This is a genomic window from Pseudonocardia kunmingensis, assembly GCF_006716445.1.
Lineage (GTDB): Bacteria > Actinomycetota > Actinomycetes > Mycobacteriales > Pseudonocardiaceae > Pseudonocardia > Pseudonocardia kunmingensis.
In genome coordinates this window covers 456,491-917,863 of sequence record NZ_VFPA01000002.1, presented here as the reverse complement: position 1 = coordinate 917,863, position 461,373 = coordinate 456,491, and the positions used below count along the sequence as shown (strand labels likewise).

Genomic DNA, 461,373 nt, shown 5'->3' with positions numbered 1-461,373 from the left:
CAGCAGCACCACCCCCGAGGCGACGCGCCGCGCGATGTAGCTGGTCATCGATATCCCGTCGTCGTCGTCGAGAGGGATGCGCCCGGATCAGACGGCGGGCGCGTAGTTGTAGAGGGCGGGAGTGGCCTGACGGGCCTGCGCCTGCACCGCCAGGGCGCGGTTGTGGAGGTAGAGCGAGCTGGGCCGGTAGAACGGCGCGAACCAGACCTGGTCGACGAGGAACCGGTTCAGCTCGGTGGCCGCGGCCGTGTCGCCTCGCTGGTAGCGGGCGATGCAGTCGGTCACCGTGAGATGGGCGACCTTGAACGTGTTCCAGGAGGCCTTCTCGGCGATGAAGTTCGTCATCTGCCGCCAGGTGCCCTGCATGGCCAACGGGAAGTAGGCGAGGGAGACCTGTGCCTTCTGCAGGTTGGGGATGGTCTCGTCACCTGCCCATTCCAGTCGCCGGACCCGAACCCCCACGTCCGACCAGTTCGCGATGACCGCGTCGGCGACTGCGGGCTCCATCGAGGGGTACACCGGGAAGTCGATCTCCAGACCGCCGGCGAGACCCGCCTCCGCGAGCAGCCGCCTCGCCTCGTCCGGGTCGTACGGGAACGCGTCGTCGAGCTCGGACAGGTAGCCGTCGTCGCCGGGCCGGAAGATCTGGCCCGTCGGCTCCCCGAGCCCCAGGAGGATGCCGCGCAGGATCCCCTCGCGGTTGATCGCGACCGACAGCGCCCGGCGGACCCGGACGTCCCCGAGCTCGGGGGTCAGCCGCCCCTCGCGGTCGAACATGATGAGGCCCTCGAAGTTCACCGGGCCGGTGGTGTTCTCGAGGCCCACGCTGGTGGCCTCGGCCGCGTCGGACGCGCTCGAGGTGAACGCACCGTCCAGCTGGCCCGCCTTGAGGGCGTTGAGCCGGGCGCGACCATCGATGATCACGGTCAGGACCACGCGCTCGAACGGGAGCGGTTCGCCCCAGTGGTCGGGGTTGCGCACGAAGGTGTACTTCACGCCGATCGTGGTGCCCGCTTGATCGAGCAGGTACGGACCGGAGCCCACCGGCTGGTGCGCGAGGCTCTCCTGTCCCAGCGCAGCAGGCGAGGCGATGAACCCGCCCGCGCTGCCGAGCGTGTCCAGCAGCCCGGGGTCGGGCGCGGACAGGACCACGACCGCGACGTCGGGGGACGGGGTCTCCACGCCCTGCACCAGGCGGAGCATCGAGGCCAGGGGGCCGTTCTCGGTCTGGAAGGCCTCGACGTTCGCGCGCACCGCCGCGGAGTCGAACCGGGTGCCGTCGGTGAAGACGACGTCGTCGCGCAGCCGGAGGGTCAGCCGCGTCCGGCTCTCGTCGTACTCCCACGCGGTAGCCAGGCCGGGAGCAACCGAGCCGTCGGGACGGAGGCGCACGACCGGGTCGTAGACCGCCTGGAAGTAGGGCAGGTAGTGACCGAGCTGCGCCTGTGACGGTGCGAAGCTGCGCGTCGCGGTGATGACTCCCAGCTGCAGCTCGTCCCGGCCGCTGCCGGCCGAGCCGACCACGTCGGCGCACCCCGCGGTCGCGAACAGCCCACCGAGGGCCGCGCCCACGGCCAGGAACTGTCGTCGGGTTGGCATGGTTCTCCCTCACGCCGTCGTGTGGAGGGCTTCTCCGGAAGCCGGGTCGATGCGTGGAGCTCGACGGACCGGGGATCACCCCGCCCGATCTGTTCCGATCGTCAACGACCATTCCACTTGTGTCAACCCTCGAGGAGCGGGCAGGGGCGCGCCCATCGCCCGCCAGGGGTCGGACCAGCGCCCTCTTCTACGGCTGATGCCGCCGCGGCGACGGCCCGCAGCAGCGCCGGATCGAGGGAGCGGGACATCTGCGGCACGGCGCCCTGCTCGCCGACGGCTCGAGCCCGGGGCTCAGCCGGTGAACTCGGTGACGCCGAGGGCGAAGTCCCCGTGGCCGACCCCGTTGCCGGCGAGGCCCACCGTGACCACGCCCACCGCTTCCAACCAGTGCGCCATCTTCAGGCCGCCGACGTCCAGCGGGCGCAGCCCGAGGCTCTCGATGAATGCCGCCACGCCCGCCTTGGCCTGCGCATCGTCGCCGGCGATGAAGACGTCGGGCCGGCCCTTCTCCAGGACGTTGCGGAAGACGGTGTTGAACGCCTTCACCACGCTGGCGCCGGCCGGGGCCACCTTGGCGACCTCCTGCGCGATCGAGGTCTCCTCGCTGTGGGCCAGTCCGTCGAACGTGGCGTTGAAGGGGTTGCTGATGTCGACGATGACCTTGCCCGCGAGGGCGTCTCCGTACTCGGCGACGACCGGGACGACACCGTCGTACAACAGGGCCGTGATGACGATGTCCCCGGCCGGGACACCGCCCCACGTGCCCGGCGTCGCGCCGCCGCCCAGAGCCTTGGCCAGGTCATCGGCCTTGGACCGATCGCGTCCCATGACCTCGACGGTGTTGCCGCCCGCCACCGCGAGCGTGCCGATGGCACGGGCCATGTTCCCCGTACCGATGAGGGTGATGCTGCTCATGAGATGTGCTCTCTTCTGTTCTCGAGGTGTCGATCTGCTCTGATGTGCGGGTCAGATGGCGGTGGTGCCGCCGTCGGTGACCAGTTCCAGGCCGTTGACGTAGCTGGAGTCGTCGGAGGCGAGGAACAGGGCGACGGTGGCGATCTCTTCGGGGCGGCCCATCTTTCCGCGGGGAATGAGGGACTCGAATGCGGCCCTGGTTGCCTCGTCGAACAGTTCTTCCTGTTTGGCGGTGGCGACCTGGCCCGGGGTCAGGACGTTGACCCGGATCTTGCGGTCGCGCAGTTCGTTGAGCCAGACGCGTGCCCAGGCCTGCTGGACGGCCTTGCTTCCCGCGTACAGGCTCCAGCCGGGGAAGGCGCCGAGGGAGGCGTTGGACCCGGTCATGAAGATCGAGCCGTGGTCGTTGATCAGCGGCAGTGCCTTCTGCACGGTGAACAGGGTGCCGCGCGCATTGAGCCAGAAGGCGCGGTGGAACTGTTCCTCGGTGATCTCGCCGAGGACGGCGGGTTCGCCCATCCCGGCGCTGGCCCACAGCACGTCGATCGAACCCTTCTCCCGCTTGACGGTGTCGTACAAGCGGTCCAGGTCGTCCAGTTCGGTCGCGTCACCCTGGACGGCGGTGACGTTGCGGCCGATCAGCGTGACGGCGTCGTCCAGTGCATCCTGGCGCCGGGCCTGGATGAAGACGTGCGCTCCTTCCTCGACGAACAGCTTGGCGCCGGCCAGTGCCATACCGGTGGATCCGCCGGTGATCACCGCTACCTTGCCATCGAGCTTTCCCACGGTCACTCCTTGACTGGATGGATGTCCGTAACATGTCGTTCCGGACTCGTTGCGATTCGAGCCTCTGCCGTCAGTTGGCGGAGAAGTAGTGGCCGTTGTCCAGATCGGCGAGCAGGGCGGGCTGAGCGGGTTCCCAGCCGAGGGCCCGGCGGGTGATGAGGTTGGACGCCGGGTAGCTCTGCGTGACGATGTTCGCAAGGAACCCGAAGTATCCCGGCACCATCAGTACGTCCGCGGGAACACTCACGACAGGGAGGCCCAGACGGCTGCCGATGGCCTCGGCGATCTCGCGGAGCGGGATGGCTCCGTCTCCCACCGCATGCCAATATCTGCCCGCCGGCCCCTTCTCCAGCGCCAAGCGGAACAAGGAGGCGACATCGCGGACGTGCACGGCGTTCCACAGGTTCGCGCCGTCTCCGGGGTAGCCGACGTAGCCCTTCTCCTTCGCGAGCGCGATCAGCTGCACGAGGAAGCCGGCACGATCGGTCGTGCTGTGCGCGATGTTGGCGATCCGCACGACCGAGGACCGCACTCCCCGCTCGGCGAGGCCGACCACGGCGGTTTCCACGACGTTGCGGACCCGCAAGGTGCCCTTGTACTCATCCCCGCCGGGAAGGGCCGGGTCCTCCTCGGTGGCCGGCCGGCCCAGGCTCCCGGGCGACCCGATGCTCCCCGCCGCGACCAGCGGCTTTCCGGTGCCCGCGAGTGCTTCGCCGTACGCGAGCATGACCGGGAGCTCCGCGGCGGCCACGGCGTCGATCCCGCCGGACGGAAGCAGGTCCTGCATGTGCGCGACGTGGATGACGCCGTCGGAATCCGCGGCCGCCTCCTTGAGCCCGTCGAGATCGTCGAGGTCGCCGCGCCGCACATTCGCGCCGAGCGCGGACACGGCCGCCGCTGCAGTGTCCGATCGGGCCAGCCCGGTGACCTCGTGCCCGGCGGCGACGAGCTCGGGGATGATGTACGAACCGGAATGGCCGGTCCCGCCAGTCACGAAAACGCGCACTACTGCTCCTTGTGAGGGTGACGCGAGAGGGGTGGTGCGAGTGCCCTCAGCCAGGGAGGTCGATGCGGAGGGAGAAGTCGAAGCTCCCCACGCCGTTGCGGGCCAGGCTGATCGTCGGCCGGGGTGGTGCCGAACGTCCCGGCTGTGGCGCCGCCGCCGAGCGTGGCGGCCAACTCCTTGGCCCTGGCCTGGTCGCGGCCGATGATCTCGACCGCGTGCCCGCCGGCGAGTGCCCGGCCGCCAGCACGCCGGCCATGTTCCCCAGGCCGATGATGCTGATACTGCTCATGGTGCGCCTGCTTTCTGGAGCTGAATAGAACGGCATGCGTACCCCGTCGTTGTTCACGGTTGTGTCGTCAACGCCGTCGAATGACGCGATGGCCGGGGCTCGACTCCTGATTCACGATGCCCTTGGCTCGAGTGGATGTCCAAGACTTCTTTCAGCCGTGGTGATACCCTGGGGGCATCACCGGGCCGGGAGGTTCCATGGATCTGGACCTGCGCAAACTGCGCTACTTCCTCGCGGTCGCCGACAGGCTGCACTTCGGCCGCGCCGCTGAAGAGCTGCATATCGCGCAGCCGGTGCTCAGCCGGCAGATCCGCGCGTTGGAACATGATCTCGGTGCCTCGCTGTTCACCAGGGACCGGCACGGCGTGGCGCTGACCGACGGCGGCCGACAACTGCTGGCCGACGCCGGTCCGCTGCTCGCCTCCGCGGACGCGGTCCGCCGCCGGGTGACCGTGGCCGCCCGCGGCAGCCGGCGGGTGGCGGTCGGCTTCCGGACCGGCATCCCGGTCATCCCGGCGGCCCGGGCGTTCCAGGCCCGACATCCGGACGTGGTCGTGGACGTGCAGCGGATCGAATGGGACGACCAGGCTCAGATGCTGCTCGACGGCCGCATCGACGTCGGGTATGTGCGGCTGCCCATCGACGAGACCGGCCTGCGCGTGATCCCGCTGTACACCGAGCCGCTCATGGTGGTGCTGCCCGCAGGACACCGGTTGGCCGGCAAGGAGGAGGTCGCCGAAGCCGACCTGGCCGGTGAGCCGCTGGTCTGGCATGCCGACCCGAGCACGCATCCCACCAGGCGTCCGCACCCCGACTCCGGGCTCCGGGTGCGCGGCGTGGAGGAGAAGCTCGAGCACGTCGCGGCCGGCCGGGGCATCTCGTTCGTGGGGCGTTCGGAGACAACCTTCTACTCACGTCCCGACATCAGCTACGTACCCGTCCCGGAGCTCGCGCCCGACCAGGTGTGCCTCGCGATGGCGGCATCGCGCACGTCGCCGCTGGCCGACGACTTCTTCACCGCGGCGCAAGCGACGGCCGGCATCACGGCGGAATGTGGGAACTATGACGCTTACTCAGGCGGTGGCGTCGAGGTGTAGGGCGATGACGGTCGAGAGGGTCTCCTGGAAGTTTCGAGCCCTCGCTGCAGTCGGTCTGCATGATGCGCCAGGTCTTGAAGTTGGCGGTTCTCACGGTTTCCCCGGCTCCAGACCTTCGGGCCGGTTCCTCTCGCGCCGCGTCCGGGTCTACCCCTGCATGGAACTCGCCTTGCCCGACATGGCCAGAGAACTGATCGACGGACCGCACACCGCGATCCTCGCCACCCCGAACCGTGACGGTCACCCGCAGACGTCCGTGATCTTCGTGAAGCGGTCGGGGGACACGGTCGTCTTCAGCACGATCCGCGGGCGGCTGAAGACACGGAACATGGAACGCGACCCCCGTGTGAGCCTGCTCGTGCTCGCGCATCCGGGGAGGTACGTCGAGATCCGCGGCCGCGTCGACATCACGGACGACCCGGAGAAGACCCTGCTCCACCAGATGTACGAGCGCCACATGAACGGCGCGACGCCACCGCCCGAGCCCGGCGCCGAACGCGTGATCGTGCGCGTCCACCCCGAGAAGATCTACTTCTGGCCCCCCGTGGCTGCGGAAAGGAACTCACATGCGTGAGATCGTCGAGTCGACGCTGGTCTCCATCGACGGGGTGGTCAACGACCTGACCGGCGGGAGACCGAAGGCCGTCACGAGGGCGGGGTCGGCGAACACGACGATGCGGCCGATCCCGTCCTCCGCGACGGTCAGCACCGCGATCCCGAAGGCCTCGTGCGCGCCGGACGGACCGCGGCGGTACACCGCCGCGGCCGGCTGCCCGTTGGCGCGGGTCGGCACCATCCGCCAGTCCCCCGGCAACCCCAGCACCGGCGGACTCGTGAGGTAGGGCAGGCAGGTGCGCAGCCCGGAGAACCAGGTGCGGGATCCGACCATCTCCAGCGCGGCGTCGGCGCGCAGCACCTCCTCGAACGCGGCCGCGTCGGCGTTCTCGAAGGCGGCGATGTAGCGGTCGAGCAGCGCGCGGGCCCGCGGCTCGTCCGGCTCGACGAGAGCCCCCGCGCTCGGCGCCACCTCCTCCAGCCGGGCCCGGGCGCGCTGCAGGGCGCTCTTGACCGCCGCGACGCTGATGTCGAGCACGGCCGCGACGTCGGCGGCGGGGAGCGCCAGCACGTCGCGCAGCAGCAGCACCGCACGCTGCCGGGCGGGCAGGTACTGCAGGCTGGCGACCAGCGCGAGCCGAAGGTCCTCCCGCGCCACCACGGCCGCCGCAGGATCCCCCGCCACCAGCGCATCCGGGAGCGGCTGCACCCAGCTGACATCCGGCCCGGCCGCGACCGGCGGCGCGAACGGGTCGTCGGACGGGCCGGTGAGCCCGGATGGCAACACGCGGCGACCGCGACGCTCGAGCGCGGTCAGGCAGGCGTTGGTCGCGATCCGGTGGAGCCAGGTGCGCACCGACGAGCGCTCCTCGAACGCGCCGTAGGCCCGCCAGGCGCGCAGGTAGGTCTCCTGCACGACGTCCTCGGCGTCGTGCAGCGACCCGAGCATGCGGTAGCAGTGCGCGAGCAGCTCGCGGCGGAACGGCTCGGTGCGCGCGGCGAAATCCCGCGAGTCGGGCATCACATCATGCAAGACCATGACAGGTAGACCTCGCACGGCGAGTGGAGGAATCGCTCCCTGGCGGGTGTCGCCTCCGCTCGGCGAACGCGCCGCCTCCCCGCCGGTACCCCAGTGGCAGGAGATCCGGCGCCTGCCTACGATGCGGCCACATGATCGTGGAGCCGCCGTGCCGTCGTCGTGGCTGATCTGGGTGGTCGCGGGCGTCGTCATCCTCGCCGCCGGCTTCACCGTCGCGCTGATGCCGAGGCTGCGGGTCCGCGCATCCGACCGGGAGGTCGCGTGGTCGACCGCACGGGCGGCGATCGAGAGTGCGGCGGTGAGCCGCGACGCGTGCGCCGATCGGCAGGCTGCGGCCGAGGAGGCGCTGGCCAGGGCGGAGGCGATCGTCGCCAATGGTGGCGGCGCCCGTGCGGCGCGGACCGCGACCGAACACGCCGAGCGGGCCGACCGGCTGTGGCGGGTGACCGCCGGTGAATGACCGTGCATCCCGCAGGTCGCTGATCACCCAGTTCGTACGCATCGTGCTCGCCGTCGTCGCGATCACCTGCGTCGTCTTCTTCGTCGACGCCCAGGGCCGGGGCGCCGAGGTCACCTACGGATCCCCGGCCTCGTCCGAGGAACCCGAGAACACGCCGCCCGAGCTGCCGACGGCCGGCCTGCCGTCGGCAGCGGAGATGGCCGCGATGCTGAACGCGGAGCCGGTCGTCCGGCTGCCCGGCGCCATCGCCCAGTGGGACGCGGAGCGGGTACGGCAGGCGAGTGGGGACCACGACGTCCGGATCATCGCCACACCGCCCGGGCTCACCGAGGAGCAGCGGTCGGCCCTCGCGGAGGTCGACTCCGAGGTCCGTCGCGACCTCGGGGACGACGAGAACACGATCGTCTTCACGATCGACGGAACGCGGGTGTCCGGCGGCATCTACGAGGCCGCCCCGAGCACCCTCGACGAGTGGCGGGCGCAGTTCGGCCGCAACGACGTGACCGTCCCCCTGGTCACGCTGATCAACGAGCTGACCGGGTCGGGCGACGAGCCGGTCGAAGGCCCCGCGGACGAGCGGCGAGAACCGACCGCTGCCGAACTCGAGGTCGTCGCGACGCAGCTGCGTGCCACCGGCCGGTTCGTCGCGCCGGGCGCGTCGCTGACCGAAGTGCCGGCCGAAGCGGCGGCCGAGGCGTTCGGCGGGGTGCCTGCGATGTTCGCCGCGTTCCCGGTCCAGCCGTTCGGGGAGCAGGCGCCCGACTACGGCCCCGCGCTCACGCGGCTGTTCCCGGAGACGCCGATCGTCGTCCTGTACGGCTCGTGGATCGAGTACCACGGCCCGCACGCCGCCGACTTCGCCGACGTCGCCGCGGCCGGGTACTACTCGCAGTTCGGGGGCGTACTCGGCAGGGGCCAGTACCCTCAGGACAACTCGCTGCGCCTGTACCTGGGCCAGATCGCCGACGTCCGCTACGCGGGGCTGTTCGACCGGCCGCTGCCCTACACGCCGTTCGACCCGCTCTCCGTCACGCTGCCCGCCCTCCCCGGGATCTTCGCGGGCTGCGCGGCACTCCTGCTCGCGCTGTCTGCTCGGTCCCTGCTGCGCCGCAACGCGAGCAGACCGCTGGGAACGGCCGCCCGGCTGGGCGGGCTGAGCGCGCTGGCCGTCGAGGTCTCCGGGCTCAGCGGTCGGGCCGAGGACCCGGCTCTCGCCCGTGCGATCGTCCACCTGCGCGCCGCACGCGACGCCGTCGCGGAGGCGTTGCCCGACAAGCACGTCCACAAGCTGCTCGACGACGCCGAAGCGGAACTCGACCGGATCGGCCGGGCCGTCCCGTTCGACGGCTACCGGCCCGTCGACCACCTCCGGAGGCAGCGGGCATGAATTGGATCATGCGGCAACTGGGGACGTGGTTCGGACTCGGCACGGTGGCGTGCCTGCTGCTGGCGATCTGGGCGCTGTGGACCGCGGGCCTGTTCGAGGGGCCGGCCGCGCGGACGGTGCGCACGACGTCGGTCTACGCCGCGCCCGGGATCGCACTCGACACCGTTGCCGCCGAGCGGATCATCGGCAACCGACGGCTCGTCGTCGTCATGCTGGAGCCCGGTTCCGACCTGAGCGCCGCGTGCGACGGGCTGGGCAACGCGGCGGCGGGCACCCTGGTGCTGGCGATGGCCCGCGAGGGCGACGAGTTCGACACCTACGGCTGCGGCTTCCTCGCGGGCGGAGAGGTCGACGAGGGGGGCTTCGGCAGGCGGGCGGTCGCCGAGACCAGGATCGGCGCCGGGCTCGACGGGTTCGTCGACCGGCCACTGGACGCGCTGAAGGTCGTCGTCATCAACTACGACCAGCTGGTCGACCTCGATGTCCTGCCGGGCGACGCCCGCACGTTCAGCCCGTCCCTGCCGCGATACCTGGTCGCGGCCGCCGCGATCACCGCGGTCGTCGGCGGCGCACTCGCGTTGTACCTCGTGGCGCAACGGGCAGGCAGCCAGGCGGCGGCCAGCAGCGGTCGCCGAGAGGAGTCCGACGACAGCCGCAACGTGCTGAGCGCCGAGATGGCGCTGGTGGCGCGACAGATCATCGACCTCGACGGACGGCCTGGAAGAAGCCGCGCCGCACAACACGCCCGCCTCGCCGTCGCCTACTCCACGCTGCTCGACGAGATCACGACCGCCGACCGCGACGGCCGGTCCGACTTCGAGCACTTCACCGCCCGTGCCAAGACGCTGTCCGGGAAACTGCGCGGCTTGACGTAGAGCCGGGCGCTGATGGAGTTCGGTGGGCGTTCGAGATGCTCGAGGAGCCCGATGTCTCTCCACCACCCAGGCCGAATCCTGCTGCTGCTCAGCGCGGCAGCACCGTTTGATGCGCTGCAGGCCGCTTCCGGTGGCCGCGCAGGAGCGCGCGCACGTCGGCGACCGGTCCGAGGTGACGGAGCTTGTCCGGGTTGATGATCGATCGGACGGTCTGGACGACGCCGTCGGTGACGTCGAGGACGAAGACGTTCGTGATCCGCCCGTCCGGGTCGAGGACCAGAGCTCCCGGCTGCCCGTTGATCTCGCGCAGCTGGGTGCGGATGCCCATCTCGCGCATCTGGCGGCCCACCGCGGCGAACAGGCGCGACACCTTGTCGACGCCGGAGATCGGCACCATCCACTGTGGCGCCTTTCCGCCACCGTCACCGTAGACGACGACGTCGGCGGCCAGCATGTCGACCAACTGGTCCACGTCGCCGTCGCCGACGGCCGCGAAGAACCGCTCGGCGAGCTCCACCTGCTCCTGTCGGGACGCGTCGAACCGGCGCTTGCGCTCGTCGAGGCGCTTCCGGGCCCGCGTGGCGAGCTGGCGGCTGTTCGCCTCGCTCTTGCCGACGATCCCGGCCACCTCGTCGTAGCCGTAGCCGAACACGTCGTGGAGCAGGAAGACGGCCCGCTCGACCGGGTTCAACCGCTCGAGCACGAGGAGGAAGGCCATCGACAGCGAGTCGGCCTGCTCCGCGTACGCCGCCGGGTCCTCCTCCCCGTTGTCGGTGAGCAGCGGTTCGGGGAGCCATTGCCCGACGTAGGTCTCGCGGCGCACGCGGGCCGACCGCAGGTGGTCGATCGCCAGCCGGGTCGTCACCGCGGAGAGATAGGCCCGCGTGGACTCGATACAGGTGCCCTCCGCGAGCGCCCGCTGGTGGCGGACGAAGCTGTCCTGGACGATGTCCTCGGCGTCGCTGACGGAGCCGAGCATCCGGTAGGCGATCGAGAACAGCAGCGGGCGCAGCGCCTCGGCCGGCTCACCGGGATCGGTCATCCGCGCGCGTCCCGGGCTGCGCCGTCGTCGACCAGCCCGTGGCGGAAGCCGTCGCGCCAGCTGGTCCAGGCCGGTCGCCAGTCCAGCTCGCGCTTCGCCTTCTCGTTGGAGGAGCCCCGGCCCTCGGTCATCCACCGCACCACGACCTCCCCCGCCGCGAGCCGGGCGAGCCACACCGGCAGCCGCATCGGCGGCTTCGCGCCCACCGAGTCGGCGAGATGGGGCAGCCACTGCGACACCGGCGCCGGGTCGTCGTCGACGATGTTGTAGACGCCCGCCTCGCCCCGTTCCACAGCCGCGACCGTAGCGGTCGCTGCGTCGTCGAGGTGGATGAACGACCACACCCCGGCGCCGCTGCCGACGATCGGCATCCTGCGGGCCCGGATCATCTCGACCATCGACTCGGATGCCCCCGGACCGTAGAAGTTGCCGTAGCGCAGCACGATCCCGGTGAGCGGCGCCGCCGGCACGGCCCGCTCCACGAACCGGATGGCCGCCATGGACTGCCGCTGCGGCTTCGCGGGCTCGGGGTCCGGGGGATGCTCCTCCGTCTTCACCGGCCCGCCCGTGCGGGCGTTGGTCCAGCCGGTGTAGCTCTGGGCGACGACCTTCTCGGCGCCGCTCGCCTGCGCCGCGGCGAGCAGGTGCCTGGTGCCGTCCGTCCGCAGCTCGTTGGTGCCGGCGAACCAGCGGTCGAAGTGGCGTAGGTCCTGCGAGCCGCCCAGCGCGGTCATCTGGTGGACGATCACCTCCGGCCCGGCCTCGGCGACCGCGCGCCCGACGGCGATCCCGTCCAACCCGTCCACCACCACGGCACGGGCGCCGAGCTCCTGCAGCTCTCCGGTCTTGCCCGCGCTCCGGGTGGTCGCGGTCACCTCGTGCCCGCGCGCCACCAGCTGCGGCACGAGCCGCCGGCCCAGCGCGCCCGCCCCACCTGCCACGAAGACCCGCATCGCGGTCTCCTCTCTGCTCGATGTCCTGCACCTGAGACGAGGCACCAGGTGTGCCAGTGACAGCGGCGGCCGAGGAGCGGGCACCCTTCGCACGCCCGGACGCGCGATCCTCTCAGCCGAGGACGTCAGGGAGCTCGAACGCGGCGAAGGCCGCGGGATCCTGGAAGACGACCGTGTGCGCGATCTTCCCACCGGTGACGGTGAAGACCTGCAGCGTGTGCAGCCGGTGCCCGCCGTCGGGATCCGGGGCGTACGCGGCGACGGCAGGCCGGCCGTTGGCCGGGCACCTCACGCAGCACCCAGACGGCGCGCTGGCGTGCCGGCAGCAGTTGCATGGCCGCCACCAGGGCGAGCCGCATGCGGCCGCGCCGCACCGCCTGGTCCGCCGGGTCGTCGGGGAACGGCTGGGCCTTTGCACCTCAGATCCGCCGGATCGAGACGTGTGCCGCAAGGGTGCAGCTCAGGTCCCGTTTTCGCTGATCACACCCGGGGCAAGGGTCGGACCGGCACCACAGCCAGACGCGTGGCACCCGGCAGGGGTGTTCTCGTCGGAACCGGCCCGGGCGGGCGTCGGGGAGTGATCGCAGGGAAGGCCGGGACGAGGGTGAGCCACCTCGCCCCGAGCCGGGAACGGCGCGCCCACGCAGCCACTCCCACGAGAACCAGCGCCGAGCCGCCCCCTCTCGCGGGTGAACGGAACACCAGAGCTGTCCATGCAAGATCGAACAACCCTGGTGTTCCGCTCACCCGCAAACCGGGCCCCACCCGGCAACCATGATGCGAACATTCGGTCGCCCATGGTCGTGATCGCAACCATGCGCACCCGATACTGCCGATCACGGGCGGGAAGACCGCGAGTACCGGTTGTCCATCGCTGCCGCCACGACCATGGACAACCGATACCGGGACCATGCGCGGAACCACCATCGAACGGCCCCGGCCAGATGCTCGCGGGTGATCGCGTACGCTCGGATGTCGTCGAAGGCGAGCAGCGACGGCGCCGTGAACCCGGCCGGCAGGTCGAACCGCCTGATGAAGCCGCGCAGATCCACTTCTGCCCCTGTCAAGCGACGGAACGATATCTCAGGATGACGATTCCGTTCTCGAGCGTCAGCGTCTCGTTGAGCGCGAATCGACCGGTTGACCCTGCGCGATTCAGGAGATCGTCCGACGATCGAGCGCCGATGAAGAACGGGTGCACCCACAGATGCAGCTCGTCGAGCAGGCCGGCGTCCATCAGCGCGTGCGCGAGGGGCCCGAAGCCGTACTGCACGATATCGGCACCCGGCTGCGCCTTCAGCTCGGTGATCGCTGCAACAGGGTCGCTGTCGATGACGACCGTGTTCTGCCACTCCGGGTCCTGCAAGGTCGACGAAACGACATACTTGGGCATCGCATTCATCCGATCGGCAAGCGGATCGCCGGCGAGCGACATCCACACCGGTGCGAACACGTGGTACGTGCGTCGGCCCATCAGTACCGCATCGCAGGCCTTGAGCAATTCGGCCTGCACCGCGTTGCCGTCCTCGCTGAACCCGCCCGTCGACGGCCAGTCCTGCGGGCTCTCGATGACGCCATCGAGGGTGACGTAGGTGGAGTTCACGATCCGGCGCATGAGACTTTTCCCTTGTTCGATCACCTTGATGCGCGGGAGAACGTACCCGTCACCAGGGGGCGGAGTCTTGTACCGAACCGCAGGTCACAACGCGAGGAACGCCTCGCCCCGCGCCAACTCGCCCGGGGTGTGACCGATCATGCGGCGCAACGAACGGGTCAAGTGCGGCTGGTCGTGGTAGCCCGCGGCGATGACGACCTCGCCGATCGCCACACCGGCGCGCAGCAGCCCGGCGGCCGCGCGGGCTCGCTCGATCGTCAACAGCGTGCGGCGGGGAAGCCCGGCAGCGCGCGCGAAGCGGCTCTGCGCTGTGCGTGCGGGAACCTTGCGGGAGGCGCCGCCGTGCCACATCTCCTCGACGAGTGGATCCACGACCAGCAGGCCGGCCCGCCGAAGGCGGTCGAGGAACACGTCGAGGTTCTGTGGCGTCGGCATCTCCCACGCCTGCCCATCGAGCAGGATCCGGCCGCCTTCCAGGACCGGGAGCACCGCATCGCGCAGGTCCGACAACCGGCCGGGCGGGAACGCCGGCAGGTAGGCGCCGACCCGGAAGTCCACACCGAAGTACTCGGAGTCGCGGGGACACGACAGCTCGGTCGCCTTCTTCGCCGGACCCCGCAGATGCACCACGGTGGTGCCACCGATGCGGGCGAACCCGATGCCCGACCGGATGGAGGCCAGCGAGCTGAATGCGGTCGCCCGGTCGCACTCCGCCGCCCACACCCGCTCGATCGGGCCGCCGGAACCGCTGACGACCCTGCTGCTCAGACCCGTTCCGCGGGGCGTGGCTGCGGCCGATCGTCGCCCTGCGCTCGAACCGCCGCTGGTCATGTCGCCGGCTCGACCGCCGGTGCGGTCACCGCGGCAGCGAAGGCCGAGGCTGGCACGGTCCTGCTCGCCGTCATCGGATCTCCTCGGATCGACGTGTGCCGCGGTCGGGTTCGTCCAGGACGGACCTCCGGCGATGCGCGATCCACTTCTACCCGCTACGGGCTGGTTTCCGTCAGACCCCGCAGGAAGGCGAGCCCGTCGGTGGCGATGGCGTCCTGGGTGCGGGCGAGCGGCCGCCAGATCGAGGCCGCGGTCGCGATGGTGGCGTTCTCCGCCGTGAAGGACTCGATGCACAGCGGGCCGTCGTAGCCCGCGTCGTCCAGGGCGGACAGGAAGCCCGGCCAGTCGATGTGGTCGGCGCCGGGTGCGCCGCGGTCGTTGGCGCACACCTGGACGTGCACGATGCGCCCCGCCGCCCGGCGGGCCGCAGCGGCGGGGTCCCGCTCCTCGATGTTGAGGTGGTAGGCGTCGAGTGCGAGGCCGATGTGCTCGACCGGCAGCCCCTCGAGCGCCTCCAGGGTCTGGTCCACCGTGTTGAGGAGGCTGGTCTCGTAGCGGTTGAGCGGCTCCACGCCGATCCGCACGCCCACGTCCGCAGCGTGCTCGACGACCGGGGCCAGGTTCTCCCGCAGCTGCGCGTACGCGGTGGCGCGCTCGGCGTCCGACAGCCGCCAGGTCCGGCCCACCGAGGTGTAGGCCGGACCGGCGACCGCGGGGGCGCCGACCGCGGCGGCGGCGTCGAGGACGCCCCGCAGGTAGTCCTGGGTGGAGCCGACGGTGGCCGCGTCGGCGGCCACCAACTCCCGCCCGGGCGGCATCACCAGGCAGACGCTCGCGCCCAGCCCCACGTCGCCGAGCACCTTCGCGGTCCGCGCGGGGTCCCAGTCACCGAGCTGCTCGACCGGCAGCTCGAGCACGTCGAAGCCCCACTCCCCCACCCGCGGGGCGAGGGCGCTGATCGTGGCGTCGTCGCAGGGGGACGCCCACACCCAGGTGTTGACGCCGACCCTCACGCCTGCCCGCCCCAACGCGCCGGGAACTCCGGCATCTCCTGGCAACCGCAGAGCGCGTAGTGCAGCGGCGGCAGGCCGGGCTGCAGGTACTGACCGAGGTTCTCGGTCGTGATCGTGGGCTGCGGCAGGATCCACTCGCTCGGCACCTGCTCGCCCCGCAGGATCTGCAAGGCCGCGAGGATCGGGGTCCGCCACTGGTAGGTCGGGTAGGTCGGCGCGATCGCTGTCAGGTTCTCGGCCTGCCACTTCTCCAGGAACTGCTGCTGGTCCTCCCCGCTGATCGCCGGGAGCGGCTGGCCGGCGTCCTCGAACGCCTCCAGCGCGGCGACGGCCGCGGTGCCGTCGTCCATCCAGATCCCGTTGATCTCACCCTCACGCTGGAGGTAGTCCGACACGATGTTCTTGGCTGCTGCGGTGTCGTTCTCGGTGAACTCGACGCCGACGACGTCGACGCCGCGCTCGGCGAAGATCCGTTCGGCCGCTGCCCACCGGTTCTCCAGCACGTCCACCCCGGGGAGCACCCGCAGCGCGAGCACCTTCCCGCCCTGGCCGACCTCGTCGGCGAGGAACTCGGCGGCGGTGGCCCCGAACGCGTAGCCGCCGACGGGGTGGATGAACGTGACCGGGCAGTCGGTGTCGACGCCGCGGTCGAACACGATCACCGGGAGCTGCCCGCACGCGGCCTCGACGGCCGGGGTCAGGGTGGCGGTGGTGTTCGGCGAGACGATCAGGGCGTCGCAGCCGCCGCCGACGAGCTGCTGGATGTCGGAGATCTGCTTGTCGTCGCTCGCGCCCGCGTCGAGCGCGGTGAAGCTCGCGATCTCGTCCGGGTGCAGGTCGACCTCGGCCTGCATCGTGGTCCACCCCACCTGCCGCCACGGGTTGTCGACCGAGGCGTTGGAGAAGCAGATGTCGTGCGGCCCCTCCGCGGCGTACTGCGCGGTGTCGACGTAGGAGGGCTCCAGCGCCTGCAGCCACGGCTGGTCGGCCGACCCCTCCGCGGTCGCGCCGCGCAGCGCCAGCTGCCGGTCGTGCTCGGCCTGGTCGAAGAACTCGTTGGCCGACGTCTCGGGAGCCGCCTGCGTCCCGGGCGGCGCGGCCCCGCCTGCCGGCACGTCACTGCTGCAGGCCGCGGTGAGCAGGAGCACCGCTCCCGCCGCCGCCGTGGCGAGCGTCCTCGATCGCTTCATGGTCGTCCCTCCGATGTGGGTCACGCGGGTTGTGGGCTGGGATCGGGAACTGACGGGGGACGGCGCGTGCGTCCCACCCGCCGCGCCGCGAACGCGACCGCGGCGATGATGATCACGCCCTGCACCGTGGATTCCAGCGCGCCCGCCACGCCGAGCAGGTTGAGCAGGGTGAACAGGGCCTCGAGCACGAGCGCACCGGCCAGCGCCGCGAGCACGGTGCCGCGGCCGCCGCCGAGCACGACCCCGCCGAGCACGACCGCCGTGATCGCCGAGAACTCCAGGCCCTCGCCGACCTGCGCGGACACCCCGGCGAAGCCGCCGAGCAGGATCGCCGCGACCGTCGCTGCAAGCGCGGACAGCACGAAGGCCACCGTGCGGACCTGTGCGACCGGGACGCCGGCGAGCGCGGCGGCGCGGTCGTTGTCCCCGGTGGCGACCAGTGTGTGGCCCCACGCGGAGCGCATGAGGTGGGCCGCGCCGGCGGCCACCGCGGCGAGGATCAGCACCGACCACGGCAGCTGGCCGAACCCGGGGATCTCGATGCCCTGCCGGCCGGCCTCGCGGAAGGCCTCCGACAGCGAGCCCCGCGGCGCGCCGCCCGTCCACAGGAACACGGCGCCGGAGAGCACCAGCAGCATGCCCAGCGTGGTGACGAACGACGGCACGTGCAGCCGGGTCGTGATCAGGCCGTTGACCAGACCGACGAGCAGCCCCAGCCCCAGCAGCAGCACGACGACGGGCAGCGTCGCGGCCTCGTCGCCGTCGATCAGCCGGGCGGCGACGACGACCTGCACGGTGACCAGCGACCCGACCGAGAGGTCGAACTCACCGGCGACGATCACGAAGTACTGCCCGACGGCGAGGATCGCCAGCGGGGCGGCCCGCTTGAGGAAGGCGAGGAACGACGCGGGCTCCAGGAAGTTCGGGTTGACGACCGCGATCGCGACGAGCAGCGCGAGGAGCACGGCGAACACCGGTGCCGCGCCGCCCATCCTGGCGAGCAGTGCCGGCGGCCTCATGCCGCACCTCCGGTCCCCAGGCGGCGCGCGGTCCCGGCGCGGTCCCGCAGCTGCCGTCGCGCGTACACCGCCACAGCCAGGATGATCACCGCTCCGCGGACCACGTCCTTGAAGAACGCATCCAGCACGAGCTGGTCGAACAGGTTGTCGAGTACCGCGAGCAGCAGGACCCCGGCGACGGTGCCGCCGACACCGCCGCGCCCGCCCGCCAGCACCGTGCCGCCGAGCACGACCGCGGCGATCGACTCCAGGTCGTAGCCGCCGTCGGTGCCGACGTAGGGGGCACCCGCCCCGAGCCTGCTCGCCAGGTAGAGCCCGGCCAGCCCGGCGCACAGCGAGCAGAGCACGTGGGCGACCACCGTGGTGCGCGTGGTCGACACCCCGGACAGCCGTGCGACGTCGACGCTCCCGCCCACCGCGTACACGTGGTGACCGGTGCGCGTGCGGTGCAGGATCAGCGCCATGGCCACCGCGATGCCGAGCATGAGCAGCACGGAGATCGGGATCGGCCCGATGCGGTCGTAACCGAGCCGCTGGAACAGCACGGGCACCGCGCCCGCCGGGCCCTCGTACCGGCTCTCGATGATCCCCTTGAGCACGAGTCCGACGCCGAGCGTGGCGATGAAGGCGTTGACGTGCAGCCGGGTGATCACGAGCCCGTTCACGAGCCCGACGAGTGCCGACACGGCGAGCACGGCGAGCACAGCGGGAACGATCATGGCCGGGTCCCCGCCCATCACCTCGGCCGCGATCAGTGAGGTCAGCCCGATCAGGTAGGCCACCGACAGGTCCAGCGACCCGGCGAGGATCGCGACGGTCTGCCCGATCGCGACGATGCCCAGCGCGCTGGTGCGCGAGAGCATGTTCAGCATGTTGGCCTGGGTGAAGTAGTCACCGCCGCGCGCGGTCACGACGACGGCGGCCAGCAGCACGACCAGGACGAGGGCGACCCAGGTACCGGTGGCCGGGCCGGTGGGCACCCGGAGCACCCGCCGGGACCGCGGCGTCGCCTCCATGACCGCGCTCACCGCGGCACCTCCGTCCGATCTTCCGGCGCCCGATCACCCGGCGCCCGGTCGTCGCCCTGCGGGGCGCGGTGTCCGCCGGTGGCCAGTGCCATCACGTCCTCCTCCGCGGCCCCTGCCGGGAGCTCCCCGGCGACCTCGCCCTCGTGCAGCACCACGATCCGGTCGCTCATCCCGATCAACTCCGGCAGCTCCGAGCACACGAGCAGCACCGCCATCCCGGCGGCGGCCTGCGCACGCACGAGCTCGTGCACCGCGGCCTTCGCGCCCACGTCGATGCCGCGGGTCGGCTCGTCGAGCAGCAGCACGCGCGGGTCGGCGGCGAGCCACTTCGCCAGCACGACCTTCTGCTGGTTGCCCCCGGACAGGAACCGCACCTCCTGGTCCTCGCCGGCCGAACGCAGCCCGACGCTCGCCAGGAGGTCACGCGTGCGCACCTCACCGGCGCGGGCGCGCCGCCGGAACACCGCCCGCAGCACGAGCAACGCGTTCTCCCGGACCGACCGCGACAGCGCCAGCCCCTCGGCCTTGCGGTCCTCGGTGACGAACGCGACGCCGGCCGCGATCGCGCGCCGCGGCGAGCCCAGGCGCACCGGCACACCGTCGAGGCGCACCTCGCCGGAGGTCAACGGATCGGCACCGAAGATCGCGCGCAGCAGCTCGGTGCGACCCGCCCCTTGCAACCCGGCGAGACCGACCACCTCGCCCGCGCGCACCTCCAGGTCGACGCCCCGGATCGCCGGCGCCGTGCCCCCGCGCACCTCGAGCCGGACCTCGCCCACCTCGGTCGCCCGGGGCGGGTAGTAGGCGTCGAGCGGCCGGCCGACCATCAGCCGCACCAGCGCGGACGGGTCGAGCTCGGCGACCGGCCGGGTCGTGACGCGAGCGCCGTCCTTGAGCACGGTGATGCGATCGGCGAGCGCGAAGATCTCGGGCAGCCGGTGAGACACGTAGAGAACGGCGATCCCGCGGCGGGTGAGCCTGCGGATCAGGTCGGTGAGCAACGCGACCTCGTGGTCGGCGAGCGCGGCCGTCGGCTCGTCCATCGCGACGATCCGGGCGTCGACGGCCAGCGCCTTGACGATCTCGACGACCTGCTGCTGGGCGACCGACAGCCTGCGGACCACCTCCGTGGGCCCGAACCCGGTCTCGCCGATCTCGGCGAGCAGCGCCGCGGTGTCGCGCTCCATGGCGGAGGTGTCGACGAGGCCGCGGCGCACCGGTTCCCGCCCGAGGAAGACGTTCTGCGCCACCGTGCGTTCCGGGAGCAGGGCGAACTCCTGGTGGATGATGGCGACCCCGGCGTCCTGGGCCTGGCGCGGGTTGGCGAAGACGCGCGGCTCACCGTCGATCGCCACGGTGCCTGCGTCCGGTGGGTGCACGCCGGACAGCACCTTCAGCAGGGTCGACTTGCCCGCGCCGTTCTCACCGACCAGCGCGTGCACCTCGCCGGCACGCACGTCGAGATCGACCCCGTGCAGCACGGGGACGCCGAGGAACGACTTCGTGATTCCCGCCATCTGCAGCGCCATCTTCGGCGTCATGCCGGCTCCTGCTGCCCGCTGTCGGACGCGGCCGACGCGAGCACCGCCTCGCAGGTCCGCACCGCGCGCGGCCCGTCGGCGAACAGCGGTATGCCGCCGGGGGCCGGGCCGTCGAGCGTGCCCCGCGTGTGCAGGTGGTCGGGGGTGCCCACGTGGACCACGTCCGGCATCGCATCGAGCAGGACGGCGGCAGTGGCGTAGCTCACGCGGCGGAAGCTAGTGCAGACTTCTGTCAGCACACAAGCAAAAGTTGTCGGTTCGTTGTCGTACTTGTCTCTCGATCGAGGTGGAAGGCGTGTGCTTCACTGACGAGGTGGTTGAGGCGAGCGGAGTAGTCACTCCGGCGCCCACCGGCACGACAACCGGTGCGGGCGAGCTCTTCCAGCTGCTGCGCGACGGGCGCGCCCGCACCCGGGCCGAGCTGGCCGCGAGCACCGGGCTCGCTCGCTCGACCGTGACCGCCAGGGTCGATGCCCTGCTGGCCAGCGGGCTCGTCGGAAACGCAGGGGAGGCCACGTCCACCGGCGGCAGGCCACCCACCCGCTTCCGGTTCGATTCCGCAGCGCGGGTGGTGCTCGGCGCCGACCTCGGTGCAACGCACGCCCGCCTCGCCGTCACCGATCTCGCCGGGGCCGTGCTCGCCGAGGCGAGCGAGGACCTCGACATCGGCCTCGGCCCGGAGCCGGTGCTCGACCGGGTCGTCACGCTCGCCCGCGAACTGCTCACGCCATGGAGGTCCAGGCTGCTCGCCGGCATCGGCGTCGGGCTGCCCGGCCCGGTGGAGCACTCGAGCGGCCGCCCGATCAATCCGCCGATCATGCCCGGCTGGGACGGCTTCGACGTCGCCGGAGCGCTCAGCCGCGAGTTCGGAACACCGACACTGGTCGACAACGACGTCAACGTGATGGCACTCGGCGAGCATTTCTCGCACTGGCGCGACACCGAGCACCTCATGCTGGTGAAGGTCGCCACCGGGATCGGGAGCGGGATCATCAGCGACGGCGCGATCCGCCGGGGCGCCCAGGGCGCTGCCGGCGACCTCGGTCACGTCGCCGTGCCGGGCGGGGGCGACGTGCCGTGCCGATGCGGGAACACCGGCTGCCTGGAGGCGATCGCCTCCGGTGCGGCGCTCGCGGCGGCCCTTCGCTCCCGCGGGTACGACTGCGTCTCGAGCCGCGATGTCGTCGCACTCGCCCGAGGCGGATCCGTGGAGGCCGTGCAGTTGCTCCGCGGAGCGGGCCGCGACATCGGCGAGGTGCTTTCCACGGCGGTCAGCCTGCTCAACCCGTCGGTGATAGTGATCGGCGGCGCGCTCGCCGCCGCGGGGGAGCACTTGCTGGCCGGGGTGCGCGAGGTGGTCTACCGACGGTCACTGCCGCTGGCGACCCAGCACCTGCGGATCGTGCCGAGCCGCTCCGGCGAGCGGGCAGGCGTGATCGGAGCCGCGGTGATGGTGGTGGAACGGGTGCTCTCCCCGGCGGAGGTGGACGCGCTCGTGGCCGCTGCACGCTGACCCTGCTGCGCAACGAGTTCCACAGGGCATCGCCGCTGCTGGAGGTCGGCCGTGAGGCCGTCCGAGCGCCGCCGGGGACGGCGGCCCGGGCGGCGGCCGTCTCAGCGGACGATGCGGTTGTCGTGCTCGAGGGACAGCCGGGCCTTCACGCTCAGCAGGATTTCGATGATGAACTCCTCGCGGCCACCGTCGAGGCGGCTCTTGGGCACCGTGACGCTCAGCCCGTCGATCGCGGGGCGGGCGAAGGGCAGCGCCACGCCGATGCAGCGGACCCCCACGCAGGACTCGTCGTTCTCCGCCGCGTAGCCGAGCCGGGCCGCGTCGTCGATGATCGCCAGCACCGCGTCCCGGTCGGTCACCGTGTAGGTGGTGATCGGCTCGATGGTGTCGGGGACGAAGGCCGCGCGGACGGCCTCCGGTTGCTCGGCCAGGATCGCGCGACCGAGCGCGGTCGTGTGCGCCGGCAGCTGCCGGCCGACCGGGGAGTGCATGCGCAGGGGCTGCACGGATTCGCGCTTCGCCGTGTAGATGACGTGAGCCCCGTTGAGCCGGCCCAGGTTCACGGTCTCCCCCGTGGCGGCGGCGATCTCGTCCATCACCGCGGCGGCGCGGGGCAGGAAGGGATCCCCGGTCAGGTACGCCGAGCTGGCCACCAGCGAACGGATCCCCACCTGGTAGACGGTGCCGGTCGGGTCGGTCTGCAGCCATCCGCGGTCGGTCATCGTCCGCAGGAGGGCGTGGAGGCTGCTCTTGGGGATGTTCAGCCGGGTCGACAGCTGCAGCTGGGTTCCCGGACCGTTCGCCGCGATCTCGTCGAGCAGGTCCAGGGCGCGGGCGGCCGACTTGACCGACCCCGCAGAGGTGCCGTTCGTCGTCACCGGCAGCTGCATCGCAGACACCTCCTGTCATGCATGCGCCGTGTACGCACGGGGCGACCTTAACCCAACGTGGTTCACGTACATGGATCGAGTTCGAGTGCTTGACCACAGGTGTGACCGCCAATACAGTCCCGAGTTCACATAGGCGATCGCAGTTCACACATGAGGAGCCCGCGTGATCCAGGTCCGATACTCGGCATCACCGGCGGGCGTGGAGACGGCACGCACCGCGGAGCTCCGCGAGAACTTCCTCGTCGAGAACCTGTTCCACGCCGGTGCGGTGCACGGGGTCTACACGCACGACGACCGGATGGTCGTCGGCGGCGCGGTCCCGGGGACCGAGCAACTCCCCCTGCCGGCCTGGACCGAGGTCCTGGGCGGGACCTCGCACCTGGAGCGTCGTGAGCTCGGCGTCATCAACGTCGGGGAGCCCGGGCACGTCCTGGTCGACGGCGAGAAGTTCGAGCTCGGGCACCTCGACGGGCTGTACGTCGGCCGTGGCCGCGAGGTCGCCTTCGCCGGTTCCGGCGCCGCCTTCTACTTCGTCTCCGCCGCCGCCGGCGCCACCCACCCCACGATCAAGCTGGACCACGGCGAGGTCGACCCGGTGCCGGTGGGTTCCGCGCGGGGCGCCAGCGCGCGGCACTTGTTCCGTTACGCCTGGGGCTCGGACCTGCAGACGTCGGTGCTCCAGTTCGGCGTCACCGTCGTGGCCGACGGCTCGGTGTGGAACACCATGCCGCCGCACCTGCACGACCGGCGCACCGAGGTGTACCTGTACGTCGACCTGGCCGCCGACGACCGCGTCTTCCACGTCCTCGGTCGCCCCGGCGCCACCCGGCACCTGGTCGTGGCGGACCGGCAGGCGGTCATCTCACCGCCGTGGTCGGTCCACTCCGGTGCCGGCACGGGCTCGTACGCGTTCGTGTGGGCGATGGCCGGTGAGAACAACGACTACACCGACCTCTTCCCGGTCACGCTGGAAGACCTGTGAACAGCGAGCGGCGCTCGCCGTTCGACCTGCACGGCAGGTGCGCCCTCGTGACCGGGGCCGGTCGCGGTCTCGGCCGGGCCGTGGCGTTCGGGCTGGCGCGGGCGGGCGCCGACCTCGTGCTGGCAGGCCGGCCGGGCAGCCAGACCTCCACCGAGAAGGAGATCCGCGATCTCGGGCGCGACGTCGAGGTGATCGACCTCGACGTCGCCGACCTCCAGGGCGGGCTGCGGGTGGCGGCCTACGCCGCGAGCAAGCACGGCGTCGCCGGCATCACGAAGGCGCTGGCCAACGAGTGGGGCCCGCACGGCGTGCAGGTCAACGCCATCGCACCCGGCTACATGGCCACCGACAACACCGCGCCACTGCGCGCGGACCCCGACCGCTCGCGCGCCATCCTCGAACGCATCCCCGCCGGTCGCTGGGGCACCGCCGACGACATCGCCGGCGCGGCCGTGTTCCTCGGCTCGCCCGCCGCCGACTACGTCAACGGCCACGTCCTCGTCGTGGACGGAGGGTGGATGGCTCGTTGACCGCCCGTCCGGATCCAACCTGACTGAACGCCCGGCGCCCAGAGATCGAGGATCGACGATGACCTTCACCTTCCGCCCCGCCGCCACCCTGATCAGCCTCTGCCTGGCCGCTCTGACGGTCACCGCCTGCGGCAGCGGATCCGACCCCGGCGCCGCCGCCTCCGGCGACACCGGCGCCTGCGACCCGGCCGAGGTCAAGCTGGTCGGTCAGGTCCGCAACGAGTCCAACCCCTACGAGGCGTCGTGGCTGGACGGCGGGGACGCCTTCGCGGCCTCGGTCGGCCTGGAACAGCAGCGGCTGACCTACGACGGGGAGTCCACCAAGCAGCAGGAGCAGATCCGCCAGCTCCTGGCGAGCGGCGACACGCAGTGCATGGTCCTCAACGTCCTGCCCAACGGCGACTCCGACACCACGCCGATCGTCCGGGCCGCGGACGCGGCGGGCGCCTACCTGGTGACCCAGTGGAACAAGCCGGCCGCGCTGCAGCCGACCGACTACGACCGCTGGATCAGCCACATCACCTACAACGGTGTCGAGTCCGGGCGGCAGATCGCCGAGTCGCTGTTCGGGGCCATGGGCGGGTCGGGCGGCATCATCGCCCTCCAGGGCGTCCTGGACACCGCGGCCGCGAAGGACCGCTTCGCCGGGCTGGAGGAGGCGCTCGCCGCCGCACCGGGGGTCACGCTGCTCGACCAGCAGTCCGCCAACTTCTCCCGCGCGGAGGCGCTCACCGTCACCGAGACCCTGCTCACCAAGCACGGGGACGCGATCACGGGCATCTGGGCGGCCAACGACGACATGGCGCTCGGCGCGCTGCAGGCACTGGAGCAGGCGGGCCGCGCCGGCCAGGTCGCCGTGGTCGGCATCGACGCCGTCCCGGACGCCCTCACCGCCATCGGCGAGTCGACGATGACCGCGACGGTCTCGAGCGACGGCCCCTGGCAGGGCGGCATCGGGCTGGCCATCGGCTACTGCGTCGCCACCGGCGAGCTCGCCATGGCCGACATCTCCCCCGAGCAGCGCGCGTTCTACGCCGAGCAGTTCCTCATCACCTCCGACAACGTCGCGGACTTCCAGAACCCGCAGACCGACCCCGCGGACTTCGAGTGCGGGAACGTCTTCAACCGCATGGCGGGGCCGCTGACGTGACCCTTGCGCCTCCCGTCGACCCCCGACCGGCACGCACACGGCGACGCCGTGGCGTGTCGGTCGGGGCCGCAGGCCCACTGATCGCCCTGGTCGTCATCGTCGTGGTCTTCGCCGCGCTGAACCCGCAGTTCCGCACCCTGGGCAACGTCCAGAACATCCTCGACGCCGCGGCCGTGCTGGCCGTCGTCACCTGCGGGACCACGTTCGTGCTGCTGCTCGGCTCGATCGACCTGTCCGCGGCCGGCGTGATGGCCGCGTCGTCGCTCACCGTCGCGCTCCTGGTCGAGAACACCCGCAACGCCGCGGACTACGGCGTCATCGGGGTCCTCGTCGCCGTGCTCCTGGGTGCGGCGCTGGGCGGCCTGAGCGGGCTGCTGCTGGTCACCTTGAAGGTGCCGTCGTTCATGACCACGCTCGGGGTCTCGGCGGTCGGGCTCGGGATCGCGACGCTGCTGTTCGCGGGCGTCCAGCCCGGCGTGGTCGACGCCGGCCTTCGGAGCTGGGCGACGGGCCGCTTCCTCGGGTTCACCTACCTCACCTGGATCGCCGCGACCTGCGTCCTCCTCGGCTGGGTCGTGCAGCGCTACACCCGGCTGGGGCGCTACGCCATGGCGATCGGCGGCGCCGAGGAGGTGCTGGCGCTGTCCGGTGTCCGGGTGGCGCCGTACAAGGTCGCGGTGTTCACCATGGCCGGCGCGTTCTACGGGCTGGGCGCGGTGATGGTGACCAGCCAGCTCGGGTCGGGCGTCGTGCAGGCCGGCGCCGACTACAGCTTCTCCGCCATCACCGCCGCCGTGGTCGGCGGCACCCTGCTGGTCGGCGGACGGGGCGGGGTCCTGCACTCCACCGTCGGGGTCCTCCTCCTCACGGTCCTGACCAACGGGCTGGTGCTGGTCGGGGTCAGCCCCTACGTGCAGGGCGGGGTGCAGGGCCTCATCGTCGTCGTCGCCGTGGCGGTCGCAGCGGCGCCGCTGCGCCATCGGAACCAGGTGGTCAAATGAGTGTGAGCTCCCTTGTGCTGGAGGTCCGGGGGCTGGTCAAGACCTACCCCGGCGTCACGGCACTGGACGGGGTGAGCCTGGAGGTCCGCCAGGGCGAGGTGCTCGGTCTGGCCGGGGAGAACGGCGCGGGTAAGTCGACGCTGCTCAAGGCGCTCGTCGGCCTGGTCCGCCCGGATGCCGGGGAGATCTCCGTGCGCGGGGAGCGCGTCCGGCTGCGCAGCGTCGAGGACGCGGCGAACCACGGCATCGGGATGGTGTTCCAGGAGCAGTCGCTCGTGCCCAACCTCACCGCCGCGGAGAACATCGTCCTCGGCAGCGAGGGCCCCGGGGTGCGTCGCGGGTTCTACCGCTGGAACACCATGCGCCGGCTGGCCCAGGAGCAGCTCGACAAGATCGGGTCCACCATCGACCCGCTGGCCCGCACCGACTCGCTCACCTTCGCCGAGCGGCAGATGGTCGAGATCGCCAAGGTGCTGCGCATCGAGCAGCGCACCCACAACTCCCCCGTCATCATCCTCGACGAGCCCACGTCCGTGCTCGAGTCCAGCGAGATCGAGACCCTGTTCGAGCAGGTGCGCAGGCTGCGGGAGTTCGCCTCCGTCATCTTCGTCTCCCACCGCCTCGACGAGGTGCTCGACGTCTGCGACCGCGTCTACGTGCTGCGCGGCGGGCGAGCGGTCGGCGAGATCCGCCCGGCCGACGCCGCCCCGGGACAGCTGCACCAGATGATGATCGGGTCGGCGGCGTCCGAGGACCACTACCACGGCGGCGCCGCGACTCCCGCCGTCACCGGCACGGAGGAGGAACCGCTGCTGAGCGTCCGCGGCCTGACGGGCACGACGTTCCGCGACGTGGACCTCGATGTCCGCGCCGGGGAGATCGTGGCCGTGGTCGGCGTCCACGGCTCGGGCCGTGAGGAGCTCTGCAAGGCACTCTTCGGCGCGGTGGCGACCGCCGCCGGAGAAGTGCGGCTCGACGGCGAGGAACTGGCCCTCACCAGCCCGCGTGCGGCGTGCGCCGCCGGCGTGGGATACGTGCCGGCCGAGCGGAAGACCGAGGGCATGGTCGGGCCGATGTCCGTGGCCGACAACATGACCCTGGCCAAGCAGCAGGTGCGCTGCGCCGGGCCCGTGGTCGTGCCGCAGAAGCAGGCCGACCTCGTCGACAAGTGGATCAACCGGCTCTCCATCCGCACGCCCGGTCGCCGGACCGCCATCCAGCGCCTGTCCGGCGGCAACCAGCAGAAGGTCGTCCTGGCCCGCTGGCTGGTGGGTGGCGACGTCCGCCTGCTCCTGCTGGACCACCCCACCCGTGGCCTCGATGTCGGGGCGCGCTCCGAGGTGTACCGGCTCATGCGCGAGCTGGCGGGCAGCGGGGTGGCCACGCTGCTGCTGGCCGACAGCCTCGAGGAGGCCATCGGCATGGCCGACCGGGTGGTCGTGATGAGCGACGGCCGGGTCGCGACCGAGGTTCCCTGCCCCGCGGACCGCAAACCGAGTCCCCTGGACCTGGTCAAGGAGATGGTATGAGTACCCCCGCCGACGTCGGGAAGCCTGCGGAGGCGGGCGTGGTCACCGCCGGTCCCACCACGTCCGAGCGGCTCACGTCCCTCATGCCCGTCCTTGCCCTGCTGGGCCTGGTCGTCGCCCTGTCCGTGGCCGATCCCGACTTCATGAGCCGGTCGAGCCTCACCGCGGTGGTCGACGCGGCCGCACCGCTGGCCGTCCTCGCCGCCGGCGCCACCCTCGTCGTCCTCTGCGGCGGCATCGACCTGTCGATCGCGGCGCTGGCGTCGCTGTCCTCGGTGCTGCTCGCGCTGTGGATGCCCGGCCTCGACGGGCTGGCCTGGCCCACCGTGGTCGCGGTGGCGGCGGCAGCGGGCGCGCTGCAGGGCGCCGCGCACGTGTTCCTCCGCATCCCGTCGTTCATCGTCACGCTGGGCGGATTGAGCATCTTCTCCTCGATCGCGCTGGTGGTCTCCGGCGCGGCGACGGTGCCCGTCGTCGACGACTCGTCGATCGTCTGGGGCTTCACCCGGATCTTCCGCCTGGTGCCCTCGGCCGCCCTCGTCGCCGTCGTGGTCGTGGCCGTGCTGGCACTGATCATCAAGTTCACGCCGCTGGACAGCGCGATCAGGGCCACCGGGTACTCCGAGGCGGCGGCGCGGCTGGCCGGCATCCCGGTCGACCTGGTCAAGATCGGCGCGTTCTGCGTGTCCGGTGCCTGCGCCGGGCTGGCGGCCGTGCTGCTGGTGGCGCGCACGTTCAGCGGGGGTCCCACGCTGGCCGACTCCCTGCTGCTGCCCGCCGTCGCGGCGATCGTCGTCGGCGGCACCGCGATCACCGGCGGTCACGGCAGCGTGTGGCGGACGCTGGTGGGAGCCCTCGTCGTCACGCTGCTGCGGGTGGGGCTGTCCCTCGTCGGCGTCTCCGCCGCGTACGAGTCGATCCTCTACGGCGCGATCATCGTCGTCGCGGTCGCGCTCACCCTCGACCGGTCGAAGGTCCTGGTCGTCAAATAACCCGCTCCCCCACGAAAGGCATCGATGACCACCACCGCCACCGGCCGCGCCACACTGCTGCCCTCGGTCCGCGCGTTCCTGTCCTCCCCCGAACGGCTGCTCATCGGCGCCGACCGGGTCGACGCGGCGGACGGCCGGACCTTCACCACCGTCGACCCGTCGACCGAGGAGGTGCTCGCCGAGGTCGCCCAGGCGTCCGCGGCGGACGTCGACCGCGCGGTCACGGCGGCGCGCACCGCGTACGAGGCGCCGTCGCCCTGGTCGCGGATGAGCCCGCGCGAGCGGTCCCACCTGCTGTGGCGCATCGGCGACCTGATCGAGGCCCACGCCGACGAGCTCGCCCAGCTCGAGGCCCTCGACAACGGCAAGCGGGTCGAGGCGGCCAAGACCGGCGACGTGGCCACGGCCGCCGAGCTGTTCCGCTACTTCGCCGGGTGGGCCACCAAGATCGAGGGCACGACGATCCCGATGTCGGTGCCCGGCCGGTCGTTCCACGCCTACACGCGCCGGGAGCCCATCGGTGTCGTCGCGGCCATCGTGCCGTGGAACTTCCCGCTGCTCATGGCCTGCTTCAAGATCGTCCCGGCGCTCACGGCGGGCAACACGGTGATCCTCAAGCCAGCCGAGCAGACCCCGCTGACCGCGCTTCGCCTGGGCGAGCTGCTGCTGGAGGCCGGGGTCCCCGCCGGGGTCGTGAACGTGCTGCCCGGCTACGGCGACACCGGCGCCGCGCTGGTCGAGCACCCCGGGGTCGACAAGGTCGCCTTCACCGGCAGCACCGAGGTCGGCAAGAAGATCGCCGCCGTGGCGTCGGGCAACCTCAAGAAGGTGTCGCTCGAGCTCGGCGGCAAGGCGCCCAACATCGTCTTCGCGGACGCCGACCTCGACGCCGCCGTGGCCGGAGCCGTCCTCGGCGGCTACTTCAACGAAGGGCAGTGCTGCGTCAACGGGTCACGGCTGTACGTGCAGCGAGCAGTGTTCGACGAGGTCGTGGAGGGCGTGGCCGCCGCCGCGGCGGCCATCAGGGTCGGCGACGGCTTCGACCCGAGCTCGGACATGGGGCCGCTCGTCTCGCCGGAGCAGCACCACAAAGTACTGTCCTACCTGCGCGGCGCGGTCGCGGAGGGCGCCGTCCTCTGCGCGGGCAGCGCGGAACCGGCCCGCGACCGCGGGTACTTCGTGACGCCGACCCTCCTCACGTCGGTGACCGAGCAGATGGCGGTGCAGACCGACGAGATCTTCGGGCCCGTGGTGACCGCGGTGGCGTTCGACACCGAGGACGAGGTCGTCACCGCCGCCAACAACACGGTCTACGGCCTGGCCGCGGGCGTCTGGTCGCGCGACATCGGCACGGCCCACCGGGTCGGCTCGCGGCTGCGGGCCGGCACGGTCTGGCTCAACACCTGGCATGCCGACGACGTCACGCTGCCCCGAGGAGGGTTCAAGCAGTCCGGGTGGGGTCGTGAGCTCGGGTCGTTCGGACTCGAGGACTACACCGAGCTCAAGACCGTCATCGCCGAGCTGCGCTGACGCCCGCCGACGTACCTTCCACGCTGACTGCCCCGAGAAGGAGACCCCATGCCCAACATCACCGTCGAACTGCTCCGCGGCCGGTCCGTGGACCAGCGCCGCGCCTTCGCGAAGGCCGTGGCCGACAGCGCCGTCGAGCTGCTCGGCGCACGGCGCGAGGACGTCCGCATGGTCTTCCACGAGATCACGCCCGACATCGTCGCCAACGGCGGCGTGCTCGCCAGCGAGGACGACAGCCGCTCCGGGGTGGTGTCGGCCTTCGCCGACGATGCCTGACCCCGGCGCCCTTCGGGCAGGCGGTACGCGGTCGCCGAACCGTGCGTCATCCGTTGGACGCCGTCAGGCCCGAGGGGCGGGCCCACGGGCCGTGTCATGCCGGCCCTGGCAGCTCGACCTTCTCCGTCATGAGCGGCGCCTGGACGCCCAGCACGCGGTGGAAACCGTCGGGGACGATGAGGTGGCCGGGGGCGAGCTCGCGGATGTCGGAGACCCCCAGGCCGAGCAGGGCGGAGTCGATGCCGCTACGCAGCACGTCAAGGACGTTCTCCACCCCGGCCTGCCCGTTCGCGGCGAGCCCCCACAGGTAAGCACGCCCGATGAGCACCGCCCTCGCTCCCAGCGCGAGCGCCTTGACCACGTCCGAGCCCCGCCGGATACCGCCGTCCATGACGACCTCGACCTGCCCACCCACTGCGTCGGCGATGGGCTTCACCATCCGGATCGCCGCAGGCGTGCCGTCGAGGTTGTTGCCGCCGTGGTTGGACACCGAGATCGCGGTGACGCCCGCATCGACCGCCCGCTTCGCGTCGTCGACCCGGCAGACGCCCTTCAGCATGAACGGGCCGCCCCACTGCCGGCGCATCCACTCCACGTCCTCCCAGCTGGGCGGCGGGGTGGTCATCCACTCGTAGTAGGCGCCGAAGAACGTCGGGGCCGGGCCGCCGGGTGGGGCGAGGTTCGGCGCGGTGAGGTCGGGGATGCCGCCGCTGCGCAGGAACGACGCGAGCCACATCGGCTTCCCGATGACCTGCGGGGCCATCCGCACCATCGTGGCGAGGTCGACCTTCTCGGGGATCTCCGGGCTGCCCCAGTCCCGCCCCATCGAGAACGACCAGTCCAGGGTGGCGATCAGGCCCTTCGCCCCCGCCGCGCGGGCCCGCTCCATGCGCTGGACCATGACGTCGCGGTCGCCGGTCCAGTACATCTGGAAGAACGTGCTCGGACAGGCCGCGACCACCTCCTCCACGGGCTTGCTCGCGAAGTTCGACAGGCCCATCACGGTGCCGCGGGCGGCTGCGGCGCGCGCCACCGCCACCTCGCCGTCGGGATGGACCGCCTGCACACCGGTCGGTGAGATGAGCACCGGGAGGGAGACCTCCTGCCCCATCACCGTCGTTGCCATGCAGCGCTGCGCCCGGTGGCCCGCCACGTGCGGGGCGAACCCGAGCTCGGCGAACGCCGCCTGGTTGTCGGCCACGGTCTGGCCGCGCTCGGAGCCGGCGACCAGCGCGCCGTACACGGGGGCCGGCAGCCGCTTGCGCGCACGGCGCTGCGCGACGGCGACGGACTCGAACCAGGGGTTCTGCTTCCAGGGGTTCTGCAGCCAGGCAGGAGTGGGCACGGGGACCTCGGATCGGAGAGGGAGCAGGCGGCCGTCGGGTAGATCAGGGTGTGCCGGCCGGCGGGCTCTCCGCGCAGGCCATGACCGCGGCGCCGCGGGGCGGCGGCCGATCTGCAGCATCACCGGCATTCACGGCAACTTATGGCACTCGTGGTCAAAAAGGCAACGTCTCTCCCTGTACTAGCGTTGCCCCATGCCGATCGGCGACCCCCCACGCACGCCCGTGAGGGGACGGCCGGTCGCAACGTCGCACGGCGAGATCGAGCAAGCGGCGTTCCGACTCTTCCAACAGCACGGGTTCGCCCGCACCACCCTCGACGACATCGCCCGCGAGGTGGGCGTCGGGCGGCGCACGCTGTTCCGCTACTACGCCTCCAAGAACGACATCCCCTGGGGCCGGTTCGACCGCACCCTCGACGGCTTCCGCACCATTCTCGACCGGATGTCCGACGACATCCCCGTGCACGAGGCCGTGCACCGCGGCGTGCTGCTGTTCAACGACTTCCCCGACGACGCGCGCCCGAGCCACCGGGAACGGATGCGCCTGATCCTCAGCACACCCGAACTGCAGGCCCACTCCGTGCTGCGGTACGCGGAGTGGCGCCATGTCATCGCCGCCTACGTCGCCCAGCGCACCGGCACCCACGCGGACGACCTGCTCCCCCGGACCGTCGGTCGGGTGTCACTCGCCATCGCGCTCGCCGCCTACGACGTGTGGCTCGACGACGAGTCCGCGGTGCTGTCCGACCTGCTCGACGGGAGCATGCGCGCACTGCGCCTCCACCTGGGGGTGTGAACTCGACCGCGCGGGCGTGCCGCCGATCAGGCTTCATGACCTACGCCACACCTGTGCGACCATGGCACTACGCGCGGGCGCCAACTCCTGCCGAGAGAATGCGCGCCCCAGCGCAGACCCGTGGGCGATTCTCGCGGTGTGGTCACGGGGTGGTGGGGGCTGGCTGCGGCTGGCGCTGGGCCGGGGAGAAGCGGTCGCCGCGGCGGATCAGGACGACGCCGTAGCCGGCGATCCAGACCACCCACAGCAGCCAGCCGGTCAGGCCGAGGAATCCGAGCGGGCCGGGGTCGTCGATGACGGGCGGCACCACGACGGCGCCGCCGAACTGCAGCGCGGCGGCCAGCAGCCCCAGCATGGCGTGCCAAGGGCGGATGAGGCGGGTGCGCAGGCCGGCGACCGACAGGCCGACCATGGCGGTGGCCAGGTAGGTGCCGTTGAGCGTGAGCAGCGCTTCCTGCAGTGCCCACAGCGTGGCGGCCGCCGTACCGTCCTGCGCGGTGGTGGTCAGCGCGAGCCGGGTGGCGATGAGCCCGGTGAAAGTGGCGTTTTGCAGCAGCAAACCGGCGAACCCCACGAGGGACCACGCCGCGCCCTGGGCGCGTTCGGCTGGCCACAGGACCCGGAGCGCAGCGGCGCCAAACAGGACGGCCGCGATCCAGACCAGGGGGGTCAGCGCGCTGGTGACGCCGACCAGGGTGGTGTTGGTGGTGAAGAAGTCACTGACTTCGCCGGTCTCGGCGCCGAAGGTCGGGAGGCCGGCGGGCACCAGGACCAGGTTGGTGCCAAGCAGCAGGACGGCAAAGCCTATGGCGGCCAGGCCGCCGAGGCGAGAGAATGCCATGCGAATTCCTTCCATGATAGCTTCACGACAATTATTCAATATAGATGACCGAAACCCAAGACTTGGAGAAACGGGGGATGAGTCAGGTTGCGTCCCGAGGTCGCCCCGGCGCCGTCGCGTACTCCCCGGGGGCCGCGCCAACCCATGGCGAACGACCTTGCGGGCACCCCCGCACCGACCTGCCTCTGTGAGGACGTGCGGAGGGATCGGGGTAGCCCGACCTACGAGTCCTGGCCTACGGGGAGTTGCATCAAGTCGGCGCCGACGATCAACCGGCCGGAAAAGCCCTTCTGGGCCTCCAGCCATCGCTCGGGCGGGTTGTGCGCGGGCGCCAGATGCGACAGTACGAGGGTTCCCACTCTCGCCGCCTCGGCGACGGGGCCGACCTGGTCGATGGTCGTGTGGGACTCGAGCAGGTGGGTGCGGAGGGGATCGGCCTGTTCCGCGGGAAGTTGTTTCACGAGTTCTTCGACGAACAGTGGATCGATCACTTCATGAACGAGGTAGTCCGCGCCTCGGGCAAGATCGATGAGATTCTCGCTCGGGCACGTGTCCCCGGATACCACGATCGAGCCGTCGGGCGTGTCGAAGCGAAATCCGAAGGCCGGTGCCGTCGGGTGATGATCGACGAGTGTTGCGGTGATGCGCACAGCTCCGTCGGTCCACACCGGTATCGGTTCGGTGAGCCGGGGTGGGATACCTTCCGGGTCGATGCCGGCCCAGACGGTCGAGACATCGATGTCGTGCACGGAGAACACCGCCGTGGGATCCCGGAAGGAAGAGTTTCGCAGCCGATCGTTGAAGTCGCCCGCCCACGCCCGCCGCAAGTACCCGGTCATGGCGACGATGCCGGGCGTGGGGTCCTCGGGATTGATGGGCTCGCCGACCGTGCGTCCCGCCGGGAACACCCGAGGCAGGGATCCGCGATCGCCGGGGCCGAACACCTCGATGGGTCTGTCATGGAGCCGGCCGGCGATGTTCGTGGACGCAACGGAGTAGATCGCGGGCCATTCCGTCACGTGGTCGGAGTGCATGTGGGTGAACAGGATCGATCTGAGGTTCCCGAACCCGTTCCCCCACCCGCCGCCCCCGAGTCCGGCTGCCACGAGTCGCTGGTGCGCCGAGAACCCGAGATCGACGAGGTGGACCCCGCCGTCATGGACGACCGCGGTCGACGTACCGGCCCGTGCCGGGTCGAGAATGGTCGGCCCACCGGTCGTCCCGAGCAGGACCAGGCGGGTGCGCGCCGCGGGAGCCGACGCCGTCGCCGTGGTGGACGCGGTGGAGGGCGTGGCGCTGCATGAGGCCACGGCGGTGCCGAGTGCGGAGGCTGCGACCGCGGTACCTGTGGCACGCAGAAGATCTCGTCGGGAGATGCCGGCGTCGCCGCTCATCGCACGCAGCGCCGATCCGATGAGGTCACACATGGCGCTTCATCACAGCGTCGTGACGTCGGTCCGGCGGCGGTCCGGCTCGAAGAGCATGTCGGGTAGCGCGAGGGCGGCGATCACCGTGCCCTCGGCGTCGGAGGCGTACTGGCCTGCGATGAACATGAGGTCGGAGCCTTCGGTCGGCGACCTGGCTGTGGCCGAGCCCGATCGGGTCGTGCAAGGCGATCGGGTTCGTAGTGGTGGGCGACATGGTCAGTTCCCTTCGGTGTTGTGCGGTGTGGTTCGTCCGCCGGTGGCCGCCGCCCGCCTGCGGCGAGGACGAGTCCGGCGCCGGCCCAGAGGGCGGTGGCCGTGGTGATGGTGTCGACGGCGAAGGCTCCGGCCACCGCGCCGAGTGCGATCGACAGGTTGAACAGCGCGACGAACAGGGACGTGGCGGTGTCGGCGGCGCGCGCGAGCAGCCGGGCGGCGATCTCTTCGACGGGCAGCCGGTAGCTGCGTTCGATGTCGGCGGTCACCGGAACGTCCACGGCCGCAGCAATCCGGGCGACGGCAGCGAACACCTCGTCCGGCGGCGTGCTCTCGTGGTCGTCGTAGCCGAGGGTCGGGGCGATCGCGGCGCTTGCGGTGGCGACGGCGGGGAAGCCGGCCGCCACGACCGCGCGAGCTCCGGCGGCGTCCCACACGTTCGGCAGGACCAGCGGCGTGCCCGGCACGTGCAGCGCGCGCAGCCGGTCGGCCAGTTCCGTCCCGGTGGCGGTCACGAGAACTGTCCCGGGGCGTACTGGCCGGGCGTCACCCGTGCCGGGATCGCCGCCCGGTTCCAGGTGTTGATCACGGCGATCGCCCGGACGAGCTGGACCAGCTCGGCCTCGGTGAAGTGCGCCCGGTGGTGTGCATGTCGAGGCTGTACGCACAGCCGTCGGCGGCGTGCCGGCCCAGGTCGAGCCGCGGTGGGATCTCGACTCGTTCGGTCGTTTCGGTCGTCATGCTTCGACCTTAGGGACGATTAGCCCACTCGGTATGGTCCAAATTCATGCCATCTGAGTGGGCCAATGTGCGGGGCGGTCTCGACCTCTACCGACTTCGAGCCGGCCGTCCGCCGGCACAGCGGTCGCCGCGAGCCTGGCTGCCGTGACCAGAGGTATCAACCTCCCGATCGACGAAGGGCTCGCGGTCGAGGCGTCGTGGTTCGCCGCTACCGTTCCGACCGAGGGCACCCGCGAGGGTTGCGGCGGTTCCTGGACCGAGCGTGATCGAGTAGGAGGACGGCGTTCATGCCCACGTCGGGCGCCCCGGCGCCTGATCGGCTCCAGCCTGCTCTCGGGGCCGTGCCGGTGGTCGTCAGCTGCCTCAGCGTCCAGTCCTCGGCCGCGCTGTCGTCCCTCCTCTTCGACGCATGGGGAGCGCCGGCCGTGGCCGGGCTCCCGAGCACCGCGGCGACCCGCGCCCCGGATGATCGCGCAGATCGGGACTGTTCACGAGGCCGGGCGGGGTCGACAATAGTCGAGATTGCGCGGAACGATCTCTATGGGCGCAGCAGTCCTCGGCACACACGGAAAGGGAGTCATGGGCACCTCAGTACTCACCGGCAACGGATTGTCCTTCTCTGTCGAAGACACCGGGGGGAATGGGCCGACCGTTCTGCTGCTGCACGGCTTCCCCGACTCTGCAGCATTGTGGCGGAACCAAATCCCAAAGCTGGTCGCTGCCCGATATCGAGTAATCGCTCCGGATCTGCGCGGATTCGGCAGCAGTGACCGCCCAGGTGAAGTAGAGAACTACCGAATGGAGCTGCTGGTCGGCGATGTGCTAAGCATTCTGGACGCCCTGGAGGTCCGCTCCACAGCGGTGGTCGGGCACGACTGGGGCTCGGGGATAGGATGGGCGCTGGCCGGATTGTCGCCCGAGAGAGTCACTCGCTTCATGGCATTGTCGGTGGGGCATCCGAGTAGTTATTTCACCGATCTGCGCCAGCGCGAACTGTCATGGTACATGCTTTTCTTCCAGTTCATCGGCGTCGCCGAGGAGGCGTTGCGTCGCAATGACTGGGCACTGCTGCGCGAGTGGACGAACAACCCGGTGGACATTGAGCGATACGTCACCGATCTAGATCGCCCCGGTGCGCTGACCGCCGCCTTGAACTACTACCGGGCGAATGTCCCCCCGGAGGCCTTCGGTGGTGGCGCGGGAATCGAACTGCCGCCAGTGACGTGTCCGGTTCTGGGAGTATGGTCGGACGGCGATATGGCCTGTGGCGAGGCGCAGATGCTCGCCTCGGGCAAGCGGGTGAGCGGGCCGTGGCGATACAAGCGCATCCGTGGAGCCGGGCATTGGATCCCACTTGACGCACCCGAGGAGTTGAGCAACCTCTTGCTCGACTTCCTCGTCGAGTCTCCCTGAAAAGCCGCGACCAGTTCCTGCGACACAACTGAACGCAGGCTGGAGCGATCCGGACGCCGAGGCGGTGGTGTCGGCGCGGACTGCACGGGCAGCGCGGGCCGCTCGGGCCCACCGGCGTAGGGCTGCGTCGCGGTGCCGCTGGACGTCGGGGCGAGGTCGTGCTGCACCGGCAATCCGGATGGTGAACCGTTGGTTCAGGACGCGCTGGGCGTGGCGTCCTCGAACATGTCGCCGAGGACCTCGCGCGCGGCTCGGACGAACGCGGTGACCGCCGCGGTCTCACGCCCCGTCGGCCATATCAGCGCGCTCTCCAGCGCAGGAAGACCGTGCAGGGGGACGAGGATGACGTCGGGGTGTCGGTAGAATTGGTCGGCTGACGCGACAGTGGGGTGCACGATGACTCCGCGAGCAATGAGCAGCATCGCTTCCGGCATGGAGCCGACCGGGTACTTCCACGGCACCGGGCGGCCACTGGGCGTGTTGCGCGGCACCAGCGGCTCGTGGACCGCCCCGCCCCGCGCCACGGCGTGATCACCGAGGTCCTCACTGGTCGCCCATCCACGCTGAGCAAGCGGATGACCCACTTGAACCGCGAGCACCCGCTCCTCACGCGCAAGGAGCGGGCCCACCCGGACATCGGCATGACGATGCGGCAGCCACGTCGCCAGAATGTCGTGCACACCGGTTCGCAGGCCGTCATACCCATCGGCCACACCTCCCTCGCTTACCAGCAGCCGGCATGCGGGATGCAGCTCGGTGAACGTCGTGCAGATCCGGGTGAACGAGTGACCTGCCGCGGCCAAGCTTTGAACGCACACCCGCAGCTCGCCGTCGATCCCGGACGTAGCGGCGCGGGCCTGCTCGAAAGCACGGTCGAACTGGTCGTAGGCCACACGCAGGTCATCCCGGAGCTGTTCGCCGAGTCGAGTGAGCGCGACCCGCCTGCTCGTCCGCTCGAAGAGCAGACCGCCCACCCGCCGTTCGAGGCTGCGGAGCGTCTGGCTCACCAGGGCCTGCGAAACCCGCAGCCGCCCGGCGGTCCGGCCGAAGTGCAGTTCCTCGGCGAGGACGAGGAAAGCCTCGATTTGCCGCAGTTCCACGCGTACGTCCTTGGATTTGCCGCCCCGGCATCGGCGAGACGGGCGCAACATATATCTAAGCAAAAGCCCGCACGTTTTCGGGATCCGGGGGCGCAAGGGGATCCACACATCCCACCCGCCTGAACTCTGCCGGCCGCTTCTTCACTGATCTCCCAATGCACTCCTGAGGGCGACGCTCCGGCCCGCTCAGAAGCGCGGGGCCGCCGTTGCGCACCGCTCTTTCGGCCCTTCGCATGACCTCAGGCCCGGTCAGATGTGCACAGTTGACATGTCGGGGTAGCGGTCTCCCGCGGTGCCGCCGACGGGTGCGGCGGCAGCGATCCGCACCAGGTCGTCTGCGTCCAGCACGATGTCGGCGGCCGCGACGTTCTCCTCGAGTCGGCCGACGCGCTTCGTACCCGGGATCGCTGCAACGCCCTGGTGCAGTACCCACGCCAGTGACAGCTGCGCCGCCGTCACACCCTTCGCCTCGGCGATCGCTCCGATCCGCTCGACCATGGCGAGGTTGCGCCCCACGTTCTCGCGCTGGAACCGGGGGTTGTGGCGCCGGAAGTCGGATACCGCAAGCTCCTGAGGATCGCGGATCGCCCCGGTGAGGAACCCTCGCCCCATCGGCGAGTAGGCGACGAACCCGATGCCCGAGTCACGACAGGTGTCGAGCACCCCGTCAACCTCCGGGTCGCGCGTCCACAGCGAGTACTCGGTCTGCACGGCGGCCACCGGATGTACGGCGTGGGCGCGGCGGATCGTGGCGGGCGCGGCCTCGCAGACGCCGAGGTGGCGCACCTTGCCTGCGGCCACCAGCTCCGCCAGCGCACCCCACGTCTCCTCGACCGGGACCCGGCGGTCCACCCGGTGCTGGTAGTACAGGTCGATCACGTCGATCCCGAGTCGGCGCAACGACGCGTCGCAGGCGGCGCGCACGTACTCCGGGCTGCCGTCGATCCCGAGGAACGCGCCGTCAGGCCCGCGCTCGTTGCCGAACTTGGTCGCGACCACGACCTCCTCGCGACGTCCCGCGACCGCCCGGCCCACCAGCTCCTCGTTGGCCCCGACCCCGTACATGTCGGCGGTGTCCAGGTGGCCGGCGCCGAGGTCGATCGCTCGATGAATGGTCGCGACCGCCGCGGCATCGTCGGACCGCTCCTCCGCGGAGCCGTAGAACTCACTCATCCCCATGCAGCCCAGCCCGAGCACGGGCACGTTCAGACCGCCGAGTGCGAGTCGTCTCATCGATGTTCCTCCTCCAGGTCGAAGATCCGCCGAGCGGTGCCGCCGGCGACGGCGGCGCGGACCGCGGGGGCGACCTCCAGCCCGCGTAGCTGGGCGGTGAGGCTGCCACCGCCCATGTCGAACGGCGTGTCCGTGCCGTACACGACGGCGTCGCCGGCGAGATCGAGCAGGTAGCGCAGAGCCGCGGGAGAGTGGGTGAGCGTGTCGAAGGCGAAGCGCCCCAGGTACGCCGAGGGCGGGTCGACGCAGCCGTGCGCCTCGGGTCGCACGCGCCACCCATGGTCCAGCCGCCCGATCTGGTACGGCAGGAACCCGCCGCCGTGGACGAGCACGAAGCGCAGGTCGGGAAACTCGTCCAGCACCCCGCCGAGGATCAGCCGGGCGGCGACTGTCGTGGTCTGCAACGGATTGCCCACGAGGTTGACCAGGTAGTAGTCGGCGAAATCAGGCCGTGGACCGAGGTAGTACGGGTGCAGAACGAGTGGCACCCGCAAGTCGGCCGCCGCGCGGAGCACCGGGCGGAACCGAGGGTGGTCCAGCCAGTCCCCGGCGATCACCGGCCCGATCTGAGCGCCTCGCAGACCGAGATCCTTCACCGACCTGACCAGCTCGATCACAGCCGAATCCGGTTCCTGCAGCGGCAACGTGGCGAGCCCGGCGAGCCGATCGGGATGTGCGGCGACCAGGTCGGCAAGCGCGTCGTTGAAGAGGGCAGCGTGCACGCTCGCGTCGCGCGCTCCGACCTCGTAGGCGTAGAGGTCGGGCGAAATGCTCATCACGCCGGTGCCGATTCCAGCAGCATCCATGCCGGCCAGGCGCGCCTCGATGTCGTGGAACGTGGGCGCGAGCGGGTAGGCGAAGCCGCCGGGATGGGTCACCCACTCCTCGTTCCCGCGCCGGACGACTCCGACCCCGCCCGGCGCCGTGCCGTCCCGAATCCGGTCGAGCAGCGATGCCGGGATGCAGTGGGTGTGGACGTCGACCGTGGGGTTCACGAGTACCGGATCACCTCGTCGGTGGCGAACCAGTCGAACGGCTCGTCGGCGTGGTTGACGATGATGCTGCGGGTTTGGGTCCAGCCGCGATAGGCCTCGGTGCCGTTCTCGCGGCCCAGCCCGCTGGCCCCGCGCCCACCCCACGGCGACGCCGGGTCGAGGCGGTGGTGGTCGTTGACCCAGACGGTGCCGACATCGAGCCGCTGCACCACCCGCAGTGCCCTGGCGACATCTCGCGTCCAGACGGCTGCGGCCAGTCCGTAACGGCTGTCGTTGGCGAGCTCGACCGCGTGCTGCTCGTCGCGGAACGGAGTGACGATCGTGACGGGCCCGAAGATCTCCTCCTGCCATGCCTCCGCGGCGGTGTCGACGTCCGCGAGCACGGTCGGCGCGTAGAAGTAGCCCTCCCCGAGCGCCGGGTCATCGGGCGCGGTCCCGCCGCACAGCAAGGTCGCACCGTGCGCCGCGGCCCGCTCGACCATCTCGTTGATCCGCGCGAGCTGCCGCGCCGAGGCCACTGGTCCGATCTGCGTCTTCTCGTCCAGCGGGTCGCCCAGGCGAAGTGCGCTGGTGCGGGCCACCAGCTCGTCGACGAACGGCTCGTACACCGAATCGTGGACGATCAGTCGCGCGCCCTGCACGCAGGTCTGCCCGGACGCGATGAACGCGGCGAACATCGCGCCTGCCACCGCTCGGGGCACATCGACGTCGTCGAACACCAGCACGGGTGCTTTGCCGCCCAACTCGGCCGACAGTGGCACCAGCCGGTCGGCCACCGCCCGGGCGATCGCCTGCCCGGTCGGAGTACCGCCCGTGACGTCGACCTTCGCGACGAGCGGGTGCGTCACCAGCGCCTGCCCCGCCACCGGCCCGAGCCCCGGCACCACGTTCAGCACTCCGGGCGGCAGGCCGGCGTCGTGCAGGATCCGCGCGAGTATGTGCGGGGTGATCGGCGCAACCTCGGATGTCTTCAGCACCACCGAGTTGCCGGCCGACAGCGCCGCGGCGAGCTTCTTCAGCGCGACGTGCAGAGGGTGGTTCCACGGGGTGATCAGCGCGGCGACCCCGAGGGGCACCCGCTGCACGATGTTGAGGTGTCCGGTGTCGACATCGGGCAGTGAACCCTCCTCGGTCTGAGCGAGCGCCCCGAAGTACTCCAGCCACTCCGGCTGGCGGCGCAGCTGCGCCGCCATCTCACGGATCGGCCTACCGGTCTGCCGGCTCTCGATCTCGACCAGCTCGGGGATGGCGTCGGCGAGCAGCTGCGCAGCGCGCTGCAACACCCGTGCACGGTCGCGGCCGCGCAGCCCCGACCAGCGCCCGTCGCGGAAGGCGGTGTGCGCGACCGTGACGGCGGTGTCGACGTCGGCGGGCTGGGAGTCGGCCACCCGGCAGATCGTGGACCGGTCGTAGGGGTTCTCGACCGAGAACGTCGCGCCACCTTCGGCGTCCCGTTCACGGCCGTCGATCAGGACGCCGAAGGTCCCGTCGAGGACGGCGGGGCGGGTCATTTCTCCTCCTGGAGGTGGGTGGTGATCGGCGCTGGGACGGGTGCCGGACTCGGCGGCACCGGCTGTTCCTGCTCGAAGAGGAAGCGGCCGCGACTTTCCGGGCTCAGTGCCACGCCGACCACGCCGAGGACGATCACGCTGGAGACCACGACGACCGCGAGACCGGTGTTGCCGTCGAAGTGGACGGCGGCGATCGTGCCGGCGATCAGTGGTCCGGGCACGGTGAGGAACCGGCCCGCCGAGTTCGTGACGGCGATGGCCGTGGCGCGCACGGCGGGCGGGAACAGCTCGGGGAAGTACACGCTGGGTCCGGCGAGCGCGCCGAAGACGCCGAACCCGACCAGAGGCAGCAGCCAGAGGTAAGCGGCATACGGGCGGTCGAACGGGTACAGCACCACGAGCCCGATCGCGGCGGTGCCGAAGCTGATCAGGAACGCGCCACGCCGACCGATGGCATCGGCGATGAAGCCCCAGCTCGCATAGCCGAGAACGCCACCGAGGTTCAGCATCGCGGTCGCCGTGGCCACGTACCCCACGGCGTCGGCCCCGGTGATGCCGTCGCGGGCGACGACGTCCCGGATGATGTCGGGGGTCCAGGTCGTGGTGGACCAGAACGCGAACAGCGCCCCCGTGAAGATCAGGATGCACAACGCGGTGTGGCGCACCAACGGTCGGGTGAGCACTTGGACCAGCACGAACCGGTCCTCGACTGTCCGCGGGGCGCCGTCGGCCAGCGCGGCCTTCCGCGCCGACCTCCGCTCGATCACCTCGACCATCGCCTTCGGCTCGTGCAGGTACCGGCGCACGAAGACGGCGACGAACGCCGGCAGGATCGCGGTGGCGATCGTGACCCGCCAGCCGTAGGAGCCGAGCAGGCCGTAGACGACCGAGGCGAGGAAGAACCCGCCGGCGAAGCCGGACATCATCACACCGGTGGCCTTGCCGCGGTACTTCCCGGACCAGGTCTCGGCGATCAGAGCCGCCCCGACCGGAACTTCCACTCCGGAGCCGAGCCCAGCGATGAACCGCAGCGCGGCGAGCTGCCAGTACTCCTGCGCGAACGCGGATGCCGCGGTGCCCACTGCGTAGATCAGGATGCAGATGCTGAGCATCCGTACCCGCCCGAAGTAGTCGGCAAGCGTACCGAAGATGATCGCACCGATCGCCCAACCGGCCAGGAAGAGGCTGATGGCGAATCCGGCGTGGGTGGCCACACTCGCGCTGGAGGCGTCCGGACCGAGCAGCTCCCGCACGGCGGGACCGACGATCAGTGAATAGAGGGACGCGTCGAAGCCCTCCAGGCCCCACCCCATGGTCGTGCCGGCCAGCACGAGCCACTGGTAGCGGGTGATGCTTCGGAACCCGCCCACGGCCCTCACCGTTCGGCCCTGAAGACGGTTCGACGCACCGCTGCCGTCCGAGCGCGTGCGACCATCCCCTGGGCGAGTGACTCGATCTTGTAGCGCACAGCGAGAGCGCGGGACTCGGCCGGCGTGGCGGACTGCGGCGCGGCGACACGGGTCGCGATGTCGGACAGGTTATCGACCCGGCCCGGGGCCGGCTTTTTCAACTGCTTCATCGCAGTCGTCCTTTTCTGTTCAGAGGATCGCGACGGCGCGCGTCGGGCCGCCATGGCCACCGCGCAGCTTGAGAGGGAAGCCTGCGAAGACGAACCGCTGCCCGATCAGCAGGTGCAGGTTCGTGAGGTTCTCGTAGTGGGTGATCCCATGGATGCGGCACATCATGTGGCACGGGTAGGTGGTACTGGCCGGGTTGTCCGGGGTGGGGCTGTCGACGCCGAACGTCTTGACGCCTCGCTCGACGATCCAGTTGCTCCCCGACTCACCCAGCCCGGGGAAGTCGGTCAGGTAGTGCCGATCTCCCGCATGACGGGCATGGGTGCCCGTGTGCAACAGCAGGATGTCCCCTCGCTCCACCGAGACCGCCGCAGCCGCTTCGGAGGCGTCCAGATGCTCGGCGGTGATGTCTGTCCGCGCCGGCACGTCCGCGACGTCCAAGCACACAGCAGACCCGTAGAACAACTCCAGCGGCATCCGGTCGATCGAGAGCGCCGCGGGGTCCGGATCGAGGTGGGAGAACGAGTCGACGTGCGTCGGCCCGTTGTCGTTGATCAGGAAACCGGTGGTCTGGAAGGAGAAGCCGCCTTCGAACCGAGGTGCGGTCTCCTCGTGCGACGCGTGGTCGAACACCACCGTCTTGAGATGGCCGGGGTAGACCTGCATTCCCTGGTAGATGTCCTGCGACAGGTCGACGAGCCGCGTCACGGCGAACCTCCGTGGGTCGGGGACGGTGCTGTGTGGACGGTGTGGACGGTGCGGTGGTCAGTACATGACGATCCCGGCAGAGACGTTCACGTCCTCACCGGTGATCGCTGCCGCGCCGTCGCCCGCGAGGAAGGCGACCACCGCGGCGACGTCGGCCGGCCGGACCAGCCGGCCGAGTGGGGAGTCGTCGAGCATCTCGGACCGGGCCTCGATCGCGGTGATTCCGCGGGTCGCGGCCTGCGCGCGCAGCACCCGATCGATGCGCTCGCCCTCGATCGGCCCCGGCGATACCAGGTTCACGCGAATCCCGAACGGCCCGGTCTCTGCCGCGAGCGTGCGGACCAGACCGATGAGGCCGGTCTTGCTCGCGGCGTAGGACGTGCGGCCCCAGAGCGGCCGCTTGCCCGTCATCGAACCGATGAACACCACGGAGCCCGAGCGGCGATCGATCATGTCCGGTAGCACCGCGCGGGTGCAGTGCGCGGCTCCGACGAGGTTGGTCTCCACGGCAGCACGCCACTCCTGGGGCTCGGACTCCCACAGCGGCGCTGTCGGCCCGGCGATGCCGGAGTTGTTGACCAGGACGTCGACGCGGCCGAGTTCGCTACGCACCCGGTCCACGGCCCGCACGACGCCGTCGGCGTCGCGCACGTCGGCGGTCACCGGGAGCATCCGCTCCCCCGTGGGATCCAGCGCCGCGCAGGTCGCGGCGAGCGCGCCGGTGTCCCGCCCGAGCACCGCGACTGCGGCACCCGCGTCCAAGAGCGCCGAGGCGATCTCCGTGCCGAGCCCTCGACCACCACCGGTGATGAGGCCGACGCGGCCCGCAAGCGCACCGTCCGACCGCACCACGCGTGCTCCGTTGGGCGTGACCGATGCCGGCATCTCGTCCTCCTGTCGCTGTGTGACGCAGAACATAACGACGGAACGCCGGCCCATTCGTCCTCGGAATCGAGGAATTGGATTGCTGTCTTGCATGATTTCGAGGACGCTCGTCCGGTGACCGCCCGGCGTCGTCGCCTCGCCCGGACCGCACCTGGAGGCCTGCTCAACGGGCTTCCCGGGGTCTCGGTCGCCGTCGCCCCAGCCGACCCGCACGCGACGATCACGGGCGTCGTAGTGGCGGAGCCGGATGTCACGCCCCGGCTCGGGCCCGGGACGCTCGTCCTCGGCATCGGCCTGGGTGTGACGACCATTCCCGACTTGCTCGCGGCCGCCGCCCGGGCCCGCAGCCTCGCGGTCGTGGTTCGCGGCCCCGCCCACGATGACGCCGGAACCGACCTGGCTGCGGCTGCCCGCGCCGCCGGGGTCGGCCTGTTCGTGCTCGACCCCGCGACGCCGTGGACCGACCTGCTCACGCTCGCGACGGACGCTGCGCAGGAGCGTGGGCTCGATGCTGAAGAAGCCGACGACGGGGTGCCTCTCGGCGATCTTCCCGCGCTGGCGGACGCGATCGCCGACATGGTCGGAGGGCCGGTCACCCTGGAGGATGCCGAGTTCCGCGTACTCGCCTACTCCCGGTTCGTCGGGATCATGGACCCCGGCCGGGCGACGGCGATCCTGGGCAGGCGCATGCCTCCGGAGTGGTCCGAGCACCTCGACCGCACCGGCGCGTTGGAGCAACTGCGCAGCACCAACGAGGTCATCGACGTGATCGATGGACCGGGCAACGCCAACCGGCGACTCATCGTCGCCGTGCGTGAGGGCGCCGCTCGCCCGCTCGGCTTCATCTGGGTGGCCGAAGCCGCGGGCCCACTGCCTGCTCATGCGGTCGAGACACTGCGCCGCATCGTCCCGATCGCGGTGCCGCACTACCGGCGTCACCACGAGCTGCTGAGCGCACAGCACCGACACCGCCAGCAACTGGTGCGGGCACTCCTCCAGGGACACGGGCCCTTGCAGCGCTACGCCGACGAGCTCGAACTGCCCCGCGACGAGCCGCTCGTCGTCCTCGCCGTCACTGCCGCAACCGAGCGCGACCTGCCTCCCCGCACGTGGGAGCGCATCGTCGACCACGTCGCTCTCTCGTGCGGAGCGAGACGGTGGGACGCTGCGGTCACCCGAATCGGACGCACCGTGTTCGCGATCGCGCACCTGTCCCGCGGCGGGCACACGGACGCGGTCTCCCGGCTCGCCCATGACATCGTCCTGCGTTCCGCACCGGCCACCGGCGAGCAACTCTGCGCTGCATCGAGCCCACCCGCCATCGGGGCACGTGCCCTCCCGGGCCGCCGGGCCGAGGCTGAACGGGCCCTCGCCATCTGCCGTTCCCGCGGCACCCAGGGCTTCGTGCATTACGACGACGTCCGGGCAGAGGTCATCGTCGACCAGGCGACAGCCGCGCTGCGGAGCCGTCCTGACCTACGGCTGCCCGGGCTCGATCGGCTCCGCGTGGAGGACGCCCGTGGACGGGGCGGCGGGCAACTGCTCATCACGCTCGGCGCCTATCTCGAATCCGGCGGCGCCATCCCGGCCACGGCATCATGCCTCGGTCTGCACCCGACGACGGTGCGCTACCGCCTCGATCGGATCTCTTCCCTCACGGGCTTCGATCTGGACGACTCCACGACCCGACTGGCCTGCGCTCTCGAATTGCGCGCCACGGAGAGCGGTGGCGATGCGCTGACCCCGTGATCCCGGCCGTCGGCCGCCGCGAGGGTCAGCGGCGGCCGAGCAGGTTGTCGGACACGGACTGCAGATGAATCCGCATCGCAATCTCGGCCGAGTCCGGGTCGCGGTCGCGAAGCGCCTCGACGATCGCCGTGTGCTGGCGGTGGTAGCCGCGCCGGCGTTCGGCGGTGTTCACACGACGTTTCGAGCTCCCCCACACGGGCAGCTCACGTGCGATGAACATGACCTCGCAGACGCTCACCAGCAGCCCGTTGTGGGTGGCGTGGGCGATCGCGCGGTGCAACCGCAGGTCCCAGGTCTCCTGCCGTTCGAAGTCGTCGTCGAGCAGTCCCGCGCGCAGACCCTCGAGGCACTCACCGATGCGATCGAGGTCGGCCTGGGTGGCGGCACGAGCGGCGAGGGCAGCGACCGGAGGCTCGATCGCGAGCCGGACCTGAACGATCTCAGCCGGACTGGTGTCGGCCGGCGTCCCCGCCGGCGGCCTCCGCGCCTCGTCGGTGAGGAAAGTGCCCCGGCCGACGTGCCGCACGACCAGGCCCTCGCGCTCCAGAACATCGAGCGCGCGGCGGATGGCCCCCCGAGGAGCCGCCAGCCGCTCGACGAGCGCCCGCTCGGTGGGCAGCTTCACGCCCGGTCCCATCGTTCCGTCCTGGATTCCCTCTGCGACCAGGACGCGCAGGGCCTGCTCGACGCTCGTCACCACCATGACCGCTCAGTTCCCCCCACCAATCGCGAACCAATGACCACCGCTCGCGCTCAGGATATCGGGGCTTCCTGGATCCGGACATCGCAGGTACTGTTCGCCTCCAGCCAGATTGGTCAGTATTGGTCCAGATTGGAGAACCCTCGATGATGCTGGTCGGCTTCGATGACCCGGTACTGCGGGTCGGACTGCTCCACACCGAGCGCGCCTGGCTCGGGACGCTCCGCGGCAGGGTCGGCACGGATCGGCTGGCGGCGTGATCATCGAGCACGAGTTCGTCGTCGCCGCCCCACGCGAGGCGGTGGCCGCGTTCTTCACCGACATCGACCGCGTCGGATCCTGCGTCCCCGGCCTGGAGGACGTCGTCCGGCTCGAACCCGACCACTACGGCGCACTACTCGCGGTACGGATGGGCCCGATACGAGCCGCGTTCAGCGGAACCTTGCACCTCGACGCCGGAGCAGCGCCCGCACGGCTGACCGCGATGGGTGAGGGACGGGACCGCGCCACCGGGAGTGTGGCGACGGTTCGGTTCACCGCCGACCTCGTCGAGCACGAACCGGGCCGGACGCGGGTCACCGCGAGCGCGGATGTCGCGCTGCGAGGCCGGATGGCGCAGTACGGAACAGGAGTCGTGCGTGCCGCCGCCGGAGAGCTCGTACGGGAGTTCGCTGCGTGCACGAACGCGTCACTCACCGGATCCACGGACGTCGGGACCCCGCAGGAGGCCGGGTCGCCCCAGCGGGGCAGCGCCTCGACGAGGGTCCCGGCAGCCGCGCCGGCCGCGGCCCGTCGCCCAACGGGTCTGCTCACGCTGCTGTTGCGCGGCATGGTGCGCTCGGCGCGGCGACGGCTCACCGCCGCGGTCACCGCTGTACGCAGTGTCGGATCGCGAGGGGGACGGCGATGAGCCCGGCCGTCGCCCAGCCCGCGAGCACCGTCGAGGCCTGCGCGCTGCTCGCCGCGGACCCGTGGGGCGCCAAGGCCATCGCAGGGGGTACCGCCGTCGTGCTGATGATGCGCCAGGGCCTGATCTCCCCCGACGCGCTGGTGGCACTGTGGCAGATCCCGGGGTTGGACACGATCACGAGGAACGACGGCGTCCTGCGGATCGGCGCGAGCACCACCCTCGCCGCCGTGGCGGCGTCCCCGCTGGTGCGGGAGAACGCGCCCAGCCTCGCGCACGCCTGCTCGGTGGTCGGGAACCCGCGGATCCGCAACGTGGCGACTCTGGGCGGGAACCTCGCCGAGGCCGATTACGCCTCCGATCCGCCGGCGACCCTGGCCTCGCTCGGCGCGCGCTGCTGCGTCGTCGGGCCTGCGGGCGAGCGGCTGATACCCGTGCGTGAGCTCATCACCGGGTTCTACGAAACCGCGCTCGACCACGCCGAGCTCATCACGCACGTCGAGGTACCGCTGCCGGCCCGGGGACGCCGGGCCGCATACGTCAAATACCGCTCGCGCTCGTCGGAGGACCGGCCGTGCGTCGGAGTGGCGGCCCGGGTGGACGTGGCTGCCGGCCGGATCACCGAGCTCGACGTCGTCGTGGCTGCGGTCGCGCCGACCCTGCAGCGCGTTCCCGCGGTGCTGGAGTCCGCAGCGGGCGAGGCGCTGGACCGTGGTCTCGCCGACCGGGTCGCCCGCGCCTACGCCGCGGCCGTCGAGCCGCTCGACGACGCCCGCGGATCGGCCTGGTACCGGCGACGGATGGTCGGGGTCTTCGTCCGACGCGCGCTCGAGCGGCTCGCGTCCGAGCAGCAGGGAGCCGAGCGTGGCTGAGCACGGGGGCAGGGACGCGCGGATGCGCGACGCCGAAGCGCGTGTGGTGGGGACGGTGGAGTTCGTACTCGACGTCCGCGTCGAGGGCATGGTGCACGCGCAGGCCGTGCGCAGCCCGTACCCGCACGCCGTGATCCGGGCCGTCCGCACTGACGACGCGCTCAAGGTGCCCGGCGTCCTGCACGTGCTCACCGGGGCGGAGCTCGAGGCCGACCCGTCGGTCGACCCGTACTTCGGCAGCCCTCGTCCCGACCAGCCCGTGGTCGCGATCGGGAAGGCGCGATACGCGGGCGACCCGGTGGCGATCGTGATCGCCGAGACGACGGCGGCGGCTGCTGAGGCCGTCCCGCTCGTGGACGTCGAGTACAGCGAGCTTCCCTACGTCGTCGATGCGCTGGACGCGGCCCGTCCGGGCGCGCCGGTTCTGCACGAGGCCTGGCCGGACAACAACTGTGGATCATGGCGGCTGCGCCACGGCGACTGCGACCGCGCCATGGCCGAGGCCGATCGGGTCTACTCCGGCACCTATCACTCCCCCTCGGCCAGCCACGTCCCGATGGAGCCGATGGTCTGCCTCGCGCAGTGGCACGGCGACCGACTCGACGTGCAGACCTCGGCACAGGCGCCGCACGCCGTGCGCGAGGCACTGGAACGGATGTTCGGGCTGGCCGAGGGTGCCGTCCGGGTCCGGACGCTGAACCTCGGCGGCGCGTACGGCGCGAAGACGCAGGTGAAGATCGAGCCGATGGTGGCGTGCGCCGCCCGTGCCGTGGGCCGTCCGGTGCGGATGGAGCTGGCCCGCGACGAGATGTTCCAGACGACGGCGAAGCATGCAGCCACCGTGCAGCTCAGCACCGGCGTGCGGCACGACGGCACCATCGTCGCCCGCAGGGTGTCGGTCGCCTACAACGCCGGCGCGTATGCGCTGAGCAGTCCGGGCGCCTCCGGACAGGGGCTCACCCGCGCGAACGGGCCGTACACCATCCCGAACGTCTCCATCGACTGCGTCGCCACCTACACCAACACCGTGCCGACCTGCCCCTTTCGGGGGGCGATGACCTCGCAACTCGCATTCGCATACGAGTCGCAACTCGACGAGATCGCCGCCGACCTCGGCATGGACCCGCTCGCGCTGCGTCGCAAGAACCTGCTGCGCGACGGCGACGTCTACCCGACCGGCGAGCAGATGCACGACCTGCACTACGACGCCGTTCTCGACGACCTCGAGCACGCGATCGGCTGGGACAGACCGCCGGAGGCGGCACCGCCCGGCAAGGCACGCGGCAAGGGCCTCGCGATCATGTTGAAGAACACGCTCACGCCGAGCCGGTCGCAAGCGCGGTTGCGCCTGCGCGCGGACGGGAGGGTGGACGTCCATTCCAGCAGCGTCGAGATGGGCCAGGGCGCCTCCGCCACCGTCCTGCAGCTCGCCGCCGACCACCTGGGCATCAGCGCCGACCGGCTCGTGCGCGGTTTCCCGGACACCGACGTCACCCCCTACGACACCACCACCAGCTCGAGCCGAACCACTTACGCGATGGGCCTCGCGCTCCAGCGGGCGGCCACCGATCTGAAGGCGCACCTGCGCACGCTCGCGGCCCGCCACTGGCACGTCGACCCACAGGACGTCACGGTCGGCGGCGGAAGCGTCGCGCGGCGGCAGGAACCTGGCGCCGACATGGCCTGGGAGGAGCTGCTGAGCGCCGCCGACCTGGCCGAGCTGGTCGGCGAAGGCACCTTCGCCGCTGACTTCGGCCTGCTGCTCATGGACGACCCGCACGACGTCCACGGCCCGGTGACCGTGCACTGGCACCAGGGCGGGGCGGCCGCCGAGGTCGAGGTCGACCTGGAGACCGGGCGCATCGAGGTGCTGCGTATGCACGCCAACTGCTATGCCGGGCGGGTCGTGAGCCCGCATCGGGTCCGCCAACAGAACCAGGGCTGTGCCGTCTTCGGGCTCGGCCCGACGTTGTTCGAGGAGCTGCTCTACCAGGACGGGACCGTCAGCAACCCGAACCTGTCGGACTACATGATCCCGTCGATCCTCGACGTCCCAGAGGTGATCACCAGCTCCGCACTGGAGTCCGACGATCCACGAGCCGAGCTCCACGGAGTAGGGGAGATGGCACTGCCCGCGGTGTCGCCTGCGGTGGCGAACGCCGTGTTCGCCGCCACCGGGATCCGCCTCACCGAGCTGCCACTCGGCCCCGAGAGCGTGCTGCGCGCCCTCGACGAGCGGCGCCGCAACGACGACCAGGAAGGAACGACGCGATGACCCCGGACTTCACCGGCGGCAGCGTCCCCGACAGCGACGGCACCGACAGTCGCGTCACTGTCTCGGCCCGTGTCGACGGCGTCATGCGCAGCGTGAGCGTCGAACCCCGCGCCACGGTCCTGCAGGTCCTGCGCGACGACCTGGGGATCACCAGCGTCCGCGGCACCTGCGGCATCGGCGTCTGCGGCAGCTGCACCGTGCTCGTCGACGGCAAGGTGGCCAGCTCCTGCCTCCTGCTCGCGGCCCAGGTCGACGGCCGGGACGTGACGACATGCGAGGGGTTGCGCCTGCCCTCCGGCGAGTTGTCCACGGTGCAACAGGCGTTTCTGGACCGCGGCGCCTACCAGTGCTCGTTCTGCATCCCGGCGATGGTGCTCACGGTCCACGCAGCGTTGCAAGACCCGGAGGCGGGATGCGACCGCGCCGCCGTCCGCGAGTATCTCGCCGGCAACCTGTGCCGCTGCGGCACGTACCCCACCGTCCTCGATGCCGTCGCCGACCTGATGGGCGACGGCATCGGCAACCGGGCCGAGGACCGATCACGCGGAGGGACCGCATGAGCAGCCGCACGAACACGGGTAGCGAGAGCGCCGGCGTTGCCAGCGCCGACTCCGAGCCCAAGATCCGCCTCGACAACATCCGGAAGACCTTCCGGTGGACCAGGCGCGGTACGCAGGAGGTGGTCCCCGCACTGGGCGGCGTCGACTTCGCCATCAGGCCGAATGAGTTCCTCTCCGTGATCGGGCCGAGCGGCTGTGGGAAGACGACACTTCTGAGGATCATCGCCGGGCTGTCCGCGCCCGATGCCGGGACGGTGTCGATCGACGGCCGCACGGTGAGCGCTCCCGGACCGGAGCGAGCCGTGGTGTTCCAGGCCTTCGGCCTCTTCCCGTGGAAGACCGTGCTCGACAACGTGACGTTCCCGCTGACGGTGCGGAAAGTGCCGCGGGCAGAGGCCACCGCCCGCGCCCGTGAGCAGCTGCGCCGCGTCGGTCTCGAGCGCTTCGAGACCAGCCACCCCCACCAGCTTTCCGGCGGGATGCAGCAGCGCGTCGGCCTCGCCCGCGCCCTCGTCACCGATCCGGAGATCCTCTTGATGGACGAGCCCTTCGGGGCCATCGACGCCCAGACCCGCGAGTACATGCAGGAAGAGCTCATGCGGATCTGGGCCGAGACGCGCAAGACGGTCGTGTTCATCACCCACGACCTCGACGAGGCGGTGCTGCTGGCCGACCGGATCCTCGTGCTCTCCCGCGGCCCGGGCACCGTGCGCCGGGTCGTCGACGTCGATCTGCCGCGCCCGCGATGGGAGTACGACGTTCGCGCCCATCCGACGTTCGCGGCCGTCCGAGCCGAGATCTGGCAGCTGTTGCGCGATGACCTTCGGGTGCAGACCGAGGAGGAGGTCCCCCGGTGACCGGTAGGTGGGCGCAGGCCAGGACGTGGGGAGGCGCGCGCGGAACGGCCGCCCGGTGGCACCTGCTCGCCGCGGTCATCGTCTTCGGCAGCTGGGAGGCCTACAGGCGGCTCGGCGACCCGTTGCTCCTTCCGCCCGTGTCCGCCGTGCTCGCCGGGCTCGTCGAGATCACCGCCGCCGGCGCGCTGCCCGCGGCGCTGCTGGAGAGCGTGCAACTGCTCGCCCTCGGTTTCGGGATCTCGCTCGCCGCGGGCACCGTGCTGGGCATCCTGATCGGCCGGTACGAGCTCGCCCACCGCGTATTCGGACCGTTCCTCAACGCGCTCTACGCCACTCCTGACATCGCACTGCTCCCCTTGGTTCTGCTGTGGTTCGGCTTCGGGATGCCGGGTCGCGTCGTGGTCGTGTTCCTCGCAGCGTTCTTCCCGATCATGATCAACACCTACGCCGGGGTCCGGGACGCCCCGCGCGACCTGCTCGAGGTGGCGGCGTCATTCGGCGTGCGCTCCGAACTCGGCAAGCTTCGCAAGGTGATCCTGCCCGCCGCGCTCCCGCTGATCATGGCCGGCTACCGCCTCGGCATCGGCCGGGCAGTCGTCGGGATGGCGGTCGCCGAAGTCTACCTGCGGTTGAGCGGAATCGGTGCGCTGATCGTCCAGTACGGCGCCGCATTGCGGACCGACCTGCTACTCGCGGCGATCCTGCCGCTCCCACTGCTCGGCATCGCGCTGACGAAGGTCTTCGAGCGCATCGAGAACCGCTTCCAGTACTGGCGCCATTCCTGATCCCGCACACCTGCTCGACGAGGAGCTGACATGTCCCTGTCCCCATCGGTGCGCCGGCTCGCCCTGCTGTGCACAGCAACCCTGCTCGCGACCGCCTGTGCCGGAGGCGGAGGCCAGCGGCCGGCGGTGCCCGCCGGCGGCGCCGCCGGCGGAGCGCTGCAGGCGTTCGACCAGAACGCCATCCCCGCCACCGGCGTCCAGGGAGGCCCGACGTTCGACCTGTCCGGCGTGCGGATCGTCGTGACCACGCCGGCGCCCGGTGCCATCAACATGGGCACCTTCTTCGCCTACAAGCGGCTCGAAGAGTGGGGAGCCGACGTCGAGATCGTGGTCATCACCACCACCAGCGGGGTGCAGACCCTCGTAGCAGGTGGCGCGGACATCGCCTCCCAGGGCACCGACGAGGTGATCCTCGGCGCCGCGGAGGGCGCGCGAATGGTCGCGATCGGAGCGCCCTACGCCGCGGTGGACTACGTCATGGTGGGCAGGCGAGACATCGCGGACGTCGCCGCGCTGCGCGGGCGAGTGGTGGGCATGTCCGGGCCGTCGGGGTTCGACGCTCTGCTCACCCGGCTCGCTCTCGAGCAGCACGGCATGGACTCGAACGGTGACGTCAACTTCGTGCAGATCGGCGGCAGCCCGGACCGTGCCGCGGCGCTGCTGTCCGGGCAGGTCGACGCTGCCACGATCTTCCTGGAGGACTGGGAGGAGCTCAGCCGCCGGACCGACCAGCTCGGGCTGATCCACTACATGGCCGAGACGGTGCCCGGCATCCCGTCGTCGGCGTTCTTCGCCCAGGAGAGCTACTGGGCGGAGAACCGGCAGGTCGGCGTCGCTCTGGCGTGCGCCAACCTGCAGGCAAACGCATGGATCAACGCCAGCGAGCACGGCTTCGTCGACTACGTGCTGCGCGTGGTCCCGGGCTCGACCGAGGAGGCCGCTCGTGCCATCTACCGCTCGGGCCGGGAAGTGGACATGTGGCCGACCGACCCCGAGCGCGTCTTCTCGGTAGCCGGGCTGGGCGGCCTCGTCGACGCGATGCTCCAGACCGGCGAGATCAGCTCACGGGTCGAGCCCGGGACGATCGCCGACACCAGCTTCTTGCGCGAAGCGGCCGACATGGGCTGTGGGCAGGCGGGATCGGCATGACGACGCCGCACCTGGCCCGCCAGGGATCTCTCACCTCGGCCGCGGGCCCACTCCTGCGCACCAGCCTCCCGCTGTTCGCGTTCGTCACGTTCCTCGGAATGTGGGAGGTCACGGGACGGCTCGTGGATCCTGTCCTCTTCGCCCCGCCCAGCCGCGTCGCAGAGGCCTTCGGCGAGCTCATCGCGGACGGGCGCCTGCAGGAGGCACTGCTGGTGACCCTGAACTCCCTGGTGCTCGGCTTCTTCCTCGCGCTGGCCAGCGGGCTCGCCATCGGCGTGCCGCTGGGGCTCTACCCCACGCTCGCCCGGGTCGTCGAGCCCTACATCGATGCCGTCTACGCAACACCACGGGTGGTGCTGGTCCCCCTGGTGATCCTCTGGTTCGGCGTCGGGTTCGAGGGCCGGCTGTTCATCATCTGGATCGGCGGCGTCGTGCCGATCATCATCAACACCGCCATCGGGGTCCGCAACGCCCGCCAAGACCTCGTCGAGGTGGCACGGTCCTTCGGCGCAAAGGACCCGCAGGTGGTGTGGCACGTGATCCTTCCAGGCGCCGTGCCCTACGTGATCGCCGGACTACGGATCGCCGCAGGTCGCCTGCTGCTGGGTGTGGTCATCGCCGAGATCTTCCTCGACCTCACCGGCATCGGTGGCCTGATCCAGACCGAGTCGCAGTACTTCCGCGCCGACAACATGCTGGCCGGGGTGATCGTCCTCGCGGTCATCGGGATCCTCATGATCGGGGCGTTCGACCTCGTGGAGCGCCGCGTGTCCGGATGGAAGCGTGCAGGTCAGGGATGAGCGACGATCCGCGGGAGCAGGTCCGGTTGGGCTGCCAGGTCCTCGACCTGCTCGGCCAGTCGGACCTGGTGTGGGGGCACGTCAGCGTGCGCGACCCAGGGGGGCGAGGCACCTGGATCAAAGCGCGAGGGCTCGGCTTCGATGAGGTCACTGCCTCCGACGTCGTGCTGGTCGACCGGGACGGGACGATCCTCGAAGGCGACGGCGGACTCCATCTGGAGTACCCGATCCACACCGAAGTCCTCGCCGCCCGCCCGGACGTCAGCGCGGTCGTCCACACGCACCCTCAGGCCGCGGTGGCATTCGGCGCGACCGATCTCGAGCTGCGCCCGATCGGCCACGAGGGCGCACTCTTCTCGCCGCCCGGCCCCCCGAGGTTCACCGGCACCTCAGATCTGATCAACACTTCCGAGCTGGGGGCCGCGGTGGCCGCGAGCCTCGGGAACCACAACGCGGTACTCCTGGTCAACCACGGCATCGTCACCGCCGGCCGCGACCTACCCGCCGCGGTCCTCGGCGCGGTCTTCCTGGAGAAGGCATGCCGACTTCAGCTCGACGCCGCAGCGACGGGTCGACCCCTTCGCTGGTCCACCGACGAGGAGGCCGTCGCCAAGCGGGAATCGTTCGGCGGGCCTGGGCAGATGGCGAGCGTGTGGCAGTACCTGTTGCGCAGGGTGCAGACGAGGGTCGAGGCCAGGACCCCAACGGTCTGAATCACGAAGGCCACCACGGGCTCCGCCGACGCGTTGCAGCCTGCGCACGGGAGATCAGTCCGTCGAACGTCTTTCCGGGATACCAAGGCATGCTTTCAAGCTGGTCGAAACCCGGGATCGATTCCATGTGACGCAGCATCTGATCTCGCATTCTCGCGTCGGGAAGTGGCCCGCGCATGGCGGCGACATTCTCCAGGAGATGGTCCGGGTTCGTCGTCGCAGGTAGCGCACAGGTGACCCCTGGATGCGAGACCACCCATTTCAGAAAGAACTCCGACCATGTCTGCATACCGAACTCCAAGGCAAAGTCCGGAAGCGGCCGATCCCCAACGAGACCGTGCAGGCGGGCCTTCTCGAGGGGCATGCACACGAGTACCCCGACTCCGTTGTCGGCCGCCGCAGGGAGGATGCGCTCCTCCGCCTGCCTGGTCGACATCGAATAGCGCACCTGGACGAAGTCCAGATCGCCGTTCTCGACCCAACGAGCCAGGGCGGGGTAGTACAGCAAATCATGATGAGTGGCACCGAGATATCTGATTCGCCCTTCCTGCTTCCACGCATGGAAGAGCGGGATGTGACAGTCGACGTTCACGAGGTTGTGACATTGTATTGCCTCGATCACCCCGTCGTCGGACAACAGTGTCGCGGAGTTCGCCAAGCTCTGGTCCGCGACGCTGTCATCCCATAGGTACCCGCCGGTCGCCCAGACCTTGTTGGTCACGAACATCTCGTTCCTGATATTCAGCTCGGACGCAATGGTCGCGACATTGCTCTCGGCCGCGCCGTACAGCGGCGAAGTGTCGACCACTCGCCCGCCGGCCTCCCAGTAGCGCCGCATGACTTCGCGGAGGTGGTCGAGGGGAGCCTCCGGAACGGTGTCGAACGTCATGAACGTGCCCAGACCGATGACGTTCACGCTCTCGCCGGTTCCGGGAATCTCCCGCCTGATCAGATCGCTCTGGGTTGACACTCCCGCTCCCGCCGCCACCGACGGCGCGGTGGTACAGGCCGGGAGAACGGCGGCTGCGGCGCCGAGACCAGCCGCGCCGAGAAACTGCCTCCGGGTAGCAGTCCACGACACGGCTCGATTCTTCTGTGACACAGATCGATTCCCTTTCATTCCTACAGAGTGCGCCTCAGGCACACGCGGACGAGCCGGCATCCGGCCGGCAACAACGACCGCGCTGCTCGCCAAGCCAGCATGCCGAACTGGCACGTCGAATGACCACACCCGTTCAGACCGGCGAGATACCCCCGGGGTATGTCGTTCGACCTACGTGTCGTGCGCTACGTCGTCCGTGGTCGCCGACGCCCGAGCTGTTCACCATGATGCGCGCGACGAGGACCCCTGACAGGCCACATCGAGGCAGGAGGGGATGGGACGCAAACTTCGCCGCCGCGCCGATGTCCCCCCGGCGCCGCCGCCTCGGGTGCGCCGCCGGGGTGGGAGAGCGGCTAGCTACGTGAGGCATGTTCCATCGATCATCGATCTCACCCGTGCGGAGAACAGATCCGGACGAACGAGCGACCGCCGCCGCCGCGAGGCTCTGCACACACAGCCGCAGCTCGCCATCGATTCCCGTCCTCGCCTCGCGGCCGTGCTCGATCGCGCGGTCGATCTGCATAGCCGGAGCTGACCGAGATGCCGCAACGGCCTGTCAGGCGAAGTTGGCCTGGAGGAAGGCTGCTGCTTCGTCGACGACCTGTTGAACATATCGGGGGTTGTCGTAGAGGTCGTTGTGCGTGGCACCCTCCACGAGGAGGAGCCGGCGCGGCCCGGTGAGACGGTCGTGCACAGCTTGGTGATCTTCAGGGAAGGTCGACACGTCCGCCGTGCCGACCGCCAGCATCCCGGCACGAGGGCCTACAAGATCCGCGGCATGGCGGGTGTCGCGAACGAGAATTGTCCGGAGCGACAGCGCAGTCGCCCGGTTCTCCCACTGCGGAACTGCACCGCGCGCAGAGCCATAATATTCGATCGCGATCGGGCTATCGAACAACACCGGCTGCTCCGCGGGAACACCTTCGACACGCACGATGGGAAGATAATCGAGCTCACCAGTGCGGTGGTAGCGCTCGAGGGCGGACGTCTGCGCGGCAAGCGCCGACGCATACGCATCCGGCGTGAACAGCTGCCGGATGCGCTGCGGATCGGTGAGGCCCGCAGCAATCGCCACGAACGCCTGCACCCGCGGATCGATCGCACACAGCCGCATCGCAAGGCCGCCCCCGATCGACACACCGAACGCGGCGATACGCTCGGGCAGGACCTGGTCGGTCAGCCCAGTCAGGTAGCTGACAGCGACCTGCAGATCGCTCAAACGATCTTCGTTGTCCTCATGCTGACGCGGCTCGCCACCGCTCTCACCGAACCTCCGCTGGTCGAAGGTGAGAGTCACGAAGCCCGCTCGAGCGAGGCCGTGGGCGTAACCGGTCTGAACCGACTGCTCCTTCACAGACGTCATCGCATTCGACAACAGCACCGCCGGCAGTGGACCGCCGGCCTCGGCAGGCACCCGCAAGTGCCCGACGAGCTCGACCCCGTCCGGCGCCCGGAAGACGACCCGACGCAGGGCCACACCATCCTCGGTGCCGAGGACGGAATCGCCACCCTCCGCTGGTTCCGTGCTCAGTTCCGGATTCGGTTGACTACTGCCGGCTGCACAGGCACCGCTGACGAGCGCCCCCGCCCCGACGACCGTGGTCACCTCCAGCAACCGACGCCTGCTGAACCCAAGCCCATCGCTCATCATCTACTTCTCCTCGCGTGAATACATGTGGGCCCGGATTGCTGCGGTGGTAGGCGAAGCTACGGGCATGGATCAGGTCAGCTTGAGCTTTTCGTGGCGCGGCGCATCTTGTGGCGGTCGGGAGCGGCGACATGTGGCGCATCCGCCTGACCCTTCCATCGTCGTTCCAGCGGATCTCACTGTCCCGTCGGCTTCCGGAGAGAAACAATGACAGCCTCGAAGCCGAACCGATAAGTCTGGGGGATGGATTCAAACTGCACCGGCGGCGACTCGACGTCCCGCCCAGGACGGCCCGGTGCAGCCCGGCTGACCGCCCCCCCGGCTCGACCAGCCTGCCGGAGCAACCACGGCGCCAACCACACCCGTTGGGATCTGCGAGATACCCTTCAGGTATGTCCATCGACCTACGGGTCATGCGTTACGTCATCGCGGTCGCCGACACCGGCAGCTTTGAGGCCGCCGCGGAGCGGTTGCACATGACGCAGCCACCGCTGAGCCGTCAGATCCGTGATCTTGAGCGACAGCTCGGCGTGAAGCTCTTCGAGCGTCGCCCCACCCGGCCTACTGAGGCGGGCCGGATGTTCGTCGCGTCCGCACGAGAAGTCGTGGCCGCGGCGGACCGGACAGTGGAGAGCACTCGCAGAGCCGGACGTGGCGAGGCCGCTGTCGTGCGCGTCGGCTACACAGCGACAGCCGCTTTCGAGGAAATGCCGAAACTGTTTGCAGCCATGAGGGACGAGCATCCTGAAATTCAGATCCATGCCAGGGAGGAGTGGGATGCGGACATTACCTCGGCCCTGGATGCCGGCGAACTCGATGTCGTCGTCGGCCGATACGTTCCCACACCGCCGAACTGGCTCCGTCTAACACTTCGGCATGACCGATTTACCGTTGCAGTAGAAGCCAATCACCGCCTTGCCCGTAACCGCATTGTCTCCTTCCGCGACCTGCGCGGAGAAAAGATGCGCTTTTTTCCTCGCAAGTTTGCACCGCACTACTATGATGCCGTCCTCGCCGCAGTCGGCAGCGCTAGCGAGACATTCGAGCTGTGGGAGAACCCGCTACCTGGCTTACGAAATCTGAGCTTCCACTTGCAGAACGATGGATTTATGCTCCTTCCGCGCTCGTTGTCGAGCCACCTACCGAGCACAATCGCATGCGTTCAGCTCGACCGAGATCTGCCAGTCAACCTGGAGATCGCCTGGCAGCAACCGGCAGATCCGGCGGTTCGCGCACTGGTCAGGACGGCATGTCAATTGGCTGCCGCGGAGGGCTGGACGGGCCGCCCCCCACCCCGCCACGGTGGCACATCGAGTGGCTCCATACAGAACCCGCGAACGAATGAGTGAATATTCCGCGCTTCGGCCGCATCTACGTGAGCGAGTTGAAGTGATCACCCACGGGAGATTCTGGGCTAATAGACTCCATTCGGCAGCGATACGACGATGCCCTGACTCGTGGGTTCGTGTCCGCCGCAGGATCTGCGGCTGCGAGATCGTTCAGCTCACCAGTTGGCCTCCAGGACCGCAGTCCAAAACGGCACCTCGCCTTTCTGCCGGAGCACCACCATCGCCTGGCCCAGACGCGCTCGCCCAGCTCGAAGCAAAGATGATCTTCACTGGTGTCGAACCCGGCGACTCGTCGTCCAGGATCGCGCGCAGCTCCTGGCGGTCGCCGGTGTGCTGCGGGTAGCCCGCGCCACCCGGCAGGTGGAAGACCCGCTCGTGCTCTTGCAGGCGGTACCACCAGTCGGCATCCACCGGCCCGCCGCCAGGTGACCGGCGAGCTCGTCCGGCATCCGGTGCGACAGCACATCGAGCGGCGCGGACAACGCGGCGAGCGCAACCGGCCCACCACCCCCGCTTCCGCTCCTCGGCTCGCGCCATCCGGCACCCGGGCCGAGGGCGTGACCGGGCACGCTCATCACCGCAACCGTGACGTCGTCACGGCCGCCTGCCGCCCGGGCGGTCTGCGCGAGCCGACTGGCGGCCTCGGCCGGGTCGGAGCAGGCGCCGGCGGACAAGCTTCCCCGCCAGGGCATCCGGGGTCGGCGGGTAGCCCCGCAGGCCGTCGGTGACCAGCACCAGCAGGCCCGGCGGGCCAGGGCGGAGCGTGGTGATCGTGGGGTCGGGCCGGAAGTCGCTCGCCGCCCAGCGGGTCATGACCCACCGTCGGTGATTTCGCCGCCCCGCGAGTGGTCGGTGGCCGGCTGCGCACCGTCCTGCCTCCGGTCGGGTGGGAGGAAGTAGGCCCGCGGCACCGACGTGGCTGATCGTGACCGTGCCGTCGGCGGTCTGGTGGGCGGCGAGGTAGGCCACCGCCGCATGCGCGCAGCGACCGGACCAACATCGCGGCTCACTGCTCCCGCCCGGCAGTGCGGGCGCTGACCTGAACTTCCGCGGATCCGAGCGGGTTGACGGTCGGCGGGCGCGGATCCCGGGCACGGGCGGGCGCCGCGCGTAGCGGTAGCCAGAGCACGAACGTGGAGCCCTCCTCGGGCGCGCTGTGCACCGCGATCGAGCCGCCGTGGCTCTCCACTACCTGCCGGACGATGGCGAGGCCGAGGCCTGTGCCGCGGTCGCGGCGGCGGGTACCTTCCGGGCCGCGCCAGAAGCGGTCGAAGACCCGCTCCTGGTGCTCTGCTGCGATCCCGGGCCCGTAGTCGCGCACTGCGAGCCACGCCCACCCCGCGCGACGCCCGGTGGCGAGCGTGATCGCGGCTCCCGGCGGAGAGACGCGCAGCGCGTTGGACAGGAGGTTGTCTGCGGCGCGGCGCAGTGACTCGGCGTCGCCGATCAGGACGAGGCAGGGCTCGAGGCGCCGCTCGAGCCGGTGTCCGTCGGTGTCGGCGAGCAGGGCGAACACCTCGGCGGCCTCGCCGGCGACCTCGGTGAGGTCCACATCGGTGTCGGTGAAGGCGGGTGCAGCCCGCCGCGCGGCGGCGAGCAGGTCCTCGATCAAACTGCCCATCCGCCGGGTGGCCCGCGCCGTCACCGCGCTCGCTTGCCTGCGCTCGTCGGCGTCGATGTCGTCGCGAGAGAGCACGGCGTCGAGGTTGATCTGGATGATGGCCAGGGGGTTGCGCAGCTCGTGTGAGGCGTCGTCGATCATCTGCCGCTGCGCAACGAATGCCCGGTCCAACCGGGCCAGCATGTCGTCCACGGTGTCGGCAAGGTCCCGAAGCTCATCGCGCGGTCCGTCCAGGCCGATCCGCCGGGACAGGTCGGTGGCGGTGATCTCCCGGGCCGCCGCCGTGACCCGTTGCACCGGCCGCAATGCCCGCCCGGAGAGCCACCAACCAACTGCGAAGCTCGCTACGAGCAGCCCGCCGAGCACGACCACGGAGGCGGTATGCAGCACCTGGAGGGTCTGGTAGTTCACCGCCTGCTGCACGCTCGCGAGGTCTGCAGCCTGGAACTCCTCTCCCTCCTTCAGCTCCAGCCGCCCGTTCACTTCCTTCACCTTCTGCACCGTGACCGGGCTCAGCGGCGCGGCATCGACGATCTGCGACACCGTGAGGTAGACCGCGACCAGCACCAGCGTCGCCAGTGTGAACAGCACCAGCGATGACGTGGCGGCCAGCCGGAAACGGATCGTCTGGGACCAGCTCGGCATGCGCATCACGACACCTCACGGAGCCGGTAGCCGCGTCCGATCACTGTCTCGATCAAGGGAGGCTCCTCACCGGCACGGGTGATCTTGCGGCGCAACGTCCCGACCGTGACCCGTACAGTCTGGGTGAACGGGTCAGTGTTCTCGTCCCAGACGTGCTCGAGCAGCTCCTCGGCCGACACCACGTGCCCGGGGCGGTGCATCAGGTATCGCAGCACTGCGAATTCCTTGCGGGTGAGCGACAGGTCCTGGTCGCCGCGGCTGGCAGTGCTGCGGCCGTCGTCGAGGGACAGCGCGCCCACGGTGAGCACCGCCGTGCCCCCTCCGTTGTCGCGGCGCAGCAGCGCCCTCGTCCTGGCCAGCAGTTCGGCCAACGCGAACGGCTTCACCAGGTAGTCGTCGGCGCCCTCGTCGAGCCCGCGTACGCGGTCGGTGAGCTCGCCGCGCGCGGTGAGCATGAGGATCCGTAGATCACGACCGCTTGGCCCGCCGATGCTGCCGTCACGCACACCGCGGCAGATGTCGAAGCCATCCACGTCGGGCAGGTTGATGTCGAGCACGAGCAGGTCGTAGGCGGTCAGTTCCAGCTTGGCCGACGCGTCGGCGCCGGTGAGAGCGACGTCGACGGCGTAACCCGCGCGGCCGAGCCCCACCTTCAGCGCGTTCGCCAGGTCGTGCGCGTCCTCGACCACCAGAAACCGCATGAACTTGAACGTAGCGACAGCGCCGTCAGCCCGGTGCAAGGTCTTTCGGTCGGCTTTCGATCCGCCTTCTCGGGGTTTTCGCCCCGCCCTGGTCTGCTGGTGCCACGCCGGCGGTAGCCCCAGCCGCCGGTTCCACCGGCCGGCCCGCACCGCTGTCCCCTCGAGCAGGTCGGGCCGGCCGGCCACATCCAAATCGACGGAGGTAGCAATGTCGCGCACGATGCGGATCGTCCTGACCGGGGTCCTCACGACCGGTGTCCTCGTGACGGGCGGAATCGCTCTGGCCGCCGGGCCGAGCGGCCCCCTGCCCGAGGGCGCGGTCGTTGAGCAGGCCGGCCCTGGGACGCTGCGCCCGATCCAGAACCCCGCCCCCGGGGACTGCCCGTGGGAACAGGGCTCCGACGGCACCGCCGTGGGCCCCGCCGACCAGCTGTGAAGGGGCCGGTGAACTACACGAGCCCCGACGTCGGGCCCGATTCCGAGCTCGGGGCCACAGCGCTGCTCGAGCGGGCGTTGTTCGAGGTCAAGCGGGTGGTGGTGGGCCAGGACCACGCCGTCGAGCGGATGCTCGTGGCGCTGCTGGCCCGCGGCCACTGCCTGCTCGAAGGCGTGCCCGGGATCGCCAAGACACTCGCCGTGCGCACACTCGCCACCGTGACCGGCGGCAGCTTCTCCCGGCTGCAGTTCACACCCGACCTGGTACCGGGCGACATCATCGGCACCCGGATCTGGCGCCCGTCGGCCGAGACGTTCGACGTCGAGCTCGGGCCGGTGTTCGCCACCGTCGTACTCGCTGACGAGATCAACCGCGCTCCGGCGAAGGTGCAGTCCGCCCTGCTGGAGGCGATGGCCGAGCGACAGGTGACGCTCGCCGGGCGCAGCTACCCGCTGCCCTCCCCGTTCCTGGTGCTCGCCACCCAGAACCCGATCGAGTCCGACGGGGTGTACGAGCTACCCGAGGCTCAACGCGACCGATTCCTGCTCAAGATCGACTTGGGCTACCCGTCCGGCGTCGAGGAACTCACCATCCTCTCCCGAATGAGTGTGGACCCACCGATCGCGGGTGCGGTGCTCGACCCCGACCGGGTGCTCGCGCTGCAGCGCGCCGCCGACCACGTCTTCGTCCACCACGCCAACGCCGAGTACGCCGTGCGCCTGGTGCTGGCCACTCGGGATCCAGCCGCGTACGGGCTGCCGGACGTGGCGGCGGCGCTGGAGTTCGGGGTGAGCCCACGGGCAACGCTCGGCCTGGTGGCCGCAGCGCGAGCGCTCGCGCTGCTGCGCGGACGCAGCTACGTGCTGCCCGGCGATATCGCCGATGCCGCGCCCGACGTGCTCTCCCATCGCCTCGTGCTGGGATACGACGCCTTGGCCGATCAGGTGGACCCGCGGTCCCTGGTGGCGCACATCCTCGCCGCCGTGCGGCCCCCGCGGGTGGCGCCGGCCCAGGAGGGCGAGGGCGAGACCGGGGCAGACGCAGCATGACCCGGCGTAGCACCAATCAGCGGGGCGAGCCCGACATCGCGGCCGGAGAGCGTGCCCTGCGGGTGTTCGACCTGGCGATCTACCGGCGCCTCGACGGGCTCCTGCTCGCCGAGCATGCGGGACGGCGGCCCGGGCTCGGCGGGGAGCTCGCCGATGTACGCATCTACAGCCCTGGTCAGGACGACGCCCGGCGCATCGACTGGCACGTCACGGCGCGCAGCGCGGAGGCGCACGTGCGTACCAGCGTGGCGGAGCCGGAGCTGGAGACCTGGGTGCTGGTGGACGGCTCGGCGAGCATGGACTTCGGCACCGCCGGGATGGAGAAGCGCGACCTCGCCGTCGCGGTGGTGTCGGCGGTGCACGCGCTCACCGACCGCCCCGGCAACCGCCTCGGCGCGCACCTGCTGGGCGGGGTGGAACCGCGAACGTTCCCGCCACACCCGGGCCGGCGCGCCGCCCGTGTGCTGCTGCGGGCGCTGCTGGCCGCGCCCCGTACCCCGCCCGGCCACGGCGGGCTCGACCTCGCCGCCGGCCTGGAACGGCTGCTGCGCGAGCACCGCCGGACCGGGTTGCGGGTCGTGGTGTCCGACTTCCTGCCCCGCACCCCCGACGAGAACCTCAGTTGGGTGCCACCGCTGCGCCGGCTCGCCGTCCGGCACGAGGTCATCGCAGTGCAGGTCACCGATCCGCGGGAGGCTGCGCTGCCCGACGTCGGGCTGCTGCGGCTCGTGGATCCCGAGTCGGGCCGTACCGCAGAGGTGGCGACGAGCGACCGGCGGCTGCAGGAGCGTTACGCCCGCGCCGTTGCCGATCATCGGGCTGTTACCGCAATGGCCCTGCGCGCAGCCGGCGCGGACCACGTGGTGCTGCGCACCGACGGAGACTGGGTGGGCGACATCGCCCGCTTCCTCGCCGCACGGCGACGCACGGCACGTCGACGCGTGCAGGCGTTCCGATGAGGTTCCTGGCGCCGGGCTGGTTGGCGCTGCTGGCTGCCGTCGCCGCCCTGGTCGTGGCCTACGTGGTCGTGCAGCGGCGCCGTGGGCGGTACGCGGTGCGGTTCGCCGCGCTCCCGCTCCTGGAGCGGGTCCTGCCACGCGGTCCGGGGTGGCGGCGACACGTTCCGGCCGTCGCGTTCCTGGTGACGGTGGCCGGGATGGTGCTCGCGCTGTCCCGCCCGGTCGTGGAAGTGCAGGTACCACGCGAACGGGCGACAGTGATCGTGGCCGTCGACGTCTCCGCCTCCATGGGCGCAGAGGATGTGGCGCCCACTCGGTCGAACGCAGCGGTGGCCGCGGCACGCACGTTCGTCGACGAGCTGCCCGACACGTTCAACGTAGGGCTCGTGCTGTTCTCCGGCAGCACCGCCCTCACCGTCCCACCGACCGTCGATCACGCCGCGGTGCACGCGGCCTTCGACGGGGTCACGATGGGCTCTGGCACCGCGATCGGCGATGCCGTGCTGACCGCCCTCGATGGCATTCGCGCGCTGGACGATCAGGCCGCGACGGACCCACCCCCGGCGCGAATCGTGCTGCTCTCCGACGGGGCCAACACCACCGGCAGCCCGATCTCGGCCGCGGCGGCCGCGGCCGCCGCGGCCGCCACCCCGGTATCGACCATCGCGTTCGGCACACCGGAGGGCACGGCGACCGTCGGCGGGTCGACGATGCCGGTCCCGGCGGACATACCGGCCCTCGCCGCGCTCGCCGCTGACAGCGGCGGCCAGGCCTACCAGGCCGAAACCGGCGAGGAACTGCAGGAGGTCTACACCGACATCGGCTCCTCGATCGGCTACCGCGCTGAGGAGCGTGAGGTGACCAGCGCAGTGCTCGCTGGAGCGCTGCTCGCGGCGCTCGCCGCTGCCGCGGGATCGCTCGCATGGTTCGCCCGGCTGCCCTGAGGAGTGATGCACATGACGCACACCGGTCCCGATTTCCTCCTCCCTCCCGCCACGGGCCCCGGGCCCCTCGATCCGCCTCCTTCCCGGCCGCGGCAGGGCCCGCCGCCCCGCCGCGGTCCAGGCGTCCTCGTCGCGGCGCTACTCGCCGGCGCCCTTGGCGGCGCGGTGACCACGGGCCTTGCCAACCCTGCGATCACCGGGAGCCCGGGGTACGGAGCACGACCGGCCGCAGCACTTCCTCGCGCCGCGGACCCGGCGCCCGCCCTGCCGCTCGCCGGCGGCATCGCGGACGTCGCGGCAGCAGTACTTCCCAGCGTCGTCTCAGTGGAGGTGCGCAGGGCCGGCGACACCGGAACAGGTTCCGGGTTCGTGCTCGATGATCTCGGTCACGTCGTCACGAACGCGCACGTGGTCAGCGGTGCTCGCGACGTCCGGCTGACGCTGTCGGACGGACGGCAGATGTCCGCGCGCACCGTCGGCGCCGACGCGGACAACGACATCGCAGTGCTACGGATCAGCGGCCCGACTCCGCCTCCGCTGCCACTCGCGCATTCGGCAGACCTGCGCGTCGGCGACACAGTAATGGCCGTGGGGTCACCGCTCGGCCTCGCCGGCTCCGTGACGGCCGGCATCGTGAGTGCAGTGGACCGGGCGGCCGAGTTCGGCTCCCGCGGGCGACCACAGCGCGCAGTGCAGACCGACGCCTCCATCAACCCGGGCAACTCGGGTGGTCCACTGGTGGATATGACAGGCAGCGTCGTCGGGATGAACACCGCTATCGCGACGATCGGAGGACCCCCGGGCAACATCGGCATCGGCTTCGCGATCCCAGTCGACCAGGTCGTGGAGGTGACACACGGTCTGATCGGTTCACGGTGATGGCAGCGAACAGTCGGGCAGGCCGGGCAGCAGGCCATGCTCGCAGGTGCCGGGCTGCTCGTCGCTGCGGTCGGGTTCGCACCGGTGAGCACGTCCGACGTGGACAGCCCACCGGGCGTCGTCATGGCCTGCTACGCCGTCGTGACGCTCGGCACCGGCATCATCGCGCCGCTGGCCGTCGCCAGGATCGTCTCCACCGCGCCGGCACACCGCACGGGATCGGCCGCCACGGCAACGACATCATGAGTCGCATCGGCGGCAAAACCGAAGGAGCGTTCCCGATGAACCACCAGATCACGGTCCGCCGTCCGGCTCCGACCGAACTTCCGGCGGTGGCCGAGGCGTATGCCCGAGCCAACCTGAACGATCCCGTCCTGAGCTGGGTGATCCGTGACGAGGACGCCCGGCGGCGGTTCACCACCGGCAGCGGGTCGCCGATGATGGAGGCCTACCTGCACGGCATCTCCGAGTCGGGCGGCCTGGTGATCGCCGCGGACCCGTCCGGCACAGTGGTCGGGATCTCGCTCTGGGAGAGGAACGACCCTTCCCGGCACACCGGCGAAGGGCTGATCTCGAACAGCGCGGACGGCACGGAGTTCATCGACCAGGCCTACGGTGAACATGCGCACAGGATGAAGCTGCTCATGGAGCTCACCAGCCGTTGGCGACCACGGGCGGATGCGTACTGGTACCTCCTGAACATCGTGGTCGACCCGGACCGGCGTAGTCAGGGCATCGGCGGCCTGATGCTTCGCGACCACCTGCAGCGCGTGGACGACGGCGGCATGCCGGCCTGCCTCGAGGCCAGCTCACCCCTCAACCGGAAGCTCTACGAACGGTTCGGCTTCACCGATCTCGGCGACCCGATCCGACTGCCCGACGGTCCAGCACTGCAACCGATGTGGCGCCACCCCGCCGACCACGGCCCAACGGTGTGAAGGAAGGGGAGCAGCTGGTCGGCGAGGTGCGATCGGGCGAGCACCCGCACGGCGGTGGCACGTTTCCCATCACGCGGCGGGCCCACCACCGCTTCGACTGCGGCCAGCAGCTCCCCGCTGCAGGTAGGCAGGCTCGGCCGCGCTGTCCCCGTTGGAGTTGCAGATCAGCAACGAGCACCCAGCCGACTCAACCCGCTCCTGCGGCGAAGTAGATGATGGCGAAGCTCGTTCGGGTTACGGGCGGTTGCGGGAGACGAAACCGATGGTCATCGTCAACTGCACGCATGCTGCCTGCAAACGTAATTCGAGTTGTAGGCCGGCGGCTCCACGGCGTCCTGGACTTGCGCACGTTCTCGCGGACGTGCCGATATCGCACCCCTGTCCGGGGCTGGACCCCGACGGTCCCACACGAACTGGCGGCGATCTCATGCTCGCACCCTCGATCGGGACGACCCCCGAGGCCTGATGAGCTCGGGGGACGCTTCCCGAATCGGCGAGGCCCAGTAACCTTCACGATGTCAGTACGGGTGCGCGCCTAGTCTGTCGGTGTGGACAGGCGATCCGCGGATTCCCGAACGGCCGCGGCGCCGTGCACCGATGATTGGTAACGGCCTGCCGGGACACGCGCGGACCGCCGCGCGCATCGCGGCATACCTCCTGGTGACGACCGCTACGACTATAGGTATCCAGCTGCTGGTCATCCCTGTGGCCGGGCTGCCGGTGCAGGTCACCGGCTGGCTCTACCTCGCGGTGGCCGGACCGGTCGTCGTGGCCCTCACGTGGTGGTTCCGGGTGCGGTGCGAGCGGGCGCCATGGCGCGACATCGGCCTTACGGGAGCCGGAGCCCGCCGTGCCGTCGTGCACGTGCTCACCGGCACAGGCGCAGGGACGTTCACAGTAGGCCTCGCCCTCGCCGCTCACGTGTGGGCCGGATACGTCGTCGTCACCGGCACCCACGTGGTCAACCCCCGCCCGCTCACTGTCACCGACGGCTGGCCGGTGGTGACCGGCGGCCCAGTCTGGCTGCTGCCGATCCTCGCTGTCGGCGCTCTGGGCCTGGCGCTCGCGACAGGGGTCGTCGAGGAGGTGCAGTACCGCGGCTACGTGCTGGCGGCCGCAGGGGCGCGGCTTCCGCTGTGGGCCGCTGCCGCGATCTCTGGTCTGCTGTTCACGCTGCCCCACCTGATGATCAACCCGCTCGCCGCGGTGCAGCGATGGCTCATCGTCCCGCTACTCCTCGGTGTCGCGTTCGTGGCGCTGCGGGTGGCGAGCGGCGCGCTGTGGCTACCGATCGGCTTCCACGCGGGCTTCAACTGGGCGCACTGGCAGCTCTTCCCCGGCGGCCCGTTCCCAGGCTGGCTCGGCAGCGAGCCCGGGCCGGAACGGCTGTCCGCAGGGTCTGATCCGGTCCTGGTCGGGGTGCTGGCAGGCCTGCTCGGACTCGTACTCTTCACGACCCGCAGACGGATCCGCTGGCGGGATCCTCAGCCGTTCTGATCGGCCGAACAGGCCCGGCCGGGATGGGGAGCTCAGCGCCCGATGTTCGGTCGCCGGGAGCTCGGTGCAGACTTTCCCAGAACCCAGGATCACAGCAAATGAACACGCCACCCAGCCCGGCGGTCGTCCTCCACGGCGAGCTCCCGGAACCCGCTCTGAACAGCTACCAGCGCGAGCGTCGGCCACACAGCCGTGATCCGCGAGGCGGTGAACCTCGGGCGCGTCATGACCGGCGGCGGACGGGCTGGAGACCTACTCCGCCCGCTGTCTCATCCCGGATCACCCGGCTCCCGGGCGCCGACGGGCCCTCGACAGCGCCGCCCGACCCCTGCGCCGCTCGACGCTGGTCCGCCCCGCACGGGGCCGCGTCGGCACAGTTCTCGCGGTCGACGAGGCCGGCTGCCCACCGGACCGGGAGCGCGACGCCGTCGACGGCGTTTGCGGCCCGCCTCAGCGAGGGAGCACCGCCGGGCGCGTCCGCAGTGCGGTGAGCGCGACCGGCAGCGCCACCACGGCGAGCAGCGTGACGTACCACGCGGGAGCGAGGTCGCTACCGGTCCGCGCCACCAGCAGGGTCGCGACGAAGGGCGCTGTCCCGCCGAACACGGCCTGGGCGAAGCCGTACGCTATGGAGCCCGCGCTGAACCTCAGACGTACCGGGAACGCCTCGACGAGGACGACGAAGTAGACCCCACCCGTGATCGCCACCGGTACCGCGAGCAGCAACTGCCCGGCGACCGCGGCGCCCACACCGCCCGCGCCCATCACGAGGAACGCCAGCGGCGGGAGCACGAGGAAGCACGCGGTCCCGGCGACCATGACCGGCCACTTCCCGTGCCGGTCGCTGACGATCCCCGCGGCGACCATCCCGACCGCTACCGGCACGAGGACGGCCGCGTTGCTCAGCAGGGCCGTGCCGACCGGCACGCCCAGCCTGCCGAGGTAGGTCGGCGTGTAGGTGAGCAGCAGGTAGATGCCCACGACGAACGGCAGCGACAGTCCGACGAGCCGCACCATCGCGCCCCGCTCCGTGCGGAACGCTTCCCGGATCGGCGTCCGCACGACCGCCGTCGCCGCCTGCAGGGCCCGGAACTCCGGGGTCTCAGAGACCCTGCTGCGCAGGTACAACCCGATCAGCCCGAGCGGGAGCGCGATGAGGAACGGGATCCGCCAACCCCACGCGGCCATCCCTGCGTTGCCGACCAGGGCGGTGAGCGCGGTGATGAACAGGGCGGCGACCACGAAGCCGACGATCACGCTCGCGCCCAGGACGCCCGCGTACCGGCCGTGGCGCCCTGCAGGGGCGTGCTCGATGGCGAACGAGGCGGCGCCCATGTACTCCCCGCCCGCCGAGAACCCCTGCAGCAGCCTGCACAGCAGGAGAAGCAGCGGTGCGACGACTCCTGCGGCCGCGAACGTGGGCAGAAGACCGATGGCGGCGGTGGCTCCCGCCATGGTGATCACCGAGAACGCGAGGACCGCGCGGCGGCCGATCCGGTCTCCGTAGTGCCCGAGGACGATGCCGCCCAGTGGCCTACTCAGGAAGGCGACCGCGAAGAGGGCGAACGCACCGAGCAGGCCCGCGGTCGGTTCGGCGGCGGGGAAGAAGTTCGCCGCGATGATCGGTGCGAGGTAGGCGTAGATGCCGAAGTCGAACCACTCGACGAAGCTGCCGACGCACGCGCCTCTCAGCGCGCGACCGGACGGAGAACGGAAAGCAACACCCATAGCGGAGTCCTCTCTCACGGCCACGTGCCGACGGAATCAGGTTCGTCGCACGTGGGCCGGTCCAGTGCTGCGCGCACGTGCAGTGCTGTGCTGTCGAAGACGGGAACATCGAGCGGGAGCCGCATCCCGGAGAACTCCGTGCAGCCCAGAACGACGGCCTCCGCGCCCGCGGCGACCAGATCGGCCGCGACGGTCGCGAGCAGGGCCGCGTCCTCGGGGCACGGGCCGCGTGCGGCGAGGTCAACGGTGATGAGGCGGTGCAGCGCCTCCTGCGCGTCGACCTGCGGATGGACGATCTCCGTGCGCGAGCCGATCCCGTGCCGGTAGACCTGCGCCCGCGCCGTCGCCGTGGTCCCGAGGATCCCGAGCCGGGTGACACCGGCTTCGGCGGCCGCCCGATGGACACCCTCGGCGACGTGCACCACCGGGCAGCGCACCTCGGCGCGCACCTGGTCGAACCACAGGTGGGCGGTGTTCGCCGCGAGCACGACCACTGCGGGGTCGGTCACCGCGAGCCGCCGGGCGGCGTCGACGAGCACCGCGGCGACGTCGTCGGGCCTGCCGGCGGCGAGGGCACGCACCAGCGGGGCGAAGTCCGGCGACACCATCGTCACGTACGCGCTGTGCGGAGCACCCGACTGCACGGCGACCAGTTCATTCGCGATGCGGTAGTACTCAGCGCTCGCTCGCCACGTCATGCCACCGATGACTCCGAGCCAACGCGGTGCGACCATGGCGGGACGATAAGAACCGCTGTCGCGCGGTGTCCAAGAGTCCTTGACGCGCACGCCATAATCGTTCGGCTATAGGCGCTGGCAGAAGACGGGAAAGCCATGGTGGACAGCCGCATCTCGCTGCACAAGCTGGACGTCTTCCGGCTGACGGTCGAGCTGGGCGGCGTGGGACGCGCTGCTGCCCACCTGTACGTCAGCCAGCCGGTGGTCAGCGCGCACATCAGGTCGCTCGAGGACCGGGTGGGCGCAAAACTCTTCCAGCGCACCGGTCGAGGGCTGGAGCTGACAGAAGTCGGGCACGTCGTCCACGCGTGGGCGTGCGACCTGCACCGTCGTGGCGAGGTCCTGCAGCGGGACATCGCGATGCTCACCGGCGGGGTCGCGGGTGCGGTCGAGGTGTGGGCCGGCCCCGCCGTGGGGAGCTACCTGCTGCCCGACGTGATCTGCCAGTTCGCGGCGACCCACCCGGCCGTCAAGGTCCGCCTCCAGATCGATCAGCCCGACCACGTCCTGCAGGCCGTGGAGCAGGGCCGGTGCGACTTCGGAGTCCTGCTGACCGACGAGGTCGGTAGCGAGCGCGGCGTGGTGAGCCTCCGGGTGGCGTGGGAGGAGATGGTGGTCGTGGCGGCGCCGGGCGCGCCGTTCGCGCGCGACCGCATTGCGATCGCCGATCTGGCGGACGTCCCGTTCGTCTCGTCGCCCGACGGGCTGATCATGCGGCGGATGGAGAACGCGCAGCTCGCCGCCTGGGGGGTGCTGCACCGCCGAGTCGTCATCGAGATGGGGCACCCAGAAGCGATGATCTCCGCCGTGCGCGCGGGGCTCGGCGTGGCGCTGATGTTCCGCTGCGCGGTCCGCGAAGCGCTGCGGACCGGCCAACTGCGGGAAGTCCCGCTCATCGATGCACGGCTGCGCCTGCCCGTCTTCGTCGTCCACCGTGGCCAGGAGAGCCTGACGCTGCCCCAACGGGCGCTGCTCACGACCATCCGCGCAGGTCTGGCGAGAGACGAGTCCACGCCCTGATAGCTGTCTGGCTATGCGATCGCGAGAATCTTCTATTCGCGCGTCCGGATTCCTGCCAGGTACGTTCGGTCCACCTTCTCAGGAATCGAGGATCGCGTGCCGGAATCGGCGGATTTCGTGATCGTGGGCGGCGGCACGGCAGGGTGCGTGCTCGCTTCCCGACTGACCGAGCGGCCAGATGTCACCGTGGCTCTCCTGGAGGCCGGGCCGTGGGACGCACGACCCGAGATCGCGCAGCCGCCTGCTTTCCCGGCGCTGTTCGGATCCGAGGTCGACTGGAACCTCTCGACCACGGCAGAGCGAGCACTGGGCGGGCGAACCGTGTTCCATCCCCGCGGACGTGTGGTCGGTGGCTCCAGCTCCATCAATGCGATGATCGCGATGCGCGGCGCGCCCGGCGACTACGATCGGTGGGTCGCGGAGGGCGCCGTGGGCTGGGGATTCGCCGACGTGCTTCCTGCGTTTCGACGCCTGGAGCGGCACCGGCTGGGTGACACGTCGTTGCACGGAGGATCGGGGCCCGTCCCCGTGACGGCTCCCGACTCCCCGCATCCATGGGCGGAGGCGTTCGTCGAATCCGCCCTGACCCTCGGTCACGAGCACAACACGGATTTCAACGGGCAGCGGCAACTCGGCATCGGGTTCAACGACGCGACGAAGGCCGACGGACGCCGCGCCTCCGCCGCCACGAGCTATCTGCATCCTGCCCTCGAACGGCCAGGACTGGCCGTGTACACCTCGTCGACCGCCACCCGTGTCGTCGTCGGCGGGGGCAGGGCAGTGGCGGTCGAGTACGTCGATGCGGACGGACACCCCGCACGGATCCGGGCTGATCGAGAGGTGATCCTCTGCGGCGGCGCGTTCCACTCCCCTCAGCTGCTGATGCTCAGCGGGATCGGCCCGGCGGACCACCTCCGCGATGTGGAGATCGCCGTTGTCGTTGATCTTCCGGGCGTGGGCCGGAACCTGCAGGACCATCCGCGCATCGACCTCGGCTACCGGGTCCCCGAGGCCATCCCCGTCGGCGCCACCTCGAACTACTTCGAGGCAGGCGGATACCTGCACACCGGGGTCGACGAGTGGTGCACGGACCCCGACGTACAACTCAACCTGGCTCCGCTGACCCAGCTCAACCCGGCGTTCGCCGCGGATCCAATCGGGTTCATGGTGCTCGTGGACATGAACCGGCCGACGAGCCGCGGCGATCTGCGCCTCGCATCGGCCGACCCTACCCGTTCACCCGCATTCACATTCGAATACCTCACCCGATCGCACGACGTACGAACCCTCGTCGAAGGGCTGCGAGCGGCGGCCGTGATCGGGGACGCCATGGCGCGCGAAATTGGGGCCGAGCGCTTCGCCCCGATACCGTCGATGTCGACTGATGCCGAGCTCACCGAGTACGTGCTGGCAATGGCCGACTGCGAGTACCACCCGGTGGGCACCTGCCGGATGGGCCACGGTGCCGACGCAGTGGTCAACCCAGATCTGGAGGTCAAGGGCGTCGAAGGGCTTCGCGTCGTCGACGCCTCGGTCATGCCCTCGTTGCCCAGCGGGAACACCTACCTGCCCGTTCTCATGATCGCTGAACGGGCGGCCGACATCATCATGAGCGAGGAGTGACATGACCTGGCAGACCTACAGCACCGGTTCGTCGTTCGAGCAGGCGGCCCCCTACTCCAGGGCCGTGTACGACAACGAGTGGATCTTCGTTTCGGGGACGACCGGCTTCGACTACAGGACCATGAGCGTCTCCGACGACATCGCCAGCCAGGTGCGCCAGACCTGGACGAACATTGCGACCGCGCTGCGGGACGTCGGTAGTGATCTGCACGAGGTCGTCCAGTACGTCATGATCATGACTGACCCCGCCGACCTGCCGGTGATCGGGAAGGTCATGAAGGATGTGCTGCCCAGCCGTCCTGCCGGCACAGCATTCTGCGCGTCGCTCGTCGACCCCCGGCTGAGGTACGAGGTCCAGGTGACGGCTCGCCGCGGTGCACGTTTGCCCGCTCCCGTAGAGCAATCTCTCTAGAAGCCCACTCCAGCGACACCGGAGTGTGCGAGAACCACATGCCGGGCGCCGTGCCCACGCTTACTGCGCTGTCGGGAAGTGCAGGGTGGCGAACTTCGGGAAGTCCTGGATCGGTCGGCGCCAGCGCGTTCGAGACGTTCGAGACCCACCTGACATCGCTGGTCGGAGCACCGCCCGTGCGCTTCGACACGCCCGGCTGGATGGCCCGCGACCTGGGGTCCCGACTCGAATCGTGATGGGTGCAGCACTCCAGATGGCCGTGCCGAGGCGTTGTGGCCAGGACACCGGATCCGCTACCGCCCGCCGAACACCGCCTTCCGCTTCCCCACGAAGGCGCGCACCCCTCCACCCCATCGGCTGTCGGGTGGAGACCGAGCAGCAGCTCCCGCTCCCGCACGAAACCCTGTTCCCCCGCACCTGCCGCGGCAGCGCGCACGGCGGTCTTCGCCGCTGCCAGAGCATGCGGTGCCCGCGAGGCGAGCTCCTCGGCCCAGGCCAACGCATCGGGCACGACGTCGTCGACCGGCCTGACCCGGTTGACCACGCCGATCCGGTGCGCCTCGGCCGCGTCGAGCCGGCCCGCGGTGAGGATCAGCTCGAGCGCCCGGTGGACGCCGAGCAGCCGGGTGAGGCGCTGCGTCCCGCCCCAGCCGGGGATCAGGCCCAGCTCGGTCTCGGGCAGGCCGAGCTGGGCGTCTTCCGCGGCGACGACCAGATCGCAGGCCAGGACGACCTCGAACCCACCACCGAGGGCGAGCCCGTGCACTGCGGCCACCGTCGGCACCGGCAGCTCCGCGAGTCGGCGACAGACCGCCCCCGCGGCCTCGGCGATCCTGCGCAGTTGCACGGCGGAGGCGTCGACGTAGCCGCGGATGTCGGCGCCTGCGGAAAATGCGCGCAGCCCTCCGGTGAGAACTACGGCCTTGACCTCCCGGTCGGCAACCACGTGTGCGAGGTGCGCGTCGAGCTCGGTGAGCATCGGCAGGTCGAACGCGTTGAGCTTGCGGGGCCGGTCCAGCACCAGCAGCTCGACGGCATTGTGGCGCTCGGCGCGGACCGCCGCGTCCTCAGCCACGCACGACACCCCGCTCCACCAGCGTGTCGATCTGCTCGGGTGTGAGGTCGAGTCCGGCGAGGATGTCGCGGGTGTGCTGGCCGAACGCACCGCCCGTCGGCTCGACCTTGACCACGTCGGCGCCGAGGTCGGCGAGGATCTGCGTGGCCGAGGGGCCCTGCAGGAAATGGGTGAAGCTGACGACGGAAACGCCCGAGAGCACGACCGGTCTCCTATCCGGGGGTCAGCGGGCCGGGACGCCGGCCGGTTCGCGGGCGGCGTCGGCGAGGTCGATGCTCTCCAGGGAGATTCCTTTCGTCTCCCGGGCGAAGGACACCGCGACCGTCGAGATGACGGCGGCGACCAGCAGGTAGACCGCGATCGGGACGGAGCTTCTTGCGCCCGTACCGGTCGCCGAAGTAGCCGAACACCATGCCGCCGAGCGGGCGGGCGACGAACCCGACCGCGTAGATGAGCAGCGCGTTGATGACCCCGTCGAGGGGGTTGTCGGTGTCGGGGAAGAACAGCGCGCCGAAGACGAGCGCGGACGCGGCCGAGTAGAGGAGGAACTCGTACCACTCGGCGACGGTGCCCGCCATGGAGGCGGCGATGACCTTGCGCAGCTTGGTGGGGCTGGTCGCGCCGGACGGGGGACGACTCACGGAAGGCGCCTTCGCCTGTGGTCGGCGGGACGGAGGGTTGGGAGCGCTGCGGTTCAGGGAGCGCTGCGGTTCAGGGAGCGCTGTGGTTCACCGCACGGGTCAGCGCACCCCGGTCCTCCCGCTGGGCCGCACCGTCGAGGTCCCGCCGAACGGTTTCCGGGCCGAGTGCGAGCGCGACCAGGGTCAGGACGGCGAGGACCGCCATGAACACCAGGATGGGCCACCAGTGGCCCGACCAGGCGTAGAGCGCGGTGGCCACGAAGGGCGCGAGCCCACCGGCGAGCAGGGAGCCGAGCTCCCGGGAGAAGGCGAATCCGGAGAGCCGGAACTCGGTGTCGAACAGCTCCGCGTACCAGGCCGCCTGCGGGGCGAGCATCGCCGGATAGCAGATCCCCAGCCCGACGACGAACGCGAGCACCACCCATGCGGTGACGCCGGTGTCGGTGAGCAGGAAGAACGGCACCAGCCACAGCAGCGAGGCCAGCGTGCCGGCGGCGTAGACCGGCTTGCGGCCGACGTGGTCGGACAGCAGCCCGCACAGCGGGATCGCGAGGACCTGCACGGCGGAGGCGGCCATCACCGCCCAGAGCGCGACCGCGCGGCCGAGCCCGAGGGTCGTCGAGACGTAGGCGACGCCGAACACCGGCAGCAGGTACGCGAACCCGTTCTCCCCCATCCGGGAGCCGATCACGATGAGGAAGCTGCGCGGGTGCCTGCGGATCGCCGCGAACACGCCGCCGGGCGCCGGAGCGCCGGCCACGCCCTCGGCCTTCGCCTGCGTGAAGGCGGGCGGCTCCTCGACCCGCCGCCGGATCACGTACCCGACGAGCACGCACACCGCGCCGAGCAGGAACGGCACCCGCCAGCCCCACGAGGCGAACTGCTCCGGCGGGAGCAGCAGGAACAGGAAGAACACGCCGTTGCCGAGCAGGGTGGCGACCGCGAAGCCCAGTGGCGCCGCCGACCCGGCGAGCCCTCGGCGCCGGGGGTCGGCGTGCTCGACGGAGAGGACGACGGCGCCCGCGTACTCACCGCCGGCGCCGAAGCCCTGCACCAGGCGCAGCAGCACCAGCAGGATCGGCGCCAGCACCCCGACCTGCTCGTAGGTGGGCAGCAGCCCGATCGCGGTGGTCGCCGCGCCCATCAGGAACAGGGTCAGGACCAGGACGCTCCTGCGCCCGACCCGGTCCCCCAGCCGACCGAGCACGAGCCCGCCGAGCGGGCGGGCCAGGAACCCCACGGCGTAGGTCGCGAACGCCGCCAACGTCCCGACCAGCGGATCGTCGGAGGGGAAGAACAACGTGTTCAAGATGATCGCGGCGGCCGTGCCGTAGACGATGAAGTCGTACCACTCGAGAACGGTGCCGATGAGCGCCGCGAGCGACGCCCGCTTCGACTGGCGGTGCGGTGGGACGGGGGGTGCGGACACGGGCCATCTCCTTCGATCGGCGGGTCGCGCTGGAGCAGTGGATCGAGCGGTCACGTGGTGGGCGCGGGCCTGCGCAGCACGGCGCCCTGCTGGACGGGCCCGACGAGGGCCGCGTACTGGCCGAGCCAGCCCCGCTCCTGGCCCGGCAACCCCGAGGTGACCGGGGCGCCGTCGCGGACGGGGTCGGCGTCGAGGGTGCGGGCGTCGAGATCGATCGTGACGACGTCGCCGGTCTCGACCCCGGCGAGCGGGCCGCCGTCGGCGGCCTCGGGCATGACCTGTCCGACGACGAGGCCGTGGTTGAGCCCGGACAGCTCTCCGTCGGTCACCACGGCCACCTGGCCGCCGAGACCGGCGCCGTTGAGCGCCGCGACGAAGCTCGCCGCGAAGACCGTGCCGGGGCCGCCCCTCGGCCCCATGCCGCGCAGCACGATCACCGCGCCGGGGCGGATGCGCCCCTCGCCGAGGGCGTCGATGGCGGCGTCCTCACCCGCGAAGACCTCGGCCCGCCCGGTGAAGCGGCGCCGGGCGTTCCCGGCCCCGGCGACCTTGACCACCGCACCGTCGGGTGCCAGCGAGCCGCGCAGGATGAGCAGACCGGGCTCGGGCCGGACCGGATCGGTGAGCAGGTGCAGGACCTCGCCGTCGGGCTCGGGGGCCTGCCCGGCGAGCTCGGCGACCGTGCGGCCGGTGACGGTGAGGGCGTCGCCGTGGATCCGCGGCAGCAGCGCGCGCATGACGGCCTGCGCGCCGCCGACGCGCTCGAGATCCCAGACCTGGTCGGTGCCGTTGGGGCGGATCGCCGCGAGCTGCACCGCGTCGGCACCGAGGCGCTCGAACAGCCCGACGACGTCGAGGTCGAGGTCGGCCTCGGCAGCGACCGCGGCCAGGTGCCGCACGCAGTTCACGGAGCCGCCCAGTGCCAGCGCGACCTGCACCGCGTTCTCGATCGCGGCCGCGGTGAGGACCTTCCGCGCGGTGAGGCCTTCGGACACCATGCCGAGGATCCGGCGGCCGGACTCGGCGGCCAGCGCGCGCATCCGCTCCGAGTTCGCCCGGATCGGCGCCGATCCGGGCAGCGTCATGCCGAGCGACTCCGCGAGCACGTGCATGGTGTTCGCGGTGGCCAGGCCGGCGCAGACACCGGGGCCGACGATGGCGGAGTCCGCGACCTCGCCCAGCTCCTCGACCGTCATCGCGCCGGAGCGCACGGCGCCGACGGACTCGTAGACCGTGTCGATGTCCACGGAGCAGCCGCCCCGCGTACCGGCCTGCTGGTACCCGCCGATGACGAGGATCGACGGGATGTCAAGCCGCGCCGACGCCATCAGGTGCGCAGGGGTGGTCTTGTCGCAGGAGGAGAGGCAGACCATGCCGTCGAGCACCGCACCCTCGACCGCGGCCTCGATGTCGTTGACGATCAGGTCGCGGGTCGGCATGAGGTAACGCGCCTTGCGCCCGGCACTGGTCACGAAGTCGCTGGGCGCCACCGTGCGGATCTCCAGCGGCAGCCCGCCCGCCTCCCAGATCGCCTCGGACACGACGTCGGCGACGCCGTCGAGGTGGGAGAAGCACACCGCGAGCTTCGACGAGGTGTTGACGACAGCGATCTTGGGCCGGCCCTGGTCCTCCGGGGAGTACCCCATCGCGGTCCACTGCGCGCGGCGCACCGCCCAGCGGGTGGTGCCGGGGGTGAACTCGCTGCGCAGGCCGTCCGGGCGGGGACGGTCGGCGTCGGGCAGGTGGGGCAGGTCGGGCATGGGTGCCTCCGGTGAGGTACGGCTGGTCGGTCAGAGTTCGCTGCCGGCGGCGCGCATCGCGGCACGCACCTCGGCGCCGTCGACGGCGCGATAGGGGGTGCCCTTGCGGATCGAGAGCAGCGTCGCCGCGGCGGCGGCGTGCCCGTACTCGAAGCATTGCGCGGTCACGCGCGCGGAGGCGAGCGCCTCGTGCTCGGCGCCGAGGCACCGGCCGGCGACGATCACGTTCTCCCCGACCCTCGGCACCAGCGCGAGGTACGGGACCTCGTAGAAGTCCTCGAGCAGCCAGTGCAGCTTCGGCCGGTCGCCTGCGTGCAGCTCGATCGGCCACGGTGAGCGGACGACGCCGTCGGGGCGCTTGCGGCAGGAGACGACGTCGTCGTTGGTCAGGGTCGCGGCGGCGAGGATGCTGCGGGTCTGCCGGATGCCCGCCTCGACGCCGGTGTCCACCACGAACGCGGCCGCGCACCCGGGCACCTCGCTGCGCAGGAACCGGGCGTACTCGCGGACCTGGCGACGGCCGAGGACCTCCGCCTCGGTGAAGTCCTCCGGATCGATGACGTTGAGCATCCGGCCGTCCCGCCCGACCAACCGCGTGGCATTGACCAGCAGCTCCCCGGCCCGTGTGGTGCGGAAGACCCAGATCTTCGACCGCGGCAGGTCGGCGCCGTCGGCCCGGACCCGCTCGATCGCCTCGGTCACCCACGGCGCGCAGATCGTGTCCTCGCCCCACGCGGCGTCGAAGGCGGCCAGGTCGACGTTGCCGAGCCGGAAGAACATCGTCGGGTTCTGGATCACCCCGTCGTCGCCGAAGACCGTGCCGTGCCCGGCCCGCGCGACGACGGCGGCGTCGCCGGAGGCGTCGATCGTGCGTGCCGCGCGGACCACCGCCCGGCCGGCGCCCGACTCGACGACGACCCCGCGGTGCTCGCCCTGCTCGACCAGCACGCCCGTGACGGCGGTGTGGAGCAGCACCCGCACCCCGGCCGACTCGAGCAGGTCGTCGGCCACCTCGCGCCAGACGAGCGGGTCGTGCGCCACCGTCCACGTGCGCCCGTACCGCTGCGGGCCGGTGACGCCCGCCCGATCCGCCAGCGCGGCGCGGAAGCGCTCGGTGAAACCGCGCACGACCTGTTCGGGACCGCCGCGATCCGCGGTGGACAGGTACAGACCGCAAATGGTCCCGGACATCCCGGCCACGGCCGCACCGCCGCAGAAGCCGTACTTCTCGATCAGCACGACCGACAGGCCGCCCTCCGCGGCGACGGTCGCGGCTGCCACGCCGGCCGCTCCCCCACCGACCACGACGACATCGACGTCGGCCAGCACCGGGAGCTCGGCGGCGTCTCCCGCCGCCTCCCCCAGGCGCCATCCGGCGAACTCGGGCGTCCGTCGATCGCTCATATATCGGTTATACATGGGAGATGTGGCAGCGGTCCAGAGGCGGTCTGCCAGGATGGGCGGGCGCGAGCGGGGAGGGGACTACGTGGCGGAGCAGCTGAGCAACAAGACCGACCAGGTGTACGCCCTGCTCGAGGAGATGATCACGTTCCAGGACCTCGCTCCGGGCGAGGCCGTGTCGGAGTCGCAGCTCATGGCGCGGACGGGCTTCGGCCGCACACCGGTGCGCGAGGCGCTGCAGCGGCTCGCGCGGGAACGCATGGTCGAGATCCACCCGCACCGCGGGGTCTTCGTCGCACCGGTGTCGGTGGAAGCGCACTTCCGGCTGCTCGAGCTGCGCCGGGGGTTGGAGGAGATGGCGGTCCGGTTCGCCACCTTCCGGGCGCAGACCCGCCAGAAGGAGCAGATGCTGGCGCTGGCCGCGGAGCTCGACGCGTTCAGCGGGACCGACGTCCGAGCATTCGGTGCGCTCCTCAAAGCGTCCCACGCCGCGATCGTCGAGGCGGCCCACAACGAGTACCTGCAGCTCGCCATGGCGCCGCTGCAGGCGCTGTCCCGCCGGTTCTGGTTCGCCCACCTGCCCGACGTCGCCGAGCACCTGCGGATCGCCGCCGAGCGGCACGCCCGGATCCTGCGCGCCGTCGCCCACGGCGACGCGGCGGCGGCGGTCGACGCCGCGCTGGCGCTGAACGACTACCTGACCGACCTCACCTACGCCGCGCTGGGGCGGCCGCGACCCGGGCCGGGCTGATCCGGGCCGGGCCGCCTCACCAGGACGCGGGCACCGGCGCCGGCCGCGTGCGGCCCGCCTGCCGCAGCAGCACGAGCGCCTGCTCGGACGGGGACCCGGCGGGTGTCGTGCACACGATCAGCGACTGCCCCGGCGAGCGGGCGATCGCCAGCGTCTGCTGGGTCACCGCCACCACCCCCACGACGGGGTGGTGCAGCTCGTACGAGGCGGCGTCGCACGGTGCCACCCGGTGGTCACGCCACAGCGCGACGAACTCGGGACTCTTCATCGTCAGCTCGCCGATCAGCTCCGCGATCAGCGGGTCGTCCGGGTGGCGGCCCACGGCGATCCGCAGGTTGCCGACGACCGCGCGCACCTTCCGCCTCCAGTCATCCCCGTAGAGCTCCCGGCAGTGCGGGTCCAGGAACAGCAGCCGGCTCATGTTCGGCCGGCCTGCCGGGTCGTCCGGGGACCGCGGGTCCAGGTGCCCGGCCAGCAGGGCGTGCCCCAGCGGGTTCCACGCCAGGACGTCGGTGCGCTGCCCCAGGACGAGCGCGGGGACGCCGTCGACGGCGCGCAGCAGGTCCCGCGTCTCGCCGGAGAGCCGCTCCGGCCGCGGACGGCGCACCCGGGGTGAGCGCCGGGACGCGTCGGCGAGCCGCTCGAGATGCGCGCGCTCGTGCTCGTCCAGCAGCAGGGCACGGGCGATCGCCTCGAGCACCTCGGCCGACGCACCGCGCGACAGGCCCTGCTCGAGCCGTGTGTAGTAGGAGACGCTCACGCCCGCCAGCTGGGCGAGCTCCTCGCGACGCAGCCCGGCCACGCGACGGCGGGACCCGATGTCGCGCAGGCCGACGTCGTCGGGCCGCAGCCGCGCCCGCCGGGCCTGCAGGAAGTCGCCGAGGGGGCCAGGTCCGTCCATCCCACGAGTATCCGGCGGCCGGACGGGGCCCATCCACACCCTGCGAGGGGTACGACAACGCGGGAGTGGTTGCGCCGCGCCGTCGTATCCAGGCTCGGACGCATGACGGCGAACGAGATCATCCTGGGAGACGTCACGGTCACCCGGATCAAGGAGTGGGCGGGCTTCTCCCACATCGCCTCCCACAGCGCCTGACCCCCCGGCACGTCCGCGGAAAGGAACACCTCCCGTGCCCCAGCAGACAGGCCCGGTCGTCGACACCCCGGCGGGCGCCGTGCGCGGCGTCCGCGACGGATCCGGCGAGCTCTACCGCGCCATCCCCTACGCCGCCGCGCCGACCGGCGCCGGCCGCTTCGCCCCGGCCGTGCCGCATCCGGGCTGGTCCGGTGTCCGCGACGGCACCCGGCCCTCGCCGACGGCCCCGCAGCCGGCCCGCGACTTCGGCCGGCTCGACATGAGCCCCTACTTCGGGCCCGGCTGGGTGCGCGGCGAGGAGTACCTCACCGTCGACGTCCGCACACCGGCCGCGGACGACGGCAGGCGGCCGGTCATGGTCTTCGTGCACGGCGGCGGCTTCGTCACCGGCTCCGCCCGGGCCGCGCTCCACGACGGCAGCGCCTTCGCCCGCGACGGCGTCGTCCTCGTGACCCTCAACTACCGCCTCGGCATCCCGGGCTTCCTCGACCTGGAGGGCGCGCCCGCCAACCGCGGCCTGCTCGACGTGCTCGCCGCCCTCCGCTGGGTGCGCGACAGCATCGCCTCGTTCGGCGGCGACCCGGATACCGTCACGGTCTTCGGCCAGTCCGCGGGCGCCACCCTCACCGGCGCGCTCCTCGCCACGCCCGACGCCAAGGGCCTGTTCCGTCGAGCGATCATGCAGAGCGGCAGCGGCACCGGCGTCTTCACCCCCGAACAGGCGCGGCGCGTCACCACCGCAGCGGCCGCCGCACTCGGCGTCGAGCCGACCACCGACGCGTTCGCCGCGATCCCGGACGACCGCTTCGTGGACGCCCTTCCCGCGCTCGCCGGCCTCGACCTGCGCACCACCACCGCAGCCGACCCCCTGATCGGCCTCAGCCCGTTCAGCCTGGTGCTCCCGGTCCAGCCCGCCGACGCGCTCGCCGACGGGCCGGCAGCCGACGTCGACCTGCTGATCGGCACCAACACCGAGGAAGGGCACCTGTACCTGGTGCCGCAGGACCGCCTCGAGCCCTCGACGGACACGGACGTCCTCTCCCTCGCCGCGCAGGTGCACGACGACCCCGAGGCCGTGGTCGCCGCGCACCGGGCGGCGCGGTCGAACGCAACGCCGGGCGAGCTGCGCTCCGCCGTGCTCGGCGAAGCCCTGTTCGGGGCCGGAACGGCGCGCATGGCCGACGCCCACGCGCGGATCTCCGGCGGGCGCACCCACGTCTACTCGTTCGCCCACCGCTCCACGGCACTGGACGGACGGCTCGGCGCCGCCCACACCGTCGAGCTTCCTTTCGTCTTCGACCTCGCCGACGAGCCCTGGCTGCACGGCGACACCGGCCTGCTCGGCCCCGATCCCGCGCCGGCCGGGCTCGCCGCCCGGATGCACGGCGCCTGGGTTGCGTTCGCTGCCACCGGCTACCCCGGCTGGGCCGCGTACCACTCGCACCGACCCGCGGTGGAGGTCCTCGGAGGCTGAGCCCCGGAGCGCAAGCCAGGTATCGCGACTCGCAGTGAGCTGGTGAAACGCGCTCGCGCGCGCTCAGGTGTGTGGTGCGGTGGCCCGGATGCCGGTGAGCACCACGTCGACGATGCGCTCCGCGTCCGCGCGGGTGAACGCGCGGATGCCGCGGTTCACGATGAGGTGCACCGGACCGGCGATCATCTCGCCGAGCAGGGAGCAGTCGACCGGCGGCAGCTCGCCCCGGTCGATGGCCATTTCCACCCGCCGCCGCGTGCCGGCGGTGCGCTCCTCGAGGATCCTGGTCGCCACCCGGTGGACGGCCGGGCTCTCGTGTGCGGCCTGGGTGGCCAGTGCGAGCGCCCGGGCGGTGGGCCTGCCCAAGCTCTCGGCGATGACCATCAGGAAGTCCACCAGGTCCCTGCGGAGCTCGCCGGTGTCACCGACCGACCCGAGGTCGTCGGCGTACCGCAGCAGGGCCTCGACGACCAGCTCCTCGCGCTCGGGCCAGTTGCGGTAGACGCTGGTCTTGTGCACGCCGGCGAGCTTGGCGACCTCCTCGTAGCGAAAGCCCGCGATGCCGTCACGCGCGACGAGCTCTGCGGTCGCGGCGAGGATCTGCGCGCGCACCCGCGCGGTGCGGCCACCCGGACGACGCACCGCCGGGCGATCCACGGTTCCGGCCACCTGTGGCTCACCTCCTGCTCCTCTGCCCGGGCGCCGATGGTCGGCGCTGACTGTCGGCGCTGATTGTCGGCGGCCCCGCGTTGCCGGCGCGCGCGGGCGGGGCGTACGTTCGGTTAAAGCAACAGATCGTTGCCTTAGCTACCTCCGGAGGAACCCTTCGTGAAGATCCTCGTTTCCGGAGCCGGTGTCGCCGGGCTCGCCTGCGCACTCGACCTCGGCACTCGCGGTCACGACATCACCGTCGTCGAGCACGCCCAGCACCTCCGGCTCAAAGGCACACCCATCGACGTCCGGGGCGACGCCATCGATGTCGTGGACCGGATGGGGCTGCTGGCGGAGATCCGGAAGCATCGGGTCCGGATGAGCGAGGCAAACCGGTTCGTCGACGCCGACGGCGAGCCGGTGGCCCGCATCCCCATGGCGGCGGTGAGCGACTCCGACGACGACATCGAGATCGTCCGCGCGGATCTCATGCGCATCCTCGCCGACGCGCTCCCGGACACCGCGACGATCCGGTTCGGCGACTCGGTCGAGTCGCTGACCGACGACGGCGACGGCGTCGACGTGGAGTTCAGGTCCGGCCGCACCGAACGGTACGACCTGGTGCTCGGCGCCGACGGGCAGCACTCCGCGGTACGCAGGCTGGTGTTCGGACCCGAGGAGGACTACCGCCGGTTCCTCGGTGTCTACGTCGCCCTCGCCACCCTCCCCGGCGAGGCGGCTCCCGACGGGGTCACCCTGCACAACGTCCCCGGCCGGATGGTGGGCATCGCCCGGTTCAAGGGCGCGGCACTGGCGAGCTTCACCTTCCGCTCGGAATGGCTCGACCACGACCACCGCGACCTGGACGCCCAGAAGAGGATCCTCGTCGACGCCTTCGCGGGCCACACGTCGTGGAAGATCCCCCAGCTGCTCGACGCGGCCCGCGCCGATCCGGAGCTCTTCTTCGACTCCGCGAGCCAGATCCACATGCCCTCCTGGCACCGCGGCCGCGTCGCCCTCGTCGGGGACGCCGGCTACTGCGCGGCCTTCCTCTCCGGCCGGGGCACCTCGCTCGCGCTCACCGGCGCCTGGTTCCTCGCCGAAGAGCTCGAACGCTGCGGAACCGACCACACCGCTGCGCTCGCCCGCTACGAAGCCCGGCAGCGTCCCCATGTCACCGCCGCCCAGGCGCGGGTCGACCAGGGCCGCGAGCGCCAGCTGCCGCTCACCTGGGAGGCCATCGAGGCGCGCAATGCGCGCTTGCGAACGGAGTGCACGAGCACCGCCGCAGGCTGAACAGCACCAGTGTCACCAACCTGCGTCACCAACCTGCCAGACCTCCTGCAGTGCAGCAGGCCCGGTGCACGCGTCGTCGCCCTTGCACGGGGCGTCCACCGGCACCACTTTCACCCGCCAGACCTGCAGGAGAGAACTCACCGTGAATGACGCAACCGTCGAGCTCGATCCCGTCGTCGAGGAGCGCCGGTGGAGTGCGCGGCTCATCGGCTGGGTGGTCGTCCTCGTCCTCGCCAACCGCGTCGCCGACACGGTCCTCACGACTCCCCAGATGGTCACGTCGGAGATCCTCGAGCACTTCGGCACCAACCAGGTCGCCTGGCTGAACTCGAGCGCGCTGCTGGCGGGCGCCATCTGGTCACCGTTGCTCGCGAAGAGCGCCGACATCTTCGGCAAGCGCCACGTGCTCCTCATCACGCTGTTCGTCGCCGGCGCGGGCTCGGTGCTCTGCCTCGTCGCACCCAACATCGGGATCTTCCTGCTGGGGCGACTCCTCCAGGGCTCCGCCATGGCCGTCGTGTTCCTCACGGTGGCGCTCACGCGCCAGATCAGCGCCCCCCGGGTGGCGATGACCGCGATCGGGATCGTGACCTCCGCCTCCGCGATCATCGGAATCGTCGAACCGTTCCTGATGGAGCCGCTCATCGACCGGTTCGGCTTCCAGAGCGTGTTCGTCGTGTCGGTCGCCCTGGCTGCGGCCGCCGCGCTGTGCATTCGCCTGTTCATCCCGGAGTCCCCCATCCGCAGCAACGGCAGGGTCGACGTGAGCGGGGCGCTCCTGCTCGGCGGCGGCCTCGCCGGCGTGCTCGGCTACGCCAGCCTCGGGCAGGACCTCGGGTGGCTGTCCGGAGGCATGATCGCCCTCCTCGTGGCCGGCGTCGCCGCCCTGGCCGGTTGGGGGATCCTGGCCCTACGGGTCGACGAGCCCATCGTCGACATCCGGGCCCTGAGCAGACCGCTCCTCCTGACGCTGCTGGCCATCGTGCTGGCCGCGGGCTCCTTCCAGGCCGTGATCCAGCTGACGGACCTCATCGCCTCGGTGCCGCCGGAACTCGGGCTCGGATACGGGCTGAAAGACGCCGGACCGAACGCCCTGCTGTTCGCAGCACCCGCGCCCGGCATCGTCCTCGGTGGCATCTTCGCCGGATGGCTCGCCACCCGGATCGGCCCCGCGCGGACCCTGCTGGGCGGTATCGCGATCGGGACGGTGGGCACCCTCACGATGCTGGCGGGGGTGTCGTCGTTCCCACTTGCGGTCGCCGGCTTCGGGCTGCTCGGGACGGCCGCGGGCGCGATCAACACCTCCGGGTTCAACCTGGCGACCGGGCTCGCACCGCCCGAGCGGCACGGCGTGGTCTCCGGTCTCGTCTCGGTCATGCTCGCCGTCGGAGGCGCTGTCGTCACCGTCGCCGGAACCGCGGTGCTGAACGCCACCCCCACCGTGATCGACGGCACCCCGCAGAACTCGGCGACCGGCATGTACCTCTACATCCTGATCGCCGGGATCCTGTTCGTCCTCTCCACGGTGACCGCGATCGTGCTCGTGCGGAAGCGGTTCGCCCCGCGCCAGGCGCCGAGGAGCGCGGAGGCGGCGGAGCGGGCACCGGGGTCCACGGCCCACCGGATCACGCCCTCGCCCCGCCACCGTGCGCCCCGTTCGTCCGCCGCCGGCGGCAGCGCCAGGACCCGGGCGCTGCGTCTCACCGCCGGGATCGGCGGGATGCTGCTCGCCGGTGTGGCGGTGTTCTTCGGGGTCCAGATCAGCACTGCCGGCGACGGCACCGCACTGCTGGGCTACCGGCAGGTCGCCGTCGGGCCCGACCAGGAACGGGTGGAGGTGGGCGCGCTTCTCGGCAGCGTCGACGTCGTGGTCCCCGACGGCGTGCGCGCCCGGGTCGCCGGCCGGGTGGTGTTCGGCGGCACCGAGTGCGAGCGGGCCTGCAGCGAGCCGGGGCGCGAGATCGTGGTGGACGCCGTCGGTGCGTTCGCGATGGTCGATGTGATGCGCCCCGGCGAGATCTTGGCCGATGAGCGCGAGCAGGCGCGGGAGGACGCCGAGGATGCACGGGAACGGGCGCAGGAAGCACGGGACGACGAGTGAGCTCGGCGCGACCCAGCATCATCGGCAGGGCCGAACCCCCCACGAGCAGGGGCGCGAGCCCCCCGGCCACCACGATGCCCGCAGCGCACCAGGCTCCGGCGTCACGCATCGTCGGATTCGACGCGGACACCGTCGTCACCGCGACGTGCCGGACAGCGCCGGGACCTGCGGCCCGCCCGCCTCCGTCGCCAGCCGGCGGCCGCGGATCCTGCGGGCCAGACCGACGAGGACCGAGCGCAGCGCCTCGGCCCGACGGCTGGACGGGACGAACATCTGCTGCTTGAGCCGCGCGGAGCGCTGGTGCTTGGTGATGAACGGACGCAGCCCGGTCTCATAGGCGTCCAGAGCGGCGGCGAGGTCGTCGGGGTGCTCCGCCACGGCCGCGCCCAGTGCGGCGCCGCCGCGCAGCGAGGACGTGGCGCCCATGCCCGAGTAGAGGTTCATGCACCACGCCGCATCCCCCACCAGCACGACCCGCCCCGTGCTCCACCGCGGCATCCGCACCTGGTGCACCGAGTCGAACAGGTGGTCGGGGGCCTCCTCCAGGGAGTCCAGGACGTGCCGCACCACGGGGTCGTCCATCCCGGAGAAGACCGCGCGCAGCCGCTCGACCCGCGACCCGCTGAACTGCTCCTGGATGTCCCTGGTCCGGTAGGTCAGCAGCGCGGTGGGCGCGTGGTCGGCGAGCCCGAACACCCACACCGCCCGCTTGGCGCGCGCGATGATGATGCTGTCGCTCGTCTCGTACGTGGGCACCTGCTCCTTCAGCTGGAACGCGCAGATCATCGCGTTCCACGTGGTCAGGTGCTCCTCGTGCGGACCGAACACGATCCGGCGCACGCTCGAGCGCATCCCGTCCGCGCCGACCACCAGGTCGAAGGTCTCGCGGTACTGCGTGTCGGCGTTCTCGAGCAGGACCTGCACCTCGGCGGACCCCTCGGTGATCTCGACCGGAGAGGTCGCGAACCGCACCTCGACGCCGGTGATGCTCTGCCACAGCGCGGCCTCGATGTCCCCGCGCAGCACCGCTGCCGGCCCCCCGGGCTGGTCCAGGAACCCCAAAGCCGGCCTGCGCCTGCCCCGACGATCCACCGACCACGAGTTCGCGCTCCCCTCCCTGCCCGGGTTGCGGGTGTGCAGGTGGTCGGCGATCCCGAGGTCGGCCGCGGCCTGCCGACCCTCCGGGAACAACGCGACGAAGTAGCCCCCGGTACGCCGCTCCGGCGCCCGTTCGACGATCACCGGCGTCCAACCGGCCCGGCGCAGCCCGATCGCCGCGGACATCCCCGCGATCCCGAGCCCCACCACCAGGGCTCGCTTCCGCATGGTCGTCACTTCGCCGTGCCGGACAGGGCCGGAGCCGACGATGCGTTGTACTCCGCTGTCATCCGGCGGTGGACGACCTTGCGGATCAGTTCGAGCACGACCGAACTCAGCACCTCGACCGGCCGGCTGGACGGGACGAACCGCTGTTGCTTGGCCCGTGCGGAGCGCTGCTGCTTGGTGATGTAGGGACGCAGGCCGGTCTCATAGGCCGCCAGAGCGGCGGCGATGTCGTCGGGGTGCTCCTCGAAGGCCACGCCCAGTGCGGCGCCGCCGCGCAGCGAAGACGAGGAGCCCATCGCCGAGTAGGTGTTCATGCACCAGGCCGCGTCCCCCACCAGCACGACCCGCCCCGCGCTCCACCGCGGCATCTTCACCTGGTGTATCGAGTCGAACACGTGGTCAGGGGCCTCCTCGAGGGAGTCCAGGACGTGGCGCACCACGGGGTCGTCGTCCATCCCGGAGAAGACCGCGCGCAGCTGCTCGACCGCCGACCCGCCGGCGAACCGGTCCGGGACGTCCTCGGTGCGGTAGGTCAACCACGCGCAGGGCGCGTGGTCGGCGAGTCCGAACACCCACACCGCACGCTTGGGGCGCGCGACGAGGATGCTGTCGCTCGCCTCGTAGGAGGGCACCTGTTCCTTCAGCTGGAAGGCGCAGATCATCGCCTTCCAGTTGACCATGTAGTCCTCGTCCGGACCGAACACCATCCGGCGCACGCTCGAGCGCATCCCGTCCGCGCCGACCACGAGGTCGAAGTCCTCGCGGTACCGCTTCCCGGCGCCTGCGTCCTCGAGCAGGACCTGCACCCCGCCGGGGCCCTGGGTGATCTCGACCGGAGTGGTCGCGAACCGCACCTCGACCGCGTCCCCGGTCCCGTCACCGACGATGCCCTGCCACAGCGCGGCCTCGATGTCGCTGCGCAGCACCGATGCCAGCCCGCTGGGAGCGTCGAGCAGACCCAGAGCCGGCTTGCGCCCGCCCCGACGATCCACCGTCCACGAGTTCCCGCCCGGTCTCCATTCCGGGTTGCGGGTGTGCAGGTGCTCGGCGATCCCCAGGTCGGCCGCGGCCTGCAAACCCTCCTGGAACATGAAGATGTAGTAGCCCCAGGTCCGACGCTCGGGCGCCCGTTCGACGATCACCGGCGTCCACCCCGCCCGGCGCAGCCCGATCGCCGCGGACATCCCCGCGATCCCGAGCCCCACCACCAGTGCCCTCTTCTGCATGGCTCTTCCCCTCTCAGTCCGGCACGACGACGGCGCGGCTGCGGCCGGTGTGCGCCCACGCCGCACCGACCCGGCTCAGCGGGAACGCGGTGTAGGGCAGGTGCAGGGATCCGTCGGCGAACCGGGCCATGACCTCGGGCGCCTCGGCGAGCATCTCCTCGGCGGTCACCGATCCGGCGCCGCTCCCGGTGATCCGGATCCGCCGGCTGCGCAGCAGGTCCGCGGGCAGCGATGCCTCCAGGCCCGCGAGCGAGCCGATCTGCACGTAGGCCGTGTTCGCCTCGGTGTCCTCGCCGCTGCGGCCCAGCGCGGCGAAAGCGGCCTCGGCGACGGGCCCCCACAGGTAGTCCAGGACGAGACCGGGCGACGTCTCGGACACCGCGTCGGCCAAGGCCGCCTCTAGGCCGTCGGGCCCGTCGTGGGACAGCGACACGGTCGTCGCTCCCGCACCGCGCAGCCGCTCCAGCGCCTCCGGATCGCGCCCGGCGGCGATGACCCGCTCCGCTCCGAGCGCCAGCGCGCCCTGCACGGCCAGGCTGCCCGACATCCCGGTGGCGCCCAGCACCAGCACGGTGCCCAGCGCCCCCAGTTCCTTGCGCCGCGCGGTGAGAACCATCCAGCCCGACAGGCCGGGGTTCATGCCCGCGGCGATCGCGAGCGGATCCGCCCCCGCCGGAACCTCCGCCTGGAAGGGAGCGAACAGCCGCTCGGCCATCGTGCCGTAGGGCGGACGCGCGTAGCCGGTGTAGACGAGGCGCCCGTCGCCGGTGCGGGCGACCGCGTCGATCCCCGGCACCAGCGGGTACGTCATCTGCCCGCGGCCGTAGTGCCGCCCGGTGGCCAGCCCGCGAACGATGTTGTGCAAGCCGGCTCCGACGAGGTGCAGCGGCTCGTGGCCGGGCGGGACGGTCGGCTCGGGGAAGTCGGCGCAGGCGGGTGGCGCATCGGGGGCGGTGACGACTGCAGCACGCATCAGGACTCTCCTTAACTAAGTTCAACGCTGTAGCCAGCATGCCTGAACGGCGTTAAGGTGTCAACCATGACCAAGGGCATCACCCGGGAGCGGATCGTCACGGCGGCGCTCGAACTCCTCGACGACCAGGGCATGGACGCCCTCACCGTCCGCGCGCTCGCCTCCCGGCTGGACGTCCGCGCACCCGCGCTCTACTGGCACGTGCGCAACAAGCAGGAGCTGCTCGACGAGATGGCCACCGAGGTCATGCGCCGCGTCGCAGGCGCCTTCGCCGCGGTCCCGCCCGGCGACGGCTGGCGCGACGACCTCACCGCCTACGCCCGCGTGCTGCGCGCGGAGTACCTGCTCCACCGCGACGGGGCCCGCATCTTCAGCGGCACCCGGATCACCGACCCGGACGTGGTCCGCATGAAGGAGCCGTTGTTCGAACGCTGGGCCGCGTCCGGCTGGAAGCCCGCCGACGCCGACGACGCCGTCGACCTGGTCACCGCGTTCGTCGTCGGCTTCGTCATCGAGGAGCAGGAGCGGCGCCAGGCCGCCGGGACCGATCCGGCGCGCTACTCGATCGACCAGCGCGACGCCTGGCTCGGCGAAGGCGCGTCACTGGTCAAGGAGGCCGGGCACCTCCAGGACGACGGCGACCAGCGGTTCGAACGGCACCTCGGCATGGTCCTCGACGGGATCGCCGCCCGGCTGGACGCGTGACTCACCCGCGCCTGCGCACCAGCACGGTCGCGAGCACCGCGGCCGCGACGAGCGCCCCGCCGCCCATCAGGATGTAGAGCTGCACCCCGGCCAGCGAGTTCGCGGCGACCCCCGCGACGAGCGAGTCGGTGGCGGTCGCGTTGAGCAGCATCACGCCGACGAAGTTGAGCACGACCGACCCGACGCAGAGCACGACCGCCACCAGGCTGCCGATCGCACCGTGGTTCTCGGGCGGTGTCATGACGGTCGCGAGGTTGAAGCTGGAGGCGATGCCCGCGCCGGCGGCCACCCCGAGCAGGGTGGCGCAGACCAGCCCGACCGGGAGCACCGAGATGCCCACGAGCATCCCGAACGTGGCCAACAGGCCCACCGCGATCCCGGCGAGCAGCGTGCGTGCCGGACCGATCCGGGACGCGAGGACACCCGACACCGGACCACCGATCATGATCCCGACCGCGGACAGCAGGAACAACGCGAGCACCACGTCGCCACCGCCGAGGCCGTAGCCGAGGCCGAGCTCGGGCGGCACTTCCGCGACGAGGCTCTTCAGCTGCAGCATGCTCTGCACCGCGCCGGCCGTGAGCGCCACCGCTCCCAGCGTCAACGCCAGCGACCCGCTGTGCCCACGCAGGTCGACGATCGGCTCGGGGACCCGCAGCACGTGCCGCACCCCGGCGGCCAGCGCGATGACGCCGCCGACCAGCGCGGCCAGCAGACCCGGGTTCGCCCAGCCCACGTCCGGGGCCATGCTGACGCTGCCGAGCACCGCGACCAGACCGGAACCGAGCAGCAGCGCCCCGACGAGGTCGACCGACCCGCCGGAACGGATCGGCGGCTCCGGGATGAACAGCCGCACGGTGACCGCGCAGACCATCGCGAGAGCGGTGGCGACGACGAAGACGCTCCGGTAGCCGAACGCGTCGATCGCCGGGTTCAGCAGGAACATCGCGGGGATCCCCAGTACCGACGCCCCTGTGGTCACGACGCCGACGGCGGTCATCCCGACCCGTGGGGTGCAGACCTGCCGGGTGATCGCCACCGTGAGCAGCACCGCCCCCATGGCCGCACCCTGCAGGAACCGCCCGAGCACGAAGACGACGACGTTCGGCGCGACCAGGCAGACCAGCGATCCCGCGAGCGTGACGAGCATGGTGACGACGAGGATCCGGCGCTTGCCGTGGATGTCGGCGGTGCGCCCGAGCAGCGGCGCCCACATCGCGCCCGCCAGCATCGCGCTCGAGTTGAGCCACGCGGCCTGGTCGGTCTGGAAGTGCCGCATCATGTCCGGCAACGCCAGCAGCGGGGCGACGATGACCAGGTCGGCCAGCAGGTTCGCCCCGACGAGGATCACCAGCCAGCCGACCAGCCGACCGCTCCACCTGTCTTCCGCGACGTCCGGCGGGCGCGGTTCCGACGCGACATGCACCATGGGTTCTCTCCAGGTAGCGGCAGCCGGGAACGCCCGACCGCCTCGAGGGTTCTTTCTCCGGTTCCGGGGAGCGGTGCGCAGCGCCGCTACCCCACGCCCGCGACGGGGCGGCGGACGCGCCCGCGGGCGGCGCCTCGGCGCACGTCGGAGTACACGCCCTCGAACGCGTCCAGGGTCGCGTCGAGATCGTGTGCCGCGGCTGCCTCGCGGCCGGCCGCGCCCATCCGCGCTCGGGTCGCCGGATCGTCGAGCAGGGCGGTGAGTGCTGCGGCGAGCCCGGCGACGTCGCCGGGCCGGTACAGCAGGCCGTTGCGGCCGGGGTGGACGAGGTGCGGGAGTGCGACCGCGTCGGCGGCCACCACGGGCCGCCCGGACGCCATCGCCTCCAACGTCACCAGGCTCTGCAGCTCGGCGATGCCCGGCATGCAGAACACCGCGCACCGCCGGTAGGCCACGACGAGCGCATCGTCGTCCACGGCGCCGCGGAACCGCACCCGGCCCGCTAGGCCGAGGTCCCGGGCCAACGCGCTCCAGGCGGCGCGGCGCGTGCCGTCACCGATGATCTCCAGCCGGGCGGGGCCGGGCACCAGCGCGAACGCCCGGATCAGCTCGTCGACCCGCTTCTCCCGCTCCAGCCTGCCCACGAACAAGACGGTGGGTTCGGGTTCGACGTCTCCGGCGCCGAACCGGCTCAGGTCGATGCCGCAGGACACCGCGCGACCCGAGAGCCCTGCGCGGGCGACGAGGAGCTCGACGGCCCGGGGCGTGGGCGCGGTGACCACATCGGCGGCCCCGTAGACGCGGGCGAGGTCCCGCCAGGCCCACCGCGAGACCCGATCGGCGAGCACGTCCGGCACCCGGGCGTGCTGCAGCATGTTCTCCGGCATGAAGTGGTTCGTGGCGACGGTCGGGCACCCGGCCGCGGACGCGCCCGCGAGCAGACCGCGCCCGACCTGGAAGTGCGACTGCACGTGCACGACGTCCGGACGTACAGCCCGCAGCACCCGCTGCGCCCCCGCGGCGGCCGGGCCGGGCAGGCAGGCGCGGAACCGGTCCTGTCCGGGCACGCGGTAGGAGCGCAGCCGGTGCACCGCCGGCACCCCGTCCCGCTGGACCGGGGACGAGGCCGCACCGGTGTCGGACGGCGCCACGACGTGCACCTCGTGCCCCCGCCGGGCGAGCCCGGCGGCCAGGCGTGCGGTGAACCGGGCGGCACCGTTGACGTCGGGCGGGTAGGTGTCGGCGCCGATCAGGACGCGCAGCGGACGGGTCACGGTCGTTACCGTGGGCACGGACACTCCTGGGATGGTCGGGAAGGGGTTCCCCACCACGATCTCGATCCTGGGTGAATCGCGATCACGATGCGGTTCGGAATCCGGTAAGAGGCGCTGCGGTCAGTGCGCCGTGGGTGTTCCGCCGGGCGCCGGGCCCCGGACGAGGAGCGCCCCGACGATCGTGGACAACGACAGCGTGGCCGCCACCAGGAACGCGGCGTGCACGCCGCCCGCCGTCTGCTCCACCAGCGGGACGCCCTCGGCGGCCAGCACCGCGGAGCGCACCGACAGCACGCTGACCAGCAGCGCCACGCCGGCAGCCCCGGCCAGCTGCTGCGCGGTGCTGAAGATCGCGCTGCCGTAGGAGTACAACTTCGGCGGCACCGCCCCCAGGCCCACGGCGAACAGCGGCGTGAACACGAACGCCAGCCCCACCGACAGCAGCAGGTGGAAGCCGACCACCTGCAGCAGCGAGCTTCCGGTCGTGAACAGCGTGGCCGACCACAGCGCCGCGCTGGTGGCGACCGTGCCGGGCACCAGCAGCGCCCGCGCGCCGAACCGGTCGTACAGCCGCCCGACCACCGGCCCCAGCAGCCCCATCAGCAGCCCCCCCGGCAGGAGCAGCAAGCCCGTGGTGAGCGGCTCCAGCACCAGCACGGTCTGCAGGTAGATCGGCAGCAGCACGGCCGTGCCCAGCAGCGTGGCCATCGTCAGCATCATCATCACGCTGGCGACCGTGAACGTCCGCGATCCGAACGTGCGCAGGTCCAGCAGGGCGCGGTCAGTGCGCTGCAGCACCAGCTGCCGGGCGACGAACGCCACCAGACCCGCGACGCCGACGGCGAAGGCGCCCCACACCACGACCGACGACGTGCCACCGGAGTGGCCGACGCTGCTCAGCCCGTAGACGAGGCCACCGAAGCCCAGCGCGGACAGCACCACGGACACCACGTCGATCGGCGCCGACGTGGACTCCCCGACGTTCGTGATCAGCCGCAGCCCCGGCACCAGCGCGGTGAGCGCGATCGGCAGCACCAGCCAGAACACGTACCGCCAGCCGAACAGGTCCAGCACGATGCCCGACACCGTGGGCCCGATCGCGGGTGCGACGGAGATGACGATCGCGATGTTGCCCATCAGGGCGCCCCGGCGACCCGGGGGCACGAGCGTCAACACCGTGGTCATCAGCAGCGGCATCATGATCGCCGTGCCGCCGGCCTGGACGACGCGGCCGGCCAGCAGCACGCCGAACCCCGGCGCGACCGCCGCGAGCAGCGTGCCCGCGCTGAACAGCAGCATGGCCGTGGCGAACAGGGTGCGCGTGGGCACCCTCCGGATCAGGAACCCGGTGACCGGGATGACCACGGACATCGTGAGCAGGAAGCCCGCGGTGAGCCACTGCCCGACGCTCGCCTCGACCTGCAGGTCGGTCATGAGCACCGGCAGCGCGACGCCCATGATCGTCTCGTTGAGGAAGACGACGAACGTGGAGACCAGCAGCACCCCGATCACGATGCGGTCGCGGGAACTCAGCTGCCCCGAGGCGCCGGGACCGTCCTCGACGACAACGGTCATGCCCACTCCTTAACTTAGTTCGTTCGCCACTCACCATGGCTGAACATCGTTAAGGAGTCAAGTCCGGGTCAACTGGAAGTGCCCTTCGCGTTGATCTGCTGCCGGACACGACGACGACCCAGACGGCGGGGGCGGCCGCGAACCGGTCCAGCGCCGCAGGTCCAGCGTTCCGGCCAGGTTCAGTGCCGACGCGTTGTTGATGACGATGTCGACCCCACCGAACGTCGCGACGGCGGCCGCCACGGCCCGTGCAGCGTGCTCACATCAGCTCCAAGATGGTCGCGGTGGACCTGCCCACCGCGCTCACTGCCGGCCTGCGGCGGAGGTGAGGTCCGGTGGCTCGACCTCTCGCCGGAGGATCTTCCCCGTCGGCCCCTTCGGCAAGGAGTCGACGATCCACACTTCACGCGGGTACTTGTACGCGGCAAGTCGACCACGAACGAATTCCTGCAGTTCTCCGGTTTCCGCACGTGCTCCGTGTTTGAGCGCCACGGCCGCGCCGATCTCCTCGCCGAGGTCCTCGTGCTTGATGCCGATCACCGCTGCCTCGGCGACGGCGGGGTGCTCGTAGAGGACCTCCTCGACCTCGCGGGGGTAGACGTTGTACCCACCGCGGATGATCAGGTCCTTCTTCCGGTCCACGATGGTGTAGTACCCGTCGCGATCACGAGTGGCGATGTCCCCGGTGCGGAACCATCCGTCGGGAATGGCTTCGGCAGTGGCCTCAGGTCGCTTCCAGTACCCCTTCATGAGATTCTCGCCGCGGATAGCGATCTCGCCGGGCTCGCCGTCGGGGGTGTCCGCGCCGTCGTCGTCGACGAGCCGCAGCCGGCAGCCGCGTACCGGTATCCCGATGGTGCCGGGCCGACGTTCGTGCCCGGGCTGGTTGAAGCAGGCGATCGGAGCCGTCTCCGAGAGCCCGTAGCCTTCATAGATCTCGCAGTCGAACTCCTCCTCGAACGCCCTGAGGATTTCGACGGGCATGGGGGCGCCACCCACGATGCAGGTGCGGAGCGAGGACGTGTCGGTGTCGCCGGCGTCAGGAGAGTGCAGCATCGCGGCGTACATGGTGGGCACACCCTCGAGAACCGTCACTCGATCGCGGGCCAGGACCTGCAACGCCCTGGACGCCTCGAAGCGCGGCACAAGGGTGAGCAGCGCAGCCGCCTTCACCGCTGCATTGAGCGCGCACGTGAGGCCGAAGACGTGGAACAACGGCAAGCAACCGAGGATCACATCGTCCGGACCCACTTCGATCAGCGTGTCCACTGTCGTCGCAACGTTGGTCGACATGTTCCGGTGGGTCAGTTCTGCCCCTTTGGGCCGCCCTGTGGTCCCGGAGGTGTACAGGATCACAGCAGTGTCGTCGTCGGCACGATCGGCGGCTTCGAGGACCGGGTTGCCGAGCAGGTTGGCCGGACCAGTAGGAGGTACCAGGACTGACTGGATCTTGGCCTTCGCCGCCGCCGCAGGAATGACAGCATCGCTCCCGTCCAAGCCGTACACCACCGTCATGCCCGAGTCGTTCAGGTAGTACTCGACCTCACGCAACTTCAGCAACGGGTTCATCGGCACTGCGACCGCGCCTGCCAGCAGGATGCCGTAGAACAGGACTGCGTATGCAGGGACGTTCGGCAGCATGAGGCCCACGCGGTCACCCGGCTGCACGCCACGGGCCCGCAGTTCGCCGGCCACGGCCGAGGCCTGTTGATGGAGCTGGGTGTAGGACAGGACGTACTCGTCCAGTTTCACGGCCGGGCGGCCGCCGTACCCGCCAGCGGCAGCGACCAGGTTCTCAGCGAGGTTCGACACGACCACTCCTGTTCCGGATGGATTTCTCGAGCCTCATTTCGCTCCCGACGTGCGAATCTTGGCGGATCGCGATCACGGCTTCGGCGAGCGCCACCCCGCAGCGCGTTCTCGCGACCTGATCTATCATGTCGCTTGTGGCGACCAACTCCTCCTCGTTCGGCCTGAGCGCAGCGGAAGCGCGGGTGGGCCGACGAAACCTCAAGGGCGACAGGCGCGAGCAAGCCCTCCTCGAAGGTGCCTACGACCTGTTGCGCACGATGCCTCTGCGCAATATTTCGATCCACGACATCACCGAGCGTGCAGGGCTGTCCCGGTCGTCGTTCTACTTCTACTTCGAATCCAAGTGGCAGGTCCTGTCCGCGCTGCTCCAGCGGGTCACGGCCGACGTGTTCCGAGCGTCGCACCTCATATTCGAGCGTCCGCCCGGCATGCCGCCGGAGGCGGCCATCGAGCAGGCCGTCAACGAAGTCATCCAGGTGTGGGAGCAGCACGGCCATGTCCTGCGTGAAGTAGCCGACGCCGCCGCGGCCGAGCCGGCCCTGCAGGCGCAATGGGACTCGATCCTCGGTCGGTTCATCGACGCTGCGGCCGCCGGCATCGAGCGGGACAGGGCGACCGGCGTGGCGATCGGTGGACCGCCCGCCAGGTCGCTGGCTGCCGCGCTGATGTGGATGGGAGAGCGCAACCTCTCGTTGATGAGCCTGCGCAGCGAGAACGCCATTCCGCTGGACGAGATGGTCGAAACCATCACCACCATCTGGCTGCGGACGGTCTACGGTCGCGAGTGGACGCCCCGTTGAACAGTTGCTCGGGGCTACTGGCTGTCCAACGCCATCTTCGCCATGTTCAACCCGGGCATGAGCATGTGGCCGCCGTCGACCAGCATCTCGAGGCCGGTGGTCCATCGTGATTCGTCGGATGCGAGCCACAGGACCGCCTCGCTCATGGCTCGCGTCGGCAGGAGGCCCACATCCCGGAGAAGCGACCAGTACTTCGCGCCCTGCAGGTCCTCCTTGACGCCCTGGCCCGGCCCCTTCCCGGAGCAGAGGTCGTAGCCACCCTGCCAGTCGAGGGCGGGGGTGTCGGTAGGTCCGGGAAGCAACGAGTTGACACGAATACCGAACTGGCCGAACTCGAGCGCCGCACTCTTCGCCAGGCCGAGTACACCGTGCTTCGATGCGACGTAGTGGACGTAGTGCGGCGATCCCTCGACGCCGTTGCCGGACGAGGTGACGATCACCGACCCGCCTCCGCGCGACTTCATGGCAGGAGTCACCGCCTTGAGCGTGCGCCAGACCCCCATGATGTTGACGTTGAGGACGTCCAGGAACTCGTCCTCGGGAACATCTGCGAAGGGGTGCACGGTCCAGATGCCGGCATTGGCCACCGCGACATCGAGCCCGCCGAAAGCCTGCACGCCCGTAGCCACCAACTCGTCCAGCGCGGCCTGCTCGCGGACGTCCCCCTCGTGCGCGATGATCCGCCGGCCCAGAGCTTCCACCTCCTTGACGGTGATCGCGAGATCACTCGCCGTGCCGACGGGGTACGGCACCCTCCCATCGGCCGGGCAGTCGAACGCGAGGATGTCTGCGCCTTCTTGGGCGAGCCGGATCGCGTGCGCCCGTCCCTGACCCCGGGCCGCACCGGTGACCAGCGCGACCTTTCCTTCCATGCGCCCCATTGCGCTCCTCCTTGTGCGTGATTTCGTTGGCGTCTCAGTCTCGGGTTATCCGCTGGGCCTGATCAGCTGGAGCAGAACGTCGATCCCGGGAGGCTCGGTCCACACGTGTGTCGCGTCTCCCAGCAGAATGGGTGCGACGATGGGATCCGGCCGACCAGGCCCCCGGATGGCGCACCCGGCGAGTTCAGGCCCATCGGCGTGGTGCAGCCGTAGTGCGACGTGGTCGAGCTTCGCCGGTGCGCCGTCGAGAGCCGCATCGAGCGCATCCGTGTCGTGGACGGTGTACAGCTCGACCGCTGCGCCCGACACGTCGAGGAAGGCCGCGCTGATGCTCATGGCCGGCGCCTCGACCGTTCGAGCGACCTCGACCCCGAACCGACTGGACCAGTGCGTGACAGCAGAATCCAGATCGCGCACGAGGATTCCGACGTGATCAAGTTGAGGAGGCGAGGTGGAACTGTTCTCGGGCATGGCAGCTCCCTTGGTGGCCGCGCTACTGGCCTGCCGCCGCGACGAAGTGCGGAGCAAGACCCGGAGTGGGCTCCGTCCAGCGCTGCGTGACGACTTTGGACCTCGTGTAGAAGCGGTAGGCGTCGTAGTTGAGGCCGTCGTCACCGAACCGCGAGTCCCCCCAACCGCCGAAGCCGAACCAGGAGATCGGCACGGGGATGGGGATGTTGACCCCTACGCTTCCGGCCAGTACGCCCCGGGTGAACCGACGTACTGCCGCACCGCTGCTGGTGAAGATGGCGGCACCGTTCCCGTAGGGGTTGTCGTTCACGATCTGCAGGGCGTGCTCGAGATCCCTGGCGCGCAGCACGCTCAGTACGGGTCCGAACACCTCTTCGCGGTAGAGGTCGCTCTCGACGCTGACGTGGTCGACGAGACTGGGACCGATGAAGTAGCCGGCTCCGGGTGCAGGTCGCTCGCGGCCGTCGACGACCAGTCGGCCCCCTTGCGCGACGGAGAGCTCCAGCGCGCCACGGACCCGATCGAGGGCGGCCTCCGAGATCAGCGGCCCCATGTCGATACCCGACGCGGCCCCCGGGCCCACCTTCAACGTGTTCGCGCGCTCGGCGGTCTTGGCGACCAGAGCCTCACCCGCCGCGCCGACGGCGACGGCGACGGTCACGGCCATGCACCGCTGACCCGCGGCGCCGTACGCCGCTGACACCAGTGCGTCGGCAGCGGCGTCGAGGTCCGCGTCGGGCATCACCACCATGTGGTTCTTCGCGCCCCCGAGCGCCTGGACCTTCTTGCCGGCCTCGGCCGAGCGCCGGTAGATGATGCGGGCGACGCGGGTGGACCCGACGAACGACACCGCCGCGATATCGCGGTGATCGAGAAGTGCCTCGACCGCTTCCGAGCCACCGTGGACGACGTTGAGCACACCGCCGGGCAGGCCGGCATCGCTCATCAGCTGCGCCAGCCGAACCGACGCCGACGGCACCCGCTCACTCGGCTTGAGCACGAACGCGTTCCCACAGGCGATCGCGGCCGTGAACATCGACACCGGCACCATGACCGGGAAGTTGAACGGCGTGATACCCGCACACACACCGAGAGGCTGCCGGAAGGAGTACGTGTCGACGCCCTTGGCCACCTGGTCGGCGTACTCGCCCTTGAGCTGCTGCACCACCGAGAGCGACACGTCGACGGCTTCGATGGAACGGGCGATCTCTCCGCGGGCATCCGCGATCGTCTTGCCCTGTTCGGATGTGATGAGTGTAGCCAACTCGTCCGTGTGCTCGATCAGCAGAGCGCGGAACCGGTGGAGCACCGATGCGCGTGCCGGGGCGGGGGTGGCGGCCCAGGCCTCCGCTGCGGTCCGCGCGTCGGCCACGGCTTCCGCGACGGCATCGGCACCGCCCAGCACGACGGTTCCGACCACGCGCCCGGTAGCGGGATCACGGATGTCGGCTCGCGGCCCGTTCGTCGGGGGGACGGCAGCGCCGGCGATCCAGTGCGGCACGGCGGTGTCGAGGGATACGTCGATGGTCACCGCTACTCGCCCTTCTGCTCACGCGGGTGCGGCAGGTCCGGGAACATCTCCAGCCCGTAGTTGACCTTCAGGTTCTCGACCTCCGCCTCCACCTGCTCGGGCGTCCGGAGCTCCCGGTCGCGGGCCTCGTAGAAGTACTTGTCGATCCCGCCGTTGGGCTCGAAACCCTTGCTGTCGGGTCCGGGGACGAACACCACGAGGATCCTGGCTTCGTCACCGACCACCTCGTACGTGTGGCGCTGGTCCTTGCGCCCCCACACGAACTGGCCCCGCTTGGCGTTGTACGAACCGGCCTCGGTGTGGATCTTGATTTCACCGTCCATCACGAAGAAGCCCTCCTCCTCGCGGTGGTGGATGTGCCAGACCGGCTCGGTACCGCGGACCCAGTTCGTCTCGATGACGATCAGCTGGCCGTTGGTGGTCTCGCCGGTCGCGTGGATCCAGAAGTCCACGCCCGTCATGAAATCGCCGGTCATCTTGAAGTGGATCTCGTCGCGGTGCGAGACGTAGCTCTCGCCATCGCGAGAGGCAGAAGGCTGGATCTGGTCGACTTCGGATGCAGTGGCCATGTCAGTCCTCGTTCGTCTTCGTGTTGTGGCGCCTCGAGCGGGTTCGAGATCACGCCCTGAGGATCTATCGGAGCAAGTCGGAAAGCTCGCGCGCGAATACGGTGATGGCGTGACCGCCATCGTCCAGTACCCCCGCCAGCAGCGGGAAGCTGTGCGGCATCCCCTCGTACTCATGACTTCTGACGTGAACTCCCGCCGCCGCGAGCTCTGCCCCGTACCGGCGGGCATCGTCGGCAACGGGATCGACCTGAGCACTGACGATGACGGCAGGTGGAGCACCTGCGAAGTCCTGCGTCAGCAGCGGTGAGGCGAGACCCGAACGACGGTCGGCGGCGTCCGGGATGTACAGGTCGTATGACCATTCGAGCGCGGCCCGGGTGAGGAACGGGCCGTCCATGTGCCGCTTCACGGAATCGCTGCTCATGGTGGCGTCGAGAGCGGGACACAGCAGACCCTGCGCCTTGACCGGCGAGCCTTGCACTCGCGAGGAGAGGGCGATGCCCGCCGCCAGCGCGCCCCCGGAGGAGTCGCCGGCGACGGCGAGGGACTCGACGTCGATGCCCAATCCATCGGCATGCTCGCTCACCCACGAGAATGCATCGACGGCGTCGTCCTGAGCAGCAGGATACGGGTTTTCCGGTGCCAGCCGGTACGCGACGGAGACCACGATGAGGCCGCCCTGCACGCAGAGTTCTCGACAGAGTCGATCGTGGGTGTCCAGACTTCCGCGTACGAAGCCCCCGCCGTGCAGGTAGACGACGCCGGGACGCAGGGTGGGTCCAGCCGCGGGCGGGTGGTAGCACCGTGCCGCGACCGCCCCCTCACGAGTCGGGATCGTGAGGTCCTCTATCGTGCTGCGCTCGTCGACCGGGCCCGACAACGCCCTCATGTTCTCGCCGGCCTGCCGGTAGTCGGCGATCGACATCTCCCACGGCTGCGGAGTCGGGCGCGCGGATGCAGCGTGCACCAACTGCTGGACCTGCGCGTGCAGCACGCTCATGCGACCGGTCACCCCCGGAGCGGGAGGGATCCACCGAAGCGGCCGGCGGGTCTCATGCGTCGACCCGGAAGACCTGGAACTCGACGATCGGCCCGGGCTGGATGCGCCCCTGCCCCACGAAGATGGTCTGGTTGACCCAGGAGTACCGGGGGTCTCCGCATTCCAGGCGTGGTGTCGTGACGAAGTAGTGGTCTCCGAAGTCGGTGCCCGTCGCGCCGCCACCGAGTGCGCCCGCGGCCGCTTCGGTCACCTGGACCAGGCCCTGGTAACTCATGTAGATGACCGCGCCGTCGTCGGTGTAGAACTGTGCGCGCACGTCGAGGCGGCCGAAGCCGTCGTCCCCGGCCAGCAGCCAGTCGCCGCCACCGGGGGCGGCCGTCCCGCTGAATCGCTTGCCGGTGACCTTGCCTCCCGTGACGGCGAGGACCTGACGCAGCCCGTAGGGGCCCGGGCCGACGACCTGGGGTTCGGCGAGCTCTGCGGTGTAGCTGAACTCCGGTTCCAACTTCACTGACCGACCTCCACTCCAGCAGCAGCGAGTACCGACGACATGCCCTCGGCGATCTCGTCGTGTCCGAACGCCTCGAGGACGACGTCGGGATTGAAGTACTCGCGGAACAGGACGATCCGGCCGTCTCGGATCCGCATGTGGGTGCAGTAGGTGTTCGCGTAGATCTTCCCGGTCTGCGAGACCGTCGCCGTGCCGCGCAGCTCGAGGACGAAGAGCTCCGGGTCGGTGGTGTCGTGCACCGTCAGCGAGTCGACACGCAGGTCCGGCACCGAGTCGAAGAACCAGTCGATGAAATGCCCGATGAGGTGTCGGCCCGGCACGCTCTTGGCGAGCGGCTCGGGTGCGAACGGCATCTCCCAGACGGCGTCCTCGGCGAAGGTGTCCTTCCAGGCCTCCAGAGCTGCGCCGCGAGGTGGGCCGTCATCGAGAGCACCCCAGAAGCGCTCGACCACCGCGCGGTTGTCCGCTTGCGCGCTCATACACCGCCTCCATCCTTCTTCGTTGACTGATGTCCCAGCCGGTGTCCGACCACACAGTGCACGAGGTGTCGGCGCTAGTCAACACACTGTCGACTACGCTGCGTCGATCCACCCCGTCCGGGGCCTGGAAGCGAGGTCAGCGCCGGTCTCGACACTGCGTTGACGACGGTCGACGTCCGGTCTAATCTGCCGACAGAGTCTTGCGGACACCCCTTGCTACGGCGCTCGCGCCGCGTGTCCGACCACCCATGCCACTGCTCTCGACCAACGGGGGTCGATCATGAACTCGCCCATCAACCGGCTCTTCCGCTTGCGCAACAGACCTCGGGGCCGAGTCGGCGAGGGGGATCTCGAGTGGAGCGAGGAACCCGTCGCGGAGATCGGCGACGGGCAGGCGCTGGTCCGCACGCTCTATCTCTCGCTCGATCCCACGAACCGCGTCTGGATGAGCCGGATACGGTCCTACATCCCGCCGGTCGAGCTCGGCGCGGTCATGCGGGGGCTCGGCGTGGGACAGGTCGTCGAAAGCCGGCGAGCGGATCTGCCGGTCGGTGCGTTCGTGCTCGGTTTCACCGGCTGGCAAGAGTACTGCGTTGCCGACGACTCCGTTCTCGAGGTTCCTTTCACGGTCCTCCCCGACCCGCTGCCGGCGCCGCTGCCCGCGTTCCTCGGAGTGCTCGGACACACCGGCATCTCAGCGTTCATCGGTGTGGAACTGGGCGACCCTCGACCGGGCGAGACGTTCGTGGTCTCGGCCGCTGCAGGGGCTGTCGGTTCTATCGCCGGCCAGCTGGCGAAGCAGCGTGGCGTTCGGGTGGTCGGCATAGCCGGCGGCGCCGAGAAGTGCCACCGCCTCGTTTCGGAGCTCGGCTTCGACGCCTGCGTGGATCGACACTCGCAGGACTGGCGCGAGACCCTCGACGACGCGACTCCCCACGGCGTCGACGTCGACTTCGAGAACGTGGGCGGCCCGATCATGGATCACGTCCTGGGCCGGCTGAACGTCGGTGCGCGAGTAGCGCTGTGCGGTCTGATCTCCGAGTACGACAACTACAACGACCACAGCGACCAACTGGGTCTGCGGAACGTGCACCAGTTGCTGATGCAGCGGGCCACCCTGCGGGGGTTCATCGTCACCGACCACGTCGAGCGTTACGGTGAGATCATCGGAAAGCTCGCTGCGGCGCTGCAAGAGGGCTCGTTGTCCTACGACGAGACCGTTGTCGACGGCTTGGAGAACGCGCGCACCACCCTCAACCAGGCGTTGTCCGGAGAGACCCGGGGGAAGACGGTGGTCAAGGTCGCGTCGCCCTAGATCATGGTTCCTGCCGATCTGATCGCCCGGAGCTGTTCCCGTGTCGGCGTCAGCCCACGACCAGCAAGGCACGCCGATGGGCGCTCGAGAACCTGCACCGGCCCGTCACACTTCGGGAACTGGCGGCCCAGGAGGCGACGAGCGCGGGAACATTCACCCGACGCTTCCGCGACGAGATCGGCACCTCGCCCGGTCGGTGGCTCACCCGGCAACGCATCGAACGAGCCTGCGCCCTCCTGGAGCGCACCGTGGGCGTCTCACCCAGCGCCTACCGCGCCACGTTCCGCGGCCGTGAGCCCCGGCTCCCGGCACTGGTCACGACGTCGCTGGGCGCCGCCGTGTCGAGGACGTCCCGCAGTTGAGAGCGCGCCGTGATCCCGAGCTTGGGAAACGCCCGGTAGAGGTGCGAACTGACGGTCCGGGGGGAGAGGAACAGGTTCTCGCCGATCTCCCGGTTGGTCCGGCCGAGCGCGGCCAGGCGAACGACCTGTTGTTGCTGCGGGGTGAGTTCACCGAAGGCCGCGGGCTCCGCGGCGGCGATCTGCGCTCCGCTCGCCCGCAGTTCGGCCTCGGCCCGTGTCGCCCACGGTCGGGCTCCCAGTCGACGGAAGACGTCGTGGCATTCGTGCAGCAGGGGGCGGGCCTCCGCGATGCGGCGGCGGCGACGTAGCCATTCGGCGAGATCGAGCAGGATCCGCGCATGCTCGAACGGCCGATCGGCGGGCCCGGAGAGCGTCAAGGCGGCGCGGAAGTGCGTCTCCGCGTAGTCCGGGTCAGCGAGCAACGCCTGGCTGTGGTGGATGAGCACCTGGGTGCGTACGGAGTGGGTCTCCCCGGAGCGGACCGTGCGCTCGACGACATCGGCTGCCTGCTGGTGGTATCCGCTCCGCACCGCCGCCGCAGCGAGCTCCGGCAGGGCGGCCACGGAGGCGTGGTAGTGCACCGGCCCGCCGTCGACCTCGAAGGCGGCACGGAAGCGCGCGTAGGCGTCCTCGTGGTTCCCCGTGACGGCCGCGGAGATCCCCAGTGCACGGTAGGCGTAGACAGCGACGGACCGGCTCTCGGCAGGGTCGATCAGCGACAACGCGCGCTCGGCCAGTTCGCGCGCGTTCACAGCGTCCCCGCGCATCGCTGCCGCCAGCGCGTCGACGGCGGCTGCGCACGCCGCCGCGTGGTCGAGTCCGTAGGTGTCGGCGACCGCCGCGAGCTCCGCGCAGAAGGCCTGCGCCCGCGCTATCCGACCGTGCTCCAGATGGGCCAGTGCCGCCACGCCCCCGAGTCCGTCGGGAAGGGGGCCCGCGGACGACCAGAGGGCCAGCGACGCCTCGAAGGCTCGGACGGCGAGGCCGGTCTCGTCCAGGATCCAGGCTGCGATCGCCAGCAGGTGCAGTTCTTCCGGTCGTTGCCGAGCGGCGGTGATCAGCTGGGCCAGCTCCGCCCTCAGTCCGGCGCCCCCGGGCGGATCGGCCACCGCCATGAGCCAGCGTCCCAGGAGCGGGACCGACGTGGCGGACAGCGCGCGCAGGACGTCGGACAGCGCGGCTCCGATCTCGTCGCGTTGCGACTCCGCACCCGAGTAGAAGCGGACCACGGCCGCAGCGGCGAGTGCCTGCAACGCACCTTCCGGGTGCGCGGTCGTCAACTGCCGCGCTGCGGCCATCAACTGCTGGAAAGCGGCTGCCTGGGAGCTGGTCAGGGCCATGAGTCGCCCGGTCTGGAGCGCGGCCACGGCCAGCGGCGTCGGCTCGTCGGTCCACGCACGGGTGCGCGCGGCGAGCCGTTCCACCCGGACGAGCTGCCCGGTCATCACCGCCATTTCCGTCGCCGCGGCGATCAGCCGGACGCGATCCGCCCGGTCCGCGCTCAACTCCGCGGCGCGCTCGAGCGCGCGCGCCGCCGCGGCGTACCCGCCGCGGCGCCGTGCCCTCCCGGCGCTGTCTTCCAGCGCGGCGGCCACCTCGGGGTCCGCTCCGGTGGTGGCGGCGGCCAGGTGCCAGGCGCGCCGGTCGGGGTCCTCCGTCAGCGCGGACGCCAGAGCGTGGTGGGCGGCACGCCGCTCGTCGAACGATGCCGACTGGTAGACCGCCGAACGGACCAGCGGGTGCCGGAAGGTGACTCGGCTGCCGGTGCGGTCGACGAGGCCCGCCCACTCCACCGCCGCCCACATCCGGTCGGCCGGCCCGGGCAACAGGGTCAGGACGGTCTCGGCGGGGTCGTCGGCGGCGAGCGCCAGTACCAGCAGCCACTGCCGAGCGGCCGGCTCCAGCCCGTTCAGCCGCTCGACCCACCGACGCTCCAGTCGGGCCGCGATGGGCAGCGGGTTGCCGCTCGCCCACGGTTCCGCGTCGGCGCCGGCGGTTCTGGCGAGTTCGACGAGAGCCAGCGGGTTGCCTTCGCCCTGGTCGAGCACGCGCGTTCGGGTCTCGCCGGCCGGCGGCCGAGGTAGTCGGTCCAGGAGCCGTTCCGCGGCCGGGCGCTCGAGTGGCGCGAGCTCGAGCGACGTCCAGTGCCCGTCGAGGTCGGGGAGAGCGGCCGGCTCCCCGGTGGCGATCACCATCGACACGGGATCGTCGCCGGTCCGCCGGGCGACGAAGGCGAGCACGTCCAGCGAGGCGTGGTCGGCCCACTGGGCGTCGTCGAGCAGCACCAGGACCGGCGCCCCGGTGGCCAGGTCGGACAGGAGTGTGAGGACGGCGACCCCGATGAGCATCGGGTCGGGCGGGTCGCCGGGCGTTCCGGAGCCGAAGGCCGCCTGAAGGGCCGTGCGCTGGCGCGCGGGAAGCTCGGTGATCACGCCGGCGACCGGGCGCAGCAGCTGGTGCAGGGCGGCGAAGGGCAGGTCGGCCTCCGACGGACTGCCACCCGCGCGCAGCACGCGTCCACCCGATGCCCCCACACGCCGGGCGACCTGGTCCAGGAGCGTGGACTTGCCGATCCCCGGCGCCCCCGCCACGACGACGGCACCTCGCGAGTGGGGGTCGGTGCTCGCCTCGAGGAGCCGACGCAGCTCGGCGGGGTGAGCGGTATCCGCATCGGAGGGATCGCACGACGGGCTGTCGGTGCCCACGCCCCACGCGCGATCGGACATCACTTCTCCAGCATCACGGACCACCTGCACGGTACCGGCTGACTGCAGTCATGCGTCCGATACCGCTTCCACCCCGGCGAGCCGAAGCTGGGAGGAGTTCGGAACCGATCGAAGGAGAGCCATGCCCACCGGATCCGGGTCGTCTCGACACGACCCCGCCGCGCCGCGCGTCACGACCATCGAGCTCGGTGACGTCCAGATCACCCGCGTCATGGAGTTCTCCGACACCACGCCCATGACCACCGACGTGTTCTTCCCCAACAGCAAGCCGGAGGAGTGGGAGCGCCACGCGGCCGTGCTGGACCCGCACCACTGGGACGCGACGACCGACCTGACCCGCGCCGCGACCCAGACCTGGGTGCTGCGCAGCGAAGGCAGGACCATCCTGATCGACACCGGCGCCGGCAACGGCAAGTACCGACCGCTCCAGCCGATCTGGTCCTACATGGACACCGACTACCTGGCCAACCTCGCGGCAGCCGGCGTCAGCCCCGAGGACGTCGACATCGTCGTCAACACCCACCTGCACGACGACCACGTCGGCTGGAACACCCGTCTCGAGGGCCGTGACTGGGTGCCCACCTTCCCCAACGCCACCTACCTCATGCCGCACCGCGACTTCGAGTACTGGAAGCCGGAGAACCTGCACAACACCAAGTTCGGCCGTGGCAACCAGAACGTCTACGAGGACAGCATCGACCCGGTGATCGAGGCCGGACTCGTCACGACGTGGGACGAGTCCCACGCCATCGACGCCAACCTCCGCCTGGAGCTCGCGCCGGGCCACACCCCGGGCGCCTCGATCATCCACCTGGAGTCGGCGGGCGAGCGTGCGATCTTCGCGGGCGACCTGCTGCACGGCGCCATCCAGGTCCACGAGCCGCACATCAACAGCTGCTTCGAGGAGGACGAGGACGGCGCCCGCGCGAGCCGGGCACGGATGTTCGCCCATGCCGCCGATCACCGCGCGCTCGTGCTCCCGGCTCACCTGCCCGGACACGGCGCGTTCGAACTGCGGCGCAGGCCGGGCGGCTACGAGGTCGCCGCCTGGGCGCCGTTCTCCCGCACCTGACCGGGCGCGCACCGGCCCGCCCGCACATCGAAAGGATCCACGTGACCACCGAGACCACGCCACCGACCCTCGACGTCTCCGGCTACGGCTTCACCCGACGGGCCTGGGTGGCGGCCCGACCGGGCGAGGTGTACGACCTGATCAGCACGGTGTCCCACATCAGCCGCTGGAGCCCGAACGCGATCCGGGCCCGGTACGACGAGGGGGCAGGCCCCCGGCCGGGCGCCTGGTTCAGCGGCCGCAACCGCAGGTCGGGCAACGAGTGGGACAGCCGGTCGCAGGTCGAGGTCGCCGAACCCGGCTCCGAGTTCACCTACACCGTGCTCGGCTCCGTTCCCGTCCCGATCGTCCGGTGGCGCTGGACGTTCACCGCCTACGGCTCCGGGACGCACGTGACGCAGACCTGGCAGCTCCTCGCCGCGGACCCCGTCCTCGGCAGCACGTACCGGGACCTGGACGACCTGCGCGATGCCACGATCGACAGCGTCGAGGCGACCCTCGTGTCCCTGGCGAGCTGGGTCGCCGACCGGGCAGCGGCCTGACCGCGCGCGACCGCCGTCCGCACCGGACGGCTCGCTACCGCACCGGACGGGCGGGGCCGGGCGGCAGAACCGCGGCGGTCCCCGTGGCCCACGGGTCGACGGGGATCACCCGCACGCTGCGACCCCGCTCGTCGACGATCCGGCCGTGCACCTTCACCTGCTGGAGCACCACCCGGCGGTCCACCACTGCGACGGTCGGGTGCTCCCGCACGATCCGGCCGAGGGTCTCGTCGAGGTGCTCGAGCGAGCGCAGGCTGACGACGAGCGCGAGGTTGGCCGGCCCCGGTACGGCCGAGCAGTGCCGCGTCTCCGGCAGTGCTCCGAGCGCCCGTCCGACCGTCGTCACGTCGTTCTCCGGCACGGACAACCACAGGAAGGCCATCGAGACCCAGCCCGTCAGCGGGCGTGCGACGTCGCACCGGAAGGTGATGTCGCCGTGCCGGCGGAGCCGGTCCAGCCGCCGCCGGACGGCCTGCGGGGACGTCCCGAGCTCCAGGTCACGGGTACGCAGACGCCCGCCAGCGCGGGCTGTCGGAGCTGTTCACCACGGCTTTGGTCCAGCGGTCTTCGAGTGCTTGCAGGAGTCGAGTTTCGACTTCGGTGGCGACGTGGGAGTAGGTCTCTTGGATCTTGTCCTCGAGCAGGTGCCCCGAGGCGGCGGGACTGGGCCACCTCCGAGATCTGGCCGGCGATCATCCAGGTCTTGTGGCCGTGTCGCAGTCCGTGGAAGGTCAGCCCTCGCTTGGCGGGGCTCAGTGTGACGGCGGGCCGGCGCAGGTGTGTGGTGCCGTCGGCGGCGGGGCGTAGGACGCGGCGGGAGAAGTTGCTGCGCCGATGCCGCTCCCCTCGTCGCGAGAGGAACACGTACGGGTGGTCGTGGCTGGCCAGGTGCGCGCGCAGCAGCGTCGCTCAGGCCACGGCCTTCAGCCCGGTGATGTCGTCGAGCGGGATGGCACCCCAGCGGGACTGGATGTGGTTGGCGAGCAGGCTGCGGTAGTAGTCCTCGGTCCGCACGGCGATGTCCTGGGCGCCAGGCCTCCGCGGTCCACTCCCCCAGCACGGTCTTCCCACCGCGGGGGTCGAGCCAGGTGCCGTGGCGCTGTTCGGACTCCGTGGTGTCCGCGTGGTCCTGCGCGGCCTTCTTGGTGGGGAACCCGGGGACCGAGCCGATGGTGTCGTCGTCGCGGCGGTACCGGACCCGCCACGAGTTCTCTCCGCTCTTCTCCACCCAGGCCGCTACGCGGCCCTCCCCCAGTCGTCGCGGGGCGCCGCGGCCGGGTGCTGGCGGGTCGCACGGATCGGGCCGCGCCGCCGCGGCGGGCGCTGCGCTGTCCAGGGCTCGGACCGCCCGCGCACGGCGTCTGGTGCCGACGAGGTGTCACCGACCGCGGTCTCGGGTGCCGGGTTCGCCGGCTCGCCCCTCCCGGTGGTGGTCGTTCCTGGATCGGCAACTGCCCGGTACGGCCCTGGCAACGCTCATTGCCAGTCTGGCAAGCTGATCGGTATGGATGGCCTGGAAAGGGCGCTCGAGGCGGTCGGGCCCAAGCTGCGCGCGCTGCGCCGGCAGCGGAAGATCACGCTGGCCGACCTGTCCGCTGCCACCCACATCTCCGAGAGCACGCTGTCCCGGCTGGAGTCCGGCAACCGCCGCCCGACCCTCGAGCAGTTGCTTCCGCTGGCCAGAGCCCACGGTGTGACGCTCGACGAGCTGGTCGACGCCCCTCCCACCGGAGATCCTCGGCTGCACCTGCGGCCCATCAGATGCCACGGCGGGATGACCGTCCTGCCGTTGACCCGGCGTCCCGGCGGCGTCCAGGCGTACAAATTCGTGATCTCAGCTGATGCCCGGCGGAAGGAAGCGGACCCGCAGTCCCACGAGGGCTACGAGTGGATCTACGTCCTCAACGGACGGCTACGGCTCGTGCTCGGCCAACACGATCTCGTGCTCGCCCCTGGCGAGGTAGCCGAGTTCGATACCCACGTTCCCCACTGGTTCGGCGCAGCCGACCCGGGATCAGTCGAATTCCTCAGCTTGTTCGGCAAGCAGGGCGAGCGCGCACATGTCCGGGCACGCCCCAGGGCACCGGGACGCCCGTAGGCGGGACCGCGGACAGGACGGGACTGCGTACCACCCGAGTGGCGTGGGGGGATTCGGACCGGGACGGTCAGCGCCGGGCACGAAGCGGGGCCGGATCGGCCCGGCCGCCGTAGCGGGCGCGGGGACCCGAGCCGCATCTGCGCCAGCCGGCCACACCAGGAGCCCGTGACCTCGCGCCGACCATCGAGCGTCGCCGACGTCCTGCCCACGGGTCCAGCACCTGGCGGATCTTGCCAGAATGGCATGCAAGCTTGACGTTCTGTCTGGATCCGCCGGACTGTTGAACCATGCCGACTGAGAGCACAGCAGCGGAGTACGAAGCTTGGAGGGAGAGCCGCTGGGAGGAGATTGCTGGCCCGCAGGGGAAGGCTGGGGTAGTCCAGTTGGCGACGATCTCCGGTTCGAACCAGACGGTCGAGGGCGTGCCTGGTCATTGGAATACGAACGGATCAGGGGGCCTGGCATTCACCGCGGCCGGCGCGGACGGGGTATCGCTGGACGGCCGTCCGGTCGACGGCACCGTGGCCCTCGAAGTGGGTAGCGAGTTGAAGTTCCCGGGCGAGCGCAGCGGAATCATCTCCGGCGGTGGGGGAACCCATGGTCTCGTTGTTCGGGCGCCCGCCGCTGCGCCGCTGGCGGGGCTGCGAGAGATCGCGGTGTACCCGGTCGACCCGGACTACATCGTCGAAGCGGAGTACCGCAGGACGCCAGGACGGGTCGTAGAGGTCGGACGGTTGACCGACCCGCCCAGCAGGCAGATCCTGCCGGCGCCTGCCGACCTGGTGTTCGACCTGAAGGGGGAGCGGTACTCGCTGACGGTGATCGAATCGCTCCCTGGGCAACTGCTGGTGGTATTCACCGATGCGACGAGTGGCTCCGAGACCCCGGAGATCGGCCGGTGGGTGGTCCTGCCGTCGGCGGAAGAAGGCACCGTCCGGGTCGACTTCAACCGGGTCGTCCTTCCGCTGCATGCCTTTTCGCCCGCGTTTCCCTGCCCCCTGGCCCCGGAGGGCAACCACCTGCCTGTGCCAGTGCGAGCGGGTGAACGGACACCGGTCTACAACGCCTCGAACGGAGCGAATGATTCATGAGTGCGGAGATCCAGGACACCGCAATCCGATACCTGCGCCTGCTGGAGGCGGGCGACCACGCCGGCATGCGCGCATTGTGCACGGACACGGCGACCGTGTGGCACAACGATGGCAAGGACGAGCAGACGATCGACGAAAACCTGTCGCTGCTCAAGGGCATGCTCAGCAAGGAGACTTCGCTGCGCTACGACATCATTCGCCAGTTCTCCAAGCCGAATGAGGTCCTTCAGCAGCACGTCCTGCACATCACCAATATCGAAGGGCCGGCCGGTGAGGTGCAGGCGGCGATGTACTTCCGTTTCGAGGGCGGGCTCATCGATCGGATCGAGGAGTACGCGAACTTCATCCCGGCCGCCGGATGACACCAGGACGAATGTCGTGACCGCGGGTGGCGGGGCCGGGGACGAAGGTCTCACCTGCCTCGTCGGGCGATGGTCTGGGCATTCACGACTTGCCGCTCGATCGGCGTCGTGTCTGCAGCCCAGGTCGCGTCCGGCCGGTTCGGCGCCGCCCAGCCTCGCTCGACGGGCCCAGGTGCCGCGGTGCCCGCTCGTCCCGACTCGTGGTCGTGGTCCGGTGCACGCCGCGGCGATCATGGGCGTGACACCTCGCGCCGCCCCCGAGCGAGCAGCCGAGCCACGGGTCTCCGCTGCGGCGGCCGACCGCTCTTCCAGCCAGGTGACGATGGCCGTCCGGGGATCATCATCGGCCAACTCCTCCGCTCGTCGGCGAAGGTGGTTGGGCGAGTCCTGACGACGCGCACCGCACCGCGTGCGCACCACCGAGACGATCGCCGAGAACCGGTCAAGGCCCTCATCCGGCGCAGGAGGGCTCCCAGGAACATCGGACCTGGCTGCGACCGGTCACGCGGAGCCATGCGGGGAGGCGCCGAGCGCCGCCCTCGGGTGACTCGACCGCAGCGAGGTGGTGCAGGCGCGCCGGGCAGCTCACGCACCATGAGCTGCCCGGTGGCCATGCCGTCGCCGATCGGGGTCAGAAGCCGCAGAGGGGGTCCCACGGGTCGTCCTCGGTGCTGCGGACCCAGCGGTGGGCAGCGTCCGACACCGGTTGGAACGCCCAGGACGTGGACGCGCCGTGCGCCATCGCCTCGCCCAGGAACTGGCGGATCCGCTGGCTGGCGACGATCTCGGCCTCCGCGCGTTGCGGGTCCCAGTCGGCGAGCACGCGTTCGCGCAGACGTGCCAGTACCGGAGCGTGTTCGGGGTCGTCGGCGAGGTTGTGCAGCTCCCTCGGGTCCTTGTCCAGATCGTAGAGCTGATCCGGCAGGCCGCGGACGTGCACGAGCTTGTACTGGCCGGAGACCACCGCGCGGACCGGCCGGATCGTGCCCTCCGCCGAGTTCTCGACGATCACATCCGGATGCTGCCCGGGAGCGTCACGGCCGAACAGCTCGAGCAGGTTTCCGCCGGCAAGGCGGTCGCTCACGCAGCCCGGCAGCCGTGCGCCGGCGAGTGCGGCGAACGTGGGGTGCAGGTCGACGAGGGAGACCGGTGTCTCGACGCGGCGCCCGGGCGGGACACCGGCGCCGGCGAGGATCAGCGGCACCCGCACCGACCATTCCCGCAGGGTCCGCTTGAAGTACATGCCGTGCTCGCCCAGCTGGTCGCCATGATCGCTGGTGAAGACGATGACGGTGTCGTCGAGCAGTCCGAAGCGCTCGAGCTCGCCGACGAAGGAGCCGACGACGTCGTCGATGTAGCTGGTCATCGCGTAGTAGCCGCGGCGGGCGAGGTAGGTCTGCTCGTCCGCGATGTCGCCGCGATCCACCCCGTGGAACGAGTTCGCCCAGTGATCCAGGGGGTGGAGCGGGACATCGTCGGGGACGGGTTCGGGCATTGCGATGTGCCGCCCTTCGTACCGGTCCCAGTACTCCGGTGGGGCCACATAGGGGTCGTGCGGCTGCGTGAACGACGCGACCATCATCCACGGCTCGCCGGCTCGCTCGTCGCGGTCGAGCGCGAGCTCCCGCAGGCGCTGCAACGCCGCGAACCGGACCTCCTCGTCGTAATGCATCTGGTAGGTCCAGGGCAGCGGTCCGGACGAGCGCAGGATGTCGACGTACTCGCGGCCGCCGTTCTGCTGGGCCCCGGACAGCCGCGGCGGGTCGCCTTGCTCCTCCCACGGCCGCGTCCAGGTCAGGTCCGGCGGGAAGATGTCGGTGGTGAGCCGTTCCTCGAAGCCGTGCATCTGGTCCGGGCCGACGAAGTGCATCTTCCCGGACAGGATCGTGCGGTACCCGGCCCGGCGCAGCGAGTGGGCGAACGTCGGCACCGAGGCCGGAAACTCCTCGGCGTTGTCGTTGGACGGCACGTCACTGGGCAGCCGCCCGGTCATCATCGCGGCCCGGGAGGGCACGCACAGCGGTGCGTTGCAATAGGCGTTCTCCAGGACCGCGCCCCGCGCGGCGAGTGCGTCGAGGTTCGGCGTCAGGACGTCCTCGTTGCCGTACGGTCCGACGGCGAACGCGCTGAGCTGGTCGGCCATGAGCAGGAGGATGTTGGGTCGGCGGGTCGCCGTGGTCACGCTGCCTCCGGGTGCGGGATCGTCGATCGGCACGGAACGACCATCAGGGCTGCTGCCGGGCGTCGGTGAAGATGGACGGATCGAAGAACTGCGCCGGCTCGACGAACTGCGGGAGCGCGCCGATCTCGACGAACACCCGCTCCATCCGCCCGATCCAGTCGACGGCCGTCCCGTCCTCGTAGTAGCCGGCCCACTCCTCGGTCGAGAAGCTCTTCGCCTGCTGGTAGATCTGGGCGCACACCTCGGCCGTCATGAACTCGGACAGCCTCGGGCATCCGGTGGACAGCGCCGCGGCCTGGTCGGTCGTGATGTCGTCGTTGGCCTTCGTCCAGGCTTCGGTGATCTTGACGAGGGCGTCCCGGTGCTCGGCGTGGAACTCGTTGTTCGCCACCCAGCCGCCCGCGATCGCGGACGCCGGGTAGAACTGCTCGGAGGTCCCGATCTTCGTGGCGCCCGGCAGGCGCTGTGCGATCTGCGCGTCGAAGGGCGCCCACAGCGCCGCCGCGGGGACGCCCCCGGTGACGAACGTGTTGGACACCGCAGGCATGTCGAGGTTGACGATCTCTACGTCATCGGTGGAGAGCCCGTTCTCGGCCAGTGCCACGTGCAGCAGGAGGTGCGCGGCGGTCCCGGTGGTGGTGGCGACGCGCTTGCCGCGCAGGTCGGCGACCGACCGGATACCGGAGTCGGGCGCGGCCCAGATCTGCTGGATGTTGGCCTCGAGGTTGTTCAGCAGGAAGACCTTGCCCTGTCCGCGTGCTGGGAAGTTGGCGATCACGGCCCCCATCACGCCGACGTCGATGCTCCCCCCGGTGAGGGCGTTGGACAGCGAGATCCCGGTCTGGAAGGGCACGATCTCGACATCCAGTCCGGCGTCGGCGAAGTAGCCCTTCTCGTCCGCGAGCAGCAGGTGCATGCCGGGTGCGGGCCCGGCGATGTAGCCGATGGTCACCTGCTGGCGGGAGTCCGAACCACCACCGGACGCGGCGTCGGTCGAGCCGCACGCCGTGGCGGCGATGGCGAGCGCGAGCCCGGTGAGAGCCGCGAGAACACGACGCCGCATGGACGCCTCCTTCGATCCTGTCGACGACGGGTCAGGCGACCCGTGGGGTGGAATCCGTGCTGCGCAACATCGATTCGATCTCACGGCGCAGGGCGATGAACTCGGTGCTGGTCTTCAACGCATGGGTCCGTTCCCCCGACCACGGGACGGTCACGACGTCCTGGACGCGGGACGGGCGCGCCGACATCACCACGATCCGGTCGGCGAGGAAGATCGCTTCCTCGACCTGGTGGGTCACGAACACGACGGTGCGGCGCTCCTTCTGGTTGATCTCCAGGAGGGCCTCCTGCATGGTCTCGCGCGTCTGGGCGTCGAGTGCCGCGAACGGCTCGTCCATGAGCAGGATCTCGGGATCGACCGCGTAGGCGCGGGCCAGCGCGACGCGCTGCCGCATCCCGCCGGACAACGTCTTCGGAAGCGCGTCGGCGAAGGCGGTCAGCCCCATCAGCTCGAGGTAGCGGTCGGCCACCTCGCGCCGCTCGTCGGCGGGGCGGCGTCGGGCACGCAGGCGCATGCCGAACTCGATGTTCCGGCGGACGGTGAGCCACGGGAAGATCGCGTACTCCTGGAACACGACACACCGCGAGGGTCCTGGCCCGGCGACGGGTGCCCCGTTCACCAGGATCCTGCCCTCATCCGGATCGACGAACCCGGCGACCGTGTTGAGCAGCGTGGTCTTGCCGGATCCGCTCGGCCCCACGACGGCCACGAACTCGCCCTCGGCGACCTGGAAGGCGATGTCGTCGAGCACGGTGACGACGCTCTCGCCGCGCCCGAAGCGCTTGCTGATCCCGTCGACGACGAGACCACCGCCGCTGATCGTGCCCATCATCGGTCACCCCTGTCCTGCCACCGCACCAATCGCGCCGAGGCCAACCGGATGAGCAGATCCATCACCAGTGCCGACAGACCGATGAGGATGATTCCGGCGTACACCCGGGGAATGTCGAGGAAGTTGCCCGCGTTCTGGATCACCGCGCCGAGCCCGTCCTGCGCCGCGACGAGCTCGGCCGCGACCAGCGACGCCCAGCCGATCCCCAGCGACACCCGGGCCGCGGTCAGGATGTGCGGCACGGAGAACGGCAGCACGATCCTCAGCAGCACCTCGAAGCGGTCTGCTCCCAGCGTGCGCGCGGCGCGGACGTACTTCTCCTCGATGCCGGCGATTCCTTCGAAGACGATGACCACGGTCGCGAAGAACGCGGCGTACATGAGGATGATCCCGCGGGCCAGCTCGCCGATCCCGAAGTAGACGATCACGAGCGGGACGAGCGCGATGGGCGGCAGCGCGCGGAAGAAGTTGACCAGTGGGTTCAGGACGGCCCGTGCGAGGGGGAACCACCCGAGCACGAAGCCCACCGGCACGGCCGCGGCGATGCCGATCGCCACCCAGATGACGACGCGGCTGGTGCTGACGTACAGGTCGTAGGCGAGGCCGTCCCCCAGCCCCGTCCAGATCACTGCCAGGACCTCGCCGGGCCTCGGCAGCAGGCCGTTGCCGATGACCTCGGCAACCGCGACCACCTGCCACACCACGATCAGGCCGACGAAGCCGGCCGCACCGAGCAGGCCGATCCGCATCCTGGCCAGGGCGCGCTGCCGCAGGGTCGGTGACGACCGCGGGCCGGCGGCCCTGGGTGGGGCGTCGGCTGGATCGGGGCTCGTTCGTCGGCGGCCCGGGGTGAACACGACTTCGGGCACGGGCACTCCTCTCAAGGGCGGGTGTCAGCTGAAGGTCTCGACCGGGGCGAGGTGGTCATCCCCGCGCTGGATCGTGGCCAGGGCGTGCATCAGCTCCCGCGTCGCCGGATAGGCGTCGCGGTAGATCCGGTACAGCGCGTCGTACCCGGGCGCTGCCGTCGTCCGCGGCTGCACCACCTCGGCGCGGCGGGTCCAGTCGGCGTCGGAGCGGGCGAGGCCCACCGCGCGCGCCGCGAGCAGCGCGTCGCCGTAGGAGGCCCCGATGGTCTGCTCCGGCAGCTCCTGCGGGCATCCGGTGATGTCGGAGACGATCTGCGTCCACAGGCCGCCCCGGGTCCCTCCACCGACCGCGACCAGTCGCTGCGGCGGGGCGCCCGCCTGCGCGAAGACCTCCAGGTGGTGACGCACCGCGTATCCCGTCGCCTCCAACGCTGCCCGGTAGAGGTGAGCGCGGGTGTGGCGCAGGGTCAGGCCGAGGACGGCACCGCGGGCGTCCGGATCGAAGAGCGGCGTCCGTTCGCCGGCGAAGTACGGCAGCATCACGAGCCCGTGTGCGCCGGGAGCCGTGCGGCCCGCCTCCGCCACGAGGTCGTCGAATCCGTCCTCTCCGGAGAGCCGCCGCAGCCAGTCGGTGATGGCGCCGGAGGACGCCATGCCTCCCGCGAGGCACGCACTGCCTTCGGCAAGGCCCCTGGTCGCCCACACCCTCGGGTCGGTGACCAGCGCGGGCAGCATCTGGACCAGGAACATCGTCGTGCCGTACATCACCATGGTGTCGCCGGGTCGCTGCACGCCCACGCTCAAGGCCTCGGCCCAGGCATCGACCGTTCCCGCCGCCACGGGCGTGCCTTCCGGAATCCCGGTCTCCGCGGCCGCGGCCCGGGTGGTGTGCCCGACCACGTCGCCCGGCCATGCCAGGCGGGGCAGCGCGAGACCGGGGGCGACGACGGCGCTCCACTCCTCGTTCCAACGCTGCCCGTGCAGGTCGTACATGGGCTGGTACTGGCTCGCCGAGTGGTGGTCGAGCACGTACTCCCCGGTCAGCCGGGCGACGGCGAAGGAGCTGGCTGTCGACACCCGGGCCGTCCGCTCCCAGACGTCGGGCTCGTACCGGTGCAGCCACAGCAGCTTGGGCCCGGCGGACTGGCTGGTCAGGACCGAGCCCGCGGCCGCGACGATCTCCCGCTCGCCCAGGTGCTCGGTCAGCTCCCGCACCTCGGCGGACGCCCGGGTGTCGACGCCGTAGAGAATGGCGGGCCGCAGCGGCCGGAAATCGGCATCGGTCGCCAGTACGCACGGGCCGATCCCACTGATGCAGACGGCCGCCGGCGGTCCGTCGGCGCGTGCCAGTAGCTGCCGCGACAAGGCGGTCACGGCCTGCCACCAGTCCCGCTCGGCGTCGTGCTCGACCCAGCCGGGCCGCGGCATCGACGGACGATGAGCACGGGTGGCGCTCGCAACGACGGCGCCGTCCGGCCGAGTCAGCACGCCCTTGGCGCTCGACGTACCGATGTCGATCCCCAGCAGGAGCTCACCCATCCCGCCTCCTCCGCGTCGACGCCGGCGATCGACCTTCTCACCCAATTAGTATGACTAGCGCGGCGTAAGTTAGGACCATTCAGGCTGGAGTGTCAAGTGGCCACCTGGCTGCGCCAGACCGAGCGCGTGTAAGATATGACCAATGACGGGGGTGATGGTGGCATGCCGGTTGAGCAGAAGACGGCGGACGCTGCGGGTGGACGCCGGCGTCGGAGCCGTGTGGATCAGGCAGAGGACGCGCTGCGCTCGTTGATCAAGGAGTATCAGGCGGCGGGCGCGAGCCGGTTGCCCCCGGAAAGCCGGTTGTGCGAGTTGGTCGGCGCCTCTCGGAGCACCCTTCGTGACGCGCTCAGCCGTCTCGAGGTGGGGGGCGAGATCACGCGCCGGCGCCGCGTGGGCACCATGATCACCGCTCCGTCGCGTGCTGCGCACAACGGCTCGTTGGCCTATCCGGTCGACCTGATCCTGTCGCTGTCGGACTTCCTCAGCCAGGCGGGCGTCTCCTACGCCGTCCGTGCGGTGAGCATCGCACGTGAGCACGCCGATGACGGCGATGTGGCGATGCTCGGCGTCGAAGCCTGCGACCCCGTGTACCGGGCGATCCGGCTGTACGAGGTCGAAGGGCGCGCGGCAGCGCGGCTGGAGCACCGCCTGCCGGCGTCGTTCGACAGCAAGCCGGTGCGGATCAACGCCCTCACCGACGGGATCACGACCTTCCTCGAGCAGACCGAGAACGTCAGGCTCACCCGCAGCGACCACACCATCAACGCCGAAGCCGCCGACGACACCCTCGCCGGTGACCTCGAGGTCCCGGTCGGCACGCCGCTGCTGGTCATCGACTGCCAGCTCTACGCGGCGGGCTCCCACGCCGTCGCGACCGGCCGCCTGGTGTTCCGCCCCGACGTACTGCGCCTCGCCGCCTCGGCGAACCCGTCGACGTCATCCACCGGCCGGATCGGGACCTTCGGCCTGACCGCGGTCGAGACGCCCGCTCCCCCGAGCAGCACCGAGCACGAGCCGGGATAGCAGGACCGCGTATCGGTGGTCGGCCGATTCCTGAGCCGGCGTCGGCCGCGCAGCGGAATCCCGTGTTGCCGGTGGTCGAATCCGGCGTGTTGGACGTGCGGGCGCCGACGCGGGTAGCGCGTGCAGTACGAGGCGTGGCAGAGGTAGAGCCGCCGCGGATCACTCGGGCGTCCCCGTCCGGCGGGCCTGTGGGGTTCATCCTGGTCTCGGCGCCTCGACGTGCCAGGTGACGCTCCACCGGTCGGCACACCACTCCCAGACGTTCCCGGCCACGCCGTACAGGCCGAAGCCGTTGGGGGTCGAACGCGTCGACCGGCGCCGTCCCGACGTACCCGTCCTCCATGGTGTTCTTCGTGGGAACCCGGCCCTGCCAGATGTTGCACCGGTGCGCGCCGCCGGGCGTGAGCTCGTCACCCCAGGCATAGCGGCGCTGCTCCAACCCGCCGCGCGCGGCGTACTCCCACTCCGCCTCCGTGGGCAGGCGCGTGCCCGCCCAGCGGCAGTAGGCGACCGCGTCGTCCAGGAGACGTGCACGACGGGGTGGTCGCCGCGGTCCTCCACACTGCTACCGGGTCCCTCGGGGCTCCGCCAGTACGCGCCCTCCACCGCGCACCACCACGGCGCCGCGTCCAGGCGCCGAGCCCTCCGGCGAAGACTGCTGGGCAGGAAGCCCGCGAACACGAACCGCTCGGCCTCCGTGCGGTCGCCGGAATCGCGGATGAACCGGCTCCGGGCCCGACAAGGGCGTCGGTCCACGCGCGTCCATAGGCGTCCATAGGCGTCCGCGGACGGCCGTGCACGTAGTCAAGCAGCCCACCCCGACACGAGGAAACGGCCTGGTCCGAAGCTCCTCGCGGAGCCTCTGACCAGGCCGTTTGCCTGTGGGCGATACTGGGATCGAACCAGTGACCTCTTCGGTGTGAACAAGACATCACGTGTCCAGCTTGTTGCACCTGGACTCGCACGCCTCCTCCTGACCAGCAAGAACGGTTCGCCGGCACAGTCGCGATGTCTCATGAACGTCAGGCAATCTCAGGTGTGGGCAGGCCTCATGGCTACCAAGCTGGCTACCATGATCAGGAGATCCCATGGTGTGCCGCCGGACCCAGCGCTAATTGCTACTCCTCCTAGATATCGACCAGCTCGTCTCCTTACCGACGCGGGTCGAGCTTGCCACCAAGCCGCCCCGAGCGCTGTACGTAGGAATCGTGCGCTCATGTTCGCTTCCGATCGCGCACGTGGTCTAGCAGGAATCCGCAATCGTGAGCGCACGCGGCGCGTGGTTGATCGAGCTCACCCTTGATCAGCTAGCAGTTGTCGTCGGTCTCCAGCACGGCTCTTGACCACGCAACGACCACACCTCGGCCATAGGGGCCACGCGGGCGACGGCGACCACCACACTTGACCCCCAGTTCGGCGGCCAAACGGATTCCGCACGTCATGCACGTGAAACCCACTTCCGAGAAGGGGTTGCCGTGCGGCCACAAGCAGGGCGTTCTGGGGGCGCTGGTCCCCCACCTCTCGTCGAGGGCAGAGTCGGCGGCAAGGATCACGAGCTGCGCCGTGACCTCCTCGGTGTGAACTACTCCCGAGACCACTCAGCTACCGATCTCTGAGCTCGTTGTTATCGATCGTCGACGTCGGCCACGGATGTCCTGCGCGGCCCACGTTGTTGTCCGTACTGTGGCTGCCGGCGCCGACCACGGAACGACCACATAACAGCTATTTCGCCGACGCGAGCTCGACCGTTATCAGCCTCATAAGCAGCGCCGCGAGCCCTACCTCGACGGTGGTTCCGACGTCGCCGCCCGACCCCGACGGTTCACTCCGCGTCCCCGCCGCCAGGCTCGCCCGTCACGTCATCCGCCCGGCAGCCCCCTGCGCGCATCGTGGTCGACCAGATCACGTTTGTCTCCCGCCGCGCTGCCCGAGGCTCGCCCGAGATCAACGCACTGCACGGAGGGCCACCGTGCGTGAAGTGGGTCCAGCCGCTCGCCGGAAGGCCCCGCCGAGGCGCAATGCCGTGGAAAGTAGTTTCTGCGTCTGTCTCGAAGTTCTTCATCGAGTCGACGAATTGCGCCACGATCAGGCCCGAGAGTTTGACTGCGGGGTCAAGCGAGTGCTTCCGGAAGGCTGTCGCAACGGTCCTTTCTCCGACCTCTGTGAGCGAACCAATCCGAGGTGTCCGGGCGTTCACTGGCCTCCGGGAGGCGCGTGCGAACCGAGGACCGTGTCGACGATTCGTTCCGATGCCGTGTGCGTATGGCTGGTTACGGCGAGGAGGTAACGGTGCCCGGCTGGCATCGTCGCGAGTGCGTATGCCAGCGCACTGGTCTCAACGTCCGATGAGATCTCGCCCGCGCGCTGAAGATCTTCCAGCGCGTCCTCCAGATCGCGGCTGATCATGAACGGCTGGACGGCCTCAGAGATTCTCGGACTGACCGAGGCGGCGGATGCCAACTCCAAGTCCAGCCGGGCCATGAAGTGCCCCCCTCGGTGGTGGCCAACCTGTCCAGCATGGTGATGAGGCTTTTGCGGAACGTCGCGAGGGACGAAGAATCGAGCTGCCGCACCTTCGTCGCCTACCGCTCGGTCAGCCCGATGAGCACTTCCTCGCGCAAGTTGAAGTGCAGATACAGCGCGCCGGTGCTGATTCGCGCCTCCTTACGCAATGACGGCATCAAAAGCCGGCGAGGCCATCCCGGACGATGATGGGGCTACTGAATCAAGGAATCAAGGAATCAAGGAACGCCCTTAACCGGCGCGCCATGTAAACCTCGTCTCGGTTGACAACATCCCTTCGATTCTTCTTCGTCTTCGCTTACCCGATCTCGTCGTCGGCGCAGAGTCGTGCCTTGGCACGCACTCGGCCTGCACTGCGGCTGAGCGGTTCCGCGAGGACGGGTCGGACGGGATGCACGACCGATCCTCCCGCCCACATCACAGCCCGCGCCCGACGCCGCCCCGCAGCGAGCGGCGACGCCCCGCTCGCTGCCGAACCGAGCCGGCCGTCCCTGGCCGTACCCAGGCCGATATCCCCTCCCATTTGGCCTCAGTGCAGGCGAGTCGCGCCGTGAATGCGCGCACATCGCGCTCCTACCGACCCGGAGTGACGATCGTCGCGGTGCAGGCCACGCTCGCGGCGTTAGGCTCCGGGCCATGAGCGCTGCAACGGAGCCGTTCGCGTCCGGTGCCGACGAGCCTGACATCCACACCACCGCGGGCAAGCTGGCCGACCTCCACCGGCGCATCGAGGGCGCCGTGCACGCGGGCAGCGACGCCGCCGTCGAGCGCCAGCACGCGAAGGGCCGCCAGACCGCTCGCGAGCGGGTCGACCAGCTGCTGGACCCCGGCTCGTTCGTCGAGCTCGACGCGCTGACCCGGCACCGCTCCACGAACTTCGGGATGCAGGAGAAGCGCCCGTTCGGGGACGGCGTGGTGACCGGCACGGGAACCGTCGACGGTCGGCCGGTCGCGGTCTTCAGCCAGGACGCCACGGTGTTCGGCGGGGCGCTCGGCGAGGTGTACGGCGAGAAGATCGTCAAGGTGATGGACCTCGCCACGAAGATCGGCTGCCCCGTCATCGGCATCAACGACGGCGGCGGCGCGCGCATCCAGGAGGGTGTGGTCGCGCTCGGGCTCTACGGCGAGATCTTCGTGCGCAACGTGCGCAGCTCGGGCGTCGTCCCGCAGATCTCGCTGGTCATGGGTCCCTGCGCGGGCGGGGCCGTGTACTCGCCTGCGATCACCGACTTCACCGTGATGGTCGACGGCACCAGCCACATGTTCATCACCGGCCCGGACATCATCAAGACGGTCACCGGCGAGGACGTCGACTTCGAGGACCTGGGCGGCGGGCGCGCCCACAACACGAAGTCCGGGGTGGCGCACTACCTGGCCGACGACGAGGAGGACGCGTTCTCCTACGTCAAGGAGCTGCTGTCGTTCCTGCCGTCCAACAACCTGTCCGAGGCTCCGTCGTACCCCTCGCCCGAGCCCACGGCCGGCGCGATCGCCGACGGCCTGACCGACACCGACCTCGAGCTCGACGCGATCATCCCGGACTCCCCGAACACGCCCTACGACATCCGCGAGGTCGTGAACCGGGTGCTCGACGAGGGCGAGTTCCTCGAGGTGCACGAGCTGTTCGCCCCCAACATCGTGGTCGGGTTCGGCCGGATCGAGGGCCGTTCGGTCGGCGTGGTGGCCAACCAGCCCACGCAGTTCGCCGGGTGCCTCGACATCGACGCCTCCGAGAAGGCCGCGCGCTTCGTCCGCACCTGCGACGCGTTCAACGTGCCGGTGGTGACGTTCGTCGACGTCCCGGGCTTCCTGCCGGGCACGGAGCAGGAGTGGAACGGCATCATCCGCCGGGGCGCGAAGCTGATCTACGCCTACGCCGAGGCGACGGTCCCGAAGATCACGGTGATCACCCGCAAGGCCTACGGCGGCGCGTACGACGTCATGGGGTCCAAGCACCTGGGCGCCGACGTCAACGTGGCGTGGCCGACCGCCCAGATCGCCGTCACCGGTGCCGCGGGCGCGGTGAGCATCCTGTACCGCAAGGAGCTGCGCGGCCTGGAGGGCGACGACCTGGCCGCCCGCCGCGCGGAGCTGCAGCAGGAGTACGAGGACACCCTCGCCAACCCCTACATCGCGGCCGACCGCGGCTACATCGACGGCGTCATCCCGCCCTCCCACACCCGCGGCTATGTGGGTCGCGCGCTGCGGATGCTGGCCACCAAGCGCGAGGCCGTACCGGCGCGCAAGCACGGGAACATCCCGCTGTGACGGAGCGGAGCGGAGGCACCCTCGGCGCTGTGACGGAGCGGAGCGGAGACACCCTCGGCGCTGTGACGGAGCGGAGCGGAGACACCCTCGGCGCCGTGACCGGGACGGGCACCCCCGAAGAGCGGCGGGCGGCGTTCCGGGTCGTCCGCGGTGCACCGACCGACGAGGAGCTCGCCGCGCTGACCGCGGTGCTCGCCGCAGCCACCCCGCGCCCCGCGCCCGCACCGCCCGTCACGCACGATCGCTGGTCCGACCCGACCGCCCGGTTCCGGACCCCGCTGCACCCGGGCCCCGGGGCCTGGCGCGCGTCGACCTGGCCCCGCTGAGCCGCGCTCCGACACACCTCGAGTCATCGTCTGGCTCGGAGTCGCCGCCCTACCGCGGACCAGCACCGTGTACGGGAGGCGCCAATGGCGGCTTCAGCCGTGGTTCCTGGGGCGGCGGAGGCTGCGGAGGTTCCACCTCGAACAGGCGACACCACGGCTCAGCGATTCTCGTACGACGGAGCTCTGCGATCCCGGTACGCACTCATCGCCTCACCCTGGTCGCCGGTGAGCGCGGTCATCACCTGTTGCCGGTTCTCCAACTCCACAGCGGCGTCGAATGACGGGATCTCCAGGGACAGCCACATGCCCTGCTTGGTCAGCGCGAGCGACAAGGGCGGTGCCGCCAACAGATCGTCGACCGCAGACCCCACGCGTGCGTTCAGATCCTGGGGCGCGACGACGTCGGCGAGCAAGCCGATCCGCAGGGCCTCATCGGCGTCGAAGCGACGCGCCGTCAGCATGAGCTCGTGCGCCCTCCCCGCCCCCACCAGTCGTGGCAGCATCCACGACACGCCGATGTCACAGCCGGAGAACCCGACGCGGATGAACGACACCGCGAAGACGGCATCCGTGGAGGCGATCCGCAGGTCGGCGGCGCACACCAGTGCCAGTCCGCCTCCGGCGGCCGCGCCGTTCACCTGTGCCACCACCGGCTGCGGCATGCGTCGGATGCGCTGCACCAGGGAGGCGATGTGTCGCTGCGTGCCGAGGTGGGCGTGCACGTCGCCGGAACCCCGAACGCCCGGGGGCTCCCCGTAGCCGTTCAGGTCGAGCCCGGCGCAGAAACCCCGCCCGGCGCCGGTCAGCACCACCACCCGGCACCGTGGGTCGCGCTCGGCCGCTCCGAGGGCGTCGTGGAGCTGCTCCACCATCCCGGCGGTCATCGCGTTCAGTCGCTCCGGCCGCACCAGCTCGATCCGCCGCACCTCGGCCCGCGGAAGCGACACCCGCACCTCGTCGCCGGCTCCAGCGGTCATGCCGGCACTGCAACGGCCCGGCGTACGGCGGCCGCCACGTTGCCAACCACCGCCGGGTCGACCGGGTACGGGGTGTAGAGCGTGAACCGGGTGAACAGGTCGCCGAAGCGCTGCACCAGCTCGGCGGCGACCTCGCCGGGTGTCCCGACGGCGGCGAAGGTACGCAGCACGTCGTCGTCGATCAGCGCACCCATCTCGGTCCAGCGGCGGTCCCGCGACAGCGCGTGCAGCTCCTCGCCCAGCCCGCCCCACCCGTGCCGCTCCAGCACACCACGGTAGGCCGGGGTGGACCCGTAGAAGGCGATCTGCGAGCGCACCGCTGCCGCTGCCGCAGCGAGCTCCTCCTCGGTCCGCCCGGTCACCGCCAGCGCGCTCCCGCTGATCTGGAAGCCCTCAAGGCTGCCGCCCGCGCGCTCCCGCCCGCGCCGCAATGCGGGGAGGGTGACCTCGCGCAGGTACCGCTCGGTGGTGAAGCCGTGCGCGACGAACCCGTCGCACACCTCCCCTGCCACCTCGGTCATCGCCTCGCCGACTCCGGCGAGCAGCACCGGAGGGGCGCCGTGCGGGTGCGACCCCGGCACGAACATCGGCGTCATCAGGGTGTGGTCGTAGAAGTCGCCGCGGAAGTCCAGTCGCGCGCCCTCGTGCCAGCACTGCCAGATCGCCCGCATCGCGAGCACGTACTCGCGCATCCGCGCGGCCGGATGCGACCACGGCATGCCGAACCGGCGGGTGATGTGCGCCTTCACCTGCGCGCCGAGGCCCAGCAACAGCCGCCCGCCCGAGAGGCCCTGCAGGTCGTTCGCGAGGGCAGCCATCGACATCGGGTTGCGCGCGAACGCCAGTGCGATCGACGTGCCCAGCTCGGCCCGCTCGGTGACCGTCGCGGCGAGTGCGAGCCCGAGGAACGGGTCGTGCTTCACCTCGCTCAGCCAGATGCCGGCGTAGCCCTCGCGCTCGGCGCGGGCGGCGTGCTCGCGGGGATCGAGCGGCCCGTCGACGGGGGCGGATTGGTCGACCTTCACAGCGTCTCCTTCGGTCTCATCGGCGGTGCAGCGTCCTCGCCGGCCCGCCGGCGTGCACCCGGATCCGCTCGCCGGTCAGGTAGCCGGCATCGGCGGAGGCGAGGAACGCGACGACGCCCGCAACGTCCTCGGGCCGCGCGACCCGGCCGAACGGATATACCTCGTCGAGGTCCTCGATGGTCGTCCCGGCGGTGGCGGCGACCAGCCGGCTGCCCATCTCGGTGGCGACCAGTCCCGGCGCGACGATGTTGACGCGCACGCCGTGGTCGCGCTCCTCCGCCGCCAGCGTGCGGGCCCCGGCCTCGAGCGCTGCCTTGGCCATCGCGTAGGCGGCGCCACCCGCCGGCATGTCGTCGGTGATCACGCTGGAGACGACGACCACGTCGGAGCGCTGCGCCGCGCGCAGGTCCGGCAGCAGCTCCCGCACCAGCGCGAGGGGGCCGAGCGCGTGCACCCGCAGCAACCTCAGGTACTCCGACTCGTCGGTGTCTGCGATCGCGGTGCCCCGACTGGCCGTGCCCGCGTTGCTGACCAGCAGGTCAACCGGGCCGACCTCCGCCCTCACGGCCGTCACCATCGCGGTGACCGCGTCCGGGTCGCCGATCGCGGCTCGGTACGCCCTGGCCGTGCCGCCCGCGGCCGTGATGCGGTTGACGGTCTCCACCGCCGCGTCGTCGTCGCGGCGGTAGTTGACCGCGACGACGGCGCCGTCGGCGGCGAGGCGCAGGGCGACGGCACGCCCGATTCCGCGGGATCCCCCGGTGACGAGTGCGGTGCGGCCCACGAGCGGACCGGAGGTGTCGGACAAGCGCGTCTCCTCATCGAGCGAAGCCATTAGGTGCAAAAAGTACCCTCTTCTACACCTGAACGCACGGATCACGTGGCGGACGCCGCGGCGTATCGTCGAGCCGTGCAGCCCGAGCGCCCGCCGCCGAACGTGGTGGGCGACTGGGCGGCGAGCGGCGTCGCGGCACTGACCGGTCGCCCCGCCGGCCCACCACTGGTACCGCCGGGCCGGGCCGCCACCGTGGCGCGCGGTCTGGCCGACCACATCGCCCGCGTCACCGCGGGCCGGGTCCGTGTGGACGGCCCACGGTTGCTGTCCGAGCGCGCAGCGTTCACCGGCCATCGCCGCCGTGGGGCGGTCTCCGCGGGTGGGAGCTGCCGGCTGCTGGCGACCGCCGACGGCTGGGCAGCCGTGTCATGCGCTCGCCCCGACGACCCGCTGCTGCTCGGCGCGCTCATCGGGGCCGAGCTGCCGGGAGAACCGTGGCCCGTGGTCGCGGCCTGGGTCCGCGCGCACCCCGGCGCGGAACTGGCCGACCGCGCGGAGCTGCTCAGCCTCGCCGCCGCGCCGGTGCGGCCTGCGGTGCCGCAGACGTTCCCGGACCTGCCGCCGCGCCCGGTCGACGGGCTGCTCGTCGTGGACTTCAGCGCGCTGTGGGCCGGACCGCTGTGCGCCCACCTGCTCGGACTGGCCGGCGCGCACGTGGTGAAGGTCGAGACCCCCACGCGGCCTGACGGCGCCCGGGGTGGCGACCCCGACTTCTACCGACTGCTGCACGCAGGCCACCACTCTGTCGTGCTCGACCCGGCCGTCCCCGCCGACCGCGGCGCGCTCGCCGCGCTGGTGGCGGCGGCCGACATCGTCATCGAGGCCTCCCGGCCCCGCGCACTGGCCGGGTTCGGGCTCGACGCCCACGCCGCGGTCGCCGCCGGCACCACCTGGATCTCGATCACCGCAGCCGGCCGCTCGTCGTCGCGCGTGGGGTTCGGGGACGACGTCGCCGCGAGCGCCGGCCTGGTCGCCCACGACGCCGACGGCCCCGTCTTCTGCGGCGACGCGATCGCCGACCCCCTCGCCGGCCTCACTGCGGCCGCGCTGGCCCTCACCGCACCCGCGGACGGCGCCGGCGTGCTCTGGGACATCGCGATGGCCGGAGTCGTCGCCGCCACCCTCGACGCCGAGCCCGGTCCGATTCCGGCGGCCCGCCGGGACGGCGCGGGCTGGGTGCTGGACACCACCGCCGGTCCGGTGCCGGTGGCCCACCCCCGGCGACGTGCCGTCGCGGGCGCTGCCCCGGTGAGCGGCGCGGACACGGCCGCCGTGCTCGCCGCGATCGGTGTGCCCGCGCCGTGATCCTCATCCGTGACGCCGAGGTCGAGTGCCGCCGCGTCGACGTCCGGATCGCAGACGGGTGCGTGGCCGAGATCGGCGTCCACCTCGACGGTCGCCCCGGTGAGGAGGTGCTCGTCGCCGACGGCGGCGCGCTGCTCCCCGGGCTCGTCGACCACCACCTGCACCTGCACGCACTGGCCGCCGCCGCGCGATCCACCCCGTGTGGCCCGCCCGAGGTGCGCGACCCCGCAGGCCTCGCCGCCGCTCTTGCCGCCGCCAGAACGGACGAGCACCGCTGGATCCGCGGCGTCGGCTACCACGAGTCCGTCGCCGGCCACCTCGACGCAGCCGCGCTCGACCGGCTGCACGCGGCCCGACCGGTGCGACTGCAGCACCGCAGCGGGGCGCTGTGGGTGGTGAACGGCGCAGGGGCGCAACGCCTCGGTCTGGCCGATGCCACCTACCCCGGCATCGAGCGCACGCCGGACGGCGCCCCGACCGGGCGGCTCTGGCGCGCCGACGACTGGATGCGCTCACGCCTTCCCAGCACCGGTCCGCCGAACCTCGCCGCGGTCGGCGACCGCCTCGCCCGGCTCGGTATCACCGCCGTCACCGACGCGACACCCGATCTCGAGCCCGCGGCGCTCGACGCCCTCGCCGCGGCGGTCACCACCGGCGTGCTCCCGCAGCGGGTACACCTGCTCGGAGTACCACTCGGCGTCGCACCGCGCGCGCCGCTCACCGCAGGCCCGTACAAGATCGTGCTCGCGGACTCGGGCCTGCCCGACCTCGACACCCTCACCGCGACGATCGGCGCCGCCCACGCGCTCAGCCGCCCGGTGGCCGTGCATTGTGTGACCCGGGAGGCGTTCGTACTGCTCCTCACCGCGCTGCACGACGCGGGGTGCGTCGCAGGCGATCGGATCGAGCACGCCGCCCTCGTCCCCGCCGAGCTGGTCGGGGACCTGGCACGCCGGGGTCTGCGCGTCGTCACCCAGCCCGGGTTCCTCGCCCACCGCGGCGACGACTACCTGCGCGACCTCCCCGCCACCGATCACCCCGACCTCTACCGCTGCCGGAGCCTGCTCGACGCGGGCGTGCCGGTGGCGCTGTCGAGCGACGCCCCGTACGGCCCTCTGGACCCCTGGACCGTCCTCGCCGCCGCGGCCCACCGCCGTACCCCGTCCGGCGCGGTCGCCGGCCGGGCCGAGCGGTTGGCCCCGGCCGACGCGCTGGACGCCTACCTCGCCCCACCTGAGGACCCCGGTGGTCCACCCCGACGGATTCGCCCAGGGACACCGGCCGACCTGGCGCTGCTCGACCGCCCGCTGGAGGCCGTCCTGACCGACCCTTCCCTCACACCGGTCCGCGCCACGTTCATCGCCGGATACGCCCACGTGCCGGCGAGCGGGACGTCCGTCGGATAGGTCGGTCCCGGCGGTTCAGGCGAGCAGTTCGACGATCGTCGCGTTCGCCGTGCCACCGCCCTCGCACATCGTCTGCAGGCCGAAGCGCACGGTGTCCCGACGCATCCGGGCGAGCATCCGCGTCATCAGGATCGCGCCCGAGGCGCCGAGCGGGTGGCCCACGGCGATCGCACCGCCGAGCGGGTTGACCCGGGCCGGGTCCGCGCCGGTCTCGGCCAGCCACGCCAGCGGCACCGGCGCGAAGGCCTCGTTGACCTCGAACACCCCGATCTCCTCGATGGTCAGCCCGGACCGCCGCAGCACCTTCTCGGTGGCGGGGATCGGCCCGGTCAGCATGAGGATCGGGTCGGCGCCGCTCACCGCGCCGCTGTGGTACCTCGCGATGGGGGTCAGCCCCAGGTCACGGGCCCGTTCCGAGGTGGTGATCAGCAGCGCGGCCGCGCCGTCGGAGATCTGCGACGCGTTGCCTGCGTGGATCACCCCGTCGGCCCGGAACGACGGCTTCAGCTTCGCCAGCGTCTCCACCGACGTGCCTCGCCGCAGCCCCTCGTCCACGCCGAACTTCGTGCCCTCGACGTCGACGGGGACGATGTGGTCGTCGAACACCCCGTCGTCGATGGCCGCGGCCGCCCGCTCGTGCGACGCCGCGGCGAACTCGTCGAGCTGCGCCCGGGAGAACCCCCAGCGCTGGGCGATCAGCTCCGCCCCCACCCCTTGGTTGAACTCGAACCCGTCGTAGCGCTCCAGCACCTTCGGGCCGTAGGGCTGGCCGGTGGCCCGCGCCGCGCCGAGTGGCACCCGGCTCATCGTCTCCACCCCGCCGGCGACCACCAGGTCGTACTGACCGGCCATCACCGCGTGCGCGGCCGAGTCGATCGCCTGCTGGCTGGAGCCGCACGCCCGGTTGATCGTCACCCCCGCCACGTGCTCCGGCCATCCGGCCGCCAGCACCGCGAATCGGCCGATGTTGCTCGACTGGTCCCCGACCTGGCTGACACAGCCCCACATGACGTCGTCGACCGTTTCGGGATCGACTCCCGTGCGGTCGACGAGCGCGGTGAGCACCTCGGCGGACAGGTCCGCAGCATGCACTCCGGACAACGAGCCGTTGCGCCGGCCGATCGGCGTCCGGACCGCGTCGACGATGACGGCATCACGCATCACATTCCCCGTTCCTGTTGGTGTCAGCGGGCCGTGGCCGGCAACCGCGTCGCGATGATCGCTGCGCGTGCTCAGCGCGGCGCCATCCGGATCGCGCCGTCGAGGCGGATGACCTCGCCGTTGAGCATCGGGTTGGCCACGATGTGGCCGACGAGTGCCGCGAACTCCGACGGGGCGCCCAGCCGCGACGGGTGGGGCACCTGCTGTCCCAGCGAGTCCCGCGCCTCCTGCGACAACGTGGCGAGCAGCGGCGTCTCGAACAGACCCGGTGCGATCGTCACCACGCGCACCAGGTACTGCGCGAGGTCGCGGGCGATCGGCAGCGTCATGCCCACCACGCCGCCCTTGGACGCCGAGTAGGCCGCCTGCCCGATCTGCCCGTCGAACGCCGCCACCGAGGCGGTGTTGACGATGATCCCGCGCTCCTCGCCGACCGGATCCGTGGCCGCGATCCGCTCCGCGGCCAGGCGGATCACGTTGAACGTGCCGATCAGGTTGACCTGCACCACCGTGGTGAACAGCTCGAGCGGGAACACACCCTTCTTGCTCACCACGCGCGCTGCCGGGCCGATGCCCGCGCAGTTCACCGCCACCCGCAGCGGCCCTATCTCCGCGGCGACGTCGAGGGCCGCGGTCACGCTCGCCTCGTCGGTGACGTCGCCGGGGGCGAACCGCACTCGCTTGCCCAGCTTGTCCGCGACCTGCTCACCCGGCGAGCTCGGCAGGTCGAGGATCACGACGTCCGCACCCGCGTCGAGCAGCGTCTCGGTGGTCGCCAGGCCCAGACCGGACGCGCCGCCGGTGACGAGAGCGACGGAGCCGTGGATGTCCATTCGTGCGTTCCTCTCGGGTGGTGCGTTTTCCGCGTCAGAGCAGTTCGAGGATGGTGGCGTTGGCCTGGCCGCCGCCCTCGCACATGGTCTGCAGGCCGTAACGGATGCCGTTGTCGCGCATGTGGTGCACCAGCGTGGTCATCAGCCGTGCCCCGGACCCGCCCAGCGGGTGGCCGAGCGCGATCGCACCGCCGTTGGGGTTGAGCGCCTTCGCATCCGCCCCGAGGTCGGCCAGCCAGGCCAGCGGCACGGGCGCGAACGCCTCGTTGACCTCGAACGCACCGATCTCGTCGATCCGCAGGCCGGAGCGCTGCAGCGCCTTCTGCGTGGCCGGGATCGGCGCCGTCAGCATGATCACCGGGTCTGATCCGGCCAGCACCGCCGTGTGCACCCGGGCGATCGGTCGCAGCCCCAGCTCCTTCGCCTTCTCCGACGTGGTCATCAGCAGCGCCGCGGATCCGTCGGAGATCTGCGAGGAGTTCCCCGCCGTGATCGTGCCGCCCTCGGGCTTGAACACCGTCTTCAGCCCGGCCAGCTTCTCCACGGTGCTGCCGCGACGGACCCCCTCGTCCGCGCTGACGACCGTGCCGTCCTCGAGCGTGACCGGCGCGATCTGGGCGGCGACGCGGCCCTCGTCCTGTGCCGCGGCGGCCTTCTCGTGCGAGCCGAGGGAGAACTCGTCGAGCTGGGTGCGCGAGAGTCCCCACCGCTCGGCGATCATCTCGGCGCCCACACCCTGGTTCGGGGACACGCCGCCGTAGCGGGCGAGGAAGGTGTCGGGGTACGGCCTGCCGTCGCCGATCGAGGACCCCATGGGCACCCGGCTCATCGACTCGACCCCACCGGCCACAACCACGTCGTACTGCCCCGCGATCAGCCCGGCGGCCGCGAAGTGCACCGACTGCTGCGACGAGCCGCACTGCCGGTCCACGGTCACGCCGGTGACGGTCTCCGGCCAGCCGGCGGTCAGCACCGCAGTGCGGGCGATGTCGAAGGCCTGCTCCCCGACCTGGGTGACGCAGCCCCACACGACGTCGTCCACCACGCCAGGCTCCACCCCGGCCCGCTCGGCCAGCGCGTTCAGGACGTGCGCCGACAGGTTCGCCGGATGCACCCCCGACAGCCCGCCGTTCCGCTTGCCGACCGGCGTTCGCACGGCCTCCACGATCACTGCGTCACGCATGTCCGGTCCCTTCGACAGATGCCTGTCGGACCACCATAAGGTCCGATTCCGTGCCCTGAATAGGAGAAGTGGACCGCATCACGGTCGCCGTGTATCCGGAACGCGCCAGGATCGATCAGCGACCGGTCCACGCGGGAGCGCGCTTCTCCAGGAAGGCCCGCACACCCTCGCGGCCGTCCTCGGATTCACGGACGCGGCTGGTCGCTGCGACCGTGGCCGTCCAGCCCGCCGCGTCCTCGGACGTCGCGAGCCCGTTCATCGCCTCCATGCAGGCCTGGAGCGCCACAGGAGCGTTCCGGGTGACCCGGGTTGCGAGCGCGAGTCCTTCGTCTCCCGCATAGCCCGGCGGGCACAGCACGTTCACGAACCCGGCCTCGTACGCCCGCTGGGCCGGGATCGGGTCGCCGGTGAGCACGAGCTGGCGCGCGAGGTTCGCCGGGAAACCCCGTGGCGCCCGGAAGAGGGCACCGCATGTCGGCACCACGCCGATGCCGACCTCCGGCAGGCCGAACCACGCGGCCGTCGAGGCCACGACGAGATCGCAGGCGAGCACGAGCTCCAGTCCGCCGCCGAACGCCGGCCCCTCCACCGCCGCGACGAGCGGCTTGCGGCGGACCCGCCGCACCAGCCCGTACTCCCCGCCGCGCTCGGTCACGTAGTCGCCGTTCGCGGTGAGGTCGCTGCCCGCCGAGAAGACGGTTTCCGTGCCCGTGAGCACGCCGGCCCAGATGTCGTCGTCGTCTTCCATCACGTTGAAGGCGTCATCGAGGGCGTCGGCCATAGCCCGGTTGATCGCGTTGCGCTTGGCCTCCCGGCGCATGGCCACTACCAGCACCCTCCCGTGCCGCTGCACGTCCACCAGGTCGTTCACGTGGTCTCCTCCCCGCCCCACCCGACGAAGTCGACGATCTCGTCGAGCGGCGCCCTCTCGATGCGGACAGCGTTCGCCGGGTTGCCCACGTCCTCCCACCCGACGGCCATGCCGCAGAACAGCATCAGCTCGGCAGGGGCACCGACCACCTCGGCCACGGTCCGGTGGTGGACCGACCACGCCTCCTGAGGACAGCTGGCCAGACCTTCGGCCCGCAGGAGCAGCATGATCGTTTGCAGGTACATGCCGAGGTCGGCCCACTGCGCCGCGCCCATCCGCCGGTCGATGTAGCAGAACATGCCGACCGGCGCCCCGAAGAACGCGTAGTTGCGGGCGAACCACCGCCTGCGCGCCGCCTTGTCCTCGCGGGAGATCCCCAGCGCGGTGTAGAGCTGCTCGCCGGAACGGAACCGCCGCTCCCGGTACGGCGAGGTCAGCGCCGGCGGGTAGATCGCGTACTCGCGCTCGTCCCCGCCGTCACCGCTCTCGACCCGCTCGACCATCAGCTTCTTCAGCACTGCCAACGGGCCGCCGGTCAGCGCGTAGAGCCGCCATGGCTGCAGGTTACCGCCCGAAGGTGCCCGTCCGGCGGCATCGAGGACCCTCGACAGCACGGCGCGGTCCACCGGCCGGTCCAGGAACCCGCGCACGGAACGCCGGCTCGCGACGGCATCGCGGACGTCCATCAGCCCTGACCGACCCCACCCACCGTCACCGGATCGTCACCCCCGCGTCCACCTTCATCTGGGTCCCGGTGACGTAGCGGGACTCGTCCGACACGAGATACAGCACGGCGTTGCTGACATCGACCGGCTCGACCATCTCGACGGGCATGGCGTTCTGGTAGATCGCCCCCAGACCGGCGTGCGGACCGGCGAGCAGCTCGTGCAGGCCGGGCGCCCGGATCCCGGTGGGCACGCCCGTCGGGTGCACGGTGTTGACCCGGATCGACTTCTCGGCGAGCTCGTTGGCGAGCGCGAGGCTCAATCCGACGACGCCGTGCTTCGCGGCCGTGTACGGGGTGGTCAACGGATTGCCCTTGATCCCGGCCGCCGAGCTGATGTTCACCAGACTCCCGCCGCCGCGGGCGATCAGGTGCGGGATCGCGGCGACGCACGTGTTCCAGGTGCCGATCAGATTGACGTCCACGACCGTTCGCCAGTCCGCGACGCTGGTGGTGTCCCATGTACCGACGGTGAGGACGCCGGCGTTGGCCACCGCAGCATCCAACCCGCCGAGCTCCCCTGCGGCCTCCCCGACCACCGCGCACAACTCCTCGGCGTCGCGTACGTCGACCGTCCGCGCGAGCACCCGGCGACCGAGAGCCTCGACGGCTTTCGCCGTCTCGGCCAGGTCGTCCTCGCCGCTCATCGGATACGCGATCCCCTCGACCGGTGCGCAGACGTCGACGATCAGCAGGTCCGCGCCCTCCGAGGCGAGCCGCAGCGCGTGACTGCGCCCCATGCCCCGGCCTGCACCCGTGATCAGCACGATCTTGCCCTCGAGCCGCCCCATCTCCACCCCTCTCAGTTCGCCGCGACCGGGGCCGCGGCACGCGCCGTGACCCTCGGCACCCACGCCGCGATGTGGTCCCAGAGCACGACCCGGTTTCCCGCGAAGTTGTGGCAGTGCGCGGAGCCTGCGACGAGGTGCAGCGTCACGTCCTGCGAGGCGCGATAGCCGGCGAGCTCGGCGTACGGATCGGGCGAGACGTCCAGCACCGCGCCGAGCGCCACGAACACGGGGACATCCACCACCGCGGCGTATCGCTGCACGTAACCGGGTGTCGTGACCTCCGACGCCGCCAGCACCGGCACGCGTGACTCCGCGGCATCGTCGGCGGCGATGACGTCGTCCGGCACGTCAGGGGCGTGGAACAGCTGCCGCAGGCGCTGCCGCGGCACGATCGTTGAGACGGCGTCGGGCGCCGTGCCGGTGCGCTCGCGGAACGCGGCGAGGCTCTGAGTGATCCGGGCGTGGAGGTCCTCGGCATCGATGGCGGCCTCGTGCACGTTGGAGATTTGGACCCCGTAGCCCAGTAACACCACGGCGTCGTACGGCCGTTCCTGGGCCTGCATCATCGTCGTCAGGCATGCGCCCATGGAGTGGCCGACCCCGACCAGCGGGAGGTCGAGCGAGGGAAGCCCGGGCACCAGCGCGCCCGCCCGCATCCTCGCCCGCAGTTGCACGGCGACCGCGGCATCACCCGCGGCGAGGAGCGGCAACCCCACATCGCCGGATCGCTCCGGGTCACTGCTTCCGCCGACGCCCAGATGATCGAGCGCGACCACGATGTATCCCTGCCCGGCAAGGTGCTCGGCGAAGCTGTAGCCACGACGCCCCGGAACCTCCAGGTGCCAGTACCGCTTGTCGTAGGTGCCGCCTGCGAGGCACAGCAGCACGGCGGTCGCCGCACTCGGGTCCTCGGGCAGGAACAGCCACGCCGCCTGCGTCAGCGCCTCCCCCGTACCGACTTCGGCGGAGACATCGAACGTCAAGGTGTGCTGCGCCATGCTTCTCCTCAAACCTGCCACTCTTCAGTACACCCGAGCCGACGAGTGGCTCTCGTCGGAACCTACCCACGAACAGGCCAGAAGGCAGATCGCATATGTCCGTGACCTCACCCACCTTCAGTATCCTCAATATTGGTTCCGCACGCTAGGCTGTGCAGGCTTATGTGCGAGTTGGAGGCGGGCGACGGTGATACGCAGCACGGCGGAGTCCCGCGCTGGACAGCCGGTGCTCTCCCGCGGTGCGCGGGCACCTACTTGGCTGAGGAGCCTGATCTCATCCCGGCCATTGGCGTCGGCGCCGCGCGCACCTCACGACGACCCGAGCGCTCGCGCATACGTCCGTCTCCTCGCCGAGCTCACTGACCGACCACCGGAGGGACTCCATGACGCATCGACTCCAAGGCCGCACGATCGTCATGTCGGGAGGGAGCCGGGGTATCGGGCTGGCCATCCTCGTCGCCGCCGCACGCCAGGGCGCGAACGCCGTGCTCCTGGCGAAGACCGACCAGCCCGACCCGCGGCTGCCGGGAACCGTCCACACCGCCGTCGAGGAGATCGAGGCCGCCGGCGGCAAAGCGGTCGCGGTCGTCGGCGACGTGCGGAAGGAGGAGGACGTCGAGCGGGCCGTCGCCACAGCCGTCGAGACGTTCGGTGGCGTGGATGTCTGCGTGAACAACGCCAGCGCGATCAACGTCTCCGGCACCGAGGAACTGCCGGTCAAGCGATTCGACCTGATGCAGCAGATCAACGCTCGAGGCACCTACGTACTGACCCGTGCATGCCTCCCGCATCTGCGCAAGTCGGACCAGGCTCATGTCCTGACGCTCTCGCCGCCGCTGAACCTCGCGCCGCACTGGCTGGGACGCCACCCCGGCTACACGCTGTCGAAGTACGGCATGACGCTGCTGACCCTGGGCTGGGCCGCGGAGTACTCGGAAGCGAGTGTCGCGGCGAACTGCCTGTGGCCGCGGACGACGATCGCGACCGCCGCGGTGATCAACCTGTTCGGAGACAAGGCCGGAAGTTCGCGCAGCCCGGAGATCATGGCCGACGCTGCCGTGGAAATCCTCGCGAAACCGTCGGCGGAGCAGACCGGTCGGACCCTGATCGACGAGGACGTGCTCCGGGCATCGGGGGTCACCGACTTCTCCCGGTACGGCGGCGGCGAGGCACCCGACCTCGACATCTATGTGGACCCGTCATGACCGGCGGCGACGTGGCGCGGCTGCTCCTGCGGGCTGTCATCGGCGGCACGATGATCGCCCACGGCGTGCGGCACGGCCGGACGCTGGACGGGACGGCCGGGTGGTTCGGGTCGATCGGGTTTCGACAGCCGCGCATGCAGGCAGCGGCGAGTGCTGCGATCGAGGTCGGAGCCGGGGCGGCGCTGCTCGCCGGGGTGGCGACGCCCCTGGCGGCGTCCGCGGTGGTGGGGACGATGGGGGTCGCGGCGCGATCGGTGCACCTGCCCAACGGGTTCTTCGTGATGAACGAGGGGTACGAGTTCGTGCTCAACCTCGGCGCCGCGTCGGTGGCACTGGCTGCGCTCGGGCCCGGCAGGTTCAGTGTGGACCGGGTGCTGGGACTGGACGAGCGTCTCACCGGTACGCAGCGCGCCGCCCTCGCCGTCGGCGTGGGGTTGGGTGCGGCGACGGTGCAGCTCGCGGCATTCTGGCGACGCCCGCAGCCGAAGCCGGTCGAGACGGCGGTCGGATCCGGGACAGCGGCGTAGGACGCGGCGTAGAACGAGGAAGAGGGACAGTATGAATGTAGGACAGAGCCGGGTCGCGATCGTGACCGGAGCCGCACGGGGGATCGGCGCAGCGACCGCCCGCCGGCTCGCGTCCGACGGATTGGCCGTCGGCGTGCTGGACCTGGACGAGGCCGGGGCGAAAGGCACAGCGGAGGCGATCGCGGCCGACGGAGGTCGCGCGGCGGGGATGGCGGTGGACGTGGCCGACCCCGATGCCGTGCAGTCCGCCGTCGACGGGGTGGCCGCGGAGCTCGGTGCGCCTACCGTGCTGGTGAACAACGCGGGCGTCACCCGGGACAACATGCTGTTCAAGATGACTGAGGTCGATTGGGACACGGTCATGGGTGTGCACCTGCGTGGTGCGTTCCTGATGTCGCGGGCCACGCAGAAGCACATGGTCGAGGCGAAGTTCGGACGGATCGTGAACCTGTCGTCGACCTCCGCGCTGGGCAACCGCGGGCAGCTGAACTACTCCACCGCCAAGGCGGGCCTGCAGGGCTTCACCAAGACCCTCGCCATCGAACTGGGCAAGTTCGGCGTCACGGCGAACGCGATCGCACCGGGGTTCATCGAGACGGAGATGACCAAGGCGACGGCGGAGCGGATGGGCGTGCCGTTCGCCGACTTTGTCGCGGGTGCGGCCGCGACGATCCCGGTGGGACGGGTCGGCCAGCCCGACGACGTCGCGCACCTGGTGTCTTTCCTGGTCAGCGAGGGCGCCGGGTTCGTCTCCGGCCAGGTCGTATACCTCGCGGGCGGGCCGAAGGCATGAGCGGAGAGATGATCGACGACACGACCGGCGGCTACGAGCAGATCCGCTACGAGGTCGCCGAGCAGGTCCTGACCATCACGCTGAACCGGCCGGAGCGGCTCAACGCGTTCACCCGGCAGATGGCCGAGGAACTGATCGATGCGTTCGACCGCGCCGACTCCGACGACGAGGTGCGGGCCGTCGTGCTGACCGGTGCCGGCCGTGGTTACTGCGCCGGTGCCGACCTGCGGTCCGGAGGCGCCACGTTCGACTACGCCGAGGGCGCCGCGCACCGCGACCACGGCGGCCAGGTGTCGCTGCGGATCTTCGAGTCGACGAAGCCGGTGATCGTCGCGTTCAACGGGCCCGCTGTCGGCATCGGCGTCACGATGACCCTGCCCGCCGACGTGCGGCTGGCATCCACCGAGGCGCGCTTCGGGCTGGTGTTCGCGCGGCGCGGGATCGTGATGGAGGCGGCGTCGAGCTGGTTCCTGCCCCGCCTGGTCGGGATCAGCCGGGCCCTGGAGTGGGCGAACACCGGGCGGATCTTCGACGCCGACGAGGCACTGGCCGGCGGGTTGGTCCGGTCGGTGCATCCGCCGGAGGAGCTGCTGCCCGCCGCGTACGCGATCGCGCGCGAGATCGCCGAGAACACCGCGCCGGTGTCCGTCGCCCTGAACCGGCAGATGCTGTGGCGGATGCTCGGCGCCGACCACCCGATGACGGCCCACGTTCTCGACTCCCGCGCCGTGCAGTCGCGCGGCACGTCGGAGGACGCGAAGGAGGGCGTCACGAGTTTCCTGGAGAAGCGCCCGGCGCGCTTCCCCGACAGGGTGTCCGCGGACATGCCCGACTTCTACCCGTGGTGGCCGGCCATGCCTTTCCGACCGCTCAACCCGGGATAAGCGGGGCGAAGATCCGAAGCCTCGGGTGGCCATGGCTGTCGCAACAACCATGGCCACCCGAACCGGTCAGTCCTGTGTGTTCTTGTGATGCAGGTAGGTGAGGTAACCGACGGGGATCGGGCTGCCTCCGTTGACAGGGATCACGGTGCCCGTCACCCATCTCGACTCGTCGGACGCGAGGTAGACGCACATCGGGCCCACGTCGTCGGGCGTGCCCAGGCGCTGCAATGGCACGGTCGCCACCTGGCGCGCGCGCCGTGACGGGGTCATCCGTTCCTCGCTGCCCTCCGTCACCACCACCCCGGGAGCGACCCCGTTCACGCGGATGTCGAGGTGGCCCCACTCGGCGGCCATCGTCCGGGTCAGGTTGTCCAGCCCTGCCTTCGCCGCCCCGTACTGGCCCGTCATCGGGTTCGGGTACGACCCGCTGCGCGACGAGATGTTGATGATCGAGCCACCTTCTGGCATCGCCCGCGCGGCGGACTGGGCGGCGAAGAACGTCCACTTGAGGTTCAGGTCGACGACCGCGTCCCACTGCGCCTCGGTGAGGTCCAGCAGCGGGCCGACGTCGCCGGGCCGGGCGCTGCCTGCGTTGTTCACGAAGGTGTGCAGGCCACCGAACTCCGCGACGGCCCGGTCGATCAGCGCGTCGACCTGGTAGGGGCGGGTGATGTCGGTCGGGACCGCGATCGCGCGCGCCCCGAGTGCCCGCACCTGCTCGACGGTCTCCTGCAACGGCTCCGGGGTGCGTCCTGCGACCACGACGCACGCGCCTGCGCGGGCCATCGCACGCGCGATGCCGCGGCCGATGCCGCTACCGCCACCGGTGACGACGACGGCTCGGCCGGTCAGGTCGAACATGTCTCAGCTCCTCGCCAGCATCCGGTCCGCGAAGGCGCGGAACCGCTCCGAGCCGATCAGCCCGCCCTGGATGCTCGCGGCGAATTCGAACTGCTCGGGGACAGGCCAGCTCGCCGACCGGTCCAGCGCCGCGTAGTGGCCGAGCACGTCTCGCGGCACGCGGGCGAGCGCCTCGGCACGGGCCAGCGCCGCGTCGAGCGCGGGGCCGTCGGCCGGATCGGCCAGTCCGAGCCGCACGCACTCGCCGGGCCCCAGCCGGTCCTGCGATGCCAGCAGGCTCCACAGCAGGCCCGGCCGGATCCGGTGCAGCAAGGCCACCCCGCCGGTGCCGGCGACCAGGCCGGCGCGCGCCCACCCCTGCTGCACCCAGCCACCCGGGCCGACGAACCGCGTGTCGCAGGCGAGCGCGAGGTCGAGGCCGAGACCGACCGCGGGACCGTCCACCGCGGCGATGGTCGGAACCGGGCAGTCGCGCAGAGCGCGGACCACGGCCTGGAACCTGCCGTAGACCGTCTCCCGGATCTCGTCGGCCGACATCGTGCGCGTGACCTCGACGATCGTCGGCAGGTCCCCGCCCGCGCAGAAGGCACCCTCCCCGGTGAGCACGACCACGCTCCCAGGGCGCTCCCCTGCCTCGCGCACCGCCTGCGCCAGCGCCTCGGCCTCGTCGGGCCCGAGCGCGTTGCGCTTCGCGGTCCACCCCATGGTCACCACGGTCGCGGCGCCGCGGTCGTCCACCCGAACACCCACCGGCATCATCTCCTGATTCGTCACTTTCTCGTCGTCCGCGCCGCGAACCGCCGCGCTACCTCGGCCACATCCGTTCGCCAGCGCAGCTTCGCCCCGGCCTCCAGCGCGAGGGCGTGGGCGAGCGTGGCGCCCTCGCCGTCCGCGAGCAGGTCGAGCGTGGTGTCGACTGCAGCCGGCGACGCCGCGAGGATCCCGTCGACGATCTCCTGCGCCCGTCCCATCAGCCGCTCGTGTGCCACCACCTCGTTGACCAGGCCGGCCCGCAGCGCCTGCTCGGCGTCGATGGGCTCGCCGGTCAGCATCATCTGGCGGGCCAGCCGCACGCCGACGGCGCGCGGCAGCAGCGCGCTCATCCCCCAGCCGGCCAGCAGGCCGACCGCGGCGTGGGTGTCGGCGAAGCGCGCGTTCTGCGAGGCGATGAGGAAGTCGCAGGACAGTGCCAGCTCGAGTGCGCCGGTGTAGCACAGGCCGTTGATCACGCCGACGACCGGCGTGCGCATCGCCCGCAGCACCTCCGAGGGGTCCGTGCGGGCGCCGCGCGGCGAGCCGCTGCCGTTCCCGAGCGACTCCTTGAGATCGATGCCCGCGGAGAACGCCGGGTCGGTGCCGGTGAGCACGACCAGCCGGGTCTCCGGGTCGGCGTCCGCCGCCCGCAACGCGGCGATCAGTCCCCGCCGCATCGCGATCGTCAGGGCGTTGCGCGCCTGCGGGCGGTCCAGGGTCAGCCATGCCACCCCGTCGACCCAGCTCGAACCGAGCCCGTCGACGCCGCGATCGTCGATCATGCGATGCCGATCGCGGTTCGGCACGCGGACAGCAGCACGGCGTCGCTCATGCAATTCGTTGTACTCTACTCGCGCGCTGGCGGGAAGAGTCCGGCGTCGAGCCGACCACACCGGAGTGAGCGATGGACCTGCAGACCGTCCTGTACGAGGTCGACGACCACGTCGCGACGATCACCCTGAACCGGCCGGAAGCCATGAACAGCTTCAACCAACTGATGTGCGATGAGTTCGCTGAGATCTGGCGGACCGTTCGCAACGACGACGACGTGCACGTGATGGTGCTGCGCGCCGCGGGCGACCGGGCGTTCAGCACCGGGGCCGACGTCAAGCAAGGCGTCTTCCGGCACGAGAACCCGTTCTCCGACCGCGACCCGGGCGAGTTGCTGTGCCCGAAGGTCAACCACGTGTGGAAGCCGCTGGTCTGCGCTGTGCAGGGTATGGCTGCCGCCGGGGCCTTCTACTGGATCAACGAGTCGGACATCCTGATCTGCTCGGAAGAGGCCACGTTCTTCGATCCACACGTCAGCTACGGGCTGACCGCCGCGCTCGAGCCGATCGGCCTGTCGCATCGGATCCCCCTCGGCGAGGCACTGCGCATCGCGTTGCTCGGTCTGGACGAGCGGATGTCTGCGGAGCGGGCACTCCAGATCGGCCTGGTCACTGAGGTCGTGGCGCGTGACGAGCTGTGGAAGCGCGCCGACGAGCTCGCGCGCATCATCGCGGCCAAGCCGCCGCTGGCAGTCCAGGGAACCGTCCGCGCCATCTGGGAGTCGCTCGACAAGACCCGCACGCAGGCGATGCAGACGGGGATGAACTACATCCTGCTCGGGAGTCCGCTGGGCTCCAAGGCGGTCGACCGTGCCGCCGTCACGCGCCCGAAGTGGACACTGCGGTAGCGCGCCGTTCGAACACCCGAGCCAGAGAAGATAGTACTTTTTAGAAGGGGGTACACCGATGCGGTTCGGGATGCCGTGGCCCGGTGCTGACGTCGCCCGCGAGGCCGAGCAGGTCGGCGTCGGGGCGTTCTGCACGGGGGATTTCGTCGACCACGACGCGTACACGACGCTGGCCGAGATCGTGGCGAGCACCGAGCGCGCCCTGGTCGGGCCGGCGATCGCGTACGCGTTCGCCCGCACGCCCTACGCCCACGCCACGGCCATGCGCCAGCTGCACGCCACGGCGCCCGGCCGACTGTTCCTCGGCCTCGGCTCCGCCGCGTACCGCATCAACCGCGACTGGTTCGGCGTGCCCGCCGACCGCCCGGTAGACCGGATCGCGGAGACCGTGGACGTCGTGCGGGCCTGGCTGCACGCCGAGAACGGCGAGAAGATCCGCTACTCGGGGGAGTTCTACGCGATCGACGCCGACGTCCGCGCCCCCGTCCTCGGCAGGCTCGAGATCCCGGTGCTCCTCGCGGCGTTCAACAAGCGCATGGCGGCCACCGCCGGCCGCGTCGCGGACGGCATGATCGGGCACGGCCTGTTCACCCGGTCCTGGTGGAACGACGTCGTGCGGCCGGCCGTCGAGAAGGGGATGGCGTCGGGCGAGCGCACCGACCGGCCTCTCGAACAGGGCTGGATCATCACCGCCGTCAACGACACCGAGCCCGAGCGCGCGATCGCCGACGCCCGGCGCATGATCGCCTTCTACCTCACGGTGAAGACCTACGACCCGTTCGTCACCCACCACGGCTGGGAGGGCCCGGTCGAACAGCTCCGCGGCGCCTTCAGACAGGGCGACACCGACGCCATGGCCGCCGCGGTCACCGACGAGATACTCACCGAGATCGCCGTCTGCGGCACGACGTCCGAGGCGAAGGAGCAGCTCGCCCGCCGCACCGACGCCCTCCCCCACGACGTCGGCTACTTCGCCCCACCGAGCTTCCTCGTGGGCCGCAAGCGCCGCGCGGCCTATGCCCGCGCCAGCCTGGGCCTGCTCGACGGCCCGGTACCGGGGACGCCTGCGCGCTGAGCGTGGTCCTCGCAGAGTCCGTGGACTCTGCGAGGACCAGACCGAGCGCGCAGACCGCTCGGGGCCGTCCTCGTCAGCCGGTGCGGCCCACCCCGCGCAGGTCGAGGATCCCGGCGAAGTGGGAGATACCCATGGTGTCCGCCCCCACGACGTCGTCCTGTGCGGCGACGTGCGTGCGGCGCCCGCAGATCCAGACGTTCATCGCCTCCTCGACCGCCACGCTGGACGCCCGCTCCAACGACGCGGTGACGGTGGTGTCATCCGAGGCCGGCGAGGCCGCCGCCGCCAGCGCCTCGTCGAACGCGGGCGGCCGGGGGCCGGGGTAGCGGCTCGCCGCCTGGAACGTGTTCCGCAGGGTGATCACCGGGGACGCCGAGGTCGGCGAGACGATCGTGTAGGCGTCGAACCCGCCCTTCCCCCAGGTCTCGAAGATCGTCGGCGCGGTCTGGGTCACGATCTCCACCGTGATGCCGACCTCAACGAGCTGCGCCTGCATCGCCGTCGCCAGCTGGTCGAAGGGCCGGTTGCCGGAGCCCACGAGCATCGTCATCGTGAAGCCGCCCGGAACGCCGGCCTGCGCCAGCAGCTGCCTGGCCCGCTCCGGGTCGTGGGTGTAGGCGACCGGCGGGTCGGTGAGGTGGCCCGGATAGATCTCCGGGAGCGGCTGCCCGATCGCGTCGCACCGGCCCTGCAGCAGGCTCTGGACGAGCGCCTCGCGGTCGATCGCGTAGTTCAGCGCCTGCCGGACCTCGGCCTTGTCGATGTTCGGCCGGTTCGTGTTCAGCCGGACGTTGATCGTCGCGGCTGCCGGGTAGGCGTGCACGACGACGCCGTCCATCCGCGTGACCTGCTCGTACATCCCCTCGGCTGCGTTGGCGATGTCGATCTGCCCGGACGACAGGGAGCTGAGGCGGGCGTTGGGGTCAGGCATGAAGCTCATCTCGATCCGGGCGGCCTTCTGCGCCTCCGGATCCCAGTAGCCCTCACGGCGCACGAACGTCGCCGTCTGGCCCAGCTGGAGCTCCTCCAGCTGGTATGGGCCCGACCCCACCGGACGCACGTCGAGATCGGGATTGCGCAGCGCCGCAGGACTGACGATGCTCGCCTCGGTTCCGGCCAGCACCGCAGGCAGTGCCGCCGCCGACTCCGTCGCGGTGATCCGCACCGTCCTCGGGTCGACGACCTCGACGGACCCGATAACGGCGAGAGCCGACGTGACCGTCGACTCCGGCGACGTGAGCGCCCGGTCCAGGCTCGCCTTGACTGCGTCCGCGTCGAGCGCCGTGCCGTCGCTGAAGGACACCCCGTCGCGTAGCGAGAAGGTCATCGACCGGCGGTCGGCCGCGAGCTCCCACGACATCGCCAGCATCGGCCGGACCTCGAGGTCGGGACCCATCTGGGTGAGCCGGTCGTACACCAGCGAGGAGTACGGGTGCTGGGCGATGGCGGACGCCGTCGTGTGCGGGTCCATCGACGGCGGCGGGGTGTCGAGGGCGGCGCGCAGCGTGGCGGAACGGTCGACCTGCCCCACAGCTCCAGTACCCCCGTCGGACGAGCCGCAGGCCGTCAGCACGCCCGCCACCACCAGGCCGACGACGACCGCGACTCCTTGCCTGCACCGTGACGCCATGCACCACTCCTCCATCGGTAGGTCCGCGGCGATCCGTCCCGCCGGGCTCAGCGCGGTTCGCGGGGCAGGCCCAGCCCGCGTTCGGCCACCTGGTTGCGCAGCACCTCGTTCGCCCCGCCCGCGATCGTGTAGGCGCGGGAGTAGAGATGCGCGTCCTGCCACCAGCCGTTCGCCGCGACCGACGGGTCGCCCTCCGTCAGGGCTCCGTCGGTGCCCTGCAGGGCGACGCCGTACGCGGCGAGGTCGTGGTTGACCTCGCTGAAGAAGATCTTCCCGAGCGGCGCGTCGGCAGGCTGCTCGGTGTGGTGGAGCATGCGCGACTGCGCGAGGTTGACCATCGCGGCGTTGACGTGCGCCCGCGTGGCGAGCTCCCCGATCGACTGCCGCGTGGCGGAGTCCTCGAGCGCAGGCCTGCCCCGCACAGTCGAGTTCTCAGCGAGTCCCAGCAGGTCGTCGAGCACGGCGAACATCTCGACACCCTGTGCGGCCACCCCGGAACGCTCGTGCCCGAGGCTGCTCATGGCCACGCGCCAGCCGTTGTCCACCTCCCCGATCACGTTGGCGGCCGGGATCCGGACGGCGTCGAAGAACACCTCGTTGAAGTCGGTGGTCCCGGTGATCTCGCGCAACGGCCGGACTTCGACGCCCGGGGTGCGCATGTCGAGGGCGAACGCGGTGATGCCCTTGTGCTTGGGCGCGTCGGGGTTCGTGCGCGCGAGCAGGTAGCCCATGTCGGCGTGCTGGCCGTTGGTGGTCCACACCTTCTGACCGGCGACGACGAACACCGCGTCGTCTCCCTCACCCTCGCGGCGCGCCCTGGTCTGCAACGCCGCGAGGTCGCTGCCCGCACCCGGCTCGCTGAACAGCTGGCACCACACGTCCTCGCAGGCGCGGATGCGGGGCAGGAACCGGACCCGCTGCTCCTCGGTGCCGAACTCGATCAACGCCGCCGACGCCAGCGCGGCCGCTCCGATGGGTTGCCACGTGCGGGCCCGGGTGATCTCCTCGACGACGATGAACGGCTCGAGCGGGTGTGCGTCGGGCCGGCCGCCGTACTCCGCGGGCCAGTTGATGCCGAGGAGGCCCGCCTCGTACAGCTTGGCGGTCCAGGCCCGGATCGCCGGCATGAGCTCGGGCTCCGGTGCCCGGACCCCGGCGTGCGTCTTCCTCTCGGGCGCATGCTCGGCGACGAACGCCCGCACCTTCTTGCGGAACGCCTCGAGCTCCGGCGTGGACTCCAGCCGCATCGCTATCCGCTCCTCGTCGTCGGGCGTCACCGTCATGGACGATGGGGCTACTCTAACCACCACGCCAGCAGTACTGCGAGACTCGATATCGGCCGAGACTCGACCATTGACCTAAAAGAGGATACTTTCTTTGCGTTGGGCGCCACTGCGGCGTCGTCGTGCGATCACTCGGGTGGTGACTGGTGGACTTCGAGCTCAGCGACGAGCAGGCGATGCTGCGGGCGGCGTCTCGCGACCTGCTCTCCGACCACTCCCCGGTCGACGTCGTGCGGGCGCAGATGGAGCGAGCCGCGAACGACGCCGAGGACGTCGACCCGGTGCTCTGGCGGCTGGCGGGCGAGCTCGGATGGCCCGGACTCGCCGTGGTCGAGGAGCACGGCGGCACGGGCCAGGGCCTGATCGAGCTCGCACTCGTCGCCGAGGAGGTCGGCCGCGCAGCCGCACGGGTGCCGCTGCTCCCGACCGCGCTCGTGGGACGCGCCGTGGCCCGCGGTGGACCGGCGCAGCTGCAGGCCGAGGTGCTGCCCGCGCTCGCCGCGGGTTCGGCGTGGGCGAGCTGGGCAGTCGCCGAGCCACGTTCGCCATGGGCCCTCGACGGCGTGCACGCCACTGCCCGCGTCGACGGCGACGCCACCGTCCTGCACGGCGTCAAGACCCTCGTTCAGGACGCGGGCGGAGCCCGCTGGCTACTGGTCACCGCGCTGCGCGACGGTGCGCCCGAGTCGTTCCTCGTCGATCGTGAGGCCCCCGGCGTCAGCGTCCGGCGCCAACAGGTTCTCGACCTGACCCGCGCATTCTACGAGGTCCGTCTCGACGGCGTCCGCGTACCCCGGGAGCGACACCTCAGCGGCGGCGCAACCGACGTGCAACGGCTCCTCGACGATGCGTCGGTGCTGCGCTCGGCCGAGGCGCTCGGCGTGATGGACCGGATGCTCGAGCTCACCGTCGAGTACATGAAGGTCCGCGTCCAGTTCGGCCGGCCGCTCGGCACCTTCCAGGCCGTGAAACAGAAGTGCGCCACGATGGCGATGCTCGTCCACGGCACCCGGGCCGCCACCTACTACGCGGCGATGGCCACCGACGCCGGCACCACCGACGCCGCCCGCGCCGCCTGCGTCGCCGCCTCCTACTCCGGCGCCGCGACGGGAGACGTGGCAGGGGACTCGCTGCAGCTGCACGGCGGCATCGGGTTCACCTGGGAGCACGACCTGCACCTGTACCTGCGCCGGGCGAAGGTCGATGGCGTGCTGTACGGCGACGCCGCCGTGCACCGCGACCGGCTCTGCGGGCTCGTCAGCGCCGGCGCTCGGCATGCACGCCAGACACCCGCATCGGTCTGATTTCACGAAGGGAACCGGAATGGAGATCAAGGGCAAGAAGGTGGCCGTGTTCGGCGGCGCGTCGGGCATGGGCCGCGCCAGCGCCCAGCTGCTCGCCGCCCGCGGCGCGGACGTCGCGGTGCTCGACCGTCCCGGTTCCGCGGGCGAGGAGGTCGCCACCGCGTTCGGCGGGAGCTTCCACCCGGTGGACGTCACCGACTTCGCCGCCGCGGAGGAGGCGCTCGCCGCGGCCGTCGAGGCCCTCGGCGGGTTGCACGTCACCGTCACGACGGCAGGCGGCGGCGTCGCCAAGCGCACCCTCTCCAAGGAGGGGCCGCACGACCTGGAGACCTTCCGCCGGGTGCTCGACCTCAACGCGGTCGCCACGTTCAACATCAGCCGGCTCGCCGCCTCGCACATGAGCAAGAACGAGCCGGAGGACGACGAGCGCGGCGTCATCGTCAACACCGCCTCGATCGCCGCCTTCGAGGGCCAGATCGGCCAGGTCGCCTACACCGCCGCCAAGGCCGCCATCGCGGGCATGAGCCTGACGATGGCCCGCGACCTCGGCTCACTCGGCATCCGGGTGCTCGCGATCGCGCCCAGCCTCTTCGAGACCGGCGCCGTGCAGAAGGTCCCGGACGAGATGAAGGCCACGCTGGTGAAGGACGCCGCGTTCCCCAGGCGCATGGGCCGTCCCGAGGAGTACGCCAAGCTCGTGCTCGCCATCGTCGACAACCCGATGCTCAACGGGCAGTGCCTGCGCCTCGACGCCGGTCAGCGCTTCGCCCCCAAGTAGCCCCGGGATGAGCACGGCGGAGGTGTCCGGAGTGGAGCCGCACACGGGCGGCGCCACCACCCCGGACTCCGCACCCACCCTGCGGATGACGCGGATGCTCGATCTCGAGCAACTCGAGGTCGAGCTGTTCCGCGGGTTCGGCGTCGAGCGGTCGCCGATGCGGGTGTTCGGCGGTGTGGTGGCGGCCCAGTCGCTCGTCGCCGCCGGGCGCACCGTGCCTGCCGGCCGACTCGTCCACTCGCTGCACGCCTACTTCCTGCGCCCCGGCGATCCGTCCGTGCCGATCGTGTACCGGGTCGATCCGATCCGGGACGGCGGCAGCTTCACCACGCGCCGGGTGACCGCCCAGCAGCACGGCGAGGCGATCTTCACCCTGTCCGCGTCGTTCCACACCCCCGAGGACGGGTTCACCCACCAGCTGCCCCGCCTCGACGCACCGTCGCCGGAGGACCTTCCGGTCACCCCCGGATCGATGGACGACGCCGACGAGCTGAGCCGGCGCTGGTACAGCACCCTCCCCGAGCGTCATCCCTTCGAGTTCCGCTTCGACGGCGAGCTCCCCCGGCTGGCCACCGGGAGGGGCGAGCGGGTGGCGCCCCGCCAGCGGTTCTGGCTGCGCTCCCGCGAGCCGTTGCCGGACGACCCGCTCCTGCACCGCTGCGCGGCGACCTACGCCTCGGACATGCTGCTGCTGTCCTCCTCGCTCGGCCTGCACGGCACGACCCTCGATTCCCGCGATCTGCAGTTCGCGAGCCTCGACCACGCCGTGTGGTTCCACGGCCCGTTCCGTGCGGACGAGTGGCTCTACTACGACCAGGAGGGAACCTGGGCCGGCGGCGGTCGCGCACTGTGCAGAGGCCGGATGTTCAATCGTGCAGGCGCCCTCGTCGTCAGCGTGGTCCAGGAAGGGCTGATCCGGCAAAGACCGCGAGTAGAGTGACCCCAACCGGGTTCCGTGCTGCTCTCTTCGCACGTCGCGCACGCCGGCGATCGACCTGCGGGCTAGACTGAGGACCCGCTACGCCCCATCCTGAGGAGCTTCCCGCCCATGGCGACCGCCGTCGACCTCGAGCCTGCCGAGAGCGAGCCGGAGTCGGATGCTCCGACGGGCAAGCTGGCCTCGCAAGTCGCCCACCGCATCGAGGCGGAAGTGATGCGTCGCGGCTGGCCGGTGGGCCAGTCTCTGGGCTCCGAGCTCGACCTGCGTGAGCGCTTCGGCGTCAGCCGATCCGTGCTCCGCGAGGCCGTGCGCCTCGTCGAGCACCACCAGGTCGCCCGCATGCGCCGCGGGCCGAACGGGGGGCTCTTCGTCTGCGCCCCGGACGCGGGACCGGCCACCCGGGCGATGGTCATCTACCTCGAGTACGTCGGCACGAGCGTCGCCGACCTGCTGCACGCCCGGCTGCTGCTCGAACCCATCGCCGCAGGTCTCGCCGCCGAACTCATCACCGAGGACGGCATCGCCACGCTGCGCGCCACGCTCGAGGCCGAGGTCACCCGCCAGGACGAGGCGGGCGTCTGGTCGCAGGACCCGCTGCATCCCGCGCTCGGCAAGCTGTCGGGCAATCCGGTGCTGCACCTGTTCATCGACGTGCTCACCCGCCTCACCGCCCGATACGCCCACACCTCGCGCCGCATCTCGAAGGCCGAGATACTGGCCGCCAAGGAGACCTCGCACCGGGCGCACCGGGCGATCGTCGACGCCGTCACCGCCGGCGACGGTGCCCGCGCCCAGACCAGCCTCGCCGAGCACCTCGAGTCCACCGGAAAGTGGATCGAGGCGCACCGGGTGCGCCGAGCCTCCCGCGTCACCGGACGCGTCATCGAGCCCGAGCTGGCCGAGGCGCCGCGCGCGAAGCTCGCCGAGGTCGTCGCCGCCCGCATCCACGACGAGATCACCGCACGGGGCTGGCAGGTCGGGTCGGTGCTGGGATCGGAAGGCGATCTGCTGGCCCGCTACGGAATCAGCCGGGCAGTGCTGCGCGAGGCCGTCCGACTGCTGGAGTACCACTCCGTCGCGCGGATGCGGCGGGGTCCCGGCGGCGGCCTGGTCGTCGCGGAGCCGGAGGCGCAGGCCAGCATCGACACGATGGCCCTGTTCCTCGAGCACCAACACGTCACCGCGGAGGACCTGCGCATCGTCCGCGACGCCATCGAGCTCGGCACCGTCGCCCGGGTGATCACCCGGCACACCGAGGGCGACGCGGAGGTGGCCGAGCGCCTCGACACCGCTGTGCGCTGGGCCACCGAGGGCCCGGCCGAGGATCCGCGCAAGGCCGACCTGTTCCACACCGAGCTCGCGCAGCTCGCGGGCAACCCGGTGCTGTCGCTGTTCCTCCGCATCATCACCGAGCTGTTCCGGCGGCACGCCGCCGGGCAGGACCGCCAGCTCCCGGGCAACGAGGCGGCCGCGGAGGTCCAGCACGTCCACCAGCGCATCCTCACCGCGATCCTCGACGGGGATGCCGGTGTGGCGCGCCACCGGATGCGGCGGCACCTGGACGCCCTGACGCCCTGGTGGCACTAGGGTCCCGCACCCCTCGCCGCATTCGGCTTTAGAGGGTACTTTTTTAGCCATGGCCGAGCACGACCGGGTAAGGGTCTACGAGGCGTTCGCCGCCGCGCTGCTCGAGCACGGGGTCGACACCGTGTTCGGGCTCATGGGCGACGCGAACATGCTCTACGCCGGCGACTACCAGGACCGTGGTGGGCGCTTCGTGCGCGTCGTGCACGAGGGCAGCGCCGTGGGGATGGCGGACAGCTGGTCCCGGATGACCGGCCGGGTCGGGGTGGCGTCGGTGACGCACGGGCCCGCGGTCTCCAACACCCTCACCTCGCTCGTGGAGGCCGTGCGGAGCCGCAGCCACGTGCTGCTCGTCACCGGGGACACCCCGCGGGAGCCGACCCACTTCCAGCGGCTCGACCTGGCGGCCGTCGCCACCACGGCGGGCGCCGGGTACGAGAAGGTGCACAAGCCGGAGAGCCTGGTGCGGGACCTGAACCGGGCGATGCAGCGCGTGCTCGCCGAGGACCGGCCGGTCCTGCTCGACCTCGCGATCGGCATGCTGCGCCAGGACGCGGGACAGCAGCCACCGGTGGCCCGTGCCGTACCGCGCGCACGAGGCGTGCCCTCAGAGGAGCAGCTCGGCGGCGCCATCGGCCTGATCGCCGCAGCCAAGCGACCCGTGGTGCTGGCCGGACGCGGTGCGGTCGCGTCCGGGGCGCGGGACGAGCTGGTCGCGCTGTCCGGACGGATCGCCGCGCCGCTGGCCACCTCGCTGCTGGCCAAGGACCTCTTCCGCGGCCACCCGAGCGACATCGGGATCTGCGGCAACCTCTCGCACAGCGTCGCGAGCAGGGCGATCACCGAGGCCGACTGCATCATCGCCTTCGGGGCGAGCCTCAACGCCCACACCTCGTTCCACGGCGAGATCATGGCGGGCACGAAGGTCGTCCAGGTCGACGCCGACCCGGGAGCCTTCGACTGGTACACGCGCGTCGACGAGGCCGTCGCCGGCGACGCGAAGGCGGTGGCCGCGGCGATCAACGAGGCACTCGACGCCGTCGAGCACCGGCCCGCAACGGGCTGGCTGCGCGGAATCCAGCAGGAAGCCGCGTCGCACCGGCCGTCCGACGACTTCCAGGACCGCTCCGCCGCCGACACCGTCGACGTCCGCACCGCGATGATCCGTCTCGACGAGGTTCTTCCCGACACGCGCGTGGTGGTCAGCGACATCGGGCGCTTCGTCGTCGGGGTGTGGCCCTACCTGCGGGTGGCCGACGCCCGCGACTTCACGTCGATGGGCGCGTTCGGCTCCATCGGGCTGGGCCTGGCCGGCGCCATCGGCGCGGCCGTCGCCCGGCCCGGCGACCTCACCGTCGCGGTCGTCGGCGACGGCGGATTCATGATGAGCATGGCCGAGTTCACCACCGCCGTCCGGGAGCGGCTGCCGCTGCTCGTCGTCGTCCTCGACGACGGGGCCTACGGCGCGGAGCACTACAAGCTGGTCCACTTCGGAATGGACGCCGGCTACTCGCTGAACGACTGGCCGGAGCTGGTCCCGATGGCCGAGGCGATGGGCGCGCGCGGGATGACGGTGCGCAAGCCTGCCGAGCTCGATGCCCTGACCGAGATCGTCGCCGACCTGGACGGGCCGTTCCTCGTCGACGTCAAGCTCGACCCGAACGTGAACGTGCTCGCCTGAGCCTGGAGGGGTGTCATGGACCTGGAGCTGACGGGTCGCGTCGTCTTCGTCACCGGCGGGTCGACCGGGCTGGGCGCAGCCACGGCCGCCAAGCTGGTGCGCGAGGGGGCAAGGGTCGCGATCTGCGGTCGCGACCAGGGCAAGCTCGACGCCGCCGCCGCCACGATGACGGCCGACGGAGGTGAGGTCGCGGCCCTGCGCGCCGACGTCACGGACGAGGCCGACGTGCGGGCGGCCGTCGCGTCGATCATCGACCGGTGGGGCCGGCTCGACGGTCTGGTCAACAACGCCGGTGTGCACGCCGGAAAGCCGTTCGAGGACATCACGATGCCGGAGTGGTACGCCGACATGGACCTGAAGGTCCACGCCGCCACCCGGCTGATCCAGCTCGCGCTGCCGCACCTGAAGCGGGACGGGGGCGCCATCGTCAACGTGCTCAGCACGGCGGCGAAGGCCCCCGGCGCCGGCTCGATGCCGAGCGCGGTGGCCAGGGCCGCGGGCCTCGGGCTCACGAAGGGCCTTTCCCGGGACCTCGCCGCCGCCGGGGTGCGCGTCAACGCCCTGCTGGTCGGCTTCATCGACAGCGACCAGTGGGTGCGCCTCGCCCGCCGCAAGGACACCCCGTACGAGGAGCTCACCACGGCGATGGCAACGAGAATGGGGATCCCGCTCGGCCGGGTGGGCCGCGCCGAGGAGTTCGCCGACGTCGCAGCCTTCCTGCTGTCCCCGCGCGCGAGCTACGTCACGGGGTCGTCGCTGAACGTCGACGGCGGCCTCTCGCACGTGGTCTGACCCGGACATCGGTACCGACGGAACGGATGAACATGAAGCGCACCCTCTACGGCTCCGAGCACGATGCCTTTCGGCAGAGCGCCCGTGACTTCCTCGCCAAGGAGGTCGTGCCGCACTTCCCCCGGTGGGAGGAGGCGGGGCTGGTACCGCGGGAGATCTTCCACAAGCTCGGCGACCTCGGGGTGCTCGGGATCCAGATCCCCGAGGAGCACGGGGGCGGCGGCGCCGACACATTCCTCTACTCGGCCGTGTGGGCGGAGGAGACGGCGCGGGCCTACGTCAACCTCGGGGGCCTCTCCGTGCACACCAACGTGGTGCTGCCCTACTTCCTGTCCCTCGCGGACGTGCAGCAGCGGCAGCGCTGGTTCCCCGGGCTGGCCTGCGGGGACCTGATGTCGGCCATCGCGATGACCGAGCCCGGCACCGGGTCCGACCTCGCCGGGATGGCCACCACCGCCGTGCGGGACGGGGAGGACTGGATCCTCAACGGGGCCAAGACGTTCATCACCGGCGGCATCCACGCCGACCTCGTCATCGTGGTGGCCAGGACCTCCACGCCGGAGAACCGCCGCGACGGGCTGACGCTGCTCGTCGTGGAGCGCGCGATGGACGGCTTCACCCGCGGCCGCAACCTGGACAAGATCGGCCTGAAGACCCAGGACACCGCGGAGCTGTTCTTCCAGGACGTCCGGGTGCCGCAGGCCAACGTCCTGGGCGAGGAGGGCAGGGCATTTCGCTACCTCACCGGCAACCTGCCCCAGGAGCGGCTCGGCATCGCCGTCGCCGCGCAGGCCGCGGCCGAGGCGGCGCTCACCACCACCACGGCGTACGTCAAGGACCGGCAGGTGTTCGGCAAGCCCGTCGCCGCCTTCCAGAACACCAAGTTCGAGCTCGCCGCCTGTGCCACCGACGTCGCCGCCGGTCGCGCACTGGTCGACAAGGCCCTCGTGGAGCACGAGGACAAGGAGCTCTCGGCAGCCGACGCCGCGATGGTCAAGCTGTTCTGCACCGAGATGCAGTCCCGGGTGATCGACCGCTGCCTGCAGCTGCACGGCGGGTACGGCTACATGCGCGAGTACCCCATCGCCCGGCTCTACGCCGACGCCCGCGTCACCCGGATCTACGGCGGCACCAGCGAGGTCCTCAAGACGATCATCGCCAAGAGCATCGACCTGTAGAACGGCCGCCGCCCGTCGAGAACGTCTGTTCTCGACGGGCGGCGGTGTTCGACGGCGCCTCAGTCGACGGCGCCTCAGTCGACGGCGAAGCGCTGCAGCTCGTGAGCGACCATGCCGTCCAGCGTCGGTGCGGGCGGCTCGGGGAGGTCCACCGCGCGGTCGCGGGTGGGCAGCAGGACGACCGCCGTCGCCGGGCTCGTCACCTCGCCGCGCTGGTTCTCGCAGCGCAGCTCGACGTGCACCTCGTTGCGGCCATCGACCTGGGCCTTGTCCACGACGCTGCCGCGCAGCCAGGTCGTGTCGCCGATGTAGTTGAACTTGCGGTGCTCGCAGCGCAGCTTCCACAGCCACCCGTCGTCGCCGACCCAGTCGGTGAGCAGGTGGCACAGCCAGGTCTCACGCATGCCGCCGTAGTCGTAGGAGTTGGGCAGGCCGAGCTCCCGGGCCCGCGCCGGCTCCCAGTGCAGCCGCTGCACGGTGTCGGGGATGTTCAGCCCGTTCGGCGGGTAGAGCCCCGGCGCCTTGCGCCGGATGTTCGCGGCGATCTTGAAGGCGCCGGGCGGGGTGAGCTGCATCCCCCAGCCCAGGTGCCAGACCACCACGTCCGTGGTGGTCAGCGGCCCCTTGACCTTCGGCGCCAGCTCCGCACCGATCTCGACGTCCTCGAAGTACCTGGGCTCGCCGCCACGGCGCGTCTCGGCGGCGTAGGCGGCGTCGATCTCGGCGATCTGTTCAGGCGTGTAGGGCTGCTGCTCCAGCTTCTCCTTCGCCCGCTTCTTGGAGGTGTGGCGCTCCGCGTTGATCCACGTCCCACGGCGCACGGCGTGCATCTCGCCGCGGCCGTTGGAGTAGAGGTAGTCGTTGGTGACGTGCGCGGTGCGCCCGCCGAAGCTGCTGCGCTTGGGCGCCACCCCGACCTGCGCCGCCAGCACCCGGCACCGGTCGCCCAGCTGCATCGGCCGCCACCACTCGAACTCCATCACCGCCTGGTACGAGCCGAGCCCGGCGAACGGGTCGCCCTTGAGCAGCGCCTTCGTCTCCGGATCCGGTTTCGGCGCGGCGTCCTCGCCCATGGTGTAGAGGAACGTCGGCGGGGCCACCAGCGATCCCCAGCGCGTGCCGGCCGCGTACTCGGGGTCGCAGTAGAGCGGGTTGTCGTCGCCGTACCCGTAGGCGAAGTGCCGCGTGCCGTCCCAGGTCACCTCGTAGTTGTGCGGCGGGTTGTGCTGGGGGTTCGGGATGCCGAGGCGGCGGCGGGACCGTTCGATCGCCTCGTCGGTCAGCACGCCGAACGTCTCGGCGGGCTTCTCCTCGGTGCTCGTCATCGCTGATCCTCCTCGATCGCTGACCGGCCTATGCCGGAGTCTTCTCGGCGAGCTGGGCCCGCACGAGGTCGAGCAGCTCCACCCGGCTCACCTTGCTGGACGGTGTGCGCGGCAGCTCGTCGAGCACGAGGACGTGCGCCGGCACCTCGTAAGGCGTGAGGTGCGCCCGGCACAGCGCCACGAGGTCGGCGACGCGCGGGGCCTGCTGCCCCGGCTCGATCTCCACTGCGGCCACCGGGACGGCACCGAGCCGGGTGTCGGGCAGCCCGGCGACGGCGGCCTCGCGCACGCCCGGATGGGTCTCGAGGACCCGCTTGACGGTGTCGGGTGCCACCTTGAAGCCACCGCGGATGATCGCGTCGTCCGCGCGCCCCTCGATCCAGACGAAGCCGTCCGCGTCGATGCGCGCGAGGTCGCTGGTACGCACCCAGGTGTCGGCGCCCTGCGCCGTCTGGCGGGTGCGCACCTCCAGTTGGCCGCTCTCCCCCTGCGGCACCTCGGCGCCGTCCGCACCGGTGACCCGCAGCGTGACCCCGGGGAACGCGCGGCCGGCGCTGCCCGCCTTGGCGTGCCACCACTGCTCGTGCAGGGACAGCGTCCAACCCGCCACGGCGCCGGCGAACTCGGTGGCGCCGTAGGTCATCAGCACCCGGATCCCGTACTTGCGGAAGAACGCGTCGGCAAGCTCCGCCGGGCAGGGTGCCGTTCCGGACGTGACGACCTGAAGGCTCGCCAGCCGGTTCGGGGGGACGTCCGCGTCGAGGACCGTGCGCAGTGCCGCCGGCACCAGACCCGCGGCGCGCAGCCGGTGCCGTTCGACCGCACCGACCCACGGCTCCAGCACGAACTTGGCCATCAGGATCATGCGGCGGCCGGTGTGGAGGCACGCCAGCGCGCCCCACAGCCCGCCGATGTGCACGAGCGGGGTCGCGACGAGCGAGGCCGACCGCGCCAGCAGCCGATCCGGCTTGGGCACCTGGCCGCCCGAGGCGAGCCCCTGGTCCAGCTGGGCGACGCTGAGGTGCACGCGCTTCGGCGGGCCGGTCGTCCCGGAGGTCAGCATCTCGATCGCCACGGGAGACGCTTCGGTCTCGGCCGGGCCGGTCGCCGCGACCGGCGCGGCACCACCCACCTCGCGCACCGTGCCGTCGGTACCCAGCTCCAGGGCGAGCCCGTGGGCGGTCACGGCCCCGAGGACGCCGTCGCGGGCCAGCGCATCGGCCCCGGCGACCACGACCGGCACGTCGCTCCGCTCGATGTCCGCCGCGAGCCTCGCCGCGGGCTGCAGCGGGCTGAGCGTCACCAGGCAGCGCCCGGAGGCGATCACCGCGGCCGTGATCGCGACGTGCTCGGGCCGGTTCTCCAGCACCACGCCCACCCGGGAGCCCGCACCGAGACCGGCGGCGTCGAGCTGATCGGTCACCGCCTGCGCGGTGGCCCGGACATCACCCCACGTCCACCAGGCGCCCTCGTGCTCGATCGCCTCGGCCGCGGCCGGTGCCTCGCGCAGCAGCCGGGTCAGGCGGTCGCGAATACCCACGTCATCAGCCCTTCGGCAGGCCGAGCACCTGCTCGGCGAGGAGGTTCTTCATGATCTCGGTCGTACCCGCCGCGAGATCGCCCACTTTCCCCTACAGAGTACACTCAACTACTTCGTATGGGCAGGCCGCCCTCGCGTTCGGTGCCGCCTTCTGCGCCACACGGCCTCTGCATCGTCAGTTTCAGGGTACCGATCTCGCTGTCCGCGTGAGATCGTCGTTTCGGTCCTCCGGGAGGGAGATCCGCATGGACGTCTGGGAACTGATCGCGCGGGAACGCATCCGCGACACCGTCGCCGCGTACAACCACGCAGGCGACCGTGGCCGCATCGACGATCTCGCGGCCACGTTCACCGAGGACGGTGTGCTCGAGGTCGTCGGCAGGGACCCCGCCGCGGGCCGGGCCGCGATCGTCGCGATGCTGTCCCGGTCCGTCGAACGCGGCTCCGACCTGACGACGGCCGGGCGCCCGCACTTCGTCCGCCACTTCGTCACGAACCTGCGCTTCGAAGAGGTGACCCCCGAGCGGGCGCGGACCTCGGCCTACTTCCTGGTCGTCACCCCCGCGGGACCGGATCACTGGGGCCGCTACCGCGACGTCCACGTGCCGGTCGGCGACGAGTGGCAGATCGCGCACCGGATGGTCCGGGTCGACGCCAAGGCCGAGGGCTCGCACCTCGAGCTGTGACCACGACACACCTGACGGGAATCAGCCGCCGGTGATCTGCCGGCGGTTGCGTTCGGTCACCGCCACGCGTCGGCGCTCCAGCGCCGCGATGTCCGGGCGGTGGCGCCGCGCGATCGCCTTCTCGACGGCGAGCGCCGCACCCACGGTGCCCGCGCCCCCCTCGGTGTACATCTGCTTCAGCGGGAGCAGGGTCTCCACCGGTACCTCGGCGACCGCCGCCGCGAGCTCCATGGCGCGCGCCCGCAGCCGCTCGTGCGCCACGACCTCCGTCACCAGACCCATCCGCAGGGCTCGCTCGGCATCGACGACCTCGCCGGTCAGCGACATCCGGCGCGCGTTGCCCGAGCCGACCAACTGCGGCAGCCGTGCCGTCATCCCGCCGCCGGGCAGCACGCCGACGCGCGCGTGGGTGTCGGCGAACACCGCCCGCTCGGAGGCCACGAGGAAGTCGCAGCCGAGTGCGATCTCCAGGCCACCGGTGAACGTCGCGCCGTTGACCGCGCCGATGACCGGCTTGTGCATGAGCGTGACCTGCCCGATGCAGTCCTCGGTCTCGTAGCGACGGAAGTAGGCCTCGCCGTCGCGGGCTGCCTCCTTGAGATCCACCCCGGCGCAGAAGGCCGGGTCGGAACCGGTGATCACCGCGACCCGCACGCCGTCGTCGGCGTCAGCGGCACACAGCGCCCGGTACAGCGCCGTGATGAGGACCCCGCCGAGCGCGTTGCGGGCGGACGGCCGGTTGAGCGTCAACAGCCGGACCGCTCCGGTGTCCTCGACGATCAGAGGGCCCGTCACGCCTGTCGCTCCTGCCGGAACAGGCACTCCTGGGTGAGGCTCGCGCCGAGGACGCCGTCGCGGGAGTGGACCGTTCCCGTGTACCAGCCCCGGCCCGCGGCGACGGTGTGCGGCACCAGGTCGAGCAGCACCCAGTCGTCCATGCGGATCCGCCGGTGGAACCAGACCGCGTGGTCGAGGCTGGCCCCGGACCTGGACCCCCACGCCTCGGCGCGGAGTGGGGAGAGCCCGCTCGAGATGTCCGAGAGATAGGTCAGCACGCCGGCATGCAGGAGCGGGGTCTGCGCAAGTTCCCCCCGGTGGCGAGCCCAGAACCGGGTCGGCCACGGGGCAGGAGCGGCTTGCGGCGGCAGCCGTCCCTCCATCGAGAAGAGCCGGGGCAGCACGAACGGGGGCAGCTCGCCCGGGTCGGTCGCCTCGGGCGCCGGGTCCACCTGGCGGTCCGCCCCGGGCTCCGAGACGTGGAACGAGGCCGACATGGTGAAGATGGCCTCGCCACCTTGCACGGCGACCACCCGGCGGGCGGAGTACGAGCGCCCGTCGCGGTCCCGCTCGACCCGGAAGATCGTCGGCTGGGACGCGTCGCCGCCGCGCAGGTAATAGCAGTGCAGGGAGTGCGGCGCCCGGTCCTCGGACACCGTGTCCCCTGCCGCCTGGAGCGCCTGCGCCGCGACCTGGCCGCCGTAGAGCGGGAAGGGGTCGTCGAAGACCGTCGTCGCGCGGTAGAGATCACGCTCGAGCGGCTCCAGGGTGAGCAGGTCGAGCAGCGAGGGTCCCGCGTCGACGCGGACGGCTCGTACCGAGGTCACGCGGCCTCCTCCATCTCGCCCTTCTCCATGTCGATGACGATCTTCCCGGTCGCGCGGCGCTCGGCGACGCCGGCCAGCGCCGTTGCGACGTCGGCCAGGGGATGGACGCGCGACACGAGCGGGCGCATGCCGTCGGCCACCAGGCGCGCGAGCGCGGCGTCACCCGCCGCGGCGGCATCCGGCGAGTACTTGCGCAGCGACCGCGCCTCGAACCCGCGCAGGACGACGTTCTTCAGCAGCACCAGGTTCAGGGGGATGCGCGGAATGCGCCCGTCGGCGAACCCGACCGTGACGAACCGCCCACCCCAGCGCAGCGCGCGCAGTGCCGCCTCCGCGTGGTCGCCGCCGACCGGGTCGATCACGACGTCCGCGCCCGTTCCCCCGGTGAGCTCCCTGATCCGCAGCTTGAGGTTCTCGCGGACGTAGTCGATGCCCGCCTCGGCGCCGAGCGTGCGCGCCACGGCGAGCCGTTCCTCGCTCGACGCGGCGGCGACGACGCGCATGCTCAGCCGGGTCGCGACGTCGACGGTGGCCGAACCGACCCCGCCTGCGGCCCCGAGGACCACCACCCACTCCCCCGCCGCTCCCGCCCCCACCGTGACCAGGGAGTGGTAGGCGGTGCCGTAGGTGACGTGGAACGCGGCCGCATGCACCATGTCGAGCCCCGCGGGCACCGGACGCAGCGCGCCGGCAGGCACGACGACCTGCTCGGCGAACGCACCGGTGAACACCCCGCCCGACACCGGCGTGCCGACGGCGGGCCCCGACACCCCGGGACCCAGCGCCGCGACCACACCGGCGAACTCGCTCCCGCAGGTGAACGGCAGGGGCGCCGAGACCTGGTACCGGTTCGCCGCGATGAGCACGTCCGGATAGTTGACGGCCGCGGCGTGCACCCGGACCAGGACCTCCCCCGGTCCCGGCTCGGGGTCCTCGACCTCCGCGACGACGATCCCACCCGGCGGCCCGTACGTGGTGCAGCGAGCAGCCTTCATCGGGGCGGCCTCATCGGGGCGGCATGGCCGGGTCGCGCGGCAACCCGAGGACCTGCTCGGCGATCGTGTTGCGCTGGATCTCCGCGGTGCCCGCCCCTATCGTCGAGGCGCGGGTGCGCAGGAAGCCCCACACCCAGCGGCCGCGCTGCACCGCATGCGGGTCGCGGCGACCGAGCACGCCGTGCGCACCGAGCATCTCGACGGCGAACTCGTGCAGGTCCTGCTCGAAGGTGACGATGAACAGCCGCGACGTCGACGACGCCGGCCCCGGCTCGCCCTTGGCCATGATGTCGGCGATCGTGCGCATCCCGGTGTAGCGCATGATGCGCACCCGCATCTCGAAGTCGGCGAGGCGGTCACGCACCAGCGGATCGGCCGTCGCCCCGCGCTCGTGCGCCAGCTCCACCAGCTCGTCGAGTACCCGCCGGTACATCGCCGCCTGGTTCATCGCCCCGGCCGCGCGCTCGTGGCCGAGGCTGGTGCGCACCAGCGGCCAGCCGCCGTTCTCCTCGCCGATGCGGCGCGACACCGGCACCCGCACGTCGTTGAAGAAGATCTCGCAGAAGTGCGCGTCGCCGGTCATGTCACGCAGCGGCCGCACCGTGACGCCGGGGGCGTGCGCGTCGATCAGCAGGTAGCTGATCCCCTTCTGGCGCGAGTCCGGCGCCCCGGTGCGCACCAGCGTGAAGATGACGTCCGCGATGTCGGCGGAGCTGTTCCACACCTTCTGCCCGTTGACCACGTACTCGTCACCGTCACGCCGGGCAGTGGTGCGCAGCGCCTGCAGGTCGGAGCCGGCCTCCGGCTCGGAGTACCCCTGGGCCCACACCGCGTCGCCGCGCAGCATCGGCCGCAGGAAGCGCTCCTTCTGCTCCGAGGTGCCGTACTTGATGATCGTCGGGGCCGCGATGCCGAGGCCGGTGCCGAGCGGCCCCGGCACCCGAGCCTTCGCGTACTCCTCCTGGTAGATCACCTGCCGGGTGAAGTCGAGCTCCATGCCGCCGTACTCGCGCGGCCAGCTCGGGCCGGCGAACCCGGCGTCGAACAGCGTGGCCAGCCACGCCTTCTGCCAGGCCAGCCGCTCCGCCGGGTCCTTCGGCCGCTTGCCCGGGTGGTGCTCGGACAGGAACGCCCGCAGCCGCGTCCGGAACTCCTCGTCGGTCTCCACCGGTGCGTCGTCGCCCCGGTACCGCACCGTCGACGTCATGTCTCCCCCTTGTGTCCCCCGCCGGAAGTCCGTTGGGTAAGTCGGTGGATCCAGGTTCGCGCTGCGTGTGCCGGTCGGCGACCCTCGTACCGGGCGTACTCGGGTCGTCGGCCGGTGCGCGGAGCGTGGGGCTGGGCCGTCGAATTATTCGGCGGGCTTCCGGCGGGGGACACTAGATCCCGACCAGGTCGGCCAGCCGCGCCCGGTGTGACGCCGGCGCCCCGAACAGCTGCTCGGACGACTTGGCCCGCTTCAGGTACAGGTGCGCGTCGTGCTCCCAGGTGTAGCCGATGCCGCCGTGGATCTGGACGTTCTCCTTGGCGGCGTGGGTGTAGGCCGCCGAGCAGTAGGCCGCCGCAAGCGCTGCGGGCACCGCCAGCTCGTCGGACGCGTCGGCTGCCACCGCCGCCGCGTGGTAGGTCGCCGAGCGCGACGCCTCGAGGGCGAGCAGCATGTCGGCGCACTTGTGCTTGATCGCCTGGAACGACCCGATCGGCCGGTCGAACTGCACCCGGATCTTCGCGTACTCCACCGCGGTGTCCAGGCACGCCTGTGCCCCGCCGACCTGCTCGGCGGCCAACGCCACGACCGCGAGGTCCAGCACCCTGCGCAGGTACGTGGTGGCGTCCCCGTCCGGTCCGACGCGCTGGGCCGCGACGTCGGCGAGGTCGATCCGCCCGAGCCGGCGCGTCGGGTCGAGCGCATCGAGCCGGGAACGTGTCACGCCGGCCGCGCCGCCCTCCACGGCGAACAGGCCCGGCCCTGCGTCCGTGCGCGCCACGACCAGCAGCAGGTCCGCCGAGTGGCCGTCGACGACGAACATCTTCGTTCCGGAGACCGACCATCCCTCGCCTCTGCGCGTCGCGGTGGTCGCGACGTCCTCGAGCCGCCACGACCCGCTCTCCTCCGCCAGCGCCACGGTGGCGGAGACCGAGCCGTCGGCGATGCCGGGCAGCCAGCGCGCCTTCGCCGCGTCGTCGTCGGCGGCGACCAGTGCCTGACCGGCGAGGGCGACCGTGGCGAAGAACGGCGACGGCAACAGCGCCCGGCCCATCTCCTCCAGCACGATCCCCAGCTCGACGGGCCCACCGCCGGAACCGCCGTGCTCCTCGGGCAGCGCGAGGCCCTGCAGCCCCAGCTGCTGCGCCATCTGCTCCCACACCGCCGGATCGTGGCCCTCGTCGGACTCCATCCAGCGGCGCACCGCCTCACTCGGCGACTTGTCGGCCAGGAAGCGGCGCACCGACGCGCGCAGCTCTTCCTGCTCGGCGGTGAACGTGAGGGTCACTGGGCTCCTCCACAGGTGCGGAACGACTCCGCACCCACCCTACGCCACACCGCTAAAAGAGGATACTCCATGGCCTGCGTTCGCTCGTCAGATCACGACGCCGGCGCCCCGATGTAGGGCACGGCATCGAGCAGCGTGCGCGTGTAGTCGTGCTCCGGCTCCCGGAAGAGCCGATCCACCGGCGCCTGCTCCACGATCGCCCCGGCCCGCATCACCGCGACCGTGTCGGCGAACGCTTCGACCAGCGCGAGGTCGTGGGTGATGAACAGGTAGGCGATGCCGCGCTCGGCCTGCAGGTCGGTCAGCAGGTTGATCACCTGCGCCTGGATCGAGACGTCCAGGGCCGAGACCGGCTCGTCGCACACGATGAGCTCGGGGTCGGTCGCCAGCGCACGAGCGATGGCGACCCGCTGCAGCTGACCGCCCGACAGCTGAGCCGGGTAGCGGCCCAGCAGGTGCGACCCGATGCCGACCCCATCGAGCAGGTCGGCCACGCGCTCCCGGCGCTCACCGCGGGTGCCGATGCCGTGCACGACGAGCGGTTCGGCCACCGAGACGGCGATCGGCACGCGCGGATCGAGCGAGGAATGAGGATCCTGGAAAACCATCTGAGCCCGCTTCCGGAACGCCCGGAGCCCGCGGCCGTCGAGGGCGCGCACGTCCGTGCCCCCCATGCTGACGCCGCCCGAGTCGGGCTCGATCAGGCGCAGCACGAGACGACCCGTCGTCGACTTGCCGGCCCCGGACTCGCCGACGAGCGCCAGGGTCCCACCGCGCTCGATCCGGAACGAGACCTCGTCGACCGCACGGTGCCCCGGCTCACCCCGCCGACGCCGGAACTCCTTCGTGAGGCGGTCGACCTCGAGCAATGCCATGGCCCTCACCCCTCGCCAATCTTTCAGTGCGCTCTTGTCTCCCGGTTGGCGGCAGCTTAGCGTCTGCGTCGCCGGAGAAGCTCAATGAAGAGGGGCCTGAATGTCGTCTGGATGGGCGAGGCGCGCACCAGCACCGGTGGCGGCTCTCCTGGCCGTCATCATGGTCGCGGCCTGCGGCGCGCCCGGAGGCGGCCCGGCCGGCATCGCGCCGCCCGACGACGTTCCCACCGACCCGCAGGCCAGCCTCACGGTCGGCACCGTCGCCGTCCCGACGGGCTTCGACCCGCACCGTGAGCGCTCGGGTGGCGAGCGGCCCTACACGTTCCTGGTCTTCGACCGGCTCACCACCGTGGACTCCTCGATGCGGGCCCGGCCCATGCTGGCCACTGGCTGGGAGCTCGCCCCGGACGGCCTGTCGCTGACGATGGACCTCCGCCCCGGGGTCACGTTCCACGACGGCACGCCGTTCGACGCCGCCGCCGCCGCGGCGAACATCGAACGGGCGAAGACGATCGAGGGGTCGACGTCGGCCGACGACCTCGCCACCGTGCAGGCGGTGGAGGTCGTCGGGCCGACCGAGGTCCGGTTCGTCCTGTCGGCTCCCACTCCCGAGCTCCCCGAGCTCCTCGCCGGGCCCTCCGGTGCCATGATCAGCCCGACGTCGTTCGCCGACCCGGCCGTCGACCTGCTCAAGGATCCCGGACTCTCCGGAACGGGGCCCTACGTCGTCGGCGAGTTCGTGCCCAACGAGCACGTGGTGTTCCGCAGGGCGCCCGGGCCCAACTGGGATCCGGACGCGGGGCGGCTGGCCGAGCTCGAACTGCGGTTCATGAGCGACGACCGGACCCGCGCCTCCGCACTGCGTGCGGGCGAGCTGGACGTCATGTACGTCAACTCGGCCGACGCGGGCGCGGTCAAGGAAGCCGAGGTGCTCGCCAGGAGCGGACGGTTCGTGCACCACCGCAGCCCCACCGGGGTCCTCCAGGCCCTGTTGATGCGCTCGTCCGTGCTCACCGACCGGCGCATCCGCCAGGCGATCATCCAGGCCATCGACCGGGACGCCATCGTGCACGGCCTGCTCCAGGACACCTGCAGTGCCAGCGACCAGCTGATCCGCGAGGGCTACCCCGGCCATTCCGCGGACTTCACCGACCCCCTCCCCCACGACCCCGACGCGGCGCGCCGGCTGCTCGCCGAGGCGGGTGTGACGGACGGGCTCGACCTCGACATCTTCTTCATCACCGGGCGCCCGCAGGTCCCCGAGGTCGCGCAGCACATGCTCTCCGAGGTCGGGATCCGCGCCGATGTGACCCCGCTGACCTCGATCGAGGTGCTCAGCGCGTACCGGGGCGACCGGGCGGCGACATGGGGATACCAGATCACCCCTGACCTCGGCATCGGAGCGACCGTCGACTACATCATGGCGCCCAGCGGCATCGGCGGGCAGAGCCCCGCCGTCGACGCCGCGGCCACCACGGCGCGCACGGCGCTGGCGCCGGACGAGCGCGAGCGCGCGACCGCGGAGCTTGCCCAGGTGCTGGCGGCCGAGGCCTTCTTCGTGCCGTTCTGCCATCTCGACGCGAACTACGTGATGACCGAGCAGGTCGTCGGGTTCGACTCCGCCCCGGTTCCCTATGCGCAGTTCATGCTCGACCTGCGCTACGTGGCGAAGATGCGGGAGGCGACGCAGCCGTGAGGACCTTCCGACGGTTCCTGGTGGCGGTACCGCTGCTGTTCGTGGTGGTGTCGTTCGGCGTGTTCGCGCTGGTCGACCTCGCTCCCGGCGACGCCGCCGTGGCGCTGGCCGGGGAGACGGCCACCGCGGAGGACGTGGCACGGGTGCGCACGGCGCTCGGGTTGGACCAGCCGGTGCTGCAGCGCTACGGCAGCTGGCTGGGCGGCGTGGTCACCGGCGATCTGGGCACCTCGCTGACCCGCCGCCAGGACGTCGGCGAGCTGGTAGCCTCCCGGATCCCGCCGACGCTGTCGCTGGCGCTGGTGGCGCTCGGGCTCGCCGTGGTGATCAGCCTGACGCTCGGCACGCTCGCCGCGGTGCGCGCCGGGAGTGTGCTCGACCGGGCGGTCGCCGTGTTCACCGCGGCCGGGATCGCGCTACCGCAGTTCTGGGTCGGACTGCTATTGGTGCTGGCGTTCTCGCTCTACCTCGGCTGGCTCCCGGCCACCGGATACACCCCGCTCACCGAGAACGCGGGCGGCTGGCTCTCGCACCTGCTGCTGCCCGCACTCGCCCTGGCCTGGCTACCCGCAGCGGAACTGACCCGCCACGTCCGCAGCGCCACCGCCGAGGTCCTCGTCCGCGACCACATCCTCACCGCCCGCGCCAAGGGCCTGCTCACCGGCCGGATCGTCACCCGCCACGTGCTGCGCAACGCCGGCATCCCCGTCATCACCGTGCTCGGCACCCGCATCGCCCAACTCCTCGGCGGCACCGTCGTCATCGAGACCGTCTTCGGCATCCAAGGACTCGGCTCGCTGACCGTGGACGCCGTGCTCTCGCGCGACATGCCCGTCATCCTCGGCGTCGTCGCCCTCGCCACCGGAGTCGTCCTCGTGATCAACTACCTCGTCGACCTGTCCTACGGCGTCATCGACCCCCGCACGGCCCGGGCATGAGCACCCCGGAGATCACCACCGAGATCGCCGCGAGCGCTGCGGCGGGTCCGCGCATCCGGCGCGAGCGCTCACCCCTGCTGGAACGCGTCCTCGACGAGCGCGCGGCGATCGTGGCCGCCGGGTTCCTCATCCTGATCGCCGTGGTGGCACTGCTCGCTCCGGTGCTCGCGCCGACGCACTACGCCGCCATCGACCTCGACGCCGTGTCGAGACCACCAGGAGCGACGCACTGGCTGGGCACCGACGAGCTGGGCCGCGACGTGTTCAGCCGTTTCCTCTACGGCGCCCGCACCTCGCTGCTCGCCGCGCTGCAGGCCGTCGCTGTGGCGCTGCTGATCGGGCTGCCCCTCGGCCTGGCCGCCGGCTACCTCGGCGGGCTGGTCGACACGATCCTCTCCCGGCTCAACGACGCCGTGATGAGCGCCCCGGCGCTGATCCTCGCCGTCGCGGTCGTCGCCGTCCTCGGCCCGGGCCTGACCAACGCCATGCTCGCGATCGGCATCGTCTTCGCCCCGTCCCTTTTCCGCATCGTCCGCGGCGCCACCCTCGCCGTACGCGCCGAGACCTACATCGAGGCCAGCCGGGCGATCGGGTGCACGCCACTGCGGATCATGGTCCGGCACGTGCTGCTCAACATCGTCGCCCCCGTCGTGGCGCAGATCAGCATCCTGCTCGGCGTCACCATGCTCGCCGAAGCCAGCCTCAGCTTCCTCGGTCTCGGCGTCAGCCCTCCACTGCCGAGCTGGGGCAGCCTGCTGCGCGAGGCATTCGACAACCTCTACACCGCCCCCTACCTCGTCTACGCCCCCGGCATCGCCATCGGCCTCACCGTCCTGGCCCTCTCCCAGCTCGGCGACGGGGTCCGCACCGCCCTTTCCGCAGGCCGCAGAAGGAGCTGAGCGTGAACGAACCCTTGCTCGAGGTCCGCGACCTCACCGTCGAGTTCCCCACCCGCCGCGGCCCCCTCCGTGCCGTCAACGACGTCAGCTTCACCATCGACCGCGGCGAGATCCTCGGCCTCGTCGGCGAATCCGGCTCCGGCAAGAGCGTCACCTCGCTGGCACTCATGGGACTCACCGAACACACCGGCGGCCGCGTCGTCCGCGGCTCGGTGCGGTTCGACGGGCGCGACCTGCTGGCGCTGTCCCCGCGGGCCCGGGCCGAGATCCTCGGCCGCGACCTCGGGATGATCTTCCAGCAGCCGGTCCGCAGCCTCAACCCGACCATGCGGGTGGGTGACCAGATCGCCGAGGTCGTACGCCGCCACCGCGACGTCTCCAGGGCCGAGGCCCGCGACCGCGCCATCCACATGCTCGACCGGGTCCGCATCCCCGACCCCGCCCGCCGCGCCCGCGACTACCCCCACACCTTCTCCGGCGGCATGTGTCAACGCGTCATGATCGCCATGGCGCTGGCCTGCGAACCGAAGCTCCTGATCGCGGATGAGCCGACCACCGCCCTCGACGTCACTGTCCAGGCCCACGTCCTCGACCTGCTCACCGAGCTGCGGGCCGACACCGGCATCGCCGTCCTCCTCATCACCCACGACCTCGGCGTGATCGCCCACACCAGCGATCGCATCGCCGTCATGTACTGCGGGCAGATCGTGGAGACCGGCCCCGTCCGCGACGTCCTGCACACCCCCTCGCACCCCTACACCGAGGGACTGCTCGCGGCGATCCCCGTCCGCGGCGCCCGCACCCGCCTCGTCGCCATCCCCGGCACGGTCCCCCCACCCGACGAGCCCCCACCCGGCTGCCGCTTCCACCCCCGCTGCCCCCACAGCCGACCCGGACTCTGCGACACCCGCACACCCGAACTCCGGATCAGCCCCGCCGGCCGTCCCGACCGCTGCCATCACCCCCACGACGCCGCAACACCCCGCACCGCGAGCGACACGACGAGTGGTACGCCCGTCGGGTAGGCCCGACGGACGTCCGGTCGTGCGGACCGGGTCAGCCTCCGCGGAGCACCAAGGTCGGTCGAAGATCTGTCCGAGCAGCACATGGCCGTGCTCACATGAGCGCTGGTGTACTGCTGGCTGCGATCACGACGCGATGATCGGCGTGAGAAGGACCTGAGCGTCCTGAACGGCGCGCTGGTGCGCTTGTCGGATTGATCATCGGCGGCGTGGTGCGGCTTCGGTGTGCCGGATCCGCCCTCGCGCCGGGGAGACCTCAGCGGCCCCGCTGCTCGGCGAGCTCCCAGCGCGCACCGTTGACCTCGAAGGAGAGCGCGCCCGCGCGGGCGCCGGGAACGACCTCGTAGCCGGCCGACACCAGGTGCCGCGCGGCCCTGTCCGGATCGAGCACCCCGAGCTCGACCGCCCGCAGGCGCTGCCCGTACCGCGCCACGAACTCGGCGATCGGGCCGCGCTCGGAGCGGGCCTGGACGAACTCCACGACGTGATCGGCCACGCGCACGCCGACCGCGTCGGCGTCCGCCTCCTCGCGGAACTCGCGGTAGACGACCTCCGCTCCCGAGACGAGGTCGAGGATCCACGCCGACGCTGCAGCGAGATCGCGCACCGCCACCGACAGCGCGTTCAGGCCGGTGACGCCGAGTGGATGCTCGTCGCGCCACGGTGCGGCGGACCAGTCGGGCTCGATCCGGGGGTCACCGGACATCTCCAGCGGGCACAGCTCAAGGAGCATCCCGTGGCAGTCGGCCGGGTGGGCCATGAGGAACGCGCCCGGCCGGTAGGTGGTGACCCGGACGCCACGCGCGTCGAGGGCGTCCTTCGCCTCCTCGAGATCGGGCACCTGCCACTCGAAGGAGTGCCAGCCGGGCCCGTACCGCGAGAGCGATGCGCCGAGCAGCGATGATCTGTCGACGGGCGCGAACAACTCCACGCACAGCTCGCCGATCACCATGAGGTTCGCGTCGCGGCGCTGCTCCTCGTCGTACCCGCGCCAGTACTCCCGCGCGCCGCAGACCTCCGTGTAGAACGCCGTCGTCCCCGCGAAGTCGTCGACCAGGTGATTGACGTGGACGAGCTTCGCGGGCTGCAGCCGGTGCACGACCGGACCCGCCCTCAGCGCCCCTTCCACACCGGCGCCCGCTTCTCCGCGAACGCCGTGGCGCCCTCCCGCGCATCCTCCGACCCGAACACCGGCTTCATGACCTCGGACTGGCGCGCCCAGCCCTCGTCCAGCGTCCAGTCGGCGCTCGCCCGGGCGATCTGCTTGGTCGCCGCCACCGCGAGTGGCCCGTTCGCCGCCACTGTGGCGGCCAGCTCGAGCGCACCGTCGAGGGCACCGCCGTCGTCCGTGAGCCGGTTGACGAGGCCGACCTCGGCCGCGCGCTCGGCGCCGAACGGCTCGCCGGTCAGCAGCATCTCGAGCGCGATCGCGAACGGCACCCGCCGCGGCAGCAGCATGGCCGCACCCGCCCCGGCCACGAGCGACCGCTTCACCTCCGGGACCCCGAACCTCGCGGTGCGCGCGGCGACGACCAGGTCGCAGGCGAGCAGCAGCTCGAACCCGCCGGCCAGGGCCCAGCCCTCCACGGCGCCGATGAGCGGCTTGCGCGGTGGGGTCTGGGTGATCCCACAGAGCCCCCTGCCCTCGATCGACGGGCTCTCCCCGCGCAGGAACCCCTTCAGGTCCATCCCGGCCGAGAACGTACCGCCCGCGCCGGTCAGCACCCCCACCCACAGCTCGTCCGACTCGTCGAGCTCGTCGACGGCGGCGGCCACGGCCTTCCCCACCGACTCGTTCAGGGCGTTCTTGGCCTGCGGGCGGTTGATCGTGATGACCTGGACGGCGCCGCGGCGCTCGACGAGGACCTCGTCCGACACATCTCCTCCTGAATTCGTCATGCGCTCGGTGCGCTCGATGACGCTGCACTCGATGACGCCGGCCCGTACCGCTCCACCAGCACGCGCCGCAACACCTTGCCGCTGGGCAGCCGGGGGAACTCGCGGTCGAACGTGAACGTGCGCGGCACCTTGAACCCCGCGATCCGCTCCCGGCAGAACGCGATGAGCTCGTCGGCGAGGGTGTCGGGCAGCTCCTGGGCCGCCGGCTGCACGACCGCGTGCACCCGCTGGCCCATCTCCTCGTCGGGCAGCCCGATGACCGCCACGTCGGCGACGGCCGGGTGCAGCACCAGGACGTCCTCGATCTCGCGCGGGTAGACGTTCACCCCGCCGGAGATGATCAGATCGGAGCGCCGGTCGGACAGGTAGACGAACCCGGCGGGGTCCACGTGGCCGAGGTCGCCGAGGGTGCTCCAGCCACGGTCGTTGTACGCAGAGGCCGTCTTCCCGGGATCGTTGTGGTAGGCGAAGCGCTTCGTCCCGCCGAACCAGATCGTCCCGATCTGTCCGGGCTCCAGCTCGACGCCGTCGCCGTCGCACACGTGGACCTCGCCGATCAGCGCCCGTCCCACCGACCCCCGACGCTCCAGCCACGTCGGGCTGTCGATCATGCAGAAGCCGTTGCCCTCGCTGCCCGCGTAATACTCCAACAGGATCGGCCCGACCCAGTCGATCATCTTCTGCTTGACCTCGACCGGGCACGGTGCGGCCGCGTGCACCACCACCTGCAGGCTGGACAGGTCGTGGGCGGCGCGCACGGTGGAATCGAGCTTCAGCATGCGGACGAACATGGTCGGGACGAACTGCCCGTGCGTCACCCGCTGCTCCTGAACCAGCTCGAGCACCTGGCGCGCATCGAACCGCTCCATGACGACGACCGTTCCGCCGTTCCGGATCGTCCCGATCGACCACCCCAGCGGCGCGGCGTGGTAGAGCGGGCCGGGACAGAGGTAGACCGAGTCGGCGGAGAACCCGAACGCCGTCGCCATCGTGGTGTCGATCGTGAGCCCGGTGCCGAACGGCGCCCCGGACAGTTCGGGCGTGATGCCCTTGGGGCGCCCCGTCGTGCCCGACGAGTAGAACATGTAGTTGCCCTCGACCTCGTCGTCGATGGGGGATGCCGGCAGGCCGGCCACCGCGTCGTCGAGCGACTGCTGCCCCGCCACGTCGCCCACGACGACCCGCGACTCGAGCGCCGGCGCCGCGGTGGCCGCGGCCGCCGCGACGGGTTCGAGGGATGCCGCCGAGATCAACATGCGGGCACCGCAGTCGGCGACGATGTACGCCGCTTCGGCCTCGCTCAGGTGCCAGTTCACCGGGGTGTAGAGCAGCCCGGACCGCTGCGCCGCCCAGACGATCGGGAACAGCTCGATCTGGTTCGCCAGCAGGATCGCGATGTGGTCGCCAGGGCGCAGGCCGCGCTGCCGGAACAGCTGCGCGATGCGGTTCGACCGCTCCTCGAGCTCCCGGTAGGTCATGACCTCCCTCGAGTTCGCCATGACGACGGCGGGCTTGGCGCCGTACGTCGCGGCGAGCCGGCTCAGGTGCATGCGACCTCCTCGTCACCGGCGGAGCGACGCGGGTGCTCTGCCGGATCCGACGTTAACAGCGCGGAAATCGCCCGTCCACAGATTGCGGATACTCATCCCGCCGGTGACGACACGACGACCGACGGCACGATCCAGGCGACCAGATGCTCGACGTCGTCGTCCGATGGCGCGCGTTCGGTCCACAGGAACTGCTCCATGACGGCGAACACGGCGCACGCGGCGACGAGGGCGTCCCGCGCGGGATCCGCGCTCCCGCACGCGGCGAGCGACTCCGCGAGGAGGTCGGAAAGCTGCTTGCGCAGCTCGACCCCGCCGGACGACGGCTTCGCGGCGCGGGTCGTGTGCCGCAGCACCGCGCGGGTCGTAGCCGCCACCTCGGGGTCGGCGGCCTGCTTGAACACGGCCAGGACGCATGCCCTGATCTGCTCCACCGGGTCGACGTGCTTGTCGCGCTGATGGCGCACGTGGCCGAGCAGGCGGCGCGCACCATCGTCGGCGATCGCCGCCATCAGGTCGTCCTTGCTGCGGAAGGCCCGGTAGAAGGCATCGTTGGAGACCCGCGCACGGCGCACGATCTCGGCAATCTTGGGATTGCCCGCCGGATCCTCGCGCATCAGTTCCAGGCCCACGTCGAGCAGGCGGCGCACCTCGTCCTCGGCCACGGCGTACCGGTCACCGGTGCGGCGACGGACGGCCTGCGCGGCGAGCGACTCCTCGGCAAGCCGGCCGTCCGCGGCCTGTGGACTCGTCATAACGCCCAGTGTACGGTCCGAGTACTGCCGGGACAGAATCCAGTTCTTGTGCACCGGTACTCAGTTCTCGCCGGCGACCGAGACGGAGACCTCATGCCCGAGCACATGCAGACCACCGCCACGACCCGGGAGTCCGTGACACGGGCGCGGGTCGGCGTGGCCGACCCGCAGGACGTGCTGCGTCGCGCGACGATCGCGGCGGGCACGCCGCTGCGCGACCTGACGCCGCTGCCCGGCGGGACGTCCAGCATCACCTACTCCGCCTGCACCGACGCCGGGGACCAGGTCGTCGTGAAGGTGGCGCCCCCGGGCCTTGAGCCGGTGCGCAACCGCGACGTCCTGCGCCAGGCGCGGGTGCTGGCCGCGCTCGCGGACGTCGCGGACGTCGCGGTGCCCGCAGTGCTCGGCACCGAGGCCGGTGCCCCGCCCGAGGTGCCGCCGCTGTTCGTGATGTCCTTCGCCGAGGGCGAGAGCTACGAACCGCGGCACGTGGCCGCCGGGACCCGACCGCCGGCCGACGAGATGCGGGCCCGTGCCGCCGGCGCGGCGCGCATGCTGGCCGCCCTGCACGCCACCGGCCCGGCCGCACTCGGGCTGGACGAGGCGCCCGTTGCCCTCGAGGCCGAGATCGGCCGCTGGACGAAGGCGTTCGGCACCTGCGAGCTCGAACCAGCCGCGACCCAGGCGGAGGCGCGGTGCCGGGATCTGCTCGCTGGGTCGGTCCCCGCCACGCTCGAGCCTGCGGTGCTGCACGGCGACTGGCGGCTGGGCAACATGCAGTGCCTCGGTGCGGAGATCCGCGCGGTGATCGACTGGGAGATCTGGTCGGTGGGCGACCCGCGGCTGGACCTCGCCTGGATGCGCCTGATGTCCGATCCCACGCACCCCACGGTGTCGGCACCCGAGGCACCGACGCTGGAGCCCGACGAGCTGCTCGCGGTGTACGAGCACGCCACTGGTCGCACCGTTCCCGACATGGGCTGGTTCGACGCGCTCGTCCGGTACAAGCAGGCCGCCGCGTCGGCACTGCTGGTCAAGAACGCCGAGCGTCGCGGCGAGGTCACCGAGCAGGTCGAGAAGATGCGGCGCGGGATCCCGCTGCTGCTCGCGGCCGCCACCACCCACCTCACCTAGGAGAACCGATGCTGGACTTCTCGATCGAACCGGAGTACCAGGCCAAGCTGGACTGGGCGGCACGCTTCGTGCGTGAGGAGGTGGAGCCGCTCGACCTGCTGTTCCCGCACGGCGGCGACCCGTACGACACCGGCAACGCCAAGGCCCGCGCGATCATCAAGCCGCTGCAGGAGCAGGTCAGGGCCCAGGGCCTGTGGGCCTGCCACCTCGGCCCCGAGCTCGGTGGCCCCGGCTACGGCCAGGTCAAGCTCGCCTATCTCAACGAGATCCTCGGCCGCTCGTACTGGGCACCGACGGTCTTCGGCACCGCGGCTCCCGACACCGGCAACGCCGAGATCCTCGCGATGTTCGGCACCGACGAGCAGAAGGCCCGCTACCTGCAGCCACTGCTCGACGGTGACATCGTCTCCACGTTCTCCATGACCGAGCCGCACGCCGGGGCCGACCCGAAGGAGTTCCGCTGCCGCGCCTGGCAGGACGGGGACGAGTGGGTGATCGACGGGGAGAAGTGGTTCTCCTCCAACGCCCGCTACGCCTCCTTCCTCATCGTCATGGCCGTCACCGAGCCCGACGCGCCCGCGCACTCGCGGATGTCGATGTTCGTCGTCCCCGCCGAGACGCCGGGCATCGAGATCAAGCGCAACGTCGGCACGATGGACGAGCGCGACTCCGAGGACGAGGGCATCCACGGCTACATCCGCTACCACCAGGTCCGGGTGCCGCTCGACGCGATGCTCGGTGGTCCCGGCGAGGGCTTCACAGTGGCGCAGGCCCGCCTGGGCGGCGGCCGCGTGCACCATGCCATGCGCACCGTCGGCAAGTGCACGCGCGCCTTCGACATGATGTGCGAGCGCGCTCTGTCACGACGCACCCAGGGCACCGTGCTCGCCGAGAAGCAGGCCGTGCAGCAGTTCATCGCCGACTCCTGGATCGAGTTGCAGCAGTACCGGCTGCTCGTGCTGAACACCGCCTGGGTGATCGACACCCAGCCGCACGGCGCCGCCCGCACCCAGATCGCGATGTGCAAGGTCGCGATGGCCAAGGTGTTGCACGACATCATCCAGCGCGCCCTGCACCTGCACGGCTCGCTCGGCACCACCAACGAACTCCCGCTGGCCCACTGGTGGATGGGCGTCCCCAGCCTCGCGCTCGCCGACGGCCCCACCGAGGTGCACCGGACCACGATCGCCAAGCAGGTGCTGCGCAACCACAGCGCGGCCGAGGGCCTGTTCCCGAGCGAGCACATCCCGCCGAAGCTGGAGGCCGCGCGCAAGCGCTACGCCCACATCCTGGGCGACGACGGCCTCGCCGGGCGGGTGAACGCATGACGACGGCGGCCCGCGGCGCAGCGGATCTCTTCGACCTCAGCGGGAAGGTCGCCCTGGTCACCGGCGGCAGCCGTGGGCTCGGCCTGGAGATGGTGCGCGCCTTCGCCGCCGCCGGGGCCGACGTCGTCATCACCAGCCGCAAGCTCGACTCGTGCGAGGCCGCCGCCGAAGAGGTCCGCAGCCTCGGCAGGCGCGCGCTGCCCGTCGCGGCCCACGTCGGGCACTGGGACGACCTCGGCCGGCTCACCGACGCCGCCTACGCCGAGTTCGGCAAGGTCGACATCCTGGTCAACAACGCCGGGATGTCCCCGCTCGCGCCGTCATCGGAGGACACCAGCGAGGAACTGTTCGACAAGGTCGTCGGCGTGAACTTCAAGGGCCCGTTCCGGCTGGCGTCGCTCGTCGGCAGGCGGATGGCCGACGGGGACGGCGGCTCGATCATCAACGTGTCCTCGTCCGGGGCGCTGATGCCGCAGCCGAAGTTCGGGCCCTACGCCGGCGCCAAGGCCGCGCTGAACGCGCTGACCACGGTCTTCGCGCTCGAGTACGGCCCCACCGTGCGGGTCAACACCATCTCCGCCGGCCCGTTCCTCACCGACATCTCCAAGGCGTGGCCCGAGGAGAACCGCCGGCGCACGCGCAGCGCCTCGGGCCGGCCCGGCACGCCGGAGGAGATCGTCGGCACCGCCCTCTACCTGGCAGGCGACGCCTCCAGCTACACGACCGGGGCACTGATCCGGGTGGATGGCGGGCTGTACTGATGACGACCGGCCGGACGGGTCCGCTTGCCGGTGTGCGGGTTCTGGAGCTGACGACGGGGCAGGCCGGCCGGACGGCCGGGATGCTGCTGGCCGACCTGGGCGCCGATGTGGTGCGCGTGGTCCCACCGGGGTGGCGGCCGGCGGACCCGGGTTCGCCGTCGGGCCCCGGTGACCTCTGCTGGGACCGCGGGAAGCGGTTCACGCCCGTCGCTCCCGGCCGGGACGCGGCAGGCCTGCGCCGTCTCGCCGGTGCGGCCGACGTGCTGCTGGACGACGCCCCGGCCGGTGCGCAGCGGCCCGCGGGTCTCGATGCGGAATCGCTGCTGGCGTCCGCACCGGCGCTCGTGCACGTCGCGATGCCGCCGTGCGGCGCGCAGGGCCGCTGGCGCCACCTGCCCGCCGACCCGCTGCTGGTCTCCGCGCTCGGCGGGTTCGCGACCTACCACCCCTCCTACGAGCCGGGCAGCCCGATCGCGTCGGCCGTGCCGATGCTGGCAGCGGTGCACGGTGCGCTCGGCGCGGTGCTGGCCACCGCGGGTCTTCTCGGTGTCCGGAGCACCGGACACGGTCGGGCCGTGGAGACGACGGGCCTGCACGCCTCGGCCGCCTGCCTCGCGACGTTGGTGGTGGAGGGGATCGACGCCGAGCACGTCGTGACGCCGGACGGCCGCCTGGGAACCCGGCCGAGCTTCCGTACCTACTGCTGCGGCGACGGGCAGTGGCTGCACCTCTCAGCGCTCACCGTCCAGTTCTTCCTCCCGGCCCTGACCGCACTGGACCGGATGGACGTCATGCTCCTGCCCGGAGTCGAGGGCGAGTTCACGAACACGTTGCGGCCCGAGATCGGGCGCGCCGTCGGCGCCGAGCTGGAGCGCACCTTCGCCGAACGACCGCGCGACGAGTGGCTCGCCATCCTCGGGGAGGCGGGTGTGCCGTGCGCGCCGGTCCTCCCGCGCGAGGAGTGGCTGAGCGGCGAGATCGTCGCCTCCGCGGCGCCGCCGGTCACCGTGGAGCACCCCGAGGCCGGCGCGGTCGTCCTGCCTGGTGTCCCACTCGCGTTCTCGGCGACCCCGGTGGGGATCCGGCACCTGCCCGGCGCCGCTCACCTCGTGAACGCGGACGATCTCTGGTCCGACACCCGGGCCCGGCCGGCACCGCAGGGTCCAGCACCGTCACTCCCGCTCACGGGCTTGCGCGTGGTGGACATCAGCACGTTCCTCGCCGCGCCGTTCGCCGGGACGCTGATGGCCGACCTCGGCGCGAGCGTGGTGAAGGTGGAGCCGCCGCGCGGTGACCCGTACGGGGTGTTCTCCTCGGCGTACGCGGCGGTCAACCACGCCAAGACCGTGGCGTCGGTCGACCTGCGCAGTCCCGAGGGTCATGCGGCGCTGCTGCGGCTCGCGGAGCAGGCCGACGTGCTGGTCGACAACCTGCGCCCGGCGAACGCGGCACGGCTCGAGCTCACCGACTCGGTGCTCACGACAGGCGAGTCGCGCCTGGTACGGGCATCGGTGTCGGCCTTCGGTCGGTCCGGACCGTTCGCCGACCTGCCGGGCTTCGACCCCGTCCTGCAGTCGCGCTCCGGGCTTGCCGCGGCGCAGGGTGGCGACGACGAGCCGGTCGCCACCGCGGCACCGACCGTCGACGTGGCCACCGGCGCGCTCACCGCGTTCGGCGCGCTCGCCGCCCTGATTGAGCGGGAACGAACCGGGCACGGCCAGCACGTCACCACCTCACTGGCCGCGACGTCGACCTTCGTGCAGATCGCCGAACTGGCCGGCTATCCGGGCCGCCCGCCCACCGAGCAGGGCGGCCGGGACCACCGCGGCCCGGAACCCGCGCGCCGCTACCACCGGGCCGCCGACGGATGGCTCGCGCTCGCGGCGTGCACCCCTGATCAGCAACAGGCCGTGGCCGCGCTGCTCGGGCTGGGCACCCTCACCCACGACGCGGTCGCGGAAGCGCTCGCTACGCGCCCGGTGGAGCACTGGCTCACCGAGCTCGACCGGCTCGGCGTGCCGGCCTGCACCAGCGCACCGCGAGCCGGGTTCCTCACCGACCCCTACCTGACCGAGAACGGCTTCACCCACGTCGTGCGCGACCCGCAGCTCGGCCGGTTCCGCCTGGTGAGCGGCTACTTCCGCCCGGTGCGGCCCGGCCCGGCCGCCACGCGGGCCGACTGGGCGGAGGCGACCGCACTGCTCCAGACCGTCGGGTCGCTGCGCGAGGGGTACGCGATCGTTGCCGACCCGGCGACGGGAAGTCCAGGTGGTGGTCAGTCGGCCGCGATGCCGGCGTAGCGCAGGTCGAAGACCCCCTGGAAGTCGGAATGCCCCATCGACTCCGCCCCGATCATGCGGTCGCTGTAGGCGATCTGGGTCGGGAGCGCGCAGAGGAACAGGTCCATCGCCTCGTTCACGGCGATCTCCGATGCCTGCCGGAGCGTCGCGACGCGTTCCTCGTCCGTCAGTGCCGTCTCGAACGATCTGCTCACGGCCTCCTGGAAGCCGGGAGGCGTGGGGCCGGGGTACCGGCTGGGCAGGAGGTAGTTGTCGCGCAGCGTGATCCCGGCGGTCGGGCCGGCCACCCGGGTGTTGAGGTAGGCGTCGTACTCGGAGCCGGGCTTCCACAGGTCGTTGACCTACACCGGGTCGAAGGACCCGATGGCCACCCGGACGCCGACCTCGCCCAGCTGCGCCTGCAGCACCGGCGCCATCTTGTCCTGCGGCGAGAGGCCCGAACCGACCAGCAGCGACATCTCGAAGCCGCCCGGCGGTCCCGCTTCGGTGAGTAACCGTCTGGCCTTTTCCGGGTCGTGCGTGTACTCGACGGGCGGGGTCTCGAGATGCCCCTCGTAGACGCTCGTGAGCGGCTGCGCCTGCGGGGTGCGCTGCCCGTCGAGGATCGCCTCGTCCAGGCCCTCGCGGTCGATCGCGTAGTTGAGGGCCTGGCGGACCTTGACCTGGTCGATGTTCCGTGCCCGGTCCAGGCTCACCTTCACCGCGTCCGCATCGAGCACGGTGCCGTCGTGGAAGGTCACGTCGTCGCGCAGCACGAAGGTCACCTGCTGCCCGTCCGGGCTGAAGGACCACTCGGTGGCCAGCATCGGCTCGAGTGTCGGGCCGCCGACCAGCTGGGTCAGGCGGTCATAGATCGGGAAGATGTAGGGCGACTGCGCGACGCTCGACACCGGCGTGTGCGGATCGAGCGGTTGCGCCGGGATCGTCCAGGCGAACCGCAGGGCGCCGTCCGTGTCGGGCGGACCTGCGACCCCAGCGGCCCCACCGGACCCCGCCTCGCCACCACCGCACCCCGCGAGAGCGAGACCGATCGCCACCAACCCGGCCAGACAGCGTCGTTGCCGCTTCATGTTCTCCTCGATCCGCCCGGGCCCGTCACAGCGTCATACCTCCCCGCTGACACAGATCAGGACTCGCAATCGTGGGCGTGAGATACTGAGATGATCTGCAGTCGGTCGCACGATTTAGCGAGAACATGCTGGCTCTTCGCGTATCGACCACCCGAAGCGCGGCCGCATGCATGTGCGGCGCACAGTAATGCAGATACTCTTTTCACGACAAGGCCTACCGCCGGAGTTACCGAACTTGATACGGTGAGCGCGCCGCGGTGCTCGCCCGCACCCAGCGGTTGAAGGTCACCGTCTCGGCGGCGCTCGCTCCGCTGCACGACCCGGGGCGGTCACGGCGGATCCACGGGCCGGAAGACCGGAACCCGGAACTCACCTCCCGGCAGGTCGACCAGCTCGGCCCGCACCCGCATCCCGCAGGCCACCTCGCCGTGGTCGATGCCGACGAGCCTGCCGGGCAAGCGGAGCCCGGACTGCTCGTCCAGCTCGACCAGGCCCACGGTGTAGGGCAGGTCGTCGAGGTAGCCGGGCACCGTCGCACGATGCTGCACGATGAACGAGTAGAGGGTGCCGTAGCCGGTCACGTCCTCGAAGGCCGTCGGCCCCGCGCAGACACGGCACCGGTCGAGAGGGGGCTGCATCCAGAGCTTGCAGTCCTGGCAGCGGCACAGGGCCAGGTGACCGGCTGCCGCCGCCGCCCAGAAGGGCGCGGTGTCGGGGTCGGGCACCGGCTGGGGCGGGATGGAGTGGGCGTCGGTCACAGCATGGCCTCCGTGCCGTAGACGAGGGCGCCCCCGTAGGGGCCCGCGCCGGAGGTGACGAGTGCGCTCTCGGCCCCGGCCACCTGGCGGTCACCCGCCTCGCCCCGCAGCTGGAGCACTGCCTCGTAGTGGTGGTTGAGGCCGTGGATGTAGCCCTCCGAGAGCAGCCCGCCGTGCGGGTTGACGACCACGTCACCGCCGAAGGTGGCTCGGCCCTCGCGGAAGAAGCCGCCCACCTCGCCCTTGCCGCAGAACCCGAAGTCCTCGAACGTGGCCATGACCGTGAAGGTGAAGCAGTCATACATGCAGGCCACGTCGATGTCGGAGGGCCGAAGGCCGGTGCGGGACCACAGCTTGGGAGCCGTGTCTCGGGAGTACATGCTGGTCAGGTCGTCCCACTGGTCGACGGAGCCGCCGAAGCGGTTGCTGTCGGCCGCGCCGAGCAGGTGGACCGGCTTGTGGGGCAGGTCCGCCGCCCGCTCGGCCGAGGTCACCACGATCGCGACCGCGCCGTCGACCTCGTAGGTGCAGTCGTACAGCCGGAACGGCTCGCTGATCCACCGGCTGTTCAGGTAGTCGTCGATCGTGATCGGCGTGCGCGCGACCGCATGGGGGTTGCGTGACGCGTGGGCCCGCTGCTGGACGGCGATCGCACCGAGGTCCTCCGACGTCGAGCCGTACTCGTACTGGTGGCGCCGGCAGAACATGGCGAACCACTGCGGCGGCACCAGGTAGCCCTGGGGGCCGGCGAACTGGCCCTCACCGCCGACGTCGACCCGGTCGAGGGCCCTTCCGTAACGGGTCTCCGAGCCGAGCACGCGGTAGACGACCACCACGTCGGCCTGGCCGGAGATGACGGCCATGGCCGCGCCGCTGACGGTCGAGGTGACGATGTTCCCGCCGCCGGAGACGCTGACACACCAGCCGAGATCCTCCACTCCTATGGCGTGGGCGACCGCACTCGGGCGCGCGGTGTCGGTGGTGCCGAAGCATGTGAAGCCGTCGACGTCGGCCGGCGTGAGCCCGCAGTCGGCCAAAGCATCCCGGGCGGCCTCGGCGGCCATCGACACCGGTGTGCGACCGGACGACCTCACGTACGGGGTCCGGCCGATCCCCACGACGGCGGCGTCCTGCAACGTGCGACTCACCGGACCTCCAGAAGGTTGTGGTGTGGACGAGGTGTGCTGCGCCCTGGTCACGGGGAGACGAGCGCCATCGCCTCCCGCCGCAGCTGCGCCAGTGCGGGCAGCATGCGCCGCATCGACTCGTTCAGCGGCCCACTCCGGCGGCCGCGCTTGATCAGCAGGGCGGTCGCCGCGGATTCCTTGTACTTGGTGAGGGCCTCGAACCAGCGCAGGTCCGTGAGCAGCTCGCCACGCGCCTCGTGGTAAGCGTCGACGATCTCGGCCTTGGTCGGCATCCCGGTCGGCTCGGCGGACGGGGCCGCGGGGTGCTGCGCCTCGTCGGTGAAGAAGGTGAACCACGTGATGTCGACACGGGGGTCGCCGAGCGACCAGATCTCCCAGTCGATGATCGCGGTGACCCGGTCGCCCTCGCACAGGGTGTTGCCGATCCGGTAGTCGCCGTGGGTGACGACCGGCGCCATCGCCGGCGGCATCGTGGCGTGCAACCGGTCCGCGACGGCCTCGTACCCCTCGCTCAGGTCGTCGGGGACCGTGGTGAACGCCCTGGTCCAGCGGTCGATCTCGGCACCGAGCGAGACCACCGGCTCCGTGGCGAGCGCGGTCGCCACAGGATCGACGCGGTGCAGGGCGGCGAGCATCCGGGCGGCGTCGAGGGCTCGGGCGCGCACCTGCGCGGGAGGCAGCGTTCCGCGAGGCGCGAGGACGGGTTCCACGCAGTCGCCGGGCACGAGCGCCATCGCCAGGAACGGCGGGGTGTGCGGCGGGTCGCCGACATCGGAGAACAGGACCCGGGGCACCCGCACCCCGGGCTTCCCCTCCACCGCCTCCATGAGCCGCGCCTGGCGCAGCACGTCACGGTTGCGGACCGGCGCGAGCCCGGGTGGGGCCACCTTGAGGACGATGCGCTCGTCGCCGCGCGGGGCGCCGGACAGCTCCGCCACGTAGGTCAGGCTCGACGCGCCGCCGGTGAGCGGCTCGATGCCCACCACGCCCGCATCCGGCGCCCACCCGCGGACGGCCACCGCGGTGCGGGCCGTCAGCTGCTCCACCAGCTCGTCGCTGCTCGTGACGATGCTCAACTCGGCTCCTCCACCACGATCACCCGCTCCTTCCTACGGTGCCCGCCGCCCGCAACGTGGCGATCTCCTCCTCGGACACGCCCCACTCGGCGAGCACCGCGTCGGTGTGCTCCCCGGGAGTCGGGGCCGGACCGGCGACGCGGGCGGGCGTCGCCGAGAGCCGCGGGGCAGGTGCCGGATGCGGCACGCCCTCGAGATCCGTGTAGGCCGCCCTGGCCAGGGCCTGCGGGTGAGCCGTCGCCTCGCGGGGAGTGAGCACCGGCGCGACGCACGCGTCCGAGCCCGCGAAGTGCCGCTCCCACCCGTCGCGCGTCCGCGTGGCGAACACCTCGATCAGCCGCTCGCGCATCCGGGGCCACCCGCTCCGGTCGTACCGGTCCCGGAACGCGGGGTCCCCGGCGATCCCGAGCCGGTCGAGTAGCTCGGCCCAGAACTTCGGCTCGATCGCCCCGACGGCCACGTACCGGCCATCCGCCGTCTCGTAGGTCCGGTACCAGGGGGCCGAGCCGTCGAGGCCGTTGCTCTCCCGTTCCTCGGTCCATCTCCCGGAGGCCAGCTGTCCCTGGACGACGCCCATCAGGAGCCCGGTGCCGTCGACCATCGCCGCGTCGACGACCTGGCCGTCCGCCTGCCCGCGCGCCCGGGCGGCGAGCGCGGCGACCACGCCCAGCGCGAGCACCGTGCCGCCGCCGCCGAAGTCGCCGACGAGGTTGAGCGGCGGCACGGGTGGGCGGTCCGCATGGCCGATGGGGTGCAGCGCTCCCGCCACGGCGATGTAGTTGATGTCGTGACCCGCGGTCGCGGACAGTGGCCCTCCGCGCCCCCACCCCGTCATCCGGCCGTAGACCAGGTCGGGGTTGCGCGCGTGGCACTCCTGCGGTCCGACGCCCAGCCGCTCCATGACGCCCGGGCGAAAGCCCTCCATCAGGACGTCGGCCCGCTCGCACAGCTGCAGCAGCAACTCCGCCCCCGACGGCTGCTTCAGGTCGATCCCGACCGATCGGCGCCCGCGACCGTGCACGTCGAAGCGGGCTCCGCCGAGGTCGGCGGCGGTGCCGTGGACCCGGTCGACGCGCACGACCTCCGCTCCGAGGTCGCTGAGCAGCATCCCGGCCAGCGGCAGCGGCCCGATCGCGGCGAGCTCGAGCACCCGGATCCCGGTGAGCGGGCCGGTCACGCCTCTGCCCCCCGGTGCACCCGCTCGCCCTGGCGCCGCAGCGCCCGTACGGTCTCCTCGCGGGCGGCGCCGGTGAAGAAGGCCTGGTGGCGCCGCGCCTCCTGTTCCACGTAGCCGGCGAGGTCGCTGCGCTCGGCGAGCAGGAAGTTCGCCTTCATCGCGCGCACCGCCGCCGGGCTGCGCGACCCGAGCTCGTCCACCAACGCGCCCACCTCGTCGGCGAAGCGCTCGTCGGGTAACACCCGGGACAGGAACCCCATGCGGAAAGCCTCCTCGGCGTCGAGCTTGCGGGGCAGGAAACACAGGTCACGGGCCATCGCGCCGCCGACCGACCGCGACAGGGTCCACGGCAGCCCGAGCTCGCTCGCCAGCCCGACCTGCAGGAACGCGGTGGAGAACCGCGCTCCGGCTGCCGCGACCCGCAGGTCGCAGGCGGCCGCCCACGCGAACCCCGCGCCAGCGCACCCACCGTTGACCGCCGCGACCGTCAGCTGCGGCATCGCGTGGAGCAGGGTCGCCGACTGGTACACCTCGAGGCCCGGGAGATCCACGGGCTCGGACGATCCGGCCCGGTTCAGGTCCGCGCCGGGGCAGAACGTCGAACCCGCCCCCGTCAGCACCACGACGGTCAGCGCGTCGTCGCGGCTGAGCCCGGTGAGGGCCGCGTGCATCTCGACGACCATCTCCGTCGTCACGGCGTTGCGCGCGTCCGGGCGGTCGAACCGGACCCAGGCGACCGGCCCGTCGACGCGGACGTCCAGGGTCGAGAAGCGGCGAGCAGTCATCACCCCTCCCCCGCGATCCCGACGTAGCGCAGGTCGCCGAACGCGGAGAAGTACGACAGTCCCATCATGTCGCCGCCCCGGACCCGGTCGGTGGAGGTCCACATCGCCGGCACCGAGCAGAGGAACACGTCCAGTGCGGACTCGGCGCCGATCGTCGACGCCTTCGTCACGGCGGCCTCGTAGGCGGCCTCGTCGAGCGTCGGGTCGTAGGCGCTCGAGACCGCCTCGGCGAAGCCGGGAGGCGTGGGGCCGGGGAAACGGCTCGGCGTCAGGTAGGACGCCTGCAAGGTCATCGCGGCCGTCGGCCTGGTCGTGCGGGCGTTCACCAACCCGTCGAAGCCGCCGTCGCCCCAGCTGCCGAAGATCTGCGTTCCTGTCTGGGCCGTGAGCTCCGCCGCGATGCCGACCTCGGCGAGCTGCGCCTGGACGGCTGCGGCGAGCTGCTCATACAGGGAGATCCCGGCCGGGACGAGGATCGTCATTCCGAAGCCGTCCGGGACGCCCGCCTCGGCGAGCAGCTGCCGGGCCCGCTCCGGGTCGTGCGCGTACTCGACCGGCGGCGGGTCCAGGTGACCCGGGTACACGGACGGCAGCGGCTGCGCCGACGGGGTGCACCGGCCATCGAGCAATGCCCTGCTGATCCCCTCCCGGTCGATCGCGTAGTTCAGCGCCTGCCGGACCTTCACCTTGTCGATGTTCGGGCGCGCGGTGTTCAGGTAGACGGCATACGTGGTCGCGGGCGGGTAGCTGTGCGTCACGTACGGGTCACCGAGCTCGGAGACCTGGTCGAACTGGCCCGCTGTCGTCATCATCATGTCGAACTGGCCGGAGCGCAGGCCGTTCATCCGGGCCGAGTCGTTGGGCACGCCCGTGAGCTCGATGCGGGCTGCCTGCTGCGCCTGCGGGTCCCAGTACCCCTCGCGCCGCTCCAGCACGACACTGTCGTCGACGGCGAGACGACCCAGCGTGTACGGCCCCGACCCCACCGCGGTGACATCGAGGTCCGGTTTGTCGAGGGCCGCCGGGCTGATGACGCTGCCCTCGACGCCGGACAGGACGTAGGGCAGGTCCGCCGCCGGCCGGTTCGTGGTGATCCGGACCGTCACCGGGTCCACGACCTCGACAGCGGAGATCATCGCGAGGTTGCCCTTCGCCGTCGACCCCGCCACGGTCATCGCCCGGTCAAGGCTCGCCGTGACGGCGGCGGCGTCCACCCGGGCGCCGTCGGAGAACGTGACGTCGTCACGGAGCGAGAAGGTGACGCTGCGGCCGCCGTCGCCGAACGTCCACTCGGTGGCGAGCATCGGACGCAGTTCGAGGTCGGGTCCCATCTGCGTCAAGCGGTCGTAGAGCAGCGACACGTAGGCGTGGCCCGCGGTCGGGGACGAGACCGTGTGCGGATCCACGCTGGTCGGCGCGTAGTTGATCGCGACGCGCAGGGCCGCGGACCGATCCACCTCCGCGGTCGCGGCGCCGTCCGCGCCACCGTCCCCGCTGCCGCACGCCGTCGCGACCAGGCACAACGCGGCGGCCACCGCCCATCGCTTCGTCAAGGGCTCCTCCTCGGGGTGCGCTGCAGGCCCGTCTTCCGAAGTTACAGAACGTCGTTCTGACTGTCCAGCAATCAGGACACTGAAAGGCGAAGCGCTGTACTGTCCGACCCAGCCGCATCACCCCGTGGAAGGGAACGAGAAGTGCAGATCGACGGAACATCGGCGCTGGTCACCGGCGGCGCCTCCGGACTCGGACTGGCCACCGCCCGGCGGATCGTCGAGCACGGCGGGCGCGTGGTGATCGCCGACATCTCCGAGGAGCAGGGTGCGAAGGCCGTCGCCGAGCTCGGCTCGGCGGCCACGTTCGTGGTCGCCGACATCACCGACGAGGCCGCGCTCGCCGAGGCACTCGACGCCGCGGAGCAGCTGGGGCCGCTGCGCGCGGTCGTGCACTGCGCCGGCCGCGGCGGCGACCGGACCCGCATCATCGGCAAGGACCGAACCCCCGGCGCGCTCGACACGTTCACCGAGGTCGTGCGGATCAACCTGATCGGCACGTACAACGTCCTACGCCTGTCCGCCTCCCGGATCGCCGCGAACGAGGAGCTCGACGACGGCGACCGCGGCGCCATCGTGCTCACCGCATCGGTGGCCGCCTTCGACGGCCAGATCGGGCAGACGTCCTACAGCGCGTCCAAGGCCGGTGTGCACGGCCTGACGCTGGTCGCCGCACGCGACCTCGCCAGCTGGCAGATCCGCGTCAACACCATCGCTCCCGGCGTCATGGACACCCCGATGCTCGGACGCCTGCGCGAGGACATCCGCGACGGCCTCGCCGCGTCGGTACCCCACCCGAAGCGCCTCGGGCAGCCTGCCGACTTCGCCCGCCTCGCCGTGGACATGCTGGAGAACCCGTACCTGAACGGCCAGACGGTGCGCCTGGACGGGGCCATCCGGATGGCCCCGAGGTGACCCAGAATCGGAACACTCTTTGACGAGTGGGCACCTTGACGTGCCCTGAGACCCCCGCCACACTGTCTTGATGAGGATACTGTTCTTCACCAATGGAGGTGTAGGGTGAGCGCGGATGCCCACAACGGGGAAGCCTGCGGCACCACTCCGCTCGACGGGCTGACGGTCGTCGATCTGTCGACGTCGCTCCCCGGCGCGTTCACCACCCAGTTCCTTGCCGATGCCGGCGCCGACGTGGTGCAGGTCGAACCGCCGGGTGGCAGCCCGCTGCGGGCGCAGCCCGGTTGGCCGGGGCTGGCGCGGGGCAAGCGCAGCATCGTCCTCGACCTGCACGACGACGACCTGCACGACGAGGCCGACCGCGCGACGCTGGATCGGCTCCTCGCCCGGGCCGACGTGCTCGTCACGACGTCCGCCCCGGCCACGCTGGCGCGGCTCGGCCTCACCGCCGAGCGGCTCGCCGATCTCAACCCCCGGCTGGTCAGCGCGGCGATCACCGGCTGGGGCATGACAGGGCCGTGGCGCGATCTCCCCGGCTACGAGGGCATGGTCCTGGCCAAGCTCGGCTACTTCCACGTCAAACGGCTCTCGACCAACCGCCCCGGCCCGGCGTTCGTCTCGGTCCCCTACGCCTCGTGGGGCGCGGCGCAGACGGCCTTGCACGGCATCCTCGCCGCGCTGATCGAGCGCGAGACGAGTGGACGCGGCCAGCGCGTCGAGGCGGACCTGGTCCGCGGCGTCGCGACGATCGACACCTGGAACTGGTTCAGCGAGCTCGTCGGTCAGCGGTGGCCGGACGCGTTCACGACCGTCAACGCCTTCGACGACCACGGGCAGCCCCAAGGCCACCTGATCTACCCGTTGCTCGTGGCCGCGACGAAGGACGGCTACTGGCTGCAGTTCGCGCAGACCCAGGCGCGGCTGTTCCAGGCCATGCTGCAGGAGCTCGACATGGCCGAGCTGCCGGGCGACCCGAAGTGGAAGGGCTTCCCGCAATTCGACGACCGCGCGCGGCGCGTCGAGCTCTGGGAGATCATGCTGAGGAAGGTCGGCGAGCGCACGCTCGCGGAGTGGGAGCAGGTCTTCGCGACCAACCCGAACGTCAGCGCCGAGGTGTTCCGTTCCGGACCCGACGCGCTGGCGCACGCCCAGCTCGTGCACGACGGGCGGGTGGTCACCGTCGACGACCCGGCGTTCGGCCCGGTGCGCCAGCCCTCCACGCTGGTGCACGTCGATGACGTGCCGCTGTCACCGCCGCGCCCGGCCCCTGGCCTCGACGAGCACGCCGAGCAGATCCGCGCCGAGGCCGCGGCCTCCACTCCGGCCGTCGACCCCGGAAACGGCGATGCACCCGCCGCGCTGCCGCTTGCCGGGGTCACCGTGCTGGAGCTGAGCTCGATGTACGCGGCGCCCTACGGGGCCACCCTGCTCACCGACCTCGGCGCCCGGGTGTTCAAGATCGAGCCGCTCGGTGGTGACCAGATCCGCACGCTCGTCCAGTTCCCCGAGGCGGGCGGGGCGAAGGTGATGCAGGGCAAGGAGAGCATCGCCGTCGACATGGCCACCGACGAGGGGCTCGCGATCGTCCACGAGCTGGCCCGGCGCAGTGACATCGTGCTGCAGAGCTACCGCGCGGGCGCCGCAGAGCGCGCCCGCGTCGACCCGGCGACGCTCAAGAAGCTCAACCCCGACCTCGTCTACCTCAGCGCCCCCGGATACGGCACCGGTGGGCCCTACGGCGGGCGCCCGGCCTATGCGCCCTCGATCGGCGCGGCGTCCGGCCTCGCCCTCACCGATGCCCCCGACGCCGCAGGCGCCACGGGCTCCCTCGAGGAGATCAAGAAGGCCGCCGTCCGCCTCAACGCGGCCTCGGCCGTGATCAGCCTGCAGGGTGACGGCATCGCCGCGCTCGGCGTCGGCTCGGCGATGCTGCTGGGGCTGCTCGCCCGCCGCCGCGGGCGGGCGCTGGGGAACATGACCACGACGATGCTGTCGTCCGCGACGCACGCCCTCATCGACCGCAACATCGACTACGCCGGCCGGCCCGCCGCGCCGCGCGTCGACCCCGACGGCCACGGCTTCGGCGCGCTCTACCGCATGTACCGGGCCGCGGACGGCTGGGTGTTCCTGGCCGCACCCGCGGCGGACGAGTGGGAGGGGTTGGCCACCGCGCTGCGCCCGTACACCGACCTCGCGGCCGATGCGCGGTTCGCGTCGCCTGCGCAACGTGCTGATGCCGACGCGGCGCTGGCCGACGTGCTCGGCGGCGTCTTCGCGACGAAGGCGAAGGCCGACTGGGAGGCGGAGCTCACCGCGGCAGGCGTCGGCTGCGTCGCAGTGGCCGAGCACGCCCCCGAGCTGACACTGATGAGCGACGAGGCTGCCGACGCGGGCTACCACGTGACCGCGATGAGTCCGGTGTTCGACGAGCACCGCCGCCCGGCCCCGGCGACCCGCTTCTCCCGCTCGGTGACGAAGGCCGACGGCGGCTGCCTCGCCGGCGACCACACCGATGCGCTCCTGCAGGAGCTCGGGTACGACGACGAACGGATCGCCGACCTGCATGCCCGCAATATCGTCACCTGAAGTACAGGCTCCCCCACGGCCGGCCTTCCTCCACTGCCGACGTGACGGGCACCCGCACCGGGTGCCCGTCCCGTTCGTCAGTGGGTGCCCGCTCGTCAGTCGGTGGCGGCCATGGTCAGGTACCGGAAGTCGTAGGGGCCGAACGTCGTGGCGTAGTCCATCTCGGCACCGAAGTTCTGCACCCGGTCGCTCAGCACCCACGGGTAGTTGATCCAGACGATCGGCGCGCCCCATGCCTGCTCGGTGACGAACCTGTTGAGCGCCTGGTTGGCCTGCTCGCGCTCGCCCTCCTCCAGCCGGTTGTCGTCCGCGGCCGCCAGCAGCTGCTGGAACTCCGGCGAGTCGGGGAAGCCACCGGGGTGCCGGGCGCCGAAACGGTTGACGGCGAAGGACGCCGGCGTCTCGATCGACGGGGTGTACTGCAGCATCCCGGCGTTGTCGCCCTCCGCGTAGCGGGGGAAGATCTGCAGGTTGTCGACGACCACCGGGGTCATCCGGATACCGGATTTGCCGAGCTGTTCCTGCAGCACCGCGGTGAGCTCCGGCCCGACCGACTGGCTGACGAGGATCTCTCCGAGGTCGATCCCGTCGGGGAAGCCGGCCTGCGCGAGCAGTTGCCTGGCACGCTCGGGGTCGTACGGGAACGCGTCCTGCAGGTCGGGCACGTAGCCGGGAAGCCCTTCGCGGGTGTGCTGCCACTTCGGCTCCGAGCCGGGGTAGAGGGCCTCCACGATGGCGGCGCGGTCATAGGCGTGGTTGATCGCCTGCCGGACCTCCACCCGGTCGAGCGGTGCCGACCTGAGGTTGAGGAACATCTCCAGGCCGATGCCCTGGGGCACCATCACCGTCACGAGCCCGTCCCGGCCCTCGACCCCGGCGACGTTCTGGGGCTGGAACTGCCCCACGTCGATCTGCTCGCCGATGATCGCGTTGGTGTAGGCCTGCTGGTCGGTGATGGCGGAGTACTCGAAGCGGGCGATCTTCGCCGCGTCCGGATCCCAGTAGTCCGTGCGGTCGCGGTGCAGCGTCAGCGTCTCACCGGGGGTCCAGCTCTCCACGCTGTAGGCGCCCGACCCGTTGGCCTCCGTGGCCGGGTCACCGTTCGCGATCAGCTCGGGATGCATGATGAAGCCCGCGACGTTGGCGAGCACGTACGGGATCGTCGGGGTGGGCTCGCTCAACGTGAGCCGCACCTCGAGCGCCCCCGTCGCCTCGACGCCGGTGACCTGCTCCAGCCGCTTGCTGACCACCGGGCTCTCCATCGCGGCTGCCCGCTCCAGGTTCACCCGCACCGCCTCGGCGTCCAGCGGCGTCCCGTCCCGGAACGTCACGCCGTCGCGCAGTGACATCGTCAGGGCGAGGCCGTCGTCGCTGTAGGAGTAGGACTCCACGAGCATGCCCTCGGCCAGACCGTCGGCGGTGATCGTGAAGAGCCGGTCGTAGACCAGCGCGAGGCCGAACCGGAAGGACACGACCTCGCTGGTCGCCGCGTGCGGATCCAGGCTGGTGGGGGCGACGCCGTAGCCCACCCGCATCGTCGCGTCCGGATCCGCCGGGCCTCCCTGCGCCACACCGTTGCTCCCGCCGGAGCCCTCGCCCCCGGAACCGCACGCGACCAGCAGGACGGCGGCGATCAGGGCGGCGATGCCGGCCTTCCAGTGGGGTCTCATGTCGTTGGCCTCCGTCGTGTCGTGCTGTCGGGGCGCCACGCGGACGCGAGGTCCAGCCGGTCCAGCAGCCCCGCCTTGCGGACCTTGTTCGTCGGGGTGCGGGGGAGGTCGGCGCACACGAGGACGTAGGACGGCCGCATGTGACGCGGCAGCCGCTCGTGCAGGCGGGCCCAGAGCTCGTCCGGCACCACGGCGCCGGGCTGGACCGGGACCACGGCGACCAGCACCTCCTGCCCGGCGACGGGGTCGGGCACGCCGATCACGGCGCAGGCCTCCACGGCCGGGTCGGCACCGACAACGGCCTCGAGGGCCGAGGACGAGATGTTCTCGCCGTGCCGCCGGATCGTGTCCCGCAACCGGTCGACGAACTCGAACTCGCCTCCCGGATGGCGGACCACCGCGTCGCCCGTGCGGTACCAGCCATCGGCGAACGCCGCCGCGGTGGCGTCGGGCAGGCCGAGGTACTCCCGCATCATCAGCGACCGTGCGGGCGGGTGCAGCCACAGTTCCCCGGCCTCGCCGTCGGGGACGTCCGCGCCGTCGGACCCGACCACCCGCGCGGCGTACCCGCGCCGGGGCCGGCCGCACCACCGGCGGGACCCGTCAGGAGGCGCGTCCCGCAGCAGCATCGGGAACCCGGCCTCGGTGCTGCCGTAGCACTCGACGACGCGCGCTCCGAACCGGTCGGTGAACCGGCGGGCGAGTGCCGCGCCGCAGGACGCCATCACGACGCGCAGGGGGTTGTCGGCGTCGCCGGGCTGCTCGGGGGCCGCCAGCATCAGCGGGACGTACGCCGTGGTGCTCGTGCAGCCGTGCTCGCGCACGTCGGCGAGCACCGCGCTCGCGGAGAAGCGCTCCCGCAGCACCACCCGCCCACCGACGTCCACCATAGACAGCAACGGGGTCCGGCCCGTCACGTGGAACATGGGGTGACAGCAGTAGACGGCGTCGCGCTCCGAGAGCCACGACCGCGGGATGCGGCCGATGGTGGCCGCGAACTGGGCCCACGACAGCACGACACCCTTGGCCGGGCCGGTCGTGCCGGAGGTGAAGATGATGCAGCTGGGATCGTCGGGGCCCGGCAGCTCACCCGAATCGTCCGGCGCGCAGCCGGCGGTGACGTCGCTGCCGCGGTCGATCACGGCGACGTCGAGCCCGGCGACGCCGCTGCCCGCCACGACGGGCGCCGACTCCGGGCGGACCACGCACAGCGACGCACCCGGAAGCGTCAACGCGTGGGTGAGGAACTCCCCGCGCAGCTCCGGGTTGACCGGGACCTCCAGCGCACCGATGCAGCCGGCGGCCAGCCACAGGCACACGGCGTCGGCCGAGGCCGGCAGCATCGTCACGACCCGGTCGCCGCGGCGCACGCCCCGGTCGCGCAGCCACGTGCGCCAGCGCCGCACCGCGTCCCAGGTCTCGCCGTAGGTCAGCGAGCGCCCGGAGACCTCGGTCAGGAACGGCCGATGCGGGTCGGACGCGGCCCACGCGGCGACCCGCCGCGGCAGCACGTGCGCCGGGTCGAGCGCGACGGTGCCCGGGTCGTCGTCCGCGGCCGGAACCATCGCGCTCACGATCCACCGCGCTTCCGGCGAGCCTTCACACCCCGGCCCTCCAGCGCGTCACGCAGGCCGTCGCCCAGGACGGCGAAGGCGAGGATCGTCAGCACGATCATCAACGCCGGGGCGACCATGAACGACGGCGAGTCGTAGATGGCGTCGAACGCGTCGCGCAGCATCGTGCCCCAGCTCGCCTCCGGCGGCTGCACGCCCAGCCCCAGGAAGCTCAGGCTGGCCTCCGCGATCACGATCACGCCCGCGGAGAAGGTCAGCTGCACCAGCAGCGGCGAGCTGGCGTTGGGCAGCACGTGCCGCCACAGCAGGCGCCATGGCGAACACCCGATGGCCCGGCACGCCTCGATGTAGGTCTCGCTGGTCACCGACTGGGCCGCGCCGCGCGCGAGCCGGAACAGCGGCGGCGCGAGCACGATCCCGATCGCCATCATGACGTTGCCGAGGCCGGGGCCGATGATGCCGACGATCGCCAGTGCCAGGATCAGCGGCGGGAGGCTGAGCAGGGCGTCGGAGATCCGGGAAAGCACCGCGTCGACGGGGCCGCCGGCGAACCCGGCCACCAGGCCCAGCGGAATGCCCAGGACCGTGGAGATCACCAGCGCCTGCACCACCGCGAGCAGCGTGACCTGTGCACCCGAGATGAGCCGCGACAGCACGTCCCGGCCGAAGGTGTCGGTGCCCAGCAGGTGTTGTGCGCTCGGCCCCTGCAGCTGGTTGATCAGGTCCTGCGCCGCCGGATCGGTCGGCATCAGCACCGGCGCCAGCACCGCCGCCGCCACGACCAGCACCAGGAACCCGAGCGCGGCCATCGCGGCGCGGTTGCGACGCAGCTGCCGCAGCGCCCGCCCGTTCCCCCTGCGCCGCCGGAGCGGGACGCCACCACCGGAGGCGGGCGGTGTCGGGGTCGCCGTCGCTGTTGCGTCCTGTGTCATGCCGACCCGCCCTTCACGAACGCAACCGGGGGTTGAAGTAGCCGTAGGAGACGTCGACGATCAGGTTGATCACCAGAACGGTGACCGCGCTGACCATGACGATGCCGAGGATCACCGGGATGTCGCGCTGGTTGACCGCGGTGACGGCCAGGCTGCCGAAGCCCGGCAGCGCGAAGACGAACTCGACGGTGACCGCCCCCGCGAGGATCCGCCCGGCCTGCAGGCCGAACACCGTGACGATCGGGATGCCGGCGTTCTTCATCCCGTGCTTTCCGATGATCATCCGACTGCGCAGGCCCTTCGCGCGCACGGTGCGCATGAAGTCCTGCCCGAGCGTGTCGACGAGCGCGGCACGGGTCTGGCGGGCGAACTCCGCCGCCGAGATCGCCGCGAGCGCGAGCGCGGGCAGCACAAGGTGCTGCAACCAGCCGCCCACCCCGTCTTCGCCGATCGACGAGTACCCGGTGGCCGGGAACAGGCTGCTGTTCACCGCGAACACCAACACCAGCACCAGCCCGATCACGAACGGCGGCATCGCCATCGTCAGCGAGGCAAGCGCCGTGACCACCCGGTCCAACAGGCGGTTCGCCCGCATCGCCGCGGCGACCCCGAGCGGGATCCCGACCGCCACCGCGATCACCAGCGTGACCACGGCAAGCGACAGCGTCACCGGCACCCGCTCGGCGATCAGGCTCGACACCGACTGGCTGGACAACAAGGACTCGCCCAGATCCCCCTGCACCGCGTTGACCAGCCACACCACATAGCGCACGAGCAGCGGCTGGTTCAACCCCAGCCGCTCCCTAGCGGCCTCGACGTCCTCGGGGGTGGCGTCCTCGCCCGCCGCCGCGCGCGCCGCATCTCCCTCCATCAGGTCGAGCAGCACGAACACGAACAGGCTCAGCAACAACAACAGCGGGATCGCTGACAGCAGCCGGCGCACCAGGACTTTCAGCACGACACCACCCCGTTCCGCGACGGGTCGGCCGGGACCAACCCGGTCGGCAGCGCCACGCCGCGCGCCCGCTCGCGACGCGGGCGCGCGGTCGGGATCGCCGCCACCAACGCCTTCGTGTACGGGTGCCGCGGCTCGGCGAACAGCTCCTCCGCATCGCCCATCTCCACGATCTCCCCGCGCTGCATCACCGCCACGCGGTGTGCCAGGAAGCGCACGAGGGACAGGTCGTGGGAGATGAACAGGTAGCTGATCCCGCGCTCGGCCTGCAGGTCGAGCAGCAGGTTCAGCACCTGCGCCTGGATCGACACGTCCAGCGCGGCCACCGGCTCGTCGCAGACGATGAAGTCCGGATCGGTGGCCAGCGCCCGCGCGATCGCGATGCGCTGCAGCTGCCCGCCGGAGAACTCCCGCGGGTACCGGTCGAGGTGGTCGGCGCGCATCCCCACCCGTTCCAGCAACTCCAGCACGCGGTGGTCGCGTTCCTCCCCGCGCAGCCCGTGATGGATCGTGAACGGCTCCCCCACCACGTCGCGGATCACCATGCGCGGGTCGAGCGAGCTGAACGGATCCTGGAAGATCATCTGTGCCCGCCTGCGCAGGGACCGCAACTGCGGCGCCGAGAGCGCCCGCACGTCCTCGCCGAACATCGACACCGTGCCCGAGTCCGCCTCGATCAACCGCAGCACCAGCCGCCCGACCGTGGACTTCCCGGCGCCTGTCTCGCCGACGATGCCCAGCGTCGTGCCCGGCTCGATGGTGAACCCGACGTCGCGGACGGCGTCGGTGGTCTCGACCACCCGGCCCAGCATGTTGCGCCGCGCCGGGTACGACTTGTACAGGCCCGACACCTCCACCACCGGGGTCACTGCGGCGTCCCCGCCAGCTCGATCTCGCCCAGCCGCACGCACCGCGCGGGCCTCCCGTCCGGGCCCGCCCGCAAGGACACCTCGCCCACGTCGCACCGCCCCGGCACCGCGTGGTCGCACCGCGGGTGGAACCGGCACCCCGTCGGGAAGTCCCAGGCCGCCGGCACCGCACCCTGGATCGCCTGCAAGCGGCCGCCGCGGGCGCTGTGGTCGGGGATCGCGGCCAGCAGGCCCTCGGTGTAGGGGTGCTGGGGACGGGCGAACAGGTCGTACAGCGGGTTCACCTCCACGACCTGGCCGGCGTACATCACCGTCACCAGGTCGCACATCTCGGCGACGACGGCGAGGTCGTGGGTGATGAACAGGATCGAAACGTCCAGCTCGGCCTGAAGCTCGTTCATCAGCCGCAGCATCTCCGCCTGCACCGTGACGTCCAGCGCGGTCGTCGGCTCGTCGGCGATCAGCAACTTCGGCTCGCACGCCAACGCCATCGCCAGCATCACCCGTTGGCACATGCCGCCGCTGAACTGGTGCGGGTAGTCCGCCACTCGCCGCTTCGCGTCCGAGATCCCGACCATGTCCAGCATCCGCGCGGCCTCCGCGAGCGCCGGCCGCCGGGCCAACCCCCGGTGCCGGCGGAATACCTCGGCGACCTGGTCCCCCACCGAGAACGCCGGATCGAGGCTCCGGCGCGGCTCCTGGAAGATCATCGCGACATCCGGGCCGCGCACCTCGGACAGCTCCCGCTCCGAGAGGCCCACGAGCTCACGCCCGGCCAGCCGGATCGAGCCCTGGGGGATCCGCGAATCGTCGCGCGGCAGCAACCCCATCACCGCGAGCGACGTCACAGTTTTCCCCGAACCCGACTCGCCGACGAGCCCGACCGTCTGGCCACGCGCGATCGCCAGCTGCACGCGGTCGACCACGCGCACCCAACCGTGTTCGGTGCGGAACTCGACCGACAGATCCTCGACGCGCAGCACCTCGTCGTCTGCGACGCCTGTGTGTGACGCCCCCTGCTCGGGTGCCGCGGAGTGCGGTGGCGAAACCATGGGACGTATACCTCCGTTCGCCGTTGAACGTGACCGCGCGGCGGCACAACTGCCGGCACGAAAGAACGGGGCGCCGAACCAGGCACCCGGTCGTCGGATTCAAAGTATCCTAAATCACGATTTTCACCCGAGCAAGGCTGGAGCTTGCCTGATTACAGGATCCTCATTCGCCGCGAACCTTGCGCAGCGCCCGGATCAGCGCGTGTCGGCCAGCAGCTCGCCGTGCGTACTCAGCATCTCGATCGCCTTGCGCTGCAGCTCGACGGGAACATCGGGGAGCAGGGCGGGACCGTGCTCCCGGCTCGGCAGGGCGAGGATCGCGGTACCGCGGATCGTCTCCTCACCGCGCTGGTTGGTCCCCCGGAACGCCACGTCGACGAACCACTGGCCGGCCCGCTCGTGCTTCGCGGTGACCTCACCGCCGAAGTACTGCACGTCGCCCTGGTAGTTGAACTTGCGGATCTCGTCGTGCTGCGAAACCACCCAGCCGTCGTCGCCCGCCCAGTCGGTGAGGAAGTGGTGCGCCCAGCACTCGCGCAGCACGCCGTAGTCGTACGCGCGCGGGTTGCCGATCGCCTGCGCCCACGCCGAGTCCCAGTGCACGCGCTGCGCGACGTCCGGCACCCCGTAGGAGTTTTTGACGAAGAACGGCGCGATCCGCTGCCGGTTCTGGTGCGCCATGCGCCCGGTCCTGAGCCCGTACGGCACGAACCCGTACCCACCCGCGTGGAACACGATCATGTCGGTGGTGGTGAGCGGACCCTTCACCATCGGCGCGAGCTCCTCGCCGACGGCGACGTCCTCGACATGGCGGGTGGCCGCGCCGCGGCGCTGCTCCGCGGCGTAGAGCTCCTCGAGCTTCGCGATGTCCTCGTCGGTGTAGGAGGGCGCCTCGAGGCCCGAGTACTTCCCGCGCTCGCGGGCCCTCTTCCGCTCGGTGTAGATCACCAGCGTGCGATACACGCCGATGACCTCGGCGTTTCCGTTCATCTTCACCTGGCGGCGGACCTTGACCACCGACCGGCCCGCGAACTCGGAGCGCTTGACGTCGACCGACTCCAGCCCGCCGAAGCTGTACACGGTGTCGCCGGGGCGGATCGGCCGGTACCAGTCCCACGTCCCGCCCGAGACGAAGGCGTGGATCCCGCGGTAGCTGCCGCCCCGCTCCTCGCGGCTCGGCTTCTCCCCGCGCAGCGGGGAGTTGAGGATCCCAGCCATGATCGGCGGGGCGATCTGCCCACCCCACCGGGTTCCCCGCCCGTAGTCGGGGTCGGTGAACAGCGGGTTGTCGTCGCCGTAGGAGTGCGCGAAGTTGCGGATCGCCTCCGGCGTCGCCGTGCTCAGGTACTCCTGCTCCCGGCTCGCCCAGTCGCGGCCGAGGATCGCGCGGTCCTTGTCGATGTCCGCGTCCTGCAGCTCCGCGGAGGTCTGCTTCGCGAACTCCTCCTGCTGCTGGGCGTCCGTGCGGGTCTCGCTCATGCCGGTCCTTCCTGCGTCGGTGTGGGCTCGGCGAACATCGCCTGCACATCCGGCCTACTGATCTTCAGCGACGGGGTACGTGGGAGGTCATCGACGATCTTGATCTCCGCGGGCAGCTGGTAGCGGGCCAGCCGCTGCGCCAGCCACTCGCGCAGCTGCTCCGGACCGGGGTGAGCGATGCCGTCGCGTACCGTCGCCGCCACGACGGGCAGCTCGCCGAGACGATCGTCCGGGATCCCCACGGCCGCCGCGTCGCGGACCGCGGGGTGTTCGCGCAGGGCGTCCTCGATCACGCTCGGCACGATCTTGAACCCGCCCCGGTTGATCGCGTCGTCGGCACGCCCGTGGATGTAGAGGAACCCCTCGGCGTCGAGGCTGGCGAGATCGGTGGTGCGCACCCACCCGTCGCCGGGCAGCTGGGCGCCACGGGCCTCGAGCACCCCGACGGTTCCGGTCGGGACCGACCGGCCCGTCGTGTCGTCGACGATCCGCAGCTCGATGCTGCGGAACGCACGGCCGACGCTCCCGCGCTTGGCCGCGCCCCACTCGTCGTAGAGCGCCGCGTTCCAGCCGGCGATCGCCCCCGCGAACTCGGTGGCGCCGTAGACGCTGAACACCGGCACCCCGAACCGCGCGGCGAAGCGGTCGGCGTCGTCGGGGTTCAGCGGGGCCGTGCCGGACGACACCTGCCGGACGCCCTCGAACGTGTCGGCAGGCAGATCGGACTGCAACACCATCCGCATCGCCGTCGGCGCCAGCCCGACCCGCCGGGGCTTCGTCCGGCGGACCAACTCGGCCCAGCGCTCCACCTCGAACCGCTCCAGCAGCGCGGTCTGCAGCCCCGCCGCCACGTTGGCGATCACGAAGTACAGCCCGCCGATGTGCACCAGCGAGGTCCACAGGATCGCGGGGTGCGAGCGCAGCCGCACCTCCTCCACCCGCACCGGAGTGCCCGACGCCTCGAACGCCGCGGTGAGCTCGGCGTAGCCCAGCTCCACCCGCTTGGGACGCCCGGTCGTTCCGCTGGTCTGCATCAGGACGGCGACATCGCCTGGCTCGGCGGGCGGAGGCGCGGGCGTCCAGTCCGCCGGGTGGGGGAGCAGCGGCCGATCGTCCTCGCCGGTCCGCAGCGGCAGCGCGCCGATTTCGGTCGCTGCCGCCGCCACCCCTGCCCGCGCCCAGTCCCGGGCATCGGCCACGACGACCTGCGGGGCGAGCGTCCGGATGTCCTCGGCGAGCGCGACGTCACCGTGGAACGGGCTCAACGTCACGACCTCACGCCCGGTGGCGATCACCGCGACGAGCGCGGCGAAATGCCCGGGCCGGTTGCGCAGCACGATGCCGATGCGGCGCACGTCCGGCGCAGCCACCGCACCGAGCAACCGGTCCAGATCGTCCACCGCACGCTGGACGAAGGCCCACGGGTACTCACGGTCCTCGAAGGTCAGCGCGATCGCGTTCGGCGCGGCGGCGAGCACCCTGCGCAGCCGGGCGGGAAGCGGTCGATTGTCACTGGTCGGCACGTTCATGTCCTTCGGTAGTGGAACTGCCCGGACCCGCTTCAGCAGGGCCTCGAGTGCGGAGTCGCGCGGGTTGGGTCCGATGTAGGCGGAGACGCCGATGACCTCGCCTACCTCCGGTACCTCGGCCGGGAGGTCGTCGACGAGCACGCTGGGCGGGTCCGCGGCCAGTTCGGCCGGCAGGATCCACCGGCCGGCCCGGTCGCGCGCCTGCTTGGCGTAGGCGGCGGCGACGAGGTCGTCGATCCCGGTCTCGCGGGCCCGCCGCCAGGCGTACTCGGCACCGCCCGAGCTCCACAGCAGCACCGGGATACCGCGTTCGCGAAGGGCGCCGAGCAGCTCCCGGGCGAACGGCCGCAGCGAACGTCCGGTGATGCCGTCGACCACCGTGCCGTCGACGTCGAACAGCCACGGCCGCGCGAGTGCCCTATTTAGTACCATCTATTATCCGCGCTGCCAAGTGACCTGCCATGTCGAGCCGGTGGTCACTGCTCGGCCCACAGGTGGAACGGGCGCGGGGCGATGTCCTCGGGCGCGAACACCGGCTGCTGCGAGGCGTGCACGGTACTGCGCAGGCCGGCGGAGCGCGGGATCTGGCTCAGCGGGAACAGCACGCCGCGCTCGACCGTGGCCCGCTGCAGCTCGTCAAACACGGCCTTGCGGGCGGGCGGGTCGGACAGCGCCGCGCCCTCGGCGTAGCGGGCATCGAGGTCGGCCAGGTCGGTCAGGTCGAACGGGTTGTAGATGCCCGCGTTCGACACGGTGCGGGTCCACCACTGGTCGATGTCGATCGACGTCGGCACGAAGTAGCCCGCAGGGAAATGTCCCTTGCGCACCTCTGCGGTGTACTGCCCCTGCCCGACGTCGACGATCTCCATGGTGATCCCGCCGTCGGCGAGCAGCTGCGCGACCGTCTCGTTCACCGTCTTGATCACCGGCTGGTTGCCGACCTGGAAGCTGAAGCCCTGCGGGTATCCGGCTTCGGCCAGCAGCTGCCTGGCCTTGTCGACATCGGCCTGGCGCAGCGACTCGAGCTCGGGGTCATACCACGTCGACCCCGGTGCGGCGAACCCGCCGCTCGCCGACTCGCCCTTGCCCGCCAGCACCGCCATGTTGTAGGCCTCGCGGTCGAGCAGGTACCCGACCGCCTCGCGCACCTTCGGTTCGGCGAACGCCGGGACCAGCGAACCCTCCCGATCCATGATCAGGAAGCTTGCGGTGATGGTGAAGTCCGACAGGGTCCGCAGACCGGCCGACTCCGCGGCCTCGATCTGGCCCGGCTGCAGCGTCGCCATGACGTCGGCCTGCCCGCTCTGCGTGGCGTTGAGCCGGGCGTTGTCCTCCTGGATGATCTTTACCTCGACGGTCTCGGCCTTCACCGCGTCGCGGTTCCAGTAGTCGGGGTTGGCCCGGAACACGTGCTGCGCGCCCTCGCGGTGCTCCCCCGCCTCCCAGATCCAGCCGCCGCTGCCGGCGGGGTTGCGGGTCAGGTCCGTGCCGTCCTGGACCGCTTTCGGGCTCACCATCGCGCCCGCGACGGTCGCCATGCTGTACGGGAAGTTGGGCGACGGCACCGAGAACGCGACGTCCACCGTGACCGGGTCGAGCACCGTCACCTCGGCGATCGGCGCGTAGATGTTGGTGTACGGCCCGCCGGTGACGGTCTTCGCGCGCTCGAGGTTGAGCTTCACCGTCTCGGCGTCGAACCGAGACCCGTCGTGGAAGACCACGTCGTCGCGCAGCGTGAACCGCCACGTGCTGGGGTCCGGCTGGCTCCACCCGGTGGCCAGCCACGGCACGACGTCGAAGTTCTCGTCCATGCTGGTGAGCGTGTCGTACACCGGGAAGATCACCGGACCGTTCTGGGTGGTGGTCCGGGGCGGGTCGAACGACGGGGTCTCCTGCCACGTCGCGTAGCGCAGCGTTCCGGTCGGGGCGGCCGGCACCCCCTGGGTGGTCACCAGCTCAGTGGCGGTGCTCGCGCCGCTGCCGGCGCCGCCGCCGCAGCCGGTGATCACCAGCATGGCGGCGCCGAGTACGGCGGCGAGCGCTCGGGTGGTCCTGTTCATCGGTTCCTCTGCAGGGTCGTGGCGTCGATGGCGAGATGGCAGGCGACGCGGCCGCCGCCCTCGACCGGCGACCAGTCTGGGAAGGACCGCTCGCAGACGGCCATGCGGTGCGGGCAGCGCGCGGCGAACGGGCAGCCGCGGGTCGCGTCGGGCGCCGGCCCCACGGGCACGATGTCGAGCTCGCGGCGGCGCCTGCGCTGCTCGCGCTGGCGCGCTGGGTCCGGGTCGGGCGCGGCGGCGAGCAGCGCTTGCGTGTACGGATGGGCCGGCTGCTCGCAGACCCGGTCGGCCGGGCCCTCCTCGACGATCCGGCTGCGGTACATCACCGCGATCCGCTCGCTGGTGTGGCGCACCACCGCCAGGTCGTGCGCGATGAACAGGTAGGCGACGCCCGTGCGTTCCTGGACGTCTTCGAGCAGGTTGACGACCTGGCTCTGCACCGAGACGTCGAGCGCGCTCACCGGCTCGTCCAGGATGATCAACCGCGGCTCGACGGCCAGCGCCTTGGCGATCGCCACACGCTGACGCTGGCCACCGGAGAGCTCGTAGGGGTAGCGGCGCAGGTGATGCGCGGCCAGGCCGACCTGGTCGAGCAGGTCGGCGACCCGGTCCACCGCAGCCCGTCCCCGGGCGATGGAGTGCACGGCCAGCGGCTCGGCGAGGATGTTCCCGATGGTCATCGTCTGATCGAGCGATCCGAGCGGGTCCTGGAACACGGCCTGCACGGCCCTGCGGTAGGCCGTCGGTGCGCGGCGGCCGAACTCGTCCACCCGGAACCCGGCCACCTCGATGCGGCCGGCGTCCGCGCGCAGCAGGCGCAGGATCGCCCTGGCCGTCGTCGACTTGCCCGACCCCGACTCGCCGACCAGGCCGAGCGTGCTGCCCGCGTCGAGCTGCAGGTCGGCGCCCGTCACCGCGGTGACGCGAGACGGGGGGCGCCACGGCACGCGGCGACGGCCCGCCATCGTGACGGTGAGTCCCTCCACCCGCAGCACGGGCGCGACGGCCTCCCGCGCCGCGGCGGGCACCTGTCCAGCCGCGATCATCGGCCCTCCTCCGTCGGTACCAGCGCGCGGTCGGGTGCCTCGGCGACCCCGGTCAGCTCCAGCTCGCCGGATCGGACGCAACGCGCGGCCCGGGCCGGGCCGGGCTGCGACGCCAGCAGCTCCACCGGGGCCGCGCGGCAGCGGTCCTGCGCATAGCGGCACCGCTGCGCGAAGTGGCAGCTCTGCGGCCACTGCGCAGGCGGCGGCACCACACCGGGGATCGAGGGCAGCCGCCCGACGCGGCGCACGTTGCGCGGCAGCGAGCCGAGCAACCCCTCGGTATAGGGGTGCGCGGGCCGCGCGAAGACCTCCGCGGTCGGTCCGGCCTCGACCAGCTGCCCGGCATACATCACCGCGACCCGGTCGGCCACGTCCGCGACGACGCCCAGGTCGTGGGTGATCAGCAGGATCGACATGCCGGTACTCCCCCGCAGCTCCAGCAACAGATCGAGCACCTGGCCCTGCACCGTGACGTCCAGCGCGGTCGTCGGCTCGTCGGCGATCAGCAGCTGCGGCCGGCACGCGAGCGCCATCGCGATCATCACCCGCTGCGCCATCCCGCCGGAGAACTGGTGCGGATAGTCGCGCATCCGCAGCTGCGGGTCCGGGACGTGCACCTGCTCGAACAGCTCGACCACCCGCCGGGCCACCTCTTCGCGGCCCATGTCGGTGTGTTCGCGCAGCACCTCCGCGACCTGGTCGCCCACCGTGTAGGCCGGGTTGAGACTCGCGATCGGCTCCTGGAACACCACACCGATCCGGCCCCCGCGCACCGCGCGCAGCTCGTCGAAGGTCCGCCCGGTCAGCTCCTGCCCGTCCAGCGCCACGGTGGCCGCCGCGACCCGGCCCGGGTCGGGCACCAGCCCGAGCAGTGCCATCGCCGTGACGCTCTTCCCGCTGCCCGACTCCCCCACGAGGCCGACGATCTCCCCGCGCCCCACGTCCAGCGACACGCCCTGCACGACCTCCATCGGGGAGCCGTCGGCGCCCGGGAACGAGACCGTCAGGTCCGACACCCGCAGCAGCGGGTCGGGCACCGACGCGCCCGGGAGCGCCGCGACGGGTGAGCCCACCACCGGCTGAACCGGGTTCACCCCGAGCGAGCCGCCCTTGGCCTCGCGGGCGAACAGGTCCCGCAGCCCGTCGCCGACCTGGTTGAACGCCAGAACCGTGATCAGGATGGCGACACCGGGCGGCAGCGCAAGGAAGAAGCTCTCCCGGATGCTCGCCTGGGCGTCCGACAGCATGGTGCCCCAGCTCGCCGCGGGCGCCTGCACCCCGAGGCCCAGGAACGACAGCGTCGCCTCGGCGACGATCGCGCCGGCCAGCATGAGCGTCACCTGCACGATCAGCGCGGGCAGGATGTTCGGCAGCACGTGCTGGAACAGGATGCGCCGGTCGCTCCCGCCCGTGACGCGCACGCCGTCGACATAGAGCTCTTCCCGCGCGGCGAGGGTGAGCCCACGCGTCAGTCGCAGCATGATCGTCGCGTAGACCACGCCGACGACGGCCATCGACTTGGCCAGGCCGGGCCCGAGGATCGAGATCAGCGCGATGGCCAGCACCAGGAACGGCACCGACATCACGCCCTCGACGATGCGCATCGCGATCCGGTCGAGCCAGCCGCCGAGGTAGCCGCTGAGCAGGCCGAGCGGGACACCGACCAGCACCGCGATGCCCACAGCCTCGAACGCGGCCAGCAGGGCGATCTGCGCGCCGAACATCAGGCGGGAGAACACGTCGCGACCGAGCTTGTCAGTGCCCAGCAGGTGCTCGGCAGACGGGCTCGCCAACCCCTCCCGGATGTTGCCGTCGTCCGGGCCGAACGGGGCGAGCAGCGGCGCGAACGCCGCGCCGGCCAGCACGACGAGCACCACCGCCGCCCAGAACAGCGTGGCGCGCTGGCGCAGCAGGCGCCTCAGCAGGCGGGAGTGGGTCATGCCGTCCGCACCTTCGGGTTGAGCCAGGCGTAGGAGAGGTCGAGCACCAGGTTCACCACGACCACGATCACGACGGACACCACGACGATGCCCTGGATGACGTCGGGGTCGCGGCGCAGCACCGCGTCGATCGCCAGCGCACCGAGACCGGGCATAGCGAACAACCGCTCGATCACCACCGAGCCGCTGAGCAGGGCCGTCACCTGGAAGGCCACCACCGTCACCACGGGAGCGCCGGCGTTCTTGAGCGCGTGCTTGACCACGACCCGGCTCGTGGACAGCCCCTTGCTGAGCGCCGTGCGCACGTACTCCTGCTGCAGCACTCCGATCAGGCTGGACCGGGTCTGGCGCGAGATGGCCGCAGCGGCGACGAAGCCGAGCGAGATCGACGGCAGCACCAGGCTCTGCGCCCAGGCCACCGGGTCCTCGTCGAGCGCGACGTAGCCGACGGCGGGGAAGATCGGCAGCTGGATCGCGAACGCCAGCACCAGCAGCAGGCCCAGCCAGAAGTTGGGCACCGCCTGTCCGACCGTGGCGACGAGGCTCACCGCGCGGTCGGCAGGCCGCCCCGCACGCAGGGCGCTCCAGATCCCGGTGGGCACCCCGAGCAGCAGCCCGACGAACAGCCCGCCCAGCGCCAGCGACAAGGTCACCGGCAGCGCCTGCACGAGCGAGGTGGTGACCGAGGCGCCGGTGTAGACGGACTCACCCATGTCGCCGCGCACCGCGCCGGCGAGCCAGTCGACGTACTGCACGACGGCGGGCCGGTCCAGACCGTGCTCGGCGCGCACCGCCGCTACCTGCTCTGCCGTGGCCGTCGGCCCGACGATGATCTCGGCGGGATCCACGGTGGACAGCTGGCCGAGGAAGAACGTCGCCGTGGCGACGAGGAACACCAGCGGGATCATGGCCAGTACCCGCAAGCCCGTCGCCCTCAGCACGGCGTCGCCTCCGCCGTTGTGGCCGCCCCTGTCGTGGAGACTGCAGCCAGCGCGTCGACGGCGACGACCGCGCCGTCCGCCACCACCAGCGGGTTGATCTCGATCTCCTGCAGCTCGTGGTCGGTGGCCAGCAGGCCGCCAAGGCCGACGACGACATCGGCCACCCGGTCGGCCTCCGCCTCGCTCAGGCCGCGCGGGTGGCCGACCAGCCTGCCGCCGGCGAGCCCGCCGACGAGGTCGCGAGCGGCCGAACGGTCGAGCGGGGCGAGCGCGAGACGCCGCTCCCGGGTGATCTCGACGAGGACGCCGCCGAGCCCGACGGTGACCACCGGGCCGAACGTCGGGTCCCGCAGGGCGGCGCACACGATCTCCAGGCCGCGCGGCGGCGCCATCTCCTGGACCAGCACCGCCGCCGGCGGCGCACCCTCCGGTCGCAGCGTCGTCGCCAGCTCTTCCAGCTCCCGGTAGGCGCAGCGCACCGCGTCGGAGTCGACAACACCGAGCCGGAGCGCGCCGTGCTCGCTCTTGTGCGTCAGCCAGTCCGCGGAGAGCTTGAGCGCCACCGGCCGGCCGATCTCCTCCGCGGCGGCCACGGCCGACTCGGAATCGACCACGAGCCGCTCACCCGGCACCGGCACCCCGGCCGCGACGACGTATCGCCGCGCGACGTGCTCGGCGAGCGCGGCGCTCACCGGTGGTTCGACGCGCAACGCGGGCGCGGCACCGGTGCGCGGCGGCGCGTCGAGCAGGACGGCGCGATCACGCTCGTAGGCCCACAGCCGGCCGAGGGCGCGGATCATCCGGTTCGGATCGACGAACGCGGGGACGCCGCGCTCGGTCAGGTCCAGCGCGACGTCCGGTTGCGAAGCGAACGCCGTGAACGGCTTGTCCGTGGCCTCGGCGGCCCGCTGGATCGTCTCGCGCAGCCCGGGGCCCAGCCCCCGCGCGACCCCCGACACACACACCATGTCGTAGTCCGGCGCCGCGCTGACGGTGGCGAACAGCTCCTGCAGCATCGATTGGTCGTTGACGATCTGTGCGGTCGGGTCGATCGGGTTGCGGACCGACCCGAAGCTCGGCACGAGCGCTCCGAGCCGGGTGGCCGGCTCCGGCGAGGGCTCCGGGAGCTCCAGCCCCGCGGCCTCGGCGACGTCGGCCATCAGCACGCCGGCGCCACCGCTGGAGGTCACGACGGCCAGCCGCGATCCCCGCGGACGCCGCCCCGCCGAGAACGCGCGCAGCTGCTCCACCAGCTCGCGCGGCCCCTCGACGCGCAGGATCCCCACGCCGTCGAACGCCGCCGATACGACGTCGTCCGCCGAGGCGAGCGCACCGGTGTGGCTGGCCGCAGCGCGCATCCCCACCGCCGACCGACCGGTCCGCACCGCCACCACCGGCTTGCCCAGCTCGAGCGCGCGGCGGGCGCCGGCCAGCAGGAGGTCGGGCCGGCGCAGACCCTCCAGGAACAGCCCGATCGCCTCCACGTCGGGCTGTTCGGCGAGATGCCCGACGAGCTCCCCACTCGAGACGTCCGCCTCGTTGCCGGTGGCGCACATGTAGGAGACGCCGAGCCCGCTGCTCTGCGCCATCTCGAACATCGACATGCCGAACCCGCCGCTCTGGCTGACGAGCGCCGTGCCGCCGAGCTTCTGCGGCACACCGTCGATCGTGGAGAAGACGGCGCGCAGCCCGATGGTGAGGTTGACGATGCCGATGCAGTTGGGCCCGCAGATCCGCATCCCGGCATCGGCGCCGATCGCGGCCAGCTCCTCTTGCGCCCGGCGCCCCTCCTCGCCGGCCTCCCCGAAACCGGCCGACAGGACCAGCAGGGACCGCGCGCCGCGATCTGCAGCCGCGCGCGCGATGCCCGGCACCTCCGCACCGGGCGCGACCACGATCGCGAGGTCGACGGGCTCGGGGACCGCGCCGATGTCGGGATGCGCCGCCAGCCCCTGGACCGTGGACCGCCTGCTGTTCACCGGGTACACAGCGCCGCGATAGGTCTCCTTCAGCCGGGCCAGGATCCGGCCGCCGATCCGGGCCGGCTGGTCCGATGCCCCGATCACGGCGATCGAGCGCGGGGCGACCAACGGTGTCAGTGACCCGGCCTGGGGGCTGTCGGTGGGCGGGTCGCTTGCGGGCGCGGTCAGGGTCACGACGAGCGCACTCCTTCGACGACGGCGGCGGTTGACGGGACCTCCCGATGTTCGTGAGCTCCGCTCAGCCCGGAGCGCGCCGTCTCGCGAGACGGTCGGCGAACTCCGGGCGGTCGAGGCTCTCGAAGACGAGCTCACGAGAGGTGGCGTAGGCGTCGTCCCAGGTCTGCGACCAGGAGCTGTACACCTGCTCGCGCATCTGTGCCAGGGACCAGGCCGAGGTGCCGGCGACGAGGTCGGCGGCGTAGGCCCGGGCGACGTCGCCCAGGTCAGCGGCCGGTACAACCCGCTGCACCAGGCCGATCCGCAGGGCTTCTGCACTGTCCACGGTCCGGGAGGAGTACAGCAGGTCCAGCGCCGAGCCGGTGCCGACCTGCCGCGCCAGCAGCCAGGCGATGCCACCTTCGGCCGTCAGGCCGAGCCGCGCGAACGCCGTGGTGAAGGTGGCTGTGTCGGAGGCGAGGCGGACGTCGGCGAACAGGGCGTGGGCCATCCCGATCCCGGCCGCCGGTCCGTTCACGGCGGCGACGAGCGGCGTGCGTAGCCGCATCGCCATGTCGAACGCGAACTCCTGCTCGGCCTCCCGCTGCCGCAGGGTCGCGGCGTCGAGACCATCGAGCGCCGCGAGATCGGCACCGGCGCTGAACGCCCGGCCCGCGCCGGTGACCACGATCGCCCGGACCGCCGGATCGCGGTCCGCTGCGGCCAGCGCCGCCAGGTACCGCTCCCGCATCTCCGCCGTGAAGGCGTTCAGCCGGTGCGGGCGGTTCAACGTGATCGACGCAATTCCGGCCTCTGTATTCGAGACCACGGACTGGCTGGCCTCCGCGCCGTTCGGCGCGTCCTCATCGAATACGATCACGGTCAGACCTCCCGGCGCTCAGCATTGAGCGGTGTGACCTGCAGTGTTATCGCGATCTTGCGGCCGACGTACGGACTGGCGTGCCGACTGAGCCGACACTCGGGAGCGGACCCATCTCTCGACATCAACTCCTCGATTCACAAATTAGTACCATGTTAACGTGCAGCCTGCCAAGGGTGCACTGTTCTCCCGGGCTCGTCTGCGGCAGGAAGGGCAGGTCGAGAAGATGAAGCCGGTTCCGGCGCTCTCGGGGGTCAAGCAGAAGCTCGCGGAGCGGGTGGCGCGCCGGATCGAGGACGACATCGTGCGCCGCGGCTGGCCGGTGGGCGAGGGGCTCGGCTCGGAGGCCGAGCTCGTGGTTCGCTACGGCGTGTCCCGTGCGATCCTGCGCGAGGCGCTCGGCATCCTCACCTACAAGCAGGTCGTCGCGATGCGCCGCGGTCGCTCGGGCGGTCTCGTCGTCCACGCCCCGGCCGCCGCCGTGGTCGCCGGGTCCGTCGCAACCTATCTGCATCTCATCGGCGTCTCCGTCGACGAGCTCTACGACGCGCGCATCACGCTCGAGGTGCTCGCCGCGCGGCTCGCCGCCCGGCGGATCGTCGAGGACGACATCGAGCGGTTGCGCACCGTCGCAGCCACCGACCCGATCGGTATGCCGCCGAGCCTCGTGATCGCCGAGGTCAGCCGCAACCCGATGCTCGCCATCCTCGTGCCGACACTCACTCGCGTCACCGGCGCACTGGCCGGCGGCCCACGGCCGGATTTCCGGCTCGGCCCGTCCGCGAAGTCGGCACGCGGACACGCGCTGCGCGCCATCGCCGAGTCCGTCGTGTCCGGCGACGAGGCGACGGCTGCTCGTCGCATGCGTCGGCACCTCGAGGGCGAGCGAACGTGGCTGAAGCGCGCCACGGCGAGCTCCGAGGTCCCAGCCGCGGCGCCCGCATCAGGCGCCACATCCGCGGAGCGGATCGCCTTGACCGTGGCCGGCGCCATCCGACGCGAGGGGCACGCGCCCGGCCACGTCGTCGGGAACGAGGCCGCGTTGCGCGATCGGTTGCAGGTCGGGCGCGCCATGTTCCGGGAGGCCGTACGCATCCTGGAGCACAACGGCGTGGCCCAGATGCGCCAGGGGCCGGGCGGCGGCCTGGTCGTCGCGAGGCCCGACCCCGTCCGGGTGGTCCAGGCACTCGCGCTCTACCTCGAGTGGCTGGCGGTCACCCCGGCCGACCTGCTCGAGGTGCGCGCCGCTGTGGAGCTCCGCGTGGTCGAGCTCGCAGCCGCTCGGTTCCCGGGTGCGGACCCCGAGCCGCTGCTCGCGTCGCTCACCGCAGCCCCCGACGGTGGCCGGGCCGAGGCGGGCGTCCTCGTGACACTGGCCGGGTTGGCGGGCAATCGGCTGCTCGCGCTGTTCACCGCCGCGTTCGGCCGGCTCTCGTCCTTCCGGACCGCCGAACCCGCGCACGACGCGCTCGCTCGGATCGTCGATGCCGTGGTCGTCGGGGATTCGAGCCTCGCGCGGAACAGGACGGCGCGGTACCTGCAGGTGCTGGCCGGGTCGACGACGCCGGGAACCGCGGTTCGGGGATGACGAGATCGTGCCCGTCAGCGCTCGCCCGCGCCGGCGGTGGACTCGCCTCAGCCCCGGACGCGCTCGCGGAGCACGTACTTCTGCACCTTCCCCGCGGCGGTGCGCGGAAGCTCGTCGAGGACGACGAGGTGCTCGGGCGTCTTCTGCCGCGCGACGCCCGCCTCCGCGAAGTGCCGGGCAACCTCGTCCAGGTCCAGTGATCCGGCCGGATCGTGCAGCACCACGACCGCGCAGACCCGCTCGCCGTAGCGGTCGTCCGGCTTGCCCACCGCGATGGCCTCGGCCACGGCGGGGTGCTGGGCGAGCACGTCCTCCACCTCCTTGGAGGAGATGTTCTCCCCGCCCCTGACGATGATGTCCTTCTTCCGGTCGGTGATCGTGAGGTAGCCCTCGTCGTCGAACCGGCCGATGTCCCCGGTGCGGAACCAGCCCTCCGGAAGGAACGAGCCCTCGTCGAGCGCCGGGTCCGTGTACCCGAGGAAGAGCTCGCCGCCGCGGGTGACGATCTCGCCCTCGGCACCCGACGCGACGTCCACGCCGTCGTCGTCGACGAGGCGCACCTCGCTCCCACCGATCACGCGGCCGTCGGTGGTGGCGCGCTTGTGCAGCGGATCCGACGTCGCCCCCGAGCTGATCGTCGGGTGCTCGCTGGAGCCGTAGCAGCGGTACGCGGCAATGCCCGCGCGGTCGGCACGCTGCACGAGGGAGGGCGGCACGCCTGCGGCGCCGACCATGAACTCGCGCAACGACTCCAGGGTCACCGCACCGCGGTCGCGCTCGTCGAGCAGGCCGGCCAGGTGGACGGGCGCGCCGACACCGGACGTCACCTGGTGCTCGTCGACCAACGCAGCAGCTCGGGCAGGGTGCCAGACGTCGAGCACGACGGTCTCGTTGCCGTGGACCAGGATGCGCAGCAGCCCGAGCAGCCCGGCCACGTGTCCGGACGGGAACACCGCCAGGTGCTTGGCCTCCCCCACGCCGTCGCGCAGCATCAGCGGCGAGTGGACCTCCGCGAGGAGCGAGGCGTGCGAATGCTGCACTCCCTTCGGGTCCGCCGTGGTGCCCGAGGTGTAGACGAGCATCGCCCGGTCGGCCGGCCTGACCTCGGGGCGGGAGTACGGCTTGGCCAGCCGCCCGGTGAGGTCGGAGAACGCCACCGCGCCGTCGGGCACCTGCTCGTCGGCGACGATCACGGCCCGCAGGCCGGGCAGATCACCGAGACCCGCGACCACCGCGGCATGGTCGCGGCCGCGCCACACCCCCGGCACGACGATCGCGCGCGCCCCGGACTGGCGGAGGATGAAGCCGAGCTCCCGCGGCCCGTAGATCTGCACGATGGGCAGCAGCACGGCGCCACAGAGCGCGACGGCCGTCTGGGCGACCGCACCCTCGTACACGTTGGGCATCTGGACCGCGACGACATCGCCCGGACCGATCCCCAGGCCCTGCAGTGCGCCCGCCACCCGCTCGGCGTCGCCCACCAGCTCGCCCAAGGTGGTCGAGGCCGGGCGCTCCGTGCTCGCGAAGACGACCGGGACGGCGCTGTGCGCGGAGGCACCCCGCTCGATCTCGGAGATCAGCGTCATCGCCTCGCCCGTCATCCCAGCCTCCGGTTCCGCACACCACACCTCGTCGTAGGGCTACGCAAGAGTAGCCTCTAAAGACAGAGAAGTCAGTCATTACGGCGCAGTCCACCGACAGTCATGCGGCATGCCGCCATGTGAAACCAGAAACAGTATCCGTAATGTGCATAGGTCATTCACGGGCCAGCAGGACGCAACCTGCCAGCGGCCCACCGGCCGTGGACGTCACCGCCACCTGCGGGTCGCCCGCCACCTGACGCTCCCCACCCCGACCCCACAGTTGCACGCAGGCCTCGTGGACCTGGCCGTAGCCGTGCAGCCGGCCTGCCGACAGCTGCCCACCGCTCGTGTTGATCGGCAGCTCGCCGTCCAACGCGATGCGCGAGCCGCCCTCCACGAAGGCGGGCGCCTCGTAGCGCTCGCAGAAGCCGAAGGACTCCAGCCACGTCAAGGTGTGGAAGCTGAAGCCGTCGTACAGCTCGGCCACGTCCACATCGGACGGGGTCAGGTCGGTGCGGTTCCACAGCATCGCCGCCGGGGACGGCGTGGCCTGCGTGGCGAGATTCTCCAGCTGTGCCCACGAGTTGCGGTCCCGCAGCGCCGAACCGACGGCCTCGATGCGGATCGGCGGGTTGCGCAGGTCGGCAGCGCGCTCGCGGCGCGAGAGCACCACCGCGGTCGCGCCGTCGCAGGGAACGTCGCAGTCGAACAGCCGCAGCGGCGTGGAGATCCACCGCGCTGCCAGGTAGTCCTCCATCGTCAAGGGGGTCCGGAAGATCGCGTTGGGGTTGCGCATCGCGTTCCGGCGCCCGTTCAAACGCGATCTGCGCCACCTGCTCGTCGGTCGCCTTCGACTCGTGCTTGTACCGGACGGAGTAGAGGGCCTGCTGCGTGGCTGCCGCGCGCGACCAGTACGGCGCGAACCAGGAGTGCACTCCGTCGACCCGGTCCTCGGAGCGTGCCATGGCGTTGGCGAAGGGACGAATCCTGCGTGCCTGGCCCTCGTACACCGTGCGGAAGACCAGCACGTGGTTCGCCATGCCGGACACGATCGCCCCGATCGCGTTGAACATGGCCCCGAGCTGACCACGTGCGTGTGCAGGTCGACGAGGCCGGGGCAGACGATCGCGCCCCGGCAGTCGAGCAACCGTCGTGGTCCGTTGCCCGTCCAGGGTCGGTTCGACGGCGACGACCCGGTCGCCGCTGATTCCGACGTCGCGCAACCCGTCGATGTCGTTCGCGGGGTCGACGACGCGGCCACCACGAAGGATCACGTCGTAGCGCTCTGGGGCATCCTCGCCCATCCGGTGGCCTCCAAGCCGTCGGGTGCGATCGTGATCAGCAACTCAGAGCGCCATCGAGTAGCCGCCGTTCACCGGCATCGTCTGACCGGTGATCCAGGAGGCCGCTCCGGAGGCGAGGAACAGCACCATCGCCGCGACGTCGTCGGGCGTGCCGAAGCGGCGGATGACGTAGCGGCGCAGTTGCCGAGCGATCGCCTCGTCGTCCGGCGCCGCGTCGCGCACGGTGCCGAGCGACACCGCGTTCACCGTGATGTCGTAGCGGCCGACGGCCTTCGCCAGCGCACGTACGAACCCGGCCGCGCCCGCCTTGGCCGCCGAGTACGGCACGAGGAACGGCTCGCCGACCCGCCCCGCGTCGGAGACGATCGTGATGACGCGCCCCGATCGCCGCTCCACCATCGCGGGGAGCACGGCACGACTCGCGTTCATCACGCCGAACAGGTTGACGTCGAACCACGACCGCCACTCGTCCGGTCCGGTCTCCCAGAACGGCGGCGGGTCCGCTGCGTAGCCCCGCTCCGCCCCGGCGTTGCCCGCGTTGTTCACCAGGACGTCCACCGGTCCGAGCGCGCGCTGAGCCCGCTCGACGAGCGCGGTGACCGCCGCGGGATCGGTGACGTCGCAGGCCAGGCCGATCGCCGTGCCGCCGGCCGCGGTGATCTCCGCCGCAACCTGCTCGGCGCGCTCGCCGACCACGTCGTTCACGACCACGGCGGCTCCCGCAGCAGCCAGGGTGCACGCGACGCCGCGTCCGATGTGACGCCCTCCCCCGGTCACCAGCGCGACGCGCCCGGTGAGGCTGAGCAGATCCACCACCCGCGGTCCCTCAGTTCTCGATCGTGATCGCGCCCTCGGGGCACGCGTCGGCGCCCCGGCCGGCCTGTTCCTCGAGCCCGGGCGGGGCCTCGCCGGCGAACGGCACGGCGTAGCCGACCTCATCGAGTTCGAACACGTCCGGGGCGACCGCATGGCATTGCGCGTGCCCGGCGCACTTCCCACCGTCGACCGTGATCCTCATCGACGCACTCCCTTCTCGACAGGTGTGCAGGCGACGTCCATCGGTCCATCGCCTGCCGCATCCAGCAATGCCGACAGGTCCAGTCCCAGCTCGGCCGCCACGTCCCGGCACGCCGCCACGTCCTTGCGCAGGAACGGCGTGACACCGGCGATGTAGCTCCCGGATCCGCCGCGGCCGGCGATGTAGCGTGCCGCGTTGCTGCCGCCGCTGCTGACGGCGAGGGCGTCGAGCAGCGTCTGCTCCGCGACGCCCATGGCGCGGCCCGCCTCCAGCCCGCGAAGCGTGACCTGGCTGATCGCGGCGAACAGCAGGTTGTTGAGCAGCTTCACCCGCAGCGCCGAACCTCGCGCTCCCGTGGCGATGACAGGTTCGGCGTACGCGCTGACGACCCGCCGCGCCGACTCGACGTGTGCGGTGTCGCCGCCGAGGTACACCGTGAGGCGGCCCTGCGTGATCGCCTCTGCCGTGCCGCTGAACGGGGCGTCGACGATCGCGGCCCGACCAGCGACATTCGCTTCCGCCAGTCGGGCCAGCGTCGACGGGGTGCCGGTCGTGTGCGACACGAGCACGGTGCCGGTGTCCATCGCGCGAACGACCGCGGGCAGCACCTCGAGCACCTGGGCATCGCTGTACAAGCAGCTGACCACGACCTCGGCCACAGCGACGTCCCGCGGATCATCGACGACCGCGGCGCCCGCAGCGGCGAGCCGCTGCCGCACCTCGGCCCGCCGCGCGTACAGGACGACGGGGTGTCCGACAGCCAGCAGCCGCTCCACCATCGGCTCGCCGATCCGGCCGGCGCCGATGAAGCCGATCCTGGTGGACGGGGCGGAAGCCGCACCCTCGTCACCGTTGATCCGCGAACGCATCCCCGCGCCCTCCGTTGGACGTCCCTCAGCTTAACGGTATCCGTTATTCGTCGACGGAGGAAGGCACCGCGCGAACTATTCGCACACCGCCGCAGCTGAGACGACACAGCTCAGACGCCTCGCTGTAATAGGGGCTACCTAAATCGGCCCTTCCACCCTAAGCTCCTGAGAGCCAGCTCACACCGTCACTCGACGAGGAGTGGTCATGACCGGCACCGAACCAGCCGTCCCGACCTGTCCCGTTGTGGGCCACGTCATGAGCCCGCCGCCCGTCCCCGTCGGGACGCTGTTCGATCGCATGGACGGCTATCAGGACCTGTCCCGGCCTGCCGTCCGGACCGAGGAGGCGGGCGGCTACTGGGTCTTCACCGATCAGGAGACGATCCTCGACGGGCTGCAGCAGCCCGACCTGTGGTCCAGCGCGGTGATCGTGCCGATCGAGCCGAACCCGCAGTACAAGTGGATCCCGATCATGCTCGATCCGCCGGAGCACACGCAGTGGCGGCACCTGCTCGGCAGCTACTTCTCGCCGGGCCGGACGAAGGCGATGAAGGACGATCAACACCGGCTGGCCGCCGAGCTGATCGAGGACATGCACCCGAGGGGCCGGGGCGACTTCGTCCGCGAGTTCGCGCGGATCTTCCCGTCCACGATCTTCCTGCAGGTCATGGGGATGCCCAGGAGCAAGCTCGACGACTTCCTGTCGTGGGAGCACATGATCCTGCACCAGGACAGCGAGAGCGACCCCGACGGCGCGATCCGGATGGCCGGCATGCAGGCCGTGCAGACCTATTTCGCCGGGCTCGTCGCGCAGCGGCGGGCCAACCCGGACCCGGACGCGCGCGATGTCGTCAGCGCCGCGGTGTCCTGGGAGATCGACGGCCGGCCGGTCAGCGACGGCGACGTGCTCAACTGCCTGCTCCTGCTGTTCATGGCGGGCCTGGACACGGTGGCGAGCCAGTCGTCCTACGCCCTGTACCACCTCGCGACGCATCGCGAGGACCGCAAGCGGATCGTGGCCGAGCCCGGGCTGATCCCGCACGCCGTCGAGGAACTGATGCGGGCGTACCCCATCGTGCAGACGGCCCGGAAGGCCACCCGCGACGCGGACTTCCACGGCTGCCCCGTCAAGGCGGGGGACATGGCGGCGTTCCCGCTCTCCGCGGCGGGGCGCGACGAGTCCGTCTATGCCGACGCCCGCCACGTCGACCTGGACCGAACGGTCACCCGGCACCTCGGTTTCGGCGGCGGCCCGCACCGCTGCCTCGGCTCCCACCTGGCCCGCCAGGAGCTCGTCGTGCTGCTCGAGGAGTGGCACCGGCTGATCCCCGACTACGAGGTCGTGGAGCAGCCCGCCGAGCGCGGTGGCGGCGTGTGGGGCCTGGAGTCGCTGAAGCTGCGATGGGCCGTCTGACCCCGAGGAGGACGCCGTGACCGACGACCTGACCTACCGGCTCTACATCGACGGCGGCTGGACCGACAGCGACGGCGACCGACGCATCGAGGTCCTGAACCCGGCGACCGAACAGGTCATCGGGCAGGTACCGCAAGCCACCCGCGGCGACGTGGTGCGTGCGATCGAGGCCGCGCGGCGGGCCTTCGACGACGGGCCGTGGCCGCGCATGGCGCCACGCGAACGTGCCGAGGTGATGCTGCGCCTTGCAGCGGTGATGGAACGCCGGTCGCCCGAGATCGTCGAGCTGAACATCACCGAGGCGGGCTCGACCCGTCCGCTGGCGGAGTCCATCCAGGTGGGCATCCCGGTGCGGCATTTCCGGGACATGGCCGAGCGGGTGATGCCGTCGTTCGCCTGGGAGCGCCCGATCATGCCGTTCGTCGGCGCCGGCATCGGGCAAGGTGTGCTGCGCCGCGAGCCCTTCGGCGTCGTCGGGCTCGTCTCGGCGTACAACTTCCCGTTCTTCCTCAGCGTCATGAAGCTCGCGCCCGCGCTGGCCGCCGGGTGCACCGTCGTGCTCAAGCCGGCCCCGACGACGCCGCTGGAGTCCTTCCTGCTCGCCGACATGGCCGACGAGGCCGGGCTCCCGCCGGGCGTGCTCAACGTCGTCACGGGCGATATCGACGCCGGGCAGGAGCTGACCACGAACCCGATGGTGGACATGGTCAGCTTCACCGGCTCGGACGCCGTCGGGCGGATGGTCTACGGCCAGGCCGCACCCACGCTGAAGAAGGTCGTGCTGGAGCTGGGGGGCAAGTCCGCCAACATCGTCTGTGACGACGCGGACCTCGACCTCGCCGTCGCCGACGTCCTGCGGGGCATCATCGTGCACGCGGGGCAGGGCTGCTCGCTGCTCACCCGCACCCTGGTGCACCGCTCGCGGCACGACGAGCTCGTGGAGAAGGCGACCGCCGCGCTGGCCCGCATCACGGTCGGCGACCCCGCCGAGCCGGGCACGCTGATGGGGCCGCTCATCAGCCAGGCGCAGCGGGACAAAGTGGAGAAGCTCATCAGGACCGGCGAGGAGGAAGGCGCGCGGATCGTGTTCGGCGGCGGTCGCCCCGCCGGGCTCGACAAGGGGTTCTTCGTCGAGCCGACCCTGTTCACCGGCGTCGACAACGCCATGACGATCGCCCGCACCGAGTTCTTCGGGCCCGTGGGTGTGGTCATCCCCTTCGACGACGACGAGCACGCCGTGCGGCTGGCGAACGACAGCCCCTACGGGCTTGCCGCTGCGGTGTGGGCGAGGGACCCGGTCCGCGCCTACGGCATCGCCCAGCAGATCCGCGCCGGCACGGTCACCGTCAACGGGGGCGGCGGTGGTCTCAGCCCGCACGCGGCGTTCGGCGGCTACAAGCAGAGCGGGCTCGGCCGCGAGTGGGGCGAGCACGGGCTCGACGAGTTCCTCCAGACCAAGACCATCGCCTGGGGCGTGGCCAGTGGCTGACCTACGGAAGGAGTCCCGGATGGGCCGGGTGCAGGAGAAGGTCGTCTTCATCACCGGCGCGGCGCGGGGGCAGGGCCGCTCCCACGCCCTCCGGCTGGCCGAGGAGGGCGCAGACATCATCGCCGTGGACATCTGCGCCGACATCTCCACCAACGCCTACCCCCTCGCCACGCAGGAAGACCTCGACGAGACCGTCCGGCAGGTCGAGAAACTCGACCGGCGCATCGTCGCCCGCACCGCGGACGTGCGCGATCCCGCCGCGCTCAAGGCGGCGGTCGCGGATGGCGTGTCCGAGCTCGGCCGCCTCGACGCCGTCGTCGCGCAGGCCGGCATCTGCCCGCTCGGCAGTCAGGAGGCCCAGGCATTCCTCGACGCCGTCACCGTCGACTTCAACGGCGTGGTGAACGCCGTCGACGCAGCGCTGCCCCACCTGGCCGACGGTGGCTCGGTGATCGCGACCGGCTCGCTGGCCGCTCTGATCAGCGGGTCCACCGACAATCCCGCACACGGCTCCGGCGGACTGGGCTACTCCTTCGCCAAGCGCACTGTCGCGGCGTTCGTCAACGACCTCGCGATCGCGCTCGCACCGAGACGGATCCGCGCGAACGCCGTGCACCCCACGAACTGCAACACTGACATGCTCAACAGCGACGTCATGTATCGGCAGTTCCGGCCCGACCTGGAGAACCCGACCCGAGAGGACGCCCTGGGCGCGTTCCCCGCGATGAGCGCCATGGGAGTGCCGTACGTCGAGCCGCATGACATCGCCAATGCCGTGCTGTTCCTGGTGTCCGACGAGTCCCGCTTCGTCACCGGCATGCAGTTCCGCATCGACGCCGGCGGGTACGTCAAGCTCCGCCCGCAGCAACCCGCCTTCTGAGCTCCGTGATCATGCACGGGCGCGTTCCGCGGAACGCGAGCACGCGGACGCTCGTCGTCAGGCAGGAGCGAGCAGCGCCGCCCGCCACGCCTCCATCTCGGCGGCCGTGGTGCCGTGTGCGGCGAGGAAGCCCGCCGCGCCACCCGCGTGGGCGTCGAGGGCCGACAGCACGGTCCGGATGGGTGCGTCGGACAGCGCGGCCGGCGACGGCGGGGCGAACTCGATGTTCCGGTAGGCGGGCCGTCGGACGAGGCTGGCGCGCACCCGCGCCAGCCGCTCGCCCGTGGCCACGTAGTCCGCCACGATGTCGGCGCTGTCCACCCCGGCCACCGCGAGCAGGACGGCGACGGTGATCCCGGTGCGGTCCTTGCCCGCGGCGCAGTGGACGAGCGCGGGGGTCCGGTCGTCGGCCACGACGAACCTCAGGATCTGCGCGAGAGCAGGCCCGGCGTCGTCGAGCATGGCCCGGTAGACCAGCTCGACATCCCCTCGGGACCGCTCCCGGTCCGTCACGCGGGTGAGGTCGACCAGCGGGAGGTGCAAGCGCGCCACCCCACTGGCCGCGATCCAGTCGGCCGCTCGCGGGTCTTCCCGGGGCCCGCGCAGGTCGATGATCGCGCGCAACCCCAACTCGTCGCACAGCCGGTCCGCCGCGGGCGGGGTGAGGTCCTCGAGGTGGTCTCCGCGCAGGAGCACGCCGTCGCGCACCCGCGCCGAGCCTGCGCGCAGGCCGCCGACATCGCGCACGTTGTGCGCGCCGTCCAGGTCGATCCAGCGCGGGCGGTGGGCGGGTGCGGGCGACGCCACGTGGGCCTCCTCGGTTCGTCGGTCAGCTCGGGACGGAGACGGCGGCGGGACGCATGGCCGTCGAGTACTCCCAGTCGGCGAGCAGCGCGCGCAGCCCTGTGACGAGCGCGATCGGCTCGTCGACCATCAGGTGATGGGCGGCGGTAGGGATCTCCACCGACGGCACGGCGCGGCCCAGCCGGTCCACGATCATGTCGCTCATCGCCGCGGGGACGAGCCCATGCTCGGCCCGGAACAGCGCGACCCTGCAGTCGAGCTCGGCGAGTTCGGCCGCCGCGAGCGGGGGCCTGCGGAAGGCCTGCGGGTCGAACTTCCATGCCCACCCGCCCTCGACCGGACGTACGGAGTGCTCGGCGATGTGTGCGACCACGTAGCCCAGTTCCTTCGCCTGTGCGGGCACCAGGCGGAAGTGGCTGATCGCCTTCTCCCGGCTGCGGTAGATGCGCAACGGTCCGAACGCGCGCCCGTCGCGGGCCGCCGCCTCCTCCGGGGTCAGGTCGCGCACCGGCGTGTCCACGGTGATGGCGCCCCCGAGCTCGGCGCCGAACATCCGGGCCGCGGTGAGCGCGACCATGCCGCCCATGCTGTGCCCGACGAGGACCGGCGCCGGCCCGGCACCGCCCGCCCTGCCCACCACGACGGCCTCCTCGGCCCAGCCGGAGAGGCTGTACTCCGCGCGGCGGCCGGAGTCGCCGTGCCCGGTCAGGTCCAGCGCGATGATGCGCCGCCCGGCGGGCGCGGCGAGCAGCGGCGCGATGTGATCCCACCACCGGCTGTGCGCCCCACCACCGTGCACCAGCACGATCCCGCCGTTGCCCGGCGTGCCCCATGCGCGGTAGCGGACCGGCACGCCGGCCACGTCGACCTCACCGACCTCGGCCGCGACGGCCAACGCCTCGCGGAACCAGGACGGCACGGGCTCGGCAGAATCGGGCGGCACGGTCGACCTCCGGTACGGATGCGGCAAGCGGGTTCGGTGACGGACGCGATCGCTCACGCGGCGGGCGCGGCGCGGAAGGTCCGGTTGCGCGGATGCGCGGCCGGGATCGCGGACAGCAGCTCGCGGGTGTAGGAGTGCTGCGGGTCGGCGAACAGCTCGGCGGTGGGCCGGCACTCCACGATCTCGCCGCGGCGCATGACGGCGATCCGGTCGGCGATGACGCGGACGAGCGACAGGTCGTGGGACACGAACAGGTAGGCGAGGTTGCGCTCCCGCTGCAGGTCGCGGAGTAGGTTGATCACGTGCGAGCGGATCGACATGTCCAGCGCGGCGACGGGTTCGTCGCACACCACGAGCTCGGGGTCGGTGGCCAACGCCCTGGCCACCGCGACGCGCTGGAGCTGCCCGCCCGACATCTCGTAGGGGAAGCGGTCGAGGTAGTGCGGGGCCAGTCCGACCCGCTCGAGCAGCTCTCCCAGGCGCTCGACGCGGCCCCGCCGGCCCCACCGCCCCTGCGCGATCAGCGGCTCGGCCAGCGAGTGGCGGATCTGCGAGCGGGGGTCCAGCGACTTGTACGGGTCCTGGAAGATCATCGTGGCGCGACCGCGCATCGCCCTGAGCTCGCGGCCAGCCAGCTGGGTGATGTCGCGCCCCAGCACGCCGACCTCGCCCGCGTCGGGGTCGATGAGCCGCAGCACCAGCCGCCCGACCGTGGACTTCCCGGCCCCGGACTCGCCGACGAGCGCGAGGGTCTCCCCGGCCCGGACCTCGAAATCGACGCCCCGCACCGCGTCGACGGTGCGGGTGACCCGCCCGAGCAGGTTGCGCTGCGCCGGGAAGCTCTTGCGCAGGCCGGTCACGGTCAGCGCAGGTGCGCTGCCGGTCGCGCTGGTCGTGTCAGCCATAGAAGGCGTCCTCCAGCTCGAGGTCACCGAGCCGGGCACACCGCGCGGTGTGCCCGGGCGTGACGTCGCGGAGCGGGATCTCCCCTTCGGTGCAAGTGGGCTCCTGCGCGAACGGGCACCGGGGGTGGAAGCGGCAGCCCGCCGGGAAGTCGTGCGGCGGCGGCACCCGGCCCGGGATCACGCCCATGCGCTCGACGTGGCGGACGTGGTCGGGCATCGCGTGCAGCAGGCCCGCCGTGTAGGGGTGCTGCGGTGCGTCAAACAGCTCCATGACGGGCGCCTGCTCGACGATCCGGCCCGCGTACATCACCGCCGCGCGGTCGCACACCTCGGCGACCACGCCGAGGTCGTGGGTGATCAGCAGGACGCCGATCCCGAGCCGCTGCTGCACCTCGCCGATGAGCGACAGCACCTGCCGCTGCACGGTGACGTCCAACGCGGTGGTGGGCTCGTCGGCGATCAGCAGCGACGGCTCGCAGGCCAGCGCCATCGCCAGCATCACCCGCTGGCACATCCCGCCGGAGAACTCGTGCGGGTACGCGGACGCGCGGCGCCGCGCGTCGGGGATGCCGACGAGCTCGAACAGCTCCACCGCCCGGTCCCAGGCCTTGCTCCGGTCCGCACCCCGGTGGCGACGCACCGACTCGGCCACCTGGTCGCCCACCGTGAACGCCGGGTTCAGGCTCCGGCGCGGCTCCTGGAAGATCATCCCCATCTCGACGCCGCGGATCCGGTTGAGCTCCCCCTCGGACAGCGAGATCAGCTCCCGCCCGCCGAGCCGCACGCTGCCGCGCACCCGCGAGTTCGGCGGCAGCAGCTGCATCACCGCCAGGGACGTCACGGTCTTGCCCGAACCCGACTCGCCGACCAGGCCGACGGTTTCGCCGGCACGCACCGTCAGGTCCACACCGTCGACGATGCCGACCCAGTCGCGGTCCACGTGGATGTCCACACCGAGGTCGGCGACCTCGAGCACGGTCTCGCGGCCCGTGGTGAGCGCGGTCGGAGGTGTATTCGCGGCGGTGCTCACCGGCCCGGTCATCGGCGTCCGCCCGTCTGTCGGCCCACGGCGTCACGGAGGCCGTCGCCCAGCAGGGACAGCACCAGGACGGTGACCACGATCATGATGGCCGGCGGGTACATGCTCCAGCTGTTCTCGGCGAGCCGGTCGAAGCCTTCCTTGACCATCGACCCCCAGCTCGCGGTGGGTGCTTGCGCACCGAGCCCCAGGAAGCTCAGCCCGGACTCCGAGACGATCGCCACCGCGGCGCCGAACGAGATCTGGATCAGCAGCGGCGAGGCGATGTTCGGCAGCACGTGCCGGCCGAGGATGCGCATGGTGGTCGTACCCGACGCCCGCGCCGCCTCCACGAAATCCTCGTTCTTGACCTCCCGGGTGCTGATCCGCGTCAGCCGGAAGAACCGCGGCATCAACAGGACCCCGATGGCGATCATCGCGTTGGTCAGGCTCGGTCCGAGGGCACCGACGATGGCCACCGCGAACAGCAGCGGCGGCAGCGACATCAGCACGTCGCTGATCCGGCCCAGCAGCCCGTCGAGGAACCCCTCCGCGTAGCCGGCCAGCAGGCCGAGCGGAACACCCACCGCGACCGCGAGCCCCACCGCCAGCGCGCACGAGGTGAGCGCGGTCCAGGTGGCCCGCATCAGCCTGCTCAGGATGTCGCGCCCGACGTTGTCGGTGCCCAGCCAGTGCGCCGACGAGGGCCCCTCCAGCCGGTCCAGCAGCTCCTGCGCGGTCGGGTCCACCGGCGTCCAGAACCGCGAGACCAGCGCGATCACCACGAGGATCAGGACCACGACCAGGGCGGTGACCCCGACGCGGTCGGCGAGGAACCGCCGCATCACCCGGCCGGGACGGTAGGAGACCCGCGGACGGGCCGCTGCGCTCACGGGCGCGAGGGCGGTCATCCGGCACGCACCCGCGGGTTGAAGTAGCCGTAGGAGATGTCCACGGCCAGATTGACCAGCAACACGATCACTCCGCTCACCAGGACGACGCCCTGCATCGTGGGCAGGTCCCGGCTGAGCACGGCGTCGACTCCGAGCTGCCCGAACCCCTGGATGTTGAAGATCGCCTCGACGATCACCGCCGCACCGACGACGCGGCCGACGTTCAGTCCCAGCACGGTCACGTAGGGCACCGCGGCGTTCTTGGCCGCGTGCTTGCCCACGATCCACCACCGCCCGAGCCCCTTCGCCCGTGCGGTGCGGACGTAGTCCTCCTCCATCGCGTCGATCAACGACCCGCGGGCCTGGCGCGTGAGCTCGGCCAGGCTGATCGTCGCGATCGCGATCGCCGGCAGGACGGCGAACCGGAACCACTCGTCGAACCCTTCCGACAGCGGTTCGTACCCGGTGGGCGGGAACAGCTGCAGGCCGCCGAGGGCCAGGTAGTTCACCAGCAGCGCTGCCAGCACGAACGGGGGCACCGCCAGCGCCACCACCGCCGCGCCGGTCACGAGCCGGTCGGTCAGGCGGTTGCGTCGCAGTGCCGCGAGCACCCCCAACGGGAGGCTGATCGCCACCGCGAGCAGCATCGCGAACACCGCGATCGTCACCGTGCGCGGCAACGCCCGGCCGATCACCTCGGTCACCGGCTCGTTCGTCGTGTACGACGTCCCGAGATCGCCCTGCACGGCGTTCCCGATGTAGGACAGGTACTGCTCCCACACGGGCCGGTCCAGTCCGAGATCGGCCCGGATCTGCTCGACCGCCTCCGGGCTCGCCTCCGGACCCGCGATGATCGCGGCCGGATCGCCGGGCGCGATCTGGACCAGACCGAAGACGACGAGCGTCAGCAACAGCAGCAGCGGCACCACGGTCAACAGCCGGGTGGCCACGAAGCGGAGCATCAGCGCACCTCCCTCATCTGCAGGCCGTCCGTGGCATCGAGCCGATCAGCGCTCGGACGTCGGGGTTCGTCGGCCCGTCCCGGCCGACCCGCAGGGCCACACACGCGAGAAAGAGTGGCCTGAACCTGCCGGAGTGTCAAGCGCCACGACCGCCGGGTCGACCGAAACGACAGTTTCAGGACACCGAGACGGGCAAGTCCGAACTCCATCGGCAACGGCCGGTCGGATCCGTGATCGCCGATCCGGTGCAAAGGCGGCCAGATCTGGCCGCCTTTGCACCGAACTGACGATCACGGGACGGTGGAGCGCCGGCGCGCGCTCCCTCCGGCCGGGCTTGATCGTCCAGCACCATCGCAGGACTCAGCTGTCCGCCTGCATCGACAGGTACCGGAAGTCGTAGGGGCCCAGCGTCGTGGCGTAGTCCATCTCCGCGCTGAACCCCTGGAGCCGCTCGGTCATCACCCATGGGTAGTTGATCCACGTGATCGGCGACGACCACGCCTGCTCCCGCAGGAAGCGATTGAGCTCCTGGTAACCGGCGTTGCGCTCCTCCTGGCTGAGCCGGTTGTCAGCGGCCGCAGCGAGGATCCGGTCGAACTCCGGTGTCGTCCCCGCCGGATTCAGCTGCGGCCCCCATGAGGTGGATGCACCGGCACCGGGTTCGAGCCCGGTCGAGGAGAACTGCAGCAGCGCGGCACTCCTGCCCTCCGCCCAGCGAGGGAAGATCTGCAGCGCGTCGACCGTGACCGCGTCGGCCCGGATGCCCACCTCGGCGAGCTGCTCGAGCACGACGTCGAGCAGCCCGGCCGTGGTCGCCGTGCTGACCAGCATCTCGCCGAGGTCGACCCCGTTCGGGTGTCCGGCCTCGGCCAGCAATGCCTTGGCCCGCTCGACGTCGCGGCCGATCGGGCCCAGCGACGGGTCATGGCCCTGCAGTCCCTCGCGGTAGTACTGGTACTTCGGCTCCGACCCCGGGTACAGCGCCTGCGTGATCGCCTCGCGGTCGATCGCAAGGTTGATCGCCTGCCGAACCCGCAGGTCGTCCATCGGCGCCACCGCGCGGTTGAACAGGAGGTCGCTGCTGATGCCCTGCGGGACGGGCACCGCCTGCAGGCCCCTGCGGCCCTCGATCGACGCCACGTTGTTCGGCTGGAACTGGCCGATGTCGATCTGCCCGGCCGCGAGCGCGTTGGAGAAGGCCTGGAAGTCGGGAACGGCCCGGTGCTCGATCCGGGCGATCTTGGCGGCCTCGGGATCCCAGTAGTCGGTGCGGTCGCGCACCAGCACCAGCGACTCACCGGGGGTGAAGCTCTCCACGGAGTAGGCGCCCGAGCCGTTGGTCTCGGTGGCCGGATCGCCCGAGGTGACCAGATCGGGGTGCAGGATGAACCCCGAGTTCTCCGCCAGGATGTAGGGCACCGCAGGCGTCGGGCCGTCCAACGTCAGCCGCACCTCGTACGGCGCGGGCACCTCCACCGCCGTCACCGCCGCCATCCGCGCCTTCACCACCGGGCTCTGCTGGGTGCGGGCCCGGTCCAGGCTCAGCTTCACGGCGCTGGCGTCCAGCGGCGTGCCGTCGCGGAACGTCACGTCCTCGCGCAGCGTCATCGTCAGCTGCAGCCCGTCCTCGGTGTACTCCCACGAGTCGACCAGCATGCCCTCGACCTCGCCCGCAGCGTTCACGGTGAACAGCCGGTCATAGATCGAGGTCATCCCGAACCGGAACCAGACGACCTCGGCCGTGGCCATGTGCGGGTCGAGGCTCGTTGGCCCGACCGTCCACCCGGCCCGCAGGACAGCGCTGTCGTCGACCGCGCCTGCGGCCGGGCTCTCGTCGGAACCCCCGCCACCGCACCCGGCGAGCACTCCCAGCACGAGGACGACGGCCAGGCCCTTCCACAACCGACTGCGCGGACTCACATCCGGGTCCTTTCCTCGGGCACCGTTGCCCCCTGGGTTCCACCGGCCCGGAAACGCCCCCGGATCAGCCCATGCCCACGAGAACGGTCGAAAGAGTGACCTGAAATGGGCGCTTGTGTCAAGTGTCACAGGTACCAGGATCTGAGCCCGACGGCGTCGGCATCGACCGCGCCCGGGGCCTGCCAGTCGGGCTACTGAGTGGCCCTATTGAGGCCGGCTCCTGATCGTGGTCCACCACCGAACGCGACATCAGGGTGTCCAGAACAGAATGAGGGGGCTATTTTGAAGCCATGCTCTTCGGGGCACCTCATTGCAGAGGAGACCTGGATGATCACCGAGGACACCCCGTTCGTCCCCGAGGACGACACCTACCACCGGGCATCGGAGGACCCCTACGAGTTCGAGACGAACTGGTGGTCGTTCAACATCTCGGAGCGCCGGATCGGCGGATGGCTGCACGCGGGCTACCACACCAACCGCGACCAGGTCATCTGGCGTGTCTTCGTCTGGGACGCCAACGGTGCCGACCCCGGCCGGCTCGCGTACTACCGCAGGGCACCCGATGTCCCGATGCCGGCCGACGCCGACCTGCGCGACATCACGTTTCCGCAGGGTGGCTTCTCGGTGAAGATGCTGCGGCCGCTCATGGACTACCACGTCGCCTACGCCGACCGCGACGCCGGGTTCGCCGTGGAGTTCGAGCACCGCAGCGTCCACCCGCCGTTCCGGTTCACCCCCGGCCAGGCGCCCATGCTGGACAACCCGCACCTCGACCAGCTCGGGCACCTCACCGGCGAGCTGACGTTGCGCGGTGAGCGCATCCCGATCGACTGCTTCTCGGTGCGCGATCGGACCTGGGGGCCTCGCGGGGGCCCGCACGCGCAGAGCCGCAAGGCGTCGCACCTGCGCGGTGAGCACACCGTCCGGAATCCGGGCGGACCGCGGTGGCGCGAGATCGAGCGGCAGCGCGGCCGTGGCCGAATCGAGTACATCTTCGGCCACACCGGCGCACAGACCGGCTTCCTCGGCTTCGTCCGTCCCCAGGACGGCGACGCGCAGGGGTGGTCGCCGATGAACGTCGGCTGGCTGCTGCGCGACGGGCGGTTCGAGCGGCTCGACCCCGCCGGCAGCCGGATGCGCAACTTCCGGGACCCGGCGACCGGGTGGAACGCGCACATGCTCGTCGACCTCGCCGACGTCACCGGCCGGACCATGCAGGCGGAGGGATTCACGGTCAGCCACATGTGCGAGCACGCCACCGGGTCGAACGCGCTCATGCGCTGGGAGTACGACGGGCAGATCGGCTGGGGTGAGGACCAGGACGGCTGGAAGCCCGACCACTTCACCGCGATGCTCTCGGCGCTGCGCGCCACCCGATGACCGGCGCCATCCTGGACGGCATCCGCATCGTCGATCTGTCGTCGGGCCTTGCCGGGCCGGTCGCGGCGCAGATGCTCGCCGAGGCCGGCGCCGACGTCGTGAAGGTCGAGCCGCCCGGCGGCGATCCGCTGCGAGCGCAGCATCCCTCGGCGTTCGCGACGTGGAACCGGAGCAAGCGCAGCGTCGTGCTCGACCTCACCGATCCGGCCGACGCCGCCACGCTGCGATCGCTGCTGCGCGACGCCGACGTCCTCGTCCACGGCCTGCGGCCCTCGACGGCAGCCCGCCACGACCTCGACGACGCCACGCTCGCGGTCGACTTCCCGGCGCTCGTCGTCTGCGGCGTGACGGGCTGGCCGCCCGGGCACGCCGACGCCGAGCGACCCGGCTACGACCTGCTCGTGCAGGCCCGCGAGGGCCTGATGGACACCCAGGCGGGATGGCGTGACGGCCCGTTCGCGTGGCGGTTCCCCGCCCCGAGCTGGGGCGCGGCGTTCCTCGCCGCGGCGGGGATCGTGGCCCGGCTGATCCACCGCGAGTCCTCGGGTGCGGGCGGGCCTGCGCACACCAGCCTCGCCCAGGGCGTGCACCTGATCCAGAACATGGCCTGGAACCGGGCGGAGAATCCGTCGGCCAGCCTGGTCGAGGGCCAACCTGGCACGCTCGCGAACCGGCAGGCCGCCATGTACGAGTGCGCGGACGGTCGCTGGCTGCAGCTCATGAACCCGGCCGACCGGGTCGACCTGAGCGTCATGCCGCTGATGCGTTCCACGCTGCAGGCGCTGGGCCGCGCCGCCGAGCAGTTCGACGCCGACGTGATGCGGGTGGCGATGCGGGAGCATCCGGCGCAGGCGTGGCTGGCCGCGATCCGGGCCGCCGACGTGGCGGTGGAGCTCATCGCCCCGCTGGGTGCGCTCCTCGCCGACGAGGAGGTGCTCGCGGGCGGCTTCGTCGTCGACGTCGAGGACCCCGAACACGGCCGGACGCGGCAGGCGGCGCCGCCCTTCCGGACTGAACCGCCGCCCGCGGTCCGATCTGCGGCGCCTCGCATCGGGGAGCACGACGGCCTCGGGGAGCACGACGGCCTCGCTGCCGGCGGCGGGCGCTTCGCGGCAGGCGGCGGTGGGGGCGCCCCGCCGCGCCCGCTCGACGGGCTGCGCGTCGTGGACTTCGGCGCGTACCTGGCCGGACCGCTCGCCTCGATGCTGCTCGCCGACCTCGGCGCTGACGTGATCAAGGTCGAGGCCGTCTCCGGGGATCCGGTCCGCGGCTGGCGCGACGGCTTCTACGTCGCGTGCAACCGCGGGAAGCGCGGAATCGCCCTCGACCTGCGGCGTCCCGACGGCGAGCAGATCCGCGACCGGTTGGTCCGCTGGGCCGACGTCGTGCACCACAACATCAGGGGGCGGGCCGCGACCAAGCTCAGCCTGGACGAGCCGGCGGTGCGCGGGCTCAACCCCGACGCGGTGTTCAGCCATGTCAGCGCCTACGGGACCCGTGGCCCGCGCGCCGACCGGCCGGGCTACGACTCCGTGTTCCAGGCCATGGCCGGCTGGAACGTCGAGAACGCCGGAGCCGGCAACCCTCCGCTGTTCCACCATCTCGGCTCTCTCGACACACTCACCGCGGCGAGCTCAGCCGTCGCCACGCTGCTCGCACTGTTCCAGCGCGCACGCACCGGACGGGCGACCTCGACGTCCGCGAGCCTGCTCGGCACCGCCGTGTTCACGGCGAGCGAGACGTTCCTCGACGACGAGGGTGCGATCGCGCCCTACCCGCGCCTGGACGGCGACCAGACCGGGCTCGGCCCCGGCTACCGCGTCCACCGCACCGCGGACGGCTGGGTCGCGGTCGTCGCACCCGGCGCGGCGCAGCTGGCGGCGTTGCACGCGGTGGCGGGCGGCAACCAGGAGTCCAGCAACCGGGACGACGTGTTCGCCGAGCGGACCAGCGCCGAGGTGGCGGCCGCGCTGGCCGGCGTCGGCGTCGCGGCCGAGCCCGTGCGCGAGTTCCACTGGTTCGCGGTCTGGGACGACGAGGAGAACCGGCGCTCCCGGCTGGTGGTGTCCTACCCGCAACGCGAGTGGGGCGAGATGCAGCAGTTCGGTGCCTATTGGGATCTCGGCGACCTGGAGCTGCGCCTCGACCGCGCGTGCCCGGCCGTCGGCGAGCACACGTCGGAGGTGCTGGGTGAGCTCGGATTCACACCGGCGGAGGTGGGGCGTCTCGCACGAGACGGCGTGGTTCATGCTACTGAATAGGTAGCATTGCTCACGGCGGGAGAACCCATGACGATCGACCTCGACAGCGCGCCCACGGTTCGCGGCCCGATGAACGCCACGCCGGCGCGCCGACCGGGCTCGGTCCGGCGGACGTCATCGATCGACATGACCTGGCCAGGAGGGCGCGGTACCCAGCTGCGCCTGCTCGGCAGGGCGCGCGATCTGCTCACCCCCGCCGACGGCGGCCCGCCGCGGGTGCTGGCCGAGGACGTCATGCGGGTGGGCGTCGCGCTCGACCGGACGATCGAGGACATCACGACCGAGCCGCCGCGGCCGACGATCGGCGGGCTCGTCGGTGCGCGCGGCGGCGGCCGGTTGCGCGGGATCCTCGGCGAGGTCGTGCCGGCCGAACGCGCCGCGGGCACTCCCCTGTACCTGCTGCTCGACGACATCGCCGGTGCGTCGCTGATCTCCGGGTTCGCCTACTCGCAGTGGACGAGCGAGTGGATGTCACCAAAGCCGGGGCAGCCATCGCCCCGGCGCCGCATGGAGGGGATCTGCACCGGGTTCCAGCCGGGGTCGAGCGCGCTGGACCGCGACGGCACCGGCCGCATGTCGCACCGGACGCGGCCCGTCGACCCGCTGCCCGCGAGCGACGACCCTCGCGCCTGGCACCACCTCGACGACATCACCGACGTCTCGATGCGACGCGCCCGGCGCATCGACGTCCGGCTGGCGGAGAGCGGCGTACTCGAGGTCGATGCCATGTTCCAGGACAGCGCGACGACCCCGGCGGGCGGACGGGTCGCCGTGCACGAGTACCAGGTGACGGCCACGGCCGACCCCGCCACCGGTGAGCTGCTCACGGTCGAGGCGGACCCGCGGGTGTTGCCGTACGCGGAGTGCCCGCTCGCCGTGCGGAACATCGAACCGATGATCGGCACCCGGCTGGCCGACCTGCGGCAGGCGGTCCTCGACGAGCTCAAGGGGATCAGGGGCTGCACCCACCTCAACGACGCTCTGCGCGCACTGGCGGAGGTCCCCGTACTCGCCCGACCGCTCCTCGACGGGTCAACGCAGGGGCGGCCAGGTGCGCTCTCGGAGTGAGCCGCTCGCGGTGCGCATGAGGTGGTCCTCGCGCATGACCTTGTTCCAGAGGTAGCGCACGTACTCCTCGTCCGGGACCCGGCCGCTGCGGCTCGCCTCCGCCAGTGCGGCGCGGCCCTCCGGAAGCGATTCGGCTGCGTGTCCGAGCAGCTGGGCGATCTCGTCACGTTCCCGCTCCGCGTACTGCCGCCCGGACCTGTCCTGCTCGCGCAGGTGGCGCAGGATGCGTGCCGCCCCCTTCGTCCACTGGGCGGCGAGCGGGTCCTCGATCCGCGGAGTGACGGTGCGCAGCATCGCGAGCGCCTCGCCGTAGTGCCGGTCCCACTCCGGGTACTCGGCCGGTTCCGGCAGCTCGGGTGCCTGCAGTCCGAGGCCCATCACGTCATTGAGCGCCTCGAGCCACAGCCTGCGGTGCAGCTGGCCGTAGAGCAGCGCGTTGCCGAGGTCGCGCGTCACGGTCTCGGGAGTGCTGCCCGCCGGCGGTGGCGCGGTGACCGGGCGCAGTGTCGCCATGGTCGTCTCGGCGAAGACGCGGTAGTACCGCACGCGGTGCTCGTCGATCTCGTGGCCGGACAGCGCCGCGTACTCCGCCAGCCGGTCGGGCAGATGCGTGAACGTGTCCTGAACCGTTCGCAACGACAGCCACGCGATGTCGTCCATCGGGTCGCCGAAGTGCGAAAGCTCCCAGTCGAGCACGGCGGTCACCCGGCCGTCCTGGTACAGGAAGTTGCCCGGGCCGGTGTCACCCTGCACGAGCACGACCGGACCGTCGTAGTCGGGCACGTTGCGCTCCAGCCAGCCGATGGACAGCTGCAGCAGCGGGTCGATCGTCCCGTCCGGGCCGGCGGCGCGGGCGCGGATCTGCGCGATGCGCTCCAGCGCGTGCTCCCGGGCCGAGCGCACCGGACCGAGGCCCGGCACGTCGAGCGTCGCCGGGTCGAGCCGATGGACGGTGGCGAGCGCACGGATGAAGTCCTGGGCGACGCGCACCTGCTCGTCGGGATCGGAGATCCGGTAGAACCACGTGTCCCCCGGCACGCGCTCGAGCAGCACGGCCTCCCGCTCGGGGTGCACGGCGTGGACGGTGGGCACGACGGCCCCGGCCACCCTCAGCGCATGCACCACCTCGGCCTCGACCCCGAGCGTGTGGAAGGCGCCGCCGGGCAGCGGCGCAGGGCTGTAGCGCAGGAACAGCTCGCGCACCGCACCGCCGGGAGCGGCGAGGTCGACGAACCACCCCTCGCGCATCCCACCACCGGGGATGCGCTCGGCGTTCACGACCGTGCTCCCGGCCGCCTGCTCGATCCAGGCCAGTACGTCGTCGGGCAGCGTGATCGACGTGGTCATGCCGGTGCTCCCCCCATCCGGCCGTAGAGCCCCCAGCCGCCGTCCTCGGTGCGGACCCACCCGCTCGAGGCCCACGTGCCGCCGTCGACGGGGATGGTGGCTCCCGTGACGTAGGCGGCCAGCGGCGAGCAGAGGAACGCGACGACGTCGCCGCACTCGGAGATCACGCCCTCCCTCCCGAGCGGGACGTACCGGTCGACCCGGGCCTGCTCCTCGGCCGGTCGCACGCGCAGCGCCGCGGGGTCGACGGGGCCGGTGCGGACGCCCGAGTTGCCGGGTGTGCGGGTGTGGTCGGGAGCGATCGCGTTGACCCGGATCCCGTGCTCGCCCAGCTCGAGGGCCATGGTGCGGGTGAAGCTGAGCATCCCGGCCTTGCAGGCCGCGTAGACCGCGTACATCGGCGCGGCGCGGCCGGCCTCGATGCTCGCGACGTTGACGATCGAGCCCCCGTTGCCGGCGCCGATCATCGCGTGCGCGGCGTGCCAGCTGGCCGACAGCATGCTTACCAGATTGATGTCGATGTGCCGGCGCCAGCTGCGCTCGCTCTGATCAAGAAAGCGCCTCCCGTTGACCCCGCCCGCGTTGTTCACGAGGATGTCGAGCCGCCCGAAGTGCGCCTGCGCGGCGGCGACCGCCGCCTCGACCTGCGCGGTGTCCATCACGTCGGTGGGCACCGCCACCGCCCGCCCGCCGGCGGCTGTCACCAGCTCCACGGTGTGCTCGGCGCGTTGCGGTTCGATCTCGGCGACCACGACGCGGGCGCCGCGCGCGGCCAACCCCAGCGCGATTCCCTGCCCGATACCCGCCCCCGCACCGGTGATGACGGCGACCTGCCCGTCAAGGTCGATCTCCCCCACGGCGCCTCCTCTCGTTGTCCGGGCCGGCTGGCCTCAACCTGCGTTGATCACGTCGCGCCCGTATGCCGCAAGGGCGTCGCAGGCCGCACCGACGTCGGCACCGGACGTGCGCACGACGAACCAGGTCACCCCGGCCTCGGCCAGCTCGCCGACGTGGTGGCGGTGCTCCTCGAGCGATCCGCCGGGCTTACCGGGGAAGTCGCTCTGCCGCGACTGCACCTGCACGTCGACGGTGGCCGGGTCGCGGCCGGCGTCCGCCAGCATCTCGCGCAGCTCGTCGACCGCGTCCTTGAGCTCGGCCGGGGATTTCAGAGCGGCGGTACGGGTCGTGGCCGCCGCCTCGTCGCCGATGAGCAAGGGGGCCCAGCCTTGCGCAGTCCTGGCGACCCTGCGACGAGCGTTGCGGCCGTTGCCGCCGAGCCACACGGGTGGGTGCGGAAGCTGCACCGGTCCGGGCACGCTCACCTGCCCGCGCGCCGTGAAGTGCCGGCCCTCGCCCACGTAGGACTCCCCCGTCCACAGCTCGCGCAACACGTCGAGCGCTTCGTCGAGCAGGGCGCCGCGCTCCTCGAACTCCACCCCGAGCGCGCCGAACTCCGATCGCAGGTACCCGCTCCCGGCACCGATGGTGAGCCGCCCACCGGAGAGCTGGTCCACCGTGGCGATCGTCTTGGCCAACAGCAGCGGGTTGCGGTAGGGCAGCACGAGCAGGTAGGTCAGCAGTCGTAGCCGGGTGGTGGCCGCGGCGCAGAAGGCCAGCGCGGCGAGCGGGTCGAGGCTGGCGTGGCCACCCCGCTCCAGCCACTTCAACGAGGGAGCGGGGTGCTCGGTGAAGGCCAGCGCACCGAAGCCCGCGTCCTCGGTGGCCCGGGCGAAGCGCGCGAGCCCGTCGCCCTGATACAGCTGCGGGGCACAACCCTGCTGCCCGACGGGATGCTCAGCGGTGAAGCGCACGAATCCTCCTGGGTCCTTCATCGATGGCTGGGTTCAGGCCGTGAGCTCGGCGACGATGTCGCGGCGCACCAGCTTGCCCGTCGGGGTGCGCGGGAGCTCTGGCCAGCAGACGATCCGATCCGGCGTCCTCGACCCGCGCAGCTGTCCACGGATCCAGGCGCGCAGCGCCTCGGGGTCGACCGCCGTCCCGGGCCTCGGCACGATGACGGCCTCGATGCGCTGGCCCCACTCGTCGTCCGGGACACCGACGACGACGGCGTCGAGCACGTCGGGGTGGCGCAGCAGGACGTCCTCGATCTCGGCAGGGGCGATGTTCTCGGCACCGCGGATGATCGTGTCGTCGACCCGGCCCTCGACGTACAGGTAGCCCTCGGCGTCGAGGCGACCCTGGTCGCGGGTATAGAAGAACCCGCGCTCGTCCACGGAGGAGCCCTGCCCGGCGTACTCGCCGGAGACCTGCTCGCCGCGGACCCAGATCTGCCCGGGCATGTCCGCCGGCACCGCGTCGCCGTAGGCGTCACGGACCTCGATCTCGATACCCGGCACCGCCCGACCGGCCGAAGCGAGCCGGCCCCGGACCCCGGGGTCGTCGTCGGCGATCGCGGCCCGGTGCTCGTCGGGGCCGAGCACCGAGATGGTCGAGCTGGTCTCGGTGAGACCGTAGGCGTTCACGAACCCCACGTGCGGCCACTCCCGCAGCGCCGTCTCGATCACCCGCAGCGGCATCTTCGCGCCGCCGTAGGCCAGCGCCCGCAACGACGGCACCGACCGGTCGATCCCGTCGGTGTCCATGATCCGGGCGAGCATGGTGGGCACGACCATCGCGTTGGTGATGCCCTGCTCGCGCACCAGCCCCAGCCAGCTCTCCGGAGTGAACTGCTCCAGGGTCAACGACCGGCGTCCGGTATAGAGGTTCGTGAGCACGTTCGAGACGGCCGCGATGTGGTAGGGCGGCACGCTCATCAGCGCCGCCTCGTCGGCGTCCGCGGCGGCGAACTCCACCGTGCCCAGCACGTAGGAGACCAGGTTGTGGTGCCGCAGCACCACGCCCTTGGGCGCGGACGTCGTGCCGCTGGTGTAGATCAGCACCGCGGTGCCGTCCGGGTCGGCCGGCTCCTCCTCGGCCGCGGCGTCGATTGCGCCTGCCGCGGCCTCCATCCACTCCGCAGGGCTGCGCACGGCCAGGCCCGCCCGGGCCAGCGCCCCGGCCTGCTCCGGTTCCGCGATCCCCAGCGCACGGGGGTGGTTGGCCAGCAACGCGTCGAGCTGCTCGCGCCCGAGCCGGTAGTTCACCGGCACCAACGGGACCCCGGCCCGCGCAGCGGCGAACAGGGCAACCGGGAACGCCGGGCCGTTGACCGCCAGGTAGACGATCGCGTCGACGCCTGCCTCGCGCACCACCTGCCCGCCGCCGAGCGACAGGTCCCGCAGCCGCGAGGCGGTCAGGCCGTCCTGGCGGCGCCCGACCACGACCCGGTCGCCGCAGCCGTCGGCCGCCATGTCCAGCAGCATCGTGACGTTCATCCGCGGATCAGCTCGAGCTCAGTCCGACGCCGGCAGCGGCTTGGCGTCCTTCACGGGCAACGGAGAGCCGTTGACGGCAAGCGTGCCCTCACCGGCCTTCGTGCACAGGAACTCCACTCCGAGCTCGTCGTCGGCGTACCGCTTGCCGAGCCGGGAACCGCCCAGCTGGCCCGGGTCGGCCACGCCGGTCGTTCCCGCTTCCGGGCCCCGCGGGTCCACCATGCGCGCGCCACCGCAGGTGATCTCCAAGTCATCCCCCGGCCAGCGCACGACGATCACCGTCGTCGCGTCGACCGTGCTGGCGAGCGTCTGCCCAACGCGCAGCTTCATCGCGGCACCCTCCGTGGATCTCGTCCTGCAGTAACGGCCGAACCACGACTCACCGTGTGACGGCCGATACACGAGAAGAGTATACGACTAGAGCACACATTGCAGGTCCCGCGCGCCGGTTGCGCCCGTCGAGGCCCACCCGAACCAAGAACGGTATTAGGAATCGATCCTCGCCCAGTTGACAGCCTCATGGCTGCACACGACCATGGCGGCAGGTCGGTCCCGACCACACATCACGGCGACCACTGCCTGCTCGAGCGTTCGACGACGAAGACGGAGGCCAACGATGGCGGACCACTGCACGAGCGAGGCACGACGTTGAGCCCGCGCGACGTGGCCATCGTCGGCGTGGGGGCCACCCCGTACTACCGCCGCGGCGAGTCGGCGCCGCAGACGATCACCGAGCTCGCCGGCACGGCCATCATCGCCGCGTGCGAGGACGCCGGGCTGAACGTGAAGGACATCGACGGGTTCGCCTACTACTCCAGCGCGGGCGCCGGCTACGGGCAGTCGATGGACACCGCGCAGTTCATGGAGACCCTCGGCATCCCGGAGGTCACCTTCAGTGCCACGCTGACCTCCGGTGGTGGCGGCTCGGCAGGTTCGATCGGCCTCGCGCGCGCTGCGATCGTGGCAGGCGACGCGAACGTGGTCGTCACGGTGATGGCGCTGCAGCAGGCCAAGCAGCGCCTCGGCAGTGTGTTCGCCGCCGTCCCGCCCAGTCCGATGAACTCGTTCCTGCAGCCCTCCGGACTGTCCGGGCCGGGACATCTGATGTCCGTGCTCACCCGCAGGCACATGCACGATTACGGCACCCGCCGCGACGCCTTCGCCGAGATCGCACTCTCCCAGCGCGCGAACGCCGCCAACCGGCCCAAGGCGATCAAGCGCGAGCCGCTGACCCTCGACGATTACTGGGACGCGCGGATGATCGCCGAGCCGCTGTGCCTCCTCGACTTCTGCCTGGAGACCGACGGCGCCGTCGCCGTCGTCACGACCAGCGCCGACCGGGCCAAGGACCTCAAGCAGCGCCCGGTGCCGGTCGTCGCCGCCGCGCACGGCGGGCACCGCGACTGGGGGCGTGCCTTCGGCTGGTTCGGCATGCCCCAGGAGACGTTCGCCTCCTCCGGCCACGCGCCGGTGGCGAAGCACCTCTATCAGCGCGCCGACGTCGGCCCCGAGGACATCGACGTCGCCCTGCTCTACGACCACTTCTCGCCCATGGTCCTCATGCAGCTCGAGGACTACGGCTTCTGCAAGAAGGGCGAAGGCGGGCCCTTCGTCGAATCCGGCGCCATCCGCTACAAGAGCGGCACCATCCCGGTCAACACCCACGGCGGTCAGCTGTCCGAGGCCTACATCATCGGCATGACCCACGTGAAGGAAGCCGTGGAGCAGATGCGTGGCACCGCCATCAACCAGGTCGCCGACGCCGAACTCGCCCTCGTCACCGGCGGCCCCGCCGCCCTGCCGGTCTCCGGCCTCATCCTCGGGAAGGCAGCATGACCACCCCCGCTCTCGCGACCGCCCTGCCCGGCGAGCAGGTCCACATCACCACCGACCCGTCCACCGAACCGTTCTGGAAGGCCGCGCAGGAAGACCGGCTCGTCGCACCGAAGTGCGCCGACTGCGCCACGTTCCGCCTGCCACCCACACCGTTCTGCCCGAACTGCCAGTCCACCTCCGTCGACTGGGTCCACCTGTCCGGGCGGGCCACTGTGTTCAGCTTCTCGGTGGTGCACGGCTTCCCGGGGCTCCCGGACATCACGCTGGTCCCGGCCGTGCTCGACCTCCCCGACGCGCCGGGCGCGCGGCTCGTCAGCGACATCGTCGACGTCGACCCGGCCGACGTGCACATCGGCATGGAGGTGCTGGTCCTCTTCTCCCCGATCGCCGACGGCTGGAAGCTCCCCCTCTTCCGCCCGGTGCCCTGACGACCGGCGACGCGAGGCGACCGGCGACGCACCCCGACCCCGCAGCATCAGCAGCACACAGTCGGCGAGCCGCCTACGACCCGGTGGGGCGTGTCCGGGGTGGTCGCGGTCGCCCTGCCGTGATCAGAGCCCGAGGTCGCGGCCCACGACCTCCTTCATGATCTCGGTGGTCCCGCCGTAGATCCGGGTGACCCGGGCGTCGGCGTAGGCGCGGGCGATGGGGTACTCATTCATGTACCCGTAACCGCCGTGCAGCTGCAGGCACCGGTCGACGACACGGCCCTGCAGCTCGGTGCACCACCACTTGGCCTTGGCGGCGTCGACGGCCGAGAGCTCACCGGCGTTCAGCGCGCGGATGCAGTCGTCGACGTAGTGCTGGGCGATGTCGACCTCGGTGGCGATCTCGGCCATGACGAACCGCGAGTTCTGGAACGATCCGATCGGCTGCCCGAACGCGGCGCGATCGCGGACATACTCCAGCGTCCACTCCAGCGCGGTCGCGGCGGCGGCCGTCGCGGCGACGGCGATCCCGAGCCGCTCCTGAGGCAACCGGTCGACGAGGTGGGCGAACGCGCGGCCCTCCACTCCCAGCAGGTTCGTCACCGGCACCCGTACGTCGGTGAACGAGAGCTCCGCGGTGTCCTGAGCGTGCTGGCCGAGCTTGTCGAGATTGCGGCCCCGCTCGAACCCCACCATGCCGCGTTCGATCACCAGCAGGCTCATGCCCTTGTGCCGCTGCGTCGGGTCGGTCTTCACCGCGGCGATCACCAGGTCTGCGTTGATCCCGTTGGTGATGAAGGTCTTGGCGCCGTTGACGATGTAGTGCTCGCCGTCGCGCCGCGCCGTGGTGGCGATCGAACCCAGGTCGGAACCGGTAGCGGGCTCGGTCATCGCGATCGCCGTGACGAGCTCACCGGAGGCGATCCCGGGTAGCCAGCGAGCCTTCTGCTCGTCGGTGGCCAGGTCGAGGACGTACGGCAGACAGACATCGTTCTGCAGCGTCAACCCGTTGCCCGAGCCGGTGACCCCGGCACGCATGAGTTCCTCGGCGAGCACGGCGTTGAACCGGAAGTCCGGTGCCCCTCCCCCGCCGTACTCCTCTGGAACGGCCATGCCGAGCAGGCCCTGCGCCCCTGCGGCGGCGAACATCTCGCGCGGCACGACGCCCGCGGCCTCCCACCCGGAGTGGTGGGGCACGATCTCCTTCGCCACGAAGGTGCGGACGGTCTCGCGGAACGCCTCGTGGTCGACCTCGAACAGGCTGCGTCGCATCGGTCGTCCCCTCCTCGTCCGGCCGGCGCCGCGGCCGGACGAGATCACTTCCGTATAATAAGGTTCCTGAATTAGAGTCGCCGTCGGGGACTCCGTCAAGCGTCCGGGGTCACGGGGGGAGGCAGCACCATGGGAGTACGTGGGCTCGACCGCGGCGAGCGCGCTGCACTGATCATCAACGAGTGCCAGAACGCCATGATCAACGGCGACTTCAGCCACAACGACGGTCTGGTCGGCCAGATCCGCGAGCGCGGTGTCGTGGCCCGCATCGCGGCGCTCGCGGAGGCCTGCCGGCAGACCGGGATACTCGTCGTGCACTCGACGATGGTGCTGCGCCCGGACCGCGTGGGCACGACGCCGTCCTGCCTGCTGCTCGGCGCCCTCTCCAAGCGCGGGTCCTGCGTCGAGGGCCAGTTGGACGCGGAGATCCATCCCGAGCTCGCCCCGCGGCCGCAGGACTACGTGTCGCGCAGGGTCCACGGGCTCTCGCCGTTCCACGGAACCGAGCTGGAACCCGTGCTGCGGGAGCGCGGCGTGCAGACGGTGCTCGTCACCGGGGTCTCGACCAACGTGGGCATCCCCGGCACCTGCCTGGAGGCCGTCAACCGCGGCTTCACCGCGGTCGTGCCGGAGGACTGCGTCGCGGGCAGCTCCCGCGAGATCCACGACTTCCAGATCAGGAATATCGTCCCGTTGCTGGCCACCGTCACCACCGCGGCCGAGGTCACCGCCGCACTGGAGCCTGCGGAGGCGCTCCGAGCTGACCTCGTCTCCACGGGTGATCGCTGTCAGCTACATACGAGCGCGGGCCAGGCAACGATGAGGCGCCACTCAGAACGATCAGCGGACTGAGAAGCCCGCGTCCAGCGGGAGCTGGATCCCCGTCACGAACTTCGCCTCGTCGGACACGAGCTCTCGGGCATCGCCGGCAGCGCGGCGCGCTCGAACGGAACACCCCGGGCGGGGCTGGTGTCCGCGACGCACCGCCGAGATGAGCGTGAGCATCGCGCGGGGAGTACACCGAGTTCGCGCTGAACATCGCCGGCGGCGGCGGGTACTGAGCCACGCCGGGCGCGCAGCCGCCGTGGGTTGCGTGTCAGCGGAATCCGACGACGGGGTGCGGCACGTAGGGCTCCTCCAGCACCGTCCGCTCCTCGGCGGTGAGCTCCAGGTCCAGGGCCGCGACGGCGTCCTCGAGATGGTGGGGCTTCGTCGCACCGACGATCGGCGCCGTGACGCCCGGTGTGCCCGCCACCCAGGCCAGGGCCACCTGCGCGCGCGGCACCCCGCGCTTCTCCGCGATCTCGGCGACCCGCTCCGCGACGACGCGGTCGGCGTCGTCGGTGCGGCGGTAGAGGGCCGCGCCGAACCGATCGGCCGTCGAGCGTTCGGTCTGCTCGTCCCAGTCCCGGGTGAGCCTGCCGCGTGCGAGCGGGCTCCACGGGAGGACCCCGATCCCCTGGTCCCGGCAGAACGGGATCATCTCCCGTTCCTCCTCGCGGTGGATCAGGTTGTAGTGGTTCTGCATGCTGACGAAGCGGGTCCAGCCGTGCAGGTCCGCGGTGTAGAGCGCCTTGGCGAACTGCCAGGCGTACATGGACGACGCCCCGAGGTAGCGGACCTTGCCCGCGCGCACCAGGTCGTGCAGCGCCTCGAGCGTCTCCTCGATCGGGGTGTGCGGGTCCCACCGGTGGATCTGATAGAGGTCGACGTGGTCGGTGCCGAGCCTGCGCAGACTGTCTTCGATCGCGGTCATGATCGCCTTGCGCGACAGACCGCCGCCGTTCGGACCCGAGCGCCACGGCGTGTAGACCTTCGTGGCGACCACGACCTCGTCCCGGCGGGCGTACTCGAGCAGGGCCCGACCGAGGATCTCCTCGCTGCTGCCCGCCGAGTACTCGTTGGCGGTGTCGAAGAAGGTGACGCCGAGGTCGAGCGCCCGCCGCAGGAACGGCCGGCTCGCCTCCTCACCGAGGGTCCACTCGTGGCGCTCGCGCGTGGGCTCGCCATAGCTCATGCATCCGAGTGCGAGCCGAGACACCTCGAGTCCGGTGCGGCCCAGCCTGACGTACTCCATGCAATTCTCCCTGGGACGGGTCAGAGGCTGACTAGGGTGAATCAGTCGGAGAGGTGGTCACGCCAGGACCGCTTGGGGTTCCATCCGAACACCCGGCGGGCCTTGTCGATCGCGATCCCACCCGCGTCGGGCCGCGGCAGGTCCCGAAGCGGCGGCGCGGTGTCGCCGTACGCCTGCTTCAACAGGTCGGCCAGCGGGCGGCCGAGCAGGTTGTCCGGCTGCGCGGCGTAGACGACCTCGTGGCCCGGGGTGTCCGCCGCCGCCGCGAGGACGACCAGGCCCGCGAGGTCGTCGGCGTCCACGTAGGACCATTGATTGGGGAACGGCCGCACCGGCGCCTGCTGGAGCCGGGAGACGAACGTCGGGTACATCTCGGTGCTCACCACCAGCGACGGACGCACCGACACCGCGGTCGCGTCCGACCGGCGAACCAGCGCCTCGCAGATCTGCTCACCGACGAACTTCGACAGCGCGTACCCGTCCTGCGGCCGCACCGGGTGCTCCTCGTCGACCGGGAGATAGTCCGGCACGAACGGCCGCTCCGCGGTCACGAACCCCGGCACCGTCTCGCTCGAGAGATACACCAGCCGACCGATCCCGCTGCGCGCCATCGCCTCGGCGACGTTGAACGTCGCCGAGGCGTTCGTCGCGAACACCACGTGCGCCGGGTCGTGCGCCGGATCGGGCAGGCCCGCCGCGTGCACCACCACGTCCGGCCGCGCCTTGTGCACGATCGCGATCGCCTGCCCGTAGTCGGTGAGGTCCGCCCGCAGGTACGGGGCGGCACCGGCGTCGGCCGCCGGACCGTAGTCCGGTGCACCGATGTCGGTCGCGGTCACCCGGTGCCCGGCGGCCTGCGCCGCCGCGACGACCCGCCGCCCGACCTTGCCCCGGGCCCCCGTCACGAGCAGTCGCATGAATCCTCCGAGTCACGGCGTCATGGAAACAGTATCCTTTGTATCCGACCCCGCCCGGCGGGCAAGGTCGGTCAGCCCTGGTCGGCGAGCGAGACCTTCTCCCGGTCCGCCCATGTCTGAAGGGATGATCCGCCCCCGACCCGCAGGTCGCTGACGCTGCCCGCGACCAGCCCCGGCAGCAGCCCGCCCGCCTGGAGCCACTCGGCCTCCTGGACGGTGTCGACGCGGGAGCGGGCCCACACCCGCTCCACCCGCTCGCCCCGCCGGACCCGGACCTCGACGGTGCCACCCGGCACGCCTCCCTCGGCGATCCCGAGCAGGTCCAGGGTCTCGGAGCCGTCCAGCCCGGCCACGAACCCGGCGTCCACCTGCAGCGGCAGGACACCGAGGGCCACGAGGTTGATCCGGTGGATCCGCTCGAAGCCGACGGCGAGGACCGCGCGCACGCCGAGCAGCCTGGTGACCTTGGCCGCCCAGTCCCGGGCCGACCCCACCCCGTAGGAGTCGCCCGCCACGACGACCACGGGCTCCCCGCGCTCGCGGTAGCGCTCCGCGGCCTCGTGGATCTCGACGATGTCACCCTCCGGGAAGAGCCGGGTGACCCCACCTCCGGGCCCCGGGGCGATGCGGTTGTGGAGCCTGGGGTTCGCGAAACCGCCGAGGAGCATGACGTCGTGGTTGAGTCGTCGGCTGCTGAAGGAGCCGAACATCTCGGGCGGCACACCGCGTTCGGCGAGCCAGCGTCCGGCGGCCGAGGCCGGCTCGATCCGGGCGATCGGGGAGATGTCATCCGTGGTCACGCCGTCGGGCAGCAGGAGCAGCTGCCGGGCGGCGAGTAGGTCGTCCCCGCCCCTCGCGGTGCCGAGGTCCAGGTCGGCGAACGGGGGCCTGCGGATGACGCCGCTCTCCGCCTCCCACGCGTATCCGGCACCGCCGGTCGGCCCGCGGCCTCCGATCGCTGCCGGGACCAGGGACAACCCTTCGCGCAGCGCGGCCGTCGCCGCGGCCCCGTCGGCCAGGGCCGCGATCTCCTCGTCGGAGGGCCAGAGCTCGTGCAGGTGCACCGGTCTGCCCTCCGGGTCCCGGCCCACCGGCTCGTGGTCGAGGTCGACCAGGACGGACCCGGCGAGGGCCGCCGCGACGACCAGCGGCGGGGAGGCCAGGTACGAGCCCGCCACCCGGGGATGGATCCGCCCCGGGAAGTTCCGGTTGCCGGACAGCACCGCCACCGTCGCCGGACCATCGGCCCCGAGCTGAGCCTCGACCTCCGGGACGAGGGGCCCCGAGTTGCCCATGCAGGTAGCGCACCCGTGCCCGGCGACCTGGAAGCCGAGCCGGTCGAGGCTCGCCTGCAGGCCGGTCCCGGCCAACATCCGGGACGTCGCGCGCGACCCGGGCGTGAGCGAGGTCTTGACCCAGGCGGGTGGACGGAGCCCGCGGGCGACGGCGTTGCGCGCCAGCAGGCCCGCCGCGACCATCGACCGGGGGTTCGCGGTGTTCGTACAGCTCGTGATCGCGGCGATGACGACGTCCCCGTCCCGCAACCCGCCCCGCACCTCCCCTCGGGACCGGCTCGCACTCGCGGGGACCGCGGCCATTTCGAGCCGCTGAGCCGGGCGGGAGGGGCCCGCCATCGTCCGGGACACCGTCGCGAGATCGAGGTCGAGCGTTCGGGCGAACCGCGGCTCCGGCACGCCGGGGCCGGCCAGCATGCCCTGTGCGGTCAGGTAGGCCTCGACCATCGCGACGTGCGCGTCCGGGCGCCCGGTGACGCGCAGATAGGCGAGCGTCGCGCGGTCCGGCGGGAAGAAGGCCATCGTGGCGCCGTACTCGGGTGCCATGTTGGCGACGGTCGCACGGTCCGGCACTGTCAGGGTGCCGACGCCCGGGCCACAGAACTCCACGACCGACCCGACGACGCCGATCGCGCGCAGCTCGGCGGTCAGCCGCAGGGCGAGGTCGGTGGCGAGCACCCCGCGGGGCAGCGCACCGGTCAGCCGGACACCGACGACCTCCGGGATCCGTTGGACGACCGGCTGGCCGAGGGCCGCGGCGGTGGCCTCGATCCCGCCGACCCCCCAGCCGACCACGGAGAGCGCGTTGACCATCGTGGTGTGGCTGTCGGTCCCGAGCACGGAGTCGAAGCCCGCCAGTCTGCGGCCGTCGACCGGGTCGTCGAGGTGCACGAGCTCGGCGAAGACCTCCAGGTTGAGCTGATGGCAGATCCCGATGCCCGGCGGGACGACCCGCAGGCCGGGGAACCGCTCGGCGGCGAACTCGAGGAACCGGTAGCGGTCGCTGTGCCGCTCGAGCTCGCGGGCCAGGTTGTGGGTGGCGGCATCGGAGGTACCCGCGCGGTCGACCTCGAGCGCGTGGTCGACGACCAGGTCCATCCGCAGCCGGGGCGTCACGGCGGCCGGGTCGCCGCCGCGCTCGCGGGCCGCGTCCTGCAGGGTGAGGAGATCGGCGAGGACGGGGATCCCGGAGGCGTCCTGGAGCAGGATCCGCCGGGGTCGGAACGTCATCGTGCCCGCACCGGCCCCCGTGGCGCCGTCGACGAGGGCCCGCAGCAGCGGCCCGGCCTCCGACCCACCGCGCAGGGCGTGCTCGGCGAAGATCCGCGTCGAGTACGGGAGCGTGCCGAGGGGGCCGAGCCCCGCGGCGGCCTCCGCCGCGGGCAGGCTGACCAGGTCGACGCCGGGGTGGCCCGGCAGCGGACGACGGGAGGCCGTCACGGCGTGCCGGTGTCGGGGAGGCGGAGGGCCGCACCGGTGTAGGTCGGCAGGAGCGGGGGCGGGATCGGGCCCTTGATCCGGCGCCCGGAGCTCCGTTCCTCCCAGGCGTGCGCGAGGATCCCGACCGAGCGGGACAGCACGAACAGCCCGCGGCCGAGCTCAGGCTCGAAGCCCAGCTCGGCGTAGACGACGGCGGTCGCCCCGTCGATGTTCATCGGCACCGGACGACGACGCCCCGCGGCGAGCTGCGCCTCCAGCTCGAGGGCGATCTCCAGGTGCCCCCCGGCCAGCCTGCCCGCCGCGACCTCGGCCTCGACCGCGCCGATCAGCGGGTCGCGGCGGGGGTCCCGCGGGTGGAAGCGGTGCCCGAAGCCGGGCACGAACCGCCCCTCGCCGCGGTAGCGGGCGAGCAGCTCCGCCACCGCTGCGGCCACCGGCACGTCGTCGGAGACGCAGGTGTGCCGCAGGTCGGAGAGGAGCTGCATGCACTGCTGGCCCGCTCCCCCGTGCACGTCACCGAGCAGGTTCACCCCGGTGGCGACAGCGCTGTTGAGGCCGACGCCGCAGGTCGCGGCCATCCGCGCGGCGGCGATCGAGGGTGCCTGCGGCCCGTGGTCCACGGCCGCGACGAGGGCCTGCTCGAGCAGGGCCGCCTCGTGCACGGCGGGCAGCTCGCCCCGCAGCATGAGCCAGATCGTGGCCGGGAAGCTCACCGTGCCGATCAGCGACTCGACCGGGTACCCGCGGAGCCGCACCACGCCCGGCTCGATCTCCGAGACCGAGGTGGACCACCAGTCCGACACCACATTGCCGTCGACCGCGGCCTGGGTCTCGCTCATACGGCACCCCCGGAACGCAGCTCGGCGATGTCCGCGGGGCCGTAGCCGAGCTCTGCCAGCAGGGCGTCGGTGTGCTCGCCGAGGCGCGGCGGCGCCGCCGTCGGCCGGACCGGCGCGCCGTCGACCTGCGTCGGCAGCCCGACGACCCGCAACGGGCCCCCGTCCTCACGAGGGGACGGGAGCTCGATGACGAGGCCGCGGTGGGCGACCTGCTCGGACCGGAGCGCCTCGGGGACGCTGACGACCGGCGCCGCGGGCACGCCGGTCGGGAGCAGGATCTCGTCCCACTCGAGCGCGGTCCGCTCCTTGAGCGAGGTCTCGAGCTCTGCCCGGAGGATCTCCCGGTGCGCCTTGCGGTCGTCCCGGGTCAGGAACCGGGGGTCGTCGATCAGTTCCGTGCGGTCGAGGACCCGGCAGAGCGTCTCGAACTGCTCCTGCTTGTTGGCGGCGATGTTCAGTGCGCCGTCGGCCGTCTCGAACGTGCCTGACGGCGCGGAGGTGACGTTCTCGTTCCCCATCGGGGCGGGCTCGCGACCGGCGACGAGTTGATCGGAGACCACCCACCCCATCGACGTCAGCGCTGCGTCGAGCATCGAGACGTCCAGGTACGCCCCCTCGCCGGTGCGCTGCCGACGGACGAGGGCCGCCGAGATGGCGAAGGCGGCGGCGAGTCCGCCGAAGCTGTCGCACACCGGGTAGCCGACCCGCAGCGGGGCGGTCTGCGGCGTGCCCGTCACGCTCATGATTCCCGACATCCCCTGGATGACCTGGTCGTACGCTGGGCGTTGGGACAGCGGTCCGGTGGCCCCGAACCCGGAGACCGCGCAGTAGACGAGCCCGGGGTTCAGCTCGCGCAACCGGTCGCGGCCGAACCCGAGCCGGTCCAGGACACCGGGCCTGAAGTTCTCCAGCAGGACGTCCGCCCGGTCGACCAGGCGTGCGAAGACCTCCCGGCCCGCGTCGTTCTTCAGGTTCACCGTGATCGAGCGCTTGCCTGCGTTCTGCGCGAGGAAGGACACCCCGAGGTTCTCACGGCTCAGCTCCGGGTCCGCGCCGAGCTGACGAGCGAGGTCACCGGTTCCGGGCACCTCGACCTTCACCACGTCCGCCCCCAGCAGCGCCAGCTGGTACCCGGCGAAGGGGCCCGCGAGGACGTTGGTCATGTCGAGCACGGTGACCCCGGCCAGGAGCCCGGCGGTCACAGGAACACCTCGACGCTGCCCAGACCGGCCGCGCTGATCCGCTGGGCCGCGTCGGTGACGGCGTCGACGTACCCGCCGATGCGGTCGGCGGTGAAACGCGACGTCGGGCCGCTCACCGACAGGGAGGCGACCACCCGCCCGTGCCTGCGGATCGGCACGGCGACGGAGGACGCGCCCAGCTCCCGCTCGCCGTGGGTCACCGAGTACCCGATCTCGGCCGTGCCGGCGACCTCCCGTCGCAGGGCGGCGAGGTCGACCTCGGGGTGGCGCCTCTCCAGCAGCTCCCACACCGGAGCCGGAGCGGCACCGAGCAGCACCTTCGCCGTTGCGCCCTGGGTGAGGGGGAGCTGTGCGCCGACGGTGACGACGCTGCGCACCGTCGTGGTGCCCTCCTGCTGGGCGATCGAGACCCGGGAGGCGTCCTGGCGGATGTAGAGGTTCACCGTCTCACCGCACCGGTCGACCAGCTCGCGCATGACCCGCCGGGTCCCCTCGCTCACTTCCCACATCGCCTCGGAGAGCCGCACCCACTGCAGGAACCTGGCGCCGAGCCCGTAGGTACCGTCCTGGCGGTCGGCGACCAGGCCGAGGCCCTCGAGCGTGGCCAACAGGCGCACCACCGTGGTCTTGGGGAGCTCGGTGAGCGTCACGATCTCGCGCAGCGGTCGCCACGGGTGCTCGGCGTCGAAGAGATCGAGCAGGTCGACCGCCCGCATGATGCTGCGGACCCCGCCGTCCGCCCGTCCCGACGCAGTCTCTGTCATGGGCATGTCGACACCGTAAACCACATCGTGGTTCCGTCAAACCGACAGACGGGTTGCGGCTCGCATACGTGGTGTGTTTCGATCCTGCCGCTCGCAATGAACCGTCGTGCGGTTCACCGAGACCACTTGGTGGACGCCCAGTGTGGGGTCAAGGAGGCGGAAGCGTGACGGAGCACCGGACGGACCTCGTCGTCGTCGGTTGCGGCGCGGGCGGTCTGTCGACCGCCGTGCAGTTCCTGCAGAGCGCGCCGGGAGCCGAGGTCGTCGTCCTCGAACGCACCCCTCGCGCCCGGCGCGGTGGGAACACGGCATGGACGGGCGCGTTCTTCCGGCTGGAGCCGGACGGCACGCCTGCACCGGACTTCGAGCAGCGCATGCTCGACCTGAGCGAGGGTCGGACCGATCCGGCCATCGTCTCGCGGCTGGCCGCGGAGGCCGAGCCGACGATGCGGTGGCTCGAGGCACAGGGCGTGAAGACGATCGCCGACACGACCTACTTCCTCACGTCGAAGGGCCCCCGACTGATGCCCGCGGGTGGTGGTGCCGCGATCGTGGAGCAGCTCTGCACCCGGGTGGAGGAACTCGGCGGCACCATCGTCTACGAGACGACGGCGACCCGGCTCCTGCAGGACGACGAGGGCCGCGTCGTGGGCCTCGCGGCAACCGACGCCGGCGGGGACGAGGTCGTCTGGCACGCCCCGACCGTCGTGCTCGCCTGCGGCGGATTCGAGGGGAGCCCCGATCTGCTCGCGGAGCACCTCGGCGAGCACGGATCCGCCCTCCCGACGATCACCCCCGGCGGACGGGCCAACCAGGGCGAGGGCCTGATCATGGGCATCGCCGCCGGCGCGGACGTGGACGGGCAGTTCGACCGCTTCCACGGGGAGCCGGTGGACCCTCGGGCGCACTGCGCCGAGGCGCTCGTGATGGTCTACCCGTACGGGATCCTGGTCGACCACGGAGGCAACCGGTTCGTCGACGAGGGCTCCGACACCCCCGACAACACCTTCGAGCACGTGGCGTACCGGATCTGGCGCGACGCCGACCAGTTCGCCTACCTGATCGCCGACCAGAAGCTGGCCCGCCAGGAGATCGGCCGCGCGGTACTCACCGACCGCGCACCGGAGAGCGCCGACACCCTCGTTGAGCTGGCCGGTCGGCTCGACATCGATCCCTCGAGCCTCGAGGCGACGGTCGCGACCTACAACGCCGCCGCCGTCCCCGGGCCCCTCGACCTCACCCGGCTCGACGGCGTCAGGACCACCGGCCTGACGCCCCCGAAGTCGAACTGGGCCCGCCCGATCGACGAGCCCCCGTTCGTCGCCTGGCCGGTGACCTGCGCGATCACCTTCACCTTCGGCGGGCTGCGCACCGACGCGGATGCCCGGGTGCTGACCGCCGCGGGCGCGTCCGTGCCCGGCCTCTACGCCGTCGGCGAGATCGCCGGCATCTACCACGGCAAGTACCCGGGGGCGACCTCCGTGCTCCGCGCGTTGGCCTTCGGGCGGATCGCCGGACGCACCGCCGCCGGCCGCGTTCGACAGCCCTCCGCCGGCTGATCCCCGTTCCTCCCCGCCGAATCGATGAGGCCCATGGCGACACAGAACACCACGACCACGCCCCAGAGGACCGCCCGCCGCGCCGCGGTCGCGAGCCTGGTCGGCACCACCATCGAATGGTTCGACTTCTTCATCTACGGTCTCGCCGCCGCCCTGGTGTTCGGCGATCTCTTCTTCCCCGCCTACGACGAGCACACCGGGCGCCTCGCGTCGTTCGCCACCCTGGCGGTGGCGTTCCTCGCCCGCCCGGTCGGAGCCGCGATCTTCGGCCACCTCGGCGACCGGCTGGGGCGCAAAAGCACACTGATCGCCACTCTCGGCATCATGGGTGCGGCGACGGGACTGATCGGCTGCCTCCCGACCTACTCGAGCATCGGCCTGTGGGCCCCGGTCCTGCTCATCGTGCTCCGGCTGTTCCAGGGCCTGGCCGTCGGTGGCGAATGGGGCGGCGCGGTGCTGATGTCGGTCGAACACGCCCCCGCCTCGAAGGTGCGCCTCTACGGGGCCGCACCGCAGATGGGCAGCCCGCTCGGCCTGGTGCTGGCCACGCTCGTCATGGCGGCGATCGGCGGCCTGCCCGACGACCAGCTGCTCAGCTGGGGGTGGCGGATCCCATTCCTCGCCGGGTTCGTTCTCGTCGCTGTGGGCCTGGTGATCCGGCTCGGGGTCGCGGAATCCGCCGAGTTCGCCGAGGTGAAGGAGACGGGCACCCGGTCCCGGATCCCGCTGCGCGACGTCGTCGCCCACTCCGGGCGGGGCCTGCTGTCCGGTATCGGGCTGCAGGCCGGAGTCAACGTCGTGTTCTACGTGATCTCGGTGTACTTCCTGTCCTACGCCGTCAACTCCCTCGGGCTCGCCCGGAGCACCGCGCTGGTGATCGTGACCGTCGCGGCCGCGGTCGACATGCTGTGCATCCCGCTGTTCGCCCACCTCGGCGACCGGTTCGGCGCCCGCCGCGTCTTCGTCGGAGGCACCGTCTTCACCGTGGTCGCCGCGTTCCCCTTCTTCCTGCTGCTCAACACCGGCAACGTGGCCGCGGTGGCGGTGACGATCACCGTGATGCTGGTGTTCGCCCACGCCACCACCTATGCGGTCGTGTCCAGCATGATCGCCGAGCTCTTCCCGACCCGGGTCCGCTACAGCGGAACGGCGCTGAGCAACGCCCTCGGCGGTCTCGTGTTCAGCGCCCCCACCCCGTTCCTCGCCGAGGCCCTCGTGGGCGGCTCGGGCGGGACCTGGTGGCCGCTGTCGGTGATGGTCGTCGTCGCCGCCCTGATCTCGGTGGCGGCCGTCGCGGCGAGGCCGCGCCGGACCGGCGACACACCGGAACCGACAGCACCGGCGAGCCACCTGCACGACGCCGACGCGGTCCACTGACAGCATCAGCCCGCACCGCACCGCCCATCCCGCAAGGAAGGACCCATGACCTCCACCGTCGACCACATCGCGACGAACGCCATCACCGAGCGCGAGCACTACCGCATGCTCATCGGGGGCCGCTGGGTCGAGGCCTCCGACGGCGCCCGCTTCGACTCGATCAACCCCTTCGACGGCAGGCACTGGGCCGACGTCCCCACCGCCACCGGGCAGGATGTCGACGCGGCCGTCCGGGCCGCCCGCGAGGCCTTCGAGAACGGGCCCTGGGCCGCGTCGACCCCGGCGCAGCGCTCCGCGGTGCTCCGCAAGCTCGGGGACCTGATCGCCGCGAACGCCGACGAGCTCGCCCGGATCCAGGTCCTGGAGAACGGCAAACTGATCCGCGAGGTCGGCGGTCAGACCCGGGCGCTGTCCGGCCACTGCTACTTCTACGCGGGTGTCGCGGAGACCATGCACGGCCAGACCGTCGCGAGCAGCGTGCCCAACATGCACGTGTTCACCGTGCGGGAGCCGATCGGCGTCGTCGCAGCCATCACGCCCTGGAACAGCCCGCTCGCGCTGCTGCTCTGGAAGCTGTGCCCGGCGCTCGCCGCGGGGAACACTGTCGTGATCAAGCCCTCCGAGGTCACCCCCGTCTCGACAGTGAAGCTCGGTGAGCTCATCACCGCCGCCGGGATCCCGGACGGCGTGGTCAACATCGTGACGGGGGCGGGCCCGACCGGCGCCGCGCTCGCCGGCCACCCCGGCGTCGACAAGGTCGCGTTCACGGGCTCGACCGCGGTCGGCAAGGCCATCGCGGTCACCACGGCCGAGCGACTGGCCCGAGTCTCGCTCGAGCTCGGCGGCAAGTCGCCCAACATCGTCTTCCCGGACGCGGACACGGCCAACACCGTCAACGGCGTCATCGCGGGCGTGTTCGCCGCGACCGGCCAGACCTGCATGGCGGGCTCGCGGGTGCTCGTCCACCAGGACATCTACGACGAGTTCGCCGAGGCACTCGCGGCACGGGTGCGCACGATCAGGATCGGTGACCCGCTCGACCCCGAGACGGAGATGGGCACCGTCGCGTGCCGTCCCCAGTACGAGAAGGTGCTGTCCTACATCGAGATCGCCGAGTCCGAGGGCGCCACCCTGCTCGCGGGCGGCCGCAAGCCGAGCGATCCGGCCCTGGCGGCCGGCCTGTTCGTGGAACCCGCGGTGTTCACGGGCGTCACGAACGACATGCGGATCGCCCAGGAGGAGGTCTTCGGGCCGGTCGTCGTGCTCATCCCGTTCGCCGACGAGGACGACGCGGTGCGGATCGCCAACGACACCCGCTTCGGCCTCGCCGCCGGCGTGTGGACCAACGACATCGCCCGCGCCCTTCGCATGGTCCGGCGCCTGCGCGCAGGCACCGTCTGGGTCAACAACTACCGCAAGACCAACTACGTCGCGCCCTTCGGAGGCTTCAAGGAGAGCGGCATCGGCCGGGAGAACGGCGCCGACGCCGTCAACGAGTACACCGAGCTGAAGACCGTGTGGATCGACATGGGCAACAAGATCACCGACCCCTTCAACCCGCGAGCCTGACCTTCCGCCTGGTCGACAAAGGAGTCCGCCATGTCGTCGCTGCAGTCCCTCGACCTTCGTCTCGACGTCACCGACGCGACCGGGCTCGGCGAGGAGGCCTCGATCGCGGCCACCGTCACGCTGCCGAGCCGGGAGTCGCTGCCGACCGACCGCGCGCCGATCGTCTGCTTCGCCAAGCCCGGGGGCGGCTACTCCCGCGGCTACTACACCGTCGATCTACCCGGCCCGGGAAGCGGTGCGCAGGCGGACTGGCACGCGGAGCGCGGCTGGATCTTCGTATCCGTCGACCATCTCGGCGTGGGCGACAGCTCGACGAAGCACGCGCCGGAGACCCTCGACTACACGCGCCTGTCGGCCGCCGCCGCGGGGGCCGAGCAGCAGATCCTGGACTCGCTCGCCGCGGGCACCCTCGCCGAGGGCTTCCCTGCCGTCCCCGACCCGGTCAAGATCGGCATCGGCCAGTCGATGGGCGGCTGCATGACCATCGTCCAGCAGGGCCGGTACGAGAGCTACGACGGCATCGGGGTGCTCGGCTACAGCGCGGTGCACACCACCCCGCCCGTTCGACCCGGCGACACCGAGATCGTCCCGCCGTGGGTCCCGCGGGACGTCTTCCCCATCACCTGGGCGGACAACGACGCGCTGAGGCCCGAGGGGATAGTCAACAAGGGCATGCTGGCGCGTGCAGGCCTGAGCAGCGATCACGCCGCCGCGGGCGCGGCCATGCGCTGGGGCTTCCACTGGGACGACGTGCCGACCGACGTCGACGACACCACCGACTTCCCGCTGCGGGGCGGCAACCCGCCGCCGTGGGCGTCGACCACGGTGCCCGCCGTGGTCGCGACCTGGTGCATCGTGCCGGGAGCGGTGGCGCCCGAGGCGGCCGCGGTCACCGTGCCCGTGCTGTCGGCCTTCGGCCAGCGGGACGTCGGCAGCGACCCCCGAGGTGAGCTGCGGGCCTACAAGTCCGCGAACTCCGTCGACTTCTACCTCTGCCCCCGGATGGCCCACATGCACAACTTCGCGGGCACCCGGGAACTCCTCTGGCAGCGCCTCGACACCTGGGCGGAGTGGGTGCGCGTCGCCCGTTGACGGCCCGCCCGGGTTCGGGTCCCGGCCGGTGCCGGTGTCGCCCTGTGGGTCGGTCCAGGTCCACTCCGGGGAGGCGCTCACGCAGCAGGCCCACCGCGACGTCCTGGCGCCACGGCACGGTTCGTCAGCGCCGCGGCGGGCGCAGTGACAGCGCGAGCCGGATGTCGCGCGCGTCGGCCATGTGCCGTCGTGCCATCTCACCCGCCGCGGCGGCGTCGCCCGCACGGACATGCACAAGGATCTCCTCGTGCTGCTGGTGTGCCGTCGCCCAGCGACCCGGGGCGCTCAACGTGGTGGCCGGGAGCCTCGCCACCTGCATCGTCAGCCTGTCCTGCAGGTCCTGCAGCGCCGCGTTGTGCGCGGCGAGGGCGAGCGCGTCGTGGAAGGCCCGGTTGGCCGCCATCAGCTCCTCCGGCGTCGCGGTGGCCGGATCGAGCCGGTCCTCGGCGTCGAGGGCGTCCTGCATGCGCAGCAGGTCGAGCTCACCACATCGCTGCGCGGCGTCCTCGGCAATCGCCCGTTCCAACCAGGTGCGCGCCCGGTAGATGTCGTTGATCTCTTCGGCCGAGCGTTCGCGCAGCCGTGCGGTGGTGCCGCGGCGCTCGATCAGTCCGTCCTGCTCGAGCCGGACCAGCGCCTCCCGCACCGGAGTGCGGCTCACCCCGTAGCGCTCGCTCAGAGCGTGCTCCGAGAGCCGGTCCTCCGCGGTGAGCCGGCCGGTGAGCAGGTCCTCGCTGATCCGCACATGGAGCGGGCGCCGGCGCTCGCCTCCCATCACCGTCATCGCACCTCCACCGGGACAGTATGCCGATCACGCCGATGTGGTCGCCGCATCCACGTCCTCGTCCCGGCGTGCCCCCGTCCGGCGCTCGAGCGCCACGGCGTCCGGGGCGAGTGCGGCGGCCACGGCGCTGATCACCGCCGTGAGCATCATGTAACCAGCGAACACCCACGGCCTGCCGGACTGGAACGACACCAGCGCGGTCGCGATCATCGGCAGCGGCCCGCCGAACAGCGCACCGGCGACCTGCACCCCCAGCGACAGGCCGGTATAGCGAACGGGAGCAGGGAACAGCTCGGCGAAGAAGCTCGGCTGGGTGCCGTACACCGATCCGTGGGCGAGGCCGAACGCCACCGCCAGCGCGACGACGAGCAGCGGTGCGGATCGCTGGTCGAGCAGCCAGAAGAACGGCACCGCGGTGGCGGCGAGCACGATGAGCCCGGTGACGTAGACCGGCCGGCGCCCGATCCGGTCGGACAGGATCGCGAACAGCGGCATCGCGACGACCTCGACGGCGGCCCCGATCGCCACGGCCAGCAGCACGGTCGTGCGGTCGAAGCCGAGCGTCGCGGTGGCGTAGGAGAGCACGAAGGTGGCGAAGGTGTAGAAGAACGTGTTCGGGCCCATGTGCGCCAGGATCAGCAGGACGACCTGCCGCGGGTGCCGGCGCAGCACCTCGGCGAGCGGGCTGCGTACGACCTCGCCGCGTGACTTGGTCTCCGTGAACGTCCGGCTCTCGGTCACACCCAGGCGGATGAACAGCCCGACGACGACGAGCACGATGCTGACCAGGAACGGGATCCGCCAACCCCAGGCGAAGAACTGGTCGTCGGGCAGAACGCCGATGGCGAGGAACACGACCGTGCCGACGATCAACCCGAGTGGCACGCCCATCTGCGGCCAGCAGGCCCACAAACCGCGTCGGCCTGCCGGGCTGTGCTCGAACGCCATGACGACGCCGCCGCCGTACTCGCCGCCCACGGCGAAGCCCTGCAGGATCCGCAGCACGACCAGGAGCACAGGTGCGGCGACGCCGATGGTGTCGTAGGTGGGCAACAGGCCGATCAGCGTCGTCGACAGCCCCATCAGCAGCAGCGTGAACACGAGCATCTGCTTGCGCCCCACCCGGTCACCGAAGTGCCCGGCGATGACGCCGCCGAGCGGGCGGGCGAGCCAGCCGACGGCGAAGGTGGCGAAGCTGAGCAGGGTGCCCGCCACCGGGGAGAACTCGGGGAAGAACAACCCGTTGAACACGAGCGCCGCGGCCGTGCCGTAGATGAAGAAGTCGTACCACTCGACGGTGGAGCCGATGAGCGAGGCGACGGCCACGCGCCGGCTCGTGGGAGGGATCGTGGTCGCGGGCATCGTCGGCCTCGTCTCGAAGGGGTGCAATCGGGAACCGGAGCCTGTATACAGGGCCATGCAGCACCACACAAGAACCAGAGGCGAACGGAGACACCCCGCGTGCAGACGGAACTCGACGAGGGCCAGCACGACTTCGCGGAGTCGGTGCGGGCGTTCGGCCGCAAGCACCTCGCCGACGGCGCGCTCGCCCGCGCCCACGACCCCGCGTACTCGTGGGACGTCGCCGAACTGCTGGCCGGCCAAGGGCTGCTCGGCCTCACGCTCCCCGAGGCCGACGGAGGTCAGGGAGCGAGCCTGCTCGACGCCGTGATCGCGATCCAGGAGCTCGGGCAGATCTGCCCGAAGAGCGCGGACATCGTGCAAGCCGGCAACTTCGGCCCGCTGCGGACGTTCGCCGAGTACGCCGACGCCGGGCAGAAGGCGCGATGGCTGCCCGATCTGCTGGCCGGCCGGAGCCTGCTCGCGTTGGGCATGAGCGAGCCCGAGGCGGGTTCCGCGGTGACCGACCTACGGACCGAGGCGCGCAAGGACGGCGACTCCTACGTCCTCAACGGCACCAAGATCTGGTCCACCCACAGCGTCGACGCGAACCTGTACCTGGTGTACGTGCGGTTCGGGCCCGGGGTCGGCGGTATCGGCTCGGTGATCGTCGAACGCGGAACGCCCAGGTTCGGCCTGGGCCAGCCGTCGACGTACATGAGCGGTGAGCAGTGGGCGCAGCTCTACTTCGACGACTGCCGCATCCCGACCGAGAACGTGCTGCTCGGCGAGGGCGGCTTCAAGCGCCAGATCAGCGGGTTCAACGTCGAGCGGCTCGGCAACGCGGCCCGCTCGCTCGCCCTGGGCAGGCTCGCGTTCGACACCGCCCGCGAGCACGTGCTGCAGCGCGAGCAGTTCGGCAGGCCGCTGGCCGAGTTCCAGGGGCTGCAGTGGAAGTTCGCCGAGGTCGCGGTCGCTCTGGACGCCGCGCAGCTGCTCCTCCACCGGGCTGCGCGTGGCGCGGAGGGCGGTCTCCCGTCCGCCTACGACACGGCGGTCGCGAAGCTCGCCGCGAACGAGGCGGGCTTCCGGGCGGCGAACGAGGCCGTACAGGCGATGGGCGCGATGGGCTACAGCACCGAGAGCCTGGTGGAGTACTGCCTGCGCCGGACCCGCGGCTGGATGATCGCCGGCGGATCGCTCGAGATCCTGAAGAACCGGATCGCCGAAGAGGTCTTCGGGCGCCGTTTCAGCCAGCGGAGCGGACGATGACGGTCACCGGCCCGGCCCGGCCGTCCCTGCTGACCGGCCCCGACCTCGCGCGGGCCCTGTTCGCGCCGCGCAGCATCGCGCTGGTGGGCGCCAGTGGCGACCCGGTGAAGGCCGCCTCCCGCCCCTTGGCCTACCTGCGCCGCGACGGCTACCGCGGCGCCGTGTACGCGGTGAACCGCCGCGGGGGTGAGATCGGCGGCGAGCGCGCCTACACGGGGCTCGCCGAGCTGCCCGAGGTGCCCGAGCACGCGTTCCTGATGACCCCCACCGCGGCCACGGTGGACACGGTCGCCGAGTGCGGGCGCGCCGGGGTGCGGGTGGTCACCGTGCTCACCGGCGGGTTCGGCGAGAGCGGCCCCGACGGCCTGGAGCGCGAGCGCAGGCTCCGCGCGGCGGGCCGCGAGCACGGTGTGCGCATCCTCGGCCCGAACAGCCTGGGTGTGGTGAATCCGGGCCTGGGCCTCACCCTCACCGCCAACGCCGCCTTCAGCGAGCCGGACCTGCGCAGCGGTGGGCTGTTCGTCGCCTCCCACTCCGGCAGCATGCTCGGTGCCCTGCTGTCCCGCGGTGTCGCCCGCGGCCTGGGATTCGCCCGGATGATCTCCGTCGGTGGCGAGGTCGACGTGTCGCTCGGCGAGGTCTGCGCGGCTGCGGTCGACGACCCGGACGTCACCGGCTACCTGCTGTTCCTCGAGTCGCTGCGGCACGCCGACCGGCTGCGGGAGTTCGCGGCCGCCGCGGCGGACCGCGGCAAGCCCGTGGTCGCCTACAAGCTGGGGCGCTCGACCGCGGCGGCCGAGCTCGCCGTCTCCCACACCGGCGCGCTCGCCGGGGAGGACGACGTCGCCGCAGCCTTCCTCGCCGATTGCGGGATCGCCCGGGTCCACACGCTCGACGGCCTGCTCGAGACGCTGCCGCTGTTGCGGCGCGTGGCCCCACCCGCCGCAGCACCGACGGCGGAGCGCTCCGTCGGCGTCGTCACGACGACCGGCGGTGGTGCGGCGATGGTCGTCGACCAGCTCGGGGTCCGCGGGGTGTCGGTCGCGCCGCCGTCGGAGCGGACCCGCCGCCGCCTCACCGATGCAGGCGTGCACGCGGAACCGGGCCTGATCGTCGACCTCACCCTCGCGGGGACCCGGCCCGACGTCATGCGCGCCGCCCTCGACGTGCTGACCGACGCCCCGGAGTTCGATCTCGTCGTCGCCGTGGTCGGGTCGTCCGCCCGTGCACAGCCCGAGCTGGTCGTCGCCCCGATCACCGAGCGTCCCCCGTCGGGGACGCCGGTCGCGGTGTTCGTGGTCCCGGAGGCGCCGCAGGCCCTGAGCATGCTGGCCGCAGCCGAGGTGCCGGCGTTCCGGACGCCGGAGTCCTGCGCGGATGCGGTCGCCGCGGCGCTGGCGCGACGGGTGCCGCGGGTCCGGCCGGCTCCGCGCCGGCAGGAGCAGCCCGGGGTCCGCACGCTCGACGAGGCACGGTCCTACGCGGTCCTGCGCGAGCAGGGTGTCCCGGTCGCGTCGTTCGACGTGCTGGACGTCGACGCGGCAACAGGCCCGGCCGAGCTCCGCTACCCGGTGGCCGTCAAGGCCCTGTCGGCCGACCTCCCGCACAAGAGCGACGCGGGCGGCGTGGTCCTGGACGTCGCGGCGCCGGCCGACGTGCCCGCGGCCGCCGGGCACATCCGGGAGGAGGTGCATCGGCGTGCCGGCGTCTCCGTGGACCGCGTGCTGGTGCAGCCGATGAGTACGGGCCTCGCGGAGGTGCTCGTCGGCTACCGCGTGGATGCGGAGGTCGGCCCGCTCGTGCTGGTCGCGGCCGGAGGCGTGCTGGCCGAGCTGCACCGGGACCGGGCGTTGCGCACCGCTCCGGTGGACGCGGTGACGGCGCGCGAGATGCTCACCGAGGTGACCGGGCTCACCGTGTTGCGGGGGTTCCGCGGCGCCCCGCACGGCGATCTCGACGCATTGGCCGAGCTGGTCGTGTCGGTCTCCCGGCTCGTCGAGCGGCCCGACGTGGTCGAGGCGGAGATCAATCCCGCCCTCGTGGGGCCGGTGGGGCAGGGTGTGGTGGCGGTGGACGCGGTGGTCCGCGTCGCGTGTGGAGAGGCGGGCGAGGATGCCTGAGCGGCTGGTGGAGCTGGTGGCGGCCGATCCCGGGCTGGTGCACCGGGGGCGCTTCGTGACCGGCACGGTCCGGCTCGACGTCGGCGACGTCGCGCACTACGTCGACATCGCGGCCGGGCGGGTCGTGGGGGTCCGGCGCGGCCCGCTGGTGATGCCGACGACCCGGCTGGTCCTGCGGGCGCCGCGGGAGGAGTGGGAGGCGTTCTGGCAGCCGCGGCCCCTTCCGGGCCATCACGACGTGATGGCCCTGCTGCGCCGCCGGGTGCTGCAGGTGGAGGGCGATCTGCACCTGTTCATGGCCAACCTGCGCTACTTCAAGGACGTGCTGGAGAAGCTGCGGCCCACCGTCGCGGGGAAAGGCGGTGCCGCGTGACCGCGTTCGTCGAGCCGATCGTCGGCCGTTACGTGCACATGGACCTGCCGGGTGGCCGGCAGCGGATCCACGTCGAGGAGGCCGGCCGGGGCATCCCGCTGCTGTGCCTGCACACGGCGGGCTCCGACAGCAGGCAGTACCGGCACCTGCTCAACGACCCCGGGGTCACCGACCGTTTCCGGGTGATCGCCTTCGACATGCCCTGGCACGGCCGGTCGTCGGTGCCGGCCGACTGGCGGGACGTGGAGTACCGCCTGACCTCCGACGACTACGCCGCGATGGTCGTCGGGGTGTGCGACGCGCTCGAACTCGACCGCCCGGTCGTCATGGGGTGCTCGATCGGCGGGCGAATCGTGCTTCGGCTCGCCCGGGACCATGCCGACCGGTTCGCGGCGTTGATCGGGTTGCAGTCAGGGGCCGCGGTCGCGCCGTACTACGAGCGGGAGTACCTGCACCGCCCCGACGTCCACGGCGGCGAGCTGTGCGCCGCCCTGATGTCGGGTCTGATCGGACCGGACGCGCCCGCCGCCGACCGCGCCGAGACGCTGTGGCACTACGCCCAGGGCGGACCCGGGGTCTTCAAGGGCGACCTGCACTTCTACAAGGACCAGCACGACGACGACCTGGGCGGGATCGACACCACGCGCTGCCCGCTCTACCTGCTGACGGGCGAGTACGACTACTCGTGCATGCCGGAGGACACCCTCGCCGTCGCGAAGGCCGTCCCCGGTGCCCAGGTCGTGATCATGCCCGGACTCGGGCACTTCCCGATGAGCGAGGACCACGACGCCTTCTCCCGCCATCTCGGTCCGGTCCTCGACGAGATCGTGGCCGGGGAGCGCCGGTGAGCGGCACGGATCCCGACCTCGGTCTGTTCATCGCGGGGCGCTGGACCCACGGATCGGGGAACCGGTCGGTCGCCGTGCAGAACCCCGCGACCGCCCGGGCCGTCGGGGAACTCCCACTCGCCACGGCCGACGATCTCGACGCCGCCCTCACGGCGGCGACCGACGCGTTCCCGGCATGGCGCGCCACCTCACCGGTGCGCCGCGGCGAGATCCTGCGGACCGCAGCCGGACTGGTGCGCGAACGGGCCGAGACGATCGCGCACGCGATCACGCGAGAGCTGGGCAAGCCGCTGCGCGAGGCCCGCGCCGAGATCGGCACCGCCGTGGAGCACATCGAGTGGGCCGCCGAGGAGGGCCGCCGGGCGTACGGGCGCGTGATCCCGTCCCGCGAGCCCGGCGTGCTGCAGAGCACCCGGCGCGAGCCGCTCGGGCCGATCGCCGGGTTCGCGCCCTGGAACGCACCCGCCATCACCCCGGCCCGCAAGATCAGTGGTGCCCTCGGCGCGGGCTGCACGCTCGTGCTCAAACCCGCCGAGGAGACCCCGACGCCCGCCCTGCACCTCGTCGCCGCGCTCGAGGATGCCGGGCTCCCCCCGGGCGTGCTCAACGTGGTCTTCGGTGACCCGGCCGCGGTCAGCGATCGGCTACTGGCCGCGCCGCAGATCATGGGCGCCACGTTCACCGGCTCCACCGCCGTCGGCACGCTCCTGCTCGGCAAGGGCGCGCCGACGGCGAAGAAGATGACCATGGAGCTGGGCGGCTACGCGCCGGTGTTCGTGCTCCCGGACGCCGATCCCGAGGCGGTGGCGGATTCGGCGGTCGTCGCGACGATGCGCAACTCCGGGCAGGTCTGCACCTCGCCCAGCCGCTTCTACGTGCACGCCGACCTGCACGAGCGGTTCGTCGCCCGGTTCGCCGAGCGTGCCGCGGCGCTGCGGGTGGGCGATCCGTTCGACGACACCGTGCAGATGGGCCCGGTCGCCACCGAGGCGCGCGTCTCCGCCATGGCCGAGCTCACCGCGGACGCCCGCTCCCGCGGCCTGACCGTCGCCGCAGGCGGCCATCGCGTCGAGCGGGACGGCTCCTTCTGGGCACCCACCCTCCTCGCCGGCGTCGACGACGACGCCATGATCGCGAACGTGGAGCCGTTCGGCCCGATGGCCGCCACCACCCCGTTCCACCACCTCGACGACGCGATCATCTCGGCCAACCGGCTACCGTTCGGGCTCGCCGCGTACGTGTGGTCGAACGACCTGGCCGCCGTCACCCGGCTCACCGACGCCCTGGACGCCGGCTCCATCTCCGTGAACCGCTGGCAGGCCTCCCTGCCCGAAACCCCGTTCGGCGGAATGGGAGCCAGCGGCCTCGGGATGGAGGGTGGGATCGAGGGGCTGGAGGCGTTCCAGCGGGTGAAGTACGTCAACCACCGCTGACGTCCCGCGCACCGGCGGTGCCGCCGACGAACCTGCCCAGTGCTCCTCTCAGGAGGGTGCGACCGGCTCGGCGGAGGTGCGCAGGCTCCCGGCGGCAGCCTCGATGGCGTCGACGATGCCCTGGTAGCCGGTGCAGCGGCAGATGTTTCCCGACATCTCCTCGCGGATGGTGTCGCGGTCGGCGTCGGGGTCGGTGCCGAGCAGGTGCAGGGCGCTCATGAGCATCCCGGGCGTGCAGAAGCCGCATTGCAGGCCGTGGTGGGCAACGAACGCCTCCTGCAGCGGATGCAGCGCGCCGTCCTCGCCCTGCAGGCCCTCCACCGTGGCGATCGTCGACCCGTCGGCCTGCACGGCGAACATCAGGCAGGCGCGCGCCGGCTGGCCGTCGACGAGCACCGTGCACGCCCCACAGACGCCGTGCTCGCATCCCAGATGGGTGCCGGTGAGCCCGCAGTCCTCGCGCAGCGCGTCGGCGAGGGTGCGCCGGGGTTCGACGTCGAGCCGGACGCGGTGCCCGTTCACGCTGAAGGTGATGTCCATGTGGCTTCTCCTCACAGGATCTCGGCCTGGGCCAGCGCACGACGCACCATCTCGGCGGCCATGGCGCGGCGGAACGGTGCGGAACCGTGCAGGTCCGCGGTCGGCTCGATCTCCGCGGCGGCCGCGTTCGCTGCCTCCCGGGCGCTGCCGCCGTCGGCCAGCACCCTCTCGGCGTGCGTGGCGCGCATCGGGACGGGTGCGACACCACCGAGGGTGATCCGCAGGGATCCGACGACCTCCGCCACGACAGCTGTGACGAGCGCGAAGTCGCCGTGCCGGCGGGCGAACTCGGCGAAGCCCCACCGTGTCGGTTGCGGGAACCGCAGCCCGGTGATCATCTCCTCCTCCTGGAGTGAGGTGACCATCGCACTGACGAACAGCTCGTCGGCCGCCACCGTCCGGCGTCCGTTCGGCCCGGCCACGGTCACCGTGGCACCGGTCCCGACGGCGACGACGGGCAGTTCGGCCGACGGATCGGCGTGGGCGACGCTCCCGGCCGCGGTACCCCGGGTCCGGATGGCGGTGTGCCCGATGTGGCGGGCCGCTGCAGCAAGGAGCGGGTGGTCGGTCTGCTCGGCGAGCATGCTGTGCCGGACCAGCGCTCCGACCTCCACAGCGTCACCGGTCCGGTGAATCGAGCTCAGGCCCGGGATCCGGTTGACGTCGACCAGTACCGCGGGCCGCGCCATGCGCAGCGCCAGTACCGGGACCAGGCTCTGGCCACCGGCGAGGATCTTGCCCTCCCCGTCGGCAGCCGCGAGGGTCGTGACAACCTCCTCGACGCTGCTCGCACGGACGTAGTCGAACGGCGCGCACTTCATCTCCTGCTCACCTCCCCCGGAACACGGGCCCGCGCTTCTCCGAGCGGGCCCGCCTACCCTCGGCGAAGTCCTCGCTGGCCCAGCAGGCCTCGAACGCGGCAGCGAGATGCTCGTCGTCGAGCGCAGGCTCGAACGCATCGTTGAGCACCCGCTTGGAATAGGCGACCGTCAGCGGAGCGAGGTCGGCCATCTCCCCGGCCCACTCGATCGCATGCTCGAGGCCGCCCCCGCGCTCGGCCAGCCCGGACGCGCGGGCGGCCGCGGCGTCGAGCTGGTCGCACGCGAGCAGGAGGGCGCGCGCGGTTCCGTTGCCGGCCAGAAGCGCGAGACGGCGGATCGTCCACGGATCCACGGCCAGGCCGATCTTTGCGGTGGGCACGGCGAAGAACGCTCCGGGCGCGACGACGCGCAGGTCCGCCGCGATCGCGAGCTGGGTGCCGGCGCCGACGGCCGGGCCGTTCACCGCGGCGACGATCGGAACCGGCGCATCAGTGACCGTGCGCAACATGGCGTAGAGCGCCTGGCGGAACTCCGCGGTGTAGACCTCGTCGAGATCGGCACCCGAGCAGAAGCTCGTGCCGTTGCCGGTGAGCACGATGCTCCGCGCACCGTCGTCCACGGCGCCCTGAACCGCCTCGCGCAGGACGTGGCACAGCTCGACGTTCAGGGCGTTGCGCTTCGCCTGCCGGTCGAGGCGGATCACCGCGACCCGGTCGAATCGGCCGACCTCGATCACTGCAGCTCCTTCCACACGCTCGCGGGGGTGATCGGGAGGGCTTCGACCCGTACCCCCACCGCGTCGAAGATCGCCCCGGCGAGAACGGCGTTCGGGCCGAGCGTGCCGCCCTCCCCGACACCGCGGACGCCGAGTGGGTTCGCCGCGGGCCGGGCGACGTGTCCGATGACCATGTCCGGTATCTCGGCGCTGGTCGGCATCAGATAGTCGAGCAGGGTGCCCGTCGACAGGTTGCCCGCCTCGTCGTAGATCAGATGCTCGTACATCGCCCCGCCGAGGCCCTGGGCTATCGCCCCGGCGATTTGGCCGTCGACGATCTGCGGGTGCATGGCCCGGCCCGCGTCCTCGACGCACACGTACTTGAGGATCCGCAGCTCGCCGGTGACCCGGTCGACCTCGATCGCGGCCGCCTGGGCGCCGGCGGCGAACGCACCGCGGATCGGGTCGTAGAACCTGGTCGCTTCGAGGCCGGGCTCGATGCCCTCGGGCAGCCGGTGGGACTCCAGGTAGGCGACCCGAGCCACCTCTGCCACGGAGATGTGCGGTGTCGGGTCTCCGACGACCCGGATCTGCCCGCCCTCGACACGCAAATCGTCGACCGCCGCCTCGATCAGGCCTGCGGCCAGCTCGAGCACCTTGTCCCGTACCGCCACGGCCGTGCGGTGCGCGGCGCCGCCACCGATGACGGCCTGTCGGGAGGAGAAGGCGCCGAAGCCCCAGAGCGACTCGTCGGTGTCGCCGATGCGGACCTCGACGTCGTCGTAGTCGATGCCGATCGCGTCCGCGACGATCTGGGCGACCGTGGTCTCCAGGCCCTGGCCCTGCGAGGTGACACCGGAGAAGACGGTGGCCCTGCCGTCCGGGTTGATCCGCACGGTGCAGGCGTCGTGGCCGGTGCGGAACGGCATGCGGGGACCGGCGCTGGCCGCGCGGCCGAGTCCGGTGAGCTCGTTGTAGAGCGCGAACCCGATTCCGATGGGCGGCTCGTCGGTGCCGCGACGGCGCAGCTGCTCGGCGCGCAGCTCGTCGTGACCGAGCGCGTCGAGAGCCTTGTCGAGGCACTCGGCGTAGTGGCCGGAGTCGTCGACCAGCCGGGAGGGCATCCGGTACGGGATGTCCTCGGGACGGATCACGTTGCGGCGACGGATGTCCAGCGCAGTGATACCGAGCCGCGCGGCGCCGTCGTCGAGGACGGCCTCCATCGCGAAGACGCTGGCCGGTCGCGCCACGCCCCGGTAGGGGCCGGAAGGCGCGGTGTTCGTGGCGACCCCGCGCACCGTGCAGCGGTAGTTCGCAAGCTTGTAGGGCCCCGAGAGCAGACCGCCCGCCATGAGCGGCTCGATGCCCGCCGTCCACGGGTAGACGGAGTAGGCGCCGACATTGCAGGTGACGTCGGCCTGCACCGCGAGCAGCGCGCCGTCCGCCGCGAAGCCGGCCCTCATGAGGTAGCGGTGGTCCCGCGCATGGGTGGCGGCGAGCAGGTGCTCGGCCCGGTCCTCGACCCACTTGAGCGGGACACCCGGCATCTCTCGCGCCATCAGGCACAGCGCCACGTCCTCGGGGTAGAGCACCGCCTTCACCCCGAAACCACCGCCGACGTCCGGCGCGATCACCCGGACGTTTCCCTCGGGCAGGTCCAGCAGCTCCGCGATCATGTTTCGCACGATGTGCGGCACCTGCGTGCCCGACCAGAACGTCAGCTTTCGCGACGCCGCGTCCCACACGGCCACACCCGCGCGGCACTCCATCGGGTTGCCGGCATGGCGGTTGGTGACGAGCTCCCGTTCGACGACGACGGCGGCCGCGGCGAACGCGTCCTCCACCGAACCGGCGTCGAACGTCCGCTCCAGGAGCACGTTGTCCGGCGCCTCGGGGTGCACGGGCTCGCGAGGGTCCTCCCACGCGCAGACGGTGGCGGGCAACGGCTCGTAGTCGACCTCGACCATCTCCAGGCCGTCCTCGGCCCGGTACCGGTCCGTCGCGATCACCGCAGCGACCGCCTCGCCCGCGAAGCACACCTTGCCGTGCGCGAGCACCGGCTGATCGGTCTCCACGTACGAAGGCAGCGCCGACTGGGCCCGCAGCACGACGTGCGCGAAGTCGGCCCCCGTGAAGACCCGATATCCCGCCCGCACGGCCTGCCCGGTGTCGACGTTCGTGATGCGGGCATGCGCATAGGCGCTGCGCAGGAACGCGACGTGCCGCATCCGCGGGAGCTCGACGTCGCTCACGAAATGCCCGTGTCCGGTGACGAGCCGCTGGTCCTCCTTGCGCCGCACACTGCGGCCGAGAGCACTGCCGGTGTCGTTCATGGGTCTCCTCTCCGAGCGACGACGGATCAGGGCGAGACGGATCAGGGCATCGCGTACCCACCGTTGACCGAGACGACCTGACCGGTGGTCCACGACGACAGCGGAGAGGCCAGCAGCAGCACCATGGGCGTGATGTCGTCGGGGTGGCCGACGCGGCGCAGCGGGTACTGGGCGAGGATCTTTTTCATCTGCTCGGCCTCGGGGGTGCCGGCGTGCGCGTCGAAGTTGTCGGTACGGACCAGGGCCAGCGAGACCGCGTTGGAGCGGATCCCGAATCGGGCGAGCTCCTTGGCCAGTGAACGGGTCAGCCCGACCGTGGTCGAGCGCGCTGTCGCGGTGACCAGCAGGCCGGACTCCCCCACCCGGCCCGAGTCACCCATGAGGTTCACGATCGCGCCGGTCTTGCGTTCGGCCATCCGCTTGGCGACGGCGTGGGTGAGCTGCAGCGTCCCGGTGACCGTGACGTCGATCTGGGGCGCCCAGTCCTGCGGGGTCGACTCCAGGAACCGCTGCTTCTTGGTGACCGCGGAGTTGTTGACCAGCACTCCGATCGGGCCGAGCTCGGACTCGGTGCGCTCGACGATCTCGGCCACGGCCGCCGCGTCCCGCAGGTCGCCGCCCACGGCGATCGCCTGTACGCCGAGGTCGGCCGCCTCGACCGCCGACTTCTCCGCACCCTCGGCCGACGAGTTGTAGTGGAAGGCGACGTTCGCGCCCTCCCGGGCGAAGCCGAGGCCCAGGGCCCGCCCGAGCCCTTGGCCCGCGCCGGTGACCAGCACGTTCGTGCCCGACAGCTGAAGATCCATATCCGTTCTCCTTACAAGGCCCGGAACGTGCGATTGCCGAACGCGGTGACCACGCGACCGAACCGCAGACCCGGGAAATGAGCGCCGACGACGACATCGGTCGAGTCCGCGACCTCGTCGGCCAGCGCGTTGCGAACGGCGCTCGCGGCGACGGGGTCGACATCGAACACCGCCTCCCAGTCCCGCTCGGCCAGCTCGACCACCGAGTGCACGACGTCGCCGAGCAGCAGCGCACGTTCGTCGCCGTCGGAGATCACGAACACGGTGGAGCCGGGCGTGTGGCCCGGCGTGTGCCGGGCACTGACCCCAGGGGCGAGCGCTCCGTCCGCGGTGAAGGTCTCCAGCCTGCTCTCCAACGGCGAGAGCTTGCGGACGGCCCCGGGCTCGGCGTCGGCGGCCTCCACGAAGTGCGACCAGTCCTCGGCGTGGACGCGGTAGGTCGCGTTCGGGAACACCACCTCGCCCTTCTTGGTGGCCCACCCGACGTGGTCGAAGTGCAGGTGCGTGAAGACGACATCGGTGACGTCCACGGGCGCGACACCGTGTGCTCGCAGCGAGTCGAGGAACCCGCCACCTGCGTACTTCCCGTTGTCGATGGTGCCGACCCCGGCGTCGACGAGCACCGTCCGTTCCCCGGTGCGCACCAGGAACCCGCCGAGATCGAGGTGCAGGACCCCATCGGAATCGATCACATCCGGATGGCACGACCAGGCATCCGGCACACCCGGCCTGGTCAACACCTCGTGTGCGGCCTCGCGCCCCGTACCGTCCAGAACGGGGAGGATCTCGATCGCACCGATCTTCATCGCGCTCCCTCGGCCGGGGTGAGCAGCGTGCGGACGCCCCGGCCGGCGGCGAGCTCGTCGAGGGCGTGGTTGACCTCGGCGAGCGCGCCGTGCCCGGTGACGAGGCCGCGCAGGTCGAGCTCGCCGGAGCGGACCCAGTCGAAGAACCGCGGCATGTCGGCCACGGCGTCGAGCGACCCGGCGACGCAGCCGCGCAGGGTGCGGGCGAAGTGGAACAGCTCCAGCGCGCTGAACGAGACCATGTCGTCCTTGCCGCCGATCCCGACGACGGTGGCGGCGCCTCCGCGCCGGGTCATCGACCACATGTCCCGGATCGTGCGCGACGAGCCGACGCAGTCGAACGCATAGTCGGCGCCGCGCTTCTCGGTGAGCGCGCGGACCGCCTTCTTCGTGTCGTCGTCGGCCGCGACGAAGTGGGTGGCGCCGGCGGCCTTGGCCTGGTGCGCCTTGTCGGTGTTGCGGTCCACCGCGATCACCGTCGACGCCCCGGCGAGCCGGGCGCCCTGCAGAACCGACAGGCCGACCCCACCCAGCCCGATGACCAGTACGGACGAGCCGGAGGTGACCTTCGCGGTGGCCACGACCGCGCCGACGCCGGTGGTCACGGCGCAACCGAGGAGCGCCGCGTCGGCGGTGTCGATGTCGTCCGGGACGGCGACCACCGCACCGCGAGGCACGACGGTCTGTTCCGCGAACGACCCCACGGTGAGGCCGGGGTAGACCGGCTCTCCGGCCGCGGTCACGGCGTACGGCTCGTGGGCGCGGGTCGAGCCGGTCGCACACAGGTGCGGTTCATCGTGGGTGCAGTGGAAGCAGTGCCCGCAAGGTGTGATCCACAGCAGGATGACGCGCTGCCCGGCAGCCAGGTCGGTGACCTCGTCGCCGATCTCGGCGATCGTTCCGCAGGCTTCGTGGCCGAGGACGGCGGGCAGCGGCTGGGCGAGCACGCCCCTGGCGAGGGACAGATCCGAATGGCACACGCCGGTCTGATCGATCCGGACCCGGACGTCGCCCGGGCCGACGGCCCGGAGGCGGATGGTCTCGACGGCCATCGGCTCGCCGACCTCGCGCAACACGGCGGCGCGCACGGCGTGCGGGTAGTCCCGTGTTTCCGCCTGGCTCACCGCTGGACCGCCTTGATCTCGCACACATCGGCGATGCCGTACTCGCCGATCTCCCTGCCGGTGCCGGACTGCTTGTACCCGCCGAACGGGGCCGCGGGGTTGAAGGCGGCGCCATTGACGTCGACCTGCCCTGTGCGCAGCCGGCCGGCGACCGCCAGCGCGGCGTCGTCGTCGGTACTCCACACGGCGCCGCCGAGGCCGTAGATGCTGTTGTTCGCGATCGCCACCGCGTCGTCGTCGGAGTCGGCGGTGAGGATCGACAGCACCGGCCCGAACACCTCCTCCTGGGCCAGCCGCGAGTCGGGGTCCACTCGGGAGACCACCGTCGGAGCCACGAAGTAGCCGCGGTCGGGCAGCGCAACGGGCCCGGTGACGGCAACCGCGTCCCGGCCACCCGCGCCCGGCGCAAGGAACGACTCGACCTCCTTGCGCTGCTCCGCCGAGATCAACGGGCCGAGCCGGCTCCCCGGCTCGTACTTGGCGGCCGCCGCCGCCGCGAGCTCCTCGACCTGCCCGAGCCGGCCCTTCGGCACGACCAGCCGGGACAGCGCGGTGCAGGTCTGGCCGCCGTTGAGGAAACAGTTCGCCACGGTGATCTTGACCGCCTTGGCGAGCAGCTCGTCGGAGGTGTCGGCGAGGACCACGCTTGCAGACTTCCCGCCCAGTTCCAGCGTCACGCGCGTGAGCGTCTCCGCCGCGACGCCCGCGATGCGCCTCCCGACCGGGGTCGAGCCCGTGAACGACACCTGGTCGACGCCCTCGTGTCGGGTGAGCTGGTCGCCCACGACCCGCCCGCTGCCGGGTACCAGGTTGAACACCCCGGCCGGCAGGCCTGCGGAGTCGAAGGCCCTGGCGAGTTCGAACGCGGCCAACGGGGTGAGTCCGGCGGGCTTCAGCACCACGGTGGCGCCTGCGGCGAGCGCCGGGACCACCTTCACGATCACCTGGTGCAGGGGCAGGTTCCACGGCGTGATCGCCGCGACCACGCCGACCGGCTCGCGCCGGATCTCCGAGTTGCCGATCCGGCCGCTGAACGGGAACCGCTCCAGCGCCTCGACCGTGGCGTCGATGACGCCGAGCGGGGTATCGACATGCAGTCCGCGAGCCAGCTTGGGCGGGGAGCCCTGCTCCCGGTGGATGATGTCGGCGAACACGTCGGCCCGCTCCGCGATCACGGCGCGCACCCGCCGCAGTGCCGCGGCCCGCTCGGCAACGGGCGTCGCCGACCACTCCGCGAACGCCGCTCCGGCCGCGGCGACGGCCGCCTCCACGTCGGCGGGTGACGCCTGGGTGATCACTCCGGTGACCTCCTCGGTCGCCGGGTTCTCCACCTCCAGGTCCGCGCCGCCGCCGGGAACCCAGCGGCCGTCGATGTACAGGTCCTTCTCGCGCTGGACGGTCTGCTCAGCCATTGCTTCCTCTCGTGACGTCGATGCCGGGAGCGGTGGTCCGGGAACGACTGGGCAGCACGAGATGCACCACGAGCGGTGCAGCCGCCGCATCCCGTGTGCCGGATCCGCTACGGCGCCCGAGCAGCCAGCCGAGGAGCAGCCCCAGCACCGCACCGGCGACGGGGGCCGCCTGCTTCACCATCACCGCCGCGAGCGCCGAACCGCCCGCGGACATCAGGTCGAGTGGCTCCACGTCCTCGACCGCGGGCCGCGCAGGCGACGCCACGGCCACTCCGTTCGTCGCAGGCGGCACCGATGCCTGCTCGCGGGACATCTCGGCCTCCAGTCGCTGCGCGAACTGGCCGATCAACTTGCCACTGACGTCGGCGATCACCCCGCGCCCGAACTGGGCGACCCGACCGGCCAGCTCGAGCTCGGTGTCGATGAGGACCTCGGTGCCGGCGCCCCGGGACTGCAGCCGAAGGTCGATCGTGGTGGCGGCATTGCCCTGCCCGCGCACGTCACGCCCCTCGGCGCGGAGAACGGCCCGATGGGCCTGGTCGTCGCGCTGGGCGAACCGGGCGACACCCTCGTACTGCGCCGTCACCGGGCCGACCTTGATCTTCACGGCACCGCGGAAATCCTCACCCTCCACGCCGATGAGCGCGGCCCCCGGCAAGCAGGGGGCCACCCGCTCGAGATCGGTGATGACCGCCCAGGCGCGGTCGATCGGTTGGGACACGCTGAACGTGTTGCTCAGCTCCATTGCCGCTCCTCACTAACTAACGCTCTTTAGTAACCCTAGACAAGACCAGGATGCCCCGCCATCACACGTGGGGGCCGTCACCCGCCAGTCGGGTCCGTCATCAGGCGCTGCTGCAGCTGGAAGCGGAGGATCTTGCCCGAACCCGTGCGGGGGATCTGCTCGACCTCGATGAGCCGATCCGGGACCTTGAACGACGACAGGCGACCGCGCGCCTCGGCCAGCACCGCCTCGTGGTCCAGCTCTCCGGCATGGTGCGCCACCACGAACGCGACCGGTGTCTCGCCGAGATGCTCGTGCGGCACTCCGACCACGGCGACGTCCCGCACCGCCGCCGATGCCAGCAGCGCGTCCTCGACCTCGGCGGGGTAGATGTTCTCGCCACCCCGGATGATCAGCTCCTTGGTGCGTCCGCTGATCCGGAGATAGCCGTTCTCGTCACGACGGGCGAGGTCACCGGTGCGGTACCACCCGTCGACGAGCACCGCGGCCGATGCCTCTGGCAGGTTGTGGTACCCCGGTGTGACGTTGGGGCCCTGCACCCAGACCTCGCCCTCCTCGCCGGGCAGGACGTCCCGCAGCGTGGACGGGTGCACCAGCCGGACACTCAGCCCGGGCAGCGGCAGGCCGCACGAACCCATGACCCGCGTCCCGTCCGGCCAGTTCATCGTCACCATGGTCGAGGTCTCGGTGATGCCGTAGCCATCGAGGAGCGGGACCCCGAAGGCCTTCTCGAAGCTCTCGTTGACGGCGGCCGGCAGGATCGCGCCTGCCGAGATGCACAACCTCAGCGCGGGGGCAGACAGCTCGCCCGTGCTGGTCCGGTCGAGCAGGTAGTGGAACATCGTCGGCACGCCGGGGAAGATGGTCGCGACGCCTTCCGGCCCGCCTGCCGCCAGTCGGTGCTGAACCTCGTTCACGGAGAATCGGGGCAGGATCCGTTCGCTCGCGCCGACCGCCGCCACCCCGAGCACGCACAGCACCAGCGCGTAGGAGTGGAAGAGCGGCAGTGCCGAGAGCAGCACGTCGTCAGGACCGAGGCCCGCGATCGGCGCCCAACACGACGCGACCACCCAGAAGCAGCCGCGCTGCGTGAGATACACGCCCTTCGGCCGTCCGGTCGTTCCGGACGTGTAGAGCATCCAGGCGGTGTCGTCGAGACCGAGACAGTCCCGAGGGTCGGCAGCGGGCCTCGCGAGCAGGTCGGCGTAACCGAGTTCGGGAACCGTGCCAGCGGGGCCACCCACGACGCCGACCACGACGACGGCCAGCACGCGCGTTCGGGTCTCCATCAGCCGGCGCACGCCTTCCAGGTGCGCCGCGTCCGTGACGACAACCCTCGATCCGCTGTCGTCGAGGATGTGGGCCACCTCAGCGAGGGCCGCCTGCGGATTCGCGCACACCGCAACGGCACCGGCCCGTGGGACCGCCAGATAGGACTCCGCGACCTCCACCCGGTTGTCCAGGTAGAGCAGGACGCGGTCGCCGCGTTCGAGCCCCAGCTCCTGCAGGTGCCCGGCGAGCCGGGCGGTGGTGCCGGCGAGCTGCCCGTAGGTCACGGCCCGCTCGTCGTCGACGAACGCGATCCGGTCGGGACGCTCCCGGGCGTGCCCCGCGAGGATCTCGGGCACCGTGGCGATGTACTCCGTGCGCAGCACCGCGCACCTCCTCCTTCATCTCGAACGGCCCGGGCATCTCGAACGTCTCGGGGCCGGACTGCTCAGCGGCTCGCGACCGGGGTCTCCTCCGACCCCAAACCGGTCTGGGAACGAACCTGTAGCTCGTCGAACGAGCGTGCGGCCCCCCGTTCCCGGGACAGCACGGAGCCGAGCCAGCAGGCCAGGAAGCCGACGGGCAAGGCGACGAGGGTCGGGTACTCGACCGGGTAAGGCGCTGCCGCGGCGCCGCCGGGCCAGACCGACGGGCCCAGCACGATGAACACCACAGAGGTCACCAGCCCGGCCCCGATGCCGACGATGGCGCCGGTCGTGGTGAACCGCCGCCAGGTCAAGGCCAGCAGGAGGGCGGGGAAGTTCGCCCCCGCGGCAACCGACAGTGCGAGCCCGACGAGGAAGGCGACGTTGAAGTTCGGGCCCGCGCCGAGGGTGATCAGGATGGCGACGACACCGATCCCCGCGGCAGCGATGCGCGCCACCGTCGTCCCGTCGCCCGCCGCGCGTCCCCGCCGGATGACCCCCGCCCACAGGTCGTGTGCGACCGCGCCGGACGCTGAGAGCACCAGCCCGGCGACCACCGCGAGGATGGTGGCGAACGCAACGGCCGAGACGAACGCGATGAACACGTCCCCACCCAGCGTTCCGGGGCCCCCACCGAGGAACTCGGCGAGCAACGGCGCCGCAAGGTTCCCGCTCGCCCCCACGGCCTCGGCTGCTTCCGGCGGCAGCACTGCCCGGGCCCCGAAGCCGATGACGGCGGTCATCACGAAGAACGCGCCGATCAGCGCCGTGGCCCAGCCGGCCGAGCTCCTTGCCTGCTTCGCGTCGGGGACGGTGAAGAAGCGGATCAGGATGTGCGGTAGCGCCGCTGTGCCGATGGCGAAGGCGAGCGCGACCGAGACCGTGTCGAGGAAGGACCGGCCCGAGCCGCCCGGTGCGAGGTAGGCGTCGCCCGCCGGATGGTTCGCCGCCGCGGTGGTGAACAGGACGCCGAGGTCGAAGCCGGTTCGCATCAGCACACCGATGCTCAGGGCAACGCCGGCGACGAGGAGCAGGACGGCCTTGATGATCTGAACCCAGGTCGTGGCGAGCATGCCGCCGAACACCACGTACGCGAGCATCGCCAGGCCCGTCACGACGACGGCGGGGGCGAAATCGAGGCCGGTCAGGGCTCGGATGAGGACCCCGGCACCGACGAGCTGCGCCACCAGGTAGATCACCGCGACCAGCACCGTCGAGGCAGCCGTGGCCGCGCGGACGGGGCGCTCCCGGAGCCGGAACGACAGGACGTCGGCCACGGTGAACCGCCCGGTGTTGCGCATCCGCTCGGCGAACAGCAGCAGGATCAGCACGAAGGCGACCAGGGTGACCGACGGCATGATCCAGCCGTCGAATCCGGACAGGTACATCAGGCCGGTGAAACCGAGGAAGGTCGCGGCAGACATCAGGTCCCCCGCGATGGCCAGCCCGTTCTGCGGCCCCGAGATGCTGCGGCCCGCGGCGAAGAACTCCGTCGCAGAGCGAGTCCGCCGGGACGCCCAGACGGTGATCATCAACGTGACCCCGACCAGGAGCGCGAAGGCGATCAGTCGCGTGGCGTTCACGAGGCCGCCGCCTCCGCGCCGGCCGGGAGCCCGGCCGCAGCTCGCGCGCGCTCCTCCAGACCAGCGAACACGCTCGTGGAGAGGCGCAGGTACCTCCAGGTCAGCGCCCAGGCCAGTACGAACTGACTCAGGCCGAGGAGGAAGCCGACTGTCATCCCGGCGCCGACCACCGATCCCGCCAGATCCGGAGCCGCCCCGACCACGGCCAGGAACGCGGCGAACCAGGCCAGCAGCACGACTGCGGCGGTACGGACGAATCGGCCTCGGCGGGCGACGAGCTCCGCGAACGGCTTCGAGCGGCTGACCGCGAGCCAGTCGATCACGGGTTCAGCCGCCATCGGCGGGTCTTCCTGGTGGCTCGTCATCGAGATCCTCCGGCATCGTGCAGGGACGAGACTAGCTAACGCTCGTTAATACGCCGAATCTAGCTCCTCCACGTGGAGCCTGCAAGACGGCTACGCGGCTCGGTTCATCTCGATCTCGACTGCAGTGGCACCTGGATCGCCGAGGTGGGAGGCTCACAACCCGAGCTCTGGCGTCGCGCCGCCGACGCCGCGGCTGCGGTGACTACGCCGCTAACATGAACGAGCAATAGTTAGCGTATCGACGAGGGAGCCTGGTGCCGCGGACGTCGCAGGAGACCGAACCACGGCTGCCGCCACCCATGGGCGGGCGAGCCCGCGTGGCTAAGGTGGGCCGCATGCCCCTGGCGGATGCCGGCTCCGCGGCACCGGCGACCCGGGCCGTCGTCAGCAGCGCCGCGGTGCTGGACGCGGCCCTGACCCTGTTCGCCACCCGCGGCTACCACGGCACGGCGTTGAGCCAGATCGCGGAAGCGCTGGGCATCCGGACACCCAGTCTCTACAACCACATGCGATCCAAGCAGGCGCTCCTCGAGACGATCGTGAGCCGCACGCTGGACGACGTCCTCGCCGACTTCCACGCCGCGGTGCGGGACGTCCCGGACCCGGCCGAGCGCCTGCGGCGCGCCACCCGGGTGTACGCGCTGCGCCATGCCACGCACCGGCGGGAGGCGCTGGTCGTGAACCGCGACGCCACGAGCCTCCCCGAGCCGGAGCTCAGCCGAATCCGAGAGCGGCGGCGGGAGCATGAGCAGGCGATCCGCGCCATCATCGCCGATGGCACGCGACGTGGCGTGTTCAGCGTCGGAGACCCGGCGCTGGCGTCGTTCGCGATCCTCGAGATGAGCGTGAGCATTGCGCGCTGGTTCCGCGAGGACGGCGCCCGGACCGCCGAGCAGGTCGCCGACGAGTTCGCCGAGTTCGCCCTTCGCATCGTCCGGCACCGCCCGTGAGCGGCCGTCAGGGGCGGCGGGACGCCGCATGACAGGCATCGGGGCCCGCGAGACCGTCACCAGCGAGGCGGTCCTCGACGCGGCGCTCACGCTTTTCGCTCAACGCGGCTACCACGGCACGGCCCTCAGCCAGATCGCCGAGGCCCTGGGTGTCCGCACCCCCAGTCTCTACAACCACATGCGCTCCAAGCACGAGCTGCTGCTGACCATCGTCGAGCGCACGGTCGACGGCGTGCTCGACGACTTTCACGCCGCCACCGCCGGTCGTACGGACCCGCTCGATCGCCTGTACCACGCCACCCGGATCTATGCGCAGCGCCACGCGACGCACCGCCGCGAGGCCATCGTCGTCAACCGGGACACCTCCAGCCTCGATGAGCCCTACCGAACACAGATGCAGGCACGTCGGCGGGAGCACGAGCACGCACTGCGCGACATCATCGCCGAGGGTGTCGACACCGGGCGGTTCACCATCGAGACGCCCGCCCTCGGGTCGTTCGCCATCCGCGAGATGTGCGTCAGCATCGCGCGCTGGTTCAACGACGACGGCCCACTCACCCCGCAGCGGGTGGCACGCGAGTACACGGAGTTCGCACTGAGCATCGTGGGCGTCGGACAGGCGTGACCAGCCCGACGCCCCCTGCCCGCTTCAGTCTTCCGCCGTCATCGACAGGTACCGGAAGTCGTACGGGCCAATAGTGGTGGCATAGTCGTTCTCGGCGGAAAACCCCTGAACCCGGTCGCTCATCACCCATGGGAAGTTCAGCCAAGAGATCGGAGCCGCCCAGGCCTGTTCCACGAGATATCCGTTGAGTTCCTCGTAGCGGGCGATCCGTTCCGTATCGGTCAGGCGGCTATCCGAAGCCGCGGTGAGCATTTCCTCGAACTCGGGAGTGGTCGGCGCGGGGTTGCTCGAGGGCGTCTTCCACCGGTGCACGGCGCCGAGGCCGGGCTCGCTGCCCGTGCCGTTGAAGCTGATCTGCCCGGAGTACTGGCCACTGGCCCATTGCTGGAATATCGCCACGCTGTCGACGACGACGGGTTGGATCCGAATCCCGGCTTCGGACAACTGTTCCTGCATGACGTCGCCGATCGGGCTGGGCAAGGCCTGGCTGATCATTACCTCACCCAGATCGATGCCGCCGGGGTAACCGGCCTCAGTCAACAGTCGCCTGGCCTCCGCAGGGTCGTACTCGTAGCTTTTCTCAAGCTCGGGGTCATATCCGGGAAGACCCTCCCGGTAGTGCTGATACGCCGGCACCGATCCCGGCAACAACGCTCCGGTGATCGCTTCTCGATTGTAGGCATAGTTGATGGCCTGCCGGACGCGAATGTCGTCCAAGGGCTCGCGTCCGTAGTTCAGATACAGGCTGACACCAATGCCATGCGGAACACGCACGATGTTGATGCCGGGGACGGTGTCGAGTCCCGATGCCTCCCCGGGCTGCATCTGTCCGATGTCGACCTGCCCGCCCCGCAGTGCGTTCAGGAAGGCCTGAGGATCGCCGATGGTGGTGTACTCGATGCGGGCCAGCTTGGCCGCCTCGGGGTCCCAGTAGTTCCCGTCGCGAACCAAGGTCAAAGATTTCGTGGGGACGAAGGATTCGACCGCATAGGGTCCAGATCCGTTGGCCTCCGTCCGCGGGTCGCCGTTCGCGATCAGGGCCGGATGCATGATGTATCCGGACATCATCGCCAGGACGTAGGGCATCGCCGGTGTCGGTCGGGAGAGCTGGAGTTGAACCTGGTAGGGGCCGGTGACCAGAACTTCCTGGACTGCGGCCATCTGCGCCTTGACGACCGGCGTCTCGAGAGTTCGGGCACGATCCAGGTTGACCTTCACGGCCGCGGCGTCCACTGGCGCCCCGTCCCGGAAGGTGACGTCTTCACGCAGGTTCATGGACATGATCGTCCCGTCCATGGAGAGCTCCCAGTCCGTGACCAGCATGCCCTCGGTCTTGCCATCGGCCGTCACCGTGAACAACCGGTCATAGACCATGCCGAGCCCGTAGCTGAAGGACAGAACCTCCGATCTCGCCCGGTGTGGATCCAGATCGGGGATGCCCACCTGACCGGCATACCGCAGAGTGGCGTTCGGGTCGATCTCCGATTCGGCGGTCCCAGGCGCTGCATCGGCCGGTTCCCCGCCGTCTCCCCCACAGGCTGACAGCATCACCACCACGAGGGCGGTTGCGAGGAGGGCCAGAAGACGTCTCATGCCCATGATCGCTTCTCGGTCAGGGTCGTCCGGACGGAGCCGTCACCGGCCGGCGCCTCGGCATGTCCGGACAGCTGGGATGTTGCCCACGCACCGAGGCGGTCCCAGAGGACCTCGCGGTTGCTCGCGAAGTTGTGGCAGTGGGCTGCCCCCGGCAGCAGGTAGAGCGTCACGTCCGTGCATGCTCGGTAATAGCCCGGCTCGGCATGGCCATCTGAGGTCGAGTCCACTCCCCCTCCGAAACCGAGGAAGACAGGCACGTCGATCTCCGCCATGTACGGCTCCGCATACCCGGGCGCGGTCACCTCGTGGCAGGCCGGCAGGGGAGCCCGGCTCTCGGCAGCGTTGTCAGCGGCCACGACGTCGTCGGGCACGTCCGGGGAGTGGAAGTGGGCGCGCAGCCGCGCGCGGGGCACCATCGTCCAGCGGGCATTCTCGGCATGTCCTGCGGCCTCTCGAAGGCGGGCGGCACTGTCTGCGATCCGGGACTCGAGGGTGCTGCCTTCGACGGTGCGGGAATTGCTGGTCGGAACCTGGGCCCCGTAGCCGAGCAGGGCAACGGCGTCATAGGGCTTCGCCCTCGCCTGCACCATTGCCGTCAGGCACGCGCCCATCGAGTGCCCAACTCCGATCAAAGGGAGGTCGATCGGTGCGAGCCCGTGGACCAGGTCCCCGTCCTCGAGCCGCGCCCGGATTTGCCGAGCCACCTCGGCATCACCATCAGCAAGGCGAGGAAGGTCCAAGATCACGGTCTCGTCCGGGTCCGAGCTCTCACCGACGCCCAGATGATCGACCGCGACGACGATGAAGCCCTGATCGGCCAGGTGTTCAGCGAAGCTGTAACCCGCATGGCCGTCGATCTCCATGTGCCAGTACCGCTTGTCGTAGGTCCCGCCGGGGAGGCACACCAAAGCCGCCTTGGGCGCCGTGTCCGGCGGTGGCAGGAAGACCCACGCCACCTGGAAGAGAGGCTGCTCGGCCCCCAATGCCGTCGATACCGTGAACGTGACTGGCTGCATCATTGCGCCTTCTCTGCCGCTTCGGTGGGAATATCCGGGTTGGTCGGGGCTTCGTGGGCGTCGGGCAGGCGTGACCAGCCCGACGCCGCCTGTCCGCGTCAGTCCTCCGCCGTCATCGACAGGTACCGGAAGTCGAAGGGGCCCAGGGTCGTGGCGTAGTCCATCTCGGCGCTGAACCCCTCCAGCCGCTCGGTCATCACCCACGGGTAGTTGATCCAGGCGATCGGGGCCGACCACACTTCGTCGCGCAGGAACCGGTTGAGCTCCCGGTAACCGGCGTCGCGCTGCTCCTGGCTGACCCGGTTGTCCGCAGCCGCGGCGAGGATCCGGTCGAACTCCGGCGTCGTCCCGGCCGGGTTCCGCCGGGGCCCCCACATCGTCGCAGCGCCGGCGCCCGGTTCGGTTCCCGAGGCCGAGAAGTTCAAGTGCGCGGTGTTCCTGCCTTCCGCCCATCGCGAGAAGATCTGCAGCGGGTCGACGTTGACCGGGGTCATCCGGATGCCTGCCTCGGCCAGCTGCTCCTGCACGACCTCGGCGAGGCCCCCGGTCACCGCGGCGGAGATCAGCACCTCACCGATGTCGAGGCCGTTCGGGAAGCCGGCCTCGGCCAACAGCTCCCGGGCCCTGGCGACATCGCGCGTGACGGGCGCCCCCTCCGGATCGTGCCCGCTCAGCCCGTCCCGGTAGTACTGGGACTTGGGCTCCGACCCGGGGTAGAGCGCCTGTGTGATGGCGTCGCGGTCGAGCGCGAAGTTGATCGCCTGCCGGACCTCCAGGTGATCCATCGGCGCCACGGCCCGGTTGAACATCAGGTCGACGCTCGTGCCCATCGGGACGGGAACGGTCTTCAGCCCGCGGCGACCCTCGATGGAGGCGACGTTGTTCGGCTGGAACTGGCCGATGTCGATCTGGCCGGCCGCGACCGCGTTGGAGAACGCTTGGAAGTCCGGAATCGCGTGATGTTCGATCCGAGCCACCTTCGCCGCCTCGGGATCCCAGTAGTCGGTGCGGTCGCGCACGAGCACGAGCGACTCGCCCGGGATGAAGCTCTCCACCGAGTACGCGCCCGACCCGTTGGTCTCGGTCGCCGGGTCGCCATTGGCGATCAGGTCCGGGTGCACCATGAACCCGGCACACTCGGCCAGGATGTACGGCATCGACGGGGTGGGCGTCGCGAGTGTCAGCCGCACCTCGAACGGTCCGGTGACATCGACCGCGGTCACGGCCTCCATCCGCTCCTTGACCACAGGGCTCTGCACCGTCCGGGCCCGATCGAGGTTGACCTTCACGACCTCGGCGTCGAGCGCACGCCCGTCACGGAAGCTCACGTCCTCCCGGAGCCCCATCGTCAGCTGCAACCCGTCGTCGCTGTACCCGTACTCCTCGACGAGCATCCCCTTGGCCTCGCCGGCCGCATCGACGGTGAACAGCCGGTCGTAGATCGCCGTCATCCCGAAGCGGAACCAGACGGTCTCGCTGGTCGCCATCACCGGGTCGAGATTCGTCGGCGCCACCGACCACCCTGCCTTGAGCACCGCGCTCTCGTCGGTTGCAGCGGCACCGGACGACGGCTCGGCCACGCCGCCACATGCCGTCAGCACCGCGGCGACCACCACCACGGCCGAGACCTTCCCCGTACGACTCCACGACATCACGTCGGTCCTCCTTGACCGGATCTGGCTGGCGGCGGGTCTGGCTGGTCGAGCGTCGGCGAGGTCGGCTACCGCACGTCGGCGGAGGGAGCGTGCCGTGGTCCGCGCACGAGCCGCCCGGGCAGGGCACCGGTCGGCGCACCACCGCGATAGGTGACGGTGCCGCTCACGAGAGTGGCGACGTAACCGTCGGCTCGCTGCACGATGCGCCGCCCGCCGGCCGGGAGGTCGCGGACGACCTCGGGTCGGTGTAGCCGCAGCCGGTCGTAGTCGATGACGTTGACATCGGCCTTGCACCCCGGCGCGATGCGCCCGCGGTCGTGGAGTCCGACCGCGCGTGCCGTGTCCGAGGTCATCGCCTTGACCGCGGCCGGAATGGACATGCGCGGTCCCCTGGTCCGGTCCCGGGTCCAGTGCGCGAGCATCGTCGTGGGGTAGCTGGCGTCGCAGATGAGGCCGAGGTGCGCTCCGCCGTCACCGAGGCCCAGCACCGTGTCCGGGTGCACCATCATCTCGTAGGCAGCCTGCAGCGAGCCGTCCGCGTAGTTCTGGAAGGCCTCGAACAGCAGGCCGCGGCCATCGCCGGTGAGCAGGAGATCGTAGGCGAGCGCCTCGGGCGTGGTGCCCTCACGGGCGGCCCTGGCCTCGAGGCTGTCCGTCGGATCGGGCTCGTAGTTCGGCGGGTCGCCGAGCTCGAACCGAAACCGCCACGCCCGGCGGTTGTGCCCGGCAGCCTCGACGAGGACCCGCCGGCGGACCTCCGATCGCCGCAGCTCACGGACGCGAGCATCGAGTGGCAGGTCCGCGAGGGCGGCATAGCTGGGGCACCGGGAGAACGGGCTCAGCGTGACGTCGTGCCCGAGAAGAAGACCCGTCGGGCGCCCCAGCACCTGCGCGGTGATCGGCAGCCCTTCGGCGCTCGCCTCCGCAGTGAGCTCCAACAGACGCCGCCAGCCATCCGGGTCACGGTGCTTCTGGTTGAGTGTGAACGACAGCGGCCGCCCGGAGCCCGTGACGAGCCGCCGGAACATCGCGAACTCGCCGTCGACGTCGGCGAACTCGTCGAAGTCGGACAGGGCCTGGAACACGCCGCCGCCGCCCTCGGCCATCGCCAGGAGGATGCCGCGCAGCTCGTCCTCGGCGGCGCGGACGGTCGGGATCGGCTCGCCGTGCACGCTCTTCTGCTGCAGCGCACGGGAGGTGCCGAAACCGATCGCTCCCGCAGCCATCGCCTCCCGCATCAGCTCGCCCATACGCGCGATTTCACCCTCGGTGGCCGACTCCCGCTCGATCGCGCGCCGCCCCATCGCGTACACGCGCAGCGCCGAGTGCGGCACCATCGCGGCGACGTCGATGTCGTGCGGACGACGGGCGACCGTGTCGAGGTACTCCGGGAACGTGGTCCACGTCCAGGACAGACCCTCGGTCATGACGACCTCGGGGATGTCCTCCACCCCGGCCATCAGCTCGACGAGCTCGGTCTGGTCCTCGGGGCGGCACGGCGCGAACCCGACGCCACAGTTGCCGGTGACGACCGTCGTGACCCCGTGGCCCGACGACGGGGACAGGCGGTTCTCCCAGGTCACCTGTCCGTCGTAGTGGGTGTGGATGTCGACGTAGCCCGGCGTGACCAGCAGCCCCGTCGCATCGATCTCCTCCGTGCCCGCCGCGAGGTCGGGGCCGACAGCGGCGACGGTTCCGTCGCGCACCGCGACGTCGGCCTCGAACAGCTCCCCGCCGGAACCGTCCGCCACCGTGCCGCGCCGGATCACCAGGTCGTAGCTCGTCGTCATGCTCCCGCTCTCCGTCGGCCGGCGTGACTGTGGTTGCCCCACGGCTTCCTTGCTCCTCGATTTGAGGAGCCTGTACTCTTGCCAGCATTGTCTCTATGTCCGTACAGACCGTCAACCCGGTGGTCGTGGGGGGCCACGTCGAGGAGCGGCACGTGACGCAGCTGAAGACGCTCTACGAGAAGATCTGGGACGACCACGTCGTCGACCGGCTCCCCGACGGCACCTGCCTCCTGGCGGTCGATCGCCAGCTGATCTACGAGGCCACGAGCCCGTCGGCCTTTCAGGGCCTCCGAGAGCGCGGGCGGAACGTACGCCGCCCCGGCGCGACGCTCGCGATGGCCGACCACACCGTCGCCACCAGGACCGACGCCACGCCGCGGCGCGGCTCGTTGCGGCTCATCGCCGAGCTTCGCAACAACTGCGCGGATATGAGCATCCCCTATATCGATATGGATGATCCGCGGCGCGGGATCGTCCACGTGGTGGGCCCCGAGCAGGGGTTCACGCAGCCAGGGCTCGTCATCGTCTGCCCGGACAGCCATTCGTCGAGCCATGGGGCACTCGGCGCACTCGCCTTCGGCATCGGGTCCTCCGAGCTGGAGCACGTCCTGGCGACGCAGACCCTCATGCAGAAGCCGTCGCGCACGATGCGGGTGACGATCGAGGGCCGGATCGACGAGCCGGTGAGCGCCAAGGACGTGGCGCTCGCCGTGCTCGGCGCGATCGGCGCAGGCGGCGGCATCGGGCACGCCATCGAGTTCGCGGGCGAGGCAGTCACCCGGCTGTCGGTTCCCGGCCGGCTCACGCTGTGCAACATGGCCGTCGAGGCCGGCGCGCGGTGCGGGCTGGTCGCGCCCGACGAGGTTACGTTCGACTGGCTCCGCGGGCGGCCGATGGCCCCGGAGGGCGAGCTGTGGGACTCCGCGCTCGCCCACTGGCGGACCCTGGACACCGACCGGGGGGCGGTCTTCGACCGGGACGTCCGGCTCGACGTCACCGGCCTCGCTCCCCAGGTCACCTGGGGTACCTCACCGGACGACGTGGTGCCGGTCGACGGCCGGGTGCCCGATCCGGCCTCCGCGCCGACCGCGGCGAAGGCAGCGAGCCGGCAGCGGGCGCTCACGTACATGGACCTCGCCCCCGGCACCCCGATCACCGACATCCCGGTCGACCGGGTCTTCGTCGGATCGTGCACGAACTCGCGCCTCGAGGACCTACGGGCCGCGGCGGCCGTCGCCCGCGGGCGACGGCTCGCACCCGGCGTCCACGGCATGGTCGTTCCGGGGTCCGGCCTCGTCAAACGCGCGGCAGAGGACGAAGGCCTCCACGACGTGTTCACCGAAGCGGGCTTCGAGTGGCGCGAGGCCGGGTGCTCGATGTGCTTCGCGAGCGCCAACGACAGCGTCGCGGCCGGGCAGCGGTGCGCCTCGACGTCCAACCGCAACTTCGAGAACCGGCAGGGTGCCGGCGCGCGCACCCACCTGGTCAGCCCGGCCATGGCCGTGGCGGCCGGCGTCGCCGGGCACTTCGTGGACGTACGCACGCTGCCCACCCTCGCCGGGCGGTGACGCGTGGAACCGTTCACCGTGCTCACCGCCGTCGCCGCTCCGCTGCCCTGGTCCGACGTCAACACCGACGACATCTTCCCCGGTCCCGGCGTCACCCCGGTGCGACACTGGCCCTCGGCGCGCGAGGTGCTCTCCGACCGGCACAAGATGGGTCCGAACGCGTTCGCGGCGCACCGCTACGCCGAGGACGGCACGCCGAACCCCGAGTTCGTGCTGAACCGGCCGCCGTACGACACGGCGGGGATCCTGATCGCCCGGGAGAACTTCGGATGCGGGTCGTCACGTGAGATGGCCGTCTGGGCACTCGTCGGAATCGGCCTGCGGTGCATCATCGCGCCCTCGTTCGGCGACATCTTCGCGGGCAACTGCGTCAAGAACGGTGTGCTGCCCGTACGGTTGGGCCACGATGTGGTCGAGCGCCTGCTCACCACCGCCGCGGAACGTCCCGATGGTCGCTTCACGGTCGATCTGCAGGAGTGCACCGTGACGGCACCCGACGACGCGCGACACGCCTTCGCGATCGGCGCATATCAGCGCGACGCGCTGTTGAACGGCCTGGACGAGATCGCGGCGACGCTGTCGCGGCTTCCCACCATCGACACCCACGAAGCGGCGTACCTCGCGCGGCGCCCGTGGCTGGGCGGCGGGTCGTGATCGGCGGTCTCGAGCGGGAGCTGGGCACCCCGCTGCACCACCAGCTGTCCACCGTGCTGCGCAGTGCCATCGCCTCCGGTCGCTACGGACCGGGCGATCAGATCCCCGGCGAACTCACCCTCATGCAGATGTACGACGTCTCCCGCGCCACGGTCCGCCGCGCCCTGCTCACGTTGGAGTCGGAGAAGCTCGTCGAGCGGCGGCCGGGCCGTGGCACCCGAGTACTGCGCAACCTGCCCATCGGCATGGCGCTGTCGATGGACGAGCACGTGCGCGGCATCGAGCGGGCCGCGGAGCACACCGCCGTCGATGTCCTGGAGTACGTCCGCGTGCCTGCACCCTACGAGGTCGCGAAGGCGCTGCAGCTCGACGATCTGACGGAGGTCCTCAAGATCACCCGTGTCCGGCGGCGGAACGACCAGCCGCTCCGGCACCTGACCAACTACCTCGAACCGTCGGTCGGAGACCTCCTGCGGGCCGACGACCTGCACGACCACACGCTGGTCGAACTGCTGCGACGCGCCGGACGCGTCGTCCACCGGGCCGTCGACGAGGTCGGGGCGACCGTCGCGGACGCCCCGGTCGCCGCCGCGCTGCGCGTGCGCGTGGGCGACCCCCTCCTCCAGATGGCTCGGGTCATGTTCGACGCCGGCGGTGCGCCGCTCGCGTACCAGTGGACGCTCGTCTCCCCTGACCGCTTCCGGATGCGGGTCGTGATCAGCGGCGCTGATGACGCGGCAGTATCCCCGGTGGCCGACTACTCGACGTTCGCACCGCTCACCGAGCCCCATCCGTAGTGGCTCTGCGTTCCGCGACGATACCGGCAGGAGAGCAGTTGCCTGACCTGATCGGGTACCAGGCGGAAGTTCCGGACCGCCTGCTCCCGGCTGGGGTAGACGCGCAGCGGCCCGAGCGCGCGCCGGTCACGGGCCGCGGCCTCCTCAGGAGGGAGCTCGCGCACCGTGGTGTCGACGATCACCGCGCCGCCCAGCTCCGAGCCGAGAAGCCGCGCCGCCGTGAATGTGACGGGCCCCCCATGCTGTGCCCGACGACGACGGGAGCCGGCGCCGCCGGCGTGGGCCACGGCGAGGACCCCTCCGCCCAGCAGGCCCGGCTGTACTCCGGACGGCGGCCCGAGTCGCCGTGGCCTGTCAGGTCGAGTGCGACGACCCGCCGGAGGGTCGCGAGCAACGGACCGATGTAGTCCCACCAAGGGCTGTGCGCGCCGCCGCCGCGCACGAGCACGAGCACGAGCGGGCCCGCCGCGCCCCACGCACGGAAGCGCGCCGGGGCGTTCGCCACCTCGACCTCAGCAACCTCGACCGGAGCGGCCAGAGCATCGGTGAACCATGACGGCACGCTGTCGACGACGAGACGAGTGTAACAATTCGCGTTGTAGCGGGAGCAGCGGAACCGTTCCCGATCCTCGGGATCAGTGGTTGGTGAAGGCCGCATCGACCGGCAGGACGATCCCGGTGACCTAGCGGGAGTAGGTCACCAGGTCACCGGCAACGACTCAACGCCGTAGACGACATGGTGCGGGCGGAACGGGATCTCCTCGAACGGCCCCCCGAGTGCCAGGTCCGGGAAGCGGCGCAGGAGCGCCGGCAGCGCGACCCGCAACTCGGCGCGGGCCAGCGGCGCCCCGAGACAGTGGTGCGGCCCGTAGCCGAACGCGACATGCGCCCCGGGCTTGCGGGTGAGGTCGAGGGTGTCCGGCTCGTCCAGGAATCGGGGGTCGCGGTTGGCCGGGGACAGCGCGAACAGCACCTTCTCGCCCGCCCGGATCGTCGTCCCGCCGATCTCGACATCGGTGGTGGCGGTACGGGGGATGCCGGAGTGCGCGACGGACAGGAACCGCAGCAACTCTTCGATCGCCCCGTTGAGAGCGACGGGCTCGTCGAGGTGTTCGCGCAGCCACACCAGCTGGTCGGGGTGAGTGACCAGGGCGATCGTGGTCATAGCCAGCATGTTGGCGGTGGTCTCGTGGCCTGCGGTGAGCAGCAGACCCGCGATGTTGGTCAGCGCGTCGGCATCGAGATCGTCCGCGTGATCGCGCACCAACATGCCCAGGATGTCCTCGCCCGGGTCGGCCTGCGCGCGCTCGACCAGCCCGCGCATGTAGACCAGCCCCTCACGACTCAGCCGGGAACGCTCCTCTGCCGGCAGCGAGGTGTCGGTCTGCCGCGACGTGCGTTCCTGGAAGCCGGCACGGTCCGCGTATGGGACGCCCAGCAGCTCGCAGATCACCAGGGACGGGATCGGCAGCGCGAAGTTCGGCACCAGGTCCGCACCCGGCCCGAGTCGCTCCACCAGGTCCAGGTGCTCATCGACGATCTCGCCGATCCGAGGCTCGAGGGCACGGATCCGACGCATCGTGAACTCCGGAGTGAGGAATCGCCGCAGCTGGGTGTGCTCCGGCGGGTCGAACGCGAGCAGCTGCCCCTTCCGCATCCGCTCCAGCTCCTCGGCGGACAGACCCCCGGCTGCCTCCGACCCACCGGCGAGCATTGTCGCTGCGTTCGAGAACCGCTCCGAGTCGCCGAGCACCGCGCGGACGTCCTCGTAGCGAGTGACCAGCCACGCCTCGCCGGAGCCGAGGGTGATCCGAGTCGGAGCCACCTCTCCGCTCTCGCGCAGTGCGACCGCCTCCGCGGCGGGGCCGAGCCCGTCACGGGCCATGTACAGCGGGACCGTCTCCGACATCTTCTCCTCGATCCTTACAGTTGCAGCCATCAGACACGCCCAGGTCCGCGCCGCCCTGGTGGTCGTCGCCGAGCACTCGCCGACCGACGGCCCGCGCGCGGCCGGCCATTGGGAAGCCCACGTAGCCGGTGGCGTGGTATACGACTTCTTCGAGCTCGCCGACCGTGAGCCCGTTGCGCCTGGCGGCGTCCAGGTGGATGGCGAGTTCCTCCTCGGCCCCGAGGGCGATGAGGATGCCGAGGGTGACCAGGCTGCGAGCACGGTGGTCCAGACCGGGTCGGGTCCACAGACCCCCGAAGGCGTGGGTCAGAGCGAACTCGCCGATCTCCCCGGCGAACTGCCCCTCCATCGCGTTCTCGCCGTCCGGTCCGATCATCTGTTCGGCGATCTCGGGGAGCATCTCGCGGACCACGCGTACGCCCTCGGCACGACGGTCGGTCATCTGCTCCCCCTCTACGTCCGCGGCAGGCCCAGAGCCGAGCCGCCGTCGACGGGCAGGATCGCCCCGGTGACGAACGCGGCTTCCGCACTGGCCAGGAACAGTGCTGCATTGGCGACGTCCCAGCTGGTGCCCTGGTGGCCCATCGGGATCATCGCCGCGCGTTGGGCCGCCACCTGCTCTCGAGGCGTTCCCGAGGCGCGGGCAACGTCGTCGACGCCCATGGGGGTATCGATCATGCCCGGTGCGATGACGTTCACCCGCACCCCGGCGGCGGCGTTCTCCAGTGCCAGCGAGCGTCCCATCGAGTTCACCGCCGCCTTCGCGGTCGTGTAGGCGATCGTGGCGCCGCCGGCCAGCCCTCCCGCCAGCGAGGAGATCAACACGACCGATCCCCCGCCGGCCTCACGCATCACGGGAATGACGTACTTGCACACCAGCCACATGCCGGTGAGGTTGACGTCGAAACCGTGTTGCCAGTCCGCCAGCGACAGCTCGTCGCTGTTGCCCCGCGGGACGATCCCGACGTTGTGGTGCAGCACGTCGATCCGACCCAACACGTCGACCGCCGCACCCGGCAGGGCGGCGCAGTCGGCCTCGTCGGTGATGTCGGCCCGGCGCGCGGTCGCCGTACCACCAGCGGCCCGGATCTCGTCGACGGTGTCGCGTGCCGAGCCCTCGTCGAGGTCCACGACGAGGACCTTCGCGCCCTCGCGGGCGAACGTCAGGGCGGTGGCCCGACCATTGCCCACCGTCGGCCCCGGGGTCTGGCCGCCGCCGATCACCACGGCACCCTTGCCTGTCAGCCGCGTCCCCGTGGTGGAGCTCATGAATCACTCCTCTCACTAAACAACTATAAATATACACGCGTTAAGCGGACGGGCACGGAGCGGCCCTGCTCCCGCCACGAGACTGTTCCCGCCCCGGACGACTCGGACCGGTGAAATCAGCGTCGCCTTGCGACAGCAACGAGCGAGGCGACCAGACGGTCGACGAACTCGGTCATGCCGCTACCGGCGGATCGTGGCCACACCGCCGATAGCGTCGGGTCGAGCGCGAGGCGTCCGTGCACCGAAGCCCACACGAAGGTGGCGGCGTCGTCCTCGTCCTGGGTCAGCTCGATGCCGCGCTCGCGCAACCGCTCCACCGCCGCCCGCCACTGGGCGGCGAGCGCGGCGGCGCCCTCACCCGAAGCACCGGGCACGATCCAGCGCAACATCAACCGGAACTGGCCGCGGTGCTCGCCGGCAAAGCGGCAGTAGGCGTGCGCCTGCGCCGCGAGGGCCGCCGCCGGATCGTCGTCCGCCGCACGGGCGCGGGCATCCGCCTCCCGCATCGCAGCCAGCAGGCGCGCGAAGCCGTCGGCGACAGCGGCCTCACCGAGCTCCTCCTTGGTCGCGAAGTGCCGGTAGATCGCCGGCGCAGTGACTCCGGCCTCCCGCGCTACCTCCCGCAACGACACCGGCAGCGGCGCCATCCGCGCATCGTCGGACACCAGCCGCGCCAGGGCCTCGAGGACCTCCTCACGCAACCGGTCACCCTGCCCTCGCACGTTGCGCTCCCGCGAGCGCTGCGACGGACCGTTGGTGGTCGTCATGACCCCAGCCTGCCAGCACACATCACGGCAGATCGAGAGTTCAATCCGTGATGAGCCTGCCCTCGACGAGGAGAGCCGCCGCTTCGAGCGCAGCCGCGTCGCGTTCTGCCGAGGCGTTGACGGAGAGCTCGGTGGCTGCCCCGCATCAGGGCCATGAGGGCGACGACGGAGGCGTCGTCCACGATACGGGGATCGATGGCCGTACGGAACCGCGCGACGAGGTCAGCAACGAGCGCCCGCTGGTTGGCGAGCACCTGCCAACCAGCTCGACCAGCGCGATCCCCTGTCAGCTGGCCCGTACCGTGGGTGTGCAGACCCGTCTACTGCTCGGCGACTTTGTCGAAGTCCTCCCTGAAGATGCAGCCACACCCGCGTGGCGATCAAAGCAGTCTCCGCGCCCGACCTCCGACGTTGGTCGCGGTGAACATCGACGTCATGATCGCGGTGGCGATGTCGGACAGCCACGCCGCACCACCGGCAGGCATCCCGTAAGCCTTGCGGTGAATGAGTTTGATGATTAATATCTGTGCTGCACGTCACCTGAGTGTCCGTTCCCGGGCCGGTCGTCGCGCTCGGTCGTCCACGGCCGAGCGCAACGATTCCGCGGCCCGACGATCAGGGGAGAGCATCAATGCCGTTGCAGCCCTACATGAAGCTGCTCTCGACCGACGACCACCTCATCGAGCACCCGAGGGTCTGGTCCGACCGGCTCCCGGCGAAGTACCGCGACGCCGGGCCGCAGATCGTCGAGCAGCGGATGGCCGAGGGCCAGCCCCCGGCCCAGGTCTGGAAGTACGAAGACCGGATCTACCCCTACATCGGCCTCAACGCGGTCGCGGGCAAGAAGCCCGAGGAGTTCGGCGTCGAACCGATCCGCTACGACGACATGATCCCGGGCTGCTACGACCCCAAGGCCCGGCTGGCCGACATGGACATCGACGGCGTCTGGGGTGCCATCAACTTCCCTTCCTTCCCGCGGTTCGCGGGCACCGTCTTCCTGGAGGGCGAGGACAAGCAGCTCGCGCTGCTGTCGGTCCAGGCGTGGAACGACTTCATGCTCGACGAGTGGTGCGCCACGGCGCCCGACCGCTTCATCCCGATGGCGATCCTGCCGCTCTGGGACGCTGACGCGTGTGTGCAGGAGATCCACCGCACCGCCGCCAAGGGCGCCAAGTGCGTCGGCTTCCCCGAGAACCCCGTGCCGCTCGGCCTGCCCTCGTTCCACTCCGACCACTGGGAGGGCGTCTTCTCCGCGCTGGAGGAGACCGACATGCCGATGTGCCTGCACTTCGGCACCTCCGGGCAGGCGCCCTTCACCGCCGACGACGCCCCCTTCGCGGTCGCGATCGCCCTGTTCGGCTGCAACTCGATGTACGCGACGGCGGACCTGCTCTTCTCGCCCGTGTTCCACCGGCACCCGAATCTCAAGGTCGGGCTCTCCGAGGGCGGCATCGGGTGGATCCCGTACATGCTCGAGCGCATCGACGGCACCTGGGAGCGGCACCGCTACTACCAGAACGTCAACCAGTCCGTGCGCCCCTCGGACCTGTTCCGCAAGCACGTCCACGGCTGCTTCATCGACGACTTCTTCGGCGTCGAGAACCGCCACCACATCGGGGTCGACAACATCACCTGGGAGTGCGACTACCCGCACTCGGACTCCTACTGGCCGCACAGCCGCAAGCGCGCCGCAGAGGCCTTCCGGAACGTCCCCGACGAGGAGGTCCAGCGGATGGTCGAGCACAACGTGCGCAGGCTCTACAACTTCCCGGCATGACCGAGGCGCGCAGCGAACGACCGGTCGGCGCGCGCCCGCCGGAGGAGCGCTCCGACTGGACAGAGCAGGATCTCCTCACCGTCGACGAGGCCCTGCCCCGGCTCCTGGACGCCATCGCGGAGGCCGAGCGAGATGCCGGCGCGGTGACGGATCCGGAGGAGCGGCGCACTGCCGAGCGCAGGCTCGCGGCGATGCACGAAGCGCGCGGCCAGCTCGAGGCGAACCGCGCAGCGCGCAGGAGCCGATGAGCTGGACCTGCCCCGCTCCGTTCGCGGGGCGGGGCAGGTCAGCTACGTGGGCGCCTGCCGGCACGGCGACGTCGCCCCAGCCCATCGCGGTGGAGCGCACGCGTTCGTTCCCGAAGGCCATCTGCAGTTGGCCTGCGTCGGTCGGGTCGTTCGAGTACTACGCCCAGCCGTCGATGCCATTCGGCGCGATGCCCGCGTCTTCGCACGCTGCCTTCATTGCCTCGACGACGAGCGCAGGTGCCCGCGGTGTGCGTGCTCACCGCGCTTGCCGTACTTCGTGTGTCCGATCCCGACGACGGCTGCGCGATCGCGCAACCAGATTCCTTCGCTCATCCACGAACCTCGCTCGGCGACGATGTGGATGAAGCTCGCGATCGCATTCGGCCGTGGCCGGCCTCCGGCTCACGCGGCCGACTTCTCGAGGACGTGGATCCCGCAGGCGGAACCGAGCCCGATCACGTGTGCGAGGCCGACCTTGGCGTTCTCGATCTGCCGCGGCCCCGCCTCGCCGCGCAGGTGGGTGGCGACCTCCCAGATGTTCGCGATGCCGGTGGCGGCGATCGGGTGCCCCTTCGACTGCAACCCGCCCGAGACGTTCACCGGGGTCCGGCCGTCGCGCCACGTCGCACCGGAGGCGAAGAAGTCGACCGCGCCGCCGGGCTCGCAGAGCCCGAGGTTGTCGTAGTGCACCAGCTCGGCGGTGGCGAAGCAGTCGTGCAGTTCGACGAGGTCGAGGTCCTCCGGGCCGACACCCGCCTGTTCGTAGGCCTGCGTGGCCGCGGAGCGGGTCAACGTGTTGACGTCGGGAAGGACCTGGCACGCCTCCTGCCACGGGTCGCTGGTCAGTACCGACGCGCTGATCTTGACCGCGCGGCGCTGCTGCTCCAGCGACAGCGTGCGAAGCCTGCTCTCGCTCACCACCACCGCGGCCGCCGCGCCGTCACAGTTGGCCGAGCACATCGGCCGGGTGTTCGGGTAGGCGATCATGAGGTCGTTCATGATCTCGTCGAGCGTGAAACGCTTCTGGTACGCCGCGTTCGGGTTGAGCGTGGAGTGCGCGTGGTTCTTCTCGGAGATCCGGGCGAAGAGTTCGAAGTCCGCGCCTCCGTAGCGGTGGTCGTACTCCATCCCGATCTGGGCGAACACGCCGGGCATGGTCTCGGTCCCGACGCGGCCGTCGAGCGGGGCGACCGCGCCGTACCGGCCCGACGGGGCCCAGGTGTCGCCGTCGTCGGCCCGCGAGCCGCCCGCGAGCAGACCCGCGCCCGCGATCTTCTCCACACCGACGGCGAGGCCGATGTCGGTTTCGCCCGCCTTGATCGCCATCATCGCAACGCGCAGCGCGGTGGCGCCGGTCGCGCAGGCGTTGGCGACGTTGAACACCGGGATGCCGGTCTGCCCGATCTGTTTCTGCAGGGCCTGGCCGGTGACCCTGCCCATCAGGTTGCCGAAGCCGAGCACGCCGACGTCCTTGATCGTGACGCCGCCGTCGCGCAGCGCCCCGATCGCCGCCTCGGACGAGAGGTCGAGGATGTCCTTGTCCTTGTGCTTGCCGAACCTTGTCATGTGGATGCCGAGGATCCACACGTTCTCCGCCATAGTCGGATCTCCTCAGTTCGCCGGCTCGAAGCCGTAGCCGACCGCCTCGACGCCCGCGGCGTCGACCCCGATCGACATCGTGGTGAGGCGCACCGGCATCCCGAGGTTCACGTGCTCCGGGTCCGGCGGGGTGTTGACGACGTTGCCCTTCACGCTCGTCCCGTCGCAGTCCACGATCCCGGCGACGAACGGAACCTGCACGCCCGCGGCGGCGGAGTGGACGATGGTGAAGGACCGCAGGGTGCCGGTCGTGGGGATGTCCACGGCGTGGAACTCCTGCAGTCCACAGCTCGCGCACGCGCTGCGCCGGTCGAAGTACCGCGCCCCGCAGGTCGTGCACTCCTGGGCGACCAGATGCGGCTCGTCCCCGAGTACGAGGTAGTCCACCAGCGGAACCCGGTCCACGTCGACCTCCGGCATCAACAGTAATATGATTGAACTTTAATTCTGAGGCGTCGCCGAGGCGAGCGCCGAACGGATGATCCCGGCGAGAGCCAGCGGTTGGTCGCTCTGCACCGAGTGCCCGGCCGCCGGCACCACATGCACCTCGGCTCCCGGGCGACGGAGCCGGAACTCCTCGGCGTCCTCGTCGGAGACGAAGGCCGAGTCCCCGCCTCGCACGAGCGTCATCGGGACGGTCGCCGCGCCGAGGTCCGCCCACAGCGGCGTGTAGTCGCCCGGTCCGCCCTGGCGGTCGTAGCGCCACTCCCACCGGCCGTCGGCGCGTTGCCGGCTGTTGTGCACCACGCCGCGGGCGAGCGAGGACCGCGGCCGCTGCGGCGCCGCCGCGACCGCGCGCTCGACCATCTCCTCGCGGGTCGCGAACACCCCACCGTCGCCGATGAGCGCGGTCGTGCCGCGCTGGGCCCGGCTCATCGCGGGGGTGCGCCGCAGGACCGAGGGCGTGACGTCGACGACGACCGCGCGCCGGACCACGTCCGGGGCGGCGGCGGCCAGCCGGATGGTGGTCAGGCCGCCCAAAGACATCCCGACCACGACCTCGGCCTGCGGCGCCCACCGACGCACCGCGGGGGCGACGGCCTCCGCGGCCGCCCAGGGACCGTAGTCGCGGTCGGCGCGCCAGTCCGAGTGCCCGTGCCCCGGCAGGTCGACCGCCAGCGCGGGGATGCCGAGCGCCAGGACAACAGTGTCCCAGGTGTGGGCGTTCTGCCCACCGCCGTGGAGGAACACCGCTCGCGGAGCGGCATCACCCCACCGGAGCGCGCTCACCCGACGCCCGTCCCCGACATCGGTGCCCTCCCGCCGCACGGCGGGTGGCCCGGTCCAGGCCAGTCCGACCTCGGCCGCGTTGTCGGCCAACATCGAGAACTCGTCGTCCGCGCCCATCCGTCCTCCCGACCGCCGCACGGCCCGCTCCGGGTGCTGCCGTGCGCGTACTTGCCAGGCTAGGGGAAACAAGTATGGTCAGGTCAATGATATGACGATATAAATCGATGGCCGCCGGAACAGCGAGAGGACGGGACGGATGACCGACCCCGAGGGCGGCTCCCACCGCCTCACCGACGAAGTGGGCACGGTTCGCATCGGCGACCGCGACGTGCGACGCCTCGGCTTCGGCGCGATGCGGATCTCCGGAGCGCGGACGCCCGACGGCGTCCGCGACCGCGCGACGGCGATCGCGCTCGTCCGCGGCGTCCACGACCACGGCATGCGCTTCCTCGACGCCGCCAACATCTACGGGTACGGCGAGTGCGAGGAGATCATCGCCGAGGCTCTGCACCCCTACCCCGACGACCTGCTGATCGGCACGAAGGCGGGGTTCGAACCCGGAAAGCTGCGGCCGGGAATGACATCCCTGCCCCCGCTCGGGCGCCCCGAGCACATCCGCCAGGAGTGCGAGAAGAGCCTGCGCAGGCTCCGGCTGGACTGCATCGAGTTCTATCAGGTGCACGTGCCCGACCCGGCCGTGCCCTACGCGGAGACCGTCGGCGCGTTCGCCGACCTGCAGCGCGAGGGCAAGGTGTGCCACATCGGCGTGAGCAACGTGGACCTCCCGCAGCTCGAGGTCGCCCGGGGCGTCTGCGAGGTCGTGGCGGTGCAGAACCGGTACAACGTGGCCGAGCGCCGATCGGAACCGGTGCTCGACCGGTGCGAGGAGCTGGGCATCCCATTCATCCCGCACACCCCGCTGGTGCGCGACGCCCCCGTCGTGACGGCGGTCCTGCAGGAGGTGGCAGGCGAGCTCGCGGCCTCGCCGCGGCAGGTCGCCATCGCCTGGCTGCTCGCACGCTCCCCCGTCATGGCACCCATCCCGGGCACCAGCGACCTTGCGCACGCCCTCCACAACGTGGAAGCCGCGCGCGTCACGCTCACGTCCGCGCAGTGGGAACGGCTCGACTCGGCCGCCCGCGGCACCACCGACCAGGAAGCTCGCGTCTCATGATCATCGACTCGCTCGACATCAACCCGGCGGAGTTCGGCAGGGGAACCGGATGGGAGATCAAGCCGCAGGGCGCGTGCAAGGCCGAGATCTGCGTCCCGCTCGGCCCGACGGACGGGTTCGACGTCATCGCCACCACCGAACGCCTCGGCATGGCCCTCGTGCGCGACGAACGTGCCGGGCTGTGGGCGATCGGGCCCGAGACGCTCGGCGACAAGGCGCTCGTCAGCGCGGAGGCGCCCGAGCTCGTCCTGGAGGATCTCTCGGGCGACGAGTTCCACCTCTCCTCCCTGCGCGGGCAGAAGGTCGTGCTCGTCGCGTGGGCGCCCTATTGAGGCTGTGCCTTTGACCTGCCCGGGTGGCAGGCTTTGCGCACGGAGCTCCATCCCACCGGACTCGAGGTGGTGACCGTCTCCCTCGAACTGAGCGGGCCGGACGCCTCTCGCCCCTACATCGAGGCCGCCCGTCCCGAGCACCCGTCCCTTCTCGACCCGACCCACCGGATGGATGCGCTCTTCGGCGTCGTGAACATCCCGAACGTGGTGTGGATCGACGAGGACGGGATGATCGTCCGCCCGCCTGAGGCGGGGTGGCCCGGCGGCGACCAGCACCTGCCGCCGGACATGATGGCGTCGATGCCGAAGCTCGGCCGCGCCCCTAACGCCCCGCCCCGTCCTGAACGCGGCGCGGGACAGGCGTTCGTCGCCGGTGGTCAGGACCGGACGGCCTACCCCGACGCCATCCGCGACTGGGTCGCGAGCGGCGCCGAGAGCCCCTACACGCTAACCCCTGACGAGGTCGTCGCGCGATCGCGGCCACGCCCGCTCGAGGAGTCGGCCGCCGCTGCCCACTTCGAACTGGCGAACGCGCTGTGGCACCGGGGCGAGCGTGACCTCGCCATCGCACATTTCGCCGAGTGCCACCGCCTCCAACCCGACAACTGGACCTACCGGCGGCAGGCGTACTCCCTCGTCGGCAACGAGCGCGCCGGCGGCGCGTACGGCCGGTTCGTCCAGGGACCGCTGCGGGGCGAGGAGGACGACTGGCCCTTCGACTCCGACTTCCAGTCGGAAGCAGCACAGCTCAGGGAGGGCGAGTACTACCCGAAGACCCTGTAAGGAATGCGCCGGCACTACAGCTTCCGGAGCACCTCCTCGGTGTACCGGGTCATGCCGTCGAGCGCGTCACGCGAGCTGCGCCAGGGACGGCAGATCACCCGGTCCACACCCATCTCGTCGAGGCGACGCAGGAGGTCGAGGTCCTCGAGGTCCCCGACCCGGCCGTCGACGGTGATCGCGATCCGGTCCTCGCGGCCCGCCGCCTCCCGCATCCGCTCGAGGTCGGCGATGGCCGTGGGGAGCGCCTCGGCGGGGGTGTTCATCGGGATCCAATCCCGAGCCGAACCGGACGGCGCGCCGCTTGGCCGCTCTCCCGTCCCCGCCGACGAGGATCGCCGGGCCGGGCTGCTGCGGCGGCTTCGGGTTGAACTTCACGGGCGGGAACCGCCAGAACGCGCCCTCGTGCGCGATCACGTCCTCCTCGGCGGACCAGAGGCGGGAGCACACCTCCAGTGCCTCGTCCACGCGCCGGCCACGGGTCCGGAAGTCGAGCTGAACGGCGTCCCACTCCTCTTCCAGCCAGCTCGCGCCGATGCCGAACTCGAACCGGCCGCCGACGCGCATGTCGAGCGTCGTGACGGCCCGCGCGGTCACGAACGGGTGCGAGCCACCGAAGCGAGGGCGACGAAGACGTCCTAGGCGGGCACATCGGCGGTGATCGGCGGCTCGCTGTGCCCGGTCTGCGGGCTGCCGGTCATCGCGACCGGCAGCACGAGGTGCTCGGGCAGCCACAGCGACTCGAACCCGAGCCGCTCGGCCTCCTGAGCCACCGTCCCCCAGTGATTCCAGCTGACCGCCGAGAGCGGAAGACCGAACCTCATGCCGAGCGCAGGAGCATGGCCCCGGACGGCACGCCACCCCCCGCGGAAACCGCGGCGACCCGGGCGTTCTCGACCTGGCGACCGGTGGCCTCGCCCCGCAGCTGCAGGACGGCTTCCCGGAGGAAGCCGTAGCCGTGCAGCCGGCCCGCGGAGAGCTGGCCACCGTGGGGGTTGAGCGGCAGGCGTCCGCCCAGCGCGATCCCGCGGCCACCGTCGACGAAGTCGGTCGCCTCGCCGTACCCGCAGAACCCGAGGCCCTCCAGCCACGACAGCGCGTTGAAGCTGAAGCCGTCGTAGAGCAGGGCGACGTCCACGTCGTCGGGGCGCAGCGCCGTGCGGCTCCACAGGTGCTTCGACGGGCCGAGCGACTGGGGCAGGTGGGTCAGGGTGTCCTGATCCCAGGACAGCCGCTCCATGATCTGCGTCCCGCACGCCTCGACGAGCACCGCGGGCTTGGGCCGGTCCGCGACGGTGTCGGCGGCGGAGACGATGCAGGCGACCGAGCCGTCGACGGGGACGTCGCAGTCGAAGAGCCCGAACGGGCTCGAGACCATGCGGGCGGCGTAGTAGTCCTCGATCGTCATGGGCTCGCGGTAAACGGCCTCCGGGTTGCGGACGGCGCCGTCCCGGGCCGTCACCGCGATCCACCCGAGCACGTCGCGGTCGACGCCGTAGTGGTGCATGTAGTAAGAGGCCTGGCAGGCGATCCAGTTCGCGGCCGACGACGCCCCGAACGGTAGGCGGAACTCGGCCATCCCGCTCGCCCTGCCCTGCGGCGGGCGCCAGCGTCCGGTGCGCTGCATGTGCGAGTGCGAGGCCTGCCAGACGGTGCGGTAGCAGAGCACGTGCTTGCACAGCCCGGCCGCCACCGCGAGCATCGCCGTCATCACCGAGCCGAGCTGGCCGGGTATCTCCGAGCCGCCGTTGACCCAGGTCGGATGGATCCGCAGCGCCTCCTCGACCCCACTGAGGCCGCCCTCCGAGAACCCTCCCTCCAACTGCGGACCCGGGTACGTCGAGAGCCCGTCGATGTCGGAGAGCTCCAGGCCCGCGTCCGCCACGGCCTCCAGGCAGGCGTCGACGGTGAGGGAGACCGGATCGATCATCAGGCGGCGACCGACGCGCGACTGCCCCACGCCGGTGATCGCCACCTTGTCCTCGTACTTCTCCGTGCGCGCCATTGGCCGGAGCGCGACTCCGACGTCGCGGGGCTGCGGAACCGGACCCGGCTCGCCCGCGGCGTCCGGGTCCGGTTCGAACAGCGGCAGCCAGACGTCCTCGGCCCGCTCGAACACGACCTGCACGCGCATGCCCACGTGCACCGACGCGGGGTCGCAGCCGACCATGTTGGTGGTCAGCCGGACGTCGGGGTCCTCGTCGAGGGCGACGATCGCGACGACGTAGGGCGGCGGGAATCCGGGCAGCCACGGTTGCTCGTTCACCGTGAACCCCGCGACCACGGCCTTGCCCGAGACCTCCGACATCTCGATGTCCCGTCCCCGGCACCGGGCGCAGATCGGCAGCGGAGGGTGCATCCGCTTGCCGCACGTGCGGCAGCGCGCCACCCGTAGCCTGCCGTCCGCGCCCGAGTGCCAGAAGGGTTCGGTGGCCAGCGTCGGCTGCGGAGCGATCCGTGTGACGCTCGTGTGTCCGATCACGTCGGTCATGGTCAGGAACCTTCCTGCCCGGGCCGCCGCGGGAGCAGGATCTCCTCGTAGAAGCGGTCGACGAACGGCTTCAGATCAAGGTTGGCAACGTCGAAGTCGGCCACCGTCAGCCAGGACGTGTCGGCGGGATAGCCGAGCTCTTCGGTCACGATCCGCCACCACTTGTCGTACAGCGCCTTGTGCTGCTCGACCGCCGCGGTGCCGTCGTCGGTCAGCCCCTGAGCCTCCAGCTCAGCGGCGCCCTCCTCCTCGGCCTGGGAGTAGTAGGCCTCGATGGCGCGGGTGGTCTCCGGGTCGAACTCGGCGAGCTCCATGCCCCCGTCGCGGGAAACCTGCATCGACTCGACGATGTCGCCGTACGCCGCTCTCATCATCATCTCGAGCATCTGCGGTTGGGTGTCCCAGAGCAGCTGCTGGGCGGCCAGCGGCAGCTGCTCCCACCGGTCCCGGCTCATGCCGAACCCGGTTGGCGTCTCCCCGAAGTCCCCTGCCGGCTGGGTCCCGAAGACCCAGCTGTCGACGACGTCGACGTAACCGCCGGTGAGATGCGCACCGATCGAGTTGACCGCACAGTCGACGACACCCCGTTGCAAGCCCTGGAACAGCTCGCCGATCACCAGTGACACCGGGGTCATCCCGAGCGTCTCCGCCAGTGGCACGTACGACGGCGACGACACACGCACCCGTTTGCCCTGCAGTTCGGCCAAGCTGGTCGGGGCGGGGCCACGACACTGCAGCTTGACGTCGTGGCTTGGTGTGTAGAGCGGGTACAAGGAGAAGACCCCGAGCGCCTCGCCCTCCGCCTGCAGCGGCGCGAACGTCTGCCCGAACTCGGCCTGCGCGGCGAAGGCCGCCATCCGACCCGAGATCGGGTGCGGTTGACCGTAGATCGACATGCCGCCGATCGCGTTGGCCACCGGCCACTCGTCCGGCTGGTAGGCGGGGATGTACATCCCCAGGTCGACACGGCCCTGGCCGAGCCCGTCGGCCATCTTGTCGAGCGAGACCTTCGCGCCGGCGTAGTCGTGCTCGAAGGTGATCTTGCCGCCGGACATCTGGGTGACGAGGTTCGAGTACTCCACGTATGCGTCCACGGTGCCGGTCCCCGGCCCCGTGGTGTGCCCGCCGAAGAGCAGGGTGACCGGCTCCATGTCGGCCAGGGCCTCGGCGTAGGCCGCGGTGCCGGCGCCCACGGGAACGTTCTCACCGCCCGCGGACTCTGCGCCCGTGCCGGACTCCGCACCGGGAGGTGCGCACGCGGCTACGGCGAGCGCTGCGGCAACGACGGGAGCGAGCAGGCGGAGGGGACGTCGGGTTCGAGCAGAACCGAGCTTCATCGCTCATTCCTTCCGGGCATCTTCGTGGGGATGGACAGGCGTAGCTCCGCAGCACCGCGGACGGCGCTGGCGCGGGCCTCTCCTACGTGACCGCCCCCGCGACCTTCAGCGCGATCAGTTCGTCGTCCGTGCGACCGAGCTCGCGCAGGATCTCGTCGGTGTGCTCGGCGAACAGCGGAGCCCGCGTCAGCTGTGGCGCCGTCCGGTCGAACTGCACCGGGTTCGCCACCAGCTCACGCCGCACCCCCTCGGCGTCGACGACCTCGGCGATCTGACCGAGTGCGCGCAGCGAGACGTCGTGGCCGACCTCCCAGGCGTCCTGGACGACCGCCCACTGCCCCTCCATGCCCTCGAAGGCGGCCACCCACTCGTCCTTCGTCCGCCCGCCGATGATCTCCGCGACGATCGCGCCCGCTTGGGGGGCGTTCGCCATCAGCTTCTCCGCGGAATCGAACCGGTCGTCCTCGACGAGCTCCTCGCGGCCGACGACCCGGCAGAACTCGGGCCAGTAGCGGCCGGGCTGCAGCATCGTGAGCATCAGCCAGCGGTCGTCCGACGTCCGGTACGCCCCGGTCAACGGATTGCTCGCGGCGCCGTGCTTCGACGGCGCCTGCTTGGGCAGCGGCCCGCCCGCCATCAGCGCCAGGTTCGTCGCGAACTGGGTGCTCCACGCGCCAACGCCCAGCAACGAGACGTCCACGATTGGTGCCTCCCCGGTGCGCGCGCGAGCGAACAGCGCTGCCGCGATCCCGCCCGCGATGGTCATGCCGCCCATCGAGTCGCCGTAGGCGCCCGTCGGCATCGGCAGGAACACGTCGGACCCGGGGGGCGTGACCAGCTCGCCGCTGCCGCCTCGCGCCCAGAACGCCGTGCTGTCGTAGCCGCCCTTGTCCGCCTCCGGACCCGTGTGGCCGAACCCGGACCCCAGCGTGTAGACGATGTCGGGGTTGATCGCGCGGATGTCTTCGACGTCGATGCCCAGCTTCGCCCGGGCGCGCGGCAGGAAGTTCGTCAGGAACACGTCCGAGCGGCGGACCAGCTGGTGCAGCACCTCCTTCGCCTCCGGCTTCTCCAGTGCGAGGCCGATGGAGCGCTTGCCACGATTCGGGCCCTCCATGATCGGGACGAACGACGACCCCTTCGTGACCTGGTCCTGTCCGGTGACCTTGACGAGGCCGCGCTGGGCGTCGCCCTTCTCGGCGTGCTCCACCTTGATGACCTCGGCGCCCCAGTCCGCCAGCACCGCGCCGGCCGCGGGGACGAACGTGAACTGGGCGACCTCCAGGACGCGGATCCCGTCCATCGGCTTCGACATCGTCATCGACTTCGCCCTCGCTTCCGGTGCACCGGTGCACGCGTGGTCTGGAGTTTCCGGGGGTGCGGGTGCAAGAGTTACCTGATCCGACTGATTGCCCCGACTAGCATGAAGCGTCGACCGAGACGTGGCCCGTGTCAAGAGGCGTGCCGCAAGGCGCCCTGTAAGCCTTACGGTATGTCCTCCCGTAGCTTCCCAATGGGGGTTATGCGGTATCTAATACACAGGGTCCATCTCGATGCGGCTCGGCACTGCGGCCGCGCGACGACGGGAGTGCGCACCATGTCGGAGACGAGCCGCCCGCTGGCGGACAGGGTCGCGATCATCACGGGCGCGGGTCGCGGGATCGGACGCGAGCACGCGCTGGCGTACGCCCGCGCAGGTGCGGCGGTCGTGGTGAACGACCTCGGAGGCGGCGGCGACGGCACCGGGGGATCCACCGGTCCTGCCGCCGACGTCGTCGCGGAGATCGAGGCGGAAGGTGGCTCGGCCGTCAGCAACGGCGACGACATCTCCCGGCCCGAGAGCGCCGCACGGTTGGTGCACACGGCGGTCGAGGAGTTCGGGCGCCTCGACGTCCTGGTCAACAACGCGGGAATCCTGCGCGACAAGACGCTGCTCAACACCTCGCTCGAGGACTGGGAGGCCGTGCTCGGCGTGCACCTGCGCGGCACGTTCCTCACCAGCCAGGCCGCCGGCCGCTACTGGCGCGACCGCGCCAAGGAGAGCGGCCCCGTCGACGCGCGGATCATCAACACCTCGTCCGGCAGCGGACTGTTCGGCAACTTCGGACAGTCGAACTACGCCTCGGCGAAGGCGGGTATCGCGTCGCTGACGATCGTCACCTCGTTGGAGCTCGGCCGCTACGGGGTCACCGCCAACGCCATCGCACCGGTGGCGAAGACCCGCCTGCTCGCGTCGACCGGCCGCATCGAGGAGACGGTCTCGGAAGGCTTCGATCCCTACGACCCCAAGCACGTCTCGCCCCTCGTGGTGTGGCTGGGCAGCCCGGAGTCCCGCGACGTCACAGGCAGGGTCTTCAGCGTGGTGGGCGGCTACGTCGGCGTCGTCGAGGGCTGGCACATCGGCCCCACCCTGCACCACGAAGGCCCGCTGACCTTCGACGAGATCTCCAAGGAGCTCCCCGAGGTGCTCGCGGCGGCGCGTCCCAACGCCACCCCTCGCGAGTCGCACCCCTACGCACGGGAGAGCTGAGCATGCCGCTCGACCTCGGCGTCGTCGGCGCCCGCACCGAGCCCTGGACCGTCGAGTGGGATTCGAAGGACGCCCTCCTCTACGCCCTCGGGGTGGGGGCGGGCGCCGAGGACCCCGCGCAGGAGCTCGCCCTGACCACGGAGAACACCGAGGGAGTGGCGCAGCAGGTGCTGCCGACGTTCCCGGTCGTGCTCGGCAGCGGCGGGCCCCGTCTCTCCTACGGCGACATCGACCTGAGCAAGCTGGTCCACGCGGAGCAGTCGATCGTGCTGCACCGGCCGCTTCCGGTGACCGGCCGGGCGACGATGACCCGCGGTATCGACGGCATGTACGACAAGGGCAGCGGCGCTCTGGTCACCATGAGCTCCTCGCTCGTGGACGCCGAGACCGGCGAGCCGCTCGCCGACATGACCAACGGCGCGTTCATCCGCGGCGAGGGCGGTTTCGGCGGCGATCGCAGCCCGACCGAGACCTGGGCGGTGCCGGACCGGGAGCCCGACGCCGAGGCACGCCAACGCACCCGGATCGACCAGGCACTGCTCTACCGGCTCAGCGGCGACCGCAACCCGCTGCACTCCGACCCCGCGTTCGCCCGTCGCGGCGGCTGGCCGCGCCCGATCCTGCACGGGCTCTGCACGTTCGGCTTCGTGGGCAGGGCGTTGCTGCACGCCGCGGCCGGATCGGACCCCGTGCGGTTCCGGTCGATGCGCGCGCGGTTCTCCCGACCCGTCATGCCAGGGGACGAGCTGGTCACGCGGTTCTGGTTCGACGGCACCACCGTCCTGTTCCAGACCAGGGTCGGTGACCAGGTCGTACTCGACCGCGGGGTTGCCGAGGTGGAGAAGGACGGCACGACGTGAGCGGTCGCTCCGTACCGGTCCTCACCCCGGAGACGTCGGTCTACTGGGAGAAGGCGGCGCAGCGCGAGCTGTGGCTGCCCCGCTGCGGGGCGTGCGAACGCACCTTCTTCCCGCCCCGGGCGCACTGCCCGCACTGCGCGGCCGAGGACGTCCGCTGGTACCGGGCGAGCGGGACGGGCACCTTGGCGTCCTACGTCATCAGCCACCGGCCGGCTCCGGGGTACGGGGACGACGTCCCGTACGTCATCGCGCTCGTCGACCTGCCGGAGGGACCACGGTTGACCACCAACCTCCTGGGCGTCGAGGCTCGTCCGGAGGCCCTGCGCGTCGGCCTGCCCCTCGAGGTCGGCTTCGAGCAACGCGGCGACGTCGTCCTGCCGCAGTTCCGCGTGGTCACGGGAGCGGGACGGTGACCGGGAGCGTGACCGGGACCGCCGTCATCGCGGGAGCCGCCGAGTCCGCCCGCATCGGCGTCGTGCCCGACGAGTCGGCACTGCGGCTGGGCACGGGCGCCGCGCTCGCCGCGCTGCGCGACGCCGGACTCGGCCTTGCCGACGTGGACGGCGTCGCGAGCACGCTCCAGACGGTCGAGCTCGCGCACCATCTCGGGGTCCGTCCCCGCTGGTTGGACGGCACGAACGTCGGCGGCTGCTCGTACATGCTGCACGTACGGCACGCCGTGGCTGCGCTACGGACGGGCCAGGCGTCGGTCGTGCTGGTGGTGCACGGCCAGTCCGGCCGCTCCCGGGTCGGCGAGAGCGGCGTCCCGCCCGGACCGTCGAGCGTGCCGGGCCAGTTCGAGCGGCCCTATGGTGTGGCCGGGACGTTCTCCCTGTTCACGCTGCCGGCGATGGCCTACCTCAGCGCGCACGGCCTCGGCGAGGCCGAGCTCGCGGAAGTGCCCGTCGCACAGTCGCGGTGGGCCTCGCGAAACCCGCGTGCGTTGCGTCCCGGCCTGCTCACCGTCGACGACGTGCTGTCGTCGAAGACGATCGCCTGGCCGTTCCGCGTGCTGGAGTGCTGCCCGCTGACCGACGGCGGCGGGGCACTCGTTCTGACCACGGCAGAGCGTGCCGCCGACCTCGCCCTCGCTCATCCCGCGGTGGTCGTCGCCGGCAGCGGGGAGGCCTGCGAGGGGCCCGGACCGTCGTTCATGGACGACCTCACGACCTTCCGCGGCTTCCGCGACGCCTCGGCCGAGGCGCTGCGCGAGGCCGGTGTCAGTACCGACGACGTGGACCACCTGATGGTCTACGACGCGTACGCCCACCTGCCGCTCTACGGGCTCGAGGACATCGGGTTCGTCGGCAAGGGCGAGGCCGCCGAGTTCATCCGCAGCGGTGCGACGAGCCCCGGTGGGGCCCTCCCGATGAACACCAACGGGGGCGGACTGCTCTACACCCACACCGGCATGTACGGGATGTTCGCCCTGCAGGAGGCGGTGCGCCAGCTCCAGGGTCGCGCCGCCGCCCAGGTGCCCGACGTGCGCACGAGCCTGGTGCAGGGCGTCGGCGGCATGTTCGCCGCCGCCGGCACCGTCGTGCTCCAGCGTTCCTGAGACCCGCCCCGCCCCACCGAGGAGGACCAGCAATGCCGCTCGACGTCGAAGGATGGGCAGCCGCAGGACTCGACTTCCGGGTCGAGAACTCGGTCGCGTTCCTGACGCTCAACCGCCCCCACATCAAGAACGCGGTGACCCATCCGCTCCGCAACGCGATCCTGGCGAGCCTGGACGAGGTGCGGAGCGACCCGGCGATCCGCGCCGCGCTCGTCACGGGCGCGGGCACTGCGTTCTGCTCCGGAGCCGATCTCAGCGAGGCCGACCACATCGAGATCCCGCCGGAGCACCGCCGCGGCACCCCGACCCACGTCCGCCGCGAGGACGGGCTCGCCTACGGGTGGTGGCGGATCATCGAGAAGGTCTGGGAGAACACCAAACCCATCGTCGCGGCCGTGAACGGCCCGGCCTACGGGTTCGGCTGCAACTTCGCCTTCGCGTGCGACCTCGTGATCGCGGGCGAGTCGGCGCGGTTCAGCGAGATCTTCGTCCAGCGCGGTCTCCCGCTCGAGGCGAGCGGCGCTTACCTGCTGACCCGCAGCGTCTCCCCCGTCCGCGCCCGCGAGCTCGCCCTCTTCGGCGACCCGCTGCCGGCGACGACCGCCGAGCAGTGGGGCTTGGTCAACCGATGCGTCCCGGACGGCGATCTGATGAAGGTCGCCACCGGATGGGCCGAGCGGCTGGCGAGCGGGCCGACGATCGGGATCGGGCACATCAAGTCGCAGATCAACCAGGGCCTGGACATGAACATCCGCCAGACCTGGCGCGAGGAGGTCACCTTCCTCGGCATCGGACCCGGCGAGGACCAGGCCGAGGCGGGGTTGGCGTTCCGCGAGAAGCGGGCGCCGAAGTTCACCGGCCGCTGAAGGAGCTCACCGGCTGACCGGGCCGCCCGGCTCCCCCTGTTACCGTCAGGGCTACCGCAAACCCTGCGGCAGTACACATCGAACGTCGAGGACGGACCATCCATGCCGCACCGCTCGTCGGCGGCCGGGGCCGACGCGCCTCCCACCCGGGTGAGCCGAGGGTCGATCAGCGCGGAGATGATCGTCGAAGGCGCCTTCGAGCTCGCCGGGCGTGACGGCGTCGACGGGCTGAGCATGCCGAAGCTCGCTCGCCACCTCTCGATCGGCGTCACCAGCATCTATTGGTACTTCAAGAGCAAGGACGAGCTCCTCGACGCCCTGACCGCCGAGGCGCTGATCCGCTTCTACGCCCAGCTACCGACGTTCGAGGAGCTGCCGTGGGACGAGCGGCTGCGGGAGCACTTCCGCGCCTTCCGGAGGGTCTTCCGCGAGGACGACGTGCTGTGTGACCTCATCCTGCTGCGGTCCGGCCACTTCGAGGGCAACTCGCTCGCGGTCTGGTGGCCCCGGTTCGAGTCCATCCTGGTTCAGCTGCAGGATGCGGGTTTCAGCAGCCGGGCGGCCGCGGACGCCTACTTCGTGCTCTCGGTGTACGTGCGCGGGGCGGTCGTCGTCGAGCGCGTCATGACGCCGGCGGACCACCCGCGGCCGTCCACGACCTACCAGCGCACCAGTCGCCTGGACCGCGACGCCTACCCCTTGACCTACCAGGCCGCCCTCGAGCACTCGTTCACCGGCGTGGCCGACGAGGAGTTCGAGCGCGGGCTCGACCTGACCATCAAGGGTCTGCGCGACAGCGTCGCGGACCAGGACTAGAGCCCATGGAGCTCCGCGAGGGCGTCACGGTGGTGGTGCGGGTCGCCGAACAGCTGCTCGAGGGTCTTCGCACGTCGCAGATAGAGATGGGCCGGGTGCTCCCAGGTGTAGCCGATCCCGCCGAGTACCTGGATCGTGGATTCGGCAACGCTCGTCGCCGCACGCGAGCAGTACACCTTCGCGACCGCCGCGACGTCCGCGAGCTCGTCAGGCGGCCCGTCGACGGCCCGTAGCGCGGCGTCCACCGCGGCGCGGGAGCACTCGACGAGCACGAACATGTCGGCGCACAAGTGCTGCACCGCCTGGAACGACCCGATCGGCCGGCCGAACTGCTCGCGGGTCCTCGCGTAGTCGACGGCGATCTCGAGCAGCCGTTCGGCCAGTCCGAGCTGCTCGGCGGCCGCGGCGACAGCGGCCACGTGCCGCAGCCGCGTGAGCCCCGCCGTGTAGTCGCCGCCGAGCCGGACGGCCGCGGCGCGGGTGAGCCGGAGCCGCGACTGCCTGCGGGTCAGGTCGAGGACGTCCACGTCCTCACACTCCACCCCCGGTTCACCCGAATCCACGGCGAAGAGCCCCACCTCCTCGCCCACCCGGGCGACCACGAGCAGGATGCCGGCGAGCGGCCCGTCGAGCAGCCCGACCTTGTGCCCGGTCAGCTGCCACGTCGATCCGCCCCCGGTGGCACAGGTGGTCTCGCCCGAGGCGTCGTCGAGCGCGAGGGTGGCGATCGTCGAGCCATCGGCGATCCCGGGGAGGATGCGCTTTGCCGCGGTCTCGTCCCCGGCGGCGAGCACCGCCGTGGGGACGAGCACTGCTGTGGAGAGCACGGGCGCCGGCACCAGGGCGCGCGCGGCCTCCTGGAGCGCGACACCGCTCTCGACGTGCGTGAGCCCCTGCCCTCCGAGCTCCTCGGGCACCAGGATCCCGGCCAGGCCGGCCTGCGCGGCGAGCAGGGACCACAGCCCGCGGTCGTAGGGTCCGCCGTCGACGAACCGGCGGACGTGCTCGTCCGGTGATCGCTCGGCGAACAGGCCACGCAGTGCGGCGCGGAACTCCACGCGCTCGGCCGACGTCGTCGTGGTCATGTACTCCTCCTGCGTCGGTCGATCAGCCGTTGCGCGGCAGGGCGAGCACACGCTCGGCGATGATGTTCTTGACGATCTGAGTGGTGCCCGCGGCGATCGTGGCCGAGCGCGCCGACAGATACGCGTGCGCTGCGGCGGGGTCCTCGCCGCGAACGGCTGCGGCTCCGGCTATCGCCATCTGCACCGACTCGACACGTTGGCTCACCTCGCTGTGCACCAGCTTGATCACCGACTGCTCGGGTCCTGGCTGCTGCCCCCCGGCGAGCCGCTCGAGCATCTGCCTGCCGAGCAGCCCGAGCACCCGCGCGTCGACGTACCCGTCGAGCAGTTCGTCGCGCAGTCCGGGGCCGAGCGGCTCGGTACGCGTGTCGGCGCGGTTGGCCTCGAGCAGGTCCACGGTGCGCTGCTCCAGCCTGGCGGCGAACGTCGCCACCCCGGCCCGCTCGTGTCCCAGCGTCGTCATCGTGATCCGCCAGCCGTCGTTCAGCGGGCCCAGGAGGTTCGCCACCGGGACCCGTACGTCGGTGAAGAACACCTCGGCGAACTCGGCCCCGCCGTTGATCTGGCGGATCGGACGCACCTCGACGCCAGGGGTTGCCATGTCCACCAGCAGCACGGAGATCCCCCGGTGCTTGGGCGCCTGCGGGTCGGTGCGGACCAGCAGTTGCATGTGGGTGGCGTATATGCCGTTCGAGGTCCAGATCTTCTGGCCGTTCACCACGAAGTCGTCGCCGTCGCGGACCGCGCGCGTGCGCAGTCCGGCGAGGTCGGATCCCGCACCCGGTTCGCTGAAGCCCTGGCACCACACCTCGTCGATACTGAGGATGGCCGCGAGGTGCCGCTTCTGCTCGTCGGTGCCGTGTGCCTGCAGGGTCGGCCCGACGTTCTTCAGGCCGAGCATGCCGGGCAGCACCGGGCAACCCTTCTCGGCGAAGACGTCCTCGACCGCCATCGCCTCCAGCGTGCCGAGACCGCGCCCGCCGTACTCGACCGGCCACCGTGGCGCCGCCCAACCCTCTCGCGCCATGCGTCGCTGCCAGGCACAGCGCGCCTCCCACGTGGACACGTCCGGCCAGTCGCGGCGGAAAGCAGCGAGCTCCGCGTCGACGAACCGACGGAGTTCCTCGAGGAGGGCGGACGTCATGTCGCTCCTGGGGTCGTTGGTGTCTCGCAGCGCGCGGAGAAGATCCGATCCGCGACTATACCGATAGATATTTAATCTGAATAGGCTCTTGTTCCTGTTGCTTCCCTTCCCTATCGTCCAGTCGGTCAGGCGGATGCGGCGAGGAAGTGGGTCAGGACCGATGGGGATCACCGTGGTCGGAACCAGGCAGCTCGCTGCCTGGAACGAGAGACGGCTCCCGCCGGTCGAACGGCTGGCGAGCGGGCTGTGGTCCGTGCCGGTGCCCATCCCGGACAACCCCCTGCGCTACACGCTCAGCTACCTCCTCCCCTGCGACGACGGCCTCCTCGTCGTCGACCCGGGCTGGGACAGCGACGACGGCTGGACCGCGCTCGTCGCCGGGCTCACGGCGACGGGAGCAGGACCAGGGGACGTCGTCGGGGTGGTGGCCACGCACGTCCACCCCGACCACCACGGTCTGTCGGCGCGGTTGCGGGCCGAGTCCGGGGCCTGGATCGCGATGCACCCCGCGGAGCGCGACACGCTGCCACAGCGCACCGAGCAGGCCCGATCCGACCGGCTGCGCGCCACCTCGGCGTGGTTGCGCCGCAGCGGTGCACCCAAGCTCGACATCGCGCAGCTGATCGCCCCGCTGGCGCCCGGTGGCGCCGCCGCCGACCGCGCCGCGATGGCCGAGCCCGACGTGCTCCTCGCCGACGGCGACCGGGTACCGGTGCGGGGCCGGGCGGTGCGCGCCGTCTGGACGCCCGGGCACACGCCCGGCCACCTGTGCCTGGTCGATGCGGACGCCGGGGTGCTGCTCACGGGGGACCACGTGCTGCCGAGGATCACCCCGAACGTCGGGCTCAGCCCGGCGGCCCCGCAGGCACCACTGGCCCGGTTCCTCGAGTCCCTGGACCGCGTCGCCGCCTACGACCAGCACCTTGCGCTCCCCGCACACGAGTACCGCTTCCGCGGTCTCGCCGCCCGCACGCGAGCGCTCCGCCTGCACCACGAGGACCGCTGCCGCGAGCTGCTCGAACTGGTCGTGGAGCTCGACCGGCCGACGCTGTGGCAGGTCGCGGCCAACCTCACCTGGTCTCGCCCGTGGCAGGGGATCGGCCCGATGCGCATCGCCGCTCTCGCCGAGACGGCCGCACACGTCCAGCACCTCGTGGACCAGTCGCAACTAGCCTGGCTGCCCGACGACGGCGCGGCCCCACGCCTCGGCCTTCCGGCCACCACCTCGGTGGCCTGACGCCGCGGCCGAAGGAGCGTGCCCTGAACACCCGCGAGACGGCCCGCGCCATGCACCCGCGGCTCGGTCCGACCGCGTAGCCCCTGGTGGCGTTGCTCGCCCGGGTCACGGTGACGTCGAGCGGTGGGGATCGGCACCCTCGACCAGAGCCCGTCGGGTGAGGTCGAGCGTCATGCGACGACTCCTCGTTCGCGCAGGCGCGCGATCTCGGCGTCGTCGTAGCCCGCCTCCGCGAGCACGTCGGCTGTGTGCTCGCCGAAGTCGGGTGCACGCCGGATGTCCCCAGGATCCTCGTCGAACATCAGGGGCGGTGTCGGCATCGCCAGCGGGCCGTCGGGGTAGTCGACCTCCTGGATCAGACGGTTCGCGATCGCCTGCGGGTCGTCGTGGATCTCCTCGGTGCTCTGCACCCCCGCCCACACCCCACGGGTCGTGTTCAGCGCCGTGGTCCAGTCTGCGTAGTCACGTGTCGAGAAGATGCGGTCGATCTCGTCCATCAGGGCGAGGTTGTTGGACCGTCGGTCGGCCGTGTGTACGAAGCGCGGGTCGTCGGCCAGGTCCTCCCGGCCCAGATGCGCGCACAGGTCCACCCACAGGGCATCGGCATCGCCGAGAAGCGACAGGTAGATGAACCGGCCGTCGCGGGTCCTGTAGGTCCCCGATGACCACGCCGTGTGCTCCCGCGGGATTCGCTCGCCGAACGAGCGCTGCTCGCCCGGCATCTTCGCGCTGATCACCGCCGGGCCGTTGAACCACATCGCCGTCCCCAGCAGCGAGGAGTCGACGACGGGAGCCACGCCCGTACGCTCCCGCTGGAACAGCGCCGAGCAGATTCCGCCGGCGAGGACCAATCCGGACATCCCGTCGCCGTGGCCCACCATCCCGGGAGCGAAGTCGATCCCGGTCACCGTCATCGCCGAGTGCGCCAGGGACCCGCGGGCCCACCACGACGCACCGTCGTAGCCGCCGCGGCCGGCCTCCGGCCCACGCGGTCCCGCGCCGGTGCCCTTGGCGTAGACGATGCGCGGGTTCACCTTCCGGATCTGGTCGATGTCGAACCCGAGCTTGCGGCGGGTGGCGGGCAGGAAGCTGGTGAGGAAGACGTCCGCCTCGGCCGCAAGCCGCAGCAGGACCTCCTGGCCGATGGGGTCGGCGAGGTCGAGGGCGATCCCCCGCTTGCCGCGGTTGTAGTGGCGGAACATCCAGTGCGCGCCGCCCGGCTCGGCGTTGCCGCCTCCGAACAGCCGCATCGGGTCGGGTGATCGCGGGTTCTCCACGTGGACGACGTCAGCGCCCCAGCTGGCGAGGACCGCTCCCGCCGCGGGACAGAAGGCCCACATGGTCAGGTCGAGCACCTTGATCCCGTCCAGAGATCCCGTCACGGCCGCTCCTCGTCGAAGGTCGTGGATCACGCAAGATACGGAAAACATTGCGGTAAGGCGGACTGTAAGCCATTCGAACACATGTGTCCTCCCTCGAGATCGCGTCGTAGGATCCGAGGAATGGACCAACCCGCGGCCGACACCGGATTCCGGATGGTGGCCGACCCAGCAGCGAACACCCCGGTGCGCCTCCCGTTCTCGGTACGCCGGACGAGCAGCATGGACATGCTGCGACCACGCGGCCTCACCGACCCGACGTTGATCGTGCGCGGCGTCGCGCGCGACGTCGTCACCGACGCCGAGGGCGTCGGGACCGTCTCCGCGCAGGCGCGGCTCGACGCCGAGGTCCGGTTCGATGCGTCCCGCGCCCTCGTCGCACTGACGACGAGCCCGGCCTGCGACACCGAGCGTCTCCTCGGGCTCGCGGTCGCGTCCGGGTTCCGCGCGGCGGCCGACCGCGCGCTCGATCCCGACGAGCACGGCGGGGTTCTCGCGCTCCTGCTCGACGATCTGCCGGTCGCCGTCCTCATCGCGGGCTACGCGCTGGCGCTGACCCGGGAGCTCCCCGCGGAGGTGGTGTCGTTCGTACCGAAGGTCGATCTGTGCTCCGGCTGGCGCGACGACGGCGTGATGGTCGCGTCGCTGCGTCGAGGGGAACGGATGCCGCTGCGCCTCGGCCCGCCCGCTCCCGTCCTGGACCGGCCGGACGACCCCCTGTCCTGGCACCCGACCCAGCCGCTCGCGCCCCTCGCCATGCGCAGGCGCCGTCGCATCGACCTCGTGCTGGGCGAGCGGGACCGCGGGTGTGCGGTCGAGGCGATGTTCCGCGACACCTACGTCGACCCCGACGACGGCGAGAGCGTCGTGCACGAGTACGAGCTGCACGCCGATCTGACGCGGGAGCGGCACCTGATCGGAGGGACCGCGAGTGAGGCACTGGTACTGGGCGACGTGCACGCCACTCCCCGGGTTCTGCCCTGGCCCGAGTGCCCGGTCGCCGCGGCCAGTGCGGCCCGTATCAGCGGGACACCCGTGTCGGAGGTCGCCGGCCACGTGCGGAGCGAGCTGCGCGGGACGCCGACCTGTACCCACCTCAACGACCTGTTGCGCTCCCTCGCGGGAGTCGAAGCGATGGCACGACAGAGCACCTGACCCGGACAGCAATGCGGTGCATGACTGAGATCTCCTCCCCCCGTCGGGTGGCGAGGTCACCGGCGGCTCAGGAGGGTCCCGGCGGCGCGGACGGACCACCTGTCAGATGTTGAAACGCAGCGCCCCGTCGATGCGGATCGTCTCGCCGTTGAGGTAGTCGTTGTCGACGATCTGCAGTGCGAGCTTGGCGTACTCGTCCGCATGGCCCATCCGCTTCGGGTTGGGAACGCCCGGACCCCACTTGGCCTGGGCCTCCTCCTCCGACATCCGGTAGGCGGGAGTGAAGAACGTGCCGGGCGCGATGCACATCACCCGGACGCCGACGGGCGCGAGGTCGCGCGCAGCAGTCAGGGTCAGACCGATGACCCCACCCTTGGCGGCCGAGTAGTCGCTCTGGCCGACCTGGCCCTCGAAGCCCGCGATGCTCGCCGTCGTGATCACCACGCCGCGCTGACCGGAGTCGAGCGGTTCGTTCTTCGACATCGCCGCCGCGGCCTTGCTCAGCACGTGGTAGGTGCCGGTCAGGAAGATCTCGACCGTGCGGCGGAACGTCTCGACCGGATAGGGCTCACCCTTCCGGTTCACGATCCGCTTGCCGGCCGCCGGGCCGCCGTGCACGACGACCGTGGCGCGCAGCGGACCGAGCTCGGTCGCGGCGGCGATGGCGTTGTCGACCGAGGCCTCGTCGGTGACGTCGGTGGGCACGAAGCGGACGGCGCTGCCCAGTGCGTCCTCGAGCGCCTTGCCCTTGTCCTCCGCCATGTCGGCGACCACGACCTGCGCGCCGGCCTTGACGAGGCGGCGGACGGTGGCCTCACCGAACCCGCCTGCTCCGCCGGTGACGAGCGCCGACGCTCCGTTCAGCTCCATCTCGATCCCTTCCTACGGGTGGTCCAGCTCACGGGCTCGTCGCACGACGTCAGGCGACGAGCGGATCGCGGGGCAGGCCGAGCAGTCGCTCGGCGATGACGTTGCGTCCGATCTCGGACGTGCCGCCCGCGATCGTCAGGCACCGGTCGAACAGATAGGCGAACAGGTAGTCGGTCTCGCCGGCCGCCACGATGGCCCGAGCGGCGATGCGGCGGCCGAGCTCGCTGACCCGCTGGGCATGCTCCGCGGAGAGCAGCTTGGTGATGTTGCCTTCCGGCCCGGGCGGGCCGCCCACCACCGCGCGCACGGCTTGGCGCAGGTTGAGCAGGCGCATCGCCTGCTCCTCCGCGACAAGGCGGGCGATCTCGCGGGCGAGCGCGTCGTCGCCGGGGGCACACCGCGCCTGCAGGTCGAACAGGTCGGACGCCGACAGGCCCTGCCGGCTGCCGCCGCCGATGGTGACCCGCTCGTTGCCGAGCGTGGCCCTGGCGACCGCCCACCCCTGGTGCACGCCGCCGACCACGTCGGCGTCGGGCACGAAGACGTCGTCGAAGAAGACCTCGTTGAACAGCGACTCGCCGGTGATCTCGCGCAGGGGGCGGACCTCGACGCCCGGGGCGGTCATGTCGATCGCCATCATGGTGATGCCGCGGTGCTTCCGAGCATCGGGATCGGTGCGCACCGTGGCGAACCCGCGGTTGCAGTGCTGGGCGCCGCTGGTCCAGACCTTCTGGCCGTTGACGATCCACCCGCCGTCCACGCGGACCCCGCGGGTGGACACCGCCGCGGCGTCCGAGCCCGCGCCGGGCTCGCTGAACAGCTGGCACCAGTTCAGGTCGCCCAGCAGCGAGGGCCGCACCCAGCGCTCGACCTGCTCGGGCGTGCCGTGCTGGGCCAGGGTGAGGGTGACCCACCCGCCGATGCCGAGCACGGGCAGGTCGACTCCGGCGAACTCGGCCTCGATGACCAGCTGCTCGATGGCCCCCGCCGCCCGGCCCCACGGCAGCGGCCAGTGCGGCACGAGGTAGCCGGAGTCGACGAGCGCGTGCCTCCGCTCGCTCTCCGGGAGGGTGGCGAAGCGCTCGACGAACGCGCGTGCCTCCGCGCGGTGGGTCTCCGCCTCCGGGGGAAGGTCGATCGCGTAACTGCGGCGCACTCCCGCCCGCGTGAGGGTGACGATCTCGTCCTCGAACGCGGCGGCAGGAGCCACGAGCGCCGAGAGGCCCGCGGCGCGACGCAGGTAGAGGTGGGCGTCGTGCTCCCACGTGAAGCCGATGCCTCCGTGGAGCTGGATGTTCGTCTCCGCATTGCGGACGGCGGCCTCCACCGCGCTCGTGACGCCGACGGCGGCCGCCAGCGCGGCCTGCTCGTCGAGGCCGGTACCGACCGCTCGCGCGGCGTCCCACGCCACCGCCGTCGCGAGCTCGGCACCCACCAGCATGTTCGCGGCGTGGTGCTTGACCGCCTGGAAGGTGCCGATCGTGCGGCCGAACTGGACCCGCACCGTGGCGTACTCCGTGGCCATCTCGACGCATGCATGGGCGATGCCGGAGGCCTCGACGGCCGCCAGGGCCCGCACCGTCCGGGTCGCGACGCCCAGCGCGCCCGGCAGGACGCGCTCGTCCGGCACGGTCACGCCGTCGAGGTGCACGGCGGCGAACCGCCGGGTGGGGTCGATGCCCGGCAACGCGGTGACCTGGACGCCCGGGGCGTCGGCCGCGACCGCGACGAGGTCCTCACCCACGGTGAGGACGAGCAGTGCGTCAGGCAGGTGAGCGCCGAGCACGGCACCCGCGTCACCGCTGACGGTGCCGTCCGCGCCCCGCGTGAGACCGCCGCCGAGACCCACCGCACCGGTCTGCGAACCGTCGGCGAGGGCGGGCAGGCACTTGCTGCGCAGCTCGTCACCGCCCGTCGCGGCGATGATCGCGGAGGCGCAGGTCGTCGAGAGCAGCGGCCCCGGCGCCACGGCGCGCCCGAACTCCGCCAGTACGACGGCGAGCTCGGGCACTCCGAAGCCCTGCCCTCCGTACTCCACCGGGACGTGCAGCCCGAGCCAGCCGAGCTCCGCGACCGCCCCCCAGTACTCGGGCAGGGTCTCGTCGGCGTCCAGGAACCCGCGCGACACCGCCCTCGCCTGGTGGTCGGTGAGGAACGCGCGAACAACGTCCGCCAGCTCACGGTGTTCGTCGGTCAATGCCAGCGCCATCGGTACTCCTGTCCGTCCTCCTCGGCAGCCGTGAACCTCCGAGATGACCACACAATAAGATAGATGAATGCAATGAACAAACTGGGCCGCTCAGGGTGCGGCAGCTTGGTCGCAGCCTCAGATGTGCCTCACAGGGCGATCCCGCACACCTTCTCGTCGAGGTACTCGTGGATGCCCTGGCGCGCACCCTCCCGGCCCAGCCCGCTCTCCTTGATCCCGCCGAACGGCACGGCAGCCGACGTCGGGTTCACGTCGTTGATCCCGATGATCCCGAAGTCCAGCGCCTCCGCCGTCCGCAACGCCCGGCTCAGGTCGCGCGTGTAGACGTAGGACGCCAGGCCATAGGTGGTGTCGTTGGCCATCTCCAGGACCTCGTCCTCGTCGTCGAACTCGACGATGGGCGCGATCGGCCCGAAGGTCTCCTCCCGGTAGACGAGCATGTCCGGGGTGACCCCGCGCAACACGGTCGGTTCCCAGAAGCAGCCCTTGTCGTACTCGGGGCCGGTGAGCCGCTTCCCACCGGCGAGCACCTCGGCGCCCTTCGCGAGCGCGTCGTCGACCTGCCGCTGCATCTTGGCGAGGGCCTGCTCGTCGATCAGTGGGCCGACGCCGACGCCGGAGGTGAGGCCGTGGCCCGCCACCACCTTCTCGAGCCGATCACGCAGGGTCGCGGCGAACGGCTCGACGATGGAACGCTGCACGAACAGGCGGTTCGGGCAGATGCAGGCCTGCCCCGTGTTCAGCAGCTTGATCGCGGCGGCGCCCTTCGCGGCGTGCACCGGGTCGGCGTCGTTGAAGACGAGGAAGGGGGCGTGCCCGCCGAGCTCGAGCGAGACCCGCTTCATCTGCTCCGCGGCGCGGGCCGCGATGACCTTGCCCACCTCGGTCGAACCCGTAAAGCTGATCTTGCGGACCGCCGGCTCGCCGAGCATGACGTCCCCGATCGGGCCGGGGTCCGACGACGTCACGAGGTTGACCACTCCGGCGGGAACCCCGGCCTCCTCGAGCAGCTTCACCGTCGCGATCGCACAGAGGGGCGTCTGCTCGGCCGGCTTGACCACGACCGTGCAGCCTGCCGCAAGGGCGGGCGCGATCTTGCGGGTCAGCATGGAGATCGGGTAGTTCCAGGGCGTGATCATCGCCGCCACGCCGACCGGCTGGTGCATCACGATGAACCGCTGGTCGGCGCGAGCGGACGGGATCGTCTCGCCGTAGACGCGCTTGGCCTCCTCCGCGAACCACAGGAGGAAGTCCGCGGCGTACCCGACCTCGTTGCGCGCCATCTTCAGGGGCTTGCCCTGCTCGCGGGTCATCAACGTGGCGAGCTCCTCGCGGCGCTCGGTCATGAGCTGCCAGGCGCGGTGGAGCACCGCGGAACGCTGGTGGGCCGTCTGCTTCGACCACGCGCGGAACGCGCGTTGCGCGGCGGCGACGGCCGCGACGGCGTCCTCCCGGCCCGCGTCCGCGACCGTGCCGAGAACCTCGCCGGACGCGGGGTCCCGCGATGCGAACTCGCGCCCCGAGGCCGCGGGGGTCCAGGCCCCGTCGATGAACAGCATCGCTCTCCGATCCGATCGTCTCTCCCGCCGGGGCTCAGACGGGCTGGGCATCCTTTTCACCCACCATCGCGACCAGCGCGCGGCGAAGGATCTTGCCGGTGGCCGTCGTGGGCAGCTCGCCGAGGAACACGACGTCGTCGGGCGTCTTGTGCCCCCGGAGCCGGGCACGGACGAACTGCCGCAGCACGTCCCCGTCGCCTTCGTGCCCGTCACGGAGCACGACGAACGCCGCGATGCGCTGCCCCCATTCGAGGTCCGGCACCCCCGCCACCGCGCATTCGAGCACGGACTCGTGAGCCGCCAGCGCGTCCTCGATCTCGGCGGGTGCGATGTTCTCCCCGCCGCGGATGATCGTGTCGTCGGCCCGGCCCTGGACGTAGAGGAAGCCCGCCTCGTCGAGGTAGCCCCGGTCCCGGGTGGGGAACCAGCCGTCGGCGCCGACGAGGCTGCCCGCCTCGACGTACTCGCCCGCCACCTGCGGCCCGCGCACGACGATGTCGCCGACCTCACCGGGCGCGGCGGGCAGTCCGTCCAGGTCGTGCACCTCGATCTCGACCGAGGGCAGCGCCCGCCCGACCGATCCGAGACGGGCACGGACCCCGGGGTCGTCGCTGGCGACCGCCGTACGGTGGTCCTCGGGCCCGAGGACGGCGATCGACGAGGCTGTCTCGGTCAGGCCGTAGGCGTTGACGAACCCCGTATCGGGGAAGAGCCGGAGCGCGGCGGCGATCACCTCGGGAGCGATCTTGGCCCCACCGTAGGAGAGCGACCGCAGGCTCGCAGGCGCCGTCCCGGCACGCTCGCGCAGCTCTGCGACGATCCGCACGAGCATCGTGGGCACGACCATCGCGTGCGTGATCGCCTGCTCCTCGACGATGTCGAGCCAGCCGGCGGCCGAGAACTGGTCGAGGTAGACGACCCGACGGCCCGAGTAGATGTTGGACAGCACGTTCGCGACCGCGGCGATGTGGTAGGGCGGCACGCACACGAGCGTCGCATCGGTGTCGGCCACCGAGGCGTACTCCACCGAGCCGAAGATGTAGGACCCGAGGTGGCGGTGACGCAGCACCGCGCTCTTCGGCGCCGCGGTGGTCCCGCTCGTCATCAACAGCACCGCGATCCCGTCTGCATCGACCTCGTCGGCGGTGCGCGGCGACTCGGCGGGGGGCAGCGCCAGGAACTCCGTGATCCCCATCGTCCGCCTCCCCGGCGCGCGCTCGGGCGCGTCGGTGACGACGAGCGGGTTTTCCTGCCTGTTCAGGACGTCGTCGAGCTGCTTTGCGCTCAGGCGGTAGTTCACGGGCAGGAACGGGATGCCGGCAAGCGCGGCGGCGAACATCGCCACCGGGAAGGCCGGCCCGTTCCCGCCGAGGAACACCAGGCGATCAGCACCGGTCCCAGCGAGGTGGGCGGCGCCCGCCGCCGCCTTCTCACGGATGTCGGCTCCGGTCAGGCCCTCGGTCCGGTCACCGATCAGGACACGATCGCCCATCCCGTCGGCCACCATGTCGAGAATCATGGCCAGGTTCATCGACAGCCCCCCGCACGGTCCACCAGCTCTAGGTCAATCAGTAATATATATGAGAGGTTGCCGGAAGAGAAGAGCCCGGTCGCGGCCCGCGACCGGGGCTGCTCGTCAGGGCAGTTCCATCGACGGGTGCGGCTCGACCGGCTCGAGGACGACGTTGACCCGGCCCTCCTTCGGCACGTCCGTGGCGAACCACGCGGTGCCGTCGGAGGCGAGCACGGTGAGCCTGCCGGGATCGGCGGCGTCCCACTCCGCCTTGCGCATGTAGATCGGCGGCGCCATGAAGTACGTCCCGCTCACGATGGGCTCGCCGTCCCGGACGAGGACCTCGAACGAGGGCGTGCCGAGAACCTCTTCCTCCTCCTCGATCTCCTGCATCGAGCTGCCCGCCTCGGCACTCATCGCCTGGTGCTCATCTCAGTACTCATCCGCGGGCGGCTCGCCGACCTCGGGGAACAGGTCCTGGAACGCCCCCACCGTGATCCGCCGGCGCACGTCGTCCGGGGCGTCGTCGAACAGCTCGTGCAGCGTCTTCTGCGTGTGGCCGTAGGTGCCCTCGAGATGCGGGTAGTCACTCCCCCACATCACGTTGTTCCACCCGAGGTGCTGCATCGCGCCCACGGCGGTCTCGTCGTGCTGGAACGAGGCGTACACCTGCTCGTACAGGAACTGCTTGGGCGGCTTGGACAGCTGCGGCCGCACGTACTTCCCGTGCTGCCGGTACCCCTCGTTCATCCGGTCGCCCAGGAACGGGCCCCAGGTCGCACCACCCTCCGACACCAGGATCCGCAGGTCGGGGTGCTGGTCCAGGGCACCCGACGTGATCATCTGCATCGTCGAGATCTGGCCACCGAAGGTGGTCTGCGTGTAGTTCAGGACCGCGCCACCCGGTCCGCGGAACACCTGACCGAAGCCCTTGTCCGCGTCGACCGGCTCAGTGCCGATGTGGAACGCGAGGACGGTGTTGGTCTCCTCGAGCGCGGTCCACAGCGGGTTCCAGTAGTCGATGTAGTGGTACGGCTTCTGCCCCGGGGGGACCGCTGTCGGCAGGAACGCCGCGCGGTAGCCCATCGCGGCGCACCGCCTCACCTCGGCCACCGCGTCGTCCACGTCGAGCAGCGAGACCGACGCCGTGGGCAGCAGCCGCGGCGACGCGTCCATGATGTATTCCTTGGCCCAGTCGTTGAGGGCGGCCACACCCGAGGCCATCAGCTCCCGGCTCTTGATCGAGCTGGCCCAGATCCCGATGGACGGGAACGTGACCTCCGCCCAGATGCCCTCCTCGTCGAGGTCCTGCAGCCGCAGCACGGGGTCGTTCGCCCCGGGCGCCCGCTTGTTCACGATGTCGCTCATCGTCTCGCCGGTGTTCCCGGGCTTGGGCATGTTCCGCCGGAACTGCTGCCCGTCGACGGTCACGATCTCGTAGCCGTCGAACTTCTGGCTCTTCGGCATCCGGTCGGCCAGCGCCTTGGGCAGCCGTTCGTCGAACAGGTCCGGCGGCTCCAGGAAGTGCGAGTCGCCCGAGTTGGCCCAGATCTTCTTCGGGATCGCCATGATCCTCTCCCTCCATCGCGTGGAACGGTCGTGCGACGTGGTCTGCGGGTCAGGCGGTGACGATGACCCCGCGCTCGGCGAAGTCGGCGATGGTCGCGTCGTCGTAGCCGTACTCGCGCAGGACGGCCTCGGTGTGCTGGCCGAGCGTGCAGCCGACGGTCGCCGTCGTCGCCGAGCGGGAGAAGTCGACGATCGGGCCCACCCGGGGGTACTCGTCGAGGATCGGGCTCTCGACCGTCGCCAGGTACCCGTGCTGCCGGCCGAACTCTCCGAGGTAGTTCCTCTCGACCGTGTTCGTGTCGGCCTTGACGCAGCCGATGTCGGCGGCGAGCAGCGCACACTCCCACTCGTCGGCCGAGCGGGTGGCGAACACGGCCGACAGCGCCTCGACGAGCTCGGCGGCGTGCTCGGCGCGGGCCGCGACGTCGCGGAACCTGGAGTCGTCCCGCAGGTCGGAGAACTCGGCCTGACCGGTGAGGTCCGTCCAGTCGCTCTCCGTCGGCGCGGCGAGGAAGACCCAGTCCTGCGCGGTCTCGTAGAGGCGGTAGAGCGGGCCGAAACCGAAGCCCTCCGCGTCGGCGGTGGGCGCGGGCGGTCGGTTCGCGTGCTCGACGGCGTCCTCGCACAGCGCGTGGGCACACGAGTTCAGCATCGTGGTGAGCGCGTGCTGGCCTGCCACGCCGCGGCACTTCAGGTAGGACGCGAGCGACAGGGTCGTCGCGACCGCGAGCGCGGCGATGCCGTCGGGCTGGGTGGCGGAACCACCACCCGCCGAGTTCAGCTGGATCGACCGTGCCCGCAACACCGCGAGGTCGTCGGTCTCCCCATCCGGGACGAGCGCGCCGGCGTTGCGCATCGCGATGCCGGCTCCCGCGGACATCGTCGGCGCGAACGCGGGCCGGTGCCCGTGCGGGCCGGCGATCCCGTATCCGGGTGCGTCGAGGTAGAACAGGTCGGGGTGGCGGGCCAGCAGGTCCCTGGCCCCCACACCGAGCCGCTCGGCGACCCCCGAGCGGAACGAGCAGAGGACGATGTCAGCGGTCAGGGCGAGCCGCTCGAGGATCCCCTTGGCCTCAGGCGCGGCGAGGTCGAGCGCCACGGACTCCTTGCCCTGCAGCACCTTGAGCGCGCCGGACTCCGGGAAGGGCTGCATGACCCGCATCGGGTCACCGGACGTCGGCTCGATCTTGATGACCCTGGCGCCGAGATCGGTGAGCAGCGTCGCCCCGTAGGGTGCCGCGTAGAACGTGCCGAGCTCGAGGACCGTCGTCCCCGCCAGCGGGAGCCCGCTGGGTGGGGGGTCGGCGGCAGGGACGGGATCCCGGCGCGCCTCCGCCGCCCGCGCGCGGACCTCCGCACCGTGCTCGTCGAGCCGCGGCGCACCGCGCTCCAGCACGATGGGTGTGCCCTCGAGGCTCATCAGGGGGCCCGGCTGGAGGACCGCGCCGCGCTCTGCGTCGTCGAGCGTGATGGTGTGCCGCGCGAACTGCATCTGCGGGTGGTGCAGCACCTCCGAGCCGCTGCGGAAGATCTCTGCGAAAACATCTGGGTCCTGGTCGAAGACCTCCTGCCACTCGGCGAGGGTCTTCTTGCGCACTTCGGTCAGCAGGATGTCCCAGAACCTCATCCGCCGCGGGACGTCCTCGAAGTTCGGCAGGGTCTTCCAGTCCGGGTCGTCGTACATCCACTCCAGCCCGCAGGAGCGGATGAACGCTCGGAACAGGTGCGGCTGGACCTGTGAGAACTGCAGCCAGTGCCCGTCCTTGGTGATCGCGATGAGCAGCAGGAAGGTGAAGTTGTAGTTCGGCACACCCTCGTCGGAGACCGGCGGCGCGGCGACGAAGGCGTCGGGGAAGCGCTGCGCGATCGCGGCTGCCGCCTGGTTCCACGGGTCCTGGGCGGCGAGGGCCTTGGCGAGACTCACCTCGACCAGCTGGCCGGCCCCGCTGGCCTCCCGCTCGCGCAGAGCGGCGAAGACACCCTGCAGCAGCGCCTGCGATGCGCTCCACGAGGCGAACGGCACGGACGGGAACGTCGGGCCCGGACGCGTCGAGACCTTCGCGAACGACGTCGCCATGGCGCCGAGCTTCGCGAGGACCATGCCCTCGTATCCTTTGGCGTCGCGCATCGGCCCGGTCCGGCCCCACCCCGTGACCGAGCCGTAGACGAGCCGGGGGTTGACGACGGAGACCACTGAGTGGTCGAGCCCGAACCGCTCGAGCGCGGCCGGCCGCAGCGTGGTGATGAGGACGTCCGCCTCGCTCGCGAGACCCCACACCACATCGGCATCGACGCGCTCGTGCAGGTCGAGCACGACGCTCTTCTTGCCGCGGGCCAGGAACGGGAAGGCCGCCTGGTCACGCAGCCTGCTACCGCCGGGTGGCTCGACCGCCACGACCTCGGCGCCGAGGTCGGCCAGCACTTGGCCGGCCTGGGCGCCGGTGAGGGTGTCGGAGATCTCGACGACCCGCAGGTCGTCCAGCGGTCCACTCATCTTCCCGGTCCTCCGGCATGCGGTGGGCGAGACCCCGGGCCACATCGTGCGGCTCCGGGATCCCGTCGATGTGTCAGGTGGGGGTGGGCGAGCTCAGGCGACGATGCGGAAACGCGGCATGGTGACCTCGTCGTCGACGTCGTCCCACACCAGCTCGACGCGCGAGCCGATGCGGACGGACTCGGGGTCGGACTCGACGACGTTCGCGATCATCCGGACTCCCGGCGCATCGTCGAGCTCGAGCACGGCGACGACGTACGGGACGCTGTCGGCCAGCGACGGGACCACCGCGTGGCGGGCCACCGTGTAGGTGTAGACCGTGCCGTTGCCGGAGACCTCGACGTGCTCGACGTCCTGGTGCTGGCACTCGAAGCAGAACGGGCCGGGCGGGAACCGGAACGTGCCGCAGTGGGTGCACTTGGGCACCGTGAGGTGGTGTTCGCGGGTGGCGAGCCAGAACGGCTCGGTCCACGCATCGGGGTGGATCTCGGCGAATTCGGCGGGCAGGGCGCCTGCAGGTCGGGGCATCGTCGTCACTTCCGGAGGATGATCGCGCTGGTCGGGGTGGGGGCCGGGCCACCGGTCACGAGGGCCAACTCGGCGCCCTCGACCTGGTTCACGGCCTGGCCGCGGAGTTGCTCCACGGCCTCCTTCACGTGCGTCATCCCGATGATGTACGCCTCGGAGAGGTTGCCGCCGTGGGTGTTGACGGGGATCGATCCGGTCTTCCACCGGATGGCGCCGCTCTCCACGAACGGGCCGCCTTCGCCGATCTCGCAGAAGCCGTAGTCCTCGACTTGCATGAGGACCATCGGGGTGAAGTGGTCGTAGAGGAGTGCGACATCGATGTCGGCGGCGGTCACTCCGGCCCGCTCGTAGACGTCCTTGGCGACCGTGCGGTGCCCGGACGACGCGAAGTACTCGTCGGGCATGCCCATCCAGGTGATCGACTGCCCCCAGCGGCCCGCCGAGCCGTTGGCGGCCGAGACGAGGTACACCGGCGGCTGGCGCAGGTTCGTGGCGCGCTCCGCCGATGTGGTGATCGTCGCGACCGCACCGTCGTTCTCCTGGGTGTAGTCGAACAGGCAGAGCGGGTCGGAGATCATCCGCGCGCTCAGGTAGTCGTCCATGGTGATCCGGTCGCGAAAGCGGGCAGTGGGCCGGTTGGCCGCGTTCTCCCGCTGGCTGATCGCGATCTCGCCGAAGGCCTCGCGCCGGGTGCCGTAGAGGTGCATGTGACGCTGGGCCAGCAGGGAGAACATCTGGCCAGGGGCGAACAGACCGCTCGGGGCGACGAAGTCGGTCTCGGGGTTGACCGGCCGGGAGTAGCCCCCGGTGCCCTTGGTCGCGAAGGCGGCGCCGAACCGGGCCGTCGGGACCTGCTGCAGCGTCATCAGCGAGACGACGACGTTCGCGTGGCCCGACGTGATGGCGGCCGCGGCGAGACCGATGCTGCCCGCGGCGCCCCCGCCACCGCCGGTGAGCGTGGCGGTGAACTTGACCTCCGGGATTCCGAGGGACTGCGCGATCAGGGCGGTGTCGAAGCCGCCGGAGTAGTAGGCGAAGCCGTCCACGTCCTTGATCGAGAGGCCGGCGTCCTCGCATGCAGCGAGGATGGCCTTGCAGGCCAACTCGATCTTCGTTTGGGGCAGCGACATCCCGCGCTTGTAGTACGGCGTCGACCCGACGCCGACGATGGCCGTCTCGTCCTTGAGCACCATGCGTTAACGGACTCCAATCGTGACTGCGACGCCGGCACACACCCCGTGGCCGCATCGGTATCAAGAGGTCTATCAGTTAGATCTTAGACTGTAAAGCAGTCATTCGACTCTTCCAGCTCGCAAGATCCGCGCAGGTCAGAACGCCTCGGCGACCGGGAACCGTCACCTGCCGATCACGCCCTTGTCCCGCAGCCCGGCTATCCGGTCCGGACTCCACCCGATCTCCTCAAGGATCGGGACGGTGTGCTCACCCAGCGTGCATCCGCCCAGCGCGCGGGTTCGAGACCGGGAGAAGCCGACGAGCGGCCCGATGCGCGGGTAGGTGTCGAAGATCGGGCTCCCGGTCTCGACGACCATGCCCGCCTGCTGCCCGAACGCTCCCAGGTACATGGCCTCCATGGGCTGCTCCTCGGAGACAACGCATCCGACGCCCGCCGCGATGAGCTCCTTCTCCCACTGCCGGGCCCCGCGCGCGTGGAAGGCCGTCGCCAGCACCTCGGCGAGCTCGTCCTCGTGTGCTGCCCGAGACTCGGCGTCGCGGAACCGCGGGTCGCCGGCGAGGGACGCCTCCCCCACGGCCGCGGCCAGCCGGCACCAGTCCGCCTCAGTGGGCGCGGCGAGGAATACCCAGCCCTCGGCCGTCTCGTACAGCCGGTAGAGGGCGCCATACCCGTACGCCTCCTGGTCGACCTGGGGCCGCTCGACAGGCTCTGCGAACTCGACCACGGTCTCGGAGAGCGCGTGCGCCGCGCTCAGCAGCATCGTCGTCAGCATCCGCTGCCCGCCGCCGCCCCGCGCGCGCACGAACGCCGCGAGCGCCAGCGCCGTGCCGACCGTGAGTGCGGCGAGCCCGTCCGGCTGCGTGCCGCCCGAGTTCGCCCCGACGCTCAGGAAGACCGAGGACAACCGGGCGTCGCCGATGCTCATCGCCATGGAGCGCTCCGGCGCGAGCGGCGGTCCGAAGTTGCGCATGGCGATGCCCGAGCCCGCGGAGATCGTCGGGGCGAACGCGGGCCGGTGCCCGTACGGGCCGTCGGTGCCGTAGCCGGGCGCGTCGAGGTACATGAGCTCCGGGTTTAGCCGCAGCAGCGACGCGGCGTCGACACCGAGCCGCTCCGCGACCCCCGCCCGGAACGAGCAGAGGACGACGTGCGAGCGCGACGCGAGCTCCCGGACGACCTCCTGGCCCTCCGGCGAGCCGATGTCCACCGCGATGCTCTCCTTGCCCTGCAGCACCTTCGCGGCGCCGGCCTCGGGGAAGGCCACCAGCATGCGCATCGGGTCGCCGTCGAGCGGCTCGACCTTGACGACCCGCGCACCGAGGTCCGTCAGCACGGTCGCGCCGTAGGGGCCGGCGTAGAACGTGCCCAGCTCGAGGATGATGAGGCCCTCGAGCGGCAGCCCGCTCGGGGGCGGCCCGGACGGCGGCCCGGCCGCGGGGCTCGTCGCGGCCGCCGTCGCGCGCAGCCGCTCCCCGTCCGCGTCGAGCAGCGGCGCGGGTCCGCGCACACCGGTCGGGGTGCCGCTCATCCAGACGGCCGGAGCGGGCTGCAGCGTGTCACCGCGCTCCGGGTCGGTCAGCCCCACGCGCTGGCCCGCGTGCACCAGCTGCGGGTGGTGCAGTAGTTCCGTGCCCTGCCGGAAGACCTCCGCGAACACGTTCGGGTTCCGGTCGAACACCTCCTGCCACTCGGCCAGCGACTTCTGGCGGATCGCTTCCATCAGCTTCTCGATGAACCGGCGGCGGTGGTCGGGGTCCTCGAACTCGGGCAGGGTGGACCACTCGGGGTCCTCGAGCATCCAGGCGAGGCCGGCCTCCTCGACCAGTGCCAGGAACAAACGCGGCTGCACCTGCGAGAACTGCAGCCAGTGCCCGTCCGAGGTGACGGCCACCAGCAGGCGGATCGTCAGGCTCATGCTCGGGACGAGGTTCTCGTCGTAGGTCGGTTTGTTCTGGAAGGCGTCGGGGAACCGCTCGGTGAGCATGTGCAGCATCTGGTTCCACGGGTCGAGCCCGGCCGCCGCGAGGGCGAGGTCGGTCTCGACGCGCTGCCCCAGCCCGCTCGTCTCCCGCTCGTACAACGCGGCGAGCACGCCGGTCAGTGCCGTCTGGGTCGCGCTGTAGGCCGCGTACGGGGTCGAGATGAACGACGGCCCCGGACGCGACGACATCCGCCCGTAGGAGTGGAAGACGCCGAGCTTGGCCATGACGAGGGCCTCGTACCCCGCGACGCCCGCGTACGGGCTCGACCGGCCCCAACCGGTGATCGCGGCGTGGACGAGGCGCGGGTTGCGCCTCGCCAACTCCTCGTACCCCACGCCGAGACGTTCGGCCACATCCGGGCGGAATCCCTCGAGCACCACGTCGGCGCCGTCGACCAGCCTCAGCGCGACGGCTCTGTCGCACTCGTCGCCCAGATCCAGGACGACGCTGCGCTTCCCCCGGCCCCACATCGCGTAGACGGGGTGCGCGCGCAACGGGCTCCCGCCCGGCGGCTCCACCCCGACGACGTCAGCGCCGAAGTCGGCCAGCACCTGGCCTGCTTGGGCGGTGGGAGCACCGCCGCAGAACTCCACCACGCGGATGCCCTCGAGCGGACCTGTCATAGTGCTCCTCCGAGACGTCGTCGGCCGGGGGATCGGATCAGGCGGGCCGTTGGGGCAGCAGGACTTCCTGGTAGAAGCGGTCGACGAAGGGCCGCACGTCGATGTCGGCCATGTCCGGCGCGTAGTCGGCGGGCAGGCCCTGCCAGGTGGCGTCCGTGGGGTACCCGAGCTCCTCGGTGAGGATCGTCCACCACTTGTCGACGAGCGCCTCGTACTGCGCGAGTACCGCCTCGCCGTCGGGAGCGACGCCCTGCTGCTCGATCTGCGCGACGGTCTGCGCGCGCTCCTGCGCGTAGTACTGGTCCATCACGGCAGTGACGTCGGGGGCGTAGTTGCCGAAACCCCAGTCACGCTCGCGCGCGGCCTCCATCGCGTCCTGGAAGCCGACGAAGCCCGACTCGATCTGCAACTCGAGCATGTCCGGCTGCGTGTCCCAGAGCAGCTGTTGCGCGGCGACCGGCAGCTTCGACCACGCGCTCTCGCTGACGCCCCACGCGATCGGCGACTCCACCCAGTCATGCCCGGGTTCGGCGCCGGTCATGAAGGAGTCGGTGACGTCCATCAGGCCGCCGGTGACCATGGCGGTGACACCGCTGATCGAGCAGTCGACCACCCCACGCTGCAACGCGGCGAACAGCTCCGGGTTCGTCAGGGACACCGGGACCATGCCGAGTGCCTCGGCGAGACCGACGTGCGACGGGGCCGAGATCCGCACCCGCTTCCCGCGCAGCTCGCCCAGCGACTCCGGGGCGTCCTGCCCCTTGCAGTGCATCTTCACCGCACCCGTGGTGGCGAAGATCGGGTAGAAGCCCTTGATGCCGTGTGCGGCCACTTCCGCCTGCAGCGGCTCCCACGTGCTCGCGAACTCCGCGCGCGCGGCGAAGGTCGCGAGCCTGCCCGCGATCGGGTCGGGGTGCTCGACCGAGGACAGGCCCGCGAAGAGCGCGACGACCGGGTACTCCTCGGGTTGGTAGGTGGGCGCGTAGAGGCCCATGTCGATACGGGCCTGGCCGAGGCCGTCGGCCATCTTGTCGACGCTGACCTTCGCGCCGCCCCAGTCGTGCTCGAAGGTGATCTTGCCGCCGGACCGCTCGGTGACGATGTCGGTGTACTCCTTGTAGGACCGACCACTGGGATTGTCAGGACCGGCCGTGTGACCGCCGAAGGCGAGCGTGATCGGATCGACGGACGAGAGCGCCGCCGCGTAGACCGCGGCGTCGGCCCCGGCGGCCACGCCCTCACCGCCGGCGGAGGCGTTCGACGATCCGCCCACCTCCGCCCCAGGCGGCGCACAGCCCACCAGCGCTGCCATCCCGATCGCCAGGGGCAGCGCGATCACGCGACTCAGGCCTGCTCGGGAGTTCCGGTGCGCCATGTTCTTCTCATCCTCTCCACGGGCCCTGCAACCGCCGGCCGGCGGCACCGCACGACTGATCGACGACCGTCGGTTCTGACGGCCCTGTAGGAGTTCGGCTCGCCCACGCGGGTCGACGCCCCGTCGTACCGCTGAGCGGCACCCGCGCCAAGGATGCGATATGTCTATATGATTGACCCTTGACGAGCAAGAGCCAAATGTTTGAACTGCTTCGGCGAGGCAGCCGTCGGCTGGGACGCCTTCGGATGTATGATTGATCGGAATGAGCACCCGCCGGTGCACTGGCGGTATCGGGCGGGACGTGTCGGGCCCGCGGGATTCGAGGGGGCCACGGCATGGAACCAGCAGCCCGGCTGGACGAGCGAGAGCAACCCGGACGGCTGCGCGCCGTCGGCATGGAACGGGTCCACGTCCCGAAGACAGCCGAGGTCGTCGCCCAGGCCATCCGCTCCCAGATCGTGCGCGGAGAGATCCCCGAAGGCTCGGCGCTGCCCGGCGAGGCCGAGCTGATGACCCAGTTCGGGGTGTCCCGCCCCTCGCTGCGCGAGGCGTTCCGCATCCTCGAGTCCGAGCAGCTGATCACGGTGCGGCGCGGTTCCCGAGGCGGAGCACGCGTCATGCGGCCCGACATCACCGTCGCTTCCCGCTACCTCGGGCTCCTCATGCAGGTCGACGGCGTACTGCTCAGCGACGTCTTCCAGGCCCGCGCCTTGATCGAGCCCGTCGCGCTACGTCTGGTCGCGCAGCGCGAGGACCGCGGCGCCGCCGCCGAGCAGCTCACGGCGGTCTTCGACCGGCTGGACCCCGGCCTCAGCCCGCGCCAGCGCGCGGAGGTGTGGCTGGGCTTCTACCTGCTGCTTTTCGAGCTCGCGGGCAACAAGACGCTCCAGCTGCTCTACGGCACCCTCACCGAGGTCCTGCGGCACGAGCTGCTCGACTCGATGAGCGACGCTGCCGACCACCAACGCGACATCCCGGCGATGAAGGCCGTCAAGAAGGCGATGAGGCTCGTCGCCGCAGGTAAGGGCGACGACGCCGCCAACTTCTGGCGCAACCAGATGTTCCTGCTCGAAGAGCGCATGGAGCGCGTGCACCAGAGCAAGACGGTGGTCGACGCCATCACCAACGGCAGCTGACACCGACCACCCTCCTCACCCGCAGCTCGCGCTCCTCACGCAGCCGCGCTGCTGCTGGCCTGTTCAGGGCGCCAGAACGTCGCCAGCAGCCCGGCCGTGCCGAGCACGGCCACGCCGAGGGCGATCCCCGCCCCCGCCCAGCCGTCGACGACGATCCCGGCAGCGGAGTCGACCGAGAGCGGTCCCGGCCCCAGGGTCGCCACCGCGAGGCACACGGCGCCGAGCACGAGCACGTACTCGTAGCCGTCCTTGAACACGAAGAAGCCGTTCGCCCGATGGGCGAGCACACCGGCCACCAGCATCACGGAGACGATCGCCGCGCACGCGAGCGGCGTCAGCAGCCCGACCGCGAGCAGTGCTCCCGCCCCGATCTCGACGATCACGCTCGTCCAGGCCTGCATCCGCCCGTGCCGCAGGCCCAGACCCTCGAACCAACGCGCAGTGCCCTCGATGCGCCCACCGCCCCGCCAGTGGTTCAGACCGTGGGCGACCATCGTGGCCCCCACGACGACCCGCACGGCCAGCAGCGCGACCGCGCCCGCGTCCTCCATGATCACATCACCCCGATCGCGCCACGGCCGAGCAGATCGCCTGCCGGCTCACCGATCGCTGGACTCACCTCGCGGGCGTCGAGCGACGCAGCGGCCGCCAGACCCAGCAGCTCCGCGAGCCGCTCCCGATGGTGCCCGGCGCTCCCGAAGTACTGCGCCGCGGAGGTGATCCGCCTGAGGTAGAGGTGCGCCGGGTGCTCCCACGTGAAGCCGATACCGCCGTGCACCTGGATGTTCATCTCCGCCACCTGCATGCAGCCGTCGCTCGTGTACGCCTTCGCCAGGCTCGCGGCCTCCGCCGCCCCGGAGCCGTCGACCACGGCGCGGGCGGCGTGGCGCGCAACGGCCGTCGCCGACTCCGCGATGGCGAAGATGTCGGCGCAGAGGTGCTTGACGGCTTGGAAGGAGCCGATGGGGCGGCCGAACTGCTCGCGGACCTTCGCATACTCCACGGCCATCTCGAGCAGTCGCTGGACGGCGCCTGCCATCTCGGCCGCCATCGCGCTCGCGCCGACCGCAAGGACCGCGCGCTGAGCCGCCCTGAAGTCGCCACCGAGGCGTCGCGCGCCGACGCCGGAGAGCTCGATCTGCGCAGCTTCCCTCGTGAGGTCGAGGACTGCCAGCGGCGTGCGACCGACGCCATCAGCGCCCCCGGCCACGAGGAACAGCCCGAGCTCGTCCCCAGCAGGGGCCACCACGAGCAGCGTGTCCGCGGACTGCCCGTCGAGGACGACATCGACCCCTCCGTCGAGCACCCATCCGTCACCCGAGCGGGTCGCAGCCACCGTCGACTCGCCCGGATCGCAGAGCAGGCCTTCGGAGAAGGCGACCGCGGCGACCGTCTCTCCCGCCGCGATCCCCGCGAGCAGCTGCGTCCCCCAGGGGTCGTCGCCCGCCGCCCGTACCGCCGTGACGGCGAGCACCGCAGTCGACAGGAACGGACCGGGCAGCAACGCGCGGCCCATCTCCTCGAGCACCACGCTCGTCTCGACGAAGGTCGTACCCTGCCCGCCGAGCGCCTCCGGGACGAGCAGCCCCTGCAGGCCGAGTTGCTGCGCCATCTGCGTCCAGACCTCGGGATCGCGACCCATCCCCGTCTCGACGACCTGGCGGACGGCGGACTCCGGTGACCGCCGTTCGAGGAACGCCCGCACCAGATCGCGGAGATCGTTCGCTTCCGGGGACAGATCGTGCTCCATCAGACCTCCATGACCTGCTGCTCGACGTCGCGACTCAGGCAGGGAGCCCGAGCACCCGCTGTGCGAGGATGTTCTTCATGATCTCGGTGGTGCCGCCGGCGATCGTCGACGCACGCGTCCGCAGGTAACCCGTCGCGACGTCGGACTCCCCGGCCACCACAGCGCGTGCGCCGCTCAGGGCCAGTCGCGTGCGGGCGAGCCGCTGACCGAACAGGCTCCACTCCAGCTTGATGATCGACTGTTCCGCGCCGGGTTGCCCCGTGGCCCGGATCGAGGCGAGGGACCGCTGGCCGAGGATCCCGAGCACCTTGCCCTCGACGTAGCGCTGCACGAGCTCGTCGCGCAGGAGCGGGGCGAGCTCGATGCCGGTCCGGTCGGCGCGCAACCGCTCTACCGTCGCCTCGATCTCGCGCTGGACGGCCGACGCGTAGCTGACGACACCGGAGCGCTCGTGGCCCAGCGTGGTCATCGTGACCCGCCAGCCCTCGTGGAGCGGACCGAGGAGGTTCGTCAGCGGGACCCGCGCATCGGTGAAGAACACCTCGGCGAACTCCGACTCCCCGGTGATCTGCCGGATCGGCCTGCGTTCGATGCCGGGGGTATCGAGGGGCACCAGCAGGCAGGAGATCCCCTTGTGCTTGGGCGCGGTGGAATCGGTGCGCACCAGGAGCTGCATGAAGTGGGCGCGCGTCCCGTCGGAGGTCCAGATCTTCTGACCGTTGACGACGAGGTCGTCGCCGTCGCGCACGGCACGCGTCTGCAGCCCGGCCAGGTCGGAGCCCGCTCCCGGCTCGCTGAAACCCTGGCACCACAGCTCGCTGCCCTCGAGGATCCGCGGGAGATGCTCGCGCTGCTCGGGAGTCCCCCACTGCGCGATGGTCGGGCCGACGTTGGCGACGCCGAAGATCCCCGCTGTGCTCGGCGCGCCGTGCTCGGCGAGCACCTCCGTGCACGCGAGCGCGGTGACGACGTCGAGCCCTCGCCCACCGTGCTCCTCGGCCCACTGTGGTGCCACCCACCGGCCGGTCTGCAGGGTGGCCTGCCAGGCGAGCCTGCCCTCGAACGTGGGTGCGTCACCCCACTGTGCCCGGAACGGGGGAAGGTGCTCCTCGAGGAAGCCGCGCAACTCGTTGATCACACTCACGTGATGTCCTTTCGTGGAACCAGGACGGCTACGGGGCCCGGGCACGAACCGCCCCGGACCCGGTCGTGGTCTCCGCCGCTCAGTTGCGGGCGCGTTTGACCTGGCTGAAGGGCACGTCGCGGTCGGCGGCGAACTCGCGGGGCATGCCGAGGACCCGCTCGCTGATGATGTTGCGGGACATCTCCGTGCTCCCCCCGCCGAGACTCGAGCCCTGGCGCATCAGGTAGTTCACCCCGACGACGCCGCCCATACCCGGGGCCGCGGCGGCGCCGGTGGTGCCCATGGCGCCGGCGATCTGCACCGAGACGTCGTCGCGCTCCCAGTCGGCCTCCGCGTGGAACAGCCGCATGAACGACGCGGCGGGCGGGGGCAGCTGGCCACCCTGGATCGCCCGGGTGACCCGCTCGACGAGCTGTTCCTGCACCTTCTGCGTGGTGAGGAACCCGCCCACCTTCTCGCGCACCGCAGGGTCGCCGGTGCGCCCGGTCGCCCTGGCGATCTCGATCGGGTTCGACCGCGGCGTGGTCGCGATGCGATCACCCCGGCCGCTGACGTACGGCGAACCCCCACCGACCGCCGTGCGCTCGTAGAAGAGCTGTCGCGAGGCGACGGCCCACCCGTTGTTCACCTCGCCCACCACCGCGGACGCCGGGAGAACGACGTTGTCGAAGAACTCCTCGCAGAACTCGGTCGAGCCGTTGACCTGACGGATTCGGTTCATCGTGATGCCGGAGGCGGTGGTGGGCATCAGGAACATCGTCAGTCCGCGGTGCTTGGGCGCATCCCAGTCGGTGCGGGCGAGGCAGAGCGCCCAGTCGGCGGCGTAGGCCGAGGTGCTCCACGTCTTGGCCCCGGTGATCACCCAGGTGTCGCCGTCGCGTTCGGCGCGCGTGATCAACCCGGCCAGGTCGGAACCGCCGCTGGGTTCGGACAGGAACTGGACCAGGATCTCGTCACCGCGGATGGCGGCACCGATCCGGTCCCGCTTCTGCTCCTCCGACCCCATATCCATGATCGTCGGGGCGCAGATGCTGAACGTCGGCACGTTCAGCGCGAGGGGCATCTGGTACGGCAGGGACTCCTCGGTGAACGCCTCCTGGTGCGGCGGAGTGAGGCCGAGACCGCCGTACTCCGTGGGGAAGCAGATCCCCGCGAAGCCGCCGGCGTACAACTTCTTCTGCAGCTCGCGGGCCTTCACCCATTCCTCGTCGTCGTCGCCCGGCGGCGGCGGGACGTAGTCCGGGTCGATCTTCGGCATGTTCTCCGCCAGCCAGGCCCGTGCCCGCAGGCGGAAGGACTCCACGTCTTCCATCGTGCTCGCAGTCATGTGCTCGGCCTCTTTCAGAGCGCGGCGATGTCGGCCAGCCGCCGACGGTGGTCCTCGGGGGTACCGAACAGCGACCTGTTGACGGTCGCCCTTCGCAGGTACAGGTGGAGGTCGTGCTCCCAGGTCACACCGATCCCGCCGTGTATCTGGACGCAGTCCTGCAGGATCTGCACGGAGCGGTCCCCGACGTAGGACTTGGCGACGCTGACGAGCTCGGCCGCGTCCTCGCGGCGCTCCTGCACGGCCGTGACGGCGGCCTGCGTCGTGGCCTGGCAGGCCTCGAGCCAGGTGCGCATGTCGGCGAAGCGGTGCTTGAGCGCCTGGTAGGAGGCCAGCGGGCGGCCGAAGGAGAAGCGGTCGAAGGCCCACTGCGTGGTGAACGCGAAGACCCGTTCCAACCCGCCGCACGTCTCCGCGCACTGCAGGACGAGCGCGATCTGGAGCTGCCGCTCGATCACGCGATCCTCGCCGGGGCTCGCGACCAGCGCGGACACCGGCACCTCGACGTTGTCGAAGCGCACCACGCCGAACCGGCGGGCGACGTCAAGGCTCCACTGCGGTTCGACGGTCACACCCGCAGTGGAAACGGGCACGAGGAACTGGGCGACACCCTGCTCGGTCGTCGCCGTGACGAGGAGTAGGTCGGCCTGCTCGGCCAGCTCGACGCGGTCCTTGACCCCGTTGAGCTGGTAGCCCCCGGACGACGCCTTCGCCGTCAGCGCCGGCTGCAGCGGGGCCCACTGGTCGCCGGGCTCATAGACAGCCCAGCTCGCGACGCTCTCGCCGGAGACGAGCGCCTCGATCGCCTCGCCGTGGTCCGAGGCACCCGCCTGGGCCTCGACGAGCCCGGCCAGCACGATGTTGGTGGCGAGCAGAGCTCCCGGCGCCACGCCGTGGCCCAGCTCCTCGGCGACGATCGCGAGATCGCGCACGCCCTCCCCCGAGACGCTGCCGCCCCCGAGTTCCTCCGGGACCAGCATCGCGGTCCAGCCCAGCTCGGCGCCACGCGACCACCAGTCGCGGTCGAAGCCCGTGTCGCTCCCCTCCAGCTGCCGGATCCGCTCGAGCGGGAGCTCCTTCTCCAGGAAGCTCTTCGTCGTCGAACGGAAGAGGCGTTGATCTGACGAGAGCTCAAGCTCCATCGGGACTCCCTCGCGTCCTCGCGCCGGACCGCCCGTTCGGGCGCCCTACTGCATCGGGCCGCACCTCGCGATCCCGCCACCGACGGACCGGGACCGATCTACAGGCCGCCTGTGATCCTGGGCCACAGCACACCAGCTGGGTACACCCTTGTCAATAATCTACCTCTATGACTTACTGGAGTGACGGGGAGGAGCCTCGCGTCCCCGCACGCCTGACGGAGGAGCAATGCCCGTGACCCAGGAGCCGCGCGACGCCCGCCCGTTCGCGTTCCCCACCGCGCGCGCGGTGACCGATCTCCTCACCTCGGTCGGCTACATCGCAGACCAGGCGATCAGCTCGCGCCTCCACCTCGCCGGCCACCTCGGCAAGCCCGTCCTCGTGGAGGGACCGGCCGGCACCGGGAAGACCGAGCTCGCGAAGTCGCTCAGCGCGGCCACGGGCGCGCGCCTGATCCGGCTGCAGTGCTACGAGGGCCTCGACGAGTCCAAGGCGCTCTACGAGTGGGACTACCGCAAGCAGCTGCTACGCATCCAGGCCGGCAACGAGGGCGGCTGGGACGCCGTGCAGGACGACATCTTCGCTGAGGAGTACCTGCTGACCCGCCCGTTGCTCGAGGCCATCCGGGCCGAGGACGATGTTATCCTGCTCATCGACGAGGTCGACCGCCTCGACATCGAGACCGAGGCCCTGCTGCTGGAGGTCCTGTCGGACTTCCAGGTCTCCATCCCCGAGCTGGGCACCGTGTCGGCCCGCAAGCGCCCGCTGGTGGTGGTGCTGACGAGCAACAACAGCCGCGAGCTGTCGGAGGCGCTGAAGCGTCGTTGCCTGTTCCTGCACATCGGCTACCCCAGCGTGGAGCGCGAGCGGGAGATCGTGCTCGCCGCGGTGCCCGGCATCGCCGAGCACCTCGCGGCTGAGGCGGCGCGCGTCGTGGCGTCCCTTCGCGGGCTCGACCTCAAGAAGCGTCCGTCGGTCTCGGAGACCCTCGACTGGGCGCGCACCCTGGTCCTGCTCGGGATCGACGAGCTCGACAACGCGCTCGTCGTCGAGCACCTGCCGGTGCTGCTCAAGCACCAGAACGACATCGACCTCGCCGAACGCGAGCTGTTGGAACGGGCGGGATGAGGGCGCTCCCATGTTGACCGCGATCGAGCAGCTGGTCGAGCAGATGCGTGACGTGGGCATGCCCGTCTCGATGACCGAGGGCGTCGACGCCGTGCGCAGCCTCCGCCACGTCGACCTGCTCGACCGGACCGACGTCAAGCACGCCCTCGCGGCGACCCTGGTGAAGGACGCGCAGCACCTGCGCACGTTCGACATGCTGTTCGAGCTGTTCTTCGCAGGCCGCTCCACCGGCACGGCCACGGACCCGACCCCGGCGGACGCGGACGCGACGGGCGCTGCCGGGAACGCCCCCCGCAGGCTGCATCTCGGCTCCCGCCTCGACGGGCTCGACGACGACGCCCTGCGGGACCTGCTGCTCCAGGCACTCGCCGCCGACGACGAGCTCGGCCTGGCGCCACTGGTCGTCGAGCTGGTCGACCGGCACGCCCGGATCCAGCCGGGGCAACCCGTTGCGGGGACGTTCCACGTCTTCCGCACGTTCCGCGCAGCCGATCCCGAGCAGCTGCGGCGCACGCTCGCGGAGCTCCCCGCCTCCGAGCGCGACGGCCCTGCCGCCGACCTGCGCTCGCGGCTGCGGGCCGAGGAGGCCGACCGGAAGGTGGAGCGGCTGCGCCAGGCGATCGAGGCCGAGGTGCGCAAGCGGCTCGTCGCCGACCGTGGCGCCGCCGCCGTCGCCCGGACCCTGCGCCAGTCGCTGCCCGAGGACGTCGACTTCCTCACCGCCTCGAGCAAGGAGGTCGCGGAGCTCACCACCATCCTGGCGCCGCTGCCCGCGCAGCTGGCGGCCTCGCTGCACCGCAAGCGCCGCCACGGCAGGCAGGGCCGCATCGACTTCCGAGGCACCGCACGCAAGTCGATGTCGACCGGCGGGGTACCGGTGGAGCCCGCATTCCGGCGCCCCCACCCGCCCAAGCCCGAGCTGTTCGTGCTCGCCGACATCTCCGGCTCGGTGGCGACGTTCGCCCGCTTCACCCTGCAGCTCACCACCGCGATGCGCACCCAGTTCCGGGCGGTGCGCTGCTTCGTCTTCGTCGACGGCATGGACGAGGTCACCGACGTCATGCAGGAGGCCGACGACGTCGTGGACCTCGCCAAGCGGATCGACGCGGCAGGCAGCGGCGTCTACCTCGACGGGCGCTCCGACTACGGCAACGCGCTCACCACGTTCGCGCGCCGGTGGGGCGCCCAGGTGAACAGCCGCGGCATCGTCCTCGTCCTGGGCGACGCCCGCTCGAACTACCGGTTCCCCGCCGCGGACCGGCTGGCCGCCACGGCCAGGCGCGCGTCGCGCGTCTACTGGCTCAACCCCGAACCTCGCGCGGCGTGGGGCGACGGGGACTCCGTGATGCACGAGTACGCCCCGCACTGCGACGGCGTCTTCGAATGCCGCAACGTGCGCCAGCTCAAGGAGTTCGTCGCACAGCTCGATTAAGGACAGTCGACCAGGACGCTCGACCAGGCACGGTCGACCGAGCTCGAGAGAGGACACATGCCCGAGAGCACCACCACCGAGGCCTCCACCGGCACCCAGCCCGAGACCAACATCTCGGCTGCCATGCGCGACACCGTCGGCACCGAGCTCTCCCGGCAGGTGAGCTACCCGGTGAGCGAGTCGGACATCCGCCGCTGGGCGATCGCCGTCTACTGGCCCGAGGAGCCGCCGGCCGCGTTCCTCGACGCGAAGGTCGCCGCAGGCGGCGTCCACAACGGGATCGTCGCGCCCGAGGAGTTCAACCCCTTCGCGTGGGCCGTGGCGGAGCGCCGCGCGGCCAACCCGGACGCCGTCATCGACACGAACGACCCCGACAACGTCGAGATCGCGTTGGGGATCCCGGGCCCCGGCCTGAGGTTCCAGCTCAACGGCGGGATGGAGACCTGGTACGGGGTGCGGATGCGCCCCGACGACGTCATCACGAGCGTGTGCAGGCTCGGCTCGTACTCGGAGCGTGCGGGGCGGCTCGGCCTGATGCTCTTCAGCCGCACCGAGGACACCTGGACCAACCAGAACGGCGAGCTGGTCAAGAAGACCGTCAACACGCTGATCCGCTACTGACCCGGAAAGGACCGAGACGATGACCTCCAGGAGACAGACCTCCAGGAGACAGGTGGCAGTCGGCGACGAGATCGCGCCGTTCACCCGGGAGACCGGCTTCGCGAACTGGAACCGGTACGCGGCGGTGAACGACGAGTTCGTGCCGATCCACATGGACGACGAGGCAGGCCGCGCCGCGGGCTACCCCACCGCTTTCGGCATGGGGCACATGCAGTGGGCCTACCTGCACAACGCCCTGCGCGGCTTCGTCGGGGACGACGGCGCGATCGTCGCGCTCTCGTGCCAGTTCCGCGGCGCGAACACCAAGGGGATGACGGTGACGGCCAAGGGCGTCGTGACCACCGTCGACGAAGCGGCCGGCACCGCGACGCTCGACGTGTGGACCGAGGACCAGGACGGCAACAAGCTCGCTCCCGGCACTGCCGTGGTGCGCCTGCCCTGAGTGGTGCGCCGGACGGCCGGAGGGCCCGGCACCAGTGCTGTCCGCAGTGGTACCGGGCCCGCTGAGCCCCTCGGGTGTCAGCTCGCGAACGGGTCGCCCTCGATCTCCTCGGTGCTGAAGAAGATCGGTGCCCCGAAGCTGTCCGCGACGTCGGTGACGATCAGGCCGGGCCGAAGCTCGTGGACGCGCACGTCCTTCGTCGCGAGCCACGCCTTCGCCGACTCGATGTCGGCGACCTTGAAGCGCAGGCTGTAGATCATGTTGCCCCACTGCGCGACGTGCCGGCCGAGGTCGGAGTCGGCCTCCAACGGCTCGGCCAGCTGCAGCAGGCAGTCGCCGAGCTGCAGCGTCTGGAACTTGGCCTTCATGTCGTCGTCGACGCCGTCCTCGACCGGCACGGCCTGCATGGTGTCGACGTAGATCTTGACCGCCGCTTCGAGATCCTTCACCCCCAGCGTGACGTAGGTGAAGCGCTCGATGGTCAGGGGGTGGTTGCGCCACTGCTTCACCTGCGACGACCAGGTCTCGAGGTCACGCGGGTCGTTCGGCATGTCGGTCTTGCAGAGCTCGACCATGAGGCCTGCCGTGTCCCGCGGGCTCGGGTAGAAGTACGTGGTCTCCGAGTCGAGCTTCTCGATCTTGCCGCCACCGGGCGCCCCGATGTAGACGCCCTTCTCCAGCAGGCGGTCCGCCAACCCGGCGAGGTCGTCGACCTTGTAGCCCACCGAGTGCAGGTGCTCGCCGAACTTCGAGTAGAACTTGCCGACCGGCTTGGTGACGTCCGCGGGCATCTTCGGCGCCATGGTCTCGATGCACAGGTCGTTGATCATGATCAGCGTGGCGTACCGGTCCTCGACGGGGAGGTAGTTCACCTCGTCCACGCCCATGTACACCAGCCCACCGAGGACGTCCTCGTAGAACCGGCGCAGCTTCTCGGCGTCGTCGGACATGTGCACCACATGGATCATCTGACCGATGCCGTAGTCACCGGTCTTCTTGACTGTCTTCTTCACAGGAGCCCCTGCTCTGTCGAGTTGCGTCTGTCTCTCGCCACGTCGCGGATCAGGCCTGGTGCGCCTGGTACCACTGGGTCACTGGCGGCGTGATCGCGGTGTCCATGGCCGCCGTCATCCGGATCCGACCGCTTTTCACGCCCCCGCCCAGCGCCGCCGCGGCCGCCGCGACGTCTGCATCGTCCATCTCGTAGACGGCCAGGTACCGACCAGTGGGACCGTTGGCGGGATCCACGAGCTGGAATCGCTGCACCCGCGAGATCGACGGAATCGCCGCCCGCAGCTCCGGGATGTGGACCTCGTCGTACCACGTGTCGAACTCGGCGAGGCTCTCCTGTGACGCCGGGCTCGCCCATGCGAGCAACAGACTCTCGGCCATTGTGTTTCCCTCCTGGGTCGCTTACCGCGCGGCGAGCGCGCGCGCCGTCACCTGCTGGGTACGGACGTCACGGGCGCCCGCAGTCGCCGTCGCGAGCGCGTCCTGAACGGCGACGCGGACGAGCTCGGGCTCTTCGCCGACGATGTCGTCGGCCACGCCGAGCCGGAACACCTCACCCGAGGTCATCCGAAGGGAGCGCGTGAGCTCCGGCGCGCGGGAGGCGTCCCGGTAGAGGATCGCGGCTCCCGCTTCCGGGCCGATCACCGAGAACACCGAGCCCTCGAGCATCAGAAGCCGGTCGGCATGGGCGAGGGCCATGGCGCCGCCGCTGCCGCCCTCCCCCACGACGACGGCCACGCTGACGGTCGCGAGCTCGGCCATCGCGAGCAGCGTGTCGGCGATCTCGCCCGCTACCCCGCCTGCCTCCGCATCCGGGGCGGGATCAGCACCCGGGGTGTCGACGAACGTCACCAGGGGGAGCCCGACACGGCCGGCAAGCCGGGCTGCCCGCTGCACGAGGCGGAACGCGCCGGGACCAGGGAGGTGCAGCGGGGAGAGCCCCGCGAAGCGGTCCATCGCCACGACGACGACGCGCTCTCCGGCGATCGTGCCGAGGCCGGCGCGCATCGCGGGGTCGGCGCCCGCGAGCTCGACCCAGGAGTCGGTGACCCATGAGGCCCACTCCACCCCGCCGGGCCGCCGCGGCCCACGCGCGCGCAGCAGGTGCTCGTAGGGGTCGGCGGGCAGCGGCGTCGGGTCCGGCGAGCCCGGCCTGCCCGGGGGCGGAACGAGCCGTGCGTGGGGCCGGCCGCCCACTGCGGCGGCGAGCCAGGCCCACCGGTCGGACTCGGGCACCACGGCGTCGACGAGGCCGTGCCGCAACGCGGACTCGGCCGTGTGAGAAGTGGACGGTGGCGCCTCGCCGGTCACCTGGGCGACGACCCGGGGGCCGCCGAACCCGATGACGGCTCCGGGGGCCGCCGCCCGGACGCCGGCGAGCGACGCCCAGGACGCGAACACCCCTCCGGTCGTCGGCGAACCCAGGTAGGCCGCCGAGAGCAGCCCGGCGCGCGCGTGCCGGGCTGCGGCCGACGCGGTCCGGGTCATCTGGACGAGGGCGACCATGCCCTCCTGGAGGCGGGCGCCACCGGTCGAGACCGTCGCGACGACGGGCAGCCGCAGCTGCGTAGCCCGCTCGTAGGCGCGCACGATGCGCTCGCCCGCGACCGCACCCATGGTGCCGCCGCTACGCCGGAAGTCACAGTCGACCCAGACGGCCTCCGCACCGTCGAGTGCGACCCGCGCGGTGCGGACCGGGTCTTCGCCCGGCCCCGGGACCCGGTAGGCCGGGAACCGGAGCGGGTCGGCAGAGCGGAGGTCGTCGTCCCACGCCTGCAGCACCTCGACGAGGCCGCCCGCGCGCGCGGGCGCCTCACTGGTCATAGGTGAAGAACCCTCGGCCCGTCTTGCGGCCCAGCCAGCCGAGTCGCACGTACTGCTTGAGCAAGGGCGGTGGGAAGTACTTGGGGTCCCTGTACTCCTCGTACATCGAGGCGGCCATGTCGTGCACGATGTCGAGCCCGATGAGATCGCTCAGCCGGAACGGCCCCATCTTGTGGTTGAAGCCGAGCGTGATGACCGAGTCGATCGACTCCATGTCGGCCACGCCCCGCTCGTACGCGCGGATCGCGTCCAGCAGGTAGGGCACGATGAGCAGGTTCCCCACGAAGCCGGGCACGTCGTTCACGACGACCGGGCTCTTGCCCATGGTCTCGGCGAGACCGACCATCGCCTGCACATGCTCGGCGGCGGTGACCGGGGTCTTGATGACCTCCACCAGCTTCATCGCGGGCACCGGGTTGAAGAAGTGCAGTCCCACGACGCGCTCGGGCCTGCTGGTCGCCCCCGCGAGGATCACGAGCGGGATCGTCGAGGTGTTCGACGCGATGAACGTCTCCGGCCCGACGAGCGTGTCGATCTCGCCGAGGATGCGCTTCTTCAGCTCGACGTCCTCGAACACGGCCTCGACCACGATGTCCGCGCCGCCGATCGTACTCAGGTCGGTGCCGATGCTGTAGCGCCCGCGCGCCTCGGCCGCCTGCTCGGGTGTGATCTTGCCGCGGGCGACGGTGGCGTCGAGGCCGGAGCCGACCCGCTCACGGGCGCGCACGACGCCCTCCTCGGTCGACTCGACGCCGACGACCTCAATGCCCACCTGTGAGGCCACCTGGATGATCCCGGTGCCCATCGTGCCGCACCCGACGACCGCCATCCGCTTGATCTGCATGGTCAGGAGACCTCGATGACGACGGCGCCACCCTGTCCGCCGCCCGCGCACATGGCGGCGACACCGATCCCGCCCCCGCGCCTGCGGAGCTCGTGGGTCAGGGTGGCGAGCATGCGCGCACCGCTCGCGGCGACCGGGTGGCCGAGGCTGCAGCCACTGCCGTAGATGTTGACGAGCTCCTCGTCGATCCCCAGCTCCTGGCAGGCCGCCACGGGAACGGACGCGAAGGCCTCGTTGATCTCCCAGAGGTGCACGTCGGCAACCGAGAGCCCGGCCCGCGGCAGGACCTTGCGGATCGAGTCGAGCGCGCCGTCACCGGTGTACTTCGGCTGCACGCCCGCGGCGGCCCACGCGCGCACCGAGCCGAGCGCGGTGAGTCCCTTCTCGGCGGCGAACGCATCGCTCGCCAGCGCGAGCGCGGCGGCGGCGTCGTTGACGCCGGAGGCGTTGGCCGCGGTGATCGAGAAGCCCTCGATCTCCGGGTGCAGGGGCTTGAGGCGCGCCGCCTTCTCCATCGTCGAGTCGCGGCGCGGGTCCTCGTCGACGGCGAACTCGGTGACCGACCCGTCCGTGGTCGTGACCTTGATCGGCGCGATCTCGGCCTCGAACACGCCCGCGTCGATCGCGGCGACCGCCCGCGCGTGCGAGCGCACGGCCCACGCGTCCATCGCCTCCCGGGAGAGGCCGTACTTGACGGCGAGGTTCCAGCCCACGGACAGCGTGACGTCGTCGTTCGCGTCCTCGGTGTGCGGGAACGTCGGCGCCATACGGGTCTGGGTCTCGTCCGCGGTACCCGGTACCCGCCAGGTCAGCTGCGGTCCGAGCGAGGAGGACTGCACCCCGCCCGCCACCACCGCGCGATCCATGCCGGCGCGGATCGACGCCGCGGCGTTGCCGACCGTGGTCAGGCTGCCGGCGCAGTGCCGGTTCACGGCCTGCCCCGCGACCTGGGTCATGCCGGCGGCGACCGCCGCGTACCGCGCGAGATCGCCACCGCCGTACATCGACTCGGCGAGCATGACGTCGTCGAACTCCTCGGGCGCGAGGCCCGAGCGCCGCACCGCCTCGACGAGGACGTGGGTGGCGAGCTCCTCGGCAGGGGTCTCGCTCAGCGTGCCCTTGCGGGCGGTCGCGATGGGCGTGCGGACCGCGCTGACGATCACGGCTTCTGGCACCGGGCACCTCACAGACTGGGACATGGTCGCTCCGCCCGACAGTAGTTGAATCGGGCTAAATCTGTAAACAAGGTAGATGTTTGTTAGCACCTGCGGCGAAAGAGGGTCTCCTGTGCGATCGAGGCGACGAGGCGCCCCGCACGGTCGTGGATCGTGCCCTCGTACCAGGCCCGGCCGCGCGCGATCGTGCCCGGGACGAGGTCCATGAACACCCAGTCGTCCATCCGTACCGGCCGGTGGAACCACACGGCGTGGTCGATGCTCGAGCCCACGTGGTCCGCCGCGCCGGGAAAGCCCGCCGTGCCCGCGTACAGGTCGGAGACGTAGGTGAGCACGCAGGCGTGCATCGCCGGGTCATCGGGAAGGGGGAACTGCGACCGCGCCCACACCCGCGTCGGGTACGGGCCGTCGGAGTACGGCTGCGGCGGCAGGCGCAACTCCATGGACGCGAGGTGCGATTCCGCCACGACGGGCAGCCCTTCCGGCGCGGGCACGTCCGGCGCCGGGCCGGCCTGGTGATCGGGCGCGTCGTCGGGCACGGCGAACGAGCAGGCCATCGTGAGCAGCACCTCGTCGCCCTGCCTCGCGACGACGCGCCGGGCGGAGAAGGAACGCCCGTCGCGGTCGCGCTCGACCCGCAGCTCGATCGGTCGTGCCGGGTCGCCACGGCGCAGGAAGTAGGCGTGCAGGGAGTGCGCCTCCCGGTCGGCCGGGACGGTTGCGGTGGCGGCACGCAGCGCCTGCGTGCCCACCTGCCCCCCGTAGAGGTGCGTCGGATCGACGACGTGGACGTTCCCCGCCAAGAAGTGGTCCCGTCCGAGCGACTCGAGCTCGAGCAGCTCCAGCAATGAGGTCCCGTCCGGAGCCGGGGTCGCGCTGGGGTCGATGGCAGTGCTCACGAAGGGCCTCCGGCGAGTCCTGGATCGGTGTGGTGGGCAGCAGGCAGGTGATCTGCACAGGTTGCCTGTAGATTCTCGCGAATGGCTCCCGCTGAACCCGGCCCGGCGACGAGGTCGGAGGCCGCGCGTACGGCCGCCGACCTGACGGTGGTGAGCGGCTGCCTGGCCCGCAGGCTGCGCGCAGAGAGCTCCGTGCCGCCGCACCACCTGGCCGTGATGGCCCGGCTCCGCGACCATGGGGCCGAGACGACGAGCGGGCTCGCCGCCCGCGAGCGAGTCCGTCCGCAGTCGATGGCCCAGACGGTCGCCGACCTCGTCTCCGAGGGGTTCGTCGTCCGGCGCGACGACCCGGACGACGGCCGCAAGCTTCTCCTGGACCTCACCGACCGCGGCAGGGTGGCGCTCGAGCACGCGCGCCTGGCACGGACGTCGTGGCTCACCACAGGCATCGAGCAGCAGCTCGACGACGCCGAGCGGGCCGTGCTGGAGCACGCCATAGTCCTGCTCAATCGGCTGCTCGACCGATGATGACCGTCCGGTCGCGCGGGCTGCTCATGACCCTCGTCTACTGCGGGCTCTGCACCTCGGTGGTCGGATCGCTCGGCGCGCTGTTGATCCCGACCATCGCCGACAGCCACGACGTCCCGCGCGGGACGGCGCAGTGGGTGCTGACCGCCGCCCTGCTCGTCGGCGCCATCGCCACCCCCGTCCTCGGAGCGTTGTGCGACCGGCCCTACCGGCGGACGGTGCTCCTCGCGACACTCGCCACGGTGCTCGCGGGCTCGGTGGTCGCTGCCATGGCGACCTCGTTCCCGCAGCTCGTCGTCGGCCGGACGATGCAGGGCCTGACCTACGGGATCATCCCGATGACGATGGCCACCGCCCGGGCGCACCTCCCCGCCGAGAAGGTCCGCGGAGCCGTCGCGGCGCTCTCGATCACGACGGTGACCGGCGCAGGGCTGAGCTTCCCTGTGACCGGGCTGATCGTGCAGATCTGGGAGTACCACGCCGCGTTCTGGTTCGCCGCCGGGTTCACCGCGCTCGCCCTCGTGGGCGTCGCCGTCGCCACCCCGCGCCGTGATCGGTCGCGGCCGGCGCAGCGCACCCGGCTGGACCTCGCGGGCGCCGTGCTCCTCGCCTGCGCGCTGACCAGCCTGCTGCTCGCGGTGAGCCAGGGCGGCGCCTGGGGCTGGTCCTCCCCCGCGGTGATCGGGCTGGCCGTGGCCGCCGTGCTGTCCTTCACCGCGTGGACGTGGCACGAGCTGCGCATCGACAACCCGCTGGTGCAGCTGCGGGCGTTCCGGCACCGCGACATGGCGGCCGCGAACATCGCTGCGCTCGGCCTCGGCGCGATGCTCTTCGCCGGGTCCTCCGCGGTCAGCCAGCTCGTCCAGACCCCGGTGTCGGCGCATTACGGATTCGCGCTGACCCTGTTGGGCGCCGGCCTCGCGCTCCTGCCGACCTCGATCGGCAGCCAACTCTCGAACCGGCTGATGCGGCTCGTCACCCGGCGTCTCGACCCGCGCCTGCTGTTGCCGCTCGGCCCGGCGCTGGTCGGCATCGACATGGCGTTTCTGGCCCTGTACCACGACGAGCTCTGGCAGGTGCTCGTCGGCCTCTTCCTGCAGGGACTCGGGATCGGGGTCACGTTCGGCGCGATGCCGATGATGATCCTCGCCGTCGTACCCGAGGACCAGACCGGCAGCGCCACGGCGATGAACCAGGTCCTGCGCACCCTCGGCGGCTCGATCGGCAGCGCGGGCACGGGCGCGCTGCTCGCCTCTGCGACACCGCTCGGCGCGCTGCTGCCGACGGAGTCGGGCTACACGCTGACGTTCGTCGTCGCGGCGGCCGGCTGCGGTGCGCTCGTCGCCCTTCTGGTGGTCATGGCCTTGCTCCCCGCCGCGGCGGGGAGCACCGCGATCGCCGGTCAGCCCCCGACTCCTTCCCGGTCGGCGTCAACGTCCACCTCGACGTCAGCGTGCACCTCGACGAGCCGTTGAAGGTTGACGAGGGACACTGCTCAGCGCCCTGTGAAGACGGGGTCGCGCTTCTCGGCGAAGGCGCGGGGCCCCTCCTTGGCGTCGGCGGAGGCGCTGATGGGTCTACCTTCCCTTCGCACGGTGGATCCCGGCAGGGAGCGCTTTCGGCGCTTGTCCCTTGAGGACTGATGTGAGACGGCGCCCCTGCCGGGCCCCGGCGAAGGCCTGACGCCCAGGAGGGTGTGGTCCCACGAGGACTGGTTCATCAGCACGACGCAGCGCCTTCCTGGTCCGCCGAGCACAATGCTCTCGGCGGAAGGAGACACGCGGGTGCTGGGAATCGGCATCGACTGGGCTGAAGAGTTCCATGACGTCGCCCTCGGGACAGTCGAGAAAGGAGTGATCGAACAGTTTCGCGTTCAGCACGGCCCGGACGGTGTCGCCGCCCTGATCGAGCGCGCCCTGCGCCTGGAACCGGACCCGGCCGAGGTCCGCGTGGTCATCGAGACCCGCCACGGCCTGCTGGTCGAGGCACTGCTGGATGCCGGGTTCACCGTGCTGCCGGTCAACCCCGACCTGGTCGCGCGCCGCCGCGGCCCGGCCCGGAAGAAGGACGACGCCGAGGACGCCCGGATCTGCTGCCTGCTCGCCCTCGACCGCCACCAAACCCTGAAGACGCTGGTGCCGCACGGGGAGATCAGCGGTGAGCTGCGCGCGATCGGTCGCGACGACGAACGCGCCGCCCGCGACCAACGCCGCCTGCTCAACCGGCTGCGCGCCGACCTGCAGACCACCTACCCCGCCGCCCTGACCCTCGCGGGCACCGACCTCGGCGCCCCGACGGTGCTGCGGCTGCTGCAGCGCTGGTCGACCCAGGCCGAACTCGCCCAAGCCTCCCGCGACGAACTCGAGGCGTTCGCCCGCGCGGGCCGCCACGGCTGGCCCGCCCGGTTCGCCGACCGTGTCATCGACGCGCTCGCCGCGCCGTCGTTGCCCACCCGGGACTACCTCGTGCGGGCCAAGGCCGCCGCGATCCGCCTGGCCGCGGTCCAGCTGCTCGCGCTGCACGAGGCCCGCCGCGGCTGGGAAGCCCGCATGGGCGAGCTCCTGCTCGGCGGACGCCGCACCGGCCGCGATCACATCGTGGAGGACCCCGACCCGGGGAAGGCATTCCCAGGCGGGGACATCTACCTGAGCTTCCCCGGCCTGGGAGACCGCCTCGCAGCTCGGGTCGCCGGTGAGATCGGCGAGCACATCGACCAGTTCGACTCCCCGAACGGGTTGCAGTGCTACGCCGGCCAAGCTCCGGTCACCCGACGCTCCGGCAAGAGTGACTTCGTCGTCGCCCGACGCCTCGCGCACAACCGATACCTCGGCGCCGCCGTGCACCAATGGGCGTTCTGCAGCCTCACCCGAAGCGGCTGGGCCCGCGAGTTCTACGACGCCAAGATCGCCGCGAAGAAGGGACACCACGCCGCCCTGCGCGCCCTCGGGAACCGCTGGCTGGAGATCCTCTGGCACTGCCTGACCAAGGGCATGCTCTACGACGAAAACGTCCACGTCGCCAACCGCAACCGCGCCCTCGGACGAGCAGCCTGACCCGGAGGTTGACAGAGGGTGTCTCACCGCCGCTCCCTCCTGTGCCGTGAGCTCCCAGAGCGGCGCGTCGGCGGGGCGCTCGGACCCGTGGTGACCGAGGGCGATCCGCTTGGTCGCCTGCACGGCGAGGGGGGCGTTGGCCGCGATCTTCTGGGCGAGCGCGACAGCGGCGTCGAGCACTCGGGCCGCCGGCACGACCTGGTTGACCAGGCCCAGCGCGAGGGCCCGCGTCGCGTCGATCGCCTCGCCGGTGAACAACAGCTCGAGCCCGATTCGGTGTGGCAGCTGGGTGGCCAGGCGGAAGGCTCCCCCGGCCCCCGCGACGAGGCCGCGCCGCACCTCCGGCAATCCGAAGGAGGCGGTCTCGGCCGCGACGACGAGATCGCTGGCCAGCGCGATCTCGGTGCCACCGCCCATGGCGGCGCCGTTGACGGCGGCGATCGTCGGCTTGCCGATGTAGTGGCCGACGTACCCCGCGAGGCCCCACCGCTGCCGCCGTTCTCCCTCGGGGATGATCCGCTCGCCGCGCATGATCGCCTTGAGGTCGGCGCCGGCACAGAAGGCCTTGTCGCCTGCGCCGGTGAGCACCACCGCGCGGACGTCGACGTCGCGATCGGCCTCCTCCATCGCGTCCCCGACCCCGAGGCAGACCGCTTCGTTCACGGCGTTGCGGGCTTCCGGGCGGTTGATCGTGATGACCAGGACATGGTCGCGGCGCTCCACCAGCACGGGTTCGGCGGCGACCGAGCTCGACTCGCTCACAAGGACTCCTCATCGGCGGGCCAGTGGTCTGTGGGCAAACCTTCACCCAGTAAGACAAAAGGTTATCTAATCTGGCTGATACTACTCGAGCTCATCGCGTGTGCGCACTGACCGAGGGAGCGCCGTGCCCCACTCCTGTCCGAACTCCCGCCCACGACCGGCCCTGCTCATCGGGACCCTGTGCCTGTGCGGGACGGTGACCTCGCTGCAGCAGACACTCGTCGTCCCGCTCCTGGCCGACCTGCCGCATCTGCTCGACACGACACCCGACAACGCGTCGTGGCTGGTCACGGCCACACTGCTCGCCGGAGCAGTCGCCACGCCGGTCACCTCCCGGCTCGCCGACATGTTCGGCAAGCGCCTGGTGATGGCCGGCTGCCTGGTCGTGATGGTGTGCGGCTCGCTCCTCGGTGCACTCACCCAGGACCTGGCGGGCGCGATCACCGCGCGCACCCTGCAGGGGGTCGGGGTGGCCCTCATCCCCATCGGCATCGCGATCATGCGCGACGAGCTGCCGGAGCGGCGGGTGCCGCTCGGCGTAGCCCTGATGAGCGCGACGCTCGCGATCGGCGCGGGCGCAGGTCTCCCGCTCGCGGGCTGGGTCGCCCAGTACGACTGGCACCTGCTGTTCTGGATCACCGGCGGGGCGGGCGCGGTCATGCTCGTCGCGGTTCTGCTCGCTGTCCCCGAGTCCCCCATACGCACCCGCGGCGCCTTCGACTACCGCGGGGCGATGCTGCTCTCGGCCGCGTTGACCGCCCTGTTGCTGGCGCTGTCGAAGGGCGGACAGTGGGGCTGGGGCTCGCGGCTCACGCTGGGCTGCGCGATCGGCGGCGCGCTGGTACTGGCGTTGTGGATCCCGCTGGAGCTGCGCGTCCGCAGGCCGCTCGTCGACCTGCGCATCGCGACCCGGCCCGCGGTCCTGCTCGTCAACATCGCGTCGGTCCTCACCGGGTTCGGCATGTTCGCGAACATGCTCGTGACGACGCAGCTGTTCCAGCTCCCCACCAGCACCGGGGTCGGCCTCGGCCTGGATACGGTGACGGCCGGGCTGCTCATGGCGCCCACAGCGCTGGTCTTCGGTGCGGTGGCCCCGCTCTCCGCGCTCATGACCCGGCTGGTCGGCGCGCACGTCACCCTCGCCGTCGGCGCGCTCGCCATGGGTGCGGCCTACGTCGGGCGGGTCTTCCTCAGCCACGATCTCTGGCAGATCATCGTGGGGTCGCTGCTGGTGTCGGTCGGCACCTCGCTGGCGTTCGGCGCGATGCCCGCGCTGGTCATGCGGCTCGTGCCCGTCACCGAGACGGCGTCGGCCAACGGGCTCAACACCCTCCTGCGCTCGGTCGGCACCTCCACCTCGAGTGCGGTCATCGCCGCGGCGACCGTGATCGGCGCCCAGCAGATCGCCGGTGTCACGTACCCGACCTTCGCCGCCCTCGCGGCCGTCTTCTGGGCTGCCGGCGCGGCATCCGTCGCCCACTCGTCGTCGTCCCCCTCCTGCTCCGCCGTGACATGCTCGAGCAGCCCGACGTCGAACCCGACGACGGCCTCGGCCCGGACGAGACGCTGGCCGAGAAGGTGATCACGAAGCAGATGCCCGTGACCGGGCGCCGCGCCTGACGTTGCGTCTCCGGGTCAACCGCCGCTGCTGGGCAACCACGTCGCCAGGCCGGGGAACGCGATCAGGATGAGAACCACGACCACGCTGACGGGCAGCAGCCAGCCGACACCCGTGAAGATGTCCTTGAGTGTGATCTTCTGTCCGAGACTGACCTCCTTGTCCTGGACGATCGAGTGCACGATGTAGGAGAGGGTGCCGACCGGCGGGGTGATCATGCCCAGCTCGACGCAGAGCACCGCGAAGACCCCGAACCACAGCGGGTCGATACCCAGCACCGGGAACAGCGGCAGCAGGATCGGCACCGTCAGCAGCATCGCGACGAGGGTCTCGCCGACCGCCCCGAGCACCAGGTAGACCGCGAACATCACGAGCAGGAACCCGACCCGTGAGAAGTTCGCGTCCGTCACCCAGGTCGCGAGCGCGGTCGCCAGGCCGCTGTCGGCGAGCACGAGCGACATGAGCCCGGCTGCCATCAGCATGAAGAAGACCGCCGACGACGCCACCGCCGCTTCGACGACCGCGATCTTGACCTCCTTGAACGCCGCACGACGGTGCGTCCACAGGGTCAGGATCAGGGAGAGCAGGGCACCGAGCGCACCGGCTTCGGTCTCGGTCAGGAACCCGGAGAACATGCCACCGAGGACCACCAGGATGATGATCGGCACCGGCCAGCACGCGATGACGGCGCGGACCTTCGTGGCGATCGGGATCTGCGCGATCTCCATGCGGCGCTCGCGCACCTTCTCCCTGCCGCCGAGCAGCTTCGGCGCGGCGACTCCCAGGAGGATGAGCGCGAGGGCCTGGCAGACGACGAGGAGCACCCCGGGGACGACCCCCGCGAGCAGCTGCGGACCGACCGGCACGGAGGCGACGCCCGCATAGATGACCAGCAGCACGCTCGGCGGGATCAGCTGCCCCGACAGACCCGACATCAGGACGGCCGACAGGGTCAGGCGCTTGTCGTAGCCCGCGCGCAGCATCTCGGGGATGCCGATCCGGGCGAGTGCGTACGTGACGCCGACCGTCGAGCCGCTGACGGCGGCGAGGCCACCGCCGGCGACGTTCGTCCCGACCGCCAGCGACGCAGGAACCCGGTTGAACACGAGGCTCATCGCGAAGAAGAGCTTGGTCGTGATGCCCGAGCGCCAGAGCATCATGCCCATGAAGATGAACATCGGCACGACGCTGAGCGACCAGGACGCCGTCTCCTCGTAGGGGAGCTCGCCGAGGATCGTGGTGACCGTGTCCCACTCGTAGATGAAGACCAGCGCCAGCGCGCCCGGCGCGATCATGCAGACCGCGATCGGGACCTTCATCCCGAGCAGGACCAGCATCATCGCCACGGCCGCGACGCCGTTCACCTCCGGCGCGGTGTCCGCCACCATCACGGCGGCCAGTACTGCGAGCAGTCCGTAGTTCACCAGGCGCCAGAGCCAGGCCCTCCCCTGCTGGTGCTCACCGCCGCTGGTGACAGGTGCCGGGATCGTGGGCGGGACCTTTTCGAGTGGGGCGCCGACCGCGTCGACCGGCGCGGCGTTCGTAGGAGGGACGGGACCCTCTCGGGTGGTGTCCATGCTCATTCCGCACCTTCCGCCAGGGTCGCGCCCTTGCTCTGGACGAGTAGGACGCCGTCGATCAGGAGCTGGATCGCGAAGAGCAGGAAGCCGATCGGTACGGCGAACGTGACCGGCCAGATCACCACGCCGGAGACACCCGCGGTCAGGCCGACGCCGAGGTTCCGCCACGCCTCGACGTAGCTGTACCAGGCGATGATCAACGACAGCGCGATCAGGAGCAGGTAGGTGAACAGTTGGAACTCGATCTGGATCGAGCGCGGCGCGCGGTCGAAGAGCAGCCTCGCCTCGATGTGCTGCCGGCGCTGCTGCGCCACCGCCAGACCGAGGAGCACGACGACCGGCAGGTACCAGTTGCCGACGTACTCGAGCGTGCCCTCGAGGGGCCGGTTGAGGAACGAGCGGCTGAGCGCGTTGGCCACGACGTGCAGCATGAGGACGAGAACGGTCGTGCCGGTCACCACGAGCAGCGCCGTACCGATGACCTTCTGCACTCCGTCCATCAGTCGCAGGAATGCTGGATCGGATCGCTGTTCACGGACGTCATCGGCCATCTGGAGCCCCTTACTCAGATCGCGGTGGCGGGCGGGACGCTCGGGCGCGGAGCAGCCTGGTCGCGCGCGCTGCTGGCGCGGACCGGCCTCGTTCGACCGTTCGGGGTGCCGACCCTCGATGCCGCCCGCGGAGGATCGAAATCGGCCCTTCATCTGCCTCATTAACCGGGTGCACAGCCTGCGGGACGCCCCGCGCTGTGTCAAGGCTCACTCCGAGCTCACCTGCGACGAGGGCTCGCGAAATGCGGTGGCCGTGTGCTGTGATCCGGCCGAGGCGACGACGCCTCGGCTCGCTCAGGAGGTCGACGTTGACGGTCCACGATCCCCCGACCGACCTTCCTGAACTGCAGGAGTCGGTCGAGGTCGACGGCGCGTACGTCCGGTTCTCCGTCTCCGGGCGGGGCGAGCAGGACGTGGCGCTCGTCCACGGTTCCGGCGCGCACCACGGGTGGTGGTATCGCGTGGTTCCCGCTCTCAAGGACCATTGGCGGGTCATCACCCTCGACCTGAGCGGGCACGGGGACAGCGACCACCGCGAGCGGTACGACGCAGCCACGTGGGGGCGGGACCTGCTCGGCGTGCTCGACGCGGCGGGCTCGACCCGCCCGCTCGTCGTGGGCCACAGCCTCGGCGGGCGCGTCGGCCTGCTCACCGCGGCGACGCACCCGCAATGCATGTCCGGACTGGTGCTCGTCGACGCCGCGTTGCGACCGCCGCCTGCGTTCCTCGCACGTGAGAACACCCGCAAGCCGCCTGTCCAGCGCCGGTACCCCACGCGGGAGGACGCCATGGCACGGTTCCGCCTGATGCCCCCGCAGCGCCAGCCCGCCGACAACGTGCTTGCAACGCTTGCGGCGTACTCGGTGCGCGAGACGGCGGAGGGCTGGACGTGGAAGCACGACCACCGCGGATTCCCGCCCCTCTACGACGCCGAGGTGGCCGAAGCCGCCCGCACGCTCAGGGTGCCGCTGGGCTACGTCTACGGAGGCGACAGCGGCCTCGTCGACGATGACGCGGCCGCACTCATCGGCACACTCGCGCCGACCGAGGTGCCGACGATCCGCGTGCCGGGTGCAACCCACCACGTCCCGGTGGACGCCCCGCTCGAGTGCGCCCGCGCGATCGACGAGATCGCCACCCGATGGCGGAGCGCGGGGGCGAGGATGTGATGACCGGCCCGGCAGCGGTCACGGCGGACTCCGGCTGCCGGGCCGGGGGATCTGGGATCAGTCGGATGCGGGCAGCGCCCGCGCATCCTTCAGCGGCAGTGCGACGCCGCCGACGGCGAGCGTGCCCTGGCCCGCCTTGGTGCAGAGGAGCTCGATACCGATGACGTCGTCCGCGTAGCGCTTGCCGAGCTGGGTCCCGTCCATCTGGGACGGGTCGGGGGTCCGCTTCGGCTCCCCCGCGGCACCCTTGAGCACCATCTCGATCCCGCCACAGGTGACGGCGAGGTCCTCGTCCGGCCACCGGATGACGATGACGGTCGTGGAGTCGACAGTGCTGGCGAGCGACTGCCCGACGCGCGGCTTCATTGCAGCGTTCCTCCGTACGTGGTGGGGCGGTGCAGCCCGGCTCGACGCGCCGGCACCGATACAGGGAGATAATTGTACCTGAGCTTCGCCAATTCGGAAGCGCTCACGTACGCGCGATCCTCCGCTTGGCCACGTGCCTGAGCGCCCGCGGTTCGTAGGCGACGTCCGTGCGGGAGATGGTCTCCCCCGGCGGTACCAGCTCGTCGACGCAGTCCAGGACCGCGTCGCCGAGCTGCAGCTCCGCGGCGGGCAACTGGCTCTCCAGCTGCTCCATCGTCCGCGGCCCGATGATCGTCGACGTGACGTCCGGATGGGAGAGCGTGAAGCCGAGAGACAGGCCGATCAGGTCGGTGCCGGCATCCGCGGCGACCCGCTCGAGCTGTGGGATCAGGTCGAGCTTGCGCTCTGCACCCGGAGAGTCGAACCGCCATGCGCCGCGCTGGAGCCGGGCGAAGCGCGACTCGTCAGGAACACCACCCGCCTCGCGACGGTACTTTCCCGTCAGCCAGCCGCCGTTCAGCGGACTCCAGACGATGGCCCCCATGCCGTAGCGCCGGCAGGTCGGCAGAACGTCGCGCTCGATCCCCCGGACGAAGATCGAGTAGGGCGGCTGCTCACACCTCAACCTGACGTGACCCCGCCGCTCGGAGCACCACTGCGCCTCCGCGATCGCCTCCGCGGGAAAGGTCGAGGAGCCGACCATCCGCACCTTGCCCTGCCGCACCAGGTCGGAGAGCGCGCCCAACGTCTCGTCGATGTCGGTGTTCTCGTCGGGGCGGTGCAGCTGGTAGAGGTCGATGCAGTCGGTCTCCAGCCGGCGCAGGCTGTCCTCGCACGCCTGCACGATCCAGCGCCTCGAGGACCCGCGGTGGTTGGGATCGCGGCTCATCGGGTTGAACGCCTTGGTCGCGAGCACGACGTCGTCGCGGCGACCCTTCAGCGCCTCGCCGATGATGACCTCGGACTCACCGCGCGAGTAGGCGTCCGCGGTGTCGATGAAGTTCACCCCTGCGTCCAGGGATCGGTGCACCATGCGGACGCACTCGTCGCGATCGGCGTTCCCCATGCTCCCGAACATCATGGTGCCCAGACAGAGGGAAGACACCCGTACTCCGGAGCCCCCCAGGCTGCGCATCTCCACATCGACCTCCGCGTCTAATGAGCTACCTCATCGAACGGTATTGGTCGATGCGCGTCAAGCACGCGATGTGGGTTCTCCCGCAGCGAGCAGGGCGGCGATCGTCCGCGTCGTCGGTGTCGGTACGCCGTGTCGAGCGGCGACCCGGAGGACCGCGCCGTAGAGCGCGTCGTGCTCGGTGGCTCGACCTGCACGCCGGTCGTACGGCATGGAGGTGCCGGCCGCGTCCTGGTCGGCGAGCAGCCCTACGACGGCGGCCGCATCGGCCGGGTCGAGCGCCGCCCCTCCACGGCCCCGACCGTGAAGCATTCCGCCACGAGCGCTCGTGCCACCGCACCGAGCTCGGGGGCCCGCAGGGCGTCGGTCAGCCGTCCGGTCAGCGCCGCGAGCCCGTTGCCCGCCACGTTCGTGCCCAACTTGCGCCAGGCCTGGGTCGTGAAGTCCGAGCGTGCTCGGACTTTCGCCAACGGCGAGGCGAAGCACTCCGCGAAACGACGTCCCGCCTCGCCTTCCGGAACGAGGAAGCGCTCCATCCCGTCGTGCCAGGAGCGACCCGGCGCGAGCAGCTCCGCACCGCAGTACACGACAGCGGGAAGCACCGTCGCACCCTGCACGAAGGACGCGGCGCGCTCCACCGCCTCCACCCCGTTGTCGATACTGTCACAACGTCGTTTCTGCGGGACCACGCCATCCGGGCAGCTGGAGGACCAGGTCGAGCGCCTTCACGACCTGGGCACGCACCCGTTCGTCGGGTGCCGCCGAGAAACCGCACGCCAGCGACCAGGAGACGCCGAGCACGCCGTCGACGAGCTCCTCGCGGTCGATGCCGGGCTCGAGCTCGCCGGCCGCCACCGCGTCGGCGAGGATCGCGTCCACGGCACGCCGGAGGCCCCTGACGTAGTCGCGCAGGGCGGCGCGCAGGCCCGCGTCGTGCACGCTCTCGCGCGCGAGCCGGAGGTAGAGCTCCCCGAGCTCAGGCGTGGCGAGAGCATCCTCCAGCCCCGCTGTCAGCAGTGACCTCAGCCGGGCACGGGCGCTCTCCCCCCTGGGCGGCGACATCTCCCAGAACCTGCGCAGGATGCCGGAGCCGGCGGGATCGCCCGAGGTCTCCAGCAACACCGCCCGGGCCAGGTCCGTCCGCGTGCGGAAGTAGTTGTAGAGCGCGGTGCGCGCGAGCCCTGCCTCGTCGGCGATGGCCTGCATCGACGTGTCGTCGTACCCCGTGCGCGCGAAGCAGCGCGCGGCGACATCCAGGATGTGCCTGCGGGTGCGGGCGCCGTCGGAGTTGCGCGGCCTGCCGGGGCCGCGCCGACGCGGGCCACCGTCACCCGGCGGCGCCTCCTCGGCATGCACTCGTGCCGCCATCGCATCCCTTCCGCGGCTGTCCGGAGCACGACGGTACCGAGCGTGCGAGTGGGAACCCGGTCAGGGAGCGTGCCTGCGCGCGGGGCGAACGGGCGGCGCCTCGCTCCAGGCCGGCACCCCGAGTTCGGGCGTCCCCGCCGGGTACCCGCCGGTCCGCTCGGCCCAGTGGGCGTGATTCAGCTGGTGGAGCGAGAAGCACGCGTTGAGTGCGTTCTGGAAGCCCATGTTGTCGACGGACTGGTTCACCGATTCCTTGATCAGCAGGGCGGCCATGGTGTCGGTGCCGGCGATCCGCTCGGCGAACTCGGTGCCCTCCGCCGCGACGATGAGGTCGCACGCCCACATCAGCATCAGGCCCGCCGCATAGACCCTGCCGTGCACCTCGGCGACGGTGACCTTCCGGAGGTCGCGCCAGCGCAGCGTGTTGCGGAAGAAGTAGTGCCACTCCTGCAGCATCCGGGTCTCGGCGGCGTGCCTCGTCCCGCCGTTCACGGTGTACGTCGGGTGCTGCTGCGGCCCTGCCTCCCGCTCGGCGCGAGCCTCCGAGGAGCCCAGGTCGTGCCCCGCCGAGAACAACGGTCCGGGCAGTCCTCCGGTGTGTCGCGCCGCCGACGGCGGTCCATCTGATGAGAAGCCTGTTCTCGCACCGTATGGCCAGGACCCGGCCGCGTGCTAATAGTTGACAGCGCGTCGTGGAAATGACGTTCTCGCGAGGGAGCCGATGTGGTCTCTGCCGACGGAAACACCACCAGCACCGCCCTGGAGGGCCTGCGCGTCCTCGACCTCACCGGGGGTCAGGCGGGTGCGCTCACCACGATGGTCCTGTGTGACAACGGCGCGGAGGTCGTCAAGGTCGAGCCGCCGGGGGGCGACCGGCTCCGCCGCCTGCCCGCGTACGTCATGTGGCACCGCGGAAAGCTCGGTGTCGTCGCCGACCTCGCCACGGAGGCGGGCCGCGACCGCGTGCGGGAGCTCGCCATCGGGGCCGACGTCATGGTGCAGGACTGGCGTCCGGGGGTGGCCCGGCGCCACGGTCTGGCCCACCCACAGCTCGCCCCGGCCAACGACCGGCTCGTCACCTGCGCCATCACCGGGTTCGGTCCGCGCGGGCCGTGGGCGCGGCTCAAGGGCTACGAGGGCGTCGTCGCGGCGAAGTCCGGGGTGTTCTCCACTCCGTCGGGATCGCTGGACACCGGGGCGCGGCCCCGGTTCTCCCCCATCGCGGCCGGCAGCTTCGGCGCGGCGATGGGCGCCCTGCAGGGGATCCTCGCGGCGCTGTACGCCCGCGGCGCCGACGGGCCCGGCCAGCTCGTGGAGGCGAGCCTGCTACAGGGACTCACCAGCTATGACCTCTACCCGTGGCTCGAGCCGCTGGTCCCGCCGGAGCGGCTGGTCCGCGAGCGCCCTGCCGGGATGGGGTCGACGATCTACCCCCCGATCTCCGGGATCGTCGCCTTCACCAAGGACGGGCGCTGCATCCAGTTCGGCAACTTCCTCCCCCACCAGCTCGCGGCGTTCCTCCGGGCGACCGACCTGACCGACTGGTACCGGGAGAACGCCGGCGGACCCACCGAGGTGGTGCAGGCGTACGCGCGGCAGCGGATCACCGAGCGCACCTGGGACGAGTGGCAGGCCGCGTTCGACGCCGAGCCCGACATCGCGGGCGAGCCCTACCGCACCGCCGAGGAAGCCACCCGCCATCCGCAGCTGGTCCACAACGGTCAGGTGGTCGACATCGACGATCCGCGGTGGGGGCCGACCACACAGATCGGGCCGCTGGTCACGCTGGAATCCACCCCCGCCGACATCGGCGAGCCCGCCCCTGCCATCGGCCAGCACGACAGGACCGCGTACTTCCCGCGGCGGGATCGTCCTCGGGCGACCAGGCAGCTGTCCGGTGCCCCGCTCGCCGGAGTCACGATCGTCGAGCTGGCGTGGTTCTACGCAGCTCCGTTCGGGCTCGCCCTGCTGGCCGATCTCGGCGCCAGGGTGATCAAGGTCGAGAACCTCGCGGGCGACCCCCACCGGTCCCAATCGGGCGTCCGCGAGTTCGCGGGTGTGAAGGGATTGCAGGGCAAGGAGAGCCTCGCCGTCGACACCCGCACCGCCGAAGGCAAGGAGATCCTGCACCGGCTCCTGCGCCGCGCCGACATGGTGATGCGCAACTTCCGGGAGGAGGCCTCCGTGCGGACGGAGGTCGACGCCGCGTCGCTCCTCGCCGTGAACCCGGACCTCTTCTACCTGTACGCCGCCGCCTACGGCAGCTCCGGCCCGTCCGCCATGCGGCCCGCCTACGCGCCGACGATCGGGGTCGGCGTCGGGCACCAGGCGTTGCAGCTCGGCTGGGAGCACGCCTTCGACGACGTCACGGCGATGGACCCGGACGAGGCCGTCCAACTGGGCGAGCTCACCCAGCAACGGCAGGCCCACAGCCTGGTCAACGCCGACTCCGGGGCCGCACTCGGCGTCGGCACCGCGATGCTGCTGGGCCTGCTCGCCACCCAGCGCACGGGTACCGGCCAGGCAGGCCAGACCTCGATGCTGGGCACCAACGCCTACACCGTCTCCGAGGCCTTCTTCGTGGCGGCGGACGCGCCACGGCATCCGCGGGCCGACCCGGACGCGTACGGCCTGGGTGCGCTGTACCGGCTCTATCCGGCCGCCACCGGCTGGGTCTTCCTCGCCGTCACCGACGACGAGGAGTGGGGCGGGCTCGCGGCGACCGTCCGGGACGCCGGCGGCCCCGACCTCGACAGCGATCCGAGGTTCAGGTCAGCGGCCCACCGCGAGTCGCACGACACCGCGCTCGCCGCGGTGCTGGCCGCGACGATCGCCGGACGGACCGCCGCAGAGTGGGAGGCGCTCTCGACCGCGCACGACGTGGCCTGCGTCGAGGTCAACGACCAGCCGTTCCCCGTGTTCACGACCCAACACCCCGCGATGGTGGAGAACGGCTTCGTCGGCGAGGTGGAGCACCCGCTCTTCGGACGCCACCGCCGCCACGGCGCCATCGTGACGATGGAGCAACCCGCCACCCTGGGGCCGGGCTGCCTCGTCGGCCAGCACACCCGCGCGATCCTGCGCGAGCTCGGCTACTCCGAGTCGGCGATCGACGGACTGCGCGCGCGGGGAGTCGTCACGTGGCCGTGAACCCGCCTCCGCTCGACGGCCTGCGGGCCGTCCTGGTCTCCCCCACCCGTACGGCGTTGCAGACGGGGCAGTTCCTCGCCGACTTCGGCGCCGAGGTCGTCATCGTCGAGCCGCCGGGCGGCAGCCGGCTGCGCGACGAGGCGGCCTGGCCGTTCTGGGCGCGGGGCACCACGAGCATCGAGCTCGACCTGCACGACGCCGCGGACCACGAGATCGCTCTCGGGCTGGCGGTCGGGAGCGACGTCGTCGTCGAGTCGTTCCGACCCGGGGTGTCCGACGCGCTGGGCCTCGGACACACCGCGCTCGCGGCGCGCAACCCGCGAGTGATCACCTGCTCCATCACGGGGTTCGGGCGCACCGGACCGTACGCGGACCTGCAGGGCTACGAGGGCGTCGTGATGGCCAAGACCGGGGTGCTGTGGCACGTCGCCGGCCTCGCCGGCGGGGGCCGCCCGGCGTTCCCTGCCGCTCTCTACGGGTCGTTCCCCGCCACCCAGCTGGCGTTGCAGGGGATCCTCGCCGCCCTGGTCGAACGCGAGGACTCGGGCCGCGGCCAGCACGTCGAGACCAGCATCGCCCAGGGCATCACCGTGCACGACACCTTCGGCTGGTTCGCCCGCGTGGTGGCGGCGCGCTTCCCGGACAGCTTCCGCCAGACCCCGATCGCGAGGGACGGCGTGCCCGCGGGCGACCTGTCCTTCCGGTTGTTGATCGCCCTCACCGCCGACGGCCACTGGCTGCAGTTCTCCCAGGTCGTCGATCGGCTGTTCCGCGCGATGATGCGCGTTCTCGAGCTCGACTGGATGCTCGAGGACCCGGAGTGGACGGGCGCGCCCGCATTCGAGGACGCCGCGAAGCGCGAGGCCTTCTGGGAGCACCTGCTCCGTGCCGTGAAGGCACACCCGCTGGCCGAGTGGCAGCGGCGCTTCGACGAGAACCCCGACGTCTGGGCCGAGACCTTCCGCCAGGGTGACGAGGTGCTCGACCACCCCCAGACCCGCTGGAACGGGATGGTCACCGAGATCGAGGACCCGGTCCTCGGGCCGGTCCTGCAGCCCGCCGCCGTGGTGCGCATGGACGGCACGCCGGCGCGCCTGGGCCGCTCGGCACCACGACGTGGGGCGCACGACGAGGTGTTGCGGCGACGCGTGGCCCCCCCGGGACCCGCACCCACCCCCGCCGCGGACCTCGGGTCCGCGGCACCGACGCGGCCCCCGCTCGCCGGCGTCACCGTGCTCGAGCTCGGCACCTACTACGCGGCGCCGTTCGGGGCGACGCTGCTGGCCGACTACGGCGCGCGCGTGATCAAGATCGAGGAGCCGGCCGGCGACCCGATGCGCAACATGCTGCCCTTCCCCGATGTCGCCGGGATCAAGGCGCTGGTCGGGAAGGAGAGCATCGCCGTCGACATCCACACGGAGGAGGGGCGCGAGGTCGTCCGCGACCTGGCGGCGCGTGCCGACGTCGTGCTGCAGTCGTTCCGCGCGGGTGTCGCCGAGCGCCTCGGGCTCGACGCCGTCTCGCTGCGCGCGGTCAACCCCGACCTGGTCTACCTCACGGCGCCCGGCTACGGCGTCGACGGGCCGTGCGGGCACCGCCCCGCCTACGCCCCGACCATCGGCGCGGGCGCGGGGCTCGCCTACCGCAACGCCGGCGCCGGCTCCGCGATCCAGGCGTCGGCCGACATGGGGATCGACGAGATCAAACAGGTCTGGAACCGCCTCGTCTACGCCGTGATGGGCGTCGGCAACGCGGACGGATACGCCGCAGTGACGGTCGGGACCGCGCTGGTACTGGGCATCCTCGCCCGCAAGCGCGGCCACGGCGGCCAGACCATGCTGACCACGATGCTGTCGACCGCCACGCACGCGCTCTCGGAGGAGACGGTCCGCTACGCGGACCGCGGCCCGGCGCCGACGGCCGACCCGGAGCTGTACGGGCTCGGTGCGCTCTACCGCCTCTACCAGGCCGCGGACGGTTGGGTGTTCCTCGCCGCGCCCGAGCAGCACGAGTGGGAACGGCTCGCCACGGTCATGCCCGGGACGTGGTCGACCGATTCGCGCCTGACCACGGCCGACGGCCGTCGCGAGCACGACGCCGAGCTCGCGAGCGCGCTCGCCGAGTGGTTCCGGCAGCGCACGGCGGCGGAGTGGGAAGCGGAGCTGCGGGCCGCGGACGTCGCGTGTGTCGAGGTCGTCCCGGGCCCCGTGGAGGGCGGCTACCTCGACGAGGGGAGCGTCGGGCAGGTGTCGGGATTCGTCACCACCTGCAGGCACGGATTCCTCGGCGAGATCCCCCGCCTCGCACCGCTCGTGCGCTTCTCCCGGTCCGCAACCGTCGCAGGCGACGCCTGCGCGGTCGGCGAGCACACCCTCTCGATCCTCGGCGAGCTCGGCTACTCGCGCCGGCGCGTCGAGCAGTTGCTCGCCTCGGCGGTCGTCGCCGCGGACTGAGCACCCGCACGGCGCGAGACCCGATCCTCCGGCGGTGGCGCACCGCCCGGCCGGTCGCTCCTGCACGTCGACCACGGCGCTCGTCTGGGCCAGCCCGGCCCGCCTGACCCGGTCCGGGGGTACCGAGATCCAGGCCGTCGACCGCGAGTCCGCCGCGCTCAGCCGAGGTTCTGCGCCCGGTCCAGGCGCTCCACGACGATCGGGACCTCGGCGAGCGCACGCAGGGCGTCGTTGAGGTGGGTGCAGCCGTCCGTGCCGATGACGAGCTCGAGCACCCGGTGCCGCAGCGTGGCCATCGGCTCACCGGTGAGCAGATCGACGTTGGCCGCGGCGGCGGGGCACGTCGGGAACGGCAGCACCCGCGGATCCGCGGTGATCGACGTCAGCCGCATCGTCGCGCGGTCGACGACGGCGTGCACCCCGTACTCGTGCACGACCGTCTCGACACCGTCGGGGCTCCACATGCTGTCGCGGAAGAGCGAGTCGACGCGGATCTGCGGGCCGTCCACGACGTCCACCCGCCTGCGGCGGCGCAGCATCGGGGCGTCGCCGGGCGGCCCCGCGATCTCGTGCCATGCCAGGGGGTCGCCCGGTTCCGCGAGTTCGAAGGCAGGCACCAGGTTGTGCTGCGGGTCCTCGCCGCCCATGATCCGCTTCACGGGGAAGCCGTCGGGCCGGAACCCGGAGCAGATGCCCGTCATGTCGTAGCCCGGCCCGCGGTGCCTCCGCGCGGCGTACATCTCCTGCGCCTCGGGCCAGAGCCGCCAGGCGAAGGGGCCGACGAGGGTGACGCCCGGCATGTCGTCCAGGAGGAAGTAGGTGAGCGTTCCGGCCGCCATCTCGTCCGGGATCAGGCCCTGCAGCCGGTGCCGGTAACCGCTGCCCCCGCCCCCACCGAGGAGCTGCTGGAGCTCGGCGCGCTCCGGGGTGCTCTCCAGTGAGCGCAGCACCCTGGTGCCGTCGACGCGGACGTGGAGCTGCGCCTCGTCAGGGCGGGCCTCGTCAGGGCGGGCCTCGTCAGGGCTGTCGGACCCGCCATCGGCCCGGGTGACGAGGTCGCGCGCAGCGGCATCGATCTGCATGCCGCCCGCCAGCCCGTCGGGCCACGTCATGTTCCAGTGCCCGGTCCGCCGCACCGAGCCGGGGTGGCGCGCCGGGGTGCCGGAGTGCGGGGAGGCCGGCGCGGGCGGCAGGTCCGTCAGCAGCGGCAGGGCGCGGCGAGGAGCAGTCATGGCGTGTCCCTCCGGATCAACGGCCGAGGGCGGCCCGGCGAACGGGGCGCGGCGGAAACCTCGTTCTCAGATCTCCATCAATACACCCTTTGACCGGAACCTCCGGCCCTGGGTCTGCGTGACGGGGCCCACGCAGCCTCCTCCCCGCGGGGCGCGAGCCGTTGCACGTGACTCGGATCGTGGGTTACCGTCCGCCGATAGTGAAAACGCTGTTTGCAACAGCCGGGCCGGGGCGCACGGCGAGGTGGGGCAGATGAGACTGGGCCTGGTGTCGGATGTCCATTGCAACCTGGCCTCCTTCGAGCGCGCCCTCGACGAGCTGGGGCCCGACGTCGACGAGGTGCTCCTGCTCGGCGACCTGATCCACGAGTACCGCTTCTCGAACGAGGTCGTCGGCCGCGCGCTCGACGACGGGCTGCGCTACGTGCTGGGCAACCACGAGCTCGGATTCCTCAAGAACCCGGCTGCCGTCGGCCGCCCGGGCGTCGACCAGGTGCTGGTCGGCAAGCTGCGCGACGTACCGCTGCGCATCGACCTCGAGATCGCCGGGAAGCGCCTCTGCATCGTGCACGCGAGCCCGTTCGCCCCGTACAACGACTACCTCTTCTCCGGCTCCCCGCTGCTGCGGCGCTGCAGCGAGATCGACGCCGACTTCCTGCTGCTGGGCCACACGCACGTCCCGATGGCCGAGCGCCACGGCGGCACCCTCGTCGTCAACCCGGGATCGATCGGCGAGTCCCGCGACCCCGGGTCGTCGACGGTCTCGTACGCGATCCTCGACACCGTCAGCGACGATGTCGAGCTCCGGCGCTTCCCCAACCCCGCCTACGGGGTCGAGGGACCGACCGTCCGCAGCACTCTCGGCCCCGCCTGAACAGCGTGGGTCACGCCGGTCGCTTCGGCAGCAGGATCTCCTCGTACATGCGGTCCGCGAGCGGCCTGGCGTCGAACGTGGCCGGGTCGAACTCGTCCGCGTAGCTCCCCCACGTCACGGTGTCGGTGTAGCCGAGCTCCTCGGTGACGATGGTGTACCAGCGGTCGTACGCGTCCTCGTACCGGGCCACCAGGGCCGCACCGTCGTCGGTCACCCCCTGCTGCTCGGCGTTGCCGGCGACAGCCGCCTTCTCCTCCTCGTGCTGCTGCGCGGCGACCTGCATGACGTCGGCCCCGTACTCACCGACCGCGACGTCGTACTGGTCGCGCGCGGCGACGAGCGAGTCCCAGGTCGAGCCGAAGGACGCCTCGACCTGCCCCTCGATGAGCTGCGGCAGGGTGTCCCAGAGCAGCTGCCGCGCGGCGAGGGGCAGCTCGTTCCACATGCTCTCGCCGAAGCCCCACGCCGTCGCCGTCTGGGTCCAGACCAGCTCCTCGTTCTCCAGCGTCCAGGAGCTGACGACGTCGTAGTACCCGCCGGTGAAGCCGGCCGAGACGCCGTTGACCGCGCAGTCGACCACCCCGCGCTGGAGGCCCTGGTACATCTCCGCGTTGACCATCGACACCGGAACCATGCCGATCGCCTCGGCCATCCGCGCCTGCCCGCTGTCCGCGACGCGGATGCGCTTTCCCGCGAGGTCCGCGAGGCTCTGCAGCGGTGTGGCGGACACGCAGTGCATCCGCGCCTCGTTGTTCTGGAAGATCGGCATCGTCGCCACGATGCCGCCTTCGGTCATCTCCTGGACCAGCGGCTCGAAGGAGTGGGCGAAGTCGAGCCTGGCCGCCAGCAGCGCGAGCCTGCCCGCGATCGGGCTGCCGCTCCCGATGAATCCCAGGCTGGCACCCAGGTTGGCGACGGGCCACTCGTCGGGCTGGTAGGCGGGTACGAACGTGCCCATGTCCATGCGGCCCTGCCCCAGACCGTCGGCCATCTTGTCGAGGGTGAGCTTGGCGCCACCGAAGTCGAACTCGAAGGTGATCTTCCCGCCGGACCATTCGTCGACGAGCTCGCCGTAGCGGACGTACGCCTGCACGGTCGGGGTGTTCGGCCCGCTCGTCATCCCGCCGAAGCCGAGCGTGACCGGCTCCATGTCGGAGAGTGCGGCCACGTAGTCCTCCTTGGCCGCGCCGAGCGGGACACCCGCGCCCCCACCCTCCTGGCCTGCACCCGCGGGCGCGCACGCGGCCACCGCCACCGTGCATGCGAGGGCGACGAACACCGCCACACTCCTGGGAAACCTCATCCCGTACCTCCGCTCGTCGTTGAACTTGTCGGGGAGAGAGCTCAGCCAGGGCGGTCAGGGCGCCAGCGCCGCCACGTAGTCGGCCGCGCGGATGATCCGGCCCGTGTGCCGCATCGCGTTCCCGCTCGTCACGAGGTCGACGACCGTGCGCATCGGCACGTCCATCGGGACCGCGGCGTCGGCGTCCACCACGCCCTTGGCGCCCATCAGGTCCACGAGTTCGGTGCGCGTGAACCCCGGATCGACGTTCACCACCGCGATCCCGGCCGCTCGCAGTTCGGGGGCGAGGACGTTCGCGAGTCGGTTCAGAGCGGCCTTGCTGGCCGAGTAGGCGACGCGCTCCCCCGCGGGGGTCGGACGGTCGGTCGCCGTCGCCGACTCCGGGGGGACCGGCGTCAGGTCGCCCGCGCCCGAGGTCATGTTGACGATCACGCCGCCGCCTCCCTCGGTCATCGCGGGCACGACCGCCTTCATCAGCAGCATCGGCCCGTGCAGGTTGGTCTCGAACTGCTGCCGCCAGTCCGCGACGTCCATGTCGACGAGCTTCGGCCAGGTACCCGCGGTCTGGGCCGCGTTGTTGACCAGGACGTCGATCCGGCCGAAGGTGTCGAGGACCGTGCGCACGAGCGCTGCGATGTCCTCAGGCACGGCCATGTCGGTCCGGACCGCCATCGACGTTCCCCCGGCGGTCCTGATCGCCTCGACCGTCTCGCCGACCGTGCCCGCCAGCCGGCGGTGGGCCTCGACGGTGCGCGCGGCAACGACGACGTTCATACCGCGGCGACCCAACTCCAGGGCGATCTGCTTGCCGATGCCGCGGCTCGCGCCGGTGACGATGGCAGTGGAGGAGGAGGCGGAGGAGGTCACGTGTGGTCCCTTCGTCGGATACGGATGGCGTCCTGCTGACACCCGTCGGATCGGCACCGGGTCGGCACCGGGGCTCCGAGAAGAACGAGCGAGGTTCGGGTCGAGCGCAACTGCGGCGCGCTGCGCCGGTCTCGACCTCCGGCCTCGCGGACGGGCATCAGCGACGTGACGTGACGTGACGTGTCCGCTCCGGGTCTCGGAGCCGTCGGGAGGCGTACTGGATGGCCTCTCAGCAGCCAAAAAGGTAAAGCATGAGATGAATCACGTCAATCATCTACCGCATAGAACTCTGTTGGAGTCGAGCCCACGGGGCCTACGGTGCCCGCACCAGCCCCATGTCGGCCTGCCCGAGGAGTGCCCGTGCCCGCGCCCCCGAGCCAACCGCCCGCCCTCCCGGTACGTCTCGGTGACTTCCACCGACTCGGCCTGGTCTCCGACCATCCAGGGCCGGAGGTCGCCGCATGGCTCGAGCGGGTCCTCGGCGCGCGACCGCTCGCCGGCACCGCCGCGCTTCACGACTTCTGGCATCCGGCGCCGAGCACGGATCCCGCGGGCGGTGGCACGTCGGCGGAGTCGGCCGCGCGGTCATGGCTCTGGTGGATCGCCGGGCTGCCGTTCGCCGTGTTCGAAGCGACCGATGACACGAGCGCCGTGGCGGACTTCCTGCGCCGCTACGGGCCGGGCCCGCACTCGTTCGCCTGGTGCGTGAACGATCTGTGGACGGTCGAGCAGCTGCTCCGGCGCGCCGACGTCCGGATCACCGGGACCGACGTGCCGGGCCGTCACTTCTTCATGCACCCGAAGGACAGCGGCGGGATCCTCGTCGAGTGGACCGACACGTACCTGCGCGACGACCCTCGCGACGGCGGGACGCTGCCCGCGGTCGCCGCGCCCGCGGTCGAGGTGACGCACGTGGCGTGGACGACCGCGGTGGTCCGGGACGCGGCGAGGGTCGCCGGTGTGCTGCACCGGCTCACCGGCGCCCAGGAGATCGCGGGCAACCCGCGCGCCGACGAGGACATCGAGGAAACCGTCGACCTCCTGGTGCACGACATCGTCCTGCGCCTGATCGCGCCCCGGTCGGCGCGGAGCCGCCACGCGGAGGTGCTCGAGCGCCGGGGCGAGCGGCTGTACTCGGTGTGCTGGGGGGTGCCCGACCTGAGGGGCGCGGCCCACGCGTTCGAGGACCTCGGCATCGGCGTCGTGGACGAGGCACCGGGGCGACTGTGGTCGGATCCCGCGACCACGCTCGGACTACCGTTCGAGTGGACCGAGGACTCGGTCGTCGCGCCCGGCGCGGCGCTCGAGGGACCGTTGCCGCGAACACCGTGAGCAGCCAATCTTCCCCGCGTCTCCGCGCCGGTTGACAGGCCTCTTCCGAGGGGTTCTACTGAGAAGGGCGTTTTCAGTAGCTCTCCACGGAACTCTCCACGGAGGAGGTGGATCATGGCGGTGCCGGTGCTCGGTCCGTTGCACCCGCGCCACGGCACCCACGCCCCGACCTCCGGCACACCCGCTCGCGCAGCGGGTTCGGTACGCCGGACGGCGACCACGGACATGCTCCGACCGGAGGGCCTGACCGGTCCACTCGTATTGCTGGGCCGCGCACGCGACCTCGTCACCACGCCCGAGGGCACGGCGAGGGTCGTCGACGAGGCCTCCTGCCGCGCGGTCGTCGAGTTCGTCGAGGGGCGGATCCTGCGCGAGGTCGAGAGCCACCCCGCCCGGCCCGCCCTCCAGACGTTGATCGGCACACCGGTGTCCTCGGGTTTCCGGGCGGCGGTACTGGCCGCCGATCCCTCCGTTCCCGACGAGGCCGGGCTGCTGCACCTGCTGCTCGACGACTTCCCCGTCACGACGCTCGTCTCGGGCTTCGCGTTCGGAGCGGGCCTGCCGGCGGGTCGCAGGCTGCCGCTCACGGTCGGCAGGCCGATGTTCGGGCGGGACCAGTGCGCGGGCTTCGCCCACGGTGGCACGATCATGAACGAGGTCGACGCCACCGGCCGGGCTCCGCTCGTCACCGGGCCGGTCGCGCCGGCCCTCGTGGACGACGACGAGGACGGCTGGCACGCAGTCGGCCCGTTGCCCGCACACGGCATGCGCCGCTGGCGGCGGACCGATGTCCGCTCCGACGGACGGGTCGATGTGCTCTACCGCGACTCGCATGTCCGCCCGGACGGGCTCGAGACCGTGATCCACGAGTACACCGTCGCAGCGCAGATCGACCTGATCGGCCCCACCGTCGTCTCCTGCGAGGCCGTCCCGAGGGTGCTGCCGTGGGTCGAGTGCCCGGCCGCTGCCGCGAGCGCGCAGCGCCTCGCAGGGCTACCGCTCGCGGGACTGCGCTCCCACGTCCGCGCAACCTTCACGGGCGCCTCGACCTGCACCCACCTGAACGACACCCTCCGCGGTCTGGAGGACGTTCCCACCCTGCTCCGGCTCGCCGGGGTCTGACCGAGAAGAAGGTTCGACATGGAGAAGATCTGGGCCAACTCCGGGGACTCGCACTTCCTGGAGCCCGAGAGCCTGTGGCGCGACAGCCTGCCCCCACGGCTGGCCGAACTCGTCCCACGTTCGGAGAAGGACGCCGACGGGCAATGGGAGACCGTCCACATCGACGGCATGTCCTTCCGCCGCAAGCTGCCCACCGGCAAGGCCAAGGAGTTCACCGAGGCCTCCAGCCGCGCCCCCGGCGCAGCCGACATCGTCAAGCGTATCCCCGACCTGGACCAGGAAGGCATCTGGTCCGAACTCGTCTTCCCCTCGCTGGGCATGTGGAGCTCCTCCTTCCGCACCCCCGAGGTACTGCGCGAGGCACTGAAGGTCTCCAACGACTGGGCCTACGAGACCATCGACAAGTACAACCCGCGCCTGGTCAGCACCGCACAGGTCTCCACCCTCGACATCGGCGACGCCGTCGCCGAGCTCGAGCGCTGCGCCGAGATGGGCTACAAGGCGGTGTTCATGCCCGTCACGCCGCACCCGCTGCAGAAGGACTACAACCAGGACGACTGGGAGCCGTTCTGGGCCGCGGCCGAGGCCGCGAACATCGTGCTTGCCTTCCACATCGGCACCGACCCCATCGACCTGTCCAAGGGTGGCTCGGCCGGCGTCGTCTACCGCGGCCCCGGCGGCGCGGTGCTCAACTACACCGAGACCACCTTCGGCGGCCAGCGCGCCGTGATGAAGATGGTCGCCTGCGGCGCACTGGACCGCCACGAGAACCTCAAGGTCCTGGTCTCCGAAGGCGGCGCCACCTGGGTGCCCTTCGTCGCCGACCGCATGATGGAGGGCTACCGCCAGCACGCCATGGCCGTGCGCCCCAAACTCAAGCGGGAGCCGAAGGAGATCATCTACTCGCAGGTCTACGCCTCGTTCCAGCACGACGAGTCCGCCATCGCCGCCTGCACCGCCATGGGCTTCAACAACGTCATGTGGGGCAGCGACTACCCCCACATGGAAGGCACCTACGGACACACCCAGGAAACCCTGCACCACCTCTTCGACGGGGTGGACCCCAAGGTCAAGGAGCGCATCACCGTCGGCGCGTTCCGCGAGCTGTTCCCGGACGTGCCGGAGCTGCCCCGCACCACCGACGCCACCAACGCGGCACTGGTCTGATCCACCATGAGTGACGACAACATCATGTACGACTCCCCCACCGAGTTCCTGCACGAGGTGGCGGAGAAGAAGGGCGAGTGCGTCGCCCAATCGGTCATCCCACTCGACGACGGAACCTACGTGTGCGCCTGCTCCTGCGAGCAGTGGGAAGTGATCGCACCCGACCGCTGGAAGGGACTCGATCTCGCCCGGGCACACACCGGGTCGCTCTGAGATCCTGCGACCAGTACGACGGGCGCCCGGGTAGACGCCCGGGCGCCCTGTCTGCGTACGCACGACGATCGGCCAGCAGACGGAGGCAGTAGGTGACGAGAGCCGACCATCGCGGGACGCCCGCGGGGCTCCTCGAGACGTGGCGGGCGCGCGCCGAGATCGGCGCGGGACCGGCCGGGTTCCCGCAGATGATCGAGGCGCTGCGAACGCTCCAGGACCGCATGACGGCCGCGGCCCCGCCGGAGGAGCTGATCAGCGAGGCCATGCACCGGCTCAACGAGCTGTCCGAGATGCTCGAACCGCATGCCGTGGGCGAGCTCCGGCAGATCACCGGGCACCTCGTCGGCCTCCCCGGCCGCGGCCAGACGATGACACCGGTGATCCATGTCGACGAGTCCGACGACCAGCACGCCAATGGCACTGTCACCTACGGACGTTTCTACCTCGGCGGCAACGGTGCAGTACACGGTGGTGCCGTCCCGCTCGTGTTCGACGAGATCCTCGGCAGGCTCGCCAACACCGGCGGCCGCTCACCGTCCCGCACGGCGTACCTGCACGTCGACTTCCGCAGCATCACCCCGATCGAGACCGAACTGCGGTTCGAGGGGTGGTTCGAGAAGGAGGAGGGCCGCAAGCGCCTCCTGCGCGCGACGATGCACCACGGCGAGGTCCTGTGCGCCGAGGCGGAGGGTCTCTTCGTGGCATTGCGCCCCGGCCAGCCCTGAACACCCCCGAGGCCCCAAACGCGGATCCCGGCACCAGACCGGCGCGGCCTCCGACCGTTGTGACCACGCCTTGCCGATCCCTCTGCTCGCGCCGGTCACCAGCGCGCGTCGCGTCAGGTCCTGCCGTCCTTCCGTGAGTCCGCCGCTCCGACCAGGGCGCCACCCCTTGACAGGTGACCTGATTCACAAGCACTCTGTATCGTACAAAAATATAGATGATTGGTGCAGAGTGACCTGACCGTGCCGCCACCGGACGACGACGTGGACATGGGCCGGCAGTGATGCCGGGCCCTACGCGAGCGGTAGGGTCCACGGCCACTCACGCGACAGGACCCATGTGACCACGACACGGCAGCGCTCGCCGTGCTCGGGTCCTGTGCCACCGATGAGGCGACGGAGGCGCCCGCGGCGACGGGAGCGGACCCCCTGGCACGGCGACAGCCGCCGAGCCTGATGGCGTGGTCTGCTGGAGACTGTCGGAGCGCAGGCACCGACGGAATCAGGACCAGTAGAGACCCGGACCGATGTATCGGTCCCGGTCGAGAGATCCAGAGGGAGACACGGTGTCCACGGCCGAGAACATGAGAACGGGTGCGATGGAGCGCGTACGCGTGCCCAAGACCGCGGAGGTCGTGGCACAGGCGATCCGCACCCGGATCGTGCGCGGTGAAATCGCGGAAGACGATGCGCTCCCCAGCGAAGCCGAGCTCATGGCCCAGTTCGGAGTCTCCCGCCCCTCCCTCCGCGAAGCCTTCCGCATTCTCGAATCCGAACAACTCATCACGGTTCGACGCGGCTCACACGGCGGCGCCCGAGCCAGGCACCCGGACATCACCGTCGCCTCCCGCTACCTCGGTCTCCTCATGCAGGTTGACGGGGTCCTCCTCAGCGATGTCTTCCACGCCCGCGCCCTCATCGAGCCCATTGCCCTGCGCCTCCTCGCCCAACGCGACGACCGCGTCGGCGCCACCGAACGACTACTCGCGATGTACGACAAGCTGGGGAAGCTCACCGATCCCCGCGACCGGGCCGAGGGCTGGACCGAGTTCTTCCTGACGCTGTTCGACCTCGCCGGAAACAAGACCCTTCGGCTGCTCTACGGCACCCTCACCGAAGTCGTCCGCCAGGAGATCGTCGAATGGTCGCGCCACGACACGGCCGAGAACACCGAGGCCACGGCGAAAGCGGTGGCCAAGGCGATGCGCCTGGTCGCCGCCGGCGAGGGCGACAAGGCCGCCGACTTCTGGCGCGGGCAGATGTTCCTCGTCGAGCAGCGTGTCGCGCAGACCCACCGGGGCCGGACGGTCGTCGACGCCGTCACCAGCGGCTGACTCGACTCAGCTGCGGCGAGCCGCAAGCTCTCCGCGTCATCAGGGGTTCGGCCCCCTCGAGATGCATGCCGAGGCGTGTGCTGGGTCTCGCCGCTGAGTCGGAGGCGGCCGTGACGGCAGTAATACTCGTACAGATCGCATTACGGCATGGTGCACGGTAAGCCGTCACCGCGGCTCACGGTAGAGGAGGACGCCAGTGCCCGGCCCCTTGCAGCGACGATTCACCCACGCCGGCGTCGAGCTGGCCGGGGACGAGTTCCCGGCCGACGATGCCCGCGGCGTGGCACTTCTCCTGCACGGTGGCGGCCAGACACGGCATTCGTGGAAGTCCGCGGCCGCGACCTTGGCGCGGCACGAGTGGACGTCGATCACGCTCGACGCGCGTGGACACGGCGACAGCAGCTGGGCGCCGGACGGCGACTACTCGATGGACGCCCTCGTCGCGGACCTCGTCGCGATCACCGCCACGACGGCAACGGCTCCCGTACTCATCGGAGCCTCCATGGGCGGCCTGACCTCACTTGTCGCCGTGGGAGAGGGGCGCGTACGGCCTGCCGCACTGGTGCTCGTCGACATCGCGCCGCGGATCGAGCCCGAGGGCTCCGCGCGGATCGGGCAGTTCATGCGGGCCAACCCGAACGGCTTCGCCAGCCTGGAGGACGTGGCGGACGTCGTCGCGGCCTACAACCCGCACCGGGAGCGGCCGGCCAGCCTCGAGGGCTTGAAGCGCAACGTGCGGCTCGGGGAGGACGGCCGCTGGCACTGGCACTGGGATCCGGCGTTCCTCGTGCAGCGCGCGGGCGACCAGGAGAACCGGCTCCTCGGCTACGACCGCCTGAAGGACGCCGCTCGCGCAGTTACCGTCCCGACCCTGCTCGTCCGGGGCAAGCAGTCGGACGTGGTCAGCCCCGAGGGCGCCGCCGAGCTGCTGGAGCTGATCCCCGGCTCGCGATTCGTCGATGTTCACGGAACGGGGCACATGGTGGCCGGCGACGACAACGATGTCTTCACCCGCGAGGTGCTGGCCTTCCTCGACACGCTCCCGGGCCGGCCGTCGGCGGGTCGCCGCTGACGGGACGCCCCGGCCACGAGCGTCCCGATCGCTCGAGTGGAATCAGCCGCGGGCACGGATGGCCCACACCGCGACGTATTCACCGATCGGTAGCAAATGGCCTGTATCCCTGCGGGTTCGATCCAGGGCCACACGGTCAAACATGCTGCACCGCTCCGCTAGGCTGCTTCAACACTCCAGTGGAAGGAGATCACCGGTGACGGCTCAGGCGGCCGAGCGCGCAGCCGTCATGGACGCGGCATACCGCACCCTCATCGCCAGCAAGGGCACCAGCGTGTCGGTCACCGACGTCCTACGCAACGCAGGACTGTCTACTCGCGCCTTCTATCGCCACTTCGAGTCGAAGGACGAGCTGCTGCTCGCACTCTTCCGGCGCGACGCCGAGCGGGTCACGGGTCAGCTCGACGCCGCCGCCCGGTCGCAGAGTCCCCGCGACGCGCTGGCGAGCTGTATGGCCACGTTCTTGCGGATCGCGGCGGATCCTCGACGGCGACGCCGCATGCTCGTCCTCTCGTCCGAGGAAGTCACGCGAGCCCGCGGGTACGTCGCGGAGCGGCAGCGCTTCGAGGCGGCCCAGGAGGCAGCAATCGCGGCGATCCTCGAGCGTGGCCTGATCGACGGCTCCTTCCCGTGGGCCAGACCTGCCTCCGACGCACGCTCGATCCGGGCGGCCCTGGGCAAGGCGTTCGACGAGCAGGTGGCGCGCTCGACGAGCCGCACGGCGGAGGAGACGGCCGCCGAGGTCATTGACTTCGCGTTGCGCGCCGTGGGAGCGCAGACGGTTCCCGACCGCTGAGCCGCGCTCGGCCCGCGAGGCAGCGCAACCACGCATGCAGGACGGTCAATCGGTCCGTGGACGGTCGTGGTCCAGCTGGGCACCGAGCGTGTCGAGCAGGTCGACCGCTGCCTCCGCGATCACGGTGCCGGGGCCGAACACCGCGGCCGCCCCGGCCTCCTTCAGCGCCGGGTGGTCGGCGGGCGGGATGACCCCGCCGACCACGACCACGATGTCCTCACGGTCCAGCGCCGCGAGCTCGGAACGCAGCTCCGGCACCAACGTCAGGTGCCCGGCCGCGAGCGAGCTGACCCCGACGACGTGCACGTCGGCCTCGACCGCCTGCCGCGCCACCTCCGCGGGCGTGGAGAACAGCGGGCCGACATCGACGTCGAAACCGAGGTCGGCGAACGCGGTGGCGATCACCTTCTGGCCCCGGTCGTGCCCGTCCTGGCCCATCTTCGCCACCAGGATCCGCGGCTGGCGGCCCTCCTGCGCGGCGAAGGCGTCCACGAGCTCGCGGGCCCGGTCGATCGCCGGGGTGGACCCGGCCTCGTGCGCGTACACACCGGAGATGATGCGGATCTGACCGGCGTGGCGCGAGAACACCTTCTCCAGCGCGTCGGAGATCTCGCCCACGGTGGCCTTCGCCCGCGCCGCCGAGACCGACAGCGCGAGCAGGTTCTGCGCCTGCGAGCGCGGTGAGCCCTCGGCGATCAGCGCCGCGGCGGACGTCAGGGCCGAGAGCGCGGTGTCGACCTCGCGGTCGTCGCGCTCCTCGCGCAGTCGCCGCAGCTTCTCCCGCTGCTCGCGGCGCACGCCGGCGTTGTCGACCTTGAGGACGTCGATGTCCTCGTCTCCGTCGACCACGTACTTGTTGACCCCGATGACCGGCTGGCGCCCGGCGTCGATGCGCGCCTGCGTGCGCGCGGCGGCCTCCTCGACGCGCAGCTTCGGGATACCCGCGTCGATCGCCTGCGCCATCCCGCCTGCGCGCTCGACCTCCTCGATGTGCGCCCACGCCCGGCGCGCCAGGTCGTAGGTCAGCCGCTCCACGTAGTGGGACCCGCCCCACGGGTCGATCACCCGCGTGGTGCCCGACTCCTGCTGCAACAGCAGCTGCGTGTTGCGCGCGATGCGCGCCGAGAAGTCCGTGGGCAGCGCCAGCGCCTCGTCCAGGGCGTTGGTGTGCAGCGACTGGGTGTGACCCTGGGTGGCGGCCATCGCCTCCACGCAGGTGCGCACCACGTTGTTGTAGACGTCCTGCGCCGTCAGCGACCACCCCGAGGTCTGGCAGTGCGTGCGCAACGACAGCGACTTCTCGTTCTCCGGGGAGAACTGCGTCACCAGCTTCGCCCACAGCAGCCGCGCCGCCCGCAGCTTCGCGACCTCCATGAAGAAGTTCATGCCGATGCCGAAGAAGAACGACAACCGGGGCGCGAACCGGTCCACGTCCAGACCCGCGTCGATGCCCGCCCGCAGGTACTCCACACCGTCCGCGAGGGTGTAGGCCAGCTCCAGGTCGGCCGTGGCCCCGGCCTCCTGGATGTGGTAGCCGGAGATGGAGATCGAGTTGAACCTCGGCATCTCCCGCGAGGTGAACGAGAAGATGTCGGAGATGATCTGCATCGACGGCCGCGGCGGATAGATGTAGGTGTTGCGGACCATGAACTCCTTGAGGATGTCGTTCTGGATGGTCCCGGCCAGCTTCCCGTGCGCCACCCCCTGCTCCTCGGCCGCCACGACGTAGAGCGCCAGCACGGGCAACACCGCGCCGTTCATCGTCATCGACACCGACATCTCACCCAGCGGGATCCCGTCGAACAACTGCCGCATGTCGTAGATCGAGTCGATCGCCACGCCCGCCATCCCGACATCGCCCCCGACCCGCGGATGGTCGGAGTCGTAGCCGCGGTGCGTGGCCAGGTCGAACGCGATCGACAGACCCTTCTGCCCCGCCGCCAGGTTGCGCCGGTAGAAGGCGTTCGACTCCGCCGCCGTGGAGAAACCCGCGTACTGGCGCACCGTCCAGGGCTGCGTCGTGTACATCGTCGGGTACGGGCCGCGCAGATACGGCGCGATCCCCGGATAGGTCTCCAGGAAGTCCAGGCCCTCGACGTCGGCCGCGGTGTAGAGCGGCTTCACCCCGATCCCCTCCGGGGACTCCCACACCGGGACGTCGCCGGACCACTGCCCCGCCGGCGACGCGCCGCCGTCCAGGGGGACCTGCGTGAAGTCCGGAATCATGCGATCACCTCGTACACCGACTCAATCACGGCGAGCGCGTCGCACCCGGCGGCGAGATGCCCGTCCATACCTGCTACGCCTGCCGAGCCTGCGAGCAGGACCTGCCGCGCGCCCGCCTCCCGCAGCGCCGCCACGGTCTCCGCGGCCCGCTCGGCGCAGAGCGCGTCGGTCGAGCAGAGCACGGCCACCGGGGTGCCCGCCTCCCGGAACGCCGCGACCACCTGCGCCGCCGACTCCGTGGGCCCGGCCTCCGGGGCCTCGATCCCGCCGGCCTGCAGCAGGTTGCGGGCGAAGCCCGCCCGGGCGGTATACGCCGCGAGCGGGCCGAGAGTGGCCAGGAAGGCCCGGGGCCGCGCGCCGGTCTCGGCGAGCACCGCGTCGGAGCGGTCCCGGAACGCCTCGTAGCGCTCCGCCGGCCGGAACAGTGGCAACCCCCCGCCCGGCGGCTGCGGCACGGCCCGCCGCGAAAGCGGCAGCTCGGCCAGGTCGGCGAACTCGCTCACCCCGGTGATCGGCGCCGTGCGCCGCGCGGCCGCGACCTCACGGCGCTCCCGGACCGCCGCCACTCGCTCGGCCACCACGCCGGCGTCGAGCGCCGCGACAGCGCCGCCCACGGCCTCGATCTCCTGGAAGAAGGCCCACGCGGCCGCGGCCAGCTCCCGGGTGAGCGACTCGACGAACCACGAGCCCCCGGCCGGGTCGATCACCCGCGCCAGGTGCGACTCCTGCACCAGCAGCGACTGGGTGTTGCGCGCGACCCGCCGGGAGAAGGGCTCCGACGCTCCGAGCGCGGCGTCGAACGGGGCCACCGTGACCGCGTCGGCGCCACCGACCCCGGCCGCGAACCCGGCGACCGTGCCACGCAACAGGTTGCCGTGCGCATCGCGGCGGGTGAGCATCACCGGCGAGCCCACGGCGTGCTGGTACTGCGGCAGCGCCACACCACACGCCTCCGTGACCCGCGACCACAGCAATCGCGCCGCCCGCAGCTTCGCGATCGTCGGGAACTGCTCCACGGTCGCGGCATAGCGGAACTCCAGCTGCCCGGCGGCCGCAGCCAGATCGAGGCCTCCCGCCGTGAGCGCGCGCAGGTACGCCACCCCGGCCGCCAACGAGAACCCCAGCTCCTGCGCGTCGGCCCCACCCGCGCCATGCACCGCCAGCGCGTCCACGACCACCGACCGGACCTGCGGGAACTCCTCCGCCACGCGCCGCGCCAGCGGGACGACGACATCCGGTTCCGGGCCGGCACCGGTGCGGGCGCGCCGCCCGACGGGGTCCAGACCCAGCGTGGCCCTCAGCTCGGCGGGCGCGACGTTCCGCGCGCCGAGGGCGAGCAGCGCCTCCGCCGCGGCCGGCTCGGCCTGCGCCGTGTCCGCAGAGGCGTCCAGCACCACGGTGGCCAGGTCGAGCTGTACGCCCTCGAGCGCGGCCGGCAGGTCGGCCACCGCGGTGCCTCCCGCGCCCATGGCCAGCCAGATCGAACCGACGCCGTTCTCCAGATCGGCCAGCACAGCGGCACGCGCGACGGCCGGGTCCGGTTCGGCGTGACGCTGCCGCACCTCCCAGCCGTCCGGAGCCGGGCCGTTCACCCGGCCACCGCGCACGAAGGGGAGCGCACCCGGCACACCCGCCGCATCCGGGGCGGGAGCGTCCTCGGCCGTGTAGAGCGGCCGCACCCGGAGGCCGTCCGGAGTGACGCGGGTGAGCGCCTCGACGCCCCCGCCCGGCTCGGCGGGCGGGCGACCTGCCTTCCGCAGCACCTTGTCGACCAGCTCCGCCCACCGCTCACGGGAGGCTGCGGAAAACCCGGCCGCGAGGGCGAGGTCCTCCTCCAGCGCGGGCGCGTGCTCGTCGGGTGCAGCACCCGCCATCTCGGCGGTGTCCATCGCCTGGTTCATGCCTGCGACCCCTCGCTCCCGGTACGCCACCGACCCACCGCCACGGTCAGTCCTTGATCTCGCAGAGGACGGTGCCCTGCGACACCGAGCTGCCCTGCTCCGCGGACAGGCCGGTGACGGTGCCTGCCTTGTGGGCGGTGACCGGGTTCTCCATCTTCATCGCCTCGAGCACGACGACGAGGTCGCCCGCCGAGACCGTGTCGCCGTCGGACACGGCGACCTTGATGATGGTGCCCTGCATCGGAGCGGTCACCGCGTCACCCGACGCCGCCGAGCCGCCCTTGCCGCCACCGCGCTTGCGGGGCGGGGCCTTCGCCCCGGCGGCCGGGCCGCCACCACCCAGGGCGAGGTCGCCGGGCAGCGAGACCTCCAGCCGGCGGCCGCCGACCTCGACGACCACGCTCTGCCGCGGCGCCTCCTCGGCGTCGGCGCCCTCGCCGCCGGTGAAGGGCTCGACCGTGTTGTCCCACTCCGTCTCGATCCAGCGGGTGTGGACGGTGAAACCGTCGGCGTCCGTGGCCGCGAACGCCGGGTCCTCGACGACGAGCCGGTGGAACTCCAGCACCGTGGCCATGCCCTCGACCTGGAACTCGGCCAGCGCACGCCGGGAACGCTCCAGCGCCTGCGCCCGGTCGGAACCGGTGACGATCAGCTTCGCGAGCAGCGAGTCGAACTGCCCGCCGACCACCGAGCCGGCCTCGACCCCGGCGTCGACCCGCACGCCCGGGCCGGCCGGGAACGAGATCGCGCTGACGGTGCCCGGCGCGGGCAGGAAGCCGCGCCCGGCGTCCTCGCCGTTGATCCGGAACTCGATCGAGTGCCCGCGCGGCTCCGGGTCCTCCAGCAGGTTGAGCACCTCGCCCTCGGCGATGCGGAACTGCTCGCGCACCAGGTCGAGCCCCGAGGTCTCCTCCGAGACCGGGTGCTCCACCTGCAGCCGGGTGTTGACCTCGAGGAACGAGATCAGCCCGTCCTGCCCGACGAGGAACTCCACGGTGCCGGCGCCGTGGTAGCCGGCTTCGCGGCAGATCGCCTTCGCCGACTCGTGGATCGTGGCGCGCTGCTCGTCGGACAGGAACGGCGCGGGCGCCTCCTCGACGAGCTTCTGGAACCGGCGCTGCAGGGAGCAGTCGCGGGTGCCCACGACGATGACGTTGCCGTGGGTGTCGGCGAGCACCTGCGCCTCGACGTGGCGCGGCTTGTCGAGGTAGCGCTCCACGAAGCACTCGCCGCGACCGAACGCGGCGGTGGCCTCGCGCACCGCCGACTCGTAGAGCTCGCGGATCTCCTTGCGCTCCCGCGCGACCTTCATACCGCGCCCGCCACCGCCGAACGCGGCCTTGATCGCGATGGGCAGCCCGTGCTCCTCGGCGAACGCCTCGACCTCATCCGGGCCCGAGACCGGGTCCGGCGTGCCGGGGACGAGCGGCGCGCCGGCGCGGGTGGCGATGTGGCGGGCGGTGACCTTGTCGCCGAGGTCGCGGATCGCCTGGGGCGTCGGGCCGATCCAGGTGAGGTCGGCGTCGAGCACCGCCTGGGCGAAGTCGGCGTTCTCCGACAGGAAGCCGTAGCCGGGGTGGATGCCGTCGGCCCCAGCCTGCTTCGCCGCGCCGACGACCTTCGCGATGTCGAGGTAGGACTCGGCGGCCGTGCTGCCGCCGAGCGCGAACGCCTCGTCGGCCAGCCGGACGAACGGCGCGTCCCGGTCCGGGTCGGCGTACACGGCGACGCTCGCGATCCCGGCGTCGCGGCAGGCCCGGATGACGCGGACGGCGATCTCCCCGCGGTTGGCGACGAGGACCTTGCTCAAGCGCGGCACGGTCGTCGCCGTCCTCGCTCGACCGGACACGACAACGTTCATCGGATCTCCTCGACCTCCTTCTCGACAGGACCTGGTTCGACGGTGTCTCCGCGTCGCACCGAGGCGAGCAGCATCTGGGAGACGTCGAGGATCTCCACGTCCGTGCCCTTGTCCTCGCTCTGGCGCTGCGTGAGGCCGTCGGAGAACATCACGCGGCAGAACGGGCAGCCCGTGGCGATCTTCTCGGCACCGGTGCCGAGGGCCTCGTCCACGCGCTCAAGGTTGACCCGCTTGCCGATCTTCTCCTCCATCCACATGCGGGCACCACCCGCACCGCAGCAGAAGGACCGGTCGGCGTGCCGGGGCATCTCGTTGAGCGTGACGCCGGCCGCGCCGACGAGCTCCCGGGGCTCCTCGTAGATCTCGTTGTGGCGGCCGAGGTAGCAGGGGTCGTGGTAGGTCACGTCGGTCATCGCGTCCGGGGCGGCGACCGGCACGAGCTTGCCCTCGCGCACCAGCTTGTTGAGCAGCTGCGTGTGGTGCACGACCTCGTAGTGCCCGTCCAGCTGCGGGTACTCGCGCCCGAGGGTGTTGAGGCAGTGCGGGCAGGTCGTCACGATCTTGCGGGTGCCCGGCTCGCGCCCGGAGAAGACGCTGTTGAGCATCTCGACGTTCTGCTGGGCGAGCATCTGGAAGAGGAACTCGTTGCCCGAGCGGCGAGCCGGGTCGCCGGTGCAGCCCTCCTCCGAGCCCAGCACCACGTAGTCCACGCCGGCGCGGTGCAGCAGCTCCGCGGTGGCGCGCACGGTCTTCTTGGCGTTGTCGTCGAACGCGCCCGCGCAGCCGATCCAGTAGAGGTACTCGGTGTCCGGTGAGAGCTCGCCGTCGAAGACCGGGACCTCGAAGTCCAGGCCCTTGGTCCAGTCCAGACGCTCCTTGGCGTTCTGGCCCCACGGGTTGCCCTTGTTCTCCAGGTTGCGGAACAGCACGCCCAGCTCGGAGGGGAACTCCGACTCTATGAGCACCTGGTGGCGGCGCATGTCGACGATGTGGTCGACGTGCTCGATGTCCACCGGGCACTGCTCGACGCACGCTCCGCAGGTGGTGCACGCCCACAGCACGTCGGGGTCGATCACGCCACCCTGCTCGGCGGTGCCGACGAGAGGGCGTGCGGCCTGTTCCGGGCCGGAACCGGGAACCCGCTCGTACCCGGACTCCGGCACCCCGTGGCCCGGGTGAGCGGTGAGCCCGGCGGAGAAGTCGATCGACCCCTCCTCGGGTGCCTGTTTGCCGTCGATGAGGTAGGGCGCCTTGGCCAGCAGGTGATCCCGCAGGTCCATGATCACGAGCTTCGGGGAGAGTGGCTTGCCGGTGTTCCAGGCCGGGCACTGGCTCTGGCAGCGACCGCACTCGGTGCAGGTCGCGAAGTCGAGCATGCCCTTCCACGTGAAGTCCTCGACCTTGCCGCGGCCGAACGCCGCCTCCTCCGGCGGGTCCTCGAAGTCGATCGGCTTGCCCTCGTGCTCGATCGGCTGCAGCGGGCCCAGCGCCTTCGGCATCCGCTTGGCGGAGACGTTGATCGGCGCGGTGAAGATGTGCAGGTGCTTGCTGTAGGCGATGATCACGGTGAAGACCAGCATCACGCCGATGTGCAGCAGCAGGCCGATGCTCTCGAGCACGAAGAGCGTGCCCTCGGGGATCCCGGCCATGAGCCGGCCGACGCCGATCGAGACGAAGGCTCCCGACTCGTAGGGGAACACGCCCAGCGCCGAGGACGCGCCGCGGAAGAAGAACATCGTCCACAGCACGTTGAAGATCATGAACAGGATCAGCCACGCGCCCCCGGTGTGGGATCCGTAGAACCGCGACGCGCGCGCCTGGCGCTCCGGCGCGTTGCGGATGCGGATCACGGCGAACACGGCGAGCGAGATCAGCGCGGCGGTGGCGATGAAGTCCTGGAGGAACCCGAGCACCGGCCAGCGGCCGATCAGCGGGATGTGGAAGTCGTGGTCGAACAGCGCGCCGTAGGCCTCGAGGTACACCGTGATCAAGATCACGAACGCCCAGAAGGTGAAGAAGTGGGCGAGTCCGGGCACCGACCACCGCAGCAGCTTGCGCTGCCCGAACACCTCGACGAACTGCGCCTTGATCCGCTCGCCGAGGCCGTCGGTGCGGTCGTGCGCCGGCTGACCGGAGCTGATCAGCTGGTAGAGCCAGTAGGCGCGGCGGCCGGACACGGCCAGTGCGAGCACTGTCATCGCCAGTCCGATGACGAGTCTGACAACCACGGGCTCTCCTCCTATAGCGACGGCAGTGAGTGTGCGGATCGCTGCCCAGGGTCGAGGGCACGCCTTCGTGACGTGTTGAGCAGGACTTGGACGCCCGACGGGACGAACCGTCCGCCGACCGGCAGGCGGACGCCGTGCACAGCGTGATCAGCGGAGGGCATCGGATGCTTCGCCGGCGGGCTCCACCTCGTCCACGAGGCCCCACTGCAACGCGGTGCCGGCGGCGAGCGGCCGGCCGGTGAGGGCGAGGTGCAGGGCGCGCCAGCGACCGATGCGGCGCACGATGCTGACCGTTCCGCCGGCACCGGGGATGAGGCCCATGGCGACCTCCGGCAGCCGGAAGGTGGCGTCGCTGCGGGCGACGACGCGACCGGCGAACGCCGGCAGTTCGATCCCCGCGCCCACGCACGGGCCGTGCACCCGCACCTCGAGCCGGTCGGCCAGGCGGTGCAGCAGCCGACCAGCACCTCCGCGACTGCGGACGACGTGCGCCGTGGCGAGGTCGGGCGCCGTACCGAACTCGGCAAGATCACCGCCCGCCGAGAAGAGCGGGCCGGCGCCGTCGAGCACCACCCGCGTCACGCCGGTGTCGAGCACCGCGATCTCGAGTGCCGCGACGAGCGCGTCCCGGATCTCCCGGCCGTATGCGTTGCGGCGCTCCGGCCGGTGCAGCGTGATCCGCAGCTCATCCCCGTCCCGAGCGACGAGCACCGGCTCGGTGGCCGCAGGAGCCGGCAGCGGCCGGGGACCGCGGAGATCGAGCCACCGTCGGAACTCGTCGCCGCCCAGGAGGGTGGAGTAGGCCAGCGACTCCGCGTCGAGCGCGTCGGGGACCCGGAGGGACCCCGACCAGCGCAACAGACCCGCGAGCACCGTGGCGGCCTGTGGGTTCGCTGCGACCAGCCGGTGCAGTTCTGCGGCCTCGGCGATCGGATCCGGTACGCCGACCCGCTCCCGGGGAACGGCCGGGCCCGCCGGAACGAGGGTGAGGTCGAGCGCTCTGACCAGCGGGACCAGCATGGGATCGAGAGCCGGGCTGGTGGTGACTCCGACGACGACCCGGTCGACATCCGCCACGGCACGCGCCGCCGCATCCGCCACCGCAGGCTCCACCGGCGCATCGAGGGCGACCACCATCAGCGGCCGGCGGATCGCACCGTCGACGTCGAGCAGGTCCTGTGACCCGCTGTCTGCGAGCCGCCGCACATCGAGCCACGGCATGGAGCTACCCGCGTCGGACCCGCCCGTCATCGTCGTCAATGGGTCCCCTCAGGCTGCGAGGAACGTCACGACGGCGTCGAGGCACCGTATGTCCCCGGTCGTGGCGAAGTGGTCCACACCCCGGAGGACGACGCTCTGGCTGTCCGGGAGGACTGCCGCCAGCCGGTCCGCCGGCGCCGCCGGATCGCGGTCGCCGACGACCACCAGCGTGGGCGCGGTGATCCTCTCCACTTCCGCGGGCGGGACCGCGCCCGGCGCCGCGCGGAGGTAAGCGGCCACCGCGGCCGGATCGTTCCCCGCCGTGGCGGCCATCCGACGGAACAACCGACCGTGCACGTCGTCCGGCTCCTCCCGTGCATCGATCATGTCAGCCAGCCGGGTGGTGGCCTCGGCAGTGCTCGGCCTCAACACCCGGTCGCCGATGCCGAGCACGGCCAGCCGGCGGAAGGAGCCCGGCCGGCGAGCCGCCGCGCGCAGGACGGCGACGGCACCGGCCGAGAACCCGACCGCGCTCACCGCGTCGAAGGACGCTGCGACCCGCAGGATCCGGTCCGCCGCGTCGGGCTCGTCGGCGCCGACGCCGCTCGGGCCGCTCGCACCGTGGCCGGGCAGCTGCACGCCGACGACCTCGTGCCCTTCCCCGCGCAGAACATCGACCCAGCCGGTCGTCTCCCAGTTGTGCCGGAACGACGAGCCGAGCCCGTGAACCAGCACCACCGTCTCGCCGCGCCCCTCCGGCACGTCAGCCCTTCCGAGTGGTGATCTGTCCGGCGAGCTGGGGGGCGACCTTGAACAGGTCGCCCACCACGCCGTAGTCGGCGATCTCGAAGATCGGCGCCTCCGGGTCCTTGTTCACCGCGATGATCGTCTTCGACGTCTGCATCCCGGCCCGGTGCTGGATGGCACCGGAGATGCCCAGCGCGATGTACAGCTGAGGGGAGACCGTCTTCCCGGTCTGGCCCACCTGGAACTGGTGCGGGTAGTAGCCCGAGTCCACGGCCGCACGCGACGCGCCGACCGCCGCGCCGAGCGAGTCGGCCAGCGCCTCGACCACCGAGAAGTCGTCGGCCGAGCCCACACCGCGGCCACCGGACACCACCACGGATGCCTCGGTGAGCTCCGGGCGGTCCCCGCCGGTGATCGGCTCCCGGCTCGAGACGGTGGCCGAGCGCCCGCCGCCGGCGGCCACCTCCACCGCCTCCTCCGCGCCCGCGCCCGGCGCCGGCTCGGCGTCCACCGAACCCGGCCGCAGCGTGATCACCGGGTGCCCGGTGTTCGACTTCGCCTCGGCGATGAACGCACCGCCGAACACCGAGTGCGTGGTGCCCTCCGGCGAGACGGCCACGACGTCGCCCAGCAGCCCGGAGCCCGTGCGCACGGCCACCCGGCCGGCGATCTCCTTGCCGTCCGCGGACACCGCGATCAGCACCGCCGCCGGGTCCTTCGACTCCACCAGCGACGACAGCACCGACACCTCGGGCGAGAGGAACTCGCTCGAATCGGTCTCCGCCACGTAGATCTTCGCCGCCCCGTACTCCTTGAGCCCGTCGGCCAGCTTGCCCGCGGTACCCGCGGGGCCGACGACGACCGCGGACGGCTCGCCCAGCGCCCGCGCCGCGGTCAGCAGCTCGTACGTGCTCTTCTTGATCTCACCCTCGAGGTGGTCGACGAGGACCAGCACCTCAGCCATGGGTCCGTCTCCTTCTCTCTCGTCGATCCGTCTCAGATGAGCTTCTGCGACACCAGGTACGCGGCGATCTTCGCGCCGCCGTCACCCTCGTCCTCGACCTTCTCACCCGCGCTCTTGGGCGGCTTGGGCTGCGACGAGGTCACCGTCGACAGCGCCGAGGCCAGCCCCACCTCCGAGCCGTCGATGCCGGCGTCGGCCAGCCCGATCGTCGCCACCGGCTTCTTCTTCGCCGCCATGATCCCCTTGAACGACGGGTACCGCGGCTCGTTGATCTTCTCGCCCACGCTCACCACCGCCGGCAGCTCCGCGGTCAGGACCGTGACGCCGTCGTCGGTCTCGCGCTTCACCGTGACCGAGGACCCATCCACCGTGATCTCCCGGGCGTGCGTCAGGGCCGGCAGCCCCAGCACGTCGGCCACCATCGCCGGCACCGCGGCCGAGCGGCCGTCGGAGGCCTCGTTGCCGGCCACCACGAGGTCCACGCCCTCCACCGTGCCGATCGCCTTGGCCAGCGCCCGCGCCGTCTGCACCGCGCACGACCCGGCCAGCGCCTCGTCCGACAGGTGCACCGCCTTGTCCGCACCCATCGACAGCGCCTTGCGGATGGCGTCGGTGGCCCGGTCCGGGCCCATCGTGAGAACGGTCACCTCGGAACCGTCGTGGGCCTCCTTGAGCTGCAGAGCAGCCTCCACGGCGCGCTCGTTGATCTCGTCGAGCACCGCGTCGGTGGCGTCCCGGTCCAACGTGCCGTCGGACCTCAGCTTCCGCTCCGAATACGTGTCGGGCACCTGCTTGACCAGCACGACGATGTTCACATCTCTCCTTCGTCCACCCGTGTGGGTCTGCGCCGAATCGGGCTGTCACATCAGCTTGGAGATCGTGCCGTCGGGACTACCCACCGGCACGCTCCGGCCGCAGCCGAGCCGGTCGGCGGGCGCGACACGGACTCGACACTGCCGACGCTCTGGACAGCCCACCACCCACTTGCCCACGGGCGTCCACACCGCCTCGACGATCGCTGCATCCCGCACGACAGGACCTCCCGGCCGATAACCGGGCCGACTATACAGATAGATATTTGCGCTCAATAGCCCAGCCTTGGTCGCAGACAGGACCGAGGCGGACAGCCGGCACGACGACCAGCGAGCGCCCACCGGGCCGGACCACACGAGGCGGTCCAAACCTCGGCACGGACCGACCACCGGCAAGTCGTCGCCGGCCCACCTGCGCACCACCGAATCCTCGCACTGCACGTCCGGCGCCCGAGACCACCGCCCTTGCAGGCAGTCGAGTTGACACCACCACGAGGTAGGACTGTACTGAGAACCTCGTTTTCAGTACAGGATGGATGGAGAAGTCGTGGCGGCTGGCACAACACGGCGCAACCCTGCTTCCACGTACCGCTCGCCGAGGAGGACGATGGGCCCGCGCTGCTCCGAGGTGACCGCCGTCGGACGAGTCCTCACGCTCGGCGTCCGGCCCTGGTTGATGGGAGTCGTCAATGCCTCTCCGGAGTCGTTCTCCGACGGGGGCACCGTCCGCGGCGTCGACTCCCAACTGGAGCGCGCCTCGCAACTGCTGACTGAGGGCGCGGACATCATCGATGTCGGTGGCGAGTCAGCCGTGACGAACCAGCCCGCGCTTCGTGCGGAAGACGAGATCAAGCGAGTCGTGCCACTGATCGAGCGAATCGTCAACGAGCTGGGTGCCATCGTCTCGGTGGACACGTATAAGGCCGAAGTCGCGGAAGCGGCCATCGCCGCCGGGGCCGTCCTCGTCAACGACGTGAGCGGGCTGCGCGACCTCGCGCTCGCGGACGTCTGCGCGCGCACCGGTGCCGCGTTGGTGCTGATGCACACCCGTGCAGCACCCAAGCAACGGTTGCAGGACCCCGATCGATATGACGACGTCACGAATGACGTCGTCAGCTTCCTCGCCGACCGGATGCGAGCCGCCACCGCTCGCGGCGTGGCCGATGATGCATTGATCCTCGACCCCGGCCCCGACTTCGCCAAGACCCCGCTCCAGACGATCGAGCTGTTGCGACGCTTCGAGGACCTGCACGCGCTGGGACGACCACTGCTGCTTGCGGTATCACGCAAAGACTTCATAGGAGCGCTCACCGGCCGCCGTCCGAGCGAGCGCCTTGCGGGCACATTGGCCGCCGTCGGCCATTGCCTGGACGCAGGCGGCCACATCATGCGTGTGCACGATGTCGCCGCGGCACACGATTACGTCACCGTCCGAGCCGCCCTGCGCGGCGAACTCGAAGTGAATCGAACGTTGGCACTCGACGACTCGATCCGCCACGAGCAATAGCATACTCGTGAACACTGTCGAAATAGCCGTCGCGCCGGGTGGACGCCCGGCTTGCACGTCCGTCCTGCAGTTGACCGCCGGAACCATCGCCATGATCGCGGGTGAAGATTGCCGCACTGCAGCGCAGCCTTGCGCTTGTGCTGGGATGACTTAATGCAGCCCCTCCTGCCGGTCGACGACGCTCTGAACGACGCGCAACTCACGGACCGCTATGCCTACCCCGAGGCTCTCAACGCGCCGTTCGTGCGCGTGAACTTCGTGGCGAGAGCCGACGGCGCATGCACGTTCGAGGGCCGCACCGCGGGCCTAGGTTCCCCCGCCGACAGGCGCGTATTCATGCTCCTGCGCCAGCTCGCAGACGTCGTCCTCGTAGGGGCTGGGACGGTGCGCGCCGAAGATTACGGTGGCGTCCGCAGCGGGGGCACGCCGATCGCGGTCGTCAGCGGCTCAGCCCAGCTCGATCCGGCCAGCAGGCTGTTCACCGACACGCACGTGCCCCCAATCGTCCTCACCCTTGCTTCCGCGCCGCACGAGCGCCGGAATCTCCTCGCCGCTGCAGGCGGCGACATCGTCGCGCTCGATCGCCTCACCCCGGATCTGGTGCTGGCCGAGCTGGCCCGCCGCGGCCTGCACCGTGTGCTCTGTGAGGGCGGACCCACATTCTTCGGCGAACTCGTGGCCGCAGACGCAGTAGACGAGCTGTGCCTCACGGTCGCGCCCCTGCTTGTCGGGGGCACCGCTGGCCGGATCGCCATAGGCCCGGAGAGCGGACACCACCACCCTCTGAAGCTCCTAGAGATCCTGCATGAGGACGATGTCCTCCTGCTCCGGTACGGCCGCGACCACGATGCTCGATGACGCGAGTGGTGTTCCCGGCCGCGCACGACAGGGGCCAGGGTCGGGCTCGCGCCCCCTCCGACGCCAGCACGCCGTTCCAGTGAGCCGATCCCCTGACGTAGGTCGTCATCAGCTCGCACACCTCGGGTGCGGGAACCTCGGGGGCAAGGGCAGTCGTGCACACACGACCAGCGGACGCTGAGACCTTACACACGTTCGTCCGCGCCGGACGCCCGCTGTGTTATCGATATGGGTGAGTTCACGTCTTATCCGTGCAGCCCGGCGGCCCAGGAAGGAGTGCGATGAGTCAGCCTGAGAAGCATCGGACTCTACTCAGCGGAAAGATCCATCGCGTCACGGTTACCGAGGCCGATTTGCACTATGTCGGCTCAGTGACGATCGATCAGACGCTCTTGGAAGCGGCGGACCTGGTCGAGGGCGAACAGGTTCAGGTGGTCGACATCACCAACGGTGCCCGCCTCACCACATATGCGATCGCTGGCCGGCGAGGCAGTGGTGTGATCGGTATCAACGGCGCCGCGGCACACCTGATACACCCCGGTGATCTCACCATCATCATGGCGTTCCAACAGGTGCCCCAGTCCGCCGTGGCCGACCACGTGCCCGCAGTGGTACATGTCGACGCCGACAATCGGATCGTCGCGCTGGGCTCGGATCCGGCGCAGCCCGTACCAGGTTCGGTACACCAAGTCTCAGGCCGATGACGCACACGGGCCGAGCACTGGCGTGCGTGAGGTAGCCGATCAGCGGTGGGTCGACGACCTCCTCGCGGCCGGCCTGACCGCGGGAAGTCCGGACCCGCCGCCGCGGTCGCCACTCTCGGCACCTACACGACGACGTCGACGGGAGCCCCGAGACCGCACCTGACCGGACCGTGGACCTGCATCCCTGCCTGCATGCCAGGAGAGTTGCGGCGGGTCCTCGTCTGCGCCCGAGTCTCTGCGACCTGGTAGGTCTGTTTGGCGGCGAGCCACGGGCCACACCGCGCGCGGCGTCCGCCAGCCGATCGACCCCTTGACTTGCGTTGTAATCTCGTAATCAGGCGGCATACTCCACGCATCGCCGGAGGGGTGGTCACACATGAGCTCCCGGGCGTACGGCACTGATCACGGGCGGCACGGGCAGCCTCGGATTCCGGACGGCGCAGGCGATCCTCGCCGACGGCGACTGGGACGCCGTGATCACCGGCCGCGGCGTCGTGGCCGAGGCCACCGCCCGGCTGGGCCACCACGCGAGGAGTCGCCACCTCGACCTCGGGTCGCTCGCGGAGGTCCGCCGGTTCGCCTGTGACCTGCCGCCGCTCGATGCGGTGGTCTGCAACGCCGGTCTGCTGAACGTCTCCGGCACGAAGTTCACCGGCGACGGGATCGAGGAGACGTTCGCCGTCAACCATATGGCTCATTTCCTGCTGGTGCAGGAGGTGCTGCCGAGCATGCCGGCGCCGGGCCGGATGGTGTTCGTCTCCAGCGCCACCCACGACCCCGCCCGGCACCGGCTTCCCACCACCCGGCTACACCAGCGCGCGCCGACTCGCGCATCCCGACGACGACGCCGACCCCGCACGCCCGATGCACGCGGGGCAACGCCGCTACACCGCGTCCAAGCTCTGCAACATCCTGGCCGCCTACGAGTTCGCCCGGCGGATCCCGGCGGAGGTCGCCACGTTCAATGCCTTCGATCCTGGACAGATGCCGGGCACCGGACTCGCCCGGGACCTCCGCGGTTTCCGCACCTTCGCCTGGAAGCGGGTCATGCCCGCCCTGACCCTCGTCTCGGGCATCAACCGCCGCACGCCGACACAGGCCGGCACCGCGCTCGCCCGGCTCGTCCTCGACCCGCAGCTGGCCGACACCACCGGCAGGTACTTCAACGGCACGCGCGAGGTCCGCTCCTCGGCCGAGTCCTACGACACCCGCAAGGCTGCGGACCTCTGGGGAACCAGCACCACCCTCACCGCCGACCCGGCAAGGACCTTGCGCTTCCCGCTGGAGGGCGCATCGATGAGGCGGATCAGCCAGGAGCAGATCCGCCGCAACGCAGACCGTCCAGGGGTGACGGCGAGAGTGCTCCCGCCGAGCCCGGTCGTCCGACGTCGAGAGGAGCGGAGCAGTTATGGTCCGCCCGACGGGTTCGCGCAGGATGGCCGAGCTCGTCGCCCACCGGATCCGCGAGCAGATCGCCCGCGGCGAGCTGGTGGCCGGCGACCCGCTCCCCTCGGAGACGGCGCTGCTGGAGACCTTCGAGGTAGCCCGCCCGACCATGCGGGCGGCCCTGCGGATCCTCGAGTCCGAAGGCCTGCTGACCGTGAAGATCGGCAAGGGCGGTGGCCCGCGAGTCGCCGTCCCCCGAATCGACTCGGTAGCCAAGCAGGCCGGCGTCCTGCTCCAGGTCCAGGGCGCACCGCTGAGCGACATGCTCACGGCGCGACGGGTGATCGAAGCCACCCTGCTGGACGATCTCGCCCCGCGGCTGTTCCACTCACTGCTCGAGTCCCTGGTGGATCGGGCGAGCCGGGCCTACTTCGAGGGACCGCTCGGCGCCCACCGCCGACCTGCCCGCTACCAAGACGGCCGTCCTCGTCGTGGACACGCGTGTGCCTACTCCGTGCTGAGCCGCGATCGCCTGGTGCGCTTCAGACACCAGGCGACAAGTCCGCCACCCACGACGACCCCGCCGAGCCCGGAGAAGACGAGAGGCCAGCCATGGAACACACCCTTTTCAGCGGCGCCAATGGGCTCGACCAGTGCAGCGGCCCGACTGGTGGGTTCGACGCCTGATTCCTGCGCCTCGGCCACTTCTACCCCCACGCCCAGAAACTCGCGAAGCATGCTGGTGTCGGTGATGACATTGAAGTTCTGCCCGAAGAACGGCACAGCCATCTGACTGTTGATCCCGCAGACCTCGCCGCGGGAGTTGACCGTGGGCCCACCGGACATGCCCTGGTCGAAGTCCGCGCTGACCTGGTTCACAGCGACGCCCTGCCGGAACTGCCGGGCGATGATCGTGCCGCTGGTGCTCGCGGGCTGGAGCCGGGAGTCCTGCAGGACGTCCGCCGGTGCCTTGCCACCACTCAGCAGACCGGGGATGTCAATGCCATCGGTCTCGCTGATGTTCAGACCCGGGAATCCGATGGACGTCACGGGCTCACCGAGCTGAGGCGCATTCGGCGCGATCGCGAGGGGCTTGGCCGGAGGCAGGCCGTGCACCTCGAGCTTGGCGGTATCGCCCTCCTCAGCGGACCGGAAGCTGTGCACACGCACGATGACCGGCGAGGTGAGGACCGCGCCCGGAAGCTCCCGCGGTTGAAACGCCCACACGGTGCGCTGCGGTTCGGAAAGTCCGGGATCAAGAGGAAGCGGCCACTCAGTCTCCGGGTCTACCGGGCCGTCCTGCATGTGCATCGCCAGCCGACCCTCCTTCGGATCGACGCAGTGTCCCGCGGTGACGACAGTGGTCGGTGTGTCGAACCAGCCGGTGCAGATCGACATGACCGGTAGCTCGGGTGGTGCCGCCGGGTCCTGAGGCTCCGTGATGGCGGGCATCGCGAACGGATCGACAGGCTCTTCCCAGATCGTGACGAGCCCGACGATCGACTGCTGGAGCGACTCCAGCCGCGCCGGGTCGATGAAGGTGTTCAGCGCAGTCGGCTGGGGTTGCATCGCCGCCGGGCCGGGCGCCGACGCGGTGGAAGGCGGTTCCGGTTCCGAGAATTCCGCTCCCCTGGGCCCGGGACGTCCGGTCTCGGGTATCGGGGCCGCGGGTGGCGGCGGCCCCGCTGCCGCCGCCCCGCCGGAGACACTCACTCCGAGGCAGACAGTGATCAGTGCCAGCATCGTGACGCGCAGCCATCGCTTGGACGGCGACCCTGTCGGAACAATTCGCATGCTGGTCTCCTCCTACTCGTTGAGTACGGCTTTGCCAAGGAGCGCCGGCGCGCCGGCGATCAACCTGGGGTGATGTGCAGGTGCCCTGTCGGTGGCATCACTGGTCGTATCGTGGCGCTGGTCGAACCCGGACTCTCAGCTCGGCATGAGGGAGGGCGAGATAGCGGCCACCCGGCTGGTGGCCGAATCGAAGAACTGAGCTACCGCCTCTGGCTGCGTGTGCTAGCGCCGTCGGGGTGCTCGATCCGAAGCCGCCGCCGGCGTCCACGGCACGCTCAGGGTTCGTCACCCGAGCTGCGGGCCAGCAGCGCTCCCACCTCGATCAGCCTGGTGGGAACGAGTCGCCGCCGACCGGGGGACGGGATCGACGAAGCGGGTGCCGTCGTCGGTGCGGATACGGCACAACGCGCGTCCATCGCGATGCGACCAGCTGGGGACCGGACCGTCGGCGACACGCCAGTAGCCCGGTGGCTGGGCCCGCACCGAGCGCCGACAGACCGGACAGCACAGGTTCTCGACGGACTGCCAGCGGCGCTCCTCACGACCGCTAGGGCCGGGAACCACCACACGACGGATCGTCACGAATGCCTCCTCCTTCGACCGTCGCAGACCGTGCTCCTCTGGGGTGGTCGTCCCGTGGCGCGCCGTGGTCGTCACGCCGACGCCGCCTCTCGCTCACATGACGCAGCTCTCCGGCGCCGATCGAAGGTGTCGAGGCAGCCGAGCAGCCGGCTCGCGCAGCCCGGATCCGACGGCTCGTCGGACAACGACGCCGCTGCTCGGCCGAGCAGCCACGACGACGCGTGGTCACGGCGTTGTCGCCGCTCACCAGGCATCAACCACGTCCGCGCCATCCCGCGACCACGTCCGCTCGCCATCGTCCTGCCAGCGGTTCCAGGCGCGAGGAGCGGACATGGTCAGTACCGACGGGCGAGACGCAGCTGCGCGGCGCGGTCCGGCACGGGTCACCGTCGCGGGCGTGGCCGGCGGCGTCGGCGCCACCACGGTGGCGCGCGCGATCGCCGGCCTCGACCGCGGCGTCTTCACCGGCCGACCGGTCGACGTCCTGGTCTGCCGCGCGACCGGCGACTCACTCGTGCGCGCGTCCCGCGCCACCCACGTCCTCGCCGCCGCTGGCCATCGACCCGTCGTCGCCGTCACCGCCGCCGACGCATCCGGCCCCAGCCGCCCGGTCACAGCGCGGCTGCGGTTGCTCGAGCCGCACACCTCGGCCGTGGTGGTGCTGCCTTTCGTCCGCCGGTGGCGGGAACTCGCGGTCCCGCTCGACGACGTCCGTGACCTGCTCACCCGGCCGCTCACCGAGCTCCCCCGACAGCTGCGCCGCTACGCCACCGCCGCCCGCGGGCTGCGGGCCGCGGTCGGCGCTCCGCTCCCCGCCTCGACCCGGCGCACGGCTGCGCCGCTGGCACGCCCCGTACCCACGATCGGGAGGACCGCACGATGACTGATCCGCTCGCCACGCCACCTGACCCGCCCCCGTCGGCTCCACCGGGCCTGGACGAACTCGCCTCGCAGCTGCTCGGTTGGCTGAAGTGGGGCGTGATCTTCGCCGGGCTGATCGGGATCCTGATCTGCGCCCTCATGCTGATCATTGGCCGCCGCAACCGCTCGGCCACCGCCTACGAGGGCCTCGTCGGTTCGGCGTGGGTCCTCGGCGGGCTCGGGCTGGCGTCGGTCGCGGCGCTCATCGTCGGGGCGTTCCAGCTGTGAGCGCGCCCCTGACCGGATGGGCGGCATGGCGACGCAGTCTCGCGATCGGCGCCGGGCTGACCGTCGTGCTGGTGCTCATCGGCACGATCGGGTTCCTCACCGCGGACCAGCCGGCGCCGCACCTACCCCCGGAACCCGTTGTGGTGGTCGAGGCGGTTCCCGGTGGGATCGCTGCCGTCTCGGACTCCCATGGACCACGCGAACATCACGACGGTCGCAGCGCCGGGTTCGCCCACGACGAGCTCGGAGCGGCCATCGCCGCCAGCAACCTCACCGCGCGGGTCTCCCCCGCTGCCGGTGCCGTCTCCGAAGCCACCGTTACCGAGCAGTGCTTCGGCGACATCCCGACCACGCTGGCCCGGCTTCGCTCGGCGCTGCCGATGTCGGACTCGCCCTCCCGTGCGGCGCTGCAGCCGCAGGCGCTGCACTACCGGATTCTCGCCGGCGACCCGCGGGGCGACGCCGTCGTCGTGTCGCTGCTGGCCGAGACCCCCCAGGCCCGGGACCTGGGAGGGCTCTCCCGCATCGACGCGACGCTGCGCTGGATCGACGGGGACTGGCAGCTGCGCGTGCCGCTGCCGGCACCGTCGATCCATGCCGGCACCGACGGCTACACGTTGCTCGGGCGGAAGTCGTGATCGCCCAGCCGCCGCAGGAATGCGGGACGTTCGACCTGGGCTGCCAGGCCGGGCAGGCGATCTCCTCGACGTTCCAGGCGCTCGTCACCGAGGTCGCCCGCGGCGCCGCCGACCTCGTCGTGACGACCTCGACCTGGTGGGCGGAGACCGACAGCGTCAACCCCGCGGACTCGGCCGTGCTCGCCGCGCAGGACGTGACCGCGCCCCTGGTCGCGACGATCCTCGTCGGTTCGGTCCTCGTGCAGGCGATCCGGATGATCCTGAGCCGCAAGGGCGAGCCGCTGATCATGGTGGCGACGGGGCTGTTCCGCTTCGCCGTCGTGTCCGCGCTCGGCCTCACCGTCCTGCAAGCCGCACTGCGCGCCGGGGACGCGCTGGCCCAGGAGCTGCTGAACGGGGCGGCGAACAACTTCGCGCTCCTGATGCGCGACGCACTGACCACCAGCACCGCGGGCACCTTCGTCATCCTGCTCGTCGCGGTCGTCGCCGCCGTGCTTTCACTGGTCCAGTGGGTGATGATGGCGATACGCCAAGCCGGGCTGCTCGTGCTGGCTGCGATGCTGCCGCTCGCTGCCTCCGGGTCGCTGACCCGCTCCACGCGCGGGTGGCTGGACCGGTTGATCGTGTGGTTGATCGCCATCGTCGCCTACAAGCCGGCCGCCGCGTTCATCTATTACATCGGCTTCTCCTACCTGTCGACGACGAGCTCGAACGCCCCGGGCGACATCAGCACCTTGATCACCGGGCTGATGGTGCTCGTGCTGGCCGTCATCGCGATGCCGGTGATGCTCAAGTTCTTCTCCTGGACCGGCACCCAGATTGGCGGCGCCTCCGGCGGCGGCTCCGGATTCCTCGGCGCCGTCGGCGCCGCGACCATGGCCCGCAGTTACGGCCAGTCCCCCGCAGTCCGTCGCGCCGCCGCAATGGAGGCCACCGGACCCGGTTCCGCCCCCACGCGCGCGTCACCGCAGCCCGCTGGCGCAGCAGCAGTCGCCGGACGGGCAGGCGCGGCCGGCATGGCCGCCGCGGCCGGTGGGGCCATGGCGAGCGGTGCGGCCGAACGCATGACAGGCGCACCACCGCAGAACGGCGGGCCGTCATGACGTCCGCGGAGAACCGGCCGGTGGAACCCCGGCTCTACGGCAACTGGCGCCCCGAACGGGGCTGGGGCGTCGCGGGGCTGAGCAGCGCCGCGACGATCACGGTGTTCCTCGCGATCCTCCTACCGCTGCTGGCGGTGTCGGTCGCGCCGGGCTTCGTCCTGCCACTCGCCGGAGCGGCCGCAGCCGTTGTGGCCGGCATCGTCGTGCGCGTCGGCGGAGTCAGCCTCGCCGACGTGCTCGTGCGCCGGGGGAGGTTCGCCCGGGCCCGGGCGGCCGGCTGGACCGAGCTCTCGGCCGGGGTGCTCACCGAGCACCCACGCGCTGCCGACCTGCCGGGGGTACTCGCCCCGCTCCTCCCCCTCGACGTCGACGACGGCCGCGGCGGGCGGCACGCGCTGCTGTGGAACCGGCGCACGGGGACGCTCTCCGCGGTCCTGCGCTGCTCCCCCGTCGGCCTCGACCTGGCCGACCGCGACCAGACCGACGCGTGGGTCGCCTCATGGGGTGCGTTCCTCGCCGACCTGGGCTACCAGCCGCTGGTGCGCCACATCGCGGTCACCGTCGACACCGTGCCTGCCGGTGGCACGACCGTCCCCGAGCACGTCGCCCGTGAACTCGACCCGACTGCTCCGACGCTGGCCAAACGGGTGCTCGGTGAGTTGGTGGCGGCGACGCCGGCGAGCTGCGCCGCGGTCGACGTCCGCCTGACCGTATGCCTCGACCCGAACCAGGCCACCCCGAAGCCGCCCGATCTGTTCGCGGCCGTCGTCGAAGCGGGCCGTTGGTTGCCCGGGCTCGAGGCCACGCTCGGCACCTGCGGCGTGGCGGTGCTCGGGCGCGCCGAAGTCGGGTGGCTCACCGGCCGCATCCGCGCCGCGTTCGACCCGGCGGCGCACCGCGACATCGCCACCGAAAGCGACGCGGCGCAGCTGCTGCACTGGGCCGACGCCGGACCGGTCGCTGCGCTCGAACGCTGGGACCACTACCGGCACGACTATGCCGTCTCCGTCAGCTGGGCACTGCGCGAGGCGCCACGCCAGGCCATCGGCCCGACCGTGCTCGCACCCCTGCTCGCCCCAGGTGTGTTCCCCCGCCGCGTCACCTGGCTCTACCAGCCCTACCCCGCCGATCAGGCAGCCGCGAAGGTCGAAGCCGAAGTCACCGGCGGCCAGATCCGCCGGGCCTGGGCGACCCGCACCCGCCGCGACGAGACCCAGCGCGAACGCGACGACCGCGACCGCGCCGTGCAGTCCGCACGCGAGGAAGCCGAAGGCGCTGGTGTCGGACGCATCACCGCCTACGTCACCACAACCGTGCAGCACGACGCCGACCTCGACGCCGCAACCGCCGACGTCGAGCAACGCGCCGGACAGGCGAAGTTGCGGCTCCGCCGGCTGCGCGGATCACAGGCCGCCGGGTTCGCGGCCGCGCTCGGCATCGGCATCGACCCCGCCGAACTCCTCGCCCACCGCGGGGGACGGTGATGAGCACCGACACCGTGCCCCGCGCCTGGGGCTGGCCCCTGCGCGGCGGAGGCCGCGCCGCCCACGTCGAGGCAGGAGCGGCGTTCGCCGGCACCACCAGCCAGCTGTGCGGACTGTTCCCGTTCGCCGTGTCCGCCGGCGCCGACGTCCGCGGCGTCCCCCTGGGCCGTCACCTGCACACCGCCGAACCCATCGGACTCGACCCCGCCCACTGGCTGCGAGCCGGTCTGGTGTCCAACACCGGTGTGTGGGTGCAGGGACAGCCCGGCATCGGCAAATCCTCGATCACCAAGCGCATGCTGACCGGCCTTGTCGGCTTCGGGATGCGCGCGGTCGTGCCGGGCGACGTCAAGGGTGAATACACCCCACTGGTCGCCGCCCTCGGCGGCACCGTCTTCCGGATCGGCCGTGGTCTGCACAGCCTCAACCCACTCGACGCCGGGCCGCTGCGGGCCGAGCTCGACGGCGCGACCGGCACCGAGCGGACCCGGCTGGCGGAGACCATCCGCGCGCGGCGACTGTCCCTGGTCGAGGCGCTGATCACCATCGTGCGTCGCGCCGACGTCACCACCACCGAACGCCGGTTGCTCGGTGCCGCGCTCGACCTCGCCGCCCACGCCGACGCCGACCCGCTCGTCCCCGACGTCCTCCGCGTCCTCACCGAAGGCCCGGACGCGATGCGGCGGATCGCGGCCTGCCGCGGCACATCCGACTACGCCCGGACCACGCGCGACCTGGTCAACACGCTCGGGCTGCTGTGCGAAGGCGCGATCCGCGGCCTATTCGACCGGCCCTCCACCGTGCGTGCCGATCGCTCTGCGCCTGCGCTCTCGCTGGACATCAGCGCGCTCGACGACGACGAGGACGACGTCGTGGCCGCCGCGATGCTCTGCTCCTGGGCCTGGGCGGCCGGCGTGGTCGACGCCGCGGGCACCGGTGCGAGGCCGCGCAACGTCATCCAGGTGCAGGACGAGCTGTGGCGGGCCCTGCGCGCCGCCCCCGGTCTCGTCGAACGCTCTGACCGCATCACCCGCCTCGGCCGCCACCGCGGGGTCGTCTCGTTCCAGATCACCCACTCCCTCGACGACCTCGAAGCCCTGCCCACCGAGGCCGACCGCGCCAAGGCACGGGGACTCGCCTCCCGCAACGCGATCCTGCTCCTGGGTGGCCTCGCCGAATCCGAACTCGACAGCCTCGCGCGCATCACCTCGCTGACCGAAGGCGAACGCGCCCTGATCACCTCGTGGGCGGCACCCCCGACCTGGCACACCGGCCGCGCCCACCCGGGCCGCGGCAAGTACCTCATCAAGTCCGGTCAACGGATCGGGCTCCCCGTGGCCCTCACCCTCACACCGACCGAATCCACCCTCTACGACACCGACCGGGCCTTCCGACGCCGGAAGCAGCACCCGTGACCGCCCCGGTGCGGGCGGTGGCGCGTGACGCCGCTGCGCCGCTGCTGCTCCTCGGTGTGCTCGGCGCCGTCGGGGTGGTGTCGGTCAACACGTGGGTCGCCACCGGGACGGCTGCGCTGATCAGCACCGGCAGCTGGGCCGCCCCACCGCTCGGGCTCCAGCTCCCGTTCTCCCTCGCGTCCGGCGCGCTTCCGCCCACCGCGACCGGGGCTGTCTTCTGGACGGTGCTGGCCACGGCTTTCGGCGTGGAAGCCGGCCTTACGACGGTGGCAACGGTGCTGGTCCGACGATCCGTACGACACGCTCCGCTGCTGCGAGCGCGTCAGCTGGGTGATCTGGCCGGGTCCGCGGCGGAGCGCAAGGCGCGCCAACTCCGCCCGGCGCTGCAGGGATCCGATCCCGTACCTGCCCGCGACCTCGGCATCCGAATGCTGCGAGTTGGCGGGCGCGAGGTGCGCATGTCCTGGGAGGACGTCGCACTGGTCATCATGGGTCCGCGGGCGAACAAGACCAGCGCGATCGCCGTGCCTGCGGTCCTGTCCGCGCCCGGGCTCGCGATCGCCACGTCCAACAAGGCCGACCTGTGGGCGCTCACCGCCGGGATGCGGAGCCAGCGCGGTCCCGTGTGGACGTTCGACCCGCAGGAGATCGCCTACCACCGCCAGACCTGGTGGTGGGATCTGCTGCGCGCGATCCGCGAGGCACCCGATGCCGCACGGATCGAGGCCGCGGCCCGACTCGCCGGGCACTTCATGCAGACCATCGGCGGCGCCCGCCGCGACCCGTTCTTCCACGCAGCCGGCGAACAGGTCCTCACCGGCACCTTCCTCGCCGCAGCCCTCTCCGGCGGAACGCTGCGCGACGCGATGTCCTGGCTGCAGGTCGGCCGCCGGGACGCCATCGCCGCCCTCGATCGGGCGGGCGCGGGCCACGAAGCCGCCGACCTCGAGGCCAGCCTCTCCGGCGCGGAGGTCACGACCAAAGGGATCTTCCAAACCGCGCGGACCGCGACCAAGGCCCTGACCTCGGAACGCATCCTGCGCTGGATCACGCCACCTGAGACCTGGCGCGAGCCCGGCGGCACCGAGATCACCGAACTCGAGCCGTGGCAGATCCTCGCCACCGCCGAGCACACACCGACGACCCTGCACCTGCTGTCCAAGGAAGGCGCCGGCACGGCCGCACCCGTTGTCGCCGCCCTGGTCGACCGCATGCTCGAGGTCGCCGAGCTCGTCGCCCAGGCCCGCGGCGGACGCGTCGACCCACCCGTGGTCGCGGTCCTCGACGAAGCGGCCAACATCTGCCCGATCCGGCAACTCCCCCAGCTCTACAGCCACTTCGGCTCTCGCGGCCTGCAGGTGATGACCATGCTGCAGAGCTACCAACAGGGCGTCGGCGTGTGGGGCGCACAAGGCATGGACGCCCTGTGGTCCGCCGCCACGATCAAGCTCGTCGGCGCCGGAGTCGACGACCACACGTTCCTGCAGAAGCTGTCCGGCCTCATCGGCGAGCACGACGTCGAGAAGCAGTCGATCAGCGTGAATCGCAGCGGCGGCCCGTCGCACCAGTACTCCACCATCCGGCAGCCGATCCTGCCCGCGTCCGAGCTGCGCGCGTTGCCGAAGACCCATGCCGTCCTGCTCGCCACCGGGCGTCCCGCTGGTCTCGGCGAGCTCCTGCCCTGGTACCGCGAGCAGGACGCCACCGACATCAACGCCTACGCCGCCACCGCCCTGCGCGAGCTGCGCACCGCGGCCAGCGCGGCCCTCGGTCCCGACCGCTACGTCAGCTCGTGGAAGGAGGCGACGTGAGCAACGACGTCGCACGGACTCTGGCCGAACTCCTCGCCCGCGTCGACGCTCTCGAAGCCTGGCGCGCGCACCAGTCCGACCTGCTCGACGACCTGATCAACGGCGACGTCGAGCTCGACCTCCATCCGCCAACGGATCCCGACGATGACTCCGACCCAACGCCCGACTCGCTGGACGAGCGAGCCCTCATCGAGTGGGTCCACCGCAGCGTGGCCAACGTGATCGCCCGACCGCTCCGCGGCGAGCTGAAGTGGTGTCCCGTCTGGTGGGAGCACCCCGAGGCGGTTCTGCGCTTCGAAGCCCTGCACCGCGCCTGGACCGAACTGGCCGCCGAGCCCGGCGTCGCCCTCTCACTCTGGATCCGCGACCACCTCGACCCCTGCCTCCGCGAACTGCTCAATCCGCTCGGCCCGTTCGCCGACTGCAGCCACAACGAGCGCTACCGCACGCTCAACCCCCACACCCCGCTACCGACACTGCCCACCACCAACCCGACGTGACCTCGCCCGGGCGCCTCGGAATCCTCGGGACCGGCCTCGTCGCGTTGATGATCGCTCCGGTGCTCATCGTGGGGCTCCTCATCGGCGGGGTCGCAGTCACGCAACCCAGCGAGACGACGGCCAACACCAGTGCCCTGCCAGCAGGAGCCGCGCGCCTGATACCCGAGCTCGAACGTGTCCTCAACGCTCGCTGCCCCGAACTGCCGTTGCCGTTCGCCGCCGCGCACATCAACGCCGAGTCCGGTTGGAATCCACACGCCTACAACCCGCAGGGGCGAGCCGCGGGTCTCTACCAGTTCCAGGAACCGACCTGGATCAGCGCGGGCGGCGCCTCGTGGGACACCGCCCCGCCACCGGCCGAGGCCGACGTCTTCCACCCCGTGCGGCACCTCGAGATCGCGGTGCCATGGCTGTGTGCGAACCTGCAGCTGGTCCGCACCCACCTCGCGGACTCCGGCAAGCCCGTCGATCCTCTCGATGCGCTTCTGGTCTGCCATATCGCCGGCTGCAGCCGCGTCACCGGCTCCGCGAGCGGAATCCCGACCGCCGGGGAGGCCGGGTGCGACAGCGGCTGTGCCGAGACCATCACCAGCTACATCGATCGCGTCCGGATACAGGCCCAGCAACTTGCAGCAACCCCCGTGCCCGTCGTGCTCGACGGCCTCCCCACACCGACACCGTTCACTGGCACCACGAACGGCTGCACCGCGCCCGACCCCAGCAGCACCGGGTGCCTGACCCCCGCCACCCGCCACGCGCTCGAGCAGCTCCTCCACGCCTTCGGCGCTCCCGGCGCCGGTGCCCCGATCCGGTCCTTCACCTGCTGGGACGCGCACGCGTGGAACCCGTCCAGCGACCACCCCCGGGGCCGCGCCTGCGACTTCTTCCCCGGCCAAGCCGGCGTCTTCCCGGAAGGAGCCGAGCTCGCCAACGGCTGGCGCATCGCCGGCTGGCTGCGGACGCACGCCACTGCCCTGCAGGTCCGCTACATCATCTGGCAGGGCCGCATATGGTCTCCGTCGTCTCCGGACGCCGACGGCTGGGGCCGGCCGTACACCGGCGGGGGCATCTACGACACCAACGACGCGACGGGCGGGCACTACGACCACGTACACCTGAGCGTGCGCGGATAGCGCAGGGCGAGGCCGTTATCGCTCGCGGTGTCGCCCTCGACGACGGTCCAACGGGTCGCCATGCACGCGCAGCTCGGCCCACGACCGACGCGGCATGCGGACCGAACGACACAGCAAGTAGCCCGCCAACGCGCCGACAACGAAAGCTGCCGCGCCCACGCCGACGATGATCACGAGCACGGTCAGCGGCGGTCAGCGCGAAGCCGGCGAGCCGCCTCCGCAACGGACCGCAACCCACACGGCGATGCGATGTGAGGGGTGCCGGTGCCGGGCATCCCACATCCACGGCACCGACCGGAACCATCCGGCTCGTGCTCCTTCAACAGCCGCATGACCACGTCGGGCATGGACGCCAGTACCGCAATCACGCCGAGATCTTCTGTACGGTCAGCCACGGGTCCGCACCTGCCTAACCTCAGGTCGGATCAAGGCCCCGGCCGGGTGTACCAGCACCCAGTCGGGGCCGCCCTCTGTCTAGGGGGTCGCGCCTCAGCATAGACCCAGAACCGGACAACTGACCAACCCGACCTTCACGACCATATCGACCACATCGGCGTGGATGGCTATAGTGGCTAAACGCACACGGTCTGACGTGGGCGCCGCACCTATGTTCGGGGGGTGCCGGCCCCTGCGAAGCTCCTGACCACCGCTCAGGCGGCAGAGCACCTCGGCATCGACCGGCGCACCCTCGCCACCTACGCGCGGCGAGGGCTGCTCACGCCGACGTTGACCTTGCCGACCGGGCATCACCGGTGGGATCTCGAGGACATCCGCCGCCAGCTCCGCGAGTTGAGAGAGCGCGGCGAGAGCTAACGGTTGCGCTCGTGATCTGAGCGAGGGTGCACCTACCTGCGGACGCGTTGTAGCGGCTTTCGGCCCGCCCGATGCAAGCAGCTGGCCCTCCTGTCGACCTGCAAACACCCGTCTCAAAGAGGTCCTACGAGTCACACCGCCGGCGGCGACTTGTGCGTTGGCCGCCAAGCTGGTGGTCCCGGCTCCAGCGCCCGACACAGCCACCGAGGCGCTCGTAGCCAATCCCGCGGCGCTGGCGGCACCGTCAGTAACGACTCCGCAACTCCTCACCCTGCAACGTTCGCGCTCCTCATCACGATCACCACGGCAGCGGCGGCGCTCTCAGTCGGCCGCATGACGAGGCAGGACGTGAGGAGGCCCAGGTGGCGCTGTTCGGCGGGCGACGGCGAGTCGAGGAACTGGAGGTCGAGCTCGCTCGCGCGCGCACCGCGCTCGCCGAGGCCGGGGCGCTCGACGAGTGGCAGCGTGCACAGCGCCGACAAGCAGCCGAGCAGCAACTGGCGCGCGTTCTTGGGGAAGAACACGCGGCGCGGATCCGGCTGGGGGAAGTGCAGCTGGAACTCGCCGGACTACAGTCCGAGGTGATCGAGACGAGAGCCGATGCGCTGCTCCAGGCCGCCGGCGTCTATGACTACGTGCACCCCCTCGACACAGCAGTCGCCTACAAGGAGCAGCTCACACATCTGAAGGCGGACATCAAGATCGAAGTTACAGCGCGCAGAGCAGTCACGGGCCGCGTCGACTGGTCCGTCAACGGCTCCCGCCCGCAAGGCGCCAAGATGGTCAAGGACTTCTCGACGCTCATGCTGCGCGCATACAACGCGGACGCCGACAACTGCGTGCGTACAGTCAAGCCGCACACCCTCGGCAACACACTTCGACGCCTGGACAAGACCCGGGCGACGATCGCCAAGCTCGGCCGGACCATGAGCATCGAGATCGCCGAGCGCTACCATCGCCTGCGCATCTACGAGATCGAACTGACAGCCGACTACCTCGCCAAGGTGGAGACCGAGCGCGAGCTCATCCGGGCTCAGAAGGAAGCGGCTCGCGAAGAGGAACGTGCCCGCCGCGAGTTCGAGCGGGAGAAGCAGAAGCTGCTCAAGGAACAGGCCCACTACTCCAGCGCGTACCAGCGCCTGATCACACAACGCGCCGCGGACCCGTCCGCGCTCGCCGAGATCCGCGCCCACCTGGACAAGCTCGGAGCGGACATCGCGACCGTGGACGCACGGGCCGCCAACACCCGCGCCGGCTACGTCTACGTCATCAGCAACATCGGCTCCTTCGGTGAACAGGTCGTCAAGATCGGCATGACTCGCCGGCTCGAGCCGATGGACCGCGTCCGGGAACTGGGCGACGCATCGGTGCCCTTCCGCTTCGACGTCCACGCCCTCGTCTTCAGCGACGACGCCGTCGGCCTCGAAGGCCGCCTGCACGCAGCCCTCGCCGAACAGCGGGTCAACAAAGTCAACCAGCACCGCGAGTTCTTCCGAACCACCCCCGCCGAGGTCCGCGGCCTGCTCGTCGACACCGCCGGAAGCCATCTGCTCGAGTTCACCGAGACCGTCGAGGCCCTCGAGTGGCGCGCCAGCGGCGCGTCCGCCACCTTCGCTCCACTACCGCCCGAGACCTCGCCGCAGCTTCCGTCAGAGGACGACGAGACCGTGTCGGAGCCTTCGGTTGCCGGGAAAGCCACACGCCGCCAGCTGCCCGCGGGTGAGCTCGTGCCGCTCGACGGATTGCAGCACCTGCGACTGGTGCTCCAGGCCGCGGAGGGAACCGATGCCGAGATCGATCCCATCGCGTTCCTGCTCAGCGACCGGGGTGTTGTCCGATCCGACTCCGACATGGTCTTCTACGGCCAACCCGACCATCCGAGCAACGCCATCACGCTGGCCTCCGACGACACCGGGGCGCCGACCGCTCTCCACGTCATGCCGGCCAACGTGCCCGACGACGTCACCGAGATCCTGCTCGTCGCGCAACTACCGGCCAACCACGCACAGTCGCCTGTCCTCGACGCCCTCGATCTCGACAGCGGCCGTCCGATCGGTCGCCTCCAGCTCCCCACCCCGGGACCGACCGGGCTGCTCCAACTCGGCGCCATGCACCGCGTCGAGCACGGCTGGGTGCTCCAGCCAGAACCCAGCAGGCTCGATCACGACCTCGCCGGCCTGGCCGCCGCCGCCGGCGTCGACGTGACTTGATCGGCCGGTTCGCCGCCCGACCCCGGCGCTCAAGTCCCCTACAACAGCCCGCTCACGTCGCCGCGGAACTTCACGCCGACCGGTCGCGAGCTACTCGTCGAAGGAAGTCGGCGAGCCGAGGGAAGTCGTCGTCCAGCTTGACCGCCGCCTCCTCGAGCTGCTCCGCGCCGGCGATCTCACGCAGGTCGCCAATCGCCATGGAACCCGTTCGGCCACCTCGAGGCCATGGGTCATGGATGCGAGCTACCTCGTCGAGGATCTCCTCGATTCGCCGATCGTCCAGGCAGCGGACGAGCGCACGACGCTGGTCGAGGATCATCAGACGAGCGCTCGCGACCGGGTCCCCGATCTTTATGCGCTCCCCCGAGACCAGCTGACACAGCATCGCGGGGCTGATCCCGAGCACGCGTGCGAGGCGCGCCTGGCTGATCCCGTAGTCCTCAGCGAGGCCGTGGACGAGGCTCCGCAACGAAGTGCCATAGAGATCCTTCTGACGCTCACGAGCCATTGCTCGACGGGCCGCTGGTGTCGCGACAACGCTGTCGACCATGTGCACCATCCTCGCGGATGATTACAAGATCCCGCCACAAAACGGCAACTCGACGCGTCTTCGGCCGCCTCGTGCTGGACAGGAGCACGAAGAGCTGGCGGCGCGCTTCCTGCACGAGCGGACCCGATTCAGTGCAGCCGGAGCAAGCCACCGAGCATGCGATACGACTGGCCGACCAGGGATCTCTTTCCGCCAGCACCTCAATCACGGTGTGATCGCACATTTGGCGCGCGGCGCCCCGAGGCGGTCACTCTCCGGGGGTGCGTACCGGCGCTGCAGCCGCCGAGCCCAGGCCGCGAGCTCAGGTTGCTGCCGGGCAATGTCGAGGACGGCGCGGTGGCTCGACCGGGCGGTCGCGAGGGTGCGGTGCCTGCTCCTGGACAGCTCCCACGGCCTGATCGGCCGCCGGATCGTCATGCCGGCGGAGGCCGCGCAGCGCACCGAGCCTCAATGCCCGCTGCGGCGTGCCCGCTCATCCACGTTCTGGCGCCGTCGACGTCCCGGGTCGTGGGCGTCAACCCAGCGGGCGACTGCGCCACGCAGCAGGTGCTCGAGGCGTGTTCCCGGCGGACCCCGTACGACTACGCGGTCGAGCGAGACCGACCGGCACTGACCCGGCTCCCTAAACACGACAGCGCCGCACGCCGATCACGGCAGTATGGGGGCGCGGTTCGTCGTTCATACCTCAACGCGCACCAGGGTGGCGGGCCCAGTGCTCCCGAGCTCGGCGGTGCCTCGGAAGCTCCATGCGGTGATTGTGGCCGCCTCGGGCACGAGATGGACGTAGGTCATCTCGGCCTCGAACCCGGGCTGGAGCTGGTAGTTGCACTCGGGGTTGCCCTTGAGCTTGTACAGGTCGTCGATCGGGTCGAACTCGCGGTCGAGAGCGTCGATCAGCTTCGCGTCGACCGGCCAGCTGCACGTCAGGTCGACGCTGCTTTTCCCGCTGTTGAAGATCCGGGTTTGGATCATCACGAACTTCGCGCCCTGCTGCGGTCGGGTCTCTGTGTAGGTCTCGTAGCCGGAGCCCGGACGGAAGTTGGACTCGTTCATCTCGACCGACTCGACGACGCGTGCCCCAGTCACTGTGAGGGTGATCCCGCCGTTGCTGACGGCCTGGCCGACCTCTGCCGACGCTTCCTCCGCGGGCAGGGTCGGCGCAACGGGCACGGCCGAAGGGATCGCGGCCGGGGTCGGGGCCGCCGCGGTCGGCTTCTGGCTGCCGTTCACGAGGCCGATGACCACGAGCAGCGCGACGACGCTACCACCGACGACCCACGGAAGCTTTCGTCGCATCTTCTTCCTGCGCGCAGGCGGCGGAGAGCTGAGGCTGAACTGGTCCGCGATCCCGTGCGGATCGCCCGCGGCGCGGCCGCGGGCCTCAGCCTCCGCGACGTCCCGCTCGGCACGCAGGCGGGCCACCGCGGCATCGGCGGCCGCCCGCTCCTCAGGAGTGAGCATGTCGGACATCGGCGTGACTCCTTGACTCGTTCGGCCCCGACGGCAAAAGCTGTTCGGTGAAGGGGTTGAGGTTGTTACTGCTCGTCGCCCGCTGGCTACGCCAGGCCGCGACGCCGCACTCCTCGCCATGACCGGACGGCGCGCGGACCGACCGCAACCGGGTGAAATAGTGCACAGCGACTCGAACGCATGTTCGGTCCGGGGTAAGTTCCCGTCCGCGGCCGAGCCGGGGAAGGGCTCGGCCGCCACCTCAACCCAGGGAGCATGGGGCATGTGTACGCCGTACTACGGTGACGAGCGCCGCGACGCGGCAGCGCTCGCCGCCGCGCGGGCCCTCTCCGAGACCGCCGACGTCCTCCGCCAGGTGGCCTCGCATGACATGCATGTCGACGTCCGGCGCGGCGACGTCAGCACCAGCCTCGCCGCGCTTGTTGAGGCGGTGGGGCGCGGCTACCGGGATGTGCCACACGACGTGGCCGCGTGCGCCATGGCCGTCGTCGGTGCAGTCGATCGCGCGACCGGGAACCGTCGCTTCGACTGAACGCGTGAGCGGTGCCCTCTCCCGGAGCATCGGCCGCGGGACGACCGGGATGAACGTGCCGTCTCGCGGTCAGTCAGCGAGCATTGGGTAGCGATCGCAGACGTCGTCGTCCCGATGTTGGTCGGCGTTCAGGCAATGCTCATCGGAACCGATGACCGTGACGCGGTGCCCGATCTCCTGGCGATTGAGATCGCGGTCCTTGCAACGAGGATCAGGATCCACCGCCGATCAGCGCATGACGTAGACGATCTCGATGCGCCCGGCTCTCACTGCCTTGACGACGGTCGCCAGGACAACGAGCCAGCCGACCGCTGCAGCGCCGAAGAGCAGCACCCAAGGAACCTCAGAACGTCCAGCCCTCCGGGACTCACTGTCAAGATCGGCCGGCCGTGAACCCCAGCGGGAGGTAGCCGTAGCTCGGTCCGTTTCAATGGCCGATGCCCTGAGCACATCATCAGGAGCCTCTGCGATCCGGTAAACAGTCGCGTAGATCGTGTCGAACGGCGCCGCGCGCGCCTGCCACGCAGACCGCTGCAGGACATCGAGGGCCTCCCCGACGGGCAGCAGCTCCTCACCGTCCCGGCGGCACTCCCGCGCACTCAACGACAGCACAGTCCGGGTCGCGACGCGCTGGTACTCGGCGAGGACGGAACGGCAACCCGCCTGCTCGGCCCGCGCGACGACAGCCGACGTGGGGGAACAACCGGTCACGAGCAGGATCGCCGACACTGCGATGAGGACAGCACGCACGACGGCGAGGCTGCCCGCGCCAGCGCCGCCCGCAACTGGTTGCTGCATGCAGCTGTGGACAACTCCGCCGAGCTACAGCGAGGCGGCAGGGCCAGTTCTCGGTGCCGGAACGGTCCTCGAGATCTGTCGGTCGAGGTCGCTCCCCCGCGTGCGTCGTACCGCCGGCCCCGATGCGTCTGGCTCTGCATCGTCCACGAGTCGCTCGATGTCAACCAGCATGCCAGCGGCCACCTTGTGCACGGTCTCCGCAGCCTCGGCGATCACCTTCGGGTCACCGCGGCTCCAGCCGGCGATGTAGGGCACCGCCAGAGCCGACGTGTCGAGGCCCCGCGCGGTGAGCACGACATGAGCGGCGGACTCGGCCTCCGTCTCCCGCTGAGCGCGGCTGATCGGCCGGTGCTCGTGGTCGGCGCGGATGTGCGCCAGCTCGTGGGCCAGTACCGCGGTCGCTTGAGCGTCCTCGATATCGGGACGTACCGACACGACACGCTCTCGATGATCCGTCCACCCCTGCACGTCGCCCAGCTCGGGCGACCGGCGCAGCTCGTAGCCGTGTTCGTCGACGAGGTGCGCGAGCGGTTCCCAGAGACCCGCATCAGCGCCGTGCAGGACGGCCGGGGGCTGCGGCGTCGGCAACGGCTTCCCGACCGTCTGCGCGACGTCGAACACGTGCGCCACCCGCACGCCGACCATCCGCCGCTTACCGGTGAGCGGACCCGCGTCCTTCGCCTTGTCGTCCTCCGAGAGGCGTCGTGTAACCGGGGCGAGCACCGCGAAGCCCCGTTCGCCGGCACGCACGGATCGGCCGAGCCGACGCCACGTCGTGTAGCCGGCGACGCGGGTGAGTACGACGTCTCTCTCCTGGGCCTGCATCCAGAGCAGCAGCACGTTGCGCGGGCTGTAGTCGTGGAAGGCGGCTGCCGTACGCAGCATGGCCATCCATTGCTCGCTGCTGGTCAGGTCCTGCACGGCGCCGGCGAGCTTGGCGTTCAACCTCTCGACCCGGGCCACGCGCTCGGTCACCGAGAACCTTGTTGTGGTGCGACGTTCCGACATCGTCATCGCACCAGCCCGTCGCGGCCTACGGTCGCATGCCTGTGCAGGCCGAAGCCGGCGTCGCGCGTCGCTCGGTGGAATCCGGACCGGATCGTGCGCTCGACCTCCGTGGCGCCGAATCCGCCTACCCCGAGATGTCCCTCCACCGCCCCGCGCAGCACGCGCCATGCTTCTGCCTCCGCGAGCGTGCCCTCCGCAACGAACGTGCCGAGCCGCGCGGCGGCACGGAACAAGGCATGGTTGCGGGTACCGACAGCGGCTGTGGCTACCCGCTCGGCCTCGCCCCGTACGGCCGCCGCGATGTAGGCGGAGCTGGTACGGGCGGCGCGGAGCGGTCCCGCCGGCCGATGGCTCGGGGCAGGCGGACGGAGGCGCTCGAGCAGCCAGTCTGGAACCGGCTGCGGGTCGGCCGCGACTACCAGGCGGTACCGCCCCTTGGGCACGATTGAACCAGGCCCGACGACGTACCCGCCGGAGGCGCGCGTGTCGATGTGCGCGCCGAGGAAGCCCGCGGTGTTGCGCAGCTCGACGTCCTCCGGGAGTCGGAAGTACAGGTGCTGACCGCCGCTGGGCGTGTTCACGATGCGGGTGTCCCTGGGGATCGCCTCGCCGGCGTCGCGGGCGAGATCGGCCAGCACCTGCCGTCCGTGGGGCTCACCGATGCGGGCCGGGGCGTCGAGATCGACGACGAGGAGGCCGGACGGCCCTCCCGTCACGACGCCGATGTTGTAGGGCCGTGCACGCCACCACGTGCGCAATTGCACGGGGTCCCGCGTCGCCAAGGACGGCCACCCCTCATCGAGCGCCGGCACCTTGCTGCGGGGCCGGAGCGGGAAGACACGCGTCCCGTCCCCGGCGATCCGAAGGGCCATGTGCAGGAGGTAGCGCTCGCGCGCTGAACCAGGCATTCGCGCCTCCGTCGGTCGGACAGCGCCAACGACCATCCCCGGACAGAGCGACGGCCACGTGGTCAACCAGCAGATCCGAGGAGTTCTGCGAAAACGCCACGAACACGCCTACCGGTCTGGTAGGCCAGAGCACACCGGATCGCAGAACTCGCAGCGCCGGCCACGGGACGACCACGCCGGCGACCACGCAGCGACCACGGACCGCACCACCATCGACGGCACGACGAGGAGGTGGATCGGGGTGAAGGCACGGGAGCGCCTCGCGATGCTGTGCGGGGTCATGGCTGCCGCACTCGTGGTCGCGAGCTGTGGCACCACACCGCCCCCGCCGTCACCTGCGCCCCCGCCTCCTCCCCCACGATCGCTGCCGTCGCCGCACGACGCCGCCCTCGCGGCGTACCGGACGTTCTGGGAGGTGTCCGACGCAGCCCGCGCCGCTCCCACGGAGCGGGACTGGCGGCCGGCGCTCGAAGCGGTTTCGCGCGGTCAAGCGCTCGAGACGGCACTCATCGACGTCGAGAACTACGCGAGCATTCCCGCCAGAACGGTGGGGACGATCTCGCGGTCGCCGGTGGTCGACCGCGGGACGCCGGACAGCGTCACCGTGCTCGACTGCGTCGATCTGGGCGACTCGCGACTGATCGATGCGAGCGGCGCGACGCTCGACGACCTCGAGAACCAGCTGCAGAGGTTCCGACTGCGGGCAGAGGTGGTGCGCGACGGCGACCGCTGGCTCGTCGAGCAGACCACGCCGGCGGTGAGCGAACCGTGCTGACGGTGTCGCTGCTCGCCCTGGGCCTTGTTGTGCTGCCCGCGCCGACAGCTGCACACGCGCCGCCGGAAGGCGGCGGCTGCAAAGTCGTCGACGGGGCAGGACGGTGCCTCATCGAGGCCGCTGATCCCGCCCGCCCCGGCGGCCCGCGTGCGAGCGCGCCCTCGCGTGACCGGCCAGGGAGGCGGTCCGCGCCCGCGCGCCGTGAGGAGAACCGCTCGCCGACTCCCGAGGCCTCGTCGACAGCGAGCAAGCCGCCGCCCCTGGCCGGTGCACCGTTGCCTCTTGGCGGCGGCACGGTCGAGGGGCGAGGGGAGATCGACCTGCCTCCCATCGAGATCGATCCTCCGGCCGTCTCTCCAGCCGTCTCTCCGGCGGTCCTCGCCCAGCGGGCGATCGAGATGCTCGACCTGCCCGCTCCCGCGGTGCGGATGTCGGTCTCCGAACTCGCGTTCGTCGGCGTGCCCGTCTGGCTGTGGATCGACCCCGGACCGCAGGGAACGGGGCCGCTGTCAGCCACGGCGACGGCCGGAGCTTCGCAAGTCACCGCGACTGCGCGGCTCGTCGCGGTCGAATGGACGATGGGCCCACCGGGCGCCCAAGTTCGATGTGCCGGCCCCGGCACACCCTGGGCCGGCCAGTCCGGGCCGTCGCCGGACTGCGGCTACACCTACGAGTTGCGCTCGTTGCCGGAACGCACGGGCGGCACCGGTCGCTGGCCGGTGGTCGCCACCGGGATCTGGCAGGTCGACTGGAGCGGAGTGTCGGGTGGAGCCCCCGTCAGCGGTGGGCAGACCGTGCTGCTCACCGCAGAGCAACCCCTCGCCGTGGGTGAGGTCCAGGTGCTGGTGGACGGGGGCGGTTGATGAGGCCGTCGACCATGACGCAGTCCGGCGTCGACGAGCAGCTCGCTCCGCCACGCCTGCGCCGACGCCGCTCGTCCCGGCTACTGGTCCTGGGTGCTCTGCTCAGCATCGTCGGTGCCCTGCTCGGCTGGTTCGCCTACCAGGAGGCCACCCGCCACATCACTGTCGTGGCACTGGCGCGGCCCGTGCCGTTCGGCCAGGTGATCTCCAACCTGGACGTCCGACCGGCGCCGCTCCCGACGGGATCCGGACTCAGCAGCATCGCCTGGAGCGATGTCGACACGGTCGTCGGAAGGCCCGCCGCCACGGACCTCTTCCCCGGACAGGTGCTTCCGCCCGACGCCTTGCGCGCAGATCCTCTTCCGGCAGCAGGGGACGCAGTGATCGGCATCGCCGTCGGGCCGGGGCAGGTACCGACCACCCCGCTGACCGTTCGCGACGAAGTGCTGGTGGTTCGCCTCGACGACCCTGCTTCCAGCGTGCGGGCACTCGTCCTGGCCGTGGGAAGCCCAGACGTCTCGGGCCGACGGACCGTCGATCTGCTCGTGCCCGAAAGGATCGTGCCGAGCCTCGCGCGGGCTGCGGGCGACGACCGCACAGTGCTCGTCCTCGTCGGACGGGGATGACCAATGCTGATCACCTTCGTCTCGGCCAAGAACAGTCCCGGTGTCACGACTGCCACGCTTGCGCTGGCCGCCGAATGGCCCCGCGAGGCGTTCGTCGTCGACGCAGACCCTTCCGGTGGCGACATCGCGGCGGGCCTGGGCCGCGGTAGTTGGCCGCCGGGATCGACCGTCCTGGAGCTGGTCGTCCAGGCCCGTCACGAGCCAGTGGGTCACCTGCTGCAGCGGCTGGCGGTACGGGTCGACCACGGGCCGGCGGTGCTGGGTGGGCTGGGGCGACCCGGCCAGGCAGCCGCCGTCCCCTGGGCACAGCTGTCAGACGCGTTCCGCGCCCTCGGTGACATCGACGTGCTGTGCGACGGGGGCCGCTTCCTGGCCAGCGGCGGCATCACCCCGCTGTTGCAGGCCAGCCACCACGTCGTGGTCGTCACGTGGTCGACGTTGCCCGCGGCGCGATCCGCCGCGAGGCTCACCGCTCTCCTCCGCGAGGAGGTGCTGCCGTCGGCGGCAGCGTTGGGTCTGCTCGTCGTCGGCGCCGGCCGGCCGTACTCCGCGGGCGACATCGCCACGGCCTGCCAGGTGCCCCTCCTCGGCCAGCTACCACTCGACGCGCGCGCTGCGCGCGTCTGGGCCGAAGGACGCGAGCCGGGTCCCGGCTTCCGGCGCAGTGCGCTGCAACGCGAGGCACGTCGAATCGCGCTCGCGGCACCACCCGCTCAGGCGGCATCGTGACCACGGGTCATGCTGAGCGTTCAGGTGTCTCGGTTGATCGCGCCGTCGTCGATCGCATCCGGGCCACCGTTCTCGAGCAGTTGAGCGATCATCCGCGACGGGCGACGCTCACCGCATCCGATCAGCGCCAGCTGATCCGCGGATGGATCGAGGACGAACTCGCGTCGGAGACCCGACGCCGGATGACCGTCGGCAGCTCCCCGCTGAGCCGAGCCGACGAGGCACAGGTGGTACGGGCCATCGAGAGCACCATCTGGGGCCTCGGCCGCCTGCAGGCCCTGCTCGACCTGCCCGACGTCGAGGACATCCACATCACCGGCAGCGACACCCCGCTGCTGCGGCTGCGCGATGGGGCGGTGCGTCGCGCAGCGGAGCCCGTAGCCGATTCCGACGACGAGCTGATCGCGCAGCTGCAGTACATCGCCGCACACCACGGAGCGTCGGAACGCGCGTTCTCCTCGGCACAGCCGATGCTCAACATGCAGCTTCCCGACGGCTCGCGGCTGGCGGCCCTGCGTGACGTCGTGCCCCGCCCGACGGTGACGATCCGACGCCACAGACTCGTCGACGTCACACTCGACAACCTGCTGCACGTTGGCACGATCTCGGTCGGCATCGCGCTGTTCCTACGGGCGCTCGTCCACGCCCGACGAAATGTGCTGATCACGGGACCGCCGTCGGTCGGAAAGACGACGTTGCTGCGTGCGCTCGCACGCGAGATCTCTCCTGGCGAGCGGTTCGCAACGCTGGAGACCGAGTACGAGCTCGACCTGCACCGGCTGCCGCGAGCGCCCGCACTTCTCTACGCGATGCAGGCCCGCCCCGGTTCGACGGAGACCGATTCCTCCACCGGTCTGCGAGCCGGTGAGGTGTCGTTGTCCCAGTTGCTGCACCAGACGCTTCGGATGTCGGTCACGCGCGTCGTCGTCGGCGAGGTCCGCGGCGCGGAGGCGCTGCCGATTCTCAAGGCGATGACCGCGGGGATGCCCGGCTCGATGTGCACACTGCACGCGAGTTCGGCCGGTGACGCACTCGAGCGTCTCATCGTGGCCGCCTTGGAGGGGGCCGGTCCGAACTGCTCGGACAGCTACATCACCCGGCTGGCTGCCACGGGCATCGACTACGTCGTGCACATGCGGCACATGACCCACCCGGCACTCGGCGGCGCAGGTCGGTTCGTCGCGGAGATCGCCGAGGTCACCGACGTGAACGAGGTCGGCGCCATCGCCCTGAACCGGATCTTCGCGGCGCCGTCCGGCGGGACGGACCCACGAGGCCGGTTCCAGATGCTGCCGCAACGACGGGACGCGTTCGACGAGTCGGGCGTACCGCTCACGTTCCTGCATCGCCCCGATGTCGACCAGTGGCCCGAGCCGGGACGGCGAGCGTGGTGAGCGTCGTCGCAGCCGCCGCGGGCGCACTATCGCTGATCGGAGTCCTGCTGGTCGTCGCCGGACTGCCGACGGGCGTCTCGGCGCCGTCGCGGTGGCGGCGGCGCTTCGCCTCGATCGCGGCGAGCACCGGGATACCGGGCCGGCGCAGGGGGCAGGAGCGCCTACGGATGCTGGCGTGGGTCGCCGCCGGCACCGTGGTCTGGCTGACCACCAGCTGGCCCGTCGTCGGCGTGGCCGTCACCGCGGTCGGTGTCTGGTCACCCTGGCTGCTCGGCTCGGCGAAGGTGGCCCAGGATCGGATCAAGCGGTCGGAGGCGCTCGAGGCGTGGTGCCGTCGAATGGCCGACACCCTCGTCGGCGGCGGCGCGGTCGGACTCGCGCACGCCATCCGGGTCACCGCCCCGCACGTCGACGAGACCATCGACCAACCGGTGGCGACGCTCGCCCGCCGCCTGGCCGACGAGGGGACGAGCCCGACGACGGCATTGCGCGAGTTCGCCGACGCGCTCGACGACCGCGACGGCGACGCCGTGGCCGCGGCCGTCATGCTCGCGCTGCACCAGCAGAGCGTGGGTGTCGCGCGGGTGCTGCGCCAGCTCGCCGACGGGCTCGGCCGTGACGTCCGCGCTCGCCGGGACATCGAAGCCGCACGTGCCGAGTCCCGCCAATCGATCAAGATGCTGCTGGTCATCCAGGCAGGCGTCCTCGTTCTGCTGGCACTGGTGCCCTCGTTCGCCGCGCCCTACAGCAGCCCGACCGGTCAGCTGGTGATGGCGACGCTGTTGGCGAGCACGCTGGCGCTGCTCGTCTGGATGCGGCGGTTGGCACTCGGCCGTCCCGCTCCCCGCTTCCTCGGGTCTGGAGCGCGGTGATGAACCACGTCCTCATCGTGAGCATCGTCGCCGGAGCAGCGCTCGGCGTCGCCGCGACGCTGTGCACGTTGGCCTTCGGACGCGGTCACCCCCTGCTCGGCGATGCACTGGCGGCGCTCGACGAACGCACACCGTTGACGCGGGCCGGGCCGGGTCATCGCCGGACCGTGCTGTTGCGGCATCTGCCGGGAGGCGTGCCGACCGCAGACCTCGCCCTGCTGGGTTGGCCCCGGGAGCGGTTCCTGCTCGGACGACTCCGCGCCGCGGCGGTGTACGGCTCGTCGGGGCCGGTGCTCGCCGCCGTCCTCGCTGTGCTCGACGTCGGACTGCACATCGTCGTCCCGGTCGGCTTCACAGTCGTCGGAGCAGCCGTTGGCTGGAGCGCCTACGGGCGGCAGGTCGGTGACCGCGCCGACGCCGCCCGTGACGAGCTCCGGCACGCCCTGGTTGCGTACCTGCAGCAGGTGAGCCTGCTACGACGCGGCGGGGCCGGCGTGGCAACCGCGCTGTCGGTACCCGCCCAGCTCCTGGCCGACGGCTGGGCGATGCGCCGCATCCGCGACGAGCTCGACGACGCCGGCCGCAACGGCCGCATGCCCTGGGAAGGGCTGCGACAGTTCGGGGAGCGCGTCGAGATCGACGAAGTCGCCGACCTGTCGACGATCGCCGCCACCGCCGGCCAGGACGGCGGCGCGGTCATCGACACGCTGCTCGCCCGCGCGGACAGCCTGCAGGACGAGCTGCGCGCTGACGAGCATGCCGATGCGCACCGCGCCAGCGGCCAGATGAGCACGCCCGGTGCCCTGCAGGTCTTCCTGATCTCCGCCTGGGTCCTGTACCCGGCCGGTGTCGCACTGCTGACGATCTGAGGAGAGGACACGCCATGTGGACCACGACGAACATGCACCTCACGAACCTCCTGTTCTGGCTGCAGCAACGACTCGGCCCGGTCGACGAGCGCGGGGGCGGACGCAACACCGACGAGGGCTTCCACATCTCCGGAGGCGCCGTGGTCGCGGGCGCGATCGCCGCCGGGGTGGGCGCCTTCATCGCCAAGAAGCTCGGAGCCCTCGACGAGTAGCCCACGCTGAGTTGACTGCCGACTGATGGACGTGCAGCTCCTGCGCCCCGATGAGTCCGAGCGCGGAGGCTCCACGAGCGTGGAGATGGCGCAGCTGTGGCTCGCGATGCTTCTAATGATTTCCGCGGTGGTCCAGGTCGCGCTCGTCTTCTACGCGGGACAGCTCGCGCTCACCGCCGCCGAGGACGGCCTCCGGGCGGGGCGCTACCACCAGGCGACTTCAGCCGCTGACGCACGACGCGACGCGGAGGCGTTCCTGCGGCGAGCCGCGGGCACCAGCCTCGGATCCGTCGAGGTTGCGGCCGAGCTCGACCAGGCGACCGGGGTGCTCCGGGTGCGCGTCAGTGGTGACGCGCTGTCGCTGGTGCCCGGCGTAGCCCTGCACGTGTCGAAGGAAGCGGTGGGAGCGGTGGAGCGCGTGACCCCATGAGGATCGTCGCTGACGCGGAGCGGGGCGGTGGCCCGGCGACCGAGGCCGCGATCCTCGCCGTGGTCGTCGGGCTGCTGCTCGCCTTCGCGATGGCAGCCGGGCGGCTGACCGCCGCGGAGTCAGCAGTCGACCAAGCGGCCCGATCCGCCGCACGACTCGCCTCCGTCCAGCGGGACCCCGCAACGGGCCGGGTCGCGGCAGAGGCGGAGAGCCGCCGGGTGCTCGAGGGGCAGGGCATCGTGTGCGACCACCTCGACGTCGCGGTCGAGGCCGATCCTGCGTCCGCGCCGATCGGTGTGCATGCAGTCATGCGCGCCCGCGTGACCTGTGCTGTGCGCTGGTCGGATCTCGGGCTGCCAGGGCTTCCCGGCGGCCGAGAAGTCACGGCCGATTTCGCCAGCCCGATCGACCGGTACCGGGAGCGGACGTGAACGGGGAACGAGGCGGCGGTTCGGTCAGCGTGCCGATGGCGGTCAGCGTGCTGGTGATGTTGCTCGTCGTCGGGCTCGCCGTCGACGGTGTCCGTGCGGCACAAGGTGTGGCGCGCGCCGATGCCCTCGCCGAGGAAGCCGCGAGGGCAGCGGGTCAGGACCTCGATCCGAGGGCATTGATTCGTGGCGTCGCTGCTGTCGACCCGGCGGCGGCTGCGGAATCCGCCCGGCGGTATCTCCTCGCCGCCGGCGTCGACGGCGAGGTGATCATCGCCGCTCCTGACCGCATCCGCGTCGAGGTCACGGTGCGCCGGCCGACCGTCCTCCTGGGGCTCGCCGGACAGGACGAACTCACCAGCCGCGGCTCCGCTGAAGCAGTCCTCGTTCCCGTTCTCCCCGAAGGGACTCCGTGATGACTGTCGGGCGACTGGTCCGCGCGACGTTCGCTGCAGCCGCGATCCTCGGGATCATCGCGGGAGTACCGGTTCTGCTCTGGCTGGTGGCCAGGGCGGCGTTCCCGGCACCCCGGCCCTCGCCTGCCGAGCTCCTCGCGCTGCTGGCTCTCCCGGACGACGGTCGCTTGTTCCTCGGGTTCCTCCTGCTCGTCGGCGCCGCCCTGTGGCTACAACTGACCCTCTCCCTGATCGCCGAGTTCCTCGGCGTGCTGCGGCGACGGCCGACAACCCGCGTCGAGCTGCCCGGTCTGGGGATGAGCCGCGCGCTCGCCGCTGTCCTCGTGGGAGCCTTGCTGTCAGCAGGGTCAGCCACCGCATCGGCTGCGCCTGCCACTCCGTTGACGAGCACCGCTCCTTCACCCGGTACCTCGGAAAACGCACCAGTCGAGAACCGCCGAGCGGGGCCGCAGTACGAGGTACAACCACGGGACACGCTCTGGCGGATTGCGGAGAAGGCCCTCGGGGACCCGCTGCGCTGGCGCGAGATCTACGAGCTCAACGCGGGTCGCGAACAGCCCGACGGTGAGCGCCTGACCGAAGCGGCCTTGCTCCGAACCGGCTGGCTGCTGGAGCTACCGGCCGACGCGGTTCCCGGCCCCGACTCCGACGGATACGTCGCCGTCGTCGGTCCCGGCGACACGCTCTCCGAGATCGCCGCCCAGCACCTGGGCGATCCGCGCCGCGCCGACGCGGTGTTCGAGGAGAACCGCGGTCGCCTCCAGCTCGACGGCCGGCGGCTCAACGATCCCGACCTGATCCGGCCCGGCTGGACCCTCGTGCTCCCCGAGCCGACTCAGCCTCCGCCATCGGCGGATCCCGTACCTGAAGAGCCGCGGCCCGGACCAGTATCGCCGCCTGCAGCTGCACCGATTCCCGATGACCCGCCCCCGCCTGAACCGCTGCCACCTCCGACGACCACAGTGCCGCCGAGTCCCGGAAACGAGGAGAGGTCGGCGGAAGCGCACACCGATGCGCAGATCGAAGCGCCCGAAGCGGATTCGCCTGCTGATCCCGAAGCGAATGATGGTTCGACTGCCGCGGTCGTGCTCGGGTCATCTTCACTCGTGGTCGCCGGGCTGGTGGCCGCACTGGCGCTGCGGAGGCGCCGCCAGCTGCGCGCTCGGCGGCCGTACCACCGGATCGCCGTGCCGAGCGACGATGCGGGGCGCGCCGAGTGGATCGCCGCGGCCAGCGAGCCGACCGTCGACGCCGCGTTCCTGGACGCGGCGCTGCGCGGCCTCGCGCTCAGCGATTGGGCCGGTATCGACGCTCCACCGCTGAGAACCGCGATCCTCGATTCCGAGCACGCCGTGGTCTCGCTCGCCGCGCAGGCTTCGATGCCCGAGCCCTTCGAGCCGCTCGAGGACCGGACCTGGTCGGTTCCGGCGACGGCCAACCTACCGCTCGGGCCCGACGACGCCGGAGGGTACTGCGCACCGTTCCCCACGCTCGTCTCGGTCGCGACCGGGGCAGGTGGGCAGACGCTCCTCGTCGATCTCGAAGAGCTCGGCATCGCCCACGTCACGGGCAAACTGGGCTTGGCCACGGGACTCCTGCGGCATGTCGCAGCTGAGTTGGCGAACAGCAGGTGGAGCGAGGACTGCGAGATCCTGCTCGTCGGATTCGGCGCCGAACTGGCCCCGCTCAACCCGGAACGGCTGCAGGTGCTCGCCGACGTCGCCGCCGGCCTCACCGAGATCCGCGCACGCTTGCGCGCGGCACGCGACACCCTCGCGCAGCTGGGCGTGCCGTCGCTACTGCACGGGCGTCTCGACGGGGTCGCACCCGACGCGTGGCTACCGATCGTGCTGCTCGCGACCGGTCCGGCGACCGACGAGGAACGCGCCGGACTCGCCGACCTCGCCGGAGAGATCGGCGGAACCCGACGCGCACCCGTCGCCGTCGTCACCGCCGGCATCGCGCTCGCCGGCCACGAACTGCACATCACCGATGGAGGTCAGCTGCTGATGCCCGACGTCGGCGAGGAGCACTGGTCGGCCGAGAACATGTCCGGAACCACCGGCGCCGGCCTGGCCGAGATCCTCGCACCGACCGCGCAACCCGACGTGCCCGCAGGCCCCGCCGCCGCGCCCGAGACCTGGGCCGACGGAATGCGTGAGGACGGGACACTCGACGAGCGACCGAAAACCGCGGTGAAGCCGCCGCCCGATCCCGAAGCCGTGCGACGACTGACGATCGCCGAGCAGCAGGACCCCGACCTCGACCGTGACCTCGCACGCTGGTCGGCCGAGGGCACACCCGACGTCCCGCTCGTCGGCATCCTCGGCGAGCCGGTCGTACGCGCCCCGGGCCAGTTCCCGGCGGTGCGGCCCAGCTGGTTCACCGAAGTGCTCGTCTACCTCAGCCTGCACCCCCTGGGCGTCACCATGCAGACCGCGGTGACCGACCTGTGGCCCGACGGCCACAAGATCGATCCCGCCACCGTCCGGCACGCCTTCTACGGCGCCCGCCGCTGGGCCGGACGCGGGCTCGACGGCGACCCGGAACGCGCCTTCGTCAGCGACATGCAGAGCGACAACACCTACCGGCTGCGCGGACACCTGCTGGACTGGGACCTGTTCCGCCGCCTGCGCAAGCGCGCACAAGCACGCCATGCCGCCGGCCACGACAGCGCGGTCACCGACTACGAAGCTGCACTCGGACTGATCCGCGGCCCCGTCCTCAGCGCCTTGCGCCCCGGCGGCTACGCCTGGCTGAACAACCACGACCAACGCCACGACCTGCAGATCCCCGGCTTCCTCGTCGACGCCGCGCACGAGCTCGTCGACATCGCCCTCACTGCCGGCGACCCCGCGCTCGCCCGCCGGGCCGCCGAGATCGCGCGCACCGTCGACGTCGACGTCGTCTTCGACCGCCCCTTGACCGACCTGATGCGCATCGCGCACGCCGAAGACCGGCCTTCCGAGATGGAGCGCTACGCCGCGATCCTGCTCGACGCGCGCGGCTTCGACGTTCCCGAAGAGCTCCCACCCGAGACCTTCGCCGTGCTCAACGAACTGCTGCCGCACGGCCCACGTCGACGAGCATGACCGCCTTTCCTGCGGCCACTTTGGCTGCAGTGACTGGTTTGGCCTTCGGTCCGGTCACGCTCCAACTCGCGTCTGCGACACGCGCCGTCCCACGCGCCAACACCAGGCTGGAGACGGTCGCTGTCACGGTCCTGGTGGGCCTTCTGGCCACGGCCTGCAACCGCGTGACCCTCGCACCGCTGATCGCCGTGGGCGTCGCGGCCGCCGTCGTCGACCTCGACGAGCGCCGCCTCCCCAACCCGCTGACGGGCACCTTCGCTCTCGGTACAGCCCTCGCCGCCATCGAGGCAGGAGCCGGTCCGGCGCGGTCGGCAGCGGGCATCGCGGCACTGGTGCTGGCGGTAGCCGTGGTGGTCAAGGCCGTCCACGGTGAGGTTCTCGGCTGGGGTGACATCAAGCTGCTCCCGAGCCTCGCAGCCCTGCTCGCGGTCCTCGATCCCCCGCTGACCCTCGTCGGGCTGGTCGGTGCCACCGCGCTGCTGTGCGTCACTCTCGCGCTGTTCACCGCCGCGGGCCAGGGGCGCGGCGAGACCGTGCCCTACGGGCCCGCGTTGGTCGTCGGCGCCTTCGCGGCCCCGCTGGTCACTTGAGCTCCGAGGCCGCAGACGTGGCGCGACGCGACCACCGGGCGGGACGGCTTCTCCTGACCGGTAGGCCGTCGCTGGCGAGGTGCGGGAGGCCGAGACGAACGCGCCCGCGGTGCCGGCTCTGCCGCCGCGGTCGAGGTCGGGGCCGCGGCAGGTGTATCCGTCGGTTGGGTCGTCGGGGATGCCGGCTGTGAGGTGGACGGAGCCACCACGAGCGGGGCGTCGAGGTCGATGCCGGCGAAGCGGCCGCGGATCGCGGCGTCGGTGCGGCGGTCCAGACCGCGCAAGTGCCGAACGACCGCCCGTGAGCTCAGCCGTCGCAGGTCGAGGTTCTCGACGAACGCCGCCAGATCGAATCGACGCGGCAGCTTCGGCATCCGGACAGGTCGATCCCGCACCGCCCACGACGCCAGCTCGCCCACGGGCTGAGTCAGCAGGTGCTGACGCAGGGCGTTCGCCGTGGCCTCGTCGGGAACGACCGCGCCGACCGGCCCGATACCCGGTACTCGCCCCACGACGGCCCATCCGCTGCGCCCCGTCGCTTCGAGCGACACCACGTGTGCCTCGCGCGGCCCCTGCTCGACCATCACACTGGCGGACCTGTAAGTGGCAGTGTCGATCGGGCCGGGCAGCTGCCCGGAGGGCGTCGTGACCCCGAGCGCGTTCTCATAAGCCGTGCGGCCGCCCGCGAGGTCACGAAGCGCGGCGTCTCGCTCGGACCGGTGCCCGGCGCGGCGGTGGCGGGCGAGTGCCTCGGCGAGGAAGGTCGCGATGTGCGCCAGCTGGTACAGCTCGTAGCTGGGCAACGTCATCAGCGGATAGTCCGTGCTCATCGCATCCACGCCTCTCCAAGTCGGGGAGCACGCCCAACCGGTCCGGGCGCTGCATTGCGACGCGGTGTCAGATCTGCCCGACGCGGCCGGGTGTGGGTCGGAAGCGCCTGTGCTGCGCGTTCGAATGCCGCCCGCCGGGCCGCTGAAGCACAATCCGGTTCCGGCAGCACCGACCCTGCAAGGGCTTCGGCATCGACGAACGCACGACGCATCGAGGCGTACGCACCGATATCGCGAACGTCGAACACCACCCGCTCGAGCTGGACCCGCAACGAACACGGCCGCCCCGCCGGACGCAGCATCTGTCCCGACGACGGCGGCGCGTCACGCGCGTCAACCAGAACAGCCGTCTCCGCGCTGCCCCGACCGACCTGCTGCACCGGCGCCACCCGCGGACGGCCCGACTCCCTCGGCAACCGCATCGCATCCTGGCCGAACCGACACCACGTCGCCGCGAACACGCGCGCCGTCAGGCGGTCGTGGATGTAGAGCAACATGCGCCCCACCCGCACACTCACCCTCGCCTCCGCGGTGCCCGCATGGTGAGCCACAACCGCGAAGTCCTGAACGCCGTGCAGCGTGAACACAACCCCCACGGACTGCCGCTCGTGCACCACACTTCCTCCCCGCATCGCCCACGCCGAGGGCTCACACCCGCGGCTGACGCGAGCCTCGGTCCCGACCTGTCCGGGTCCGTGGCTCCCGCGCGACCGATACGTGGTCAACGCCAGCGACCTGCGGCGACGGCGTCGAGACCGTCGGAGGCGGCCACGCCGACGACCAGGCCCGAACGGCCTCACCCGCAGCGTCGGCTGCGGCTGCCTGGTGCACCCGCCCACGCTCGCGCTGCCACGCCGCGATCTCCTGCACCAGCGCCGCCAACGCGACCGCAAGCGCGACCCCAGCCGCGACCTCGTCCTGCCGCAGCACCCTGCGGTGACGAATCAGTTGACGAGCCGCCCACCGCAGACCGGTACTGGCCCCACTCGGCGCCCCCACCCGCCGGTCCGGGATCCGCGCCGCCCGCTCGAACCGATCCGCAGCCCCGCCCAGGTCACGGCCCGCGAGCTCGAACCCGCGCGCGGCTGTCAGCAGGTCCTGCGTTGCGTGCGCGATCTCGTCGGCGTCCACGCCCGGCCGCCCACTCCGCGCGCCGGCCACCACCCGGCGAGCGCGGTCCACGCCGTAACGCGCCTCCGCCAGGACGTCCGCAGAGGCAGCCGCCGTGCCCGAGACTCCAGCCCACCGCTGCTGCAGGCGAGGCATCGACAGGTCGGGCGCGAGCTTGCTGCCCGAGTAGTAGACGGGATAGCCGGCCGAAGTCCGGTCGCCGGCCCGGGCCACCTTGTACCCCAGCGCATCCCCCGACGGCCCGTACCGGATCTCCACCAGATACCCCGCCGAACGCAACGCAGCCTCGAACGAGGCCACGTCATCAGCGGTGACCGCGGCCGCACTCACCGCCCGCACCAACTCCGGCCGCGCCGGGACCCGCCCGCGGCGCGCCGCCTTCTCCACCTCCCCACGGACCGGAGCACGAGATGCGGTGGCGTCGGCGGCCGCGGTGAGCGTCAGGCCCAGCCGCTGCTCGATCTCCCGGGCGGCCACCCGCAACTTCGGGTAGTCGCGGTGCGGCCAGAACCGCCGCCCGGTGTCCTGGCGCACCAGCACCACCGCGATGTGGATGTGGTCGTCCGCGTGCCGCACCGCTACCCACCGTGGCCCGCCCTTGTCACCCCGGCACGCCACGCCGGCGCCGTGCAACAGATCGCGCGCCACCTGCGCCCACTCGGCGTCAAAGAGCACGCGATCCTGGGCCGCGACCCGCGCCGAGCAATGCCACACATACCCGCGCCGACCCTCACCATCGGCAGCCTCGGGGAGGCCCGCAGCGATCGCCGGTGCACGCAACGCTCGGATCAGCGGGCCGAGCTCGAGATCCCACTCCCCCGGTCCTGTGGCCGACGGCTGCCACCCCGCATCCGGCCCGTCCCACGTGGCGACCACACGTGGTCGCCGATGCTCCTCCGCCCGACCCGGCCCCATCAAATAGGCCAGCAGCCCGCCGACCCGCCAGCCGTGCACCACCTTCGTGATCACGACAACAACCGCGCCACCGCGACATCCACCAGCTCATCCAGCCGCGCCCGCGTCGCCGGCGCCTCATGCCCGTAGCGCAGCAAGACCCGCACCACGTCCACCCACTGCACAGGGACCTCGTCGACGTCGCCTCTAGCCACCCGACAAGCCAGATCGCCGATCCAGGCGCCCACCGCGAGCCCATCGCGCTCAGCCGCGGCAGCCACGACCGCAAGCTCGGACGGCGCGAACCGCACGACGAGCTGCGACGTGCGCGCCGCGTCGGCACGAGCGCGGCGACGGCGCGAACGGAAGTCGGCAGAGCTGCTCACCGCAACCATGCTCAGCGCAGGCGTGGCCACAACGTGGCTGAATCGCACCGCGACATCAGCGCAAGGGAACGCCCCCGTTCCCCCCACCAGCGTCTTTCGCGAGAAGCATCGCGTCTCGCATATCTCGCTCCAAGTGGCGCGTATTCGATCAGATGCGAACTCGATACGGTCTGCTGCGCAATTCTGCGCATCGAGGCAGAACCTGAGCTAAGCAGCAGCGACGCGATGTTGGTGCGAGTGATGATGTCACCTCGAGCCGTAACGCCGACACGTCGCCGGCCACTCGTTCGACTGGTTGACCTGCTGGGATGTTGGCGGACTCGCATCCGATGCGACATTCTCCCGTTCAACGCGAACAAGGTCGGGAGTGATCGAGGGTGGAGATCGGGTCGCGGGTGCCGGGAGCGGCCCGGTTGCACCTGGCCGACGGCATCCCGCTGCTGCGTCCCGAGGAGCAGGTGTTCTCCGCGATGCTCGACGGCTGGCGCAACCAGCAGCTGGCCCGCAACCTCGCGCTGGCGACCATCGCCGCCCGCGAGCGCGCCGCCCGCGCGTTCGCCGCGCACGCCGACGCGTTCCCGTGGTTGTGGAGCGCGGCGCTGCTCGACGAGTGGCTCGGGGATCTGCGCGCGGTCCGCGGGCTGCGCCGCTCCACGCTGCGCGGCTACCAGGAGTCGATCCGGCTGCTGTGTCTCTACCTGACCGACCCCGCCTACGGCTGGCCCGGCGAGTGCGAGACCCGGTTCGGCACCCACCCGGTCCAGGTGGTGCACGAGTGGAACACCGCCGTGCATGTGCAGCAGGCCGAGGGCGACCCGATCAAGCGCGCCTTCACGATCGACGAGCTGCAGGCGTTCTTCGACCACGCCGACGGGCAGGTCGCGCGGATCCGCGCGGCTGGGCGGAAGGGCTGGTTGCCGGCGTTCCGCGACGCCACCCTGTTCAAGATCGCCTACGGATACGGGCTGCGCCGCCGCGAGGTCGCCATGCTCGACGTCGCCGACTTCGGCACCAACCCGCACGCTCCCGAGTTCGGCGAGCGCGGGGTCTGCTACGTCCGCCACGGCAAGGCGATGAAGGGCTCCGCCCCGAAACGGCGCAGCGTGCTGACCGTCTGGCCCTGGGTCACCGAAGCCCTCGCCGAGTGGACCACCGAGATCCGGCCCCTGCTCGCCGCCGAATCGAACCCGGCGCTCTGGCCCTCGGAGCGGGCACCGCGGGTCGGGCTGGCCCAGATCGACGCCCGCTTCGCCAGCATCCGCACCGCGCTCGGGCTCGCCCCGGGCCTCGACTTCCACTCGCTGCGCCGCTCCTACGTCACGCACCTCATTGAGGCCGGCTGGGACCCGTTGTTCGTCCAGCATCAGGTCGGGCACGAGCACGCGTCTACTACCGCGATCTACACCTGCGTGTCCTCGGACTTCCGCACCCGCACCCTGCGCCGCGCGCTCGATGCCACCCTCACCCAGGCCACGACCGCAGCGGCGAGCACCGCCGTGGCGGTCAGGCCGCAACCGGACGGAAGCAGCCGATGAACCGCCGACACGTCAGCTACCGGTGGCGGCTGCGCGAGATCATGGCCACCCGCGGGCTGTTCACCACCACCCACCTCGCGCCGCTGCTCGCCGAGCGTGGCATCACGCTGTCGGCCTCCCAGATCCACCGCCTCGTCACCGGCACCCCCGAACGGCTCTCGCTGCCCGTCCTCGCCGCGCTCTGCGACCTGCTCGAGGTCACCCCCGCCGAGCTCATCGAGACTCGCGCCGAGAACACGTCGGTCCGCAAGGCAGCCGGCGCCAGCGGTCCGACGGCCATCCCCGGGCCGGCCGAGCTGCGCCCGACCCGCGCGCGGCTGCGCCCCGAGCCGTGACCCGACCACCACACCCGCCCGACCACACATCGACCACGCCGCCAGCCACGACGCCCGACACGACGAGGACGTCGTCCTCGCCAGCGGCCAGGTCGAAGCGGTGGACCTGCGCGCGCTGCGGGCGCGACCACTCCGCTTACCGGTGCTGGCCCGAGGGACACCTATGTCGGACCTGCGTCCTGGCCGCCCTGGACATCCATGGAGTCTGCCCGGGCTGCGGTGACCAGCGGATCCTGCCAGGCCGCGGCTCCGACGGCGCCCCGATCTGCCCGGCCTGCGCCGGAATCGTCCACAGCGTGTTCCGCTGCCACCGCTGCGAGGTCGAGGGACGGCTCTACCACCGCAAACTCTGCATCCGCTGCACCGTCACCGACCGGGTCGCCGCACTGCTCGACAACGGCGATGGCCATATCGACCCCGCCCTCGTCCCGCTCGCCGCCGCGCTGACCACCGGCCCCACCCCGACCCCGGGCGGGCGGCTGGTCTGGCTCGCCAAGCCGCACAACCGCGACCTGCTGCGCGCCCTCGCCACCGGGCAGCTGCCGCTGACCCATCCCGACCTGAACGCCTACCCCGAGCAGGGCCCGATCCCCTACCTGCGCGCACTGCTCGTCCACTGCGGCACGCTGCCGGAGGTCGACCGGCAACTGCTCGAGTTCGAAGCCTGGTTGACCCGGCGCCTGGACAAGCTCGCCGCCCATCCGCACGAGCGGCTGCTGCGCCAGTTCGGGCTCTGGCACCAGCTTCCCCGGATGCGCACCAAGGCCGCGCTGCAGCCGTTGACCCCACCCGCCCGGACCTACGCCCAGCTGGAGTTCATCCACGCCACCGCGTTCTGCACCTGGCTCGCCGAGCACAACCACCGCCCGACCGAGCTCGGGCAGATCGACCTTGACCGCTACTACACGGTGCTGAAGATCGGACACCGGCAATCGCTGCGCGGGTTCCTGAACTGGGCCATGACCAGCCGCAACCTCCCAACGCTGACCTTCGCCCGGACCCGGTTCACCACCGGCGAGGCCCTCACCCACACCCAGCGACTCGACCTGCTCCGCCACTTCGTCCCCGACCACGACCACGCCGGCCCGCTACGGATGCGCGTCGCGGCCTGCCTCCTCCTGCTCTACGCCCAGCCAGTCACCCGGATCATGACCCTCACCGTCGACGACTTCGTCATCGAGGACGACGGCTCGATGGTCCTCCAGCTCGGCAACCCCCCCGCGCCGGTCCCCGAGCCGTTCGCCACGCTCGTGATGCGACTGCTCGCCCAGCGCCCCGACGACGCCACCAGCCGCTGGCTGTTCCCCGGCCGCCGCCCCGGACAACCGCTCAACTACGTCAGCCTCAGCCAGGGCCTGCGCGATATCGGAGTGCCGCTGCGGCTCGCGCGCGTCGCCGCCCTACGGCAGCTCGCACTGCAGGCGCCCGCCCCGGTGATCGCCGAAGCGCTCGGGTTCCACCACACCACCACCCAGCGCCAGACCATCCACGCCGGCGGGATCTGGAACCGCTACGCCGCGCCCGACGGACCAACTCAGCAAGCCGAGCCCCGAACACGCGGCAGATAAATACGCGTGCCTACCAGTATTCGGAGGGCCGATGCCTCCCCACCTGTGGACAACTTCGCGGAACTTCGGGCATGCGGAGCTCCTCCGAGCAAGGTCTTGGAGATGGCGAACACAGGAGCACCGGAACCGGACGTGGCTAGCCCGAGATTGCCGTCGCACTCGGCATCGAGTGTCGTCCTTGTTGGTTCCCTCGAACCACGCATCGGCACGTCTCACCCATCAACCTCACCCTCGCCCCTCTCATCCCCCAGATCCCAGGGAGCGAGAAGCCATGAACGACTTCGACGGGTTGCCGGTGCTGATCAGCGTGAAGAAGGCTGCCGAGGTACTCGGGATCAGCCGAGCATCTGCCTACCGGTACGCGGAGCAGGGTCACCTGCCGATCCGCAAGCTCGGCGGGCGGGTCTACGTCATCCGAGACCGCTTGCGCGAGCTGGTCGACAAGCCGGCCTGAGCCAGCGCGCGGGGAGCGGCAGATGACTACAGGTCGAAAGAAGAAGCGCACTCGGCGGGGCATCTCGGGCACCGTGTACCCGCGAGGTCGTAAGTGGGCATACCTGATCGATCTCGGCCCCGATGCGCTCACAGGAGACCGACGCCGAGACTCCCGCAGCGGGTTCCTCACCGAGGACGAGGCGTGGGAGGCCCTTGCTGAGGCCAACGCCAAGCTACGGGCGAGCACCTACACCAAGAACTCGCCGCGCACGGTGCAGCAGTTCCTCGACGAGTGGCTCGCCGCGAGCAAGATCTCCGTCAAGCCGACGACGCACAGCAACTACAGCAGCTACGCGAAGTACTACGTGATCCCGATCATCGGCGGCCGCAAGTTGCAAGACGTCTCCACCGAGACGATCAACCGCCTCTACACCCATCTCCTGGAGAACGGCCGAACAGGTAGTGACACCAACGTCACGATGTATGAACTGTGGCGGGCCGGGGTCGCGGCCGGACGTGAACCCACTCCGCGGGAGCTCGCCTCGGCCGCCGGCATCACTTACTCGGCCGGGGTGCGTGCACGCCAGCGCTTCCGTGCAGGTCGGCTGCCGAACGCTCGCGCGAATGGAGGTCTCGAGCCTCGCAGTGTGCAGAGCATCCACATCATGCTGAACCGGGCGTTCGCCGATGCCGTCACCTGGAAGTACATCGACGCCAATCCGGTCAAGCACGCGGCACGGATACGTCGCAGCCGCAGAGAGCACAACGTCTGGACGCCCGATCAGCTCAGGCAGTTCCTCGCGACCGCCCGCAGCGACCGTTACTTCGCGATGTGGATGATGTTCGCTACGACGGGCATCCGACGCTCGGAGGCCGCCGGCGCGTTGGTCAAGCGCCTCGACCTTTCGGCCCGCACCCTCACCGTGTTCGAGACCCGCGTCGTCGCGGCGGGGAAGGCCCAGACCTCAGACGGGAAGTCCGAACGATCGCGCCGAATGCTCGCCCTCGATGAACGGACTGCAGCGGAGCTTGCGGCCCGCCTCCGGACACTCGACGCCGAACGCGCGGCCTTCGGCGATGACTATGGCGGCGACGGCTTGCTCTTCTGCTGGCCAGACGGACGACCGATCCACCCCGACACCATCACCGAGCAGTTCAACCGCCTGGTCGATCGAGCTGGCTTACTTCCGATCAGGCTTCACGACGTCCGCCACACCTACGCGACGATGGCGTTGCGCGCGGGAGTGAACCCCAAGATCGTCAGCGAGCGTCTCGGGCATGCGACGGTGGCGTTCACGCTCGACACCTACACCGACGACGTTCCGGAGCTCCACCATGCGGCGGCAGAGGCCGTCAGCAGCCTCTTCCTCGAGTCCGTAACCGAGGAGCCCGCCACGAGGCCCGAGGACGCCGAACGCGACGAGGACGACCGATCTTAAGGAGCGGCGACGGCTACGAGCACGCCGTGGCTACCGTTTCGGCTACCGCCGGCCCTGCGGAAGATCCGGCAGGCAGACCGAAGGCCCCTGACCTTGCAGGTCAGGGGCCTTCTGGCGTGGTGGGCGATACTGGGATCGAACCAGTGACCTCTTCGGTGTGAACTGCGGGCGGCAGGGTTGCTGGCAGCATCTGCGCACGTCAGCAGGCATCGCATGGTTGGGCGAGGCATGCAGCGGTAGTTGTCGTAGCTGTACTTCCAAGCTGTACTTCGCCACTGCCGACCACTTGCCCCCCAGGCATACAACTCTGCCGCCCAGCCTGGCGTCCGAACTCAAAACGCCTGGTGGGACGTCGCTGGAGTCCACGCCCGTCCGGCTTGTGCCGCCTCGGACGTCACTCAGTTTGTCGCTCAGCGGCGACCTTCCCCCTCATTTGCACGAGGCTCTCGTCAGGGCTTGCCGAGGTTCGACGTCATGCCCCTCGGCACTTCCGCTGGCCGCGCAGTTTCGCAGGCGGCATCGGCACCCGGCGTTCCAGAAGCGAGTCGGCGGGCCGCTGAGTAGCAGGGTCGGCCCTCGCCCTCCCCTCTCGAACCACCATTGACGAACGGCTCTTCCGCGAACGAACCACGGTCCAACCACAGAATGACCACAAAAGCGGCATACAGGCGACGGTGCACACACTCACAACGGTGTGAGCCCGTAGACGACGTGGAAGCTGCGAAACCTGGGCTCCTCGCCCGCAAGGCGCAGCTCGAGGATTCGATCCTGCGCGCCGACCACGGCCATCACTCGATGCAACCACAACCGCAGCCCCGCTGCCCAGAACGGCCAGACACACGTCGCAACACCGCCGGGCGTGACCAGTCAACCCGCCACACCGCACAGCGCCAGACAAGGACGGACGACGGCGTGGTCGATCGGATCGAGTTGCATCTGCGACGTTCCACCACGGCCGGGCAGGATGGCGTGATGAGGTTCCGGATGGACTCCCCTCGCGGGCCGACGTGACGGACCGGCTCGCCACCAAGGTCGCCGATCTCACTGGACCCGGCACCACCGACCGCTTCGGCATCGGCGGCACCGACTTGGGCACGACCACGACGGCCCCGCACGGGCACCTGGTCTCGGTGTTCGGAGACACGTTCCGGCGGGCCGGCGTCGGCGGGCCCGGCTGGCGTGCGCCGGTCGTGCTGTTCGCCGCCCCGGCGAGCGTCCCGACCGGGCTGTGCTGGACCGGCTCGGCCGGACCCGGCACGTACGCCCGCCAGGTAGTGCGGTACGTGCACCGCGGCTGGCGCCGCTGGGGCAGGCGGCTGCGGCGGGTGGCGACCATCCTCCCCACCGACGTCCTCACCGTCGGCGACGACATGTACCTGCACGTCATGGTGTGCCGCGAGCTGGGCAACGTGCATTGGACGGAGCTGCACCGCTCCCGGGACGGTGGCCGCACCTGGCAGCCCACCGGCACGCGCTGGCCGGCGGACCTGCACAGCGGCCTGTTCCAGATGCTCACCTGGGAACGCGGCGCGGACGGCTGGGTGTACGCGCTGACCACCGGCTTCCAGCGGGCACACGGCCTGCTGCTGCACCGGGTGCCCGAGACCGCGCTGACCGACCCAGCGGCCTGGCAGACCTGGGGTCTCGACGGCGACCGGTGGGGTTGGGGGAACCCACCCACCCTCGTGCTCGACGGCCGGTTCGGGGAGCTGTCGCTACGCCGGGTTCGCGACGACGAGCGCGACCGCTGGCTGCTGTCGGTGTTCGATGACGACCGCTACCGCATCGACGTCCGGGTGCTGGACGGACCGACCGCCGACTTGCACGTCGCGCCCCTGGCGACGGTGCTGCGCGGCTGCGGCTGGGACGACGAGGACCACGCCCGCGGGCACGTCGCGCAGCTCTACGGCGGGTACGTGCTGCCCGGCTCGACGTTGCGCGAGCTGCACCTCGTGGTGAGCCAGTGGAACACCTCGACGAACTGGCCATACCGGGCGATGCAGTTCCGCACGGATGTCTCGGAGCTGCTTTGATCACGCTGAACGCTGTTGATCACTGTTCTCCTGGGCGGCTTACCCCACTGCTTGCCGGGAGCCTCGTCGCGGCCACCGGCAGCTGACCTGCGGAAATCGAGAATCGGCCGTGTACACATCGACGGCCCTCGGCCCGCAGCCGACCCCGGTATCGACATCCCTACAGCAGGAGGCAGAAGTCTTGCCGACCGGGATCTCACGGCAGACTGGGCGAGGTGCCCAACGACGACGCCCAGCTGGCCGTGACGTTCCACGACACGACGAAGTACTACTCGCTCAGCGACACCGAGCCAGGCGACGAGCGCATCGGCATCGGCGACCCGACGACGCGGACCGAGGCGATCTGGCAGAAGGACTGGGACATCAAGCCCTTCCTGTACAAGGTCTACGAGACACTGCCGCCGATCGAGCTGACGCGCGACCTGCCGGACACGGGCCTGCCGGCGCTCGAGGCCATCGCTGCGAGCGGAGCGGAAGCGCTGGCGTCGCAAGTCGTTCCCGACAGGGCGCTGCTCGGCCGGCTCGGTCTGCTGACCAACGGCTCGCTCGAGCGCACCTGGACCACGCGCGACGGCCGCGTGCACCACTACCGCACGGCCGGCGGCACCGGCGCGCAGTACCACCTCGAGCTGTACTTGGTCTGCACCGATCTCGCCGACCTCGACGCCGGCGTCTACCACTACTCCGCGATCGACCACAGCCTGCGCCTGCTGCGCCGGGGCGACTTCCGCGCCGCGCTCGCGGAGGCGACCGGGAACGAGCCGTCGATCGCCGCCGCACCGGTCGTACTGGCCATGACGAGCACGTTCTGGCGCAACGCGTGGCGCTACCGGGAGCGCGCCTACCGGCATACGTACTGGGACGCCGGCACGTCGCTCTCGCACATCCTCGCGGTTGCGGCGTCGGCGCACGTCGCGACCAAGCTGGTGTTCGGGTACGCCGACCCGCTCGTCAACGCGCTGCTCGGCATCGACGGCGTGCGCGAGTCCACAGTGGCGCTCGTCGCGCTCGGGAACGCCGACGGCGGACCGCCGAGCGCGCCGGCGTTCGGCCGGCTCGATCTCCCCACCAGGCGGCTGTCGTCGGCGGAAGTGACGTTCCACCCGATCACCGACATGCACCTCGCGTCGTCCCTGGGGTCCGGCGCGGAGGCCGCGCAGTGGCGGTCGGGCCACTGGCACCGGCCGGCTCCGCAGCCGACCGGCGAGCTGACCGAGCTGCGCCCGTTGCCCGCCGACCGGCTCGATCCGCGGCCCGTGGAGCAGATCATCTTCCGCCGCCGCTCGACCCGGAACTACGACACCGACGCGGAGATCCCGTTCGACGCGTTTTCCACGCTGCTGGAGCGTTCGACACGCGGCGTGGCGTCCGACGTCCTCATGCCGGGTACGCCGCTCACGCATCTCTACCTGATCGTGAACGCCGTCGAGGGACTGACACCGGGCGTATACCTGCATCATCCGGAGCGGGGTGCGGTCGAGCTCCTCCGCGCGGGCGCGTTCCGCAAGGAGGCCACCTGCATCGCAGCGACCCAGCAGTACGCCGGCGATGCGCACGTGAACCTCTACTACCTCGCGCACCTGCCGTCGATCCTGGACCGGTACGGCAACCGCGGCTACCGCCTCGCGCAACTCGAAGGCGCCTTGCATGCCGGCAAGCTGCATCTCGGCACGCACGCTCTGGGGCTGGGTGCGGTGGGCTCGACGTCGTTCGACGACGAGGTGGTCGAGTTCTTCTCCCCGCATGCGGCGGGCAAGGACTACATGTTCGTCACGGTGTTCGGCAAGCGCCGCCGCACCAGACAGTCCTAGCGTCCTGGGTGAGATGTGGTCCAAGCGAACGAGGCGAGCGTGGTTGCCGCGCGCGAGCTTCTGAGCGGGCGGGTCCGCCCGGTGTAAGGCGAGCGTTGGGCGCACACGCGGCACCTCACCCGCCCCACCCCGGCAGGGCTACCCCCGGCCGCGCCCGACCGCCGAGCTACGGCGTTCGACGGCCCGCCCGGGGAGCAAGCGTGACGAGCAGGCCCGGGTGGTTGGTACTGAGTCTGAAAGGTCAGGGTCTCGCTGGCGGGCGACAGTCATGGTGACGTCGGACTGCGGTGGGTCTATGCCGGTGGCATGAGGTATCCGGACGGCGGTGGGTTGACCGCCACGGGACGGACGAAACGAGAGCGGGTACGCCTTCGGGCCGCCGACCTGTTCACCCAAGGGGTGACGGCGCCGGAGGTGGCGCGGCGGCTGCGGGTGACGCCCAAGTCGGCCTACGCCTGGCGACGGGCCTTCATCACCGGCGGCCGGGCGGCACTGGCGTCGAAGGGGCCGGGCGGCGCCGTCTGCAAACTGAATCACGCGCAGCTGGCGGTGCTCGACGCCGAGGTGAATGCCGGGCCGGGCGCACACGGCTGGGTGGAGGATCAACGGTGGACGCTGCCCCGGGTCGGTGCCCTGATCGCGGCACGGTTGGGCGTGTCCTACACCGATCGGGGTGTGTCCTACCTGCTGCACCGGCTGGGCTACTCGCCGCGGGTGCCGGTGCATCGGGCCGCCCAGCGCGACGACAAGGCGATCGCCGGGTGGACGCGGGCGAGCTGGCCTGCGGTAAAACGACGGCCCGGGACCTGGACGCGTGGATCGTCTTCGCCGACGAGTCCGGCCAGTCACTGAGGCCCCCCAAGGCGCGCACCTGGTCCCGGAGGGGTAAGACGCCCGTGGTGACGGTGTCCGGCATTGGCTCGGGCCGGGTGTCGGTGGCTGGGCTGGTCTGTTGCAAGCCCGGCCTGCGCACCCGGTTGATCTACCGGATGCTCGTCCACCATGGCCGCAAGGGCGAGCGGAAAGGCTTTCGCGAGGCCGACTTCGCCGCCCTGCTCGATGGCGCCCACCAGCAACTGCGCGCACCGATCGTGCTGGTATGGGATAACTCCACCGTGCACACCGACGCGGCGATGCGCGCCCTGCTGGCCACCCGCGCCTGGCTGACCGTCTTCCGGCTGCCCACCTACGCCCCGGACCTGAACCCGGCCGAGGGGGTCTGGTCCCATCTCAAGCGCACGCTGGCCAACCTGGCCGCCCGCGGCACCGACCAGCTTGCCGCCCTGGTCCGGTCCCGGCTCAAACGGATGCGGTACCGGCCCGGCCTTCTTGACGGGTTCATCGCCGAGACCGGACTCGTCTACACGGCGGAACCGCCGTAGTCCTCACCCTGGCCTTTCAGCCTCAGTAGTGCCGCGCAGGTCGATCGTTCGGGAGCTGCCGACGACGAACTCGGGCGTCGCCACAACGTGATGCTCGCCGCCGTCGTCGACCAATGCGAAAGCGGCCGGGAGGCAAGACTTAGACCCGGCGGGGTGATCTCCCCGCTGCTGGCTAACGTCTACCTGCATCGGCTCGACCGGGCATGGGACGTGCGCGGGCACGGGTACTGGTTCCGGGTCTTGGCCTCCTTCGGTTCCAGCCCGAGTTCGGCCAGCAAGTGCCGCAACCGCGCCAACCCGGCTTCGGGGGAACGGTACATCACCAGCAGATCGTCGGCATAACGATGGCCTTCACCCTGATTTCGGGGGCTCGGCACTCCCTGCACCCCGCCGTCACCGGCGAGACCTCTAACGACGCCGCAGGCTTCGCTTCATGCTACGGACCGCTCAGTCGCTCCCCCTAAAATGGGCTTTCGACACTGGGCTTCGACCCCGCCCGTTTCCAGACGAAGCCGCCAGTCTGCTACCGGGCCCCCTGGCGGTTACCCGGACCGGACTTCCACCTGCAAGCGACGACGAGCTGACGACAACAGATCAACCACCTACACGGTCAACCTCCTGCCTGCTGGGCGCACGGAAAGAGCTCAGTATGTGGATTATCGGTCCGCTAAAAGGACGGGACTTGCATCCGATGCAAGAAATCCCGCTCGACGAGATCCGTGCCCGCGGGTACTCCTCCGTGATGGCCGAGGGGATCCCTGGGATGACCTCGGTCGCCGCGCCCGCGCAGCCGACCGACGTGCCGGTGACGGCCGCGCTCCAGGTGCCGCCCGCCGCCCAGATCGGCCTCGCGCTCGCGGTGAACCCGGCCTTGGGGGCATCACCGTGCAGCACATCCGGCAACTGGTGACCGCCACCGTGTGAGGGTCAGCGGGCCTCGGCGGCGAGTACGCGGGCGAGCGCGTGCCCGAGGATCTCCACCGAGCGCCGCGCGCCCTGCGACACCGGGACGAAGCCCGGGAACCCGTGCAGCATCTCCGGGAGCTCGACGTGCTCGGTGGGCACCCGGCCTCGGCCAGCCGTCGGGCCAGGTCCTCCCCCTCGTCGTGGAGCGGGTCGAATCCGGCGGTCACGACGACCGATCTCGGCATCACAGCGACCGCGGCAGCCCCGGCCGGCCGCACCCGAGGGTCCTCCTCGAGGTCGGCCACCAGTGCCTCGCCGGCGTAGAGCTGCGCGAACCACCGCAGGGTTGGAGCGTCCAGGAGATGCCCATGCGCGAACCGTGTTCGCGACGGAGTGCGATCGACAAGGTTGACGAGAGGACAGATCAACAATTGAGCGACCAGCTCAGCCGTCGCGTCCCGCCCGACCCGGGCTGCGACGGCTGCTGCGAGGTTCGCGCCGGCGCTGTCCCCCGCGACCGCGAGACGGCCGTCGCCGCCGAGCGTGCCCCGATGGGCCCAGGCCCACCGGACCGCCGCCGGCGCGTCGTCGAAGGCCGCCGGGAAGGGATGCTCGGGGGCCCGCCGGTAGTCGACCGACAGCACCACGGCGTCGGCGTCCCGGCACAGACTGCGGGCCAGATTGTCGTGCGTGTCGAGGTCGCCGATCACCCACCCGCCACCGTGCAGGTAGACGACCGTCGACCAGGGTCCGGGCGTCCGGGGCCGGTAGCGGCGCCCGGGCACGCCCCCGGCGTCGAGGTCGTCGACCTCGACCTGCGGAACCAGCTCCGCAGGCCAGGTGTCCACGGCCAATGAGCGTTTGCCAACCTGACGGACGGGCAGGTCAGGGCGTGTGCGGCGTGGCGTGAGCTCGAATGGGTGAAGCTCCTGGTAGACGGGCGATTGCTGAGATCAGTCCGTCCGACCAGGAGCTTCAAGGTGCTGTCCTACCCGTCCGGGATGACCGTGTCCACTCGCGCGCTCGGCGTGCTGTCCGACGCGTTGCGGGCTCACCGCAACCAGCGGGCGACGCGGTGGCGCAAGCTGACCGCTGGCCGCCAGGCCTTGCTGGTCGTGGCCTATCTGCGCAAGGGCGAGACCTACGCGGACCTGGCCTGCGGCTTCACGATCGGCACGTCAACGGTCTACCGCTACATCCGCGAAGCACTCGACCTCCTTGCCGCGATGGCGCCGACCTTGGAGCAGGCGATCGAGGTCGCCTGCCGGAAGGCGTTCGTGATCCTCGACGGCACCCTGCTGCGCATCGACCGAGTCGGGATGGCCTCGGGATACGACCGAGCGTTCTACTCAGGCAAGCACAAGGCTCACGGGTTGAACGTGCAGGTCATCGCCGACCCGATCGGCCGGCTGGTGTGGATCTCCCCGCCGCTGCCCGGCGCACGCCACGACATGGGCGCCGCCCGCGAGCACGGCATCGTCGACGCGCTCACCGCTCATGAGATCCCCGCAGCCGCCGACACCGCCTACCAGGGCGCGGGATCGACGGTTGCGGTCCCACAGCGACGTCGCCGCCTCGATCCCGACACCGGCCGCTACCAGCGGCTGTCGACCAACCAGCGCGAGGTCAACACCGCCCATGCCCGCCGCCGCGGGCCGGGCGAGCGGGTCAACGCCGAGCTGAAGAACTGGCGCATCCTGCGCAAGATCCGCTCCAGCCCGAACACCGCCGACAGGCTCATCGCCGCAGTTCAGACCCTCATGCTCGCCAACGCATGATCAGGTTGGCAAAGGCTCAATCGCCGGTACCCGGCGCGCGCCCGGCCCGGCGGGACCTCGTGCATCGGCGGGGCCCCCCGGGCGGCGACCGCGTCGAGGGCCCGCGCCAGGTCCGGGTCGAGGGTCATCGGGTGACCGAGCGGCCGATGACCTCGCGCATGATCTCGCTCGTGCCCGCCCACAGCCGGGTGACCCGGGCGTCCATCCAGTCCTGGGCGACCTTGCTCTCGCGCATGTAGCCGAGGCCGCCGTGCATCTGCACCGCCGCGTCGACGACCGTGCTTTGCACCTCGGAGCTCTTCAGCTTGACCATCGCGGCCTCGACCGCGCTGAGCTCGCCCTCCACGTGGGCCGCGATGCAGGCGTCGAGGAAGGCCTGGACGGTCGCGACCTCGGTGGTGAGGTCGGCCAGCAGGAACCGGGTGCGCTGCAGCGCCGCGATCGTGGACCCGAACGCCTCGCGCGAGCGGACGTAGGCGACGGCCTCGTCGAGCACCAGGCGCGCGTGCGCGACGTTGCAGACCGCGGAGGCGAGCCGCTCCTGCGCCAGGTGCGTCATCATCGCGGGCCAGGCCCGGCCGACCTCGCCGATCACGTCCGACGCCGGCACCCGCACGTTGTCGAGGAACTGCTCCAGCGGGTGAACGGGCACCCGAGCTTGCCCGGGCGGGTGGTGGCCGTCGTGACGATGAACCCGATGTCGGCGTCACTGATCAGGCGGGGACGGCCTCCCGCCCACCGAGGGTCCAGCGCGGCCAACCCCCGCTGGTTGAACGCGTGGATGACATCGCGGACGGTGTCCTCATCGGCTGCCACCAGCCGCGCGATCGCAGGCACAAGCGTTCCCGACGCCGAGGCCATGATGATCGTCGCCCGGCGGACCCGAATCGGGTTCCCGCGCCCCCGGCGCACGATCTGAGTCAGCCGACGGCCTTCCTCGTCGGTCAGCCGACGTGCTCTGACTGGTTCTGACACCCCAAACCCCCACTCGCCGACCGATCGTCGCGCCACGCGGCGATCCCGGCCTCGTCGCGTTCGGCCGCCCGCCGGGCCGGCGCCTGCCAGGACCAGCCGAGGCGGTGCAGCAGGTAGTCCACCCCGCCCAGCGTGTAGACCACCCCGAACTGCTTGGCGATCAGCTCGGCGATCCGCGCCAGCGTCCAGCACTGGTCCTCGGCCCAGCCATACGCGGCCGGACCGTCGGCCAACACCGATTCCAGCCGCGCCACCTGGACGGCATCGAGCTTGCACACCGCACCCCCCGCACCCTTGGAGACCAGCGCGTCCCGACCGCCGGCCTCGAACGCCCGGCGCCACCGGTTCGCCGACATCCGCGAGACCCGAAACTCCCGGGCCACCCGGCCATCACCGGCCCCAGCGGCGAACCGGTCAGCGGCCGCGAACCGCACCTGCTCCCGGCGCGCCCGTTCCTCGGCGGTCAGGCCGCCACCATCGGCATACCTCATAGCTCGGGCATAGCCCACGATCCGGCAGCCGTCACCCCGGACCGACCGGAGGTAATCTCCGCCTTGAAAGATCTTTAGCGACGTTGCGAAGAAGCAGGCCGACGCATGGCCGGCGACCGCATCGGAAGCCAGCGGCGGATCGTGCTCGGCGCACTGCTCGGCGGCCTTCCAGCAACGGGTGCGGAACCGGCATCCGGACGGGAGATCCTCGGGATCGGGTGGGTCGCCGCTGAGGACGATGCGCTGCCGGGACTCCCGGCCCGCGGGGTTGGGTACCGGCACCGCCGAGAGCAGCGACTGCGTGTACGGATGCGTCGCGGCACCGAACACGGCGTCCCGCGGACCGGTCTCCACGATCCGGCCGAGGTACATGACCGCTACCCGGTTCGCGAGCTGGCGCACGACCGCGAGGTCGTGGGCGATGAACAGGTAGGCCAGTCCGAGGTCGCGCTGCAGCTGGTGGAGGAGCGCGACGATCTGTGCCCGCACCGAGACGTCGAGGGCCGAGACCGGCTCGTCGAGAACCAGGACACGGGGTTGTAGCGCTAGCGCCCGGGCGATGCCGACGCGCTGGCGCTGCCCGCCGGAGAACTCGTGCGGGAAGCGGTCGCGCATTGCGGGGTCGAGCCCGACCAGCTCGAACAGCTCCTCGACCCGATCCTCGCCTGCGCTCCCGCGGTACCGCCGGTGCACCCGCAGCGGCTGGCTGACGATCTCGCCCACCCGCATGCGCGGGTTGAGCGAGGCGAACGGATCCTGGAAGACGATCTGCATCTGGGCGCGGAGCGCGCGCAGGTCCCGCCCCCGTGTGTGCGTGACGTCGTGGCCGTCGAAGAACACTTGTCCGGCGGTCGGGTCGAGCAGGCGGACCACGGTGCGGGCCAGCGTCGATTTTCCGCATCCCGACTCACCGACCAGCCCGAGTGTCTCGCCCTCGGCCACGGCGAAGCTCACGTCGTCGACGGCGCGGATGACGCCGCGCGGCGTGTGGAAGTGGGTGCTCAGGCGCTCGACCCGAAGGACATCCGGGGTCACGAACGGCTCGCGGTCAGCGGGAAGTGGCAGGCGACCTTGTGGGTTCCCGGCGCGAGTTCGGGCGCCTCGACGACGCACCGCTCCCGGTCCTCACGACATGGGCAACGCCCCGCGAAGGAGCAACCTACCGGCTGCTCGAGCAGGGTCGGAGGCTGCCCGGGCACGGGGTCGGAAAGGCGCAACGGCCCATCAACGCGGGGAACGCTGGCGAGCAGGGCAGCGGTGTAGGGGTGTCGCGGCCGGGCGAACAGCTCGCCGACCGGTGCCGTCTCGACGACCCGTCCGCCGTACATCACCACCACCCTGGCGGCCAGCTCCGCGATGACGCCGAGATCGTGGCTCACCAGTACGGTCGCTGCGCCGGTCTCGGCGGCAGCGAGCCGCAGCACATCGAGGACCTGGGCCTGGATCGTGACGTCGAGCGCGGTGGTGGGCTCGTCGGCGATCAGCAGCGCCGGCCGGTTGGCGATCGCCGCAGCGATCATGGCGCGCTGACGCATCCCGCCCGACCACTGGTGCGGGTAGTCGCGCAGCCGGGTCGCGGGCCGTGGCACCCCGACCAGGTCCAGCAGGTCCACCACCCGGGCGCGTGCCGCAGCTGCCGCCAGGCCCCGGTCGTGCACCCGCAGGGCCTCCGCGATCTGGTCACCTACGCGCATCGACGGGTGCAGCGAGGTCAGCGGATCCTGGAACACGAACCCGATGTCACGGCCGCGTACGCGGCGCAGCTCGCGGCGAGGCAGTCGCAGGAGATCCCGCCCCTGGAACAGTGCCTGTCCACCGACGAGCCTGGCCGGTGGCTCGGCCAGGAGCCGCAGCGCTGCCAGCAGCGTGACCGTCTTGCCGCAGCCGGACTCGCCCACGAGACCGAGCACCTCGCCGGGGTTGACGTCGAAGCTCACCCCGTTCACCGCGTGGACCGTGCCGGCCGGGGTGTCGAACTCGACCGTGAGGTCGCGGATGGACAAGAGGGCCTTGCTCATCGGCGCCCGCCCAACACGTCGGTGAGGGCGTCGGAAAGCAGGTTCAGCCCGAGGACCGCGGCAACGATGGCCAGCCCGGGAAAGAACGACAGCCACCAGGCCACCCGCAGGAACTGCTGCGCCTCACTCGCCAGGTATCCCCAGCTGATCGCGTTGGGATCACCGAGCCCGAGGAACCCGAGGCTGGCTTCGATCAGCATGACCTGCGCGAGCAGCAGCCCGAGGTAGACCAGGGCTGCAGGTAGCGCGTTGGGCAGAATCTCGCGGACCACGATCCGCATCGCCGATGCGCCGGTGGCCCGCGCGGCCTCGACGAACTCGCGCTCGCGCAGCGCGAGCACCTCGGCCCGGACCACGCGGGCGAGCAGCTCCCACGAGCTGAGGCCGAGCACGAGGATCAGCCGGTCCAGGCCGGGGCCGAACAGTGCGATCACGACGATCGCGAGGAAGAATACCGGCAGGACCTGGACGAACTCGGTCATCCGCATGAGCACATCGTCGAGCCGCCCGCCGCGATACCCGGCCAGCACGCCGACGGTCCCGCCGATGAGCAGCACCAGCACGCCGACCGCGCCCGCGACCAGCATCGACGTCCGCGCACCGTGCACGACTCCGCTGAAGGTGTCGCGGCCCAGCGCGTCGGTGCCCATCGGATGCGCGGCCGACGGAGCCGCCAACGACGGCCCGGCGATCGCAAAGGGGTCGGTCGGAGCGAGCACGGGTGCGAACACCGCCGTGAGGACGACGGCCGCGACCAACACAGCCCCGATCGCGCCCCCGGGGCTGGTCAGGACGCGAGCCAGCAACGGCCGTCGGGAGGCGGCGACGGCCTTGGCCACCCCGACGGGCAGCTCAGCGGTAGCGGATACGGGGGTCGAGGAAGGCATAGAGGAAGTCCGTGACGAGGTTGGCGAGGACGACGGTGAGCGCGACGATCACGAAGACGCCCAGGACGATCGGCGCGTCCCGGTTCTGCATGCTGGACAGCAGCAGCTGACCGATGCCCGGCCAGCCGAAGACCACCTCGACCACGATCGCCCCGGACACCAGGTGGCCGACCCGCCCGCCGATCACGGTGACGACCGGGAGCAGCGCCCGGCGCAGGCCGTGTTTGAGCAGCACCGCATGCTCTGGCACACCCTTGGCCCGAGCGGTCCGGATGTGGTCGCGCCCGAGCTCCTCCACTAGTCCGGCACGGGTCAGCCGCGAGATCGCTGCGAGTTCCGCGGCGGCGAGGACCAGCGCCGGCAACGCGAGATGGTGGGCGATGTCTAGGACGAGCGCCCAGCCGGTGGCCGGGTCACGCGCCGTGGTCATGCCCTGGATCGGGAAGACGCCGAGCCCCAGCGCAAGGGTCAGCACAGCCAGCTGCCCGACCCAGAACACCGGGGCCGCGTACAGCCCAAGCGACATCGTGCTCACGCCGACATCACGCACGCCCCACGGCCGAGAGGCCGCCAGCAGCCCGAACGCGATCCCGCCGACCGTGGATAGCATCAGTGCCGCACCGGTGAGCAGGACCGTGGCGGGCAACCGCTCGAGGATGGCGTCCATGGCGGGCCGGCCCTGGACATAGGAGTCACCGAAGTCGGCCTGGAGCACGTTGCCGGTATAGACCGCGAGCTGGGTCGGCAGGGGCTCGTCCAACCCGAACTTCTCGCGCATGAACGCGTAGTACGCGGCGTCTCCGTTCTGCCCGGCCAACGCCAGCACGGGATCGCCGGGGGCCGCGTGGATGAGCAGGAAGCCCACGAGCAGGATGCCGACGCAGGTCGGGACGACCTGCGTGAGCCTCCAGGTGATGTAGCGCGCGTTCACCCGATCACTGCGGCGGGGCGCAGAACGCAGTCTTGGCGAAGTGCCCGGAGGGACCGAAGCCCTCGCAGCCGCTGCGGAAGACCCGGGTGGCGGTGGTCTCCACGACCCATGTGTACGGAGCGTCGTCCACGGCGAGCTGCTGGATCTGGCGGTACACCTCGGAGCGCTGGGCCGGGTCGACCGTCGTCGCAGCCTCACCGAACAGCGCATCCATCTGGGGATTGCGGTACGCCGAGGCGTTCGAGAACGGTGTCTTGCTGATGTTGCTGCTCAGGAACATCCGCTTGACCCCGATCTCGGGATCCGTCCCGTTGCAGTAGCTGATGATGTTGGTGTCGAAGTTGCGCTGCGCGAAGACGGTGTCGGCGAACACCGGCGGGTCCAACGGCTGCAGGGTGACGTCGATACCCACCGCGGCGAGCTGGGCGCGGTACAGCTCGGCGTACTGGTTGAACGACGGGAACGCAACGAAGTTGATCGCCAGCGGCGTTCCGTCGGGAACGCCCTGGACCCCGCTCGACGAGCGGACCCCTCCATCGCCGGAGCGCTTCCACCCGGCCTCGTCGAGCAGTCGCTCGGCCTGGGCCGGGTCGTAGCTCACGACGTTGTCCAGGTCGTCGGCATATGCGAACGGGATTCCGCTGGAGATCGGCGCGTCGGCCGCGCGGCCCTCACCGAAGAGCACCCGGTCGACGAACTGCTGCCGGTCCAGCGCAAACGAGATCGCCTGGCGCACCCGCAGGTCCTGGAGCACCGGGCGGTCCAGGTTGAAGCTCACGGTCATGATGCAGTTCGAACCACCCGGATTGATCGGGGTCTGCAGCGTGCCGAACGCGGGATCGGCCTCGAGGACGGCCCGCTCGGGCCCGGGAACCCCGAACAGCCAGTCGACCTCGCCGCCGCGCAGAGCGTTGACCTGGCTGGCCCGGTCCGGTATGACCCGCATGACGACCTCGTCGAGGTAGGGCAGGCCGGCCTCGAAGTAGCTACCGTTACGGGCCATTCGGATCTCCGAGCCCGGGGCGTAGGAGACGAACGTGTAGGGCCCAGTACCGATGGGCGCCATGTTCGCGGGATTCTTCGCCGGGTCGGTGCCCTGGTAGAGGTGTTGCGGCACGATCGGGGCCTCGGTGACGTCGAGCTGCTGCAGCAGCGGGGCGTAGGGCTGCTTGAATCGGAACTCGACGGTCGACGGATCCGATGCCGCGATCGACTGGATCGCGCTGCCGACGGACGCTTGCGTGCGCGAGTGCAGCTTGAGCAACACCTCCTCGAAGCTGTACTTGACGTCACCGGAGGTGAACGGCTGCCCGTCGTGCCATGTCACGCCCTCGCGCAGGTGGAACCGGTAGAGCGCACCGTCCTCCAGCACCTCCCAGCTCTCTGCGAGCTCCGGCACCGGCTGCAGATCGGGCCCGAGCCCGACGAGCCCGTTGAACATCAGCTCCGATGCGGTGTGCACGCCACCGCTCGTGGTCGCGGCCGGGTTCAAGCTGCCCGGATCACTGTCGATCGCGACGACGAGGGTTCCCCCGCATACCGGGGTGGGCGCCGCGGGCGCCGTGTCGGTGGCCGGGCTGCTGCATGCGGCGAGTCCCAGGCCCACCACAAACGCGATGACGGCCAGAGAATGGTGACGCACAGTAGCCTCCACAGCCGGACTGGCGTGTGATGCAGGTCAAAGCGCGCCGAACCGTAGCTGCTACTGGCTTTGACGAGGTAGATGCCAAAAACATCTATTGGCTACGCCTAATGCCGGAGCCGGTAGATGCGTTTATCCTATATTGACCAGGCCTAGATGGCCAACGCAGTCTCTGCCGAACGGACGGTGATCAGCAGGAGGCTCCCTGTGTCCAGAAGAGCGGTCCTTCCTCTGCTGTGCGCCGTTCTCGGCGTGGTGCTGGTGGCACCGCCCGCGGCCGGCCAGGAGGACCCACCGACGACCCTGCGCATCGCGTTGAACGGCTACGAGAACAACCTCACGCCCTTCACCGCGACGTTCGGAGCGGCGCCGAACACGCACGACCTGCTCATGCTCGTCTACGACTCCCTGTTCTGGTCCCAGGTCAGCTCCGACCCGGAGCCCTGGCTGGCCGAACGGGCCGAGCCGAACGCCGATTCGACCCAGTGGACGGTGACGCTGCGCGAGGGCGTCACCTGGCACGACGGTCGGCCGTTCACGTCGGAGGACGTGCGGTTCAGCTTCGAGTACTACGACCAGCAGCGCGCCGCGTCCGGCCGCTATGCTCACCATGTCTTCGACGTGCCTCCGCTCGTCGGCGCCACCGTCCTCGACGCGCGGACCGTGCGGCTGGAGTACGGGCAGCCTGCGCCGGCCTTCAAGACGCTCCCCGGCGCGGACCTCCCGATCCTTCCGAAGCACATCTGGGAGGGCATCACCGATCCGCGTACCGCCGCCCAGGCCCTCCCTGTCGGAACCGGGCCGTACCGATTGGTGCAAATCGTTCCCGACCAGCTCTACCGGTTCGAGGCGAACGAGGCCTACTTCAAGGGCCGGCCCACCGTCGACGTGCTCGAGATGCCCATCGTGCGCGACCCGGCGGCGGCCTTCGCCGCGCTGCAGACCGGCGAGGTCGCCCACGTGACCCGCAACGTGCCCCCGGAGCTCTTCGACCAGTTCTCCGCCGAACCGGGCATGCGGATCCTCGAAGGCACGAAGTTCGAGTCCAACCAGCTCTACTTCAACGCGTTGAAGCCGCCGCTGGACGACGCGCGGCTGCGGCACGCCATGAGCCTGACCATCGATAGCCAGGCCATCGTCGACACGATCCTGCTCGGACACGGTCGGCCGGGGCTGCCCACGTTCCTGCACCCGCAGACTGCGTGGGCGCTGGAAGGCGCCACGGTCGAGCACGATCCCGCCGCCGCGCAGGCGCTCCTGGACGGGGCCGGGTACGTACGCGGACCGGACGGCATCCGGGTCGCCCCGAACGGGGCGCCGCTGCAGTTCTCCGTGCTAGTCAACTCCTTCGAACCACAGGACATCCGGGCCGCGCAGCTCATCGGCCAGCAGCTCGAGCCCCTGGGGGTCCGGCTGAAGGCCGAGGCGCTCGATCCCGCCACTCTGCGTGCCAGCCGGGCGGCACCCCCGGGTGCAGTACCTGGCTATGACGCGTACATCTCGGTGATCGAGTCACACGCCCACGTCGACCCGGATGCGCTGTACTACTTCTTCCACTCCCCCGGCCCGAAGGGCTTCGGCGCGTCGGTCACCGGATGGACCAACAGCGCGTTCGACGTGCTGGCCGAGCAGGCCACGACGGCCGGCGCCGAGGAGCGCACCCGGCTGCTCGGCGAGGCCCAGGGCATGCTCGCCGCGGAGAACCCGCTGATGGTGCTGTGGTACCGGGACGGCGAGTACGCCTACCGCCCGGCCGACTACGACGGGTGGCTGTCGGATCCCGGCCACGGGATCTTCACGAAGCGGTCGTTCCTGCCGGAATACGTCGAGGCCGCACGGGCCGAGCGCGGAGGCGCTGCCCCGGCTGCCGCCGCGGCCGGTGGCGCCGGGAGCGGGGCGACGACCTGGCTCGTCGTGGCCGCGGCGGTCGTGCTGGTGGGCGGCGGAGCGCTGCTCGTGGTTCGCCGACGCCGGGCCGCCGACACCGGCGACGACGAGTAGGCGGGGCGAGGGTGGCACGCCATGCGTTCCGAGCCGGGCTGCAGTACGCCGCCGTGCTGTTCGTCGCTGTCTGCCTGAACTTCGCCCTGCCTCGGCTCGCCCCCGGCAGCGCCGTCGACTACCTGTTCCCGCCGGAGCAGACCGGCGCGCTGACCCCGGAGGAACGCGCCCAGGTGCTGGACCAGTTCGGCCTGGACGAGCCGATCCCGGTGCAGTTCGGGGACTACCTCGCCGGTCTGGCCCGGGGTGACTTGATGTACTCGGTGCGGTACGGCACCCCGGTGCTGGATCTGCTGCTGGAGCGCCTCGGGTGGACGCTGCTGCTCGTCGGCTGCGCGGTCGTGATCGCCACGGCGATCGGCATCCTGCTCGGGTTCCGGTCGGCGTGGCGGCGCGGCACGGCCGGCGACGCGGGCGTCCTCGCAGGTGCGATGTTCGTCGACTCGATGCCGCCGTTCTTCGTCGGCATGCTGATGATCCTGCTGTTCTCGGTGCAGCTGGGGTGGTTCCCGACGTTCGGGGCGCAACCGATCAGCGACGTCGAGGGGCTCGCGTTCCTGGCCGAGGTCGGCGAACGCCTCACCCTGCCGCTCGCGACGCTGGTGCTGGCGTCGATCGGGCCGGTCTACCTCGTCGCCCGCTCCGCACTGGTCACCGAGCTGCAGGAGGACTACGTGCTGATGGCCGCGGCCAAGGGGCTCGATGCGCGCCGGATCCGTCACCACGCCCAGCGCAACGCGCTGCTGCCGGTCTCCACGATCACCCTGATCAGCCTGGGGACGCTGGTCGGTGGGGCGGCGGTGGTGGAGACGGTGTTCTCCTACCCCGGTCTCGGACGGCTCATCTACGAGAGCGTGCTGGCCCGCGACTACCCCGTCCTGCAGGGCGCTTTCCTGCTGCTGGCGACCGGGGTCATCCTCGCCAACTTCGTCAACGACCTGCTCTACCCGCTGCTCGATCCGCGGGTCCGCCGCTCCACGGTCCCGGCATGAAGCGGCGACGCTCGCCAGGGCGGGTCCTCGGGCTGACCGGCGGGGTCCTGCTCGCCGTGCTGCTGCTGGCCGCCGTCCTCGCGCCGGTGCTGTCCTGGCATCCGCCGGATGCACCTTCCGGGCCGCCCTTCCAGCCTCCCACCGCCGACCATCCCCTGGGCACCAACGACGCCGGCGAGGACCTCTGGGCGCAGCTGCTGGACGGGGCGCGCGTATCGCTGCTGATCGCGGTGATCGCCGCTCTCGTCGCCACCGCGCTCGGCTCGACCGTGGCGCTGGTCGCCGGGCACTACCGGGGCCGCGTCGAGGCAGTGCTGATGCGGACAGTGGACCTGATGCTGGGCCTGCCGTTCCTGGTGCTCGTCATCGTGCTGGCCACGTTCTTCGGCCGCGGCCTGGTCGCCACGATCCTCGTCATCAGCGTGGTCATCTGGGCCCGACCGGCCCGGGTGCTGCGCTCCCAGGTGCTCAAGGCCCAGGAGGCCGGGCACGTCCTGGCTGCCCGCTCGATGGGCGCCTCCCCCGCGCGCGTGATCGGTCGACACGTGCTGCCCCGCATCGCCCCGCTCGCCGCCGCGCAGTTCGTCCGCGCCGCCAACATCGCCGTGCTCCTGGAGGCCTCGCTCGCGTTCCTCGGGCTCGGCGACCCGGTGCGGGTCAGCTGGGGCACGATCCTGCACTTCGCGAACGCCCGCAATGCGTTCCTCACCGATGCGTGGGCCTGGTGGGTGCTCCCACCAGGGCTGGCGCTCACGACGGCGGTTGTCGGCTTCGCGTTCCTCGGCTACGCCGTCGAGGAGTGGGCGGACCCCCGGCTCACCCGGCCGGCCCGCCGACCACCGCGGCGCCCGGGGGCCGCCCCGGAGATCACCGACCCGGACGGGCCGGCACTGCGGGTCCGCGATCTGGTGGTCCAGTACGAGACCGCATCCGGCCCGGCTCGGGCGGTCGACGGCGTGGACTTCGACGTACCGCCGGGCCGGGTGGTCGGTCTCGTCGGGGAGTCGGGTAGCGGGAAGAGCACGTTGGCGATGGCGCTGCTGGGGCTGACCCGCCCGCCGGCCCGGGTGACCGACGGCCAGGTCTGGCTCGGTGGGCGCGACCTGGGCCGGGCGCTGCGGTCCCGGATCGCGCCGCTGCGCGGACGCGGCGTGGCCCTGATCCCGCAGATCGCGATGAACGCGCTGAACCCGGCCTACTCCGCGCATCGCCAGGTCGCCGAGGCGGCAGCGCTGACCCGGCCCGGCGCCGCGGCGGCCGCGAGGGCGAGCGAGCTGCTGGAGCTGGTCGGCATCCCGGTGCGGCGCCACCACGCGTTCCCGCACGAGCTGTCCGGCGGGATGCGGCAGCGGATCGTCATCGCCATGGCGGTCGCCAACGAGCCGTCGCTGCTGATCGCCGACGAGCCGGTAACCGGTCTGGACGTCATCACCCAGGCCCGGATCGTCGACCTGTTGCTCGACCTGCGCACCCGGATGGGCATGTCCATCCTCCTGATCAGCCACGACCTTCCGCTCGCCGCGACCGCGTCCGACGACCTGCTCGTCATGTACGCAGGCCGCATCGTCGAGGACGGCCCGTCGGCGCGAGTCACCGCCGAGCCCGGGCACCCGTACACCCGCGAGCTGCTGCGCGGTTTCCCGAGCCTGCGCGGGCCGCGCGAGCCACTGGTCGCGATCAACGGTGATCCGCCGGATCCCCTCGCTCCTCCGGCCGGCTGCCGGTTCCACCCGCGCTGCCCGAGCCGGTTCGGTGCTTGCGACGACGTGGATCCGCGGCTCGTGGAGCTCGGCGGGGAGCAGAGTGCCGCCTGCCTGCTGCACCAGGACAGTCCCTCGGCGGTCGCGGGATGAGCGAGCGTGCGAGCAACTCATCGACGCCGGGCGTCCCGCTCCTCGAGCTGCGCGTCGTGACGCGGCGCTACACCCGCCGCCGCGACGGCGTCACCGCCGTCGACGGGGTGTCGCTGACGCTCGCGGCGGGCGAGATTCTCGCCCTGGTCGGGGCCAGCGGGGCGGGCAAGAGCACCCTGAGCAGGCTGGTGCTCGGGCTGGAACGGCCGGACCGCGGCGCGGTGCTGCTCGACGGTGTGGACATCGCCCGCCTCCGGGGCCGCGCCCTGCGCGCCGAGCGGCGACGGATGCACCTGGTGCTCCAGGACCCCTACGACGCGCTGCATCCTGGCATGCGTATCGCCGAGGTGGTGGGTGAGCCGCTGGCGATCGCCGGTGTCGCGTCGGCGGAGCGCGGGCCCAGGGTCGCCTCGGCGCTCGAGGAGGTCGGGCTCGGTCCGGCGGAGCGGTTCCTGGGCCGGCACCCGCACCAGCTCTCCGGGGGCCAGCGTCAGCGCGTCGCGATCGCACGCGCCATCGTCGGCCAACCCCGACTGATCGTGGCGGACGAGCCGACCTCGATGGTCGACGCGTCGCTGCGCGCGACCATCCTCGAGCTGCTGCTCGCCACCCGCGAGCGGCTGGGAACCGGCTTCGTGTTCATCACCCATGACCTGGCGCTGGCCCGCTACGTCGCGGACCGGATCGCGGTCATGCAGGCCGGACGCATCGTCGAGGTCGGTCCGGCCGAGGAGCTCGTGGCCGATCCCCAGCGCCCGTACACCCGCGAGTTGCTCGACGCCAGCGAACGGGTCCGCATCAACTGAAACAACCTATCCCTTGGAGGTTCCCGTGCCCCGCAAGCACCTCGTGTTCTTCACCGCCGCCGATCCGCGCACCGACCCCGGCCCGACGTGGTCGGCGTACCACTTCGCCGAGGTCGCGGCCCGGGCGGGCCTCGACGCCGAGGTCCGACTCGCCGGCGACGCCGTCCGGGTCGCTCAGCCGGACGGCATCGCCGACGACGACCGGGGCAAGGAGCTGCGCGCGAAGGTGGAGGCCGCCGCCGGCGGGCCGTTCCTCGTCTCCCTTTGACCGGGCTGCGTGGACACCCGTGCGGTGTCCGAGGAGCAGATGGCGGCGATCGGCGGCGTGACGCGCCCGCTGGGAGAGATCCTCACGGAGGTGGCCGAGGACCGGTCCTCACTCATCCATTTCGGTTGAGCACCGTGGACGAGGCGGCCGCCCACGAGCCGCGGCGATGACGCTCCCGGTCCTGGAGGTCACGGATCTGTCGGTCGATCTCAGGTCGACCGCGGGGCCGGTGCACGCCGTGCGGGGGCTCGACCTCACGGTTGCACGAGGCGAGGTACTCGGCGTCGTCGGGGAGTCGGGCTCGGGGAAGACGGTCACCATGCTGGCGCTGCTCGGGCTGCTGGCCGACGGGGCCGACGTCCGGGGTTCGGTCCGCCTCAACGGACAGGAGCTGCTCGGGCCGCCGCGCTCACAGCTGCGCCTGCTCCGTGGGGCCAAGGTCGGGATGATCTTCCAGGACCGTCGTCGGCTCTCAATCCGGTGATCCCGATCGGGCACCAGATCGTCGAGGGGATACGGGGCCCACCGGCCGGACGTCAGCCGCACGCAGGCGAGGGCGAAGGCGGTCGAGCTGCTGGGCCTGATGGGGATCCCCGATCCCCGCCGACGGATGCGGGACCATCCCCACCAGCTCTCGGGTGGGATGTGCCAGCAAGTGATGATCGCCATGGCGCTGGCCAACGACCCCGACCTCCTGATCGCCGACGAGCCCACGACCTCTCTCGACGTGATTGTCCAGGCCCAGATCCTGGATCTCCTGCGGAGCATCAGGAAAGAACGCGAGCTGACGATCGTCCTGATCAGCCACGACCTCGGAGTGGTCACCGGGCTGGCGGACCGGGTGTGCGTCCTGTACGCCGGAAGGATCGTCGAGCAGGGCGATGTGGACGACATCTACCACCGGTCGCGGCACCCCTACACCCGAGGACTGCTGGCCGCGGTCCCGCGCCCGACCGGTGCCAAGCACCGGCGGCTGACGAGCTTCGAGGGGGCGGCGCCGTCGCTGCTCCGGGTTCCGACAGGCTGCGCCTTCCAGCCCCGGTGTCCCCGACGGGCAGCCGACTGCCTCGAGGCCGATCCGCGATTGCGGCCCGTCGGGTCCGTGCAGGTCGCCTGCCACCATGCCGAGGACCTCGACGTGAGCTGCGCATCGGATCGATCATGACTGCGCTGCTGACGGTGCGCGACCTGGTGAAGGAGTACCCGGGGCGACGAGGTCGGCGCGTCCAAGCGGTGTCCGGTGTCTCCTTCACACTGGACGCAGGACAGACGCTGGGTCTGGTCGGCGAGTCGGGGTGCGGGAAGTCCACGACCGCCAGGTGCCTGCTGCGACTCGTCGAGCCCACCAGCGGCGAGGTGCTGTTGCGCGGCGAGAACGTGCTCGCCCTGCGACCGCGGTCGATGCGCCGCCTTCGGTGCGACCTCCAGATCGTCTTCCAGGATCCCTACGGCTCGTTGGATCCCGGATGACGGTGCACGCGACCATCTGCGAGACGCTCCGGTTGCGCGGAACCTCCGGTCAGGACGCGGACCGGAGGGTCGGCGAGCTGCTCGAACGTGTGGGGCTGAGGCATGAGCACGCCCGCCGCTACCCCCACGAGTTCTCGAGCGGACAGCGGCAGCGCATCGGTCTCGCCCGGGCCCTGGCGCCGGACCCGGCGGTCGTGATCCTCGACGAGCCGGTCTCGGCACTGGATGTCAGCATCCAGGCTGGCGTGCTGAACCTGCTCGACGATCTCCGAGCCGAGCTGGGCGTGGCCTACCTGTTCATCTCCCACGATCTCGCCGTCGTGAGCCACGTCTGCGACCGGGTGGCCGTGATGTACCTCGGCAAGATCGTGGAGATCGGCACCGTCGAGGACATCTACCAGCATCCGGCCCATCCGCGCACACACATGCGCTCCTCTCGGCCGCGCCGGTGCCCGATCCGGACGTGGAGCGCAGGCGGCGCCGCATCGTGCTGACGGGCGAGCCGGCGAACGCGCTGGCTCCCCCGTCGGGTTGCCGCTTCCGCACCCGGTGCCCGCGGGGGCAGCCGCTCTGCGCGCAGGAGGAACCCGCACTGGTCGACCGCGGCCAGGGGCATCCGGTGGCATGCCATTTCGCTGCCGATTTCGCGGCGATCGATGTTCACACAATCCTCTGACAGAAGGAGCCAGCGTTGCGCGAGTTCCGCAGTTTCGTCGTGATCGTCCTTGCACTCATACTGGCCGCAGCCTGTGCCAGCCAGGGCACGGGTGACCCGCCAGCGGTGGGACCGATCGACACGGCGGGGCAGCTCAGGGTCGGTGTCACCGACGACCAGTACGTGCTCGAGGGCCCGATGCGAGTCTCGGTGCTTCTCCGACCATCGCGAACATTCTCGAAACGCTCATCCTCATCGCTCCGAACTACGAGCTCAAGCCGCTGCTGGCCGAGCGGTGGGAGTTCCGGGCGCCGAACACCTGGAGATTTTTCCTCCGCCACGGGGTGCGGTTCCACGACGGGCAACCGTTCAACGCCCAGGCCGTGAAGGCCGGGCTCTTCGACCGGGTCGCGCAGCGCAAGAACGGCAGCACCATCAAGGCGGGCCCGGATTCCGCGGTGGTCGTGGACGAGTACACCATCGACTTCACCCCCACGGTGCCCAACCTGCGCGTGCCCGAGCAGATCGGGCACCCGTCGAACGTCGTCTACGCGCCGGGTTCCATCGCCGGCGTGAAACCGATGGGTACCGGACCGTTCACGTTCCTCGAGTACGCCGAAGGAGCGCATCGTCGTGGCCCGCAACGACGACTACTGGGGCGAGAAGGCCAAGGTCGCGCAGATCAGCTTCCTGTTCTACCCGGACAGCAACGCGCGCAGGCTTGCCCTCGAGGCCGGTGACATCGACGTCGCCTATCAGATCCCCGGACCCGACGTGAACGGCCTGCGGTCCAGGGGCTTCACCGTGCTCTCCAGCCCGGTGGGTGCCTACGACGCCCTCTACCTCAACATCCATGGCAAGGCCGGCCGAGACCTCCTGCAGGACATCGACGTCCGGCAGGCCGTCGCCTCCGCGATCGACCGCAAGCAACTGGTGGACGGCGTGCTCGACGGGCAGGCGACCACGGACCAGACGCTGATTCCCCCGGACTCGCTCGGCTCGGCCGCCTCGACCGTCACCGGGTTCGGCTACGACCCGGCCAGGTCCGAGTCCCTCCTCGACGCGGCCGGTTGGACCCGCGGGGCGGACGGCATCCGGGAGGAAGGCCGGCCGCAAGCTGAAGCTGACCCTGGTGTCCGGGTTCCCCTCCGCCGAAGCCCTGCGGCCCATCCCGACCTTCCTCCAGGCACAGCTCAAGACGATCGGGATCGACGTCGAGGTGGTGGAACGCCCGGACAGCAGCTCCTACCAGGCCCTGATCACCAGCGGCGGCGGAGACCTGTACCTCGAGCAGGGCAACCAGAACGACGCCAACGTCGGGTTCCTCCCGACTCTGCTCTTCTTCACCGGGGCCGCGACGGGCGGCAACTCCGCGCCCTACCAGTCGCTGTTCGCCCCTGGCCTGAGGTTCGACGAGATCCTCGCCCCGAGCCTCACCGAGCCGGACTCGGCCACCGTGCAGCAGCAGGTGGCCGACGCGATGCACGAGGCCATCGACGTCCAGGCCGTGATCCTGCCGATCGCCGGGGTGTTCCGCACCTACGGGACGTCGGCGAAGGTGGTCGGGCTGGTCCCGAACTCCTCGTTCCTCAACGTCCGATGGGAGAGCGTGGGCCTGACCGCCTGATGCGCCGCTACGTCGTCAGCAGGGTGCTGCTCCTGGTCCCCACCCTGTTCGGCATCGCCCTGCTGACGTTCCTCCTGGCCAATCTGACACCTGGGGACCCGGCCTACAGCTACTACACGCGCCTCAACGGGCGCCCGCCCGCCGAGCAGGAGCTGGTCCAGGTGCGGTCCGAGCTCGGGTTGGACCGCCCGGTGGCCGTCCGGTTCGCCGACTTCGTGGGCGGGGCGGTCACGGGTGACCTCGGCGTCTCCTACTCCACCCGGCGGCCCGTGACCGACGAGTTGTTCCGGCGGATCGGGTTCACCGTCCAACTCGCGATTCCCGCGGCCGTCCTGGCGCTGCTGGTCGCCGTACCGGCCGGCGTCCTGTGCGCGGTGCGCCGCAACCGTGTCGTCGACCAGGTCGTGCGGGTGGTCTCGCTCGTCGGCGCGTCGATACCGAGCTTCTGGCTGGCTCTCGTGCTCATCTCCGTCTTCGCGGTGCAGCTCCACCTGGTGCCGGTGGCCGGGAGGGGCAGCCCGGCCGGCTACATGCTGCCGGTCCTGACCCTGGCGATGATCCCGGCTGCCACGCTGACCCGCTTCACACGATCGGCCGTGTTGGAGGTGATGGGCAGTGATCATGTCCTCGCCGCCCGGGCCAAGGGGCTTCGCGAGTTGCGCGTCGTCGGCAACCACGCCCTGCGCAACGCCATGATCCCGCTCGTCACCGCCTTCAGCACCAGCGTGGCCGGGTTGTTCGCCGGCGCCGCGGTGGTCGAGACGATCTTCGTATGGCCCGGCGTGGGCAAGCTCCTCGTCGACGCGATCCTGGAGCGGGACCACCCGACGATTCAGGGCACCATCCTGTACGCCGGAGTGGCCTTCGCGGTGATCAACCTGGTCGTCGACCTGACCTACGCAGCCCTGGATCCCCGCGTCTCCGTCGGGAGGGGCGCGCCATGACGATCCCGCAGATGCGGACCGACCCCGCCGGCGCGGCGTCGGCGGAACCCCTTCCGACTCTCGTCGGATCGGGGTGGGCCGTCGGGCGGGCGATGGTGCGGGACCGCACCGCCGTCCTCGGCCTGGTGCTCATCGTCTCGCTGGTGGGCGCCGCCGCGCTGGCCGGCGTTCTGGCACCGCATGATCCGGACGCCGTCGACGTCGCCCGGAAGTTCGCGCCGCCCTCGGCCACGTACCCGCTGGGGACCGACAACCTGGGCCGGGACCTCCTGTCGCGGCTCCTGTTCGGGGCCCGTCTGTTGATCGGGACCGCGGTCGCGGCCGGGCTGTCGACAGCGCTCATCGGCCTGGTCGTCGGGATGGTCACGGCGTTCTACGGCGGCCTGCTCGACACGGTGCTGAGCCGGGTCGTCGACATCGTGCTGGCCTTCCCGTTGTTCCTCCTGGCGCTGGCCATCACCGGCGTGCTGGGGCCCGGCCTGGGCAACCTGATGGTCGCCGTCGTCGCCGTGGCCTGGGCCAGCTACGCCCGGGTCGTCAGGAGCGCGGTACTGGCCGAACGCGAGAAACCGTACGTCGAGGCGGCACGCGCCGCGGGTGCGTCAGACCTGGGCCTGCTCACCCGGCACCTTCTGCCGAACATCGTGGCGCCCATCGTCGTGCTCACTACGCTCGACATCGGGGTCATGCTGCTCGCCATCTCGGGGTTGTCGTTCCTCGGCCTCGGCGTCGAGCCGCCCGCCGCCGAATGGGGCGCG

General features: G+C 71.2%; 422 protein-coding genes and 15 pseudogenes (2 of these 437 only partly in view). 196 read left to right on the top strand and 241 right to left on the bottom strand.

Annotated features, from left to right (window positions below; translation table 11 throughout):
* The 5 genes from FB558_RS20190 to FB558_RS20170 form a co-directional block, all read right to left on the bottom strand.
* A protein-coding gene (locus FB558_RS20190; RefSeq protein WP_142055724.1) for an ABC transporter permease crosses the window boundary here: on the bottom strand, positions 1-48 show its 5' end (the start). The gene continues 897 nt to the left of window position 1, outside the view; only the first 48 of its 945 coding nucleotides appear in the window; its start codon is at positions 46-48; its stop codon lies beyond the left edge, outside the window.
* Positions 49-87: 39 nt separating this feature from the next.
* Positions 88-1,599, bottom strand: a complete 1,512-nt coding sequence (locus FB558_RS20185; RefSeq protein ID WP_142055723.1) for an ABC transporter substrate-binding protein — start codon at positions 1,597-1,599, stop codon at positions 88-90.
* Between the two features lie 291 nt (positions 1,600-1,890).
* Positions 1,891-2,514 (bottom strand): NADPH-dependent F420 reductase, encoded by a 624-nt coding sequence (locus tag FB558_RS20180; RefSeq protein ID WP_142055721.1) that lies wholly within the window; start codon positions 2,512-2,514, stop codon positions 1,891-1,893.
* Positions 2,515-2,565: 51 nt separating this feature from the next.
* On the bottom strand, positions 2,566-3,300 hold the full coding sequence (locus tag FB558_RS20175) for an SDR family NAD(P)-dependent oxidoreductase (RefSeq protein WP_142055719.1): 735 nt from the start codon (positions 3,298-3,300) through the stop codon (positions 2,566-2,568).
* 70 nt (positions 3,301-3,370) lie between these two features.
* Entirely contained in the window at positions 3,371-4,306 is a 936-nt protein-coding gene (locus tag FB558_RS20170; RefSeq protein WP_142055717.1) for an SDR family oxidoreductase, read from the bottom strand.
* Between the two features lie 62 nt (positions 4,307-4,368).
* Here FB558_RS20170 and FB558_RS43975 point away from each other — a divergent pair, with 62 nt between their 5' ends.
* From FB558_RS43975 to FB558_RS20155, 3 genes are all read left to right on the top strand, one after another.
* The gene (locus FB558_RS43975; RefSeq protein ID WP_211366700.1) at positions 4,369-4,623 is read left to right on the top strand and encodes a hypothetical protein; all 255 of its coding nucleotides are present in this window, start codon (positions 4,369-4,371) and stop codon (positions 4,621-4,623) included.
* Between the two features lie 169 nt (positions 4,624-4,792).
* Positions 4,793-5,692, top strand: a complete 900-nt coding sequence (locus tag FB558_RS20160) for a LysR family transcriptional regulator (RefSeq protein ID WP_142055714.1) — start codon at positions 4,793-4,795, stop codon at positions 5,690-5,692.
* Between the two features lie 4 nt (positions 5,693-5,696).
* Entirely contained in the window at positions 5,697-6,266 is a 570-nt protein-coding gene (locus tag FB558_RS20155; protein ID WP_246106628.1) for a PPOX class F420-dependent oxidoreductase, read from the top strand.
* Here the strand turns inward: FB558_RS20155 and FB558_RS20150 are convergent.
* A complete protein-coding gene (locus tag FB558_RS20150) occupies positions 6,255-7,268 on the bottom strand; it encodes an RNA polymerase subunit sigma-70 (RefSeq protein WP_211366699.1) in 1,014 nt (337 codons plus the stop codon). The two genes, FB558_RS20155 and FB558_RS20150, sit on opposite strands and share 12 nt — an antisense overlap.
* A gap of 166 nt (positions 7,269-7,434) precedes the next feature.
* On the opposite strand from FB558_RS20150, the gene FB558_RS20145 reads away from it, so the two are divergent.
* Genes FB558_RS20145 through FB558_RS20135 form a run of 3 tightly spaced genes read left to right on the top strand, consistent with a single transcriptional unit; the run spans position 7,435 to position 10,008 of the window.
* Positions 7,435-7,746: a DUF6403 family protein gene (locus tag FB558_RS20145; protein WP_142055710.1), complete on the top strand. Its 312-nt coding sequence runs from the start codon at positions 7,435-7,437 to the stop codon at positions 7,744-7,746.
* A complete protein-coding gene (locus FB558_RS20140) occupies positions 7,739-9,133 on the top strand; it encodes a hypothetical protein (RefSeq protein WP_246106627.1) in 1,395 nt (464 codons plus the stop codon). Before FB558_RS20145 ends, FB558_RS20140 begins: the two co-directional genes overlap by 8 nt.
* A complete protein-coding gene (locus FB558_RS20135) occupies positions 9,130-10,008 on the top strand; it encodes a hypothetical protein (protein ID WP_142055708.1) in 879 nt (292 codons plus the stop codon). The genes FB558_RS20140 and FB558_RS20135 overlap by 4 nt, the downstream gene beginning before the upstream one ends.
* Positions 10,009-10,096: 88 nt before the next feature.
* On the opposite strand, the gene FB558_RS20130 is transcribed toward FB558_RS20135, so the two are convergent.
* The 12 genes from FB558_RS20130 to FB558_RS20075 form a co-directional block, all read right to left on the bottom strand.
* Positions 10,097-11,050, bottom strand: a complete 954-nt coding sequence (locus FB558_RS20130; RefSeq protein WP_142055706.1) for an RNA polymerase sigma-70 factor — start codon at positions 11,048-11,050, stop codon at positions 10,097-10,099.
* A complete protein-coding gene (locus tag FB558_RS20125; protein ID WP_142055704.1) occupies positions 11,047-12,003 on the bottom strand; it encodes an NAD-dependent epimerase/dehydratase family protein in 957 nt (318 codons plus the stop codon). The genes FB558_RS20130 and FB558_RS20125 overlap by 4 nt, the downstream gene beginning before the upstream one ends.
* A 112-nt stretch (positions 12,004-12,115) precedes the next feature.
* The gene (locus FB558_RS44650) at positions 12,116-12,295 is read right to left on the bottom strand and encodes a hypothetical protein (RefSeq protein WP_246106626.1); all 180 of its coding nucleotides are present in this window, start codon (positions 12,293-12,295) and stop codon (positions 12,116-12,118) included.
* A 544-nt stretch (positions 12,296-12,839) separates the two neighbouring features.
* Positions 12,840-13,055 (bottom strand): hypothetical protein, encoded by a 216-nt coding sequence (locus tag FB558_RS20115; protein ID WP_142055702.1) that lies wholly within the window; start codon positions 13,053-13,055, stop codon positions 12,840-12,842.
* An 11-nt stretch (positions 13,056-13,066) separates the two neighbouring features.
* Positions 13,067-13,618, bottom strand: a complete 552-nt coding sequence (locus tag FB558_RS20110; RefSeq protein ID WP_142055700.1) for a dihydrofolate reductase family protein — start codon at positions 13,616-13,618, stop codon at positions 13,067-13,069.
* A gap of 84 nt (positions 13,619-13,702) precedes the next feature.
* Positions 13,703-14,341: a helix-turn-helix domain-containing protein gene (locus FB558_RS20105; protein ID WP_170231427.1), complete on the bottom strand. Its 639-nt coding sequence runs from the start codon at positions 14,339-14,341 to the stop codon at positions 13,703-13,705.
* A 263-nt stretch (positions 14,342-14,604) separates the two neighbouring features.
* Complete coding sequence (locus FB558_RS20100; RefSeq protein WP_142055696.1) at positions 14,605-15,462, bottom strand: sugar phosphate isomerase/epimerase family protein; 858 nt, start codon at positions 15,460-15,462, stop codon at positions 14,605-14,607.
* Positions 15,459-16,652: a substrate-binding domain-containing protein gene (locus tag FB558_RS20095; protein WP_142055694.1), complete on the bottom strand. Its 1,194-nt coding sequence runs from the start codon at positions 16,650-16,652 to the stop codon at positions 15,459-15,461. Before FB558_RS20095 ends, FB558_RS20100 begins: the two co-directional genes overlap by 4 nt.
* A gap of 20 nt (positions 16,653-16,672) precedes the next feature.
* Entirely contained in the window at positions 16,673-17,671 is a 999-nt protein-coding gene (locus tag FB558_RS20090) for an ABC transporter permease (protein WP_142055692.1), read from the bottom strand.
* Positions 17,668-18,699 carry an ABC transporter permease gene (locus FB558_RS20085; RefSeq protein WP_246106625.1) on the bottom strand — a complete coding sequence of 344 codons (1,032 nt, stop codon included), beginning with the start codon at positions 18,697-18,699 and terminating at the stop codon, positions 17,668-17,670. Before FB558_RS20085 ends, FB558_RS20090 begins: the two co-directional genes overlap by 4 nt.
* Positions 18,696-20,240 (bottom strand): sugar ABC transporter ATP-binding protein, encoded by a 1,545-nt coding sequence (locus FB558_RS20080; RefSeq protein ID WP_142055690.1) that lies wholly within the window; start codon positions 20,238-20,240, stop codon positions 18,696-18,698. The genes FB558_RS20085 and FB558_RS20080 overlap by 4 nt, the downstream gene beginning before the upstream one ends.
* On the bottom strand, positions 20,237-20,446 hold the full coding sequence (locus tag FB558_RS20075) for a hypothetical protein (RefSeq protein ID WP_142055688.1): 210 nt from the start codon (positions 20,444-20,446) through the stop codon (positions 20,237-20,239). The genes FB558_RS20080 and FB558_RS20075 overlap by 4 nt, the downstream gene beginning before the upstream one ends.
* Before the next feature lie 44 nt (positions 20,447-20,490).
* Between FB558_RS20075 and FB558_RS20070 the strand changes: the two genes are divergently transcribed.
* Positions 20,491-21,753: an ROK family transcriptional regulator gene (locus FB558_RS20070; RefSeq protein ID WP_211366697.1), complete on the top strand. Its 1,263-nt coding sequence runs from the start codon at positions 20,491-20,493 to the stop codon at positions 21,751-21,753.
* A gap of 101 nt (positions 21,754-21,854) precedes the next feature.
* On the opposite strand, the gene FB558_RS20065 is transcribed toward FB558_RS20070, so the two are convergent.
* Positions 21,855-22,643, bottom strand: coding sequence for an IclR family transcriptional regulator (locus FB558_RS20065; RefSeq protein WP_142055687.1), 789 nt, complete (start codon positions 22,641-22,643; stop codon positions 21,855-21,857).
* Positions 22,644-22,806: 163 nt separating this feature from the next.
* Here FB558_RS20065 and kduI point away from each other — a divergent pair, with 163 nt between their 5' ends.
* Genes kduI through FB558_RS20025 form a run of 8 tightly spaced genes read left to right on the top strand, consistent with a single transcriptional unit; the run spans position 22,807 to position 30,633 of the window.
* Positions 22,807-23,625, top strand: coding sequence for a 5-dehydro-4-deoxy-D-glucuronate isomerase (gene kduI, locus FB558_RS20060; protein ID WP_142055685.1), 819 nt, complete (start codon positions 22,807-22,809; stop codon positions 23,623-23,625).
* Between the two features lie 47 nt (positions 23,626-23,672).
* The gene (locus tag FB558_RS20055) at positions 23,673-24,155 is read left to right on the top strand and encodes an SDR family oxidoreductase (protein WP_281288651.1); all 483 of its coding nucleotides are present in this window, start codon (positions 23,673-23,675) and stop codon (positions 24,153-24,155) included.
* Between the two features lie 58 nt (positions 24,156-24,213).
* On the top strand, positions 24,214-25,305 hold the full coding sequence (locus FB558_RS20050; RefSeq protein WP_142055681.1) for a sugar ABC transporter substrate-binding protein: 1,092 nt from the start codon (positions 24,214-24,216) through the stop codon (positions 25,303-25,305).
* 53 nt (positions 25,306-25,358) lie between these two features.
* On the top strand, positions 25,359-26,306 hold the full coding sequence (locus FB558_RS20045; RefSeq protein ID WP_142055679.1) for an ABC transporter permease: 948 nt from the start codon (positions 25,359-25,361) through the stop codon (positions 26,304-26,306).
* A complete protein-coding gene (locus FB558_RS20040) occupies positions 26,303-27,835 on the top strand; it encodes a sugar ABC transporter ATP-binding protein (RefSeq protein WP_142055677.1) in 1,533 nt (510 codons plus the stop codon). The genes FB558_RS20045 and FB558_RS20040 overlap by 4 nt, the downstream gene beginning before the upstream one ends.
* The gene (locus FB558_RS20035) at positions 27,832-28,827 is read left to right on the top strand and encodes an ABC transporter permease (RefSeq protein ID WP_142055674.1); all 996 of its coding nucleotides are present in this window, start codon (positions 27,832-27,834) and stop codon (positions 28,825-28,827) included. Before FB558_RS20040 ends, FB558_RS20035 begins: the two co-directional genes overlap by 4 nt.
* A 24-nt stretch (positions 28,828-28,851) precedes the next feature.
* A complete protein-coding gene (locus FB558_RS20030) occupies positions 28,852-30,357 on the top strand; it encodes an aldehyde dehydrogenase family protein (RefSeq protein WP_142055672.1) in 1,506 nt (501 codons plus the stop codon).
* Between the two features lie 48 nt (positions 30,358-30,405).
* On the top strand, positions 30,406-30,633 hold the full coding sequence (locus FB558_RS20025; protein ID WP_142055670.1) for a tautomerase family protein: 228 nt from the start codon (positions 30,406-30,408) through the stop codon (positions 30,631-30,633).
* A gap of 94 nt (positions 30,634-30,727) precedes the next feature.
* On the opposite strand, the gene mftD is transcribed toward FB558_RS20025, so the two are convergent.
* Positions 30,728-31,978, bottom strand: a complete 1,251-nt coding sequence (gene mftD, locus FB558_RS20020) for a pre-mycofactocin synthase MftD (protein ID WP_246106624.1) — start codon at positions 31,976-31,978, stop codon at positions 30,728-30,730.
* A 193-nt stretch (positions 31,979-32,171) separates the two neighbouring features.
* On the opposite strand from mftD, the gene mftR reads away from it, so the two are divergent.
* Positions 32,172-32,774 (top strand): mycofactocin system transcriptional regulator, encoded by a 603-nt coding sequence (mftR, locus tag FB558_RS20015; RefSeq protein WP_142055668.1) that lies wholly within the window; start codon positions 32,172-32,174, stop codon positions 32,772-32,774.
* 142 nt (positions 32,775-32,916) lie between these two features.
* Here the strand turns inward: mftR and FB558_RS20010 are convergent, their stop codons facing one another.
* The 3 genes from FB558_RS20010 to FB558_RS45755 all read right to left on the bottom strand — a co-directional run bounded on the left by FB558_RS20010 (position 32,917) and on the right by FB558_RS45755 (position 35,770).
* Complete coding sequence (locus FB558_RS20010; RefSeq protein ID WP_211366696.1) at positions 32,917-33,615, bottom strand: hypothetical protein; 699 nt, start codon at positions 33,613-33,615, stop codon at positions 32,917-32,919.
* A 221-nt stretch (positions 33,616-33,836) separates the two neighbouring features.
* Positions 33,837-35,042, bottom strand: coding sequence for an MBL fold metallo-hydrolase (locus FB558_RS20005; protein WP_142055666.1), 1,206 nt, complete (start codon positions 35,040-35,042; stop codon positions 33,837-33,839).
* An 80-nt stretch (positions 35,043-35,122) separates the two neighbouring features.
* Positions 35,123-35,770: an isocitrate lyase/phosphoenolpyruvate mutase family protein gene (locus FB558_RS45755; protein WP_425468040.1), complete on the bottom strand. Its 648-nt coding sequence runs from the start codon at positions 35,768-35,770 to the stop codon at positions 35,123-35,125.
* Between the two features lie 805 nt (positions 35,771-36,575).
* Between FB558_RS45755 and FB558_RS19990 the strand changes: the two genes are divergently transcribed.
* Positions 36,576-37,409 (top strand): alpha/beta fold hydrolase, encoded by an 834-nt coding sequence (locus tag FB558_RS19990; RefSeq protein ID WP_142055664.1) that lies wholly within the window; start codon positions 36,576-36,578, stop codon positions 37,407-37,409.
* Positions 37,410-37,603: 194 nt separating this feature from the next.
* Here the strand turns inward: FB558_RS19990 and FB558_RS19985 are convergent, their stop codons facing one another.
* The 8 genes from FB558_RS19985 to FB558_RS19950 all read right to left on the bottom strand — a co-directional run bounded on the left by FB558_RS19985 (position 37,604) and on the right by FB558_RS19950 (position 45,472).
* The gene (locus FB558_RS19985) at positions 37,604-38,509 is read right to left on the bottom strand and encodes a LysR family transcriptional regulator (protein ID WP_170231426.1); all 906 of its coding nucleotides are present in this window, start codon (positions 38,507-38,509) and stop codon (positions 37,604-37,606) included.
* A 249-nt stretch (positions 38,510-38,758) separates the two neighbouring features.
* Entirely contained in the window at positions 38,759-39,742 is a 984-nt protein-coding gene (locus tag FB558_RS19980; protein ID WP_142055660.1) for an aldo/keto reductase, read from the bottom strand.
* On the bottom strand, positions 39,739-40,737 hold the full coding sequence (locus tag FB558_RS19975; protein WP_170231425.1) for an amidohydrolase family protein: 999 nt from the start codon (positions 40,735-40,737) through the stop codon (positions 39,739-39,741). The genes FB558_RS19980 and FB558_RS19975 overlap by 4 nt, the downstream gene beginning before the upstream one ends.
* Complete coding sequence (locus FB558_RS19970) at positions 40,734-42,248, bottom strand: aldehyde dehydrogenase (protein WP_142055656.1); 1,515 nt, start codon at positions 42,246-42,248, stop codon at positions 40,734-40,736. The genes FB558_RS19975 and FB558_RS19970 overlap by 4 nt, the downstream gene beginning before the upstream one ends.
* Positions 42,245-43,618, bottom strand: coding sequence for an MFS transporter (locus FB558_RS19965; RefSeq protein ID WP_211366695.1), 1,374 nt, complete (start codon positions 43,616-43,618; stop codon positions 42,245-42,247). Before FB558_RS19965 ends, FB558_RS19970 begins: the two co-directional genes overlap by 4 nt.
* Before the next feature lie 5 nt (positions 43,619-43,623).
* Complete coding sequence (locus FB558_RS19960) at positions 43,624-43,827, bottom strand: hypothetical protein (RefSeq protein ID WP_142055654.1); 204 nt, start codon at positions 43,825-43,827, stop codon at positions 43,624-43,626.
* A 19-nt stretch (positions 43,828-43,846) separates the two neighbouring features.
* The gene (locus FB558_RS19955) at positions 43,847-44,533 is read right to left on the bottom strand and encodes a cyclase family protein (RefSeq protein WP_142055652.1); all 687 of its coding nucleotides are present in this window, start codon (positions 44,531-44,533) and stop codon (positions 43,847-43,849) included.
* Between the two features lie 57 nt (positions 44,534-44,590).
* Positions 44,591-45,472 (bottom strand): SDR family NAD(P)-dependent oxidoreductase, encoded by an 882-nt coding sequence (locus FB558_RS19950; protein WP_170231424.1) that lies wholly within the window; start codon positions 45,470-45,472, stop codon positions 44,591-44,593.
* Between the two features lie 180 nt (positions 45,473-45,652).
* Here FB558_RS19950 and FB558_RS19945 point away from each other — a divergent pair, with 180 nt between their 5' ends.
* Positions 45,653-47,167 carry a PucR family transcriptional regulator gene (locus tag FB558_RS19945; RefSeq protein ID WP_170231423.1) on the top strand — a complete coding sequence of 505 codons (1,515 nt, stop codon included), beginning with the start codon at positions 45,653-45,655 and terminating at the stop codon, positions 47,165-47,167.
* A gap of 25 nt (positions 47,168-47,192) precedes the next feature.
* Here the strand turns inward: FB558_RS19945 and FB558_RS19940 are convergent, their stop codons facing one another.
* The gene (locus tag FB558_RS19940; protein ID WP_142055646.1) at positions 47,193-47,870 is read right to left on the bottom strand and encodes a FadR/GntR family transcriptional regulator; all 678 of its coding nucleotides are present in this window, start codon (positions 47,868-47,870) and stop codon (positions 47,193-47,195) included.
* Between the two features lie 253 nt (positions 47,871-48,123).
* On the opposite strand from FB558_RS19940, the gene FB558_RS19935 reads away from it, so the two are divergent.
* From FB558_RS19935 to FB558_RS19895, 9 genes are read left to right on the top strand one after another with little or no spacing between them, the layout of a single operon-like run.
* The gene (locus tag FB558_RS19935; protein WP_170231422.1) at positions 48,124-48,777 is read left to right on the top strand and encodes an SRPBCC family protein; all 654 of its coding nucleotides are present in this window, start codon (positions 48,124-48,126) and stop codon (positions 48,775-48,777) included.
* Positions 48,774-49,646, top strand: a complete 873-nt coding sequence (locus FB558_RS19930) for an FAD binding domain-containing protein (protein WP_142055642.1) — start codon at positions 48,774-48,776, stop codon at positions 49,644-49,646. The genes FB558_RS19935 and FB558_RS19930 overlap by 4 nt, the downstream gene beginning before the upstream one ends.
* The gene (locus tag FB558_RS19925) at positions 49,639-51,921 is read left to right on the top strand and encodes a xanthine dehydrogenase family protein molybdopterin-binding subunit (RefSeq protein WP_142055640.1); all 2,283 of its coding nucleotides are present in this window, start codon (positions 49,639-49,641) and stop codon (positions 51,919-51,921) included. Before FB558_RS19930 ends, FB558_RS19925 begins: the two co-directional genes overlap by 8 nt.
* Entirely contained in the window at positions 51,918-52,481 is a 564-nt protein-coding gene (locus FB558_RS19920; RefSeq protein WP_142055638.1) for a (2Fe-2S)-binding protein, read from the top strand. The genes FB558_RS19925 and FB558_RS19920 overlap by 4 nt, the downstream gene beginning before the upstream one ends.
* Positions 52,478-53,338, top strand: coding sequence for an ABC transporter ATP-binding protein (locus FB558_RS19915; RefSeq protein ID WP_142055636.1), 861 nt, complete (start codon positions 52,478-52,480; stop codon positions 53,336-53,338). Before FB558_RS19920 ends, FB558_RS19915 begins: the two co-directional genes overlap by 4 nt.
* Complete coding sequence (locus FB558_RS19910; RefSeq protein WP_142055634.1) at positions 53,335-54,123, top strand: ABC transporter permease; 789 nt, start codon at positions 53,335-53,337, stop codon at positions 54,121-54,123. Before FB558_RS19915 ends, FB558_RS19910 begins: the two co-directional genes overlap by 4 nt.
* A 30-nt stretch (positions 54,124-54,153) precedes the next feature.
* Positions 54,154-55,272, top strand: a complete 1,119-nt coding sequence (locus FB558_RS19905; RefSeq protein ID WP_142055632.1) for an ABC transporter substrate-binding protein — start codon at positions 54,154-54,156, stop codon at positions 55,270-55,272.
* Positions 55,269-56,072 (top strand): ABC transporter permease, encoded by an 804-nt coding sequence (locus FB558_RS19900; RefSeq protein WP_170231421.1) that lies wholly within the window; start codon positions 55,269-55,271, stop codon positions 56,070-56,072. Before FB558_RS19905 ends, FB558_RS19900 begins: the two co-directional genes overlap by 4 nt.
* Positions 56,048-56,785 (top strand): class II aldolase/adducin family protein, encoded by a 738-nt coding sequence (locus FB558_RS19895; protein ID WP_342787420.1) that lies wholly within the window; start codon positions 56,048-56,050, stop codon positions 56,783-56,785. The genes FB558_RS19900 and FB558_RS19895 overlap by 25 nt, the downstream gene beginning before the upstream one ends.
* A 1-nt stretch (position 56,786) precedes the next feature.
* On the opposite strand, the gene FB558_RS19890 is transcribed toward FB558_RS19895, so the two are convergent.
* Positions 56,787-57,755 (bottom strand): aldo/keto reductase, encoded by a 969-nt coding sequence (locus FB558_RS19890; protein WP_211366694.1) that lies wholly within the window; start codon positions 57,753-57,755, stop codon positions 56,787-56,789.
* A 688-nt stretch (positions 57,756-58,443) separates the two neighbouring features.
* A complete protein-coding gene (locus FB558_RS19885) occupies positions 58,444-59,538 on the bottom strand; it encodes an alpha/beta hydrolase (RefSeq protein WP_142055624.1) in 1,095 nt (364 codons plus the stop codon).
* A gap of 389 nt (positions 59,539-59,927) precedes the next feature.
* Between FB558_RS19885 and FB558_RS19880 the strand changes: the two genes are divergently transcribed.
* The gene (locus tag FB558_RS19880) at positions 59,928-60,884 is read left to right on the top strand and encodes a LysR family transcriptional regulator (protein ID WP_170231420.1); all 957 of its coding nucleotides are present in this window, start codon (positions 59,928-59,930) and stop codon (positions 60,882-60,884) included.
* A 594-nt stretch (positions 60,885-61,478) separates the two neighbouring features.
* Here FB558_RS19880 and FB558_RS19875 read toward each other — a convergent pair.
* The 3 genes from FB558_RS19875 to FB558_RS19865 form a co-directional block, all read right to left on the bottom strand.
* The gene (locus FB558_RS19875; RefSeq protein WP_142055620.1) at positions 61,479-61,697 is read right to left on the bottom strand and encodes a hypothetical protein; all 219 of its coding nucleotides are present in this window, start codon (positions 61,695-61,697) and stop codon (positions 61,479-61,481) included.
* A gap of 193 nt (positions 61,698-61,890) precedes the next feature.
* Positions 61,891-63,150, bottom strand: coding sequence for a sensor histidine kinase (locus FB558_RS19870; protein ID WP_246106623.1), 1,260 nt, complete (start codon positions 63,148-63,150; stop codon positions 61,891-61,893).
* A 5-nt stretch (positions 63,151-63,155) separates the two neighbouring features.
* A complete protein-coding gene (locus FB558_RS19865) occupies positions 63,156-63,851 on the bottom strand; it encodes a response regulator transcription factor (protein WP_142056579.1) in 696 nt (231 codons plus the stop codon).
* A gap of 208 nt (positions 63,852-64,059) precedes the next feature.
* Here FB558_RS19865 and FB558_RS19860 point away from each other — a divergent pair, with 208 nt between their 5' ends.
* From FB558_RS19860 to FB558_RS19830, 9 genes and pseudogenes are all read left to right on the top strand, one after another.
* On the top strand, positions 64,060-64,287 hold the full coding sequence (locus FB558_RS19860) for a hypothetical protein (RefSeq protein WP_142055616.1): 228 nt from the start codon (positions 64,060-64,062) through the stop codon (positions 64,285-64,287).
* An 8-nt stretch (positions 64,288-64,295) separates the two neighbouring features.
* Positions 64,296-65,336, top strand: coding sequence for an AAA family ATPase (locus FB558_RS19855; RefSeq protein ID WP_246106622.1), 1,041 nt, complete (start codon positions 64,296-64,298; stop codon positions 65,334-65,336).
* Positions 65,333-66,295, top strand: coding sequence for a DUF58 domain-containing protein (locus tag FB558_RS19850; protein WP_142055614.1), 963 nt, complete (start codon positions 65,333-65,335; stop codon positions 66,293-66,295). The genes FB558_RS19855 and FB558_RS19850 overlap by 4 nt, the downstream gene beginning before the upstream one ends.
* Positions 66,292-66,456 (top strand): annotated as a pseudogene (locus tag FB558_RS45750) (BatA domain-containing protein); the annotation flags it as partial. The gene FB558_RS19850 and the pseudogene FB558_RS45750, both read left to right, overlap by 4 nt.
* 36 nt (positions 66,457-66,492) lie before the next feature.
* Positions 66,493-67,239, top strand: a complete 747-nt coding sequence (locus FB558_RS19845; protein WP_246106621.1) for a VWA domain-containing protein — start codon at positions 66,493-66,495, stop codon at positions 67,237-67,239.
* A gap of 6 nt (positions 67,240-67,245) precedes the next feature.
* Entirely contained in the window at positions 67,246-68,118 is an 873-nt protein-coding gene (locus FB558_RS45230; RefSeq protein WP_342787419.1) for a S1C family serine protease, read from the top strand.
* Positions 68,119-68,154: 36 nt separating this feature from the next.
* Complete coding sequence (locus FB558_RS43330) at positions 68,155-68,364, top strand: hypothetical protein (protein WP_170231419.1); 210 nt, start codon at positions 68,155-68,157, stop codon at positions 68,362-68,364.
* 35 nt (positions 68,365-68,399) lie between these two features.
* Positions 68,400-69,056, top strand: a complete 657-nt coding sequence (locus FB558_RS19835) for a GNAT family N-acetyltransferase (RefSeq protein ID WP_170231418.1) — start codon at positions 68,400-68,402, stop codon at positions 69,054-69,056.
* Between the two features lie 597 nt (positions 69,057-69,653).
* Positions 69,654-70,553 (top strand): CPBP family intramembrane glutamic endopeptidase, encoded by a 900-nt coding sequence (locus FB558_RS19830; RefSeq protein ID WP_142055606.1) that lies wholly within the window; start codon positions 69,654-69,656, stop codon positions 70,551-70,553.
* A 450-nt stretch (positions 70,554-71,003) separates the two neighbouring features.
* Here the strand turns inward: FB558_RS19830 and FB558_RS19825 are convergent, their stop codons facing one another.
* Both FB558_RS19825 and FB558_RS19820 read right to left on the bottom strand, forming a co-directional pair.
* Positions 71,004-72,281 carry an MFS transporter gene (locus tag FB558_RS19825; RefSeq protein WP_142055604.1) on the bottom strand — a complete coding sequence of 426 codons (1,278 nt, stop codon included), beginning with the start codon at positions 72,279-72,281 and terminating at the stop codon, positions 71,004-71,006.
* Between the two features lie 14 nt (positions 72,282-72,295).
* Positions 72,296-73,069: an aspartate/glutamate racemase family protein gene (locus FB558_RS19820; protein WP_142055602.1), complete on the bottom strand. Its 774-nt coding sequence runs from the start codon at positions 73,067-73,069 to the stop codon at positions 72,296-72,298.
* Between the two features lie 45 nt (positions 73,070-73,114).
* On the opposite strand from FB558_RS19820, the gene FB558_RS19815 reads away from it, so the two are divergent.
* From FB558_RS19815 to FB558_RS45745, 3 genes and pseudogenes are all read left to right on the top strand, one after another.
* Positions 73,115-74,038, top strand: coding sequence for a LysR family transcriptional regulator (locus FB558_RS19815; protein ID WP_142055600.1), 924 nt, complete (start codon positions 73,115-73,117; stop codon positions 74,036-74,038).
* A gap of 96 nt (positions 74,039-74,134) precedes the next feature.
* Positions 74,135-75,661, top strand: a complete 1,527-nt coding sequence (locus FB558_RS19810) for a GMC family oxidoreductase (RefSeq protein WP_142055598.1) — start codon at positions 74,135-74,137, stop codon at positions 75,659-75,661.
* 1 nt (position 75,662) lies between these two features.
* Positions 75,663-75,971: pseudogene (locus FB558_RS45745) on the top strand (Rid family hydrolase); the annotation flags it as partial.
* Here the strand turns inward: FB558_RS45745 and FB558_RS43325 are convergent.
* The 6 genes and pseudogenes from FB558_RS43325 to FB558_RS19770 all read right to left on the bottom strand — a co-directional run bounded on the left by FB558_RS43325 (position 75,934) and on the right by FB558_RS19770 (position 82,382).
* Positions 75,934-77,148: an enoyl-CoA hydratase/isomerase family protein gene (locus FB558_RS43325; protein WP_281288664.1), complete on the bottom strand. Its 1,215-nt coding sequence runs from the start codon at positions 77,146-77,148 to the stop codon at positions 75,934-75,936. The pseudogene FB558_RS45745 and the gene FB558_RS43325 sit on opposite strands and share 38 nt — an antisense overlap.
* Entirely contained in the window at positions 77,141-77,350 is a 210-nt protein-coding gene (locus FB558_RS45535; protein ID WP_342787418.1) for a CoA transferase, read from the bottom strand. The genes FB558_RS43325 and FB558_RS45535 overlap by 8 nt, the downstream gene beginning before the upstream one ends.
* 166 nt (positions 77,351-77,516) lie before the next feature.
* Positions 77,517-77,726, bottom strand: a pseudogene (locus tag FB558_RS44640) (MFS transporter); the annotation flags it as partial.
* A gap of 133 nt (positions 77,727-77,859) precedes the next feature.
* Positions 77,860-79,218: an MFS transporter gene (locus FB558_RS19780; protein WP_142055592.1), complete on the bottom strand. Its 1,359-nt coding sequence runs from the start codon at positions 79,216-79,218 to the stop codon at positions 77,860-77,862.
* Between the two features lie 50 nt (positions 79,219-79,268).
* Complete coding sequence (gene ilvD, locus FB558_RS19775; RefSeq protein WP_142055590.1) at positions 79,269-80,978, bottom strand: dihydroxy-acid dehydratase; 1,710 nt, start codon at positions 80,976-80,978, stop codon at positions 79,269-79,271.
* 30 nt (positions 80,979-81,008) lie between these two features.
* Positions 81,009-82,382 (bottom strand): FAD-dependent oxidoreductase, encoded by a 1,374-nt coding sequence (locus FB558_RS19770; RefSeq protein ID WP_142055588.1) that lies wholly within the window; start codon positions 82,380-82,382, stop codon positions 81,009-81,011.
* 82 nt (positions 82,383-82,464) lie between these two features.
* On the opposite strand from FB558_RS19770, the gene FB558_RS19765 reads away from it, so the two are divergent.
* Positions 82,465-83,130, top strand: coding sequence for a GntR family transcriptional regulator (locus tag FB558_RS19765; protein WP_246106620.1), 666 nt, complete (start codon positions 82,465-82,467; stop codon positions 83,128-83,130).
* 16 nt (positions 83,131-83,146) lie between these two features.
* On the opposite strand, the gene FB558_RS19760 is transcribed toward FB558_RS19765, so the two are convergent.
* The gene (locus FB558_RS19760; protein ID WP_142055584.1) at positions 83,147-84,031 is read right to left on the bottom strand and encodes a helix-turn-helix domain-containing protein; all 885 of its coding nucleotides are present in this window, start codon (positions 84,029-84,031) and stop codon (positions 83,147-83,149) included.
* A gap of 229 nt (positions 84,032-84,260) precedes the next feature.
* Here FB558_RS19760 and FB558_RS19755 point away from each other — a divergent pair, with 229 nt between their 5' ends.
* Positions 84,261-85,700, top strand: coding sequence for a carboxylesterase/lipase family protein (locus FB558_RS19755; RefSeq protein WP_142055582.1), 1,440 nt, complete (start codon positions 84,261-84,263; stop codon positions 85,698-85,700).
* A gap of 63 nt (positions 85,701-85,763) precedes the next feature.
* On the opposite strand, the gene FB558_RS19750 is transcribed toward FB558_RS19755, so the two are convergent.
* Positions 85,764-86,369 carry a TetR/AcrR family transcriptional regulator gene (locus tag FB558_RS19750; RefSeq protein ID WP_246106619.1) on the bottom strand — a complete coding sequence of 202 codons (606 nt, stop codon included), beginning with the start codon at positions 86,367-86,369 and terminating at the stop codon, positions 85,764-85,766.
* Between the two features lie 159 nt (positions 86,370-86,528).
* Between FB558_RS19750 and FB558_RS19745 the strand changes: the two genes are divergently transcribed.
* Both FB558_RS19745 and FB558_RS19740 read left to right on the top strand, forming a co-directional pair.
* Positions 86,529-87,647, top strand: a complete 1,119-nt coding sequence (locus tag FB558_RS19745; protein WP_142055580.1) for an FAD-dependent monooxygenase — start codon at positions 86,529-86,531, stop codon at positions 87,645-87,647.
* Between the two features lie 142 nt (positions 87,648-87,789).
* Positions 87,790-89,748 carry an MFS transporter gene (locus FB558_RS19740; RefSeq protein ID WP_246106618.1) on the top strand — a complete coding sequence of 653 codons (1,959 nt, stop codon included), beginning with the start codon at positions 87,790-87,792 and terminating at the stop codon, positions 89,746-89,748.
* Positions 89,749-89,883: 135 nt separating this feature from the next.
* Here FB558_RS19740 and FB558_RS19735 read toward each other — a convergent pair whose 3' ends face one another.
* From FB558_RS19735 to FB558_RS19725, 3 genes are read right to left on the bottom strand one after another with little or no spacing between them, the layout of a single operon-like run.
* A complete protein-coding gene (locus FB558_RS19735) occupies positions 89,884-91,074 on the bottom strand; it encodes an FAD-dependent monooxygenase (RefSeq protein WP_170231416.1) in 1,191 nt (396 codons plus the stop codon).
* Positions 91,075-91,079: 5 nt separating this feature from the next.
* Positions 91,080-92,300, bottom strand: a complete 1,221-nt coding sequence (locus FB558_RS19730; protein ID WP_142055576.1) for an FAD-dependent monooxygenase — start codon at positions 92,298-92,300, stop codon at positions 91,080-91,082.
* A gap of 13 nt (positions 92,301-92,313) precedes the next feature.
* Entirely contained in the window at positions 92,314-93,273 is a 960-nt protein-coding gene (locus tag FB558_RS19725) for a quinone oxidoreductase family protein (RefSeq protein WP_142055574.1), read from the bottom strand.
* 66 nt (positions 93,274-93,339) lie between these two features.
* On the opposite strand from FB558_RS19725, the gene FB558_RS19720 reads away from it, so the two are divergent.
* On the top strand, positions 93,340-93,978 hold the full coding sequence (locus FB558_RS19720; protein ID WP_142055572.1) for a TetR/AcrR family transcriptional regulator C-terminal domain-containing protein: 639 nt from the start codon (positions 93,340-93,342) through the stop codon (positions 93,976-93,978).
* A gap of 1 nt (position 93,979) precedes the next feature.
* On the opposite strand, the gene FB558_RS19715 is transcribed toward FB558_RS19720, so the two are convergent.
* The 5 genes from FB558_RS19715 to FB558_RS19695 all read right to left on the bottom strand — a co-directional run bounded on the left by FB558_RS19715 (position 93,980) and on the right by FB558_RS19695 (position 100,068).
* A complete protein-coding gene (locus FB558_RS19715) occupies positions 93,980-95,407 on the bottom strand; it encodes an MFS transporter (protein ID WP_142055569.1) in 1,428 nt (475 codons plus the stop codon).
* A gap of 86 nt (positions 95,408-95,493) precedes the next feature.
* Complete coding sequence (locus tag FB558_RS19710; protein ID WP_246106617.1) at positions 95,494-96,681, bottom strand: glycosyltransferase; 1,188 nt, start codon at positions 96,679-96,681, stop codon at positions 95,494-95,496.
* Positions 96,682-96,801: 120 nt separating this feature from the next.
* On the bottom strand, positions 96,802-98,256 hold the full coding sequence (locus FB558_RS19705) for a DHA2 family efflux MFS transporter permease subunit (RefSeq protein ID WP_142055567.1): 1,455 nt from the start codon (positions 98,254-98,256) through the stop codon (positions 96,802-96,804).
* 57 nt (positions 98,257-98,313) lie between these two features.
* The gene (locus FB558_RS43960) at positions 98,314-98,499 is read right to left on the bottom strand and encodes a hypothetical protein (protein WP_211366689.1); all 186 of its coding nucleotides are present in this window, start codon (positions 98,497-98,499) and stop codon (positions 98,314-98,316) included.
* Between the two features lie 60 nt (positions 98,500-98,559).
* Positions 98,560-100,068 carry a long-chain-fatty-acid--CoA ligase gene (locus tag FB558_RS19695; RefSeq protein ID WP_142055565.1) on the bottom strand — a complete coding sequence of 503 codons (1,509 nt, stop codon included), beginning with the start codon at positions 100,066-100,068 and terminating at the stop codon, positions 98,560-98,562.
* Between the two features lie 134 nt (positions 100,069-100,202).
* Between FB558_RS19695 and FB558_RS19690 the strand changes: the two genes are divergently transcribed.
* Positions 100,203-100,868 carry a TetR/AcrR family transcriptional regulator gene (locus FB558_RS19690; protein WP_142055563.1) on the top strand — a complete coding sequence of 222 codons (666 nt, stop codon included), beginning with the start codon at positions 100,203-100,205 and terminating at the stop codon, positions 100,866-100,868.
* Between the two features lie 14 nt (positions 100,869-100,882).
* Here FB558_RS19690 and FB558_RS19685 read toward each other — a convergent pair whose 3' ends face one another.
* The 7 genes from FB558_RS19685 to FB558_RS19655 all read right to left on the bottom strand — a co-directional run bounded on the left by FB558_RS19685 (position 100,883) and on the right by FB558_RS19655 (position 106,310).
* On the bottom strand, positions 100,883-101,749 hold the full coding sequence (locus tag FB558_RS19685) for a mycofactocin-coupled SDR family oxidoreductase (RefSeq protein ID WP_211366688.1): 867 nt from the start codon (positions 101,747-101,749) through the stop codon (positions 100,883-100,885).
* A 45-nt stretch (positions 101,750-101,794) separates the two neighbouring features.
* Entirely contained in the window at positions 101,795-102,220 is a 426-nt protein-coding gene (locus FB558_RS19680; RefSeq protein ID WP_142055561.1) for a VOC family protein, read from the bottom strand.
* 22 nt (positions 102,221-102,242) lie between these two features.
* Positions 102,243-103,751 (bottom strand): CoA-acylating methylmalonate-semialdehyde dehydrogenase, encoded by a 1,509-nt coding sequence (mmsA, locus tag FB558_RS19675; RefSeq protein ID WP_142055559.1) that lies wholly within the window; start codon positions 103,749-103,751, stop codon positions 102,243-102,245.
* A 2-nt stretch (positions 103,752-103,753) separates the two neighbouring features.
* The gene (locus FB558_RS19670) at positions 103,754-104,320 is read right to left on the bottom strand and encodes a cupin domain-containing protein (protein ID WP_142055557.1); all 567 of its coding nucleotides are present in this window, start codon (positions 104,318-104,320) and stop codon (positions 103,754-103,756) included.
* Positions 104,321-104,384: 64 nt separating this feature from the next.
* Entirely contained in the window at positions 104,385-105,320 is a 936-nt protein-coding gene (locus tag FB558_RS19665) for an alpha/beta hydrolase (RefSeq protein WP_211366687.1), read from the bottom strand.
* 52 nt (positions 105,321-105,372) lie between these two features.
* Positions 105,373-105,831 (bottom strand): DUF3237 domain-containing protein, encoded by a 459-nt coding sequence (locus tag FB558_RS19660; RefSeq protein WP_142055555.1) that lies wholly within the window; start codon positions 105,829-105,831, stop codon positions 105,373-105,375.
* Positions 105,828-106,310, bottom strand: coding sequence for a nuclear transport factor 2 family protein (locus tag FB558_RS19655; protein WP_142055553.1), 483 nt, complete (start codon positions 106,308-106,310; stop codon positions 105,828-105,830). Before FB558_RS19655 ends, FB558_RS19660 begins: the two co-directional genes overlap by 4 nt.
* Before the next feature lie 280 nt (positions 106,311-106,590).
* Here FB558_RS19655 and FB558_RS19650 point away from each other — a divergent pair, with 280 nt between their 5' ends.
* Positions 106,591-107,625 (top strand): NADP-dependent oxidoreductase, encoded by a 1,035-nt coding sequence (locus FB558_RS19650; RefSeq protein WP_142055551.1) that lies wholly within the window; start codon positions 106,591-106,593, stop codon positions 107,623-107,625.
* A gap of 32 nt (positions 107,626-107,657) precedes the next feature.
* Complete coding sequence (locus tag FB558_RS19645; RefSeq protein ID WP_211366763.1) at positions 107,658-107,987, top strand: helix-turn-helix domain-containing protein; 330 nt, start codon at positions 107,658-107,660, stop codon at positions 107,985-107,987.
* Here the strand turns inward: FB558_RS19645 and FB558_RS19640 are convergent.
* Positions 107,894-110,713: a helix-turn-helix transcriptional regulator gene (locus FB558_RS19640; protein WP_142055549.1), complete on the bottom strand. Its 2,820-nt coding sequence runs from the start codon at positions 110,711-110,713 to the stop codon at positions 107,894-107,896. The genes FB558_RS19645 and FB558_RS19640 overlap by 94 nt on opposite strands.
* A gap of 121 nt (positions 110,714-110,834) precedes the next feature.
* Between FB558_RS19640 and FB558_RS19635 the strand changes: the two genes are divergently transcribed.
* Both FB558_RS19635 and FB558_RS19630 read left to right on the top strand, forming a co-directional pair.
* Positions 110,835-111,785 carry an MBL fold metallo-hydrolase gene (locus tag FB558_RS19635; protein WP_142055548.1) on the top strand — a complete coding sequence of 317 codons (951 nt, stop codon included), beginning with the start codon at positions 110,835-110,837 and terminating at the stop codon, positions 111,783-111,785.
* A gap of 41 nt (positions 111,786-111,826) precedes the next feature.
* Entirely contained in the window at positions 111,827-112,327 is a 501-nt protein-coding gene (locus tag FB558_RS19630; protein WP_246106616.1) for an SRPBCC family protein, read from the top strand.
* 34 nt (positions 112,328-112,361) lie between these two features.
* Here FB558_RS19630 and FB558_RS19625 read toward each other — a convergent pair whose 3' ends face one another.
* Positions 112,362-112,673, bottom strand: a complete 312-nt coding sequence (locus FB558_RS19625) for an Lrp/AsnC ligand binding domain-containing protein (RefSeq protein WP_246106615.1) — start codon at positions 112,671-112,673, stop codon at positions 112,362-112,364.
* Between the two features lie 1,158 nt (positions 112,674-113,831).
* Between FB558_RS19625 and FB558_RS19615 the strand changes: the two genes are divergently transcribed.
* The 3 genes from FB558_RS19615 (at position 113,832) to FB558_RS19605 (ending at position 115,878) form a co-directional block, all read left to right on the top strand.
* A complete protein-coding gene (locus FB558_RS19615) occupies positions 113,832-114,425 on the top strand; it encodes a helix-turn-helix domain-containing protein (RefSeq protein WP_142055544.1) in 594 nt (197 codons plus the stop codon).
* 383 nt (positions 114,426-114,808) lie between these two features.
* The gene (locus FB558_RS19610) at positions 114,809-115,516 is read left to right on the top strand and encodes a DUF1684 domain-containing protein (protein WP_170231415.1); all 708 of its coding nucleotides are present in this window, start codon (positions 114,809-114,811) and stop codon (positions 115,514-115,516) included.
* Positions 115,513-115,878, top strand: coding sequence for a nuclear transport factor 2 family protein (locus FB558_RS19605; protein ID WP_142055540.1), 366 nt, complete (start codon positions 115,513-115,515; stop codon positions 115,876-115,878). Before FB558_RS19610 ends, FB558_RS19605 begins: the two co-directional genes overlap by 4 nt.
* A 631-nt stretch (positions 115,879-116,509) precedes the next feature.
* On the opposite strand, the gene betC is transcribed toward FB558_RS19605, so the two are convergent.
* Genes betC through FB558_RS19580 form a run of 5 tightly spaced genes read right to left on the bottom strand, consistent with a single transcriptional unit; the run spans position 116,510 to position 122,363 of the window.
* Complete coding sequence (betC, locus tag FB558_RS19600; RefSeq protein ID WP_142055538.1) at positions 116,510-118,060, bottom strand: choline-sulfatase; 1,551 nt, start codon at positions 118,058-118,060, stop codon at positions 116,510-116,512.
* A gap of 43 nt (positions 118,061-118,103) precedes the next feature.
* Positions 118,104-119,123, bottom strand: coding sequence for an ABC transporter substrate-binding protein (locus tag FB558_RS19595; protein ID WP_142055536.1), 1,020 nt, complete (start codon positions 119,121-119,123; stop codon positions 118,104-118,106).
* Positions 119,124-119,154: 31 nt separating this feature from the next.
* On the bottom strand, positions 119,155-119,955 hold the full coding sequence (locus tag FB558_RS19590; RefSeq protein ID WP_142055534.1) for an ABC transporter ATP-binding protein: 801 nt from the start codon (positions 119,953-119,955) through the stop codon (positions 119,155-119,157).
* A complete protein-coding gene (locus FB558_RS19585) occupies positions 119,952-120,824 on the bottom strand; it encodes an ABC transporter permease (protein ID WP_211366686.1) in 873 nt (290 codons plus the stop codon). The genes FB558_RS19590 and FB558_RS19585 overlap by 4 nt, the downstream gene beginning before the upstream one ends.
* A 24-nt stretch (positions 120,825-120,848) precedes the next feature.
* On the bottom strand, positions 120,849-122,363 hold the full coding sequence (locus tag FB558_RS19580; RefSeq protein ID WP_142055532.1) for an FGGY-family carbohydrate kinase: 1,515 nt from the start codon (positions 122,361-122,363) through the stop codon (positions 120,849-120,851).
* A 135-nt stretch (positions 122,364-122,498) separates the two neighbouring features.
* Between FB558_RS19580 and FB558_RS45740 the strand changes: the two are divergent.
* Positions 122,499-122,759, top strand: a pseudogene (locus tag FB558_RS45740) (GntR family transcriptional regulator); the annotation flags it as partial.
* 6 nt (positions 122,760-122,765) lie between these two features.
* Positions 122,766-123,389 (top strand): GntR family transcriptional regulator, encoded by a 624-nt coding sequence (locus FB558_RS19575; protein WP_246106614.1) that lies wholly within the window; start codon positions 122,766-122,768, stop codon positions 123,387-123,389.
* A gap of 106 nt (positions 123,390-123,495) precedes the next feature.
* On the opposite strand, the pseudogene FB558_RS45735 reads toward FB558_RS19575, so the two are convergent.
* The 3 genes and pseudogenes from FB558_RS45735 to FB558_RS19565 form a co-directional block, all read right to left on the bottom strand.
* Positions 123,496-123,870 (bottom strand): annotated as a pseudogene (locus FB558_RS45735) (SUMF1/EgtB/PvdO family nonheme iron enzyme); the annotation flags it as partial.
* A 99-nt stretch (positions 123,871-123,969) separates the two neighbouring features.
* Positions 123,970-124,070, bottom strand: a pseudogene (locus FB558_RS45730) (formylglycine-generating enzyme family protein); the annotation flags it as partial.
* Between the two features lie 1,512 nt (positions 124,071-125,582).
* Positions 125,583-125,870, bottom strand: a complete 288-nt coding sequence (locus FB558_RS19565; protein ID WP_142055526.1) for a hypothetical protein — start codon at positions 125,868-125,870, stop codon at positions 125,583-125,585.
* Between the two features lie 400 nt (positions 125,871-126,270).
* Between FB558_RS19565 and FB558_RS44635 the strand changes: the two are divergent.
* The 3 genes and pseudogenes from FB558_RS44635 to FB558_RS19550 form a co-directional block, all read left to right on the top strand.
* Positions 126,271-126,369: pseudogene (locus FB558_RS44635) on the top strand (leucine zipper domain-containing protein); the annotation flags it as partial.
* A gap of 179 nt (positions 126,370-126,548) precedes the next feature.
* Positions 126,549-128,180: an acyl-CoA carboxylase subunit beta gene (locus FB558_RS19555; RefSeq protein WP_142055524.1), complete on the top strand. Its 1,632-nt coding sequence runs from the start codon at positions 126,549-126,551 to the stop codon at positions 128,178-128,180.
* 62 nt (positions 128,181-128,242) lie between these two features.
* Positions 128,243-128,506 carry an acyl-CoA carboxylase subunit epsilon gene (locus FB558_RS19550; protein ID WP_425468039.1) on the top strand — a complete coding sequence of 88 codons (264 nt, stop codon included), beginning with the start codon at positions 128,243-128,245 and terminating at the stop codon, positions 128,504-128,506.
* 158 nt (positions 128,507-128,664) lie between these two features.
* On the opposite strand, the gene FB558_RS19545 is transcribed toward FB558_RS19550, so the two are convergent.
* The 3 genes from FB558_RS19545 to FB558_RS19535 are packed head-to-tail and all read right to left on the bottom strand — an operon-like array spanning position 128,665 to position 131,316.
* The gene (locus FB558_RS19545) at positions 128,665-129,432 is read right to left on the bottom strand and encodes an enoyl-CoA hydratase/isomerase family protein (RefSeq protein ID WP_211366685.1); all 768 of its coding nucleotides are present in this window, start codon (positions 129,430-129,432) and stop codon (positions 128,665-128,667) included.
* A 47-nt stretch (positions 129,433-129,479) separates the two neighbouring features.
* The gene (locus FB558_RS19540) at positions 129,480-130,508 is read right to left on the bottom strand and encodes a TIGR03617 family F420-dependent LLM class oxidoreductase (protein ID WP_142055520.1); all 1,029 of its coding nucleotides are present in this window, start codon (positions 130,506-130,508) and stop codon (positions 129,480-129,482) included.
* A gap of 16 nt (positions 130,509-130,524) precedes the next feature.
* Positions 130,525-131,316 (bottom strand): SDR family NAD(P)-dependent oxidoreductase, encoded by a 792-nt coding sequence (locus FB558_RS19535; protein WP_211366684.1) that lies wholly within the window; start codon positions 131,314-131,316, stop codon positions 130,525-130,527.
* A 102-nt stretch (positions 131,317-131,418) separates the two neighbouring features.
* Between FB558_RS19535 and FB558_RS19530 the strand changes: the two genes are divergently transcribed.
* Both FB558_RS19530 and FB558_RS19525 read left to right on the top strand, forming a co-directional pair.
* Positions 131,419-132,648, top strand: a complete 1,230-nt coding sequence (locus FB558_RS19530; RefSeq protein WP_246106613.1) for a CoA transferase — start codon at positions 131,419-131,421, stop codon at positions 132,646-132,648.
* Complete coding sequence (locus tag FB558_RS19525; protein WP_142055516.1) at positions 132,645-134,054, top strand: amidohydrolase family protein; 1,410 nt, start codon at positions 132,645-132,647, stop codon at positions 134,052-134,054. Before FB558_RS19530 ends, FB558_RS19525 begins: the two co-directional genes overlap by 4 nt.
* Positions 134,055-134,069: 15 nt before the next feature.
* On the opposite strand, the gene FB558_RS19520 is transcribed toward FB558_RS19525, so the two are convergent.
* From FB558_RS19520 to FB558_RS19490, 7 genes are all read right to left on the bottom strand, one after another.
* Positions 134,070-135,215: a thiolase family protein gene (locus FB558_RS19520; RefSeq protein ID WP_142055514.1), complete on the bottom strand. Its 1,146-nt coding sequence runs from the start codon at positions 135,213-135,215 to the stop codon at positions 134,070-134,072.
* A 71-nt stretch (positions 135,216-135,286) separates the two neighbouring features.
* On the bottom strand, positions 135,287-136,048 hold the full coding sequence (locus FB558_RS19515; protein WP_142055512.1) for a 3-hydroxyacyl-CoA dehydrogenase: 762 nt from the start codon (positions 136,046-136,048) through the stop codon (positions 135,287-135,289).
* 34 nt (positions 136,049-136,082) lie between these two features.
* Positions 136,083-137,231 carry a thiolase family protein gene (locus tag FB558_RS19510; RefSeq protein ID WP_142055510.1) on the bottom strand — a complete coding sequence of 383 codons (1,149 nt, stop codon included), beginning with the start codon at positions 137,229-137,231 and terminating at the stop codon, positions 136,083-136,085.
* Positions 137,232-137,346: 115 nt separating this feature from the next.
* Positions 137,347-138,102, bottom strand: a complete 756-nt coding sequence (locus FB558_RS19505; RefSeq protein ID WP_142055508.1) for an enoyl-CoA hydratase-related protein — start codon at positions 138,100-138,102, stop codon at positions 137,347-137,349.
* Complete coding sequence (locus FB558_RS19500) at positions 138,099-138,788, bottom strand: nitroreductase (RefSeq protein WP_142055505.1); 690 nt, start codon at positions 138,786-138,788, stop codon at positions 138,099-138,101. The genes FB558_RS19505 and FB558_RS19500 overlap by 4 nt, the downstream gene beginning before the upstream one ends.
* Positions 138,789-138,813: 25 nt before the next feature.
* A complete protein-coding gene (locus FB558_RS19495; protein WP_142055503.1) occupies positions 138,814-139,617 on the bottom strand; it encodes a mycofactocin-coupled SDR family oxidoreductase in 804 nt (267 codons plus the stop codon).
* A gap of 11 nt (positions 139,618-139,628) precedes the next feature.
* The gene (locus tag FB558_RS19490) at positions 139,629-140,615 is read right to left on the bottom strand and encodes an alpha/beta hydrolase (RefSeq protein WP_142055501.1); all 987 of its coding nucleotides are present in this window, start codon (positions 140,613-140,615) and stop codon (positions 139,629-139,631) included.
* Between the two features lie 383 nt (positions 140,616-140,998).
* On the opposite strand from FB558_RS19490, the gene FB558_RS19485 reads away from it, so the two are divergent.
* From FB558_RS19485 to FB558_RS19470, 4 genes are read left to right on the top strand one after another with little or no spacing between them, the layout of a single operon-like run.
* Entirely contained in the window at positions 140,999-141,820 is an 822-nt protein-coding gene (locus FB558_RS19485) for an SDR family oxidoreductase (RefSeq protein ID WP_142055499.1), read from the top strand.
* Positions 141,817-142,347 carry a DoxX family protein gene (locus FB558_RS19480; RefSeq protein ID WP_142055496.1) on the top strand — a complete coding sequence of 177 codons (531 nt, stop codon included), beginning with the start codon at positions 141,817-141,819 and terminating at the stop codon, positions 142,345-142,347. The genes FB558_RS19485 and FB558_RS19480 overlap by 4 nt, the downstream gene beginning before the upstream one ends.
* Before the next feature lie 31 nt (positions 142,348-142,378).
* Positions 142,379-143,140 carry a 3-oxoacyl-ACP reductase FabG gene (gene fabG / locus FB558_RS19475; protein ID WP_142055494.1) on the top strand — a complete coding sequence of 254 codons (762 nt, stop codon included), beginning with the start codon at positions 142,379-142,381 and terminating at the stop codon, positions 143,138-143,140.
* 8 nt (positions 143,141-143,148) lie between these two features.
* Positions 143,149-144,024 carry a crotonase/enoyl-CoA hydratase family protein gene (locus tag FB558_RS19470; protein ID WP_142055492.1) on the top strand — a complete coding sequence of 292 codons (876 nt, stop codon included), beginning with the start codon at positions 143,149-143,151 and terminating at the stop codon, positions 144,022-144,024.
* A gap of 66 nt (positions 144,025-144,090) precedes the next feature.
* On the opposite strand, the gene FB558_RS19465 is transcribed toward FB558_RS19470, so the two are convergent.
* From FB558_RS19465 to FB558_RS19455, 3 genes are read right to left on the bottom strand one after another with little or no spacing between them, the layout of a single operon-like run.
* Positions 144,091-144,885, bottom strand: coding sequence for an SDR family NAD(P)-dependent oxidoreductase (locus tag FB558_RS19465; RefSeq protein WP_142055490.1), 795 nt, complete (start codon positions 144,883-144,885; stop codon positions 144,091-144,093).
* A gap of 3 nt (positions 144,886-144,888) precedes the next feature.
* Positions 144,889-145,635: an enoyl-CoA hydratase/isomerase family protein gene (locus FB558_RS19460; RefSeq protein WP_170231413.1), complete on the bottom strand. Its 747-nt coding sequence runs from the start codon at positions 145,633-145,635 to the stop codon at positions 144,889-144,891.
* Between the two features lie 20 nt (positions 145,636-145,655).
* A complete protein-coding gene (locus tag FB558_RS19455) occupies positions 145,656-146,420 on the bottom strand; it encodes an enoyl-CoA hydratase (protein WP_142055486.1) in 765 nt (254 codons plus the stop codon).
* A 122-nt stretch (positions 146,421-146,542) separates the two neighbouring features.
* On the opposite strand from FB558_RS19455, the gene FB558_RS19450 reads away from it, so the two are divergent.
* Both FB558_RS19450 and FB558_RS19445 read left to right on the top strand, forming a co-directional pair.
* On the top strand, positions 146,543-147,316 hold the full coding sequence (locus FB558_RS19450) for an enoyl-CoA hydratase/isomerase family protein (RefSeq protein WP_142055484.1): 774 nt from the start codon (positions 146,543-146,545) through the stop codon (positions 147,314-147,316).
* 58 nt (positions 147,317-147,374) lie between these two features.
* Positions 147,375-148,391 (top strand): LLM class flavin-dependent oxidoreductase, encoded by a 1,017-nt coding sequence (locus FB558_RS19445; RefSeq protein ID WP_142055482.1) that lies wholly within the window; start codon positions 147,375-147,377, stop codon positions 148,389-148,391.
* Between the two features lie 73 nt (positions 148,392-148,464).
* Here FB558_RS19445 and FB558_RS19440 read toward each other — a convergent pair whose 3' ends face one another.
* Positions 148,465-150,021: an ABC transporter substrate-binding protein gene (locus tag FB558_RS19440; protein ID WP_170231412.1), complete on the bottom strand. Its 1,557-nt coding sequence runs from the start codon at positions 150,019-150,021 to the stop codon at positions 148,465-148,467.
* 47 nt (positions 150,022-150,068) lie between these two features.
* On the bottom strand, positions 150,069-151,304 hold the full coding sequence (locus tag FB558_RS19435) for an acyl-CoA dehydrogenase family protein (protein WP_246106612.1): 1,236 nt from the start codon (positions 151,302-151,304) through the stop codon (positions 150,069-150,071).
* 146 nt (positions 151,305-151,450) lie between these two features.
* Between FB558_RS19435 and FB558_RS19430 the strand changes: the two genes are divergently transcribed.
* The 7 genes from FB558_RS19430 to FB558_RS19400 all read left to right on the top strand — a co-directional run bounded on the left by FB558_RS19430 (position 151,451) and on the right by FB558_RS19400 (position 159,561).
* Positions 151,451-152,608, top strand: coding sequence for an acyl-CoA dehydrogenase family protein (locus FB558_RS19430; RefSeq protein ID WP_142055478.1), 1,158 nt, complete (start codon positions 151,451-151,453; stop codon positions 152,606-152,608).
* 19 nt (positions 152,609-152,627) lie between these two features.
* Positions 152,628-153,386 carry an SDR family NAD(P)-dependent oxidoreductase gene (locus FB558_RS19425; protein ID WP_142055476.1) on the top strand — a complete coding sequence of 253 codons (759 nt, stop codon included), beginning with the start codon at positions 152,628-152,630 and terminating at the stop codon, positions 153,384-153,386.
* A 7-nt stretch (positions 153,387-153,393) separates the two neighbouring features.
* Positions 153,394-154,326, top strand: a complete 933-nt coding sequence (locus FB558_RS19420; RefSeq protein WP_142055474.1) for an acyl-CoA thioesterase — start codon at positions 153,394-153,396, stop codon at positions 154,324-154,326.
* Between the two features lie 108 nt (positions 154,327-154,434).
* On the top strand, positions 154,435-155,913 hold the full coding sequence (locus FB558_RS19415) for a FadR/GntR family transcriptional regulator (protein WP_142055472.1): 1,479 nt from the start codon (positions 154,435-154,437) through the stop codon (positions 155,911-155,913).
* A 49-nt stretch (positions 155,914-155,962) separates the two neighbouring features.
* On the top strand, positions 155,963-157,591 hold the full coding sequence (locus tag FB558_RS19410; protein WP_142055470.1) for a thiamine pyrophosphate-binding protein: 1,629 nt from the start codon (positions 155,963-155,965) through the stop codon (positions 157,589-157,591).
* Between the two features lie 15 nt (positions 157,592-157,606).
* Positions 157,607-158,383 (top strand): SDR family NAD(P)-dependent oxidoreductase, encoded by a 777-nt coding sequence (locus FB558_RS19405; protein ID WP_142055468.1) that lies wholly within the window; start codon positions 157,607-157,609, stop codon positions 158,381-158,383.
* A gap of 32 nt (positions 158,384-158,415) precedes the next feature.
* Positions 158,416-159,561 (top strand): acyl-CoA dehydrogenase family protein, encoded by a 1,146-nt coding sequence (locus tag FB558_RS19400; protein ID WP_142055466.1) that lies wholly within the window; start codon positions 158,416-158,418, stop codon positions 159,559-159,561.
* Between the two features lie 74 nt (positions 159,562-159,635).
* On the opposite strand, the gene FB558_RS19395 is transcribed toward FB558_RS19400, so the two are convergent.
* Entirely contained in the window at positions 159,636-160,886 is a 1,251-nt protein-coding gene (locus FB558_RS19395) for an FAS1-like dehydratase domain-containing protein (protein ID WP_142055464.1), read from the bottom strand.
* A gap of 28 nt (positions 160,887-160,914) precedes the next feature.
* Positions 160,915-162,426, bottom strand: coding sequence for a class I adenylate-forming enzyme family protein (locus FB558_RS19390; RefSeq protein WP_142055462.1), 1,512 nt, complete (start codon positions 162,424-162,426; stop codon positions 160,915-160,917).
* A 245-nt stretch (positions 162,427-162,671) separates the two neighbouring features.
* On the opposite strand from FB558_RS19390, the gene FB558_RS19385 reads away from it, so the two are divergent.
* Positions 162,672-163,112, top strand: coding sequence for a nuclear transport factor 2 family protein (locus FB558_RS19385; protein ID WP_142055460.1), 441 nt, complete (start codon positions 162,672-162,674; stop codon positions 163,110-163,112).
* 21 nt (positions 163,113-163,133) lie between these two features.
* On the opposite strand, the gene FB558_RS19380 is transcribed toward FB558_RS19385, so the two are convergent.
* From FB558_RS19380 to FB558_RS19355, 6 genes are all read right to left on the bottom strand, one after another.
* The gene (locus tag FB558_RS19380; RefSeq protein ID WP_142055458.1) at positions 163,134-163,907 is read right to left on the bottom strand and encodes an enoyl-CoA hydratase; all 774 of its coding nucleotides are present in this window, start codon (positions 163,905-163,907) and stop codon (positions 163,134-163,136) included.
* On the bottom strand, positions 163,904-164,716 hold the full coding sequence (locus tag FB558_RS19375) for an acyl-CoA thioesterase (protein ID WP_211366683.1): 813 nt from the start codon (positions 164,714-164,716) through the stop codon (positions 163,904-163,906). The genes FB558_RS19380 and FB558_RS19375 overlap by 4 nt, the downstream gene beginning before the upstream one ends.
* Complete coding sequence (locus FB558_RS19370; protein ID WP_142055456.1) at positions 164,713-165,711, bottom strand: NADPH:quinone oxidoreductase family protein; 999 nt, start codon at positions 165,709-165,711, stop codon at positions 164,713-164,715. The genes FB558_RS19375 and FB558_RS19370 overlap by 4 nt, the downstream gene beginning before the upstream one ends.
* A 10-nt stretch (positions 165,712-165,721) precedes the next feature.
* Positions 165,722-166,918: an acyl-CoA dehydrogenase family protein gene (locus FB558_RS19365; RefSeq protein ID WP_142055454.1), complete on the bottom strand. Its 1,197-nt coding sequence runs from the start codon at positions 166,916-166,918 to the stop codon at positions 165,722-165,724.
* Between the two features lie 172 nt (positions 166,919-167,090).
* Positions 167,091-168,206 (bottom strand): acyl-CoA dehydrogenase family protein, encoded by a 1,116-nt coding sequence (locus FB558_RS19360; RefSeq protein ID WP_142055452.1) that lies wholly within the window; start codon positions 168,204-168,206, stop codon positions 167,091-167,093.
* A gap of 92 nt (positions 168,207-168,298) precedes the next feature.
* Entirely contained in the window at positions 168,299-169,081 is a 783-nt protein-coding gene (locus tag FB558_RS19355) for an ATP-binding cassette domain-containing protein (protein WP_142055450.1), read from the bottom strand.
* A gap of 136 nt (positions 169,082-169,217) precedes the next feature.
* Here FB558_RS19355 and FB558_RS19350 point away from each other — a divergent pair, with 136 nt between their 5' ends.
* From FB558_RS19350 to FB558_RS19335, 4 genes are read left to right on the top strand one after another with little or no spacing between them, the layout of a single operon-like run.
* Positions 169,218-170,777 (top strand): ABC transporter substrate-binding protein, encoded by a 1,560-nt coding sequence (locus FB558_RS19350; RefSeq protein ID WP_170231411.1) that lies wholly within the window; start codon positions 169,218-169,220, stop codon positions 170,775-170,777.
* Positions 170,774-171,715 carry an ABC transporter permease gene (locus FB558_RS19345; protein ID WP_142055446.1) on the top strand — a complete coding sequence of 314 codons (942 nt, stop codon included), beginning with the start codon at positions 170,774-170,776 and terminating at the stop codon, positions 171,713-171,715. Before FB558_RS19350 ends, FB558_RS19345 begins: the two co-directional genes overlap by 4 nt.
* The gene (locus FB558_RS19340; RefSeq protein ID WP_142055444.1) at positions 171,712-172,614 is read left to right on the top strand and encodes an ABC transporter permease; all 903 of its coding nucleotides are present in this window, start codon (positions 171,712-171,714) and stop codon (positions 172,612-172,614) included. The genes FB558_RS19345 and FB558_RS19340 overlap by 4 nt, the downstream gene beginning before the upstream one ends.
* Positions 172,615-172,616: 2 nt before the next feature.
* Positions 172,617-173,639 (top strand): ABC transporter ATP-binding protein, encoded by a 1,023-nt coding sequence (locus FB558_RS19335; RefSeq protein ID WP_211366682.1) that lies wholly within the window; start codon positions 172,617-172,619, stop codon positions 173,637-173,639.
* A 253-nt stretch (positions 173,640-173,892) separates the two neighbouring features.
* Here the strand turns inward: FB558_RS19335 and FB558_RS43320 are convergent, their stop codons facing one another.
* The 4 genes from FB558_RS43320 to FB558_RS19315 form a co-directional block, all read right to left on the bottom strand.
* Positions 173,893-174,765 carry a VOC family protein gene (locus tag FB558_RS43320; protein ID WP_211366681.1) on the bottom strand — a complete coding sequence of 291 codons (873 nt, stop codon included), beginning with the start codon at positions 174,763-174,765 and terminating at the stop codon, positions 173,893-173,895.
* A complete protein-coding gene (locus FB558_RS19325) occupies positions 174,750-175,514 on the bottom strand; it encodes a crotonase/enoyl-CoA hydratase family protein (protein WP_142055442.1) in 765 nt (254 codons plus the stop codon). The genes FB558_RS43320 and FB558_RS19325 overlap by 16 nt, the downstream gene beginning before the upstream one ends.
* 17 nt (positions 175,515-175,531) lie before the next feature.
* Positions 175,532-177,085, bottom strand: coding sequence for an acyl-CoA synthetase (locus FB558_RS19320; RefSeq protein WP_142055440.1), 1,554 nt, complete (start codon positions 177,083-177,085; stop codon positions 175,532-175,534).
* Positions 177,086-177,177: 92 nt separating this feature from the next.
* On the bottom strand, positions 177,178-177,747 hold the full coding sequence (locus FB558_RS19315; RefSeq protein WP_170231409.1) for a TetR/AcrR family transcriptional regulator: 570 nt from the start codon (positions 177,745-177,747) through the stop codon (positions 177,178-177,180).
* 183 nt (positions 177,748-177,930) lie between these two features.
* Here FB558_RS19315 and FB558_RS19310 point away from each other — a divergent pair, with 183 nt between their 5' ends.
* From FB558_RS19310 to FB558_RS19295, 4 genes are read left to right on the top strand one after another with little or no spacing between them, the layout of a single operon-like run.
* Complete coding sequence (locus FB558_RS19310) at positions 177,931-178,971, top strand: phosphotransferase (protein WP_246106611.1); 1,041 nt, start codon at positions 177,931-177,933, stop codon at positions 178,969-178,971.
* Between the two features lie 8 nt (positions 178,972-178,979).
* A complete protein-coding gene (locus FB558_RS19305) occupies positions 178,980-180,299 on the top strand; it encodes an acyl-CoA dehydrogenase family protein (protein ID WP_142055436.1) in 1,320 nt (439 codons plus the stop codon).
* Positions 180,296-181,060, top strand: a complete 765-nt coding sequence (locus FB558_RS19300) for an SDR family NAD(P)-dependent oxidoreductase (protein WP_142055434.1) — start codon at positions 180,296-180,298, stop codon at positions 181,058-181,060. Before FB558_RS19305 ends, FB558_RS19300 begins: the two co-directional genes overlap by 4 nt.
* A gap of 32 nt (positions 181,061-181,092) precedes the next feature.
* Positions 181,093-183,360: a CoA transferase gene (locus tag FB558_RS19295; RefSeq protein ID WP_170231408.1), complete on the top strand. Its 2,268-nt coding sequence runs from the start codon at positions 181,093-181,095 to the stop codon at positions 183,358-183,360.
* Here the strand turns inward: FB558_RS19295 and FB558_RS19290 are convergent.
* From FB558_RS19290 to FB558_RS19255, 8 genes are all read right to left on the bottom strand, one after another.
* On the bottom strand, positions 183,336-183,647 hold the full coding sequence (locus tag FB558_RS19290; protein ID WP_142055430.1) for a hypothetical protein: 312 nt from the start codon (positions 183,645-183,647) through the stop codon (positions 183,336-183,338). The genes FB558_RS19295 and FB558_RS19290 overlap by 25 nt on opposite strands.
* A gap of 54 nt (positions 183,648-183,701) precedes the next feature.
* A complete protein-coding gene (locus tag FB558_RS45225) occupies positions 183,702-184,430 on the bottom strand; it encodes an ABC transporter substrate-binding protein (RefSeq protein ID WP_142055428.1) in 729 nt (242 codons plus the stop codon).
* 329 nt (positions 184,431-184,759) lie between these two features.
* Positions 184,760-185,188 (bottom strand): Zn-ribbon domain-containing OB-fold protein, encoded by a 429-nt coding sequence (locus FB558_RS19280; protein ID WP_142055426.1) that lies wholly within the window; start codon positions 185,186-185,188, stop codon positions 184,760-184,762.
* The gene (locus FB558_RS19275; RefSeq protein ID WP_211366680.1) at positions 185,185-186,336 is read right to left on the bottom strand and encodes a thiolase C-terminal domain-containing protein; all 1,152 of its coding nucleotides are present in this window, start codon (positions 186,334-186,336) and stop codon (positions 185,185-185,187) included. The genes FB558_RS19280 and FB558_RS19275 overlap by 4 nt, the downstream gene beginning before the upstream one ends.
* A gap of 47 nt (positions 186,337-186,383) precedes the next feature.
* Entirely contained in the window at positions 186,384-187,412 is a 1,029-nt protein-coding gene (locus FB558_RS19270; RefSeq protein WP_142055424.1) for a phosphotransferase family protein, read from the bottom strand.
* 19 nt (positions 187,413-187,431) lie between these two features.
* The gene (locus tag FB558_RS19265) at positions 187,432-188,589 is read right to left on the bottom strand and encodes a CaiB/BaiF CoA transferase family protein (protein WP_142055422.1); all 1,158 of its coding nucleotides are present in this window, start codon (positions 188,587-188,589) and stop codon (positions 187,432-187,434) included.
* Entirely contained in the window at positions 188,586-189,374 is a 789-nt protein-coding gene (locus tag FB558_RS19260; RefSeq protein WP_142055420.1) for an enoyl-CoA hydratase/isomerase family protein, read from the bottom strand. The genes FB558_RS19265 and FB558_RS19260 overlap by 4 nt, the downstream gene beginning before the upstream one ends.
* Complete coding sequence (locus tag FB558_RS19255; protein WP_142055418.1) at positions 189,374-190,927, bottom strand: ABC transporter substrate-binding protein; 1,554 nt, start codon at positions 190,925-190,927, stop codon at positions 189,374-189,376. Before FB558_RS19255 ends, FB558_RS19260 begins: the two co-directional genes overlap by 1 nt.
* Before the next feature lie 141 nt (positions 190,928-191,068).
* On the opposite strand from FB558_RS19255, the gene FB558_RS19250 reads away from it, so the two are divergent.
* Positions 191,069-191,839 (top strand): SDR family NAD(P)-dependent oxidoreductase, encoded by a 771-nt coding sequence (locus FB558_RS19250; RefSeq protein ID WP_142055417.1) that lies wholly within the window; start codon positions 191,069-191,071, stop codon positions 191,837-191,839.
* Positions 191,840-191,944: 105 nt separating this feature from the next.
* Entirely contained in the window at positions 191,945-194,425 is a 2,481-nt protein-coding gene (locus tag FB558_RS19245) for a CaiB/BaiF CoA transferase family protein (RefSeq protein WP_142055415.1), read from the top strand.
* Positions 194,426-194,520: 95 nt separating this feature from the next.
* On the opposite strand, the gene FB558_RS19240 is transcribed toward FB558_RS19245, so the two are convergent.
* The 14 genes from FB558_RS19240 to FB558_RS19175 all read right to left on the bottom strand — a co-directional run bounded on the left by FB558_RS19240 (position 194,521) and on the right by FB558_RS19175 (position 213,490).
* Complete coding sequence (locus tag FB558_RS19240) at positions 194,521-196,095, bottom strand: ABC transporter substrate-binding protein (protein ID WP_142055413.1); 1,575 nt, start codon at positions 196,093-196,095, stop codon at positions 194,521-194,523.
* Positions 196,092-197,660: a class I adenylate-forming enzyme family protein gene (locus FB558_RS19235; protein ID WP_142055411.1), complete on the bottom strand. Its 1,569-nt coding sequence runs from the start codon at positions 197,658-197,660 to the stop codon at positions 196,092-196,094. The genes FB558_RS19240 and FB558_RS19235 overlap by 4 nt, the downstream gene beginning before the upstream one ends.
* 5 nt (positions 197,661-197,665) lie before the next feature.
* Positions 197,666-198,601 (bottom strand): ABC transporter permease, encoded by a 936-nt coding sequence (locus FB558_RS19230; RefSeq protein ID WP_142055409.1) that lies wholly within the window; start codon positions 198,599-198,601, stop codon positions 197,666-197,668.
* Between the two features lie 13 nt (positions 198,602-198,614).
* Positions 198,615-199,559, bottom strand: coding sequence for an ABC transporter permease (locus FB558_RS19225; RefSeq protein ID WP_142055407.1), 945 nt, complete (start codon positions 199,557-199,559; stop codon positions 198,615-198,617).
* Positions 199,553-200,425: an ABC transporter ATP-binding protein gene (locus FB558_RS19220; RefSeq protein ID WP_142055405.1), complete on the bottom strand. Its 873-nt coding sequence runs from the start codon at positions 200,423-200,425 to the stop codon at positions 199,553-199,555. The genes FB558_RS19225 and FB558_RS19220 overlap by 7 nt, the downstream gene beginning before the upstream one ends.
* Positions 200,422-201,477, bottom strand: coding sequence for an ABC transporter ATP-binding protein (locus FB558_RS19215; RefSeq protein WP_142055403.1), 1,056 nt, complete (start codon positions 201,475-201,477; stop codon positions 200,422-200,424). Before FB558_RS19215 ends, FB558_RS19220 begins: the two co-directional genes overlap by 4 nt.
* Positions 201,478-201,672: 195 nt before the next feature.
* The gene (locus tag FB558_RS19210) at positions 201,673-202,956 is read right to left on the bottom strand and encodes an FAS1-like dehydratase domain-containing protein (protein ID WP_142055401.1); all 1,284 of its coding nucleotides are present in this window, start codon (positions 202,954-202,956) and stop codon (positions 201,673-201,675) included.
* A complete protein-coding gene (locus FB558_RS19205) occupies positions 202,953-204,917 on the bottom strand; it encodes an AMP-binding protein (protein ID WP_211366679.1) in 1,965 nt (654 codons plus the stop codon). Before FB558_RS19205 ends, FB558_RS19210 begins: the two co-directional genes overlap by 4 nt.
* Before the next feature lie 44 nt (positions 204,918-204,961).
* Positions 204,962-206,545 (bottom strand): ABC transporter substrate-binding protein, encoded by a 1,584-nt coding sequence (locus FB558_RS19200; RefSeq protein ID WP_142055399.1) that lies wholly within the window; start codon positions 206,543-206,545, stop codon positions 204,962-204,964.
* A complete protein-coding gene (locus FB558_RS19195) occupies positions 206,542-207,591 on the bottom strand; it encodes an oligopeptide/dipeptide ABC transporter ATP-binding protein (RefSeq protein ID WP_142055397.1) in 1,050 nt (349 codons plus the stop codon). The genes FB558_RS19200 and FB558_RS19195 overlap by 4 nt, the downstream gene beginning before the upstream one ends.
* Positions 207,588-209,531 carry a dipeptide/oligopeptide/nickel ABC transporter permease/ATP-binding protein gene (locus tag FB558_RS19190; RefSeq protein WP_142055395.1) on the bottom strand — a complete coding sequence of 648 codons (1,944 nt, stop codon included), beginning with the start codon at positions 209,529-209,531 and terminating at the stop codon, positions 207,588-207,590. Before FB558_RS19190 ends, FB558_RS19195 begins: the two co-directional genes overlap by 4 nt.
* Positions 209,528-210,472, bottom strand: coding sequence for an ABC transporter permease (locus tag FB558_RS19185; RefSeq protein WP_142055393.1), 945 nt, complete (start codon positions 210,470-210,472; stop codon positions 209,528-209,530). The genes FB558_RS19190 and FB558_RS19185 overlap by 4 nt, the downstream gene beginning before the upstream one ends.
* Positions 210,466-212,628 (bottom strand): acetate--CoA ligase family protein, encoded by a 2,163-nt coding sequence (locus tag FB558_RS19180; RefSeq protein ID WP_170231407.1) that lies wholly within the window; start codon positions 212,626-212,628, stop codon positions 210,466-210,468. The genes FB558_RS19185 and FB558_RS19180 overlap by 7 nt, the downstream gene beginning before the upstream one ends.
* Positions 212,629-212,692: 64 nt before the next feature.
* The gene (locus tag FB558_RS19175; RefSeq protein WP_170231406.1) at positions 212,693-213,490 is read right to left on the bottom strand and encodes an enoyl-CoA hydratase-related protein; all 798 of its coding nucleotides are present in this window, start codon (positions 213,488-213,490) and stop codon (positions 212,693-212,695) included.
* A 160-nt stretch (positions 213,491-213,650) separates the two neighbouring features.
* On the opposite strand from FB558_RS19175, the gene FB558_RS19170 reads away from it, so the two are divergent.
* Positions 213,651-215,078, top strand: a complete 1,428-nt coding sequence (locus FB558_RS19170; RefSeq protein ID WP_142055387.1) for a FadR/GntR family transcriptional regulator — start codon at positions 213,651-213,653, stop codon at positions 215,076-215,078.
* Positions 215,079-215,125: 47 nt separating this feature from the next.
* Here FB558_RS19170 and FB558_RS19165 read toward each other — a convergent pair whose 3' ends face one another.
* The 5 genes from FB558_RS19165 to FB558_RS19145 form a co-directional block, all read right to left on the bottom strand.
* The gene (locus tag FB558_RS19165) at positions 215,126-216,679 is read right to left on the bottom strand and encodes an AMP-binding protein (RefSeq protein WP_211366678.1); all 1,554 of its coding nucleotides are present in this window, start codon (positions 216,677-216,679) and stop codon (positions 215,126-215,128) included.
* A gap of 154 nt (positions 216,680-216,833) precedes the next feature.
* Positions 216,834-217,457, bottom strand: coding sequence for a thiolase family protein (locus FB558_RS19160; protein WP_142055385.1), 624 nt, complete (start codon positions 217,455-217,457; stop codon positions 216,834-216,836).
* Positions 217,458-218,007: 550 nt separating this feature from the next.
* Entirely contained in the window at positions 218,008-218,781 is a 774-nt protein-coding gene (locus FB558_RS19155; protein ID WP_142055383.1) for an SDR family NAD(P)-dependent oxidoreductase, read from the bottom strand.
* Between the two features lie 10 nt (positions 218,782-218,791).
* Complete coding sequence (locus FB558_RS19150) at positions 218,792-218,983, bottom strand: ferredoxin (RefSeq protein WP_142055381.1); 192 nt, start codon at positions 218,981-218,983, stop codon at positions 218,792-218,794.
* A complete protein-coding gene (locus FB558_RS19145; protein ID WP_142055379.1) occupies positions 218,980-219,852 on the bottom strand; it encodes an NAD(P)-dependent oxidoreductase in 873 nt (290 codons plus the stop codon). The genes FB558_RS19150 and FB558_RS19145 overlap by 4 nt, the downstream gene beginning before the upstream one ends.
* Positions 219,853-220,057: 205 nt before the next feature.
* Between FB558_RS19145 and FB558_RS19140 the strand changes: the two genes are divergently transcribed.
* The 3 genes from FB558_RS19140 to FB558_RS19130 are packed head-to-tail and all read left to right on the top strand — an operon-like array spanning position 220,058 to position 223,635.
* Positions 220,058-221,266 (top strand): cytochrome P450, encoded by a 1,209-nt coding sequence (locus FB558_RS19140; protein WP_142055377.1) that lies wholly within the window; start codon positions 220,058-220,060, stop codon positions 221,264-221,266.
* A 16-nt stretch (positions 221,267-221,282) separates the two neighbouring features.
* Entirely contained in the window at positions 221,283-222,755 is a 1,473-nt protein-coding gene (locus FB558_RS19135; RefSeq protein WP_142055375.1) for an aldehyde dehydrogenase family protein, read from the top strand.
* A gap of 19 nt (positions 222,756-222,774) precedes the next feature.
* On the top strand, positions 222,775-223,635 hold the full coding sequence (locus FB558_RS19130; RefSeq protein ID WP_142055373.1) for a mycofactocin-coupled SDR family oxidoreductase: 861 nt from the start codon (positions 222,775-222,777) through the stop codon (positions 223,633-223,635).
* A 57-nt stretch (positions 223,636-223,692) separates the two neighbouring features.
* Here FB558_RS19130 and FB558_RS19125 read toward each other — a convergent pair whose 3' ends face one another.
* From FB558_RS19125 to FB558_RS19095, 7 genes are all read right to left on the bottom strand, one after another.
* Entirely contained in the window at positions 223,693-224,442 is a 750-nt protein-coding gene (locus FB558_RS19125; RefSeq protein WP_142055371.1) for a tyrosine-protein phosphatase, read from the bottom strand.
* Positions 224,443-224,464: 22 nt separating this feature from the next.
* The gene (locus tag FB558_RS19120; RefSeq protein WP_211366782.1) at positions 224,465-225,382 is read right to left on the bottom strand and encodes an alpha/beta fold hydrolase; all 918 of its coding nucleotides are present in this window, start codon (positions 225,380-225,382) and stop codon (positions 224,465-224,467) included.
* Between the two features lie 53 nt (positions 225,383-225,435).
* Positions 225,436-226,287 carry an ATP-binding cassette domain-containing protein gene (locus tag FB558_RS19115; RefSeq protein WP_142055369.1) on the bottom strand — a complete coding sequence of 284 codons (852 nt, stop codon included), beginning with the start codon at positions 226,285-226,287 and terminating at the stop codon, positions 225,436-225,438.
* Positions 226,280-227,317: an ABC transporter ATP-binding protein gene (locus tag FB558_RS19110; RefSeq protein ID WP_246106610.1), complete on the bottom strand. Its 1,038-nt coding sequence runs from the start codon at positions 227,315-227,317 to the stop codon at positions 226,280-226,282. The genes FB558_RS19115 and FB558_RS19110 overlap by 8 nt, the downstream gene beginning before the upstream one ends.
* An 8-nt stretch (positions 227,318-227,325) precedes the next feature.
* Positions 227,326-228,216, bottom strand: coding sequence for an ABC transporter permease (locus tag FB558_RS19105; protein WP_142055365.1), 891 nt, complete (start codon positions 228,214-228,216; stop codon positions 227,326-227,328).
* On the bottom strand, positions 228,213-229,160 hold the full coding sequence (locus FB558_RS19100) for an ABC transporter permease (RefSeq protein ID WP_142055363.1): 948 nt from the start codon (positions 229,158-229,160) through the stop codon (positions 228,213-228,215). Before FB558_RS19100 ends, FB558_RS19105 begins: the two co-directional genes overlap by 4 nt.
* A 360-nt stretch (positions 229,161-229,520) precedes the next feature.
* The gene (locus tag FB558_RS19095) at positions 229,521-231,080 is read right to left on the bottom strand and encodes an ABC transporter substrate-binding protein (RefSeq protein ID WP_142055361.1); all 1,560 of its coding nucleotides are present in this window, start codon (positions 231,078-231,080) and stop codon (positions 229,521-229,523) included.
* A gap of 327 nt (positions 231,081-231,407) precedes the next feature.
* Between FB558_RS19095 and FB558_RS19090 the strand changes: the two genes are divergently transcribed.
* Genes FB558_RS19090 through FB558_RS19080 form a run of 3 tightly spaced genes read left to right on the top strand, consistent with a single transcriptional unit; the run spans position 231,408 to position 235,789 of the window.
* Positions 231,408-232,460, top strand: coding sequence for a DUF7065 domain-containing protein (locus tag FB558_RS19090; protein ID WP_142055360.1), 1,053 nt, complete (start codon positions 231,408-231,410; stop codon positions 232,458-232,460).
* The gene (locus FB558_RS19085; protein WP_142055358.1) at positions 232,457-234,721 is read left to right on the top strand and encodes a CaiB/BaiF CoA transferase family protein; all 2,265 of its coding nucleotides are present in this window, start codon (positions 232,457-232,459) and stop codon (positions 234,719-234,721) included. Before FB558_RS19090 ends, FB558_RS19085 begins: the two co-directional genes overlap by 4 nt.
* 27 nt (positions 234,722-234,748) lie before the next feature.
* On the top strand, positions 234,749-235,789 hold the full coding sequence (locus FB558_RS19080) for a DUF2889 domain-containing protein (RefSeq protein ID WP_211366677.1): 1,041 nt from the start codon (positions 234,749-234,751) through the stop codon (positions 235,787-235,789).
* Here the strand turns inward: FB558_RS19080 and FB558_RS19075 are convergent.
* Genes FB558_RS19075 through FB558_RS19055 form a run of 5 tightly spaced genes read right to left on the bottom strand, consistent with a single transcriptional unit; the run spans position 235,754 to position 240,801 of the window.
* Positions 235,754-237,136, bottom strand: coding sequence for a phosphotransferase family protein (locus FB558_RS19075; RefSeq protein WP_142055356.1), 1,383 nt, complete (start codon positions 237,134-237,136; stop codon positions 235,754-235,756). The genes FB558_RS19080 and FB558_RS19075 overlap by 36 nt on opposite strands.
* Positions 237,133-237,993 (bottom strand): SDR family NAD(P)-dependent oxidoreductase, encoded by an 861-nt coding sequence (locus FB558_RS19070; RefSeq protein ID WP_142055355.1) that lies wholly within the window; start codon positions 237,991-237,993, stop codon positions 237,133-237,135. The genes FB558_RS19075 and FB558_RS19070 overlap by 4 nt, the downstream gene beginning before the upstream one ends.
* Before the next feature lie 33 nt (positions 237,994-238,026).
* Positions 238,027-238,947 (bottom strand): TIGR03619 family F420-dependent LLM class oxidoreductase, encoded by a 921-nt coding sequence (locus FB558_RS19065; protein ID WP_211366676.1) that lies wholly within the window; start codon positions 238,945-238,947, stop codon positions 238,027-238,029.
* 33 nt (positions 238,948-238,980) lie between these two features.
* Positions 238,981-240,471, bottom strand: a complete 1,491-nt coding sequence (locus FB558_RS19060; RefSeq protein ID WP_142055351.1) for a class I adenylate-forming enzyme family protein — start codon at positions 240,469-240,471, stop codon at positions 238,981-238,983.
* Positions 240,472-240,489: 18 nt separating this feature from the next.
* Positions 240,490-240,801, bottom strand: coding sequence for a hypothetical protein (locus tag FB558_RS19055; protein ID WP_142055349.1), 312 nt, complete (start codon positions 240,799-240,801; stop codon positions 240,490-240,492).
* 318 nt (positions 240,802-241,119) lie between these two features.
* Here FB558_RS19055 and FB558_RS19050 point away from each other — a divergent pair, with 318 nt between their 5' ends.
* Positions 241,120-242,307, top strand: a complete 1,188-nt coding sequence (locus FB558_RS19050; RefSeq protein ID WP_211366675.1) for a thiolase C-terminal domain-containing protein — start codon at positions 241,120-241,122, stop codon at positions 242,305-242,307.
* Complete coding sequence (locus FB558_RS19045) at positions 242,304-242,735, top strand: Zn-ribbon domain-containing OB-fold protein (RefSeq protein ID WP_142055347.1); 432 nt, start codon at positions 242,304-242,306, stop codon at positions 242,733-242,735. The genes FB558_RS19050 and FB558_RS19045 overlap by 4 nt, the downstream gene beginning before the upstream one ends.
* A 123-nt stretch (positions 242,736-242,858) precedes the next feature.
* On the opposite strand, the gene FB558_RS19040 is transcribed toward FB558_RS19045, so the two are convergent.
* A complete protein-coding gene (locus FB558_RS19040) occupies positions 242,859-244,007 on the bottom strand; it encodes an acyl-CoA dehydrogenase family protein (RefSeq protein WP_142055345.1) in 1,149 nt (382 codons plus the stop codon).
* Positions 244,008-244,136: 129 nt separating this feature from the next.
* On the opposite strand from FB558_RS19040, the gene FB558_RS19035 reads away from it, so the two are divergent.
* Positions 244,137-244,859 carry a cysteine hydrolase family protein gene (locus FB558_RS19035; RefSeq protein ID WP_142055343.1) on the top strand — a complete coding sequence of 241 codons (723 nt, stop codon included), beginning with the start codon at positions 244,137-244,139 and terminating at the stop codon, positions 244,857-244,859.
* Positions 244,860-245,103: 244 nt separating this feature from the next.
* Here FB558_RS19035 and FB558_RS19030 read toward each other — a convergent pair whose 3' ends face one another.
* The 6 genes from FB558_RS19030 to FB558_RS19005 form a co-directional block, all read right to left on the bottom strand.
* On the bottom strand, positions 245,104-246,084 hold the full coding sequence (locus tag FB558_RS19030) for an aldo/keto reductase (protein ID WP_142055341.1): 981 nt from the start codon (positions 246,082-246,084) through the stop codon (positions 245,104-245,106).
* 41 nt (positions 246,085-246,125) lie between these two features.
* Positions 246,126-247,001, bottom strand: coding sequence for an NAD-dependent epimerase/dehydratase family protein (locus FB558_RS19025; protein WP_142055339.1), 876 nt, complete (start codon positions 246,999-247,001; stop codon positions 246,126-246,128).
* A 71-nt stretch (positions 247,002-247,072) separates the two neighbouring features.
* Positions 247,073-249,736: an aconitate hydratase AcnA gene (gene acnA, locus FB558_RS19020; RefSeq protein ID WP_142055337.1), complete on the bottom strand. Its 2,664-nt coding sequence runs from the start codon at positions 249,734-249,736 to the stop codon at positions 247,073-247,075.
* A complete protein-coding gene (locus tag FB558_RS19015; protein WP_142055335.1) occupies positions 249,733-250,575 on the bottom strand; it encodes a citryl-CoA lyase in 843 nt (280 codons plus the stop codon). The genes acnA and FB558_RS19015 overlap by 4 nt, the downstream gene beginning before the upstream one ends.
* On the bottom strand, positions 250,572-251,777 hold the full coding sequence (locus tag FB558_RS19010; RefSeq protein ID WP_142055332.1) for a CaiB/BaiF CoA transferase family protein: 1,206 nt from the start codon (positions 251,775-251,777) through the stop codon (positions 250,572-250,574). The genes FB558_RS19015 and FB558_RS19010 overlap by 4 nt, the downstream gene beginning before the upstream one ends.
* A complete protein-coding gene (locus tag FB558_RS19005; RefSeq protein WP_142055330.1) occupies positions 251,774-252,547 on the bottom strand; it encodes an IclR family transcriptional regulator in 774 nt (257 codons plus the stop codon). The genes FB558_RS19010 and FB558_RS19005 overlap by 4 nt, the downstream gene beginning before the upstream one ends.
* A 158-nt stretch (positions 252,548-252,705) precedes the next feature.
* Between FB558_RS19005 and FB558_RS19000 the strand changes: the two genes are divergently transcribed.
* Genes FB558_RS19000 through FB558_RS18985 form a run of 4 tightly spaced genes read left to right on the top strand, consistent with a single transcriptional unit; the run spans position 252,706 to position 258,138 of the window.
* Positions 252,706-254,100, top strand: a complete 1,395-nt coding sequence (locus tag FB558_RS19000; protein ID WP_170231405.1) for an FAD-binding protein — start codon at positions 252,706-252,708, stop codon at positions 254,098-254,100.
* Positions 254,101-254,133: 33 nt separating this feature from the next.
* Complete coding sequence (locus tag FB558_RS18995) at positions 254,134-255,477, top strand: MFS transporter (RefSeq protein WP_142055325.1); 1,344 nt, start codon at positions 254,134-254,136, stop codon at positions 255,475-255,477.
* Positions 255,478-255,522: 45 nt separating this feature from the next.
* Positions 255,523-257,046, top strand: coding sequence for an aldehyde dehydrogenase (locus FB558_RS18990; RefSeq protein ID WP_142055324.1), 1,524 nt, complete (start codon positions 255,523-255,525; stop codon positions 257,044-257,046).
* A 30-nt stretch (positions 257,047-257,076) separates the two neighbouring features.
* A complete protein-coding gene (locus FB558_RS18985) occupies positions 257,077-258,138 on the top strand; it encodes a hypothetical protein (RefSeq protein WP_142055323.1) in 1,062 nt (353 codons plus the stop codon).
* 124 nt (positions 258,139-258,262) lie between these two features.
* Here the strand turns inward: FB558_RS18985 and FB558_RS18980 are convergent, their stop codons facing one another.
* Both FB558_RS18980 and FB558_RS18975 read right to left on the bottom strand, forming a co-directional pair.
* The gene (locus FB558_RS18980) at positions 258,263-258,922 is read right to left on the bottom strand and encodes a GntR family transcriptional regulator (RefSeq protein WP_142055322.1); all 660 of its coding nucleotides are present in this window, start codon (positions 258,920-258,922) and stop codon (positions 258,263-258,265) included.
* Between the two features lie 27 nt (positions 258,923-258,949).
* Positions 258,950-260,284 (bottom strand): MFS transporter, encoded by a 1,335-nt coding sequence (locus tag FB558_RS18975; RefSeq protein WP_170231404.1) that lies wholly within the window; start codon positions 260,282-260,284, stop codon positions 258,950-258,952.
* A gap of 99 nt (positions 260,285-260,383) precedes the next feature.
* On the opposite strand from FB558_RS18975, the gene FB558_RS18970 reads away from it, so the two are divergent.
* Genes FB558_RS18970 through FB558_RS18950 form a run of 5 tightly spaced genes read left to right on the top strand, consistent with a single transcriptional unit; the run spans position 260,384 to position 266,309 of the window.
* Positions 260,384-261,535 (top strand): acyl-CoA dehydrogenase family protein, encoded by a 1,152-nt coding sequence (locus FB558_RS18970; RefSeq protein WP_142055318.1) that lies wholly within the window; start codon positions 260,384-260,386, stop codon positions 261,533-261,535.
* Complete coding sequence (locus FB558_RS18965) at positions 261,532-263,655, top strand: acetate--CoA ligase family protein (RefSeq protein ID WP_142055316.1); 2,124 nt, start codon at positions 261,532-261,534, stop codon at positions 263,653-263,655. Before FB558_RS18970 ends, FB558_RS18965 begins: the two co-directional genes overlap by 4 nt.
* The gene (locus tag FB558_RS18960) at positions 263,648-264,028 is read left to right on the top strand and encodes a hypothetical protein (RefSeq protein ID WP_142055314.1); all 381 of its coding nucleotides are present in this window, start codon (positions 263,648-263,650) and stop codon (positions 264,026-264,028) included. The genes FB558_RS18965 and FB558_RS18960 overlap by 8 nt, the downstream gene beginning before the upstream one ends.
* Entirely contained in the window at positions 264,025-264,876 is an 852-nt protein-coding gene (locus tag FB558_RS18955) for an alpha/beta fold hydrolase (protein WP_211366674.1), read from the top strand. The genes FB558_RS18960 and FB558_RS18955 overlap by 4 nt, the downstream gene beginning before the upstream one ends.
* The gene (locus FB558_RS18950; RefSeq protein WP_142055312.1) at positions 264,873-266,309 is read left to right on the top strand and encodes an NAD-dependent succinate-semialdehyde dehydrogenase; all 1,437 of its coding nucleotides are present in this window, start codon (positions 264,873-264,875) and stop codon (positions 266,307-266,309) included. The genes FB558_RS18955 and FB558_RS18950 overlap by 4 nt, the downstream gene beginning before the upstream one ends.
* Before the next feature lie 48 nt (positions 266,310-266,357).
* On the opposite strand, the gene FB558_RS18945 is transcribed toward FB558_RS18950, so the two are convergent.
* From FB558_RS18945 to FB558_RS18890, 12 genes are all read right to left on the bottom strand, one after another.
* Positions 266,358-266,849: a (2Fe-2S)-binding protein gene (locus FB558_RS18945; protein WP_142055310.1), complete on the bottom strand. Its 492-nt coding sequence runs from the start codon at positions 266,847-266,849 to the stop codon at positions 266,358-266,360.
* Positions 266,850-266,860: 11 nt separating this feature from the next.
* Positions 266,861-267,670, bottom strand: a complete 810-nt coding sequence (locus tag FB558_RS18940) for an FAD binding domain-containing protein (RefSeq protein ID WP_142055308.1) — start codon at positions 267,668-267,670, stop codon at positions 266,861-266,863.
* Positions 267,671-267,677: 7 nt separating this feature from the next.
* On the bottom strand, positions 267,678-268,406 hold the full coding sequence (locus tag FB558_RS18935) for an enoyl-CoA hydratase (protein ID WP_142055306.1): 729 nt from the start codon (positions 268,404-268,406) through the stop codon (positions 267,678-267,680).
* Positions 268,403-270,718 (bottom strand): xanthine dehydrogenase family protein molybdopterin-binding subunit, encoded by a 2,316-nt coding sequence (locus FB558_RS18930; RefSeq protein WP_142055304.1) that lies wholly within the window; start codon positions 270,716-270,718, stop codon positions 268,403-268,405. The genes FB558_RS18935 and FB558_RS18930 overlap by 4 nt, the downstream gene beginning before the upstream one ends.
* Positions 270,719-270,759: 41 nt before the next feature.
* Positions 270,760-271,524 (bottom strand): SDR family NAD(P)-dependent oxidoreductase, encoded by a 765-nt coding sequence (locus tag FB558_RS18925; RefSeq protein ID WP_142055302.1) that lies wholly within the window; start codon positions 271,522-271,524, stop codon positions 270,760-270,762.
* Between the two features lie 11 nt (positions 271,525-271,535).
* Positions 271,536-272,216: an MBL fold metallo-hydrolase gene (locus FB558_RS18920; RefSeq protein ID WP_246106609.1), complete on the bottom strand. Its 681-nt coding sequence runs from the start codon at positions 272,214-272,216 to the stop codon at positions 271,536-271,538.
* A gap of 110 nt (positions 272,217-272,326) precedes the next feature.
* Entirely contained in the window at positions 272,327-273,454 is a 1,128-nt protein-coding gene (locus tag FB558_RS18915) for a Zn-dependent alcohol dehydrogenase (RefSeq protein ID WP_246106608.1), read from the bottom strand.
* Complete coding sequence (locus FB558_RS18910; protein WP_142055298.1) at positions 273,451-274,866, bottom strand: aldehyde dehydrogenase family protein; 1,416 nt, start codon at positions 274,864-274,866, stop codon at positions 273,451-273,453. The genes FB558_RS18915 and FB558_RS18910 overlap by 4 nt, the downstream gene beginning before the upstream one ends.
* Positions 274,859-275,611, bottom strand: a complete 753-nt coding sequence (locus tag FB558_RS18905; RefSeq protein WP_142055296.1) for an SRPBCC family protein — start codon at positions 275,609-275,611, stop codon at positions 274,859-274,861. The genes FB558_RS18910 and FB558_RS18905 overlap by 8 nt, the downstream gene beginning before the upstream one ends.
* A 77-nt stretch (positions 275,612-275,688) precedes the next feature.
* The gene (locus FB558_RS18900; RefSeq protein ID WP_142055294.1) at positions 275,689-277,266 is read right to left on the bottom strand and encodes a class I adenylate-forming enzyme family protein; all 1,578 of its coding nucleotides are present in this window, start codon (positions 277,264-277,266) and stop codon (positions 275,689-275,691) included.
* A gap of 62 nt (positions 277,267-277,328) precedes the next feature.
* The gene (locus tag FB558_RS18895) at positions 277,329-278,888 is read right to left on the bottom strand and encodes a solute symporter family protein (protein ID WP_142055292.1); all 1,560 of its coding nucleotides are present in this window, start codon (positions 278,886-278,888) and stop codon (positions 277,329-277,331) included.
* Positions 278,885-279,226: a DUF485 domain-containing protein gene (locus FB558_RS18890; protein WP_170231403.1), complete on the bottom strand. Its 342-nt coding sequence runs from the start codon at positions 279,224-279,226 to the stop codon at positions 278,885-278,887. The genes FB558_RS18895 and FB558_RS18890 overlap by 4 nt, the downstream gene beginning before the upstream one ends.
* A gap of 362 nt (positions 279,227-279,588) precedes the next feature.
* On the opposite strand from FB558_RS18890, the gene FB558_RS18885 reads away from it, so the two are divergent.
* Positions 279,589-280,203 (top strand): TetR/AcrR family transcriptional regulator, encoded by a 615-nt coding sequence (locus FB558_RS18885; RefSeq protein ID WP_142055288.1) that lies wholly within the window; start codon positions 279,589-279,591, stop codon positions 280,201-280,203.
* 28 nt (positions 280,204-280,231) lie between these two features.
* Complete coding sequence (locus FB558_RS18880) at positions 280,232-280,828, top strand: TetR/AcrR family transcriptional regulator (RefSeq protein ID WP_142055286.1); 597 nt, start codon at positions 280,232-280,234, stop codon at positions 280,826-280,828.
* Between the two features lie 24 nt (positions 280,829-280,852).
* Here the strand turns inward: FB558_RS18880 and FB558_RS18875 are convergent, their stop codons facing one another.
* The 4 genes from FB558_RS18875 to FB558_RS18860 form a co-directional block, all read right to left on the bottom strand.
* Positions 280,853-282,421 carry an ABC transporter substrate-binding protein gene (locus FB558_RS18875; protein WP_170231402.1) on the bottom strand — a complete coding sequence of 523 codons (1,569 nt, stop codon included), beginning with the start codon at positions 282,419-282,421 and terminating at the stop codon, positions 280,853-280,855.
* Complete coding sequence (locus FB558_RS18870; protein WP_142055283.1) at positions 282,418-283,443, bottom strand: alpha/beta hydrolase; 1,026 nt, start codon at positions 283,441-283,443, stop codon at positions 282,418-282,420. Before FB558_RS18870 ends, FB558_RS18875 begins: the two co-directional genes overlap by 4 nt.
* Positions 283,444-283,538: 95 nt before the next feature.
* Positions 283,539-285,092, bottom strand: coding sequence for an ABC transporter substrate-binding protein (locus tag FB558_RS18865; RefSeq protein WP_246106690.1), 1,554 nt, complete (start codon positions 285,090-285,092; stop codon positions 283,539-283,541).
* Positions 285,093-285,160: 68 nt separating this feature from the next.
* Positions 285,161-286,885 (bottom strand): N-acyl-D-amino-acid deacylase family protein, encoded by a 1,725-nt coding sequence (locus tag FB558_RS18860; protein WP_142055279.1) that lies wholly within the window; start codon positions 286,883-286,885, stop codon positions 285,161-285,163.
* 95 nt (positions 286,886-286,980) lie between these two features.
* Here FB558_RS18860 and leuC point away from each other — a divergent pair, with 95 nt between their 5' ends.
* From leuC to FB558_RS18845, 3 genes are read left to right on the top strand one after another with little or no spacing between them, the layout of a single operon-like run.
* Complete coding sequence (leuC, locus tag FB558_RS18855) at positions 286,981-288,453, top strand: 3-isopropylmalate dehydratase large subunit (protein WP_142055277.1); 1,473 nt, start codon at positions 286,981-286,983, stop codon at positions 288,451-288,453.
* A 3-nt stretch (positions 288,454-288,456) separates the two neighbouring features.
* Positions 288,457-289,107, top strand: a complete 651-nt coding sequence (gene leuD, locus FB558_RS18850; protein WP_142055275.1) for a 3-isopropylmalate dehydratase small subunit — start codon at positions 288,457-288,459, stop codon at positions 289,105-289,107.
* Entirely contained in the window at positions 289,086-289,904 is an 819-nt protein-coding gene (locus FB558_RS18845; protein ID WP_170231401.1) for a GntR family transcriptional regulator, read from the top strand. Before leuD ends, FB558_RS18845 begins: the two co-directional genes overlap by 22 nt.
* Before the next feature lie 178 nt (positions 289,905-290,082).
* Here FB558_RS18845 and FB558_RS18840 read toward each other — a convergent pair whose 3' ends face one another.
* The 5 genes from FB558_RS18840 to FB558_RS18820 all read right to left on the bottom strand — a co-directional run bounded on the left by FB558_RS18840 (position 290,083) and on the right by FB558_RS18820 (position 293,849).
* Positions 290,083-290,409 (bottom strand): alpha/beta fold hydrolase, encoded by a 327-nt coding sequence (locus tag FB558_RS18840; protein ID WP_170231400.1) that lies wholly within the window; start codon positions 290,407-290,409, stop codon positions 290,083-290,085.
* A gap of 192 nt (positions 290,410-290,601) precedes the next feature.
* Positions 290,602-291,813: a cytochrome P450 gene (locus FB558_RS18835; RefSeq protein WP_142055269.1), complete on the bottom strand. Its 1,212-nt coding sequence runs from the start codon at positions 291,811-291,813 to the stop codon at positions 290,602-290,604.
* Positions 291,779-292,213: a carboxymuconolactone decarboxylase family protein gene (locus FB558_RS18830; RefSeq protein ID WP_246106607.1), complete on the bottom strand. Its 435-nt coding sequence runs from the start codon at positions 292,211-292,213 to the stop codon at positions 291,779-291,781. The genes FB558_RS18835 and FB558_RS18830 overlap by 35 nt, the downstream gene beginning before the upstream one ends.
* 53 nt (positions 292,214-292,266) lie before the next feature.
* The gene (locus FB558_RS18825) at positions 292,267-293,082 is read right to left on the bottom strand and encodes an SDR family NAD(P)-dependent oxidoreductase (RefSeq protein WP_142055265.1); all 816 of its coding nucleotides are present in this window, start codon (positions 293,080-293,082) and stop codon (positions 292,267-292,269) included.
* A 116-nt stretch (positions 293,083-293,198) separates the two neighbouring features.
* Positions 293,199-293,849 carry a TetR/AcrR family transcriptional regulator gene (locus tag FB558_RS18820; RefSeq protein ID WP_142055263.1) on the bottom strand — a complete coding sequence of 217 codons (651 nt, stop codon included), beginning with the start codon at positions 293,847-293,849 and terminating at the stop codon, positions 293,199-293,201.
* Between the two features lie 47 nt (positions 293,850-293,896).
* Between FB558_RS18820 and FB558_RS18815 the strand changes: the two genes are divergently transcribed.
* From FB558_RS18815 to FB558_RS18805, 3 genes are all read left to right on the top strand, one after another.
* Positions 293,897-294,370 carry a hypothetical protein gene (locus FB558_RS18815; RefSeq protein WP_142055261.1) on the top strand — a complete coding sequence of 158 codons (474 nt, stop codon included), beginning with the start codon at positions 293,897-293,899 and terminating at the stop codon, positions 294,368-294,370.
* A 110-nt stretch (positions 294,371-294,480) separates the two neighbouring features.
* Positions 294,481-295,626 (top strand): amidohydrolase family protein, encoded by a 1,146-nt coding sequence (locus tag FB558_RS18810; RefSeq protein WP_142055259.1) that lies wholly within the window; start codon positions 294,481-294,483, stop codon positions 295,624-295,626.
* Positions 295,623-295,874 (top strand): hypothetical protein, encoded by a 252-nt coding sequence (locus FB558_RS18805; protein WP_142055257.1) that lies wholly within the window; start codon positions 295,623-295,625, stop codon positions 295,872-295,874. Before FB558_RS18810 ends, FB558_RS18805 begins: the two co-directional genes overlap by 4 nt.
* Positions 295,875-296,276: 402 nt before the next feature.
* Here FB558_RS18805 and FB558_RS18800 read toward each other — a convergent pair whose 3' ends face one another.
* The 3 genes from FB558_RS18800 to FB558_RS18790 are packed head-to-tail and all read right to left on the bottom strand — an operon-like array spanning position 296,277 to position 298,820.
* A complete protein-coding gene (locus tag FB558_RS18800) occupies positions 296,277-297,473 on the bottom strand; it encodes a thiolase family protein (RefSeq protein WP_142055255.1) in 1,197 nt (398 codons plus the stop codon).
* A gap of 12 nt (positions 297,474-297,485) precedes the next feature.
* Positions 297,486-297,893, bottom strand: coding sequence for a Zn-ribbon domain-containing OB-fold protein (locus FB558_RS18795; RefSeq protein WP_142055253.1), 408 nt, complete (start codon positions 297,891-297,893; stop codon positions 297,486-297,488).
* Positions 297,894-297,914: 21 nt separating this feature from the next.
* Complete coding sequence (locus FB558_RS18790) at positions 297,915-298,820, bottom strand: alpha/beta fold hydrolase (RefSeq protein WP_142055251.1); 906 nt, start codon at positions 298,818-298,820, stop codon at positions 297,915-297,917.
* Between the two features lie 139 nt (positions 298,821-298,959).
* Between FB558_RS18790 and FB558_RS18785 the strand changes: the two genes are divergently transcribed.
* The 3 genes from FB558_RS18785 (at position 298,960) to FB558_RS45905 (ending at position 300,992) form a co-directional block, all read left to right on the top strand.
* The gene (locus FB558_RS18785) at positions 298,960-299,877 is read left to right on the top strand and encodes an aldo/keto reductase (protein WP_142055249.1); all 918 of its coding nucleotides are present in this window, start codon (positions 298,960-298,962) and stop codon (positions 299,875-299,877) included.
* Positions 299,874-300,209, top strand: coding sequence for a hypothetical protein (locus FB558_RS45910; RefSeq protein WP_142055247.1), 336 nt, complete (start codon positions 299,874-299,876; stop codon positions 300,207-300,209). The genes FB558_RS18785 and FB558_RS45910 overlap by 4 nt, the downstream gene beginning before the upstream one ends.
* Positions 300,210-300,278: 69 nt before the next feature.
* The gene (locus FB558_RS45905; RefSeq protein WP_142055245.1) at positions 300,279-300,992 is read left to right on the top strand and encodes a thioredoxin family protein; all 714 of its coding nucleotides are present in this window, start codon (positions 300,279-300,281) and stop codon (positions 300,990-300,992) included.
* 14 nt (positions 300,993-301,006) lie between these two features.
* On the opposite strand, the gene FB558_RS44620 is transcribed toward FB558_RS45905, so the two are convergent.
* The 6 genes and pseudogenes from FB558_RS44620 to FB558_RS18755 form a co-directional block, all read right to left on the bottom strand.
* Entirely contained in the window at positions 301,007-301,255 is a 249-nt protein-coding gene (locus FB558_RS44620) for a hypothetical protein (RefSeq protein ID WP_246106606.1), read from the bottom strand.
* A gap of 19 nt (positions 301,256-301,274) precedes the next feature.
* Positions 301,275-301,586 (bottom strand): annotated as a pseudogene (locus FB558_RS45725) (LLM class flavin-dependent oxidoreductase); the annotation flags it as partial.
* Positions 301,587-301,627: 41 nt separating this feature from the next.
* Positions 301,628-301,762 carry a hypothetical protein gene (locus tag FB558_RS45215; RefSeq protein WP_281288646.1) on the bottom strand — a complete coding sequence of 45 codons (135 nt, stop codon included), beginning with the start codon at positions 301,760-301,762 and terminating at the stop codon, positions 301,628-301,630.
* 47 nt (positions 301,763-301,809) lie between these two features.
* Positions 301,810-303,480 carry a thiolase C-terminal domain-containing protein gene (locus tag FB558_RS18765; protein ID WP_142055243.1) on the bottom strand — a complete coding sequence of 557 codons (1,671 nt, stop codon included), beginning with the start codon at positions 303,478-303,480 and terminating at the stop codon, positions 301,810-301,812.
* 2 nt (positions 303,481-303,482) lie between these two features.
* Positions 303,483-304,673: a type 2 periplasmic-binding domain-containing protein gene (locus tag FB558_RS18760; RefSeq protein ID WP_170231399.1), complete on the bottom strand. Its 1,191-nt coding sequence runs from the start codon at positions 304,671-304,673 to the stop codon at positions 303,483-303,485.
* A 226-nt stretch (positions 304,674-304,899) separates the two neighbouring features.
* Positions 304,900-306,138 (bottom strand): CaiB/BaiF CoA transferase family protein, encoded by a 1,239-nt coding sequence (locus tag FB558_RS18755; RefSeq protein ID WP_246106605.1) that lies wholly within the window; start codon positions 306,136-306,138, stop codon positions 304,900-304,902.
* Positions 306,139-306,414: 276 nt separating this feature from the next.
* On the opposite strand from FB558_RS18755, the gene FB558_RS18750 reads away from it, so the two are divergent.
* From FB558_RS18750 to FB558_RS18725, 6 genes are all read left to right on the top strand, one after another.
* Entirely contained in the window at positions 306,415-307,347 is a 933-nt protein-coding gene (locus tag FB558_RS18750) for an SDR family oxidoreductase (protein ID WP_142055239.1), read from the top strand.
* Positions 307,348-307,349: 2 nt separating this feature from the next.
* Entirely contained in the window at positions 307,350-308,207 is an 858-nt protein-coding gene (locus FB558_RS18745) for a MaoC/PaaZ C-terminal domain-containing protein (RefSeq protein WP_142055237.1), read from the top strand.
* Positions 308,204-308,620, top strand: coding sequence for a Zn-ribbon domain-containing OB-fold protein (locus FB558_RS18740; RefSeq protein ID WP_142055235.1), 417 nt, complete (start codon positions 308,204-308,206; stop codon positions 308,618-308,620). The genes FB558_RS18745 and FB558_RS18740 overlap by 4 nt, the downstream gene beginning before the upstream one ends.
* A complete protein-coding gene (locus tag FB558_RS18735; protein WP_246106604.1) occupies positions 308,617-309,765 on the top strand; it encodes a thiolase C-terminal domain-containing protein in 1,149 nt (382 codons plus the stop codon). Before FB558_RS18740 ends, FB558_RS18735 begins: the two co-directional genes overlap by 4 nt.
* Before the next feature lie 32 nt (positions 309,766-309,797).
* A complete protein-coding gene (locus FB558_RS18730) occupies positions 309,798-310,631 on the top strand; it encodes an enoyl-CoA hydratase/isomerase family protein (protein ID WP_142055233.1) in 834 nt (277 codons plus the stop codon).
* A 102-nt stretch (positions 310,632-310,733) separates the two neighbouring features.
* Positions 310,734-311,447 carry a TetR family transcriptional regulator gene (locus tag FB558_RS18725; RefSeq protein WP_142055231.1) on the top strand — a complete coding sequence of 238 codons (714 nt, stop codon included), beginning with the start codon at positions 310,734-310,736 and terminating at the stop codon, positions 311,445-311,447.
* Here the strand turns inward: FB558_RS18725 and FB558_RS18720 are convergent.
* Together FB558_RS18720 and FB558_RS18715 are read right to left on the bottom strand one after the other, a co-directional pair.
* A complete protein-coding gene (locus FB558_RS18720) occupies positions 311,444-312,532 on the bottom strand; it encodes an acyl-CoA dehydrogenase family protein (RefSeq protein ID WP_142055229.1) in 1,089 nt (362 codons plus the stop codon). The two genes, FB558_RS18725 and FB558_RS18720, sit on opposite strands and share 4 nt — an antisense overlap.
* Positions 312,533-312,554: 22 nt before the next feature.
* Positions 312,555-313,943 carry an acyl-CoA dehydrogenase family protein gene (locus FB558_RS18715; protein ID WP_246106603.1) on the bottom strand — a complete coding sequence of 463 codons (1,389 nt, stop codon included), beginning with the start codon at positions 313,941-313,943 and terminating at the stop codon, positions 312,555-312,557.
* Here FB558_RS18715 and FB558_RS18710 point away from each other — a divergent pair.
* Positions 313,936-314,913 (top strand): MBL fold metallo-hydrolase, encoded by a 978-nt coding sequence (locus tag FB558_RS18710; protein WP_246106602.1) that lies wholly within the window; start codon positions 313,936-313,938, stop codon positions 314,911-314,913. The genes FB558_RS18715 and FB558_RS18710 overlap by 8 nt on opposite strands.
* A gap of 170 nt (positions 314,914-315,083) precedes the next feature.
* Here FB558_RS18710 and FB558_RS18705 read toward each other — a convergent pair whose 3' ends face one another.
* Positions 315,084-316,295, bottom strand: coding sequence for a CaiB/BaiF CoA transferase family protein (locus FB558_RS18705; RefSeq protein ID WP_170231398.1), 1,212 nt, complete (start codon positions 316,293-316,295; stop codon positions 315,084-315,086).
* A 120-nt stretch (positions 316,296-316,415) separates the two neighbouring features.
* Here FB558_RS18705 and FB558_RS18700 point away from each other — a divergent pair, with 120 nt between their 5' ends.
* Positions 316,416-317,447 carry a DUF2889 domain-containing protein gene (locus FB558_RS18700; RefSeq protein ID WP_170231397.1) on the top strand — a complete coding sequence of 344 codons (1,032 nt, stop codon included), beginning with the start codon at positions 316,416-316,418 and terminating at the stop codon, positions 317,445-317,447.
* A 102-nt stretch (positions 317,448-317,549) separates the two neighbouring features.
* On the opposite strand, the gene FB558_RS18695 is transcribed toward FB558_RS18700, so the two are convergent.
* The 11 genes from FB558_RS18695 to FB558_RS18645 all read right to left on the bottom strand — a co-directional run bounded on the left by FB558_RS18695 (position 317,550) and on the right by FB558_RS18645 (position 333,328).
* Positions 317,550-318,317 (bottom strand): SDR family NAD(P)-dependent oxidoreductase, encoded by a 768-nt coding sequence (locus tag FB558_RS18695; protein WP_142055221.1) that lies wholly within the window; start codon positions 318,315-318,317, stop codon positions 317,550-317,552.
* 49 nt (positions 318,318-318,366) lie between these two features.
* Positions 318,367-320,526 (bottom strand): acyl-CoA dehydrogenase family protein, encoded by a 2,160-nt coding sequence (locus FB558_RS18690; RefSeq protein WP_142055219.1) that lies wholly within the window; start codon positions 320,524-320,526, stop codon positions 318,367-318,369.
* 128 nt (positions 320,527-320,654) lie between these two features.
* Entirely contained in the window at positions 320,655-322,085 is a 1,431-nt protein-coding gene (locus tag FB558_RS18685) for an NAD-dependent succinate-semialdehyde dehydrogenase (protein ID WP_142055217.1), read from the bottom strand.
* A 34-nt stretch (positions 322,086-322,119) separates the two neighbouring features.
* Complete coding sequence (locus FB558_RS18680) at positions 322,120-323,616, bottom strand: class I adenylate-forming enzyme family protein (protein WP_142055215.1); 1,497 nt, start codon at positions 323,614-323,616, stop codon at positions 322,120-322,122.
* A 105-nt stretch (positions 323,617-323,721) separates the two neighbouring features.
* The gene (locus FB558_RS18675) at positions 323,722-324,015 is read right to left on the bottom strand and encodes a hypothetical protein (protein WP_142055213.1); all 294 of its coding nucleotides are present in this window, start codon (positions 324,013-324,015) and stop codon (positions 323,722-323,724) included.
* A 15-nt stretch (positions 324,016-324,030) separates the two neighbouring features.
* A complete protein-coding gene (locus FB558_RS18670) occupies positions 324,031-325,167 on the bottom strand; it encodes an amidohydrolase family protein (RefSeq protein WP_142055211.1) in 1,137 nt (378 codons plus the stop codon).
* Between the two features lie 49 nt (positions 325,168-325,216).
* A complete protein-coding gene (locus tag FB558_RS18665; RefSeq protein ID WP_170231396.1) occupies positions 325,217-327,661 on the bottom strand; it encodes a CaiB/BaiF CoA transferase family protein in 2,445 nt (814 codons plus the stop codon).
* Between the two features lie 93 nt (positions 327,662-327,754).
* Positions 327,755-328,189, bottom strand: a complete 435-nt coding sequence (locus FB558_RS18660; protein WP_246106689.1) for a Zn-ribbon domain-containing OB-fold protein — start codon at positions 328,187-328,189, stop codon at positions 327,755-327,757.
* Positions 328,190-328,194: 5 nt separating this feature from the next.
* The gene (locus FB558_RS18655) at positions 328,195-329,382 is read right to left on the bottom strand and encodes a thiolase C-terminal domain-containing protein (RefSeq protein ID WP_142055205.1); all 1,188 of its coding nucleotides are present in this window, start codon (positions 329,380-329,382) and stop codon (positions 328,195-328,197) included.
* A gap of 162 nt (positions 329,383-329,544) precedes the next feature.
* Complete coding sequence (locus tag FB558_RS18650) at positions 329,545-331,989, bottom strand: CaiB/BaiF CoA transferase family protein (RefSeq protein ID WP_142055203.1); 2,445 nt, start codon at positions 331,987-331,989, stop codon at positions 329,545-329,547.
* Positions 331,990-332,026: 37 nt separating this feature from the next.
* Positions 332,027-333,328 (bottom strand): type 2 periplasmic-binding domain-containing protein, encoded by a 1,302-nt coding sequence (locus FB558_RS18645; protein WP_142055201.1) that lies wholly within the window; start codon positions 333,326-333,328, stop codon positions 332,027-332,029.
* 371 nt (positions 333,329-333,699) lie between these two features.
* Here FB558_RS18645 and FB558_RS18640 point away from each other — a divergent pair, with 371 nt between their 5' ends.
* Positions 333,700-334,500 carry a FadR/GntR family transcriptional regulator gene (locus FB558_RS18640; protein ID WP_142055199.1) on the top strand — a complete coding sequence of 267 codons (801 nt, stop codon included), beginning with the start codon at positions 333,700-333,702 and terminating at the stop codon, positions 334,498-334,500.
* A gap of 35 nt (positions 334,501-334,535) precedes the next feature.
* Here the strand turns inward: FB558_RS18640 and FB558_RS18635 are convergent, their stop codons facing one another.
* From FB558_RS18635 to FB558_RS18615, 5 genes are all read right to left on the bottom strand, one after another.
* Positions 334,536-335,051 (bottom strand): DoxX family protein, encoded by a 516-nt coding sequence (locus tag FB558_RS18635; RefSeq protein WP_142055197.1) that lies wholly within the window; start codon positions 335,049-335,051, stop codon positions 334,536-334,538.
* Between the two features lie 2 nt (positions 335,052-335,053).
* Positions 335,054-336,250 (bottom strand): acyl-CoA dehydrogenase family protein, encoded by a 1,197-nt coding sequence (locus FB558_RS18630; protein WP_142055195.1) that lies wholly within the window; start codon positions 336,248-336,250, stop codon positions 335,054-335,056.
* A 34-nt stretch (positions 336,251-336,284) separates the two neighbouring features.
* On the bottom strand, positions 336,285-337,394 hold the full coding sequence (locus tag FB558_RS18625) for an acyl-CoA dehydrogenase family protein (RefSeq protein ID WP_142055193.1): 1,110 nt from the start codon (positions 337,392-337,394) through the stop codon (positions 336,285-336,287).
* A gap of 79 nt (positions 337,395-337,473) precedes the next feature.
* Positions 337,474-338,697 (bottom strand): acyl-CoA dehydrogenase family protein, encoded by a 1,224-nt coding sequence (locus FB558_RS18620; protein WP_211366669.1) that lies wholly within the window; start codon positions 338,695-338,697, stop codon positions 337,474-337,476.
* A gap of 38 nt (positions 338,698-338,735) precedes the next feature.
* Complete coding sequence (locus tag FB558_RS18615) at positions 338,736-339,863, bottom strand: acyl-CoA dehydrogenase family protein (protein WP_142055189.1); 1,128 nt, start codon at positions 339,861-339,863, stop codon at positions 338,736-338,738.
* Positions 339,864-340,095: 232 nt separating this feature from the next.
* On the opposite strand from FB558_RS18615, the gene FB558_RS18610 reads away from it, so the two are divergent.
* Genes FB558_RS18610 through FB558_RS18595 form a run of 4 tightly spaced genes read left to right on the top strand, consistent with a single transcriptional unit; the run spans position 340,096 to position 343,484 of the window.
* Positions 340,096-340,989 (top strand): AAA family ATPase, encoded by an 894-nt coding sequence (locus FB558_RS18610; RefSeq protein ID WP_425468035.1) that lies wholly within the window; start codon positions 340,096-340,098, stop codon positions 340,987-340,989.
* Between the two features lie 10 nt (positions 340,990-340,999).
* Positions 341,000-342,421 (top strand): VWA domain-containing protein, encoded by a 1,422-nt coding sequence (locus FB558_RS18605; protein ID WP_142055185.1) that lies wholly within the window; start codon positions 341,000-341,002, stop codon positions 342,419-342,421.
* Between the two features lie 57 nt (positions 342,422-342,478).
* Positions 342,479-343,042 (top strand): FAS1-like dehydratase domain-containing protein, encoded by a 564-nt coding sequence (locus FB558_RS18600; protein WP_211366668.1) that lies wholly within the window; start codon positions 342,479-342,481, stop codon positions 343,040-343,042.
* A 52-nt stretch (positions 343,043-343,094) separates the two neighbouring features.
* Entirely contained in the window at positions 343,095-343,484 is a 390-nt protein-coding gene (locus FB558_RS18595) for a hotdog family protein (RefSeq protein WP_211366667.1), read from the top strand.
* A 77-nt stretch (positions 343,485-343,561) separates the two neighbouring features.
* On the opposite strand, the gene FB558_RS18590 is transcribed toward FB558_RS18595, so the two are convergent.
* From FB558_RS18590 to FB558_RS18565, 6 genes are all read right to left on the bottom strand, one after another.
* Complete coding sequence (locus FB558_RS18590) at positions 343,562-344,497, bottom strand: VOC family protein (RefSeq protein ID WP_142055181.1); 936 nt, start codon at positions 344,495-344,497, stop codon at positions 343,562-343,564.
* A gap of 49 nt (positions 344,498-344,546) precedes the next feature.
* Positions 344,547-344,876: a DUF4286 family protein gene (locus FB558_RS18585; protein WP_142055179.1), complete on the bottom strand. Its 330-nt coding sequence runs from the start codon at positions 344,874-344,876 to the stop codon at positions 344,547-344,549.
* A gap of 21 nt (positions 344,877-344,897) precedes the next feature.
* Positions 344,898-346,319 carry a carboxyl transferase domain-containing protein gene (locus FB558_RS18580; protein WP_142055177.1) on the bottom strand — a complete coding sequence of 474 codons (1,422 nt, stop codon included), beginning with the start codon at positions 346,317-346,319 and terminating at the stop codon, positions 344,898-344,900.
* On the bottom strand, positions 346,309-347,163 hold the full coding sequence (locus FB558_RS18575; RefSeq protein WP_142055176.1) for a 3-hydroxyacyl-CoA dehydrogenase family protein: 855 nt from the start codon (positions 347,161-347,163) through the stop codon (positions 346,309-346,311). The genes FB558_RS18580 and FB558_RS18575 overlap by 11 nt, the downstream gene beginning before the upstream one ends.
* Before the next feature lie 2 nt (positions 347,164-347,165).
* Positions 347,166-348,338, bottom strand: coding sequence for a thiolase family protein (locus FB558_RS18570; RefSeq protein ID WP_142055174.1), 1,173 nt, complete (start codon positions 348,336-348,338; stop codon positions 347,166-347,168).
* An 83-nt stretch (positions 348,339-348,421) separates the two neighbouring features.
* Positions 348,422-349,237, bottom strand: coding sequence for an acyl-CoA thioesterase (locus FB558_RS18565; protein WP_170231349.1), 816 nt, complete (start codon positions 349,235-349,237; stop codon positions 348,422-348,424).
* Between the two features lie 81 nt (positions 349,238-349,318).
* Between FB558_RS18565 and FB558_RS18560 the strand changes: the two genes are divergently transcribed.
* The 3 genes from FB558_RS18560 to FB558_RS18550 all read left to right on the top strand — a co-directional run bounded on the left by FB558_RS18560 (position 349,319) and on the right by FB558_RS18550 (position 352,818).
* Entirely contained in the window at positions 349,319-349,765 is a 447-nt protein-coding gene (locus tag FB558_RS18560) for a MarR family winged helix-turn-helix transcriptional regulator (RefSeq protein ID WP_142055170.1), read from the top strand.
* Positions 349,762-351,240, top strand: a complete 1,479-nt coding sequence (locus tag FB558_RS18555; RefSeq protein WP_142055168.1) for an MFS transporter — start codon at positions 349,762-349,764, stop codon at positions 351,238-351,240. The genes FB558_RS18560 and FB558_RS18555 overlap by 4 nt, the downstream gene beginning before the upstream one ends.
* Positions 351,241-351,522: 282 nt before the next feature.
* Complete coding sequence (locus FB558_RS18550) at positions 351,523-352,818, top strand: IS110 family transposase (RefSeq protein ID WP_281288572.1); 1,296 nt, start codon at positions 351,523-351,525, stop codon at positions 352,816-352,818.
* A gap of 165 nt (positions 352,819-352,983) precedes the next feature.
* Here the strand turns inward: FB558_RS18550 and FB558_RS18545 are convergent.
* A pseudogene (locus FB558_RS18545) lies at positions 352,984-353,481 on the bottom strand (enoyl-CoA hydratase-related protein); the annotation flags it as partial.
* A 223-nt stretch (positions 353,482-353,704) separates the two neighbouring features.
* Here FB558_RS18545 and FB558_RS18540 point away from each other — a divergent pair.
* Positions 353,705-355,162: an MFS transporter gene (locus tag FB558_RS18540; RefSeq protein WP_170231395.1), complete on the top strand. Its 1,458-nt coding sequence runs from the start codon at positions 353,705-353,707 to the stop codon at positions 355,160-355,162.
* Positions 355,163-355,215: 53 nt separating this feature from the next.
* Here FB558_RS18540 and FB558_RS18535 read toward each other — a convergent pair whose 3' ends face one another.
* Positions 355,216-356,775, bottom strand: coding sequence for a TRAP transporter large permease (locus FB558_RS18535; protein ID WP_170231394.1), 1,560 nt, complete (start codon positions 356,773-356,775; stop codon positions 355,216-355,218).
* A gap of 2 nt (positions 356,776-356,777) precedes the next feature.
* Entirely contained in the window at positions 356,778-357,278 is a 501-nt protein-coding gene (locus FB558_RS18530; protein WP_170231393.1) for a TRAP transporter small permease, read from the bottom strand.
* A 359-nt stretch (positions 357,279-357,637) separates the two neighbouring features.
* On the opposite strand from FB558_RS18530, the gene FB558_RS18525 reads away from it, so the two are divergent.
* A complete protein-coding gene (locus FB558_RS18525) occupies positions 357,638-358,498 on the top strand; it encodes an alpha/beta fold hydrolase (protein WP_170231392.1) in 861 nt (286 codons plus the stop codon).
* 57 nt (positions 358,499-358,555) lie between these two features.
* On the opposite strand, the gene FB558_RS18520 is transcribed toward FB558_RS18525, so the two are convergent.
* The 6 genes from FB558_RS18520 to FB558_RS18495 all read right to left on the bottom strand — a co-directional run bounded on the left by FB558_RS18520 (position 358,556) and on the right by FB558_RS18495 (position 361,943).
* Positions 358,556-358,864: a hypothetical protein gene (locus FB558_RS18520; RefSeq protein ID WP_142055159.1), complete on the bottom strand. Its 309-nt coding sequence runs from the start codon at positions 358,862-358,864 to the stop codon at positions 358,556-358,558.
* A 103-nt stretch (positions 358,865-358,967) separates the two neighbouring features.
* Positions 358,968-359,999, bottom strand: a complete 1,032-nt coding sequence (locus FB558_RS18515; protein WP_342787405.1) for an aldo/keto reductase — start codon at positions 359,997-359,999, stop codon at positions 358,968-358,970.
* A gap of 60 nt (positions 360,000-360,059) precedes the next feature.
* Positions 360,060-360,311, bottom strand: a complete 252-nt coding sequence (locus tag FB558_RS45720) for a ketopantoate reductase C-terminal domain-containing protein (RefSeq protein WP_142055155.1) — start codon at positions 360,309-360,311, stop codon at positions 360,060-360,062.
* Positions 360,248-360,688 carry a ketopantoate reductase family protein gene (locus tag FB558_RS18505; RefSeq protein WP_342787404.1) on the bottom strand — a complete coding sequence of 147 codons (441 nt, stop codon included), beginning with the start codon at positions 360,686-360,688 and terminating at the stop codon, positions 360,248-360,250. Before FB558_RS18505 ends, FB558_RS45720 begins: the two co-directional genes overlap by 64 nt.
* Positions 360,663-361,367 carry a TetR/AcrR family transcriptional regulator gene (locus FB558_RS18500; protein ID WP_142055151.1) on the bottom strand — a complete coding sequence of 235 codons (705 nt, stop codon included), beginning with the start codon at positions 361,365-361,367 and terminating at the stop codon, positions 360,663-360,665. The genes FB558_RS18505 and FB558_RS18500 overlap by 26 nt, the downstream gene beginning before the upstream one ends.
* Before the next feature lie 60 nt (positions 361,368-361,427).
* Positions 361,428-361,943 (bottom strand): enoyl-CoA hydratase-related protein, encoded by a 516-nt coding sequence (locus tag FB558_RS18495; protein ID WP_246106601.1) that lies wholly within the window; start codon positions 361,941-361,943, stop codon positions 361,428-361,430.
* 147 nt (positions 361,944-362,090) lie between these two features.
* Here FB558_RS18495 and FB558_RS18490 point away from each other — a divergent pair, with 147 nt between their 5' ends.
* Positions 362,091-364,517: a CaiB/BaiF CoA transferase family protein gene (locus FB558_RS18490; protein WP_142055147.1), complete on the top strand. Its 2,427-nt coding sequence runs from the start codon at positions 362,091-362,093 to the stop codon at positions 364,515-364,517.
* Positions 364,508-366,970 (top strand): CaiB/BaiF CoA transferase family protein, encoded by a 2,463-nt coding sequence (locus FB558_RS18485; protein ID WP_170231391.1) that lies wholly within the window; start codon positions 364,508-364,510, stop codon positions 366,968-366,970. Before FB558_RS18490 ends, FB558_RS18485 begins: the two co-directional genes overlap by 10 nt.
* Before the next feature lie 158 nt (positions 366,971-367,128).
* Here the strand turns inward: FB558_RS18485 and FB558_RS18480 are convergent, their stop codons facing one another.
* Positions 367,129-368,202 (bottom strand): DUF2889 domain-containing protein, encoded by a 1,074-nt coding sequence (locus tag FB558_RS18480; RefSeq protein WP_142055144.1) that lies wholly within the window; start codon positions 368,200-368,202, stop codon positions 367,129-367,131.
* 253 nt (positions 368,203-368,455) lie between these two features.
* Here FB558_RS18480 and FB558_RS18475 point away from each other — a divergent pair, with 253 nt between their 5' ends.
* On the top strand, positions 368,456-369,076 hold the full coding sequence (locus tag FB558_RS18475) for a metallophosphoesterase family protein (RefSeq protein WP_170231390.1): 621 nt from the start codon (positions 368,456-368,458) through the stop codon (positions 369,074-369,076).
* Between the two features lie 10 nt (positions 369,077-369,086).
* Here FB558_RS18475 and FB558_RS18470 read toward each other — a convergent pair whose 3' ends face one another.
* Both FB558_RS18470 and FB558_RS18465 read right to left on the bottom strand, forming a co-directional pair.
* Positions 369,087-370,355, bottom strand: a complete 1,269-nt coding sequence (locus tag FB558_RS18470) for a type 2 periplasmic-binding domain-containing protein (RefSeq protein WP_170231389.1) — start codon at positions 370,353-370,355, stop codon at positions 369,087-369,089.
* 78 nt (positions 370,356-370,433) lie between these two features.
* Positions 370,434-371,246: an SDR family NAD(P)-dependent oxidoreductase gene (locus FB558_RS18465; RefSeq protein ID WP_170231388.1), complete on the bottom strand. Its 813-nt coding sequence runs from the start codon at positions 371,244-371,246 to the stop codon at positions 370,434-370,436.
* Positions 371,247-371,606: 360 nt separating this feature from the next.
* On the opposite strand from FB558_RS18465, the gene FB558_RS18460 reads away from it, so the two are divergent.
* The 8 genes from FB558_RS18460 (at position 371,607) to FB558_RS18425 (ending at position 379,004) form a co-directional block, all read left to right on the top strand.
* Entirely contained in the window at positions 371,607-372,578 is a 972-nt protein-coding gene (locus FB558_RS18460; protein ID WP_142055136.1) for a VOC family protein, read from the top strand.
* A 114-nt stretch (positions 372,579-372,692) separates the two neighbouring features.
* Complete coding sequence (locus tag FB558_RS18455; RefSeq protein ID WP_142055134.1) at positions 372,693-373,700, top strand: DUF2889 domain-containing protein; 1,008 nt, start codon at positions 372,693-372,695, stop codon at positions 373,698-373,700.
* 18 nt (positions 373,701-373,718) lie between these two features.
* Positions 373,719-374,867 carry an amidohydrolase family protein gene (locus tag FB558_RS18450; RefSeq protein ID WP_142055132.1) on the top strand — a complete coding sequence of 383 codons (1,149 nt, stop codon included), beginning with the start codon at positions 373,719-373,721 and terminating at the stop codon, positions 374,865-374,867.
* 6 nt (positions 374,868-374,873) lie between these two features.
* Positions 374,874-375,080, top strand: coding sequence for a hypothetical protein (locus tag FB558_RS18445; protein WP_142055130.1), 207 nt, complete (start codon positions 374,874-374,876; stop codon positions 375,078-375,080).
* 92 nt (positions 375,081-375,172) lie between these two features.
* The gene (locus FB558_RS18440) at positions 375,173-375,805 is read left to right on the top strand and encodes a PaaI family thioesterase (RefSeq protein WP_211366665.1); all 633 of its coding nucleotides are present in this window, start codon (positions 375,173-375,175) and stop codon (positions 375,803-375,805) included.
* A gap of 563 nt (positions 375,806-376,368) precedes the next feature.
* A complete protein-coding gene (locus FB558_RS18435; protein ID WP_170231387.1) occupies positions 376,369-377,136 on the top strand; it encodes a FadR/GntR family transcriptional regulator in 768 nt (255 codons plus the stop codon).
* Positions 377,137-377,332: 196 nt separating this feature from the next.
* Complete coding sequence (locus tag FB558_RS18430) at positions 377,333-378,208, top strand: alpha/beta fold hydrolase (protein WP_142055126.1); 876 nt, start codon at positions 377,333-377,335, stop codon at positions 378,206-378,208.
* 196 nt (positions 378,209-378,404) lie between these two features.
* Entirely contained in the window at positions 378,405-379,004 is a 600-nt protein-coding gene (locus tag FB558_RS18425; RefSeq protein ID WP_246106600.1) for a TetR/AcrR family transcriptional regulator, read from the top strand.
* 45 nt (positions 379,005-379,049) lie between these two features.
* On the opposite strand, the gene scpA is transcribed toward FB558_RS18425, so the two are convergent.
* The 8 genes from scpA to FB558_RS18385 form a co-directional block, all read right to left on the bottom strand.
* Entirely contained in the window at positions 379,050-381,230 is a 2,181-nt protein-coding gene (gene scpA / locus FB558_RS18420; RefSeq protein WP_142055122.1) for a methylmalonyl-CoA mutase, read from the bottom strand.
* Positions 381,227-383,131, bottom strand: a complete 1,905-nt coding sequence (locus FB558_RS18415) for a methylmalonyl-CoA mutase family protein (RefSeq protein WP_246106599.1) — start codon at positions 383,129-383,131, stop codon at positions 381,227-381,229. Before FB558_RS18415 ends, scpA begins: the two co-directional genes overlap by 4 nt.
* A gap of 46 nt (positions 383,132-383,177) precedes the next feature.
* Positions 383,178-384,992, bottom strand: coding sequence for an acetyl/propionyl/methylcrotonyl-CoA carboxylase subunit alpha (locus FB558_RS18410; RefSeq protein WP_142055120.1), 1,815 nt, complete (start codon positions 384,990-384,992; stop codon positions 383,178-383,180).
* Complete coding sequence (locus FB558_RS18405) at positions 384,989-387,220, bottom strand: 4Fe-4S dicluster domain-containing protein (protein WP_142055118.1); 2,232 nt, start codon at positions 387,218-387,220, stop codon at positions 384,989-384,991. The genes FB558_RS18410 and FB558_RS18405 overlap by 4 nt, the downstream gene beginning before the upstream one ends.
* 147 nt (positions 387,221-387,367) lie before the next feature.
* Positions 387,368-388,441 carry an enoyl-CoA hydratase/isomerase family protein gene (locus tag FB558_RS18400; protein ID WP_211366664.1) on the bottom strand — a complete coding sequence of 358 codons (1,074 nt, stop codon included), beginning with the start codon at positions 388,439-388,441 and terminating at the stop codon, positions 387,368-387,370.
* A 48-nt stretch (positions 388,442-388,489) separates the two neighbouring features.
* The gene (locus FB558_RS18395) at positions 388,490-389,182 is read right to left on the bottom strand and encodes an alpha/beta fold hydrolase (protein WP_142055117.1); all 693 of its coding nucleotides are present in this window, start codon (positions 389,180-389,182) and stop codon (positions 388,490-388,492) included.
* 1 nt (position 389,183) lies between these two features.
* Positions 389,184-390,131: an electron transfer flavoprotein subunit alpha/FixB family protein gene (locus FB558_RS18390; RefSeq protein ID WP_142055115.1), complete on the bottom strand. Its 948-nt coding sequence runs from the start codon at positions 390,129-390,131 to the stop codon at positions 389,184-389,186.
* Between the two features lie 32 nt (positions 390,132-390,163).
* Entirely contained in the window at positions 390,164-390,946 is a 783-nt protein-coding gene (locus tag FB558_RS18385) for an electron transfer flavoprotein subunit beta/FixA family protein (RefSeq protein ID WP_142055113.1), read from the bottom strand.
* Between the two features lie 604 nt (positions 390,947-391,550).
* Here FB558_RS18385 and folP point away from each other — a divergent pair.
* From folP to FB558_RS45710, 5 genes and pseudogenes are all read left to right on the top strand, one after another.
* Positions 391,551-392,450 (top strand): dihydropteroate synthase, encoded by a 900-nt coding sequence (gene folP / locus FB558_RS18380; RefSeq protein WP_142055111.1) that lies wholly within the window; start codon positions 391,551-391,553, stop codon positions 392,448-392,450.
* Between the two features lie 153 nt (positions 392,451-392,603).
* On the top strand, positions 392,604-393,308 hold the full coding sequence (locus FB558_RS18375) for a pyrimidine reductase family protein (RefSeq protein ID WP_142055109.1): 705 nt from the start codon (positions 392,604-392,606) through the stop codon (positions 393,306-393,308).
* Positions 393,309-393,589: 281 nt separating this feature from the next.
* Positions 393,590-394,012 (top strand): aspartate 1-decarboxylase, encoded by a 423-nt coding sequence (gene panD / locus FB558_RS18370; protein ID WP_142055106.1) that lies wholly within the window; start codon positions 393,590-393,592, stop codon positions 394,010-394,012.
* Positions 394,013-394,410: 398 nt separating this feature from the next.
* Positions 394,411-394,803: pseudogene (locus FB558_RS45715) on the top strand (SDR family NAD(P)-dependent oxidoreductase); the annotation flags it as partial.
* A gap of 617 nt (positions 394,804-395,420) precedes the next feature.
* A pseudogene (locus tag FB558_RS45710) lies at positions 395,421-395,618 on the top strand (FadR/GntR family transcriptional regulator); the annotation flags it as partial.
* A 287-nt stretch (positions 395,619-395,905) separates the two neighbouring features.
* Here FB558_RS45710 and FB558_RS18355 read toward each other — a convergent pair.
* On the bottom strand, positions 395,906-397,192 hold the full coding sequence (locus FB558_RS18355) for a trypsin-like peptidase domain-containing protein (protein ID WP_142055102.1): 1,287 nt from the start codon (positions 397,190-397,192) through the stop codon (positions 395,906-395,908).
* Positions 397,193-398,105: 913 nt separating this feature from the next.
* Between FB558_RS18355 and FB558_RS18350 the strand changes: the two genes are divergently transcribed.
* From FB558_RS18350 to FB558_RS18300, 11 genes are all read left to right on the top strand, one after another.
* Positions 398,106-398,657 (top strand): hypothetical protein, encoded by a 552-nt coding sequence (locus tag FB558_RS18350; protein ID WP_142055100.1) that lies wholly within the window; start codon positions 398,106-398,108, stop codon positions 398,655-398,657.
* Positions 398,654-398,923 carry a hypothetical protein gene (locus FB558_RS18345; protein ID WP_142055098.1) on the top strand — a complete coding sequence of 90 codons (270 nt, stop codon included), beginning with the start codon at positions 398,654-398,656 and terminating at the stop codon, positions 398,921-398,923. Before FB558_RS18350 ends, FB558_RS18345 begins: the two co-directional genes overlap by 4 nt.
* Positions 398,920-399,561, top strand: a complete 642-nt coding sequence (locus FB558_RS18340; protein ID WP_142055096.1) for a DUF8175 domain-containg protein — start codon at positions 398,920-398,922, stop codon at positions 399,559-399,561. Before FB558_RS18345 ends, FB558_RS18340 begins: the two co-directional genes overlap by 4 nt.
* Positions 399,558-400,664, top strand: coding sequence for a TrbL/VirB6 family protein (locus FB558_RS18335; protein WP_142055082.1), 1,107 nt, complete (start codon positions 399,558-399,560; stop codon positions 400,662-400,664). The genes FB558_RS18340 and FB558_RS18335 overlap by 4 nt, the downstream gene beginning before the upstream one ends.
* Complete coding sequence (locus FB558_RS18330; RefSeq protein ID WP_142055080.1) at positions 400,661-402,148, top strand: SCO6880 family protein; 1,488 nt, start codon at positions 400,661-400,663, stop codon at positions 402,146-402,148. Before FB558_RS18335 ends, FB558_RS18330 begins: the two co-directional genes overlap by 4 nt.
* On the top strand, positions 402,148-403,563 hold the full coding sequence (locus FB558_RS18325) for a hypothetical protein (RefSeq protein ID WP_142055078.1): 1,416 nt from the start codon (positions 402,148-402,150) through the stop codon (positions 403,561-403,563). Before FB558_RS18330 ends, FB558_RS18325 begins: the two co-directional genes overlap by 1 nt.
* The gene (locus FB558_RS18320; RefSeq protein WP_142055076.1) at positions 403,560-405,374 is read left to right on the top strand and encodes a type IV secretory system conjugative DNA transfer family protein; all 1,815 of its coding nucleotides are present in this window, start codon (positions 403,560-403,562) and stop codon (positions 405,372-405,374) included. Before FB558_RS18325 ends, FB558_RS18320 begins: the two co-directional genes overlap by 4 nt.
* The gene (locus tag FB558_RS43315) at positions 405,371-405,874 is read left to right on the top strand and encodes a DUF4913 domain-containing protein (protein WP_170231386.1); all 504 of its coding nucleotides are present in this window, start codon (positions 405,371-405,373) and stop codon (positions 405,872-405,874) included. The genes FB558_RS18320 and FB558_RS43315 overlap by 4 nt, the downstream gene beginning before the upstream one ends.
* A complete protein-coding gene (locus FB558_RS18310; protein WP_142055072.1) occupies positions 405,871-407,007 on the top strand; it encodes a VldE C-terminal domain-containing protein in 1,137 nt (378 codons plus the stop codon). Before FB558_RS43315 ends, FB558_RS18310 begins: the two co-directional genes overlap by 4 nt.
* A gap of 618 nt (positions 407,008-407,625) precedes the next feature.
* The gene (locus tag FB558_RS18305) at positions 407,626-407,820 is read left to right on the top strand and encodes a helix-turn-helix domain-containing protein (RefSeq protein WP_094930065.1); all 195 of its coding nucleotides are present in this window, start codon (positions 407,626-407,628) and stop codon (positions 407,818-407,820) included.
* Between the two features lie 362 nt (positions 407,821-408,182).
* Positions 408,183-410,030: an SNIPE associated domain-containing protein gene (locus tag FB558_RS18300; RefSeq protein ID WP_142055070.1), complete on the top strand. Its 1,848-nt coding sequence runs from the start codon at positions 408,183-408,185 to the stop codon at positions 410,028-410,030.
* A gap of 70 nt (positions 410,031-410,100) precedes the next feature.
* On the opposite strand, the gene FB558_RS18295 is transcribed toward FB558_RS18300, so the two are convergent.
* Both FB558_RS18295 and FB558_RS18290 read right to left on the bottom strand, forming a co-directional pair.
* Positions 410,101-410,580, bottom strand: coding sequence for an XRE family transcriptional regulator (locus FB558_RS18295; protein ID WP_142055068.1), 480 nt, complete (start codon positions 410,578-410,580; stop codon positions 410,101-410,103).
* 678 nt (positions 410,581-411,258) lie between these two features.
* Positions 411,259-412,050: a DUF4352 domain-containing protein gene (locus FB558_RS18290; RefSeq protein WP_142055066.1), complete on the bottom strand. Its 792-nt coding sequence runs from the start codon at positions 412,048-412,050 to the stop codon at positions 411,259-411,261.
* A 262-nt stretch (positions 412,051-412,312) separates the two neighbouring features.
* Between FB558_RS18290 and FB558_RS18285 the strand changes: the two genes are divergently transcribed.
* Positions 412,313-412,582 (top strand): hypothetical protein, encoded by a 270-nt coding sequence (locus FB558_RS18285; protein WP_142055065.1) that lies wholly within the window; start codon positions 412,313-412,315, stop codon positions 412,580-412,582.
* A gap of 228 nt (positions 412,583-412,810) precedes the next feature.
* Here the strand turns inward: FB558_RS18285 and FB558_RS18280 are convergent, their stop codons facing one another.
* The 3 genes from FB558_RS18280 to FB558_RS18270 all read right to left on the bottom strand — a co-directional run bounded on the left by FB558_RS18280 (position 412,811) and on the right by FB558_RS18270 (position 415,260).
* The gene (locus tag FB558_RS18280) at positions 412,811-413,332 is read right to left on the bottom strand and encodes a hypothetical protein (RefSeq protein ID WP_142055063.1); all 522 of its coding nucleotides are present in this window, start codon (positions 413,330-413,332) and stop codon (positions 412,811-412,813) included.
* A gap of 72 nt (positions 413,333-413,404) precedes the next feature.
* A complete protein-coding gene (locus FB558_RS18275) occupies positions 413,405-414,355 on the bottom strand; it encodes an ArdC-like ssDNA-binding domain-containing protein (protein ID WP_170231385.1) in 951 nt (316 codons plus the stop codon).
* 35 nt (positions 414,356-414,390) lie between these two features.
* On the bottom strand, positions 414,391-415,260 hold the full coding sequence (locus FB558_RS18270) for a bifunctional DNA primase/polymerase (protein ID WP_170231384.1): 870 nt from the start codon (positions 415,258-415,260) through the stop codon (positions 414,391-414,393).
* A 94-nt stretch (positions 415,261-415,354) separates the two neighbouring features.
* On the opposite strand from FB558_RS18270, the gene FB558_RS18265 reads away from it, so the two are divergent.
* From FB558_RS18265 to FB558_RS18205, 13 genes are all read left to right on the top strand, one after another.
* Positions 415,355-416,071 (top strand): hypothetical protein, encoded by a 717-nt coding sequence (locus FB558_RS18265; RefSeq protein ID WP_142055057.1) that lies wholly within the window; start codon positions 415,355-415,357, stop codon positions 416,069-416,071.
* Between the two features lie 2 nt (positions 416,072-416,073).
* Positions 416,074-416,934: a hypothetical protein gene (locus FB558_RS18260; RefSeq protein ID WP_170231383.1), complete on the top strand. Its 861-nt coding sequence runs from the start codon at positions 416,074-416,076 to the stop codon at positions 416,932-416,934.
* A 167-nt stretch (positions 416,935-417,101) separates the two neighbouring features.
* Positions 417,102-417,560, top strand: a complete 459-nt coding sequence (locus FB558_RS18255; protein WP_170231382.1) for an SAF domain-containing protein — start codon at positions 417,102-417,104, stop codon at positions 417,558-417,560.
* A 3-nt stretch (positions 417,561-417,563) separates the two neighbouring features.
* On the top strand, positions 417,564-418,289 hold the full coding sequence (locus tag FB558_RS18250; RefSeq protein ID WP_142055051.1) for a CpaE/TadZ family protein: 726 nt from the start codon (positions 417,564-417,566) through the stop codon (positions 418,287-418,289).
* Positions 418,286-419,683 (top strand): TadA family conjugal transfer-associated ATPase, encoded by a 1,398-nt coding sequence (locus FB558_RS18245; protein WP_170231381.1) that lies wholly within the window; start codon positions 418,286-418,288, stop codon positions 419,681-419,683. The genes FB558_RS18250 and FB558_RS18245 overlap by 4 nt, the downstream gene beginning before the upstream one ends.
* A complete protein-coding gene (locus FB558_RS18240; RefSeq protein ID WP_142055047.1) occupies positions 419,680-420,555 on the top strand; it encodes a type II secretion system F family protein in 876 nt (291 codons plus the stop codon). The genes FB558_RS18245 and FB558_RS18240 overlap by 4 nt, the downstream gene beginning before the upstream one ends.
* Positions 420,555-421,424 carry a type II secretion system F family protein gene (locus FB558_RS18235; RefSeq protein WP_142055045.1) on the top strand — a complete coding sequence of 290 codons (870 nt, stop codon included), beginning with the start codon at positions 420,555-420,557 and terminating at the stop codon, positions 421,422-421,424. Before FB558_RS18240 ends, FB558_RS18235 begins: the two co-directional genes overlap by 1 nt.
* A 14-nt stretch (positions 421,425-421,438) precedes the next feature.
* Positions 421,439-421,636, top strand: a complete 198-nt coding sequence (locus FB558_RS18230; protein ID WP_142055043.1) for a hypothetical protein — start codon at positions 421,439-421,441, stop codon at positions 421,634-421,636.
* 25 nt (positions 421,637-421,661) lie between these two features.
* Positions 421,662-422,066 carry a TadE family protein gene (locus FB558_RS18225; protein WP_142055041.1) on the top strand — a complete coding sequence of 135 codons (405 nt, stop codon included), beginning with the start codon at positions 421,662-421,664 and terminating at the stop codon, positions 422,064-422,066.
* Entirely contained in the window at positions 422,063-422,497 is a 435-nt protein-coding gene (locus FB558_RS18220) for a pilus assembly protein TadE (protein ID WP_142055039.1), read from the top strand. The genes FB558_RS18225 and FB558_RS18220 overlap by 4 nt, the downstream gene beginning before the upstream one ends.
* Positions 422,494-422,910 carry a pilus assembly protein TadG-related protein gene (locus FB558_RS18215; protein WP_142055037.1) on the top strand — a complete coding sequence of 139 codons (417 nt, stop codon included), beginning with the start codon at positions 422,494-422,496 and terminating at the stop codon, positions 422,908-422,910. The genes FB558_RS18220 and FB558_RS18215 overlap by 4 nt, the downstream gene beginning before the upstream one ends.
* Positions 422,910-426,002 carry a LysM peptidoglycan-binding domain-containing protein gene (locus tag FB558_RS18210; RefSeq protein ID WP_142055035.1) on the top strand — a complete coding sequence of 1,031 codons (3,093 nt, stop codon included), beginning with the start codon at positions 422,910-422,912 and terminating at the stop codon, positions 426,000-426,002. Before FB558_RS18215 ends, FB558_RS18210 begins: the two co-directional genes overlap by 1 nt.
* Before the next feature lie 164 nt (positions 426,003-426,166).
* Positions 426,167-426,592, top strand: a complete 426-nt coding sequence (locus tag FB558_RS18205) for a prepilin peptidase (RefSeq protein WP_170231380.1) — start codon at positions 426,167-426,169, stop codon at positions 426,590-426,592.
* On the opposite strand, the gene FB558_RS18200 is transcribed toward FB558_RS18205, so the two are convergent.
* From FB558_RS18200 to FB558_RS18185, 4 genes are read right to left on the bottom strand one after another with little or no spacing between them, the layout of a single operon-like run.
* On the bottom strand, positions 426,541-427,422 hold the full coding sequence (locus FB558_RS18200) for a hypothetical protein (RefSeq protein WP_142055031.1): 882 nt from the start codon (positions 427,420-427,422) through the stop codon (positions 426,541-426,543). The two genes, FB558_RS18205 and FB558_RS18200, sit on opposite strands and share 52 nt — an antisense overlap.
* On the bottom strand, positions 427,419-428,036 hold the full coding sequence (locus FB558_RS18195; protein WP_142055029.1) for a hypothetical protein: 618 nt from the start codon (positions 428,034-428,036) through the stop codon (positions 427,419-427,421). The genes FB558_RS18200 and FB558_RS18195 overlap by 4 nt, the downstream gene beginning before the upstream one ends.
* A 34-nt stretch (positions 428,037-428,070) precedes the next feature.
* Positions 428,071-429,522, bottom strand: a complete 1,452-nt coding sequence (locus tag FB558_RS18190) for a relaxase/mobilization nuclease domain-containing protein (RefSeq protein ID WP_142055027.1) — start codon at positions 429,520-429,522, stop codon at positions 428,071-428,073.
* Entirely contained in the window at positions 429,519-429,833 is a 315-nt protein-coding gene (locus FB558_RS18185) for a hypothetical protein (RefSeq protein ID WP_142055025.1), read from the bottom strand. Before FB558_RS18185 ends, FB558_RS18190 begins: the two co-directional genes overlap by 4 nt.
* A 377-nt stretch (positions 429,834-430,210) precedes the next feature.
* On the opposite strand from FB558_RS18185, the gene FB558_RS18180 reads away from it, so the two are divergent.
* The 10 genes from FB558_RS18180 (at position 430,211) to FB558_RS44615 (ending at position 441,281) form a co-directional block, all read left to right on the top strand.
* Entirely contained in the window at positions 430,211-431,368 is a 1,158-nt protein-coding gene (locus FB558_RS18180; protein ID WP_246106172.1) for a tyrosine-type recombinase/integrase, read from the top strand.
* Positions 431,365-431,703 carry a helix-turn-helix domain-containing protein gene (locus FB558_RS18175; protein WP_142046931.1) on the top strand — a complete coding sequence of 113 codons (339 nt, stop codon included), beginning with the start codon at positions 431,365-431,367 and terminating at the stop codon, positions 431,701-431,703. The genes FB558_RS18180 and FB558_RS18175 overlap by 4 nt, the downstream gene beginning before the upstream one ends.
* A gap of 296 nt (positions 431,704-431,999) precedes the next feature.
* Positions 432,000-433,271, top strand: coding sequence for a hypothetical protein (locus tag FB558_RS18170; RefSeq protein ID WP_142046933.1), 1,272 nt, complete (start codon positions 432,000-432,002; stop codon positions 433,269-433,271).
* Positions 433,272-433,542: 271 nt separating this feature from the next.
* Entirely contained in the window at positions 433,543-433,725 is a 183-nt protein-coding gene (locus FB558_RS18165; protein ID WP_142055023.1) for a helix-turn-helix domain-containing protein, read from the top strand.
* Positions 433,726-433,747: 22 nt separating this feature from the next.
* Complete coding sequence (locus FB558_RS18160) at positions 433,748-435,145, top strand: site-specific integrase (RefSeq protein WP_142055021.1); 1,398 nt, start codon at positions 433,748-433,750, stop codon at positions 435,143-435,145.
* Between the two features lie 1,007 nt (positions 435,146-436,152).
* On the top strand, positions 436,153-437,178 hold the full coding sequence (locus tag FB558_RS18155) for a DUF4185 domain-containing protein (protein ID WP_142055019.1): 1,026 nt from the start codon (positions 436,153-436,155) through the stop codon (positions 437,176-437,178).
* 215 nt (positions 437,179-437,393) lie between these two features.
* On the top strand, positions 437,394-438,989 hold the full coding sequence (locus tag FB558_RS18150) for a SagB/ThcOx family dehydrogenase (protein WP_142055017.1): 1,596 nt from the start codon (positions 437,394-437,396) through the stop codon (positions 438,987-438,989).
* A gap of 306 nt (positions 438,990-439,295) precedes the next feature.
* Positions 439,296-439,841 (top strand): helix-turn-helix domain-containing protein, encoded by a 546-nt coding sequence (locus FB558_RS18145; RefSeq protein ID WP_142055015.1) that lies wholly within the window; start codon positions 439,296-439,298, stop codon positions 439,839-439,841.
* A complete protein-coding gene (locus FB558_RS18140) occupies positions 439,751-440,371 on the top strand; it encodes a transposase (protein ID WP_211366663.1) in 621 nt (206 codons plus the stop codon). Before FB558_RS18145 ends, FB558_RS18140 begins: the two co-directional genes overlap by 91 nt.
* A 691-nt stretch (positions 440,372-441,062) precedes the next feature.
* The gene (locus tag FB558_RS44615; protein ID WP_246106598.1) at positions 441,063-441,281 is read left to right on the top strand and encodes a hypothetical protein; all 219 of its coding nucleotides are present in this window, start codon (positions 441,063-441,065) and stop codon (positions 441,279-441,281) included.
* 17 nt (positions 441,282-441,298) lie between these two features.
* Here FB558_RS44615 and FB558_RS44610 read toward each other — a convergent pair whose 3' ends face one another.
* Complete coding sequence (locus FB558_RS44610) at positions 441,299-441,436, bottom strand: hypothetical protein (protein ID WP_246106597.1); 138 nt, start codon at positions 441,434-441,436, stop codon at positions 441,299-441,301.
* 56 nt (positions 441,437-441,492) lie between these two features.
* A pseudogene (locus tag FB558_RS45705) lies at positions 441,493-442,062 on the bottom strand (alpha/beta hydrolase fold domain-containing protein); the annotation flags it as partial.
* A gap of 195 nt (positions 442,063-442,257) precedes the next feature.
* Between FB558_RS45705 and FB558_RS18125 the strand changes: the two are divergent.
* A complete protein-coding gene (locus FB558_RS18125; RefSeq protein ID WP_142055011.1) occupies positions 442,258-443,055 on the top strand; it encodes a transposase family protein in 798 nt (265 codons plus the stop codon).
* A gap of 124 nt (positions 443,056-443,179) precedes the next feature.
* Here FB558_RS18125 and FB558_RS18120 read toward each other — a convergent pair whose 3' ends face one another.
* The 7 genes from FB558_RS18120 to FB558_RS18090 are packed head-to-tail and all read right to left on the bottom strand — an operon-like array spanning position 443,180 to position 450,011.
* Positions 443,180-443,707 carry an acyl-CoA dehydrogenase family protein gene (locus FB558_RS18120; RefSeq protein ID WP_211366662.1) on the bottom strand — a complete coding sequence of 176 codons (528 nt, stop codon included), beginning with the start codon at positions 443,705-443,707 and terminating at the stop codon, positions 443,180-443,182.
* Positions 443,647-443,967 (bottom strand): helix-turn-helix domain-containing protein, encoded by a 321-nt coding sequence (locus tag FB558_RS18115; protein ID WP_281288644.1) that lies wholly within the window; start codon positions 443,965-443,967, stop codon positions 443,647-443,649. The genes FB558_RS18120 and FB558_RS18115 overlap by 61 nt, the downstream gene beginning before the upstream one ends.
* A 32-nt stretch (positions 443,968-443,999) precedes the next feature.
* A complete protein-coding gene (locus tag FB558_RS45530) occupies positions 444,000-445,556 on the bottom strand; it encodes an oligopeptide/dipeptide ABC transporter ATP-binding protein (RefSeq protein WP_142055010.1) in 1,557 nt (518 codons plus the stop codon).
* Positions 445,553-446,539, bottom strand: coding sequence for an ABC transporter ATP-binding protein (locus FB558_RS18105; protein WP_142055008.1), 987 nt, complete (start codon positions 446,537-446,539; stop codon positions 445,553-445,555). Before FB558_RS18105 ends, FB558_RS45530 begins: the two co-directional genes overlap by 4 nt.
* The gene (locus FB558_RS18100) at positions 446,536-447,378 is read right to left on the bottom strand and encodes an ABC transporter permease (RefSeq protein WP_211366661.1); all 843 of its coding nucleotides are present in this window, start codon (positions 447,376-447,378) and stop codon (positions 446,536-446,538) included. Before FB558_RS18100 ends, FB558_RS18105 begins: the two co-directional genes overlap by 4 nt.
* 13 nt (positions 447,379-447,391) lie before the next feature.
* Complete coding sequence (locus tag FB558_RS18095) at positions 447,392-448,357, bottom strand: ABC transporter permease (RefSeq protein WP_170231378.1); 966 nt, start codon at positions 448,355-448,357, stop codon at positions 447,392-447,394.
* A 4-nt stretch (positions 448,358-448,361) separates the two neighbouring features.
* On the bottom strand, positions 448,362-450,011 hold the full coding sequence (locus FB558_RS18090; protein WP_142055002.1) for an ABC transporter substrate-binding protein: 1,650 nt from the start codon (positions 450,009-450,011) through the stop codon (positions 448,362-448,364).
* Between the two features lie 195 nt (positions 450,012-450,206).
* Between FB558_RS18090 and FB558_RS18085 the strand changes: the two genes are divergently transcribed.
* The 12 genes and pseudogenes from FB558_RS18085 to nikC all read left to right on the top strand — a co-directional run.
* The gene (locus FB558_RS18085) at positions 450,207-452,000 is read left to right on the top strand and encodes an ABC transporter substrate-binding protein (protein WP_170231377.1); all 1,794 of its coding nucleotides are present in this window, start codon (positions 450,207-450,209) and stop codon (positions 451,998-452,000) included.
* Positions 452,001-452,011: 11 nt separating this feature from the next.
* Positions 452,012-452,992, top strand: a complete 981-nt coding sequence (locus tag FB558_RS18080; protein ID WP_142054997.1) for an ABC transporter permease — start codon at positions 452,012-452,014, stop codon at positions 452,990-452,992.
* Positions 452,989-454,845: a dipeptide/oligopeptide/nickel ABC transporter permease/ATP-binding protein gene (locus FB558_RS18075; protein ID WP_142054995.1), complete on the top strand. Its 1,857-nt coding sequence runs from the start codon at positions 452,989-452,991 to the stop codon at positions 454,843-454,845. The genes FB558_RS18080 and FB558_RS18075 overlap by 4 nt, the downstream gene beginning before the upstream one ends.
* Positions 454,842-455,651, top strand: a complete 810-nt coding sequence (locus FB558_RS18070; RefSeq protein ID WP_142054993.1) for an ATP-binding cassette domain-containing protein — start codon at positions 454,842-454,844, stop codon at positions 455,649-455,651. The genes FB558_RS18075 and FB558_RS18070 overlap by 4 nt, the downstream gene beginning before the upstream one ends.
* Before the next feature lie 25 nt (positions 455,652-455,676).
* Positions 455,677-455,919 carry a hypothetical protein gene (locus FB558_RS18065; protein ID WP_142054991.1) on the top strand — a complete coding sequence of 81 codons (243 nt, stop codon included), beginning with the start codon at positions 455,677-455,679 and terminating at the stop codon, positions 455,917-455,919.
* A gap of 166 nt (positions 455,920-456,085) precedes the next feature.
* Positions 456,086-456,577 (top strand): annotated as a pseudogene (locus FB558_RS44595) (ATP-binding cassette domain-containing protein); the annotation flags it as partial.
* Positions 456,563-457,084, top strand: coding sequence for an oligopeptide/dipeptide ABC transporter ATP-binding protein (locus tag FB558_RS44590; RefSeq protein WP_425468057.1), 522 nt, complete (start codon positions 456,563-456,565; stop codon positions 457,082-457,084). The pseudogene FB558_RS44595 and the gene FB558_RS44590, both read left to right, overlap by 15 nt.
* Positions 457,081-458,065: pseudogene (locus tag FB558_RS18050) on the top strand (ABC transporter ATP-binding protein). Before FB558_RS44590 ends, FB558_RS18050 begins: the two are co-directional and overlap by 4 nt.
* A 203-nt stretch (positions 458,066-458,268) precedes the next feature.
* Positions 458,269-459,085, top strand: a pseudogene (locus tag FB558_RS45700) (ABC transporter substrate-binding protein); the annotation flags it as partial.
* A gap of 91 nt (positions 459,086-459,176) precedes the next feature.
* Entirely contained in the window at positions 459,177-459,671 is a 495-nt protein-coding gene (locus tag FB558_RS44585; RefSeq protein ID WP_142054985.1) for a periplasmic substrate-binding domain-containing protein, read from the top strand.
* A complete protein-coding gene (locus FB558_RS44580; protein WP_142054983.1) occupies positions 459,671-460,615 on the top strand; it encodes an ABC transporter permease in 945 nt (314 codons plus the stop codon). Before FB558_RS44585 ends, FB558_RS44580 begins: the two co-directional genes overlap by 1 nt.
* Positions 460,612-461,373, top strand: the 5' portion of a protein-coding gene (gene nikC, locus FB558_RS18025; RefSeq protein ID WP_211366660.1) for a nickel transporter permease. It continues 147 nt past the right edge of the window; the window shows 762 of its 909 coding nt (coding positions 1-762); it begins with the start codon at positions 460,612-460,614; the stop codon falls past the right edge of the window. Before FB558_RS44580 ends, nikC begins: the two co-directional genes overlap by 4 nt.

Bases quoted from the DNA above. Each gene is read 5' to 3' on its own strand.
- FB558_RS18560 (WP_142055170.1), top strand. From the start codon at position 349,319: ATGGCTCCCGCTGAACCCGGCCCGGCGACGAGGTCGGAGGCCGCGCGT.
- FB558_RS19845 (WP_246106621.1), top strand. From the start codon at position 66,493: ATGGTGCTCGCGCTGTCCCGCCCGGTCGTGGAAGTGCAGGTACCACGC.
- FB558_RS19195 (WP_142055397.1), bottom strand. From the start codon at position 207,591: ATGATCGCGGCTGGACAGGTGCCCGCCGCGGCGCGGGAGGCCGTCGCG.
- FB558_RS19190 (WP_142055395.1), bottom strand. From the start codon at position 209,531: ATGACCCACTCCCGCCTGCTGAGGCGCCTGCTGCGCCAGCGCGCCACG.
- FB558_RS19950 (WP_170231424.1), bottom strand. From the start codon at position 45,472: ATGGGCCGGCGTTCCGTCGTTATGTTCTGCGTCACACAGCGACAGGAG.
- FB558_RS18290 (WP_142055066.1), bottom strand. From the start codon at position 412,050: ATGTCCGACATGCTCACTCCTGAGGAGCGGGCGGCCGCCGATGCCGCG.
- FB558_RS18755 (WP_246106605.1), bottom strand. From the start codon at position 306,138: ATGACGATGTCGAAGCCGATGGACGGGATCCGCGTCCTGGAGGTCGCC.
- FB558_RS19850 (WP_142055614.1), top strand. From the start codon at position 65,333: ATGACCCGGCGTAGCACCAATCAGCGGGGCGAGCCCGACATCGCGGCC.
- FB558_RS18975 (WP_170231404.1), bottom strand. From the start codon at position 260,284: ATGCCCGCGACCACGATCCCTCCCACGAGCCGGCGCGTGGCCGTCGCC.
- FB558_RS20135 (WP_142055708.1), top strand. From the start codon at position 9,130: ATGAATTGGATCATGCGGCAACTGGGGACGTGGTTCGGACTCGGCACG.
- FB558_RS18295 (WP_142055068.1), bottom strand. From the start codon at position 410,580: ATGGTCGACAGCGTTGTCGCGACACCAGCGGCCCGTCGAGCAATGGCT.
- FB558_RS18910 (WP_142055298.1), bottom strand. From the start codon at position 274,866: ATGGCTGAGCAGACCGTCCAGCGCGAGAAGGACCTGTACATCGACGGC.
- FB558_RS18550 (WP_281288572.1), top strand. From the start codon at position 351,523: ATGCTCTCGGCGGAAGGAGACACGCGGGTGCTGGGAATCGGCATCGAC.
- FB558_RS19305 (WP_142055436.1), top strand. From the start codon at position 178,980: ATGCTGGACTTCTCGATCGAACCGGAGTACCAGGCCAAGCTGGACTGG.
- FB558_RS18410 (WP_142055120.1), bottom strand. From the start codon at position 384,992: ATGAACGTTGTCGTGTCCGGTCGAGCGAGGACGGCGACGACCGTGCCG.
- FB558_RS19080 (WP_211366677.1), top strand. From the start codon at position 234,749: ATGACGATCGACCTCGACAGCGCGCCCACGGTTCGCGGCCCGATGAAC.
- FB558_RS18785 (WP_142055249.1), top strand. From the start codon at position 298,960: ATGACCGACCCCGAGGGCGGCTCCCACCGCCTCACCGACGAAGTGGGC.
- FB558_RS44620 (WP_246106606.1), bottom strand. From the start codon at position 301,255: ATGAACACCCCCGCCGAGGCGCTCCCCACGGCCATCGCCGACCTCGAG.
- FB558_RS18980 (WP_142055322.1), bottom strand. From the start codon at position 258,922: ATGACGGTGATGGGAGGCGAGCGCCGGCGCCCGCTCCATGTGCGGATC.
- FB558_RS18630 (WP_142055195.1), bottom strand. From the start codon at position 336,250: ATGGAGCACGATCTGTCCCCGGAAGCGAACGATCTCCGCGATCTGGTG.
- FB558_RS20130 (WP_142055706.1), bottom strand. From the start codon at position 11,050: ATGACCGATCCCGGTGAGCCGGCCGAGGCGCTGCGCCCGCTGCTGTTC.
- FB558_RS18795 (WP_142055253.1), bottom strand. From the start codon at position 297,893: ATGCCGGAGGTCGACGTGGACCGGGTTCCGCTGGTGGACTACCTCGTA.
- FB558_RS18745 (WP_142055237.1), top strand. From the start codon at position 307,350: ATGCCGCTCGACCTCGGCGTCGTCGGCGCCCGCACCGAGCCCTGGACC.
- FB558_RS19655 (WP_142055553.1), bottom strand. From the start codon at position 106,310: ATGAGCGCGCAAGCGGACAACCGCGCGGTGGTCGAGCGCTTCTGGGGT.
- FB558_RS18995 (WP_142055325.1), top strand. From the start codon at position 254,134: ATGGCGACACAGAACACCACGACCACGCCCCAGAGGACCGCCCGCCGC.
- FB558_RS18805 (WP_142055257.1), top strand. From the start codon at position 295,623: ATGACCGAGGCGCGCAGCGAACGACCGGTCGGCGCGCGCCCGCCGGAG.
- FB558_RS18165 (WP_142055023.1), top strand. From the start codon at position 433,543: ATGAACGACTTCGACGGGTTGCCGGTGCTGATCAGCGTGAAGAAGGCT.
- FB558_RS18905 (WP_142055296.1), bottom strand. From the start codon at position 275,611: ATGGAGCTGAGCAACACGTTCAGCGTGTCCCAACCGATCGACCGCGCC.
- FB558_RS19720 (WP_142055572.1), top strand. From the start codon at position 93,340: ATGACCAAGGGCATCACCCGGGAGCGGATCGTCACGGCGGCGCTCGAA.
- FB558_RS18390 (WP_142055115.1), bottom strand. From the start codon at position 390,131: ATGGCTGAGGTGCTGGTCCTCGTCGACCACCTCGAGGGTGAGATCAAG.
- FB558_RS19165 (WP_211366678.1), bottom strand. From the start codon at position 216,679: ATGACGGGCGAGGCGATGACGCTGATCTCCGAGATCGAGCGGGGTGCC.
- FB558_RS19395 (WP_142055464.1), bottom strand. From the start codon at position 160,886: ATGACGAGCACCGAGGAGAAGCCCGCCGAGACGTTCGGCGTGCTGACC.
- FB558_RS18250 (WP_142055051.1), top strand. From the start codon at position 417,564: ATGCTGATCACCTTCGTCTCGGCCAAGAACAGTCCCGGTGTCACGACT.
- FB558_RS18655 (WP_142055205.1), bottom strand. From the start codon at position 329,382: ATGGTGCTCAAGGACGAGACGGCCATCGTCGGCGTCGGGTCGACGCCG.
- FB558_RS19865 (WP_142056579.1), bottom strand. From the start codon at position 63,851: ATGCGGTTTCTGGTGGTCGAGGACGCGCACGACCTGGCGAACGCGCTG.
- FB558_RS20035 (WP_142055674.1), top strand. From the start codon at position 27,832: ATGAGTACCCCCGCCGACGTCGGGAAGCCTGCGGAGGCGGGCGTGGTC.
- FB558_RS18235 (WP_142055045.1), top strand. From the start codon at position 420,555: ATGAACCACGTCCTCATCGTGAGCATCGTCGCCGGAGCAGCGCTCGGC.
- FB558_RS18825 (WP_142055265.1), bottom strand. From the start codon at position 293,082: ATGAGCTCCACCACGGGGACGCGGCTGACAGGCAAGGGTGCCGTGGTG.
- FB558_RS19240 (WP_142055413.1), bottom strand. From the start codon at position 196,095: ATGAGACCCCACTGGAAGGCCGGCATCGCCGCCCTGATCGCCGCCGTC.
- FB558_RS19060 (WP_142055351.1), bottom strand. From the start codon at position 240,471: ATGAACGTCACGATGCTGCTGGACATGGCGGCCGACGGCTGCGGCGAC.
- FB558_RS19715 (WP_142055569.1), bottom strand. From the start codon at position 95,407: ATGGTGCATGTCGCGTCGGAACCGCGCCCGCCGGACGTCGCGGAAGAC.
- FB558_RS43975 (WP_211366700.1), top strand. From the start codon at position 4,369: ATGCGGAGGGAGAAGTCGAAGCTCCCCACGCCGTTGCGGGCCAGGCTG.
- FB558_RS18480 (WP_142055144.1), bottom strand. From the start codon at position 368,202: ATGACTGCTCCTCGCCGCGCCCTGCCGCTGCTGACGGACCTGCCGCCC.
- FB558_RS19940 (WP_142055646.1), bottom strand. From the start codon at position 47,870: ATGGTGGTGACGAGCGTCGAGCAGGCCCTGCGCGTCCTGGTCGCAGAG.
- FB558_RS18880 (WP_142055286.1), top strand. From the start codon at position 280,232: ATGACAGGCATCGGGGCCCGCGAGACCGTCACCAGCGAGGCGGTCCTC.
- FB558_RS18285 (WP_142055065.1), top strand. From the start codon at position 412,313: ATGTGTACGCCGTACTACGGTGACGAGCGCCGCGACGCGGCAGCGCTC.
- FB558_RS19860 (WP_142055616.1), top strand. From the start codon at position 64,060: ATGTCGCGCACGATGCGGATCGTCCTGACCGGGGTCCTCACGACCGGT.
- FB558_RS19100 (WP_142055363.1), bottom strand. From the start codon at position 229,160: ATGCTCCGCTTCGTGGCCACCCGGCTGTTGACCGTGGTGCCGCTGCTG.
- FB558_RS18500 (WP_142055151.1), bottom strand. From the start codon at position 361,367: ATGGCGGCACGAGTGCATGCCGAGGAGGCGCCGCCGGGTGACGGTGGC.
- FB558_RS19365 (WP_142055454.1), bottom strand. From the start codon at position 166,918: ATGACGTCGACGGTGCGGTACCGGGGCGACGACGCACCGGTGGAGACC.
- FB558_RS19035 (WP_142055343.1), top strand. From the start codon at position 244,137: ATGGGAGTACGTGGGCTCGACCGCGGCGAGCGCGCTGCACTGATCATC.
- FB558_RS19310 (WP_246106611.1), top strand. From the start codon at position 177,931: ATGCCCGAGCACATGCAGACCACCGCCACGACCCGGGAGTCCGTGACA.
- FB558_RS18325 (WP_142055078.1), top strand. From the start codon at position 402,148: ATGAGCACCGACACCGTGCCCCGCGCCTGGGGCTGGCCCCTGCGCGGC.
- FB558_RS19470 (WP_142055492.1), top strand. From the start codon at position 143,149: ATGATCGACGACACGACCGGCGGCTACGAGCAGATCCGCTACGAGGTC.
- FB558_RS18675 (WP_142055213.1), bottom strand. From the start codon at position 324,015: ATGAGTGCCGAGGCGGGCAGCTCGATGCAGGAGATCGAGGAGGAGGAA.
- FB558_RS20080 (WP_142055690.1), bottom strand. From the start codon at position 20,240: ATGACGCCGAAGATGGCGCTGCAGATGGCGGGAATCACGAAGTCGTTC.
- FB558_RS18160 (WP_142055021.1), top strand. From the start codon at position 433,748: ATGACTACAGGTCGAAAGAAGAAGCGCACTCGGCGGGGCATCTCGGGC.
- FB558_RS45230 (WP_342787419.1), top strand. From the start codon at position 67,246: ATGCACATGACGCACACCGGTCCCGATTTCCTCCTCCCTCCCGCCACG.
- FB558_RS19635 (WP_142055548.1), top strand. From the start codon at position 110,835: ATGCCCACCGGATCCGGGTCGTCTCGACACGACCCCGCCGCGCCGCGC.
- FB558_RS18455 (WP_142055134.1), top strand. From the start codon at position 372,693: ATGGCGGTGCCGGTGCTCGGTCCGTTGCACCCGCGCCACGGCACCCAC.
- FB558_RS19300 (WP_142055434.1), top strand. From the start codon at position 180,296: ATGACGACGGCGGCCCGCGGCGCAGCGGATCTCTTCGACCTCAGCGGG.
- FB558_RS19970 (WP_142055656.1), bottom strand. From the start codon at position 42,248: ATGACCCGCCCCGCCGTCCTCGACGGGACCTTCGGCGTCCTGATCGAC.
- FB558_RS19320 (WP_142055440.1), bottom strand. From the start codon at position 177,085: ATGCACCTGAGCCGGCTCGCCGCGACGTACGGCGCCAAGCCCGCCGTC.
- FB558_RS19685 (WP_211366688.1), bottom strand. From the start codon at position 101,749: ATGGGGCGCATGGAAGGAAAGGTCGCGCTGGTCACCGGTGCGGCCCGG.
- FB558_RS18715 (WP_246106603.1), bottom strand. From the start codon at position 313,943: ATGGGCACCGGCACGGACCACAGCCCGCTCGCCAGCCGTTCGACCGGC.
- FB558_RS19495 (WP_142055503.1), bottom strand. From the start codon at position 139,617: ATGGGGCGGCTCGAGGGCAAGATCGTGCTGATCACGGGTGCAGGCCGG.
- FB558_RS18790 (WP_142055251.1), bottom strand. From the start codon at position 298,820: ATGGGCGCGGACGACGAGTTCTCGATGTTGGCCGACAACGCGGCCGAG.
- FB558_RS18585 (WP_142055179.1), bottom strand. From the start codon at position 344,876: ATGGCCGAGAGTCTGTTGCTCGCATGGGCGAGCCCGGCGTCACAGGAG.
- FB558_RS43330 (WP_170231419.1), top strand. From the start codon at position 68,155: ATGCTCGCAGGTGCCGGGCTGCTCGTCGCTGCGGTCGGGTTCGCACCG.
- FB558_RS19205 (WP_211366679.1), bottom strand. From the start codon at position 204,917: ATGGTACTAAATAGGGCACTCGCGCGGCCGTGGCTGTTCGACGTCGAC.
- FB558_RS18210 (WP_142055035.1), top strand. From the start codon at position 422,910: ATGACTGTCGGGCGACTGGTCCGCGCGACGTTCGCTGCAGCCGCGATC.
- FB558_RS19900 (WP_170231421.1), top strand. From the start codon at position 55,269: ATGACGACGCCGCACCTGGCCCGCCAGGGATCTCTCACCTCGGCCGCG.
- FB558_RS18960 (WP_142055314.1), top strand. From the start codon at position 263,648: ATGCCTGAGCGGCTGGTGGAGCTGGTGGCGGCCGATCCCGGGCTGGTG.
- FB558_RS18700 (WP_170231397.1), top strand. From the start codon at position 316,416: ATGGACCAACCCGCGGCCGACACCGGATTCCGGATGGTGGCCGACCCA.
- FB558_RS19480 (WP_142055496.1), top strand. From the start codon at position 141,817: ATGACCGGCGGCGACGTGGCGCGGCTGCTCCTGCGGGCTGTCATCGGC.
- FB558_RS18615 (WP_142055189.1), bottom strand. From the start codon at position 339,863: ATGGAGCTTGAGCTCTCGTCAGATCAACGCCTCTTCCGTTCGACGACG.
- FB558_RS18870 (WP_142055283.1), bottom strand. From the start codon at position 283,443: ATGATGCAGCCAGTCACGTTCACGGTATCGACGGCATTGGGGGCCGAG.
- FB558_RS19435 (WP_246106612.1), bottom strand. From the start codon at position 151,304: ATGACGGTGACGCCCGACGACGAGGAGCGGATAGCGATGCGGCTGGAG.
- FB558_RS19490 (WP_142055501.1), bottom strand. From the start codon at position 140,615: ATGGCGCAGCACACCTTGACGTTCGATGTCTCCGCCGAAGTCGGTACG.
- FB558_RS18725 (WP_142055231.1), top strand. From the start codon at position 310,734: ATGCCGCACCGCTCGTCGGCGGCCGGGGCCGACGCGCCTCCCACCCGG.
- FB558_RS20005 (WP_142055666.1), bottom strand. From the start codon at position 35,042: ATGTGTGACCTCATCGGATCGGCGCTGCGTGCGATGAGCGGCGACGCC.
- FB558_RS18800 (WP_142055255.1), bottom strand. From the start codon at position 297,473: ATGGCGGAGAACGTGTGGATCCTCGGCATCCACATGACAAGGTTCGGC.
- FB558_RS20065 (WP_142055687.1), bottom strand. From the start codon at position 22,643: ATGCAGCTGCCGGTGACGACGAACGGCACCTCTGCGGGGTCGGTCAAG.
- FB558_RS19425 (WP_142055476.1), top strand. From the start codon at position 152,628: ATGGAGATCAAGGGCAAGAAGGTGGCCGTGTTCGGCGGCGCGTCGGGC.
- FB558_RS19515 (WP_142055512.1), bottom strand. From the start codon at position 136,048: ATGGACATCCACGGCTCCGTCGCTCTCGTCACCGGCGGCGCGTCCGGT.
- FB558_RS19705 (WP_142055567.1), bottom strand. From the start codon at position 98,256: ATGACCGTTGTCGTCGAGGACGGTCCCGGCGCCTCGGGGCAGCTGAGT.
- FB558_RS19030 (WP_142055341.1), bottom strand. From the start codon at position 246,084: ATGGAGTACGTCAGGCTGGGCCGCACCGGACTCGAGGTGTCTCGGCTC.
- FB558_RS19885 (WP_142055624.1), bottom strand. From the start codon at position 59,538: ATGATGAGCGATGGGCTTGGGTTCAGCAGGCGTCGGTTGCTGGAGGTG.
- FB558_RS18415 (WP_246106599.1), bottom strand. From the start codon at position 383,131: ATGAACCAGGCGATGGACACCGCCGAGATGGCGGGTGCTGCACCCGAC.
- FB558_RS44590 (WP_425468057.1), top strand. From the start codon at position 456,563: ATGTGCCAGCAAGTGATGATCGCCATGGCGCTGGCCAACGACCCCGAC.
- FB558_RS19455 (WP_142055486.1), bottom strand. From the start codon at position 146,420: ATGATCGACGATCGCGGCGTCGACGGGCTCGGTTCGAGCTGGGTCGAC.
- FB558_RS19670 (WP_142055557.1), bottom strand. From the start codon at position 104,320: ATGGCCACTGCATCCGAAGTCGACCAGATCCAGCCTTCTGCCTCTCGC.
- FB558_RS19385 (WP_142055460.1), top strand. From the start codon at position 162,672: ATGGACGTCTGGGAACTGATCGCGCGGGAACGCATCCGCGACACCGTC.
- FB558_RS18175 (WP_142046931.1), top strand. From the start codon at position 431,365: ATGAACCGCCGACACGTCAGCTACCGGTGGCGGCTGCGCGAGATCATG.
- FB558_RS19130 (WP_142055373.1), top strand. From the start codon at position 222,775: ATGGGCCGGGTGCAGGAGAAGGTCGTCTTCATCACCGGCGCGGCGCGG.
- FB558_RS18375 (WP_142055109.1), top strand. From the start codon at position 392,604: ATGCAGCCCCTCCTGCCGGTCGACGACGCTCTGAACGACGCGCAACTC.
- FB558_RS19575 (WP_246106614.1), top strand. From the start codon at position 122,766: ATGATCACCGCTCCGTCGCGTGCTGCGCACAACGGCTCGTTGGCCTAT.
- FB558_RS18070 (WP_142054993.1), top strand. From the start codon at position 454,842: ATGAGCGAGCGTGCGAGCAACTCATCGACGCCGGGCGTCCCGCTCCTC.
- FB558_RS19015 (WP_142055335.1), bottom strand. From the start codon at position 250,575: ATGAGCGAGACCCAGGCCGCGGTCGACGGCAATGTGGTGTCGGACTGG.
- FB558_RS19085 (WP_142055358.1), top strand. From the start codon at position 232,457: ATGACCGGCGCCATCCTGGACGGCATCCGCATCGTCGATCTGTCGTCG.
- FB558_RS18400 (WP_211366664.1), bottom strand. From the start codon at position 388,441: ATGCCGTGGCTCGATGTGCGGCGGCTCGCAGACAGCGGGTCACAGGAC.
- FB558_RS18925 (WP_142055302.1), bottom strand. From the start codon at position 271,524: ATGGATCTTCAGCTGTCGGGCACGAACGTGCTGGTCACCGGCGCGGGC.
- FB558_RS18860 (WP_142055279.1), bottom strand. From the start codon at position 286,885: ATGACGACGAGCTACGACCTGGTGATCCGGCGCGGCACGGTGGCGGAC.
- FB558_RS19725 (WP_142055574.1), bottom strand. From the start codon at position 93,273: ATGCGTGCTGCAGTCGTCACCGCCCCCGATGCGCCACCCGCCTGCGCC.
- FB558_RS19260 (WP_142055420.1), bottom strand. From the start codon at position 189,374: ATGACTGCTCGCCGCTTCTCGACCCTGGACGTCCGCGTCGACGGGCCG.
- FB558_RS18640 (WP_142055199.1), top strand. From the start codon at position 333,700: ATGGAACCAGCAGCCCGGCTGGACGAGCGAGAGCAACCCGGACGGCTG.
- FB558_RS19930 (WP_142055642.1), top strand. From the start codon at position 48,774: ATGAGCCCGGCCGTCGCCCAGCCCGCGAGCACCGTCGAGGCCTGCGCG.
- FB558_RS20110 (WP_142055700.1), bottom strand. From the start codon at position 13,618: ATGCGCCGGATCGTGAACTCCACCTACGTCACCCTCGATGGCGTCATC.
- FB558_RS18105 (WP_142055008.1), bottom strand. From the start codon at position 446,539: ATGAGCAAGGCCCTCTTGTCCATCCGCGACCTCACGGTCGAGTTCGAC.
- FB558_RS18530 (WP_170231393.1), bottom strand. From the start codon at position 357,278: ATGGACGGAGTGCAGAAGGTCATCGGTACGGCGCTGCTCGTGGTGACC.
- FB558_RS18670 (WP_142055211.1), bottom strand. From the start codon at position 325,167: ATGGCGATCCCGAAGAAGATCTGGGCCAACTCGGGCGACTCGCACTTC.
- FB558_RS19520 (WP_142055514.1), bottom strand. From the start codon at position 135,215: ATGCGTGATGCCGTCATCGTCGACGCGGTCCGGACGCCGATCGGCCGG.
- FB558_RS19605 (WP_142055540.1), top strand. From the start codon at position 115,513: ATGAGTGCGGAGATCCAGGACACCGCAATCCGATACCTGCGCCTGCTG.
- FB558_RS44615 (WP_246106598.1), top strand. From the start codon at position 441,063: ATGCAAGAAATCCCGCTCGACGAGATCCGTGCCCGCGGGTACTCCTCC.
- FB558_RS18605 (WP_142055185.1), top strand. From the start codon at position 341,000: ATGTTGACCGCGATCGAGCAGCTGGTCGAGCAGATGCGTGACGTGGGC.
- FB558_RS20050 (WP_142055681.1), top strand. From the start codon at position 24,214: ATGACCTTCACCTTCCGCCCCGCCGCCACCCTGATCAGCCTCTGCCTG.
- FB558_RS19595 (WP_142055536.1), bottom strand. From the start codon at position 119,123: ATGCGGCGTCGTGTTCTCGCGGCTCTCACCGGGCTCGCGCTCGCCATC.
- FB558_RS18945 (WP_142055310.1), bottom strand. From the start codon at position 266,849: ATGGACATCACCTTCAGCGTGAACGGGCACCGCGTCCGGCTCGACGTC.
- scpA (WP_142055122.1), bottom strand. From the start codon at position 381,230: ATGATTCCGGACTTCACGCAGGTCCCCCTGGACGGCGGCGCGTCGCCG.
- FB558_RS18635 (WP_142055197.1), bottom strand. From the start codon at position 335,051: ATGGAGGACGCGGGCGCGGTCGCGCTGCTGGCCGTGCGGGTCGTCGTG.
- FB558_RS20040 (WP_142055677.1), top strand. From the start codon at position 26,303: ATGAGTGTGAGCTCCCTTGTGCTGGAGGTCCGGGGGCTGGTCAAGACC.
- FB558_RS19880 (WP_170231420.1), top strand. From the start codon at position 59,928: ATGTCCATCGACCTACGGGTCATGCGTTACGTCATCGCGGTCGCCGAC.
- FB558_RS19920 (WP_142055638.1), top strand. From the start codon at position 51,918: ATGACCCCGGACTTCACCGGCGGCAGCGTCCCCGACAGCGACGGCACC.
- FB558_RS19915 (WP_142055636.1), top strand. From the start codon at position 52,478: ATGAGCAGCCGCACGAACACGGGTAGCGAGAGCGCCGGCGTTGCCAGC.
- FB558_RS18450 (WP_142055132.1), top strand. From the start codon at position 373,719: ATGGAGAAGATCTGGGCCAACTCCGGGGACTCGCACTTCCTGGAGCCC.
- FB558_RS19210 (WP_142055401.1), bottom strand. From the start codon at position 202,956: ATGAGCGAGACCCGCACGGACGCCCAGCAGCAGGAGGAGTTCGCGAAG.
- FB558_RS18535 (WP_170231394.1), bottom strand. From the start codon at position 356,775: ATGGACACCACCCGAGAGGGTCCCGTCCCTCCTACGAACGCCGCGCCG.
- FB558_RS18200 (WP_142055031.1), bottom strand. From the start codon at position 427,422: ATGAGCACGGACTATCCGCTGATGACGTTGCCCAGCTACGAGCTGTAC.
- FB558_RS19235 (WP_142055411.1), bottom strand. From the start codon at position 197,660: ATGGTTCCGGCCGCGGACGACGACCCGGGCACCGTCGCGCTCGACCCG.
- FB558_RS19090 (WP_142055360.1), top strand. From the start codon at position 231,408: ATGATCACCGAGGACACCCCGTTCGTCCCCGAGGACGACACCTACCAC.
- FB558_RS20095 (WP_142055694.1), bottom strand. From the start codon at position 16,652: ATGAAGCGATCGAGGACGCTCGCCACGGCGGCGGCGGGAGCGGTGCTC.
- FB558_RS19510 (WP_142055510.1), bottom strand. From the start codon at position 137,231: ATGCGTGACGCAGTGATCGTGGAGGCCGTGCGAACGCCGGTCGGCAAG.
- FB558_RS18835 (WP_142055269.1), bottom strand. From the start codon at position 291,813: ATGTCGGAGACGGTCCCGCTGTACATGGCCCGTGACGGGCTCGGCCCC.
- FB558_RS18810 (WP_142055259.1), top strand. From the start codon at position 294,481: ATGCCGTTGCAGCCCTACATGAAGCTGCTCTCGACCGACGACCACCTC.
- FB558_RS18330 (WP_142055080.1), top strand. From the start codon at position 400,661: ATGACGTCCGCGGAGAACCGGCCGGTGGAACCCCGGCTCTACGGCAAC.
- FB558_RS19105 (WP_142055365.1), bottom strand. From the start codon at position 228,216: ATGACCGCCCTCGCGCCCGTGAGCGCAGCGGCCCGTCCGCGGGTCTCC.
- FB558_RS20185 (WP_142055723.1), bottom strand. From the start codon at position 1,599: ATGCCAACCCGACGACAGTTCCTGGCCGTGGGCGCGGCCCTCGGTGGG.
- folP (WP_142055111.1), top strand. From the start codon at position 391,551: ATGGGCCCGCGCTGCTCCGAGGTGACCGCCGTCGGACGAGTCCTCACG.
- panD (WP_142055106.1), top strand. From the start codon at position 393,590: ATGAGTCAGCCTGAGAAGCATCGGACTCTACTCAGCGGAAAGATCCAT.
- fabG (WP_142055494.1), top strand. From the start codon at position 142,379: ATGAATGTAGGACAGAGCCGGGTCGCGATCGTGACCGGAGCCGCACGG.
- FB558_RS19825 (WP_142055604.1), bottom strand. From the start codon at position 72,281: ATGGGTGTTGCTTTCCGTTCTCCGTCCGGTCGCGCGCTGAGAGGCGCG.
- FB558_RS19870 (WP_246106623.1), bottom strand. From the start codon at position 63,150: ATGCCGAGCTGGTCCCAGACGATCCGTTTCCGGCTGGCCGCCACGTCA.
- FB558_RS20155 (WP_246106628.1), top strand. From the start codon at position 5,697: ATGACGGTCGAGAGGGTCTCCTGGAAGTTTCGAGCCCTCGCTGCAGTC.
- FB558_RS19355 (WP_142055450.1), bottom strand. From the start codon at position 169,081: ATGGCATTGCTCGAGGTCGACCGCCTCACGAAGGAGTTCCGGCGTCGG.
- FB558_RS20150 (WP_211366699.1), bottom strand. From the start codon at position 7,268: ATGCCCGACTCGCGGGATTTCGCCGCGCGCACCGAGCCGTTCCGCCGC.
- FB558_RS20180 (WP_142055721.1), bottom strand. From the start codon at position 2,514: ATGAGCAGCATCACCCTCATCGGTACGGGGAACATGGCCCGTGCCATC.
- FB558_RS18820 (WP_142055263.1), bottom strand. From the start codon at position 293,849: ATGACGACCACCAACGGTCCGTCGCAGCGCTCGCGGGAGCGCAACGTG.
- FB558_RS18555 (WP_142055168.1), top strand. From the start codon at position 349,762: ATGATGACCGTCCGGTCGCGCGGGCTGCTCATGACCCTCGTCTACTGC.
- ilvD (WP_142055590.1), bottom strand. From the start codon at position 80,978: ATGCCCGACCTGCCCCACCTGCCCGACGCCGACCGTCCCCGCCCGGAC.
- FB558_RS19230 (WP_142055409.1), bottom strand. From the start codon at position 198,601: ATGACACAGGACGCAACAGCGACGGCGACCCCGACACCGCCCGCCTCC.
- FB558_RS18720 (WP_142055229.1), bottom strand. From the start codon at position 312,532: ATGACCACGACGACGTCGGCCGAGCGCGTGGAGTTCCGCGCCGCACTG.
- FB558_RS18520 (WP_142055159.1), bottom strand. From the start codon at position 358,864: ATGAAGCCGCGCGTCGGGCAGTCGCTCGCCAGCACTGTCGACTCCACG.
- FB558_RS19815 (WP_142055600.1), top strand. From the start codon at position 73,115: ATGGTGGACAGCCGCATCTCGCTGCACAAGCTGGACGTCTTCCGGCTG.
- FB558_RS18830 (WP_246106607.1), bottom strand. From the start codon at position 292,213: ATGCTCCCCGAGATCGCCGAACAGATGATCGGACCGGACGGCGAGAAC.
- FB558_RS19440 (WP_170231412.1), bottom strand. From the start codon at position 150,021: ATGGCGTCACGGTGCAGGCAAGGAGTCGCGGTCGTCGTCGGCCTGGTG.
- FB558_RS18075 (WP_142054995.1), top strand. From the start codon at position 452,989: ATGAAGCGGCGACGCTCGCCAGGGCGGGTCCTCGGGCTGACCGGCGGG.
- FB558_RS19960 (WP_142055654.1), bottom strand. From the start codon at position 43,827: ATGAAGCAGTTGAAAAAGCCGGCCCCGGGCCGGGTCGATAACCTGTCC.
- FB558_RS19835 (WP_170231418.1), top strand. From the start codon at position 68,400: ATGAACCACCAGATCACGGTCCGCCGTCCGGCTCCGACCGAACTTCCG.
- FB558_RS18875 (WP_170231402.1), bottom strand. From the start codon at position 282,421: ATGAGACGTCTTCTGGCCCTCCTCGCAACCGCCCTCGTGGTGGTGATG.
- FB558_RS19150 (WP_142055381.1), bottom strand. From the start codon at position 218,983: ATGAGGATCACGGTCGACGGTGGGAAGTGCGCCGGGCACGCGCAATGC.
- FB558_RS19445 (WP_142055482.1), top strand. From the start codon at position 147,375: ATGCGGTTCGGGATGCCGTGGCCCGGTGCTGACGTCGCCCGCGAGGCC.
- FB558_RS19145 (WP_142055379.1), bottom strand. From the start codon at position 219,852: ATGCGTTCGCGGATCAACGGTGACGAGGGTGCGGCTTCCGCCCCGTCC.
- FB558_RS19215 (WP_142055403.1), bottom strand. From the start codon at position 201,477: ATGGTTTCGCCACCGCACTCCGCGGCACCCGAGCAGGGGGCGTCACAC.
- FB558_RS19730 (WP_142055576.1), bottom strand. From the start codon at position 92,300: ATGCAGAAGAGGGCACTGGTGGTGGGGCTCGGGATCGCGGGGATGTCC.
- FB558_RS18890 (WP_170231403.1), bottom strand. From the start codon at position 279,226: ATGGCGGCTGAACCCGTGATCGACTGGCTCGCGGTCAGCCGCTCGAAG.
- FB558_RS19735 (WP_170231416.1), bottom strand. From the start codon at position 91,074: ATGCGGAAGCGAGCCCTGGTGGTGGGGCTCGGGATCGCGGGGATGTCC.
- FB558_RS18885 (WP_142055288.1), top strand. From the start codon at position 279,589: ATGCCCCTGGCGGATGCCGGCTCCGCGGCACCGGCGACCCGGGCCGTC.
- FB558_RS18220 (WP_142055039.1), top strand. From the start codon at position 422,063: ATGAGGATCGTCGCTGACGCGGAGCGGGGCGGTGGCCCGGCGACCGAG.
- FB558_RS19980 (WP_142055660.1), bottom strand. From the start codon at position 39,742: ATGAGACGACTCGCACTCGGCGGTCTGAACGTGCCCGTGCTCGGGCTG.
- FB558_RS18600 (WP_211366668.1), top strand. From the start codon at position 342,479: ATGCCCGAGAGCACCACCACCGAGGCCTCCACCGGCACCCAGCCCGAG.
- FB558_RS19640 (WP_142055549.1), bottom strand. From the start codon at position 110,713: ATGTCCGATCGCGCGTGGGGCGTGGGCACCGACAGCCCGTCGTGCGAT.
- FB558_RS19590 (WP_142055534.1), bottom strand. From the start codon at position 119,955: ATGATGGGCACGATCAGCGGCGGTGGTCTCGTCGTCGACGGGATCAGC.
- FB558_RS18660 (WP_246106689.1), bottom strand. From the start codon at position 328,189: ATGCCCCGACCTGCAGGCGCCCTGCCCGCCGAATTCGCCGAGATCCAC.
- FB558_RS18445 (WP_142055130.1), top strand. From the start codon at position 374,874: ATGAGTGACGACAACATCATGTACGACTCCCCCACCGAGTTCCTGCAC.
- FB558_RS45910 (WP_142055247.1), top strand. From the start codon at position 299,874: ATGATCATCGACTCGCTCGACATCAACCCGGCGGAGTTCGGCAGGGGA.
- FB558_RS19160 (WP_142055385.1), bottom strand. From the start codon at position 217,457: ATGCGCAACCCCAACGCGATCTTCCGGACCCCCTTGACGATGGAGGAC.
- FB558_RS18650 (WP_142055203.1), bottom strand. From the start codon at position 331,989: ATGACAGGTCCGCTCGAGGGCATCCGCGTGGTGGAGTTCTGCGGCGGT.
- FB558_RS19465 (WP_142055490.1), bottom strand. From the start codon at position 144,885: ATGTTCGACCTGACCGGCCGAGCCGTCGTCGTCACCGGTGGCGGTAGC.
- FB558_RS19025 (WP_142055339.1), bottom strand. From the start codon at position 247,001: ATGCGACTGCTCGTGACGGGGGCCCGGGGCAAGGTCGGGCGGCGGGTC.
- FB558_RS18475 (WP_170231390.1), top strand. From the start codon at position 368,456: ATGAGACTGGGCCTGGTGTCGGATGTCCATTGCAACCTGGCCTCCTTC.
- FB558_RS18730 (WP_142055233.1), top strand. From the start codon at position 309,798: ATGCCGCTCGACGTCGAAGGATGGGCAGCCGCAGGACTCGACTTCCGG.
- FB558_RS19875 (WP_142055620.1), bottom strand. From the start codon at position 61,697: ATGACCCGCTGGGCGGCGAGCGACTTCCGGCCCGACCCCACGATCACC.
- FB558_RS18680 (WP_142055215.1), bottom strand. From the start codon at position 323,616: ATGAACCTGGCCATGATTCTCGACATGGTGGCCGACGGGATGGGCGAT.
- FB558_RS18580 (WP_142055177.1), bottom strand. From the start codon at position 346,319: ATGACCAGTGAGGCGCCCGCGCGCGCGGGCGGCCTCGTCGAGGTGCTG.
- FB558_RS20025 (WP_142055670.1), top strand. From the start codon at position 30,406: ATGCCCAACATCACCGTCGAACTGCTCCGCGGCCGGTCCGTGGACCAG.
- FB558_RS18665 (WP_170231396.1), bottom strand. From the start codon at position 327,661: ATGAGTGGACCGCTGGACGACCTGCGGGTCGTCGAGATCTCCGACACC.
- FB558_RS18515 (WP_342787405.1), bottom strand. From the start codon at position 359,999: ATGCGCAGCCTGGGGGGCTCCGGAGTACGGGTGTCTTCCCTCTGTCTG.
- FB558_RS19055 (WP_142055349.1), bottom strand. From the start codon at position 240,801: ATGAAGCTGCGCGTTGGGCAGACGCTCGCCAGCACGGTCGACGCGACG.
- FB558_RS19115 (WP_142055369.1), bottom strand. From the start codon at position 226,287: ATGGCTGACACGACCAGCGCGACCGGCAGCGCACCTGCGCTGACCGTG.
- FB558_RS20030 (WP_142055672.1), top strand. From the start codon at position 28,852: ATGACCACCACCGCCACCGGCCGCGCCACACTGCTGCCCTCGGTCCGC.
- FB558_RS19045 (WP_142055347.1), top strand. From the start codon at position 242,304: ATGACCACCCCCGCTCTCGCGACCGCCCTGCCCGGCGAGCAGGTCCAC.
- FB558_RS19500 (WP_142055505.1), bottom strand. From the start codon at position 138,788: ATGGACGTCCGCGATGCCGTCGCGAGCCGGCGTTCCGTGCGCGGGTTC.
- FB558_RS19680 (WP_142055561.1), bottom strand. From the start codon at position 102,220: ATGCCCGAGAACAGTTCCACCTCGCCTCCTCAACTTGATCACGTCGGA.
- FB558_RS19830 (WP_142055606.1), top strand. From the start codon at position 69,654: ATGATTGGTAACGGCCTGCCGGGACACGCGCGGACCGCCGCGCGCATC.
- FB558_RS19340 (WP_142055444.1), top strand. From the start codon at position 171,712: ATGAGCACCCCGGAGATCACCACCGAGATCGCCGCGAGCGCTGCGGCG.
- FB558_RS18940 (WP_142055308.1), bottom strand. From the start codon at position 267,670: ATGAAGTGCGCGCCGTTCGACTACGTCCGTGCGAGCAGCGTCGAGGAG.
- FB558_RS18985 (WP_142055323.1), top strand. From the start codon at position 257,077: ATGTCGTCGCTGCAGTCCCTCGACCTTCGTCTCGACGTCACCGACGCG.
- FB558_RS19615 (WP_142055544.1), top strand. From the start codon at position 113,832: ATGGATGGCCTGGAAAGGGCGCTCGAGGCGGTCGGGCCCAAGCTGCGC.
- FB558_RS45720 (WP_142055155.1), bottom strand. From the start codon at position 360,311: ATGCTTCACGGTCGGGGCCGTGGAGGGGCGGCGCTCGACCCGGCCGAT.
- FB558_RS19405 (WP_142055468.1), top strand. From the start codon at position 157,607: ATGGACCTGGAGCTGACGGGTCGCGTCGTCTTCGTCACCGGCGGGTCG.
- FB558_RS19990 (WP_142055664.1), top strand. From the start codon at position 36,576: ATGGGCACCTCAGTACTCACCGGCAACGGATTGTCCTTCTCTGTCGAA.
- FB558_RS19665 (WP_211366687.1), bottom strand. From the start codon at position 105,320: ATGAGCGTGCTGCACGCGCAGGTCCAGCAGTTGGTGCACGCTGCATCC.
- FB558_RS18930 (WP_142055304.1), bottom strand. From the start codon at position 270,718: ATGAACGACACCGGCAGTGCTCTCGGCCGCAGTGTGCGGCGCAAGGAG.
- FB558_RS18345 (WP_142055098.1), top strand. From the start codon at position 398,654: ATGACTGATCCGCTCGCCACGCCACCTGACCCGCCCCCGTCGGCTCCA.
- FB558_RS19905 (WP_142055632.1), top strand. From the start codon at position 54,154: ATGTCCCTGTCCCCATCGGTGCGCCGGCTCGCCCTGCTGTGCACAGCA.
- FB558_RS18270 (WP_170231384.1), bottom strand. From the start codon at position 415,260: ATGGCCCTTCGGATCGCCGGGGACGGGACGCGTGTCTTCCCGCTCCGG.
- FB558_RS18865 (WP_246106690.1), bottom strand. From the start codon at position 285,092: ATGTCGTGGAGTCGTACGGGGAAGGTCTCGGCCGTGGTGGTGGTCGCC.
- FB558_RS19650 (WP_142055551.1), top strand. From the start codon at position 106,591: ATGAACTCGCCCATCAACCGGCTCTTCCGCTTGCGCAACAGACCTCGG.
- FB558_RS18965 (WP_142055316.1), top strand. From the start codon at position 261,532: ATGACGGTCACCGGCCCGGCCCGGCCGTCCCTGCTGACCGGCCCCGAC.
- FB558_RS19770 (WP_142055588.1), bottom strand. From the start codon at position 82,382: ATGAGCGATCGACGGACGCCCGAGTTCGCCGGATGGCGCCTGGGGGAG.
- FB558_RS18575 (WP_142055176.1), bottom strand. From the start codon at position 347,163: ATGCAGATCAAGCGGATGGCGGTCGTCGGGTGCGGCACGATGGGCACC.
- FB558_RS18355 (WP_142055102.1), bottom strand. From the start codon at position 397,192: ATGCGAATTGTTCCGACAGGGTCGCCGTCCAAGCGATGGCTGCGCGTC.
- FB558_RS44580 (WP_142054983.1), top strand. From the start codon at position 459,671: ATGCGCCGCTACGTCGTCAGCAGGGTGCTGCTCCTGGTCCCCACCCTG.
- FB558_RS19410 (WP_142055470.1), top strand. From the start codon at position 155,963: ATGGCCGAGCACGACCGGGTAAGGGTCTACGAGGCGTTCGCCGCCGCG.
- FB558_RS19005 (WP_142055330.1), bottom strand. From the start codon at position 252,547: ATGCCCATGACAGAGACTGCGTCGGGACGGGCGGACGGCGGGGTCCGC.
- FB558_RS20160 (WP_142055714.1), top strand. From the start codon at position 4,793: ATGGATCTGGACCTGCGCAAACTGCGCTACTTCCTCGCGGTCGCCGAC.
- FB558_RS20090 (WP_142055692.1), bottom strand. From the start codon at position 17,671: ATGAGGCCGCCGGCACTGCTCGCCAGGATGGGCGGCGCGGCACCGGTG.
- FB558_RS19485 (WP_142055499.1), top strand. From the start codon at position 140,999: ATGACGCATCGACTCCAAGGCCGCACGATCGTCATGTCGGGAGGGAGC.
- FB558_RS19370 (WP_142055456.1), bottom strand. From the start codon at position 165,711: ATGAAGGCTGCTCGCTGCACCACGTACGGGCCGCCGGGTGGGATCGTC.
- FB558_RS19075 (WP_142055356.1), bottom strand. From the start codon at position 237,136: ATGACCACGTCGATCACGCTGCCCGACGACGTACTGGCCTGGATCGAG.
- FB558_RS20125 (WP_142055704.1), bottom strand. From the start codon at position 12,003: ATGCGGGTCTTCGTGGCAGGTGGGGCGGGCGCGCTGGGCCGGCGGCTC.
- FB558_RS20010 (WP_211366696.1), bottom strand. From the start codon at position 33,615: ATGGCATTCTCTCGCCTCGGCGGCCTGGCCGCCATAGGCTTTGCCGTC.
- FB558_RS19580 (WP_142055532.1), bottom strand. From the start codon at position 122,363: ATGGGTGAGCTCCTGCTGGGGATCGACATCGGTACGTCGAGCGCCAAG.
- FB558_RS19450 (WP_142055484.1), top strand. From the start codon at position 146,543: ATGGACCTGCAGACCGTCCTGTACGAGGTCGACGACCACGTCGCGACG.
- FB558_RS19140 (WP_142055377.1), top strand. From the start codon at position 220,058: ATGACCGGCACCGAACCAGCCGTCCCGACCTGTCCCGTTGTGGGCCAC.
- mftR (WP_142055668.1), top strand. From the start codon at position 32,172: ATGCCGATCGGCGACCCCCCACGCACGCCCGTGAGGGGACGGCCGGTC.
- FB558_RS19415 (WP_142055472.1), top strand. From the start codon at position 154,435: ATGGCGACCGCCGTCGACCTCGAGCCTGCCGAGAGCGAGCCGGAGTCG.
- FB558_RS18695 (WP_142055221.1), bottom strand. From the start codon at position 318,317: ATGGAGCTGAACGGAGCGTCGGCGCTCGTCACCGGCGGAGCAGGCGGG.
- FB558_RS18690 (WP_142055219.1), bottom strand. From the start codon at position 320,526: ATGGCGCTGGCATTGACCGACGAACACCGTGAGCTGGCGGACGTTGTT.
- FB558_RS18225 (WP_142055041.1), top strand. From the start codon at position 421,662: ATGGACGTGCAGCTCCTGCGCCCCGATGAGTCCGAGCGCGGAGGCTCC.
- FB558_RS18230 (WP_142055043.1), top strand. From the start codon at position 421,439: ATGTGGACCACGACGAACATGCACCTCACGAACCTCCTGTTCTGGCTG.
- FB558_RS18750 (WP_142055239.1), top strand. From the start codon at position 306,415: ATGTCGGAGACGAGCCGCCCGCTGGCGGACAGGGTCGCGATCATCACG.
- FB558_RS19565 (WP_142055526.1), bottom strand. From the start codon at position 125,870: ATGGCCCGGCTGGACTTGGAGTTGGCATCCGCCGCCTCGGTCAGTCCG.
- FB558_RS19040 (WP_142055345.1), bottom strand. From the start codon at position 244,007: ATGCGACGCAGCCTGTTCGAGGTCGACCACGAGGCGTTCCGCGAGACC.
- FB558_RS19400 (WP_142055466.1), top strand. From the start codon at position 158,416: ATGAAGCGCACCCTCTACGGCTCCGAGCACGATGCCTTTCGGCAGAGC.
- FB558_RS18765 (WP_142055243.1), bottom strand. From the start codon at position 303,480: ATGACCGACGTGATCGGACACACGAGCGTCACACGGATCGCTCCGCAG.
- leuC (WP_142055277.1), top strand. From the start codon at position 286,981: ATGTCCGTACAGACCGTCAACCCGGTGGTCGTGGGGGGCCACGTCGAG.
- FB558_RS45225 (WP_142055428.1), bottom strand. From the start codon at position 184,430: ATGAAGCGGCAACGACGCTGTCTGGCCGGGTTGGTGGCGATCGGTCTC.
- FB558_RS18990 (WP_142055324.1), top strand. From the start codon at position 255,523: ATGACCTCCACCGTCGACCACATCGCGACGAACGCCATCACCGAGCGC.
- FB558_RS19760 (WP_142055584.1), bottom strand. From the start codon at position 84,031: ATGGACGGACCTGGCCCCCTCGGCGACTTCCTGCAGGCCCGGCGGGCG.
- FB558_RS18685 (WP_142055217.1), bottom strand. From the start codon at position 322,085: ATGCTGTTCATCGACGGGGCCTGGACCCCCGCGGCCTCGGGGCGCGAG.
- FB558_RS18145 (WP_142055015.1), top strand. From the start codon at position 439,296: ATGAGGTATCCGGACGGCGGTGGGTTGACCGCCACGGGACGGACGAAA.
- FB558_RS19555 (WP_142055524.1), top strand. From the start codon at position 126,549: ATGAGCGCTGCAACGGAGCCGTTCGCGTCCGGTGCCGACGAGCCTGAC.
- FB558_RS19895 (WP_342787420.1), top strand. From the start codon at position 56,048: ATGGAAGCGTGCAGGTCAGGGATGAGCGACGATCCGCGGGAGCAGGTC.
- FB558_RS19420 (WP_142055474.1), top strand. From the start codon at position 153,394: ATGAGCACGGCGGAGGTGTCCGGAGTGGAGCCGCACACGGGCGGCGCC.
- FB558_RS19200 (WP_142055399.1), bottom strand. From the start codon at position 206,545: ATGAACAGGACCACCCGAGCGCTCGCCGCCGTACTCGGCGCCGCCATG.
- FB558_RS18350 (WP_142055100.1), top strand. From the start codon at position 398,106: ATGGTCAGTACCGACGGGCGAGACGCAGCTGCGCGGCGCGGTCCGGCA.